We start from the raw sequence: 461373 nt of genomic DNA on the forward strand, positions 1-461373 counted from the left end.
CGGGTTGATCAGCGCCGCCATTGCCGTACTGATCCTGCCGTGGAACCTCTACAACAGCCCGCTGGTGATCGTGTATTTCCTGTCCGGCCTCGGCGCCCTGCTCGGGCCGCTGTACGGGGTGATCATGGTCGACTACTGGCTGCTGCGAAAAGGCCGCATCAACGTGCCGCAACTGTACAGCGAGGACCCAAACGGTGCGTATTTCTACAGCAATGGGGTCAACCTGCGCGCGGTGGCGGCGTTCATTCCGGCGGCGCTGATCGCGATTATCCTGGCGCTGGTGCCTGGTTTTGACAGCGTTTCACCATTCTCCTGGCTGATTGGCGCTTCGATTGCAGGGCTGCTGTACCTGATCATCGCCAAGCGCCAGCCGTATTACGAGGACGTCAGCGGCGAATCCATCGCTGTGGATAACGTCAATCATTGATCGCTCGAACGGCCCGCCAGGTTCGGGCCGCTTACTTTTATGTGTTAAGGAGGACAGCTCATGCGAATTCTAGTGGTCAACGTCAACACCACCGAATCCATCACCCAGGCCATCGCCCGACAGGCCCAGGCCGTCGCCGCGCCGGGCACCGAGATCGTCGGCCTCACGCCGCATTTCGGTGCCGACTCCATCGAGGGCAATTTTGAAAGCTACCTGGCGGCCATCGCGGTGATGGACCGGGTGATGTCCTACGACCAGCCGTTCGACGCGGTGATCCAGGCCGGCTATGGCGAACACGGTCGTGAAGGCTTGCAGGAACTGCTCAACGTGCCGGTGGTGGACATCACCGATGCCGGCGCCAGCACCGCCATGTTCCTCGGTCACGCTTATTCGGTGGTCACCACCCTGGACCGCACCGTGCCGCTGATCGAAGACCGGCTCAAGCTGTCCGGCCTGTTCGACCGCTGCGCCTCGGTACGGGCCAGCGGCCTGGCGGTGCTGGAACTGGAGCAGGATCCGCAACGGGCGGTTGAAGCCATCGTGCAGCAGGCCGAACTGGCAGTGAGCCAGGACAAGGCCGAAGTGATCTGCCTGGGCTGCGGCGGCATGGCCGGGCTCGACGAGCAGATCCGCCAGCGCACCGGCGTGCCGGTGGTCGATGGCGTGACGGCGGCGGTGACCATTGCCGAAGCGCTGGTGCGGCTGGGGTTGTCGACGTCGAAAGTACGCACCTACGCGACGCCTCGGCCCAAGACCATCACTGGCTGGCCGGGGCGGTTTGGGCGGTGAGTCCACGGCTTTAGACTGAGGTGCCCCCGAATCGCGAGCAAGCTCGCTCCCACAGGTTTTTGTGTCGTGTGCACATGTTGTGAACACCCGTAAACCCATGTGGGAGCGAGCTTGCTCGCGATTCGGGCCAACTCGGTCTGGAGCCCAGCTCAAACCGCACTGAACCGCCGCGCCAACCCCTGCTCGGCAAACTGCTCGATGATGAAATCCACGAACGCCCGGGTCTTGCCCGGCAACAGCTTGTGTTCGGCGTAATAGATGGAGATGTTGCCATCATCGACATACCAGTCCGGCAGCACCCGCTGCAGCGCCCCGGATTCCAGGAAGGGAACGGCGATCGGCATGCTCACCAGACCGATGCCCAGGCCTTGGGTGGCGGCCGCGCAGTCGGCTTCAGAATCGCTCATGGTCATGCGCGTCTTGAGCGTCAGCGGGCTGTGTTCCCGATTACGGCTGGTCAGTTGCCAGGAACGCACGCGCCCGGTTTGTGGTGACCGAATCAGGATGCCTTGATGCCCTGACAGATCTTCCGGCTCTGTCACCGCGGCATGGGTTTGCAGGTACTCGGTTGAGGCAACCAGCACCCGATGAGCCACCGTCAATTTGCGCGCCACCACTCCCTGGGGCAACTCGAAACCGCCGCCGATGGCGGCATCGAAGCCCTGGCCGATCAGGTCAACCTGGCGATTATCGAAATGCCAGTCCGGGTTGATCGCCGGGTAACGTCGCAGAAACTCCCCCAGCAACGGCACGACATACAATCGACCGAACGCCGTACCCATGCTCACCTTCAGCGTCCCCGCCGGTTGCCCGCCGGCGCTGGCCAGATTGGCGACGGCGTTCTGGATGGTGTTGAAGCTGCTGCCGACTTCCCCCAAGAACAACTGGCCGGCTTCGGTCAGCCTCAGGCTTCGGGTGCTACGCTGGAACAGGCGTACGCCCATTCGCGCCTCCAGCTTGGCGACGCTTTTACCCACCGCGGCCGGGGTCACGCTCAGACGTCGCGCCGCCTCGGCAAAGCTGCCGACTTCGGCACTGCGCACGAAGCATTCGATACTGTTGAAGGTCTCCATGAGCCTCACTCTAAACTTTTGGTTTAGACAGACTATAGCAATGACGGTCTACACAGCCCACCGCACCTTCTTGATACTCGCTCCATCACCGCGGCATCTCGCCCCGGCACTTTTTGGAGAACATCATGAGTAACCCAGCACTGAGCGGTAAAGTCGCCTTGATCCAGGGCGGTTCTCGCGGCATCGGCGCCGCCATCGTCAAACGCCTGGCAGCAGAAGGCGCCGCCGTGGCCTTCACCTACGTCAGCTCTGGCGCAAAATCTGAAGAACTGCAGAACAGCATCACCGCGGCAGGCGGCAAAGCCCTGGCGATCAAGGCCGACAGCGCCGACGCCGAGGCCATCCGTAACGCCGTCGCGGCCACCGTCGAGGCTTTTGGCCGGTTGGACATCCTGGTCAACAATGCTGGCGTGCTGGCGATGGGGCCGCTGGATGAATTCAAACTCGAAGATTTCGACCAGACCCTGGCCATCAACGTGCGCAGCGTGTTCATCGCCACCCAGGCGGCAGCACGGCACATGGGTGAAGGGGGTCGGGTCATCAACATCGGCAGCACCAACGCCGACCGCATGCCCTTCGCTGGCGGCGCCACGTACGCCATGAGCAAATCCGCGCTGGTGGGCCTGACCAAAGGCCTGGCCCGTGACCTCGGCCCACGCGGCATCACCGTCAACAACGTGCAGCCCGGCCCGGTGGACACCGACATGAACCCGGCCGATAGCGACTTCGCCTCCAGCCTGTTGTCACTGATGGCCATCGGGCGCTACGGCAACGTCGATGAAATCGCCAGTTTCGTCGCTTATCTGGCAGGGCCGGAAGCCGGTTACATCACCGGTGCCAGCCTCACCATCGACGGTGGTTTTGGCGCCTGATCCAGGCATGAAAAAACGCCGGTCATGGCTTCAACCATGACCGGCGCTTTGTTGTGTAGCGCGATGGGGTCAGGCCCACTCCAACTCCGGCAGACCGCAAAGGCTCGGCTGGAACATTTTCAAGGAGCGGATGATTCCGTCGGCGTGGGCGTACTTTTCATCCGCCATGGCCGAATCCGGAATGGCAATGGCGGTCATGCCGGCGGCTTTCGCGGCGGTCACGCCGAACGGCGAATCCTCGAACACCAGGCAGTCGCGCGGATCGACACCCAGGCGCCGGGCGGCGGTGAGGAAGATATCCGGCGCTGGTTTCGCCGCGCCGACCTCAGGGTCGTCCGCCGTCACGATGAAGTCGAACAGCGCGAACCAGTCCCGGTGCAAGGTGGTTTTCAGTGCGAACGTGGGGCTCGACGAACTGGTGCCCACCGCAATCGGAACGTTGTGGGCCTTCAAATGCCGCACCAACTCCTCGGCACCGGGCATCCCCAGGGCGTGAGGAAAACGCTCGCGCATCAAGGGCTCGCGGATGACCAGGAACTCTTCGGGGGTGATCGGCAATTCCAGCGCCTGGACGACGTAATTGGCCAGGTCCGTGGCCCCGCGCCCGATGATGTTCTGCTTGACGCTCCAATCGAACGTGCGCCCGTAGCGCTCGGCGATGATGGACGTGACCTCGGTGTAGATCCCCTCGGTGTCCAGCAACAGCCCATCCATGTCGAAAATCACAGCCTTGATCGGGCCAAACTCTTTCAGGGGTGCATTCATCGCATCTGATCCGTTATCAACACAACATTCCAGGGATGGCTCAGGTGCGGCCAGGGCAGCGTGTTCGCCTTAAAGGATTCAGCAGGATAACGAAGGGGGCTTGGAGCCGGCAATGGGAAATCTATGGACGGGGTCCGTGGCGAGGGAGCTTGTTCCCGCTCGGGTGCGCAGCAACCGTAGGATCGTGGGGGCTGCTTCGCAACCCAGCGGGAGCAAGCGCCCTCGCCACAGAAAGCGGATGGGTGTGAAGGGACGGTTATTGACCTGAGCTGCCGGAGCCGCCCGACCCCGAGCCGCTGCCGCCCGAGCTGCCACCGCTGTCGCGGGTACCGGTTCCTCCGTTGGTCCCACCGCCGGCATCGGCACCGCCCATCGTGCTCCCGCCACTCATCGAACCGCTGCCCGTACCGGGGCTGGTGCTGCTGCCGCTGGCATCGCCGCCATTGCCGCCGCTCACGGAGCCCGGGGGCAAAGCGTTACCACTGGTGCCGGATTTGGAACCGGCTTCCATTTCCGAAGAAGGTGGCATCCCGCCCTTGTCCACGGGGGGTGTGCCGCTCGAAGATTGTGCGAAAGCGGCCAGTGAACTGAGCGAAAGAATCCCGGCGAGTGTCAGCGCTGTCATGTTGGTCTTCATCATGGTGAGTCTCCTTTTCAAGATACTTACCTGATGTGTGGCACGCGTGGCGGGCCGATGGTGCCGCTGAATCGACAGGCGGGCCTGCGATCAGCTCGGCTTGCCGGAGGCATCCTCACCGGCGATGTCCGGGTCATCGGGGGTTGCCTCGACATCCTCATCGTCGTTGGGGGGACGCTGGTCGCGGCTCAGGGAGTTGGTGGGCGAAGGCAGCGGGTATTCCGGGGTTTCATCCTCCTCGATCAAGGGGACCTGGGCGTCATCCATCAGGGAACCGGGGTCTTCATTGCCCGGGTCATTGACGACAGGGGTGCCCGAGGAGTCGTTCTCGTCCTTGTCTTGCGTTTGCGACGTCATGGTACACCTCGCAATTGTTGATGGATGTATGAGTTCGAAGCGGGGGGGTGGCAATCGTTCCGGGGATTTTGATTTGCCGTTTTTTTGGGGGGGTCAGGTTGGAGTGTATATCCGTTTTTGTGGTAACGGCGGCTTAGGGTTCCGCCCTTACGGCGGCTCACTTTTGAGAAGCCCGGAAGCCGGCCCAGTCAAAAGTAAGCAAAACGCTTTTATGCCCCACCACTCGGCATCTCGCTTAGGCTCGGTGTGCCGAGATCAACGTCCGCCCCGAGGCGGCCTAACAGCCGATCTGGTTCTTGGTGGAGACCGCGTTTCTCCTGTGGGAGCGAGCTTGCTCGCGATAGCGGTATTTCAGTTACATAGATGTTGGATGTGCCGATGTCATCGCGAGCAAGCTCGCTCCCACAGGTTTTGTGGTGTAAGTGGATTTTGTGTCCACTGAAGATCCAATGTGGGAGCGAGCTTGCTCGCGATAGCGGTGGTGCAGTTGCATAGCGGCTGGACCTGCCTGCTGCTCTTGCCTTGGATACTTAACCTTTCAAGCAAAAGAAGCCCCAAAAAAACGGCGCTTCCCATTTCTGAAAGAAGCGCCGTTTTTACCAAGTGAACAGCATCACGGCACAAGGCCAGGTCTATTCATCCAAGCATGGGCTTAGCGATGCTTTTTCTTGTGCTTGTGCTTCTTGCCACCGGAGTGGCCGTCGTTGTCATTGGACAGGTTGCTGCCCAACGCGCCGCCCGCCGCGCCGCCGATGCCTGCGCCGATGGTGGAACCGGTGGAGCCGCCCAGGCGGTTACCGACAATCGAACCACCGGCCGAACCCAAGCCACCGCCAATGGCCGCTTCGGTGCGGCTGCCCTTGCGAGCGCCCACCGCACTGCCGGCTGCGCCGCCGACGCCCGCGCCAATCGCGGCGCCGGTGCTGCCGCCCATCTGCTGGCCGACCACGTTGCCCAACACACCGCCCAGACCACCGCCGACCGCGGCGGTACCGTCGCCGGCAGCCATCGCGCCCTGGGCAACCACCAACCCCAGTACCAAGGTGGACAAAGTCAAACGCATGATAGAAACCTCAAAAATGCCGCATCGGGGAGAAATGGCCGGTGCGCGCGGGCGCGAGTTTACGCCAGACAGCGTCAGCCATAACGGTTGGACAACGAAACGGCGGATTATTTTATGACAGGCAAAAAAAAGCCCGCTGGGGAAACGGGCAGGTACTGCTTTCTAACGGATGAGCTGAGAGTACGTACCTGCTTGTGAAAGAAACGTGAAAGAAAACGCCAGTTGAGAAAAGATGAAAAATATTTATGTAGAGGCCCCAGAAGCGGAACGCGAAGCGTCCCTGGCAACGATCAAAAAAAAAGGGCTGCTATGCAGCCCGGCGGGAGCAAGCTCCCCTACCACGATCCACGTCACTTTCTGACCGGGACCCTGGGCAAGAACTTGGCCTTCTCCCCTCGCTGCACTTTGGCCACCTTCGTCCTGATGGACTTGATCGGCTCGTCACCGAAGTCCGCATGATAGGCCGACTGGCCACACTGCAACCCTTCATTGATCGGATACGCGGCAGTGTTCTCCTCGCTGTACGGTGCTCCCATTGCCTTTCCCCTTTCATCGAGGCCCATACCGGCAACAACCGGTTGCCTGACAATATTGACCTTCACGGCAATGAGACTAGTCGGTCATCAACAGACTGTTGATTCAACAACGCCCTTGGCCGACGAATGGAACTCACTGTTTCAAAAAGGAAACACTCATTCAGTCCCCAGTATCGTCCGGTTTAGAACCCGGGAAACCTGATCCGCGGAATAGGGTTTGGACAGGAATTCAAAGCCCTCATGGCCGCTGTGGGCCAATTCTTCGCTGTAACCAGAGGTCAGCACCACCGGCAAATCCGGGCGCCGCTGGCGCAGTTCCCTGGCCAGGGCAATGCCGCTGATGCCGGGCATCACCACGTCAGAAAATATCGCATCGAATGCCATCGCATCCGGACCAACCATTTCCAGCGCTTCTTCGGCGTTGGTCGCCCAGGCGGTTTCGTAGCCCAGGTCCTGAAGGATCTGGTTGGCAAAACGCCCCACCTCCAGGTTGTCTTCCACGATCAACACCCGACACTTGCCCTTTTCCGGAAGCAGGTGCGTGAGTTCTTCCTTGACCGGCTCGTGTGTTTTCTCGGCCGCCACTTCTGGAAGGTACAAGGTGAACACCGTGCCCTCGCCCACCACGGTCGAAACATCGACGTTGCCACCGGACTGCTTGGCAAAGCCAAACACCTGGGACAAGCCCAGCCCCGTGCCCTTGCCCACTTCCTTGGTGGTGAAGAAGGGTTCGAAGATGTGCTCGAGCACTGGCGAGTCAATACCGGTACCGGTGTCCGCCAAGGCAATGGCAGCAAAGGATTGCCCGGCCCCGGCATGACCACGGATCGGCGGCATGCCACCGCCGCAGCTGAGCCGAAGCCACAACGTGCCCTGGCCATTCATGGCATCCCGGGCATTGAGGGCCATGTTGATCAGCGCGGTCTCGAACTGGCTCAGATCCGCCCGGATGTAACAGGGCCGATCGCACAACTCGACGTGGACCTGGATCCGTGCCCCGGTGACGGTTTGCAGCATGTCCCCCAGGCTCTGCACTTGCTTGCCCACATCGATGACTTGCGGCTTCAACGGCTGGCGCCGGGCAAACGCGAGCAACTGGCTGGTCAACTTGGAGGCGCGCTCAACGGTTTCGGACACCGCCGTCATGTAGCGTTGCCGACGCTCCTCGGACAGGCTGGGCATGCGCAGGAAGTCGACCGAAGAACGAATGATCGTCAGCAGGTTGTTGAAGTCATGGGCCACGCCGCCGGTAAGCTGGCCGATGGCTTCGAGCTTTTGCGATTGGCGCAGCGCCGCTTCGGTCTGTTTCAAGCGCGTGGTGCGCTCCTCGACCCGTTCTTCCAGCGTCGCGTTCAATTCGGCCAGGGCCGCCAGGCCTTCGCGCACGGCAGCGTCGGCACGGGCGCGCTCGATGTGGGCCCAGGATCGCTCGGTGACCTCCATCAGCAGCGCCAGGTCGTAGGATGACCAGACCCGCGGCGTTTTATCGTGGATCGCCATCAGCGCGGTCAATCGCCCGCCCTTGATCAACGGCACGCAAATGGTGGCCGCGATGCCAAGGGCTTGGAATGCCGCCGCTTCCTCCGGCGCCAGTTCCTTGAGGTTATCGTTGATCACCAGCGGCTTGCCGGCCCGCAGGTTAGTGACGGCCAGCCGACCGAAATCAGCCAGTCGATAATGCCCAAGGATATGCGGCGACCCCATCCTGGCCCAATCACCACGAATGGTGAAGCCGTCCTCGTCCTCATCCATGTCCGCGTAGGCACAGTTGGACAGGTTCAGGTGCGCCGCCAGGATCCGTGTGGTGGCTGCCATGATGCTCTGCGGGTCGGTGGCGTTCGCCACGGCATTGCCGATGGCATCCAGCACGGCCAGGCGCTGGGTCATGAACACCGTGGACGTGGTCTCGGTGACCGTATCCAGCATGCCCACGACCTTGCCGAACTGGTCACGGATGGGGCTGTAGCAGAAGGTGAAATAAGCCTGCTCAGGACCGCCGCCGCGCTCGATGACCAGGGGGAAGTTCTCTATAAAGGTCGCTTGCCCATCGAAGGCGCCCTGCACGATCGGCCCGATATCGCTCCAGACCTCCTGCCAAACCTCATTGAACGGCCGCCCCAGCGCCTCGGGCTTGCTGCCGAGGATCGGCAGGAACGCATCGTTGTACAACGTAATCAGGTCCGGCCCCCATACGATGGCCTGGGGAAAATGCGAGGCGAGGCTCAGCGCCACGGTGGTCTTCAATACATCAGGCCACTGCGCAGGCGGCCCGAGCGGCGTGTCCTCCCAAGGATGGCGGCGAACCCGCTCAGCCATTTCTCCATAGCTCTGGAGCCAATCTGTCATTGCGTTCGATCCTTCTGAGCCGCCAATACCAACGAGGGGGAAAAGCTTGTGACCCCAAGCAGGACCGTATTATCCCGCGCTGGATGGGAATGCGCGATTGGATTGTGGGAGGCGTCGGGGGGCAAATGGGGGGTAACGGGCAGATAAGGGCGATGAGGCTACAGAAATATCCTACATATCGCTGGGATTTGGCCTGATGTCAGTGAGGGGTTTGCTGAGGTGTAAGACATAAAGCTCGAATGCTTACGACTATGGCAATGTCCTACATATGATTGGGAATCCCCTTCCCTATCAATCCCTTGCGTATTTTTTGCGGTGGCGACTATAGTCTTGGCGTCGCCCAGATGGCGACCGGGTTTGGCGACTCGATTGACACAAGTGCAACGGTGCTTTCTGCTGTGGCAGAAGCACCCTTGTGCTCACAGAAACTGCTTTATGGCAGCTGTGCGCGGGAGACCTTCGGGTCTGCCGGCTCCTTGTGTCTCCGGTTCGCCAACCTGCGTACAGCTGTCACCCTTTGTTTGGCGACAAAGCGTGACAGTTCATTCATGACACAAGGAATAGATATGAACCGATATATGGGCCTTACCAGCAACGCCGACGACCAACCCCTCTACGTCGATACCACCGCGCCGCTACACATCCTGCTCGACTCAGCCGCCTACCGAATCCGTGCCGCTACCCAGTTCCTGGAGAATTTGGCGATGCGCGATGAACAGACCATCGACCCCGCGACCTTGCAAGATCTGGCGCAGCTTTGCTGCATCCCACTGCGTGATGGGTGTGATGTGATGGATGTGATTGCGCGACGATTGGATGCGGCACCGGCAGGCTCCACTCTATAAGCCTGCCAGCCGACAACCTGTGGCGAGGGAGCTTGCTCCCGCTTGAACTGCGTTGTAGGAGCTGTCGAGTGCAACGAGGCTGCGATCTTTTCACTGCCAATTGAGTTCGGAGCGAAAGATCAAAGGATCGCAGCCTCGTTGCACTCGACAGCTCCTACACAGCTCCTACAGAGCCCCTGACTCATCAAGGGCTGGTGGTCCCACTTTGGTTTGCATACTAGCCTTCCAAATGCTCGCACAAGGACGTCGAAAAACCATGCCTGACCGCAAACAACTCCACCAAGACGGCTACGCCCTGCTCCGTCAAGCAATCCCAACCGAGTGGCTGACCGACCTTCGTGCCGTGTTCGATGCGGGCGTGAAACCGTCGGACCAATGGCCAGTGCCCCGTGGCATGGACTGGCGCTATTCGATGCTGGATGACGATTCAACAATTCAGGCCGCGTGTCGTCTACCCCAGCTACTGTCGGTGGCAGGTGAGTTGATCGGCGAGCAATTCTTCCTCTCCCAAGTGGAAGGACGCGAGCCCCTTGCCGGTAACGGCCACCAACAACTGCACCGCGACTTGTCAGCCCAACGGCCAGGCGACATCGCCATCGCCCTGGCGTTTTTCGACGACTACGGCCCCGAGAACGGCGCGACACGGATCGTCCCCGGCAGCCATCGACCTGAGCCGGGCGCCCCACCCTTCGACTTCAATGACGAGTCACGCGCCGTACAGCTTTCAGGCTCTGCCGGTGACATCCTGGTGTTCGATGTCGACCTGGTACACGCGGGCAGCCTGAACGTGATCGGCGCACGCCGTCGTTCCATTCTGATCAGCTATTTCTCTGAGTCGCTCTACGCGTCACACCTGGAAACCGTGGCGCTGCGCAATATTCGTATGGACACCAGCGACCGATTCGCCCCCTCGGAGTTTGCTTTCGGGGGCTAGGTTTTTAGTCGATAAAAGTTATGCGCAGCGGTTCGAATTTGAGCTTTAATTCCCGAGCTTGTCGACAACCCCATTCGTCTAATCAAGGAAGAAACGACATTGAAAACAGCTTTCGGCGCCCTGTTATTGGCTTGCCTGACGACCACTGCATTTGCTGACGAAAACCCCGTCGGTTTCCAATCCTCCACCCTGCCGGATCCGCACAATGGCCGCGCACTGGAGATGGTCGTTTGGTACCCCAGCGCAACGACCGAAACCCCGCAACTGATCGCCGATAACGCGGTGTTTGTCAGCGCTGCTGCCGTGCGTAACGCACCGCCCACTGCCGGTGAACATCCATTGGTGGTGCTCTCCCACGGCTACAGGGGCAACTGGAGCAACCAGATCTGGCTGGCCAGTTCCTTGGCCCAGAAGGGTTACATCGTCGCCGCCATCAACCACCCCGGCAGCACCACCCATGACCGCAGCCCGCAAGCAGCGGCGCAGTTATGGCAGCGGCCCGTTGACCTGCGTCGAGCCATCGATGCGGTCACGACCCAACCTGAAAAATTTGGCCGGGTCGCCAATGGCCGAATTGCAGCCGTGGGCCATTCACTCGGCGGCTGGACCGCCCTGGAAATCGCCGGCGCTCGCTTCGACCCAGAGCGCTTCGCCCAAGACTGCAAAGCCCATTCGCAGTTAGCCAGCTGCACCGTTTACGAACTGATGAACCCTGCCAGCACCACTGAATCAAAGGCCGAACTGGCCGCCGATTGGCGCGATAAACGCGTCACTGCGGTGGTGACATTGGACCTGGGCCTTTCACGGGGCATGACCGATAAAAGCTTGGCCGCGCTGCCTGTCCCCGCCCTGGTGATCTCGGCTGGCGTACCGTCGCGAGAGCTTCCCGCCGAGTTGGAATCTGCCAACCTGGCCAAGCGCCTGCCCTCGGCGACAAGCCGCTATGTCGAGATCAAAGACGCAAGCCATTTCAGCTTCATGTCGATGTGCAAACCTGGTGCGGAGGGGATGCTCGAAGAGGATGTACCGGGGGATGGGATCATTTGTCGGGATGGTGATGGCGGTCGTGCTCGTGGAGTGATTCAGCAGCAGGTTGCATCGCTGATCGCGGAGTTTCTGGCGCAATTACCTGCAGACCAAAAGACAATTTGTAACGGGTGGCACTGACTTGCTGCGGCTCAACGAACGGACACAGCGGATGACTGATGAGCGTAAGTTGAGCGTGCGGTATGGCGACCTCTCGATAGGGCAGCGACCGAATGGAATGAATGCGGCTGCGGCTACAGCAACTGCCCGCCCGAGATGTCAAAAGTCGTCCCGTTAGCCCAGGCCATATCATCGGACAGGATGGCGGCAACCGCACCGCCGATGTCGTCCGGCAGACCGACCCTGCCCAGCGCGATACCCTGTGCTACATAGGCGTTCACATCTTTGTTATCGCGCACTGCACCACCGCCGAAATCCGTTGCAATGGCGCCAGGGGCAATCGCATTCACCCGAATTTGGCGCGAACCAAGCTCTACGGCCATGTAACGGGTCAGCACTTCGACTGCGGCCTTCACCGCCGCGTAAACGCTGTACCCCGGCAGAGTAAAGCGCACGAAGCCTGAGGAGACGTTCAGGATACGACCGCCGTCTTCCACGAGCGGCAACAGCTTTTGAGTCAGGAAAATCGGACCGCGAAGGTGCGTCGCGACCAGTGAGGCAAACTGGTCTTCGGTCGCGTCAATAAAGTTCGCAAAGAGGCCATTGCCAGCATTGTTGACGAGGAAGTCGAAACGCTTGCGGCCGAAGTCAGTCTTCAGCGTATCAGTCAGTGCGTTTGAAAAAGCCTGGTAGCTGGCGGTATCGGTGATGTCGAGCGGCAGCATCGCGGCCTTGCCGCCCTGCGCCTCGATCTCCTGTTTCAGCGCCTCAGCTTCTGCCGCGCCGCTGCGATAGGTGCCGATGATGGCGACGCCGCGCTTGGCAAGGTGAAGGGCCATGTTGTGGCCAAGGCCACGGCTGGCGCCAGTGATGAGTGCGATCTGATTGGTCATGGGCTGTCTCTGCTAGGTTAGGCGCGCTTTTTGGCGCTTTCTTGACCCGCTCAAGATAGGCAATGACCGATTCGTAACCCACGCCCAATAAGCTCAATTTATTGCCTAATTGTATCAATCAGCTGGTGCGGCGGCGGGGTGCAGGCATAATCAGCTCATGAACAATGATCTTGCACCGCATCTTGATATCGCCCTGCGCCATGCGCCACCGGGTTTGACTACCACACGGATCCCGCGTGTGGACCTCTGTGTCGGACAAGGCTCTACAGACAAGGCGCCATGCCTGTATCGCTCGATGATCTGCTTTATCCTACAAGGCTCGAAGCGCGTTGCGATTAACGACAATCTTCTGAGCTACGACAGTGAACAGTATCTTATCAGCGCCCTGGATCTGCCTCTGATCGGACAGATTCTTGATGCTGAAGGGGGGCAGCCCTACGTTGCGGTTTCGCTCGTGTTGGATCCCGCCATACTGGCGGAATTGGCAGCGACCATGCCGCCGGTTCGCGAGAGCGGACAAAAAGGGATTGGCATCATGATAAACCCGATGACCGCTTCGCTTCGCGACACATTGTTCCGCTTATTGTCATTGCTAGACACACCTGCCGATATCCCGGTTCTAGGCCCCATGGTCGAACGAGAATTGCTCTATCGTCTTCTACAGGGCCCCCAAGGGAGGCTGCTGCGTCAGATTGCCCAACCCGATGGCCCGCTGGGTCGCATCCGGCGAGCGGTTGCCTGGATCAGGGACAACTACAACACTAGACTTCGCATCGAAGCATTGTGCGATGCAAGCGGGATGAGCCGGGCAAGCCTGCATCGCCATTTTCTGTCGATGACAGGCCTCAGTCCCATCCAGTATCAGAAGCAGCTTAGGTTGCAGGAAGCTCGCCAGCTTTTGCTTGCTGGCGAGCATCGCGCGTCTGACGTGGCGTTCGCTGTCGGCTATGAAAGCGCATCACAGTTTAGCCGCGAGTACCTACGGCAATTTGGCGCCTCGCCTGCCCGCGACGTGCGCGAAATACGGCAGGCAATCAATGGGTGACAACGGATGCTTCAGCGAGCCCAACAACGCTCGCAGCATGACCCAGTAGAACAACGGGAGCTCGGTTTGCAGATGCCGATTACCCAGCAACCGATCCACTCGCTTGATGGTGTGTTTGGGATAGGCTTGCTCGGCAAAAAATCGACCAAGCCCCGTCAGAGTGAGCCGACGTCCGCAGAGTAATGTGCTGACACAACATATCAACGTTTTCAGACGACGAGAATGAACACCGGGAAGTGCTTGGGCGAGCGCCCTGTGTAAGAATCGGATGGCCTGCATGGGTAGGGATCTTGTTTTGTGTGGTGCAACACAAGCTGCCGACTCATGCAGGTCTCTTCAATATTCCAACATCTTGATTTTGCGTAAGAAAATTCGGGGATTCCTCAGGCTCTGAGGGATGCAGCCCATCCCAACCAGCTAGTGACTCAACAATAACCTCCAAAAAATGATTTCATCGCACCGCTCCAACCCAAGAATGATAAGACACTTGAACCCCAATTCACTGACCATTAATAGAAAGCACGTTCACTGTTTTCTTAAAAATCTTAAGGAGGAGGAAAACCCAGAGCTTTGTAAAACCCACCATCACAGAACTCATCGTTTTTTGCCAGCCCGACAAAAAGAGCGCCCCGCCAATCATTAATACCAAGTGACTTTACGTTAGCTGCAGCACTACGCATCAAAAATGCCTTAACCCCTTCAGCCCCCCCAGCCCTAAAGTTATCGTCCAGTGCAACCTGCTGTGAAGCAAGGAATATATTTACTTGACTAGGGTAACGTTCGTACAGCTTGAAATCCTTCAGATGCTGTTTTAGTCGTTGCAAAGTCTCATCGCTCATCCCCTTCTGCTTTTCTATTTTGAAAGTCGCCAAAACCGCACCACCTGAAATATCGATATCTGCGACGAAAAACTCACAAAAACTAAGATCCTCCAAGTACGCGTTAATATGCTGGTGTGTAGATTTTTTCCTGGGCTTTCTTGGTTTATGCCCGTTGCATTTAGAGCATGACGGCACAAGATTAAGTGGAAAAATACTAAAACACTTATAAATTTTTTTCTGCAAATGATGATCTAGATCTCGAACCTCACCAAAACCACAATAGGGACATACTTTGGCGAGATTTTTTAACGACGCACGTAAAACCGCTAATCTCCCGGTTTCGGAGACTTCACCATACGCCTTTAAAATGGCCTCTTGTGCATCCTCACTAAGCCCTTCAGCAATCCACTCAGGATTTGGTTTTCCCAAGCCCTGCTGATACAAAACGTACAACTCCATGAGCTTATCTTTATCTGCCGGCTTAAGAGGTGAAAGAAGATCCTCATCCGGAAAAATCAAATCCAAGTGAGCACGAAGATGCGAAAGATCGGGCATACTCAAATTCCACATACCCTACTTACCTTTCTTTAGCAGCAGACGACGACTCATAGTATATCCTCGTGCTTGGTGACTCATTTGACCATTTAAAAAAAGCGCCTCCAACTCTTCTTGCTTAGAGTATTTAGAAACAAGCTTATCAAGAACCCTATGGTAGTCAGTTGTTTCAGCATTGAGCCCAAAAACCTCAGCAGTTATTAAACCTATACTTTCTCCAAATGTTTCACTATTTAAACCTGATACAGAGGTAATTGAACCTTCACGCTTAATAACTTTAACATCCTCAGCCATCGACTCTTGAACTACAACCGGAGAGTGAGTTGCTATCACACAGAAGGATTCATCATTGTGCAAAATAGCACGAATGGCATTCATTAGTGCGGCCAAAAGCGGAGGATGCAGATGGGTTTCAGGCTCATCAAAAAGAACTAGCGAGGAAGGCACTAACTTAGCAATCAATCCCGCCACTACTAAAGCCGCAATTTTGTGACCCGTGCTACAAAGAAGAAATGCAGGCTTAATATCAAAATCCTCACAATCAGTGAGGCTCTTTTTTAGTAGCGGACCAAATGCAGAATCCGCGAGAAGGCTTGAAAAAATACTATTCAATTGACTGACCTTAGCAGGTTCCTTAATAGATCTTAAGTACCCCATGAATTCGTCAGTTAATTTTTCTACCGTTTTTAGCTTTGTTTGACCATGTCTATCTGGATCTTTAAAAAGATCCAACACCACCCCCTCTCCTTTTGCACTATATCTTGCTTCACCTCTGACATCCCTCAACCCAATAAAAGCATACCGACCAACTCCATGCTCCATCTCATCAATTATTTTTTTTCGATTCTTAGTATCAACCCCTGGCAATTTGAAACTATCAAAAGGACTAAATGAGATGGTAATGACCCTAGGAAAACCTATACCCCTTGGAGTGATGCTCCCTAAAGATGATATAGTGGTTTTTTCGCGCTCATCGATTGTTGCAAACGCTAATCTAGCAAGCCTTGCAAGTACAGTGCTTTTCCCCGCACCATTGCCACCAATCAGCACGCTTATTCGTTCTGGCAGCCTTGACTTTCTGCCCCCTTCTTTCTGTGTAAATGAAAAAGAGAGTTCACTTAGCCAATTAGCAAATGAAAGAGAGAACTCCAACTCATCACTTGGGAGCTTTGTAAAATCACCCACAAGTATGCCTTTAGCCAAGTTTAGATAATCTTCACTTTTCCCATCTCGAAACAGGGACACCGACCATCCAGCCTCAGACCTAAACGCTTTCGCGACACTAGGATACCTTACAACATCCCGTAGACCTACGAGGAGCGACTTATACTCTTCAGAGTAAACATGTCTCAAACGCTCATAATAATCTAAAGAACTACCAACAGAGCAAAAATCGTCACCAAGCTTTGTAAAATCCTCTCTTACCTGTAATGGATCAGAGTCAGACTGACCTATTCGCAAAATTCTAACTGGACCAATCAAGTCCGAAACAATCTTACCCTTCTTATCAACACTTACATAATAAAGCTGGTAAAGAGTTTTATAGCCATAATCATTCCAGTTATCTTGCTGCAATACAAATGATGGCAAGTTTTCTACTGGCCAAGGACTTCTTAACTTTCTCACTAAAATCAATGGTTTCATTTGCCATCCTACGCAATTGTCAAACCAAGTGAATTACACTAAAGACAAAATGATAGCAGTCTGCAGCGATGAAAATATAATCACTTGCAGTAAACCGTTCAAAGCTGGTCGAGGCGCATGGTGAAGCAGCCTGAGAGAGGTCATTTCCATCGAGCTCTATCCTCGCAAAAACCTTGAGCTAGAGATGATGGCGAGGTCAAACATGGCAAGCAAGCCAAATGCCACCATTCGCCTCTTAGACCTTAGTCGCACATCCAACGCCGGCGAATAGCTCCTTCAAACTTCCACCGGGCTGACTTAGCAGGAACAAGCAGCTTTGCACGAATCAGCCACACACCGATGGCATTTCGCAGCCCCTCAACCCCGATGCCCGTTTCAGAATCGTGATCTGAAACGGGCACATGCCATAGAGAGTTCGATCTCACCAAAGCAGGATGAGATGAACCGCCTGCAGAAGCATCACCCCTACCTTAAGGACGCCTTGGAAGACTTTAACTTGCGCTCCCAATTTCTCGACCCTGGTCGGTTCAGGGGCCTTTCGGAGGCGATGATAAACGCGTCGGCGAGATACGGATAAATGTACGGGGCAGCGCTTATAGCGCGCACCGCAGGTGCAGAACTTCTTGATGGGCATGGCGCCCCCTTTTCGAAATGGTTTCGACGAATTTTTTGTTCGCAAATATTCGAAAGGGCTCAGCGGAGACGATGCTTGAAACCACTCATCTCTGGCCCGTCAAGGAACAGAGGAATAGTGAGCACAGCCCGAAGAGAACGGGCCAGGAGTTTGATTATGTGAGCAAGGATGATTCGGAAAAACGCCAGAATGCGTTTCCTAAAGCTGTGCAGCGGTGAATCAGGGTCAGGCTGACCTGCCTCACTAAGAACTGTGTCCAAAGCGCGCAGCCGCTCCCTCTCCATCCAAGAAAAGCCGATGATCCCACAGAGGACAGTAACGCCATCCGGCATATCATAATGCCCCGAGCTAGCCTCGGCACGCCGTGACTTATCAATGTCAGATGCAGTAACACGAGGCATGTAAGCCAGTAAACGTTCACGAGCAAGCCTGGCAAACTCAGCCTTCAGCTGCGCGGTGACAGCGTCCAGTCTGCGTTGGCCATGTCGCCTTGGGCGTACAAATTGCGCTGATGATGAGTGATCGTCCATAAGGACTCCCGCATGATGTTACATGCCAAACCTTACTCACTAGTCCTCTATTTCACAAATCATTTTCGCCTGACTCAAACAGCCACAGCCTAACCATGGAAAAGAGCATACAGGGCACGGCTCATCGATGAGCCAAGCCGAGCAGAGAACGTCGGCCATGAATACCCGCATGCAACAGTTTTAACGAATATTGATCACAACGGCGGCTCGTAATCAGGATCCAGCAGGTAAAGGATCTCTGGCACGTGGGGCGACAATATCTTGATCAAGCTTGCCCGCAGACGGGTATCGACGTCCTTGTGCAGGCGAATCTTCCCGATCGCCAACGCCATCACGAACTCCATGGCGGATTCCCCGCGCTCTTGCCCATACCCTGCGGCGACACGCTGAATGATGTCCGCCATCGACAGGCTGTGGGTTTCCTGAGCCCGGTAGTCGAGTTCCGTCGGCAGCGCGGCGCGCAAGAATGCGGCTTGGATGACGCCATCGTCGAAGCGCGAGAACACGTCTGGCGAGAGGAGCACCTGCTGAAGCTCCCCGGACTCCAGCCGCTTGGCGTTCTGCACCTTATCGCTGTACCGGGCGTTCTGCAGAATCCACAGGATGGTGAGGTAGATGTCCGTCGACGTCGCCCCTCTCACATCTTTCTTACCGTCGACAAATGCAAAGCCTCGGCTCAGGGTCATCGGCTCACTGGTGTGGCTGCTCGGCCAGAATGGGTGCAAGCCAAGCCCACCCGTGGCAGCGTTATCAAACACCTCCATGCGCTGAATGATCGCCGGTGAGAAGGTATCTGCAAACGAGTACAAGGAGCCGAGCACTCGTTGCTCTTCGGCCCAGTGATTCGTGCAGGCAAGCTCGGCTGCTGGGATCTCCATGAACGTCTTGAAGACATAACGGCTGTGATCCTTGGCGGGTTGCGTCAGGTTGCTCTGCAAATCCTTCATCAGCACATAGCTGCGCCCGAACAGTGCCCCTGTGATGTAAAGCCGGGTACCCGCTTGCTGAGCGGTGCGCAGGCGGCGGCTTACGCTCTGCAGACGCGATCCACGCTCGGCAGCGGCAACAATGACGATGACAGACCCGTCAAAATTCACATTGGCATCGAAGTCATCGAAGGACACCTTGTTTTCGACCGTGACGCCACACGTAGCCAAGTAAGCAATAGCGCGGTCGGCCAGAGCAGAACTGGCATCATCGTCATCGTGGATGATCCAGCGAGTCGATGCTACGGCCTCTTCAAGCAACACCCTATCGAACCACTCACCGAAGTCATTTGTAGCCACCAACTTAGATTTATCGACATGCACCGTCCGAGGCCTCAGCCCTGACCGGTCATGGGTGTAGCAGCTGAACAGGTTGGCCCCCATGAAGGAGTAGAACTTGGATTGCAGCAGGGCTGGCGCATGATCAGTGCCGATGTTCAGTGCCTTGGTTTCACTGTGCTCGGCGATGAACCGTTCACCATGAATTCGAATCAGACGAATCCCGCCCGCCTCGCCCTCCCCTAGCATCTCAAAGTCCTCGGGCTGCTTCAGCGTATGCAAGACCGAGCAGGAGTCCGATGAGCGCTCAAAGGAGAGAATGGTCGCCACGCGCGTCGGCGGAGCGCTATTCACTTTGACCCATTGCTGCGCGAGGCCACACTGGGTCGACGCAGAGATCAGACACAGGGCGGAAACTGCTTTGGGCAGAGGCCCGTCCTTGATGAGACCTTCGTGCGAGTGGAACGACCGAATGTTCGCAAAGCCCGGCAGCCTGAATCGCATGAGATACATCTGCATGGACATCGCCAGGGGCAGCAAGGCAATAGTGTCCAAGTACAGGGTATCGGGCGCTGCCATGCCATCGTCCGTGGCCTTCTTGATGAAGGGCAGGCATGCAAACGCCAGGTAATACGCGTGCAAGGTCTCGGACAGCAGGTCTTCAGCTCGGATGAAATAGTTCGAGGCCCGAGAGGATGGTTTTGAGTAGAAGAAGCCTGCAGGCGCCTTCTTCAGCACGTTGGAGCGTTCGACAAGGTTTGTCAGGCCGGACTTAACGATGACATTGGAGTTGTCCTTGATGAGAGCTTCCAAACTCTCTTCAGGCCCAGAGATGTGGACATACTCGGTGATGGCGCCATTCACATCGTAGAACGCACAGGCGTAGGTGCGAGGCGAGCCTGGGCCTTTCCGGCTCAGCTCCGCCATCAGCGGTGATGTAGCGTCTGACTGCTGGGTGCGAAATTCGTCCAGAGTGTAACCCGGCATCAGAAACACAACGAGGTCAGGCATGACGTAGCCAGAAAGCTGATGCTGGAGGGCATGCGCTGCTTGCGTATCGGTGAGCAGATCCGGGCCGGTGAAGAAAACCACCGCATGAACCGGCTTGCCGGCCTGACTCAGCTCGACTTCAAAATCCATGAGATCGAACATGTCAGTTCACCGGAATGCAGATCGTAAAGACAGTGCCTTCCACGGCAGCCAGCACCCGGCCACCGTATCGAATCGACGGTTCGAACTCCATAATCTCATCACTTCCATGAAAAGCCTGATGCAGCGAAAGCCGCCCAGTCCGAACACGTACGAACGCCTTGAGCTTATTGAGTGCCTGAACGGCGTTATGCAGCCCCATACCCGAGTTCGGAGACTGCACCTTGGATGTAACGTGCTTTTTGAAGCAATCGAGCGTGGCCTCAAGCTCAGCCTCCAAGCTCAGTTCCTCCAAGGTTTCGACTGGCCGCTCCTCCTTAGCCGTCAGCCATCGCCGGGCCAGTCCAGGGCCGCTGTCGATGACTGAGATTTCCAGAAATTCCAGTACCTCAGCTTTCAGGAAACGCTTCAAAATGAATCGAGCGAGTTCAGGCTCAACGTCTGAGTACTCCAGCGCATCCTGACGACTCATCTTGTTGAGCTTGATCGAGGTACCCCGCAGTGCCTTCTTGTACTTGTTCCCGTCAACATCGGTGACAGCATGCTGGTCAGCATTAGAGATCAGTTCCCAGAGTACGCTGCCCAAAGATGGGAGACCCGACCTGAGCAACGCCCCTTGGTCACTGCGAGCATTCATCAGCTTCGACGACGTCTCCACGAGCGTCGAGAACCACGATCTCGGCTGGACTTTCGGCACGGCATGATCGAAGTAGAACGGCTTGATGAACTCACGCTTTGCGTTGTTCACACAGAACAGGTTGATGGCAGTGGGGCGGGCGCCTCGGAGGTTGGACGTGTTACGCAGATCACCTGCAAACATCGCATCGACGAGGGGCCTGATCGCCATGAGCGCTTCTCGCCGATCGATTAGTTGATGATCCTGGGCGTGCACTTCACTGCACATGATCAAGGCGAAGAACCCGGCAGCGCTCTGAGCCAACTGCGTGATTTGGGCGATTGCGTCATCACCAGCAGGTGAGTACAGGTGAAGGACTGTTTTTTCGTAAGCACGTGCCCAAGTCACGATGAACTGCGCCAAAGCTGCATCAACGCCCAATCCACCGCCGTGGCTCATGCTGATGGGAAGCCGGAGGTTGGGATCCGAACCAAGCGACTGATAAAGATCCTCGATCTCGTAAAGGTTGAGCTTTCGGCTGATTTGCATTCACGCCCCTCACATTCCATCGTTGACTTGGCGATGCTCGGAATTCCGAGCCGCCACTGTCGTGACCGACCTTAGCCACCCCAAGCGCTGTACCAAAACGGTCGGCGCAGGCGGAGCACGCGGCAGACTCTACGCGATGCAACAAATTTAGGCGATGATCTGATAGCTTGCGCGCTCAGCAGCGCGTCAACCCTCACAGCTCCTCAAGTCTGGGCCCGCACCTATCAAGGAAAAGACGAATGACCAGTATCGAGAAGGATTTGGCGGATATCAGAAAGTTGACCAGGATCTCCCTACCGGAAAGTGACCGCTACGTGTATCGCCTGGGGGTGGTGGTATATGCATTCGCGTCCGTTAGCAGCTTCATGGCTGAAGTGATCTGCTACATGAATCCTCAGCAGCCTCGTAGCGACCTGGAAGCGAAAATGGGTGGCCTACTCGCAGATGCCTTCAAGCAAGCGGTGGCGAAGATCGAACACTCGACACCAGAAGCTTTTGCCGCTGGACAGGTTGCCGGTGAGCTGTTCACAACGCTGAACGATGAGCGATCGGACATCATCCATTCCTACCCGATCACCAGCCCGACTGGTATCCAAATCCTGCACCGACGCCAGAACCCAGTTCAGCCCAAAAACAAGGGCAAAAGCAAAGGCGAAGCGATGACTACCGACAAACCACCGAAGTACTTCGAAGTTACCGATGAGTTCCTGGATAACTTCATCACCCGGTTGCACCAAGTGAACGACTGTCTGTACCGCATACGCTCGATCCTGAGACCCGACATCTGAGCCCCTGCCCTATCACATGCTGCACCAGGTGATCAGCGTTGACGCATCAGCTCTCGTACCAATCGCTCGAACTCCTCCACGGTGGAGGCGTTAGCGTACAGAGGCCGGATGCGTATCAGCTTGGTGTTGGCTGCCCGGAAGATGGCGTCCTTCAATTGATCATTGGCTTGCGCTTGGGGATCATCATGGAAGCTGCTATCCAGCTCGATGAAGTACTTCGGCACGTAACCACTGCCCACATCGAATACGACGCTGTCGATGATGCCCCGAAAAAAGTACGACCTGGCTTTTTCCGATAACTGACCCTTGATGGCCTGATAATCCAATACGCAGCTCAAGGCAACATTGGGGTATGGGTGGTAGGTTGGGAAGACTCGCCGCACCGCCTCGTAGAAACTTTCTTCCTGCTTGGATTTAAACAGGCGGATGGTCTTGGGGTTTCCGAGCGTCACTTCCGTTGCGCGGACTGTCATGTTCTCCCGCAGACTTGAAGCAACCGCTTCTGGCTTAGCTTGCATGAAGGACTGAATGATTTCTTTGGCCAACGGACGATGCTGATGCATCTGGGCATAGTTGAGCAGTGCTGAGTGCTTGGTCTCTTGCATCAGCTTCAGCCGCTCATCAACGAAACGATCGACAAATCCTTGGCTGAAACCATGCTGGTTCAGCTCAATGATCAAGTTCGTGGACTCGAACTGCCTTGAGCGCTCGGCAGGTGGAAGTGGTTCGGCGAAGGAGAAGAACTCAGTCTCAAAAAAGCCGGTCATTTGTGTCAGATAGGGATCCTGCACCTTGGCCTTCTTCTTCTGGTAGATGATTTTACCAATCGCCTCCCAGTCCTTCTGCGCCAACAAAGTAAACCAATGCTCTCTGTCATCCATGGCCGCACTCCACGCTTAATGCCGAACGTTGGGCTAGGATAAGGCTGAGGCTGAAGCCGTTGCAACGTCAGGTCAGGTAGAGCACGACTCAGTCAGCCTTTATCAGCGCTCTGACATACTGGGAGGTGTTGCCTTCAAACCAAAGCCAGCATCCACCCTATTCCCGTTCGGGTGCTTTGACGGTCGAGGACTCAAGCTCCATGGCACGACTGCAAAAGTCCATTTCAGCACGCGCCCCTCCATGCTGGAAACTTGCATACAGGATATGAATCAAGCCGGCGCTGCCGACGCATGGCGCCTAGGCAGCATGGTAGCCGCTGCTCAAGATACCGCCGTGCTGTTTGCAAGTACGGCTTTCGTGATCGTTCCAGGTCTGGTCTTCGTGATTTTCATCGAGCGCATGGGCGTCAACCTGGCGCTTAGCCAATGGGTGCAGTCACTGGGGCTTGGACGCGGCGATCAAGTCGTGTTTATCGTTCTTGGACTGGCACCGTTGCTCGAAGCGATGACCGGCTTCGGCGTGTCGTTGATCGCCACGGTGCCCCTGCTGCTCAGTCTCTTCGAACGTCGGATCGCGCTACGAATAGCACTGACCGGCATGGCAATCATGCCCTGGGGAACGCTGGGCCTGGCATCGGTCATTGGTGCTTCGTTGGTTCACCTGGACGCACCCGCGCTGGCATCGACCTCGGCACTGACAAGCGCACCGGTTTTTTTGGCCCTCAGTGCAATCGCGTTATCTCTTGCTAGCGTTCGTGACTCGCGGGAATGGAGGGCGTTGGGCGCTTTCTGGCTGCTGTTTGTGGGCGTGCTTTACGGTGCCAGTCGGTGGCTGGGGCCGGAAGTGGCTGGCGTGGCCGCGGGCCTGGTGACGGCCGCAGCGGTACTCTCTGCGGGGCTGTGGCGCTTGCGCCGCAACGATAGCGAGCGCGGTGCGGTGCAATGGCCGCGGCAGGCATGGCCGTATCTGGTACTGATTGTCTGCATTGTCGCGTTGAAGATGGTGTGGGCGATCACCTCCTGGCAGGATCACTGGGTTGTACAGGGTGCCCAGGTCACCTGGAAGCCACTCGCCTCACCTGGCCTGGCACTGGTTCTGGTGCTGATCGGGCTAGGGTTTCACGCGCGCCACACACAACGCCAGACAGCACTCGACGTCAGCATGCCTGCTGCGCTGGTGGCGCGGGCGAAGCGACCACTGTTGACCATTTTCTTCTTCCTCGCGATGTCGCAAATGATGGTGAAGGCCGGCTTCCTCGCGGGTTTGATGCAAATGCTGGCGGGCCTGTCGCCCGCCGCCGCGACGTCGCTGGTGGCCCTGTTTGGCGCGCTGTCAGGCTACATGACCGGATCGAATGTTGGCGGCAACGCGATCTTCATGCCGGCCATCGCCATGTTGCCCGAATCCTCTCGCCTGTTGCTGGCTGCCGTTCAGAACAGCTCGGCTGGGCATGCAGCGCTGGGCTCGCTGTCGGTTGTCATGCTGATCCTGGGACTTGCCAAGACCCAGGCGAAAGAAGAAGGCGAACTGGTAAGGTTTGGCTTCACGCTGGTCTGTCTCAATACCGCGTTAGTCGCGTTGGGCGCGGCGTTGCTGAGTGGATGGTTTGAATAGCAGGGTATTGGCAGATGGGCGCCCCAATGAGCAACGTGCGACTTAGCGACTGTAATAACCACCATAAATCGGGTTGCGGCCCTTCTTCACTTTTTCATTTTTGAAGCGCAGGAGAAACGATGACAGGTTCGCCAGAAGAGAGTGGTCTATTCCCGGCCAGCCCACAGGGCGATCTAGACGTGGCTGATGGCACGGGTTTCGCCGCCTGGGCTCGCGTCTGGGCGGAGCTTGGCGTCGGATGCGCGTCACGAGAGACGTACGAAGAACTCATTCGACACTACTGCGAGCCGCACCGCGCCTACCACAACCTCCAGCACCTGAAGGAATGCCTTCAAGTGCGCCGATTCGTCAACGCGGCCTGCCAGGTCCCCGCCGAAATCGACCTCGCGCTGTGGTTCCATGACGCGATCTACGACCCCCTTCGCAGCGACAACGAGCTACGCAGTGCGCAATGGTTGGACGACGTGGCACGTGATAACGGCCTGGGCGATGAAACGCGACGCAGGCTTTACGATCTGGTGATGGTGACCCGACACGACGGCGCCCCGGCGTCGGCAGACGAAGCGGTGTTGGTGGACACGGATCTGGTGATCCTTGGAGCGTCGTTCGAACGGTTCGAGGAATACGACCAACAAATTCGAAGCGAGTATCAGTTTGTGCCTCTGCCTGTGTACCGCCAAAAGCGGCGCCAGGTCCTTGAAGGCTTCCTGGCGCGCGGGCGGATCTATACAACCGCAGCGTACTTCGACGCATTCGAGCAGCAGGCACGCGCAAATCTTGCACGCGCCATCGACCGTCTCGACTGAGGACTGGATTCAAGCGGCGAAGGGATAACTTACTCCCCTGACTGTACTCGCTTCATAGCTTCGAGAAGCTGGCCCTCAAAGTACTCGCTCCCATCTCGTTCCTGCTCTTTTATGCGGCGCTTTGCTTCGATAAGCATCTGCATGACAGCGATGTCCTGATTCAAAAAAGTGGCAACCATCAGGTCGTTCAAATTTGCTAAAGGGGTGTCCCAGACCTCCCTGCAACGCTGCATCAGACCTGCAGGTGAATCCCCGCACCACGGACCTAAAAGACTTGAGACTGTAAGATTTGAACTCATGAACCGACCTCTGAAAGAAATCGAAGGGTTGGTCATTTCGCATGATCAGGAGATAGCTAAAAAACGAGATCGGATGACTACTTTTGGCCGATTAGTGCCGATGGATACGGGCAGCAATCGACCCGTTGCGGACAACTCGGGCCTGAGCCCGAATACGTCCGCGCACAGCTTGGCTTCCGCCATTCAGGTCAACCGGTGTTGCGTTTCAGAAAATCCTCGATAAGGGTTGCGAAATAAGGCGGGCACTCCTGCATCGGGTAATGACCGCAGTTGGGGATGACGTGCAGCTCTGCGTTCGGATGCCACGCCAGAAAGGTGCGCGTCATAGCCGCGGAATCAAGTCCGGGATCCTTGTCGCCGACAATAATCAAATACGGTGTTTCGAGGCCTCGAACGTCATCAACGAAATTTGCTGTGACCAGCATGTCGAGGTACTTCGCCCGGCAGTCTGGTGAGACTGTGTCGCGGCTTTGTTGGACCTTGAGATCAACCCACTCATCGGAGAGACCTCCGGTCACGAATTTGAACAGGCGCCGAAGGGCCTCGTCGTCTTCTATCGTGCTGGCAAAGAACGCCAGAGCCTCTGGACTCAACCGATTGCCAGCGGCAGAAACGGGACACACCGCTATCGCGCTCGCGATGCGAGACGGGGCGTCCGCCGCGATACGTTGCGTGATCATCCCGGTCATCGAGTGGCCGACCACGTGAAAGCGCGTCCAACCGAGCTGGTCGACGAGCATGAGGCAATCGGAGGAAATCTCCTCTACTGTAAATTCGCCAGCCAATTCAATGGATTGCCCGTAGCCACGCACGTCAACGAAAACATAGGTAAACGCGTGACCGTCAAGACAGGGCATGACGGCGTCGTAGCTGGAGTGGTCGCCCAGCCAGTCATGCATGACCAGCACGTGAGTGGGGCCATTGCCGTACCGCACATACCCTAAGGTGGTGTCAGATCCGAAGCTGATTTCAACGGGGGCTTTCATTTCATGGTTCCTTTGTGGCTGGGGGAACCAAAACGAAAACGCCCTCCCGGCGAACCGGGAGGGCGTTTTGAAAGAGAGGCAACCCTATCAATCTCTTGAATCAGGGTCAACAGGCGAGGGCGCCGACGGGCGTATGGCCGAAAGCGGTCAGTCATGACCAGCTTAAAAGCGGAATTCATCCACCCAATCAGTCTTCAAATCAACCGATCCACAACCCTCGCATTCCACAATTCCCGATACCGCTCCCGCCACCCCGGACTGCCCTTATCCAACCACTCCAACGTCGCCTCAATACTCTCAGGGCTAATGATGAAGTGATTGATATGCTCCTCGATCCGCTCTTGCGATAAATGCAGCGAATCCAGATAGCCATTGAAAGAATCCGCCAGCACCACGTACTCATCGCCCTGCTGACGGCGACCGGTCCAGGCAGGCAAGCCCGCCACCATCGCCGCCACATCCTGGCGCCCTTCCCGCAAATCCAGCAGCAAGATACTCGCGCCGCCGTCGCGACCGATCGGCAGCAATCCCGTTGCGGGGAAGCCGGGCTGGGCCCGCAGTTGCTCCAGTTCAAAGGGGTTGGATTCATACTCTTTGTCCGGGTCCAGCCCGTACAGCGAAAAACTAAGCAGTTCCTCATCGCCATTGGCGAGCGTTGCAAGCACATCGTATTCCACGTAGGCGCCGTTGCAGGTTTTGAGGAACTGGCGATAGTCGCCCGGCAAGCGAGCCCCCAGGCTGGCTTCCAGTTGCGCGATGGCACCGTCGGTGGCGCCTTCACGGGTGTCTTCGAGGATGAGTCCGCGGTAGTCAGTCATTGATATCTCGAAAAGGTATTGGGTCCTGAAGGTCTTGAAACACGCCGCGCCGCACAATCAGTCCGACACGTTGATAACAAGTGCTCCGCTCACTCGTTGGCCAGATGTCTCTCGATCAGCCTCGCCGCCTCATGTGCGTGAGTAAAGCCCAGGCTATGATCGGCGCCAGGGAAAACGTGCAGTTCAGCGCGGGGCAACAGTTGGGCAAGGTACTGGCCGACGCGAACGGGGCTGATCGGATCAGCGTCGCCCCAGAGCAGCAGGACCGGCATGCGCAGCTCGACCAAGCGGGACGTGAGGTCGGTGCGGTCGTCGAGAAACCAACTCGGCAGTGTCGAGTTGGCCGCCGCAAAATCCGGGCGCCAGTCCTGTGCGCCCAGCGCCGACATGTCCACCCCGCCCGAGGTGACAGTCAGCACCAGGTGGGTGATCAGTTCAGGGCGTTCAAGTGCTGCGAGCACAGCGACGATACCGCCCATGGATTGCGCCACCAGCGCTGTGGGTCGGTCGATCTCGGCCAGCACACGCGCCACCAAGTCACTCATGCCGGCCACGCCTGGGACAGGCGGTGTGTCTCCAAAGCCGGGCCAGCCGATGTGTACTTGCTGCGCCGGGTGGGCCAAGCGTTCAGCGACCGGATGCCAGAACTGGGTGTTGCCCGAGGCGCCGGGCAGGAAGATGAGTTTGGCGGGGGATGCGGTCACGGGTTCGTCCTTGAGGGTGGATTTGAAAGGGTCAGCAGGAGGCCGCCAGGTTCGATGACCGGCTCCAGCATCACACCACACTCGCCCGATGCAGGCTGCTCATATGCCCAACGCCCGCCGCCTGCAAACGGCTCACCAGATCCTCCCGCGCCGCTCGCCCTCCCGAACGCACGTACTCCAGCTCCGCCGCCGTAATCAATACCACCGGTACCAATCTGACCGGGGACAAAGGCATGTCATCCAGTTGGGTCGGAAAATCCGGTTCCGGCGCGCCGAGCAGAACGCCAGTGGAGTCGTCATCGGTCACGAAGAGTTTGGGCAGTTGATCGCTCATGTGGTGCGATTGGCTGAGCCCGGGCAGTTCAAGGGATAGCGCCCCGTGCTGGTCAAGTTGGTGAGTGATACCGCCAGCGTCGGCCACGGTTTTGGCGACGTGCTCCAGCAGCTCGAAGGCCCAGCTGCCTTTGAAAGGATCGACCTCCCCCATGGGGCCATAGGCGTGCTCGGGGATATCCGCGGTTTCGACGAACAATTCCATCTCGAAGCCGTTGCCCATGCCTTCCGTATCATCGAATGGGTCGGACAGGCCTTCAGTGGCGAGAATGATCGTGTTGCCACGGCGAACCACACGGTAGGCCTGGCGGGTCGAAGGCCAGTACGGGCCGCCGGAAAAGGTCGGGCTGATCAGGTAGGCAAGGACATCCCGCTCGACCGTGCCGACAGCGCTCCAATGACGATCCAGGCACGCAGCGCCAGCTTCCCGGACGGCCAGATTGGCGGTTTCAGCCTCGGTCAGGTCGCCAAGCTCGTGGGGTTGCGGCGCAGGCTGGTCGTCTTGGGTTTCAGGGGCTTTCGATGAACCGAAGAGCTTCTTGAAGAAATTCATGGGCGTTCCTTGCTGGTTTTTTGCTGAGCCTCGCCCGTGTCAGCACTCGCTGATCCGATGGCCGGCGTTGGGCGCATTGTGGCGTGTTGGCGTTGATATGAAAACGCGGGCAGGCACTTGCGAGCAGTTTCGACGAAAGGCGTGACAATCAGGCTATACACCGTCAGGTAACGCTGGTGGTCCTGTTCTCCGGTGCCGAAACGCAAGTGCTCAGGCTGCGTGCTGGTGACATAGAGCGTGCCGAACATCCAGTCCCACAGCGACAGGTTGACGCCGAAATTGCGGTTGAAATGACGCGGTGCATCGCTGTGGTGGATCTGGTGCTGGGCCGGACTGTTCAGCACATGTTCCAGCAGCGGGCCAAAGGACAGCCAGACATGGGTGTGACGCAAGTTGGCCGCCAGGCTATTGAAGATGAACACCAGGTACGTCACGCCGAACAACGTGTAGCGGCTGATCTCACCACCACAGGCGTACCAGAAGCCACCCGCGAAGAGGCCCAGGCAGGCAGTAACGCCGAGCTTCTCGACGATCTTCTCCACAAAATGCACCCGACTGGCCGTAGCCGGCACCAGCACGGGCGCCGAGTGATGCACCTTGTGAAACGCCCAGAGCCAGCGCGAATGAAACGCCCGGTGCGCCCAGTAGTGGACGAAATCCTTCACCAGGAACACCCCTAGCCCGTAGAGCAAGGCGAGCGAAAGACTCTCCCCCAGACGCGGACGCGCGCCCCAGAGGTTGCTGAAAAAAGCCAGGTAATCCCCGGAGCGCAGGATGTACGGATCGACCAGATGAACAATGGGCAACACCAAGGCAATCTTGAGAATGGCCCGGACGAAGTAGTAGCGATAGTCCAGCAGTGCCGAGCGATGCAGGTACACCCCACGACCACCGATGAATTGCCAGAACGAACGAGCGTCAGTCAGGCCGCGGTGTTTTCTGAAACGGAACAGGCCATAGGCGACACCGTAGGAGGCGCAGAGAAACAGGATGCCGAGGCGGCCGTTCAGGTTGAAAATGCCGAGGAACTGCTGGGTGACGGGTGCGATTACCCATGCGCTCAGGTGTTGATAGACAAGGGAAAACGCATCCACGAAAGGCCGGTCTCTGTTGAAGGAACGGCATTGTAAATCAGTCGCGTTGGGCTGGGCTTGGGTTTCTGCTTGGTTTCAGGGATCAGGTTCGGATGCGGCTGAGTGAGGCCTCACTGCGTCAACCCCTTGCTTTAATGCCCGCAGAAAATAATGAGGCAAGCGACCAACCCATAAAAGCTCGACTATACCTTTGATTTGGGATCAGCCACGCACAACCAACAAAGGACTGAGCAATGTTTAGACATACCTACACGTGTAAAATTTGTCACACCAACGTCATCATTGACCATACAAGTGCAATGAACCCTTTGACAGGAAGGTTGGTCACCCATAGAGATATTAAACTCGGTGAACCCGAGCCGGGTATGGCTAAGATATCGGCTATTCGGCAAGGGAAGAACGAACATTGTTACGGCAGCCTGATCCATAAAAATATGGAGCCCTTGAGTCCTGCTGCCCCCGCCCAGCATCGCGTACCTACGCCTCAATCAATATGCTTGGAATTTTGCGGTGGGGAACAGTATCCTGCGACAAACACCATTAGTGCAGCTGTGGATATTACTGCTCCGGGAGTGAGAAAGAAAAAAGGGATAAACGCTCATGGCAAAACCTTAGACAGGCTTCATGACACTTTACAGAGGCTTCTTGGAAACAGTGATCGACTTGAAGGCTGGAGCATAACCAACTGCGCCGAAGTAGATGCCGTTGACAAATTATTAAGAGACGGGGTTCTACCTATAAACATCAGAGTATCTACTTGTGATAAGGGAGGAAACATAAAACCTCCCTGTGAGAATTGCCAAAGCTGGCTAACAATGGAAAACCCAGGCGTTTATAAGATTCGATAACGATAGAAAGCAGCCGTCTGTTTATCATGATGTGGCCGCAGACACCCCATCCGAGATTGTCCCCAAAAATGTCGTCTCCACCGGCCCGATAAGAAAGACCGAACCTACACCATCCCATTGCACCGTCACGCTTCCGCCATCACATTCAACCTCAACGCGCGGGTCCAACAAACCACGACGAATCCCATTAACAACCGCACCACACGAACAAGATCCCGAACCCAGCGCAATCCCTGCACCGCGCTCCCAGATGCGCAACCGAATATGCGTGCGATCAATGATCTGGACAAAATGAACGTTGGTCTTGAGCGGAAATAGCGCGCTGGTTTCGATGGCCGGCCCTATCGTCGCGATATTAACGCTAGCCAGATCATCGACAAAATAGGTGCAGTGCGGATTTCCCATGCTGCAGGCGGCTGGACTGCCGGCCAGTGGCAAGATAGCGGTGTCCAGTTCTTGCGCCAGGGGAACATCTGACCAGCCAAAAAGCGGCACACCCATATCGACGGAAATGTCGCCGGTCGGAGTACGTTCGCACGTGAGCAGACCTCGGTTAGTGCGCAGCACTACCGAAGTCACATTTGCTTCGCGCATCAGCATATCCGCCGCCCCCCGCGTCGCACTGCCACAAACGTCCAGCGCGGAGCCATCCGCGTTCCAGAACATCACGCGCGCATCGGCATCGTCGCAATCGAGCAACACCGCGAGTTGGTTGAAGCCCACGCCCAAGTTCCGATCCCCCATTCGCTGGGCCATGGCACTCGTCACCGGGTTGGCCGAATTTCGCGAATCGACAATAACGAAGTCATCGCCATTGGCATGCATCTTTTGAAAGTTCAGCGGCATGCAAACGCCCTGCTGGAGATGGAAATGGAATTACCGTCAGGGTCTTTGGCGTTGGAAAAAGAATAACCGTCCGCCCTGTGCGTAGCGCCAAACCTCAGACCTTGGGCCAGGCACTTGGCCTTGAAACCCTCGACATCCTGGAGATCAAAGACAAGCTTCACGGTGACTTGCCCTGTCTTAACGGCCTTCCCTGCCGGGTGAACCATCAGGATCGCGCCACCGTTTGCCGGGCTCAATTCGGTGACGCGGTCATCGACTTTTCTTTCACTGGTAAAACTGAAATGACGCTCATAAAAATCGCAGGTCGCTTGAACGTCCCGGACATACAGCATGATTCGATTGAGTGACGGTTGCATGTGTTCTTCCTTGATCATTATTGGCGATGAAATTCATGATGGCCAAGCTTGATTCCGTTCAATGTGCTCCGAATTTGGCCTTCCTCTCAAACCACGCCTCGCGCGTCATCTCCCAAACCTCCTTGAGCAAAACCCCACAGACAAAATCCCCTTCCTGCGTCCCGATCAGACGCATGCCTTCGCGCTCCGAAATCCTGCGCGAAGCCTGGTTGCCCACCGCCTTGGGCACTTGCATGACAGGGCGCCCCAGCGCTTCAAACCAATAGGCATTGATCACTTCACAAGCCTCGCGCATGTAGCCCTTTCCCTGCCATTGCGGCGCCAGCCAGAAACCTCGGTGGTTGCCAGGCTGATCGTAGAGGCTGATGCTGCCGATGCCCTGTGTCGGTTCTTCAGCAATGCGGATCATCCAGTGCCACTCGCGTCCGGCTGCAATAGCCGGGAGTGCATGGTCACGCACGTACGTCAGCGCGCCGTCATCCGGGTAAGGCCAGGGCACGCGGCTGTCCAGGTAACGGACCACTTCCCAATGGGGAAATAGCTGTTGAATCGCCGGTGCATCCGTCAGCTCAAGGGGTGTGAGGATGAGGCGGCGGGTTTGGAACGTGGGGCTGGGGCTCATGATGAAACTCCTTTTTCAACGTTATGGCGTCCTTGGAAAATCCTCCACGCTAGAAGTTATCCGTCACCCTGCACAGTTTGCTGTCCTTCAAGAATGAACGGGGAAGTTGCGTCGTTGCCGCGGGCAGTTGCTTGAGCCTCACCCCACACTCATAACGCCCCGCAGCGTCCAGTTGGTAATCCTCCCCTGCCTTAGGGACAAAACTGAACATGTTGTAGCATTGAGCACCGATGTAATGAAACGCGATGGGCTGCCCGGCAGGCACCAGCAACTCAGTCATCACCGTGGAGGATGAGTGTTTGTCGTCATCTGGCATGCCCAGGCTTTCGCCGTTGCGATTGGCGTAGCCATCGCGGAACGCCACCATGACGCCGGCACCCGGCAGGCGGAAGTCCACGCAATCGGACTTGGGTACAGCCCTGACCATGCCATCGCTGATCACCCGCAAGCGCGCGGTCTCGCCACCGTCAGGCGTTGAGTAAGGGGTGGAGAAAGAGCGGACATCCGACAGCGCTCCGCAGCCGGTGAGCAGGGTCAGTAAAGTGAAGTTCCAGGCATGTCGCAGGACGCGGGACGTCGTGCGCGGGTTAATGTCAGTTTGGGCGTTGAGGGGGCGTGGCGATTGGCTCACGATGATGCTCCATGCGGGTCAGATATCCAGGGCCAACGACGGTCGAGAGGAACGCGATGCCAGCGCGAGATTTTATAGAGGGTTCGGGGATTGACTGCAATGGCCGATGTATCGGGGCGCGTGTCATCCTGAACTTCCGTGAATCGACAACCAACCCTGCCCCTTGATCAGCAGATGATTGCCCTACCCCTTATCCGGTTCTTTGGCTGTTTTTCTGCGGCCGTTCGAAGTTACTACTTTGTATTCATTCGATATGAGCCGTCACCTTTGCTGAGGCCGCGGTCAAGAAAGCACTCGGCTCCATCGCAAACCGCTCCGCCAGCGCATACGCCATCTTGTGGCTGATAGGCCTATCGCCGTTGAGCACTTTGGACACCGCCGTTTTATCACCGATTTCAGGGAGGTCTGAACCGATGAGCCCGAGCGTCTCCATCAGATCCTTGATCAATTGCACAGGCGTGCAGGTCGCCTCAAAAGCGGCATGGGACTCGCGAAACTGTTCGCAGTTGCGCTGGTAGGCCAGGATTTCGTCCTCGAGCTCAACGAGAATTTCCTCCTCGGTCTTGCTCAGTTCGCGCCCGTCGGTGAGCGCATCGAGCTGGTCGGTCGCACGCTCATATGTCGGCAGGGGTCTTGATGCCATGCACAAACTCACGGCGCAGGCGATCCAGTAACGCATGTAGCTCGCCAAGCGTTGCGATCCCGGTTTGAAAGTCGTTCCGGGCTGCGCTCATCGTCTTACCCCTTTGTGTCTTGCATACTAGCCCGGTGCTTGGCCGAATCGTAAACGTTGCCACGCTCCCGTTTGCCAATCGCTACCACCAGGATGACAATCCGCTCATCCTCAACGCGGTACACCAGTCGATACCCAGCCCCGCGCAATTTGATCTTGTAGCAATCCTTCATTCCATGAAGCGCGTCGCCGGGCACTCGAGGGTTGCCCTACCGGGTCTGGAGTTTCTTCAGAAGCTGCAGACGGATAGCACCATCAACTTTTCTAAGCTCCTTGAGTGCCTTCGGATCCCATTCGACATCGTAATCAACGCCCATTGACGATATCAGCCTCAGCCTCGCCAATAAGCTCGTCAAAAGACACCCGGACAGGTGTTTCGTTGGCCTCGATGCGTGCCTTGACCACTTGCGCCAATTCCAGTTCTTCCAAGCGATCAACCATCGCCTCGTAGACACTAGCCGGGACCATGTAGCCCATGACCCGGTTATGGTTCAACACCGCCACCGGCGCGCCGTTGGCGCCGTTAAGGACGGATGATGGGTTTTTTTTGAGTTCGGATACGCTGACGGCCACATCAGCCAAAACGATTTGCATGGAGGCGGCTCCCGCTTAAATAGGTCGTTATTTTGGTCTTTATTGACTGATCGAGCAAACACAGCCATCGCACACCTGAGACCTACCTGCCGCCCCCTAGCTCAACAAAGCACATCCATCAATTTGACCGCAACGCCTCAACTCTTGCGCCTCACCCCGTCACACCACCCTGCGGCACCTTCCCAGCAAAACTATCCACCAGACTCGCCACCACCATCTCCCCCATCCGCGTGCGGGTCTGCAACGTCGCGCTCGCGCGGTGCGGTTGCAGCACCACCTGCTCATTGCCAAACAATGCCTCAGGCACATGCGGCTCATCGACAAACACATCCAGCGCCGCACCGGCGATTTCACCAGCAGTCAGCGCCGCCACCAGGTCGGCCTCGTTGACCAGTTTGCCCCGCGCCACATTGATCAGATACCCGCCCTGGCCCAATGCACGCAGCACCTCGGCGTCGATGATGGCTTCAGCCTTGTCGGCGGCGGCCGCGAGGATCAGGGCGTCGCTGTCGCGGGCCAGTTGCTTGAGGTCGGCGATGAAGGTGTGGTTCACGTCGCTCATGGGTTGCAGGTCGGTGTAGCTGATCGGGCACCCGAACGCGGCGGCGCGGGTTGCCACGGCGCGACCGACCCGGCCCATGCCGACGATGCCGATGCGCATGCCGGACACCTGACGGGCCAATGGCAGCGGGGACAATGGCGTCGGGCTGTGGGGCCATTGGCCTGAGCGCACATAGCAATCACCGATGCACAGGCCACGGCACACCGCAATCAATAAGCCGATCGCCAGGTCGGCGACATCTTCGGTCAGCGCGCCGACGGTGGCCGTGACGCGGATTCCGCGATCCCTGGCGTAGGCCAGGTCCACGGCATCGGTGCCCACGCCGTTGACCGCCACCACTTCCAGTTTGGGCAGATCTGCCATGAGCGCCTGGCTGATGCCGGTATGCCCGCCAGTGATCACGCCGCGAATATTGGCACCGTGTTCTTGCAGATAGGCTTGTTTGTCGGCCTGTTCGAAATAGCGTCGCACCGTGAACAGCTCGTTGAGCCGGGCGTTGATTTCAGGGATCAGGATCGGGCTGAGTTGCAAGACTTCTGGCTTCATGTAGACCTCGTAACAGAATAAATAAGACTGGCTCAACCACGACCGGCAAACGGCATGGCCGTGGCCATGACGGTCATGTTCAGGACGTTGGCCGACAACGGCAGGCCGGCGATGTAGCGCACCGCGTCGGCCACGTGCTTGACGTCCACCATCGGCTCCACCGCGATGCTGCCGTTGGCCTGGCGTACGCCCTTGGTCATGCGCACGGACATTTCAGTGAGGGCGTTGCCGATGTCGATCTGGCTGCAGGCGATGTTGTATTCGCGTCCGTCCAGGGCCAGGGATTTGGTCAGTCCCAGCACCGCGTGTTTGCTGGCGGTGTAGGCGCTGCTGAACGGTCGTGGGGTGTGGGCCGAGATCGATCCGTTGTTGATGATCCGTCCGCCCTGGGGCTGCTGCCGGCGCATCAGGCCGAAGGCACCGCGGGCACAAAGAAAAACGCCGTTGAGGTTGGTGTCGATCACGTTTCGCCACTGCTCGAACGTCAGCTCATCCAGTGGCACGGCGGGCGCGTTGACCCCGGCGTTGTTGAACACGACGTCCAGGCGTCCGTAGACCTCGGCGATGGTTGCAAACAGCGCATCGACACTGGCTGGGTCGCGTACATCGGTGGACACCGCCAAGGCTTCGCGGCCCTGGCTGGCCGCCAACTCGGCCAATGCCTGCAAGGGCTCTGGCCGGCGACCGGCCAACACCAGTGTGTAGCCGTCTTCCATCAGGCCCAGGGCCACCGCACGGCCAATCCCGCTGCCGGCGCCGGTCACCAAAGCCACTTTCAATGTGTTGGACATGTGGGTTCTCCTTTCTCGAACTCAGTAAGACAAACGCGGACCGACGCGCATTTCCAATTCGCCAATGCCATCGATGCCTGCCGTGATCACATCACCCGGCTGCAGCACATCGACGCCTGCCGGGCTGCCGGTCATGATCAAGTCGCCAGCCCGCAGCGCCACCGATTGGGAGATGCGGGTGATCACTTCACTGACCGACCAGATCTGGCTGTCGAGGCTGTCGCGCTGGCGCTCCTGGCCGTTCACGTTCAGCCACAACTCGCCATCGGGGTGCCCCGCCCGGGAGACCGGCACGATGGCGGTCATTGGCGCAGCGCCATCGAACACCTTGGCGCCCTCCCACGGCAAACCGTTGCGCTTGGCCATACGCTGGGTATCACGCCGGGTCAGATCCAGACCCGCCGCGTAGCCCCACACATAAGCCAACGCCTGGCTCTCAGGGATGTTGGCGCCGCCCTCACCGATGGCCACGACCAATTCGATTTCGTGGGCAAACTCCTCGGTCACCGATGGAAACGTCACCTCACCCGCCGCTTCCACCACGCAGCAGGCTGGCTTCATGAAGAAAACCGGTGGCACTCGAGATTCACCCTGGGTATCAGGCCAGGGGTAGTTGCGACCCACGCAAAAGACCCGGCCGACGGGAAAACGCTGCGGGGTGCCGACAACCGGCAAGGTCACTGGCAGGTCCGGGGTAAAGACATACTCGGGCATGTTCATCCTGATAAAAGTCCTGTTGGAAGGGTCAGCGTACGGCGGCAATCCCGGGCGAAGTTGGAGGAATGCCGCCTCGTGTTGGAGAAAAACGGTTTTTTCCGGGCTCAGCGCGCCTTCAGTTCAATGCGATACAAGCGACCGAGCAGCAACGAATACGACAAGGTGCCGATCAGCGCCACGCCACCGATGAACCAGAAGGCCAAGGCGAATGAGCCGGTCTTGTGGACGATTGCGCCAATCACGATGGGGGTGACGATGCCGCCGATGTTGGCCGCCAGGCTGGTGATCCCACCGGTCAGCCCGATCAGTTCCTTGGGCGCCACTTCCGAAACCGCCGCCCACGAGGACGAAGCAATGCCTTGGGCAAAGAAGGCAATCGTCAGCACGGCGATGCAGATCACATTCGAGTCGGTGAAATTCACCAGGACGATAGACATGCCCAGCATCGACCCGACCACCAACGGCAACTTGCGAGCAAAGGACAGCGAGTAGCCGCGACGGATCAGCAGGTCGGACACGATCCCGGCGAGCAGGATGCCCACCGTCGCGCCCACGAACGGCAGCACGGCGAAGATCCCGGCCTTGATCATGGTCAGCTGACGCTCTTCGATCAGGTACGTGGGGAACCAGGTGAGAAAGAAGTACAGCGCCGATGTGCTGGCGAATTTACCGATGCAAATCGCCCAGACCTGCCGATAGCTGAACAGCTCGGCGATCTGCCGCCAGTTGAAGCGGGTACGCTCCTGACTGCTTTTGACCAGCCCTCCCCCGGCTTCGATGTACTTGAGTTCTTCCTGGCTGACTTTCTTGCAGTTCATCGGGTCGCGATACAGGAACAGCCAGGCCACACCGAAGACGATGCCAAGTGCGCCGGTGCTGTAGAACACATGTCGCCAGTCATAGGTGGTCGCCAGCCAAAGCAGCGCACCGGTAAACAGCGCCGTGCCCAAGTACTGGCCGCACACGTAAATGCTGCTGGCCAAGCCCCGTTCACGCGCTGGAAACCACACCGTGACCGCCCGGCTGTTGGCCGGAAACGCCGGCGCCTCCATCGCGCCGACGGCCAGGCGCAGGCCGAACAGCGAAGCGAAACCCGTGGCAAAGCCCTGGCACACGGTGACGGTCGACCAACTGATCAGCGACACCCCGTAGGTGAACCGGGAACCGAAGCGATCGGCGATGAAGCCGGCGGGCACCAGCGCAATCGCGTAGGTCCAGGCAAACGCGGAAAAAATCAGGCCCATCTCGATCTTGTCCAGGCCCAGGTCCTTGGCGAGGAACGGCGCGGCAATCGATATATTCACCCGGTCGATGTAGTTGATGATCGTCGCGATCAGCAGCAACGACAGCATGAACCAACGCCGCCGTGACGGCAGACGCTCTGGCACTGCGGCGTCCCGGACGCCGGTAACCACCGGCGCTGTGGCGGTCTGGGAGGTGTGGGAATTCGACATGAGTGGACCTCGTTATTGTTAGAAGCGTCGAAATGTTTACGAGCAGCCGAAATCAATGCCCTCGATGCCGGGGCAGAACAATCGCTACTGGAATGAGGGGTGCGAACAGCCGGAGTCAGGTGTCCGAAGAGGACTTGCAACAGGATCTGTCGGGGGAGCAGATAGACGGGTCAGGGAGAACCAGGAAAAGCTTCATGATGTGCGCACCTTTTGATTGTTTTTGGATGGAGGGTCGGGTTGCGTGGCCCAACAGTGGTCGTACAACCACTCAAAATCAACTGAGCTGTTAGATCATTTTTCCGGGTTAAAACCGCGTAAAAGGAACCTGTCCAAAAAAATCAGATCGGTTAATTTTTTTAGATCCCTTTCAAAATAAACTTAACTATTTGTTTATAAGACATAAATTAACAAACTCGAACTCATCGTTTTTGGACAAGCGCCCTCCATTTTCGAGAGACAGAAAATTCAAGCCAACAGCCATGTCATCGTATGACTTCTTGAAAATCATCCAGATGCACCGTCACAATCGTCATCACCACCATGCACCGCAAAGGATTCCCTGGAGATGTCATCACCGAGCCGAGTCCCCACCTATGTCATGCAGCAACGCAGCGAATTGACGGATTTCTACATCCGCGACAAAAAGGGCCGGCGCGCCGAAACCAGCCCGCATCGCCACGAGTATTTCCAGATCCAGATCAACCTCGGCGGCGACACCGTGCAACACATTGGCAACGTCGAACGTCCGTTTCCACGCAACACCCTGGCCTTCATCCTGCCCCACCGCGTGCACGTGATTCCGCACCCGGCCGAGAGCAACTTCATGGTGATCAATTTTTCCCAGACGTTCCTGCTGCCGCATTTGCAGTGCGACCCGATGGACCTGGAAGAGGTCTCGATTCTGCTGGCGCCGGAACTGTCACCGTTCCGTTTCCAGGAACACTTGGACTTCATTCTGGGAGATGAGGATTTCGCCAAAATCTGCGCGTTGATCGAGCAGATGCGTGGCCTGGACCAGAACCGTCAGTTCGGCACCCGCGAGATGCTCAAGGGCTTGTTGCTGCAACTGATCGGCAGCGTCTGCGCCTTGTACGCCGAGCCGCTCAAGCGCCTGGCCGAAGAGAACGCCGCCGAAGTCAGCCGACGCGATGCGCTGGGCCGGATGTCCGAGTACCTGCGCAAGAACATCGCCGACCCCGACCTCAACCTGATCAAAGTGGCCGCGGCGACTTACCTGTCGCCGACGTACCTGACCCACTGGCTGCGCAAGGAAATCGGCAAGACCTTCACCGAACTGGTGCTCGAACGCCGGATGCATGCGGCGCGCAATTACTTGCTCAATGGAACACGGCCAGTGGGCGAAGTGGCGAGGTTGTGCGGTTTTGCCGACGAGGCATATTTTTCCAGGCGTTTTCGCCAGATACATGGACAGCCGCCGGGGCAGTTCAGGCGACAGCAGTTGAATCCGGACAGTCCGCAGTTGCCGTTGAATACATAAGCCGACAATCGCGGATACGGGTCACCGCAAGATCAACACCGCCGCCACCGCAATCACGGCCACCACGCCAAAGACCATCCGCGCGATCCACGGCGCGGTGAGCCAGACGCCGGTCACCCCGGCAATCTGCCCCACGTTCTTTTCGGTCAGGCGGAAACTCGGCTCCCGGAAAGGATTGCCGCAATGTGGGCAGGCGTAGGCCTTGTCGGAAATTCGGGAAGCGCATTCAGGGCAATCGATCAGACTCATTGTGCGACCTCAGGGAGAGACGAACTTGGGGTACTGACAAAGACCACGCATTTCCGGTTTTTGTTCTGAATCGAGTAAACCTTTTGAAGAGTGCGCTACGCAAAAGCGAACTGCTTCACAGCCAACAAGATAGTCCAGCCACTACTGTGGGGGTTTTACGCGCCGGATAAGATCGTTCAGCACGTAGGTGTCCAGGAAGGCTGTGACTTCAATGATCTGACCATTCTTGAAGGTCATGTGCCACAGGTAGGTGTTGTTGTAGGGTTTGTGATCAAGCGCCGTGGCTGTTCCGTTCCACAGAACAACCACGACATCATTCTGGGCAACGATGCTCTGCACCGTGGGGACAATCGGTGTTGCCAGTCGCGCAGTAATCGGCCGCACGACTTGGGCCAGCTCAGCCTTGCTGTTATAGACACCGGAAACAGGACTCGTCCCGGCCACGGTCCATTTCGCATTGGGCGCCAGCAGATCGAACACCGTGCCTTTGCCCTGCTGCCAGTGAGTGAACGCCTGGCGGACCAGAGTCGCATTCGCGTGCTGGGTGTTTTCCGAAGCCCAGACGCTGTTCGAAAAAAATACTAAAGACAGTGCAAGCGCCTGGACGCGCAAAGCCAAATTCATCCATCGGGTCATGATGTTCTCCCACAGCAATGCAGTTGATAAGACGCTCTTCCAGGAGAACCTTAACGGCATGTGCCCAGAAACCTTTGCCCGATACTGCTGTGAGGTTGCCTGATGCTATTCAGTGACGAGGCTCCACGAGCAGCCGTTCATCAAGCAATTTGCCGTGCCTTTCTGCCTTCAGTCTTAGCGACCTTCTTGCCCCAGTGCTCAATCTCCCACCCTCACCGGGAAGCTATCGCACGCCGGGGGAGAATTTTTCATTCCGAGAGAGAGGCTGGTTTCCAGAATCGCCCGGCCAGCCAGCGACTGACACTCAAGACCCAGGCAAACAGAGCGATCAATCCGACACTAAGCAGCATCCCATTCACGCCCGTGCTGCTGATGAGCTTGCCGGCGATAAAGGGAAACCCGAATACGCCAATGAAGTAGGACAGGCTGAAAAGCAGCAGTGCTTGTGCGGTCAGTCCAGGTGGCGCCTCGTTGGCAGCCAAGCCGTTAATGACCGAATAGTTGAGACCATAACCGACCCCAAGCAAGGCGGCGGTCAACCCATAACTCAGACTGTCATGGACCCACACACCGAACCCCGTCACGGCGACCAACATCAGCGTGGTCAACAGGCAAGAGGTCGCGAAAGGGTCACGGCTGACCACCCACCCGGCAATCAACAACCGACAAGCGATAGCCGCCCCCATGAAACCGACGAAAAACAGGGAGTAGTCAAGCCCCTGACTGGCTGCATAACTGGTCTGGAAACTGCCCAGGCCACCGAAGATCGCGCCCCCCAGCCCCACCATCAAAATGGACAACGCTGAACGTGAGCGCAGTACATCCGTCGCCGATCTCAGCCCCATCCGAGCCTTATCGCCAGACCGGCGCTCCACTTCAGCAAAGCCCGTTCTCAGCCACCAGAAATACAGCCCACCCAGCAATGCCGCGGCGGCGGCAAAGAAGAAAGCCGTCTGGATGGGTAACCCAACGGAGCTGGCCAACTTGCCTGAAAGAGGGCCACTACCGATCCCCGTCAACATGCTGCCCGATAAAAGCGCGAAGCAATGAGTCCGCCTGGCTGGCTCGACCATCGCTGCGACCATGATGGGCCCAACCGTGTAAAACAGTCCCCAGCCGATCCCCAGCATCAAACCGCAGGCCAACAAACCGATGCCTAGGCCCGATAGCAGCGCAAACCCCATGGACGCAATGACCAGAAATACAGCGCCAAGGGCCATGCACAGTGCAGCGCCTACGCGCTGCATCAAATGCCCCGAGGCGACCACCGCGACCAGGGTACTCGTCATGGCAACGGCAAAGACTTGCCCTGCGTCGCGCTCAGTTCCCCCCCGGGAGGACACCAGCAGCGAGACCAGGAAAGTGGCGCCATAAGAAATGGACAGAAGGAAACTGGCTACGCAAAACAGGCCGAATCGATTGGAGGGCCTGCCGTTGGAGAGCGATGACATCGGTGTTTTTCCACGCGTAGAACAAGCCTTTTTGTAGCACGGCTACATGCGGGGATAGTCATTTGGGTGGCGGAGTCAAGGTTAGGAAATTCGCACCTTTTGCGCTGACGGCGTATCACCTGGGTGCCATTGCCCCTATCGTCATTTTTTTAAGACGGCAGAAACCACAAAACCCCTGGTTTTCTTGGAAAACCAGGGGTTTTGTGTATATCGAATTTGGCGGTGAAGGAGAGATTCGAACTCTCGATACAGTTTCCTGTATACACACTTTCCAGGCGTGCTCCTTAAGCCACTCGGACACTTCACCGTATCTCGGCAAACTGTTCAGTCTGTCGAGGCGCGCTAATGTAGTCGAAAGCTTTTCCGATGGCAAAGGTTTTTTTCAGAATTTTCATGCGGTTAAGCTTGGTCGGGCATTTCAAACGCGCCTGGGCATGGCAAACCGGCCAATCTTCGGGGCTATGCAGGCGCTGCTCTATAGATGAAGGCGAAGCGGGATGGGCGGGCCAGGCTGTTTGCGGGGCTTGGAGCTGACCGGTGAGTCAGTCACGGCGCTTTACCTGGCCTGCGGCGGTGGGTAACGTCTGCGTCACTTCTCTTACAAGGAATAGCGTCATGAGCGACTTGATTGCCTACCACCTCGAAGACGGTATCGCGACCCTGACCTTGAACAACGGCAAGGTCAATGCCATCTCGCCGGATGTGATTGCCGCGTTCAACGCTGCGCTGGACCAGGCGACGGCGGATCGGGCGGTGGTGATCATTACCGGGCAACCGGGGATTTTGTCGGGTGGTTACGATCTGAAGGTGATGACCGCCGGTCCCAAGGAAGCGGTGAGCCTGGTCACAGCCGGCTCGACCCTGGCGCGTCGCTTGTTGTCGCACCCCTTCCCTGTCGTTGTCGCTTGCCCGGGGCATGCGGTGGCCAAGGGTGCGTTCCTGCTGCTCTCGGCGGACTATCGCATTGGTGTGGAAGGGCCTTTCAGCATCGGCCTGAACGAGGTGCAGATCGGCATGACCATGCACCACGCCGGTATCGAGCTGGCCCGTGATCGCCTGCGCAAGTCGGCGTTTCATCGCTCGGTAATCAATGCCGAGATGTTCAATCCGCAGGGCGCTGTGGATGCGGGCTTCCTCGACAAGGTGGTGTCGGCCGAAGAACTGCAGGGCGCGGCCCTGGAAGCGGCGCGTCAGTTGAAGAAGATCAACATGACAGCCCACAAGAACACCAAACTGAAAGTACGCAAGGCTCTGCTGGAAACGCTGGACAGTGCGATTCTGCTGGATCAGGAGCACTTGGGCTGACGCTTGTAGGAGCTGTCGAGCGGAGCGAGGCTGCGATCTTTTGATCCTTCGCTCCGGACTCAATTGGCAATGGAAAGATCGCAGCCTCGCTCCGCTCGTCAGCGCCTATGGGCCCAGAGAGAGCTAGCCCTCACCTGGAGTCGGGCTTTTTCCTACGCGCGTCGCTTAAAAGTCCTCAACCGCTCTAGGCCGCTTCTGTCACACCATGTGGAAACATGCGCTTAAACATCGTCCATTTCCTACCTCTATAGGGGCAATTGCCGAAAACAGTGCACATCCGTACACTGCGCCACCTTTTGTCCCGATGGGGCCTGTAGATGCTGTTTGTACTGCGTATGTTGTTGATGGGCCTGAATTTTGTATTGGCTGGCGTGCTCGGGGTGATTCTGGGCCTGTGCCGGCCGTTCAACCCGGACAACAGCCGTTTATGCGCACGGTTTTACGCATTGCCGGCGATGTGCATTTTGCGCCTGCGGGTCCGGACACAAGTCGACACGCTGGTGAATAAGCCTAACGGCTGCGTCATCATCGCCAACCACCAATCCAACTATGACCTGTTCATGTTCGGCAATGTGGTGCCGCGCCGTACCGTGTGCATCGGTAAGAAGAGCCTGAAATGGGTGCCGCTGTTCGGGCAATTGTTCTGGCTGGCGGGCAACGTGTTGATCGACCGCGGCAACGCGATCAAGGCACGACAGTCGATGCTGACCACCACCCATACCTTGCAGCACGAGGACACCTCGATCTGGGTTTTCCCGGAGGGCACGCGCAACCTGGGTGAAGACCTGCTGCCGTTCAAGAAAGGCGCCTTCCAGATGGCAATAGCCGCCGGGGTGCCGATTGTTCCGGTGTGCGTCAGCAGCTACATCAAGCATATGCGCCTCAATCGCTGGCGCAGCGGTGACATCCTCATACGCTCATTGCCGGCGATTCCTACAGCCGGGTTGAGCATGGATGACATGCCCCGGCTCATCGCCCAATGCCGTGAGCAGATGCGCGAGTGCATCGCGACAATGGACCGGCAGTTGCAAGCCGCCTGAATGGAAAACCCGCCCCCTCGGCGGGTTTTCTTTTACCGCCGAACTCCGCAGATTTTGCTGACTCTCAAGCTACAGGGCGCGCTAAGCTGAACGCTGCCTGCCACTGCCATTTTCCAATAAGAAGTGAACCACCATTATGGGTAGAGTCGTTGCTGCTGCGGTCTACAGCGCTGGTAAAAAAGTCACCAATATCACCCTCGACGAAGGCAGTGCCTGGGCTGCCAAACCTGGTCATTTTGTGTGGATCGGTCTCGAAGAGCCCAGCGCCCTGGAGCTGACCAACCTGCAGCGTCAATTCAACCTGCACGAATTGGCGATCGAAGACGCCATGGAGAAACACAGCCGGCCCAAGCTGGAGACCTTTGGCGATGCGCTGTTTATCGTCACGTATTCGCCGATACGCAAGGACGGCAAGTTGCTGTTCATCGAAACCCATATCTTTGCCGGCAAGGGCTACATCATCACGGCTCGCAACGGCCACTCCGCGTCCTACGCCCATGTCCGGCAGCGCTGTGAGGCACGTCCGCTTTTACTGAAACACGGGGAAGATTTCGTCCTCTACGCCATCCTTGATTTCGTGATTGAAAACTACCAGCCCATGGGTGAAGCCATTCACGCCGAAATTGATGAGCTGGAACACAATGTCATGTGCAGCTCCCTGAACGAACGGGACATCCAGAACCTGCACAGCTTGCGCCGCGACGTATTGCGCCTACGCCGTTACGCGGCACCAATGGTGGAGATCAGTGAAGAGTTGCAGAAACTCGACTTCCCCTTTATCGACAAGAACATGAGCCCGTATTTCCGCGACGTGCAGATTCATGTCACGCGGCAAATGGAAGACCTGGCCACCCTGGCCGACATCGCCAGCCAGACCATCGAAGTCGGCGTGCTGCTCGAAGCTTCGCGCCAGAGCGTGGTGCAGCGCAAGTTCGCGGCTTGGGCGGCGATCCTGGCGTTTCCCACGGCCGTGGCCGGGATCTATGGGATGAACTTCCAGGACATGCCGGAGTTGAGTTGGCAATACGGCTATTTCGCGGTGCTGGGGGTTATTGCGGTGGGCTGCTCATCGCTGTGGTTGAGCTTCAAGCGATCGGGGTGGTTGTAGGCGAGCGTTCTTCGCTGGGACTTGTGTGGGACTTATCGTCGGAACGCCGCCCGGAGCAAGCTCGCTCCCACAGGGGATTTGCGTCGTACACAGATCCAGTGTGGGAGCGAGCTTGCTCGCGATGACGGAGGCACATTCAATATCACTGCAAGCTGATCCACCGCGATCGCGAGCAAGCTCGCTCCCACATTAGAGAGTGGTGATCTTTAGCCTTGGGTGGCTTCAGCCTGCGGCTTGTGAGCGACGAAACGCATCATCCACTCCGCCACCGTGGTGCCGTGGTGCTCGTGGGCCAGGCTCGCCACGCCCTGGCTGTAGATCTGCTCACCAAGATGTTGCTGGCGAATCTCCAGCAAGGCCCGGGAATAATCATGGATGAATTCCGGATGGCCCTGGAAGCACAGCACTTGGTCGTTGATGTGGTAGGCGGCGAATGGGCAGAAATCGCTAGAGGCGATGACGGTCGCGCTTTCGGGCAGTTCGGTCACCTGGTCCTGATGGCTGATCAGCAAGGTCAGTTCTTCCATCACCGGGCTCATCCAAGGCGCCTTGGCGGCGAGTTTGTAGCGATGGGTGCCGACGCCCCAGCCTTGGGTGGCGCGTTCGGTCTTGCCGCCCAGCAACAACGCCAACAGCTGGTGACCAAAGCACACACCGAGCAATTTATCGCCGCGCTGATAGCGCTCCAGCAGGTAAGTCTTGAGGGTTTGAATCCAAGGGTCGGTGCCGAAGGAATCAGCCTTGCTGCCGGTCACCAGATAAGCGTCGAACTGCTCGTCATCGCTGGGGTAATGCCCCTCCATCACGTTGTATACGATGAATTCGGCCGCGATGGGCTGCTGCGAAAACAGGCGCTGGAACATCTGCCCGTAACCCTGATATTGGTCGACCAGTTCCGGACGCAGGATATCGGTTTCCAGAATGCAGATGCGTAGCGACATAAAAAATACCTGACACGATGATGGGAATATTGCACACCCCAGAGCCTGCCCTGAAACACCGTCCCAAGGCAAGCCCCTTCCCGGGTCTGTCAGAACAGTTCGTGGCGGGCGGCTTTCTCCAACAACAAGGCCGGCGGTGAGAAGCGCTCGCCATATTGCTCGGCCAGATACTGGGCGCGACCGACAAAGTCCTGCAGGCCGTATTGATTGATGAACTGCAGCGCACCACCGGTCCAGGCGGCGAAGCCAATACCGAAGATCGAGCCGACGTTGGCGTCAGCCGTCGAAGTCAGCACCCCCTCCTCCATGCAGCGTACGGTTTCCAGGGCTTGGATGAACAGCAGGCGATCACGGATATCCTGCGGGGAAATCTGCCCGTCGGCTTTCTCGAAGCGGCTTTTGAGCGACGGCCACAGGTACTTTTGCCCATTGGCGGGGTATTCATAGAAACCGGCACCAGCGGCCTTGCCCGGTCGCCTGTATTCGTTGAGCAGCAAGTCAATCACGGCGAACGCCGGGTGCTCAATCGGCGCTTTCCCTTCTGCGCGCAGGTCCTTGGCGGTTTGCGCACGGATATGGCTCATCAGGCTGAGGGAAACTTCGTCAGAGATCGCCAGAGGCCCGACCGGCATGCCGGCCTTGCGCGCTTCGGTCTCGATCATCGGCGCACTCACGCCCTCGCCGAGCATGGCAATGCCCTCATTGGTAAAGGTGCCGAACACCCGCGACGTAAAGAAGCCGCGACTGTCGTTGACCACAATCGGCGTCTTGTTGATCTGCAGGACAAAATCGAACCCCCGGGCCAGGGTCGCGTCACTGGTGCGCGCGCCCTTGATGATCTCCACCAGAGGCATTTTTTCCACCGGGCTGAAGAAGTGCAGGCCGATGAACTTCGTCGGGTCCGGCACAGCCATGGCCAGGCCGGTGATGGGCAAGGTCGAGGTGTTGGAAGCGATCACCGCATCATCGCCCACCACCGCCTGGGCGGCGGCCGACACACTGGCTTTCAGGGCGCGATCTTCAAACACCGCTTCGATGATCAGGTCGCAGCCGGCCAGGTCTGCGTTGCTGTCGGTGGGGTGAATCCGCGCCAGCGTGGCTTCGCGCTGCTCGGCGGTGAGTTGGCCGCGGGCGACCTTTTTATCCAGCAACGCCGCCGAACGGGCCTTGCCCTTCTCGGCCGCCGCCACATCGACATCCTTGAGTACCACGGCGATGCCGGCCACGGCGCTGACATAGGCGATACCCGCTCCCATCATGCCCGCGCCGAGCACACCGACTTTTTTCGTCAGATAAGGCGCAAAACCCTGTGGGCGAGAACCACCGGCCTTGATCTCGTTGAGCTGGAACCAGAAGGTGCCAATCAGGTTCTTCGCCACCTGGCCGGTGGTCAGTTCGGTGAAGTAGCGGGTTTCGATCAGGTGCGCGGTGTCGAAATCTACCTGGGCGCCCTCCACCGCTGAGCAGAGGATTTTCTCCGGCGCAGGCAGGCAACCCTGGGTCTTGTTGCGCAGGATCGAAGGGGCGATTGCCAGCATTTGCGCAACTTTCGGGTCAGACGGCGTGCCGCCCGGCAGTCGATAGCCCTTTGCATCCCAGGGTTGGATGACGCTGGGGTTGGCAAGAATCCAGGCCCGGGATTTAGCCAGCAGTTCGTCACGATCCTTCGCCAGCTCATCGATCAAACCGGCCTGCAGCGCTTGTTGCGCATTGACCTTCTTGCCCTCGAGCAGATACGGCAAGGCCTTTTCCAAACCGAGCAGGCGCACCATCCGCACCACCCCGCCGCCTCCTGGCAACAGGCCAAGCGTGACCTCCGGCAAGCCGAGCTGCACCGACGGCAGGTCCAGGGCCACGCGATGATGGCAGGCCAGGCAGACTTCCCAACCACCGCCGAGGGCCGCGCCATTGATGGCCGCCACCACGGGCTTGCCCAAGGTTTCCAAGGCACGCAGTTGGGCCTTGAGCAGCAGGACCATGTCGTAGAAAGCCTTGGCCTCGGGCTTGCCGACCTTGATCAATTCATTGAGGTCACCGCCTGCGAAGAAGGTGTGCTTGGCCGAGGTGATGATCACACCGGCAATCGAGTCCTTTTCAGCCTGCAAACGGGCGACGCAGGCAGCCATGGCCTCACGGTACACCGCGTTCATGGTGTTGGCGCTCTGGCCCGGCATGTCCAGGGTCAGGATGACGATCCGGTCCTGGCCGGTTTCGTAACGGATGGCATCGGTCATGAAAAAGTGTTCCTTGAAGTCGAGGCTCAGAGGCGTTCAATGACGGTGGCAATGCCCATGCCGCCGCCGACACAGAGGGTCGCCAAGCCATAACGCAGGCGACGCACCTCCAATTCGTCGAGCAACGTGCCAAGGATTGCGCACCCCGTAGCGCCCAAGGGGTGCCCCATGGCGATGGAGCCGCCGTTGACGTTGACCTTGGCCGGGTCGATGGCCATGTCCTTGATGAACTTGAGCACCACCGAGGCGAAGGCTTCGTTGACTTCGAACAGGTCGATGTCCTCCACCCGCAACCCGGCCTTGGCCAGGGCCTTGCGGGTAGCCGGCGCCGGGCCGGTGAGCATGATGGTCGGGTCGGTGCTGGTGACGGCGGTGGCGACAATGCGCGCCCGGGGTTGCAGGCCCATGGCGCGCCCCTTGGCTTCGGAACCGATCAACATCAGTGCAGCACCGTCGACGATGCCGGAACTGTTACCCGGCGTGTGCACGTGATGGATTCGTTCGACATGGCTGTAGACGCGCAACGCCGTGCCATCGAAGCCCATCTGGCCCATGGCCTCGAAGCTTGGCTTGAGCTTGCCCAGGCCTTCGAGCGTGGAGTCGGCGCGGATGAATTGGTCGTGGTCCAGCAGCACGATGCCATTCTGGTCCCACACGGCGACCAGGGATTTATTGAACGAACCGTCAGCCCGGGCACGCGCCGCTTTCTGCTGGGAATGCAGCGCATAACTGTCGACATCCTCACGGCTAAAGCCTTCCAGCGTGGCGATCAGGTCGGCGCCGATGCCCTGGGGAACGAAGTGGCCGTGCAGGTTGGATTGCGGGTCCAGCGCCCACGCGCCGCCATCGCTGCCCATGGGCACCCGGGACATGGATTCGACGCCGCCGGCCACCACCAGGTCTTCGAAGCCGGAACGCACTTTCATGGCCGCCAGATTCACCGCCTCCAGGCCCGAGGCGCAAAACCGATTGAGTTGCACGCCTGCCACGCTGACATCCCAGTTGGCCACCAGCGCAGCGGTCTTGGCGATATCGGCCCCCTGTTCACCCACCGGGGTCACGCAACCGAGCACGATGTCATCGACCTGGCTGGTGTCCAGATCCATGCGCTGCTGCAAGGCGCTGAGCAGACCACCCAGCAGGTTCACCGGCTTGACGCTGTGCAAGGCACCATCGGCCTTGCCCTTGCCACGGGGCGTGCGTAATGCGTCGAAAATCAAAGCTTGGGTCATGACGTCCTCGAAACCACGGGGTAATGCGATGCCTTCAACCATAAGCCCAGCGGCGCCGGATTCAATGACCACAGCGCTCAATGGCGTTGACGGCCACGCTCAGACGAACGGTAGCGAGCTATCGGGTTAACCGATTCAGGAGGACAAGCTGTCTAGCAAAAGGGCCGGCAGGAAGGTGGCAATAGGCCTCATACCTTTTTTAGAGCAGCCTGTACCAAGCTGATATGAATTGGATCTAAGCCAAGGCCGCCGCGGCCCCTAATGTAATCCTTGTACAAGAAAGTCGTCGGGTTTTGCCGAGGCGCTTGTCGGACAGGAAGTGCAACGCCAGCCGCCATGGATATGCAGGCTGGCTTTTAGGAAATAACAATAAAGGCGGGTCAGCCATGTTCAAACATTCGAAAGTTCGCCAAGCCGGACTCATTCTCTTTGCCACGACGCTGCTGTTGATTTTGCCGAATATCACCAAGGTGATTGGCTGAATCCTGCGCGAGGGCATCTGCATCATTCATTAGTTGTGTCGCCAAAAAATGTGACGGGTTCTCTGTTCGAGCCGCGATGGCTGTGCCAACCTTTGCGGCACCCCTCGACATGGAAGGCGATCGACTTGAAAGCTCTTATTGTGTTCGGGGCGTTGCTGCTCAGCACGCCCCTTTATGCCGCGCAACTGGTGCTGGAGTTGGGCGCGGGCACGCGCACCTGGCAAACCGAAGAACTGCTCAAGCACCCGGACGCTCAAACGGTCCAGATCGCTGATGACGTTTCCTACAAGAAACCCATGAGCTATCGAGCCGTGCCGCTGACGGCACTATTGACGGGCGTCCAAGCGGACGACCATCTGCAAGCCGTTGCCCTGGACGGCTTCGCTGCCGAAATGCCTGCGGCGCCGTTACTCAACAAAAGTGGGGCCCGAGCGTGGCTGGCGATTGAGGACCCGGCCAGGCCCTGGCCGCCGCTGGGGGAAGGCAAGCACAGTGCCGGGCCTTTCTACCTGGTCTGGACCGATCCGCAGGCTGGCCACATCAGCCCGGAGCAATGGCCCTACGCGGTGGCGACCATCAAGCGCCTGTCGGCCGTGGCCGAACGCTTCCCGGCCCTGCTGCCGGCGCCCAACCTGGCCAAGGACGACCCGATCAATATAGGTTTCGAACTGTTCCAGAAAAATTGCCTGGCGTGCCATCGGCTCAATGGCGCAGGCGATGCACAGTTCGGCCCTGACCTGAACATCCCTTTCAACCCGACCGAATACTTCTCCGGGGACTTCCTCAAGCGCTACATTCGCGACCCGCAAGCGCTGCGTCGCTGGCCCCAGGGCAAGATGCCCGGATTCTCGGCTGCGGTGCTGCCGGATTCGGAGCTGGATTTGCTGGTGGGTTATTTGAAGCATATGGCGGGACGCAAGCAGCCATTGGCCCCGTGAGATTGGTTTTTTTGTGGCAAGGGAGCTTGCTGCGCAGCAGCCCCTTAAAAAGCTTGCGAACGCTTCGCACTCGAGCGGGAGCAAGCGCCCTCGCCACAAAAGCTCCCTCGTTGGAGAGCTATTGTTGTTGCACCGTGATCACCGGCGCCGGTGGCACGACCAGCTTGGCATGCATCTGCTCACAACCGCCGCCACGCCGCATGCCACGCACCGGGCAGGCGTCCAGGTAATCCAGGCCTACGGCCAGCTTCAGGTGGCGCTCCGGACGGGCCAATTGGTTGGTCACGTCGAAACTGTACCAGGCGTCGTCAAGCCAGGCTTCTGCCCAGGCATGGCTTGCCAGGTGTTCGCTCTCTTCGCTGAACAGATACCCCGACACATACCGCGCCGGCACCCCCAGGCTACGGGCGCAGGCCAGGAAGGCGTGGGTGTGATCCTGGCACACCCCGCTACGACCGGCAAAAGCCTGGGCCGCACTGGTCTCCACTTCAGTGGTGCCAGGGGTGTAGATCATGTGCTGGTTCAGCCCATGCATCAGGTCGATCAGCGCCGTGCGATCGCGACGCTGCTGGCACTGCTGCGCAGCGAAGGCTCGAAGGGCCTCGTCCGCCTCGGTCAGCCGGGTGAAGCGCAGGAACGGCAGCGCTGACTGACTCTCGTGCTCGGCTTCACGCGACGGATCGATGTCCACCTGTCCGCGGGCGCCGATGATGACCGTTTCGTGGGGTTCGTCCAGGGTCAGTACGTGAAGGATGTTGCCGAACGGGTCCAACTGCGCCCGCACCGGCCGGGGCAGATCCAGTTGCCAGCTCAGCACATGCTGACGTTCGCTGTCGTGGGGCGTCAGGCGCAGGTACTGGATGCTGGCGCGCACCTGATCTTCATAGTGGTAGGCCGTTTCGTGGCTGATCGAGAGTCTCATATGACCTCCAGGTAGGAACTGTGAATGGCATTGCCCAGTTCACGGACCAGTGGGATGAATTCGGTGAGCCAGGCATGCAGGCCCCCGTCGAGGATTTCGTTGATGCCGGTGTAGCGCAGGCGTGCGTCCATTTCCGCCGCCAGCCGTTGTGCCTGCCGGCCGTTGGTGCCTGGCAGGCTCGCGAGGATCTGGTTGATTTCTTCGGTACAGGCGCGCAGCGAACGCGGTACGTCGGCGCGCAACAGCAGCAACTCAGCCACATGGCGAGCGCCCGGGGCGTCACGGTAGATCTCGGTATAGGCTTCGAAGGACGACAAGGCCCGCAACAAGGCGCTCCATTGGTAATACGCGTGGGCCGTGCCATCGCTGACCGTTTCGGCCTGGTCGCCGGCCATTTCGTAGCGGGCGTCGAGCAAGCGCAGGGTGTTGTCGGCCCTTTCGATGAAGGTCCCCAGGCGAATGAAGCGGAACGCATCGTTGCGCATGATGGTGCCGTAGGTTGCACCACGAAACAGGTGGGATCGCTCCTTGATCCACTCGCAGAAACGGCTCATGCCGTAGCGATTCAAGCCTTGCTCGGCGATCCCACGAATTTCCAGCCAGGTGGCGTTGATGTTTTCCCACATGTCGGCGGTGATACGCCCACGTACCGCATGGGCACTGGCTCGCGCGGCGCCGAGACAACTGTAGATGCTGGCCGGGTTGGCCGCTTCCAGGGCAAAGAAATGCAGCAGGCGCTCGGCGTGCAGCTCGCCGTGTCGCTCCCGGTAATCATCCAGCGTGCCGGTGATCAGCAATGGCATGGCCAACTCGTGCAGGCCATCGCCACGCCCGTCCTGGGGCATCAGCGACAGCGAATAGCTGACATCGAGCATCCGTGCGAGGTTTTCCGCACGCTCCAGGTAGCGCGACATCCAGTACAGGTCCGAGGCGGTTCTACTCAGCATGGCAGCTCCTCAATCCTCGACCACCCAAGTGTCCTTGGTCCCACCGCCCTGGGATGAATTCACCACCAGGGAGCCTTCGCGCAGCGCCACCCGTGTCAGCCCGCCAGGCACCACGCGGGTCTCGCGCCCCGACAGCACAAACGGCCGCAAATCGATGTGGCGCGGGGCGATGCCGTTTTCGACAAAGGTCGGGCAGGTCGAGAGCGACAGCGTCGGCTGGGCGATGTAGGCGTGCGGCTTGGCCTTGATCCGCTCGCGAAAGGCATCGATCTGCGCTGTCGTCGCGGCCGGCCCCACCAGCATTCCATAACCGCCGGAGCCCTGGGTTTCCTTGACCACCAGATCGGGAAGATTCGCCAGCACGTGGGAAAGCTCAGCGGGATTACGGCATTGCCATGTAGGAACGTTCTTCAGGATCGGCTCTTCGTCCAGGTAAAAACGGATCATGTCGGTGACGAACGGGTACACCGATTTGTCGTCCGCCACGCCCGTGCCGATGGCATTGGCCAGCACCACGTTGCCGGACCGGTAGGACGACAACAGGCCTGGTACGCCGAGCATCGAATCCGGGTTGAAGGCCAGTGGATCGAGGAACGCGTCGTCGAGGCGACGGTAGATCACATCCACCGATTTCGGGCCGTCGGTGGTGCGCATGAACACTTTGTCATCGCGTACGAACAGGTCGGCGCCTTCCACCAACTCCACACCCATCTCCCGGGCCAGGAACGCGTGCTCGAAGAACGCGCTGTTGAAACGCCCCGGCGTGAGCACCACGACACTGGGATCGTCCAGCGGGCTGGAGCTTTTCAGGGTGTCGAGCAGCAGGTTCGGATAATGGTCGATGGGGGCGATGCGCTGGGCGGCGAACAGTTCAGGGAACAGGCGCATCATCATCTTGCGGTCTTCGAGCATGTAGCTGACGCCGCTGGGCGTACGAAGATTGTCTTCGAGCACGTAGTACGTGCCGTCACCGTCGCGCACCAGATCGACACCACAAATGTGCGCGTAAATGTCACGGTGCAGGTCCAGCCCCTGCATCGCTAGTTGGTATTGCTCGTTGGCCAGCACCTGCTCGGCGGGAATGATGCCGGCGCGGATGATCCGTTGCTCGTGGTAGAGGTCGGCCAGGAACATGTTCAGCGCCTTGACCCGCTGGATGCAGCCACGTTCGACCACCCGCCATTCACTGGCCGGGATGCTGCGCGGGATCGTGTCGAAAGGGATCAGGCGCTCGGTCCCCTGCTCGTCGCCGTAGAGCGTGAACGTAATGCCAGCACGATGAAACAACAGGTCGGCTTCGCGCCTGCGTTGCGCCAGCAGCTCGTCAGGCGTTTCAGCCAGCCAGCGGGCAAACGCCTGGTAATGCGGACGGACCTGGCCGTTGGCATCGTACATTTCATCAAAACCGCTGCGGATCATGCCGTACTCCTTGTCACCCTGGCAGCAAGGCTTCGCAAGCCCCGTGCCATCGGCATAAACGCTTTATGATCAACGGGTTGGATTCTCCTCTGACAGGCCGTGCACTTTTCTAGTGCAGCAAATACCCCCACCCCGCTGCCCCCCGCTCCATTGCGACGCAGGGGCGTCGCTCTCCTGAGCATAGCCATGGAAAAACGACGCGGCTTGATCTGGATACAGTTAGGTACAAAACCTGGCGGTTGTGGTGTTGGCGGGGGACATGCTCACCTATTCGGCGTCCGCCACAAATCCCACAGTAATGTTCAATGCTCGGGTAGTTCACAGACATGAAAACGGCCGACACAAAGGTCAGCCGTTGCTGTGGTTGCGGTGAGTAACTGTCAGGCCTGCAGGCGCCGGATCTCTTGCTTGACGCCCCAGCCCTCGATCACACCACCCAAGGGTTCGACGACTGCCTCAAAGTCTTGCTCGAAGTCTCCTATGTCATCGTAAGTGGCGTACATCACCCGGCTCAGTTCCAATGACCAAGCCCCGTCGTCCCGTGCACTGATCTGCGCGTTCAGCGACTCTCCCCGAAAATGACCTGCCGCCCTGCGCGCCCGCTCCTCGTCCGGGAAAATGGCGTAGAACTCAATGGGATGGAATCGGGAAAAATCGAAACCGCCTTCTTTCATGCGGCGCAATACGCTGGTGCTGATGTCTTCTTGATAGGCTGTGCTCATGAAACGTCCTCCTGAAACCAATGGATAGACTTTCCGTCTTCCCGTGCGTGAAGCCCTCAGGCTGCAAGCGGTACGGCATCAAATGGCCGTCGGGACACAAGCATGTAGCTGACAAGACCGGACCTTGGCGATCCTTTCGCTGATCTCAATTGCAGAGTAGCCGTAAGTGGTGGCCACTGCCAAGCGAGACCAGGCACCGTTTCATGAAATCGGTGTAATGCTGAGAATTTCGATGCTGTTTTGCGACTTGAGATTCTTGACTGTCGGGTCTTCGGTGCGGTTTTCCAAGTCGTTGAGGTCCAGTCGCTTGAGCACTGGAAGCAATCTTTCGCGAATCAATTGGGCGGCCTGCTCCATGGTGGGCTTCTGGTCATGGTCGAACTGCTCGACGGTGGTTTCACCGTGATCGTCAATGAAAGTGATTTCCCACTTTTGCATCGGTGTCTCCTTGATCAATTCAGGGCCTGGCTTACCTTTATCTCGACATTGGGGGCCGGACAATCGTTCCACTGGGCGGCCTGGACGGCACACATGAAAAGACCGCCTCTGGGGCGGTCTCCTGGTGTACAGCCGTGGCCGATCAGTTTTCGGCGCGTTCCTTCAGGGCTTTCAAGGTGTTGAACGGCGCATCCACCACAAACTTGTTCGCCAGCCAGGACGGTACGTCACCCCCTGGCTCGGTGTGGACCTGGTAGGTCACTTCGATCTGGTCAGCGCCCTTTGGCGTGAACGTCCAGAAGCCTTCAACCTGGGTCACTCGCACGAAACCTTGCTCTTCAGGCAGGTATTTCGGCACGCCCTTGAGCTTGCGGGTCAGGCTGCCATCGGCGCCCTCCTCGGTGGTGACTTGCAGCACCGAGTCTCGGGCCGTCACCGGCCATGGCGTGTTGAACTGGGTGTAGGTCCAACTTTGATTGCCTTCGTGCTTGAGCAGTTTCTGGCTCTTGCATTCATGAATCCAGGCGCAAGCGCCGGGAACGTCTTCCTGCAGGGCCCGCAGCTTGGCCATGGTGGTTTTCATCACCGTCACGCCGCGATAGGCCTTGTACTTGGAGCCCGCCACTTCACTGAGGGAAACCTTGATACCGTCCTTCTCCTTGGCAACCTGCCAATCCTCTGCCTGAGCGGTGGCCGTTGCCAGCAATACAGTCAACCCACACAACACAGCCATACGATGCAGCGAACCCATAGTTCTTTTCCTTATTGTCCAAGTTCGTTCAGTTAGGATCCGTTCATTGACTCATTACGCTGCCGTGACTTGCTCCCACCAACCGATCAGTCGGATGGCCTCTTCACTGCTGCTGCCGCACACCTCGATGTCGGCGTCGAACGCCGAGCACACTGCCGGACGTTCCGGCTGGCCGAAGATCCGGCACAGGTTATCGACTGACAATTGCGCGCAACGTTCTCCCGCCGGTTTGCCTTGGGGCATGCCAGGGATCGATGAGCTGATGGAAGGGGCGATGCAACAGGCGCCACAGCCTTCACGGCATTTCATGACGGCGACATCCTCACGACAGTAATGGTTAGTAACAGAACACAGAGTACCGGCTAAAACACTCGTTTTAAATTACCGTCTGCGTGTTTTTTTGCCCATGGCGGGATGACCGAATGGTCAGCGACGAACTGCAGGCCTGTCGAAGGCTCATTGCTTGAATTCGAAGTCCAGCGCCGCACCTTCCACCTCATTGCGCTCCTGGTTGCGCAGTGGCAGCTGCATTTCATTGCTCAACAAACGGCCATTGAGCTGAAACGGCCCGGGTTTCTCGCCGAACATCGACGGCAAGAGCTGCTCACGCTTGGACTGCACCACCTTACCCGGTGGTTGCAGTTCCTCGACCATGTCACGAGGCAGGCTCAGATCGAGCTTGGCCGGCGGCAATGGGGTCTTGGCGACCTCGCGGGCGGATTTGCTCTTGGAAGCGATGGGCGCGCGCTTTTTCTTCGCGGGAGCTGCCTTTTTAGTGGAAGGCTTCTTGGTCACTGCCGTTTTTTTCGGCGTATCTTTCGTGGCACTGGCGGCCGGTTTTTCCTGCGCTGGAGTTGCCGCGACGACGCCTCCCATGTGGAAGGCGCTCAACAGGCCGATCAAAACCCAGGCAGCAGGAAAAATGGCTTTCATAGACACAACGGTACTGACGACAGGGACCCCCATGCTCGCCTGATAATGAGGCGCTGACAAGCACATCGAGCTAAGCCACTGACGCCTAAAGAAATCCGTTGGCCGTCTCTTGGCACAATTGAGTGGCCAGCATCCCCAGTGTCATCAAGGCCCGTTCTGCCTCACGGTTCCAGGGAGTGCCACAGTTCAAGCGAATGCAGTGGTTGAACTGCTCGGTGTTACTGAAAATCAGCCCTGGCGCGATGCTGATGCCTTGTTGCAACGCCCGCACATGCAACTCCTGGGTATTGACCCGCCCCGGCAGGCTGACCCACAGGATGAAGCCTCCAGTGGGACGGCTCATCTGCGTGCCTTCGGGGAAGTACTGCTGCACCGCCAGTTGAAAGGCGCTGAGGTTCTTGCGGTACTCCTGGCGGATATAGCGCAAGTGCCGGTCATAGCCGCCGTTTTCCAGGTACGCGGCGATGCCCATCTGCGTGACACTGCACGCGGAGTGAGTGCTGAAGGTCTGGAGCCGCTGGATTTCCTGCTGGAATTTACCCGCGATCATCCAGCCGATGCGCACGCCCGGCGACAACGTCTTGGAAAAACTCGAACAGTAGATGACCCGGTCCAGCCGGTCGTAGGCCTTGAGGGCCTTGGTGCGCCCCTGTTCGAACATCAACTCGCCATAGATATCGTCCTCGACGATCTGGATGTCGAAGTCCGACGCCAAGCGCAGCAGTTGCTTTTGCCGCTCTTCAGGCATGGTGCCGCCCAAAGGATTGCTCAGGCGCGTGGTCAGCACCAACGCCTTGATCGACCATTGGTTGGCCGCCAACTGCAAGGCCTCCAGGCTCATGCCGGTGACCGGGTCGCTGGGGATTTCGATGACCTTGAGGCCCAACAGATCCGCCAGTTGCAGCAAGCCGTAATAGGTCGGCGACTCGGCGGCGATCAAGTCCCCCGGCCGCGTCAGCACCCGCAAGGACATCTGCAGCGCATCGACGCAGCCGTGGGTGATCACCACCTCGGAAGGGTCCACCACGACGCCGGCATCGCGCATGCGAATCGCCACCTGGCGACGCAACGGCTCGAAGCCTGGGCTGAACATGTAACTGAACGCCCGCGGGCTGTGGAAACGCGTGACCTTGGCCAATTGCTGATGCAAGGCCCGAACCGGCAGATAGTCGACGCTCGGCACCGCCGCGCCCAGGGGAAATACCCCTTCGCGGCGCGACTCGACCAATACTTGCTGGATGATGCTGCTGCGCGTCACCAGCCCCGGACGCTCTACCCGGGCAATGTCCGGCGTCGGCGCCGTCAGGGCGGGCGTCTGGTGCACGTAGTAGCCAGACTGCGGCCGCGCGCGAATCAGCCCCTGGTCTTCAAGGTTGGCGTAGGCCTGCAGTACCGTGGCATGGCTCACGTTGAGCTGCGAGCTCATCTTGCGCACCGACGGCACGCGTTCACCAGGCTGATACACACCGCGCCGGATGTCTTCAGCCAGCTGTTGAGCAATACGTTGATAGAGCAGAAGGTTGGTCATGACGCAGCACTCGATTTCACGGGCATTTTATTCTTGTCGGAAACGATACCGGAACAGTTTAGAAGTGTACTGGGACAGTTGCCAGATTACTCGACAGTACAGTGGAGTGACAGCTCTAACTGTACTCATCATGCATCGATTGCAGGGCCAAAAAAAACCCGGCGCCTTTACAGGGGCCGGGTTTTCCAGTGACGCAGCCCTCAGCGGGCGGCGCCGAGCTGGCCTTTTTCGTCGGAGAACACAATTTCAACGCGACGGTTCTGTGCCCGGCCACGCTCGGAAGCGTTGACGTCCACCGGGTATCCATCACCGTAGCCTTCGACCTGGATACGCTTTTCGTCGATCCCCAGGTCCACCAGCACATCCGCTACCGCTTGCGCGCGGTCACGAGACAGCTTGAGGTTTTCCTGCTTGCCGCCGGTGCTGTCGGTGTATCCCTCGATACGCACCACGCGCTTGGGGTTGAGCTGCAGGAACTGCACGATCTTGAGCACGACCCGGTTGGCCGAGTTCTTCAGTTCCGCTTCGCCGGTGTCGAACAGCACGTCACCGAGAGTCATCACCAAGCCGCGATCGGTTTGTGTGGTCGCCATGGCCATGATCTGTTCTTCGAGCCATTTGCCCTGCTGCTGCACACTCAACAACTTGGATTCACGCAGGGCCAATTGCAGGCGCTGGCGCTCCAGTTCGAGCTTCGTCGCGCGCTCTTCGTTGAGCACCTGGTTGCTGTGCTCCCGGGCGATGGCACTGTAGCGCTGGCTCAGGTAGGCGTAATGCTGCACATCTTCGCCGCTGCCCCAGTAGCTGGATAACCGATCGGCACGGGCCAGGGACTCACCCGCGCGGATCACGTCCCGGGGTGCGGCACGCAGGACGTTGGCGTCCTCCTTGACCTTCTGAAAATCGGTGCTGGCCTGCTCGAGCGCCGCTTCGCTGCGCTGGCCGGCGCAGCCATACAAGCTGGCCAGGCCAGCGAGGACCAGACCGCCCAATACGTGGGAGTGCTTCATTGGGCATCCTCCCGCAACTGTTTGCGCAAGCGCTTGATGCGGGTGTCGAGCACGTTCAGTTGCTCCTGGCTCTTGAGGGTCAGCACCTTCGCTTCGGCCAGGCGGGCGTCGAGTTCGGCCTGTTCGGCCCGCATGCGCGCCTTCTTGTAGGATTCGTCGGCCATGTTGGATTTGGCGCGGGCAAACTTTTCTTCAGCCAGTTTCAATTCGGGCACTTCGTCGGCAGTGGCGCCAACGGCCCGGGCTTGCTTCAGTGCCTGTTCGGTCAGGCGGATCTGTTCATTCGGCGCCGGATCGGCTGCGCAGCCCGCCAGAGCCAGAACGGCCAGGGCAGCGAAAAGAGGTCGAATAGTCACTAATGTTCCCTACTGTTTTGGGGCACTGACAGGTGGCTGCAACTGTGTTCTCCAGCGCTCGAGATTGCGCTGCAACACAGCCTCCGTCAGACCGGACGCGGCCAATTCTGTCATCTTTTGCGCCAGCTGTCCGCGTAACCATGGGTCATTGCAGGCGGAGTTATGGGAGATCGCGAGAAACAACCCCGGTTTGTCCACCGGTTGCGGTGCGGCTTGCAGGTCGTTGGCCATTCCCAGTGTCTGCGCCATTGCCAGGCCCGAGTAGCGCCCCGCCAGGACATATTCCACCTCGCCCAGCAGCAATTTCTGAAAGGCCTGGGTCAGGTTGGGCGTGCGCACCAGGGACAATTGCTGCTCGGCAAAGACGCCGAATCCCTGGGTCATTGAGGCCTTTTCCGACAAGGCCCCGGGATGACCGTGAAGGTCCCCGGGCTGATTGATGACAAGCGTCGAGTCGTTGCGGGTCCAGACCAGGTAATCGTTTTCGAGCAAGGGCGGATGAACGTAGTCCAGCACTTCCAGCCCGGTGACGGTCAGCGGAGCGTCGGTGAGCAAGTCCATGCGGCCACTGCGCACTTCGTCCAACGCCTGGGCGCGCTTACCGGCATACAGCAGTTCGATCTTGATTCCCAATTCTTGCGCGACCTGCGCCAGCAGGTCGGCACCGGCGCCAATCAAGTGCTTGGGGTCCTGAGGGTCTTGCCAGAGATAGGGCGGCGCATCCGGGCTGCCGGTGGCGATCAGTCGTTCACATTTGCCGGCGGCGACAGACAGGCCTGGCACAAGCGCCAACGTCCACAGCAACGACCAGCCAGCCAAACGGCGCAGATCCATGGCAATACGCTCCTCTGATGCGGAAATAAAAAGCCCGGCCAAAGGGCCGGGCTCTTTATAAGTGAAGACGCCGGATTAGACCAGCTTCTCCAGCTCAGGGATGGCTTCGAACAAGTCCGCAACCAGGCCATAGTCGGCCACCTGGAAGATCGGCGCTTCTTCGTCCTTGTTGATCGCAACGATCACCTTGGAGTCTTTCATGCCGGCCAAGTGCTGGATCGCGCCGGAGATACCGACGGCGATGTACAGCTGTGGCGCAACGATCTTGCCGGTCTGGCCGACCTGCATGTCGTTGGGCACGAAACCGGCGTCGACCGCGGCGCGGGAAGCACCGACGGCAGCGCCGAGCTTGTCGGCCAGGGCGTACAGGTGCTTGAAGTTGTCGCCGTTCTGCATGCCACGCCCGCCGGAAACGACGATCTTGGCAGCGGTCAGTTCCGGACGATCGGACTTGGCCAGTTCTTCGCCGACGAAGCTGGAAATGCCGGCGTCGTGGGCAGCGCCTACCGCTTCAACGGCAGCCGAGCCACCTTCGGCGGCAACCGGGTCGAAACCGGTGGCGCGAACGGTGATGACCTTGACCGCAGCGTTCGATTGCACGGTGGCAATGGCGTTGCCGGCGTAGATCGGACGCTTGAAGGTGTCGGCGCTTTCTACCGAGATGATTTCGGAGATCTGGTCGACGTCCAGTGCAGCGGCCACGCGCGGCAGGATGTTTTTGCCGTTGGAAGTGGCGGCAGCCAGGATGTGGCTGTAGCCCTTGCCCAGCTCGGCGACGAGCGGAGCAACGTTTTCCGGCAACTGATGCGCGTAGGCGGCGTTGTCGGCCGACAGTACTTTTGCCACGCCAGCGATTTTCGCAGCGGCTTCGGCCACGGCGCCAGCGCCCTGCCCGGCCACCAGGACGTGGACATCGCCACCGATTTTGGCAGCGGCAGCAACGGTGTTCAGCGTGGCCGGAGCCAGCGCCTTGTTATCGTGTTCGGCGATTACGAGGATAGTCATGATCAGATCACCTTCGCTTCGTTTTTCAGTTTCTCGACCAGTTCAGCCACCGACTTGACCTTGATGCCCGCGCTGCGTGCAGCCGGCGCTTCGACCTTGAGGGTCTTGTTGGTGGAGGCGGTGGAAACGCCCAAAGCGTCAGGCGTCAGCACTTCAAGCGGCTTCTTCTTGGCTTTCATGATGTTTGGCAGCGACGCATAGCGCGGCTCGTTCAAACGCAGGTCGGTGGTGACGATGGCCGGCAGTTTCAGGGAAACCGTCTGCGCGCCGCCGTCGATCTCGCGGGTCACGGCAACGCTGTCACCGGACACTTCGACTTTGGACGCGAAGGTGCCCTGACCGTAGCCGCTCAAAGCAGCGAGCATCTGGCCGGTCTGGTTGTTGTCGCTGTCGATGGCTTGTTTGCCGAGGATCACCAGCGATGGCTGTTCCTTGTCGACAACGGCCTTGAGCAGCTTGGCCACGGCCAGCGAGGTCAGGTCTTCGGCGGATTCGACGAGGATGGCGCGATCGGCACCCAGTGCCAGCGCGGTGCGCAGTTGTTCCTGGGCGGTGGTCGGGCCGATGGAGACGACGACGATCTCAGTCGCCACGCCCTTTTCTTTCAGGCGTACGGCTTCTTCTACGGCGATTTCGCAGAAAGGGTTCATCGACATCTTGACGTTGGCGAGGTCGACGCCGGAGTTGTCCGCCTTGACGCGAACCTTGACGTTATAGTCGACCACTCGTTTGACAGCTACAAGAACCTTCATGGATTCCTCGTTACTCTCCGGTGAAAAAAAGTCGCCTAGGCGAACCTGGCGGTTGATGCTCATGGGCGCAAGGGCACCTCTAAAAACGCCGGCATGAACCACACATGACCCTGCTCACGGGAGTGAAGACCATTCGTCAGTGATGACCGATGAGTCATTCATTATCGCGGCGTGTAAACTGCGCGTCGCAACCACGCAATACGTCACTTTGTGCTGCCTTCGCCCTGTCTTTAGAGGTGCTCTTGAAACCAACAGTCAGCCTACGGCGAGCGCAAAACCGCCCGTATCTTGACCGGAACGCCTATTCCGGTCAATACGGCAAAATGGTCAGTCATAAGCCGTACGTCAGTGATTTATCTGGGCTGCGGCAATTTCAAACAAACGTTTGTATTGGACCCTGAGAGTGGTGTAGATATAATGCGCCGCTTATAGAGAGACACGCGTTTCATCCATTGTCGCTTTCGTCGCTTTTCGCGAAGGAAACAACGGATGCAACGCCAAACCTCCAATTAGAAAAAACTGTGAGCCTTGAGTAGGAGATAGCCCTGTGGAACGCGAATACATGGAATTCGACGTGGTCATCGTCGGTGCCGGCCCCGCTGGCCTGTCTGCCGCTTGCCGACTGAAACAGAAGGCCGCCGAAGCCGGTAAGGAAATCAGCGTCTGCGTGGTCGAAAAAGGCTCCGAGGTCGGTGCGCACATCCTCTCCGGTGCGGTGTTCGAACCCCGCGCCCTGAACGAATTGTTCCCGGACTGGAAAGAACTCGGCGCCCCGTTGAACACGCCCGTCGTGCGCGATGACATTTATGTCCTGAGAAGCGCCGAGGCCGCGAGCAAAATCCCTGACTTCTTTGTGCCCAAGACCATGCACAACGAAGGCAACTATATTATTTCCCTGGGCAACCTGTGCCGCTGGCTGGCCCAGCAGGCCGAGAACCTGGGCGTGGAAATCTACCCGGGTTTCGCCGCCCAGGAAGCGCTGTTCGACGAGAACGGCGTGGTGCGCGGGATCATCACCGGCGACCTGGGTGTCGACCGCGAAGGCAATCCGAAGGAAGGCCTCTACACCCCTGGCATGGAACTGCGTGGCAAATACACGCTGTTCGCCGAAGGCTGCCGTGGCCACATCGGCAAGCAACTGATCAAGCGCTTTAACCTGGACAGCGAGGCCGACGCCCAGCACTACGGCATCGGCCTGAAGGAAATCTGGGAAATCGACCCGGCCAAGCATCAACCTGGCCTGGTGGTGCACACCGCTGGCTGGCCGCTGGACATCATGGGCACCGAGAACACCGGGGGCTCCTTCCTCTATCACCTGGAAAACAACCAGGTGGTAGTCGGCCTGATCGTCGACCTGTCCTACAGCAACACTTTCCTGTCGCCGTTCGACGAGTTCCAGCGCCTCAAGCATCACCCGGTGCTCAAGCAGTACCTGGAAGGCGGCAAGCGTGTCAGCTATGGCGCCCGAGCATTGGCCAAGGGTGGTATCAATTCGCTGCCGAAAATGGTCTTCAAGGGTGGCGCATTGATCGGCTGCGATTTGGGCACCATGAACGTGGCCAAGATCAAGGGCAGCCACACCGCGATGAAATCCGGCATGCTCGCCGCCGAATCGGTGGCTGAAGCGTTGCTGTCCGGCGGCGAAGGCGGTGATGAACTGACCAGCTACGTCGACCGCTTCAAAGCCAGCTGGCTCTATGAAGAACTGTTCGCCAGCCGCAACTTCGGCCCGGCGATCCACAAATACGGCGCCATCATCGGCGGCGGCTTCAACTGGATCGACCAGAACATCTTCGGCGGCAAAATACCGCTCACCCTACACGACACCAAGCCCGACTACGCCTGCCTCAAGCTGGCGGCCGATTGCAAGAAAATCGACTACCCGAAACCGGACGGCAAAATCAGCTTCGACAAACTCAGCTCGGTGTTCATCTCCGGTACCAACCACGAAGAAGAACAGCCCTGCCACCTGAAGCTGACCGACCCGAGTATTCCGATCAGCAAGAACCTGCCGTTGTACGACGAACCGGCACAGCGCTACTGCCCAGCCGGCGTGTACGAAGTGGTGACCAAGGAAGACGGTGAGAAGCGCTTCCAGATCAACGCCCAGAACTGCGTGCACTGCAAGACCTGTGACATCAAGGACCCTGCGCAGAACATCACCTGGGTATCGCCGGAAGGCGCTGGCGGACCGACTTACCCGAACATGTAAGCCGTTGCGCTGAACATCAAGGCTCCCGTAATGGGGGCCTTTTTGTTGCCTCCGATTCAAGCAACACAACAGTCCACATGTGGGAGCGAGCTTGCTCGCGATAGCGATTTACCCTTCAACACAGATGTCGACCGACACACCGCTAACGCGAGCAAGCTCGCTCCCACAGGGCGACATCAGTGGATCAGGCGGCGCGCTCTTCCCCGGGGTTGCGTTCGAAGTAGCGCTTGTACTCCCGACTGAACTGCGACGAGCTCTGATACCCCACCTGGTGCGCGACCTGGGCCACGCCCATGCCCTCGGTGAGCAGCAGTCGCTGGGCCTTGAGCAGGCGCAAACGCTTGAGGTACTGCACTGGCGACAGCAACGTGCTGCGCTTGAAATGCTCATGGAAGGTCGAGGCGCTCATGTTCGCGCAACTGGCCAAGGTCTCGACGTTCAGCGGCTCAGTGAAGTGCGCATGCAAATGGCTCAGGGCCACGGCAATCCGGGCGAATTGGCCTTGCTGCTCCACCAGAGCCCGCAGCACATCGGCCTGGGGCCCGCGCAACGCAACGAACAGCAACTCCCGCAGCCGCGCCTGGCCCATGACCTGGCATTCCAGTGGGTCGTGCAAGCAACGCAACAAGCGTTCGACGCACCCACGCATGGCGTCATCGAGCACGGCGCAGGTCATCGATTCCGGCGTCTGCGGCGCCAGGCTCCGCCCCGGCACCAACCCCATGGCCAGCACCAGTTCCCCCAACATCGCCCGATCGATCGCAACGGAAACCCCAAGCAGCGGAGCATTGGGCATGGCGTAGGTTTCGCATTCGAACGGCACCGGCAAGGCCTGGATCAGATAATGCCCAGCGCCATATTCCAATGTCCGCGGCCCCAGGTACGCCAGTTTGCTGCCTTGGGCGATGATCACCAGGCTCGGCTCGTAAAGCTGCGGACCACGGGCGACGTCCTGGCTGGCGCGCAGCGCTTGCACGCCGGGCAGTCGCGTAGGGACGAATCCGTCGCGGGTCGCCAGGGGTTCTATCAATGAAACCAGCGTGGCGTTGGCATCGAGATGGCGGGTCAACAACATGGGCGAAAACTTCACGAAAAAAGGGATGAAACCATCATCGCAGGTCTAACGCCACAGAGGATCAAATCCTGGCCAAGACCGGAGGATTAGGCATGACAGGCGGAGGAATCGCCATCGCCGACTTTCGCCAGGACTCCCAAAATGGAACCCTCACCGTTCATAGCTTAGCGAGGTTCATCATGTACACAGCCATCGGATATGCCGCCCAATCGGCCACCACTCCCCTCGCCCCCATGACGTTCGAGCGTCGCAGCCCGCGAGCCGACGATGTGGCGATCGATATTCTCTACTGCGGCGTCTGCCATTCCGACATCCACCAGGCCCGCAATGAATGGGGCATCGCCGTTTACCCGCTGATGCCCGGCCATGAAATCATCGGCAAAGTCACCGCCGTCGGTGCGAATGTCACCCGCTATAAAGCAGGCGATTTGGTCGGTGTGGGCTGCATGGTCGACTCTTGCCGCGAGTGCGAAGCGTGCCGCGCTGACCTGGAGCAATACTGTTTCGAAGGCATGACCCAGACCTACGCCAGCCCGGACCGCGTGAGTGGCGGCCACACCATGGGCGGTTACTCCAACAGCATCGTGGTCAGCGAGCACTTTGTGCTGCGCATTCCGGCAGCACTCGACCCGGCCAGCGCCGCACCACTTCTCTGCGCAGGCATCACCACCTACTCGCCCCTCAAGCACTATGGCGTGAAGGCTGGCGACAAGGTTGGCGTGCTGGGCATGGGCGGCCTGGGTCACATGGGCATCAAGTTCGCCAAGGCCATGGGCGCAGAAGTCACGTTGTTCACCCGCTCGGCGAGCAAGGCCGAAGAAGCCCGTCGCCAGGGTGCGGACCATGTGATCGTGTCCACCGACGCCGAACAGATGGCCGCCGCAGCCGGACGATTCCACTTCCTGCTGGACACCATTCCGGTGCAGCACGACCTCAATCCCTACCTCGACACGCTGCGTTTCGACGGCGTGCACATCATCGTGGGTCTGGTCGAGCCGATCGATCCGCCGGTACACGCGGCAAAACTGATCATGGGTCGCCGCGTCCTGGCCGGCTCGCTGATCGGCGGTATCGCCGAAACCCAGGAAGTGCTGGATTTCTGCGCCGAACACCACATCAGCTGCGACATTGAAATGCTCGACATCCGTCAGATCAACGAGGCCTACAGCCGCATGATCGCCGGGGATGTGAAGTACCGCTTCGTCATCGACATGGCCACGCTCAAGGCCTGACGTTCGTCAAACCTTGGCGCCCAACTCCGCCGACAGCCGGGCTGTGACCCCTTTGACCAGGGGAATCAGCTCGGCCATTTTTTCCAGCGGCATGTACGGCACGGTGCTGGCGATGCTGATACCGGCAACAATGCGCTTGCCGGCGTCACGGATCGGCGCCGCCACACAGCGAATCGACGGTTCGTTGTCTTCCAGGTCGAAGGCATAGCCCCCTGCCACATACTCCACCATCCGTTGCTGGAACTGTTCCCAGGATTGTTCCTGATGCTGGGGCCAGAACTGATTCTTCCCGCCGGCTGGCAGGCTGATTTCATACAGCCGCTTCCATTGTTCCTGCGAATCATCGAGCATCAGCGCCTTGCCGATCCCAGTGCGCGCCAACGGCATGCGATGGCCTACGCGCGAGCGCATTTCCGGGCCGTTGCGCCCCGGGTTCTTCAGCAGGTACAAGACTTCGTCACCTTCACGAATCGCCAAGTGCACGGTGTCCCCGGTGAGCGCCGACAGCTCGTCCAGGTACGGCCCCGCCAGGCTCACCAGTGGCAACTCTTCCCGGGCCTGAAAGCCCAGCTCGATCAATTTCGGCCCCAGCAGGTAGCCCACTTGCGGCACCACGCGCAGGTAACGTTCGTCCACCAGGCAACTGGCCAGGCGATGGGTGGTGCTGCGGGTGGTGCCGATCAGCCGGGCGATTTCCTTCAAGTCACGGGCGCCGCTGGCGACCGCCTGGACCACCCCCAGGCCACGCAACAATGTCTGCGTGCCCGTAGGTGCGGCGTCCTTGGTGATTTTTGGATCGTCTTGCTGCATAGCCGGCCTTCAACAGTGAGCGGGGAACGGGCGGCATTATGGTCGCCCGCCCCGTCGGACTACAACTCGATGCGCTCGACCTTCCCGACCAGCAGGATGTAGGACAGCGCGCCAGCCAGTGCCAGGACAGAGATATAGGTGATGGCCGGGGCAAACGAATCGCCGCTGGCGAGAAAGCCAATGACGATCGGCGTGGCGATGGCCGCCAGGTTGCCGATGAAGTTGAACACCCCACCGGTCAACCCGAGCAGTCGCGCCGGCGCCAGTGTGGAGACCAGCGACCAGGTGATCGACGCCAGGCCATTGCCGAAGAACGCCAAGGCCAGGAAGGCAATCACCAGCGGCGTCGACTCGACGAAGTTGGCGCCGATGATCGAGGTCGAGATCAGCAACCCACCGATGATCGGCAGCTTGCGTGCAAACCCCACGGTGGCGCCGCGGCGAATCAGCCAGTCGGAGAAGAACCCGGAGCACAGCACGCCGACAAACGCCGCGAGAAATGGCAGGGACGCCAACAGGCCGGACTTGATGAAGTCCATGCCACGATATTTCACCAGGTAGGTCGGGAACCACGTCAGGAAAAACCACAGCGTGGAGTTGAGGCAGAACTGCCCCAGGTAAATACCCCACAACTTGCGTTGGGTCAGGACAATCCCCAGGTCGGTCCAGCTGAATTTGGCCTTGACCTTGGCGGTATCGGCCTGGATATCCACCAGCCCGCCACCTTCGCGGATCAGTTCGATTTCGGCGGCGTTGGCGCCTTTGAAATCCCGTGGTTCGCGATACACCGCGTACCAGATCGCCGCCCAGAGAATGCCCACCGCACCCGTGGCGACAAACACCATGTGCCAACCGAAAGCGTGTTGCAGCCAGGCTAATACCGGAGTCAGGAAGGCCAGCCCGACAAATTGCCCGGAGGTGTAGAAACCGATGGCCGTGGCCCGCTCGCGCTCAGGAAACCAGGTGGTGACCACGCGGCTGTTGATCGGATAAGCCGGCGCTTCCAGGGCGCCGACCGCCATGCGCAGCACGAACAGCGCGATGAAACTGGCGGCAAAACCCAGCATTACCGTGGCCACCGACCACAACAGCAACGCCACGCTATACAGAATGCGCGGCGGCACCCGGTCCACCAGCCAGCCACCGGGGATCTGCATGGCGGCATAGGTCCAGCCGAACGCCGAGAAAATCAGCCCGACGTGGATCGGATCGATGCCCAGGTCACTGGTCAATGCGGGGGCGGCGATCGAGAGGTTGCTGCGGTCCAGGTAATTGATCACCACGGTGATGAACAGCAGGACCATGATGAAAAAACGCTTGCGGCTGGGCGTCACCAACGACGCCTGCGCGCTCAGGGTGTGCGCTTGCATGTGAGGTGCCTCTTTTTATATTTGTCGAATACGGCAAGGATTGAGCAAGACCCTGTGGGAGCAAGCCTTGCTCCCACAGAACCCTTGCTCCACAGGAGTCTTTTGCTCCTGAAAGGATTCCTATCAGAGTGATCAGGCGTGACTCACCACTCGGCAAAACTGCCATCGGCATGACGCCAGATCGGGTTGCGCCAGCGGTGGCCGATGGCCGCGCGTTCGATGACGTATTCCTCGTTGATCTCAATGCCCAGGCCCGGGCCATTGGGGATTTTCACGAAGCCCTTGTCGTAGTCGAACACCTGCGGATCCTTGATGTAATCCAGCAGGTCGTTGCTCTCGTTGTAGTGGATACCCAGGCTCTGTTCCTGAATGAACGCGTTGTAGCAGACCGCGTCCAGTTGCAGGCACGCCGCCAGGGCGATGGGTCCCAGTGGGCAATGCAATGCCAGCGCCACGTCATAGGCCTCGGCCATGTTGGCGATCTTGCGGGTTTCGGTGATGCCGCCGGCGTGGGACGCATCCGGCTGGATGATGTCCACGTAGCCTTCGCTGAGTACACGCTTGAAGTCCCAGCGCGAGAACAAGCGCTCGCCCAGGGCAATCGGGGTGCTGGTCAGCGGCGCCAATTCCTTGAGGGCTTCGTAGTTTTCGCTGAGCACCGGCTCTTCGATGAACATCAGCTTGTAGGGGTCGAGTTCCTTCATCAGTACCTTGGCCATCGGCTTGTGCACCCGGCCGTGGAAGTCCACGCCAATGCCGACGTTCGGCCCCACCGCGTCCCGCACCGCCGCGACGTTGGCCAGGGCCAGGTCGACTTTTTCAAAGGTGTCGAGAAACTGCAGCTCTTCGGTGCCGTTCATCTTCACAGCGGTAAAGCCCCGCGCCACGGCTTCTTTCGCCGCGCGAGCGGTGTCCGCCGGCCGGTCGCCGCCGATCCACGAATACACACGGATCTTGTCGCGCACTTGGCCGCCCAGCAGGTCGCTGACCGACACGCCCAGGGCCTTGCCCTTGATGTCCCACAACGCTTGGTCGATGCCGGCCAGGGCGCTCATGTGAATGGCCCCGCCGCGGTAGAAGCCGCCACGATAGAGCACGGTCCAGATGTCTTCGATATTGCGTGGGTCTTTGCCGATCAGGTAGTCGGACAATTCCTCGACAGCCGCCGCCACCGTGTGGGCACGGCCTTCGACCACGGGCTCGCCCCAACCGGTCACGCCCTCGTCGGTCTCGACCTTGAGGAAGCACCAGCGTGGCGGAACGATAAACGTGGTCAGCTTGGTGATTTTCATCTTGTTGTCTCTCTTGTCAGATGCAGCGCACGGGCGCTGGAAAAGTCTTCAGTTCAAGGCGTTCCATGCGGCCACGTAGGCCTTGGCGCGCACCGCCACTTCATCCGCTGTCAGGCCCGGCTTGAACAGCCCGGAACCGAGGCCGAAACCCTTGACGCCGGCTTCGAGGAACACCGCCATGTTGTCCGGCGTAATCCCGCCCACCGGCACCAGCACGGTCCCGGCCGGCAGTACCGCAAGCCAGGCCTTGACCACCGCCGGGCCCATTTGCTCGGCGGGGAACATCTTCAGTACATGGGCGCCTTCGGCCAGTGCGGCAAAGGCTTCGGTAGGCGTGGCGACGCCTGGCGACAGGTACAAGCCCGCCGCTTTCGCCGCACGCAGCACCTTCGGATCGCTGTGGGGCATGACGATCACTTGGCCGCCAGCGGCTTTCACCTGCTCGACCTGTTCCGGCGTGAGCACGGTACCAGCACCGATCAGGCAATCGGCGGGCAAGGTACTGCGCAGGATGCGGATGCTTTCGTACGGCTCGGGGGAATTGAGCGGCACTTCGATGACGCGAAATCCGGCGCCGTACAGGACTTCGCCGATGGCTGCCGCCTCTTCGGGACGCAGACCACGCAGGATCGCGATCAACCCGTTGTGCGCCAGTGCTTGTGTGAGCATGTCAGACCTCCAGTCAGGTTCAGGGGGCGGTGGGATCGAGCAACCCGGCCGCTACGGCCAGTTGCCACAAACCGCGTTCGGTGGCCTGTTCGGCCAGGACCACCCGGGCGAAGCCGCAGGCGTCGAGGGCCCGTTGATAACGGACACAGAGTTGGGAGTTGCCGATCAGCACCACCGTCGGCAGATGCAGGCTGTCGCGTCGCCGACGCTGCACCTCGGCCAACGCTGTCAGCTCATGACCGATCAGCAGGCCCGAGAGGTAATCGGCCTGGGCGCTGGCCTCCAGTTCGCCGGTCAAGCCCAGGCTGCGGGCGCTGAACACCGTGGACAAGGGCCCGATCTGGCCGTCCACCGACAACGCCACCTGCACGCCACGATCAAAGGCCACGCCATCGAAGGTCGTACTCCGTTGCTGGGTGCGACCGAGAATGCTGTGGTCACTGAGCACGGCGAAGATCTCGCCGGTCATGAAGGTGTCGAAATGCACGATGCAGCCATCGGCCACTTCCACCCATTTCGAATGACTGCCAGGCAAGCCGATCAGCACCGCTTCGTCCGGCAGGCTGTGCAAGGCGCCAAGCACCTGGGTTTCTTCACCGCGCATGACATTGGGCAAGCGTGAACGCTGAATCACGCCGGGCACGATGTGCACATCGACACCGCGAAGGCTGCGAACGGTTTGTAGGGAATGTCCGAGATTGGCGACGTTGGCGGGTGTGTCGCAGTAAGGCGCTTCGCGCCAGCCCTGGGCACTGCCGACCATGCCGCAGGCAATCACAGGCAAGCCAGGCTGTGCATCGAGCCAGTCACCGCAGGTCTCGTCGAAAGCCAGTTCGAAACCGTCGATGCACACCTGGCCGGCCACGGTTCGCGGCCCGGAAGGCAACTGCATGATCCCCGATGACAGCGAGCGCTGCTCGAGCACCTCGCCACCGGCTGCGAGTTTGTAAGCCCGTAAGGAGGTGGTCCCCCAATCGAGCGCGATCAATTGCGCCTGCATCCGCTTCACCTGTTCTGTTTTTTGGCAGTGAGTGGAACGGACTATAAACCTGGGCGCGACAGAATCTCAATATATAAATATCACTCCCATATATTGGGATCACACATATCCAACACAAAGCCAATCGCCAACCGCCCAAGACCCTGCTACGTTTCTGAGCGGACGCTAAACAACTCAGGGAAAAAGTGATGGGACAACAGTTGAAAATCCTCGGCCGCACTTCCTCGATCAATGTCAGGAAAGTGCTGTGGACCTGCCAGGAATTGGAAATCGCCTACGAGCGCGAAGACTGGGGCATTGGCTTTTCTTCGACCCAAGATCCGGATTTCCTGGCCCTGAATCCCAATGCCCAGGTGCCGGTGATCATTGACGAGAACGGTGTGCTCTGGGAGTCCAATACCATTTGCCGTTACCTGGTGGGCAAGCATGGGCGCAGCGACCTGCTGCCTGTCGAGCCTGCCGCCCGGGCGCGCATTGAACAGTGGATGGATTGGCAAGCCACAGAGCTCAACCCGTCATGGGGCTACGCATTCCACGCCCTGGTGCGCAAGAATCCGGACTTCCAGGACCCGCAGCGCATCGCCGCCGGCATCAAAGGCTGGAACGAGAAGATGGGTTTGCTGGAACAGCAATTGAACCGCACCGGCGCCTACGTGGCCGGTACGGCGTTTTCCCTTGCGGATGTGCTCATCGGCTTGTCGGTGCACCGCTGGCGCCAGGCGCCCATGGAGCGTCCCGACTATCCGGCCGTGGCCGCCTACTGCAAACGCCTCGAACAGCGACCTGGGTTTGCCGAGTACGCGTCCACCGCGCACTCATGAAAGGCTCAGTTGCCGTTAGCGAAATCCCGTAGCACCTTGCCGTCCATTCGGTAGCGCACCCACTCTTCCTGTGGTTGCGCGCCGAGGGATTTGTAGAACTCGATGGCCGGCGTGTTCCAGTCCAGCACGCTCCATTCGAAGCGACCGCAATCGTTGTCACAGGCGACTTTCGCCAGATGGCGCAGCAAGGTTTTGCCCGCCCCGCCGCCGCGCTGTTCGGGCGTGATGTACAGGTCTTCGAGGTACAGGCAATTGCTGCCCAGCCAGGTGGAGTAACTGAAGAAAAACACCGCGAAGCCAATCGGCACGCCATCACGCAGGCAGATCAACCCATGGGCGGTTGCGCCTTCGCTGAACAGGCTGCGCTCGATGTCCGCCACACTGGCGATGACTTCGTGGCGGGCTTTTTCGTAATCGGCCAACTCGGTGATGAAGGCAAGGATTTGAGGCGCATCGCTGGGTTGCGCAGGACGGATCTCGATGGACATGAACAGGCCTTGTAGCCAATTGAAAGCGCCATACTAAGCCGCCACGGGGCGCTCGTCACATATCGATCCAACTATTTGATCGCGACGCACGCCTCCTTCAGAAGCGCCATTCGTCGCGCCCGAGGCACCAACCCGAATTCAGCGAGGCCCAAGATCAGGTAAGCATTCTGAAAAATGGAGGCGACACCCATGATCACTTCAAGGCTGACCGCATTCACCTTCGCCGCGCTGCTGTCCTCGGTGGCCTTCGCGGCTTCGACCTCCGGCACCGGGCCGACCGACCCGGTGCAGGCGCCCAACTCTCCCGCAACCGAAGGCCTGCCCAAGCTGAACACCGACGGCACCGGCGGCGGTAGCCTGAACAATGGCCAGCCACCCGCCACCGGCACCGATCCGCGTGTGCAGGGTAATGACACGGGTCGTCAGGGCGGCATGAATACACCGGACTCGACAGCACCTGATAACGCCGAGACCGGGGTGGGCTCGAAAACCACGACCGGTGGTTCGGGCTCCGAAGGTGGCGCCGTCGGCCAGTAGCCTCTGCTCAGACATTTGAGGAGGAACATTCCATGCCTCGTGGAAGCAAAGAAAAATATACCGCCGAACAAAAGCGCAAGGCCGCACACATTGAAAAAAGCTACGAGAAAAAAGGTGTGTCCGAGAACGAAGCCGAGGCACGCGCCTGGGCGACCGTGAACAAGCAGTCCGGTGGTGGCGAACGCTCCGGTGGTTCGGGCAAGGAAAAACCGGCAACGGCCAAGAAAACCGACCGCAAGGAATCGGCCCGCCGCGCTGCCAAGACCCGCGAAGGTCACCCGCGCACCAGCAAAGCCTCCCATGGAACCCAGACAGTGGACAGCTTGATGAAGGAGGCCCGGGCGAAAAACATTCCCGGGCGCTCGAAGATGCGTAAGCAGGAGTTGGTGGAGGCGTTGCGCAAGGCAGGGTGATTGTCGGCGTCTGGAAGGACGCCTTCGCGAGCAAGCTCGCTCCCACAGTGGGGTCTGCGCTGTGCCGAAGCTCTGACGCCTGGCACAAAAACCTGTGGGAGCGAGCTTGCTCGCGAAAGCGGTCGGCCCGGTTGCCGCAGGGTTCAGCGCTGTTTCAAGCGGTCGATCACCACCGCCAGCAGCAGGATCGAGCCGCGGATGACGTATTGGTAGAAGGTGTCGATATTCTTCAGGTTCATCGCGTTTTCGATGATCGCCAAAATCAGCACGCCTGCAATGACGTGGCGAATCATGCCGATACCACCGCTCAACGACACCCCACCCAGCACGCAAGCCGAGATCACGGTCAGCTCGAAGCCCTGGCCGATCATCGGTTGGCCCGAGGTCATGCGCGATGCCAGGATCACCCCGGCCAGGGCACCGATCACGCCATGCACGGCGAAGATGATGATCTTGGTGCGATCAACGTTCACCCCCGCCAACAACGCCGCTTCCTGGTTGCCACCGATGGCCATGGTGTTGCGCCCGTAGGTGGTGTAATTCAGCAGCCAGCCGAAAAACAGGAAGCAGGCGATGGTGATCAGGATCGGCACCGGCACGCCGAACAATTGGCCGTTGCCGAACACGAAGAACGATTCCTGGGACACACCCACCGCCTTGCCGTTGGCAAAGATGTAGGCCAGGCCACGGACGATCTGCATCGTCGCCAGTGTGGTGATCAACGCGTTGACCCGCAGCTTGGCGATGACGATGCCGTTGATCAGGCCGACGATCAGCCCCATCACCAGCGCCGCGCTGACGCCGAGGAACACGCTGTTGGTGTCGCGCATCACCACCGCCGCGACCACGCCGGCACAGGCGATCACCGAACCGACCGATAAGTCGAAGTGCCCGGACGCCAGGCAATACAACATGGTGCAGGCCGCGATGCCGGTGGTGGAAATCGCCAGGCCCAGGCCGCGCATGTTCAGCGGCGACAGGAAGTTGTCGATCATCAGGGTGCAGAGCACAAAGATGCCGATGGCCGCCAGCAGCATGACCCAGTCATCCAGGAAACGGCGCAGGTCCAGGGGTTTGCGTGCCGTTGGCAGTGCATTGTTTTGAATGGTCATGATTTACCTCTCAGTTCGCCGCGTCGGCAACGCGTTGGCGCGGCAGCGCCAGTTGCAGCAGGTTGGATTCGTTGGCCTGGTCACGCGGCAGCTCGCCGCGCATGGCCCCTTCGCAGAGCACCAGGATTCGGTCGGAAATGCCCATCACTTCCATCAGGTCGCTGGACACCACAATCACCGCGATACCGTCGGCCGCCAGGTTGTGGATAATCTGGTAGATCTCCGCCTTGGCGCCGATGTCGATGCCGCGAGTGGGCTCGTCCAGCAGCAGGACTTTCATCGGCATCGACAGCCAGCGACCGAGAATCGCCTTCTGCTGGTTGCCGCCGGACAGGTACATGATTTTCTGGCTGGCCGCCGGGGTCTTCACTTTCAGCGACTTGATCTGCTTGTCGGCATTGCCCCGCTCCCAGTCGCCACGCAACAGGCAGCCCAGCGCGGAATGAGCCGGGCGCGCGCTGATGTTGATGTTCTCGCCCACGCTGCCCAACGGGATGATGCCTTCCTTCTTGCGATCCTCGGGGCAGAGCAGCACGCCCGCGGCGATGGCATCCCTTGGTGAACGCAGTTTCAGTTCCTTGCCGTGCAGGACGAGACTGCCCTCGCGCTGGCGCTCCAGGCCACTGAGCAAGCGAAAAAGCTCGGTACGACCGGCGCCGACCAGCCCGAACAAGCCGAGGATCTCGCCCTTGTGCACCTGGAAACTCACCGGTTCGCGCAAGCCCGGCCCCAGCAGGCCCTTCACTTGCAGCGCCACATCGCCGCGCTCCCGAGGACGGTAATCATAGATGTCCTGGATATCACGACCGACCATGCACGTGACGAGTTGATCATGGGTCAGCTCGCTCATGTTTTCGAAGGTCCGCACATAACGACCGTCCTTGAACACCGTCACCGCGTTACAGATGCGGAACACTTCTTCCATGCGGTGACTGACGTACAGCACCACTTTGCCCTCGTCTCGCAAGCGGGTGATGATCGCCATCAAACGGTCGATTTCACGGGCCGACAGGCTACTGGTGGGTTCGTCGAAAGCAATGACGTGGGCGCCACGGGACAAGGCCTTGGCGATTTCCACCAATTGGCGCTGGCCGAGGGACAGGCGACCGACCTTTTCCTGCGGGTCGATTTCGTCGGCCAGGCCCTTGAGCAGCGTCAGCGCCTGCTGGCGCAGCACGCCACGATTGACCAGGCCGAAACGCGCCGGCAAGTGGCCAAGAAACAGGTTTTCAGCGACGGTCATTTCCGGCACCAGGTGCAGCTCCTGGTGAATCACCGCCACACCGCTGGCGATGCTGTCGGCAGTGCCCTTGAACGCCATCGTCTGCTCGCCGATCTGCAAGTCGCCGCTGCTCGGGATGTAGGCACCACCCAGGATCTTGAGCAGCGTGGACTTGCCGGCGCCGTTTTCACCCATCAAGGCATGGACCTGCCCCGGATGGGCAACGAAACTGATATTGGCCAGCGCCTGCACGCCAGGAAAGGACTTGCCGATCCCGTTGAATCGCAAGCTGCCGCCGATGTTGTGTTGCCGTGTCGCTGTTTGCGCTTGCATAACCACCTCGAACTTACAGAGATCAAGCGACCCCGCCACTCAAGTGACCAGGGCCGCTTTTGAATCAACCGGCCGTCAGTTCCACAGGCCGATCTTTTCCAGCTCTTGCTTGAAGTTCTCCCGGGTGATCAGCGTCACCTCGTCCATGGCGGTGTACTTCGGCGGCTCCTTGCCGGTGGTGATCCACTCGTACATCATTTCGGCGGTCTTGTAGCCTTCGATGTGCGGGCTTGGCAGCATCGAACCGAAGAAGCCGCTGTTGGGTTTTTTCAGCTCACCGATGGCGTCGGTGCCGTTGATGCCGATGCCGATCACATTGGCCGCCTTGAACCCGGCGGCTTCGGTGGCGCGCACGCCGCCCAGCACGGTGTTGTCATTCATGCCGCCGATGATCAGGTTCTTCGCAGCGCTTGGCAGCTTCACCAACGCCGAGTTGGTGGAATCCATGCTGCCGGGTACGTCGAGGGTCTTGAGCGCCGAATAAAGGATGTGGTCTTCCGGCATCCCGGCCTTCTTCAGGGCATCGACCGAACCGTCGGTGCGCTTCTTGCCGGTGTCCAGTTCGTTGAAGGTGTTGATCACCGCGTAGGTGTCTTTCCACTCCCAGTTGCGCTTTTTCGCTTCAGCGGCCATGGCGGCGCCCTGCTTCTGGCCCACCTCGAACGCGGCCATGCCCAGGTACGGCACGTCTTCCATGAACTTGCCGCTGGCGTCGACGAAACGGTCGTCCACGGCAATCACCTTGAGATCGTTGAGCTTGGCCTTGGCCATGATGGCCGGGCCGAGGGACACATCCGGCGGGCAGATCACGAAGCCCTTGGCCCCGTTGGCGGCCAGGCTGTCGATGGCCGAGAGGGTTTTCTCGCCGTCGGGCACGGCGATCTTGATCAATTCGAAGCCTTTGTCCTTGGCCGCCTTCTCGGCAAACGCCCATTCGGTCTGGAACCAAGGCTCCTCGGCCTGCTTGACCAGGAAACCAATTTTTACCGCATCGGCCGCCAGCAAGTGGCTGCTGAGGCTGACCGCGGTAACCGCCAGGGCGGCGCGACACAGGGAACGGATCCCACGACGATGTTTCATAGTTGACTCCTTGTTTTTTTTATTGAAAGCCAAACGTCCAGGTTTCTGCTCCACCGTCGGTGGAAATGCGCAGGCTGGGCGGTTACATCAAGTTGCTACACAGCATAGGCCTGAATAGTCATATCGTATGATGATTGGATTACAGGCGAAGTTTCCCACTGCAATCCAGGAATATTCAGTCGTGGTACATGACCGAACGTCCCCCATCGATGGTGATGCATGAGGCATTGATAAACGGTGCTTCGTCACTGGCCAGGAACACGGCCGTCATTGCCACTTCGATCGGTTGCCCGACGCGCCGTGGCGGGTGCAGATCCAGCGCACGCTGGCGTTCGACATGGGGATCGGCAAAGCCGTTCCAGTAGTCGACGTTCAGTTGGGTTTCGATGTAACCCGGGGCGATGGCGTTGACGCGTACCCCTTTGGGCGCGTATTCGATGCCCAGGGCGCGAGTCAGGCCGAGCAGGCCATGCTTGGCCACCGGGTAAGGGAAACAGCCGGGAATGATGTGGGACGAATGAACGGAGGCAATGTTGATGATGCTGCCCACGCCCTGCTCGATCATCTGTGGCAACACTGCCTTGCACCCGTACCAAGCGCCGTCCAGGTCGATGGCGAAGCAGCGACGCCAGTCCTCTTCGGTCATTTCCAGCGGGTCACGGAAGACATTGACGCCAGCGCAGTTGACCAACACATCGATGCGACCGTGCAGCTCGACGGCGCGCCGGGCCATGGCCTGCAAGTCCTGCTGCTTCGACACATCGACCTGCAGCGCTTGCACGTCGGCCCCGCGCTCACGCCAGTGGGCGGCCACCGCCTCGACCTTCTGCGCCTGGATATCACTGATCACCAACCGGGCCTGTTGCGACGCGAACGCCGCGACAATGGCCTCGCCAATGCCTTGGGCGGCACCGGTCAACAGCACGACCTTGTCTTTCAGGCGCTCGCCCTTCGGTGGCTCCGGCACGGGGGGCAAGACCAAGGGCTCAGCCATGGTTCAAGACTCCTGTGCGCGGGCACGACAAAAACCGGGCATCCACGGATGACCGGCGCAAAGGCGCTTGAAAGAACAGTGGCCGGCGCACGCCGCCGGGGCGTACGGGGAAAGATCGTTGCATCACTTCACCTGTTTTGTTTTTTTAGTGTGAGTGCGTATTGCCGATGGAGCCGACTATAAACCCGGCCGCCAAATAATCTCAATATATATATTTACATCCCATATTTTGGGATTAAGCCTGCAAACCTTGTACACGCCACGCCCGGCACGTCGACACGCATCGACAGCACGGCACCGTCAAGCGGATGACCCAATGGGCTTGCCGCGCTGGTGATGTACAGCGTCTTGAGGTCTTCACCGCCGAACACGCAACTGGTCGGGCGGCTGACGGGCAGTTCGATCACCCGATCGACCTGGCCGTCGGGGTTCAGCCGCAACAGGCAACTGCCGTCCCAACGGGCGTTCCAGATATAGCCCCGGGCATCCATCGCCGAACCATCCGGGCCGCCACGGGGATGGGGGCCGAACCAGACTTCGGCAGGCGCCAGGTTGCCCTCAGGGTAGATAAAGTGCCGATACAACGTGCCATCCAGGCTCTCGCCGAAGTACACCGTGGTGCCATCGGGGCTCCAGAGCAACGTATTCGGAATGCCCAGCCCGCGCAACAAGGGCATGACCCGGCCATCACCACCGACACGAAACAGCCCGCCGGAACGCCGCTCGATCGGTAAATCCTCGCCTTCGTCACCGATATTGTTCTGCATGGTGCCGAGCCAGAGTTGACCCAGGCCGTCGCAACGGGCCTCATTGGGACGATTGCCTGGCTGGGGATCGGCCATGCACAGCAGTGTCAGGCGCGGTTCCAGGCCCGGAGAATCGAGATCGAGGCGGTAGACCCCACTGCTCAGGGTCACCAAGGCGTCGCCACTCTGGGTCGGAATGAAAGCGGACACATGCTCGGGCATCTGCCAGATCTGTACGTTGGCGCCGATCAGCCGCAGTGCCTGCTTGCCGGCGATATCGACCCAATACAACGCCTGGGTCGGCTCGTCCCAGAAGGGCCCCTCGCCCAACTTCGCCCGGTGTTCCGTCACAGCCGTCCACTTCATTGAAACCTCCCGTTCCCGGCTTGCCCGGCAGCGTCTGTTCGACCGGCCATGACATTGGGGTAAAAGCGTTTGATGGCCAGATCAGCGTTATCGATCAGGGTCATGCAGGCCCAGACGCCACGGGCCGCGTCACGGGCGGCGATGGCGTCGGCGATGTCCTTGTGGATGGGCAAGGTGCGGCGCAGTTCATCCGGGTCGGCCGCCGATACTTCGAACGACACCGCCAGCAGCGCACCGAGGGCCGGGACCATTTGCTCGATGAACTGATTATGGCTGGCAGCGAGGATGCACTCATGGAAAAACTGGTCGGCACGGTTGTAATCGGCGCCGCTGTCCACGGCGCGCTCCAGCGCATGGTAGGCCAGGCGGATCGCCTGCACCTGATCGGCCGTGGCCCGCTCGCAGGCCCAGCGAACCGCCATCGGCTCGATGGTGCGACGCAGGTCCAGCAAGTCATCGACAAAGTTTTCCGGCAGGCCGCTGCGTGACAGCCAGCCAACCACTTGGGGGTCGAACAGGTTCCAGCGCCGCACCGGCAACACCCGCGTGCCGACTTTCGGCCCGACTTCCAGCATGCCTTTGGCCACCAGGGTCTTGATCGCCTCGCGAATCACCGTGCGACTGACGCCCAGTTGCTCGCCCAAGTCCGCTTCGACCTTGATGGTTTGCCCAGGCTTGACCTGGCCGGCGGCGATCCAGCCCCCCAGCCAATCGACGGTCGATGCATGAAAACTGCTGGACATGAAAACCCCGCGGGCCACTCTTATTGGAGGTCCACGCTAATCATCATATGATTGGGTGTCAATTTGAATTTTGCATACCCCTGTGGGAGCGGGCTCGCTCGCGAAAGCGGTGGGTCAGTTGAGGAGATGTTGGATGGGCCGGCGCCTTCGCGAGCAAGCTCGCTCCCACAGGGTTTACGGTTCCAGGCCGATGGGGAAAAACTCGCCGCCGCTCCACACGCCCAACCAGCGCTGCCCGTCGATCTCGCGGCTGACCGCCAGCTCCACCAGTTGGTAGAACACATTGCGATGGATCAGCGCTTCGAGGTTGCTGCGCACGTGCACGTAGGGCGCGGGTTCCTGGGTCTGGGGATCGATCACCACCCGCAGCGGATGCTCGGCACCGGCCTCAGTGGTTTCCTCGACATTGGTGGTGAAGCGCAACAACTGCCCTTCCCCCTGCCCTTCGACTTCGAGGGTCACGGCCACGAACGGCGCGTCATCGACCTTGATGCCGACTTTTTCCACAGGGGTAATCAGGAAGTAATCATCGCCGTCGCGGCGGATGATGGTGGAGAACAGCTTGACCATCGGCTTTCGCCCGATGGGCGTGCCCAGGTAATACCAGGTGCCGTCCCGGGCGATGCGCATGTCGATGTCGCCGCAGAAGTCGGGGTTCCACAAGTGGACCGGCGGCAGGCCTTTGGTCTTGGGGATCTGCCCCAGCAAGTCATTGGCTTTTTGCGGTCCGCTCATGGTGACTCCTTATATTTATTCGTCGCTCATCCCCAGCAGGCTGCGGGCATATTCACGCAAAGGCGTGGCGATGAGGTCTTGTGGCTGCTTGTCGTGCAACGTCAGTAAACCGCCACGACTCTTGATGCGTGCAGTATCAATCAAATACTGGGTGCTGGTCTCGATCAACATGATTTGAATCACGCTGGTATCGACGCCCAGACGATCCACGGCTTCTTCATCCTGCCATTCGTCAGTGTTGCCAATGCGGTTGTCGGCCTTGGCGAAGCGGGTGTACAGCAAATAATGGGCGCCGGCGGAACGGGCTTCGCCCATGGCCTGGTCAAGGCCTTCGGGAACACGGGCGCGACGGACCATGGGGAAATATTCAATGAAGCCATTGAAGGCTTCCTCGGCCACGACGTTGGGACGCGGATAGGCACTGCCTGGCGGAGCGAAGGCGCCCTGGGCAATGTAGATGAACGAGTCAGGCTGAATACGCAGATTGTTCACACGACGGCTGTCGCTATGGTCCAGCAGGCCAGCGTCGCTCATGTGGTAACGAACACCCTCTCCCATGTCGCTGACATTCATGCAGCCACCAAGCGCCAAAACGGCCAGCAGCAAAACCAGGCTACGCATCCTACCCTCCAAAAACCGGTGTCGGAAAACCGGCGAATGGTCGTGGGATGCAGCTTTTGCGCCAGCTTGCAGGATGGTTGGGTCTCAGCCTTGGAATACCCTGTGGCGAGGGAGCTTGCTCCCTCGCCACAAAAGCCTTATTCAGCCGCCGATGATTTTCATGATGGTCGCGCCGCCGGAGAATGCCACTTCCTGCTTGTCCCCCAACGCCTTGACCAACAAGCGCTGAAGCGCCGGCAAGGCCTGGTGACGAGGCTTGTCCAGCAGGTCACCGACGAAGTGACGGTTACTCGACGACAGGCAGCCGTGCAGCCAGCCCGTGGAAGACAACCGCAGGCGCGAACAGGTACGGCAAAAAGGCACGCTTTCGTTGGCGATCACGCCAAAGTGACCCAGCCCCGGTATCTCATAGCGCACCGCCGTGGCATCCACCGGCGCGTCGGCTTGCAGGTATTCGTACTGATCGCCGATCAGGCTGAGCAGTTGCTGGAGGCTGACGAACTGCTGCAGGAAGGCGTTGGAGTCGCTAGCCAGATGGCCCATGCGCATCAACTCGATGAAACGCAACTCATAGCCACGTTCCAGGCAGTATTCGAGCAAAGGCATTACCTGGTCCAGGTTCTGCCCGCGCAACGGCACCATGTTCACCTTGATCTTCATCCCGGTGGCCCGGGCCTGCTCCATACCATCAAGCACGGTCGCCAGGTCGCCGCCACGGGCGATACTGCGAAACGCGGCAGGGTCCAGGGTGTCGAGGGAAACATTGATACGACGGATACCGGCGTCTACCAGCAACGGCAGTTTTTTCGCCAGCAACTGGCCATTGGTGGTCAGGCTGATGTCCTCCAGGCCCATCTGTCCCACCGCCGTCATGAAACGCTCGAGCTTGGGGCTGACCAACGGTTCGCCGCCCGTGATGCGCAGCCGCTCGATGCCGGCGGCCTCGATCAAATAGGCTACGCCACGCGCCATGGCCTCGGCCGACAGTTCATCCTGCGCAGCCACCAACCGCTTGCCGTCAGGCACGCAGTAGGTACAGGCGTAATTGCAGGCGGAGGTCAGGCTTATCCGCAGATTACGGAAACGCCTGCCTTGACGGTCAACGATCATGGATCACTCCGGCACGAGAAAAATCGGACTCGCGAAAATTGACCTAGAAATCAAGATTTCGCAAGACCCAAGCCTGAGTATATTACTGGGACACTGCGCCATGTAAGCGGACATGGCGCAATAAGACAGCTGAATGTCTTGGCCTGTGCGGCCTTAGCTGCTCGGGACGTCGGTATCGCGCTTGCGCTTGTTGCCCATGCGCACGCCGATGTCCATCAGGAACTGGAAGAAACCTTCCTGGTCTTCCAGCACGTTGCTCCAGAACGGCGAGTGATACAGCGCCACCGCGCCGTGCACCAGCGCCCAAGCGGCGCAGTAATGGAAATAAGGCGGCACGTCTTCAAGCTTGCCTTCGCTGATCCGGCCCTTGATCAGCAGGGTCAGGCGTTCGAAGTTCGAGGCGCGGATCTTGTGCAGCTCCTCGACCATTTCCGGCACCTGGTTGCCCTTGACCACCTTCTCTTCCAGGCGATCGAACAAGCGGTAGCGCTGCGGGTCGCGCATGCGGAACTCGAAGTAGGCCCGGGACAGGGCCTCCTTGTCCTTGTCCACATCGGCCGAGTGCAGCAGCTCGTTCAAATCGCGCTCGTAGTCGAGCATCAGACGCAGGTAGATCTCCGCCTTGGATTTGAAATGTTTATAAATCGTGCCTTTGCCGATACCCACGGCATCCGCAATCATCTCGACGGTGACACTGTCTTCACCCTGGTCGAGGAACAACTTGAGCGCGGTGTCGAGAATTTCCTGCTCGCGGCGGCGAAACTCACGGACCTTACGGGGTTCTTTGTGCATAAGAAAAAGGTCTGAAGGGTCAAAATTCGAAGCCGGGTATTATGCCTAACTTACGCAAAAATGCACGGATCATCCGTTCTCGGCCACTGTTCTTCACAAAACCGTGCGCACCCGGCTCGCCGTTCCTCACGCCAATGCGCCGCGCCTGCGAGCTTTGGCGACGGTGAGAACTTATCCGAAGCGAGCGTATTCCAAATTTGTTTAAAAACCGCCCCGGCCAGACTGGACGGGTTGGCATACTGATCAATACTTGAACTGTCGGCGCGACATCTCCCCCAAGTGACGCGCTGATGAAGGTACCAACGGACCGCGTACCTTTGTTTTACTCCTAATGGTCTTAACCCGGATTCACCCCCCAGAACCCGGGTTTTTTTTGCATGGAATTCAGGCTTGCGCCGGACGCACATGAGCCAGCGGAAACAATTGCTTAAAATTTTCCGTCGTCTGCTCGGCAAACCGCTCGTAGGACTCACCGCGCAGCATCGCCAGAAACTCTGCCACTTCCCGTACGTATTGCGGTAGGTTCGGCTTGCCACGATAGGGAATGGGCGCCAGGTAAGGCGAGTCGGTCTCCACCAACAACCGATCAGCCGGCACTTTGCTGGCAACGTCGCGCAATGCATCGGCATTGCGGAACGTGACAATCCCGGACAAGGAAATGTAATAGCCCATGTCCAGGGCGGCCTTGGCCATGTCCCAGTCTTCGGTGAAGCAATGCAGCACCCCGGCCTGGGGCAGCGCGGCGTCACGCAGCAAGGCGAGGGTGTCGGCCCGGGCGCCACGGGTGTGGATGATCACCGGCTTGCCGGTCTGCCGGGCGGCCTCCAGGTGCAGCCGGAACGACGCCTGCTGCACGTCGGCGGCTTCCGGTTCGTAGTGATAGTCCAAGCCGGTTTCGCCGATGGCGACTACCCGTGGATGGTCCAGCTCACGCAACAGCCAATCGAGCGCCGGCGCGGCGTCGGGCTGGACATCCAGTGGGTGGACACCGACCGAGCAATCGACATCGGCATAACGTTCGGCCAGGGCCTTGACGTCGGCGGCGTTGTCGACGCTGACGCCGATGCACAGAAAATGACCGACACCCCGTTCACGGGCCGCGTCCAGCGCAGCATCCAGGGAACCGCCATGTGCAGCGAGGTCGAGACGGTCAAGGTGACAATGGGAATCTACAAGCATAAAAGGCCAGGCTACATCGTATGGGTGGGACGGTCGGACTTCAGGGAGCCGGCCAAGTGGGTTTCGATCTGATTGCGGGCGGAATTGTCGCCGTCACTGAATTGCACACCGACGCCAGCGGCCCGGTTGCCCTGGGCCCCTTTGGGCGTCATCCAGATCACCTTGCCGGCAACCGGAATCTTTTCCGATTCATCCATCAGGCTCAAGAGCATGAACACTTCATCGCCCAAGCGATAATTCTTGTTGGTCGGAATGAACAGGCCACCGTTCTTGATGAAGGGCATGTAGGCGGCGTAAAGCACCGACTTGTCCTTGATAGTCAGGGACAGGATGCCATTGCGTGGCCCGGGACTGACAGGTTCGTTCATGCTGATCTCCGCTGCGATTGAGCTGAGTTTAGGCGGTACCTGTCAACTTCGACCAGGCAAACTCGCCCACTGCACCAACAGCGCCTCGAGCAACAGCACCCGATTGAGGTTCGCCTTGCCCAGCACCTTCTGACGTTGGGCTAGAATCCAGTCCTGAATGTTCAAGATTTTATCCTGGCTGCTTTTTTGCGCCAGGTACTGGATCACCTTGCGCATGTCTGCCAACCCCAGGCCAGCCTCGTCCTCGGTCAATTGGTAACGCAGGATCAGGCTCGACCAGTCGCAGAACCAGTCAAACAGCAAGAGCAACGGGATCGTGTTCCAACCCTCGGCCAGTTGCGTGGGGGATTGCTGCTGCTTGAGCAGTTTCTTGACCCCGTCCACCACCAGGGCCCGCTGCTCCCGCACGCCCTGGGCCTGAAGGCTGACAGCCGCCAGGGGCGAGCCGGCCGCCAGGGTCAGCAGCTCGACACGCTCTTCGTCGCTGCTGTCAGGCAAGGCCTGGGCCAGCCACTGCAAGCTCATCGCCTCGCTCGGCAGCGGGCAGGCCTGTTGCACGCAGCGACTCTTGATGGTCGGCAGCAAGCGACTCGGCTGGTGGCTGACCAGCAACAGCACGGTGTCGCCAGAAGGTTCTTCGAGACTTTTAAGCAAGGCGTTGGCAGCGTTGATGTTCATCGACTCGACGGGCTCGATCAGCACCACCTTGCGCCCGCCCATTTGTGAGGTCTGGACCACGAAGCTGACCAGGTCCCGAACCTGGTCGACCTTGATCGCCTTGTCCGCCTCTTCCGGCTCCAGCACATAATTGTCGGGATGGCTGCCGGCCCTGAGTAGCAGACAGGACTTGCACTCGCCACAGGCGTTCGAGACACCCGGACGCTGGCACAGCAGGCTGGCCATCAGGCGTTCGGCCAGTGCCCGCTTGCCGATGCCGGCCGGGCCATGCAACAGATAGGCATGGGCATGCTGGGCACGACCGGCCAGTTGCTGCCAGAGGCCGTCTTGCCAGGGATAGGCTTCAGCCACGGACACGCTCCAGCAAACGCGGCAGCAAGCCGTCCAGGGACTGTTGGACCTGGGCCAGCGGTTGCGCCGCATCGATCAGCAAGTAACGCGCCGGATCGGCCTTGGCGCGACTCAGGAAGGCACTGCGCACGGCATTGAAGAAAGCCTGGCCCTCAAGCTCGAAACGATCCAGCCGACCACGGGCACTGGCGCGGGCCAGGCCGATTTCCACCGGCAGGTCGAACACCAGGGTCAGGTCTGGCCGCAGGTCACCCTGGACGAAGGCTTCCAACGCGGCGATACGCTCCACGGACAAGCCCCGGCCGCCGCCCTGGTAGGCATAGGTCGAATCGGTAAAACGATCGCAGAGCACCACCGCGCCACGGGCCAGCGCCGGGCGGATCACCTCGGCCAGATGCTGTGCCCTGGCCGCGAACACCAGCAACAGCTCGGTGTCGGGGTTCATGACCTCTTCAATGGGCGCCAGCAGCACCTCGCGAATTCGCTCGGCCAGCGGCGTACCGCCCGGCTCGCGGGTCAACACCACCTCGATGCCGGCAGCCCGCAGGCGTTCGGCCAGGTATTCGCGGTTAGTGCTCTTGCCGGCGCCTTCCGGGCCTTCCAGCGTTATAAACAAGCCAGTCACAGGCGATCCTTAATCAAAGTCATTGCGGGCTCGGCGGCTCGCTGGCATCCGGTTCGGGAGCAGGCACTTGGGGCGGCACCTGGGGTACAGCGTCGGGCGCAGTGTCGGGTGATGCCGCGGGAATGGGTGCCTGTTCGTCCGATGTTGCCGGGGCCGGGCTGGAGCGGTAATCGGCACGGCGCTTGAGTTGGAATTCACGCACCGCGTTGTTGTGCGACTCCAGGTCATCGGAAAACACGTGGCTGCCGTCACCGCGCGCGACGAAGTAAAGGCTGTTGCCCGACACCGGGTTCAATGCCGCATGAATCGCTTCGCGCCCCACCATCGCAATCGGCGTCGGCGGCAAGCCCGGGATCAGGTAGGTGTTATAGGGGTTTTCTTCTTTCAGATGGGCGCGGGTGAGCTTGCCGGTGTAGCGCTCGCCCAGACCATAGATCACCGTGGGATCGGTCTGCAGCAGCATGCCCAGGCGCATACGCCGCACAAAGACGCCGGCAATCTGCCCACGTTCCTGGGGCACGCCGGTTTCCTTCTCCACCAACGACGCCATGATCAGCGCCTGATACGGCTGGGTGTAAGGCACATCGGCGGCACGTTGCGCCCACTCCTTGGCGAGCACGTCTTCCAGGCGGTCGTAGGCTTTTTGCAGCAGGTCGACATCCGAGGTGCCGCGCACGAAGCGATAGGTGTCCGGGAAGAACCGGCCTTCGGGAAATATCCCGGAGTGACCAAGACGGTCCATGACCTGGCTGTCGCTCAGGCCGGTGAGGGTCTGCTGGAGCTTTTCATCCTTGGCCAGTGCGGCGCGCACCTGGCGGAAGTTCCAGCCCTCCACCAGCGTTACGCTGTACTGCACCACTTCGCCGCGCTTCCAGACACCGATCAGGCCTTCCATGGTCATGCCCGGCACCATCCGATATTCACCGGAGTGCAACGGCTGGCCAGCGAGATTGAAGCGCCAATAGATCCGCAGCCAGAAGGCGTCCTTGATCAGGCCATCGGCTTCGAGGCGCTTGAGGGTTCCGGTCGGGGTGGTCCCGTTGGGCACGTCCAGCAATTCTTCCTGGGTGATATTCAGCGGCTGTTGCAGCGCCGAATGAATCTTCCAGGCCGAAGCGCCCAACAACAGCCCTGCCAGAACCAGTCCGGTCTCCAGCAGCAGCAAGAATTTACGTCTCACGAATCAAACATCCAATAGCGCACGGGCAAGGGTTTGCAGTTTACGGGTGAGCGGGCCAACCGACCAGCGTGCCGAACCGCATCCGCGTACCGGCCACACGCCATAAACGCTGTTGCAGACGAAGACTTCATCAGCCTGGTGCAGCTGTTCGAGACTGATATCCGTGATTTGCGTGGCGATGCCTTGGGACTTGGCTTGAAACAATAATTCTGCGCGCATCACGCCGGCCACGCCGCAACGGCTCAGGTCCGCCGTGAACAACACGCCATCGCGCACCAGGAACAGGTTGCTGAACACACCTTCGATCACCCGCCCGGACGTATCCAGCATCAGGCCTTCGGCGTACTGCCCGTCACTCCATTCGGCACGAGCCAGCACTTGTTCCAGGCGATTGAGGTGCTTGAGGCCGGCGAGCAAGGGCTGTTCGGATAACCGCACGCTGCAGGGAAACAGCAGAACGCCTTGTTCGGCATGGGCGACGAGATAAGCGGCAGGTGGGTTCCCTTGCAGGATGCGCCGGGCCGAGGTCGAGGGATCTGCGGCATAACCGCGCAGACTGTCGCCACGGGTGACGATCAGCTTCAGCACGCCGGCGCCCAGGCACCGGGCATAGGCATTCAGCTCGGTGCTCAACGCGCTCATGTCGACATTGAGAGCCAACCGCCGGCAACCGGCTTCCAGGCGTTGCAGGTGACGCTCCAGCAACACTGGTTTGCCGCCGATCACGGCGAGGGTCTCGAACAACCCATCGCCGTAAGCCAGGCCGCGATCTTTCAGCGACAGGACGTCGGCCGGCTGACCGTCGACCCAGCTTTCCATCAACCGGCGAACCGGCGGAACACCAGCGAACCGTTGGTCCCGCCAAAGCCGAAGGAGTTGGACAGCACCACATCGATGTCCATGCTGCGGGCAGTGTGCGGCACGAAGTCCAGGTCGCAGCCTTCGTCCGGCTCATCGAGGTTGATGGTCGGCGGCGCTGTCTGGCTGTTGATCGCCAGGACACTGAAGATCGCTTCCACCGCCCCTGCCGCACCCAGCAGGTGACCGGTCATGGACTTGGTCGAGCTGACCGCCAGCTTGTACGCGTGCTCGCCGAACACGGTCTTGATCGCCTGGGCTTCGGCCAGGTCGCCGGCCGGGGTCGAAGTGCCGTGGGCGTTGATGTACTGCACCTGCTCGCCGTTGAGTTTCGCATCACGCAAGGCGTTGGCGATGCAACGGGCAGCACCGGCGCCATCGGCCGGTGGCGACGTCATGTGGTACGCATCACCACTGGTGCCAAAGCCGATCAGCTCGGCATAGATGGTCGCGCCGCGCGCCTTGGCGTGCTCCAGCTCCTCGAGCACCAGCGCACCGGCACCGTCGGACAACACGAAGCCATCGCGGCCCTTGTCCCACGGCCGGCTCGCGCGGGCGGGCTCGTCGTTGCGGGTCGACAGCGCGCGGGAAGCGCCAAAGCCACCCATGCCCAGGCCGCAAGCCGCCATCTCGGCGCCACCGGCAATCATCACGTCGGCTTCGTCGTACATGATGTTGCGCGCGGCCATGCCGATGCAGTGGGTACCGGTGGTGCACGCCGTGGCAATGGCGTAGTTGGGTCCCTGGGCACCCAAGTGGATGGACAGGAAACCGGAAATCATGTTGATGATCGAGCCCGGCACGAAGAACGGAGAAATCCGTCGCGGCCCCGATTCGTGCAGCGTGCGGCTGGTTTCTTCGATATTGGTCAAGCCGCCAATACCCGAACCCATGGCCACGCCGATGCGTTCACGGTTGGCGTCGGTGACTTCCAGCCCGGCGTTGCGCACTGCCTGGAAACCGGCTGCCAGGCCGTATTGAATGAACAGGTCAAGCTTGCGAGCTTCCTTGACCGACAGGTATTCCTCGACATTGAAGCCCTTTACCGAGCCGCCAAAACGGGTGGAATAGGCAGAAAGGTCGGTGTGTTCGATCAGACCAATGCCACTGCGGCCAGCCAGAATGCCCTGCCAACTGCTCGGCACATCCGTGCCCAGTGGCGACAACATACCCATACCGGTGACTACGACGCGTCTACGCGACACAGCACTCTCCTTTTTCTAATGACGACTTTGCATCAGGCCTAAAGAAAAAACCGCACGCCGTGATGGCAGTGCGGTTTTTCCATGACAGCTAGCGACGACTAAAAACGATTACGCCTGGTGGCTGGTAACGTAGTCGATAGCAGCTTGTACAGTAGTGATCTTCTCAGCTTCTTCGTCAGGAATCTCGGTCTCGAATTCCTCTTCCAGAGCCATCACCAGCTCAACAGTGTCAAGGGAGTCGGCACCCAGGTCTTCAACGAAGGAAGCGGTGTTCACAACTTCTTCTTCTTTAACGCCCAGTTGCTCGGCAACGATTTTCTTGACGCGCTCTTCGATGGTGCTCATACCTTGTTTTCACTCCTAATGGACAAATTCAGGCAGCTGGCCGGTGGGTAAGTGTATAGAAGAACTTTTCGGTTTTTCAACCGAAAGCTTCACTCCTCAAACCCTGCGGCCCGCCGTCTATAAATTGATTGCAGCTTTATAACGGATTTTAGACAGCTCGTATGACATTTTTTTGAAGCAATCCGTCACATTTAACTCATGTACATCCCGCCGTTTACCGGGATTGTAGCCCCGGTCACGTATGCCGCACCGTCCGACGCAAGAAAAGCGACCACGGACGCGATTTCTTGAGCTTGCCCCAGACGACCCAGCGGAATCTGCGTCAACAAGGCTTCACGCTGTGCTTCTGGCAGTTCACGGGTCATGTCGGTGTCGATGAAACCCGGTGCAACCGAGTTTACCGTAATCGAGCGCGAACCCACTTCACGCGCCAGCGCACGGCTGAAACCTTCCAGACCGGCCTTCGCCGCAGCATAGTTTACTTGGCCTGCGTTGCCCATGGCACCCACAACCGAACCGATACTGATAATTCGACCCCAGCGAGCCTTGGTCATGCCACGCAAAACGCCCTTGGACAGCCGGTACAGACTGTTCAGGTTGGTGTCGATCACGTCGAACCATTCGTCATCTTTCATGCGCATCATCAGGTTATCGCGGGTGATACCGGCATTATTGACCAGGATCGCCGGCGCACCGAACTGCTCCTGAATGCTTGCCAGCACCGCCGCAACGGATTCGTCGCTGGTGACGTTCAGCTCAAGGCCGGTGCCTTGGATGCCGTTTTCCTTCAGGGTCGCGGCGATACGCTCGGCGCCCGAAGCGGAAGTCGCGGTGCCGATAACGATGGCGCCATTACGACCCAGTTCCAGGGCGATGGCCTGGCCGATGCCACGGCTTGCACCGGTCACCAGTGCAACTTTACCTTGCAGACTCATGCAAGCTTCTCCTGTTCAGGCCTGCGCTGCACGGGCGGCAGCGAAAGCGTCTGGGGTGTTGAGGTTGGAAGTCGACACGCCTTCGGCGCAGCGTTTGTTCAGGCCTGCCAGCACTTTGCCAGGGCCGCATTCGACCAGCTCGGTCGCGCCCTTGGCCGCCAGGGTCTGCACCGATTCGACCCAGCGAACCGGCTTGTAGAGTTGTTCCAGCAAATCCCGCTTGAGGGTCTCGAGATCCGGCGCCACGTTGGCGCTGACGTTCTGCACCACGGGAATCTGCGGGGCCTGCCAGTCGATGGCGGCGATGGATTCGGCAAAGCGCTCGGCAGCCGGACGCATCAGCTCACAGTGCGACGGCACGCTGACCGGCAGCGGCATGGCGCGCTTGGCGCCACGGGCCTTGCAGCCCTCGATGGCGCGCTCGACAGCGGCCTTGGCACCGGCGATGACCACTTGGCCCGGGGAGTTGAAGTTCACCGCACTGACCACATCGCCTTGCGCCGCTTCGGCACAGGCGGCCAGCACATCGGCGTCTTCCAGCCCGAGGATCGCGGCCATGCCGCCCTGCCCGGCCGGAACCGCTTCCTGCATCAACTGGCCACGACGCTCCACCAGTTTCACCGCGTCGCCCAGGCTCAGGCTGCCAGCGGCTACGAGGGCGCTGTATTCGCCCAGGCTGTGACCGGCGACGAATGCCGGGCGCGCGCCGCCTTCAGCCAGCCACAGGCGCCACAATGCGATCGAGGCGGTCAGAATGGCTGGTTGGGTTTTATCGGTTTGATTGAGGCGCTCTTCCGGCCCTTGCTGGGTCAGTGCCCAGAGGTCATAGCCGAGCGCATCGGAAGCTTCTTTGAATGTTTCGAGGATCAGCGGGTATTGCGCGCCCAGCTCGGCCAGCATGCCGAGGGACTGCGAGCCCTGTCCTGGAAAGACGAATGCGAGGGAAGCAGACATGAAAACAAAGCCCCTAATGATCTTGTCGTCAAAAATTGACGCCCCTGGGGGCGTTAGCAAACTGAAAGTTGGATGGCGGCTTGAACCGACCGGTCACATTTAAGCATTGTCGGACGAAAACGCCTAAGTTAACAAATCCTCGAGGCGACCGCGCAAGCGCTCCGGCAGGTTTTCCTGGATCTCGATCACTGCCCGGTTGATCGCGCTCTGGAAACCCTGCACGCCCGCCGAACCGTGGCTCTTGATCACGATGCCCTGCAACCCGAGGAAACTCGCACCGTTGTGCCGCGCCGGCGCCAGGTCGGCCTGCAACCGACGCATCAACGGCAGTGCCAGGGCGCCCACTACCCGCGAGGCGAAGCTCTGCTTGAACAAGGCCTCGATGCGCTGGCCGATCATGGTCGCCAGCCCCTCGCTGGACTTGAGCAGGATGTTGCCGACGAAGCCATCGCACACCACCACATCGGCCTCGCCACGGTACAAGCCATCGCCTTCGACGAAGCCGATGTAGTTGATGCCGCGCGCGCCCTGCAGCAGCGTGGCCGCCAGCTTGACCTGCTGGTTGCCCTTGATGTCTTCGGTGCCGATGTTCAGCAACGCCACACGAGGACGCACGACACCCAGGGTTTCAGCCGCAACCGAGCCCATCACCGCAAATTGCAGCAAATGTTCGGCACTGCAATCGACGTTGGCCCCCAGGTCGAGCAATTGGCAAAACCCACGCTGGGTCGGAATCGCCGCCACCATCGCAGGCCGGTCGATACCCGGCAAGGTCTTGAGTACATAGCGCGACAGCGCCATCAGCGCACCGGTATTGCCGGCACTGACACATGCCTGGACCTTGCCATCGCGCAGCAGCTCAAGGGCTACCCGCATCGAGGCGTCAGGCTTGCCACGCAGGGCCTGGGCCGGTTTTTCGTCCATGGTGATGATTTCGGACGCCGGGGCAATTGTCAGGCGCGCGCGATCGACAGCCGATTGGCCGCTGAGCATTTCTTCCAGGAGGGAGGGTTGACCGACGAGGGTCAGGTGCAGCGAGGGTGTAGCATTCAGACAAGCAAGGCTGGCCTGAACAATGCTGCGGGGACCGAAGTCCCCGCCCATTGCGTCAATCGCGATGACTTGAGCGGACAAGTGATTACTCGTCAGCGCCCTTGTCGATCACTTTACGGCCACGGTATACGCCTTCTGGCGATACGTGGTGACGCAGGTGAACTTCACCAGTGGTTTTTTCTACGGACAGGGTGCTAGCCTCGAGAGCGTCGTGCGAACGGCGCATGTCACGGGCAGAGCGGGATTTTTTGTTCTGCTGAACAGCCATAATTGATTAACTCCTAAACGTTTGGGTCACGCTTTAACTGCGCCAATACACTGAACGGGTTGGACCGCGTTACCTCGTCCTCGCTCGGTTCGGGCTCATCTGCTCCCGCCGGCTGCTGGCATTCTTCCGGATGATGAGCAGGCACAATGGGCAAGGCGAGCAGAAGCTCCTCCTCGATCAGTGACTGCAGATCCAATGGATCTTCGCCCAGTTCCAGCACGTCATAACCTTTCGGCAACGACTGGGTATTCGCACCCTCCTTCACCACGGCGTAACTGCATTCGCTGTGGATCGGCAGGGTGACCAGCTCAAGACAACGCTGGCAAACCATTTTGACTTCAGTGTCGATAAAGCTGTGGATAACCACAGATTTACGTTCATCTCGTTCAAAAACGAATTTGGCCTGGACCGTACCGACATTGTCGGAAAGCGGGTCGCAGAGTCTCTTCAAATCGGCCAGCAGCAGTTCACCTTGAAGGGTGGTGCCACGGTCAGCCAATTTGCGCGGGTCAACGTGAGGTGGAATCGGGTCATTCAACATAGGCGCAGCATTATAGGGATGCCCCCGGCCATGTCAAAGGAAATTCAGCCCTGTCCGTCACTTGCGCGCCTCGCTAGAATTCAGCCCTGCCTTTTGGAGCCGCCCATGCTGCCTTTATTACTTGCCTCAAGCTCGGTCTATCGCCGGGAATTGCTTGCCCGCCTGGGACTGCCGTTCGTCTGCAGCTCACCCGACATCGACGAAAGCCATCGCCCCGGCGAGCCCGCCCTTGAACTGGTCAAGCGCCTGGCCCGGGAAAAAGCCCTGGCACTGGCCGACAGCCACCCGGCGCACCTGATCATCGGTTCAGACCAGGTCGCCGTGCTCGGCGAACGCATCCTGGGCAAGCCTCATACCTTCGAGAAGGCTCGCGAACAACTGCTGACCGCCAGCGGCGCCAAGGTCACGTTCCTGACCGGCCTGGCACTGCTCAACAGCCAGACCGGCGCCTGCCAGGTCGATTGCGTTGCGTTTACCGTCACCATGCGAACCCTGGACCCAGAACGCGTCGAGCGCTACCTGCGGGCCGAGCAACCTTACGACTGCGCCGGCAGTTTCAAGGCCGAAGGACTTGGCGTAAGCCTGTTCCAGAGCACCGAGGGGCCGGACGCCACCAGCCTGATCGGCCTGCCGCTGATTCGTCTTGTGGATATGTTGCTGGCTGAAGGCGTGCAGGCTCCCTGACCAACATGTGGCGAAGGGATTCATTTGTGGGAGCAAGGCTTGCCCGCGATACAGGCGCCGCGGTGATGCAGGCTAGCCGGGTTATCGCTCATCGCGAGCAAGCTTTGCTCCCACAGCAATCCCCTCGCCACAGAAGATCGCGCGAAGCGAGGAGCTAGCGCAGTGCAGGCCCCTGGAAGCCCATCCACATCGCCAGATGCTCGGCAATGCTTGCCCCCAGCTTTTTCGAGAAGCGATCGAACGGTGACTCTTCGATCGTGAAGTCCACCAGATCCTTCTGACCGATCACATCCCGCGCCACCGAACTGGCACTGCCCAAGCCGTCGATCAGGCCCAGCGGCAATGCCTGCTCCCCCGACCAGACCAGCCCGGAGAACAGCTCCGGATGCTCTTTGTCCTTCAGGCGCTCGCCCCGCCCCTTCTTGACACTGGCAATGAACTGCTTGTGGGTCGTGTCGAGCACGCCCTGCCAAAAAGCAGCCTCTTCAGGCTTTTGCGGCTGGAACGGATCAAGGAAGGATTTATGCTCGCCGGAGGTATACACCCGACGCTCCACACCCAACTTCTCCATGGTCCCGACAAAGCCATAGCCGGCCGCCGTCACACCGATGGAGCCCACAAGGCTGGCCTTGTCGGCATAGATCTGGTCCGCCGCACTGGCAATGTAATAGGCACCGGAAGCACCGAGGTCGGAAATGACCGCATACACCTTGGTATTGGGGTGCAATGCGCGCAAGCGAACGATCTCGTCGTAAACGTACCCCGACTGCACCGGGCTACCGCCTGGACTGTTGATGCGCAGCACCACGCCCTTGACCTTCGAGTCCTCGAAGGCAGCCCGCAGGCTACCGACAATATTGTCGGCGCTGGCAGGCTCTTTGTCGGCAATCATGCCCTCGACATTGATCAAGGCGGTGTACGCCGAGCCGGCGACAGCGCTTTTCTCCATGTCCATCAGCGGCGTGAACAGCGCCAACGCACCAAAGAGATAAATAAAGGTCAGCAACTTGAAGAAGATACCCCAGCGACGGGAGCGGCGCTGTTCCTGCACGCTGGCGAGCAAGGTTTTTTCCAACAGCTTCCAGCTTTTGTCATCCTCGCTCTCGGCGCTCGCCTTGACGGGTGCTTTCCATTCATCGGTCATGCGTGAATCCCCAGCGAAACTTAAAGGGCCCGCCGGCTCAGCCAGGCGTGCAACTCAGGAAAATGATCAATGGCCAGTCGCGGCTCGAATGCCCGTAGCGCCTCGATCGTTTGCGCCCCGTAGCTGACCGCCACCGAACCCATGCCGGCATTGCGCGCCATCTGCAGGTCGAATGACGAATCCCCCACCATCAGCGCCTGCTCCGGCCGCACGTTGCAGTGCGCCAGTATCTGCTCGAGCATCAACGGATGCGGCTTGCTGGCGGTTTCGTCCGCTGCACGGGTGATATCGAAATAATCCTCCCAACCATAGGACTTGAGCACTCGATCCAACCCACGACGAGCCTTGCCGGTCGCGACAGCCAGGTGATAGCCCTCGGCCCGCAGAGCCTCCAGCGTACCCGCCACGCCATCGAACAATGGTGAAGGCTCGGCGTCCAGCGCGATGTAGTGATCGGCGTAATGCTGGCGAAAAACCACCAGCTCGTTGTCGTCAATTTCTGGATACAGGCTGCGAATGGCTTCCGGCAATCCGAGACCGATGATGCCTTTCACCGCTAAGTCGTCGCATCGGGCAAACGCCATGCGGTCCGAGGCGACATGCATCGCCTCCACGATCCGACCAATGGAGTTCGCCAGAGTGCCGTCCCAATCGAAGATCAGCAACTTGTAGTCAGGATGCACTCAACCGCTCCACGGTCTTGGCCCACATGTCATCCACCGGAGCCTGCAATTTCAGTTCGCCACCATCGGGCAGTGGCACGGTGAGCATATAGGCATGGAGGAACAGGCGCTTGCCGCCCAGGTCGCGGATTTCCTTGGTGAAATCGTCATCGCCGTATTTGCTGTCACCGGCGATGCAATGCCCGGCGTGCAAGGTATGGACACGAATCTGGTGGGTACGCCCGGTCACGGGCTTGGCCTCGATCAGGGTGGCGAAGTCGTCGAAGCGACGCAGCACCTTGAACACCGTCAGCGCTTCCTTGCCCTCCTCGTTGACTTCAACCATGCGCTCGCCGGAACGCAGGTTGCTCTTGAGCAACGGCGCCCGGACTTGCTTGATGGACGTTTCCCAGCGGCCACGCACCAGCGCCATGTAGCGCTTGTCGACGCCGTCGCCACGCAATTGCTCGTGCAGGTGACGCAACATGCTGCGCTTCTTGGCGATCATCAGCAGGCCGGAGGTGTCGCGGTCGAGGCGATGGACCAGTTCCAGCTCCTTGGCGTCCGGACGCAACTGACGAAAGGCTTCGATCACACCGAAATTCAGGCCGCTGCCGCCGTGAACCGCAATACCCGCAGGCTTGTTGATCACGATCAGGGCTTTGTCTTCATAGACAATCGATGCTTCAAGGCGCTGCAGAAGCCCCTGGGCCAGGGGCACCGGCTCATCGCGCTCGGGCACGCGAACCGGCGGCACGCGCACGATATCACCGGCCTGGAGCTTGTATTCGGGCTTGATCCGACCTTTGTTCACCCGCACTTCGCCTTTGCGCAAAATGCGGTAGATCAAGGTCTTGGGCACGCCTTTTAGCCGGGCCAGCAGGAAATTATCGATTCGTTGGCCGGCATATTCCGGCGAGACCTCGAGCAGTTGAACGGCTGGGGTCGAAGGGGCAGTAGTTGTCATGGCGGCGATCATAACAATTTTTTATGGAATTGAAGCACTTAATCATTGCTGCTATAGTCGCGAACGCCGCCAAAAGTGGCTGGACAGTGGACTAACGGTCAAAAACCGGCCCTGACCAACGCAATTCACGAGGACGAGAGGCCGTCCTACGGGGCTTTCGCTACGTAACGGTAGAGTTTTCAGGTGTAACGAGCGCAGGTGACATGAGGCCTGAAATACGCCGCAAAGCAGAGTTTTGACTCGCCTTGCGCGCCACATTCACGGCCAGTTCACAAAGTGCAGTCAGCTGCGAACGACCCCGAGCGAATGCTTCGGAAACAACGCCTAAATTAGCCATGATGCGTGACCTCCCCTTCCGGAGCTCACGGTAAATGCCAACCCGCTGCGGATTCTGCGCGCGGCAGCACCCGAATTATCAGGGATACGTGTAGGGTGGAGATGTACAACCGTCGGACTGTGTAGCACTAGGCTTATATTTAGACGCTTCATCTCGTCCACAGGCGCCGGTTGATTCCTCCTCCTGACTGAGTGCTTGAGTACCAGCAAGCAGGACGCGTCCGTCGCGACTTCGCCATCATTGGGTCGAACTCGCTGGACACTGGAGTGGCCTTGCCATCTCCAGGACGCACCTGACACCGACCGTGAGAAGTCGTGTGTGCCGAACGCCGTTTCCGGCAGCCCGGAAACCGACGGTACTACATGAAAAGAATGCTGATTAACGCAACTCAACCCGAAGAGTTGCGTGTTGCACTGGTAGATGGCCAGCGCCTCTACGACCTGGATATCGAATCCGGTGCACGCGAGCAGAAGAAGGCCAACATCTATAAAGGCCGGATTACTCGCATCGAACCAAGCCTTGAGGCTGCCTTTGTCGATTTCGGCTCCGAGCGCCACGGCTTCCTGCCCCTCAAAGAAATCTCCCGCGAATACTTCAAGAAGGCCCCTGAAGGCCGCGTCAACATCAAGGACGTCCTGAGCGAAGGCCAGGAAGTCATCGTTCAGGTCGAAAAAGAAGAACGTGGCAACAAGGGCGCAGCCCTGACCACCTTCATCAGCCTGGCTGGCCGCTACCTGGTCCTGATGCCGAACAACCCGCGTGCCGGCGGCATCTCCCGCCGCATCGAAGGCGAAGAGCGCAACGAACTGCGTGAAGCCCTCAATGGCCTGGTCGCACCTGCCGACATGGGCCTGATCGTGCGTACTGCCGGCCTTGGCCGCAGCAGCGAAGAAATGCAGTGGGACCTCGATTACCTGCTGCAACTGTGGACCGCCATCAAAGAAGCCTCGCTGGATCGCTCCGCGCCGTTCCTGATCTACCAGGAAAGCAACGTGATCATCCGCGCCATCCGCGATTACCTGCGCCAGGACATCGGCGAAGTGCTGATCGACAGCGTCGAAGCCCAGGACGAAGCCCTGACCTTCATTCGCCAGGTGATGCCGCAGTACGCCAGCAAGATCAAGCTCTACGAAGACAGCGTTCCGCTGTTCAACCGTTTCCAGATCGAAAGCCAGATCGAGACCGCCTTCCAGCGCGTCGTCGAACTGCCGTCCGGCGGCTCCATCGTCATCGACCCGACCGAAGCCCTGGTGTCCATCGACATCAACTCGGCGCGCGCCACCAAAGGCAGCGACATCGAAGAAACCGCCCTGCAGACCAACCTTGAAGCGGCCGAGGAAATCGCCCGTCAGTTGCGCCTGCGCGACATCGGCGGCCTGATCGTCATCGACTTCATCGACATGACCCCGGCCAAGAACCAACGCGCCGTGGAAGAAAAGGTCCGTGAATGCCTGGAAGCCGACCGCGCCCGCGTACAGGTCGGTCGTATCTCGCGCTTCGGCCTGCTGGAGATGTCCCGTCAGCGCCTGCGTCCGTCCCTGGGCGAAAGCAGCGGTATCGTGTGCCCACGTTGCAACGGCACCGGCATCATCCGTGACGTCGAGTCGCTGTCCCTGGCGATCCTGCGCCTGATCGAAGAAGAAGCCCTGAAAGACCGCACCGCAGAAGTTCGCGCCCAGGTGCCGATCCCGGTGGCCGCGTTCCTGCTCAACGAAAAACGCAACTCGATCACCAAGATCGAACTGCGCACCCGTGCCCGTATCGTCATCCTGCCGAACGATCACCTCGAGACGCCGCACTTCGAAGTGCAGCGCCTGCGCGATGACAGCCCGGAAGCCCACACCAACCAGTCCAGCTACGAAATCGCTGCTGCCGCTGCCGAAGTGGAAGAAGTCCAGCCGGCCGCCGCCGCCACTCGCACCCTGGTTCGCCAGGAAGCAGCGGTCAAGACCGCACCGGCCCGCGCCAATGCTCCGGTTCCGACCGAAGTGGCCGCTCCGGTTGCCGCCCCGGCCGCTGCACCAGAGCCAAGCCTGTTCAAAGGCCTGGTGAAGTCGCTGGTCAGCCTGTTCGCCACCAAGGAAGAACCTGCTGCCCCGGCCGTCGTCACCAAACCTGCCACGACCGAGCGTCCTGCCCGCAACGAAGAACGCCGCAACGGTCGCCAACAGACCCGCAACCGCAACGGTCGTCGTGACGAAGAACGCAAACCTCGCGAAGAACGTGCTCCGCGTGAAGAGCGTGCGCCACGTGAGCCGCGTGAAGAGCGTCAGCCGCGCGAAGCCCGTGAGGAAGCGCCAGCCGTAGCCCGCGAAGAACGCGCACCGCGCCCGCCGCGTGAAGAGCGCCAGCCGCGCGCACCGCGTGAAGATCGCAAGCCACGTGGCGAGCGTGAAGAGCGTGTTCGCGAACTGCGCGAGCCACTGGATGCCGCCCCGGCTGCCGCCGCCACCGCTGAAGAGCGTCCGGCCCGCCAGCCTCGTGAAGAACGTGCACCGCGTCCTCCACGTGAAGAGCGCCAGCCACGCGCCGAGCAGGCAGCCGCCGCTGCCAGCGAAGAAGAAGTACTGAACGCCGAAGAGCAGTTGCAGGAAGACGGCCAGGACACCGCCGAAGGCGATCGTCCACGCCGCCGCTCCCGTGGCCAGCGTCGTCGCAGCAACCGTCGTGAGCGTCAGCGCGACGCCAACGGCAACGTGATCGAAGGTTCGGAAGAGTCCGAGTCCTCCGAGAACGCCGAAGCGCCAAGCGCTGCGGACTTGGCCGCCGGCCTGGCCGTGACTGCGGCCGTAGCCAGCAGCGCGATCAGCGCCCCAGCCGAAGCCGAGGCTCACGAACAAGCCGAACGCGCTACCGCTGCCGTGGAAAGCGCGCCGGTTGAAGCGCCTGTGGTCGAAGCCACTACTCCGGTGGAAGCCACTGCTTCGCCAGAAGTGGAAGTCGCCCCGGTCCGTGAAGCCCAGGTTGCTGAAGCTGAAGTGGTCGCCGAGCCTGCACCGGTCGTCGAGCAGCCAGTGGTAGCCGCTGAGCCAGCCTTCGAAGCACCGGTCGAGGAAAAGGCACCAGAGCCTGCCCGCGAGGAGCAGACTGCGTTCAACTGGACCGCCGAGCCAGCCGCGCCAGCACCTGTTGTCGAGCCTGAGCCGACACCAGAGCCCGTGAAAGCGGTCGAGCCAGAAGTGGTCGAGCCTGCTCCAGTGGTCGAAGCGCCCGTGGTTGCCGAAGCACCTGCCCCGGTTGAAGAGCCAGCACCTGCCAGCGCCCTGACCGCCAATGGCCGCGCGCCGAACGATCCGCGTGAAGTGCGCCGTCGCAAGCGTGAAGCCGAGCGTCTGCAGAAGGAAGCCGAACAAGCCGCCGCTCAAGCGCCTGCTGCCGAGCCAGCTCCAGTCGTGGAAGAAATCGCCGAGGCAGCCCCTGCCCCGGTCGCCGAGACCCCGACTGAATCGGCTCCGGCATTCGACGAACCTCAGCAAACTGCTGAAGAAGTCGCGCCGCGTCACACTGAAGCCCTGGAAAAAGAGCACGAGCCTAAACCTCACGCCTGATCCACCGCCCAGTAAAAAGCCCCGCCTGGTCATGCCAGGCGGGGCTTTTTTATGCCTTCATACTTATCCACAAGGGCTGACACCTGGCACAAGACTCATACCAACTGAAGATCCAATGTGGGAGCGAGCCTGCTCGCGATGGCGTCGGGTCAGCTTGCATCAATGCTGAATGCCAGCTCGCTCCCACAGGGGTCTGCGTCGTCTGTTATTTGAAGGCCAGTGCCTCTGGCACATCGACATCCCACGTCACGCCTGGGTCATCCACCGGCACTTCGACCACTTGCGCCCCGGCAAACAATACCTTGGCCCCCCGATCACCGGTCAATGCCATCAGTTTCGGCCCAAACCCACGACCGAACCCCACCGGATGCCCGTACTCACCTGCAAGGACCGGCACACTGATGCCGTCCGCACGGATCCCTGCCACCACCTGTTCGATGCTCGACGGCAGGATAAAGGGCATGTCGCCCAGCACTATCAGCCAGCCATCAAGGTCCGGGCAGGCCTGGACGCCTGCGGCAATGCTGTCGCCCAGACCGGGCGAGTCCAGCCCCACGAAATCGCAGCCATAGGCTTGGGCCATGCGAATGGCTTGCGGCCGGTCCTTGCTCGTCACCAGCAGGCGTTTTTCCAGGGCGGCTGGCAGATTCACCAGCACCTGCTCGATCACCGACCGCACGGCACCGTCACGCCCGGTGCAATCAGCCAGCAATTTATCCTTGTCCGGGCCGGCAATGCGGCGGAAACGGCTGCCCGATCCGGCCGCCAGAATGATCACGCCAATCGACTCGCTCATACGCCCTCCTTGCCCACGGCTTACAGCGACTTTTTCTGCCGCAGTTCAACGCCATTCTTGATGGCCACGATTTCGGCCAGCAGCGACAAGGCGATTTCCGCCGGGGTGTGGCTGCCGATGTGCAAGCCGATGGGTCCATGCAAGCGTTCAATGGCCTCTGCTGACAAGCCTAGCTGAGCCAGGTTATCCCGGCGCTTCTGGCTGTTGACTCGCGAGCCCAGCGCACCGACATAAAAAGCCTTGGAATCCAGGGCCGTGAGCAGCGCCATGTCGTCCAGGCGTGGGTCATGGGTCAAGGCCACAATGGCCGTGCGCTCGTCGGTCTGGATGCTCAACACCGCTTCGTCGGGCATCCCCGGGACGAAGCGGCCATGCTGCTCTTCCCAACCGTAGACAAACTCCTTGCGCGGATCGCAGATCAGCACTTCGAAATCCAGCAACCGGGCCATTTCCGCCACGTAGCGTGACAGTTGCCCCGCGCCGATCAGCAGCAGCCGCCAACGTGGACCGTATATGGCCCGCAGGACCTGCCCATCGAACACCAGGACGTCGGTCTTGCTGGCCGGGGTCAGGACCACGTTGCCGCTGGCGACTGTCAGCTCACGGGCGACGATTTCATGGGCCTCGCAGCGTTCCAGCAATTGCGCGACCCAGTGTGGGTCGCCCACCCGCTCTTCGGTCAGGCGCAGGGTACCGCCGCACGGCAGGCCGAAGCGCGCCGCCTCTTCGCGGGTGACGCCATAGGTGATCAGTTGCACCGGCGGACCGTCCGCCGGAATGCGACCGTCGTGCAGCCGGGCGATCAGGTCATCCTCGACACAACCTCCCGACACCGAACCAATTACCACGCCATCTTCGCGCAGGGCCAGCATCGCACCCGGCGGCCTTGGCGCGGTGCCCCAGGTCTGGACCACTGTGAACAACACCACCCGCTGCCCGGCGCGGCGCCACTCAAGCACGCTGCGCAGGACATTCAGATCAACGCTGTCCATCAGGCCTTCGCCTGCTGCCAGCCTTGCAGCTGATAGCGCACAGGCAGGCTACGAATCCGCTTACCGGTGGCGGCAAAAATCGCGTTGCACAGCGCAGGCGCAATCGGCGGCACGCCCGGCTCGCCAACACCGCCCAACGGCACCTCACCTGGAGGTGTGACCAGATGCACAGCCACTTCCTTGGGCGCCAGGGACATGCGCGCCACTTCGTACATATGGAAATTGTCCTGTTGCACCTTGCCGTCCTTGAAGCTGATCTCACCTACCATGGCATTGCCCAGGCCCATGACGCAGGCGCCTTCGAACTGGGAGCGGATACGTTCGGGGTTGATCTGCGGACCGCAATCCACGGCGATGTCCGCCTTGTGCACGATCACCGTGCCGTCGTCCTTGACCTCCACTTCGATCACCGCCGCCACGTAAGTGACGAAGCTGTAGTGCACCGCCAACCCCAGGCCACGGCCCTTGGGCAGCTCCCGGCCCCAACCGGCGGCCTTCGCAGCGGTTTCCAGCACCGTGCGGATCCGCGCCGTATCAATCGGATAACGCTCGGGGGATTCGCCATAGTTCCATTCTTCGCTCAAGGTACGCGGATCGATCTTACGGTCCGGCCCGAGCAATTTGACCTGGTACTTCAGCGGATCCTGGCCGGCCTTGTGGGCCAATTCATCGATGAAACTCTGGATCGCGAAACCGTGGGGGATGTTCGACACCGAGCGATACCAACCCACTCGGGCATGGGCCACCGCTTCTGGGTTCTCCAGGCGCAGATTGGGGATGGCGTAGGCCATGTTGGTCACGCCCATGCCTATTTCGAACGGCGCCTCGTGGGTCATGCCCGGCGCAAACAGTGCGGTGATGCTTGGGGCTACGGTGCGGTGCAACCAGCCGGACGGCATGCCGTCCTGGTTCAGGCCGGCCTTGAGGTATTCGGCCGACACGGTGTGGAAATACGAATGATGGATGTCGTCCTCGCGGGTCCATTGCACCCGTATCGGCTGGCCTGGAAACTCCTTGGCGAGCACGGCCGCTTCGACGACAAAGTCGGGTTTTGACTTGCGTCCGAAACCGCCGCCCAGCAACGTGATGTTCACCGTGACCTTCTCGAAAGGGATGCCCAGGCGCTCAGCGACACGTTCACGGGTCACCTGCGGGGCCTGGCTCGGTGCCCAGGCCTCGCATTGGCCGTCCTTGAACCGGGCAACGGCAACCATCGGTTCCATCGGTGATTGGGACAGGTGCGGCAAGTAATACGATGCTTCCAACGTCGAATCAGCCTTGGCCAGCGCATCGTCGAGATCGCCGCTGCTGCGCACGACTTTTCCGGGCTTGAGGGCCGCCGCTTCCAGCTCCTTGCGATAGGCAATGGAGTCATAACCGGCATTCGGGCCGTCGTCCCACTGGATTTTCAACGCTTCGCGGCCCTTGATCGCCGCCCAGGTGTTCTTCGCCACCACCGCCACGCCGCCCAACGGCTGGAATTCCGAGGGCAGCGGGCGCCCTTCGATCTGCACCACCTTGACCACGCCCGGTACTTTCAGCGCCGCACTGCTGTCCACGCTCTTGACCTTGCCACCATAAACCGGCGGACGCGCGATGACGGCATAGAGCATGCCGTCGAAATGCACATCGGCACCAAACACGGCACGACCGTTGACGATGTCTGCGCCATCGATGGCCCGGCTCGCCTCCTTGCCGATGTAGCGGAACTCCGAAGGCGACTTGAGGCGCAAGCTGTCACGCCCCGGTACCGGCAAGGCACTGGCGGCAGCGGCCAATTCGCCATAGCCCAGTTCACGCCCTGAAGGCTGGTGCAGCACTTTGTGCAATTGGGCATGGCATTCACTCACTGGCACCTTCCACTGCGCAGCGGCGGCCAGTTCCAGCATGGTCCGGGCGGCAGCCCCGCAACGGCGCATCGGCTCGTACCAATGACGCATGCTGCGCGAGCCGTCGGTGTCCTGGTTGCCGAAGCGCGCCTCATCGGCCGGCGCCTGTTGCACCTTCACACGCGCCCAGTCGGCCTCCAGCTCATCGGCCACGACCATGCTCAGGCTGGTGCGCACACCCTGGCCCATTTCCGAACGGTTGCAGATCACGGTCACGCTGCCATCGGCGGCAATGCTGACGTACACCTTCGGGTCGTCGACCGCGCCATGGGGCATGCCCTCGGCGCCGAATTTCTTTTCCTCGGCAAAGGCCTCCGGCAGGCCCCAAGTGGCCGCCAGCACCAGCACACCGGTGGCACTCGCGCCCTTGAGGAAGCCACGGCGGCTGAGGTTGCTCAGCACGAAATCATCGGGCAAGCGGCTCATGCCTTGGCCTCCTTCAGGTGGGTGGAGGCCTGGCGGATCGCGGTCTTGATCCGGTTGTAGGTGCCGCAGCGGCAGAGGTTGCCGACCATGGCTTCTTCGATCTGCTCATCGCTCGGGTTGGGGTTGGTCTTGAGCAAAGCGGTGGCGGACATGATCTGCCCGCCCTGGCAGTAACCGCACTGGGCCACGGCGGTCTCGAGCCAGGCCTTCTGGACGACCTGCCCGACCGGGTCAGTGTGCAGCCCGTCGATGGTGCTGATGTTCTGCCCCTTCACCGAGCCGATGGGCGTGATGCAACTGCGCGCCGGGGCGCCGTCGATGTGGATGGTGCAGGCGCCGCACAGGCCCATGCCGCAGCCGAATTTGGTGCCGTTGTAACCGGCCACATCCCGGATAGCCCACAGCAGCGGCATGTCCTCTGTCACATCCAGTTGATGGTCTTTTCCATTGAGTTTCAGGGTAATCATGGGCACGCCCGCATAGTTATCGAGTTATGGGGTCGAGCAATCTGCCGCCGGGTTGACGGTTCGGTTGTCGCAGACTGGCTCAGGCTGATCGGGCTCTCTTATGCCGGCGCACGCAGGCGTCTGCATCGGGCCTTTAGGATGCGATGGTCGCATCGTTAGGAAGCTAAATTAACCCAGGATCACGCAAAACGCCCTGCACAATCCTGCACAAATGCTTGTGTGCAGGGTGTGCAGGGCGTTTTTCAGGCGCTTGCGTGAAAGCGGCTCAGTACCGATTGGGTTCCATTTCCAGCTCGACCTGGAAACGTTCGGCAATGTCTTTCTGGATGCGCAGGGCCAGGTCCAGAAGTTGCGGGCCCGTGGCGTTGCCGTAGTTGACCAGCACCAACGCCTGCAACTTGTGCACCCCGGCATCGCCCTCGCGAAAGCCCTTCCAGCCGGCCCGTTCGATCAGCCAGCCGGCAGCGATTTTCATCTGCCCTTCAGGCTGTGGATAAGCCACCAGGTCAGGGTATTGCAGCTTTAAGTGCGCCACATGCGTGGCCGGCACCAGCGGGTTCTTGAAGAAGCTGCCGGCATTGCCCAGCACCGCCGGATCCGGAAGTTTTTCGCTGCGGATGCTGCAAATGGCCCGGCTCACATCGGTAGGTGTTGCCTGCTCGATGCCCTGCTCAGTCAATCGCTGACGCACTGGGCCGTATTCCAGATGCAAGTGCGCGGCGCGGCTGAGGGTAAAACGCACCCGCAGGATCAACCAGCGCCCCACCTGCTGCTTGAACACGCTGTCGCGGTAGGCGAAGCGGCACTCCTCCAGGGTGAACTCGCGCAGTTCACCGGTCTGGCGATCCAGCGCGGTGAGCCCGGCGAAGACATCCTTGATCTCCACACCGTAGGCGCCGATGTTTTGCATCGGTGCCGCGCCCACGGTGCCGGGGATCAGGCTGAGGTTCTCCAATCCAGACCAGCCTTGTGCCAGCGTGTGCAGAACGAAGGGGTGCCAGGGTTCCCCGGCTTCGGCCTCGATCACCACCCGCTCGCCGTCATCGCTGAGCAAACGAATTCCCCGGCTGGCCATGCGCACCACCAAGGCGTCGATGTCGCCGGTCAGCAGCAGGTTGCTGCCGCCGCCGATCACCAGCAGCGGCACGGCATGCTCGGTGGCATAGGCCAGTGCCTGGCGAACATCGTCATCGCTGTGGGCTTCGGCGAACAACCGGGCAGTGACGTCCACACCGAAGCTGTTGAAGGGCTTGAGGCTGACGCCCGCCCGAACCTGCAAGGTCATAACCGCCCCTTCAATTCGATCACCAGGCGATCCGTGGCGCGCTCGATCAAGTCCAGCACCTGCTCGAAGCCTTGTTCGCCGTCGTAGTACGGGTCCGGCACATCGTCGAGTTCAGCTTCGTAGCGCCGCAGGAACAGGTCCAGCTCGGCCCTGCCATTGGCCGGTTGCAGGGCCTTGAGGTTGCGCAGGTTGCTGCTGTCCATCGCCAGGATCAGGTCATAGGCGGCGAAATCAGCGCGGGTCACCTGTTGCGCGCGCTGGGCCGACAGATCGTAGCCACGCTTCAAGGCCGCCGCCTGGCTGCGCTTGTCCGGCGCTTTGCCGACGTGCCAGTAACCGGTGCCGGCGGAAGCGACTTCCACCTGCCCGGCCAGCCCGACCTCACGCAACTTGTGGCGCAGGATGCCTTCGGCGGTGGGCGAGCGGCAGATATTGCCGAGGCAGACGAACAGGACCCGCATCAAGCCTCCAGCAGGCGACGAACGCGCTCGAGGTCTTCGGCGGTGTCGACACCGGTCGGCGGGGCGATCAGCGCATCGGCGACGTGGATCCGCACGCCGTGCCACAGGGCACGCAGCTGTTCCAGGGCTTCAGTGTTTTCCAGCCAGCACGGGCCCCAGGCGACGAAGTCCTGGAGGAAGCCGGCGCGGTAGGCATAGATACCGATGTGACGGCGGTATGGCACGCCTTCCGGCATCACGTCACGGCTTTGGGCAAATGCGTCCCGCGCCCAGGGCAACGTCGCGCGGCTGAAGGTCAACGCCAGGCCATTGAGGTCGCTGACCACCTTGACCACGTTGGGGTTGAACAGCGTCTGCACATCCTCGATCGGCTCGGCCAGGGTGGCCATGCGTGCCTCGGTGTGGGCCGCGAGGTTGGCGGCGACCTGATCGATCACGCTCGGCGGGATCAACGGCTCGTCACCTTGCACATTGACGACGATCGCGTCGGCAGCAAGACCGAGTTTCGCCGCGACCTCCGCCAGGCGGTCAGTGCCGGAATTATGGTCTTCACGCGTCAGGACGACTTCGGCACCAAAGCCTTTGCAGACCTCGACGATGCGCGCATCGTCGGTCGCCACCACCACACGCTGGGCGCTGCTTTTGCAAGCCTGCTCCCAGACGTGCTGGATCATCGGCTTGCCGGCAATCAACAGCAACGGCTTGCCGGGCAGACGCGTCGAAGCGAAACGCGACGGAATGACAACGGTAAAGGTTGCGGTCATTTATCCAGGCGCTCGTCGGTGGTCAGGGTGCGGGCTTCGCTTTCGAGCATCACCGGGATGCCGTCGCGAATCGGGTAAGCCAGGCCGGCACCCTTGCTGATCAGTTCGGTCTTGTCGGCGCTGAGCTTGAGCGGGCCTTTGCAGACCGGGCAGGCCAGAATGTCGAGCAGTTTGGTGTCCATGGAATTCCCCTGGATAAAAGGTTTTAAGGCAAAAGCCGATCCGGCAACAGGCGCATCAACTGCGTATCGAACCAGGCCGCGAAGGCCGGTGACGGCGCGGCGTCTACCGCCAGGTACCACCAGTCGGAGGCGGCGAAGGCACGGCATTTGACCGCGTCTTTTTCCGTCATGACCACCGGCAGCGATGGCTTGAAATTCAAGGCCTGGGCGCTGTATTCGGCGTGGTCGGCAAACCCGTGCGGTATTGGCCGCCAGTGTAGCGTTTCGAGGGTCTTGAAGAAACGCTGGGGATTGCCGATGCCGGCCACGGCATGCAGGGCCTGGCCGGGAGAAAAATGGTCGAGGGGGCGCCGTTCGCCGCTGGCCAGGTTCACCAGCTCGGTGGGGCGCAGTTGGAAGGCAAAGCCGTCTTCGCGGTCGGCACTGGCGCCGTTGTATAGCACCGCGTCGACCGATTGCAGGCGCTCGACCGGCTCGCGCAACGGCCCGGCGGGTAGGCAACGGCGGTTGCCCAGGCCGCGGGCGTTGTCGATCAGCACCAGTTCAAGGTCCCGGGCCATTCGATAATGCTGCATGCCGTCGTCGGACAGGATCAGATCCAGCGGTTCGGCCTCCAGCAGCGCCTGGACCGCGCGACTGCGATCGGGGTCGATCATCAACGGCACACCGGTGCGCTGGACGATCAACAGCGGTTCATCACCCGCGACGTCGGCGCCCTGCTCGGCCGTTACCCGCCAAGGCAGTTGCGGCGGCTTGGCGCCGTAACCCCGGCTGACCACCCCGACCCGCAGGCCACTGCGCTGGCAGTGCTGGATCATCCACAGGATCAACGGCGTCTTGCCGGTGCCGCCAACCGTAATATTGCCGACCACCAGCAACGGCACGGGGGGCTGGTAGATCTGGCCCTCACCCGCCAGGAAACGCTCGCGCTTGCCCACCACCACCCGTCGGTACAACCACTCCAGCGGCCGTAGCAGGGTCAGGGCCGGGTGGCCTTGGTACCACGCGGCAAGCAATCGATCGGACATGGCCATCAGGGTGCGGGGGCCGCCTCGACCGTGGTCATGCGCAGATGGCTGAAACCGAGCTTGCCGGCCGCGTCCATGGCGGTGATCACCGATTGATGAGGGGTCTTGCCGTCGGCGCTGATGGACAGCGGCAGGTTGGTGTCGCCGCCAGATTCTTTCTGCAGGGCCTCGATCAGGCTCGCCAGGTCGCTTTTGGGCAGCAACTGGTTGTTCACCGAGAACGCCCCTTCGGCGCTGATGGTGATTTCCAGATTCTTCAGTTGCTGGTCTTCGGCCGGCGAGCCGCTGACGGCCTGCGGCAATTCAACCTTGAGCTGGGTTTCCCGGGTGAAGGTGGTGGTCACGACGAAAAACAGCAGCAGGATGAACACCACGTCGATCAGCGACGCGAGGTTGATCTCGATGTTTTCCCGTGGCTTGCGGCGGAATTTCACTTCTTGCCCCCAGCCAGGTCCACTTCACGGTCCCCCTGCACCACCTCGACCAGCTTGATCGCTTCCTGCTCCATGCCGACCACCAATTCGTCGACGCGGCGTTGCAGGAACCGATGGAAGAACACGGCCGGAATACCCACCATCAGGCCGGCGGCGGTGGTGATCAAGGCTTTGGAAATGCCCCCCGCCAGTACCGCGGCGTTGGTGGTCATGCCGGAGCCGGTAAACGCGCTGAAGATGTCGATCATGCCCAGCACCGTACCCAGCAGGCCCAACAGTGGGGACATGGCGGCGATGGTCCCGAGGGTGCTGATATAGCGTTCCAGTTCATGGATGACCCGGGCGGCGGCTTCCTCGATGCACTCCTTCATGATCTCGCGACCATGCTTGGAGTTCGCCAGGCCGGCGGCGAGGACTTCCCCCAGCGGTGAACTGGCACGCAGCTCCTTGAGCTTGTCCTTGTTCAGCTGTTTGTCCTTGATCCAGACCCAGACCTGTCCGAGCAGATGCTCCGGGGTCACGCGGCTGGCCCGCAGGGTCCACAGGCGTTCGGCAACGATACCCAGTGCCGCGATGGAACTCAGAATGATCGGCAACATCATCCAGCCGCCGGATTTGACCAATTCCCACACAGTGACTGCCCCCTCGAAAAAGTGCGCCACTTTATCACACAGACTCGCCTTGCAGACCCGCCCCACCGATAAGCGCATCACCCGGTTGCGCGGGATCAATATTGCCCCGGTGGCCCGACGGCTGGCGGATCGCGCCAGTAGCGGCGGCGCCCGGCCTCGGTGCGCGGCCCCTCGAAAGCACCCAGTTGCAGACGAATGGCGCCCTGCTCGGCACTGTCGTAGACCGCCAGGCCCGAGCGTCGATACCGGGCCATCACCTGGGGATGAGGGTGGCCGAACGCGTTGCCCTGCCCTCGGGAGATCAATACCGAATGCGGCTGGAGACGTGACAGCAACGCCATCGACGACGAACTGCGGCTACCGTGATGCGGCGCGGCCAGCCACTGGATCGGCGCCGCCAGGGACTCGTCGAGCAAGGCCCGTTCGGCAGGGGTGTCGATATCGCCAGTCAGCAGCAGGCGTTCGCCGCCGGCCTCCACCAGCAGGACGCAGGACTTCTGGTTGCTTTCAACGGCAGAGGCCCACCGCCAAAGCTCGAACCTGACCCCGTCCCACTCCCAACGCCTACCGCTTTCACAAGGCCCGGCCAGCAGCTCGGCGGGCAGCGCGTCAGGATCGCCGCTGATGACTTCCATCGTCGGCAGCCCATTGCGTACGGCGCGGGCACCGCCAGCGTGATCGGCGTCGGCATGGCTGAGCAGCATCAGGTCCAAACCGCGCACACCCAGTTTGCGCAAGGTCGGCAATACGACCCGCTCGCCCACATCAGCTTCGCCAAAGCGCGGCCCGGCGTCGTATAGCAGGCTGTGATGCCGGGTCCGTACCAGCACCGCCAGCCCTTGTCCCACGTCCAGTTGCCAGATCTCGGCGTGCCGTTGGGGCAGGTGCTCTCGCGGTGGAAACACCATCAGCAACACCATTGGCCACCCCAGTACACGTAGCGGCACACCTTTGGGTAGCAGCAGCAAAAAAGCACCGAAGGCCGCGATAGCCAAGACCCAGGGCGGGACCGCAACAGGGACCCAGGCCGGCATTCGTCCGGCAACCAGCGTCAGCCCCTTGAACAGCAGATCAAGCAGCCCGCCAGCGATCCACAACAGGCCTTCGCCCAAGAGCGGCACCGGCAACAACGCCGTGCCGAGCAACGCTGGCGGCAACACCAACAGGCTGATCCAGGGCACCGCGAGCAGGTTCACCAGCGGTCCGCTGAGGCTGACCGGCAAGCCCACGATCAACAGCAACGGACACAGGCCGACCGCGACCAGCCACTGGGCACGGGTCCAGGTTTGCCACCAGCGCCACGGCCCCAGGCGACCGCCAAAGGTGAACATCAAGATGGCGACGGCCGCAAACGACAACCAGAACCCCGGCCGCAGGCTGGCAAGCGGGTCGAACACCAGCACCCCGACGAAGGCCAGCAACCAGGCCCACCACGGATCTGGCTGTTTGAAACGCAAGCGCCACAACAGCACCAGGCCGATCATCGCGCAGGCCCGCCGCACCGGCACCTCGAAGCCGGCGAGCAAGCCGTAGCCCAGGGCGGCGCAGAAGGCCAGTGCACAGGCCCAAGGCAACCAGGCCAGACCGACCGGCCACAGGCCATAACGCGCCGCGCCGGCCACCAACAGGTACACCAGGCCGGCGAGCAGGCCGATGTGTTGCCCGGAGATCACCAGCAAGTGGACGGTGCCGGTGTCTTGCAGCACCTGCCAATCCTCGCGACTCAGGCCGCCGCCGTCGCCCAGGACCAGCGCCGCCAGCGCACCGGAGCGGCCGTGGGCATCGACTTGTGCCAGCGCCTGGCGCACCTCGTCGCGCCAGGCGCCCCGGGCCGCTTGCAGGAGACGACCGTCCTTGATCGTACCGGTCGCGCCGATACCTCGGCTCAACAACCAGGCGGCATAGTCGAAGCCGTGTGGGTTCAGCAGCCCGGCGGGCCGCTTGAGCTTCACCGCCAATCGCCAGCGTTCGCCGCTGTTGATGGGTGGGCCACCGAACCAGGCGAGGCGCAGCGTTGTCGGTAATCGGGTACGACGTGAATGGGCATCGGCCAGTTCGAAGCGCACCACGCCATCGCCCTGTTGCGGCAAACCGACGACGCGCCCCTCGACCCAGCGGGTTTCGCCGTCGAGCGCGACGGGCAACCGCTCGTCCAGCGCAAACTGCGCCGACAGGCAGGCCCACGCCAGCCCGAACAGGAAAAAACCCAGCGGGTAGCTTCGAAACGGCAACGCCATCAGCGCCAGCACCGGCATGGCTGCAATCAGCCACAGCGGCGGCAGTGCCGGCAAAAAAATCGGTGCCAACAGCCCCAGTGCAAGCGCGACTAATCCTGTGCGCATAACCCGTCCTTGAGAGTACCCTCTTGAGGCATAGACGGTCCGCGGCACCGCTGGCGTTATCAATTGTCACAAAGTCTGAATCTGTCAGCCGTAGAATCCAGACATACTTGCGGCCTTACTGCGTTGAACCGACCGAGAAGCCTTATGCCCCGGCGCCTATTCAAACGTTACATGCCAGACCCAGAGAGCATTCGGGAACATAAATCCTTACGTTTTCTCGGCACCCTGCTGCACGACCCCAACCTTTGGCACCTCAATCGACACTCTGTGGCCCGGGCAATGGCCGTCGGTCTGTTTGCCGCGTTCTTGCCGATCCCGTTGCAGATGTTGCTGGCCGCCGCCTTGGCCGTCACGGTGCGCGGCAACATGCCGATCGCGGTGAGCCTGGTGTGGCTGACCAATCCGATCACCATGCCGGCGGTGTTCTTCTGCACTTACCAGACCGGCGCCTGGCTGATGGACGTGCCCGCCCGGACACTGCCCGAAGAACTGACCTGGGAATGGATCAGCGGCCAATTGTCCACCTTGTGGCAGCCGTTCCTGCTCGGTTCGGTTGTAACCGGCCTGGTACTCGGCGCCCTCGCCTACTTCGTCACCATGAGTTACTGGCGCTGGTGGGTGGCCCGACAGTGGAAGCGGCGCAAGAAAAGCCGGATGTGAAATGCAAAAAGGCCTCCTGGGATGGAGGCCTTTTTTGTGGCCACAAATCTGCGGCGCGAAGGAGATCAATGTGGGAGCGAGCTTGCTCGCGATAGCAGTGTGTCAGCCAGCACATTACTGGATGACCTGACGCCATCGCGAGCAAGCTCGCTCCCACAAGGGATATTTAGGTACGCATCCCGCGCCCGCTGACCAGCAACCGCGCGCAACCGAGGTAAAGCACCACGGTCGCCACCAGCATGAAGGTAATCGCGATGCTGATCTTGATGTCCGATACCCCGAGGATGCCGTAGCGAAAGGCGTTGACCATGTGCAGCACCGGGTTGGCCAGGGACACGGTCTGCCAGAACGGCGGCAGCAACGAGATTGAGTAGAACACCCCGCCCAGGTAGGTCAGCGGCGTGAGCACGAATGTCGGGATGATGGAGATGTCATCGAAGTTGCGCGCAAACACAGCATTGATGAAACCCAGCAGCGAAAAGATCGTGGCCGTGAGCACCACCACCAATACCGTCACCCCGAGGTGATGCACCTGCAAATCGGTAAAGAACAACGACAGCAGGGTCACGATCAGGCCCACCGCCAGGCCGCGCAGCACACCGCCCAGGGTGTAACCGATGAGGATCGTATGGGGCGACACCGGCGAGACCATCAGCTCTTCGATCGAGCGCTGGAATTTGCTGCCGAAGAAGCTCGACACCACATTGCCGTAGGAGTTGGTGATCACCGACATCATGATCAGCCCCGGTACGATGTAGTCCATGTACGTGAAGCCGCCCATGTCGCCGATTTGTCGGCCGATCAGGTTACCGAAGATCACGAAGTACAAGACCATGGTGATGGCCGGTGGCAGCAGCGTCTGCGGCCATATCCGCATGAAGCGCCGGACTTCACGGTAAACGATGGTATTGAGGGCGATGAGGTTGGGGCGCAGTTCGGAACTCATGCTCATACCGCCACCTTCGCCAGATTTTTCTCCACCAGGGACACAAACAACTCCTCGAGGCGATTGGTTTTGTTGCGCAGGCTCTGCACTTCAATGTTTTGCAGGGCCAGTTGGGCGAACAGCCCGGTGATACCCACGGCTTTGTCCACCTGGACTTCCAGGGTGTGGCTGTCCACCAGGCGGGCCGGATAGCCGATGAGCTGCGGGACCACTTGCAGATCATTTTTCAGATCCAGCAGGAAGGTTTCCACATGCAGTTGGCTGAGCAACTGGCGCATGCTGGTGTTCTCGACGATGGTGCCGTGGTCGATGATGCCGATGTTGCGGCACAACTGCTCAGCCTCTTCCAGGTAATGGGTGGTGAGGATGATGGTGATGCCTTTCTGGTTCAGCTCGGTCAGGAAACTCCACATCGAACGACGCAGTTCGATGTCCACGCCGGCAGTCGGCTCGTCGAGGATCAGCAGGCGCGGCTCATGCACCAGCGCGCGAGCAATCATCAGGCGCCGCTTCATGCCGCCGGACAATGAACGGGACGGCACGTCGCGCTTGTCCCACAGGCCCAGTTGGGTCAGGTACTGCTCGGCGCGTTCATTGGCGATCTTCGGCGGGATGCCGTAGTAACCGGCCTGGGTCACGACGATGTCGAAGGTCTTTTCGAACTGGTTGAAGTTGAATTCCTGGGGCACCACACCGATGCAACGCTTGAGAGCGGCGGGCTCGCGGTCCAGGTCATGACCGAAGATGTTCACCGTGCCGCTGGTCTTGTTCACCAGCGTGGAAAGAATACCAATGGTGGTGGATTTGCCGGCACCGTTAGGGCCGAGCAAGGCGAAGAAATCACCTTCGGCGACGTCCAGATCGATACCACTCAAGGCCTGGAAACCGTTGCCGTAGGTTTTGGTTAGCTGCCGGATGGACAGAGCGGAACTCATATCGGATTACGCACCAAGAAGGGAGGGAGGAAAAGAATAGATAAGGGCGGGCGGCGAGCAATACAACCACAGCGCACGAAGGCAATGGTGCTTGGCGTCGCCGCACAAGTACAGTCAAGTGTGTCGATAGTAAGTATTAAGTCAACGCGGTCATGACGGCCTTGCGGTAGGCCGCACGCTGCTGCAACCGCGCGTACCAGGCCTGCACAGCGGGCAGCTCGGCGCGCTGGATGGGCATCTCGAACCAGGCATAAATGAAACTGCCCAAGGGAATGTCGCCCATGCCGATTTCATCACCCGACAGGTAGGGCTGTTCACTCAAGGTCTGCTCGACCATCGCCAGCAAGTCGTCGCACTCCTTGATCGCTGCGTTGATGGCCGCCCAGTCCTGTTGCTCGGCCGGGGTGCGCAAGACGCCCCAGAACACCGTGCGAAACGGTGCGGCAAAACTGGACGTGGTCCAGTCCATCCACTTTTCAGCCTGGGCCCGTGCCTGTACGTCAGCGGGATACCAGGCCGAACCCGACGCATGACGAGCAGCCAGGTAACGCACGATGGCGTTGGACTCCCAGAGCACGAAGCCGTCGTCCTCGATCATCGGGACTCGGCCATTGGGGTTTTTCGCACGGTACTCGGGCGTGTCCACCACACCGAACGCCCCGCCCGCATCGATGGCCTCGTAGGCCAGCCCCAACTCTTCTGCGCACCACAACGCCTTGCGCACATTCGATGAATTTTTCCGGCCCCATATCTTCAGCATCACGGCGTCCTCGATGGATAAATGCCGCAGCAGCATACGCCGGATCAGGCACGACTCAAATCGCCCTGCATGTCGCCGAGCAAGAGTGGCACCTGCTCGCCGAACAGGTGCGGGTAGCATTTCTCCAGGTGTTCGAAGAAGAACGCCTCGGGTACATCGGCGAACGGGCCATGGTCGGTGACGTACTCCATCAGCTTCGCCCCTTGCCGATTGAACGGGTGGAAAACGCTGTCGTGGCGACCGTCGAATTCCAGCGGGGCCACGTCGAACAACTCACACAACCCCTGGTTGAATGCCGGCGTGGCCTTGACCCAGCGGTCGTTCAGGTACAGCTCGGTATAACCGTGCATGGCGAACACGTCGCTCTTGAGCAATTCCAGCAGGCGCGGCGTAGACAGGTGATTGCGCACATCCGCCAGGCCGATGCGCGCCGGGATGCCGCAATGCCGAGCGCAGCCGGCCAGCAAGGTAGCCTTGGGCACGCAGTAACTTTCGCCTGCGGCCAGCGCGTAGCTACCGCGCAGGGTCGCCGGGTCGCGACTGAAGGTATAGGGGTTGTAGCGCACCGCCTCGCGCACGGCGTAATACAGGCTGATCGCTTGCACCAGGGGGTCGCGGTCGGCACCGCGGTGGCTTTCGGTGAAGTCGATGACCGCGGGGTGATCGCTGTCGATGAACGGGCCGGGGTTCAGGTATTGCTGCATAAAAGGAAGACCTCTCGGGAAACATCACCGCTTGCCTCGAGTTTATCCACAGCCCCCGGCCAGCGATAACGGCATTCCGGCCAAACAATGGCGTTTTCTCACCTTGTTAACGAACGATTTCCCACGGCTGTTGCCAACCAGACTGGCGCAATGCACCCAGGGTTTCCCACGAAATCAATCACATCGCGCTGACTGCCGGTTTTGCAGATGCCGTCTAAGCTCTGAAGGTCGGTTTTGCCTTGGTTCACGGAGGATTACATATGCTGTTGTTGTGGATACTGGTTCTGGTCGTCGGTAAAGCCTGGCTGGCGCATCGGCGCACCGCTCCGTTGCCCGCGCTGGGCATCATCGCGGCCTACCTGCTAGCCATGAACCTGTTCAGCCCCGCTCCCGGGTGGCTGATGTTGATCTTCTGGGTAGCACTCGCCGCCGTCGCGGCCCCGCTGCTGCTACCGGACCTGCGCCGCAAATATTTCAGCGCGCCGATGTTCGACTGGTTCCAGAAAACCCTGCCGCCCATGTCCGAGACCGAGCGCGACGCCATCGACGCCGGCACGGTGTGGTGGGACGGCGAACTGTTCAGCGGTCGCCCGGATTGGGACTTGCTGCTGGCCTACCCCAAGGTGCAACTGACCGAGGAAGAGCAGGCGTTCCTCGACGGCCCCACCGAAGCCCTCTGCGCAATGGTCAGCGACTGGCAGATCGGCCAGGCCATGGACCTGCCGCCTGAAGCCTGGGCCCATATCAAGGAGCACGGGTTCTTCGCGCTGATCATTCCCAAGGAATACGGCGGCAAGGGGTTCTCCGCCTATGCCCACTCCCAGGTGGCGATGAAACTGGCCACGCGCAGCGGCGACCTGGCCTCCACCGTGATGGTCCCCAACTCCCTAGGCCCGGCGGAACTGTTGCTGCACTATGGCACCGACGAACAACGCGACCATTACCTGCCGCGACTGGCCCGTGGTGACGACATTCCCTGCTTCGCCCTGACCGGGCCGCTGGCCGGCTCCGACGCCGGGGCGATGCCCGACACCGGCATCATCTGCAAGGGTGAATGGGAAGGCCAGGAAACATTGGGCCTGCGCCTGAACTGGGAAAAACGCTACATCACCCTTGGCCCGGTGGCCACCCTCCTCGGCCTGGCCTTCAAGGCGTATGACCCCGACCACTTGCTGGGTGACGAAGAAGACCTGGGCATCAGCCTCGCCTTGATTCCCACCGACACCCCGGGCGTGCAGATCGGCCGCCGTCACCTGCCCCTCGGCGCCGCGTTCATGAACGGGCCGAACTGGGGCAAGGACGTGTTCATTCCACTGGAGTTCCTCATCGGCGGCCAGGACATGCTCGGCAAGGGCTGGATGATGCTGATGAACTGCCTGTCGGTCGGGCGCTCGATTTCCCTGCCGGCAGTGGGCACCGGTGCCGCGAAGTTCACCAGCCTGGTAACGGGCCAATACGCCCAGGTGCGCGAGCAATTCAATGTACCGTTATCGGCGTTCGAAGGTATCCAGGAAGCCATGGCGCGCATCGGTGGCAACGCCTGGATGATGGATGCTGCACGCATGCTGACCGCCAACGCGGTGGATCTGGGGGAAAAGCCTTCGGTGCTGTCGGCCATTCTCAAGTACCACCTGACCGAACGCGGCCGCGAGTGCATCAGCCACGCCATGGACGTGCATGGCGGCAAGGGCATCATCATGGGGCCGAACAATTACCTGGGGCGCAGCTGGCAAGGTGCGCCGATCTTCATCACAGTCGAAGGCGCGAACATCCTGTCGCGCAACCTGATGATCTTTGGCCAGGGCGCCATTCGCTGCCATCCGTTCGTGCTCAAGGAAATGGCCCTGGCAAGCCGTGAAGACAAGGACCAGGCGCTGGTCGAGTTCGACGCCTTGTTGCTCAAGCACATTGGTTTTGCCGTGAGTAACGCCGCCAGCACCCTGGTGCTAAACCTGGGCCTGGGGCATTTCGAGAAAGCCTCCGGCAATGCCTTGAGCCAGGGATATTTCCGCGCTCTCAACCGGCAGGCAGCAGCATTCGCCCTGCTGGCGGACCTGAGCATGATGCTGCTGGGGGGTGAACTCAAACGCCGGGAACGCTTGTCGGCCCGCCTGGGCGACGTCTTGAGCAACCTGTATCTGGCGTCTGCCGCGCTCAAGCGCTATCACGACCTGGACTCGCCGGACCACATGAAGCCCCTGTTCACCTGGGCCATGGAGGAAAGCCTGGGCCAGTCGGAGCGTGCGCTGGATGAACTACTGAGCAATTTCCCGAACCGGGTACTGGGTTGCCTGTTGCGCCTGGTGGTGTTCCCCTTCGGTCGTCGTCACAAGGGCCCGAGCGACAAACTCGACGCCGAGGTCGCTGCGGTCATTGGCCGCCCCAAGGGTGACCCGACCCTCGAAGAGCTGCTGCAGGGCTGCTATCGCCCGCAATCGACCGACGATCCGGTGGGCGCCCTGCAACACGCCGCCGACCTGCTGGCCGCCGCCCATCCGCTGCACAAGAAACTGCACGGGGCGCTCAAGCAGGGTCAGCTCAACCCGGCGCCTGGTGAGCCCCTCATCGACGCGGCCCTGGAAGCGGGTGTGCTGCAAGCCGGTGAAGCGCAGACCTTGCGCGCGGCCGAGGCGGCGCGGCGCAAGGTCATCGATGTGGATGATTTCGATAAGGACGAGCTGACGCTGGCGCAGGACAAGGTCCGTTGATCGTGACGGCCAGGTACGCTCGTCACCTATAGCTCTTCACCTATAAAAGCGGACGCAAGGGCTTTATACTCCTGCGCCCGTTTTGCTCTTGAGGACTTATCTCGTGTCCAACATCGTTGCCGATCACCTTGTCTTGCTTGACCACTTGCGCAGCATCCTGGTCGCCGTGGGTGAGGCCGAACAGGTGCCCGAAGAAAGCCACGCCTTGTTCCTGGAGCGCTTCGACGAGTTGCGCGCACAACTGCCCGTCGACCCGATTGAAAGCCAGTACCTGGGCCAGGACCTCCTCTGCCAGGTGATCGTCCGTTATCCACAGATCGCCCACCTGGTGCCTCGCGACCTGCTCTGGTACTTCGCCGGCGACTGCCTGCACTACATGCCCGACGAAGAAATCGCCCTGTACCAGGCCCTGGAGGAGCGTCGTTTCGAAGCCGAGCAAAACGACGAGCCTTTCGACTGGAACCAGGAAAAGCAATTGCTGGCGATGTCGGACCAGGACAGCAAGCACTGATTGCGATCCATCATGCAAAAGGCCCGCACGGTTAAACCGGCGGGCTTTTTTTTGCCTAGCCAAAGCGTGTTGCCTGGACGGGCCTCATCGCGAGCAAGCTCGCTCCCACAGAAGCCGCTGCTCACCATCGCCTCCCTGTGGGAGCGAGCCTGCTCGCGATGGGGCCGGTCAAAACAACCCATCACTCTCCGGCAACTCATAACCCGTCGCGACCTTGCTGGGGCCACTCCCGCCGGCCACCGTGCCCAAGGTCGGCTCCTTCTCCAGGCACGCCACCAGATAATCAATGAACACCCGCAGCTTGGGCGGCAGGTAGCGGGTTGGCGAATGCAGCAACCACAAGCCACCGTGATAGGAAGCCAGGAACGTCCAGTCGGCCAATACCTGCACGATCAAGCCTTGCTCCAAGGCATGGCGGGCGGTGAAGTACGGCAGGCTGCCAATGCCAATGTGCTGCAAGACGGCTCCCAACCGCACCCCCGTGTGATTGGCCGCGTAGCGCCCGTGCACGCCGACGGTGACGGACTTGCTGCCTTTCTTGAATTTCCAGCGCGCATCGTTCGGGGTTGCTCCCAGGTAAATGCAGCTGTGTTCCAGCAAGTCATGAGGATGCGTGGGCGTACCGTGTTCAGCCAGGTACTGCGGCGTGGCGCAGAGCAGGTGATCAATGGTCAACAGCTGACGCCCCACCAGCCCGACCGGAGGTTGATCGGTAATCCGGATGGCCAGGTCGACATGATCGTCGATCAGGTCAACCTGCCGATCCTCCAGAAACAATTCCACATCGACCTTCGGATAACGACGCAAGAATTCGGGCATGTGCGGATGAATCACGAAACGCCCCACCGCCTTGGGCACGCTGACGCGGATGCGGCCTTCAGCCTCCTGAGTGAACTGCCCACTGATTTCCATCACCGACCGAGCGGCGGCGACCATTTCCTGACAGCGTTTGAACACCTCCTCCCCACCATCGCTCAAACGCAACTTGCGGGTGGTGCGTTGCAGCAAGCGGGTCGCCAGGGCTTTCTCCAGGCGAGAAATACTGCGGCTGATGGCCGACGGGGATGAGCCTGACTGGCGGGCCGCCTCGGAGAAGCTGCCGGTCTCCACGACCTTGACGAAGATGGCCATTTCGGCCAGCAACGGCAACGGTAGATTTGTGCTCATGGCGCAACAGTCCTTTGAAATTTGAACGGATTATCACCCTTTTACGCCCTCCCTATAATCCCGTCACAATTTCTGATGTGGATATGGCACATGACGCTTCGCCTCTTTTTCCATAGCGATGACCTCAAGGCCAACGTGGAAGTCCTGGATTGCAGCCCCCGGGAACATGAATTTGCCGTGGTGCTGCACGCCACCCTGTTCCACCCCCAGGGTGGCGGGCAGCCCTGCGACACCGGATGGATCGGTGAAAGCCAAGTGCTGCGCGTGGTCCAGGATGGGCCACAAATCGTTCATTACGTCGACTGCCCGGTGGCCTTGGGCATGGCTGAGATCAGCGTGGAGGCGCAGCGCCGACAGTTGAATGCGCGCCTGCACTCGGCTGGGCACCTGATCGGCCATTTCGCCGAGACCCGTGGCTGGACGCCGATCAAGGCCCATCATTGGCCCGGCGAAAGCCGCGTGCAGTTCCAGCCAGGGGAAAATCCCCAGGAGCTGGACATCTCGATGATTCAGCAAGGCATCGACGAATGGATTGCCGATGACCTGCCGCGCCTGATCACGTTGCGCGAAGGCCTGCGCGAAGTCGGTTTCGGTGAACTGACCGCCTATGGCTGTGGCGGCACCCACGTGCAGCGCCTGCAGGAACTGGGAACAGTCACCATCGCCTCGCTTTCGCAAAAGAAAGGAACACTGTCAGTGCACTACCACGTGGCCTGATATCCGCCAGCCCCTGCGACCAGCAATGGCTCGCAGGCCCCGCCTCCCCCCAGACAAAGCTGATCCTGCGGATCCCCCTTCACAACACAAAAAGTCATATTATTGACGGCGTCTTGCGCGATTTTTCCCTTCCGTCACTTTTTAGTCATTTTTTTGATTCCGGGCGTGGCGCTTTGCCATGCTTGAACTACCGTCAAACAGAAGCAAGGACGGGGTCGGTAAAACGCTCCTGAAGCGACCTGATCGACACCGTCACTGCCTTCGAAAATCCCGGAGATCCCGGGTACCGAAACGTTGTTTGCGAGCAGCCTGTCGTTCAGTCAGGCCGGTGAAATGCGCCCGTTTGCTTATAGCGACGAGGCCTGAAACCGGCATCAATGAACGGTCAGGCGAGATGGAAAGGGGCAGCCCGGGCCTCTTAAGTGATCCGAGGCAAATAGTTAAGCCTAGGGATGGTCTCTTCATCGAGGATCACTTCATGACCCAGCGCACTGCACCCGTTTTAAAACATTTCATTCATGGCCTGTTCTGGATGGGTCTTGGCTTGGAGGCGGCCCAGGCCGCAGCGGCAAATTGTTCGCAACTGGACAATTTGCCAGCGACCTTTGAGGTCGGCCAAGGGCACCAGAGCGAACTGCGCATCCTCGCCCCCGTGACGAAGTTGGCGGTCGGCGATCCGAAAATTGCCGATGTGCAGCCCAGTGGCAGCGATGCCTTCATCCTCACAGGCCTGGCGCCCGGCGCCACCAGCCTGATGGTCTGGACCGACTGTTCGAAGATACCGCGCCAGAGCATGGTCTTTGTCAAAGGCCGGGCCACCGAGGCGCTGACCAGCGCTGCGAGCATCCCTTCCGAAGACCCGATGCTGCTCGCCCAGGTGCAGACCGACATTCGTTTCGTTGAGGTCAGCCGGACCAAACTCAAGGAAGCCTCGACGTCGATTTTCGGCAGCCGTGGCAACTTCCTGTTCGGTTCGCCGAGGACCTTGCCCACCATCGGCGGAGTTGTCCGGCCTTCGTTGCCGGCCAACAACGACATGTTCAACCTGTCTTTCGCCACCGGCCAAACCCTGTTGATGATCAACGCGTTGGAAGGCAGTGGTTTCGCCTATACCCTGGCGCGGCCAAGCCTGGTGGCCCTCAGCGGGCAGAGCGCAAGCTTCCTGGCCGGCGGCGAAGTACCGATCCCGGTGCCCAGTGCCGGCAGCGACAACGTGTCCATCGAGTACAAGGAATTCGGTATTCGCCTGACCCTGACCCCCACCGTCATCGGCAAAAACCGCATCGTGCTGAAGGTGGCACCGGAAGTCAGTGAGCTGGATTTCACCAACGCGGTGAACATCGCCGGGACACTGGTGCCAGCACTCACAGTGCGCCGTACCGATACCAGCATCGCCCTGGCCGATGGCGAAAGCTTTGTCATCAGTGGCCTGATCAGCACCCGCAACAGCTCACAGGTGAACAAGTTTCCGGGGCTGGGCGATGTGCCGATCCTTGGCGCGTTCTTTCGCGACAACGCCATCAACCGCGAAGAGCGCGAGCTGCTGATGATCGTCACCCCGCACCTGGTCCAACCGTTGGCTGCCGACGCGCAACTGCCAACATTGCCGGGTGAGCAACTGCGCAATTACGACCCGAATTTCTACCGCATGTACTTCCTCGAAAGTGGCGAGTTCGACAACCGCAGCGGGCTTTCCAAATGAGCCGGCGACTGATGTGCAAGGCATCCACTCTCCAACGGGTTGCCAAGGGGCATTCAATGAAAACAGTGATCGCATTAGCGGCAACCTTGATGCTCGCCGGTTGTGCCAGCAATGGCGTGGTGGCTTCACGCTCGGCCGATTGCGCCAAGCCAGGATCCGACCAGGAGTTGGCCCTGAACATGGCTGAAGACATGGCCAACGAGGGCCGTTTGTACGCCAGCCTGGCAAACCTCGAACGCTTGCCCGAGGACTTGGTCCAGGTCCGCCTGCGCAAGGCCCGGGTGCTGCGCCTGATGGGGCGCAACGAGGCTGCACCGTTGTACCAAAGCCTGCTCGGGACATGCCTGGCCGCTGATGGCGAACATGGCCTTGGCCAGTTGGCGGTCGCCAAAAATGACAATGCGACCGCTACGCAATACCTCGAACGCGCAGCAAAAATGGCTCCGACCGACGGCAAGATCCGCAATGACCTGGGGGTTGTCTACCTCAATCAACGACGCATTTCAGAAGCCCGCTTCGAGTTCATGACCGCCATGGAGCTCCAGCAGTCCGACACGCTGGCCGCGCTCAACATGGTGACCCTGCTGATCTACCAGGACAACTGGAAGCAGGCCGCCGAGCTCGCCAACATGGCCAAGCTGAGCCCCCAGCAAGTGGCAGATGCCCAGGCCCGTGCGGAAAAGATCAGGGGCTCGGCCCCTCAGGCAGTGACGTCACCCCCCAACCGCCTGACCGAAGTTGTCGATGCTTCAATCGGCGCGGTCAAGTAGAGCGTTACGAGGAGTCCAGAAAATGATGACCAAACAATTGATGATCGTGTGCATGGTGGGCCTGTCCAGCAGCGCCTGGGCCATTGAGCCTGGCCCCTCTTCGCCAGCACAGCAAGGCACCGAGAGCTGGATGCAACTGCAGATTCGCGGCGTGGTGGCCTCCACCAACCTGCAAACCGCCTCGTCCGCCGAACGCGAGATGGCCATGCAGCGTTGGCTCAACAGCTTCAACTACCCGATCCCGGAATTCTTTGACCAGGACTCGGCAGGAGAAATCACCAGCAGCAAATGAAGCATGCTGGAAACGAAAAGACCGCAGCCCTCGACAGCGCCTACATTTGATCCGATGTAGGAACTGCCGGGGGCTGCGGTCTTTTGGCTGACCGCCGGAAAAACCTGGGGGAGCAAGCTTGCTCGCGATGTCGGTCGCACACTCAGCACCTTCATTGACTGTCACACCGCTATCGCGAGCAGGCTCGCTCCCACAATGGTGCAGAGCAGCCGCAAAAAGCCGGGGCCGCTGCGCAGCCCAGCGGGAGCAAGCTCCCTCGTCACAGGTGCGGTGTGTTGGCTGGAGTGATCAGTCGGTGGGCGCCGGAAAAACCTGTGGGAGCGAGCCTGCTCGCGATAGTGGTCTGACAGTCCACACCTTCATTGACTGTCGAACCGCTATCGCGAGCAAGCTTTGCTCCCACAGATCTGATGGGGTGTACGACCGGAAGAGCCAGGTCGGCTACTAGGCCGCCTCGCGGTGGACGTTGATCTCGGCGCCCCGTTAACCACGATGGCCGAACGCAGGCATTGCGCAGTGGGCAACCCGGCATGGATGCCGGGTTAGCCGCGCTGGGCCATGGATGGCCCTTCGCGGCGGCCCACGGAGCAATGCCGGAGTGAGGGCATGCCGAGCCTAGGCGAGGCACCGAGTGGTGGGGCAGAAGCGTTTTGCTTACTTTTGCGCTTCTCAAAAGTGAGTCGCCGTAAGGGCGAAACCATAAGTGGCCGTTACCGCAGCAACGGATATGTACTCGATCAACAAAACCCTGGCCGGCTGTCAGGCCGCCTTCGCGAGCAAGCCCGCTCCCACAATGGGACTGTGGTGAACATAAGACCACCGATCTACATATTCCCGAAAGCCCTGAACACACCAATCATGGCCGGACCAATGGCAACCAGGAAGAAGCTCGGCCACAGGCAGAAAATCAGCGGAAAGATCAGCTTGGTGCCAATCTTGGCCCCCATTTCTTCCGCAGCCTGGGTACGCCGGTCGCGGAACTCATCGGCGTAGATCCGCAGGGTATCGGCCACGCTGGTGCCGAATCGGATACTTTGCGCCAGCAGGCTGACCAGGCCCTGGATATCCTCCAGGCCAGTACGCACGGCCAGTTGCTTGAGGGCCTCGGTGCTGGTGATGCCCGCCCGGATCTGCGCATTGACCAGCGCTAGCTCCTCGGCCAGTTCGACCTGGCTGACCGACATCTCTTCAGCCACCCGTTCAATCGTCGTAGGCAGGGCCAGGCCCGACTCGACGCAAACCACCATCAGGTCCAGCGCATCCGGGAACGCGGCGCGCAGCCGGCCTTGGCGTGCCTGCTTGCGCTTGCCGACGTAGATCGCCGGCAGCAACCAACCGATGCCCGCCACGAGGGTCACCCCCAGCAAGCCGATGGCCACGGAAACCTTGACCATCGGCAACAGCAACAACGCAACACCGACCAGCAACAGCGGCAGCATCAGGCGCACGGCCCAATACATCTGCACCGCCGAAGCAGAGCGGTAACCGGCGTGGGTGAGCAAGGTCTGGGTGGCCGACGCATGGGCCTGGTCGGTCGAGGCAAAGCGCTGGCCGACCCGCTCCAGCAAGAGCTGCAGGTTACCGGGTGCCTCCTGCCCCGCGGTGTTGCCAGCGTAACCGCGCTTGATCAGCGCCAGGCGCCGCTGCACCGGATCCTGCAGGCCCAACATCAACAGCAGGAGCGCGACGGCCGCCAACACTGCACTGAGGCCAATCGCGGCGATGAACAACACGCGTGCCAGTTCTTCGTTGCCGGTAAACCGACTCAACAATCCGAGCAAAAAGTCCATGACTGATACCTCTCGGCGCGACAGCGCTTAAACCTGGATCCGGATGATCTTTCTTATCCAGAAAATCCCGATCAACATGGCGCAGAACGCGCCGATGATCAGCTTGTGCCCTATGGGGTCATTGATCAGCACCGGCATGTAGCTGGGGCTGGTGAGCACGATGGCGATCGCCAGCACGAACGGGATCGCCACCAGCACCCAGGCCGACATGCGCCCTTCGGCCGACAGCGTCCGAATCTTGCGCTGGAAACGAAAACGCCCACGAATCAAGCGGCTCAGGCGCTCCAGCACTTCGGTCAGGTTGCCGCCAGTCTCGCGGTGGATGAGGATCGAGGTCACCAGCATCATCACCGTCATGCTCGGCATGCGCTCCAGCAGGCCGAGCATCGCCCGGCGCACATCGTTGCCATAGTTGATGTCGGAAAACGTCATGCCGAATTCCTGGGCGACCGGCCCCTTGTGCTCTTCGGCGACCAGACGCAGGGTTTCGTTGAACGGATGGCCGGCGCGCAGGGCCCGGCACATGGCGTCCAGCGCATCCGGCAAACCCTCCTCGAACGCAGCGAAACGCTTGTTGCGGTCACGCAGGATTTTCAACACCGGCACCCAGGTCACCGCGAATGCCGCCAGCAGCGCCATCCACCAGACGGGCGAGACCATCAGCACCAAGGCACCCGCCGCCACCCCCAGGGCCAGACCGAGCAGCATGACCCGATAAGCCCGGTATTCATGCCCGGCCTGCTCGATCAGTTGGGTCAGGTTGGCCATGAATGGCAGCTGTTCCAGGCGCGCTTCCAGGGGGGACAGACGCGTCAGGTATTTCTGCCGCAACACGGTCTGCATGTTGGGCAAGTGGTTGGCTTTCTCCAGTACATGCAGGCGCCCGCGAATGCGCTTGCGCATCCTGCCGGCCTCGCCGAACACCGGCACCACCACGCCCTGGGACAGCAGGAATACGGCGATGAACACCATGCCAAGGAACATCAGGATGAATTCACTGGGGATATTGCTCATGACGTCCGGCCCTCCATCCACTCAGGGCGAAACAGGGTCAGCGGCAATTCGATGCCACGCTTGGCCAGCACATCGCGGAAGGCCGGGATCATCCCGCTGGGCCGATAATCCCCAAGCACCTCGCCATGCTCGCCGATGCCCTGGCGCACGAAGGAGAAAATCTCGGTCATGGTGATGATGTCCCCTTCCATCCCGTTGATCTCTTGCATGCTCACCACGCGTCGCTTGCCGTCTTCTTGACGCTCCAGTTGGATCACCACATCGATGGCCGAGGCAATTTGTTGACGCATGGCCTTGATCGGAAAAGTCGCCCCGGTCATCGACACCATGTTCTCGACTCGCCCCAACGCATCCCGTGCGGTGTTGGCGTGAATGGTGGTCAGCGAACCGTCGTGGCCGGTGTTCATCGCCGTGAGCATGTCCATCGCCTCGGCGCCGCGCACCTCGCCAATGACAATGCGGTCCGGGCGCATCCGCAGGCTGTTGCGCACCAGTTCCCGCTGGCCCACCTCGCCGCGCCCCTCGATGTTCGAAGGCCGGGTTTCCAGGCGCACTACGTGGGGCTGTTGCAGTTGCAGCTCGGCAGAATCCTCGATGGTGACGATGCGTTCGTTGTGGGGAATGAAACTGGACAGCACATTGAGCATGGTGGTCTTGCCGCTGCCGGTGCCGCCGGAGATCAGCACGTTCAGGCGCCCGCGAACAATGGCCTTGAGCAGCAAGGCAATGGCCGGGGTCATGGTGCCGACCTGGATCAGGCTGTCGGTGTTGAGCAGGTCCACGGCGAAGCGCCGGATCGACATGCTCGGACCGTCGATGGCCAGCGGTGGAATGATCGCGTTGACCCGCGAACCGTCCTTGAGCCGGGCGTCCACCAAGGGCGAGGACTCGTCGATACGCCGCCCCAGGCTGGACACGATGCGGTCGATGATGTTCAGCAAATGCTGGTCATCGCGAAAACGCACGTCGGTGCGTTGCAACTTGCCGAAGCGTTCGACGTAGACCGAGGCAAAGCCGTTGACCAGGATGTCGGACACGCTATGGTCGGCCAACAACGGTTCCAGCGGCCCGAGGCCGAGCACTTCATCGGTGATCTGCTTGATGATCAATTGCCGGCTGGCCGTACTCACCGGTGCCGAATGTTCCTCGAGCAGGCGCTGGCAGATATCGCGTATCTGCCGAGTGGCCTCGACGTGTTCGAGGGCATCGAGCAACGACAGGTCCATGACCTTGAGCAGTTGCTGGTAGATCTTCTCCCGCCATTCGGCCTCCACCGGCGTGACCTGGCTGCGGGTTTCGTAAAGCACGTCCGGGATGGCCTGCTCCCAGGCCATCAACGCGTCTGTCGGGTCCGGCAGGCCGTCCTCGGGCTGGGTGCCCGCTGAGGCGGCGGATTTGGCGGGCTGTTTGCGCAAGCGGTTACGAAAGTCGCTGATCATGGGTCATCCCCCGAAAAAACGGTTGAAGGCACGTTTAAGCAGGCCCTTGTCTGTGGCCATCTGGTGACCGACCAGGTCTTCGGTCAAATCGCGCAGGGCGGCGGTGATTGCCGCTTTCGGCGCATGCAGCCCCAACGGCACGCCAGTGTTCTGACTCTGGCTGACCAGGTTGAAGTCATTGGGCAATTTCGACAGGTTCGGGCAACGCAGGGCCTCGCCGATGTCCTTGAGGCTGACGGCGGCGTTTTTGTCATAGCGGTTGATCACGATCTGCAACTGATCCCCGCGCACGCCCAGGTCTTCGCGAAGGATGCGCACCAGGGCGCTGGCATCGCGCAGGTGGCTGACGCTCTGTTGCACCACCACGTACACCCGGTCCACCTGTTCCAGCACAGAACCGGTGAGGTGATCGATCTGCCGCGGCAGGTCCACCACCACCCAGTCATAACTGGCGCGGGCCAGTTGCAACAGGGCGTCGAGCTGTTCGGGTTGGGCGTCCTGGGGCAGGCACAATTCGCCAGCCCGGCCTCCGAGTACATGCAGGGTCGGGCTGAAGTGGCTGCAAAAGCCCCGCAGCGCGACGCTGTCCATGTCGTCGACCTGTTGCAGTACTTCCAGATGACTGTGGGACTGCGCGACGTCCAGGTAATGGGTCACGCTGCCAAATTGCAGGTCCATGTCCAGCAGCAAGGTATTGCCTGCCCGGGCGCTGAGCTGCTGGGCCAGGTTGCACGCCACCAGGGTTCCGCCGGAGCCGCCCTTGGCGCTGATCACGGCGACCAGCTTGCCCTCGTTGCCACTGCCAAGACGCACATCCGCAACCAGGCGATTCAGGGCCGCCACCAATTCGGTATCGGCAATGGGTTCGGGCAGCACGTCCCGGGCGCCGGCCTGCATCGCCAGGCGCATGCCCTCCTGCTCACCCAAGGGACCACACACCAGCATCGGCGGACGTTCATGGGCCGGACGCTGCAGCAAGGCTGACAATTCTTCGCGCCACAGGTGGCTGACGCGTAGCAGCAACAGGTCGGGCATGCGGTCCAGGCCGTAGAGCGGGTCGACATGCCCGTTGCTGACCAGGCGCGTGCTGACCTCGAGGCCAGGCATGCGCTGGCAGACGCATTGCAGGTCGCGCAGGGACGTGGCATCGCGGCTGCTGATCAGTATCCGCAGCCCGGCTCTGCCAGTCGCGGTCGAAAGCGGAGTTTCCTTAGTGTTCAGCATGGTGTGATCTCCCCGGAATCGGAATGACGCCCAAGGCTTTCGCGTGGCAAGGTTGCCCTGAACGTGGGCAAGGTAATGGGCACGCCTAAGCCGGGAATGAACAGGTTGAAAACGAAGTTCTGCACGCTCAGCTGGACATAGCGGATGGCTCGAAAGCCGGTGGCGCCGGACGTGTCGGCGGGGTTCGCTACCACGGCACCATTGACGTCCAGGTAGGTCAGCACCAGGTTAGACGTCGCCAGGTTGCTGATCAGTTGACTGGTGCCGGCGTCCGTCGCGGCGTTGAAGATGGCCCGACGCAACACCACCGGGTCGCTGACATTGCACACCGCTGCCAGGCGCGCACCGCGCCGCGCGGCTTCATCCAGCGCATTGACCGTGAAGTACAGCCGGCCCATTTCCACCACGCCGAACAGCAGGATGAACACCAGCAAGCCCACGAACGAGAACTCCACGATGTAGGTGCCGCGCATGTGTTTGTTATTCATCACAGCGCCCTCATGACGGTGGTTGCGACCAACTGGATGCCCAGTGGAATGGCATTGCCGAAAAATCCTGGAATCGACCCCGTGCAGCTACCCGCACCAATCACCGGGCAGAAGGTGTAGGTGATGGTGACGCGCACATGATCGATGCCCTCGGCGGCGACCTGCACGTTAGCCGTGGTCAACCCTGACACCACGGCCGTGCCCGCGGTGCTGGGCACGCCATACACCGCAACGTTTTTCGTCTGGGTCAGCAGTGTGTTGTTCAACGTAATGCCACCCAGGGTGGTGTTCCACGCCTGGCTGGCGACGAAGCGCCCAGCATCGCGACTGGCCTGCAACAGCACGTTGTACTGGTAAAGCATGCGACCGAACTCGCCGAAGGCCAGCAGCAACAACAGCAGCAATGGCAGCACCAGGGTGAATTCCACCAGCGCCACGCCTTGCTGGGCTTGCGCTGGCTTGAAATGAGAAAGTCCCATGACGCCTCCTACGAGTCAGTGCTCGGAGTGCCGCTGCCGTTGAGATAGGTTTTGTAGAGCTGGATGATCTGTGGGCCGGAATCGGTGGACGGCGTCGGGCCAGGTACGTTGTCGCCCTCGCACTCCTGGACGAACTGGCCAAAGATGATCGACTCCGAACCACCGCCGTTCACCGGCTGCAGCACGAAATAGCAGCCGAACCCCAAGACCGGGATCGACGTCGAGCCGCTCAGTTTCCCGGCGCAATCGCCAATCACGATCTTCAGCATCCGGCGCTCGAAAACCCCGTTGCTTTCACAACCGCTGGCGCCCCCCGCCACACAGGCGGCGACTTGGGCCCGCCAGTCGTTGTAGTCCTGTATCGCCTCGCCGCCTGCCGAGAGATCGCCGTTGCTCGAGGTGATGAGCTGGCCTTTGTATTGCGACTGGGAGAGCGAATCGTTGTAGGTGATCGCTGGGGTGCCTGAGGACGTGACCAGGTCCGGTGGATAGTCCGAAGAACTGACTGGGCCGTTATAGATACCGAAGCGCGTGTTCAAACCTTGAGAGGTTGGGCCAGCTTTATTACCTGGCGCAGTCTGGACGTTGTCGCCGACACTGCGGCAGACCGAGCCACCGCCGGCCAGATCCTCGCGGACTGCACTGCCACCTGAGCCGAAATCGAGCAATTGGAAGTTGCCCGGACCGATGGGCGAGGTGTTCCCCGCCGCCGTCTTCAAGACTTCCAGGTCACCAAATTGATACCCCCAGAAATTGCCGGCGGCCGGGTTGTATTGAGTGGGATCGCCACAGACCATCAACGGCGCCAGGTCACAAGGAGAGGTGGGGCTGGGACCGGCAGTGGCAATCGCGGCCACGCGCTTGTTGCCCAAGCCGGCGCTGCCCATCGTTTGCACGAAGCTCCAGAAAAAACCGTTAAGTTGATAACTGGCCACCGACACCCGTACGTATTTGGCATCGGCAGGCCCGGGGTAGGAGAACGGACCGTAGACGCTGCTGGACAGCTCCACCACGGCCAACGCACCCGGGTTGCCGGCGACCGCAGTGGCCAGCTCGGTGTTGCCCAAGGCATTGGCATTTCTGTTGAGCGTGTCCAGGGCCGCCGCACGGGTGGTGCTGGCCATGTTGATGCCGCCACTCACCTGGCTCAGGGTCTTGGCACCGCCCAAGGCGGCGGCATCCACCGCATTTTGCAGGCGCGTCTTGTTCAGCAGCATGTGCCCGCCGTCGAGGGCCAACGCCGCCATCATGGAGATCGCCACCAGGGCAATCACCATCAGTACACTCACCGCCCCTCCCTGGCGCCGGATATTGGCATTCATCATCGAGCCCTCATTTACAACGTTGAGGATCGGTATCGCCGCGGCCCGCAAGGGCCTGGCATGGAAGGTGTTACTCAGCGGACATTGATCACACTGCTTTCAACTCCGCGGATCAGCGTGATCGCCCCGCCTTGCGGCTTGGCACTGCGCTGCACCACAGGTTTTGGCACCGGGGCGGCAGCCATGGCGATGACTGGCGCCGGGGCCGGCGGTGCAACGGCCACGGCCTTTTTCTCCAGGTTCAACGGGTTGCGCAAGGCCAACTGCAGTTTGCCCTCGGTCTGTGCAGTGACCAGCGCTTCCGCTTCGGTGGCCGACATTTCCAGCGTCACGGCCCGCACCACCACCGGCTGGGTCTTGTCGGTGCCCGCCGTCTGGTCCACCGCCAGCACCCGCAGGTTTTCCAGGATGGTCCGGGACGTCGCGCTGTTGCTGCCGGCGCTGGTGGTCTTGGTCGCCAGCACATCGACCCGGTTGCCCGGCAAGAGGAAGCCACCCACGCCGACCACATCATCCACGCGTACCGATATGGCGCGTTTGTCCGGTGCAATCAGCGAAGCCAGGGTGCTGCCACCCAAGTGCTCGCTCAGCCGCGCGCCCCGCACGATGTCACCACGCAAGATGTCGAAGGTGGCGATCTTGCCCACGGCCTGTTCGCTGGCATCGAAGGCATCGTCGGGGATCGTGTCCATGGGCATGCGCACGGTGGTGACCTGCTGGGCCTCGACCATTTGCCCGAAGGGGATTTCCACCGTGGCGACCACCACGCTTCGCAAGTGGTCATCGGGGGTCGCGTTGAGTCGCGCGCTCAACCAGGAGTCGGCCATCCATGCGGCACCAAGGCCCATTACCAGGGAAACGCCTATCAGCGGAAGCGTACGAGAGCTCATGTCGGTATCTCCAGATCAAAGGAAGTCGAGCTGAACGAAGTAGTTGTGCCAGGCCCATTCCAGCTCTTGCGGCAACAGGGGCCCGGAACCGCCCAGGTAACGCTGGCGGTCGAGCGCCATGTTCAACAGGTCACGGGGATGGCAAGGCACCAGCGGCATGCCTTCGCCTGCATACAGCCGCTGCAGGACATAGCGCACCAGCAGCGGGTCATACGGGATGCCCAGGCGTTCGCACTCCTGGCGCCAGATTTGTTCGTATTCCTCAGGCTTGAGGTAGCCGAACTGCACTTTGTAGCCAATGCGCCGCAGGAAGGCCTCGTCGGCCAATTCGAGGGGATTGAGGTTGGTGGAAAACACCAGCACCAGGTCGAACGGCAGCTCGCAATGCCGGCCGCCGCCCAGGTTGATGAAGTCGCGCTTCTCTTCCATGGGCACGATCCAACGATTGAGCAACTCGGCCGGGGCCATGCGCTGGCGTCCCATGTCATCAATGATGAACAGGCCGTTGCTGGCCTTGAGCTGCAACGCCGCCTGGTATTGTCGGGTGAAGGGGTCGTAGCGCACGTCCAGCTGTTCCATGTTCAGCTCGCCGCCGGTGATGACGATCGGGCGTTTGCAGCACAGCAGCCGGCGGTCGATGCCTTCGTTGAGCATGAGGTTATTCGATTGGCCGCTGTCATCCAGGCGCTGGTGCACCTGCGGGTCGTAGATCTCGATCACCGACTCGTTGATGACGATGGCATGGGGCACCCAGATCGCCTCGGCGAACAGCCGGATCAATCGGCTGCTGACATAGGTTTTGCCCGTGCCCGCCGGGCCGTAGATCATGATTGCCCGCCCGGAATTCAGGGCGACGCCCAACTGGTCGAGCATGCCTTGGCTCAGTACCAGGCCGGCCAGGGCCTGGTGCATGTCCTTGGCGGTGATGCGACCATGGTGAATGGTCTGGATCTTGATCAGCGAGCGATAGGTGCTCACCGGGAATGGCGCTGCGCCGATGTAGCCACTGCGGGCCAGGGCGTCACGCGCCGAACTGCGGCCGCGCTCGGTCAGGCCATAACGCAGCGTCTGTCCGCCCGTTTGCCCCAACTGGCCCAGCACTTCGACGCGACCGTCCTTGCGCAGGAACGCCAGGACTTCTTCCAGCACCGCGCCGGTCAGGGCCAGGCGCTCTACCAGCCGCGTCATGTCCAGCACACCGGCGTCGTGCAGATGCTTGCACACCAGCTCACCGAGGAAACTGTCGCTCAGGCCGGTGTCGCGAATGGTGCAGGGCTGTGGCGCCAGGCGTTGTACCGCTTCCCGTTCGCTGGGGTAGGCATCGCTATCGTTGATGACGTGCATGACTAGACTCCCCAGCCGCCGGCAACAAGTTGCCAGTAGACGCTGTTCAAAGTGCCGATCAGGATCGCAATCGAATAAGGAAAGGGTTTGCCGGCCACTTCATCGGAAGTCGGCGCCAGATAGGACTGGGCTCGTACAATCAGCCAGTAGCGCCCCAGGGTCTGGAGCAGTTGGCCACGGGCCAGGACAATCAGGAAACCGCACACACCGCCGGCGATCAGGCTGAACAGCGCCGCCCACAGTGCGTAATGAAAAGGCAGGAAGCTGCCGACCATGGTCATCAGCTTGACGTCACCGGCGGCCATGCCACCGACCGCATACATGGGCAGGAACAACCCGAAACAGATCAGCATGCCCAACAGGCTGTCGCCCAGGCCGCCGAGCCCACCGGTATAAACCTGGCCGGCCAACCCCAGGGCAAGGCCCAACAGGACCAGCGTGTTGGGGATGCGGTGGCGACGCAGATCGCTCACCACCGCCACACCCAGCAGTCCTACCAGCAGTACCGTCGACACCAGCAATTCCATGGACATGACGCGTCTCCCTAGTGTGGTTATTGTTAGCAGGCGACGTCGCCATTGGCGGCTCGGCACAACGCCCGGATCTTGGTATCCACCACACCGCCCAGAAGGACGAATGCCGCCGCCACCAACACCGTGATCAAGCCACCCGCCACCGCGTATTCAACAATGGTCAGGCCGTCTTCATCTTTGGCGAACTTGCTGATCGAAGTTCTTATTGTCTGGAAAGTCATTTCATGAACCTCACGCTGATAAGAAGTACTGCTAAAAACCTGATGGGAGGGGACAGCGCAAAGTCCATTTGATTGATTCGTTGTACTCACTGCAAAAGAGTCGCAAGCGTTATTCCTTGAAAGTCACCGTGTCCCCACGCAAGTCATCGCTTATGTGCAGACTGCGCCGCCGTTGACCGCCTGGCACAGTGCACGGATCTTGGTATTCACGGCACCGCCCAGAAGAACGAAGGCTGCCGCCACCAATACGGTGATCAATCCACCGGCCACGGCGTATTCCACAATGGTCAGGCCGTCTTCATCTTTGGCGAACTTCAGTACCGAAGCCTTGATTGTTTGAAGAGTCATTTCGCACACCTCATCGGGATTGTTTTCTCAAGGGGCAGTGCATTGCGAACTGCCTGATGCAACCCTAGTCAGCAGGTGGTCATAGCCGTTAGGAGGATTTTGCACATCGCTAGGATTTTTTTGCGGGGATGGAAAAGGCGCCAGGGGGCGGGAAATCCATCCGTGCCCCAGCGTAAACGGGCGCTCGCCAGCATCCCGTGACGGGGGTGGCGCTAAAAGATCGAATTTTTATAAAAATTATTCGGCGAAGTGATGGCACAGTGACAATACTGCTAGCTAAAGGGCAGTAAGCACCTGTGAGTAGTCGTCCTATGACGTTCAATCCGACTGGAAAGCCAAAGCTGTTATGGTTCGATCTGAGCCATGATCGGTCCACCAAGGAACTCGCCTCCCAGTTTCAGGACACGTGCGACTGCACGCTGGCAAAAAACGCCATGCTGCCCAGCGGGGAACAGGTCGACATGATCTGCATCCACTTCGATCGCCCGGACACACCAGGCTTGCGGCGCCTGCTGGAGATCAAGCGAACCGTTCCGACCATCCCCATCACCATGTTCACCGTGCAGCACTCCGAAGAACTGGCGGTGTGGGCCATGCGCTCCAGCGTCTGGGAATACATGGTGCTGCCCCTGACTGCCGCCGAGAGAAAGCGCTACCTGACAGCGGTGGTGCAACTGTGCGAGCTGCGCCGCAATACCCATGGCCGGGGAAAGACCTCGCAGATCGACCACTCCCCGACCCTGCCGGACAGCATTCGCCTGACCTCCGGGCACCAGAAGCACCAGGCCCTCAGCCATATCATGCTGTACATCGACCAGCATTTTCGCGAAAGCATCGATCAACGCGATCTGGCCAAGCGTTGCGGCATGACGACATTTCGCTTCAGCCGGGTGTTCAAGGAAGCCAATGGGCTCGGCTTCACCGACTACGTGCTGAACAAACGCATGAGCTTTGCCAAGGAACTGCTCGACAACAGCCAGATGCCCATCACCAGCATCGGTTATGAGGCTGGCTTCAAGGACCCGTCCTACTTCGCCCGCGCCTTCAAGCAATACGCCAGTTGCACCCCCAGTGAATACCGTCTCGCGTACCAGATGCGCAGCGCAAGTCCTGCACCGGCGCCTGCGGATGAGGCAGCTCTGGAAGCGATTGAAAACCTGGTGCACAGCCTTGAGGGGTGAGCCATGTTTGTTCAGCAGAGCACGTAGTCAGTGCGCAGCACCCAGGCTCATGGGGCGAGCTTTCTTCTCTCGATAGGAATGGACAGGACAATGCTGGTGCGCGTCTCTCCGTAGGCGTTGATTTTCGCAATGATGTCCTCGATCTCAGCCATGGATCTGGCGTAGATCCGGATCAGATAGGAGTCGTTTCCGGTGATGTGCAGGCACTCGACGACTTCGGGTATGTCGGTGAGCGTTGCTATTAATTTGGACTTCGCCGGCTTGAGAGTGGTGATGCCGACGACAGCTGATATGCCGTACCCCAGTTTGGTTGGATCTAACTGAGCGTAATAGCCCTTGATCACCCCTGAGTCTTCAAGTTTACGCAACCTGTCATTGGTGGCAGGAATAGAAAGACCTGCGTGCTTGGAAAGCTCTGTGATGGAAATGCGACCACAGTCCTGTACCTTACCCAGGATTTTGACGTCTATACGATCCATGTGCGTTTTCCCCGGTTAAAAGTATAAATTTTAATGAAATGCCCGCGTTTTTCATTAAAAAAAGCATGCACCAAAATAAAGCAGAGCGCTAGTCTATTTCCAGCCTGAAAGCCTGAGGGCAATCAATAGCCCTGCTCTTTAGCGTGACGCACTCATAATAAAATATTCTCTCCAGGGATGGTGTTCGCATGGAAGATGAAAAGATAAAGTGTGGAAAAAAGTCATACTCTTTCACCCAGCACATTGGCACGCAAGTGCTAAATCTGCGGCGTTTCAAGAAGGACCAGATCCTGATGTACTTGACGGGTGTCGGTCTCTTTTCGCTGGGCGCCAAGTGCTTCATCATCAGTCAACTGGGTACCGACCCACTAGACGTCTTGATCATCTCGATCGATAAAATACTTATGCTGGGCATGGGCATTTGTTCGGCTATCGTGTCCCTCTTCTTCCTGACATGGTGGATGCTCTGGAACAAAAAACACCCGCCGATAAGTCCCTTTATTACAACAACACTGACCGGCCTGCTGATTGATCTCTGGTCATGGCTGGGGCTCGGAGAGTATTTGATCGCGAGAATGAATGAGTACACGTTATTGGCGACGGGGCTGATGTTATGTGCCTACTCCTCCGCATTGATCATCATGAGCGGTATTGGAATCAGAATCATGGACCTTGTGGTACTGACCATGGTCTCCAAGTGGGGCTGGTCATTCACCAAAGCCAAAATGATCATTGAAATCGGCATCTTTTCGAGCGGATGGCTTTTAGGCGGCCCGTTCGGCGTGGGAACGATTGCATTCCTGTTAGTGATCGGCCCGCTTATTCAACCCTTCATGAACATGAATGCCAAGCGCTTTTCCCTCAAGAACCATGGATTGATTCGCGCTTCATCCGCTTACTAATACCTATAAAGATGGCTGCCATTCATGGCGGCGGGATTGTTTCGCCTAGATTTTTTTAACCGATGATATTAATAGCAACTTCCGTGATGAGGAGTGAGAGATGGACACTACAAAAAATAAGAACTGGACCTTGGAAAGCAGCCCGGCAAAACTGGAAGAAATACTCCCCGGGGGCGCCGTCAAGTGTCATCTTTCCCCACGAAACTGTGTCATACAGGAAGGCAAGGTAGGTTTTTGCAAAGTGCGCGGAAACCGAGGCGGCAGACTCGTTACATTGAACTATGGCAAAGGCGTTCACAGCACAGAAGAAACGATAGAAACCGAAGCCGTTTTCCACTTTGCCCCTGGAGAGCGGATCCTGTCCCTGGGCAATATCGGCTGCATGCTCAACTGCGGTTATTGTCACAACTGGAAAACCTCGCAAGCCAAGTACGTCACCGACAAAGACGTTTACTACTACACCCCTGAGCAGGTTGTGGAGACCGCACTCAAGCACGGAATACGCGTCATTTCCTGGACGTATAACGATCCGGTTGTCTGGCATGAATTCATTCTCGACACGGCAAAGTTGGCCAAGGAAGCGGGCCTGATCAACCTGTATAAATCGGCGTTCTTCATCAGTGAAGAAGCCATTGATGAATTATTGCCAGTCATCGATATTTTCTCGATTTCGCTGAAATCCATTTCCCCGGAATACTACCGCAAGGTCACGACAGGCTGGGTAGAGCCAGTCCTCGCCGGCATCAAGAAAGTCTATGACGCTGGCAAATATGTTGAGGTCAGCACCTTGATGGTGACCGACATCAGCGACGACGAGGAAACCGCCAGGAAGATCAGCCAATGGGTCCTGGATGAACTGGGCCCGAATGTACCGCTGCACTTCGTCAGGTTCCACCCCGATTACAAAATGAGCAACAGCATCCGCACCCCTGTGGACCGTCTGCTGAAGGCTCGGGACGTTGCTCGGAGCATGGGCGTTGAGCATGTCTACCTGGGCAACGTGAATGACATCGAGGGAACCAATACCAGCTGCAACAACTGTAACGCCCTGCTCGTCACCCGCTATGGTTTGAACGCTGAAATCATCGGGCTGGACAGCAAAGGGTGCTGCTCTCAATGCGGGCACGACGCGCATTTCAAATTACTCGGCGAGCATCAGGCGAACGCCCCTGTCGAGCTGCGAGAGGACGCGCTGAGCGCTTACGAGAAACGCAAGTTCGAGTGGCATGGGGATATCGTATCGCTGCATGCCCAAGTGCTGAATACCGAAGATTTCGAACAGACCGTCTACCTGCGGCGCAATTATACGGACGGGCACAACAGCGATTGGAAATCACTGACGCTGCGGCCGCATGAAAGCTATCGATTCATTATTGCCAAGGCCCGCATTGATGAAACCGGTCCTGAGGTCTGGCTTCCCAACGGCGTGAACTCGAACCTTCATGAAGTATTCGACAGGGCTCACTTCCCGACGGAGTCGATTGAAGAGATTGGTATTTCGCAAAATGACATCACCCCGACCATTGGTTATGAGGGCAAGCAGAACATGTATGAACAGGTCATCAAACTGGTCAGCCAAGCATGAAAGTGTCTACTGAAATACTTCATATCAAGGTCGATGACCGAGACGCTCGCCCTTCGGTAACGCCCATTTATCAGTGCAGTGCTTTCAGCGCTGACTCAGCCTTCTTCTACTCAAGGAAGGCCAATCCCAATGTGACTGAATTGGAGCAGGTCGTCGCCTCCCTGGAGGGCAGCGAATATGCCCTGGCCTACAGCACCGGGATGAGCGCCATCTACATGGTGTTGGAACTGTTGAAACCGGGTGCTTCGCTGGTCATCAACAAATACATCTATGGCTGCTCTTATAAACTGTTCCAGCGGTATGCGGCACGCATTGGCGCAGACCTGACGATTCTGGATCTGACCACGGCAGAGGGGTTGAAGGCCTTGCCGGCGAACGTCGACATGGTCGTTTTCGAAACACCGACCAATCCGTTCCTCAAAGACATTGATATTCATGCGGTCAGCAGGGCCGTCAAACAAATCAACCCGCAGGCGCTGGTGGTCGTTGACAATACCTGGGCCACGCCGATATTCCAGAAGCCGTTGAATTTTGGCGCCGACATTTCCCTATACAGCGCAACCAAATACTTCTCTGGGCATAGCGATGTCATGGGCGGCCTGGTTCTGGTCAACAACGAGAAGATTTATAACCGTCTCCTTGAGGGCCGCTTTTATTCGGGCACGATATTAACCCCCAATAGCGCATGGCTGCTTCGCAGAAGCATGCAGACATTCAACCTGCGCATGGAGAAACACAGCCAGACGACATCCAGCATGCTCAACTATCTGCGCGAGCTGCCGTTTATTGAGCATGTCTATTACCCACGCGTGGATGGCAAACAGCTGACCGGTTATGGCGGCATTGTGTTTGTTGATATTCGGCCGGATCTGGTGCCCTTTTACAAAACGTTCACCAGCGCGCTCAAGTGGTTTGGCACAGGTACCGGAATGGCCTGCGTGACGTCAATGGTTGCCCAACCCTTCAGTGGCAGCCATGCCTCGATGACAGATCAGGAAAAAGCGGACATGGGCATCGAGAAAGGCTTGGTTCGATTGTGCTTTGGCCTGGAGGATCAGCAAGACCTCAAGGAAGACCTGCTGCAGGCATTCGAAGCCATGGAGAGCAAGGTCGATCAAGAAAGCTCACTCGATCCTGCGTAGCGGGCGTTGATCAGAGCAACGGGCCTTCAATGGCTCGTTGCTTTTTTATGGAGAAGCGAAAGTGTCCAGCGCATTCGAAAACACGATATTCGACGACCCCATCCTGAACGTCATCCACCTACTGAACTCGATTGCCCAAGAAAACCCGGAGGCCATTTCACTGGCCTCCGGTCGCCCCGATGATAAACAGTGCGACCCTTCGCTCATCGACAGGGGCCTGGCCCACTACAAAAATCACGTTGCCGGCACCGACCAGTCACTTGCAACGCTGCTTTGCCAATATGGAAAAACCTCTGGAATCATCAATGAAATAATCGCCATCTATTTGCAGGTGGATGAAGCAATCAACGTTTCCAACCCTGAAAGCATTGTGGTGTGCATGGGTTTTCAAGAAGCCTGCACCTTGACGCTCCTGTCGATTTTTGAAGGCGGTGGGGTTTTATTGGTACCTGACCCAGTGTTTTCCGGGATCACGGGGATCGCAAAACTGCTGGGTATAAAAATAGTCCCTGTGCCCATGACGGTCTTTCTTGATCCGATCGCCCTGCGCAGGCTCATTGAAGCGCTGGAATCCAGAGGTGAAAGAATCAAGGCACTCTATGCGATTCCAGATTTCAGCAATCCTACCGCCGACAGCCTTTCCCATGACGACAGGAGAGCCATGCTCTCCTTGGCCAATGAAAAGAACTTTTTCATCCTCGAAGACACGGCCTACCGTTACTTCAGGTACGAAGGCGCTGCCATTGCGTCCATGAAGTCCGTCGACAGCCGTCGGGTGTTCTTGCTGGGCTCCTTTGCCAAATCGATTTTCCCGGGCTTGCGCATGGGCTATGTGGTCGCCCCTGAGGGCACTGGGGTCATGTCCTTCAGCGGCCGATTGTGCAAGGCCAAAAGCCTGATCACGGTGAATACCCCGGCGGTGTGCCAAGCGGTTGTCGCAGGCTTGCTAATCGAGCACAACTACTCGTTGAAAGGGCTGAACCAACCCAGGGTGTTGTCTTATACAAAGAAAAGAAATCACATGCTTGAATGCCTTGAGCGCGAATTTCCACTCAAGGTCGGCGCTCAAAGAGCGGTCAGCTGGAATCATCCGGCAGGCGGCTTCTTCATCAATATGCAGCTGCCTTTCGTCTTTGGATATTCTGAGATGCGCGAATGCGCCAGGCTGTTCAAGGTGATTGTATTTCCCACCAGCATGTTTTCGCTGATGAATGAGGCGGCCACCCAGGTCAGGCTGTCGTTCAGCAATGCAACCACCTCGCAAATCACCCAAGCGATAGGCCGTTTCAGGGCATACGTCGAGTTCAGGCTGCAATAAACGTCCTGCGTGCATCGCAGGGAGACACCAAGGCTTATGCCTCGCTCAGCGAGGCGTAAGCTCCGGGTCAGGTAGCCGTGGCCAGCATGACGCCAGTGGCGACCTGGTAGGCCCCCAGGATGGTGATGGTTGCCCCTGAAAAGTAGTTGATCAGCCTTAGCTTTGATTCGGCAATCCGCGCCTTGAAAATGGAGGAGAACCCACTCAACCCCAGCCACCAGGCAGCCGAGCCCAGGAAGATACCGGTCACCATCGGCAGCAAGGCGTGCTGGCCGCCTTGGTCACCGGCCATGCCATCACTCAACGCAGCAAATATCGCGATAAACGACAAGATGGTCATGGGGTTCGACAGGGTCAGGAACAGCGTCGTGGAGTAGGCTTTGAACATATTGGCCCGCTCACCCGCCATGGCCGTCGCGCCACCCTTCGATCGTATTGTCTGATAACCAATGTAGGCGAGGAACAACCCACCAAAAATACACAACCAGGGTTTAAAGCTGATGAGCGTCGCAATGATGGCCGTGACACCCAGGGCACCGATGAATCCATAAATCGAATCGGCTGTGGCCGCGCCCAATCCCGTCGCGAAACCGGCTCTCCACCCAAGCATCAGACTTCGCTGTATGCACAGCAACCCAATGGGTCCTACAGGGGCTGCAATGCACAGCCCAATGACCATCGATTTAACGAAAATCAGCATAAATGCATCTCCAGAAGGGGTACTGGAAGGTTAGGAGAAGTGCATTTCTTTAGGAATGAACTATTAATCTTCCTAAGCGTTTTTCCTTAAGTTTTGCAGGAAGTAGCCTCACTCCCCCTTCAATATTAAGGAAAATCGCCGCCATTCCCCTCAGACAATGCAAATCGCTGGTTAAAGCCCCCTAAGCGCCGGATACATAACCTTGAGCGTTGAAATGGTTTTTTTACGCGCATAAAAAAACGCCGCTCGAATGAGCGGCGTTTTTTGAATTTGGAGCGGGAAACGAGACTCGAACTCGCGACCCCGACCTTGGCAAGGTCGTGCTCTACCAACTGAGCTATTCCCGCAAATGGCGTCCCCTAGGGGACTCGAACCCCTGTTACCGCCGTGAAAGGGCGGTGTCCTAGGCCACTAGACGAAGGGGACACGCTGCCCGGAACACATGGTGTGTGTTCCAGTGCCCAGATCCGCCTCCGAAGAGTTGGTTCTGGTTTCACTCAGCCCTGCCCGAAAGCAACGCTGTTTAAAATTGGAGCGGGAAACGAGACTCGAACTCGCGACCCCGACCTTGGCAAGGTCGTGCTCTACCAACTGAGCTATTCCCGCATTGGCGTCCCCTAGGGGACTCGAACCCCTGTTACCGCCGTGAAAGGGCGGTGTCCTAGGCCACTAGACGAAGGGGACACACGTACAACATTCACTGCTTATAGCGTTTGGCTGAGTGCTTTACGCTGTAAGTGGCGCGCATTCTATGGATGGATTGAAGGGTCGTCAACCCCCAGATATAAATTTATTTAAATCAATGACTTCGCCCGGTTTGGGGGCGATCCTGACATTTTGCCCGCCCGGTCTCTGACGCCTATATTCTGTCACCCGCCGAGACGCTATAGTCGCGCCCGGCAAATGATGGCAATGTGCACCCACCCAGTTATGCTTCCTATAAACAGCACGACGCCCGTCTAATCGCGTCGCTCGGGCCTATGCGCTTAAAAGCCAAGCCACTACACTCATGACATGCGTACCACAATAAAGAGGTCTTACCGGTGACACCACTCATGATCACCCTGCTCGTCGTAGCCGGGATCGCCCTGTTGATCGCCATTGGCTACATGAACCACGTGGTGGAAAACAACAAGCTGGAAAAGGCCCGCACCAAGGTAGAACTCAACGACCGCATGCGTCGCTGTGGCGAGCTCACCGAAACCTTCCCCGGGCAGTTGATGACCCCTGCCCTGAAGTTGTTGATGACGCGCCTAGAGATGAACGTCTGCCAGCGCTTGCTGAACCTGGATAAAACCAATTCCGCGGTCAAGGCACGCCTGGACGAGTTGAGCGCACTGGCCGCCCAGGGTGAATCGATCCCGGTGAACAATCCACCGGCACCGATCCAGACCGAAGCCAAGGCCAAGGACGTACGGTTTCTGCTCGAGGCCTTGCACGGCCAGATCACCCGCGCCGCCCAGGACGGTTTCCTGCCGCCTAACGAAGCCAAGCGCTGGATTCGCGAAGTGCGACACATCCTGGTGCTGCTGCACATCGAGTTCTTCAACAACCTCGGCCAGCATGCGCTGCAGCAAGAACAACCCGGGCAAGCCCGCCTGGCCTTCGAGCGCGGCGTGCAGTACCTGCGCAAGCAACAGGAACCCCAGGTCTACGCCGAACAACTGGCCTACCTGGAAAAACTCCTGGCCCGTGCCAATGCCCAGGTCCTGGCCAGCACCCAGCCGGTCGAAGGCGAGGTCAACCAGTTGACCGAAGGGCTGAAGGACGCGGAAGTAAACGACGAGTGGAAGAAGAAGAAGGTTTACGACTGAGATTACAGGGCCGGATCGAGTTCCCTTGTGGCGAGGGAGCTTGCTCCCGCTGGGCCGGCCGGTCGGACGTTTCGGCCGCGGCAACCCTTTAACGATGGGTGCTTCGCCCCCAAACGGGAGCAAGCTCCCTCGCCACAGGTGTCAGGTGTCGAGCCATCGCCGGCTCACAACTTGAAATGCCCCACCATCCCTTTCAGCTCAACCCCCAACTGCGCCAGCTCAATGCTGGAAGCGGCATTGCCGCGCATCGCCAGGGACGATTGATCGGCGCTGGCGCGAATGCTGGTAACACTGCGATTGATCTCCTCGGCCACCGAACTCTGCTGCTCGGCCGCCGCCGCGATCTGTTGGTTCATCTGCTGGATCAGCGATACCGCCGCCGCAATACTGCCCAAGGCGCTTTCGGTCTGCAGTGCATCGCTGACCGCCATCTTCACCAACTCGCCGCTGCTCTGGATCTGCTGCACGGAAGCCTGGGCCGCTGAACGCAAGGCGCTCACCAGTCGCTCGATTTCCTCGGTGGACTGTTGCGTACGCTTGGCCAGGGCCCGCACCTCGTCGGCCACAACCGCAAAGCCCCTGCCCTGCTCACCGGCCCGGGCTGCCTCGATAGCGGCATTGAGCGCCAACAGGTTGGTTTGCTCAGCCACGCTCTTGATCACACTCAGCACCGTGCCGATGTTCTGGATCTCGGCGCTGAGGCTTTCGATGCTGGAACTGGCCGACGTGGCCGAATCGGCCAGTTGTTCGATGCGCACCATGCTCTGACGCACCACCTGCTGGCCACTTTCGACCTTGTCGTCGGCAGTCTGGGCCGCTTGTGCGGCTTCTTCGGCGTTGCGTGCCACATCATGCACGGTGGCCGTCATCTGGTTCATCGCCGTGGCGACTTGCTCGGTTTCTTCTTTCTGGCTGCTGACTTCCAGGTTGGTCTGTTCAGTCACGGCCGACAGCGATTGGGCCGAATTGGCCAATTGCTCGATACCGGCCTGTAGGCCGCTGACGATACTGCTCAGCCCCGCGCCCATCTGTTGCATCGCCTGCATCAACTGACCAATTTCGTCCCGGCGCGTCACTTCGACCGTGGCGCTCAAGTCACCCGACGCAATCTGCTGGGCCACGCGAATGACACTGCGCAGCGGCGTCACGATCAACCGGGTTATGACCCATGCCGCGATCAATCCCACCAACAACGCCAAGGCCGACGACCCAATGATCAGCAGCGAATTCTTCTTCAGTTCGGTCTGCATGGCATGGTCTTCGGCACTGAAGGCCTGGTCAACCCGCGCCACCACTTGATCGGCCCGCTCGTGCAGTTGCTGGTAGACGACTTTTTCCTTCGCCAACAGGCCGGTGTATTCGGCCAGTTGTTCATTGAACCCGGCAATATGCCCGGCCACCTCATTCAGCACGGTCTGGTAACCCGGGTCCTTGACGGTGGTCTTGAGCACGTCGGCCTGTTTCATCGCCTGCTCGGCCTGTTCGATGTTGCCTTCTCCGGCACCTTCAACATTGCCTTTGCGGCTCTGGTCCAAGCGGACCCGGGCTTCGTTCATCGCCTGCAACATCAACCGCGATACTTCGCTGACCTGGTTGGCCTGCTCGATGAACTCGGCCCCCTCCTTGCCTTCGGTGTCTTTCAAGGTATAGGCGCCGTCATCCGCCAGCCCGGCCTGCAACACGTCCAGGTTATTGGCAACGCTGGAAACCGACCAACTGGCCATTTCCAGCGCCAGGTCCTTGCTCTGGCTCAACCCGACAAATTCGTCGAACGCCTTGCGGTACGCGGCCAGCGCCTGCTCCACATCGTTCATCACCGGCACGTTGGCAGCCGACTGCACCTTGAGTTCGTTCGCCTGGGCCACCAGAGCGTCGACACCCTGGCGCAGGGCATCGGCCGTCTTGGGATCGGAGCGCGAGGCGTACTCCTGCTCCAGCAGCCGGACCTTGAGCAACCCGCTGTTGAGGGCCGACATCTGTTTCAGGCCATCGAAGCGATAGCTGATGGTCTGCAGGGACCAGACACCGATGGCAGCGACCACGGCGGTCAGCAGCAGCACCAGGACAAATCCGATACCCAGTTTCTTTGCCATACCCAGGTTGGCAAAACGTCCTTGCACGGCCGAAATCATTGCGCTCAGTCCTCTGCCAGTGTGTGTTGATTGCAGATTCGCAACGAGACGCCCTGCAACACAAGATGCTGGCGTCGGAATAATGGCAAAAAGCTACAGCCGCGTCGTTTTCAGGACACTCGAGGTCGATCCAGAGCCGCGGCCCGGAAGAACGCCAGCGCCCTGGGGTCACGGGCATAGGCCACATTGATCCGTAGCCAGTCGCTGTCGGCGCCCGAAGGGCTGAACGCGGTACGCGAAGACAACAGCACGCCGAACCGCCTGGCCAGACGCTGCACTCCAGCGTAGTCACACAATGGCGGTCTTGCCCAGATGAAAAGCCCCCCGGCCGGTTTGCCAAAGACCTCCCAGTCGGCGTCCTCCAGTACCTGCAACAGCGCCGCCATATCGGCGCCCAGACGCTGCCGTTGGCGCTGTACCAGCTTGCGATAGGCGCCATTGGCCAGGAGGCAGGCAAGGACCGACTCACAGAACCGCGAGCCACCCATGCTGGTAATACCCTTGACCTCACTCAGGCGCGCAATGATGGACGGCCCGGCCACCACGAAACCGACGCGCAACGAACTGCTCAGGGTTTTCGAGAAACTGCCCACGTAGACCACGTCGGCATCCAGCGCCGCCAGCCGGGTCCGTGCCGAGCTCTGGAAATCGCCATAGGCATCGTCTTCGATCACCAGCACGGCATGTTCCTTCGTCAATTGCAGCAGCCGTTGAGCGACGGCCGGAGCCAGGCTGCTGCCGGTCGGGTTATGGCAGGCGCTGTTGACGAACAGCGCAGTGGGCCGGTGCCTCGCCAGCAGGTCTTGCAGCGCGTCGACGTCCGGACCGCGCGGGGTCCTGGGCAGTTCGATCATGTCGATGTTGTGCAACCTGAGCAGGTCGAACAGGCTTGAATAACCGGGACTCTCCACCACCACGCAGGAACCCGGCGGCAACAGGGTCCGTACGATCAGGTCCAGCCCATGGGTCGCCCCGGTGGTGGTCAGGATCAGGTCTTTACCGGCCTCGATATTGAATTGCTTCAGGCGCCTGGACAGTTGCTCACGCAGGGCGGGCAGCCCCAACGGCGTGCTGTAGTTGAACAATCCCGCCATGTCGGTGCGGGTGACCTGACGGATCGCATAGCCCAGGTCATCGCTTTCACGCCAGCTCTCGGGCAGCCCGCCACACCCCAGCTTCAGTTCCCATTGCGGGCTGTCGCCCCCTTCAGCGAGCGCGTCCTGCTGTCGATTCTGATCGGTGGGCTCGGGCTCGGGTGGAGGGGGTGGTGCGACAAAAAAGCTGGAACCATGGCGGGACGCCAACAGGCCTTGAGCGACCAGGCGTTCACACGCTTCATTGACGCTGGATTGGCTGAGCAGGTTCTCCCGCGCCAGTTGGCGGACGGACGGCAGCCGAGTCCCCGGTTGCACCGCATCCTGTCGGATCCAGCCGGTCAGCGCGTCGACGATTTGCTGCACGACAGGCACCAGGGCCTGTCGGTCGATTCTCAACTCCATGAGTAACCAAACTCCTAAGCGTTTGTTTTATTTCCGGAAACAGTTAAGCACAGGCCGCTAGGAGACGATGTACGCCAACGCCGCCAAAACCGCCGATTCTCACCCTTTGAAACACAATGAGGGGCCGTTCCGAGGCTTTTTCGGCCCCACACGAAAAAGCCCGCAACCAGTGCGGGCTTCGTCCTACAAGCTGAGGGGCGTGTCCTCAGAACGCTGTGACGCCGCCGTCCACCGCCAGGGAATGGCCCGTGGTGAAGGCCGCGCCATCGCTGCACAAATACAGCACAGCGCTGGCGATTTCCTCGACTTTGCCGATACGCCCCACCGGGTGCATGGCATTGGCGAACTCGCCTTTTTTCGGGTCCGCCTCATAGGCACGACGGAACATGTCAGTGTCGATCACCGCTGGACAGACCGCGTTCACGCGGATTTTCTTCTTGGCGTATTCGATGGCGGCCGATTTGGTCAGGCCGATCACAGCATGCTTGGACGCCGCATAGATGCTCATCTTCGGCGCGGCGCCCAGGCCAGCCACCGAGGCCGTGTTGACGATCGCGCCGCCGCCCTGGGCCAGTAGCAATGGCAACTGGTACTTCATGCACAACCAGACGCCCTTCACATTGACCCCCATGATCGCGTCGAACTCATCGAGGGTACCGTCGGCCAACTTGCCCTTCTCGATCTCGATCCCGGCGTTGTTGAAGGCGTAGTCAAGACGTCCGTAGGTCTTGATCACTTCGTCCATCAGGTGCTGCACATCGCTTTCCAACGTCACGTTGCAGCGCACGAACACCGCTTCGCCGCCCGAATCACGAATCGACTGCACCGTGCCCTCGCCGCCCGCCACGTCCAGGTCGGCCACCACCACTTTCAGGCCCTCTGCCGCGAACGCCTGGGCAGTGGCCCGGCCGATGCCTGCGGCGGCACCGGTTACCACGGCGACCTGTCCGGAAAACGTCATGCTCATTGTCAGTTCCTCGAAGAATGCGGGAGATGCCGCCAGTCTAGTCACAGGTTCCGAGGACGCGGCAGCACTATCCAATTGCCGTTTGTGCATTCATGGGCGCCAGTGATAAAGCCACTGGGCGAACTATCACTGTGTTGGATCGAACTGCATTCGCTATGTCAGCAAACCTTGCGGCAAGCGCTTCGAAGGTCTATCAACAAGACTTCATTCATCTTGAGTGCCCGTCATGACTGCCCAGACCAATCGCCAGTTCCTGCTCGCCAAACGCCCGGTAGGCGCGGCGACCCGCGAGACTTTCACCTATCAGCAAGTACCGGTGGGCGAGCCAGCAGCCGGCCAGATCCTGGTGAAGAACGAATACCTGTCCCTGGACCCGGCCATGCGCGGCTGGATGAACGAGGGCAAGTCCTATATCCCACCCGTCGGCATCGGCGAAGTGATGCGGGCATTGGGTGTCGGCCAAGTGATTGCCTCGAACAACCCGGGGTTCGCGGTCGGGGACTACGTCAACGGTGCATTGGGCGTGCAGGATTATTTCCTCGGCGAGCCAAGAGGTTTCTACAAGGTCGACCCGAAACTGGCGCCGTTGCCCCGTTACTTGTCCGCACTGGGCATGACGGGCATGACGGCCTATTTCGCCCTGCTGGACGTCGGCGCACCCAAGGCTGGCGAGACGGTGGTGCTCTCAGGTGCCGCCGGTGCAGTGGGCAGCATCGCCGGGCAGATCGCCAAGATCAAAGGCTGTCGCGTGGTGGGCATTGCCGGCGGGGCCGACAAATGCAAGTTCCTGATCGATGAACTGGGCTTCGACGGCGCCATCGACTACAAGAACGAAGACGTCCACGCCGGCCTCAAGCGCGAATGCCCCAAGGGCGTCGATGTGTATTTCGACAACGTCGGGGGCGACATCCTCGATGCCGTGCTCAGCCGCTTGAACCTCAAGGCCCGCGTGGTGATTTGCGGCGCCATCAGCCAGTACAACAATAAAGAAGCGGTAAAGGGTCCCGCCAACTACCTATCGCTGCTGGTCAATCGGGCGCGCATGGAAGGCTTCGTGGTCATGGACTACGCCGCGCAGTTCGCCGCCGCTGGGCAGGAAATGGCCGGCTGGATGGCCAAGGGGCAGCTCAAGAGCAAGGAAGACATTGTCGAAGGGCTGGAGACATTCCCCGAGACGCTGACCAAATTGTTCAGTGGGGAGAACTTCGGGAAACTCGTACTCAAGGTCTGATACAAAACAACTGTGGGAGCAAGCTTGCTCGCGATGGGGCCGTGTCAGTCAACATTGATATTGACTGACACACCGCTATCGCGAGCAAGCTCGCTCCCACATTAGGGATCTTCGGTGTCAGGTCAGGCCAGTTCGGCCACGACCGCCGCCAGCGCCTTGGCCGGATCGGCCGCCTGGCTGATCGGGCGACCGATCACCAGGTAATCGGAACCGGCGTCCAGCGCCTGGCGCGGGGTCAGGATGCGACGCTGGTCGTCCTGGGCGCTGCCCGCCGGACGAATCCCCGGGGTCACCAATTGCAGCGACGGGTGAGCCGCCTTCAGGGCGCTGGCCTCTAGGGCCGAACAGACCAGACCGTCCAGGCCGGCCTTCTGCGCCAGCGCCGCCAACCGCAGCACCTGCTCCTGGGGCTCGACGTCCAGGCCGATCCCGGCCAGGTCCTCGCGTTCCATGCTGGTCAGCACGGTCACGCCGATCAGCAACGGTTTCGGGCCGCTGCGCTGATCCAGCACTTCACGGCAGGCCGCCATCATGCGCAGGCCACCGGAGCAATGCACGTTGACCATCCACACGCCCATCTCCGCGGCAGCCTTGACGGCCATGGCGGTGGTGTTGGGGATATCGTGGAACTTCAGGTCCAGGAACACTTCGAAACCCTTGTCACGCAGGGTCCCGACAATTTCCGAAGCGCAACTGGTGAACAGTTCCTTGCCGACTTTGACCCGGCAAAGCTTGGGGTCCAACTGGTCGGCCAGCTTCAGGGCGGCGTCACGGGTGGGGAAATCCAGGGCGACGATAATGGGCGTCTGGCAGGCGGACATGAGCGGGCTCTCAGGCAAGTCGAAATCGGCGCGCATTGTAGCGGAACGAGCGCCCGTGCGGGACCCGATGATCGGTAAATCTCATCGTCCCCCTGCAGCATGGACGATACCGGACTTTGTGTCGAAGCGGATACACTCATGACATGCGTACAACACGTCGACACGCTACCGTCCGCCGCCGCAACCCGTCCTTTCAGCGCTTCACGCTTCGCGGCACGAAGCCTATGCTGAGGGCTCAACCTCGCCGCCTTCTTTGCGGTTGGCAGCCTACCTGGCAGATGATGCATCCATGCAGAACACCCCTGTTGCAAATTCTGACGATCAAAAAGTGCCCGACGATGACAAGCGCTGGAGCACCCGCGCGCTGATCGTCGATGACGACGTGCCGATCCGCGAGCTGCTGATCGATTACCTGGCCCGCTTCAGCATACGCGCCAGCGGCGTGACCGACGGCGCTGCCATGCGCCTGGCGATGCAGGCCGAGCACTTCGACGTGGTCGTGCTCGACCTGATGCTGCCGGGTGAAGATGGCTTGCAACTGTGCCGCTGGCTGCGCGCCGAATCGGACATCCCGATCCTGATGCTCACCGCCCGCTGCGAACCCACCGACCGCATCATCGGCCTGGAGCTGGGCGCCGATGACTACATGGCCAAGCCGTTCGAACCCAGGGAATTGGTGGCGCGCATCCAGACCATCCTGCGCAGGGTGCGCGACGACCGCACCGAGCATCGGGCCAATATCCGTTTCGACAACTGGCGGCTCAACAGCGTGCTGCGCCAACTGATCTCGGCCGACGGGCTGGTGGTGCCGCTGTCCAATGCCGAGTTCCGCCTGCTGTGGGTCTTCATCGAACGGCCGCGCCGGGTGCTCAGCCGTGAACAACTGCTGGACGCGGCTCGCGGGCGCTCCATCGAGGCGTTCGACCGCAGCATCGATCTGCTTGTATCGCGCCTGCGCCAGAAGCTGGGCGACGACCCCAAGGCCCCGCAACTGATCAAGACCGTGCGCGGTGAGGGCTACTTGTTCGACGCGCGGGACATCGGTTGATGCAACTGCGCCTCGACTCCCTGTTCGGCCGCCTGTTCGGTGTGCTGCTGCTGGCGATTGTCCTGGCGCATCTGTTGGCGTTTGCCTGGTTTTCTCAATACGACAGACCACCTTCCGGGCCTCCGCCGGAATTTTCCCGGCAAGCCGAAGGCCCCCCGCGCTTCGGCCCGCCCCCTAACCGCCCTCCACGGCCCTGGTTCGGTGGCCCAGTGGTGCCACTGACCTTTCAGTTCGTGTTCCTGATTATTGCAGCCTGGTACGGCGCCAAGCTCCTGACCCGACCCATCCAGCGCTTGAGCGATGCGGCCGAGCGCCTGAGCGAAAACCTCGACAGCCCGCCGCTGGATGAAAACGGCCCCCGTGAAGCGCGGCAGGCGGCCCATACGTTCAACCTGATGCAGAAGCGGATCCGCGAGCAGGTACAGCAGCGTTCGCGCATGCTCGGCGCGGTGTCCCATGACCTGCGCACGCCGCTTTCGCGGCTCAAGTTGCGCCTGGAGCAGATTGATGACATCAAGCTGCAAGGCCAGATGCGCCAGGACCTGGACGACATGATCGACATGCTCGATGCCACCCTCACCTACTTGCACGAACAGCGCACCAGTGAAGCGCTGCAATGGATGGACGTGCAGGCCTTGGTGGAATCGTTGAGCGAAAACGCCCAGGACCAGGGCGCCGATGTGCAGGTCAGCGGTACCTGCGCGCCGCTGCAGGTGCAACCGATGGCGCTGCGTTCGTGCCTCAACAACCTCATCGACAATGCCCTGCGCTACGCCGGCCATGCCTTGATTAGCCTGGAGGACCAACATAAGCAGGTGCTGATTCGAGTCATCGACCACGGTCCCGGTATTGCAGCGGACAAACGCGAGGCGGTGTTCGAGCCGTTCTTTCGCCTTGAAGGCTCGCGCAACCGCAACTCCGGCGGCGTCGGCCTGGGCATGACCATCGCCCGGGAAGCCAGCGAACGCCTGGGCGGGCAATTAACCCTGGAAGAGACACCGGGGGGTGGGTTGACGGCGGTGATCAGCCTGCCTCGTCTCTAAGCCCTCTTATCTCCCCTGTGGGAGCGAACGCTGTGTATTTCTCTCGGTACAAACTCCACACACCCACGACAACTGCCCCGCCGAGGCTGCATAAGCCGGTGCACCCACCGGCTATCCCAGCCCAAGGAGAGCGCCCATGATTGGTAGCGTCAGCAGTTACTCGACCTATACCAGCACCAGCAGTACCGCAACCAGCAGCGCCCGCAGCCAGCAGTTTCAAAAGGACCTGCTGAGCAAGCTCGACAGCGACGGCGACGGTTCGGTCAATCAGGAAGAGTTGAGCAGCGCCCTGTCGCAAAAAAGCGACGATGGCATCCTGGTCAGCCTGAGCGACAACTTTAGCGACCTGGACAGTGACGACAGTGGTGACCTGAGCAGCGAGGAAATGGCCGCGATGGCACCGCCGCCCCCGCCGCCACAGGACCAGGCGCCGAATACCGAACTGGCCGATGCGCTGCTCAGCGCCCTGGACGCCGACGGTGACGGCGTGGTCAGCAGCGATGAGTTGAGCAACGGCCTGGCCAGCACCGGCAGCGATGCCGACAGCCAGCAAGTGTTCTCGGCGCTGGACAAGAATGAAGACGGCACCGTCAGCCTTGACGAACTCGCCGCCAGCCTCGCACCACCGCCACCGCCGCAACAGGCCTCCAGTGAAGAGCTGTTCAGCCAGCTCGATGCCGATGGCGACGCCACCGTCACCGCCAGCGAACTGAGCAGCGCCTTGCAGGCCAGCAACGGTACGTCCACGAGCACCGACACCAGCGCGATGCTGATGGAAGCACTCGACAGCGACAGCAGTGGCGGGGTCGACAGCGACGAGTTCAACAGCGCCTTGCAGGCCGGTCGCCGCAGCGACAGCTCCACCGAGCAGGCCAATGTCAGCGAGGCGTTGAACAGAATGATCGCCAACCTCAGCCGACAATACTCGCTGGATAACGTCGCCACCGTGGGGAAACACCTGAACGTGGCGACCTGATTCATCCGTACACCTGGCCCTTCGGGAGCCAGGTTCGCGGTTGATTGATCGACGATAACCCTGTGGCGAGGGAGCTTGCTCCCGCTGGGCTGCGCAGCAGCCCTTAAAGCCAGACAACGCGGTGTGTCAGGTAGATCGAAGTGATTGGTTTGGGGTCGCTGCGCAACCCAGCGGGAGCAAGCTCCCTCGCCACAAGGCCTTGGGCTTGCCGGGGTTACCGCGCCTGGCTTTTGCTCCAGTCCGTCAACAGGCTGTACGCCACCGCCAGCAAGGTCGGGCCGATGAACAGGCCGATGAAACCGAAGGCGATCAACCCGCCGAACACCCCCAGCAGCACGATGACCAAGGGTAGGTTTCCGCCACGGCTGATCAGGTAGGGCTTGAGCACGTTGTCCACGCCGCTGATGATGAACGTGCCCCAGATGCCAAGAAACACCGCCATCCCGTACTCACCCTTCCACACCAGCCACGCCGTGGCGGGGATCCACACCAACGGTGGCCCCATGGGAATCAGGCTGAGCAGGAATGTGACGATGCCCAGCACCAGCGCTCCCGGCACCCCGGCGATCAGGAAACCGATCAGCGCCAGCACGGCCTGGGCCGCCGCGGTGCCAATCACGCCGTTGACCACTCGTTGCACGGTACCGGCCACCAGTTCGATGTAGTAACCGGCACGGTCGCCGATCAGACGCTCCAGCAACCCGTGGACGAACACCGCCAGGCGCGGGCCGTCGCGATAGAAAAAGAACACGAACACGATGCTCAGGGTCAGCTCGAGTATGCCACCACCAATCTGCGCACTGCGCGCCAACAGCCAGTTGCCGACTTGCCCCAGGTACGGCCTGATGGACACCATCATTGCCGCACCCTGCTGGTCGATGCTGTTCCAGATGCCGACCAGCCGTCCGCCCACCAGCGGCACGCCGGCCAGCCAGTCGGGGGCTTGCGGCAAGCCGTCGACCTGCACATCCTTGATGAACGCCGTGGCATCGCGTACATGGTCGGCCAGGTTGAACCCCAGCCACACCAGCGGCACCGCCACCAGCAGCATCCAGCCCATCGTCAGCAATGCCGCCGCCAGGGATTCGCGGCCATTGACCCAGCGGGTCAGCAGGCGCATCAGCGGCCAACTGGCGAAAGCCAGCACTGCCCCCCAGAACAGCGCCGACCAGAACGGCGCCATGACCCAGAGGCTTGCGCCGAACAACACCAGGAGCAGGATCTGCACCAACAGCCGATCGTTATTGAGCATGTAGGGTCTCGAAAAAATGAACAGTACCGGGGCAACGGTGTGAACCCGCTGCCCCGAGACAGCTTAGCGCAGCAGCTCCAGGTGCAATCCCGGCGCCTCGCCGCTGGCGGCCTCCATGCGCGCCGCCCGGACGCCCTGGCCCGCCAGCGCCTCAAGCCAGTCCTCGGCCCGGGGCCCGGCGATACTGACCCGCAGGCCCGTGTCCAGGTTCAGCGCCCGGGACAATAGACGCAACCAGCTGTCGTCTGGCTCGCCGGCAAGACGCGGAAAATCCAGGACCCCGGTGTCCTTGAGCTGGCGCAACAGCGTGGCCGATGTCGGCAGCAAGTCCCCCAGCGGTGCGTTCGCCTCGAACTGCTCGACATGCAGGTAGGCCTTGCGATTGCCGCGGGTGATGGCATACAGCGCAATCAGTGTGTTGTCCGCCGGTGGCGCCAGGCGCAGCAACAGGAAGGCCTGGCCGTTGTCGGCGCCATAGAGCTTGGCATTGCCGAAGACCTCGTTGGCCCACAGGCTGCTTTCGCCGCAATCGCGGGCCTGGCACCAGAACAACAGCTCGGCACCTTGTTTCTGCAGCGCTTCGCGCGCCGCGGTGAAGGCCTGGGTGGCGGAATGTTCCGGCGGCAGTTCGTAGGTGACCGACGTGACATTCCCACGGGCATCGACCTGGCCGTCGAAGCGCAGTTGGCCGCTGATCTTGCGGATCGAGCCCATGGGGTAGACGCGTTCCAGGTCGCTGGTTTGCCGGTAATCGACAATCTGCGCGTCGGGCATGCGCGGCACACGCTCCAGATCGCGACTGCCCGGTACATCGACGGCGAACGACACCGGGCTGAAGCAGGCCAGCACCAGCAGGACGAGTGAGTGAACGGATAATTTCATCGGATCGGCTTGGCCTTGGAGGCTTGGACGCAACGGGCACCGTCGATGCACCGCGAGGCTGGCAAACGGAGGTCTGTCATGGTTGTCTCCCTTTCAACCCGCCCAGCCTCGACAGTTGCCCGACACAAGTCAAGGAGCGGTGAAGAACCGATTGAAACAGTCTGCTACAAGCGCGGCGCCGACCTCGTCGTTCAGGTGTAGATGATGACCGCCGGGCAACTGCTCATGACTGAAGGGTAGACGCTCCAGCAATTCCGGGTGCTGGGCCAGCATGCCGTCGGCTGCCACCACCAGATGCGTCGGACAAGCGACCCGCGCCACGAACGCCATGGCCTGTTCATCGGTCAGGCGCAAAGGCGATGGCAGGGTCAGGCGGTTGTCGGTGCGCCAGGTATAGCCCCCGGGCACCGGCATCAGGCCGCGCTGGGCCAGCAATTCGGCGGCCTCGCGGCTGACCGCCACCAGCCCTTTCATCCGCGCTTCGATGGCCCGCTCGAGGGTTTTGTAGACCGGCTTGCGTTTTTGCTGCAGATCCAACTGGGCTTGCAGGGCCATGCCCATGCGTTCGGCCGCGTTATCGCCTTTGGCTGTAGGAGGAATCACCCCGTCGATCAAACCCAGGTGCGTCACCCGCTCCGGCAGAGAGCCGGCCAGCACCAGCGACACAATGGCGCCCATGGAATGCCCCAACAGGGCGAAACGCTTCAAGCCCAGTTGTTCGGCGACTTGCAGCACATCGTGGGCGTAGTCCCAGAGGGCATACCCGGCACCGGGCGGCCGATGCCCGGAGTGACCGTGGCCGGCCATGTCCAGGGCAATCACCCGCAGGCCCTCGAGCCTGGGCGCCAGGCGGGCGAAGCTGTTGGCGTTGTCCAGCCAACCGTGCAGGGCAATCACCGGCCGTCCGTCTTCCGGGCCGAACAGGTGGGCCGCCAGTTCGATGTGAGGCAGGCTCAGGCGGACCTCCTCGACCACACTCATGCGCTGCGCCCTTCCCAACGCTGGAACAGGTTCTTGAGCAGATTGGCGGTGTCTTGTGGACGTTCGAGGGGGAACATGTGGCCGCCGGGCATGCTCAGGGATTCGCCATGGAGCATGCGCCCCACCGAACGGGTGTGATGCCGCATCACCACGCGACTCTGCCGGCCGCGCACCACGGCCAGCGGCACCTTGAGCTTACGGGGCCGCCCTGGGCTGGTGTGCGGCACGCCACGGTAGATGCTGATTTCAGTGGCCGGATCGAAGCGCAGCCGCAGTCGGTCGCCGACTTGTTGCAGGCCATGTTGCAGGTAGGCGTCGAAGCATTCCGGGTCAAAACCGCGGAACAGGGTCTTGCCAGCAAAATACTGCCGGGCCGATTCCAGGTCAGCGAACTCTTCACGCCGCCCCAGGGTCCGGCCCGCCGGCGTCAGGCGGTCGATGAAGCCCAGGCGTTTGGCGGCCAGGATCACCCACTGGTCGGTACGGGTCAGCACCGGCGAATCGAGCATGACCACGCCACGATACAGCTCGGGGCAGCGCAACGCCGCGTGCAGGTGCAACACGCCGCCCAGGGAGTGACCGACGCCCCACACTGGCGCCGGTTGCTGTTCCAGGTGATGGATCAGTTCGTCCACCAGGTTGTGCCAGTTATCGTCCACCGGGAAACGTGGGTCATGGCCGTGCAACTCCAGGTGCGCGACCTGGTACTGCGGCGCCAGCGCGGCGAACAACTTGCCGTAGGTGGCCGAGGGAAAACCGTTGGCGTGGGCGAAGAAAATCTGTTGCGACATGACAGCCGATCCATTGGGGGAACTGGGGCAGATTGTCCGCAGAACCCGACGGCACGGCAATGACCGTAACTGACAGGAATGATGACAGTCGGGCTTGGGCTATGGGGTTGTATGAGCGATGAAAACCTGTGGCGAGGGAGCTTGCTCCCGCTGGGCTGCGAAGCGGCCCCCTAAACCCATCGACGCGGTTAGCCTGGCACACCGCGTCGCCTGGTTTTGGGCCTGCTTCGCAGGCCAGCGGGAGCAAGCTCCCTCGCCACAAGAGCTGTCCATCAGTCACAAACATGTATTCATGTCTCAACGCGCCGGCGGTTGCTCGCCCAGCGGCACCACGGCCATGGTCAGGCGCGACACGCAGTTGACCTTGCCCTCATCATTGACCAGGCGGATGTCCCAGACCTGGGTGGTACGGCCCAGGTGAACCATCCGCGCGGTGGCGGTTACCCGTCCGCTGCGCACGCCGCGCAGGTGGTTGGCGTTGATCTCCAGACCCACGCAATAGAACTTGCTGGCATCGACACAGAGATAGGCGGCCATGGACCCGACCGTTTCGGCCAGCACCACCGAAGCACCGCCATGCAGCAGGCCGAACGGCTGGTGGGTGCGATGATCGACCACCATGCTGGCGGTCAGGGATTCGTCGTCGAAAGACTCGAAACGAATGTCCAGCACTTCGCTGATGGTGTTTCTACCGGCGGCGTTCAGTTGCTCGATGTTGGGGGTGGTGCGCCACAGACTCATCGTTGCCCTTCCTGTGTGATTATTGTTTTGTCCAGTCCTGCAACCGACCGGTTCAGGGATGCCTGATCCCTTTGAGCTTCAGCGCCCCGGCCAGCGGCATGTCGCCTTCCAGCTCAGCCAGGCCGGCGGTTTGCACTTGCTCGGGGTGTTGCAGATGACCGTGCTGCAGAAAGCCCAGCAGGCTGCCCACCAACGGGTTATGGCTGACCAGCAGCACGTTGTCCTGATCCTCGAGGCGTTCCAGGACTTTTTGCGGCCGGGTTTCTGGCGTGAGCCAGTCGACCGTTCTCAACTCCGGCTCGAAACCCAGTGCTTCGCGCACCAGTTGCGCGGTCTGCTGGGCCCGCAGGTAGGGGCTGACGTAAATGGCGGTCAGGGGCTGGCCGATCAATTGCGCGGCACTGCGCAACACTTCCTCGCGACCGTGTGCCGTCAGGGCCCGCTCCGGATCGGGACGGGCACCGTACGGCTCGGCCTCACCATGACGCAACACCCACAATTTCATAGCTTCGGCTCCTCGTCCCGGACAGGATGCGCGGCCGGCGCCACGGCGTGAGGCGCTTCACCTTCCGGCGTGCGCGGGGTCGGCCAATCGGCGAACGGCCAGGGTTTCTGGTCGCTGTGGAAGGTGCCGAAACGGCCGATCTGGGCCAGGAACTGGCTCAGGCTGTCGCCGAAATTCATCAGGCTGGCACTGGGTGCGCCGTAGATCAGCCGATAGATCAATTGCACCAGCACCACGGCGCCGAGGATGAATTGCGCCACCTGCCAGACCAGCAGATAAATCACCATCCACAGCACACGCAGCAGGATGGATTCGTATTGGGGTTGCCCTTGCGGATCGTTCATGGCTCGCTCCTGCTTGCGGTCAATAGCGGTTCAGTTGAAACCGCTGGTGGAAATGAAATCGACGTCGGTCTTCGGTTCGCCACGCATCAACAACTCGATCACCTGCTCAAGCGTGCGCCCTTCGAACAGGATCGCATGCAGCCCGGCGACCAGCGGCATGTACACCCCGGCCTCCTGGGACTTGGCCTTGAGCACCTTGAGGGTATTGACCCCTTCGGCCACTTCACCCAGGCGCGACACGGCCTCGTCAAGGCTCAAGCCTTGGCCGAGGGAAAAACCGACCTGATAGTTGCGGCTCTTGGGCGAGGAACAGGTGACGATCAGGTCGCCCACACCCGCCAACCCCAGGAAGGTCATCGGATTGGCGCCCTGGCTGACGGCAAAGCGGGTCATTTCCGCCAGTGCGCGAGTGATCAACATACTCTTGGTGTTCTCGCCCATGCCCAGCGCCACCGCCATGCCGGCGATGATGGCATAGACGTTCTTCAGCGCCCCGCCCAGCTCCACACCGAAGCGGTCGGCACTGGCGTAGACCCGAAAGGTGCGGCCATGCAGCGCCGCCTGGACCCGTTGGCACAGTTCCTCATCTTCACTGGCGACCACGGTGGCGGTCAGCGCGTGCTCGGCGATTTCCCGCGCCAGGTTCGGCCCCGAAATCACCCCGATCCGAGCCTTGGGCGCGATTTCTTCGAGAATCTCGCTCATCAGCTTGAAGGTCTGGGCTTCGATGCCCTTGGTCAGGCTCACCAACAGCTTGCCGCTCAAGCGCTCGGCGTAGGGTGCCAGCACCGAACGCAAGGCGCTGGACGGCAAGGCGACGAAGAACAGGTCGCTGCCCTCCAGGGTTGCCTGCAAGTCAGTCACCGGTTCCACTTCCGGGCGGATCTTGATGCCCTTGAGGTAACGCGGGTTCTCGCGGTTGACCCGGATGGCCTCGGCCTGCTCCGGGTCACGCATCCACTGGCGCACCGGGTGACCATTCTCAGCCAGCAGGTTAGCCACGGCGGTACCGAAACTCCCGCCCCCCAGGACCGCAATCGGGCGCTGTTCAGTCATATGCAATCCGTTCTTCCATACCAAGTGGCAATGCGGGGCATTATACGGAGCGGCCAGAGCGCGACCAGCCCCGGCAACAATTACCACCAGTTGTAGGAAGCTGACCATCAATTCCTAGGAAAATGCTGTCAACGCAAATGGAAAAGTCGTTCAGCTCGGTTAACATGCCCGCCATCCACCCCTTCTCAAAGGCTGTGCCGTGTCCATTGGCCCTTCCCGTCCAGGCTCGTCCCTGCTATTGGCACTGATCATCAGTCCGCCATTGCTGGGCGACGATCTGTTCGTGGACAGCCAGTCCATGCCCCAGGTGCTGACGGCCACGCGCCTCAAGCAATCGCCAGCGGCAGTGCCAGGCAGCATGACCGTGCTCGACAGCGAGTTGATCAAGGCCAGCGGCGCCCGCGATATCAGCGAACTGCTGCGCCTGGTGCCGGGCATGATGGTCGGCAACATCAGCGGCAACCAGGCCGCTGTGAACTACCACGGCACCAACGCCAGCGAAGCCCGCCGCATGCAAGTGCTGATCGACGGCCGCTCGGTGTACCGCGCCGGCCTGGCCACGGTGGACTGGAGCGATATTCCGGTGGCCATGGAAGACATCGAGCGGATCGAAGTCTTTCGCGGCCCCAACACCGTCAGCTACGGCGCCAATGCGCTGATGGCGGTGGTCAACATCATCACCCGTGCCCCGGCCGACAGTCACGGCACCCGGCTGAAAATCACCCGTGGCCAGCGCGGCATCAGCGACTGGTACGCCAGCCAGGGCAGCGGCTGGGAAGGCGGCGACCTGCGGTTGTCGTTGTCCGGCCAGGAAGACGATGGCTTTGACGGCGACCGCAACGGCGCCGATTACCGCGACAGCCGCCGCCTGAACCGCTTCAACCTGTCCGTCAGCCAGACGTTGAACGAGCAGCAGAGCATCGACTGGCAATTGAATGCCAAGGACGGGACCAATCAGCGGCCCTACACCTACCACCCGGTGTTCGCCGGGATTACCGCCGCCGGCGACAACTCTGACGTCATCGCCAAGGACTACGCCGGTTCGCTGCGCTGGAACCTGGACCTGGACCCCAACCACAGTCTTTATGTACAGGGCTCGATCCAGCACTGGGATCGCCAGCAGACCTGGCGCGCCTGCGACGCCGAAGTGTCCTTCAGCCCGCAATTGACCGACCTGTGGCAGCTCAACCCCTACTATGCCGAGAAGCTGGCGCGCAATATCCCCAGCTACCTCAGCAGCGGCGCGCCAGCCGGCACGCCACAGGAACAGGCGCTGGCCAATCAGGTGCTCGACCAGTGGCGCAACGGCGCCTCACAAACCCTGTGCGGCGACATCGACCAGAGCGCCCGGGAATCGCGCTACGACCTGGAGATCCAGGACACCCTGAGCCTGTCCGACAGCCTGCGACTGGTCACCGGCGCCAACTATCGTTATGACCGGGCTGACTCGCAGACATACTTCAACGGCACCCTGGACGACACCACCTGGCGCCTGTTCGGCCAGCTCGAATGGCGGGCCACCGAACATTGGTTGTTGCAGGGCGGCGCGATGTTCGAAGACACCCGCCTGACCGGCAGTTCGCTCACCCCGCGGGTCGCAGTCAACTACCTGATCACCCCGCGCCACGGCCTGCGGGCGGTGTACTCCGAAGCCGTGCGTTCCCCGGACATGTTCGAGAACAACGTCAACTGGAGCTATCAGGTCACCAACCTGCAACCCGCCGCCTTCGGCCAGAGCAGTGCCCGTTACTTCGTCCGGACACGCGGCCCGGGCAATCTGGAACAAGAGCACATGCGCTCCCGGGAACTGGGCTACAACGGTTATTTCGTGGACCTGGGGCTGGCGGTCGACGTGAAACTGTTCCATGACGAAATCACCGGCATGATCAGCGAACCGTTGCGCAACAATCAGTACATCGCCAGCAACAGCAACGAATCGCAATTCTCCGGGGCCGAAACCCAGTTCGACTGGCGTGTGACCAGCGCCGACCGCCTGCGCCTGACCTATGCCTATGTCGACGCCCAGGCCAGCAACCCCCTCGACGAACAACTGACCGCGCGCAACAGCGGTTCGGCCGGCTGGCTAAGGGACTGGGGCCAAGGCTGGAACAGTGCGTTGTTCTATTACGCCGCCGACGCCCTCAATGGCTATCGCTACGAACGGGTCGACACCCGTCTCGCCCGGCGCATTCCCCTGGGCAAGGCCAGCCTGGAACTGGCGGGGGTCCTGCAACAGCGCCTGGACAACCAGCCCACCACCTTTATCGACAACCGCTACGACTCCCGCCATGTTGTGTACTTCAGCGCGGAGTTGTCTTTCTAGATGTCCCGACGCCCACCCCGCAAGACGCCATTTCATGGCCGCCTGACGCTAGCCTTATGCCTGATGTTTGCCGGTTGGCTGGCGACCATCGAGGCTCGGGCCGCCGAGGTCCTTTTGACCGGTGCCGAGGACAGCCCCGGCGTGCAATCTTTCACCCAGGCCCTGAAAACCCTGCGCCCCGAAGACAGCGTGCGGTTTACCCCGCTGGCCAACCTGCCGGCGCCGGACAAGTTGCCAGGCAATGTCCGCCTGGTCCTGCTTGACCTGCCCAGCCTCGACTGGCGCCTGCAAGACGCCCGGGGGCCGGCCACCCTGGTGCTGCGCATCAGCCGCCAGCAAGCCCACGATCGCCTGGGCGAAGCAACGCCTGCGCACCTGAGCCTGCTATGGAGCGATCCGCCGATGGCGCGACAATTGCGGCTGATCCGCACCATCCTGCCGCAAGTGCGACGGGTCGGCGTGCTTTACGACACCCACAGTGAATTCCTGCTCAAGGACATTCAACAGGCCGCGGCACCGCTGGGCCTGGCCATCGTCAGCGAACGCTGGGACGACACCAACGACAGCCGTCCCCTGCAAAACCTGCTGGGCCAGAGCGATGTGCTGCTGGGTCTCGATGACCCCGACTTGTACAACCCCAAGACCGTGAAGAACCTGTTGCTCAGCAGCTACGCCCGGCAACGCGCCCTGATCGGGCCCAGCGCCGCATTCGTCAAGGCCGGCAGCCTGGCCAGCACCTATAGCGACCAACAAGACTGGCTGGCGATTCTTGACGAGCTGCTGGACCGCCCCGCCACGACCTGGCCGCGCACGCTGTATCCGGACCGTTTCAAGGTCCTAGGCAACCGGCAGGTCTCCCGCTCACTGGGGATCGAACCGATTGACGCCGAATCCGTCGCGGCAACGCTGGCCGAAGGAGAACACCGCCCATGACCTTGCGTCGCCGTTGGGACATCAACACCCGTACCCAGCTCATCGCCCTCGGCCCGGCGTTGCTGCTGACCGTGCTGCTGATCAGCTTCTTTACCTTCGTACGGATCCAGGACCTGCGCCAGGAACTCAATCACACCGGGCAACTGATCGCCAACCAACTGGCGCCTGCCACGGAGTACGGGGTGATTTCCGGCAACAACGAAGTGCTGGAAAGCCTGCTCACCGCCACCCTGGCCACCCCGCACGTGCGCTTCCTGGAGGTCCAGGACAGCACCGACAAGGTCCTGGTGTACGTCGAACAACCCGAGCAAACCCGCAGCCGTGCCCAGCAGATCGAAGTCTTCCAGGCCCCGGTGCGCCTGCAGCGCATTGCCCTGAACAATGACTTCCTGCAAGGCAACACCACCTCCGTCGAAGCGGCCGGCGAAGATTACCTGGGCCGCGTGATCGTCGGCATGTCCAGCGATGCCTTCAGTCAGCGGCAGCAGGAAATCCTGTTCAAGGCCGCGATCCTGGCGCTGTTCGCCCTGCTGTTCACCTTCCTGGTGGCGCGCCGGCTGGCGACCAACCTGTCCCGGCCGATCCGCGACATCGGCAACGCGGTCAAGGCCATCCAGCAAGGCGACTACAGCACCCCGCTGCCCATCGTCGATGATGCCGAACTGGGGGCCTTGTCGCGGCATATCAACAACCTGGCCGGCGGCTTGGAACAAGCCAGCCGCGAACAGCACCAGGCCATGGCGCAGTTGATCAAGACCCGCGAAGAAGCGGAAAAAGCCAACAGCGCCAAGTCCGAGTTCCTGGCGATGATGAGCCATGAACTGCGCACGCCCATGAACGGCGTGCTGGGCATGCTGCAGTTGCTGGAAACCACCCGCATGACCGACGAACAGCACGAATACACGGCGCTGGCGTCGGAATCCACCGAACACCTGCTGAAGGTAATCAACGACATCCTCGACTTCTCGCGCATCGAACGTTCGGCCCTGGAACTGGAGCACATCCCGTTCAACCTGGCCGAGCTGGTGGCCAGTTGCGCGCAGTCCTTCCAGCACAGCGCCGCGCAGCGCAAGCTGGGCCTGGACCTGCTGGTCCCGGACGACATGCAGGCCTTGCAGGTCCAGGGCGATCCGACGCGGATACGGCAAATCCTGGTGAACCTGATCGGCAACGCACTGAAGTTCACCGAGCAAGGCCGTGTCACCGTGCAATGCCAATGGCAAGCCCTGGACCACGAACTGCTGTGGTTCACCTGCACGGTGCGCGACAGTGGCATCGGAATCCCGGCCGAGAGCCTGGAGCGCATGTTCGACGCCTTCCAGCAAGCCGACAATTCGATCTCCCGGCGCTACGGCGGCACCGGCCTGGGCCTGCCGATCGCCCGTACCCTGGCCGAGCGCATGGGCGGAACACTGCGGGCCCAGAGCGAAGAAGGCCAGGGTTCTGTGTTCACCCTTGAGATCCCGCTGGCCCTGTCGCGCCAGACGCCAGCGACCCTGGCGCCGCGCCTGTCTATCGGCAGCGGCAGCGGCGATGGCGGAGGCCGCAACGTATTGCTGGTGGAAGACAATCCGGTCAACCAGACGGTGGTCGAAGCCATGCTGCGCAGCCTGGGCTTCACCGTCAGCGTCGCCACCGATGGCGCCCAGGCCGTACGCAGCGCCGAAAGCCTGATTTTCGAGGCGATCCTCATGGATTGCCGTTTGCCCATTATCGATGGCTACGAAGCCACCCGGCAGATTCGCCAGTTGCCCGGCTGCGGCGAGGTGCCGATCATCGCCCTGACGGCCAACGCGTTGCAGGGCGACCGCGAAGCCTGCCTCGCGGCGGGCATGAACGATTACCTGGCCAAGCCGTTCAAAAGGGTCGATCTGCAGCAGATTCTGCAGCGCTGGGTGAACTAGAACAGGTCACTGGACCATCTGTGACTGGCGTGAAAGGCGAAAGTGCGGCAGTCTTAGGCACCCGAACAAGCCTCGATTGGGGCTTGAATAAAAATTTCAGTGCACAGGTGTACATTCATTTCCCGTGTGCTGTGACTTTCACTACAACGCAATAGTCTATGAGTAGGCTGTCGATTCGAGGCATGAACGCTTCGGTCGGCCGGGAAGATTTGCCCCACCCTGCCGCATGGGACTATTGAGGAGCTCGCATGACCAAACAAAACGCCTTTACCCGGGAAGATCTGCTGCGCTGCAGTCGCGGTGAGCTGTTCGGCCCAGGTAACGCGCAACTGCCCGCCCCGAACATGCTGATGGTGGATCGCATCACCCATATCAGCGAAGAGGGTGGCAAGTACGGCAAAGGTGAATTGGTCGCCGAGCTGGATATCACTCCGGACCTGTGGTTCTTCGCCTGCCACTTCGAAGGTGATCCGGTCATGCCGGGCTGCCTGGGCCTGGACGCCATGTGGCAACTGGTCGGTTTCTTCCTCGGCTGGCAAGGCCTGCCGGGTCGCGGTCGCGCCCTGGGCTCGGGCGAAGTGAAGTTCTTTGGTCAGGTCCTGCCGACCGCCAAGAAAATCACCTATAACATTCATATCAAGCGTGTCCTCAAGGGCAAGCTGAACATGGCCATTGCCGATGGTTCGGTCGCCGTGGATGGTCGCGAGATCTACACCGCCGAAGGCCTCCGGGTTGGCGTTTTCACCTCCACTGACAACTTCTAAGGGTTATCCGCATGCGCCGCGTCGTTATCACTGGTCTGGGCATCGTTTCGTGCCTGGGCAATGACAAAGAGACCGTCTCCGCTAACCTGCGTGCAAGTCGCCCTGGCATCCGGTTCAATCCGGAATATGCCGAAATGGGTCTGCGTAGCCAGGTTTCCGGCTCCATTGACCTTCCCCTCGAAGAGCTGATCGATCGCAAGATCTACCGTTTCGTCGGCCACGCGGCGGCTTACGCCTACCTGGCCATGAAGGACGCCATCGCTGACTCCGGCCTGACCGAAGAGCAGGTTTCCAACCCGCGCACCGGCCTGATCGCCGGCTCCGGTGGCGCCTCCACCTTGAACCAGATGGAAGCGCTGGACATCCTGCGCGAAAAAGGCGTCAAGCGCGTTGGCCCGTACCGCGTCACGCGGACCATGGGCAGCACCGTTTCCGCCTGCCTGGCCACGCCGTTCAAGATCAAGGGTTTGAACTACTCGATCTCCTCCGCTTGCGCCACCAGTGCCCACTGCATTGGTAATGCGGTCGAGCAGATCCAGATGGGCAAACAAGACATCGTGTTCGCCGGTGGCGGCGAAGAAGAACATTGGAGCCAGTCGTTCCTGTTCGACGCGATGGGCGCCCTGTCCAGCAAGCGCAACGACACCCCGGACAAGGCTTCCCGCGCCTACGATGCAGACCGTGACGGCTTCGTCATCGCTGGCGGCGGCGGCATGGTGGTGGTCGAGGAGCTGGAACACGCCCTGGCCCGTGGCGCCAAGATCTACGCGGAAATCGTCGGCTACGGCGCCACTTCCGACGGCTACGACATGGTCGCACCAAGCGGTGAAGGCGCCGTGCGTTGCATGCAGATGGCCATGTCCACCGTTGATGCACCGATCGACTACCTGAACACCCACGGCACCTCGACTCCGGTCGGCGACGTCGCGGAAATGAAAGGTGTGCGCGAAGTGTTCGGCGACAAGGCCCCGGCCATCAGCTCCACCAAGAGCCTGTCGGGTCACTCCCTGGGCGCTGCCGGCGTTCACGAAGCGATCTACTGCATGCTGATGATGGAAGGCAATTTCATGGCCGGTTCCGCCAACATCGACGAACTGGATCCGGAAGTGGCCGACCTGCCAATCCTGACCAAGACTCGCGAAAACGCCACCATCAATACCGTGATGAGCAACAGCTTCGGCTTCGGCGGCACCAACGCCACCCTGGTCATGCAGCGCTGGCAGGGCAAGTAAGCCCCGCCGCTACGCCACACACAAAAACGCCCCGACTGGTTCGGGGCGTTTTTTTTGCCTGGCAAATATGCCCAAGTTCATTGTGGGAGCGAGCTTGCTCCCACAGTGCTCCCTCAATCAACGCACGACAAACCGCTGCTGCGTCAGCAGCCGATCGCCTTGGAACACCATGAACCGCCACTCCCCCGGCACCACTTCGTGGCTTTCGGTGAATTCGTAGGCCATGACATCCTGAGGCGCGCCGGGCACCAGCTTCTGGATGACCTCGAACTTATCGTGGCGCACGCCATCGGGGGTGCGGATGCCGGGGGTGAAGTACAACAGGGTCAACGGCTGGTCGTCCGCGACCTTGCCAGCCAACTGATAGCGCATGCCGAACTTGGTGCCCAGCTTCGCCGGCACGCTCTCGGTCTGGCGGATCTGCTCGTTGCTGCGCCGCAGGACCCGCTCTCCCGATTGCAGCTCGGCTTGCGGCCCTTCGAAGACGCCGTATTCCACCGGGCCTTCGACACGGACTTCGGCCTGTGCCAGGCCGCAGGTCAACAACAGCGCGATCAGTGCGCTTGAACGGGTGAGGTGCATAGTGCGCTCCTTGATTGAGATGAGCGCGAGGGTATGACGCGGGAGTGACAGGCTGATGACAAAGCAATGTTGGTCTGTGGGAGCAAAGCTTGCTCGCGATGCAGGCACCTCGTTTCCCCGGAAACCGGCGTTGTCTTCATCGCGGGCAAGCCTTGCTTCCACACAACACCGCCAAAAAGTTATCCCGCGCCACCTTCCGCGCCACGTCTTGCGGCAAGGCATCGAGAAACGGATCGAAACTGCGCAGCTCCTGGCCCAACTTGTCGAACCGCCCGACGACATCCGACCCCACCATGAAGCGCTCAGGAAAGCGCTCCACCAGCTTTACCCACTCATCCCGGGGCTTGCCCGCCTCGTCCAGAAAGTACGGCGTGAGCACGCTCCAGGACAGGTCTATGTACAGATTGGGGTAAGCCTCGAGCATGCGGGTCAGAGTCGGCAACAGAAAATCCAAGTGGGTCTGGTGGCGATGGATTTCCATGCTGGTACCGGCGTGGGCCCAGATGAAGCGCGTGTGCGGGTGATTGCGCAACGGCTCCTCGATTTCTGCCAGGTACAGCGGATTTTTCTCACGCTTGGAAGTGATGTTGGAATGCAGCATCACCGGCAGATCGTTCTCGGCCGCCAGGTGATAGATCCGCGTCATGGCTTCGTTGTTGGCCCGAGGGGTGTCGCCCGCGGTCAGCGCCGTCAGGTCGTCATGGCGGGTGAAGACCTCGCCGATGCCTTGCCACAACCCCGGGTAGAGATCGAGCATGCGCTGGATATGGGCGGCGGAGTTCTTGTCGTTGGGGTTGAAGCCCGACAGGAATGGATGGAAGTGCCGACGTTGTTCGTCGGTCAGCTTGCTCACCGCTGCCGCGACAATCACGTCGGTGGCGCTGTACCAATAGGCATCCGCGTCGTCACCGGCGTAATAGCGCGGACGCTTGGGCTCGTCCTCATGCCATTTCTTGGCCACCGGCACACCGGAAATCATCACATGTTCAATGCGATTGTCCGCCATTGCCTGGAGCAGCTTGGGCATGCCGGCGGTTTCCTGAAAGAAATCGACGTAATGCAGGTGCGCATCGCTGTAGGCATATTCGCGGGCCATGGCGCCGCTACTCGAAACGACCAGCAGCCAGGCGAAGATCAAACGGGTCAAGGGCACGGGCAGTCTCCAAAAGCCATGAACACCGTAGACCCCAACCGTCCCGCCTGGGTTCAAGGCGCATCTGCCGCGTCTGCCGGCGGCGGGTTATGCTTCGTGCAACCGTTGTTCAACCTGGAAGACAACATGACCACTCCCCTGACCGTTCGCCCCCGCACCGAAGATGTCGAAGGCCAGCCGATTCTTCGCCCGCTGCCGTCCGCCAAATGCCGCAGCGTCGGGCCTTTCGTGTTTTTCGATCACATGCTGCAAACCACCTACCCGGCCGGCAAAGGCATGAACATCCGCCAGCATCCGCACATCGGCCTGTCCACACTCACCTACCTGTTCGAAGGCAAACTCCAACACAAGGACAGCCTGGGTTCCGACCAGGTGGTGGACGCCGGGGATGTCAGTTGGATGACCGCTGGCAGCGCCATTGCCCACGTCGAACGCACCCCTGAGTCATTGCTGGGCAGCGCTTTTGTCATGCACGGGTTGCAAGTCTGGCTGGCCTCACCCCAGTCCCACGAACAGGGTCCCGGCCACTACAGTCATCACCCGGCACATAGCCTGCCGGTCAGCGAGAACCTGGGGGTCAGCATCCGCATGATCGCCGGGTCAGGCTTTTGCCTGGAATCGCCGGTGCCGGTACTGTCGCCGACGCTGTATGCCGAATTGAACCTGCAAACTGCAACGACCTTGCTGATTCCCACCGAGCATGCGGAGCGGGCCCTGTACGTATTGAGCGGTGAGGCGTTGCTGGACGGCGAGCCGGTGCAGGCTCACTCCTTGGTGATATTGCCGACAGGGGAAGAAATGACGCTGTTTGCCGACAGTGACTGCCATGCCGTGCTGTTCGGCGGTGCGCCCCTGGACGGGCCGCGACGGATCAACTGGAACTTCGTTTCCAGCGATCCGGCCCGGATCGATGAAGCCCGCCGGCGCTGGGCGGCTGGGGATTGGCCGACGGTGCCGGGGGAAAGCGAGCGGATCGAGTTGCCCTAGATTCAAGGTTGCCTGTCAGGCAGTCATCGCGAGCAAGCTCGCTCCCACACTGGATCGGTGTCGTTCGCAAGTGCTGCGAACCCCCCGGTCAAATGTGGGAGCGAGCTTGCTCGCGATGGCTTTGTATCAAACGCCCCAATCTCAGCCCCTGAACACTTCATCCAACAAGTTATGCATCGACCGGAACGCCCGCCCGGCAACCTTGGCGTCGTACATCATCTTGCCCGGCACATTGGCCTGCGGGTCGGTGAACGAATGCACCGCACCGCCGTAGCTCAGCAATTGCCAATCCACCCCGGCGGCGTTCATTTCAGCTTCGAAGGCCGGTAGCTGCTCTTTCGGCACCAGCGGGTCGGAGGCGCCATGCATGACCAACACCGCGCCCTTGATGTTCTGCGCATCGGCCGGGTTCGGCGTATCCAGGGTACCGTGAAAGGAAATCGCCGCCTTCAGCGGTGCACCGCTACGGGCCAGTTCCAGGGCGCAGCAGCCCCCAAAGCAAAAGCCGAACGTGGCCAGCCTGGAAGCGTCGACCTGCGCTTCGCCCTGGCTCTGCAGTTGCTCGAACGCCGCCTGCATGCGCTTGCGCAACAAGGCCCGGTCGTTCTTGAGGGGCATCATCGCCGCCCCCGCCTCATCGGCATTGCTCGGGCGGACCGTCTGCCCGTACAGGTCGGCGATCAACACCACATAACCGTTGGCCGCCACCGACTTGGCGATCTCCTCGGCCCCCGCCCCTACGCCCATCCAGTTCGGTGCCATCAGCAAGCCCGGGCGCGGGCCCTGCTGATTGACGTCGAAGGCCAGGCGGCCTTCATAACTTTGCCCTTCGATCTGATAGACCAGCGAACGAACCGTAACCTGACTCATGACTGACTCCTCTTGAACGGAACACCAGAATCGAGTAGGAGGCGGATTTACATCCGCCGTCCTCTCACACCACCGTACGTACGGTTCCGTATACGGCGGTTCAGGTTACACGGCTAAGCCGGTTTATCGTATCCAGTATCGAGACCAGCCCGAGTTGATCCCAGAGTTTCTTCGGTAACGCCTGATTCATATGTGACGCTCCCGAGCTCCACCATGGGCCACGGCCATTGGACGCTGACTTGCAGGCGCGCCCTTCGTCGAGCCCCAGACGCATCAGGTTACGCGCCCTCGTTGAAGGCTGCTTCCATTGACGCCAGACGATACAGCGCAGCTTGTGACGTATCCAGCCATCAAGCTGCTCCATTGCGCGCTTGCCCTGAGTTAACTTGAAATAACCCGCCCAACCACGCAACACGGGGTTTATCCGTTCGATGACGTTCGCCATCTTGCGACCCCGTGCACCACGCAGCAGCTCCCTGAGTCGGTCACGCAAGCGACGCAGGCTCATGGTTGCCACTCTCAGCTTCGGCTGTTGATGCCAGCTCATCCCATAACCCAGGTAATCACACATCCAAGACCCCGCTACTCGGCTCTTTTCCCGATTCAGCGTCAGTTTCAGACGCTGATTCAGGAAGCGCTCGACACCGGCCATCACTCGTGCACCAGCACGAGGAGTGCGCACATAGATGTTTGCATCGTCGGCGTAGCGCACGAAGCGATGACCTCGCCGTTCCAGTTCGCTGTCGAGTTCGTTGAGCAGGATGTTCGACAGCAACGGCGAAAGCGGGCCGCCTTGCGGCGCCCCTTCCTGCCGTCGGCTGACGAGTCCACCTGACATCGTTCCCGCTTCGAGGTAACGACGGATCAACGTGAGCACACGCTTGTCTTCGATTTGACGCGCCACGTAAGCCATCAGGACATCGTGGTTGACCCGATCAAAGAACTTCTCCAGATCGAGTTCCACGCACCAGCGGTGACCCGCTGCCACATGGCCGCGAGCGGTTTCGATGGCTTGGTGAGCGCTTCTGCCCGGACGAAAGCCGTAGCTGTAGTCCGAGAACAGAGGGTCGAAGATTGGCGTCAGCTGTTGCAGCAGGGCTTGTTGGATCAGGCGATCCACGACGCTGGGGATACCCAGTTGTCTTGTCCCGCCTTTGGGTTTGGGGATGTCGACGGCGCGTACACCTTGCGGGTGGTACTCACCGGCCAGCAACCGAACCTTGAGGATCGGCCAATACTGTTTCACGTAGCCCGCCAAGTCGTCGACCGTCATGCCATCGGCACCCGGTGCGCCCTTGTTGCTGACTACGCGTTGATACGCACGCCTGAGATTGGCCGGTGCAAGCACCCGCGCCATCAGCGTGTCCGGCTCCGCGTTCGTCCACGTCACAGACGCCGCCAATACCTGTGCGCTGTCAGCCGTCATCCTCGGATACTGTCCGGGACTCGGAGTAACAGTCTTCTCTGGGAGAAATTTCTGCATTTCGGTATTCAACGAGACTCTGACGCCTACTGGCGGCATAACCTGTTCGGCCCTTGGTGACGAGGTTAACCGCCACTTACTATGGCTTCGGCTGACTTCTGCACGCTCATCCCGTCGCCTCTCGACGCCCGGTAGCACAATGGCAAACGTACAGATCTCCCAGGGTAATTCGCGTGACCTTCCTGCTTATGCCTGTCGGATCTACGTCGCAGCGTTCCGTGCAAGTATTGGGCTTTGGTAGTCATTGCCACCTTACCCCGCTACGCCGCCTGATCCGCTTCCTATTCGTCAGGCCAGCATTTTGCCTCGGGCTTCCTTCAGATTCGCAGTCGCCCGCGACACCCTTGCCTCTGGCTAACACTTCCCCTTGCCGGGTGTGTAGAGGACTTTCACCTCCAAGTCACCAGCGAGGCCACCACAGCCAAGCTGGTTGCGCTTGCGCGCAACGCGCCATGCCTGGCGCACAATGAAAAAACCCGCCGAAGCGGGTTTTTCCTGCACTTGCTTAAGCTGACAGTTCAACCAGCAGCTTGTTCAGGCGACGCACATACGCCGCCGGGTCCTTCAGGCTGTCGCCAGCCGCCAGGGCCGCTTGGTCGAACAGGATGTGCGACAGATCGCCGAAACGCTCTTCGCTCTGCTCGTTGTCGAGCTTTTCCACCAACGGGTGGGCCGGGTTGAATTCGAAGATCGGCTTGGAGTCCGGGACTTTCTGGCCGCTGGCTTCGAGGATCTGGCGCATTTGCAGGCCCAGGTCCTGCTCACCGATGGCCAGGATCGCCGGGGAATCGGTCAGGCGGTGCGAGACACGCACTTCGCTGACTGCGTCGCCCAGGGCGGTCTTGATCCGCTCGACCAAGCCTTCCTTGCTCTTGGCGACTTCTTCGGCGGCCTTCTTGTCTTCTTCCGAATCCAGGTTGCCGAGGTCCAGGTCACCACGCGCCACGTCGACAAAGCTCTTGCCGTCGAATTCGCTGAGGTAGCTCATCAGCCACTCGTCGATGCGGTCGGTCAGCAGCAGCACTTCGATGCCTTTCTTGCGGAAGACTTCCAGGTGCGGGCTGTTCTTGACCTGTGCATAAGTTTCACCGGTCAGGTAGTAGATCTTGTCCTGGCCTTCCTTGGCGCGGGCCAGGTAATCGGCCAGGCCAACGATCTGCTCGCCATCGTCACCCTGGGTCGACGCAAAGCGCAGCAGGCCGGCGATTTTCTCTTTGTTGGCGAAGTCCTCGGCCGGGCCCTCTTTCATGACCTGGCCGAAGTTTTTCCAGAAGCCCTTGTACTGCTCGGGCTCGTTCTTCGCCAGTTTTTCCAGCATGTCCAGCACGCGCTTGGTCAGTGCAGACTTCATGGAATCGATGATCGGGTCTTTCTGCAGGATTTCCCGCGAAACGTTCAACGACAAATCGTTGGAATCCACCACACCCTTGATGAAGCGCAGGTACAACGGCAGGAACGATTCGGCCTGGTCCATCACGAACACGCGCTGCACGTACAGTTTAAGGCCGCGTGGCGCTTCGCGCTGGTACAAATCGAACGGTGCACGGGCCGGCACGTACAGCAGCGAGCTGTATTCCAGCTTGCCTTCGACCTTGTTATGGCTCCAGCTCAGTGGGTTCTCGTAGTCGTGGGCGATGTGCTTGTAGAACTCCTGGTATTCCTCGTCTTTCACCTCGGTGCGCGGACGGGTCCACAAGGCACTGGCGCGGTTGACGGTTTCCCATTCCACTTCAGGCTTTTCTTCGCCTTCGGCAGCGGTGACTTCCTTCGGCAACTCGATCGGCAGCGCGATATGGTCGGAGTACTTCTTGATGATGTTGCGCAGGCGCCAGCCATCGGCGAACTCGTCTTCGCCGGACTTGAGGTGCAGCACAATGCGGGTGCCGCGATCAGCCTTGTCGAGGGTGGCGACCTCAAACTCGCCCTCGCCCTTGGACGACCAGTGCACGCCTTCGCTCGCAGCGACGCCGGCACGGCGGCTGAACACTTCGACCTGGTCGGCAACGATGAACGCGGAATAGAAACCGACGCCGAACTGACCGATCAGGTGGGAATCTTTCTTCTGATCGCCCGACAGGTTCTTCATGAAGTCGGCGGTGCCGGACTTGGCGATGGTGCCCAGGTGCGTGATCACCTCTTCGCGGCTCATGCCGATGCCGTTGTCTTCGAGGGTGACGGTTCTGGCGTCCTTGTCGAAGCTCACACGGATTTTCAGCTCAGCGCCGCCTTCCAGCAATTCAGGCTTGGAAAGGGCTTCGAAACGTAATTTGTCGACAGCGTCAGAGGCGTTCGAAATCAACTCGCGAAGGAAAATTTCCTTATTGGAATACAGCGAGTGAATCATCAGGTGCAGCAGTTGCTTCACCTCGGTCTGGAAGCCCAGGGTTTCCTTTTGAGTTTCCACGCTCATGGTCATCAAACTCCAAGTGGATGGTGGTGTCCGCCTCGCTGAGATTGGCGGCGGGATGTCCTCAAGGTGGGGGCAACGCTGATGATTTCAAGGGCGATCCGGTTTTGAGGGCGCCTGGATCTTGAAATGCGCCCGGGCGGTGGCGATGGGTTGGGCTTCGGCGTCCTGCAAAGAAATTGTCCGAGCCGAGGGTAATCGCTGCTTTAATGCCCGACGGCGGTTTGCGAAGGAAAAAAACACCGTCCAGAAAAGAGCAGTGACAGAGTAAACAAGGAGCGTACATGCATCAGGTAAAGCTGCCAGTAGGTGGAGCGTTATGGATGGCAGCAAGCCTGCTCTCATTCATTGGCATGGCCGTCGCGGCCCGAGAGCTTTCCAAGTTCATGTCGATCTTCGAGATCCTGTTTTTCAGATCGCTTGTCGGGTTGATCATTCTTTCTCCAATTATTTACCGACAGCGCGCAAAACTCAGACGAGCACACGATCTGGGCCTGCAGGTTGCCCGGAATGTGGTGCATTTCGCCGGACAATATGCCTGGACCGTTGGCGTGGCGGCACTTCCGCTGGTCAAGGTGTTTGCCCTGGAGTTCACCACGCCGATATGGGTTTCCCTGCTAGCGTTTTTATTTCTGAAAGAAAAACTCTCCACGGCCAGGGTGCTTGCCGCCATCGGTGGTTTCATTGGCGTTTTGGTGGTGCTGAGGCCCGGCCTCGACAGTATTGAACCCGCCGCACTTATCGTGCTTCTGGCCGCCATGGGTTATGCAACATCCATTATCATGGTGAAAAAACTGACGTTGACCAGCAGCCCCGCCATCATCGTGATCTGGATGGTGCTTCTACAACTGCCCCTGGGTCTTGGCCTGTCCCTGGCACAATGGCGTACACCCACGCTCGAATGCGTCCCATGGATCCTGATGTTAGGGATAACAGGTTTAAGCGCGCACTTCGCCATGGCCAAGGCCCTGAGCGTCATGGAGGCATCCATTGCCATCCCGATTGATTTTTTCAGGGTACCGCTCATTGCCGTGGTTGGATTTTTTCTCTACAGCGAACCTCTTGAAATCTGGGTATTGGTCGGCGCGTTGATTATTTTCGCTTCAAACTATCTGAGCTTGCGGATGGAACAAAAGACCCCGCCAGCGTCAGTTCCGTCGAGCACCGGGTGATCATTTCAACGGCAGTTCGGTTTTTGCGGGCTCCTGAATTTTGAAGTGTGCCCGGGCGGTGGCAATGGGTTCGGCCTCGACGTCTTGCCAGGCGGTGATCGCGACGTTGGCCACCCGCCGGCCCTGGCGCCAGACCTGGCATTTGGCATAAGTGTCGCGAAACTGCCCGGTGCGCAGGTAATCCAGGGAAAAGTCGATGATTTTCGGTATGCCTGGCGTGCCGGTGGCGATCAACAAATGCACGGCAGCGGCCAGTTCCATGAACCCGGCGATGACGCCGCCATGGATGGCCGGCAGTAAAGGGTTACCAATGTTGTCTTTGTTGGCCGGCAGGCAAAACAACAAGTCGTCGCCCTGGCGCGTGCATTCGACACCGATGAGTTGCGCATAGGGAATCGAGGCGAGCAGCAGCGCGTAGTCGCCCTGCTCGCAGGCGCGGCGCAGATGTTCCTGAGTGATATCGGTCATGGCTGGCCCACGGCGGTCATTGGGCCGCCCTTCCCTATTCCCCGGGCATGCTGGCCCAGGCGCATGAAGGTGCCCACCACATGGGCGATGGGTTGCTCGGGATCGTCCTGATAGGCGAAACCCCGGCTGAAGATCACGTCCGGGGTCACCCGATAGCATTGCGCGAAGCCGTAGACATCTTTGTGGGGCTCGGCGGCGTGCATGTAGTCGATGCGCAGGTCGAGGGTCGGACAGACTTCGAATTGCGGCAGCACACATAGGGTCGACATGCCGCACGCAGTGTCCATCAATGAGGTCAATGCCCCGCCGTGGATGATGCCCGTCAGGGGATTGCCGACGATTTGCGGGCTGAACGGCAGGATGACCGTCAGCCCGTCACGACTGGCGCTGTGCAGCTTCAAGCCCAGCACCTGGCAATGCCTGAGTGCGGATAAAAAGCGTGTCGCACGCTCAAAAACGGGGTCTTCGGCCATTTGATTAACGCTCCAGTGAGTGACGAGACCTGGCGACAGGCGCGATCCACAAAGTTCCGTTGCAGTGCAAAGTTATATATCTGTTATGCAACAGGAACTTAATCCGAGGGGTGGCGTTCAAAAGGCCAGTAGTTATTTCCATAAGGAGAAACACCCCATGCGTAAGACTTTTGCTATTGCCTTGATGTTGGCCGCTTCCCTCGGCCTCGCTGCCTGCGATAAAAAATCCGAGGACAAAGCTCAAGATGCCCAACAACACGCTGAGCAAGCTCAGCAAGACATGAACAAAGCACAGGATAAAGTGAACGACGCGGCGAAAGAAAACGCCGAAGCCGCCAAAGCTCAGTCTGAATCGAACAGCGCCGCTCAGCAGGAAAATGCCCCTGCTCCCGAAGCGCCTAAAACCAACTGATACGGTTTTAGCGGCAAAAGAAAACCCGCCTGGTGCGGGTTTTCTTTTGCCTGCGATTTGGCGGCGTCGGCTGTCAGGCCGCTTCCTTGCCCACCTCGGGCACTGGCGCTTCCGTGGGGGTATAGACCATCACGTCCAGCACATCGGAGTGAAACTCGCGCTGGTACAACACAAACACCACGCCAGCACTCATCAACATGAATAACCAGGGGCTGACGAACCACGCCAACATGGTCATGCCGAAGTAATAGGCACGCAGGCCGAAGTTGAACTGGTTGGCGGCCATGGAGATCACTCGCGCCGCCCTTAATGCAAAGGCCTTGCGCTCTTGCTCCGACACATGGCGCTCGCCGATCATCGGTGCCGAGCCAATCAGGACTGCCGCGAAGTTGTACTGGCGCATGCACCAACTGAACGTGAAGAACGCATACACGAACACCAGTGCCAGGCACAGCAACTTGACCTCCGCCATGCCCTGGGAAGCCTGCTGCACCATGGGGATGTCCGCCAGCAACGACACCGCCCGATCGGACGCCCCGAGTACTGTCAGGATACCGGCCAGGATGATCAGTGTGCTGGAGGCGAAAAATGATGCGTTGCGCTCCAGGTTGCCGATCACGCTGGCATCGGCGATACGATTCTCACGCAGCAGCATGCGGCGCATCCAGTCTTCGCGGTACAGGTGCATCACACTGGCCAGGCAGGCCGTGTCGCGCGCCTTCCAGGTGGCATAACGGGTGTAGCCCGCCCAGCAGATGATGAACCAGGCGGCGGCAAGCAGGTGGATCAGGTTGGCTTGGATGAATGACATTCGATTTCCTGTGTGTCTAAAAACATGACGTCTAAAGCCAGACTTGCCTTGAAATGCCGACCTGTGGGAGCGAGCTTGCTCGCGATGGCGTCGGATCAGTCAGCGATGAGGTGGCTGATAGACCGCTATCGCGAGCAAGCTCGCTCCCACAGGGTTCTGTGCAGGTTTTTCAAGACACTGCTTCGACGTTAGTCCATGGAAAAAGACACTGCACTCAAAAAAAATGCCCCGTATCGATTGATACGGGGCATTTCAGTTCTTGCCGATGGATCTGCCTGTAGGCCGCTTAAGCCAACGCTTCGCTGCGTTTGCCCAGCAGGCGATCGCACACCACCGCGACCGCCAGGGTCATCACCGAAGGCACCAGCCAGGCCAGGCCTTGCTCGCTCAGCGGCAGATGGGCCAGTTGCGTCGGCATCCAGTCCGCCAGGCCGGCGCCCTTGAGCGCATCGATCAGGCCAAACAGGAATGACACCAGCATCACCGGGCCAACGATGCGCCCCTGCTCGTGCCAGAAGTCCTTGCAGAAGCTCAGGGCCACCAGGGCGATGCACGGTGGGTAGATCGCGGTGAGGACCGGAATCGAAAAGGCGATCAGCTTGGTCAGGCCCAGGTTGGACACCAGCAGCGAAAAGGCCGCCAGGATCACGACCAGGGTCTTGTAGGACAGCGGCAGGACGCGGCTGAAGTACTCGGCGCAGGCGCAGGTCAGGCCGACAGCAGTCACCAGGCACGCCAGGGAGATCAGCACCGCCAGGAAACCGCTGCCCAGGCTGCCGAAGGTATGTTGCACGTAGGCATGCAGCACAGCCGCGCCGTTGGTCGCGCCCATGGCCACTTCATGGCTGCCCGAACCCAGGCGGAACAGGCTGACGTAGACCAGCGCCAGGCCCACCCCGGCAATCAGCCCGGCGATGATCGCATAGCGGGTGATCAAGGCCGGCGACTCGACGCCCCGGGAACGGATCGCGTTGACGATGACAATGCCGAACACCAAGGCGCCCAGGGTATCCATGGTCAGGTAGCCATTGATGAACCCTTGGGAGAACGGTGCCGCGATGTACTCGGGAGTGGCCACGCCGATATCACCCGCGGGCAAGGCAAACGCCGCGATGCCGAGCACGGCCAGGGCGATGATCTTCAGTGGCGCGAGGAAGCGTCCGACGGTGTCCAGCAGGCGGCCCGGGTAGAGCGAGATGAAAAACACCAGCAGGAAATACGCTGCACTGTAGAGGAACAGCGCCAGCGGGCTTTCACCGGTCAACGGCGCCAAGCCGACTTCGAACGAAACGGTGGCGGTACGCGGCGTGGCGAACAACGGGCCGACGGCCAGGTAGCACACCGCCGCCAGCAAGCCGCCGGCGACCTTGCCGATGGGGCTGCTCAAGGCGTCCATCGCACCGCCCACCTTGGCCAGTGCAACGACCGTGATGACCGGCAGCCCGACCGCCGTGATCAAAAAGCCCAGCGCCGCCATCCAGACATGAGGTCCGGACTGCAAACCGACGATAGGCGGGAAGATGATGTTGCCGGCCCCGACGAACAGGGCAAATGTCATGAAACCAAGCGCCAGGACATCCTGGCCTTTCAACACTTTCATTAAGGAAACCACACTACTGAATCGGAATTTAGAGAGGGATTTCCCTTATGGGTGAGGGAAATGCTGCCGATCCGTATGGGACCGACCCGTTTAGCGCGGCGCTTCCTTGTGGGCAGCGGTCGCAAAAATGGCTGCTAGCCTAACGAATTCAGCGAGAAAACGCACTGTTAAGGGGCAAACTATCCGATGCGCGACGTTCGCGTGTCGCGTTTACGTATCTATTTTTCCTGCGCAGCCCCCTGTGGCAAGAGCCTTTATCTGTGGAGCAAGGCTTTGTGGGAGCAAGGCTTGCCCGCGATACAGGCGACTCAGTTCTATCAGTCAGATCAAGCTGATGCCATCGCGGGCAAGCCTTGCTCCCACAGAGTGGACTGCCCCCCAAAAACCTTGCTCCTACGGCCCCAGAATCGAGTAGGAGGCGGATTTACATCCGCCGTCCTCTCACACCACCGTACGTACGGTTCCGTATACGGCGGTTCAGGTTACACGGCTAAGCCGGTTTATCGTATCCAGTATCGAGACCAGCCCGAGTTGATCCCAGAGTTTCTTCGGTAACGCCTGATTCATATGTGACGCTCCCGAGCTCCACCATGGGCCACGGCCATTGGACGCTGACTTGCAGGCGCGCCCTTCGTCGAGCCCCAGACGCATCAGGTTACGCGCCCTCGTTGAAGGCTGCTTCCATTGACGCCAGACGATACAGCGCAGCTTGTGACGTATCCAGCCATCAAGCTGCTCCATTGCGCGCTTGCCCTGAGTTAACTTGAAATAACCCGCCCAACCACGCAACACGGGGTTTATCCGTTCGATGACGTTCGCCATCTTGCGACCCCGTGCACCACGCAGCAGCTCCCTGAGTCGGTCACGCAAGCGACGCAGGCTCATGGTTGCCACTCTCAGCTTCGGCTGTTGATGCCAGCTCATCCCATAACCCAGGTAATCACACATCCAAGACCCCGCTACTCGGCTCTTTTCCCGATTCAGCGTCAGTTTCAGACGCTGATTCAGGAAGCGCTCGACACCGGCCATCACTCGTGCACCAGCACGAGGAGTGCGCACATAGATGTTTGCATCGTCGGCGTAGCGCACGAAGCGATGACCTCGCCGTTCCAGTTCGCTGTCGAGTTCGTTGAGCAGGATGTTCGACAGCAACGGCGAAAGCGGGCCGCCTTGCGGCGCCCCTTCCTGCCGTCGGCTGACGAGTCCACCTGACATCGTTCCCGCTTCGAGGTAACGACGGATCAACGTGAGCACACGCTTGTCTTCGATTTGACGCGCCACGTAAGCCATCAGGACATCGTGGTTGACCCGATCAAAGAACTTCTCCAGATCGAGTTCCACGCACCAGCGGTGACCCGCTGCCACATGGCCGCGAGCGGTTTCGATGGCTTGGTGAGCGCTTCTGCCCGGACGAAAGCCGTAGCTGTAGTCCGAGAACAGAGGGTCGAAGATTGGCGTCAGCTGTTGCAGCAGGGCTTGTTGGATCAGGCGATCCACGACGCTGGGGATACCCAGTTGTCTTGTCCCGCCTTTGGGTTTGGGGATGTCGACGGCGCGTACACCTTGCGGGTGGTACTCACCGGCCAGCAACCGAACCTTGAGGATCGGCCAATACTGTTTCACGTAGCCCGCCAAGTCGTCGACCGTCATGCCATCGGCACCCGGTGCGCCCTTGTTGCTGACTACGCGTTGATACGCACGCCTGAGATTGGCCGGTGCAAGCACCCGCGCCATCAGCGTGTCCGGCTCCGCGTTCGTCCACGTCACAGACGCCGCCAATACCTGTGCGCTGTCAGCCGTCATCCTCGGATACTGTCCGGGACTCGGAGTAACAGTCTTCTCTGGGAGAAATTTCTGCATTTCGGTATTCAACGAGACTCTGACGCCTACTGGCGGCATAACCTGTTCGGCCCTTGGTGACGAGGTTAACCGCCACTTACTATGGCTTCGGCTGACTTCTGCACGCTCATCCCGTCGCCTCTCGACGCCCGGTAGCACAATGGCAAACGTACAGATCTCCCAGGGTAATTCGCGTGACCTTCCTGCTTATGCCTGTCGGATCTACGTCGCAGCGTTCCGTGCAAGTATTGGGCTTTGGTAGTCATTGCCACCTTACCCCGCTACGCCGCCTGATCCGCTTCCTATTCGTCAGGCCAGCATTTTGCCTCGGGCTTCCTTCAGATTCGCAGTCGCCCGCGACACCCTTGCCTCTGGCTAACACTTCCCCTTGCCGGGTGTGTAGAGGACTTTCACCTCCAAGTCACCAGCGAGGCCACCACAGCCAAGCTGGTTGCGCTTGCGCGCAACGCGCCATGCCTGGCGCACAACGACAAAGGCCACCCGAAGGTGGCCTTTGTTGCTGGAGCGAAAAGGTCAGCCGAAGCTTACTTCTTCATTTCCCAGCCAGTCAGCTCGGCCAGGGCCTTGCCGATGTCTGCCAGCGAACGCACGGTTTTCACGCCTGCGTCTTGCAGAGCAGCGAATTTCTCGTCTGCAGTGCCTTTGCCGCCAGAGATGATTGCGCCAGCATGGCCCATGCGCTTGCCCGGAGGAGCAGTCACACCAGCGATGTAGGAAACAACCGGCTTGGTCACGTTGGCCTTGATGTAGGCAGCCGCTTCTTCTTCAGCCGAACCGCCGATCTCACCGATCATGACGATCGCTTCGGTCTTCGGGTCTTCCTGGAACAGCTTCAGGATGTCGATGAAGTTCGAGCCTGGGATCGGGTCACCGCCGATGCCGACGCAAGTCGACTGACCGAAACCGGCGTCAGTGGTCTGCTTCACAGCTTCGTAGGTCAGGGTGCCGGAACGGGAAACGATACCGACCTTGCCTGGCAAGTGAATGTGACCTGGCATGATGCCGATCTTGCATTCGCCTGGGGTGATCACGCCTGGGCAGTTAGGGCCGATCAGGGTGATACCCAGCTCGTCGCACTTGACCTTGGCTTCCAGCATGTCGATGGTCGGGATGCCTTCGGTGATGCAGACGATCAGCTTGATGCCGCCGAACGCTGCTTCAAGGATGGAGTCCTTGCAGAAAGGAGCTGGAACGTAGATCACGCTGGCGGTGGCGCCAGTGGCGGCTACAGCGTCTTTCACGGTGTTGAACACTGGCAGGCCCAGGTGCTCGGTGCCGCCTTTGCCTGGCGTTACGCCGCCAACCATCTTGGTGCCGTATTCCAGGGCTTGCTGGGTGTGGAAACTACCTTGCGAACCGGTAATACCCTGGCAGATAACCTTGGTGTCTTTATTGATCAGGACGCTCATTATTTGCCCTCCGCAGCTTTGACAACTTGTTGAGCAGCGTCGGTCAGGCTGGTAGCAGCGATGATGTTCAAACCGCTTTCTGCCAGTACTTTAGCGCCCAGCTCAGCGTTGTTGCCTTCAAGGCGAACAACAACCGGGATTTTCACGCCAACTTCTTTCACGGCGCCGATGATGCCTTCGGCAATCATGTCGCAGCGAACGATGCCGCCGAAGATGTTGACCAGTACTGCAGCGACGTTGGTGTCGGACAGGATGATCTTGAACGCTTCGGTTACGCGTTCCTTGGTAGCACCACCGCCCACGTCGAGGAAGTTGGCTGGCTTGCCGCCATGCAGGTTGACGATGTCCATGGTACCCATGGCCAGGCCAGCACCGTTGACCATGCAGCCGATGTTACCTTCCAGGGCTACGTAGTTCAGTTCGAACTTGGCAGCGTGCGCTTCGCGCGGATCGTCTTGCGACGGATCGTGGAAAGTCTTCAGCTTAGGCTGACGGTACATGGCGTTGGCGTCGATGTTGATCTTGGCATCGAGGCAGTGCAGGTCGCCGTCGGCCTTGATCACCAGCGGGTTCACTTCCAGCAGTGCCAGGTCGTGGTCCTGGAACAGCTTGGCCAGACCTACGAAGATCTTGGCGAATTGAGTGACCTGCTTGCCTTCCAGGCCCAGCTGGAATGCCAGCTCGCGACCCTGGAATGGCTGTGCGCCAACCAGTGGATCGATGGTGGCCTTGAGGATTTTCTCAGGGGTATCGTGAGCGATTTTCTCGATGTCCACGCCACCTTCGGTGGAAGCCATGAACACGATGCGGCGGCTCGAACGGTCAACGACAGCGCCCAGGTACAGCTCTTTAGCGATATCAGTGCACGATTCAACCAGGATCTTGGTGACTGGCTGACCGTTGGCGTCAGTCTGGTAAGTCACCAGACGCTTGCCCAGCCACTGCTGTGCGAAGGCTTTGGCGTCTTCTTTGCTGCGAACCAGCTTGACGCCGCCCGCTTTACCGCGACCACCGGCGTGAACCTGGGCTTTGACAACCCATTCGCTGCCGCCGATTTTGTCGCAAGCTTCTGCTGCCGCTTCCGGGGTGTCTACCGCGTAACCGGTGGATACTGGCAGGCCGTACTCAGCGAACAGCTGCTTACCCTGATACTCGTGAAGATTCATGCTTATTACCGTCTTCGTTAGGTACTGCGCATTCGGTGCTGCACCGTTCTGGTGCCGCACCACCTGTGACTGCTGCTTGCGTAGCGTTCCAGTTAACCGGTTCGGCTACGCAAGGCTGCGTCCAGCGGATATTCCGCGGTGAGTCTTGCTCGCAAGGCTCACGACGGGCCATACCGCCGTGGTTTCTTATTGTCTATTAACGCTTCTTGCGGTTGGCCACGTGGATGGCGCCGCCATTTACGGCCAGGGCCGCTTCGTGCAAGGCTTCGGACAGGGTCGGATGGGAGAAGACCATCATGCCCAGATCTTCAGCGCTGGTGCCGAATTCCATGCCGATCGCGCCTTGCTGTACCAGCTCGGCAGCGCTTGGGCCAATGACGTGAACGCCCAATACGCGATCCGTCTTGGCATCGGCGATGACTTTCACGAAACCACCGGTATCGTTGGCTGCCATGGCACGGCCACTGGCTGCAAACGGGAAGGTGCCGACGTTAACTTCAACGCCTTCGGCTTTCAAGGCCTGCTCGGTCTTGCCAACCCATGCGATTTCCGGGTGGGTGTAGATAACCGATGGGATCAGGTCATAGTTCATCTGGGCTTTGTGGCCCTTGATGCGCTCGACGACCATGATGCCTTCTTCGGATGCCTTGTGTGCCAGCATCATGCCGCGAACCACGTCACCGATGGCGAAGACGCCCGGTACGGTGGTAGCGCATTGATCATCGACCTGGATGAAGCCGCGCTCATCGATTTCCACGCCGCTGTCGGCAGCCAACAGGTCGGTGGTCACCGGACGACGACCGACCGCAACGATCAGCTTGTCGAAGGTGATGGTCTGTTCGCCGTTGGTGTCGGTGTAGGTGACCACGACTTCTTCGCCGTTGACCTTCGAACCGGTGACGCGAGCGCCCAGCTTGATGTCCAGGCCCTGTTTGGTCAGGGTTTTCAGCGCTTCCTTGGAAACCGCAGTGTCAGCGGCCATCAGGAAGGTGTCGAGGGCTTCCAGTACGGTCACTTGCGCGCCCAGGCGCGACCATACCGAACCCAGCTCGAGGCCGATCACGCCGGCGCCGATCACGCCCAGTCGTTTTGGTACGCTCTGGAATTCCAGGGCGCCGGTGGAATCGACGATCACGTTCTGGTCGACCGGAGCCGGTGGAATGTCGATCGGACGCGAGCCTGGTGCCAGGATGACGTTTTCGGCTTCGATCACTTCAATCGAACCGTCTGGCTTGGTCACTTCGACTTTCTTGCCCATCAGCAGCTTGCCGTGACCCTGGATCGAGGTCACGCCGTTGGCCTTGAACAGGGTAGCAACACCGGAGGTCAGGCCTTTGACGATGTTGGCCTTGCGACCGACCATCGCCGGCACGTCCATGGTCACGCCAGCGTGGTTGATACCATGGATCTTGAAGCCATCCTGCGCTTCGTGGAACTTCCAGGAGCTGTCCAGCAGCGCCTTGGAAGGAATGCAACCGACGTTCAGGCAAGTACCGCCGAGGGCCAGCTTGCCCTCCTTGTCGGTGTATTTCTCGATGCAGGCAGTGGTAAGGCCCAGTTGCGCAGCCTTGATGGCCGCTACGTAGCCGCCAGGGCCCGCACCAATCACTACCACGTCGAATTTCTGAGTCATGAGTCATTCCTTTTCGAATCAAACCGGACGATCACTTGTGATGACCGTCGAGGGACGAAACCGGTTGTTTCAGCAAGAGGCCGGTCACAACAGACCGGCCCTCGCGGCGAAAATCAGATATCCAGCAGCAGACGAGCCGGATCTTCAAGCAGGTTCTTGATGGTGACCAGGAACGTCACGGCTTCTTTGCCGTCGATCAGGCGGTGATCGTAGGACAGTGCCAGGTACATCATCGGACGAATCACGACCTGACCATTGATCGCCATAGGACGCTGCAGAATGTTGTGCATGCCCAGGATAGCCGCTTGTGGCGGGTTGACGATCGGGGTCGACATCATCGAGCCGAATGTACCACCGTTGGTGATGGTGAACGTACCGCCGGTCATCTCTTCGATGGACAGCTTGCCGTCACGGGCTTTCTTGCCGAAGGTGGCGATGCCGCCTTCGATTTCGGCCAGGCTCATCAGTTCGGCGTTACGCAGTACCGGAACCACCAGGCCACGGTCGCTGGAAACAGCAACACCGATATCGGCATAGCCGTGGTAGACGATGTCGGAACCGTCGATCGACGCGTTGACGGCCGGGAAGCGTTTCAGCGCTTCGGTGGCAGCCTTGACGAAGAACGACATGAAGCCCAGGCGTACGCCGTTGTGGGACTTCTCGAACAGATCCTTGTACTTCGAACGCAGGGCCATGACTTCGGTCATGTCGACTTCGTTGAAAGTGGTCAGCATCGCCATGTTCGACTGGGCTTCTACCAGACGCTTGGCCACGGTAGCGCGAACGCGGGTCATCGGAACGCGTTTTTCAACGCGGTCACCGGCAGCGAACACCGGAGCGGCAGCGGCAGGTGCGGCAGGCTTGGCTGGCGCGGCGGCTGGCGCAGCTTTCTTGGCGGCAACAGCGGCAACCACGTCTTCCTTGGTCACACGACCACCCTTGCCGGTGCCGGCAACGGAAGCGATGTTGATGCCATTCTCTTCAGCCAGCTTGCGAGCAGCAGGGGCAGCGACAGGATCGTCTTCGCCACCAGCGGCTGGAGCAGCAGCCTGAGCGGCAGCCGGTGCAGCAGCGGCCGGAGCAGCGGCAGCAGCACCGCCCTCTTCGATCGAGCCCAGGACCTGGTTCGACAGAACGGTAGCGCCCTCCTCGGCAACGATTGCGCCCAGCACGCCGTCAGCTTCGGCCAATACTTCCAGCACGACCTTGTCGGTCTCGATGTCGACGATCAGGTCGTCACGCTTGACGGCCTCGCCTGGTTTCTTGTGCCAGGTGGCAACGGTGCCATCGGCAACCGATTCCGGGAATGACGGGGCTTTGATTTCGATAGCCATTATCTGTGGGTCCTTAAAATTCGGTTTCAGTCAGCGCGAAGGCGTTAAACAGTGAAGGCATCTTGCAGCAGTTTTTCCTGCTGCTCGGCGTGCATCGACGCATAACCACACGCAGGTGCAGCAGAAGCATCACGGCCGGCATATTCCAGGCCCAGGGCCTTGTTATGGTTGCCGATGCTGCGACGCAGGTGATGCTGGCTGCTGTACCACGCGCCTTGGTTCATCGGTTCTTCCTGACACCACACCACATGGGTGAGGTTGGTGTAAGGCGCGATGGCCTCCATCAGGTCTTCTTCCGGGAACGGGTAAAGCTGCTCGATACGCACGATGGCGATGTCTTCGCGGCCTTCGGCACGACGCTTTTCCAGCAGGTCGTAGTAGACCTTGCCGCTGCACAGGACCAGGCGAGTGACCTTCGCCGCATCCAGGGTGTCGATTTCCGAAATAACGGTCTGGAACGAGCCTTCGGCCAGATCCTCGAGCGTGGAGATCGCCAGTTTGTGACGCAGCAGCGACTTCGGTGTCAGCACGATCAGCGGCTTGCGCAGCGGACGGATGACTTGACGACGCAGCAGGTGGTAGATCTGCGCCGGAGTCGTCGGTACGCAGACCTGGACGTTGTGCTCGGCGCACAGCTGCAGGTAACGCTCCAGACGTGCCGAAGAGTGCTCCGGCCCCTGCCCTTCATAACCGTGTGGCAACAGCATGGTCAGACCGCAGAGACGGCCCCACTTGTGCTCGCCGCTGGTGATGAACTGGTCGACAACCACCTGGGCACCGTTGGCGAAGTCGCCGAACTGGGCTTCCCAGATCACCAGCGCATTTGGCTCGGTGGTGGAGTAGCCATATTCGAACGCCAGGACGGCTTCTTCGGACAGCAGCGAATCGTACAGGTCGAAACGTGGCTGGCCTTTGTACAGGTGCTGCAGCGGGATGTGGGTGCTGGCGTCTTTCTGGTTGTGCAGCGCCGCGTGGCGGTGCGAGAAAGTGCCGCGGCCTACGTCCTGGCCGGTGATGCGAATCGGGTGACCTTCGAACGCCAGGGTCGCGTACGCCATGGTTTCGGCGTAACCCCAGTTGATCGGCAGGCCGCCGGCTTGCATCTTCTGCCGGTCTTCGTAGATTTTCGCGACCTGGCGCTGAACCACGAAGCCTTCCGGGATTTCCAGCAGCTTGGCGGACAGTTCCTGCAGGGTCTTGAGGTCGAAACGGGTGTCGTGACGCGCGGTCCAGGCGTGGCCCAGGTATGGACGCCAGTCCACGAACAGCTCTTTGTTCGGCTCTTTGACCAGGCTTTTTACAACGTGCAGGCCGTTATCCAGGGCATTGCGATATTCATCGACTTTTTCCTGGACGCGCGCTGCATCCAGCACACCGCCCTGGGTCAGGCGCTCGGCATACAGCTCACGAGTAGTGCGCTGCTTGGCGATCTGCTGATACATCAAAGGCTGGGTGCCGCTTGGCTCGTCGGCCTCGTTGTGGCCGCGACGACGGTAGCAGACCAGATCGATCACCACGTCGCGCTTGTACTGCATGCGGTAGTCGATGGCCAACTGGGTCACGAACAGCACGGCTTCCGGGTCATCGCCATTCACATGGAGAATCGGCGCCTGGATCATCTTCGCGACGTCGGTTGCGTACTCGGTGGAGCGCGAGTCTTCCGGGTTGCTGATGGTGAAACCGACCTGGTTGTTGATCACGATGTGCACGGTACCGCCGGTCTTGAAACCGCGGGTCTGCGACATCTGGAAGGTTTCCATGACCACGCCTTGACCGGCGAATGCCGCGTCACCGTGGATGGAAATTGGCAGGACCTTTTCACCGGTCGGGTCGTTGCGGCGATCCTGGCGGGCACGGACCGAACCCTCAACCACCGGGGAAACGATTTCCAGGTGGGACGGGTTGAAGGCCATGGCCAGGTGCACTTCGCCACCTGTGGTCATCACGTTGGACGAGAAGCCCTGGTGGTATTTCACGTCACCGGAACCGAGCTCGACCTTCTTCTTGCCTTCGAACTCGTCGAACAATTCGCGCGGGTTCTTGCCGAAGGTGTTGACCAGTACGTTCAGACGACCACGGTGGGCCATGCCGATGACGATTTCCTTGGTGCCGTAGGAACCCGAACGCTGGATCAGTTCGTCCAGCATCGGAATCAGGCTTTCACCACCTTCCAGGCCAAAACGCTTGGTGCCCGGGTATTTGGTACCCAGGTACTTCTCCAGGCCTTCACCGGCGGTAACGCGCTCGAGCAAGTGGCTCTTGATATCGGCGGAGTACGTCGGACGGCCACGAACGCTTTCCAGACGCTGCTGGAACCACTGGCGCTGCTCGGAATCGGTGATGTGCGTGAATTCAGCGCCGATGGTGCGGCAATATGTCTGCTGCAACGCTTCGTGAATTTCGCGTAGGCTCGCTTCCTCTTTGCCGATGAACAGGTCGCCGGCACGGAAGGTCGTATCAAGATCGGCATTGGTCAAGCCGTAATGAGTGATCGACAGGTCTGCAGGTGCAGGACGCTGCCACAGCCCCAGCGGGTCGAGCTGGGCTGCTTGGTGGCCTCGCATCCGGTAGGCCTGGATCAGTCGCAGCACTTCAACTTGCTTCTTCTCGTGTTCACTGCTCACGCTGCCGGCAGATACCGGTTGAGCGCGGCGCTGGTTCTTTGCCAGCAACACGAAATGATCGCGAATCGTCGAGTGCGAAACATCAGTGGCAGAGTTACCGTCAGCCGGCAACTTCTGAAAGTAGGTGCGCCATTCTTCTGGCACAGCGTTAGGGTCGTGCAGGTAGAGCTCGTAGAGCTCTTCCACATAGGCAGCGTTACCACCGGAGAGGTGGGCACTGTTCCACATGCGCTGCATCACGCTTTCTTGCATGCTTGGTCACCCTCGATTAGGGGAACACCACCGGCGAAAACACCGAGCAAACTTGCAGAAGTCCGAGTGCAGCGACTAAAACAAGCCACTTAGGATCACGCTGATAGTCCGGGTACCAGCCCGGATGCCCCTGCTTGTCTCATTTCTTCAAAATAAGAACCGCCGCTTTGTAAGCGGCTGTTCTGGTTATAGCCTGAGCGCGGGTTGAAGCCCGCGCCTGGCCTTCTACGGGTAAAGCGGTCCTACGGGTACAGCAGCTGAATCACACGCCGCTCTGCAGCAGCATGTTACGTACGTGACCGATGGCCTTAGTCGGGTTCAGGCCTTTCGGGCAGACGTTGACGCAGTTCATGATTCCGCGGCAGCGGAATACGCTGAACGGGTCATCCAGTGCAGCCAGACGCTCGGACGTCTTGGTGTCACGGCTGTCTGCCAGGAAGCGGTACGCTTGCAGCAGGGCGGCCGGGCCCAGGAACTTGTCCGGGTTCCACCAGAACGATGGGCACGAGGTCGAGCAGCAAGCGCACAGGATGCACTCGTACAGACCGTCGAGCTTTTCACGCTCTTCTGGAGACTGCAGACGCTCGATGGCCGGAGCCGGCGTGTCGTTCTGCAGGTATGGCTTCACCTTCTCGTATTGCTTGTAGAAGATGCTCATATCGACGACCAGGTCACGGATAACCGGCAAACCTGGCAACGGACGAACGATCAGCTTGTTGCCCTTGACCACCGCAGACAGCGGCGTGATGCAGGCCAGGCCGTTCTTGCCGTTGATGTTCATGCCGTCGGAGCCGCAAACGCCCTCGCGGCAAGAGCGACGATAGGAGAAACCCTCGTCCTGCTCTTTGATCAGGGCCAGCACGTCCAGCACCATCAGGTCTTTACCACCGGTATCGACCTGGAATTCCTGCATGAACGGCGCAGCGTCCTGATCAGGGTTGTAGCGATAAACACTGACTTGCAACATGGCGGCCACCCTTAATAAGTCCGAATCTTAGGTTCAAAAGTCGGAACAGTCTTCGGCGAGAAGTTCACAGCACGCTTGGTCACGCGCTTGTCACCCGGGAAGTAAAGGGTGTGGCACAGCCAGTTTTCGTCGTCACGATCTTCGAAGTCTTCACGGGCGTGAGCGCCGCGGGACTCTTTACGTACTTCGGCAGCAATGGCGGTAGCTTCAGCCACTTCCAGCAGGTTCTGCAATTCCAGCGCTTCGATACGGGCAGTGTTGAACGCCTGCGACTTATCGTTGATCTTCACGTTGGCGATTCGTTCACGCAATTGCGCCAGCTGGGCAATACCCTTCTGCATGTATTCGCCGGTACGGAATACACCGAAGTAGTTCTGCATGCAGTTTTGCAATTCGCGACGCAGGGTCGCCACGTCTTCGCCTTCGGTACGCTCGTTCAGAGCGGACAGACGCGCCAGGGCGGCTTCGATGTTGGCGTCGGTGGCATCGTCGTATTCGATACCGTCGGACAGGGCTTTTTCCAGGTGCAGGCCAGCAGCGCGACCGAAGACCACCAGGTCGAGCAACGAGTTGCCGCCCAGGCGGTTTGCACCGTGGACCGATACGCACGCCACTTCACCCACTGCGAACAGGCCAGGGATGATTTCGTCCACGCCTTCGGCGTTCTGGGTGATTGCCTGGCCATGAATGTTGGTGGCAACGCCGCCCATCATATAGTGGCAGGTTGGAACCACTGGAACCGGCGCAACGACCGGGTCGACGTGAGCGAAGGTCTTGGACAGTTCGCAGATACCTGGCAGGCGGCTGTGCAGCACTTCCTCGCCCAAGTGGTCGAGCTTGAGCATCACGTGGTCGCCATTCGGGCCACAGCCGTTGCCGGCGATGATCTCTTTAACCATCGAACGGGCAACCACGTCACGACCGGCAAGGTCCTTGGCGTTCGGAGCATAACGCTCCATGAAACGCTCGCCGTGCTTGTTGATCAGGTAACCGCCTTCACCGCGGCAACCTTCGGTGACCAGTACACCGGCGCCGGCGATGCCGGTTGGGTGGAACTGCCACATTTCGATGTCTTGCACCGGTACGCCTGCACGCAGGGCCATGCCGACGCCGTCACCGGTGTTGATCAGGGCATTGGTGGTGGAGGCATAGATACGACCTGCACCGCCGGTCGCCAGTACGGTGGCCTTGGCACGGATGTAGGTGGTTTCGCCGGTTTCGATGCAGATCGCGATCACGCCGACAAAAGCGCCATCCTGGTTCTTCACCAGATCGACAGCGTAGTACTCGTTCAGGAACACGGTACCGGCTTTCAGGTTGCCCTGGTAAAGGGTGTGCAGCAGTGCGTGACCGGTACGGTCGGACGCTGCGCAAGTACGTGCAGCCTGACCGCCCTTGCCGTAGTCCTTGGACTGGCCACCGAACGGACGCTGGTAGATACGACCTTGCTCGGTACGCGAGAAAGGCATGCCCATGTGGTCCAGTTCGTAAACGGCAGCCGGGCCTTCCTGACACATGTATTCGATAGCATCCTGGTCACCGATATAGTCGGAACCCTTGACGGTATCGTACATGTGCCAGCGCCAGTCATCGTTCGGGTCGGCCGAAGCGATGGCACAGGTGATGCCGCCCTGGGCGGAAACAGTGTGCGAACGGGTCGGGAAGACCTTGGTGATCACGGCAGTCTTGTGACCGCCCTGTGCCAGTTGCAGCGCCGCGCGCATGCCGGCACCGCCACCACCAATGATGATGGCGTCGAAAGAAATCGTTGGAATGTTAGCCATGGATCAGATACCCCAGAGAATCTGCACACCCCAGACGAAGTAAGCGAACATCGCAACGCCGCATACTGCCTGGAAGAGGAAACGTACGGCAGTCGCCGACTTGCCGAACGCCATTGGCGTCAGGTAGTCGGTCGCGATGGTCCACATACCGACCCAGGCGTGAGCGCCCAGTGCGACAAGGGCCAGCAGACTGAAGATGCGCATCCAGTTGTTTGCGAACAGTTCATGCCATTGGGCGTAGCCAATGCCAGGGTTTGCCACGACATATCCGATCAGGAAAATGAAGTAAGCCGCGAGAACGACCGCAGACACACGCTGGGCCATCCAGTCGTAGAGGCCCGAACGCGAAAGGTTCGTGACGTTGGTTACCATATCCAGACTCCTGCCAGAACGATCAGCACCGCAGACACGGCGATAATGATTTTCGAGCCCAGCTTGCCGCCTTCCAGCGTCTCACCGATGCCCATGTCCATGATCAAATGGCGCACACCGGCAACCAAGTGATACAGCAAGGCGGACAGGATGCCCCAAATCACTAGCTTGGCTAGCGGACTGGTCAGACACGCTTTCACCTGACCGAAGCCTTCTTCCGAATCGAGCGACTTGTCCAATGCATAAAGCATGATGGCCAGGCTGACGAAGAGGATGACACCGGAAATACGGTGAAGAATGGACGTGTAAGCAGTGACTGGGAGTTTGATGGTCCTTAGGTCTAGGTTTACAGGTCGTTGGCTTTTCACGGCTTTTTTTTCACACTGAAGAGCCCCTAACAATCAGGGCAAAGTTGTTGGGGCGCGCACTGGTCAGGTACTCACCACCCAGGGAGTGACGACCCCCAAGAAAGCAGGCCCAAAAGCCCCTGGCGGTCGGTGGCCGAGTATAGACAGTTAGGCTACTAATGACAACGCGTTCACCTTCCCCTAATAGCGCATTGCACATACGGCGCAAAAGGCGTAAACGGCAGGTAATTTCGCGGAAAAAGTCCGGTTAAAGCCTTCTGGAGCAAGACTTTAGGCAAATTGACATTCGGATTTATCTCACTATAGTGGTGCGGGCCCTGCGTGGGGGGTCTGTCTGATGATTCCAAGCATTAATAGGAGGCCACATGGCTGACAAAAAAGCGCAGTTGATCATCGAGGGCGCAGCCCCCGTCGAGCTGCCCATTTTAACCGGCACCGTTGGTCCCGATGTAATCGACGTACGGGGCCTGACGGCCACGGGCCGTTTCACCTTTGACCCAGGTTTCATGTCGACCGCCTCGTGTGAGTCGAAGATCACCTACATCGACGGCGACAACGGCATCCTGCTGCACCGCGGCTACCCGATCGAGCAACTGGCTGAAAAATCGGACTACCTGGAAACCTGCTACCTGCTGCTCAATGGCGAGCTGCCAACCGCAGAGCAAAAGGCCCAGTTCGTCAGCACCGTGAAGAACCACACCATGGTTCACGAGCAGTTGAAGACCTTCTTCAACGGCTTCCGTCGCGATGCCCACCCGATGGCCGTCATGTGCGGCGTTGTCGGCGCCCTCTCGGCCTTCTACCACGACTCCCTGGACATCAATAACCCCCAGCATCGCGAAATCTCCGCGATTCGCCTGGTGGCGAAGATGCCGACCCTGGCAGCCATGGTCTACAAGTACTCCATGGGCCAGCCCATGATGTACCCGCGCAACGACCTGACCTATGCAGAGAACTTCCTGCATATGATGTTCAACACCCCGTGCGAGATCAAACCGATCAGCCCGGTGCTCGCCAAGGCCATGGACCGGATCTTCATCCTCCACGCCGACCACGAGCAGAACGCCTCCACGTCCACCGTGCGCCTGGCCGGCTCGTCGGGTGCCAACCCGTTCGCCTGTATCGCCGCCGGTATCGCCGCGCTCTGGGGCCCTGCCCACGGCGGCGCCAACGAAGCGGTACTGACCATGCTCGATGAAATCGGCGATGTCTCCAACATCGACAAGTTCATCGCCAAGGCCAAGGACAAGAACGATCCGTTCAAGCTGATGGGCTTCGGTCACCGGGTCTACAAGAACCGCGACCCGCGCGCCACCGTCATGAAGCAGACCTGCGACGAAGTGCTCAAGGAACTGGGGATCACGAACGATCCGCAACTCGAACTGGCCATGCGCCTGGAAGAGATCGCCCTGACCGACCCATACTTCATCGAGCGCTCGCTGTACCCGAACGTCGACTTCTACTCGGGGATCATCCTCAAGGCGATCGGCATTCCAACCAGCATGTTCACCGTGATCTTCGCCCTGGCGCGGACCGTGGGCTGGATCTCCCACTGGAAGGAAATGCTCTCCAGCCCGTACAAGATCGGCCGCCCGCGCCAGCTGTACACCGGCTACGAGTCGCGTGACATCACCCAGCTGGAAGATCGCAAGTAAGGCCTGCCTTGCCATAGGTTCCACGCTGCACTGAAACAGCCCCTGCTTCTTATATATAAGAGCAGGGGCTGTTTTGTTTATGCCCTCTTTGATATCGACGGGTCCGAAGTCTTCGCGAGCAGGCTCGCTCCCACATTGGACCCTGTGTATGACGCAAATCCCCTGGGTACATATCCGTTGCTGCGGTAACGGCGGCTTAGGGTTCCGCCCTGACGGCGGGTCACTTTCGAAAAGCGCGAAAGTAACCAAAGCGCTCATGCCCCACCACTTGGTGCCTCGCTTAGGCTCGGCATGCCCTCTCTCCGGCATTGCTCCGTGGGCCCGCCGCGAAGGGCCATCCATGGCCCAGCGCGGCTATCCCGGCATCCATGCCGGGATACCCACTCCACAATGCCTGCGTTCGGCCATCGTGGTTAACGGGGCGCCCCAGATCAAAATCAGAAGCGAGGCGGCCTGGCAGCCGACCTGTCTCTGGCGGCAGTACTTCAATCCAACTGTGGGAGCGAGCCTGCTCGCGATAGCGGTTTCATAGTCGATGGAGATGTTGGATGGGCCGGCGTTATCGCGAGCAAGCTCACTCCCACAGGAGAAACGCGATCACTCAGAACCAGGTCGGCTATCAGGCCGCCTCGCGGTGGACGTTGATCTCGGCGCCCCGTTAACCACGCTGGCCGAACGCAGGCATTGCGCAGTGGGCACCTCGGCATGGATGCCGAGGTAGCCGCGCTGGGCCATGGATGGCCCTTCGCGGCGGCCCACGGAGCAATGCCGGAGTGAGGGCACACCGAGCCTAAGCGAGGTGCCAAGTGGTGGGGCACAAGCGCTTTGGTTACTTTCGCGCTTTTCGAAAGTGACCCGCCGTCAGGGCGGAACCCTAAGCCGCCGTTACCGCAGCAACGGATATACACCCCTACCCCAACCGGTCGAAACTGAAGATCCACAGCCTTGAGTGAACAGCATTACCTGTGGGAGCGAGCTTGCTCACGAAGACGTCATCACTCAAACCACAGCTATCACACACAAAAAAAATACCCCAGCCTCTCGACCGGGGTATTTCTTCAAGCACTTATCTCTACATCAATGGCTAACCGCCCCACTCGCCCCCAGGCCAGTCTGCGAACGCACGAACTGCGGGAAGAACAGCGCCCGCTCGTTGGCACCTTCAACCGACTTGTCGGTGACGGAGAAGAACCAGATGCCGACGAAGGCAATGGCCATCGAGAACAGCGCAGGGTATTCATACGGGAAGATCGCCTTCTCATGACCCATGATCTGCACCCAGATGGTAGGACCGAGCACCATCAGGCCCACGGCACTGACCAGGCCCAGCCAGCCGCCAATCATGGCGCCACGGGTGGTCAGCTTCTTCCAGTACATCGAAAGCAGCAGTACCGGGAAGTTGCAGCTCGCCGCGATGGAGAACGCCAGGCCCACCATGAACGCGATGTTCTGCTTCTCGAACAGGATGCCCAGGCCGATCGCCAGCACCGCCAGGGCGATGGTGGTGATTTTCGAGACGCGAATCTCGTCCTTCTCGTTGGCCTTGCCTTTCTTGATCACACTGGCATACAGGTCATGGGACACCGCCGAAGCACCGGCCAGGGTCAGGCCCGCGACGACCGCCAGAATGGTGGCAAAAGCTACGGCCGAGATGAAGCCCAGGAAGATACTGCCGCCCACAGCGTTGGCCAGGTGTACCGCCGCCATGTTGTTGCCGCCGAGCAAGGCACCTGCCGCGTCCTTGAAGGCCGGGTTGGTGCTGACCAGCAGGATCGCGCCGAAGCCGATGATGAAGGTCAGGATGTAGAAGTAACCGATGAAGCCAGTGGCATACAGCACGCTCTTGCGCGCTTCCTTGGCGTCGCTCACGGTGAAGAAGCGCATCAGGATATGCGGCAGGCCTGCGGTACCGAACATCAGTGCCAGCCCCAGGGAGAAGGCCGAGATCGGATCCTTCACCAGGCCGCCAGGGCTCATGATCGCCTCACCTTTAGGGTGAACCTTGACCGCCTCGGCAAACAGCATGTTGAAGTCGAAGTTGACGTGCTTCATGACCATCAGGGCCATGAACGAAGCACCCGAGAGCAACAGCACCGCCTTGATGATCTGTACCCAGGTGGTGGCCAGCATGCCGCCGAACAACACGTAGAGGCACATCAGGATACCGACCAGGATCACCGCAACATGGTAGTCCAGGCCGAACAGCAGCTGGATCAGCTTGCCGGCACCGACCATTTGCGCGATCAGGTAGAACGCCACCACCACCAACGAGCCGCAGGCGGACAGACTGCGGATCTGGGTTTGCCCCAGGCGATAGGACGCCACGTCGGCAAAGGTATATTTACCCAGGTTACGCAGGCGCTCGGCGATCAGGAACAGGATGATCGGCCAGCCCACCAGGAAGCCGATGGAGTAGATCAAGCCATCGTAGCCCGAGGTGAACACCAGCGCGGAGATCCCCAGGAAGGACGCCGCCGACATGTAGTCGCCCGCGATTGCCAGGCCGTTCTGGAAGCCGGTGATCTTGCCGCCGGCCGCATAGTAGTCGGCCGCCGAGTTGTTTTTCTTGGACGCCCAGTAGGTGATATACAAAGTCGCGCCGACGAAGGCCACGAACATCAGGATAGCCGCGACGTTGAGGGGTTGTTTCTGCACGGCACCGGTCAGGGCTTCAGCCGCCCAGGCGCCCGGGGCGAACGCTGCGATGCTCAATAGAGCCAGTAGACGCCGGATCATTGCTGAGCCTCCTTGAGAATCGCATTGTTCAGGTCGTCGAACTCGCCGTTGGCGCGCTGTACGTAGATACCGGTCAGGATGAAGGCCGAGAGAATCAGGCCGACACCGATGGGAATGCCCCAGGTGATAGTGGACTCAGGCGAGATCTTGGCCCCGAGAATGTGTGGCCCGTAGGCGATCAGAAGAATGAAGCCGGAATACAGCCCAAGCATGATCGCCGAGAGAATCCAGGCGAACTTTTCCCTTTTTCTCACCAGCTCCTTGAAGCGGGGGCTGTTTTGAATAGAGAGGTAAATGCTGTCGTTCATTGTTTTTATCCTCGCAGCACAGATTTAATTGGAACAACCCTACTCTATGCGGCTCAAGGCCAGGTTCCAGACGACCTTAGTATTAGAACGACATGACGGTGCTGCCCGTTTCCTTCACATTTTCCGCAGTTCCCTTTGTGGGAGCGGGCTTGCTCGCCAATGCAGTGTGTCAGTCAACACATGGTTAACTGAAAAATCGCATTCGCGAGCAAGCCCGCTCCCACAGGGATTTGTGCAGGACCAAGGATCTGCGGGCACAAAAAAAAGCCGCATGACACAAGTCATGCGGCTTTTCGGAGCAGCTAAACCAGGCCGATTACTTGCCGGTCCACTCCTTCACGCGATCCGGGTGCTTGGCGACCCAGTCCTTGGCTGCGGCGTCAGGCTTGGCACCTTCCTGAATCGCCAGCATGACTTCGCCGATCTCGTCTTTCGAAGCCCACTGGAACTTCTTCAGGAACTCGACCACTTCCGGCGCCTTGGCCTCCAGGCCCTTGCTACCGATGCTATTTACGGTCTCAGCCGCGCCGTAGACGCCTTTCGGGTCTTCCAGGAAGCGCAGTTTCCACTTGGCGAACATCCAGTGCGGCACCCAACCGGTAACGGCGATGGATTCGTTTTTCTTCTCGGCACGGGTCAGCTCGGCAATCATGCCGGCGCCGGAACTGGCCTTGAGTTGATAACCGGTCAGGTCGTAATCCTTGATGGCCTGTTCGGTCTTGAGCATCACGCCTGAACCGGCGTCGATGCCAACGATACGCTTCTTGAAAGAGTCGTCGGTCTTGAGATCTTCGAGCGACTTGGCCTTGACGTACTCCGGCACGATCAGGCCGATTTTCGCGTCCTTGAAGTTGGGGCCGTAATCGACCACCTGATCCTTGTTCTTGGTCCAATAGTCGCCGTGAGTCACGGGCAGCCAGGCCGAGAGCATCGCATCGAGTTTACCGGTGGCCACGCCTTGCCACATGATCCCGGTCGCGACCGCTTGCAGCTTCACGTCATAACCGAGTTTCTGCTTGATCACTTCGGCGGCCACGTGGGTGGTCGCGACGCTGTCGGACCAGCCGTCAACGTAACCGATGCTCAGGGTTTTGGTTTCGGCGCTGGCCAAGGTGGAACTGATGGCCAGTACCAGTGCGGCACCTGCGCCCAAGAGTCGTCGCATCTTCATCGTTACTTCCCCGAAAGTGCTGCGCCCGACGGATGCCGGGCGGCGTCAACGTATAGTTATGATGCTCAGCGCCCCCATCACGCTCGCCCTCAAACCGGTCTGAACGCCAGTGGAGTACTGACTCGTTGATCATCAACCTGCGCCGATCCGGAACCTGCTCTGTCTGCGACGTCGAGGCAACGAGAAACGACATCAGAACGCCAGCTCTCAGTTCCGGGCATTTGTAGCACCGCCACACGTGAGATTTAGCCGTCAAATCCGGCAAACGCCAGATAACTAGCCGCCGCCGCGCACGACCGTGTATCGTCCCGCTACTATCGCACCCCGTCCGCGCCTGTTTTGTGCCCGTCATGGCACTTGGCTCTGCTTCGGTGGTCATAGCCTGCGAACCTCATTCGGCACCTTCCTCTAAGGGATCCAGTCATGCTCCGTTCCTTGCGCTTCGCTGCCCTTCTCGGCGGCCTTATCCTGAGTGCGTCCGCGCTGGCGGCAGATATTGACGCCGCCAGCTATGGCTACCCGTTGACCAACCCGTTCGAGGCGACCATCGCCACCACGCCGCCGGACCTGCGTCCAGAGTTGCCGCTGATCGAAGACATCAACCAGGCGGACCACAGCCTGACCCTGCGCCCGGAACGCGAGTTCATCCTGCCGGACAACTTCTGGCCGGTGAAAAGCCTCACCTACCGCATGGCCACCCAGGACAAACCCGCGCCGCTGATCTTCCTCATCGCCGGCACCGGTGCGCGCTTTGACAGTAGCATTAATGAATACCTCAAGCGCCTCTACTACAAGGCCGGTTACCACGTGGTGCAGCTGTCATCGCCCACCAGCTTCGACTTCATGAGCGCCGCTTCACGCTTCGCCACGCCAGGCATTTCCAAGGAAGACGCCGAAGACATGTACCGGGTGATGCAGGCCGTGCGCGCGCAGAACCCCAAGCTGCCGGTGACCGAGTATTACCTGACCGGTTATAGCCTAGGTGCCCTGGACGCGGCCTTCGTCGCACACCTGGACGAAACCCGGCGCAGCTTCAATTTCAAGAAGGTGCTGCTGCTGAACCCGCCGGTGAACCTCTACACCTCGATCACCAACCTGGACAAACTGGTCCAGACCGAGGTCAAGGGCATCAACAACACCACGACCTTCTATGAGCTTGTGCTGAACAAGCTGACCCGCTACTTCCAGCAAAAAGGCTACATCGACCTCAACGATGCGCTGCTCTATGACTTCCAGCAGTCCAAGCAACACCTGAGCAATGAGCAGATGGCCATGTTGATCGGCACCTCGTTCCGTTTCTCGGCGGCCGACATCGCGTTCACCTCGGACCTGATCAACCGGCGCGGCCTGATCATCCCGCCCAAGTTCCCGATTACCGAAAGCACCAGCCTGACGCCATTTCTCAAGCGTGCATTGCAATGCGATTTCGACTGTTACCTCACCGAGCAGGTGATCCCGATGTGGCGCGCGCGCACCGACGGCGGCAGCCTGCTGCAACTGGTCGACCAGGTCAGCCTGTACGCGTTGAAGGATTACCTGCACGACAGCCCGAAGATTGCCGTCATGCACAACGCCGACGACGTCATTCTCGGCCCGGGCGACCTGGGTTTCCTGCGCAAGACCTTTGGCGATCGCCTGACGGTTTATCCACTGGGCGGCCACTGCGGCAACCTTAACTACCGCGTCAACAGCGACGCCATGCTGGAGTTCTTCCGTGGCTAAATATCTGCTGCTTATCGCCGCGTTAATGAGCGCGGGCATGGTCCACGCCGACAACAGCAAGGCCAATGCGCCAGTGGTGGTGGATTCGGACGGTTTCAAGGAACCGTTGACCAAGCTCAAGTTCAACCCGGGACTGGACCAGCGCGAGTTCGAGCGCTCGACCCTCAACGCCCTCAACGTCTATGACCCGCTGGAGTCGTGGAACCGCCGGGTCTATCACTTCAACTACCGCTTCGACCAGTGGGTGTTCCTGCCCGTCGTCGATGGCTACCGCTACATCACCCCCGGCTTCCTGCGCACCGGGGTCAGCAACTTCTTCAACAACCTGGGGGACGTGCCGAACCTGATGAACAGCCTGCTGCAATTCAAGGGCAAGCGTTCGATGGAAACCACGGCGCGACTGCTGCTCAACACCACCGTCGGCATCGCCGGCCTGTGGGACCCAGCCACCGCCATGGGCCTGCCGCGCCAGAGCGAAGATTTCGGCCAGACCCTGGGCTTCTACGGCGTGCCTGGCGGTGCGTATTTCGTGCTGCCGATCTTCGGCCCTTCGAACCTGCGCGATACTTCCGGCTTGCTGGTGGACTACACAGCCGAATCGGCGATCAACTTCCTGAACGTCTCCGAAGTCAGCTCCAACCACCCGGAGTTGCTGCTCCTGCGCGGTGTGGACAAGCGCTACCAGACCAGCTTCCGCTATGGGCAACTGAACACGCCGTTCGAGTATGAGAAGGTGCGCTACGTGTACACCGAGTCGCGCAAGTTGCAGATTGCCGAATAGGCCAACATAGAACCAATGTGGGAGCGGGCTTGCTCGCGATAGCAGTCTGTCAGGCAACATTAATGTTGGATGACAGGTCCTCATCGCGAGCAAGCTCGCTCCCACAGGGGTTATGTGTTGCCAGATTCAGCCTTTGAGCGTCTTCCAGACCTTACCAACAGCCATCACCCCGACCAACACCACCGCCCCCGCGACAATCCCCGCCACCGCATTGAGCAACATCGGCACGATAAACCCGGCGCCGCCAGCACTGGCCGTCACGCTTTCGATCCAGTGATGCACCACCGGCACGCCGTGGGTGAGGATGCCACCGCCCACCAGGAACATCGCCGCGGTGCCGATCACCGACAGGCTTTTCATCATGTAGGGTGCCGCGCGCAGGATGGCGCCGCCGATGCTTTTGGCGGCTTGCCCTGGCTTCTGTGTCAACCAGAGTCCCAGGTCATCGAGCTTGACGATGCCGGCCACCAGGCCATAGACGCCAATGGTCATGACGATGGCGATGCCCGACAGGACGATCACTTGCTGGGTGAGTGGTGCGTCGGCAACGGTGCCGAGGGTGATGGCGATGATTTCCGCCGACAGAATGAAATCGGTGCGTATCGCACCCTTGATCTTGTCCTTTTCAAAGGCCACCAGATCGACCGCCGGATCGGCCACTGCCTCGACCAGTTGCGCATGTTCGGCCTGATCTTCGGCCTTGCTGTGAAGGAACTTGTGGGCCAGTTTTTCGAACCCTTCGAAACACAAGTAGGCGCCGCCCACCATCAACAACGGCGTCACCAGCCAAGGGACGAAGGCGCTGATCGCCAGCGCCGACGGCACCAGGATCAACTTGTTGATGAACGAGCCCTTGGCCACCGCCCACACCACCGGCAGTTCCCGCTCGGCCCGCACACCTGACACCTGCTGGGCATTGAGCGCCAAGTCATCGCCGAGCACACCGGCGGTTTTCTTGGCGGCCATTTTGGTCATCAGCGCAACATCGTCGAGCACGGTGGCGATATCGTCGATCAGTACCAGCAAACTGCTTCCGGCCATGGAGGGGCTCCTTGAATAATAATGCCGCGAAGCATACCGCGAGCCGTGGTGCCTTGGGGCATTCTTGAGCGCCGCGCGAGGCCGGTGCTACCATGCGCCACCGCCAGAACAGGCAAGGAACCCCTGGGTTTATGAGCACTATCCGCGAGCGCAACAAAGAATTGATCCTGCGTGCCGCCAGCGAAGAATTTGCCGACAAGGGCTTCGCCGCGACCAAGACCAGCGACATCGCGGCCAAGGCAGGCCTGCCAAAACCCAACGTCTACTACTACTTCAAATCCAAGGAAAACCTCTACCGCGAGGTCCTGGAAAGCATCATCGAGCCGATTCTCCAGGCTTCGACACCGTTCAATGCCGACGGCGTGCCCGGTGAGGTGCTAAGCCACTACATCCGCTCCAAGATCCGCATCTCCCGCGACCTGCCCTTCGCCTCGAAAGTCTTCGCCAGCGAAATCATGCACGGCGCCCCCCACCTGAGCCCCGACCTGGTGGAACAACTCAACGCCCAGGCCCGGCACAACATCGACTGCATCCAGACCTGGATCGACCGCGGCCAGATCGCCCCCATCGACCCCAACCACCTGATGTTCAGCATCTGGGCCGCCACCCAGACCTACGCCGACTTCGACTGGCAGATCAGCGCCGTGACCGGCAAGGCCAATCTTGATGAGGCGGATTACGAAGCGGCGGCGCAGACGATTATTCGGTTGGTGTTGAAGGGGTGTGAGCCCGACTGAAGACTGAGTAGCCTTCATCGCGAGCAAGCTCGCTCCCACAGGGTTTTGCGGTGAATACAGATTCTGCGAGCAACCTGAATCCCTTGTGGGAGCGAGCCTGCTCGCGAAAGCGGCAACTGGATTTCAAGTCAAACCCAAATGGCATCCCACAACGGATAGTCGCCAAGTTGCGTCACCAGACCTGCCCGCAGAGGGTTAGCGACAACATAGCGCGCCATTACTTTCAAATCTTCTTCTCGCCGCAGTGCTCGGTCATGAAATCCTTGCTGCCAAAGGCTAACTTTATTGTCCAGGCGCAGATTTACAGCCTTGGTACTCAATGATTTGGTCCTTTGCATCAACTCACTCAGAGATCCCCTGCGCAACTCGATCAACCAATGGAAATGATCCGGCATAACAACCCAGGCCAATGAGGCGGCCCGGCCTTGTTCCTGAGCTTTTCGAAATTGCTCAACGACCAGTCTACCCAGGACAACGTCCTTAAAAACTGGTGCGCGGCCAAACGTGTTGGTGGACAGTAAATAGATCCGGCTGGATTCGGCATGGCGGCCGAGGCGCAGTCTATGTGAAGCAGGTGAACCAGGCATTCCTTGCCCCTTTGATGATTGAGTCATAAAGAAGGCTAGACCCGTGAATGCCTGGATGGGAGGCAGACTTTTAGCTGGATGTGTCTGCTAGATTGCTATCGCGAGCAGGCTCGCTCCCACAGTGTGGATTTGCAGTGTTTGCAGAATGTACGCCCATCGCCGCCCTCTTGTGGGAGCGAGCCTGCTCGCGATAGCAAAGGTTCAGTCAGTACAAATCAAGCCCCTACATCCGCCCGCAACTGCACCGCCTCCACCGCCCTGACCGCCACCTGTTCATCCACATCCGAAACGTCACCACTGACACCAATCGCCCCCAGCACCTTCCCGTCCTGATCCCTGATCAATACCCCTCCCGGTGCCGGTACGACGTTGCCCTGCCCCAGCCCGTTCAATGCCGCGAAAAACGCCGGGCGTTGCTGGGCGTCCTGGGCCAGCAGGCGTGAGCCTTTGCCCAGGGCGATGGCGCCCCAGGCCTTGCCGATGGCGATCTGCGGGCGAAGCAGGCTGGCGCCGTCTTCGCGCTGCAAGGCAACCAGGTGCCCGCCGCTGTCCAGGACCGCGACGGTCAGGGGCGCAGCGCTGATTTCACGACCGGCGGCAAGGGCTTGCCCGGCCAGGTTGACGGCGATTTTCAAGGTTAGAACGCTCATGGGTGCTGTCCTTCTTTTGTTATGGGAGAGCCTTGCAGCTTCACTTTCAGCAAAACCGAACACAACAAATAGAACACAACAATTCATATTTTTGTATACAATAATTTTTCACAAAGCACCTTAATCGATGAAAGGCCGCAGCAAAACTGGCCTTCCGACGAATGAAACAGATGCTTGAGGAAATGGATTGACCTGCGCGGTTTGCCGTGAATACACTCTACGCAAAGCCACTTGTATACAATTACAAAACGTAAGAGGCACAAAATAATGAGCAAAATGAGAGCAATCGAAGCCGCCGTCCTGGTTATGCGCCGTGAGGGCGTGGACACCGCCTTCGGTATTCCGGGTGCCGCGATCAACCCGCTGTACTCCGCCCTGCAGAAGGTGGGTGGCATCGATCACGTCCTTGCTCGCCACGTTGAAGGCGCCTCGCACATGGCCGAGGGCTACACCCGGACCAAGGCCGGCAATATCGGCGTGTGCATCGGCACCTCGGGGCCGGCCGGCACCGACATGGTGACCGGGCTCTACAGCGCCTCGGCCGATTCGATCCCGATCCTGTGCATCACCGGGCAAGCCCCCCGCGCCCGTCTGCACAAGGAAGACTTCCAGGCTGTGGATATCACCAGCATCGTCAAACCGGTGACCAAGTGGGCAACCACCGTGCTGGAGCCGGGCCAGGTGCCGTATGCCTTCCAAAAGGCGTTCTTTGAGATGCGCTCCGGTCGTCCGGGCCCGGTGCTGATCGACCTGCCGTTCGACGTGCAGATGGCCGAGATCGAATTCGACATCGACGCCTACCAGCCATTGCCATTAGCCAAACCCGCGGCCAACCGCGTGCAGATCGAGAAAGCCCTGGCGATGCTCAATCAGGCTGAGCGTCCATTGCTGGTGGCCGGTGGCGGCATCATCAACGCCGATGCCAGCGAACTGCTGGTGGAGTTCGCCGAGCTGACCGGCATTCCCGTTATCCCTACCTTGATGGGCTGGGGCACCATCCCCGACGATCACCCACTGATGGTCGGCATGGTCGGCCTGCAAACCTCCCATCGCTACGGCAACGCCACCTTGCTCAAGTCGGACGTGGTGCTGGGCGTCGGCAACCGCTGGGCCAACCGTCATACCGGTTCGGTGGACGTCTACACCGAAGGCCGCACGTTCATTCACGTGGACATCGAGCCGACCCAGATCGGCCGCGTCTTCACCCCCGACCTGGGTATCGTTTCCGACGCTGGCTCGGCCCTGGCGGTGTTCATCGAAGTGGCCCGTGAATGGCAAGCCGCCGGCAAGCTGAAAAACCGCGACGCCTGGTTGCAAGACTGCCAGCAGCGCAAGGCCAGCCTGCAACGCAAGACGCACTTCGACAATGTGCCGGTCAAGCCACAGCGGGTGTACGAAGAAATGAACCAGGTGTTCGGCAAGGACACCTGCTACGTCAGCACCATTGGCCTGTCACAGATCGCCGGGGCGCAGTTCCTCCATGTCTACAAGCCGCGCCACTGGATCAACTGCGGCCAGGCCGGCCCCTTGGGCTGGACCATTCCGGCCGCGCTGGGGGTGGTCAAGGCCGATCCGAGCCGCAAGGTCGTGGCACTGTCGGGCGACTATGACTTCCAGTTCATGATCGAAGAGCTGGCGGTAGGTGCGCAGTTCAAACTGCCCTACATCCATGTCGTGGTGAACAACTCCTACCTGGGCTTGATTCGCCAGGCCCAGCGCGGGTTCGACATGGACTATTGCGTGCAGCTGTCCTTCGACAACCTCAACGCCCCGGAACTCAACGGTTATGGCGTGGATCACGTTGCCGTGGCCGAAGGCCTGGGATGCAAGGCCCTGCGGGTGTTCGAACCGAACGGCATCCAGCCGGCCCTGCGCCAGGCCCAGGCGATGATCGAGGAATTCAAGGTGCCAGTGATCGTCGAGATCATCCTGGAACGGGTGACCAACATTTCCATGGGCACTGAAATCAACGCCGTCAATGAGTTTGAAGATCTGGCGCTTGTGGGCAACGATGCACCGACTGCCATTTCGCTACTCGACTGACTGCTGACGCCCTCCTGTGGGAGCGAGCTTGCTCGCGATAGCGGTGGGTCAGTGCTGGTGATGTTGGCTGTACTGCCTTCATCGCGAGCAAGCTCGCTCCCACAGGGGTGCGTTTACATTATTTAAGGAGACCACCATGCCGCGTTTCGCCGCCAACCTGTCCATGCTGTTCACCGAGCAGGATTTTCTCGCCCGTTTCGAAGCCGCCGCCAAGGCCGGTTTCAGTGGTGTCGAATACCTGTTTCCTTATGACTACAGCTCCGCCGAACTCAAGGCTCTACTCGACGCCAACGGCCTGACCCAGGTGCTGTTCAACCTGCCGGCCGGTGACTGGGCCAAGGGCGAGCGCGGCATTGCCTGCCTGCCGGACCGGGTCGAGGAATTCCGCGCCGGTGTCGACCTGGCAATCGCCTACGCCCAAGTACTGGGCAACACCCAGGTCAACTGCCTGGCCGGGATTCGCCCGCAGAACTGCAGTGAAACCCTGGTGGAGAAAACCTTCGTCGCCAACCTGAAATACGCCGCCGAGAAGCTGCAAGCCAACGGCATCAAGCTGGTGATGGAAGCCATCAACACCCGCGACATTCCCGGCTTCTACCTGAACAACACCGCCCAGGCCCTGTCGATCCGCGAGCAGGTGGGCAGCGCCAACCTGTTCCTGCAGTACGACATCTACCACATGCAGATCATGGAAGGTGACCTGGCCCGGACCCTGTCGGCGCACCTGGGCGAGATCAACCACGTGCAACTGGCGGACAACCCGGGCCGCAATGAGCCGGGCACGGGCGAGATCAACTATCGCTTCCTGTTCGAACACCTGGACCGCATTGGCTACACGGGTTGGATCGGCTGCGAATACAAGCCGCTGACCACCACCGAAGCGGGATTGGGCTGGTTGAAAACCCATAACGCGATCTGACCCAACTCTTCCCTAATGTGGGAGCGGGCTTGCTCGCGAAGGCGGCGTGTCAGCTCACGAAGATGCGGTCTGATACACCGCCTTCGCGAGCAAGCCCGCTCCCACAGGAAAGCAATCTCTCATTTGCCTGAAGCAACGATAAAAACAAGAGGATTTCCCCATGGCTAAAATCGGATTCATCGGCACCGGCATCATGGGCCACCCCATGGCACTGAACCTGCAAAAGGCCGGTCACAACCTGCTCCTGTCCCAGCACCACGACCCGGCCCCGGCCGATCTGCTGGCTGGTGGCGCGGTGGCGTTGGCCAACCCGAAGGAAGTGGCCCAGGAAGCCGAGTTCATCATCGTCATGGTCCCGGACACCCCGCAGGTCGACGACGTGCTGTTCCGCGCCGACGGCGTGGCGGCGGGCGTGGGCGCGGGCAAGGTGGTGATCGACATGAGTTCGATCTCCCCCACCGCCACCAAGGCCTTCGCGGCGAAGATCAATGAAAGAGCTGCGCAGTACCTCGATGCACCGGTGTCCGGCGGAGAAGTCGGCGCCAAGGCCGCGACGCTGAGCATCATGGTCGGTGGCGACAGCGCCGCCTTCGAGCGGGCCCTGCCGCTGTTCCAGGCGATGGGCAAGAACATCACCCTGGTGGGCGGCAACGGCGACGGCCAGACCGCCAAAGTGGCGAACCAGATCATCGTCGCCCTGAACATCCAGGCGGTGGCCGAAGCTTTGTTGTTCGCCTCGAAAAACGGTGCCGACCCGGCCAAGGTCCGGGAAGCGCTGATGGGCGGTTTCGCTTCGTCGAAGATCCTCGAAGTGCACGGCGAACGCATGATCAAGGGCACCTTTGACCCGGGCTTCCGCATCAGCCTGCACCAGAAGGACCTGAACCTGGCCCTGCAAGGCGCCAGGGAACTGAACATCAACCTGCCCAACACCGCCAACGCCCAACAAGTGTTCAGCACCTGCGCGGCCATTGGTGGCAGCAACTGGGATCACTCGGCGTTGATCAAGGGGTTGGAGCACATGGCCAATTTCTCCATCCGCGATAACTGACACCCCCTGTGGGAGCGGGCTTGCTCGCGAAGGCGGTGTGTCAGTCAACACTTCATTGACAGGAAGATCGCCTTCGCGAGCAAGCCCGCTCCCACCAGGGTCTGCGTAGCCCTCAAATAACAAGAATCCCGGGAGCCCGCCATGTCGGTCGATCCGCAACAACTGCTGCGCGAGCTGTTTGCCACAGCCATCGACGCGGCCCATCCGCAACACGTCCTTGAACGCTACCTGCCCAGCGATCGCAGCGGCCGAGTGATCGTCATCGGTGCCGGCAAGGCCGCGGCGGCCATGGCGCAAGTGGTCGAGCGCTGCTGGCAGGGCGAAGTGTCTGGCCTGGTGGTGACCCGCTACGGCCATGGCGCGCCCTGCCAGAAAATCGAAGTAGTGGAAGCCGCCCACCCGGTGCCTGACGCCGCCGGCCTGGCCGTGGCCCAGCGGGTACTGGGCATGGTCAGCAACCTCAGCGAAAACGACCGGGTGATCTTCCTGCTGTCCGGCGGCGGTTCTGCCCTGCTGGCCTTGCCCGCCGAAGGCATCACCCTGGCCGACAAGCAATCGATCAACAAAGCCCTGCTCAAATCCGGCGCGACCATCGGCGAGATGAATTGCGTGCGCAAGCACCTCTCGGCGATCAAGGGCGGGCGCCTGGGCAAGGCTTGCTGGCCGGCGACGGTGTACACCTACGCGATTTCCGATGTGCCCGGCGATCTTGCCACCGTCATTGCCTCCGGCCCTACCGTGGCCGACCCCAGCACGTCGGCCGAAGCCCTGGCGATTCTCCAGCGCTACCAGATCGAGGTGCCGGCCTCGGTGCGCAACTGGTTGCAAAGTCCAGCATCGGAAACCGTCAAGCCCGGCGACCCGAGCCTGGCCCGCAACCACTTCCAATTGATCGCCCGCCCCCAGCAGTCATTGGAGGCCGCGGCAGTGAAGGCGCGCCAGGCCGGTTTCAGCCCGTTGATCCTCGGTGACCTGGAAGGCGAATCCCGGGAGGTGGCGAAAGTCCACGCCGGCATCGCCCGGCAAATCGCCCTGCACGGCCAGCCATTGGCGGCGCCGTGCGTGATCCTCTCCGGCGGCGAAACCACTGTCACCGTGCGCGGCGATGGCCGTGGCGGGCGCAATGCAGAATTCCTGCTGAGCCTGACTGACAGCCTCAAGGGTCATCCCGGCATCTACGCGCTGGCCGGCGACACCGACGGCATCGACGGTTCCGAAGACAACGCCGGTGCCCTCATGACCCCGGACAGTTATCGCCGCGCCGCCGAGCTGGGCCTGTGCGCCAGCGACGAGTTGGACAACAACAATGGCTACAGCTATTTCGCCGCCCTGGATGCGCTGATCGTCACCGAACCGACCCGCACCAACGTCAACGACTTTCGCGCCATCCTGATCCTCGAGAACCCCAAACATGACGCCTGATAAAAAGGTCAAGATCCTCGCGACCCTCGGCCCCGCCACCCGCGGCATCGATGATATCCGTGAACTGGTACAGGCCGGCGTGAACATCTTCCGCCTGAACTTCAGCCACGGCGAGCATGCCGACCACGCCCAGCGCTACCAATGGATTCGCGAGGTCGAGCAGCAGCTCAATTACCCGCTGGGCATCCTGATGGACCTGCAAGGCCCAAAGCTGCGGGTCGGCCGATTCGCCGACGGCAAGGTCTTGCTGCAACGAGGCCAGGCCCTGCGTCTGGACCTGGACCCGACGCCCGGCGATCAACGCCGGGTCAACCTGCCCCATCCGGAGATCATCGCGGCCCTGGAGCCCGGCATGGACCTGCTGCTGGACGACGGCAAGTTGCGCCTGCGCGTGACCGCCAGGCACAGCGACGCCATCGACACCGAGGTGCTCAACGGCGGTGAGCTGTCGGACCGCAAAGGCGTGAACGTCCCCCAGGCCGTGCTCGACTTGAGCCCGTTGACCACCAAGGACCGGCGCGACTTGAGTTTCGGCCTGGAGCTGGGCGTGGACTGGGTGGCGTTGTCGTTTGTGCAGCGGCCCGAAGACATCCGCGAGGCCCGGGCGCTGATCGGCGACAAGGCGTTCCTGATGGCGAAAATCGAGAAACCATCGGCGGTGGCCCAACTACGGGAAATCGCCGAATTGAGTGACGCGATCATGGTTGCTCGCGGTGACCTGGGTGTCGAAGTCCCGGCCGAGAGCGTGCCGCAGATTCAGAAGAACATCATCGGTACCTGCCGCGCCCTCGGCAAACCGGTGGTGGTGGCGACCCAGATGCTCGAGTCGATGCGCTTCTCCCCGGCGCCCACCCGCGCCGAAGTCACCGACGTGGCCAACGCCGTGGCCGAGGGGGCCGACGCGGTGATGCTGTCGGCGGAAACCGCTTCAGGCGACTACCCCCTCGAAGCCGTGCAGATGATGAGCAAGATCATCCGCCAGGTGGAAAACGGCCCCGACTACCAGGCGCAACTAGATGTCAGCCGGCCAAAAGCCGAGGCCACGGTGTCGGATGCGATCAGTTGCGCGATCCGTCGCATCAGCAACGTGCTGCCAGTGGCGGTGCTGGTGAACTACAGCGAATCGGGCAGTTCCAGCCTGCGGGCGGCGCGGGAACGGCCGACGGTGCCGATCCTCAACCTCACACCGAACCTGCAGGCCGCTCGCCGCCTGACGGTGGCCTGGGGCGTGCATTCGGTGGTCAACGATCGGTTGAAGCAAGTGGATGAAGTCTGTTCCACCGCCCTGGAAATCGCCCAGGCCCAAGGCATGGCCCAGCGCGGCGATACCTTGCTGATCACGGCGGGCGTGCCGTTCGGGCAACCGGGGTCGACCAATTCGCTGCGCATTGAGACGCTGATTTAGCGCCTGTACTGGCCTTATCGTCGGATCGCCGCCCGGAGCAAGCTCGCTCCCACAGGGTTTTGTGAATGCCGCAAGTCCAGTGTGGGAGCGAGCTTGCTCGCGATGAAGTCGACTCGGTCCATCAGATATATCAACCATGCCCAACACCCACTGCCCCGACTGGGCCACCGCCCTGCTCAACGGCTTCAGCCAAGTCTTTCTCCAGCGCCATCCGCTGTGCGGCCTGCTGTGCCTGCTGGCGATTCTGCTCACTGCGCCCGCCCTGTTTGGCGGCGCGTTGCTCGGTGGGGTGGCCGGGTTGCTCACGGCCCAGCGACGCGGTTACGCCAAGGCCGACCGGCAAGCCGGGCTGTTCAGCTACAACGGCATCCTGCTGGGCTTGTTGCTGAGCCTTGCGTTGCCCTGGTCCGTCCTGTTGCCACCGTTGATCATCGCCGCAGGCGGTCTCAGCGCGATGCTGACCCAGCAATGGCTCAAGCGCACCCGTGGCCCTCGGTGCCTGCCCGCCTACACCGCACCTTTTGTCGGGTTGGCTTGGCTGCTGATGAGTTTCACCCTGCCGCCGCCCCCAACCAACTCGATTGAAATGACGATACCCAACCTGCTGGCCGCGCATTTGAGCGGGCTGGGCCAGGTCATGTTTCTCGGCCACCCGGCGGCCGGCGCGCTGATCGCGGTGGGCCTGCTGCTGGCCAACCGTCGTGCCGCCGGTTGGGCATTGTTCAGTTCCGCCGCCGGCCTGGCCTTCGCCTTGTCGCAACATGAAAACGCAACCGCCCTTAGCGGCCTTGGCGGTTACAACCCGGTGTTGGTGGCCCTGGCCCTCAGCCAGCAGCGCCGCCAACCCTGGCTGCCACTGGCGGGCATTCTCCTGGCGGTCATGCTCACCCCAGGTTTTATCGCCCTCGGCCTGCCTCCCCTGACGGCACCGTTCATCCTCGCGTGCTGGCTGATCCAGGCCAGCGGCCGGGTGTGGCGCCAGGCCAGCCTCGACAGCGCGCCTTGCGCTCTGCAGGACAATCGCCCTAGGCTTCGCTGATTCCGGTTCAGGCGAAGATTATGCAAAGCAGCAACAATTGGCGTGAACGCCTCTACGTGATCATTTTCCAGACCGACACCGTCGCCGGCCGGCGCTTCGACAGCACCTTGCTGTTGATCATCCTCGCCAGCCTGGTGATCGTGATGCTCGACAGCATCGACAGCGTGCACAAGAACTACGCGGCCCTGCTGGCCGCTATCGAGTGGGGCTTCACCTTCATCTTCATCGTCGAGTACGGCCTGCGCCTGTACTGCTCGCCCAAGCCGCTGCGCTATGCCTTCAGTTTCTACGGATTGGTGGACCTGCTGGCGATCGTGCCGGGGATCCTGGCGCTGTACTACAGCGATGCCCAATACCTGTTGATCATTCGGATCATCCGCATGCTGCGGATTTTCCGTGTGCTCAAGCTCAGCCCTTACCTCAAGCAGGCCAATTACCTGATGGCGGCGCTGCGGGGAAGCAAGCAGAAAATCATTGTGTTCCTGGTCAGCGTCTCGACCCTGGTGACCGTCTTCGGCACGCTGATGTACGTCATCGAAGGCCCTGGGAATGGCTTCACCAGCATCCCCAAAGGCATCTATTGGGCTATCGTGACACTGACCACGGTGGGCTTCGGCGACATCGTGCCCAAGACGCCACTGGGCCAGGTGGTGTCATCTTTGGTGATGATCACCGGTTACTCGATCATCGCCGTGCCAACGGGTATTTTCACGGCTGAACTGGCCACGGCCATGCGCGGCGACCAGCTCCAGCACGATTGCCCGGTGTGCAGCAAAAACAACCACGAACACGGTGCCGCTTTCTGCTCCCGTTGTGGCAATGCGCTGTTTAAGAAACTGGAATAAGCACAGCACTTTTTGATGCTTGAAGGTCTATAGGCTTGCAGCTAGTGTGATGGCTAATTGCCCGGAACCCCCGTTGATAAAAAGGAATTCGCAGTGAAGAACTTCTTTGGCGCCTCTCTTCTCGCCGTCGGCCTGACCTTTGGCAGCCTGGCCCACGCCGCCCCGACCCTGCTCAACGTTTCCTACGACGTGATGCGCGATTTCTACAAGGACTACAACACCGCCTTCCAGAAACACTGGCAAGCCGAGCACAACGAAAACATCACCGTGCAGATGTCGTTCGGCGGCTCCAGCAAGCAGGCGCGTTCGGTGATCGACGGGCTGCCGGCGGATGTCATCACCATGAACATGGCCACCGACATCAACGCCCTGGCGGACAACGGCAAACTGGTGCCCGAGAACTGGGTCAGCCGCCTGCCGAACAACAGCGCGCCGTTCACCTCGGCCACGGTGTTCATCGTGCGCAAAGGCAACCCGAAAGCCTTGAAAGACTGGCCCGACCTGCTCAAGGACGGTGTGCAGGTGATCGTGCCCAACCCGAAAACCTCCGGCAACGGTCGCTACACCTACCTCTCGGCTTGGGGTTACGTGCTGAAAAATGGCGGTGACGAGAACAAGGCCAAGGCCTTCGTCGGCAAACTGTTCAAGCAGGCACCGGTACTGGACACCGGCGGTCGCGCCGCGACAACCACCTTCATGACCAACCAGATCGGCGACGTGCTGGTGACCTTTGAAAACGAAGCGGAGATGATCGCCCGCGAGTTCGGCCGCGACCAGTTCGAGGTGATCTACCCGAGCGTTTCCGCCGAAGCCGAGCCACCGGTCAGCGTGGTCGACAAGGTTGTCGAGAAAAAAGGCTCCCGCGAAGCCGCCGAGGCCTACCTCAAGTACCTGTGGTCGCCCGAAGGCCAGGAAATCGCCGCCGCCAACTACCTGCGCCCACGGGACCCGGCGGTACTGGCCAAATACACCGACCGCTTCCCGAAAGTCGACTTCCTGTCCGTGGAAAAAACCTTCGGCGACTGGCGCACGGTGCAGAAGACCCACTTCAATGACGGTGGGGTTTTCGACCAGATCTACAGCGGGCAATAACGATCAAGTGTGCCGAGCAACCTTGTGGGAGCGAGCTTGCTCGCGATAACGGTCTGTCTGCATCAACGATGTTGGAAATACAGCCGCTATCGCGAGCAAGCTCGCTCCCACAGGAATCTGATTGTCACCATCAATTGCGGGCATGACTGATATCAGCCACAAGCCCTGTTCCAGAACCCTGCAAGTCTTTAGCCTCACGCCATCCTTTCAATTGATCGACGAGATTGCCATGAGTGCTCATTCCCCCACGCCCGGCAGCACCTTGACCCGCGGCATGGTCCTGCTCTTCGCCTTCTGCTGCGGCGCCATCGTCGCCAACATCTACTACGCCCAACCCATCATCGAACTGATCGCACCCGACGTCGGCCTGAGCAGCACCATGGCCAGCCTGATCGTCTCGCTGACCCAGATCGGTTATGCCTTGGGCCTGTTTTTCCTGGTGCCACTGGGGGACTTGCTGGAAAACCGTCGGCTGATGATCATCACCACCGTGGTGGCAATCGCCAGTTTGCTAGGCGCTGCGTTCACCGATCAACCGAACGTATTCCTGCTGGTTTCGCTGTTGGTGGGGTTCAGCTCGGTGTCGGTGCAAGTGCTGATTCCACTGGCCGCACACCTGGCGCCGGAGGAAACCCGGGGTCGGGTCGTGGGTGGGATCATGGGCGGCCTGCTGCTGGGAATCCTGCTGGCGCGGCCGGTTTCGAGCCTGGTGGCTGACCACTTCGGCTGGCGGGCGATGTTCATGATCGCCGCCGCATTGATGGCCGCCATCAGCATCGTCCTGGCGCTGACCGTGCCCAAGCGCCAGCCCGATCATAGTGCCTCTTATGGCCAACTGCTGGGCTCGCTCGGCACCCTGCTGCGCCAACAACCGCTGCTGCGGCAACGGGCGTTCTACCAGGCTTGCATGTTCGCCACGTTCAGCCTGTTCTGGACCGCCGTGCCACTGGAACTGTCACGCAACCATGGCCTGTCCCAGACTGAAATCGCCTTGTTCGCCCTGGTCGGTGCCATTGGCGCCATCGCTGCGCCCATCGCCGGTCGCCTGGCGGATGCCGGCCATACCCGCAACGCCTCGCTGCTGGCGATGTTGTTCGCCAGCCTGAGTTTCCTGCCGGCGTTCATCCATCCGCTGTACAGCGTGATCGGCCTGGCAGTGACCGGCGTGGTCCTGGATTTCTGTGTGCAGATGAACATGGTCCTGGGCCAGCGCACCATCTATGCCCTCGATGCCAAGAGTCGCAGCCGGCTGAATGCGCTGTACATGACCAGCATCTTCGTCGGCGGCGCCTTCGGCTCATCGATTGCCAGTGCGGTGTACGAACACGGCGGCTGGTTGTGGGTGGTGATCGTCGGCAGCGCCTTCCCGCTGTTGGCCTTGCTGCGCTTCTTGAGCACCTCGCGCAAGCCGTCCCTGGCCACGGCCTGAACACCCCACGCATAAAAAAGCCCGGTCGCCTTCAGCGACCGGGCTTTTTGGTGGAGCGTGTCAAATCCGCACGTTGCCACGCGGCCCGGCAATCGCCCAGATGATCAGGCCCAGTACCGGCAACAGCAGGATCAGCAGCACCCAGAGGATTTTCATCCCGATTTGCGCGCCACTCTTGAGTACATTGATGATCGCCCAGATATCGAGCGCCAGGATGATCAGGCCGACCAGGCCGTTGAAAGTGGAACCCATGGTGTCGCTCCCAAATGGTGATGTGCACCCTTAGGATAGCGGGCGCCAGGCAAGGGTTCCGTTTTATTGCTTCAGACGTGGACCGCGACCTTGAGAGCTTCCAGGGAGGGCGCGGCGGCGATGCCGACTTCGGCACACAGTTCCAGCACCCGCGGCACGTCGTTGCCGTACACCAGCACCATTTGCAATTCATCGTCGAGCAATTGGCTGAAGTTCATCAGCACGTAGCCGCCGTTTTCCTTGTTCAGGCTGCTCATCTGGATCTGGATGCGGTTGAGCGCGGTCAGGGCTTCGGTTTTCGCCAGTTGCTTGGGCTTGAGGTTGAACGCCACGCCGGGGCCGAACGAGGCGACGATCTGCTCGAACAGGTCCACGTAGGTGTCGGCCTGGAACAGCACGGTGTCCGGCAGGCTGCCCACCACTACCCACTCACCCAACGGGATCGGGAAGGTGTCGTCGTAGTTGATATCGGGGTTGGCCGCCAGGAAAACCGTCGGATCGACGTAAGCCTGGGCCGCTTCGTCAGCGATTTTCGCGATGTCCGCCTCGCCGAGGCAGCCGGAGCTGATTTTACCGATGAGTTCGATGAGGGCGGCTTTCATGGGGTGAATCCTGTGGCGAAGGGTGTTTTGAGGGCGGGCAGGATAGCGCATTCGCATGCAGATTAGGATTGGAGAAGGACCTGTGGTGAACGAGCATTTTGTGGGAGCAAGGCTTGCCCGCGATGAAAACAACGCGGTCTCTCTGGAACCGAGGTGCCTGTATCGCGAGCAAGCTTTGCTCCCACAGCCTTTCAGCCCAACAACTTTTCCAACTGCGCCGTGGTGTCCACCGCGCCCATGGTCTTGGCGGCATCGAGAGCCGAGACGCCGTTGGCATCCTTGGCTTTCGGGTCGGCGCCTTTGCCGATCAGGTAGTCGACGATTTCCACACGGTTGAACATCGCTGCCATCATCAGCGCGGTACGGCCATCGAAGGAGGCGCCTTCCACTTGCGCGCCGCCATCCACCAACGCCGAAACCACTGCCAGGTCGCCCTTGAACGCCGCACCAGCAATCGGGCTCTGGCCGTTGTCATTACGGATTTCCGGATCGGCCTTGTGCTCCAGCAGCACTTTCACCGTTTCCACATGCCCGTGGTAAGCGGCCAGCATCAACAAGGTGTCGCCCTTGTGGTTACGCAGGTTGGGCGGCAGGCCCTTGCTCAGCAACGCGGCCATCATGGCCGCATCGCCCTGGCGTGCGACGTTGAACACCTGCTCGGCAAACTCCGCAGCCTCTTCCGGGGTCATCTGGCGGCTTGTATCGGACATGGGAAACTCCACTCGGGTCTTCGCAAAGCGGCTAGTTTCCCGAGGGACCCGGGCGCTGTCATCCCTTTTTTCACTGTGCCCGTCATAGCCAGAATCAATAACGCAATTGTCCGCCCTGAATCCGAACTGCCAGCTGCCGATCCACCCGCACGTAAGTATCGGTGCCCGGCAGCCAGGCGAAGATCGGCTCATCCCCGGTAACGCATGGGTCGAACGCTTCGGCCTTGAGGCGGGTCTTCTGGTACTTGAAGGTGCCGGTGGTGTCCATCTTCACCTTGATGCGCAGGAACAGCGGCACGGCATAGGCGGGCAACTTGCACTGCAAGAATTGCAGCAACTCGCTGAAATCCAGGGTCGCCAGGGATTCGGACGGGGTGATTGCCGCCATGCCGGCACGGCCATTGGTGCCATTGATCTCCACGCCATAAGCCACTGCCTCGGCCACCTGCGGATGTTGCAGCAGCACATTTTCGACTTCCGTGGTGGAGACGTTTTCGCCTTTCCAGCGATAGGTATCGCCGAGTCGATCAACGAACTGCCCATGCCCGAAGCCAATGTTGCGCAACAGGTCTCCGGTATTGAAGTAACGATCGCCCGGCGCAAAGACATCCCGGCAGATGGTTTTTTCGGTCAAGGCCTGATCGGTGTAGCCATCCAGTGGCGCCTTCTCGTCGATCCGCGCCAGCAACAGGCCCGGTTGGCCCCTGGGCACTTTTTGCATGCGACCTTGCAGGTTGCGCAACGGCAGGCCGCTGGCATGGTCGTATTGCACCAATTCCCAGCCCATCAGGGAAAACCCGACGGTGTTGTCGAAATTCAGGATGTTGGTGAAACCGATATTGCCGTCGCTGGCCGCATACAGCTCACAGATGTGGTCGATGCCAAACCGGGTCTTGAAGGTCGACCATGCCCCGGGCCGCAGACCGTTGCCGATCATTTTCTTCACACCGTGGTGGCGGTCATCGGCAGCGACAGGTTGGTCGATCAGGTAGCGGCACAACTCACCGACATACCCCAGCGTGGTCGCCCGGTAGCGGCGTACGTCGCTCCAGAACTGGCTGGCGCTGAACTTGCGCCGAATCGCGAAGCCCGATGCACCACAGATCGCCGCGCCCCAGCACACGCACAAGCCCGTGGCGTGGTACAGCGGCAACGTGCAATACACGACATCGTCGGACTGCATGTCCAAGGCGATCAGGCCGAAGCTGGTGGACGTGCGCATCCAGCGACCATGGCGAAACACCCCGGCCTTGGGCAGCCCGGTGGTGCCCGAGGTGTAGAGATAAAAACACGGGTCGTTGCAGAAAACCTGCCGACTGCTCGCCGGGTTATCGCTTGGGTAATCCTCGCTGCCAGCCATCAGGTCGATGAAACCGGACGGGGCATCGGACGGGATATCGGCCCTGTCCTGATCCGCCAGCCACCAGGTCCTGCTGCTCGATAGAGTGGTTCGCTCTCGTATGTCGTTGAAGGCCGCAACCCGTTCATCCCCGACCACCACCGCGACCGGGTTGACCAGGGCCAGGCTGTGCACCAGCGCATCGCCGGTCTGCGAGGTGTTGAGCATGGCACTGACGGCGCCAACCTTGGCCATCGCCAGCACGCTGATCAACAGCTGTGGCCGGTTCTCGATGAATATCGCTACGCAATCGCCCTTGCCGATGCCTTGGGCCAGCAGGTAATGGACGATGCGATTGGCCTGCGCGTTGACCTGTGCATAACTCAACACCGTATCGCCGCACAGCAGTGCCGGGCCCTGGGGATTGCGTTGCGTAGCCTGCTCGAAACACCAGCCCAGGCCGCAAGGCTGGGTCGGGTCCTGGACGTTGGCCAGCTTCATGCCTTTGACGATTCGGGGGACGGCTTTGGCAATGGCTGGCAGCTTGCGCAGCATCATGGCCCAGGTAATCGCGTCGCTGGGTGTACGACTCATGGTGATCTTCCCCGTTCGACCTCGTGGGTCTCGGTTCTTGTTATCAGGCAGCAGGTGATTTGGCTCGAAAGTACGCTGGCAATTGCGGCGCTGTACACGCGGTTTTTGCAATGTTTTGTATCCGCTGCCCGAGGCAGGCGAAGCGTGAGCGCCGGGAAACGATTTGGTTCCAAAAATCATTGCCCGACCACGCAAAATGCAGGATGCACGATGGCTATTCATGCAAGATGCACGAAAGCGAAAATACAACAAAAATATAACCAATTGTTTTTAAAGGATTTTATAGAAAGCCAAATGCTGGCACAGACAGTGCAACCACCTTTCCACGGTTTGCCACACCATGGAGCAGTCAACTATGAACATGATTCAAGAAAAGTTTGCGTCCCTGTTTTCCAACTACGAAGTGACCACCCAGCCCCGCCCGGATGGCGGCATTCTGCTGACCTTGCGTAATAGTGACGGCAAGCTGTTCAAACGCACGATTTCCTATGCTCAATTGCATGCGGGGGATCAGTTGTCCTGGGCGATCAGTGCGATCCGTCGTGACCTGGCTGAACAGGCTAGCGAGTTGCCACAGATCACCTTGTTGCAGAGCCAGCATCGGTTTGCGCTGCCGACTTACCATAGCGCTTGAGCCTGCTGGAAAAACGCGGTGCTGCTTGCTCTTGCTTGAAAAAACGGCGCTTCTTTCAGAAATGGGAAGCGCCGTTTTTTTTTGCGCCTTGGGAAAGCCCGCTTTGGTGTGTATATCCGTTGCTGCGGTAACGGCTACTGACGGTTCCGCTCTTACAGCGGGTCACTTTCGAAAAGCGCGAAAGTAACCAAAGCGCTTGTGCCCCACCACTTGGCACCTCGCCTAGGCTCGGTGTGCCCTCACTCCGGCATTGCTCCGTGGGCCCGCCGCGAAGGGCCATCCATGGCCCAGCGCGGCTATCCCGGCATCCATGCCGGGATGCCCACTCCACAATGCCTGCGTTCGGCCATCGTGGTTAACGGGGCGCCGAGATCAACGTCCACCGCGAGGCGGCCTAGTAGCCGACCTGGTTCTTGGTGGGACCGTGTTTCTCCTGTGGGAGCGGGCTTGCTCGCGAAGACGGTGGGCCAGTTTGCAGTGATGTTGGATGTGCCGGCCTCATCGCGAGCAAGCTCGCTCCCACAGGTGATCTTGGGTGTTCAGGAATTTTGTGTTCATCACAGCCCATTGTGGGAGCGAGCCTGCTCGCGATAGCAGTAGCTCAGCCACATAATAAATGCCGGACATGCCCGCCCCGCTCTTGCTTTGCTTTGGATCTTGATCTTGATCTGGGAGCCCCGTTAAACCACGCTGGCCGAACGCAGGCATTGCGCAGTGGGCATCCCGGCATGGATGCCGGGTTAGCCGCGCTGGGCCATGGATGGCCCTTCGCGGCGGCCCACGGAGCAATGCCGGAGCGAGGGCACACCGAGCCTAGGCGAGGTGCCAAGTGGTGGGGCAGAGCGTTTTTGGTTACTTTTGGCGCTCTTTCCAAAAGTGACCCGCCGTAAGGGCGGAACCCTAAGTAGCCGTTACCGCAGCAACGGATATACACACAAAAAAACCTCATGGCACCACCAACGCAGGTCAATCCTCCAAACGAGGAAACCGCCGAGCAATATCATCCCCCGTAACCTCAGCAACCAACCCCTGCAAATCACCAGACAAACGAATCGTAACGAAATGCGGCCGCTCCCCCCTGTCAAACCAATGCGGCGTACCGGCAGGCACCGTTATCAAGTCATTCCTTTCACACAGCACCGCATAGACATAATCGCCAAGGTGCAGGTTAAACAAGCCACGACCGGTAACGAAAAATCGCACTTCATCCTGGCTATGGCGATACTCATCGAGCTCCCCAGCCTGCTCCGGCTGATCACTGCTGACACTGACAACATCGACCCCAACATAGCCTCGCTCAGTCATCAACCCATCGATCTGAGCCTGGTAAGCCGCAATGATGTCCTCCTCACTGGCCCCCGGCTGGATTTTCACCGCCGCTTCCCAACGGGCAAAGTGAATACCTTGCTCAGCCAACGTCGCGGCAATGTCCTCAAAGTGGGTCAACACCTTGTTCGGAACATCAGGGCTCGAAACGTGATAGACGGACAGGCTGCTCATGACAATGGCTCCAGAAAATTAACGGTTCGAAGGCTCATGGCCGGTTTTCGTGCATACGTGTGGCAATGATAACGGCTGCCGCGAAAGCCGCGAGGCTGGCGAGACTGAACGTCCAACTGGCACCCAAGGCGTTCCAGCTATAGCCGGAATACAACGCGCCCAAGGCCCCGCCCGTGCCGGCCAGCGCCGCATACAGCGCCTGCCCCTGGCCCTGCTGGCGAGGCCCGAAGCTGCGTTGCACGAAATGGATGGCGGCGGCGTGAAAGCTGCCGAAGGTCGCCGCGTGCAGCACCTGGGCGAACAACAATACCCAGAGAAACTCGGCCAGCGAGCCCAACAACAACCAGCGCAACGCCGCCAGCAGGAAACTCGCCAGCAACACCCGGCGCACGGAAAACCGCGTCAGGATCCGGCTCATCAGCAGGAAGACCAAAACTTCCGCCACCACGCCAAGGGCCCAGAGCAGACCGATCAGCCCGCGGCTGTAGCCCAGGTGTTCGAGGTGCAAGGTCAGGAAGGTGTAATACGGCCCGTGGCTCACCTGCATCAGGCCCACACACGTGTAGAACGCCAGCACGCCAGGGTTGCGCAGTTGCCGCACAAACCCGTCCCCCGCCACTCGCGGCCCCTGCAATGGCTGGGCGTTGGGTACCCAGAAGCTGGCGAGGACGATGCCGGCCATGATCAGCACCAGCGCCACCGGGTAGATGTCCAGGCTCAGCCATTCGAACAAGCGGCCGAGCATCACCACGGTGATGATGAAACCGATGGAACCCCATAGACGGATCTGGCTGTAGCGCGAGGCCTGCCCACCCAGATGGGCCAGGGTAATGACTTCGAACTGCGGCAACACCGCGTGCCAGAAGAACGCATGCAGCGCCATGACCATCGCCAGCCAGGCGTAGCTTTTATCGATGAAGATCAGCGAGAAGGCCAGCAGCGTGCAGATCGCGCCAAACCGTACGATCGCGAGGCGCCGGCCGGTGTAATCCCCCAGCCAGCCCCAGATGTTCGGCGCCACGCAGCGCATCAGCATGGGAATCGCCACCAGCTCGCCGATGCGCGCCGCGTTGAATCCCAGGTGATCGAAATACAGCGCCAGGAACGGCGCCGTCGAACCGAGCAGCGCGAAATAGAACAGATAGAAACTGGAGAGCCGCCAGTACGGCAGTGCCGCCACGGCCGTCAGGCCACGGCGGTCGGCAGGCCAACCATCAAAGCTGTCCCAGCACCGGGGTGCTGACGCGAACGTCGGCGTTCTGGCCGCGATGACGCAGCAGGTGATCCATCAGCACGATCGCCATCATCGCCTCGGCGATGGGCGTGGCACGGATGCCGACGCACGGGTCATGACGGCCTTTGGTGATGACGTCCACCGGGTTGCCATGGATGTCGATGGAGCGGCCCGGCGTGGTGATGCTGGACGTCGGCTTCAAGGCCAGGTGCGCCACGATCGGCTGGCCCGAGGAAATGCCGCCGAGGATGCCACCGGCGTTGTTGCTCAGGAAACCTTGCGGGGTCAGTTCGTCACGGTGCTCGGTGCCGCGCTGGGCGACACAGGCGAAACCGGCGCCGATCTCCACGCCTTTCACCGCGTTGATGCTCATCAGCGCGTGGGCCAGCTCGGCGTCGAGGCGGTCGAAGATCGGCTCGCCAAGGCCCGGCATCACCCCTTCGGCGACCACGGTGATCTTCGCGCCGACCGAATCCTGGTCCCGACGCAATTGGTCCATGTAAGCCTCGAGTTCCAGCACCTTGTCCGGGTCGGGGCAGAAGAAGGCGTTCTGCTCCACCGACTCCCAGGTCTTGAACGGGATTTCGATGGGGCCCAACTGGCTCATGTAGCCACGAATGACGATGCCCTGGCTGGCCAGGTACTTCTTGGCAATCGCCCCGGCCGCCACGCGCATGGCGGTTTCCCGCGCCGAGCTGCGACCGCCGCCACGGTAGTCGCGCTCACCGTACTTGTGGTGGTAGGTGTAGTCGGCGTGGGCCGGGCGGAACAGGTCCTTGATGGCCGAGTAGTCCTTGGACTTCTGGTCGGTGTTGCGGATCAACAGGCCGATGGCGCAGCCGGTGGTGCGCCCTTCGAACACGCCGGACAGGATTTCGACTTCATCGGCTTCCTGGCGCTGGGTGGTGTGGCGGCTGGTGCCGGGCTTGCGCCGGTCCAGGTCACGTTGCAGGTCCTCCAGGGAAATCTCCAGGCCCGGCGGGCAGCCGTCGACAATGGCGACCAACGCCGGGCCATGGCTTTCGCCCGCGGTGGTGACAGTGAACAGCTTGCCGTAGGTATTGCCGGACATGCAGGGTGCTCCGTGAAATCGCTGAGAGACTCAACCTTGGATTCGTAATGCGCGCCAGTATACGCAGGCTCCCCGCGTAGTTCATCCTCGAACCTTATCGGCGACCACCAGTCCAACCGGCACCTTCGCAACTAATGGCGTGATGATGTTAAAGCTGCTTGCCTTAAGCCTTACCTTGTTCACCGGCCTGTTTTGCAGCCTGGCCCAGGCCACGGTGCTGCAACGCCCGATCAGCCTCGACACCGGCAGTGGTGAGCTTTTCGGCTCGTTGCTACTGCCCAAGTCCGACACACCGGTGCCGGTTGTCCTGATCATTTCCGGGTCAGGCCCCACGGATCGCGACGGCAACAACCCCGAGGGCGGGCGCAACGACAGCCTCAAGCGCCTGGCCTGGGTCCTGGCCAAACACAACATCGCCAGCGTGCGCTATGACAAACGCGGCGTGGCCGCCAGCCTCGCGGCGACACCGGACGAGCGCAACCTGAGCGTCGAGGCCTATGTGGCCGATGCCGTGGCCTGGAGCCGCAAGCTCGCCGCCGATCCGCGACTGGGCCCGTTGATCCTGCTGGGCCACAGTGAAGGCGCGTTGATCGCCAGCCTCGCCGCGCCCCAGGCCAATGCAGCGGCGGTGATTTCGCTGTCTGGCAGCGCCCGGCCGATCGACCAGGTGCTGCGCCAGCAACTGAGCAACCGCCTGCCACCGCCGCTGATGTTGCGCAGCAACGAGCTGCTCGACAGCCTCAAGGCCGGTCGACTCGACGACAACGTGCCGGCGCAACTGCAGGTCATTTTCCGCCCCAGCGTACAGCCCTACCTGATCTCGTTGTTCCGCCAGGACCCGGCCCGGGTCTTCGCGGCGTTGAAGATGCCGGCCTTGATTATCCAGGGCAGCAACGATATCCAGGTCAGCGTCGATGACGCCAGGCAGTTGAAAGCCGCCAAGCCCGACGCCGAACTGGCGCTGATCGAGGGCATGAACCACGTGATGCGCATCGTGCCCAACGACGTGAAACGGCAACTGGCCTCCTACAAGGATCCCAACCTGCCCCTGGCGGCCGAGCTCGGTGCGCGAATTCTGCGTTTTATAGGCTCGTTAGCCGCCCGTTGAGCGGTTTTAGTGGCAAGTGGCCCTCCAGTCCTGGCAAAAACGGCCGATAGCCCAGTGTCGGGCAGCGCTATGGCTGCCGACCCGCCGGCCTGGACAGGATTTTTGCCGTTATGACTGAAACTGATACTTCCCCCAACACAGCTGCCGAAGCCCCCGCCTCGCCTGCGGTGGAGCTGCCGTGGGCCGACGTGCATACCGAGCATCACAAAATGCTCCGGCTGGCGCCGCTCAAGACCGACCGCGCCACCGGTGTGCGGCCGCTGCGGTTTGTCGAGTTCAGCTATGTCGAGCGCCACAGCAAGGAACGCAGCCTGCTGCGCATGAGCATCCAGTTGCCGAACCAGCGCGTGCGCAAGGAACAGAATCACCTGGACGTCTGGGCCGACCACGTCGAGAAACGCCTGTTTTTTTCCCCGGACAACCTGCAAGTCGAGCCGTTCAACCGTGGCATCGGCCGTTTCCTCGCGGCCCAGGGCATTACCTGGGCCAAGAAACGCTGGTCGGCCTACCGGGTAGACGGCACCGACCTGGATAACAAGGACGCCCTGAACGAAGACACTCGCCTGCGCCGCGACCGTTTTCTCAAGGCTCAAGGCTTCGAGGTGGTCTACGCCGACGCCCAACACCTCAAGGGCAGCGTCAAGCCAACCCACGTTGGCGATCTGCTGGGGGACTGGAACACCGAGAAGCTGCAGTTCGTGGAAATCCTTGAAGCGGCGCAGATGCTGCAACAAGCCGAGCAGAACCTGGCGGAACAGGAAGTCAAACTCAAGCAGCAGGAAGAGAAGGTCAATAAGTTCAAGCGCGAAGACACTGGCTTGCGCTTCACCATCACCTGCCTGGTGGCCTTCGCCATGTTCCAGGCGGGGTTGCTGATCTGGATTGCGACGCGGCATTAAGCCCGACAGCGCCTGAATAACCCTGTGGGAGCGAGCTTGCTCGCGATGGCGGTGTGTCAGCCACCATTGATGCAACTGACCTGACGCCATCGCGAGCAAGCTCGCTCCCACAGTGGGTGTATCAAACCCGCGAAGCAAACAACCCCTGGTGCTGGCGGCACTGTTCGGCGCTGAGCATGAACACGCCATGGCCGCCGCGTTCGAAGTCGAGCCAGGCGAAATCGACTTCCGGGTACAGCGCCTCGACGTGCACCTGGCTGTTGCCCACCTCGACAATCAACAATCCCTTCTCGGTCAGATGATCGGCCGCCTCGGCCAGCATCCGGCGCACCAGGTTCAAGCCGTCATCGCCACAGGCCAGGCCCAGTTCCGGCTCGTGCTGGTATTCCTGTGGCATGTCGGCGAAATCTTCCGCATCAACGTAGGGCGGGTTCGACACGATCAAGTCGAAACGTTGCCCCGGCAGACCTTCGAAGCCATCGCCCTGGACAGTGAACACGCGCTCATCGACGCCGTGGCGCTCGATGTTCTGGTTGGCCACTTCCAGTGCTTCGAACGACAGGTCGGCCAGCACTACTTCGGCTTCCGGGAATTCATAGGCACAGGCAATGCCGATGCAGCCGGAACCGGTGCACAGATCGAGAATCCGTGCCGGCTCCTGGCCCAACCAAGGCTCGAAACGCTTTTCGATCAACTCGCCGATGGGCGAGCGCGGAATGAGCACGCGTTCGTCGACGATGAACGACATCCCACAGAACCAGGCCTCACCCAACAAATAGGCGGTTGGCACCCGCTCGGTGATGCGCCGACGCAGCAGACGCTGCACATGGACCAGCTCTTCGTCTTCAAGGCGGCAGTCCAGGTAGCTGTCGGCAATTTCCCATGGCAGGTGCAATGCGCCCAGCACCAGTTGCCGGGCTTCATCCCACGCATTGTCGGTGCCATGGCCGAAAAACAGATCCTCCCCATGGAAACGGCTGACGGCCCAACGGATATGGTCGCGCAGGGTACGGAGACGGGAAGTGATCACGGCGGCAAACTCCAGAAAAATCGACGGGCGAGTCTACCAGCCAAACGCGGCCCCACCCAAACACGCCCCGATGACGAACGAAAAACCCCGGACCAATCGTAGGAATTATCCGTTTTTTGATCCGCCTATTGAACAAGATGAGCATCTTGACAAGGCTGTAGGCCAGCAACGGCGGCCCTTGCGATGGAAGCGATTCACAGAACCGCTCAGCCAGAGGACAATGTCGCAAAAGCCCCACTCGAAGGAGCCCCAGAATGTCCGTTCCAAAAACGATGTTTCAACTCAGCGGCCGTGGTTATGCAGCGGCCAATCTGAGTCAAGCGACCTTGATCATCATCGATGCCCAGAAAGAATACCTCGCAGGCCCCCTGGCCCTGAGCGGCATGGATGCAGCCGTCGCGAACATCAATCAATTGCTCGGTGCGGCCCGTGCAGCCGGTCGGCCGATCGTGCATGTGCGCCACCTGGGCACCCACGGCGGGCTGTTCGATCCACAAGGCGAGCGCGGGGAATTCATTCCCGGCCTCGAACCCCAGGGCGACGAAACCGTGGTCGAAAAGCTGCTGCCCAGCGCGTTCCACGGCACCGAACTGAAAAAGCGCCTGGAAGACTTCGGCCCCCTGGACCTGATCGTGTGCGGGTTCATGAGCCACTCCAGCGTCAGCACCACCGTGCGCGCCGCCAAGAACCTGGGCTTTCGCTGTACCCTGGTGGAAGACGCCTGCGCCACGCGCGACCTGCCGTACAAGGGCGGCGTCCTCAGCGCCGAACACGTTCAGCAGACCGAAATGGCGATCATGGCGGACAACTTCGCCACCCTGGCGTTGACCCGTGACTTCATCTGATTCGCCTTGATGAGCGGCCACTTTCGCCGCTCATCCGCAAAAGCCTCTCATTTGCCGCAATTGCCATACTGTCAGGAACAACCCGAACATCTTCCGGTCGAAGGGCCGATACCCATTGAGGAAGGTCGGAATGAAGTTATCCGATGGTTTTGACGCACGTCGCTTGCGGCCTAAAGGCCCAAGCAACTGGCGGTTTCGTTTTGGCGCGGCGATCGCTGCGCTATTGGCAACACTCGGTGTACTGCTGGCCATGGCCGGTGCCGCCAGCCTGCTGGGCCGCCCACCCGCACTGGGCGAGTTGAATGCCACACCAATGGGTTCGGCAATCATCCTGGCGGTCGGGCTTTTCGTGCTGTTGCTGGGCGTCTGGCTCTGGCGCCGCTGCCGCCGCCGTGCCCGCCAATCCCTGGAGCTGGCCATGGCTCCGCACCTGATGAAAAAGCACGACTGACCCGCCATCCGACGTTTTGTCGCGCCTGATCCCGCCAGAGTTGGGTAAACTGGCCGGCTTCGCGGAGGCTGACATGCAAGACGACGACTTTTCCCTGTTCAAAAGTGCGATCCAGGGCGTAAAACCGATCAAGCACGACCGTGCCGAAACCGGCAAGCCCAAGGCCGATCGCGCGCAAATCGCCAAGCTGCGCCAGGCCGCCACCGTGCGTACCGACGCCACGACCGTGGACGGCTTGTCCGATCAGTTCGTGATCGACGTCGGGCCGGAAGACGAGTTGATGTGGGCCCGCGACGGTGTCCAGGAAAGCCAGATGCGCAAGCTGAAGGTCGGCCAGATCCCCTTCGAAGGCAGCCTCGACCTGCACGGCATGAGCGTCGAAAAGGCCCGGGAAACCCTGTGGGCATTCCTGGCCGAAGCCACCAAGTTCGAAATCCGCTGCGTGCGCGTCACCCATGGCAAAGCCGTGCGCCTGGACGGCAAGCGGCCGATGATCAAGAGCCACGTCAACACCTGGCTGCGCCAGCACCCGCAAGTGCTGGGCTTCACCTCCTGCCAGGCAAAACACGGCGGCGCCGGGGCGGTCTACGTGATGCTCAAGCGCACCATGATGGAAGGTCGCGACGAATAGCCCTCGCTTGCCGAGCTTGCAGCGCCGTGTCCGCCACCGTACCCTTGCCCTTTGCGTAAAATCCCACAGGTAGTTTCATGTCTCTGGAACAGAATTACACCGCGATTCTCGGCCAACTGGGCGAGGACGTTTCCCGCGAGGGCCTGCTCGACACGCCCAAGCGTGCTGCCAAGGCCATGCAGTACCTCTGCCGCGGTTATGAACAGACCCTGGAAGAAGTCACCAACGGTGCCTTGTTCAGCTCCGACAACAGCGAAATGGTGCTGGTCAAGGACATCGAGTTGTACTCGCTGTGCGAACATCACCTGCTGCCTTTCATCGGCAAGGCACACGTGGCCTACATCCCGAGCGGCAAGGTGTTGGGGTTGTCGAAAGTCGCGCGCATCGTCGACATGTATGCACGGCGCCTGCAGATCCAGGAAAACCTCAGCCGCCAGATCGCCGATGCGGTCCAGCAAGTGACTGGCGCCCTGGGCGTGGCGGTGGTGATCGAGGCCAAGCACATGTGCATGATGATGCGCGGCGTGGAAAAGCAGAATTCCTCGATGATCACCTCGGTGATGCTCGGCGAGTTCCGGGAAAACGCCGCCACTCGCAGCGAGTTCCTCAGCCTCATCAAGTAATCCGTCGCATGAAGAAAACCGGCATTGATCGCCGGTTTTTTTTCGCCCGTGAAAAATCAGGTAAGCTGCGCGCCCTCTTCTTCCCTGCCGCGAGGCTTAATACCGTGATCGTCAAAGCGCTTCGAGTTGGCTTGGGCCAGCTCATCATCTTCATCGACTTCATCACCCGCCCGGGCAAGAAACAGCGCCCGGCCGAGGCCCAGGCGCAGGTTGAGCAAGCCGCTCGCAGCCTGACGCTGTATCAATTCCATGCCTGCCCGTTCTGTGTGAAGACCCGCCGCACCCTGCGCCGCCTCAATGTGCCGGTGGCCCTGCGCGATGCGAAAAACAATGAGCAGGATCGCCAGACGCTGCTGGAGCAAGGCGGCCGGATCAAAGTGCCGTGCCTGCGGATTGAAGAGAATGGCGAGACCACCTGGATGTATGAGTCCAAGGTGATCATTGATTATCTGGATAAGCGGTTCTCGGCAGCCTGATAGTTTTCTGGTGTGACGACTGGCCTCATCGCGAGCAAGCTTTGCTCCCACAGGGGGCCTTGGTGAACACTGGATTTGTATTCACCACTGTCCCTGTGGGAGCAAAGCTTGCTCGCGATGGGGCCCGGACAGCCACCACAAAGCCCCCTGATATCAAGCTGCTTTTGCAGCCAACGCCTCCCGCACCACCCCCGCCAACCGCTTGAGCCCTTCATCCAACCGCGCCGGGTCGATGTGGCTGAAGTTCAAGCGCAAGTGCCCCGGATGCTGGTCCGGCTCCGGAAAGAACGGCTCCCCCGGCATGAACGCAACGTCGGCCGTCAGCGCGGCGGGGAGCAAGGTGCGGGTGTCCAGCGGCTGCCTGAGGGTCAGCCAGAAAAACAACCCGCCCTGGGGCACGTTCCAGTCCGCGATATCAGAGAAATGCTTTTGCAACGCCGCCTGGAACCGATCGCGACGGTCCCGATAGAAATCCCTCAACTCACTCAAATGGCTGCGGTATTGCTCGGTGCCGATCCATTGCAGCGCCTGCCACTGACCGATGCGATTGGTGTGCAAATCCGCCGACTGCTTGAGTCGCAGCAGGTGCGGGAACAAATCCGGGCTGGCGATCAGGTAGCCCACCCGTAGCCCCGGCAACAGGGTTTTCGACACGGTGCCGGTGTAGATCCAGCTGGCCTTCTTCAAGCGACTGACAATCGGCGTGGCACTGCCGCCATCGAACGTCAGCTCGCGGTAGGGTTCGTCCTCGATCAGGGTCACGCCAAACTCGTCCAACAGCGCCGCCACCGCATCGCGCTTGGCCTCGCTGTAGCGCACCGCCGAGGGGTTCTGGAACGTCGGAATCAGGTAGATGAACGCAGGCCGATGCCGCTCCAGCCGGGCCCGCAACTGTTTCAGGTCCGGGCCGTCGGCCTCCAGGGGCACGGTGATGCAGTCGGCGCCGAACAACTGGAAAATCTGCAACGCCGCCAGATACGTCGGCGCTTCGAGCATCACTTGTGTGCCGACGTCGATGTGCAGCTTGGCCGCCAAGTCAAGGGTTTGCTGGGAGCCGCTGACTACCAGCACCTGACTCGCCTCACAGGCCACACCCAGCGCCCGCGCCTGGGCCGCCAGGGCTTCACGCAGGGCGGGTTCGCCTTCGCTCATGCCGTACTGGCCCATGGACAACGGCATGGCCGCCCATTCCACTTTCGGCAGCATGGCTTCGGCCGGCAGGCCGCCGGCGAACGACATCACTTCAGGGCGCTGCGCCGCCGCGAGGATTTCTCGAATCAAAGAACTTTTGAGGCGCGAGACACGTTCGGAAAAAGCCATGGAGGTCACCTGTAGCGGGGCACGGGAGGAATGAGTCAAACTGGTTGACCGAAATTACGCCGACCTCTGTGGATACGTCAATATGCTTGACCTTAAAAACCCGACTTCCCAACAGATGGCCATGGAAGCGTTTTTCTTCGGTTACCAGGCGTTCACCGCCAAGGCCGATGAAATGCTCGAGCGCCGCGGGTTGAGCCGGGTGCACCAGCGCATCGTTTTTTTCATCGCCCGCTACCCGTCATTGAGCGTGAAGGAATTGCTGGCATTGCTCGGGGTGAGCAAGCAGGCGCTGAACATGCCGTTGCGGCAGCTGATGGAAATGCACCTGGTGAACAGCGTCGCGTCCGAGACCGACAAGCGCAAGCGGCTGCTGGAACTGACGGCCGAGGGCGAGCGGTTCGAACAGGCGTTGCGGCGTGAGCAGGTGAAACTGCTGGAGCGGGTGTTTGCCGAGGCCGGGGAAGCGGCGGTGGATGGGTGGTTGGCGGTGAATCTGGGGCTGGGAAAAGGTCAGGTGGCTGTCGACTGAGTTTTCTCTGCAAGCTGTGTATTGCCCGGTCTATCGCCATCGCGGGCAAGCCTTGCTCCCACAGAGGGTCTCAGCGGACACCTGCTGGAAGCAAAGCTGTTCCCACGGAGGGTCAGTGGACACCCGCTGTGGGAGCAAAGCTTGCTCGCGATAGCGCCCTCAAGGGCGATATACCCCTATCGCCAGACATTTCGTCGACAACACAGAAAACATTATTTGCTTTATTTGTATACAAAAGCATAATTCGCTTCGTGCGAGTTCCTGACCAACAGGTCAACATACTTCGCCAGCCTTACCTGCCTCAGCGCATCGCAGCCACCCCCAGGGCGTGTGCGGTGCTGGAAATAACAATAAGACTCTTGAGGAGTACTCGCTGTGGAAAGCCGCAAACCCGAAGCCCAGACGCTGGACCTCTCGCCGCCACTACGCAGTGGCTGGCTGGAACGCCTCTTCAAACTCAGCTTGCACGGCACCACGGTGAAGACCGAGCTGATTGCCGGCCTGACGACCTTCATCACCATGGCCTACATCATCTTCGTCAACCCCAACATCATGGCCGACGCCGGCATCGATCACGGTGCCGCGTTCGTCGCCACCTGCATCGCCGCCGCCCTGGGCTGCCTGTTGATGGGCCTGTACGCCAACTGGCCGGTGGGCCTGGCGCCAGGCATGGGCTTGAACGCCTTCTTCACCTACACCGTGGTCGGCACCATGGGCTACAACTGGGAAACCGCATTGGGCGCGGTGTTTATCTCCGGTGTGCTGTTCATGGTCCTGACCCTGTCACGAGTCCGTGAGTGGCTGCTCAACAGCATTCCGGTGAGCCTGCGGTTCGCCATGGGCGCGGGGGTCGGGTTGTTCCTCGGACTGATCGGCCTGAAAACCGCCGGAATCATCGTCGACAGCCCCGCCACCCTGATCAAGCTCGGCTCGTTGCGTGAGCCCGGTCCATTGCTGGCCGCGGTATGCTTCCTGATGATCGCCGTGCTCAGTTATCACCGCGTGTTCGGCGCGATCCTGATCAGTATCATCGCCGTGACCCTGGCCGGTTGGGGCCTGGGGTTGGTGCAGTACAACGGCATCCTGTCGACACCACCGAGCCTGGCCCCCACCTGGATGGCGATGGACGTAGCCGGTGTGTTCAACGTCAGCATGATCAGCGTGGTGCTGGCCTTCCTGTTCGTGCACATGTTCGACACCGCCGGCACCCTGATGGGCGTTGCCCAGCGCGCCGGCCTGGTAAAAGCCGATGGCAAGATCGAGAACCTGTCCCGCGCCTTGAAAGCCGACAGTGCCTCCAGCGTATTTGGCGCCATGGTCGGCGTGCCGCCGGTGACCAGCTACGTGGAAAGTGCCGCTGGTGTGGCGGCAGGTGGCCGGACGGGGCTTACCGCCGTGACCGTCGGTGTGCTATTTATTGCCGCCATGTTCTTCGCACCGCTGGCCGGGATGATCCCGGCCTACGCCACGGCCGGGGCCTTGATCTACGTTGCCATGCTGATGATGGGCGGCATGGCCCACATCGAATGGGACGAGGCGACCGACAGCATCCCGGCCATTGTCACGGCCATCATGATGCCCCTGACGTTCTCGGTCGCCGACGGTATCGCCCTGGGCTTCATCACCTATGTGGTGCTCAAGGCCGGCACCGGTAAACACAAGGAAATCTCCGTCAGCCTGTGGGTGCTCTGCGCGATCTTCATCGCCAAGTTCATCTTCTTGTAAGCGACAACATATCCACCCGCCTCACCCCTTGGGTGAGGCTTTTGTACATCAGGAGCAAAGCAATGAATCTGGAAACCTGGCTGTTGTTCAGTGGCGCCGCCTTGGTGGTGATCCTCATCCCCGGCCCGTTGTCGTTGTTGATGATCGGCAACAGCCTGAACTACGGCCTGCGCCGCTCGTATCCGGCGTTCCTGGGTGGGGTCATCGCGTCGATCTGCCTGCTGAGCGCCTCGGCGCTGGGGCTCGGTGCGTTGTTGATGGCGTCGGAGCAGTTGTTCAGTGCCCTGAAGATTGTCGGTGCCCTGTACCTGTTTTACCTGGCCTGGCAGAGCTGGCAGCAATCGCGCCAACCGTCCCAAGGCGCCGACGTGCCCCAGGCCGCCGCCGTCCCGCGCTTTCGCGCCCTCTTTGGCCGGGCGTTCGTGTTGGGCGCCAGCAACCCGAAAGACATCCTGTTCTTCGCCGCTTTCCTGCCGCAATTCTTGAGCGCCGAACAAGCGTTCCTGCCACAACTGCTGATCATGATCGCCACCTGGACCGTACTCGACCTGCTGTGCAAGCTGGCCTACGGCTTCGGCGCCCACGGTGCGGCGCGGTATCTGCGTACGGGTAAGGGCCAGGGCTGGTTCAACCGGGTCAGTGCCGGGTTGTTTGGCGGTGCGGGGGCGGCGTCCTTGTTGAGCCGCTAAGCGCCAAAAGCATCGCGAGCAGGCTCGCTCCCACAAAATCCAGTGTGGGAGCAACTGTCTTGGATGATTTATTTAGCCATCTTTTCCAGGGGCAGCGAGGCTCCCACAGCTCTGGGCTATGCAAGTCTGAAGGGGATTCCCATAATCACAATTCAGGCGATGCGGCCCTTCCACTCAGAACCATCCCGGATCATTGCGTTTAGACGTACCAACAAGACTCGCATACATGCGATGAGCGCAACCTTGGCGCATTTACCTTTCTCGCGCAGCGCCTTGTACCGCGCATTGAAGTCAGGCTGAAACCTGATTACAGACCAGCAGGCCATATACAGAGCGCGCCTGGCGGCGAACCTACCGCCACTGATGTAGCGTTTGCCTTTGTGCGTACCGCTGTCGTCGTTGTAGGGGGCGATACCTGCTAATGCAGCGATCTGATGCCGGCCAACCTCGCCGAGCTCTGGAAGATAGGCCATTACACTAGCCGCCGTAACGAGACCGATCCCCTTGACCGAGCGCAGACGAGTAACTTTTTCACGGTCCAGGCTTTCAGCGCTTTGATGGATCAATTTTTCTATCAGCTTAACGGCTTCACATAGATAGTCGATATGACTCTGCAACGCGGGCTTGACTGCCTCAGACGAGGCCGTTTTAAGTCTGCGCTTGTCGTCATCTCTCTGCTGAACAAAGTTTTCCCGTTGCTGGACCAGTGCGCGTAAGTCGTCCTGTTCGGCACTTGTGACCCGGCTGTTAGCAGATTTAATAACCGCTGCAAATTGTGCCAGGAGGCGCGCATCTATCGGGTCGGTTTTAGCTTGTTGTCCCATTGCTTTGGCAAAGTTCTTGGCACGGCAAGGGTTGATCCGAATGACCTCAAAGCCTGCAGCCTGAAGCGCTTTCATGACGTTTCGTTCGTAACCGCCTGTGGCTTCAAGCAACACGCGACCGACCTGATGGAGCAGTAGCCAACCAATTAATCCAGGAAAATCACCCTCGGCGTTAGGGCAACTCACCCCGACATCTAACAGATCAACCTGAACCTGAAGACTGTCTTTGGAAACATCAATACCTGCTGGATAGGAAAACATAGCCAAACCCTCTTACACTCAAGGTGAGAGCGCTCTGGCTTGGCCCACGCTTGTAACTGTTCGAGGTGGGCTCGTTCAACTGTTCGGGCTCAATGACCAGAGCGGAGAGGTGAGTGGCAGCATGGGCTCCCACACGTGCTTTAAGCACTTCGGGCGTTCAGCTTGCCGCCCACCGCTCTCACCTTCAGTCTAATCGCAGCGCAAGACACAAGCGGGCTTGCTCGCGAAGGCGCCCTCCCAGACACCCTATTTTCATGGACGAAAAAAAGCCCGCAGTGTGAGCGGGCGAAAAACCAAAGAAGCGCCATGCGCAGTCGCTTCCAAGACAAGGCAGCCGCTTGGGGTCAGCTGCCTCGATAGGTGGAATAGGCGTAAGGTGAAATCAGCAGCGGCACGTGGTAATGATCCTGCTCGGCCGAAATGCCGAAGCGCAGCACCACCACATCCAGGAACGCCGGCTCGGACAACTGGACACCACGGGCGCGGTAGTAGTCACCGGCATGGAATTGAATCTGATAGACGCCCGAACGGTAGTCATCCCCTTGCAGCAGCGGTGCGTCGCAGCGACCGTCGCTGTTGGTCAGCGCGCTGGCGAGCAGCTGCAGTTGCGAACCTTCCACACGGTACAACTCGACCTTGATCGAGCTGCCCGGGCAGCCGTGTGCAGCATCCAAAACGTGAGTAGTCAAACGTCCCATTGATTGTGCGCGCCTCGCTGCTGTGCAGTCCGGCCCGACGCCTCCTGAATCAGTTGAAAGACAGGCCGCACCATTTCGGAGCACGAAACGCCACGGCGATGAGCGAATTAAGACACTTTAAAAGAAAATTGTACACAATAAAAAACAGATATTTAGTCCGCATGCGTTCCGACAAAGGCTCCTGCCCAATCTTAAGCCACACCAACGGATGCGCCACTCTTCCAGCCATTAATTGACCAGATGGGCAGGTTTCTTGCAGTGTAGACAAACCGGGGACAGCGGTGAAAAATGCAAAAAATCAGGCTTACAAATCGCACATAAAGTTGTATACAATCACTCCATCGTCGTGACGCCAGCCTATGATCCATCGCCAGGGCGCCACCCACATGGTTCGAACAAGAAGGAAAACTGCAGTGAGCGCTGACTACCCACGCGACCTGATCGGTTACGGCAGTAACCCTCCCCATCCCCAGTGGCCGGGCAATGCCCGCATCGCCCTGTCCTTCGTGCTCAATTACGAAGAAGGCGGCGAGCGCAACATCCTGCATGGCGACAAGGAATCCGAGGCGTTCCTCTCGGAGATGGTCGCGGCGCAACCGCTGCAGGGCGAGCGCAACATGAGCATGGAATCGCTGTACGAGTATGGCAGCCGTGCCGGGGTCTGGCGGGTCCTCAAGCTGTTCAAGGAATTCGATATCCCGCTGACCATTTTCGCCGTGGCCATGGCCGCCCAGCGCCATCCGGACGTGATCCGCGCCATGGTCGCCGCCGGTCACGAAATCTGCAGCCACGGCTATCGCTGGATCGACTACCAATACATGGACGAGGCCCAGGAGCGCGAGCACATGCTTGAAGCGATCCGCATCCTCACCGAAATCACTGGCGAGCGTCCGCTGGGTTGGTACACCGGTCGCACCGGCCCCAATACCCGCCGACTGGTCATGGAGGAAGGCGGTTTTCTCTATGACAGCGACACCTACGACGACGACCTGCCCTACTGGGAACCGAACACGCCCAACGGCAAGCCGCACCTGGTGATCCCCTACACCCTCGACACCAACGACATGCGCTTCACCCAGGTGCAGGGTTTCAACAAGGGCGACGATTTCTTCCAATACCTCAAGGACGCCTTCGACGTGCTGTATGCCGAAGGCGCCGAAGCCCCCAAGATGCTCTCCATCGGCCTGCACTGCCGCCTGATCGGCCGCCCTGCCCGCCTCGCGTCCCTCAAGCGCTTCCTTGAATATGCCAAGGGTCATGAACAGGTCTGGTTCAGCCGCCGCGTCGACATCGCCCGCCACTGGCAACAGACGCACCCGTATCCGGAGGCTTCGAAATGACTGCCTTCCAGACCCTCAGACCTTCTACCTTGAACCGCGAAGCGTTCGTCAAAGCCTTCGCTGACATTTACGAACATTCGCCATGGGTCGCCGAAAAGGCTTTCGACCTGGGCCAGGACCCGTCGATCGACCAGATCGAAACCCTGCACCAGCGCATGAGCGACATCCTGTTGAGCGCCGATCACGCCAGCCAACTGGCCCTGATCAACGCTCACCCGGACCTGGCCGGCAAAGCCGCCGTCCAGGGCCAACTGACCGAAGCCAGCACGAACGAACAGGCCGGCGCCGGTATTCACCAATGCACGGCCGAAGAGTTTCAGCGCTTCACCGAGCTGAACGACGCCTACAAGGCCAAGTTCAAGTTTCCCTTCATCATGGCGGTAAAAGGCAGCAACCGGCATCAGATCCTCGCGGCGTTCGAAACGCGCATCCATCACTCGGTAGACACCGAATTCAAATGCGCGCTGGCAGAGATCAACAAGATCGCGTTGTTCCGATTACTGACCCTTTAGCGAGCAGCTTGGCCTTCGGGCTCCTGCAAGCATTCCCAGCCAACTTATTTAAAGGCAGACAAGAAGAATGAAAGCTTACGCCGTACCTTTCGAGAAGTTCGTCAACCTGGCCGATGCCCGCCTCGGCACCAAGATCATCTCGGTCACCGATGACTGGTTCGCCGACGCCAACCGTTTGTTCCAACCGACCCCGGCCGTATGGAAGGAGGGCGTGTTCGATGACAACGGCAAGTGGATGGACGGCTGGGAATCGCGGCGCAAGCGCTTCGAAGGCTACGACAGCGCGGTGATCCGCCTGGGTGTGGCCGGCTCGATCAAAGGCGTGGACATCGACACCTCATTCTTCACCGGTAACTACCCACCGTCGGCCTCCCTGGAAGCCTGCTTCCTGACCGAAGGCGAGCCAGACGAAAACACCCAATGGACTGAAGTGCTGTCGGCCGTCGAGCTGCAAGGCAACAGCCACCACTACCACGAAATCAGCAACGACCAGGCCTTCAGCCACCTGCGCTTCAATATCTACCCCGATGGCGGCGTGGCTCGGTTGCGGGTCTACGGCATTCCGTTCCGCGACTGGTCGGCCGTGGGCGACAATGAACAGATCGACCTGGCTGCCGCCCTCAATGGTGGCCGTGCCCTGGCCTGCTCCGACGAACACTTCGGCCGCATGAGCAACATCCTCAACCCGGGTCGTGGCGTCAACATGGGCGACGGCTGGGAAACTGCCCGTCGTCGTACCCCGGGCAATGACTGGGTGATCGTCGCCCTGGGCCATGCCGGCGAAGTCGAGAAAGTCATCGTCGACACCCTGCACTTCAAGGGCAACTACCCCGACAGCTGCTCGATCCAGGGCGCGTTCGTCAAGGGCGGCACCGACAGCCAGATCGAAACCCAATCGCTGTTCTGGCGCGAGCTGCTGCCGAGCCAGAAACTGGAAATGCATGCCGAACACACCTTCGCCGAGCAGATCAAAGCCCTGGGACCGATCACCCATATCCGCCTGAACGTGTTTCCGGATGGCGGCGTGAGTCGCCTGCGGGTGCTCGGTAAGGTGTCGAAATAAGGGTGAACCCGAATCGCGAGCAAGCTCGCTCCCACATTTGAAATGCATTCCCCTGTGGGAGCGAGCTTGCTCGCGATGGCAGCACAACAAACAACACAAAATTCAAGGTAAGAAAACCAGCATGCGCACACTCAAGATCGAACCGTTGACCAAAGAAGCCTTCGCCCCGTTCGGTGACGTGATCGAAACCGACGGCAGCGATCACTTCATGATCAACAACGGTTCGACCATGCGCTTCCATCGCCTGGCGACAGTGGAAACCGCCACGCCGGACGACAAGGCGATCATCAGCATTTTCCGCGCCGACGCGCTGGACATGCCGCTGACCGTACGCATGCTGGAGCGCCATCCGCTGGGCAGCCAAGCCTTCATTCCGCTGCTCGGCAACCCCTTTCTGATCGTGGTCGCGCCACTTGGCGATGCACCTGTATCAGGCTTGGTCCGCGCCTTCGTCACCAACGGCAGGCAGGGCATTAATTACCATCGCGGCGTCTGGCACCACCCGGTGCTGACGATCGAAAAGCGGGATGACTTCCTGGTGGTTGATCGCAGTGGCACAGGCAATAACTGCGATGAGCATTTTTTCAAAGAGGATGAGTGTTTGATCCTCGCCCCCCACCAATAAGAGAAGGTCCGATCACGCGAAAACAAGCGTGACGGGCGAGAGGTAAAGACTGTGGAAGCACATATGCTGGAATGGCTGAACCTGAGCGTACGCTGGGTTCACATGATCACTGGCGTGGCCTGGATCGGCGCGTCGTTCTACTTCGTCTGGCTGGAAAACAACCTCAATCGCGTCAACCCCAGGAGCGGCCTGGCTGGCGACCTGTGGGCCATCCACGGCGGCGGCATCTACCACCTGGAAAAATACAAACTCGCGCCACCCTCCATGCCGGACAACCTGCACTGGTTCAAGTGGGAAGCCTACTTCACCTGGATGTCGGGCATCGCGCTGTTGTGCGTGGTGTTCTATTGGAACCCGACCGTCTACCTGCTGGCTCCCGGCAGCAGCCTGAGTGGTCCCGAAGGCGTCGCCCTGGGCCTCGGTTCGTTGCTCGTCGGCTGGTTCGTCTATTCCTTTCTTTGCGACTCAGCCCTGGGCAAGCGCCCTGCCCTGCTCGGCGTGATCCTGTTCGTACTGTTGATCGCTGCGGCCTACGGGTTCAGCAAGGTGTTCAGCGGTCGCGGCGCCTACCTGCACGTCGGGGCGGTCATCGGGACGATCATGGTTGGCAACGTGTTCCGCATCATCATGCCGGCCCAGCGTGCACTGGTGGCGGCCATCACCGAGAACCGCACGCCCGATCCTGCACTGCCGGCCAAGGGTTTGTTGCGTTCGCGCCACAACAACTACTTCACCCTACCGGTGCTGTTCATCATGATCAGCAACCATTTCCCGAGCACCTACGGCAGCCAGTACAACTGGCTGATCCTGGCCGGGATCGCCGTGGCGGCGGTGCTGGTGCGCCACTACTTCAACACGCGCCATGACAGCAACCGGTTTGCCTGGACGCTGCCGGTCGGTGCCCTGGCGATGATCTGCCTGGCGTATGTCACAGGTCCCAAGCCCATGCCCACCGCACCGGAGGTGGCCAAGGCGCCCGGCGTGATCGAGTACCAACCGTTGCCGGAAACGGCAGTGGGGGGTGGCGCAAAACCGGCGACGGCCCCCGCCGCACCGACAGCGGCGCCCACTCAGGCCGCCAACGCCCAGGGCCCTTCGTTCGAGAAGGTCCACAGCGTGATCCAGGAACGCTGCTCGGTCTGCCACTCGGCCAAGCCCACCAGCCCGTTGTTCAGCGCCGCGCCGGGCGGGGTGATGTTCGACACCCCGCAGCAGATCCAGCAACAGGCCGCGCGCATCCAGGCCCAGGCCGTCACCAGCCAGATCATGCCATTGGGCAACATCACCCAGATGACCCAGCAGGAACGCGATCTGATCGGCGCGTGGATCAACCAGGGCGCGCGGACCAACTGAACCTCGCGCGCCAATAGCGTCACATGTCATACCGCTGACAGGCCGACCGGCTCACCACCGGCCGCCCGTCAGCGACTGCCTGCGCCTCAACAATAAAAACAAGAGGAAAGCACCCGATGACCCAGCCCCTCCATCACGCCCCAAATTCGCCGCGCATGCGCCGTTGCAGGGCACTTGAGCCCTGCGGTGCAAGCCCGTACCCTGCGCGGCCGTTCGAAACCGGCCGACACAAAACCCCTCTCCGATCCTGACCGGCCCGCCAACTTATCCCGGCACCGGCGGATAGAATAAGCGCCCTTCTGAACACACCTTTTTCGACTGTTCCAAACAGCTGGATGAGCCTTTTCCCGGGTTTCCCCCGGCCTTGGCTCAGCTCTTGCTATCAGCATTCGCCACGCTCAAAAAGCTGACCGAACGGATGTTTTTTAGTCCATGGAAAAAGGCGCCACACCAGAGCGCTGACCTGAAAAAAAGCGGTACCACTTACCTTTGGGAGCAAACCGAATGAAACGTACGTGCACCAGCCTGATACTCGCAGGATCCTTGTTGGCCGGGGGCCAAGCGATGGCCGACGACCTGTTCCAGTGGCAGAACAACAGCCTGACCTACCTGTATGGCAAGGATTTCCAGGTCAACCCGCGCATCCAGCAGACCGTGACCTTCGAACACGCCGACGCCTGGAAATACGGGGACAACTTCTTCTTTCTCGATCGGATCTTCTATAACGGCCAGGACGACAGCCAGTCCGGCCCGAACACCTACTACGGCGAGTTCAGCCCACGCCTGTCGTTCGGCAAGATCTTCGACCAGAAGCTGGAACTTGGCCCGATCAAGGATGTGCTGCTGGCCATGACGTATGAGTTCGGCGAAGGCGACAACGAGTCCTACCTGATCGGCCCGGGCTTCGACCTGGCGATCCCCGGCTTCGACTACTTCCAGCTGAACTTCTACAACCGCCAGACCGAAGGCCCGCGCGCCGGCGACAACGTCTGGCAGATCACCCCGACCTGGGCCTACACCCTCCCGGTGGGCTCATCCGACATCCTGATCGACGGTTTCATCGACTGGGTGGTGGACAACGACACCAACTCCAAGGGCACCTACCACGCCAACCTGCACATCAACCCGCAGATCAAATATGACCTGGGCAAGGCGTTGAAGCTCGGCGCCAAGCAGTTGTATGTGGGTGTGGAGTATGACTACTGGAAAAACAAGTACGGGATCGAAGACAGCGACGGGTTCAAGACCAACCAGAGCAATACCAGCTTCTTGCTGAAGTACCATTTCTGACCTGACTGAGCCTCAGGTTTAGAGCTCACCGCAAATCCCTTGTGGGAGCGGGCTTGCTCGCGAAAGCGGACCATCAGCCAACATCAATGTTGAATGTTCAGTCTCCTTCGCGAGCAAGCCCGCTCCCACATTGGTTGTGTGCCAACCACAAGTTCAGCGCCCACCACAAATCCCCTTGTGGGAGCGAGCCCGCTCGCGATTGCGGTGGATCAGTTACCCCTGCGCCAACCCCAAAAACCGACTCAACGCCTCACGCTGCGCCAACGCATCCTGGCGTCCCAGCTCGATCAGTTCGCTGCAATACCCCGCCTCGAACAACAGATAACTCAGCACCCCCGCACCGCTGGTCTTGGTCGCGCCCGGCCCGCGCAAGAATAACCGCAACGCACGGGGCAGCTCCTGGCGATGACGGGCGGCGATTTCGTCGATCGGCTGGCTGGGTGAGATCACCAGCACATCTACTGGCGCCGCGCCGAGGGCATGGGCCGGTACGTCATCAGGCAGCAGGTGACTGAACCCGTTCAGGCGCTCAAGCAACTCGATGTCGCTTTCCAGGCTGTCAATGAACGTGCTGTTGAGCATATGTCCGCCGATCTGCGCCAGGGTCGGTTGCAGGCCGGTGTAGCTGCGCTCGGAGGGATCCTGCCCGCCTGCGCCACGGGGGTTGCCGCTGACGCCGATCACCAGCACACGATTGGCTCCCAGGTGCAATGCCGGGCTGATGGGCGCCGATTGCCGCACCGCGCCGTCACCGAAATATTGCGGGCCGATCCTGACCGGCGCGAACAATAACGGAATCGCCGAGCTGGCCAACAGATGCTCCACCGACAACTGCGTCGGCACACCAATACGCCGGTGGCGCAGCCAGGCATCAATGGTCCCGCGCCCCTGGTAGAAGGTGACGGCCTGGCCGGACTCATAACCGAACGCCGTCACCGCCACCGCTCGCAATTGCTGCTCGGCGATGGCCTGCTCGATGCCCGAGGCATGGAATTGGGCCTGGAGCAGTTCGCGCAACGGCGAACTGTCGATCAGCGCCACCGGCAGCTTGGCCCCCAGGCCTAGTAGGCTATGAATGATGAAACGCCTGGCCTGGGCAATAACGCCCCGCCAGTCGCTGCGCATGACCTGATGGCTGCGCACCGTTTGCCAGAACGCCGTCAGCCGTTCGATGGCGGTCTTGAAGTCCATCGCCCCGCTCGCCAGGCTGACCGCGTTGATCGCCCCCGCCGACGTGCCGACGATCACCGGAAACGGATTTCGTGCCCCGTCCGGCAACAATTCGGCGATGGCCGCCAGTACGCCTACCTGATACGCCGCTCGAGCCCCGCCGCCGGAAAGAATCAATCCTGTAACCGGTTCAGCTGGGGTCATCGCAATGCTCCGTGCTCAAGGTGCTGCTGAAAAATGGCGGACTGCTGGCTCAACCGCGCTTGTCGTACAGCTTGGGCTCGCCCGGCGGACGGCTCTTGAAGCGCCGATGCGCCCAAAGGTATTGCTCGGGGCAAGCGCTCACCGACTGCTCGACCCACTGGTTGATGCGGATGCAATCGGCTTCCTCGGTCTCGCCTGGGAAATCCGTCAGCGGGGCCTGGATCACCAGGCGATAACCCCTACCGTCGGCCAGGCGTTCCTGAATGAAAGGCACCACCAGCGCCTTGCCCAGGCGGGCGAACTTGCTGGTAGCGGTGACCGTCGCGGCCTGGACGCCGAACAGCGGTACAAACACGCTTTGCTTGGCGCCGTAATCCTGGTCCGGCGCATACCAGATCGCCCGCCCGGCCCGCAGCAGCTTGAGCATGCCGCGCACGTCGTCACGCTCCACCGCCAGGGAGTCGAGGTTATGCCGCTCGCGGCCCCGGCGCTGGATGTAGTCAAACAGCGGGTTCTTGTGCTCGCGGTACATCCCGTCGATGGTGTGCTGCTGGCCGAGCAAGGCCGCGCCGATTTCCAGCGTGGTGAAATGCAGCGCCATCAGGATCACGCCCCTGCCCTCGCGCTGGGCCTGCTTGAGGTGCTCCAGCCCTTCGACATGGGCCAGTTTCGCCAGCCGCGAACGCGACCACCACCAACTCATCGCCATTTCGAAAAAGGCGATGCCGGTGGAGGCAAAGTTATCCTTGAGCAGCCGCTTGCGCTCGGCAGCGGACTTTTGCGGGAAACACAGTTCCAGGTTGCGACGGGCGATGCGCCGTCGGTCGCCGGCCACCCGGTACATCAGCGCACCCAATGCACGACCGACCCGCAGCAGTAACGGATAAGGCAACTGGACGATCAGCCACAACAGCCCCAGGCCGCACCACAGCAGCCAGAAACGCGGATGAAAAAATGCAGTTCGAAAACGCGGGCGATCCATTACAGCTTCCATTAAGACATGGGCCGCGCATTCTACATTGTTCGACCCGGGTTGCGGCTGGCGGACGATCTCGTTATAAGTCTCGGCACTTTTAGTGACAAGCCGTTGTACGCCGACCATGAGCCAAACCGAACCGCTAGACCAAGATCCCGTGTTCCAGCTGAAGGGCAGCATGCTCGCCATTACGGTGCTGGAGCTGGCCCGCAACGACCTGGAAAGCCTTGACCGGCAACTGGCGGCGAAAGTCGCCCAGGCGCCGAACTTCTTCAGCAACGCCCCGCTGGTGCTGGCCTTGGACAAGCTGCCGGCCGGCGAAGGCGCGGTGGATCTGCCCGGCCTGATGCGCGTTTGCCGCCAGCACGGCTTGCGTACCCTGGCGATCCGCGCCAGCCGCATCGAAGACATCGCCGCCGCCATCGCCGTGGACATTCCCGTGCTGCCGCCGTCCGGCGCCCGGGAGCGCGTGCTTGAGCTGAGCCCGGTCGAAGCAAAGAAAGCCCCGGAAAAACCACCGGAGCCCACCATCAAGCCGACGCGCGTCATCACTTCGCCAGTGCGCGGCGGGCAGCAGATCTATGCCCAGGGTGGCGATCTGGTCATCGTGTCCTCGGTCAGTCCGGGGGCGGAACTTCTGGCCGATGGCAACATCCATGTATACGGCCCGATGCGCGGTCGCGCGCTGGCCGGCGTCAAGGGGGATACGAAAGCCAGGATCTTCTGTCAGCAATTGAGCGCTGAACTGGTCTCCATCGCCGGGCAGTACAAGGTCTCCGAGGATTTGCGCCGCGATCCGCTGTGGGGGGCCGGCGTTCAGATCAGCCTGTCGGGCGACGTGTTGAACATCATTCGGCTTTAACGGATACTGCCGCATTTTCCAAGCATCTCTAAAACGAGCGAAAACGGCTTAAACGACGTAGGAAAAAGGATCAGGCAGTGTTTACCGGAGGTAGACCCCGCCCGACATCCGATTCCAGCCAAGCCTGTCCAATTGCAGCAGTTTTCCAGAGATGTTTTTCAGGGACTGACAAAGTCCTTTTTCCTTAGGGGTGAAACACCTTGGCCAAGATTCTCGTGGTTACATCCGGCAAGGGTGGTGTGGGTAAGACCACCACCAGCGCCGCTATCGGTACCGGCCTCGCTCTGCGCGGCCACAAGACAGTCATCGTCGACTTCGACGTCGGCCTGCGTAACCTGGACCTGATCATGGGGTGCGAGCGTCGCGTGGTCTACGACTTCGTCAACGTAGTCAATGGCGAAGCGAACCTGCAACAAGCCCTGATCAAGGACAAGCGCCTTGAGAACCTCTACGTGCTGGCCGCCAGTCAGACCCGCGACAAAGACGCGCTGACCCAGGAAGGCGTGGAAAAAGTGCTGATGCAACTCAAGGAAGACTTCGAGTTCGTGGTGTGCGACTCCCCGGCCGGTATCGAGAAAGGTGCCCACCTGGCCATGTACTTCGCTGACGAAGCGATTGTCGTGACCAACCCGGAAGTGTCGTCGGTCCGTGACTCCGACCGCATGCTGGGCCTGCTGGCGAGCAAATCCCGTCGTGCAGAGAAGGGCGAAGAGCCGATCAAGGAACACCTGCTGCTGACCCGCTACAACCCGCAACGGGTCAGCGATGGCGAAATGCTCGGCGTCGAAGACGTCAAGGAAATCCTCGCCGTCACCCTGCTGGGTGTCATTCCGGAATCCCAAGCGGTACTCAAGGCTTCCAACTCCGGCGTGCCGGTGATTCTCGACGACCAGAGCGATGCCGGCCAGGCATACAGCGATGCCGTTGATCGCCTGCTGGGCAAAACCGTGGAACATCGTTTCCTCGATGTAACGAAGAAGGGTTTCTTCGAGCGCCTGTTTGGAGGTAGGTAATGAACCTTTTTGACTTCTTTCGTGCCAACAAAAAGCCCAGTACCGCCTCGGTCGCGAAAGAGCGTCTACAGATCATCGTGGCGCACGAACGCGGCCAACGCAGCACCCCTGACTACCTGCCGGCCTTGCAGAAGGAACTGGTGGAAGTGATCCGCAAGTACGTCAACATCGGTAGCGATGACGTGCATGTGGCACTGGAAAGCCAGGGCAGTTGCTCGATCCTGGAACTCAACATCACCCTGCCGGATCGCTGATAGCTCCGGCTGGAGCCACGGCGGCTCGGGCCCCAAAGTTCTTCACCCTGTGCTCCCACAGGGTTAGGAAAAAAGGGCCCGAGCCGCCGTTGGCGTTTGTAACGAGACTGTTTTCAATGCCCCTGTCCAACATCCGCATCATTCATCAGGACGCCGCTGTCCTGGTGGTCGACAAGCCGACCCTGTTGCTCTCCGTGCCCGGCCGGGCCGACGACAACAAGGACTGCCTGATCACCCGCCTGCAGGAAAACGGCTATCCGGAAGCGCGAATCGTGCACCGACTGGACTGGGAAACCTCCGGCATCATCCTGTTGGCCCGCGACCCGGACACTCATCGCGAACTGTCCCGGCAATTTCATGATCGCGAAACCGAAAAGGCCTACACGGCTCTGTGCTGGGGCCAACCGGAACTGGACAGCGGCAGCATCGACCTGCCCTTGCGCTATGACCCGCCGACCAAACCTCGGCATGTGGTGGACCATGAGCACGGCAAACACGCCCTGACCTTCTGGCGCGTGCTGGAACGTTGCGGCGATTGGTGCCGGGTCGAACTCACACCGATTACCGGGCGCTCGCATCAATTGCGCGTGCACATGCTGTCCATCGGTCATCCATTGCTGGGCGACGGGCTCTACGCCCACCCGCAGGCCCTTGCTGCCTGGCCGCGCCTGTGCCTGCACGCCAGCATGCTGAGCTTCACCCATCCGCAAAGCGGCGAGCGCCTGCGCTTCGAGTGCCCGGCGCCGTTCTGAAGATTCGCATGACCGCCTGTGGGAGCGAGCTTGCTCGCGATGCGGTGTGTCAGTCGATCACCCTGCTGGCTGATCTGACGCTATCGCGAGCAAGCTCGCTCCCACAGGTTGAACAACCAACAGGATGCCTCCCCATCCATCAGCAATACGGTAAACTCCCGCCCATTGCTGTCTGGAGTTTCTTATGCGCGCAGAGTTGAACCAGGGCCTGATCGACTTTCTCAAGGCCTCCCCTACCCCGTTCCACGCCACCGCCAGCCTTGCCAAGCGCCTGGAGGCGGCAGGCTATCAGCGTCTTGACGAACGCGAGACCTGGGCCACCGAGGCCAACGGTCGCTATTACGTCACGCGCAACGACTCCTCGATCATCGCCTTCAAGCTCGGCCGCAACTCCCCGTTGCACGACGGCATCCGCCTGGTCGGCGCCCACACCGACAGCCCCTGCCTGCGGGTCAAGCCGCAGCCGGAACTGCAACGCCACGGGTTCTGGCAACTGGGCGTGGAAGTCTACGGCGGCGCGTTGCTGGCGCCGTGGTTCGACCGCGACCTGTCCCTGGCCGGGCGCGTGACTTTCCGCCGCGACGGCAAGGTCGAAAGCCAGTTGATCGATTTCAAGGCGCCGATCGCCACGATCCCGAACCTGGCCATCCACCTCAATCGCGAAGCCAACCAGGGCTGGGCCATCAACCCGCAGAATGAACTGCCGCCGATCCTTGCCCAGTTCGCCGGTGACGAGCGCGTCGATTTCCGTGCCGTGCTCACCGATCAACTGGCCCGCGAACACGGCCTGAATGCCGACGTGGTGCTCGATTACGAGTTGAGCTTCTATGACACGCAAAGCGCTGCGGTCATTGGCCTGCACGGCGATTTCATTGCCGGCGCGCGCCTGGACAACCTGCTGTCGTGCTACGCCGGCCTGCAAGCCTTGCTGAACGCCGACACCGAAGAAACCTGCGTGCTGGTGTGCAACGATCACGAAGAGGTCGGCTCATGCTCGGCCTGTGGCGCCGACGGTCCGATGCTGGAACAGACCCTGCGTCGCCTGCTGCCTGAAGGTGAAGAGTTCGTCCGCACCATTCAGAAGTCCCTGCTGGTTTCGGCGGACAACGCCCACGGCGTGCATCCCAACTATGCCGACAAGCACGACGCCAACCACGGCCCCAAGCTCAACGCCGGCCCGGTGATCAAGGTCAACAGCAACCAGCGCTACGCCACCAACAGCGAAACCGCCGGGTTCTTCCGCCACCTGTGCATGGCTGAAGAAGTGCCGGTGCAGAGCTTCGTGGTGCGCAGTGACATGGGCTGCGGTTCGACCATCGGCCCGATCACCGCCAGCCAACTGGGCGTGCGTACCGTGGACATCGGCCTGCCGACCTTCGCCATGCATTCGATCCGCGAACTGTGCGGCAGCCATGACCTGGCGCATCTGGTGAAGGTGCTGAGCGCGTTCTACGCCTCTCGCGAATTGCCATAGCCGCCCCGAAGGCATGATGAACCCTGTGGGAGCAAGGCTTGCCCGCGATGAAGGCGACTCGATTTCTGGAAAGACCGAGTCGCCTTCATCGCGAGCAAGCTTTGCTCCCACACAGCTTTGCTCCCATACAGTTTTCTTCCCACACAGTGTTTGCCTCGGGAATGAGGGCGATGTGACATACATCAGCACACCCCGACAAAACCCCAACTAGACTGACCTTATCCCTCCCGACAAGGCTGTCGCCATGATCTCGATGTCTTCGTTCAACGCCATGCTGGTGCCCATCATTGCCGGCATGATCCTGCTGGCCATCGGCTTCAACTTCCGTGACAAGAACGTCGGGGTCTTTGCCATGTGGATCGGCATGTTGTTGATTCTCGCCACAGTGGTGATCAAGATCCTGAGCAAGCTCAACGAGTCGCTCTGACCCTGTCTCAGGCTGTCGGCGATTGTTCCGGCTCAGGTTGCTCCGGCACATCCACGCCGACATGGATCGCATCGTGTCGCCAGAACTCCAGGTCGCAATCGATCAGCCGCTGATGCTGGTCATAGTTGACCCGTGCAATTCGAAGCCCGGGGCTGCCCACCGAAACCTTCAACGCCGCTGCCGCTTCCGGCTGTAGAGAGGTGGGCACAATTTCAAACTTCACCCGGCCGTAGTGCAGGTCGTAATGGCGGGCGTACAGCTCGGTGATGGACTGGTTGAGGTCGAACCCCAAGATGTCCGGAAAATACTGCGGGTTCAGGTAGTGCTCGACGTACAGCACCAGCCGCTCGTCGATACGCCGCACCCGGCAGATCTGGATCACGCTGGACAACGCCGGCAACTGCAACCAGGCGCACACCGCCGCCGAAGCGGGTTGCAGGCGCGCCGAGATCACTTGGGTAGAAGGCACACGCCCCTGGGCTGCGACCATGGCGTGGAAATGGCTGCGCTGCATCAGGTTGTAGGCCAGACGCGGCGGCGAGACGAACCAACCCCGGCGCTCCTCCCGATAAATCTGCCCCTGGGCTTCGAGCTGCAACAACGCCTCACGCACGGTAATGCGCGTGGTCCCGAACAATTCACTGAGCTTGCGCTCGGCCGGCAATTTGCTGCCGGGCGCCAGCAACCCGTGGTCGAGCTGCTCTTGCAGGACCTGTCCGATGGCTGTCACCGCTTTGGTTGCATCGATGCGCATCAACGTTACCTATCTGGACTAGACCAGCACTGTTTCGGGGCAGGATCGACGGTGCATCGATCCGCTTCTGGGTCCAGCAAGCCTAGGCACTGCACATGACTGGCAGATGACAGAGCCGCCGAACGGTCGTTTTGCAAGCGTGCAAATTAACGGCCAAGTCCTTGCAGATCAGCTGTTTAACCATGGTCTACGCTTAATTCGCAGCCAACCCCCACGAGCCTGGCATTTCCCGGGAGATCCGGCACCGACATCAAAATGTCACAGGGCTCGCCTACATTGGCTCAGGTATTGCTGACCTAGACCAACACAACCGCAATCGCAGCGTTGAAAACGCCCATAGGAGCTTCGGATGAAACAGCTTTTCCTGGCATCACTGTTAGGCTCGACCATTGCCATGTGCACCGCCGCCATGGCCGCTGACACCGATCTGAAAACGTTGGAAGCCGCTGCGAAAGCGGAAGGCGCCGTGAACAGCGTCGGCATGCCCGATGACTGGGCAAACTGGAAAGGCACCTGGGACGACCTGGCCAAGCTCTACGGCCTGAAACACATCGACACCGACATGAGCTCGGCCCAGGAAATCGCCAAGTTCGCCGCCGAGAAAGACAACGCCAGCGCCGACATCGGCGACGTTGGTGCGGCGTTCGGCCCGATCGCGGTCAAGCAGGGCGTGGTCCAACCCTACAAGCCAAGTACCTGGGAACAAGTCCCTGCCTGGGCCAAGGACAAGGACGGCAACTGGGCATTGGCCTACACCGGCACCATCGCGTTCATCGTCAACAAGAAGCTGCTGCACGGCTCCGAAGTACCGACCAAGTGGGCGGACCTGAAGACCGGCAAATACAAAGTTTCCATCGGTGACGTGAGCACCGCTGCCCAAGCCGCCAACGGCGTGCTGGCCGCCGCCCTGGCCAACGGCGGCGACGAGAAGAACGTCCAGCCGGCATTGTTGATGTTCGCCGAGATCGCCAAGCAAGGGCGCCTGTCCATGGCCAACCCGACCATCGCCACGATGGAAAAAGGTGAAGTCGAAGTCGGCGTGGTCTGGGATTTCAACGGCCTGAGCTACAAGGCCAAGATGGCTAACCCGGATGACTATGTCGTGCTGATTCCGTCCGACGGCTCGGTCATCTCCGGCTACACCACCATCATCAACAAATACGCCAAGCACCCGAACGCCGCCAAGCTGGCCCGCGAGTACATCTTCAGCGACGCCGGCCAGATCAACCTGGCCAAGGGCAACGCCCGTCCGATCCGCGCCGAGCACCTGACCCTGCCGGCAGAGGTCAAGGCCAAGCTGCTGCCGAACGAGCAGTACAAAGGCGTGACCCCGATCAAGGATGCGGACGCGTGGGAGAAGACTTCCAAGGCACTGCCGCAGAAGTGGCAGGAAGAAGTGATCATCAACATGCAATAAAGGGGTAATCCCCCATTCGGATATCTGGAGAAGATTCAACTGTGGGAGCGAGCCTGCTCGCGATAGCGGCATGTCAGTCAACATCATTGTTGAAGGTCAGCCGCCATCGCGAGCAGGCTCGCTCCCACAGTGAAACCAGGTGAATCCGAGACCTCATTGACCCCTGCCCGGAGTCCCGGTACCCATGAAGCACAACGTCATCCTGGTGGTGCTCGACGGTCTCAACCATGAGGTCGCCCGGCATGCCATGGGGCATTTGCAGGCTTACGTCAGCGCAGGACGCGCGGCCCTCTACAAACTGGAATGTGAGTTGCCCGCCCTGTCCCGTCCGCTCTATGAATGCATCCTCACCGGCGTCGTGCCCATCGACAGCGGGATCGTGCACAACAGCGTCTCGCGCCTGTCGCACCAGCGCAGCATTTTCCACTACGCCACCCAGGCCGGCTTGAGTACGGCGGCCGCGGCGTATCACTGGGTCAGCGAGCTCTACAACGTTTCGCCCTTCGTGGCCGGTCGTGATCGTCACACCGACAACCCCGATTTGCCAATCCAGTACGGGCATTTCTATTGGAATGACCACTACCCCGATTCCCATCTGTTCGCCGACGCCGAACACCTGCGCTTGCGCTACCTGCCGAACTTTTTGCTGGTGCACCCGATGAATATCGACGACGCCGGCCACAAGCACGGCCTCGACACCCCGCAATACCGCAACAGCGCCCGCTCGGCCGACATCAACCTGGCGGTCTACCTGCAAGCCTGGCTCGACGCCGGTTACCAGGTACTGGTGACGTCCGACCACGGCATGAACAACGACCGCTCCCATAACGGTCTGCTGGCCGAAGAACGGGAAGTGCCGCTGTTTGTCCTGGGCAGCGGCTTCAGTTTCGATCCCGCCGCCACGCCCCGGCAGACCGAACTGTGCGGCACCATTTGCCAATTGCTCGGCGTCGACCACGACAAACCCTACTGCCAGGAGTTACTCAAGTGAACGCCATGACGCGCGGCAAATGGCTGGCAGCGTTGTGCCTGGTGCCCTTCGCGATTTTCTTCATCGTGTTCCAGATCGCCCCGCTGCTCTGGGTGCTGGTCAACAGCCTGGAATCGGAAGAGTTCGGCTGGGGCCTGGCCAACTTCAGCAAGATCTTCAGTTCCAAGTTCTACCTGCAAGCGATCCAGCACAGCCTGGAGATCAGCTTCTGGTCCAGTGTGTTCGGCATCGTCATCGCCGTGCTGGGCAGCTATTCCCTGCGCCGCGTGGATTCGCGGTTGCGCAACTTCGTCAACGCCTTTGCCAACATGACCAGCAACTTTGCCGGCGTGCCCCTGGCCTTCGCCTTCATCATTTTGCTCGGGTTCAACGGCAGCATCACGATCATGCTCAAACAGGCGGGGATCATCGAGGATTTCAACCTGTACTCGAAAACCGGCCTGATCATCCTCTACACCTACTTCCAGATCCCCCTGGGCGTGCTGCTGCTCTATCCGGCCTTCGACGCCCTGCGCGAAGACTGGCGCGAGTCCGCCGAGCTGCTGGGCGCCAACGGCTGGCAGTTCTGGCGACACATTGGTTTGCCGGTGCTGACCCCGGCGCTGCTGGGCACCTTCGTGATCCTGCTGGCCAACGCCCTCGGTGCCTACGCCACGGTCTATGCGCTGACCACCGGCAACTTCAACGTGCTGCCGATTCGCATCGCCGCCATGGTCTCTGGCGACATTTCCCTCGACCCGAACATGGCCAGTGCCCTGGCCGTGATACTGGTGGCGTTGATGACCGTGGTCACCATCGTCCATCAGTTGCTGCTCAAGAGGAGCTACCATGTCTCGCGCTGAACCGGGCTCCGTCGGGCTCTACCATCGGGTGGTGGTGTACCTGCTGTTCGCCATCCTGCTGCTGCCCCTGGCCGGCACGCTCGTCTACTCCATCGCCAGCAGTTGGTCGGCCACCGTGCTGCCCAGCGGCTTCACGTTCAAATGGTATGTGCAGTTGTGGAGCGACCCGCGTTTCCTCCACGCCTTCGGTCAATCGCTGCTGGTCTGCGTCGGTGCGCTGGTGCTCTCGGTGGTGTTGATCCTGCCGTTGCTGTTCGTGGTGCATTACCACTTCCCCAAACTCGACGCACTGATGAACATCCTCATCCTGCTGCCCTTCGCGGTGCCGCCGGTGGTGTCATCGGTGGGGCTGTTGCAACTCTACGGCTCCGGGCCGCTGGCGATGGTCGGTACGCCTTGGATCCTGATCGGCTGCTACTTCACCGTCGCCCTGCCGTTCATGTACCGGGCGATCACCAACAACCTGCAAGCCATCAACCTGCGCGACCTGATGGACGCCGCCCAACTGCTCGGCGCCAGCACCTTCCAGGCCGCGTTCCTGGTGGTGCTGCCGAACCTGCGCAAGGGCCTGATGGTGGCGCTGCTGCTGTCCTTCTCGTTCCTGTTCGGCGAATTCGTGTTTGCCAACATCCTCGTTGGCACCCGCTATGAAACCCTGCAGGTGTACCTGAACAACATGCGCAACAGCAGCGGTCACTTCACCAGTGCGCTGGTGATTTCCTACTTCCTCTTCGTACTGGTCCTGACCTGGGCGGCCAACATCTTGAGCAAGGACAAAAGCCAATGAGCTACGTCAGCGTCCAACACCTGCAAAAAAGCTACGCCGGCACGCCGGTGTTCAGCGACATCAATTGCGAGATCCGCAAGGGCGAATTCGTCACCCTCCTCGGCCCTTCCGGTTGTGGCAAGTCCACGCTGTTGCGTTGCATTGCCGGCCTGACCGCAGTGGATGCCGGCCAGATCATCCTCGACGGGCAAGACATCGTCCCGTTGAGCCCGCAGAAACGCGGCATCGGCATGGTCTTCCAGAGCTACGCCTTGTTCCCCAACATGACCGTGGAGCAGAACGTCGCCTTCGGCCTGCGCATGCAAAAAGTCGACGCCTCGGACAGCCGCCAGCGTGTGCTGGAGATTCTGCGCCTGGTGGAGCTGTATGATTTTGCCGCTCGCTACCCCCATCAACTGTCCGGCGGCCAATGCCAGCGCGTCGCCCTGGCACGCTCCCTGGTGACCCGGCCGCGCCTGTTGCTGCTGGACGAGCCGCTGTCGGCCCTGGATGCACGGATTCGCAAGCACTTGCGCGAACAGATCCGACAGATCCAGCGTGAGTTGGGCCTGACCACGATCTTCGTCACACACGACCAGGAAGAAGCCCTGACCATGTCTGACCGGATTTTCCTGATGAACCAGGGAAAGATCGTACAAAGCGGCGATGCCGAAACCCTTTACACAGCCCCCGTCGACGTCTTTGCCGCCGGTTTCATCGGCAACTACAACCTGCTGGACGCCGACAGCGCGAGCAAACTGCTGCAACGGCCGGTGAGCGGCCGTATCGCCATCCGTCCGGAAGCCATCGAGCTGAGCCGCAACGGCGAAGCCGATGCGCTGATCCGCAGCCACAGCTTGCTCGGCAACGTGATTCGCTATCGGGTCGAGGCCCGTGGCGTGGAATTGGTGGTGGATGTGCTCAATCGTTCCGCCGCCGACCTGCACCCCGATGGCGCACGGTTGTCACTTTCCATCGATCCGTCGGCGCTGTGTGAGGTAGCCTGACGGCTTTGTTGATTTTGAAACTGATTTTGAAAAGGAAAACGCGCTGATGGCCCTGGCAATTTTTGATCTGGACGAAACCCTGATCCACGGCGACTGCGCCACCCTCTGGAGCGAACAGATGGGACGCCTGGGCTGGGTTGATCCCGAGTCCTTCATGCGGCGCAACAACGAGCTGATGGACGCCTACAGCCACGGCAAGCTGCGCATGGAAGCGTACATGGACTTCAGCCTGGAGCCGATGATCGGTCGCACCCCCGAGGAGATCGAGCACCTGGTGGCGCCGTGGGTGGAAGACTTCATCGAACCGATCATCTTCAGCGACGCCACCAGGACCATCGCCGAACACCGCAAGGCCGGTGACCGGATCCTGGTGATCTCGGCCTCGGGCACGCACCTGGTCAAGCCGATTGCCGAACGCCTGGGCATCGACGAGATCCTGGCCATCGAACTTGAAGTGACCCATGGGGTATACAGCGGCCAGACCGTGGGCACCCTGACCTACCGCGAAGGCAAGATCACCCGCCTGCTGGACTGGCTGGATGCCGAGGAAGAGAACCTGGAAGGTGCAAGTTTCTATTCCGACTCGCGCAATGACCTGCCGCTGCTGCTCAAGGTCGATTACCCGCATGTGGTGAACCCGGACCCGGTATTGAAGGCCCATGCCGAATCGGCCGGGTGGCCAATCCACACCTGGAAATAAACCCCCACAGGTTTTGCCCTAGCCCAGCAGCAGCCACAGGCTCCAGCCGAGCAACAACCCACCGCAGAGACGACTGAGCCAGAGTCCCTGCGGCAGGTTTTTCTCCAGCAGGATGAAGGCACCGATCACGGCCACCCAGAGCAGGTTCATCACACCGACCACGAACAGCAGGCCCATCAGGGCCCAACAGCAGCCCACGCAGTAAGCGCCATGGGCCAGCCCCATGCGCCAGCCACCGAGCACGTCGGGGCGCCAATAGCTGAGCAGAAAATGCAGCGGCCCGCGACAATGCTCAAGGCAGACCGCCTTGCTTGGCAGCCACTGATAAACACCTGCGACCAGCAGCAGGCCGGCGCCCAGGGCGGTGCTGGTACTGCGCATCCCCGGACTGAGCAGGGCGAGCTGCTCGAGCGCCCATTGCAACGCCGTGGCGCCCAGGGCGAAACCGGCCCAGACCAGAACATAGGCGCTGCAGAACAGCAGCAGGGCCAGGTGTCGCTGTGGCGCCGGCATGCGCTTGCGCAGCATCTGCTGGTAGATCAGCAGCATGGGCAGGGCGCTGGGCAGCATCATGCCGACCATCATCACCACCCACATGGCGAACATCAGCAGCGCATCGGCCAGGCTCCAGGGCATGAGCATGCCACCCATTGCCGCATCAGCCATGCCGCCCGGCGCACTCATGTCGCTGGCCATGCGCAACAGCAGCAGCCAGGCCAGAGCGGTCAGCGCGAGCAGGCAGAGCAGGAGCAGCCACTGCTCGCCTGTCAGTCGCTTGCTCGGCGTCACCGCCTGAGGTTCTGCCATTACGGCTCTATGCCATGGCCGGTGAAGTGCACGTGGGCGAGGTGGCTATGACTGCCCTGGGATTGTAGTTTGAGGGCTGAATGCGTCTGGTAGCTGCCGCTGGCCACTTCGGCCTCAAGGAACTCGAAGCCGTTGGGCAGGGACAGCCGGACTCGATGAGGTGAGCCGTCGATCGGGCTGCGGATCGGCTCGCCACTGGCCTGCAACACGCCTGGAATGTCCAGGTGCGCCAAGCGCTGGTCGACATCGATGGAGAGGGTGATGGGCACGAACAGCGGTTCGAACGCTTCACTCATGGTGCTGCTGAACACTTGAAACACATTGGCCCCGGGGTCGCTCTCCAGTCCAGAGAGGATGGTCAGCAAGGACTGGCGTTGCGCCTCGTCGGCGCGCTCGTCGATGAACACCTGACAACTGCCGTTGCCCTCATGGATGGCGCCCGGCCAAGCGAAGGTGGCGGCCCAGCACAAACCGTCCAGCGCTACCTGATTGAAATACCCGTGTTCCACTCGCATCGACGCCACCGCCTGGCAGTGACCATGGGTCGGTGGCGCATTGAATTGACAGGGGCAGCCCCAATTGCAGTTGCAGGCAATGAATTCGACGCCCTGCATGCGCCATTCGGCGATGGCCATGATCAACCTCTTCACCTGGCGGGTGAAATGAAAGTTGCGGTTGCCCCATCCCCCATTAGTTAACGCTAGCAGGGCGCGCGCATCGGATACGGGCTGCCGACCGAAGGTCAGCTTGCCCGTGGTCGCTGGTGAGAGTTGCAAGCCACCGTCGATAGGAGGCCTTGGCTCAGCTCCCACAAGGAGTTTGGGGTGAACACCGGCTCTATGAGCCCCCGAAGTCTCATGTGGGAGCAAGGCTTGCCCGCGATGGCGGCCGTACATTCAGCATCAATGCAAACTGATCCATCGCTTTCGCGAGCAAGCTTTGCTCCCACAAGTCCGCACCCTGCTCCGGGAATCAGCTCAGGCTCTCATCGATCACCAACACCAGCTTCCCGGACACCTGGTTGGTCGCCAGCTCCGCGAACGCTGCTTCGGCGTCCTTGATGGCGAAGGTCCGGGCCAGTTGCGGGCTCAGGCGTTTGTCAGCAAACAGCGGCCACACCTGTTGGCCCAGCTCGCTGATCAGGTCGGCCTTGAATTGCTCGTCACGGCTGCGCAAGGTCGAGCCGAGCAATTGGATGCGTTTGCCCAGCACCTGGGCCAGATCGAGTTCGGTCGAGCGCCCGCCCATCAGACCGATCAACACCCAGCGGCCGTCAACTGACAAAAGTTTCACGTTGAGTTTGGCGTAGTTGCCGCCCACCGGATCGAGGATCACATCGAAGGGACCGAGGTCGTTCAGACTCTCCAGGCCGTCGGTGCGCACCACGCCGCCCTGGGCGCCCAGGGCCTCGCAATAGGCCAGCCGCTCGGTCGAACCGACACTGACCCAGCACGGGTTGCCGAAGGCCTTGCACAGCTGGATCGCGGCCGAACCGACGCCACTGGCCCCGGCGTGCAGCAGCACTTTTTCACCCGGCTTGAGCGCAGCCAGTTGGAACAGGTTCAGCCACGCCGTGCTGTAGACCTCCGGCAGCGCGGCCGCTTCGGCCAATGACAAGCCCTCCGGGACCGGCAGCACATGCCGCCCATCGACCACCGCCTCCTCAGCCATCCCACCGCCGGCCAGCAAGGCGCAAACGCGGTCGCCGACCTGCCAGGACGAGCCTGGCCCGACCTCGCTGATCACCCCGGAACACTCCAGCCCCAACACCTGGCTGGCACCGGGTGGCGGCGGGTAAAGCCCGGCTTTTTGCAGCAAATCGGCCCGATTCAGGCCGGCGGCTGCCACACGAATACGAACTTGCCCCACATCACATGCCGGGCTCGGCTCATCTGCCCATACCACTTGGCCTTCAACGCCTTGCAATGCTTTCACGGTGCCTCCATAGTGAGTCTCGACTGGGCCCGCAGCTTCAACGCCGGGCTTTCTTGCATTATGCGCCCGGGCCACATGGAACCGGCGACTTCAAAGACGGCCTAATATGCGTTATCAATTGTCCCTGCGTCGAATCAGCATGAAGCACCTGTTCCCCAGCACCGCCCTCGCGCTAGTCATTGGCCTCGGCCTGTTACCGCTGTCGAACGATACGTTCGCAGCCAACAGCTGGGACAAGCTTCAGCCCGATCGTGACGAGGTGATTGCCAGCCTTAACGTCGTCGAGTTGCTCAAGCGCCATCACTACAGCAAGCCGCCGCTCGATGATGCGCGCTCGGTCATCATCTACGACAGCTACCTGAAGCTGCTTGATCCGTCGCGCAGCTATTTCCTGGCCAGCGACATCGCTGAATTCGACAAGTGGAAAACCCAGTTCGACGACTTCCTCAAGAGCGGCGACCTCAACGCCGGGTTCACCATCTACAAGCGCTACCTGGACCGCGTGAAGGCGCGCCTGGACTACGCCCTTGCCGAGCTGAACAAAGGCGTCGACAAAATCGACTTCAACGCCAAGGAAACCTTGCTGGTCGACCGCAAGGACGCCCCTTGGCTCAAAAGCACAGCCGAACTCGATGACCTGTGGCGCAAGCGCGTCAAGGACGAAGTGCTGCGCATGAAGATCGCCGGCAAGGATCCCAAGCAGATCCAGGAAACCCTGACCAAGCGCTACAAGAACCAATTGGCTCGCCTGGACCAGACCCGTGCCGAAGACATTTTCCAGGCGTACATCAACACCTTCGCCATGTCCTACGACCCGCACACCAATTATCTGTCGCCGGATAACGCGGAAAACTTCGACATCAACATGAGCCTGTCCCTGGAAGGCATCGGTGCGGTACTGCAGAGCGACAACGACCAGGTGAAAATCGTGCGCCTGGTCCCGGCGGGCCCGGCGGACAAGACCAAACAGGTCAGCCCGGCGGACAAGATCATCGGCGTCGCCCAAGGCAACAAGGAAATGGTCGACGTGGTCGGCTGGCGCCTGGACGAAGTGGTCAAGCTGATCCGTGGTCCGAAAGGCTCGGTCGTGCGCCTGGAAGTCATCCCGGCCAGCAATGCGCCGAACGACCAGACCAGCAAGGTCGTGTCCATCACCCGTGAAGCGGTGAAGCTGGAAGAACAGGCGGCGAAGAAATCGGTCCTCAACCTCAAGCAGGATGGCAAGGACTACAAGCTCGGCATCATTGAGATCCCGGCCTTCTACCTGGATTTCAAGGCCTTCCGTGCCGGGGATCCGAACTACAAGAGCACTACCCGCGACGTCAAGAAGCTGCTGACCGAACTGCAGAAGGAAAAGGTCGACGGCGTTGTCATCGACTTGCGCAACAACGGCGGCGGCTCCCTGCAGGAGGCCACCGAGCTGACCAGCCTGTTCATCGACAAGGGCCCGACCGTGCTCGTGCGTAACGCCGATGGCCGTGTGGATGTGCTGGAAGACGAAAACCCGGGCGCGTTCTACAAGGGACCGATGGCCTTGCTGGTCAATCGCCTGTCCGCGTCGGCCTCGGAGATTTTCGCCGGTGCCATGCAGGACTACCACCGTGCGCTGATCATCGGCGGCCAGACCTTCGGCAAAGGCACCGTGCAGACCATCCAGCCGCTCAACCACGGCGAGCTGAAGCTGACCCTGGCGAAGTTCTACCGGGTTTCCGGCCAGAGCACCCAGCACCAGGGCGTGCTGCCTGACATCGATTACCCGTCGATCATCGACACCAAGGAAATCGGTGAAAGCGCCCTGCCCGAAGCCATGCCATGGGACACCATCCGGCCTGCGATCAAACCGGCCGTGGACCCGTTCAAACCGTTCCTGGCCCAACTCAAGTCCGACCACGATGCGCGCTCGTCCCAGGACGCGGAATTCGTGTTCATCCGCGACAAGCTGGCCCTGGCGCAGAAGTTGATGATGGAGAAAACCGTCACCCTCAACGAAGCCGAGCGTCGTGCGCAGCATGCCGACATCGAGACCAAGCAACTGGTCATGGAAAACCTGCGTCGCAAGGCCAAGGGCGAAGAACCGCTCAAAGAGCTGAAGAAAGAGGACGAAGACCTGATCACCGAGCCGGAGAAAACCAAGCCGGAAGACGATGCCTACCTGAGCGAGACCGGGCGGATCCTGCTGGATTACCTGAAACTCAACACGGCGATCGCCAAGCACTAAAATGATGGCCATTTAATGGTGATGCTCGTCGGAGCGTCATCAAACTGACATCAGTCTGTCGTGAAATACAGGACTGGGTGCCGCGCACCCGGTCCTTTTTTTATCGCCAGAGATTGCCATGACCACGACAGAGCAGCTGAGTGCCTTGAGTTCGATCCTGGCTCAAAGCGGTTTGCACAGCCTGTTCCAACCGATCATCTGCCTTTCCGAACGGCGCATCGTGGGTTATGAAGCCTTGACCCGCGGCCCCTCCAACAGCCCGTTGCACTCCCCCATTGCGCTGCTTTCCGTGGCCCGTCAGGCCGGCCGCCTCAGCGAATTGGAACTGGCCTGCCGCCGCAGCGCCTGCCAACGCTTCAATGAGCAAAAGTTACCGGGCAAGCTGTTTCTCAACGTCTCACCCGAATCCCTGCTCGAATCCGCGCACCAGACGGGGCGCACGCTGCAACTGCTGCAGGACCTGGGCATCGCGCCCAGCCAGGTCGTGATCGAACTGACCGAACAAACCCCCATCGATGACTTCCAGCTCCTGCAAACCGCCCTGCATCACTACCGGGCCATGGGTTTCTCGATTGCCCTGGACGACTTGGGCGCCGGTTATTCGAGCCTGCGTCTGTGGTCTGAATTGCGGCCCGATTACGTGAAGATCGACCGGCATTTCATCGACGGCATCCATCAGGACGCCCTCAAGCGCGAGTTCGTCGGCTCGATCCTGAAAATCGCCCGGGCCTCCCGCGCCCAGGTGATTGCCGAGGGAATCGAACTGCCGGAAGAACTGGCGGTGCTGATCGAAATGGGCGTCGACTTGGTCCAGGGCTATCTACTGGCCCGACCTCAAGAACAACCGTCGCGCGATGCCAAGGCGCTGATGCCCAAGCAGGACAGCGGCGTGGCGTCGCTGAACGATGAGATCAACGACCTCAGTGCGCTGCTCAACGAACAGCCGGCAGTGGCCCACAACACACCGACAGCCACCGTGCTGGAAGCGTTTCGTCGCCAGGCCAACCTCAACTCCCTGGCGGTGCTGGACAATCAGAACCAGCCTTGTGGCATCGTCCACCGCCATTCGCTCTCGGACGCCTTGCTCAAGCCCTTCGCCACCGACCTGTTCGCCCGCAAACCCATCAGCCGCTTGATGAGCGATGACTTTCTCGCGGTGGAGTTGAACCAGTCGCTGCAACAAGTCAGCCGCCTGATCACCAGCCGCGCCCGACAACGCATCGAAGAAGACTTCATCATCACCCTCAACGGCGGCTACCTGGGCCTGGGCCGGGTAATCGACGTGCTCAAGCTCATCACCGAACTGAAAATCCAGCAGGCCCGCTACGCCAACCCCCTGACTCTGCTGCCGGGCAACGTCCCGATCCAGCAATGCCTCACGCGCCTGCTGCAACAACGGCAGGAATCGGTGATCTGCTACGTGGACATCGACAGTTTCAAACCCTTCAACGACATCTACGGCTACGGCCGCGGCGACGAGGTCCTGCTGTGCCTGGCCCAATGCCTGAACGAACGCATCGACCCCAGCCGCGACTTCGTCGGCCACATCGGCGGTGACGACTTCCTGCTGGTCCTCGGCCCGGAAGACTGGCGCAGACGCCTGGACCAGCTACTCAGCGACTTCCAGACCCACTGCCGCCGCTTCTACCGCCCCGAACACCTGGAGGCGGGATGCTTTACAGCGTTGAACCGACAGGGCGTTCGGCAAGAGTTCGCGTTGTTGTCATTGTCGATTGGCGTGGTGCATCTGCGCGCCGAGGCCTGTGAGGAATTGGATGCCAGCCAGTTGGCTGAGCTGGCTTCGCAGGCCAAGCACCATGCCAAGGACATTCTGGGGGGGAGTGTGTATTTGGTGGATGGTTTGGCGGAGCGGGCGCCTGTGGTGGGGTTGGGTTTGACGGTGTAAGCGGATTCTCCATTCACCACAGCCCGAACGCCTGGCGCAAACCCTGTGGCGAGGGAGCTTGCTCCCGCTGAGCTGCGTGTTGATAGTTCCCACGCTCCTGCGTGGGAACGCCGCCAGGGACGCTCCGCGTTCTGCTTCTGAATGTGACGGATAGCGTTACGGGATGCATTCCCACGCAGAGCGTGATCAAATCCTCTAACTAGCATGTGAGGCAACAGCGCCTTAAAAATTACCAGCTGGATGGATCTTCAAGAGCAGCTTTTTGGAGATCCTCCTTCCATTTTTCTTTTGCTAACACGTAAATATCTCTAAAAAAATCTTTTGGATTTTTCAAGTTGTACCACTCTCCACGAGGCCAGCTACCAGCGCAGTCTTCTTCTATATCAAACAAGCTTTGAAAATCAAAAGCCGGATCATTGAGTTTTTCCTTAAGAAATGACAGCAGCACATATCTATGCCTATAAGACAAGCACTCCAGATCCAGCCCATACTTACGAATAAGTTCTAGCCTATCGTGCTCATCATCAGGATTGTAAACTCCCAGAATCGCACCACGAGTCTCTTCGCGATCATATACATCAAACTGCCCAACAAACCACATAAGATCAGGAACAAACTCTTTATTCACAAAAGGGTGTTTCAGCATTACTTTCTCTCCGACGGAAATCCGGTGTACGGCACGCCATCTGAATTAAATTTAACTTCAAACCAGTTTAAATTTTCGTTGAGCGTTGGATTCTGCCTATCTCTTCTATTTGGTTTATAGCCACGCCCCGCATCCGGCAACTCCTGCCTAACAACTCTATCGTTTCTGTGGTCCACACCCGTAAATTGATCCAGACCAAGCCTGTCTCTTGTCATAGTTTTATTTAGCGCGCTTAAATGAATTCGCCAATTGCTGAACTGAGAACTTAAGCTTCCATTAGCTCCTCTGGGAATTTCACCGGTATGCGGATTCGCCCCGTTAATGGCCCGCTGTTTGAGCGCAACGTCTGATATTTCTGAACTGTGCTTCTCAACGGTGTGCATACCGTATCTTTCTTCCATAGCAACAACCCGTCTCTTAGCATTTGCTTCCGCCAACACATCAATCCGCGCCCGCCGCTGCTCCGCCGTCATCGGCAGCCGCGGCTCCCCCTCATCCACCCCAACCTTCGCCGCCGGATCCTGCTCCCCAACCGCCGGCCTACACCCACCCTTCCCCGGACAATCCACCAACCCCAACGGATCCACCCACCCCGTCGGGTTCAGGGTGTACCGATACCCATTGAGCCCCCCCGCCAGCTTGCTCGGGTCAGGCGTCAAATAGCGGCCGGTCTCGGGATTGTAGTAGCGGTGCCGGTTGTAGTGCAGGCCGCTTTCCGGGTCGAAGTATTGGCCCTGGAAGCGCAGCGGTTGTTCCAGCTGTTCGCCGCCGCCGTGCTGCAGTTCAGTGAGTTGGCCGTAACCGTTGTAGCGAGCCGACCAGACGACCTGGCCGCTGTGGCTGGTCAGTTCCTGGGGCGTGCCCAGGTGGTCGAGGTGGTAGTAGAACGGGCAGGCCTTGAGGCCTTCGCCGTCGAGCATCGCCAGCGGGCGGAAGGTGCCGGGTTCGCAGACGTAGCTGCGGTGGTGGCGCGGGCTGTTTTCGGCGACGACCTGGTCGCCCTGCCAGAAAAACTCCGTGGTCAGGCCATCCACGGTCTTGCTGATGCGTCGGCCGAAGGCGTCGTAGCGGTAGGACGTTTCGCGCCCGTCAGCCGTGGTGATGCCGATCAGGCGGTGCTGGCTGTCGTAGCGGTAGGCGCTGACCAGGGCCTGGCCGCGGCGTTCGCGGATCAGGTTGCCGAAGGCGTCGTAGTCGTAGTGGCGGTCGCCCTCCTTCAGCAGGCGGTTGCCCTTGAGGGTGGTCGGGCCGGGGCGGTCCTGCATCAGCAGGTTGCCGGCCGGGTCGTGGCAGAAGTGCTCCGGCGGTTCGCTGTGGGAAAAATCGATGCGGGTCAGGCGATCCAGCGGGTCGTACTGGTAGCTGCGGCGGCTTCGGTTGTCGGAAAGGGTCTGCAGGTTGCCCTTGGCGCTGTAGGCATAATCGCGCCAGAACAGTTGCTGCTGTTGGCTCTGCCACACGGTCTGGGCCTTGAGGCGGCCCTGTTCGTCGTACGTGTAGTCACTGAGCAGCCGGCCTTGCTGGCGTTGCCGTTCGCGTCCGCCGACAAAGCGGTGTTCGGTCAGGCGCGAGCCGTTGAGGTCGATGGCGGTCAGTGCGCCACCCGGGGCATGGTGGTAGTCGAGTTGGCTGTCGTCCGGCAGGCGCAGGTGATTGAGGCGTCCGCAAGCGTCGTAGCGATAACGCAGGGTGCCCCAGCCCTGGTGCTCGCAGACCAGCCGATCCTGGGCGTCGTATTCGAAGGCCAGCGGATGATTGCTGCCGTCGTTGACGTGGACCAGCCGGCCCAGTTCGTCGTAGCGGTACTCGACGGCCTGGCCGTCGGGCAAGGTCTTGACCCGCAGCCGCCCAGCCGCGTCGCGCTGGTACTGGGTGAGCCGTTGCGAACCGTCCTCGCCGTGCTCGGTTTTTTCCAGCAGGTGGCCATTGAGATCATAGGCGTAGGCGGTGCGTTGGCCGTCGAAGCCGACTTGCTGTCGGATCAAGCCGTTGGGCGTGTAGTCCAGCTGATACTTTTCGCCGGATTCGTTTTCGATTTCGGTCAGCAACAGCCGCGCCGAGTCGTAGCGGTATTTCAGCTCGCTGCCGTCGGGGTTCAGGCGGCGGCTGACCAGGTGCAGGTCGTCGGCGTATTCGTAGCGGGTCAGACGGCCCTGTTCATCGCGCTCGGCGGTGACCTTGCCGTAGGCGTTGTAGCGCCAGGTTCGGCTGGCACCGTTGGGCAAGGTCACCTGCAGCAGGCGGCCGACGGCGTCCCATTGGTAGTGCGTGAGCGCGCCGTGTTCGTCCTGGCGGCTGAGTAAACGCCCCAGGGCGTCGTAGGAAAAACACCGGCGACTGCCGTCGGGCAGGATCTCTTCGGTCAGTTGGCCCAGGCGACTCCAGGTGAAGCGATGTTCGCCGCCGTCCGGGTCATACGTCGCCAGCAGTTGCCCGTGGGCGTCGTAGGCATACTCCGTACGCTGGCCGTCCGGGTCGATGAGGACGATCACGTCCCCCCGGGCATTGCGCCGGTAGCTCCACACGGCCTTGCCGCGCGCACGGGTGTGCAGGAAACCGTTGCGGTATTCGTAGGACGTCGGCGTCTCGTCCGAGGGAAGCAGCGCCACCAGCCGTCCGACGTCGTCGTAGCGGTATTCGGTCAGAGCGCCCAGCGGGTCCTGCTCGGCGATCAAGCGACCTTGTTCGTCGTAAGCCTTGAGGTGCTCACCGCCGTCGGGCTCGACCTTGCGCACCAGCCGCGCCCGGTCGTCGTGGACATACACCTCCTGGCTGCCATCCAGGTGCCGGACCGTGACGCTGCCGTCTTCGCCCCAGGTGTAGCGGGTGTCCATCTGCGCAAACGAGGCCCAGTGCCGTACGCAGCGGGACGCCGGTCCGCCCCCTTGCCATTCCCAATAAAAACTCGCCCCACCGGCCAGTTGTCGCTGGAGGATGACGTGTTGGTCGTCGTAGTCGTAGCGTTCGCTTTCACCGGCGGCATTGGTCGCTTCGATCAGTCGGAAACGTCCGTCGTAGCGGTAGGACACCAGCGTCTGTTCGGTCCGCCAGGCTTCGTCGAGGGTGATAGCGGGATGGAAGCTCTGGTAATCGACGGCGATCAGGTGCCGCTGCTCGTAACGCAGGCGCAGGGCGCGCCCGGCGCCGTTGTCCAGGCGGCAGATGTCGCCATGGATGTTGCGCTGGAGGGTCAGGCGATTGTCGTAGCGGTCGCTGAGGGCGCTCAGGTGGCCGTCGCGAAAGTGCAGGAACGCTGCGTTTTCGCCGGGTTGGGCGACGATCAGTTCGTCCGGCTCAGTGCCCAGGTAGATCGCGGCGCGGGCCAGGCTGTTGTGGATCGCCGGACGCTGGGCGCTGGGCAACGGAAAGGTCGTGCGGCGGTTTTCCTGGTCGACCCAGCTGACCTGCTCGCCGTCGAGCTCCAAGCGATGGGCCAGGGCATGGCTCCAACCGCGCCCGAGGCCGACGTCCAGGTCGGCGGCGCTGGTGCGGTACAAACGGGTGAAGACGAACGGCAAGCGGCCATCGAGGGTGCCATCGTCGAGGGTCAGCAGTTCTTCGCCGGTGACCATCGACACCGGGCAGCCGCTGGTCTGGGTCTGGGACGCGGTGTCGGCGGGGTCGCCGTTGGGGTTTTTCGACTGGGCGGGGGCGTCGTCGGGGGGTTCGTGCCTTTTCAGCGTGGTGTTGCGCTGCGCATCCCAGCGCAGTTGCATCCGACCTTTCTTTATCCCCGCCGCGATGCCGCGTGCCGCCACGGTTTTGTAGCGGTCCACGTAGGTCATGAAGCCGTTGACCACCGCGAAGATCGCACGGATGAAACGCTGCATGGCGTTCAGCAGGGTTGCGCTGTGCCTGGCCAACCGCATCGACAGGTAGGCAATCCCGGCCCCTGCCCCGGCAAAGGTCAAGACCACGCCGATCAGCAAGTCGATCACCAGTTGCACCGCCACGGTCGAGAGCCCTCTGGCCGTTTCGCCAGCAACTTCACTGGGCGGCAACATCTCCAGCCAGAGGCTGGCGGTACGCACAAGCATGCACAGTGCCGCTTCGTCGCTGGCCAGCAGTTGCAGCTTCGCCATCACCAGCGGTGCGTCTCGCGCCAGTGTTTTCAACTGATCAGCGCTGTCACCCAACCGCTCAACAAACTGACCGGGGTCCTTGAGGATGTCCGAGAGCAAGCTGATGCTGTCCCAGACACTTTCAATCGCCGCCCAACTACCGGCGAGCAACCCGTTCCCCACTGCTGCTGCCGAAGTCGACAGCGATTGTTGTGCCCATCGAGGCTTGAAACCCTACCACTCACCGCGCAACCAGTCCGTCAGATCGGTGGTCAGGCCATCGTAGGAGGAAAACAGACTGGCGATTTGCTTGGCGGACACCCCGCCCTGAACGTGAACCCGATAGGACTTGCCCGCCTCCCCCGTGAAGGTCCCCAGGCCTTGGGCATCCAGGGTGACTGGCGTGACCTCGCCGCTGGCCACATCCACCACATCCACCACGATGTCGCCCAGCGGGATGTCGTACACCGACTCGAACTTGCTTTCGATCGTCATCGGCCCGCCCTTGGGGCACTGGACAACCGTGGAGAGGAAGTCATCGTCACCGGTGCTGACAGCGGTGGTGCTGTCGCCAAAGCGGATCAGCCGCTCCATGCCCATCAGTGACGGCAGGTCAGCGGCATGGCTGGCACGGTCCGCCGCTCGGCTGTACCAGCGCTCGAGCTGCTCGCGGTAGAGCGACAAGGTGCCTTTGAAGCTGTCGAGTTCCTGCTCGATTCGGCTCACCTGATCCATCAGGACAGGGCTCGCTCAAGGGCCGGCAGGAAAAAACGGTCGAACATGGGCAGACGTCTCGCAGCACTCAGGGAGCGCGAGACTTTGCCGGGGATGACAGGGGAATTAAGTCAGGGGAAGGAGACAGAGCGCGTAGGGCGATTCGCTAAATTCGTCTGACCTGCATAACGAATCGCCTGTGGATAACCCTAGATATCGCGAGTTTCAAGTGATTTGAGCTTGATTTCGGCCAGCGGGTGCCCGGCTTTCGCCGCCAAGGTCCACCAACGTGCCGCTTCCACCGGGTCCGGCGCCTTGCTGGTTGTACCGGCCAGGCTGATCACGCCGACTTGGTAGGCGGCCTTGCCATCACCGGCCAGTGCCGCCAACCGCAACAGGCGAACCCCTTCTTCACGGGCGCCCAGCCCTTGACCTCGGAAGGTGAGGATGTGCCCGTAGAAACTCTGCGCACCGACATCGCCCAGGTTCGCCATGCGCGAGAACTGCCCCTCGAGCCAGGTCCAGCCACGCGGCTGGCGGACGAACCAGGACCAATGAAACAACCGACGCGCCAGCCAGTAACCGGCGCGCGCCTTGAGTCGCCAGAGCACTCAGGCCTCCGCCGATTCGGGGTACTCGTATTCAAATACCCGAACCACTTCCGAAGCGTGCCAGGAGGCGGCGGCCACGCCATCGGAAGGCCCGGAAAAGCGGCCCAGGCGTTCAACGCACTCGAAGAACCCCGTGCGCGGTAACCGACTGGCGCCCTGACTGATCACCAATGAACTGCGTAGCGGCTGTTCCGCCCGGGCGTCCAGCGCCGCCAGGTGTTCAAGGGCCGCGGTCAAGGTTTGCATGGCCGGGGTGGGCAGTTGCAAACGCTCGAGCAAGGCGCGGTAGGTCAATAAATGGCGCTGGCGACGCGCCTGGTCCAACTCACCCAACAACCCATCCCAATGCTGCCGACTGATGCGTACGCTCACGATTCTTCCCTCCAACCCGGCACCGTCAACTCCCAGGCCAGACTGCGCCGAATCGCGGCATCGGGCTGACGCTCGCCGCTCTCGATCAAAGCCAGATAAGACGGGCTGATACCTACCGTGCGGGCCAGCGCCTCGATGGCGATGCCCTTCCCTTCGCGTAAACTGCGTAACTGATCCAGGCCAGGGAGAACCTGGCCCGGTGCCGCCGCGTGACGGACTGTCGCTTCGCGCGGCGGAGCTTGATCGATGCCTGCTGCCTTCAACAACGACTGGTACTGATCCCACGGCAAAACCGCGTACTCGGGCTCTCCGTCACGTGTGATTATTTGAATATCCATGTCTACCCCGTAGGACAACAACACTTAGCGAGTCAGCCTTTTTTCTTGGAAGTGTAATCCTAATACCGGCTAAGGTCGCGGGGCGATGAATTCTCTGGGGTAAGTGCTACCGAATCAGGTTTTTTTCTGACCTTGGAGTTGGAGTTGTTCCGGGGTATCGGGAAGCCTTTCGACCTGGGCGAGCTTCTCGGGCGATTGCCGATAACGCCAGGCGCGGAATGCCTCGAGTTCAACGTCGAGGGTTTTCATGATCCATGCCAGCACCGCAATGTCGTCGAACATGCCAAACATCGGCAAGATGTCTGGAATCGCATCCAGGGGACTGAGGAAATACATCAGCCCTGCCACCACCGACAGCATCGACTTGGCGCTGACAGCACGGTATTCGCCTCGCCAGTAGGCCAGGCACAAGGCCTGCAACAGACGCAGGTCCTCCTTGAGCTTGCCCAGCCGTCCACCCTCCCGGGCACCTTTGCTGGCGACGGCGAACAGCAACGTCGGCAATCGACCGCGGGCCAGCAAGCGGCCTGCCAAGGGCAGAAATCGCGCAAAATTCCACGGGGCCTTCATTTTTTCTCCCACTGAAATGTTATCCACACAAATTGTGGATAACCTTGTGAACAGAGCTGCATTTCACCGCTGAAGCCCCCGTTTCATAAGGGCCCGGCTTAGATCGGGCGTTTTTTACTCACATAAAAAAACCCAATATTTCATTGACTTGACCGGCTGACTGCGTCTAGCACAGCGCCTGTATTGCCTATGACTATACCCTGCATCGTGCGTTCGGTTTTTTTGCCATTTTGCCGAAGTCCAGATGCGACAACGCCCCGCATAAGCGAGGCGTTGTCGTTATAGCAGACGCGATTACTTGGCTGCGTCGTCTTTTGCCGGATCCTTGATCGCCAGCAGTTCCAGGTCGAACACCAGGACCGAGTTGGCCGGGATGGCCGGGCTTGGACTCTGGGCGCCGTAGGCCAGGTCGCTCGGGATGTACAGCTTGTACTTCTCGCCGACGTGCATCAGTTGCAGGCCTTCTACCCAACCCGGAATCACACCGCTGACCGGCAGGTCGATCGGGCTGCCACGCTCAACGGAGCTGTCGAACACGGTGCCGTTGGTCAGCTTGCCGGTGTAGTGAACAGTCACTACGTCGGTCGGCTTAGGCTGTGGACCGTCGGCTTTCTTGACCACTTCGTACTGCAGGCCGGAAGCGGTGGTGGTGACACCAGCTTTCTTGCCGTTTTCTTCGAGGAATTTCTTGCCGGCGGCTGCCGACTCTTCGCTCATCTTGGCCATGCGCTCTTCGGCACGCTTTTGCAGCGCGGCGAAGGCTTCGACCAGTTCTTCGTCTTTCAGCTTCTGTTCTTTCTTGCCGACGGCATCTTCGATGCCCTGGGCGACCGCTTTGGAGTCCAGATCATCCATGCCTTCCTGAGCCAGGCTCTTGCCCATGTTCAGGCCAATACCGTAGGAAGCTTTCTGCGCCGGGGTCTTCAGCTCTACGCTGGTCTGCGAGTCGCAACCCGCGAGTACCAGGCCAACCAGGGCCACCGCCGCCGCCAACCGATGCTGTTTCATGCTATTTCCTTGTTCATGCGCCTAAAGGGCAATCGAATAAAGCCGCGAGCTTATCAGGCGGCCACGACCAATGGCTACCGGCATGTGAGCCACAAAGTAATGATAAGTTCAGGTCCGCAAACGCTTTTTAAGCCTGGACGAATGAAGCATCTGTCATCTGTTACGTACAGGGACAAATTGCCGCTCCTCCACAGGCCAGGGTAATGGCCACTTGCCGGCCGCGCAGCACTGAGGCATAAGGACATATCAAAAAAAACAAGGACGTTACCGTGCGCCTTCTCTCCCGCATTCTCTTGCTGCTCCTCGCGCTGCTGATCGTTGTCGTGGCCGTGGTGCTTTATTACGTCGCCAATCCTCGCTTGCCGTTCTATACGCCCGTCGAACAGGTGCACTACCTGGATCAATGGAGCGCCGCCGAGCGCCAGACGTATTACTTCACCCCCCAGGGCACCCAGGTCAAAGGCCTGCGCTACGACTGGTTCACCGCCCTCGAACTGCCATTTTCGCAACAACGTTTCGCATCGCCCGATTACCTGGCCCGCTTTGGCTTCCTGGTCGATCCGGCGCAGAAAGCCTCGCCGGACAATCCCGGCAACTTGCCGGTAGGGTTTGCGCGGCACCAGAACCCGGGCAGCACCGACCAGTTCCTGGATATCACCTGCGCGGCGTGTCATACCGGCGAATTGCGCTTCAAGGGCCAGGCGATACGAATCGATGGTGGCTCGGCTCAACACGTGCTGCCTTCCAGTGTTCCTACATTACGCGGTGGCAGTTTCGGGCAGGCATTGGTCGCCAGTCTGGCGTCCACCTACTACAACCCTTGGAAATTCGAGCGCTTTGCCCGCCAAGTACTGGGCAAGGACTACGACGCTCGCCACGAGGAATTGCGCAAGGCGTTCAAGGTTTCCCTGGACACGTTCCTGCGGGTGGCCTGGAACGACACCCATCGCGGCCTCTACCCCACCGAAGAAGGCCCTGGCCGCACCGACGCCTTCGGTCGCATCGCCAATGCCAGCTTCGGCGACGCCATTTCGCCGCAAAACTACCGGGTGGCCAACGCACCGGTGGATTACCCGCAGTTGTGGGAAATGTGGACATTCGACTGGGTGCAATGGAACGGATCGGCCCAGCAACCGATGGCCCGCAACGTCGGTGAGGCACTGGGGGTCGGGGCCACGCTGAATTTCTTCGACGCCCAAGGCAAACCGCTGCAAGGCGATGCGCGCTACCCCTCCAGCGTGCGTGTGCGCGACTTGAACAAGATCGAAGAGACCCTGCAACTGCTCAAGCCGCCCGTGTGGCCGGAGGCACTGCTGGGCTCGATCGATAAACCACTGGCGGCCAAGGGCCGTGCCCTGTTCACCGAAAACTGCGCCGGCTGCCATGTGCCCAAAGTGGTTCAGGGGCCTGACAGGCCGGTCCAGCAATTGCACATGCTGCCCGTGCAGGTGATCGGCACCGACCCGGGCACCGCCAATAACATCGCCGACCACCGCTACGACCTGACCAGCCTGCAATGGGATCCGGCCGAGCTGGCGAAGCTGGAAGTGCAACTGCACCCGACCCCGACGGAGCCGCTGGACTTGAGCCAGCTCTCGGTCGCCAAAGGCCTGGCCTATGTCACGGCATTCGTCGAGAACCGCGCTTACCGCGACGCCGGTGTCACCCCCGCCGAACGCCCGGCCCTGGACGGTTTTGGCCTGCCCATTGGCGTGCGCGAATTGCGCGCCTACAAGGCCCGGCCGCTGGCGGGCGTCTGGGCCACGCCACCGTTCCTGCACAACGGCTCGGTGCCGACAATCTATCAACTGCTGTCCCCCCAGGACGAGCGCGCGACCACGTTCTATAAAGGCAATTTCGAATACGACCCGCGTCACCTGGGCTATCGCACCGAAGCCTTCACCAACGCATTTCTCTTCGATACCCGGATCACTGGCAACCACAACAGCGGCCATGAATTCCGCGCCGGCGAGCGCGGCAACGGCGTCATTGGGCGTCTGCTGCAACCGCAGGAACGCTGGGCGTTGCTCGAGTATTTAAAAGTGCTGGGCGGGCCACTGGAGTCGCAACTGTAATGATGAACCTCACCGGTAAAAGGAAGTTTCAATGTTGATCACGCTCTGGCTGCGCCTCGGTGCCTTTTTGGGCAAGACGCTCCTGTGGCTACTGGGCATCGGGCTGCTCGGCTGGGCACTGTCCACGGCCTGGTTTGCCTGGCAACACAACGGACCGGTCCCGGACAAGGAACAGGTTGCGCCCGGCGAAGCGGCCATGACTCAGGACATCATCCAGACCGCTATTCGCATCGTCGACCAGCACCGCGAAAGCACGCGCTACCTGCGCGATGCCCATGCCAAGGCGCACGGGTGCGTCATGGCCGAAGTCCAGGTGCCGAGCGACCTGCCGGCAGCGTTGCGCCAAGGCGTATTTGCCGAACCGGGCAAGACTTGGGAGGCAACGATCCGCCTGTCCAACGGCAACGCTTATCCGCAATTCGATAGCCTGCGCGATGCACGAGGGATGGCGATCAAGCTGATGAACGTACCGGGCAAGCAACTGCTCGCTGACCGGCAATCACAGGGTGAGCAGGATTTCGTGATGTTCAATCATCCGAACTTCTTCGTCAGTGATGTCGCCGAGTACCGTCAGAATGTGGCCGCTCAGGCTGACGGGAAGAAGGCCATGGCTTTCTTTCCAAGCCTGGACCCGCGCAGTTGGCAGATTCGGCATTTATTCATCGCCCTGGCGACCCTCTCGCCGGCTCCGGCCAGCCCGACCCAGACCACTTATTTTTCGGTATCGCCTTACAAATTCGGCGAAGCCAATGCCAAGTTTCGCGTCGCACCGGACCCGGACAGTTGCCCAAGCTACACCTTGCCTCCGCAGAACCAGGACCTGCCGAATTTCTTGCGTAGCGCATTGAATCAGCAGTTATCCACAGACCGGGTGCCGGCGTGTTTTGTCTTGCAGATCCAGCGTCAGGATCCGAGCAAGTACATGCCGATCGAAGACACCAGTATTGAATGGCAGGAAAGTGATGCGCCGTTCGAGACCGTGGCACGGATCAAGGTTCCGGCTCAGGATTTTGATACGCCCAAGCTGAATCTGGCTTGTGATAATCAGTCGTTCAATCCTTGGTTCGGCATTGAGGCGCATCGGCCTATTGGTGGGATCAATCGCTTGCGTAAGGCGGTGTATGAGGCGGTCAGCGATTATCGTCATCGGCGGAATGCTGAGCTGTAGAGGTTGGATTGGGGTGTATATCCGTTTTTTTGGTAACGGCTGCTGACGGTTCCGCTCTTACAGCGGCTCACTTTTGAAAAGCCCGGAAGCCGGCCCAGTCAAAAGTAAGCAAAACGCTCTTGCCCCACCACTCGGTGCCTCGCCTAGGCTCGGCATGCCCTCACTCCGGCATTGCTCCGTGGGCCGCCGCGAAGGGCCATCCATGGCCCAGCGCGGCTAACCCGGCATCCATGCCGGGTTGCCCACTGCGCAATGCCTGCGTTCGGCCAGCGTGGTTTAACGGGGCGTCCAGATCAAGATCAAGATCCAAAGCAAGAGCAAGAGCAAGAGCAAGAGCAAGAGCGGGCAAATGCCGGCATCTATGTGGCTGAGCCACTGCTATCGCGAGCAAGCTCGCTCCCACAGGTTTTGCGGTGCACATGGATTTTGTGCCCGCCAAAGATCCAATGTGGGAGATTCTATGGTGCAGGGCTACCCCTTAAATGCCCTTCGGTAAGTATTCGCTCTGGTTCTTCAGCAGGGCGAATACTACTCGGGCAAGCTTGCGGGCCAGTGCCACTAATGCTTCGGTTGTGCTGAGTCCCCGGGCCCTCAATGCCTCATAAAAACCCTTCCATGCCGCTGTGCGCCTCGCCGACATCGCGGCGTTATGCATCAATCGACGGGCCTCTGGGTCACCTCGCTTAGACAGGCAGCGGCGTCCCTTCTTTTTCCCTGAGTCCGATATACGCAGGTCTAGGCCCAGAAAAGCGATGAAGGCATCGGCATTTCTGAAATCCCCACGCTGAAACGACGTGAGCAAACGGGCACCGTTCAACAGGCCAATGCCTTCGACTTTCATACAACGCTTGAGCTGAGCGCCCAAGCCAGCGGCTTCCAACTGCGTCTGGATTGTTTTCTCGAGCAAGATCTCCAGTCGTTGCATGGCCTTTATCTGGTTCTCAAAGGCCTTTTTGAGCAACGGTTCGTTTGACCAGCTTTGCTTGAGGCTGACGCGCGCCTGAACCAAAGCTGCCCGGCGCCGGAAAAGGCTTATAAGCCGGCAATACAGTGGCGATGGCGGGGTCCACGGGTGCAACTGGTGGCCTTCGTTGTTCAAGTAGCGAGCCAACAACCGAGCATCCAGCGCATCGGTTTTAGCGCGAACTTTCACACCTTTGCGGTAATGACTGAGCTCGTAGCCGCCGATCATGTAGATCACACAGCCTTGCGCATAAGCCAGGTCGGCGAATTCCTGATGATAGATATTGGTGGCTTCGATGGCGACATCCACTGGCGCGGGCAATTCCTTGAGCCACTTCTTGATCGCTGCTTTGGTGTTGGGGATCGCTTCCAGTCGATCTGTTTCTGCGTGATAAATCACCAACTCATCTTTGGCGACATCAACACCCACGATCGGCTTTGCGACAGAAACCGGCATTGCCATTGAAAATCCTCCGGGCTAAGGTTTGAACACTTGAAGGGTTCACCCAGAGGCGCAGGCTTGTTCCTATCGTCGGTCTAGGCCAGATGCATTCTTTATCGGCGCTTGGGTGAAAGGAGGAGGGGTGAAATCTCCCACGGTCTGTACTGCGGCTAACAGTCAGAATCGAGCTTTGTCCCTCCTCCTCCCTTCAAGTCCTACCATACAAGCGAGCTTGCTCGCGATGAGGCCCGCACATCCAACATCACCGCAAACTGACCCACCGCCTTCGCGAGCAGGCTCGCTCCCACAGGAGAAACGCGATCACCCAGAACCAGGTCGGCTATCAGGCCGCCTCGCGGTGGACGTTGATCTCGGCGCCCCGTTAACCACGATGGCTGAACGCAGGCATTGTGGAGTGGGCATCCCGGCATGGATGCCGGGATAGCCGCGCTGGGCCATGGATGGCCCTTCGCGGCGGCCCACGGAGCAATGCCGGAGTGAGGGCACACCGAGCCTAAGCGAGGTGCCAAGTGGTGGGGCAAGAGCGTTTTGCTTACTTTTGCGCTCTTCAAAAGTGAGCCGCTGTAAGAGCGGAACCATAAGCCGCCGTTACCAAAGAAACGGATATACACCCAAAACCCAAGCAAAAAAAAACGGCGCCTCTCCTCTCTCAAGGAAAAGCACCGCTTCTTAGTAGCCACCTGGCGTTCAGCATTCCAGATAACCGAATATGGCGCAGCGGACGGGACTCGAACCCGCGACCCCCGGCGTGACAGGCCGGTATTCTAACCGACTGAACTACCGCTGCGCGTAACACTGAAAGTTTGGTGGGTGATGACGGGATCGAACCGCCGACATTCTGCTTGTAAGGCAGACGCTCTCCCAGCTGAGCTAATCACCCTTCACTTTCGATGCGGGGCGCATTCTCTCACAGTTTTTTGTAACGTGCTGATTTAATTAGCAAATTCAGCAAAAAAACATGAGCAACGCACACCACAGGAACTGCAAACAGCAAAAAGCCCGCGTTAGCGGGCTTTCCGTGGTGACCTGGCGTTCAGTGTTCCAGGTTACCGAATATGGCGCAGCGGACGGGACTCGAACCCGCGACCCCCGGCGTGACAGGCCGGTATTCTAACCGACTGAACTACCGCTGCGCGTAACACGTTGAACGAATGGTGGGTGATGACGGGATCGAACCGCCGACATTCTGCTTGTAAGGCAGACGCTCTCCCAGCTGAGCTAATCACCCTTCGCTTTCGGTGTGGCGCGCATTCTACGGAGCACTCTTTAAGCTGGCAAGCACTTTTTAAATTAATTTTTTCAGGCCTTCCAAAGGCTTAGCGAAGGGTTGGCCTATGGCGCCGCGAAGAGAATAATGCCCCCCTTTGTATAAAGGAGAGACTCACCCCATGTGGTTCAAAAACCTGCTTATCTATCGCCTGACCCAAGATCTGCCTTTTGATGCCGAGGCGTTGGAAACTGCACTGGCCAGCAAACTGGCGCGTCCATGTGCAAGCCAGGAGTTGACCACTTACGGTTTCGTCGCGCCGTTTGGCAAAGGCGAAGACGCACCGCTGGTGCACGTCAGCCAGGACTTCCTGCTGATCGCCGCGCGCAAGGAAGAACGCATCTTGCCGGGCAGCGTCGTGCGCGATGCCCTGAAGGAAAAGGTCGAAGAGATCGAAGCCGAGCAAATGCGCAAGGTCTATAAAAAGGAACGGGACCAGCTCAAGGATGAAATCATCCAGGCGTTCCTGCCACGTGCGTTCATCCGTCGTTCGTCCACCTTCGCCGCCATTGCACCGAAACAGGGCCTGATCCTGGTGAACTCGGCCAGCCCGAAACGCGCCGAAGACCTGCTGTCCACCCTGCGCGAAGTCATCGGCTCGCTGCCGGTACGCCCGCTGACGGTCAAGATGGCCCCGACCGCCACCATGACCGACTGGGTCAAGACCCAGAAAGCCGCGGACGATTTCTTCGTGCTGGATGAATGCGAACTGCGCGACACCCACGAAGACGGCGGTATCGTGCGCTGCAAGCGCCAGGACCTGACCAGCGACGAAATCCAGCTGCACCTGAACACCGGCAAGGTGGTGACGCAACTGTCCCTGGCCTGGCAGGACAAGCTGTCCTTCGTGCTCGATGACAAGATGGTGGTCAAGCGCCTGAAGTTCGAAGACTTGCTGCAAGACCAGGCTGAACAGGACGGTGGCGACGAAGCCCTCGGCCAACTGGACGCCAGCTTCACGCTGATGATGTTGACGTTCGGCGAGTTCCTGCCGGCGCTGGTTGAAGCGTTGGGCGGGGAAGAGATTCCGCAGGGGATCTAAACCCCGCCTCCCCTGTGGGAGCGAGCTTGCTCGCTCCCACATTAGTATTCGGTGTTCTTAATAATAAGGATCAGGTCATGCGCGCATTGGCTGCATTGAGCCGCTTTGTCGGCAACACCTTCGCTTACTGGGTACTGTTTTTCGCGGTACTGGCATTCCTGCAACCGCAGTGGTTCGTCGGCCTGAAAATCGCCATCGTGCCGCTGCTGGGCCTGGTGATGTTCGGCATGGGCCTGGCACTCAAGCTGGAAGACTTCGCCGAAGTGGCCCGTCATCCGGGACGCGTAGCCTTGGGAGTGGTTGCCCAATTCGTGATCATGCCCGGTACGGCGTGGCTGCTTTGCCAAGTGTTCAGCCTGCCGCCGGAGATCGCCGTCGGCGTGATCCTGGTGGGTTGCTGCCCGAGCGGCACATCGTCCAATGTCATGACCTGGCTGGCTCGCGGTGACCTGGCCCTGGCCGTGGCGATTTCCGCCATCACGACCCTGCTTGCCCCTCTGCTGACCCCGGCACTGATCTGGCTGTTGGCCTCGGCCTGGTTGCCGGTGTCGTTCTCGGCGCTGTTCTGGTCGATCCTGCAGATCGTACTGGTGCCGATTGCATTGGGCATCGTTGCCCAACGCCTGTTGGGCCCCAGGGTTCGCCATGCCATAGACGTGCTGCCGCTGATATCGGTGGTGAGCATCGTGATCATTGTGGCGGCGGTGGTCGCGGCCAGTCAGGCGAAAATCGCCGAATCCGGCCTGCTGATCATGGCCATTGTGATGCTGCACAACAGCTTCGGTTATCTGCTGGGGTACTTCACCGGACGCTTGTTCGGCTTGCCGCTGGCCCAGCGCAAAACCCTGTCATTGGAAGTGGGCATGCAGAACTCCGGCCTGGGCGCGGCATTGGCGAGCGCGCACTTTTCGCCACTGGCGGCGGTGCCCAGCGCGCTGTTCAGCGTCTGGCACAACATTTCCGGGGCCCTGCTCTCGACGTACTTCCGGCGCATGAGCGAAAAACAGGACCGTGAGCTACTGGCCCGTCAAGCGGCAGATTGAAGGACAATCTTGACCGAATCGTCAGCATTGGGCACTCTTGCGCCCAATGCGGGGACGACCTCGCAACGCCATAGCGTTCATTATCCGGGGACGACCCCACCCATCGATGAGGTGCGTGATGTCCTGGATCATTCTGTTTTTTGCCGGCCTGTTCGAAGTCGGCTGGGCTGTCGGCCTGAAATACACCGACGGCTTCAGCCGCCCCCTCCCCACCACGCTGACCATCGCCGCCATGGCGATCAGCCTCGGCCTGCTCGGCCTTGCAATGAAAGAATTGCCGCTGGGTACGGCCTATGCCATCTGGACCGGGGTCGGTGCAGTGGGCACGGTGATCGCCGGGATCATTTTGTTTGGTGAGTCGATGGCGCTGGTTCGCCTGGCCAGCGTGGCGTTGATCGTTGCGGGGTTGATCGGGCTCAAGGTCAGCACCTGAGCCCTCCTGCAAGAGCCAAACCTATGGGAGCAAGGTCTGTGGGAGCAAGGCTTGCCCGCGATAGCGATCGCAAGGACGCCATCGCGAGCAAGCTTTGCTCCCACAAGTTTAATCCCACAGAACTTGCTCCCCACAGGTTTTAATCCCACAGGGCTTGCTCCCACAAGCTTTTTGCTCCCACAGTTTTTCGTTCTAGCGGACAGTCCCACGCAATTCTCCCACCAACGCCTGCAACTTCGCCGGCTCAGCCACTTCCACTGCGACCGCCGAACCCGCCACCAGCGTCACCCGCGACCAGAACCGGCGAAACAGCCCTTTGGCCGGATCGCGACTGAAAAAACTGCCCCACAAGCCCTGCAGCGCCAGGGGAATCACCGGCACCGGGGTTTCCTGGAGGATGCGGGTCAGTCCGCTCTTGAACTCATTGATCTCACCGTCACCGGTCAATTTTCCTTCAGGGAAGATGCACACCAACTCACCGTCCTTCAGGTATTGGGCGATTCGCTTGAAGGCTTTTTCGTAGATGTGAATGTCTTCCTGGCGCCCGGCAATCGGGATCGTCCCGGCGGTGCGGAAGATGAAATTCAGCACCGGCAAGTTGTAGATCTTGTAGTACATCACGAAGCGAATCGGACGACGCACCGCACCGCCAATCAGCAAGGCATCGACGAAAGAGACGTGGTTGCAGACCAACAGCGCAGCGCCTTCATCCGGAATAGCCTCCAGGTTGCGGTGCTCCACGCGGTACATGGAATGGCTCAGCAGCCAGATCATGAAACGCATGCTGAACTCAGGGACGATCTTGAAGATGTAGGCATTGACACCGATGTTGAGCAACGACACCACCAGGAACAGTTGTGGAATCGACAGTTTTGCCAGGCTCAGCAACACGATGGAGACGATGGCCGAGACCACCATGAACAACGCGTTGAGAATGTTGTTGGCGGCAATCACCCTCGCCCGCTCGTTCTCCACCGTGCGCGACTGGATCAACGCGTACAGTGGCACGATGTAGAAACCACCAAAGATGCCCAGCCCAAGGATGTCGATCAACACCAGCCAGGCGTGACCGAAACCGAGCACTTCAAGCCAACCGTGGCCTTCGACGCTGTCGGGGATTCCACCGGAATGCCACCACAACAGTAGGCCGAACACCGTCAGCCCGAACGAGCCGAACGGCACCAGGCCGATCTCGACTTTGCGTCCGGAAAGCTTTTCGCAGAGCATCGAACCCAGGGCGATCCCCACCGAGAACACCGTCAGGATCAAGGTCACCACGGTTTCGTCACCGTGCATCCACTCCTTGGCATAGGCCGGGATCTGCGTCAGGTAGATCGCACCGACGAACCAGAACCAGGAGTTGCCGACAATCGACCGGGACACTGCCGGCGTTTGCCCCAACCCCAGTTTCAGGGTGACCCAGGATTGGCTGAAGATGTTCCAGTTCAAACGCATTTGCGGCGAGGCCGCCGCCGCGCGTGGAATGCTGCGGCTGGCCAGGTAACCGAGCACGGCAACGCCGATGATCGCGGTGGACACCACGGGTGCGTATTGCGCCGAGGACATCATGATCCCGGCGCCGATGGTGCCGGCCAGGATCGCCAGGAAGGTGCCCATCTCCACCAGGCCGTTGCCGCCGACCAACTCTTCCTCACGCAAGGCCTGGGGCAGGATCGAATACTTCACCGGACCGAACAGTGCCGAATGCGTGCCCATGGCGAACAGCGCCACCAGCATCAGCGATAAATGATCGAATAGAAATCCTACTGCGCCGACTGCCATGATGGCGATTTCACCGAGCTTGATCAGACGAATCAACGCGTCCTTGGCGAATTTTTCCCCGAACTGCCCAGCCAACGCCGAGAACAGAAAGAACGGCAGGATAAACAGCAGCGCGCAGAGGTTGACCCAGATCGAACGATCGCCCTCGATGGTCAATTTGTAGAGTATGGCGAGGATCAGCGACTGCTTGAAAATGTTGTCGTTGAACGCGCCCAAGGACTGCGTGATGAAGAACGGCAGGAAACGCCGCGTGCGAAGCAAGGTGAACTGCGAAGGGTGACTCATCTTCCATGTTCCTGAGTGGCGTGGACGCTTATTGGAATGAACGTTTTTCGATCCAGGCCACACATTACCTGTCTTTAGCGATTATTTCGCCAGCCCTGCAATACAGGGCGACACAAACAACTCACCGTGCCAGGCGCCCTGCACCGTACGCCGCCCGACGATCAGCCACATCACCACCAGCATCGCCACCAGCACAGCCCCGAACACGCTGAAAAAACCCAGGCCCAGCAGGTCCGCAAGCTTCAGCGTGGTCAGCGCGTACACGCCCAGGGGAAAGGTAAAGCCCCACCAACCGAGGTTGAAGGGAATGCCTGCACGCAGGTAGCGCGCGGTAATCAACAGCGCCATCAACATCCACCACAAACCCAACCCCCACAGCGTGATTCCGGCCACCAGGCCCAACCCGGCGGCGATTTCGCCCACGCCGGGCAGGCCATTGGCGGCAAAAATCAGCGGGGCATCGTTGCCCAGCAGCAACATGCCCAGGGCGCCGGTGCCGATAGGGCCGAGGGCCAGCCAGCTCGAGGCGGCCATGTTTTCGTGAGGCAGTTTGTGCAGGGCCATGCGCAACAGCAAAATCGTCAGGATGCTGAACGCCACCGGCAGGGAAAAGGCCCAGAGTACGTAGCTGGTCACCAGCATGACCCATTGCCCATGAGCGTCGGCCAGATGCGGCGCCAACAGCCCGCCACTGGCCGCCGCGACTTCGGCGGCCACCACCGGCAAGAGCCAAACGGCGGTCATCTGGTCGATGCGGTGTTCCTGGCGGGTGAACATCAAGAATGGGATCAGCACACCACAGGCCAACGACATGGCCACGTCGATCCACCATAACGCCTCAGCCACCGCCACCACACCGTTCCCCCAGCGCGGCAGCCCAAACAGCAAAAAGCCGTTGATGATGGTCGCCAGCCCCATGGGAATGGTGCCAAAGAACATCGAGACCGTTGAATGACCGAAAATCCGTCGCGCCTCATCGAAGAACAGCACCCAACGGGCCGTGTACATGAGGGCGAACACCCCGAACAACAGCGTGCTGAACAACCACAATCCTTCGCCCAGGGCGCGCAGGCCGGGCATAGTCGCCGGCCACTGCGCCAAGGCCAGCGCCAGCACACCGGTGCCCATGACGATGGCAAACCAGTTAGGCGTGAATTGGCGAATGGCCTCCAGCGGCCTGGGCAAATGGCTTAAGGGACGCAAGCGGTTTTTTGCAGCGCAGCATGTCATGGCGAACTCCTGTCCTCGGATGAGGTGGAGCCATGCTAGAGCCGGATCGAATATCTATATAACGGGTAATTTCTCTATATGTTATCGGTTTTTCAGATAACCATCAGACGCTGCCTTCGGTCTCGATCACCAGGATTCTCGCTTCGCCCAAGGGCTTGGCCACATGCTCGGTGCCCACCGATGCGTAGAAAATGTCCCCGGCCTCCAGCAAGGTCTCCTTTTCGACACCCTCTTCCCGATAGCACATCCGCACTTGCCCATCGAGCACCACGAAGACCTCCTCACCATCATTGATGTGCCATTTGTACGGCTGATCGGTCCAGTGCAGGCGCGTGGTGATGCCGTTCATATTGGCGATATCCAGCGCCGCCCAGGCGCGGTCCCCGGTGAAGGATTTGCTGCGAATGATTTTCAAGGGATCGTCCGGAAAAAGGCTGAGTCGCCAAGACTAACCCACTGCCAGCAGCGCCTGCATGCTTGGTTTCAAGACCGCGCGCCATCGCTGACCGGTCTCATGGATTGACGTAACCCCAACAACGCGACGACACACAGCACAATCAACACCGCGCCATAGCCATCGGTGGTCGGGATCAGTCCGAACACCCGTGTCAGGTTCCCGGCCAGCAGCGACGGCAGGCTGAAGGCTAGGTAACTGAGGACATAGAACGCCGACATCAGGCCGGCTCGTTCGTGGGGCAAGGCCAGCGGCATGATGCTGCGCAGCGCGCCCAGGAACCCGGCGCCAAAGCCGCCGCCGGTGACCAGCGTGCCGACGAAGAACAACGGCAAGCTGGCGCCATGCACCGCCGCCAGCACCAGCGCCAGGCCAATCACCAGCAAACTCGCGGACAGGCGCAACATCGTGTCTGCACCTTGGTTGCGCAACAGGTAGATGGACGACGCTCCGCTGAGGGTCAGTACCGCCACCAGCGCGCCGCCGATAAGATTGGAAGTCGATCCGGTTGCCGCCCGCACCAGGGACGGTGCCAGTGACAGGTAGAAACCGCCCACCGCCCAGGCCGCCAGGTCCAGTGGCAGGACCCGCCACAAGGCTTGCCGCGCCTGGGGCGGCACATGCAGGGTTGGCCGCAGGGACCGCCAGGCACCGGGTTGCGGGCTGACGCTTTCCGCCAGGCGCCAGAGGTAAACGGCCTGAGCCAGGAACAAGCCCAACAGCAGCCAGTACGTCAGTTGCAAGGGCAACGGCGCGAACTCAGCCAGCAGGCCACAGCCCAGCGCCCCGCATGCCATGCCCAACAGCGGCGCGACACTGGTAATCAGCGGGCCTTGGCGACGGTCGAAATCCAGCAAGGCCGCCCCCAGCACGCTGGTGGCCATGCCAGTGGCAAATCCCTGGATCAACCGGGCACTGATCAACCAGGCAATGCTGTCGGCACTGATAAACAGCAGCATCGCCAGCATATTAAGCAACAATGCCGCGAAGATCACCGGTTTGCGGCCCAGGTAATCCGACAGCGATCCCACGCTCAGCAAGGCCGCCAACAGACTGAACGCGTACACACCGAAAATCAGCGTCAGGACGGCCGGGGAAAATTGCAATTGTTCCTGGTAGAGGTGATACAACGGCGTCGGCGCGCTGGACGCGGCGAGAAAGCCGAGCAAGGTGAGCGCCAGGAATATCAGGCTGGCGCGGGTCGAAGCTGGACGGGACATGGGCACGCTCCACAGGAATATTCGCAAAAGCTAATTTTTTGCTTTTGCGAAGTGTGCTACCGGTGTGCGCTTAAAGCAAATTCTTTGTGTTAAGGTCTGACGCATGGCAATTAAAGAAGGTTTACGCCCCGGCGGTCGAAGCGCCCGGGTCCAAGAGTCGATTCATTCGGCGGTCCGCGACCTGCTGCAAGAGCAGGACCGCGCGACCCTGACCGTGCCGCAAATCGCTGCGCGCGCCGGAGTGACGCCGTCCACCATCTACCGGCGCTGGGGCGATCTGCCCGCGCTACTGGCCGACGTCGCCATCGCGCGCATGCGCCCTGACGGCGAACCAGCCGACACCGGCAGTTTGCGCGGCGACCTGCGCGCCTGGGCTGAGCAATACCTGGACGAAATGAGCTCCGAGCCCGGTCGCAACATGATGCGCGACATCCAGGCCTGCGCCACGCCGGGGTATTGCGTGGGGATCCTCAGTCGTCAGTTGCAGATCATCCTGGATCGCTACCCCGATGAACCCAATCCTGGCGTCGAGCGGCTGATCAATGTGGTGGTGGCGCCGACGGTGTTTCGCATCCTCTTTGCCACCGCGCCACTTGAGGTTGGGGAGTTGTATCAGTTGGTGGATATTGCGTTGCTTCAGTAAGGCCTCCATCGCGAGCAAGCTCGCTCCCACATTGGGTCCTGGGCGAACATAGATTTTGCGTTCGCAGCAGATCAAATGTGGGAGCGAGCTTGCTCGCGATGAGGCCAGCAACCCCCCTGCATAACCCAAGAATCCCCCCACCTGCGACACCCCACCACGCCTCGACCTTGGTCGACACTGACGAACCCGTGCGGGCATGCGAGACTGTCCTGCCGGGCTCAAGTCCCGGTGTCTTCGTCCGGGAGTTTCCATGTCGTTGTCCAGCGGGCTGATCGCCGTTGTCGCCCTGGCCTATATGGCCATCATGTTCGCCATCGCCTTCTACGGCGACCGGCGCAGCACACCGCTGCCGCCGCGGGTGCGGGCCTGGGTCTACAGCCTGTCGCTGGCGGTGTATTGCACCAGTTGGACGTTCTTTGGTGCCGTCGGCCAGGCGGCCGAACAGCTCTGGTCATTCCTGCCGATCTACCTCGGGCCAATCCTGCTGCTGGTGCTGGCGCCGTGGGTCCTGCAGAAAATGGTGATGATCAGCAAACAGGAGAACATCACCTCCATCGCCGACTTCATCGCCGCCCGCTATGGCAAGTCCCAATCCCTGGCGGTGGTGGTCGCGCTGATCTGCCTGGTCGGCGTGTTGCCGTATATCGCCTTGCAACTCAAGGGCATCGTGCTCGGGGTGAACCTGTTGATCGGTGCTGGCGCCGATGCCATGGGCACCCGCGCCCAAGACACCGCGCTGATCGTCTCGCTGATCCTAGCGCTGTTCACCATCGTATTCGGTACCCGCAACCTGGACGCCACCGAACACCACCGTGGCATGGTGCTGGCAATTGCCTTTGAATCCCTGGTCAAGCTGTTCGCCTTCCTGGCGGTCGGTGCGTTCGTGACGTACGGCCTGTACGACGGCTTCGACGACCTGTTCAACCAGGCCATGCTCGCCCCACGCCTGGAGCAGTACTGGAAAGAAACCATCAACTGGCCGTCCATGGTGGTGCAGACCGGGGTGGCGATGATGGCGATCATCTGCTTGCCGCGGCAGTTCCATGTGACCGTGGTGGAAAACATCGATCCCCAGGACCTGCGCCTGGCCAAGTGGGTATTCCCCGCCTACCTGGCCCTGGCCGCGCTGTTCGTGGTGCCCATCGCCCTCGCCGGGCAAATGATGCTGCCCAGCTCGGTACTGCCGGACTCGTTCGTTATCAGCCTGCCGCTAGCCCAGGCCCATCCGGCCCTGGCCGTGCTGGCGTTCATTGGCGGCGCCTCGGCGGCCACCGGCATGGTGATCGTCGCAAGTGTCGCGCTGTCCACCATGGTTTCCAACGACATGCTGTTGCCGTGGCTGTTGCGCCGCAATAACGCCGAACGGCCCTTCGAAGTGTTCCGCCAGTGGATGCTCTCGGTGCGACGGGTGAGCATCGTCGTGATCCTGTTGCTGGCCTACGTCAGCTACCGCCTGCTGGGTTCGACGGCGAGCCTGGCGACCATCGGCCAGATCGCCTTCGCCGCGGTGACACAACTGGCCCCGGCCATGCTCGGCGCGCTGTACTGGAAACAGGCCAACCGTCGCGGTGTGTTCGCCGGCCTCGCCATGGGCATCTTCCTGTGGTTCTACACCCTGGTGTTGCCGATCGCCGCCCACAGCCTGGGCTGGTCGCTCAGTAGTTTCCCGGGCCTGGCCTGGTTGCATGGCAATCCCTTGAACCTGCCGATTACCCCGCTGACCCAGGGGGTGGTGCTGTCCCTGGCCGGCAACTTCACGCTGTTTGCCTGGATCTCCGTGCTGTCGCGCACACGCGTTTCGGAACACTGGCAGGCCGGACGCTTCATCGGCCAGGAAATCAGCGCCCGCCCCAACCCGCGCTCAATGCTGGCGGTGCACATCGAAGACCTGCTGCAACTGGCCGCCCGCTTCGTCGGCGAGGAGCGGGCGCGGCAGAGCTTCATCCGTTTTGCCTACCGCCAGGGCAAAGGCTTCAACCCGACCCAGAACGCCGACAGCGAATGGATCGCCCACACCGAGCGCCTGCTGGCCGGTGTACTCGGGGCGTCTTCGACAAGGGCTGTGGTAAAAGCCGCCATTGAAGGTCGGGAGATGCAGCTCGAAGACGTCGTCCGGATCGCAGACGAAGCGTCGGAAGTGCTGCAGTTCAACCGCGCGCTGCTGCAAGGCGCCATCGAGAACATCAGCCAGGGCATCAGCGTGGTCGACCAGTCCCTCAGGCTGGTGGCCTGGAACCGTCGCTACCTGGAGCTGTTCAAGTATCCGGACGGCTTGATCAGTGTCGGCCGGCCCATTGCCGATATCATTCGCTACAACGCCGAACGTGGCCTCTGCGGGCCGGGCGAAGCGGAAGTCCACGTCGCCCGACGCCTGCACTGGATGCGCCAGGGCCGCGCCCATACCTCTGAACGACTGTTCCCCAACGGCCGGGTGATCGAGCTGATCGGCAACCCGATGCCCGGTGGCGGTTTCGTCATGAGTTTCACCGACATCACCGCGTTCCGCGAGGCCGCACAAGCGCTGACCGAAGCCAACGAGGGGCTGGAGCAACGGGTGGCCGAACGCACTCGGGAATTGTCACAGCTGAACCTGGCCTTGACCGAAGCCAAGAGCACCGCCGAAGCGGCCTATCAATCCAAGACCCGGTTCCTGGCGGCAGTCAGCCACGACCTGATGCAACCGCTCAACGCCGCGCGGCTGTTCTCCGCCGCACTGTCCCACCAGCACGAGGGTTTGCCGAGCGAGGCCCGGCAACTGGTGCAGCATCTGGACAGTTCGCTGCGTTCCGCTGAAGACCTGATCACCGACCTGCTGGACATCTCCCGCCTGGAAAACGGCAAGATCAACCCCGACCGCAAGCCGTTCGTCCTCAACGAGTTGTTCGACACCTTGGGCGCCGAGTTCACGGCGCTGGCCCAGGAACAAGGCCTGAAATTCCGAATGCGGGGCTCACGGCTGCGGGTGGACAGCGACATCAAGTTGTTGCGGCGGGTTTTGCAGAACTTCCTGACCAACGCTTTCCGCTACGCCAAGGGCCCGGTGCTGTTGGGGGTACGTCGGCGCAACGGCGAGTTGTGCCTGGAAGTATGGGATCGTGGGCCGGGCATCGCCGAGGATAAGCTGCAGGTCATCTTCGAAGAGTTCAAGCGTCTGGACAGCCACCAGACCCGCGCCGAAAAAGGCCTGGGCCTGGGCCTGGCCATCGCCGACGGGCTGTGCCGTGTGCTGGGCCATACCTTGCGCGTGCGTTCCTGGCCGGGGCGCGGCAGCGTATTCAGCGTCAGCGTTCCCTTGGCCCATACACAAGCCGTCGTACCGAGCCCCGTGGTCGAACCCAACGGTCATTTGCCAAGCGGCGCGCTGGTGCTGTGCGTCGATAACGAAGACAGCATCCTGATCGGCATGAACAGCCTGCTGACACGCTGGGGTTGCCAGGTGTGGACAGCACGCAACCGGGAAGAATGCGAGCGCTGGCTGGCCCAGGGCGGTCGACCGCAACTGGCCCTGGTGGATTTTCATCTGGACGACGGCGAGACCGGCACCGAGCTGATGGCCTGGTTGCGCAAGCGCATGGGGGAACCGGTGCCGGGGGTGGTGATCAGCGCCGACGGCCGACCTGAGATGATAGCCCAGGTGCATGCCGCAGGCCTGGATTACCTGGCCAAGCCGGTGAAGCCGGCGGCGTTGCGGGCGTTGTTGAGTCGGCATTTGCCGTTGTAGGAAAATCGAGTTCCGACTGCCAGCATCAAACTTGTGGCGAGGGGATTTATCCCCGCTGGGTTGCGCAGCAACCCCAAGATCAGACACTTCGGTTCAGCAGATGAACCGTGCTAGCCGATTTGCGACTGCTGCGCAGCCGAGCGGGGATAAATCCCCTCGCCACAGTTTTTTTGTTTCAACTTAGGGTTTGTATCAACCTTCAAGAGGATCCGGCTTCTTCCGGCAACTCAGGCAGCCCATCCGCATCGGTCATCGCCCGTTCGAGCAATTCGCTGGGCAGGCTCTTGCTGGCCCGGGCGCCGAGCAGTTTGAGTTGTTCGCTGCGGCTGATCAGGTTGCCGCGCCCTTCCGTCAGCTTGTTGCGCGCCGCGCTGTAGGCTTTGTCCAACTGCTGCAAGCGACTGCCAATCTCGTCCAGGTCCTGGATGAACAAGACGAATTTGTCATACAACCACCCGGCCCGCTCGGCGATTTCCCGGGCGTTCTGGCTCTGGCGTTCCTGTTTCCACAAGCTGTCGATCACCCGTAGCGTCGCCAGCAATGTGGTCGGGCTGACGATCACGATGTTGCGGTCGAAGGCTTCCTGGAACAGGTTCGGCTCGGCTTGCAGGGCTGCGGAAAACGCCGCTTCGATAGGCACGAACAACAGCACGAAATCCAGGCTGTGCAGGCCATCCAGGCGTTTGTAATCCTTGCCGGCCAGGCCTTTGACATGAGCGCGCAACGACGCCACATGTTGCTTGAGGGCGTGTTGACCTATGGCGTCGTCTTCGGCGGCCACGTACTGCTGATAAGCCGTGAGGCTGACCTTGGAGTCGACCACCACTTGTTTGTCGCCAGGCAGATAAATCAGCACGTCCGGCTGGAAACGCTCGCCGTCCGGGCCCTTGAGGCTGACCTGGGTCTGATACTCGCGGCCTTTCTCCAGGCCGGCATGTTCGAGCACCCGCTCCAGAATCAACTCACCCCAGTTGCCCTGGGTCTTCTGCCCCTTGAGCGCGCGGGTGAGGTTGGTCGCCTCGTCGCTCAGACGCAGGTTCAATTGCTGCAAGCGCTCCAGCTCCTTGCCCAGGGAGAAACGTTCCCGGGCCTCAGCCTGATAACTTTCTTCAACGCGCTTTTCGAAGGACTGGATGCGCTCCTTCAGCGGATCGAGCAACTGGCCCAGGCGTTGCTGACTGGTTTCGGCGAAGCGCTGCTCACGTTCGTCGAAGATCTTCCCGGCAAGTTCGGCGAACTGTGCCCGCAGCTCGTCTCGCGAACCTTGCAGGTCATCCAGGCGTTGCTGATGGCTTTCCTGCTGTTCGCGCAGTTCGGCATGCAGCGACGCCGCCTGGGCGTCGAGCCGCCGCAGTTCCGCTTCCTTGTTGGCGCGCTCCAGGTTCCAGGCGTGGGCCGCATCCCGGGCATTGTCGCGCTCGATCTGCAACAACTCGACTTCACGACAGGCTGCGGCGAGCTCGGCTTGCTTGGCGGCGTTAGCCTGGCTCAGGTCGCTGATCTCGTCGCGGCAGGCATCGAGCTGGGCGTTGAGGCCATCGTGGGCCATGTGGGCTGTGGCCAGGCGCTCTTCCAGCAGGGCCTGCTCGTTCTGCGCGGCACCGGCCTGGCGTTGCAGGTGCCAGGCCAGTGCCAGCAACGGCACCGCAGCGCCTGCCAGGCCAAGCAACAGGCTGGTCAAATCCATAGCCATGACAATTCCTGCCGATCAAATAAAGCCCGAAGGTTAACCAAGCGGCTGGGGGTTGCCCAGCGCGGTCTTCGTTTTCAGCCTTCGATTTCACCCAGGGCCCGGCGGGCTCGATCATCGCCGGCCCGCGCGGCTTGGCGCAGCAGGTCATGGCCGATGCGTCGATCCCGGGCGTTGCCGCATTCACGGCACATCAACTGCCCGAGGCGACTTTGCGCGGCCACCACACCTTCACGGGCCGGTTGCTTGAGTAAACGGCCGGCCAAGTGCTTGACGCTGGGGCTGTCCCCCAGTCGCGGGCTGTCGAGCAACCACTCAGCCACCCGCATCGAAATACGCTTGGGTGGGGTAACACCAGGGGGTGTGGAGGTAACAGGATTTGATACTGAGCGAAACTTCATAAAACACTGTGGGACAGATCGGAAGGCGCGCCACTCTACTCCTTTTTTCGCACGGGTAAAGCCGAAAAAAACCAGCACGCCCGTGCTAGAGCAAGCGCTTGGGACAATCCACAGAAGCTGTGGATAACTCAGTGGACAACCCACCCTGAACTCGCGCAAAGCCCTGTGGAACGGGGCCTGCGCTTAAACTGACGATTTTTTCACCAGTAAAAAAAAGCGATGTTTTTCATTGACTTAAATTTTGGATACAGGCACCCACCCCGGATTGTTTCGACATGACAGTACGGTGACAAGTGGTGTAGCGAGTGTGCACAAGTAACAGCCGAACTGGTTATAACGCTGCATTTTTTTGGCGCATCTGGCGGTAAACCTGGGGATAAACCTCAGGCCTTGCGGGCGACGTCGGTGGCAAGGGCGTACCTGCATGCGCTTGAATCCTGTGCTATGCACCCGCTCCCCCACAGCGGCTTATCAGTCTTCTGAATATTTTTTAACCAACGCCCTTCCTTTCATGGGTTCGATCCGTTACTATCCGCGGCGTTAGTACCAAGCTGAAAGTCAATTCCGGGTCGAACACATCTCCACGGTCAGCCATCCTTCAAAGGACGCCTCACCGAAAAAAGGAGACCGGCCCCCTCGATGGTTTCCAGGTAAACCTTGCGCCAACACAGCCTTTGATCGAATGCAAAGGGTGTTGCCAGGCTCATTACTCTGACCGAACCAACCTGCAAATTGATCAGGATCTTCACCCCGGGCCCAGAACCTTTGCCCTTGATGTGTTGCCTGCCCTCCTAAGTACCTACCTGCCAGCCCAAGCGCGCACTTCATATAGCGCTCAAACTGGCTGCTTTGTTCCAGTCGGGTTCTTCGTTCGACCAATGGTGGTCGACGTTACTGGAACGTTTTAACGTTGCACGGTTCTTATCCGTGTCATTTGTAGGAACACCCATAACATGTCTACTCAAATCCACGCACAGGATGCTATCCGCACCCTCACCAACGCTTTTGCCCCGATGAACTGCCTGATCATGGCCGCTCGCAAAGGCTGCTTCAGCTTCACCCTGGTCAACGAACACGGCATCGCCCGCCACAGCGAACGCCTGTACCCCGATCAGTACTCCAGCGCCGAACCGCTGCAGGCCGTGATCGAGCGTACCCGCCAGGCACTGGTTGCCTGAGACGCCAGAAAGGCTGAAAACCCAAAAGCCCCGCCCAGAAAGCGGGGTTTTTTATTGCCTGGAATTTCTCGATCAAGCGAAACGGCGTAAGCACCAAGGGATATAACAGTTATAACCGTTCGTTGAAGATGTTTTAAAAACAGTCCTTTACAGCGCAAATATGACACTACACTTCAAGTCAAGCGGCATGATCCGCTTCCGGCGGGGCCTGGACCGATCCACCGCTGCCAAGCCCACACTCTTCAGGCCCCGCCCATTCACACTTCGAGGGTTTTATGGGTATCGCTGCCAGCGAACTGTGTCGATATGTGATCCGCCCGACGCTGCTCTACCTTGAGCGTCATAGCGCAACCGCGGAATCGTTGTTGCTGGGCATCGCCGCCAGCCAGTCCGCCCTCGGTTCAGCCCTGCATGATCGCCGCGGGCACGGCCTGTATCGCATTACCGAACCCCGACACCAGGCACTCTGGGATCATTACCTGGCGCTGGACCCGGAGCGTGCCAGCCTGGTACGCGGCCTGGCCAGCCAGCACGCCTTTCTCAGCGGCCCGCACCTGGAGTTGACCGTCAACCTGCGCTACGCCACCGCCATTGCCTGGCTGCTGGTGGAGGAACAGAACACCCCGCTTCCCGAAGCCGATGACCTGCTAGGCATGGCCCGCATCTGGCGACAGACCTTTCACCCTCAAGGACGCCTGCGAGATTTCACCTGTGCCTGGCGAAGCTACGTCTCGCCACTGAACCAAGTCGCTTGCTGACGGGAAATTTGGAAACTTCCTACAACGGTCGCGAATTTGGTCTGATTGTCCTACAAAATCACTCTAAATCAAGCGATACAGGCTATAGCGCTTGACCGAAAATGTTGGTAATTTTCGCCCCGGTGATCACCAGGAGTTCTAACAATGAAAAAAATGATGCTCAAAACCACCCTTGGCCTTGCCGTTACCTTGGCATCCACTCAACTTTTCGCCAGTGGCTTTGCCTTGAACGAACAAAGCATCAGTGGCATGGGCACTGGTTTCGCAGGTCGTTCTTCCGCTGCCGATGACGCCAGCACCGTGTTTGGCAACCCTGCCGGCATGTCGCGCCTCAAGCGCCAGCAAGTCACCGGGGGCTTCGCCGCCATTGATGCCTCCACCGATATCGACGATGCCAGCGGCACCCAGTCCGGCACCAACAAGGGCGACATGGTCCCGCTTACCGGCGTTCCGATGGGTTATTACGTCAAGCCTATCGATGATCAATGGGCCTTCGGCCTGGGTGTCTACGCACCGTTCGGCTTGATCACCGATTACGAAAACGGCTTCCAGGGCCGGAGTTTCGGCAGCAAGAGCGAAGTGAAAGTCGTCACGTTCCAGCCAACCGTCAGCTATGCCTTCAACGACAAGGTATCGATCGGTTTCGGCCCAACCATCAACCGTATTTCCGGCTCCCTGGAATCGAAACTGGGCGTACCAGGCCTGCCCGAGGCGGGCGTGGAGATCAAGGGTGACGACATTGGCTACGGCTACAACATTGGCGTGCTGGTCCAGGCAACCGACACCACTCGTGTCGGCCTGACCTACCACTCCAAGGTCAAGTACAAGCTTGAAGGCCACACTGAAGTAAGCCCGGGCGCCGGTACCCCTGCCTTCCTGCTCACCGACGGTCGCTACGACGCTTCGCTGGACATCACCACGCCTGAGTCGGTGGACTTTTCGGTCACCCAACAAATCAATGATGCCTGGACCGTCTACGCCGGCAGCACCTGGACGCGTTGGAGCCGCCTGAAAGAAATCACCGTAAACAACGACGTAACGAGTGGTGGTGCCCTGAACCCGCCCCTCTTCGGCACCATCACCGAAGAGCAAAACTGGCACGACACCTGGGCTTACGCCATCGGCACCTCCTACCAGTTGAACAAGCAGTGGGTACTGCGTACCGGCCTGACCTTCGACCAGTCGCCGACCAACAACCAGGACCGCTCGCCACGCATTCCGACCGGTGACCGGACCATCTTCAGCCTCGGTGCCGGCTGGAGCCCGACAGAAGACCTGACCATCGACGTGGCTTATTCCTACCTCAAGGAAGAAAAAGTCAAAGTCGGCGGCAGCAATGCGCTCGGCCAATCCTACAACGCTGAATACGAAAACAGCGCCAACGGTTTCGGCGTCGGTGCAACCTACCGCTTCTGATGTTTCACGGCGAACCTGAACCACTCGCCACCTGAAGCGAAAAAAGCCCCGCACTCTGCAAAGAGGCGGGGCTTTTTCGTGGCCTGCGATCAGGGCTTGGAAGCAATGGCCGCTTCGACGGCCTTGATGAAATCGGGATCATCAGGCTTGATCCGGCTGGAAAAGCTACCAACGACCTTGCCCTGGCGGTCCACCACGTACTTGTAGAAATTCCATTTCGGCGCGCCGGATTGTTCAGCCAGGTGCTTGAACAACGGTATCGCATCCGCGCCGCGCACCGGTTGTGGTTCGGTCATGGTGAAGGTCACACCGTAATTGACGTAGCAGACCTTGGCGGTTTCAGCACCGTCCTTGGACTCCTGCTTGAAGTCATTGGACGGCACACCCAGCACTTGCAGCCCTTGGTCCTTGTAGTGCTGGTTGAGCGCCTCGAGGCCTTTGAATTGCGGGGCGAACCCACAGAAGCTGGCAGTGTTGACCACCACCAGCGGCTTGCCGGCGAAGCGCTGGCACAGATCAATGGTTTCCTTGGCCCGCAGCTTGGGCAAAGAACCCTCCAGCAACGGTGGGCAACCGGCGGCCCAGACTTGCCCGGTCACAGCCAGCAACAGGGCGGGAACAGCAAACCAGCGCATCAACATGTCGATTTTCCTTAAAAGCACGTCAGACCACGACGTTACTCGCAGCGTCCGATGCCGTCCATTATTCAGCAGTTGCCCATGCCCAGCTGCATCAAGGCCAGTCCGCCCTGATGCCAGCCCCACCAGGCGAACGCCAGCAGCAGGCCGGCGCCGGCAGCGATCAACCACGGGCCGATGCGGCTCATGCTGCACTGGCCTGGACTTGCAGGCGCGCCACCGGACGCTCACGTACGGGCCAGTTCAACGCCGCCGCCAACAGGCTGAGCAGGATCGACACCTGCCAGATCAAGTCGTAGCTGCCGGTGCGGTCGTACACCACTCCGCCCAACCAACCACCGAGGAAAGAGCCCAACTGGTGGAACAGGAACACGATCCCACCCAACATCGAGAGATTTCGTACACCAAACAGGGTCGCCACCGTGCCGTTGGTCAACGGCACGGTCGACAGCCACAGCAAGCCCATCGCCATGCCGAACAAGTACGCCGTCGCGGTCGTCACCGGTAGCCACAGGAACAAACCGATCACCACTGCCCGCAACAGGTACAACCCGGTCAACAGGCGTGGCTTGGACATGCGCCCACCCAGCCAACCGGCGGTATAGGTGCCGAAGATATTGAACAATCCGACCAGGGCCAGCACGGTGGTGCCGACGCTGGCGGGCAGGTGCTGGTCCACTAGGTACGCCGGCAAATGCACGCCAATGAACACCACCTGGAATCCGCAAACGAAAAAGCCCACCGCCAGCAGCCAGAACCCGGAATGACTGCACGCCTCACGCAAGGCTTCGCCCAGGGTTTGCTCATGGCCGGCAACCGGCAACGGCGCGTCCTTGAGCATGCTCACCAGCGGCACGATCAACGCCACCAGCAGCCCCAGCGCCAACAACGCCGCCGACCAACCGAGCCAGCCGATCAGCCCCAGCGTACCGGGCAGCATGGCGAACTGGCCGAAGGAACCGGCGGCACTGGCGATACCCATGCCCATGCTGCGTTTTTCCGGCGGCACGGCACGTCCGACCACACCCAGAATCACCGAGAACGAAGTGCCCGACAGGCCGATGCCAATCAAAAGTCCCGCGCTCAACGACAAGGACCATGGCGAGTCGGCCATGCCCATAAACACCAGGCCCAGTGCGTACAGCACACCGCCGATCAGCACCACTTTCGCCGCACCGAAGCGGTCGGCCAGCGCGCCGGTGAAAGGCTGCGCCAGGCCCCAGATCAGGTTCTGCAAGGCAATGGCAAAGGCGAACACCTCACGGCCCCAGCCGAACTCGCTACTCATGGGCGCCAGGAACAGGCCGAAGCCATGCCGCACGCCCAGGGACAACGCCAGGATCAGCGCGCTGCCCACCAGGACCCAACCACAGGTACGCCACATCGATGTCATTCTTGTTCTCCGCTCGCGGGTATATACCCACTTATCATCGAACGAACCGGCTTCACGCCAGTTCATCCAGCAAGGCCAGCAAGGTCGCACGCTTTTCGGCGCCCAGCTTATCGATCAGTTTCTGCTGCGCCGCTTCCCACGCCGGCAACGCCGCCGCCAGCCGGGCCTGCCCCGTTTCAGTGAGCACGACAATGCGGTTACGCAGGTCGTCACCCTCGGCCAGCGCCACCAGCCCCTCGCCTTCCAGCACCCGCAGGTTACGTCCCAGGGTACTGCGGTCCAGGCCCATGGCCTCGGCCAGGGAAGAAATGCTCGGCTGGTCCAGGCGCGCCAGGTTGCTCAGCAAAGAATACTGGGCAACGTTGATCCCGAAGCCGTCGAGGGCGCCGTCGTAATACCTGCTGATGCCACGTGCGGCACGACGCAGGTTGATGCACAAACATTGGGAAGGAAGCATGGTGCGTGTATATACCCGTGATTGCCTGAATGCAAATTTAAATGGAGAAACACAAAATCCTGGGGCGAGGGGATTTAGCGAAACGTCGCCCCGCTGGGCTGCGCAGCAGCCCCAAATGGGCTGGACGCAGTCGACCTGATACACCTAGGTGACTGGTTTGAGGGCTGCTGCGCATCCCGCGGCGATAAATTCCCTCGCCACGACGAATCAAAAAAAACATTAAAATTCAATAAATATCAATTAGTTAGACAGAAAATCCTTTGCACCATTCGTCATCCCGCATCCACCACCTGTAATGTCTGACAGGTTTCAGGTGGCTTGAATCGGGATATAACAACCCCGTGCCTCCAGACCTTGCTCAGGGCCTGAAGAAGGGCCATGCGAACCACGCCATCAAGCCGTAGGAAGATTTCGCCGCGCCCACGCCATCTTTGATCGCTAAATGGGAGTGTTTGTCATGTATCGCACCTACCCCATCATCAACCGTTCCTCATCCGCCCGAAGCAATTTCCAGTCAGAAAATTCGCAACCACCGGAAGTGGTAAAACTCACGCGCAAGGAAACAGAAGTCCTACAGTGGAGCGCCGCTGGCAAGTCCTCCTGGGAGATCAGCCAAATCATCAATTGCAGCGAAGCCGGGGTGAATTATCACTTTTGCAATATTCGACGAAAATTCGGAGTGAACTCTCGCTGGACGGCAGTGTTCAAGGCGCTGGAACTGGGTTTGATTAATAAACCGTACATCAAGTAGTCCTCCCTTCGCCCCCTCAAGCTTGAAGGTTCTTGAGACCACCATCATCGACGACCATGGCGGTCATACCAAGCTCTTCAGCGCTCTATGCCACAGACTGTTGTAAAGCAACGCCCCTAGTCACCGCCCCGCGTACCAGGGGCATCGCTGACTGTAATCACTCTTCCCAAGGCGTCATAATCCAGCATGCGCCCCCATTCATCGTGCGTCATGTTGCCATCGGCGTCGTATTGAAGTGAAATCTCCTCGGGATAATCAGCATGCGTGTTGGTCACCTTGCTCAACTGCACCGGATCTTTGTTCTCGAAAAAATAATAGGCGTCGTTGCGATCATAGGTGTCACTGCCCTCATTCGGGAAGTCAGTAAGAACACGGGTCAGGTTATCCAATTTATCGAACCTGAACGTCTGCTGCTCGATCGTCTTGCCGTAGGGATCAACGGGTGGCTGGGTGCCTGTGCAACGATACTTCGTTAATCGGCCCCGCAGATCGTATTCATAATTTTCATCCCGTAGGATCTCACTGCCTTCGCTCAAACACCGATGCTCCAGGGCATCCACCGCGTTGTATTCCTGCTGCAATTCCTGGTGCCAGCCTGCACCATCAAACTTGCGCAGGATCTCGCGTCCGAACACGTCATACGTCAAGCTAACGCGCAACCACAACCTCTGTGCTTTGTCCCGTGTTTCAATAATCTCGGTCTGCCCAAGATCATCGTAAGTAAATTGCGATAGGGTCGTGCCGAGCCAGGTCGACGTCAGGCGGCCCGCACTGTCATAGTCATAACTCTGGGTTTGACCTAGCACGTCGGTATAACGCAACAGCCGCCCCCGAAAACTGTAGACATAACCCATCTCATATTGCTGGTCGCTTTCGCGGCGTGTTTCGCTCCTCAATTCCCCGTTGCTGAAGTACTCCCTTATCAGCTGCTGCTCCCCTTCCTGGCAACTGAGCAGACGAGCGTTATGCCGATCATAGGTATAACTGGAATCGCTGCCCGGCAAACGCCGCCGCTTGGGCTCCAAGCCCAATTGCAACACATACTCATAGAGAATTTCCTGGCCCGACGCGGTGGTTACCGAAGCAGGTCTGGTCTGGCCTGGCTCGTACATCGAGTGACGAGTACGACCACCCGTATCGGACAGGATCATGCGGTCGAGCCCATCAAAATGTTGCTCACCCAATACCACACCATCGACACTGATCTTCGTTGGCAGATCCGCGCTGCTGTGTTCAGCATAGGCGCGTACAATTTGCGCGTTATCGGGGAGAACAGTCACGGTCATCCGATCATAGGCATCGTAGCAGTACTCGGTGACGGCATTGCGCGCATCAGTCTCTCGTACCGTACGACCCAGCCCGTCATAGTCGTAGCGGTGCACACTGATCACTTGCTCTGACAGATCGAGATGCTCGATGCGTTCAGGTTTTTCGAACTTACCCAGCCAAGTCTTCTCCACCCCGGTACGCAAGGGGTCATTACCGGAGCCTTGACGCCAGGCACGCATAATCGGGACCACTTTGTCACCAATCGGATCGATTACCTCGAACATTTTGACCCCGTCCGGGCCTGTCACACAGACCTGCTCCCCCCAGTCATCAAATTCGTAGGAGCTGGTCAGCGGTAGCGATTGTGCTTCCAGCCAGTCAAATTCGGTTTCTTCGACCAGGTTCTCAAGTGCATCATGCAGGGCCGAATAAATGGGTCGCCATACCTTACCCACTGGGTCGCTATCAACATCTTGGCGATCCTCCAGAATCACTCGGTTAAGCCCGTCAAAGAAGCTTCGGGTCTGCACACCTTTGACGTCGATGACCTGTTGCATGGCTTGCTGGCCGTCCAATGAGGTCAGGGCATAGGTGTAGTGACGTGTGGCTTCAAACTCTGTTTTCGGCGCCACGGTTTCACTGGTCACTCGCTGGAGCGCATCGTAAGTGGCGCGAATCACGACATCGTTGTCGTCCCGGCTGAGCAACACCTGACCATGAAGCAAGGAATGTTGCATGGTGACGATTTTTTGTACATGCCGGGCTTTACCATTTCGATCCTGCTCACCGTGATCGAAGCCTGTCAGGGTTTCCAGCGTCTGCAACACGGTCTCGGCCCCTTCGGCCCCGTCGACCTTATCGTAAGAAAAATCCGTGGTCGTAGTGTTGCCATTCTTCAGCTCAGACTGTTGCAGCGTTCGACCGTGGAAAAAAGCACTGCTGGGGTTGTCGATGTAATCGAAGAGCGTCTTATGCTGCTCTGTCTCCACATTACCCTGAACGTCCAATAGCGCTTCACTGGCCATGAGCAGACAGCCCTCATCCAGGCTTTTCTCCAGCGGCGGCAGTTCTACATAGCGATATCGGGTACGATGGATCGGCGCCTGGCCTTCATGGCCCTCGGCCGGGTACACCGTTTGGCTGCGCAGGTTGCGTACAAAGTCCTGCGGATCGGCGGGGCAATGAACGTCACCCTCATCGTCCACGTAACCGCCGACCGGATAGTATTCATACGCAGTGCGGATGCCATTGTGCTGCCGCTCCTCCAGCAGGTTACCGAAGTTGTCGTAAGTGGTGGCCAACGTTTCGCTGCGAGCCTGAGTGACGTCACTGAGGAGTTCCCAGCGCTTCTCCACGGTCTTGGGCAACTGGAAATACGCCGGCTGCTGTTCGAAGTCCCCCTCGATGGTGTGGTAAGTGGTGAGCACCCGCTGCACGCAATCGCCCTGGGTAGTGGTTTCTTCGGTGAGCAGGTGAAAACTGTTGAAGGTACGCTGCACCGTGCGCACCACTGCCCCAGCCACTTTATGCTTGGCGGTGGAGCCGTAGGTGTAGGTGCGGGCGACCTTGTACAGTTGGTCCAGGCCGTTGCTCTCCCAATTGATGTTGGTGCCGTTACCGATGAAGTTTTCCAGGGTGTACTCGTAGCACACTTCCATCGGTGGTTGCTCGAAGCCGGGAAAGAGCTGATGACGGGTGACCCTTGGCAGGTTCCCCCGCCCACTGTTGCCCGGGTAGGGATGACCCGAGTCGAGGTACTCGATGGCTTCACGCCCGCCGACCGGTGTCTTGACCTCCTTGATGCAGTTCAGGCCGCGCACCTCCTGGTAATCGAAGCGCCAACTGGCACGCTCCTCGGTGGGCAGGATAATCTCGGCCACTTGACGCTTGGGATTGAGCCTGAGCTCGAAGCGCGCCAGCGGCGTGCCACTTGGGCCAGCCTCGGGGTGCAGGAGAACCTCGACCTGTGTGTGGTCGTCGGAGCGGTTGATCTGCAGCAGTTTGCCCAAATCATCGCTGATCGATGCCAGGCGTTGGCCGCCGTTGAAGCCAACGTAAGCCAGATCGACCTTGTGCCCGGAGGGGGCATGGATCTGCACGGGCAAGGCCACCTCCTTATCGCCGCTGCCGCCGACCCTCAGGGTTTCGATCAAACCGGCTTTGTGCACGACCCGATAGACATCGTTGCCATCGTTGAAGAAGTGGAAGCTGTCGAGTTTCTTTTCCTGGATCCTGGGCGTGGTGCCGCTGCCGGTGACCTTGAAGGTTTCGCCGGTGGACAGGGCAAGGATGCTGTCGTGGGGCGTGAACTGGGACAGGTTGAAATTCCAACCGACGCCGAATCCTGAATCCAGGGTGTTGAGTGGGTTGAACACCAGCTTCAGCGGTACAGCGGGGCCGCAGAGGGCGTTGGACTTGAGTTCCGGCAAGTCGATGGCAATGGTGTACTGACCGGTGCGCGGGTCGACACTGGCGGAGAGGAAACTCATGAAGTTGAAAGCGTTGGAATGAACAACTGTCGAAGAGGTCATGTTTTCACTTCCTGAACAGAATGCAGAAACAAGCAAGCGAATACTCCGAGTCGCTTTTGTCCTTATTGAAAGTTGAGCAGCAGCCTATTGCGGCTATCTTCGCGACTTGGAATATCAAAACTCACATCAAACCGGTGACGATTACCCTCTTCGTCCCTCAGTAAAAACCGTACTGGCGAATTCAGCCGCTCGCGATAACGCATGAGCGGATCCGTTGCCATGCTGTCATGCCAATAGGGCATATCCGCGACCCGATGCAGGCTGACAATAAGCTGGCCCGGCGAGGGACGATGCTGCTCTACAAAAGCAGACGAGGGCCCTTCATAGTTCAGGGTGTTGCATAGGGCTCTGAAATAAGCATCGAACACCAACCCGGTAGGTGGGCTGTCTTCTCGGCCGAAGGGTTGAGGATAAAAACCATAGCCGGTATAACTGGCGAATGTTTCATCCAGCTGTTCCGATTCGTATTGCAAGGTCGAAGCATTACCCAAGACCTTAAGCGTTGCCATGCCAACGGGGTATATGCCCTGCCGTCGATAATCAAACTTCCAATAATCGATCGAATCCAACAAATAAGAGAATGGGTCATCAGGTGTTTCATGGCCCTGCCCCGTGTGAGCTCGCACCCGGGTGAAATCATAGTGACTATTGGGCCCTTCATCCGTTACCGGCCTTGGGAGTGGGGCTCCTCGCAATTGAATAGTATTGTTAACCCACTCTTGCTTGGTGGAACGCCACACTTGATTATCATCCGCTTGGAAAGCGGCATAAAACTCAAGTGTCCCTTCGAAGGTCGACTGGACATACAGGTACCGATAGCGTGTCCGGCCATTACGTGATTCCAAGGGGCGAGCAGGATCGGTTTCCTTGACAGCGCCCGGGGAATGGAGTCTGAAGCGATTGCGCTGGACGTTCACCGCCCAATCCCTCTCGTTTTCCTCAATACCCTCTCGATGCGCCTCAATGAAAGGTACTTCCGCATGAGAGTCCAGAACCACAAGCTTCAAGGTCGACAGCTCGACATCATTCAAGGGAATATCAATCGAAACCCCATCAAAAGTCACCGACTCGGTTTCGATTTTGATCCTTAGCGGAATTTGCTGTAAGCCGTTGATGTAGCACTGCGTAGTGTCCAGGGCTTCGATTGCGAACCCCGTCAAATTTTTCCATCGCGGCGCTTCCCGCTGGCGCTCGACCAACTGCACGATGGCGTAACCCCAGGCATCATCACTGGTTTCACCGAGCACGACACTCACCGGCGTCTCGCTCGAGGAAGGCGGCGTAAATACCCCACTAGGGGAAATAGTGCCTTCGCCATAAACCTCCCAACCCGCACGACTTGGGTCAGCCAGATTCGCCACATTGAGCTGGATCAAACTTGATGCCGTAACGGCGGGCACATGATAGGGCAGGATCCTGAGACTCTGCGGCGCCACAATGATGATGACTGCTGCTCGAGTAAACTCTCCCGTCCTGGTGTCTTTCACTTCGATGGTTTGAATCCATACCGGTTGGCCTAATTCAGCTCGAGGGGTAAAAACCGCGTTATAACTGTCGAGGACCGTCAACTCCCCCTTCTCATCGCCTACCAGTATCCATGCCAATGGATTGTTTCCCAGACTTGAAGCCTTCAGGTGGACAGGCCCCATCCCCTCACCCCAGGTGCAAATACGTGGAGAAACCACAATACTCTGGTAGGACTCCACCACCAGCCCCGAATAGCTTCGCTCCCCCTGACTATCGGAATAATGGGCCGTTACCACCGATACTTGCTGGTTGAACCCCATCGATATCGGGGCCAGCGGTGTATAGGTATTCCCCACCATGTCACCGACCGCCAATGGGCTATCAAGGCTACTGACACTCCAACGGGCCGGCGTGGGCGCGCCACCGGTACCGCTGAAAACGTTGAAACGAGTCGGCACACCACCTTTCACTGCGACCCGTGCAGGCTCGACAACCCTTGCATCCGCCGTCATCGAAATATTACCGAACACCACCAGGTCATGGGGTGTATAGGGAGGTTCGCTGTCAGTAAAGACATAGCTGTTGGGAAACAGCAGATGCTTGAGCAAATCCAGTTCCCCCTCACCGACAAACGGGATGAGCCGCTTCTCCACCACCACGGAGCCCGAATACTTGGGTTGCCCATTCTCCAGGTCATTGGGGATCAAATAAGGAAAGCCACGATCATTGAGAGGCAGATCTCCTTCCTCGGGATTGGAGGTGAGTTGTATGAACATCACCAAGGCGCCTTCCCCATAGTTCACAGAGCGGATATCCGCCCCGCCCGGAGCCGCCTGTGTACGCAAGTAGAATGCACGTGGGGCCAATGGGCTGTAATCGTTGTAATCGACGATGCCCAGCACGAAAATCTTGCGATAGGTAGGATGCTCCTCTAGGTAAACCTTGACGGCATCACCGATACGACGCTGGGAATATTCACTGGACCCCAGGTTACACATGACGTCGAGTCCCCTGGACAAGTCGAGTAGGACCCGGCCTCGCTCATCCACCGTCCCATGCACCACGGCCAGATCGACGGTCATTCGCACCTGATAGCCCATGTCTTCGAGGAAGTTGAAACTCTCTCGGACCAAGGGTGGTCGCGCCGGCACATGGCTGGTCGAGGTATAACTACCACTGATGATGTTCATCGTCAGGGTAACCTGGGAGTCTCCCAAGGTCGCAGACTCGAAAGACAGGCGGGGCTCACCCAGTACCAGGCGCTCCAGCTGAATTTCCTCGATTTCATCCGCATCAGTAAAGAAACGACGGTTGAAAGGCACCAGAAAACTTAAATCATTCATGTGGGCCAGGTACTGCTTTTGCAGTATCTGATTGATATGGGCACGGTCAAAGGCCACGATTGCTCCCCAACCCAAAGTAATGTTGCCTTGCTCAAGTCGCTCAAGCAGTTCGGCTTTGGAATGTCCGCCCATTGGCGTATCTGCGGAACTATTCAAAGGCATGATGATTCTCCTCACAGTTCAGCTGGTTCGATGAATGACTGCACATCCACAATGGGATTGGGCACGATCAGAAAATCATACTTCCATGATTCGTCGTCCTCTCTTACGGCCATAAGCACGGCGAACTTACTGCTTGGGACGGCCGGCAACTCATACTCACCAGTGTCTGAAAACGTGCCATCGCCGTAGAGTTTCGTGAACTCGACTTCGTCGATCGGGGCCTCTTTTTCAACCCCGTTCTTGTCCGTGTAGCACAACGTTACCGTCAACCTTCGCTTATCAGCACTGGCTGCGGTTCTGATGTAATAAGTGGAGGCGTGATGTACCACGACCGCGATCGCCTTTTGTACCGGCCCACCAGATTCACGAGTCACCATGATTTCTTCGATGGTAATGGGTGTGCCTGCGGTACCTTGGAAAAGAGGCGGTATGAAGCGTTTTTGATTTTCAAGCCCCGGTGTTGGCTCAGGCTCTTCCTGGATATCGGCGGTCGATCCGCTAGCCAGCGACCAGACAAGTTTCGCGCCATCCAACGCCGCAGCAGACATTTTGTGGCCCGATACCTGCTCGCCCTCGGACCTTGCCGTCGCCACGAACACCAGCGGATCGACGCCAATGTCTCGCTTGACAATGCTCACCAACGCCCTGCTGCTATTACCATTGCCTGCCCGCGCCGTAACCAGCACACGCTTCTGATAACCGGTGATGTTGGTGTCGTTGGGGGCATCGTAAGCGCCGGTACTGCCATTGATCGTGCCTGGGTCGCCGGTTTCGCCAGGTAAATTCGTGACACTCCAGACCAACCCGATCGCCGCGGGCTGGGTACCAAACAAAATACTCCCTCCAGGCCCGATGACCGGTTCAAGCGGATCAATGACAAAATTGGTCAGACTCGGTGCAACCTTGCCAAGCAACGCCAGATCACCCGTAAAGTACCCGGAAGTTGGCAGCACCGCGTTCTGCGTACGGAATAGCAGGCCATTGAGCCGAAAGGCATCGATTTCGGGAACCGTAGAGGTGAAAAGGCTGTAGCTATTGTCCAACTGCTCCCTGAGTACCGACTCGAGGCGGTCAAGAATCGGCCCCAAGTGCGGTTCGACCTGCGGCTTACCGATGAAGTCATCGGGCGATACTTTGCAAATTTTCAGATTCTCCGCCGCCGTCTCCGGCTTCAACGACAATTGGCCATCCGCCGCTGTGGAGAACTTGAAGCTTTGCTGCCAACGCCACTTTACCGTGACGGTCCCAGGAATCGTTTGATTAGCCACGGTCACTACGTTAACTGGGGTCGGTTGTTTCCCTTCCCAACGTAATACCAGGATGTCCCTGTTTATTCTTGCGAAGAACTCACAGACCACCTCAGCCCCGTCTTTTTGAGAAAACGGCAACGTGAGCCCGGATGGCAAAGCAAAGTTCTTGATATCAGGAATGCCGGCCTGGTCAGCCACGGTCGCCCTGCGGGCCCCTCCCGCGGGGGTCAATGACTGGATATGTTCTCCTTCCACACCATCTGAAACCACCTCGACAGGTGCCTCACTAATGCGTTTGAACCCATCGGCAACGATGTTCTTGAGCAAGAAATGGTTGCCCAACAGGATCGTCGCCGACAGTGGCTCGCTCCCCTCACCCTCGGGAATCAAATAGTGCATCCCGGCATTCGAGGGCGGAATGGCGACGGCGTCATCAGGCGCTCCCCCCTTCATCTGGATAAAGACCAACACCTCGCCCTCGCCAAAATTGGGCGCATTAAGAACATCGCCGCCTGGCGCCGGATGGGTTCGAATGTAAAATTTTTCGGGCTGGAGCAGATCGGAGGGATCACGCGTCAAAGTATTCAATTCGAATACTTTCTGATCATCCTCCCAGGCGTCGAATTTCTTCTGGAATTTTTCACCTGCGATCTGATCCTGCTCCATGCTGTCGCCGACAGTGACATACAATTTCGTCCCTTTTGATAGGTCCAACGTTACACGACCGAGGGTATCAACCGTGCCCGGTTTGTCTCGCAATTGAATGGTCATGCGCAGCAAAGGACCATTCACCGCATCCGCTAATCGCACCCGTGAAACCCACCTGACCTTTTCCCCCACTCCCTTATTCACGGAAAGTTGCGTCCCCCCGACAATACGCATGGTCAGGGTTGCGTCAGAAGCCGTTATATCCGATGTTTCAAACGACAGTCGCGGCGCATCGAGAATGTAGTCATAGATATATTCCCAGTTGGTACCTGAGCTAAACTCGGCATCGAAACTAATAGGATCAAAGTAGTGATCACTGCTAAATTTCTGGATATATTCCTGCATCAACAGCAAATTGGTCTTATTTTGATCATAGGCCAGAATCGCATCAAAACCGTGCGTCTGCGGTTTCCGCTCCAGCCAAGCGACAAATTCCTCTACCGTTTCTCGTGCCATGATTGTTGCCTCATAACTAATGAGTTCATGAATATTATTCATACGATCCGGCCACCTGGCCCGACAACTCTTTTGAAGTCCAGATTTACCCTTTCACTCGACCAACTCGATATTATCCAGCGTAGGGAAGCCGAAGGTGGTTTTCCCTCCATCAAAACTAACTGTTGCCGTCAGACTTAAATTTGACCTCATCTTCAACTGGCGCAAAAAAGCCTTCGACAATTTTTGATTATTTATTCCGTTGATGGCCTCTTGAGCTGTGACCGGCACGGCAGGAGTACGCACATCAGAAAAGATCAAGCTGCTTGAAGCGTTGAGACCATGGGCACGGATAGTTAACAATTGTCCCTGTGCAATAAAAATCCACTTCGCCAGCGTAAGATTCGCCCCCTCTTCAGGTACAAGTCTCAACGAAAGGCTATTGCCCACCAAGTCGGTGCATTGAACATTTGGGTAGTCATCCCTCGCTAAAGGCAAAATACGCAGCTGTAACCAATCGGAATCCTGATAGTCCTCGCCGGAAGGGGTAAACCGGTAAAACACTGGAAAACGCTTGGTGTCATCGTCACTACTCTGTTCCATATTCGCGGCGATAGCACTGACCGGCACCTGGAAGCGCCGAGGATTTTCATGATCGTAGGGTAAGGTAGCGATATGCTCCCCCCTCACTGGATCGCCCTGCCAATGCACCTCGACCCGATCACCCACACCAATCACAAGCGACGTCGGCAGGGTGACGAACGCACCGCTCTGCGTTGTGGAGGCCGCGGTTAAATAGGCTTGATTGTCGCCGGGCATTCCTTCAGAAGTGGCGCCTTCAACGGATGGCGCCCTCAAGTCCAGCTGTGCACGCACCTTCAGATTCAGCACTTGCGAAGTCTGGGCCGCCCCTGCCCGGGCGTACTGATAGAACACCTGAACCGCCTCCCCGACACTTGCTTGCAAGACCTGCGCAGGTAGTCGAAACAGCAGGGCATCGCTCTGAATATTGGACTGATCTAGCAATAACGCCTGGAAAACACGTTTTTCAAGGTTGGAGGTCCACCAATACAGCAATACATAATCACCGATACTGGCATCTACATAAGGAGTTACTCGCAGCGTGACACCATCAGAAAACTGTGTAGGATCAAGAGTGTCGCCATGCAGGTTTTCTATATGAATGAGCGGTGCCAGCGATGTGGACGGTGCAATAATTCGCATCGACTGCACCGCAGAGGGCCCTGGGAGATCAGTATCGGCATACGTCACGGTATAGCTGATTAATGAATGGCCGCCGCCGATAAAATCAATTTGACTGCGGGGAATATTAATGACCAACGGGTATTCAATATCATTGACACCCAAGGTTTTCCTTTCTTCCCAAACCTCGTCTAAACCGCCCCTGTCATCGTACCCTTCAAACCTGAATGTGATTACATCGCCTTCATGCATGGCCTGATACGGTGCAATCACTGCTGTCATGGTTGATCCACCCATGCGCGGGTCCAAGTGTAGATCATGGGACTCCTTGATCTGCACAACAGGTAACAGCGTTTCCAAGGACTCCATTTTTATTGACTCCCTTAAACCGTAGCTATTTTTTACTCCTTATCCGAAACACTGCCTACTAGCAGAACTGATAGGATTTCCAGGTGACGCGCTCATCAAGACGCGCTACCAATACCTATCACTTTGCTATGGTCTGATATCCTGTACATTGACAAGCGGTAACGGCACAATCAAGTAGGCAAACTTCCACTCTTCGTCATCCTCTCTTTCCGCCATCAAGACCGCAAATTTAGTGGTTGGGCTGGTAGGTGGGTCATAACGACCATCATGTGAAAGCAAACCTTCGCCATACAGTTTCGTGAAGGTAGTTTCATGAAGTGGCACCCGAACTTCGTCTCCCTCCTTGTTCAGGTAAAAAAACTTCAACAACAAAGAATTAGTGACTTTTTCTGTTCTAAAAAAATAAGTAGAGGGTTGATGTATTACCACGGCGATAGTCTTTTGTACCGGACCGCCAGACAGGCAGGATACCTCAATACTTTCAAGCGTAACGGCGACATTCCCCTGACGAACAGGCGGAATGAAGCGCTTCTGATTGACAAGCCCTGGTGTCGGCTCAGGCTCTTCCTGGATATCGGCAGTCGACCCGCTAGCCAGCCTCCAGCCCAGTTCGGCGCTATCCAACGCAGCAGCAGACATTTTGTGGCCCGATACCTCCTCGCCCTCGGACCTTGCCGTCGCCACGAACACCAGCGGATCGATGCTTATGTCTCGTTTGACAATACTCACCAACGCCCTGCTGCTATTGCCATTGCCTGCCCGGGCCATAACAAGTACGCGTTTCTGGTAACCGGTGATGTTGGTGTCACGAGGGGCGACGTAAACGCCAGTACTGCTATCGATCGTGCCGGGGTCACCCGTTTCATCTGGCAAATTCATGACATTCCAGACCAATCCAGTCGCCGCAGGCTTGGCGCTAAATGAAACAGTCCCTTGAGGCCCGATGACCGGTTCGGGCGGATCAATGACAAAATTGGTCAGACTCGGTGCAACCTTGCCAAGCAACGCCAGATCACCCGTAAAGTACCCGGAAGTCGGCAGCACCGCGTTCTGCGTACGGAATAGCAGGCCATTGAGCCGAAAGGCATTGATCTCGAGGACCGTAGAGGTGAAAAGCCTGTAGCTATTGTCCAACTGCTCCCTGAGTAACGACTCGATACGGTCAAGAATCGGCCCCAAGTGCGGTTCGACCTGCGGCTTACCGATGAAGTCATCGGGCGATACTTTGCAAATTTTCAGATTCTGCGCCGCCGTCTCCGGCTTCAACGACAATTGGCCATCCGCCGCCGTGGAGAACTTGAAGCTTTGCTGCCAGCGCCACTTTACCGTGACGGTCCCAGGAATCGTTTGATTAGCCACGGTCACTACGTTAACTGGGGTCGGTTGTTTTCCTTCCCAACGTAATACCAGGATGTCCCTGTTTATTCTTGCGAAGAACTCACAGACCACCTCAGCCCCGTCTTTTTGAGAAAACGGCAACGTGAGCCCGGATGGCAAAGCAAAGTTCTTGATATCAGGAATGCCGGCCTGGTCAGCCACGGTCGCCCTGCGGGCCCCTCCCGCGGGGGTCAATGACTGGATATGTTCTCCTTCCACACCATCTGAAACCACCTCGACAGGTGCCTCACTAATGCGTTTGAACCCATCGGCAACGATGTTCTTGAGCAAGAAATGGTTGCCCAACAGGATCGTCGCCGACAGTGGCTCGCTCCCCTCACCCTCGGGAATCAAATAGTGCATCCCGGCATTCGAGGGCGGAATGGCGACGTCGTCATCAGGCGCTCCCCCCTTCATCTGGATAAAGACCAACACCTCGCCCTCGCCAAAATTGGGCGCATTAAGAACATCGCCGCCTGGCGCCGGATGGGTTCGAATGTAAAATTTTTCGGGCTGGAGCAGATCGGAGGGATCACGCGTCAAAGTATTCAATTCGAATACTTTCTGATCATCCTCCCAGGCGTCGAATTTCTTCTGGAATTTTTCACCTGCGATCTGATCCTGCTCCATGCTGTCGCCGACAGTGACATACAATTTCGTCCCTTTTGAAAGGTCCAATGTTACGCGACCGAGGGTATCAATCGTGCCTGGTTTATCTCGCAATTGAATGGTCATACGCAGCAAAGGACCATTCAGCGCGTCCGCCAAACTTATCAGGGAGACCGCTTTGACTCGCTCGCCTACCCCTTGATTGAGGGTCAGTTGCGTCCCCCCGACAATACGCATGGTCAGGGTCGCTTCAGAAGCCGTTATGTCCGATGTTTCGAACGACAACCGGGGCGCATCGAGAATATAGTCGTATAAATAGTCCCAATGGGCCGATGAATACTCTACAAGAAACGTGAGTGGTTCAAAGTAATGACCACTGTCAAATCGTTGAAAGTACTCCTGAAGTAACAGTGTATTGGTTTTACTTTGGTCGTACGCCAGAATGGCATCCCACCCCATGGTTCGAGGCTTCTTTTCCAGCCAGGCAACGAATGCGGCAACTGATTCTCCAGACATGACGCCCCCTCACAAGACATTGATAATATCGAAGCGACCGTAAGCCACCGAAACAATTTGCCCCAAAAACCAGATAAGCCTGTTATAGCCCTCATCGCACAACAATGCCCACTAACAGAACTGCTAGGTTTCGATAACTTGGCAAGTCGGCTAGGCTAGAAGGATTTGTCTTTCCTGCATGCGTCTACCTAGCAGTTCTGCTAGGTAGGCAACATGAGTATTTATGTTTACCGTTGGCTTTACTGCGATATTCACTTGAGGGTAAACATCATGAGCCGTTTATCAGCACGGATAAAATCAACAGTCGACGACCATCATTTTTTCATGGTGGCATTGGTTATGATGCTCTTGTTCAGCCGCGCACATGCGAGCGCTGCTGAAACTAAAGCATCGACCATCGTAACACCCGACAGCAGTTGGTCATCGTCAATATCGGAGAGCAAGACATACGAAGGCGGAGATGGGCTAGGGTACATCAAGTGTGCCCCAAACAAAGTCATGGTGGGACGTGAACACGACGAGGATGAAAACGGCAATACCCGACATAAGTGCGCCAGCCTTAATCAAAATGATACACCGCTGAGCGTCAATACAAAACCCGAACACACAGCAAAATATGATGATGAATTCGTAGAATATAAGTTTGCCTGCCCTACTAATGAGGTTATGACCGGTCGTGGCCACTATTATGATGAACATGGACCGACGTGGTATTTCTGCGGGACCGTCACTGATGCCTGGGGCGACCCAATGCAAGTTGGCAACCGCTCTTGGACAGACGATATAAAAGAATCGGACAGTAGTTATACCTGCCCCTCGGGTACTGTCATGACCGGTCGTGGCCACAGGGACGATGAAAACGGATGGACCCAATACCAATGTGCGACACTCTATTAGGCAAGCGTGCAGAACTCGACAGCCTACCGCTGCGTCTTTCCATCTGACCTCGAGCATATAAAATGATGCACACTCATTTCTCCGCTTACGCCCTCACTTTATTTTTTAGTCTAATTTCAACCCATGCAGTGATGGCCGGTTCACCACCTCCTAACGACGGCGCCCAGATCATTCTTCGCGATAAGGAGCAAGACACTTGCACGTTGGATGTGCCTGCAGCGGGCAGCGGTTTAACTTATCGGTACGAACTAATGGTGCCCGGCACAAAATGTAGAAGCTTCTTGACACGTTCCATTGAGTTCATTCAACTCCCTTCTGCACTTAGAATTTTCATGAGTGATGATGGCTGGTGCTCCGAAAACACCACCGAGTTAGACCAGAGATTTTGGATAAAACTCAAAACCACCAAGAAAGCAACGACTGTCGGTATTAATGAGATCACTTATTTACTGACGTACAAGCCAAATACCATTATTGGTCCCGGCCTTATGATGGAGGACAGCTACGAAAAAGTGGGGGGTGAGGTTCGCGACAATCTGTCCTGTATCAAACTGGTGGCCTCAAGAGCATTCGATACTCCCTGGCCACCGGCAGCGACTGACCGTGATCGTTCATGGTCCCCTTTCGCTTCAGAAGACCTCCATGCGTTCAGTTGCCCTACCGACACCATCATGACCGGACGCCAACACAATCGGGATGAAAGTGGCAACACGCGTTATGAATGTGCCACGGCCGTTCAGTCCGGGGCGAGTGTTGCTGTACAGGACAAAGTGTGGGCTGCTCCCTTGACAGAATCCGACGGAATTTATTTCGTCTGTCCAAATAACAGAATCATGACCGGTCGCGGGCATTACAAGGACGAAAACGGCAACACCCGTTATGAATGCGCAACGGCCTCCCATGCCGGCAGAAACCTGACGGTCACGCCCCACGAGTGGGGCGGTTCGATGAGTGAAAGCAATTCCGAGTTCCACTGCCCTGCAGACCAGTTTCTCATCGGCAGGAGGCACACTGGCGACGAAAACGGTTATACCCGCTATCGCTGCGCCACCTTGCAATGAGCATTCGACGGCCGACTGTGTGGCAGACGGCCTTTTTTGACTCGACCTGGGTAAGCCGCCATGACAACGTCTTATGTGGTCCAATCCAACGCTTTCAACTTCATGAGTTTCCTCTCCGCCAGTGTCGACCCGCGCACCGGTCAGTACACCATTGCCATCGACTTGCCGGAACTCAAGTCCAACGCCCTCTGCGGCCCCGCTGTACCGCTGAAGCTGGTGTTCAACCCACTCAACACCCTGGATTCAGGATTCGGCGTCGGTTGGAATTTCAACCTGTCCCAGTTCACGCCCCACGACAGCATCCTTGCCCTGTCCACCGGCGAAACCTTCAAGGTCACCGGCAGCGGCACCACGCCCAGGATCCAGGAAAAGAAACTCGACAGCTTCCACTTCTTCAACGATGGCAACGATGTCTATCGGGTCGTGCACAAAGCCGGTTTGATCGAAACCCTGAGGGTCGGCGGCAGCGGCGATAAGGAGGTGGCCTTGCCCGTGCAGATCCATGCCCCCTCCGGGCACAAGGTCGATCTGGCTTACGTTGGCTTCAACGGCGGCCAACGCCTGGCATCGATCAGCGATGATTTGGGCAAACTGCTGCAGATCAACCGCTCCGACGACCACACACAGGTCGAGGTTCTCCTGCACCCCGAGGCTGGCCCAAGTGGCACGCCGCTGGCGCGCTTCGAGCTCAGGCTCAATCCCAAGCGTCAAGTGGCCGAGATTATCCTGCCCACCGAGGAGCGTGCCAGTTGGCGCTTCGATTACCAGGAGGTGCGCGGCCTGAACTGCATCAAGGAGGTCAAGACACCGGTCGGCGGGCGTGAAGCCATCGAGTACCTCGACTCGGGTCATCCCTACCCGGGCAACAGTGGGCGGGGGAACCTGCCAAGGGTCACCCGTCATCAGCTCTTTCCCGGCTTCGAGCAACCACCGATGGAAGTGTGCTACGAGTACACCCTGGAAAACTTCATCGGTAACGGCACCAACATCAATTGGGAGAGCAACGGCCTGGACCAACTGTACAAGGTCGCCCGCACCTACACCTACGGCTCCACCGCCAAGCATAAAGTGGCTGGGGCAGTGGTGCGCACGGTGCAGCGTACCTTCAACAGTTTTCACCTGCTCACCGAAGAAACCACCACCCAGGGCGATTGCGTGCAGCGGGTGCTCACCACTTACCACACCATCGAGGGGGACTTCGAACAGCAGCCGGCGTATTTCCAGTTGCCCAAGACCGTGGAGAAGCGCTGGGAACTCCTCAGTGACGTCACTCAGGCTCGCAGCGAAACGTTGGCCACCACTTACGACAACTTCGGTAACCTGCTGGAGGAGCGGCAGCACAATGGCATCCGCACTGCGTATGAATACTATCCGGTCGGCGGTTACGTGGACGATGAGGGTGACGTTCATTGTCCCGCCGATCCGCAGGACTTTGTACGCAACCTGCGCAGCCAAACGGTGTACCCGGCCGAGGGCCATGAAGGCCAGGCGCCGATCCATCGTACCCGATATCGCTATGTAGAACTGCCGCCGCTGGAGAAAAGCCTGGATGAGGGCTTCCTGGCAGTGGGCAACGAAGATCTGACGCAAATTGTAAACTCCACCGAAATAACATTGCAGAGCACTAGCCGCCAATATCTCGAGATGCCCGGCAAACCTTTCCTGCATGGTCGCCCGGATCGCCAGGAAGAGACCCTCTATGACAAGGATGGCAAGGGGAAAACCTCCGCCGTCAGTTGGTGCTATAGCCTGGTCGATGGGGAGCTGGGGGCCAGAACATTGCACCAGACCGTACAGACTCTGACCGGGTACAACGGCAGCCAACAGATCACCACATCACAGGTCTCCCGCTTCAACGGCGAAACCGTGCTGCAAGAGGATATCGATGGCGTCAAAACCACCTACCGGTATGACGCCTTGGGCCGGTTGCTGGAAGAGCGCGTGGCGGTGGGCACACCGGTCGAGGCCTCTCAGCATTTCAGCTACAGCCTGACGTCAGCGGACGGTCAGCAAGCCGAGCAAGTGCTAACCGACATCAAAGGTGTCAAGACCCGAACGTTGTTCGATGGTGCCAACCGGATCATCGAAGAACAACGCCAACGGTTGGACAGAAACGGCAACCCTGTCTGGCGCCAGACCTACACCGCCCTGCACGACGCCTTGGGGCGCCAGGTCAGTGAAACGACCTGCGACTGGCTTGACGACACACCCTTGCCCTTGACCAGCCAATTGGCCTATGACGATTGGGGCGAGGTCTGCCGAGCCACCGATCCCGACGGCGTAGCCCAGGTCAGCGAGCGCCGGTTCGACAACAACCGACAGGTCATTTGCACCTGGCAAGCGCACACCGAACGGCCCGATGTTCGTACCCAAAGAAGCGAAACCCATTACAACCTGTTTGATAAACCCGATACGGTCCGACGTCTGGATGCCCTGGACGATACGGCAGGCAGCTTGGGATACGTCTACGACGGCTATGGGAATTGCATTCAAGAGATCGAAACACTGAGGGATCCGCAAAGCGAAGAGTTGGAATATCTGCAGCGAACCACCAAATACGTGTACGACGTCTGGGGCCGCATATTGCGTACCGTGTTACCGAACGGCGACAGTATCGAGCGCGCCTTTGCCGACTACAGCATCAGCGAATTACCCACGCTCTTGCAGGTCACTCCCGGTAACGCTGCGCAACCTGTTGTCGTGTCCGGCACACAGCAGTTTGATGATCTTGAACGCCTGACCGAACGCAAGGTGGGTCAACGTAGCGAGCGCTATCGCTACCAGGATGGGCATGTACAGATTCACCAACGAATCACGCCCGCAAACCAGACACTGACCTACAGCTACAATCTGCCGCTGACCCAGCAACCCTCGGCCATCAAGGTGGCCGAAGGCCCCGAGTCCACCTATGAATATGACCCGTTGAGCGCCGCCATCACCCAGGCCATCAACGATCAGGGTCGATGCGACTACGAGTACACGCTGGAAGGTTATCTGGCCTCGGAGCGGTGGCGAGACAGCAACAGCGTCGATCAAACGACGCGTCACTACACCTCATTGCAAGGCAGACAACTGCGTCGCGAAGACGATGGCGCCGTGCCGACGCAGTACCAGTACGATGCTGCGGGCAGACTGGAGCATATCATCCAGGGTAACCCTGACGACCCGCATGGCCTCAAAGCAGACTTCGTCTACAACCACGACGGCCTTCTCGAACGCAGCACCAGCACGGACCTGGCCAGCGGTCAGCGCCTGGTCACCGAACTGGAATACGACGAACATGGTCGCGAAATCAAGCGCACCCTGAAGGTTGACGGTGAAGCCGACAGGGTATTGTCCCTGGTCTGGCAGGACGACGATCAATTGCGCAGCCGTTGCCTGGAAAAAGCCGGCCAGACGCTGCTGGAGGAACACTTCAAATACGATGCACGTAACCGCCTGACCCAACACAGCTGTTTCGGCGAAGCATTACCGACCGACCAGTACGGCAATGCCATTACCAAGCAGGTGTTTCGCTTTGACGCCCTAGACAACATTGAACGTTGCACCAGCTTTTTTGCCGATACAGATAACAGCAGCAACGATGCTCGCTTCACCTATGACGAAGATGACAAATGCCAGTTGAGAGAAGTCAGCCATAGTCACGATACGTACCCCAGGCTGCAAACTTTTGACTATGACGCCGATGGCCATCAGCTCAACGACGGACAAGGCCGGCGGCTGCGCTATGACAATCTGGGGCGTCTGGTGGAAGTGCGCAGTGCTGACAATGCAACATCGCTGATCAACTACCGCTATGACGGCCATGACCAGTTGGTTGGGGTGCGTCACGGCAGCGAACCGGAGGCCCTGCGCTTCTATCAGGGTTACCAACTCTGCTACACCCTGCAAAACGACGTGCTGACCCAGTTTTTGTACGACGGTGATCGCGCATTGGGCCAGCAAATACCAGGAGCCACCGATCAAGCGATGCTGTTGCTGACCGATGCAGCCAACAGCGTCATAGGTGAAAACCGCGTCGACGGGCTGTACGACACCGCATACAGCGCCTATGGCGAGCGCCGTGAGGACAATGGCCTGAAGGGGTTGCTGGCATTTGCCGGGGAGGTGCGCGAGGCCGTCATCGGCTGGTATTTACTGGGACGCGGCTACCGCGCCTATGACCCGGGGCTGATGCGTTTCCATAGCCCCGACTCCCTCAGTCCTTTCGGGGTCGGGGGTCTGAACCCCTACGGTTATTGCCAGGGTAACCCGATCGCCTGGCGCGACCCCAGCGGCCATCGGGCCCAGGGTGTTACGCCGTATCGAGACCCAGACCCAGGTTACAACGATCCGGTCGAACAACCCAAGGCCCCCGGCATAGGCATCGCTCAATGGATTGGTTTGGGCCTGGCAGCATTGTTCCTGGTTGTCTCGGTAGTGGCGATGCCTTGGAGCGCCCCGGCTACCATTGGTGTGACCGCCAGCTATGTAGTCGGTATTGTCGGGATAGGTGTGCAGTTTGCAGGGGTGGGGTTACAGGCTTATGGCACGATCAAGCAGGACGAAACCTGGTCTGCCATTGGTGGTGGAGTGGGCGTAGTCGGCGGACTGCTTGCAGGGACTGGGATATATGCGACAACTGCCGCTGTGAATGCAGCCAAAGCAGCCAAAGCAGCCGCCGAATTATCTAAGGCCACCGCTTTAGGTACGTCGAAGATAGCATCGGGAGTGTTACAAGTGGCTACTGGAGCTACTGGAACCACCGTAGCCATCGGAGCTACTGGACGTCGTGGACCTTCTGGAGCTACTGGACGTCGTGGACCTTCTGGACCTCGTGGACGTCCTGGACGTCCTGGAAGGGTAACCATTATCCATCACTTCGCTCCAAGCGCTCAAAACACCTCATCGCTCGGAACATCTACCAAGTCGGCTGCACCTGGAAGTGTAGGGACCGCCCCTGACCCTACATTGCTGGGGGGAAACAACGTCCCAGCACCTCCTTCGTCGCCGCAGACTACAACGAACGTTAAGGGTGGTTGGAGCACAACGCCTGCCGGCGGAATAGTACCAAACGCTGACTACAACAAGCAGGCAGAGCTAGCCACGCAATCCAGAATACGGCGATAGCTCTTGCTCCCTGACTCCCACAGCTCACGCTGTGGGAGTTTTTTCATCCGCGATTTCCTCGCCCCAAATCGCCCCCCACGATGAATCTCCCGGGAAAAAGCCAAAGGGGGCTGAACTTCACCGTCATCTATCAATGGGATTTTTACACGACCTAGCCAGGGATTGATGCCAACAAGGGATCGACCCTGATGCGCAAACAGCCTCGGTTCTTGCAACGAAAAGATGGCGTTTTTCCATGCCGCTTTTCAGTCAACCAGTCTCAGATTCAGTGACGGAAAATTGGGGGAAACCAGCGGTGGCCATGTTAGGCCGCCGTCGAAACTGACGTAGACTTTTCCCGTCAAAGACCCGGGGCGTCGTAGCGAACTCAGAAACGTTTTCGATACCGTCACATCTCTCCTTTGACCAACCCCAAAACTGACTTCCTGCTGGGTCACCGGGCGCTTGCGGATCGCGGTAAATTCAACCTCCCCCGACGCACCGACTCCCGTCATATTGACCATGATCCACTGGTCCGTCGTCATCATTACCCATCGAGCCAGGGTCAATTCCGCGCCTGTTTCCGGAACACTGCGCAGACTCAGATCCCCACCGGAGAGTCCTTGGCATTGAACCGTAGGGAAGTCGGAGCTGGCGATCGTTTGTATATTCAGTCTTCGCGGTACTGAAGGTAATTCATTTTCCTTATTGTCAATGACGCTATAAGACAGCGGTAGGGTCTTACCGATATACGCGGCAATCGAACTCATGGGAATCTCATAACGACGCGAACCTGCGGATATTTCCCGATCTGTTCGGTATTGCCCCACGCTGTCAGGTTCACTCCACTGTACCCAGACTTTTTCTTGAGGATAAATGACGGCTGTATCGGGTATGACCACCACCGCTCCGGACAAAAAGTTCAATGGCGCCAATGTCTGCTGCTCCCCGGTTCCCGAAGCGTTCTCGACGCGGGGCCACGGCAAATCACGCGGAATAGGCGTGGCATCCACCCTCAGAGGATAAGCGGTGGAATAAGGGCTGAAGTTGCCTGCACGATCCTGCAGACGGTAAAACGCATAAAAATCCCCGTCCCCCCTGACCAGGATCATATCGCCGGGAAAATCCAAGGGCAGCGGTTGACCGCTATCACTGCGATAAAGCGTCCTCGAGGCGACTTCATCGGCCGCCACCACGTTGAATGGATCCTTGCTCCAGTACCAGGTGATGATATCGCCAGGCGCATTGCGGGTATAAGCAGGGACCCCGGCCTGTACCTTATCGCCGTTGTCGATCAGGTATTGTTCGGTTATATGATCGGTGTCGATAAGCAGTTGGGAATCGCTGTCTAACGATGGCGGTACTTCGTCGATGGTGATCGTCAGTATCTGAGAAGGATCACTATTACCATTGAATAGCGTCACCTCATATTTCAATTCATGTACGCCATGTGTGACATGCTGCGCCTCGATATCGAAAAACAAATCGGCGGGAGGCGGACTGTTGCCACTGCCCCATTCGCTCGCGGTCCAGTCCTTTTCATAAACCAGAATGCTGTTATCCCAATAGACGCGCAAATAGGAACTTCGCCCGGGAAACGCAGTATCGACCCAGGCCAGAATTTCAACGCTCAGAGGTTTATTCGCCAAATCCGCCGGCAACAAACCGCTTTCATCCCAATCGGGGCTATCAGACAGCAGTACTGATACGATCGGCTTGTCTGGGAGCCGACGGGAAGCATTGTTATCAGGCATTTGCTGTTCTCCTTCAAGCAGGAAAGATCATGCCGATGGAGGGGCAACTTGCTCCATGAGCCATGGCACAATAAAGAACATTTAACACCGCCCTCTGTAACTTGAGTACTAACAGAACTACTAGGTTGACAAAGAAAATCAACCAGAAAAAAACAACAAAGGGCTGGAAAAGTCCAACCCTTTGTTATTAGCAACCTATATTACCAAGCGTAAGTCGCGCCAATGTTGACGCCCCAAGGCTGCTTGATCTTGTCGCCGTGGCTATAGTCGAGATCGGCATGCAATTGCACCTTGTCCGAAACCTTCATCGCCACCCCGCCGCCCAGGGCCAGGCGCGAGCCCGACAGGTCGTTGTCAAAGGTGGTGGTGTTGACCTTGACCTCATTGCTCTTGGCAAATTCATGCACCAGCGCCGCCTTCAGGTACGGCTGTAGAATCTGCCCGCCCCCCAGGTTGATATCCCGGCCCACCGTAGCGCCTGCCGTACCCAGCAGCGAGTGGCTACGACTGCCATCGGCACTCATGCCGTTGTCCAGTGAATAGTCCTTGCCCTGCACCACCAGCGCGGCGGCCTGGACGAAGGGTTCGACAAAGTAGCCGTCGTCGAGCTTGATGTGCCGGCCAAACTCCAGGGTAGTGCCCAGGCCATGGGTGTCGTAGCGACCCTTGGCCTTGGCGCCATCGCTGAGGGCGACATCGGATTTGTTCTGGAAGCGGTTGAGCTTGAGCACGCCGTCGAAGTAGTAACCCGTGTCGGCGTCCAGCCAGGTGGCGTAGGAGCCAACATAGTAGCTATCGACCTCACCCGAGGTGCCGTGCTTCATTTGCAGGTCGGAGCGGCTATAACCAGCCAACAGGCCGATCACCCACTGGCCATCACCCAACGCCGGCACCGGGGTATCGACCCCCAGGGACAGGCCTTGCTGGGTCTGCTTGTAAGCCATGCCGGAATCGGCGGAAACATCGAAGCGGTTGCCATAGGCGCGCATCCAGCCACCGGTCTGGCGGCCATTGTTCATGCGCACTTCACCCATGCGGCTGCGCAGCGTAGTCAGCTCACCGTACCAAGCCGAGCGCGAGGCATCGAACAGCGCCAATACCGAGGCAGTACCCGGGCTGATCACCTTGCTGGCGGCGTCCAGGTACCAGTCATTGGCGCCGACCTGAAGCAAGTCGTAGGAATAGGTGCCGAGGTCGACCCGGCCATTGAGCAGCGAAAACGAGGCGTCGCCGCTGGCGGCATGCACCACATGGATCTGCTTGTCGGACAGCGGGTCGGCGCCGCTGCTGGTTACATCCAGGGTATGGCTGCCGGTGGCCGTGCCGGTCACGTCAAGAAAGTCGGTCTGACCGGTGGCAAAGTTGGTGTGCATGATGAAATTGCCATTGCCGCTGAGGTTTTCCACCGATAGACGGTAATGCTCCCCGGGTTGGCCGAACTGCACCGAGCCGCCGGCCATGCTCAGGTTTTGCAACTGGCCGTCCTCGACCATGATCCACTTGCCCTGGCTGTTAAGGGCCAGGGTCTCGACATTCTGCAAACGCCCGGTCAGGGTGGCGAAATTCTGCAGCGTGATATTGCCGGTGCTACCGGCTTCGACAATCACATCGCCAACCAGGTCGCTGTTATCTACGGTTGCATTGGCCGTAGCACCGCCCGCTACATTGAGCAATACGCCATTGCCGCCGACCAGGGTCGAGCCATTCCCGATCAGGATATTCGCCGCTTCCGCAGTCTGGCCAAAGTCATTGATATCGATCGCCGCGCCGCTCAAACCTTCGACGCGGGTGCCATCCAGCTCCAGGGTACGTGGCGCGACTTCGGCGCCGCTGGCAATGATCCGGACACCGTTAATGCCGCCACTGATATTGCTGTCTCGTGCTACGACGGAGGCTTCGCTCATCTGCAAGCCGACGCCGCTGGCATTGGCGGCGGTGACAGCGGTTCGCGACAACTCGAGCACGCCCAGGCTGCTGACGCTGACGCCCATGTTGCCACCGGTGATTGCACTGTCGGCAACCACGGCCCGGGAGCCCACGCCTGAGCCCGCGGTGTAACCCACAGACAGACCGGTATTTCCACTGGTGATGCTGCTGCCGTTGATGGTCGCGCTGCTCGCCATCAGTTGCACACCATCATTGAGACCTGTGGCGGTGACCGCCGAGCCATTGAGTACAAGCTGGGAACCGCTCTGAACCAGGATCTGATTGGTCGTGGCCCCATTGGCCGTGAGCTGGGCATTATTGCGCAAGGTGTAGCTGTCCGGTGCATAGGTGCCGTCGATCACCACCGGGCTGCCGCCATCGATAATCAATGCAAAAGTGTGTTGGCTGAACACCAGGAAGGGCGTGATGGAGAGAAGCTTCAAGGCCTGTGACAGCGGTCGCAACGCAAAGGGTTTTACACAAGTCATGGCAAGCACCGTTGAGAAATTCCGGTTTAACACCAGCGTCGTAGGCAACTTCCAATAACTACGTACGACACAAATGAACAGGTGCCGCAGACTACAGATTGAATCTGACGATCTATGTAGGAATAATCCTATTGTCATTTGGGATTATTCCTTAAACCTACTTTCATTCACCTGCCCACTGCCCGTCCATTGCCCCGGGGACTATTTTTTGTCTCGGAGCAATGGCTCTCTCAAGGTGTTGGGATATTCGTCAGATCGCATGTGGCCCCGGGTGACCCCAAGGCAATGGACATGATTTGTTTAGTAATTCCCGAGTCCTTCGGCGCTCCATTGACCGGTGTGGTGTAGTCGATTTGCGCATAGGTAATCGGGTCCGACGATACTGCATCGCTGGGCAGGACATATCGGTCATATTCAATGAACCACTGGATGCCCGCTGTTTGCGCATCAATCGGAATAGTTGGGTCGTCGTCCTTGCTCACAGAAGGAATAAGGGTCGTACCGTCCGATTGATAAACCCGCCAGCGCAAATGGATCGTTTCACCCGGCTCAAGATAGGTTGACGGCGGAATAGTCACGCGATAACCGATCACCCCATTGACGGTGCGCAACTTCCCGCAATTGAGAAAGTCGTCCCCACCCAAGTCGGTGAAGAGCGGTGCATTGGGAATCACCCGAATAGCGTCGACCCTGACGTGGGTAATCTCGGACTCCCAATCATTGTTCGGAAAGTTGGCATGGCTCATCACATAGTAAACCGGCAACTGCGGATCGGCGCCTCCGGCAAGAATTTCGTCCCAGGTGATATTGATGCTGATTTCATCGCCAGGTGTGTCCGAGCCATCGGACACATACGTATCAGCCACTGCGATCCCCTTCCAGTACAAGGTAAAGGTATCGCCATCGACAATCGGATCCGGTGCCTCGAACTTGGCCGTTGCTGGCCTATTGAACTCCGACTCGGGCAATTCATTTTCGTCGTCTGAGGCGCTGTAGACGGTCACCAGATCCAGCAGAGGATTGACCGGACTGGGATCAGGATCGGTAGGATCGATCGGGCCGGTCGTGGAAAAATCGACATTGATATCGATCGTCCGAGGATTCGGCCTGAAGTCTACCTGCGGCGCACGCTCGACCCGGTACCCGACCGGGACGACTTGCACGCCTCCGGCGGCAGAATTGTACTCGGCCTTTAAACGGGCCCAGATCACTGGAATAGAAATGACCGGCGGCGGCTGCTCCCCCACTGTACGAGGCAGTAACAGCGAATTGCCCCACTCGACAAAGATCTGGTCCCCGGGCTCGGGATTGTCATAGATGGGAATATCCACCGTGACACCGGCATTGGCATCGGCGCGATTGATGAGTGAATCAGCGTGCAAAGGCACCGTAGGCGGCTTCAGATTGACTGGCAGCCTACCCAAGGCCACCGGCACATTCTGTACCCGCGATAACTTGCTTACATTACCTGCAGGGTCCACCAGGACGTAGGTCACATAATGGGTACCCGACCCGAAACGCTCAACTTTGTCCCGGGTAACGGTTATTTTTCGAGAGCCTGGCAACTGTCCAGAGTAGGCGGGGAGAATAGTTTCACCAGGGTCTGGAGGCGCGTTGCCCCAACCTATCGCAACGATGATACGGGATTTATCAGGATCACTGAAATCCGGAATTTCGCATTCAACTCCGTTTTCAGCCGTCAGGGTAGCATCTGTAATGGGGTTCGAAGTGAGCCTTATAAACGGCGGGGTATCATACGGATCGACAAACTCACCGTAAGGTCGAGTTCTATCCAAGCGAATGGGTACTTCTTCTGAATAGTCGTTGTTGCCGTAATACAACCTGACGTAATAACGAAAAAAGAACTTTCCTTCTTGCCCCTCAAATCTTTCCAAGGCAATTTCACGCCGTAGAGGAAAAGTGACACCCGTCATGTTCGAGATCACTTCCATGTCGCTGACGTTCTGAAACTCCACCTCATTTTCACGTCGCCACTGCAACGTCAGCTCAGTGAAATACTCCCTGTCTGGAATTGCGGGCTCCAATGGAAACGCTGGAATTTCCACGCGTATCGGGGCATCGAGCTTGATTCTCGGAAGCAGCCCATCTGGATCGCGGGGGATCGCATCGGTAATGGTGGGCTCGGTCATGTTCCCGGCACGTTGCCGCTCTGCCAATACCCGGCCATAAGCGTGCCTAGCCTCTGCACCTTGACGTGTTCTGTATACCTGGGTCATCGCCTGTTCTCACTCTTGACTCGAATCAGGTTCAGCCATGGGCAGGCCACGGCCGGGAATAGATTCAGCCACATGATCGAGACAACAATCTGCAGACACTTCGATAGCTGAGGCCTTGAGCGAATTAAGCACGCGTTTTCAATGACGCGATACTGTCAGAGTTGACAGGTCGCCGGGACAAGATCAGGGCAAAATCAGCGCAACACCACCCCCACCAACACCGCCATCTCAAGCAATTCCAGCAACGCCCCGGCGGTATCCCCGGTGCAGCCCCTAAGCCTGCGCAGCATCATCTGGCGCAAGCCGATAAAGACCGCCGAGGCGACCAGCAGGGCAACGACGCCCACCCAACCCGTCACCAGCACGGCCCCCAGCGCACACACCCACAACACCTGCCAACCGGCACGGCGGGGCAGATGATCGGCGAGGGCCTGGCCCAAGCCGCCGGCCCGCACGTACGGCGTGGTCAGGAACAGGCCGAGCAACGCGGCACGCCCCAGCACCGGCACGACGATCAAGGCCAACGTTTGTCCCTGCTCGATCAACGCCAGCAGCGCGGTGAATTTGAGCAGCAGCACCAATACCAGGGTGATCACTGCGATCGGCCCACTGCGCGGGTCTTTCATGATCAGCAGCGTGCGCTCGCGATCGCCAAAACCGCCCAGCCAGGCATCGGCGCTGTCGGCCAGGCCATCGAGGTGCAGGCCACCGCTGAGCAACACCCACGCGCTCAGCAACAGCGCGGCGTGCAGTAGCAATGGCGTGCCCAGCAGCAGTGCATTGAGCAGCCACAGCAAAACACCGAACAACAGCCCCACCACCGGATAGAACAACAGCGAACGCCCCAGCTGTTCAGGCTCGGGCATGCCGGGCAGGCGCACCGGCAGGCTGCTGAGAAATTGCAAGGCGATCCAGAAGGGCAGCATCGTCAATCCGCCTCTTTGAGCACAAGCCCTGCCGACACCGTCAGGGAAAACAGCGCGCCATGGCCGACTTCGACATTGAGCAATTGCTCCCGAGGCAAGCCTCGGGCCTGGGCCAGAAGCAGGCGCATCACGCCGCCATGGCTGACCAGCAAGACCCGCTGTCCGGCATAGGCCGCGTGCAAGCGTTCAACCGCTGCCAGCACACGACTGGAAAACGCCAGTACCGGTTCGCCTTCGGGGGGCGTGAAGGCATAGGGATCGGCCCAGAACTGGCCCAGTGCCTCGGCGTCGGTGTCCATCAGCGCTGCTGCGCTACGGCCTTCCCAGGCGCCGAAATGCAGCTCTTGCAGGTCTTTGTCCAGCTGCACCGGCACGCCGAGTCGGGCACCCAGTTGCTCGGCAAAGCGGGCGCAACGCTGCAACGGCGAACTCACCAGGCGATCCCAGGGCCCGCCTTGCTCGACAGCCGTGTGCATCTGCTCCCAGCCCCTGGCGGTCAAGGCATCGTCGAGGCTGCCGCGCAAGCCGCCGCCCAGCTCGGTTTCACCGTGACGCAGCAGGTCCAGGCGCAAAGTCATGCCGGGCGATCCGCCACGGCCGCTTCGGCAAACGTCGCCATTTGCCCATGAAGGTCACAAGCCAGGCGCAACAGCGGCACCGCCAACGCCGCACCACTGCCCTCGCCCAGGCGCAGGCCGAGGTCCAGCAGCGGTTCGGCGCCGAGGCTTTCCAGTACGTGGCGATGGCCCGGCTCGGCGCCGCGATGGCCGAACAGCAACCACGGCCGGCACGCGGGATTGAGCCGCACCGCCACCAGGGCCGCGACGCTGCAGATAAAGCCATCCACCAACACCGCGACACCCTGCTGGGCACAGGCCAGGTACGCACCGACCAACGCGGCGATTTCAAAACCGCCGAGGTTGAACAGGGTCTGCAACGGGTCGTTGCCTTGGGCGCTGTGCAGCGCCAGGGCACGTTCGATCACCTGGGCCTTGCGGCCGACACCCGCCGCGTCCAACCCGGTACCCGGCCCGACCAGATGCGCCACCGGGCATTCGAGCAAGGCGCAGGCCAGGGCGCTGGCGGCCGTGGTGTTGCCGATGCCCATCTCGCCGCCGATGAACAAGTGCGTCCCGGCCGCAACCGCACGCGCCACACTGTCGCGGCCGGCGTGCAAAGCCTGCTCGCCCTGGCTAACGGTCATCGCCGGGCCCTGGGCGAAATTCGCCGTGCCCGGCCCGACATTCAGGTGCCGTACGCCGGGCAGGTCCAGCGCAGGCGTGACGGTGCCCAGGTCCACCACTTCCAGGGACGCGCCCAGTTGCCGCGCCAGGACGCTGATGGCCGCGCCGCCGCTGACGAAGTTGAGCAGCATCTGCCCGGTGACTTCCTGGGGATAGGCCGATACGCCTTCGGCGACCACACCATGGTCACCGGCAAAAATCGCGATCCATAGCCGGTCGAGGCTCGGTTTGACCTGCCCTTGCAGGCCCGCCAGTTGCACCGCCACCGACTCCAACCGGCCCAGGGAACCCGCCGGTTTGGTCAGTTGTTGCTGACGGGCCGTGGCCTGCTCCAGGGCCTGGCTATCGACGGGCTTGCACGGGTCCAGCCACCAGCAGTGATTCATAACGCAGTACCTTTGAGAGTCAGGGGCAGGCCGGCGACGGTCAGCACGACGCGCTGACAACGTTCGGCCAAGGCTTGATGCAGCCAACCGGCTTCATCGACGTAACGGCGAGTCAGCTCGCCCAGCGGCACGACACCCATGCCGGTCTCGTTGCTGACAAAAATGATCTCCCCGGGCAACGCGGCCAGGCATTCCAGCAGTGCTTCGCGTTCGGCGTTCAGTGGCTCGGGGTCGTCGAGCATCAGCAGGTTGGTCAGCCAGAGGGTCAGGCAATCCACCAGCAGGCATTGCCCGGGGGCGGCGTTTTCCCGCAGCACCCGCGCCAGGGCCAGGGGTTCTTCCAACAGCGCCCATTCGGTCGGGCGCCGCGCGCGGTGTTGCGCGACTCGCGCGTTCATCTCGCCATCCAGGGGTTGGCTGGTGGCGATGTAGGTCACTGGCAATCGGGTGTCTGTGGCGAGTTTTTCCGCCAGGCGACTCTTGCCGGAGCGGGCGCCGCCGAGGATCAGTTGCAGCATGGGTCATTACCTTTTATTTGGCGGTGTGGCGACTGGCCTCTTCGCGAGCAAGCCCGCTCCCACAGTTGATCCGGGGTGTACATGAATTCGGTGATCATCAGAGATCCAATGTGGGAGCGAGCTTGCTCGCGAAAGGGTCGGTACAGCCACCTCAAATCCCACAGAGTTCACGCAACAACCGAGTATCCAAATGCTGTTCCACCAGATCCGCCAGCCGCTCGATGTCCCGCTCGCGCAACCCGTGGTAATCCACCGCCTGCACATCCTGCAACCCGGCCCAGCGCAACAACGCGCTACTGGCCGCCGGTGATTCGAAGAGCCCATGCAGGTAGGTGCCGAACACCTGCCCGTCGAGACTCCTGGCACCGTCGCAACGGCCGTCCTCCAGATGCACCGCCGCGTTTTCCAGGGCTGGGCCGGTGGTCACGCCCGCGTGGATCTCATAGCCGCTGACCTCAGCCTCTTCCAAGGCCAATCGCCCGCGCACATTGCGCAATTGCTTCTCGTGCTCCAGGGTCGTTTCAAAATCCAACAAGCCCAGCCCGGCACTGGAACCGGCCGCGCCTTCGAGCCCCAACGGATCGTGGACCTGCTGGCCGAGCATCTGCAAACCGCCGCAGATGCCCAGCAACTTGCCGCCGTAGCGCAGGTGGCGATTGATCGCCGTTGCCCAACCGTTGGTGCGCAGGTAGGCCAGGTCGCTGCGCACGCTTTTCGATCCGGGCAGGATGATCAGGTCGGCCGGCGGGATGGGCTGGCCGGGGCCGATGAATTGCAAGTCGACCTGCGGGTGTAGGCGCAGTGGATCGAAATCGGTGTGATTGCTGATGCGCGGCAACACCGGCACCACCACCTTCAGCACTTGCTCGGCTTTTTCGGCCTGGCGCTGGTCGAGGCCGTCCTCGGCTTCCAGGTGCAGGTCCATCACGTATGGCAACACGCCGATCACCGGTTTGCCGGTGCGCGCTTCCAGCCAGTCCAGGCCCGGTTGCAGCAAGGCGATGTCGCCGCGAAAACGGTTGATGATGAAGCCCTTGACCCGCGCCTGTTCGCTGGGCGACAGCAGCTCCAGAGTACCGACCAGATGAGCGAACACCCCGCCACGATTGATATCGGCGATCAGCAGCACCGGGCAATCCACCGCCTCGGCAAAACCCATGTTGGCAATGTCGCCGGCACGCAGGTTGATCTCGGCCGGCGAGCCGGCGCCCTCCACCATCACCATCGGATAGGCCGCGCTCAAGCGCGCGTGGGAGGCCAGCACGGCTTGCATCGCGATGGCTTTGTAATCGTGATAGGCCACGGCATTCATGGTGGTCACGGCTCGGCCATGGATAATCACCTGGGCGCCAGTGTCGCTGTTGGGCTTGAGCAGCACCGGGTTCATGTCGGTGTGCGGTTCCAGTCCCGCCGCCTGGGCCTGCACCGCCTGGGCGCGGCCGATTTCGCCGCCGTCGGCCGTCACGGCGCTGTTGAGGGCCATGTTCTGCGGCTTGAACGGCACCACGCTTACACCCTGGCGTCGGACCCAGCGGCATAAAGCCGTGACCAAGGTACTTTTACCGGCATCGGACGTGGTGCCCTGCACCATCACTGTGGTCATCGGGTGTCCTTGGCGTAGGCCTCTAAGGCCTGTTCGAGGCACAGGAATTCGCTGTCATCGGCCGGCAGTCCGAAGCGCAGGCTGCTGGTGCTGGTAAACAAGCGCAGGAGAATGCCGCGATGGGCCATGAAATCATGAAGCCCCAGGGCGTGTTCGGTGACCAGCCATTGGAACAACCCGCAGCCGCCCTGCGGCTTGAAGCCGTGGCGTTCGAGCATCAGCGCCAGGCGTTGGCTGGTGGCTTCGCAGCGTTGGCGCTGGTATGCGTGGGCATCAGTGTCCAGCAGGCACGCCTGGCCCAGTACCCGGGTCGGCCCGCTGACGACCCACGGCCCGACCTGTTCGGCGAGCAACTTGAGCAAGCGGCGCTCGGCCAATACAAACCCCAGGCGAACCCCGGCCAGGCCAAAGAATTTGCCGAACGAGCGCAGCACGATCAACCCGACCAGATGGGTGTGCGCCGCCAGGCTCAGCGCCGGCGTGACGTCCATGAAGGCTTCATCCACCACCAGCCAGCCACCGCGCTGGGCCAGGCGCGCATGCCAGTCCAGCAAGCGCTCGGGCGTCAGGCTCAGGCCCGTGGGATTGTTCGGATTGACCACCACCAGCACGTCGAGGCTGTCGAGAAAGAAATCCACCTCCGACTCCAGCACTTCGCGCACGATGTAGCCGCTGCGGCGCCAGGCTTCGGCGTGCTCGGCATAACACGGCGACAAGACGCCGACCTTGCCGGCCCGACGCAGGCGCGGCAACAGCTGGATAGCCATCTGCGAACCGGCCACCGGTAGCACATTCAGCGCGCCGTAATAATCGCAGGCGGCCTGTTCCAAGCCGTCATCGGTTTCCGGCAGGCGCGCCCAGGCCCGCAGGGGAATCGCCGGGACCTCGAACGGCCAAGGCGCGAGGCCGCTGGACAAGTCGAGCCAATCCGCTTCGGCAATGCCGTATTGCCGGGCTGCGTTGCGCAAGCGACCACCGTGCTCAAGCATAAAACTCAGCTCCCAGGCAGAGAATCAGCAGCCATAACCATACGCCGCGCTGGACCAATTGCCAGCCGCGATCAATGGCGTCGGCACTCGCCGGCACGCCTTCGCCCAACACTGGACGTTGATGCAGTTCGCCGTGATAAACCGCCGCCCCGCCCAGCTCGACACCCAGCGCTCCGGCACCGGCGGCCATCACTGGTCCGGCGTTGGGGCTGTCCCAGGTCGGACCCTGGGTGCGCCAGCACTTGAGCGCCAGGCGGGTTTTACCGAGCAGCGCGTAGGTCAATGCCACCAGGCGCGCCGGAATGTAGTTGAGCACATCGTCGATTTTTGCCGCCGCCCAACCGAAGCGCTCGAAACGTTCGTTGCGATAGCCCCACATGGCGTCGAGGGTATTGCTCAGGCGGTACAACACCACCCCGGGCGCACCGGCCACGGCGAACCAGAACAACGCGGCGAACACCGCGTCGCTGCCATTTTCCAACACCGATTCGGTGGCGGCGCGGGCCACGGCGGTTTCATCCAGTTCAGCCGTTTCGCGGCTGACCAGATAGCCGACACGCTTGCGCGCCTCGTCCAGATCACCACTGCGCAACGCCCGCGCCACCGGCTCGACATGTTCACCGAGGCTGCGCAGGCCGAGGGCACAGTACAGAGCCAGGATCTCCACCAACCAGCCCACCATCGGCGCCCACGAAAGGGCCGTGGCGAGCAAGGTCAACGGCACCACGGCGATGATCCATGCCGTCACCCCATGGCTGCGCCAACCGCGTCCGCCGGAATTGAAGCGTTGTTCGATGCGATCGGCAAAATCGCCGAACGCCACCAGCGGATGCCAGCGCCGGGGCTCGCCCAGCAGCGCATCCAGCGCCACTGCGGCAGCACTGAGCAAGGCCACACTCATGGGCTCACTCCCCAATGGTTTTCATACAGCAGTTCATTGAGCGGACGCGGTTGCGCCCACCCTTCCAGGGCGAGCATCGGCGCCGGGTAAAAACCCTCGACCGGGCCCAGGCAGAGGATCGCCAGCGGCTTGGCCCCCGCGGGCAGGCCCAGCAGGTCGGCCAGGGCCAGGGGCTCGAACAACGACACCCAGCCCATCCCCAACCCTTCGGCACGGGAGGCCAGCCACAGGTTCTGGATTGCGCAGGACAGCGAGGCCAGGTCCATTTCCGGCAAGGTCCGCCGACCGAAGATGTGCCGCTCGCGATCCTCCATCAACGCCGCCACCAGCACTTCGGCGCAGTCGTCTATGCCTTCAACCTTGAGCTTCATGAATTCATCGCTGCGCTCGCCCAGGGCCTCGGCGGTGCGAATGCGCTCTTGCTCCACCAATTCGCGGATCTGCCCACGCAAAGCGCGGTCACTGATGCGGATGAATCGCCACGGTTGCATCAGGCCGACGCTGGGGGCCTGGTGCGCGGCTTCCAGCAGGCGGCGCAGCAAGGCCGGCTCGACCGTGCCATCGGTGAAGTGACGCATGTCGCGGCGCTCGGCGATGGCGCGGTAGATGGCGTCGCGTTCGGCCTGGGAGAAAGCGGTGTCGGTCATGGCCTCTTCGCGAGCAAGCTCGCTCCCACATTGGCTAGCGTTGCACTTGAGATCACCGGGTCCCCTGTGGGAGCGAGCGTGCTCGCGATAGCGGCCTCAAGGTCAGGCGCAAACAACGCGGCAATTGCTCCGGGATTGGACGGAAAATAGAAGTGCACATAGGACGCCGTCATCCGCCCCTGCCGGAACACCGCTTCCGCCCCACGCCCGCCGTTGGGGCTATGGCCACGGGCAATCGGTTCAAGTTCGGTGCTGGTCAGCGAATGATGATAGGTATGCCCACGCAAGGTGCCTTCCGGCAAGTCCACCGATTGCAGCGCCAGGGCCGCCAGGCGCTTTTGCATCTGCGCATCGCCGGCCAGCAAACCCAGCAGTTCGGCGCGCACGCCTTCGACATCGGTCAATGAGTCCAGCAGATACAACATGCCGCCGCATTCGGCGAGCAACGGTTTGTCGGCGGCCTGGTGAGCACGGATCGCGGCGAGCATCGGCGCGTTCCGAGCCAGTGCAACGTGGTGCAGCTCCGGATAACCGCCAGGCAAATAAAGGCTGTCCGCCTCGGGCAGTTCGCTGTCATGAATCGGCGAAAAGAAACACAACTGCGCGCCCATGGCCCGCAGCAGATCAAGGCTGGCGCCATAGGTGAAGGCAAACGCTTCGTCACGGGCCACAGCGATGCGCACCCCGGCGAGCCACGGCTCAACAGCGATCACCTCAGGCGCGGCGAATGCCACCGCTGGCGGCAACGCCACTTCGCAACTGCCGGCCAGGGCCTCGGCGGCAGCGTCGAGGCGCGCGTCCAAGTCGTTCAACTCGCTGGCCTGGACCAACCCGAGATGACGGCTGGGCAATTCGATGCCGGTTTCCCGGGACAGCGCGCCGTACCAGCGCAGGCCTTCGGTCAGGCTGCCTTCGAGCAATTGCGCGTGGCGCAAGGTGCCGACCCGGTTGGCCAAGACCCCGGCGAACGGCAGGTCGGGTTGATAACGGGCCAGGCCCAGGGCCAGGGCGCCGAAAGTCTGGGCCATGGCCGTGCCGTCGATCACCGCCAGCACCGGCACGCCAAAATGCCGTGCCAGGTCGGCGCTCGACGGGGTGCCGTCGAACAGCCCCATCACCCCTTCGATCAGGATCAGGTCCGCTTCAGCGGCGGCTTCCCACAACAGCCGGCGACTTTCCTGCTCACCGACCATCCACATGTCCAATTGATAGACCGGCGCGCCGCTGGCCCGCTCGAGGATCATCGGATCGAGAAAGTCCGGGCCGCATTTGAATACGCGCACCTTGCGTCCCTGGTTGCGATGCAACCGGGCCAGCGCCGCAGTGACGGTGGTCTTGCCCTGGCCCGAGGCCGGCGCGGCGATCAGCACCGCCGGACAATGGCGGCTGGTCATGGCGGGATCGCTCACAGTTCGACGCCTTTCTGCGCCTTGATACCCGCCTGGAACGCATGCTTGATCATGCCCATTTCAGTCACGGTGTCGGCCAGTTCGATCATCTCGGGCTTGGCACCGCGACCAGTCACGACCACGTGCTGCATCGGTGGACGTGCCTGCAGATCGCTCAGCACCTGATCGAGGTCGAGGTAACCGTGCTTGAGGGCAATGTTCAACTCGTCGAGCACCACCAGGCCGATGGACGGATCGCTGAGCAACTGGCGCGAGACCGCCCAGGCGGCTTCGGCGGCGGCGATGTCACGCTGGCGATCCTGGGTTTCCCAGGTGAAGCCTTCGCCCATGACGTGAAAGCGCACCTGCTCCGGGAAGCGGCGGAAGAACAGTTCTTCACCGGTGCTGTTACGCCCCTTGATGAACTGCACCACGCCGCATTGCATGCCGTGGCCCATGGACCGCGCAAGCATGCCGAACGCCGAGCTGCTCTTGCCCTTGCCGTTGCCCGTCAGCACCAGCAGCAAGCCGCATTCATTCGGCGAGTTGGCGATGCGCTCGTCGATCACGGCTTTCTTGCGCAGCATGCGCGCCAGGTGGCGTTCGTCGCGATCAGACGTGTCGGTGATGAGGGAGTCGGTCATGGGAAGCCTCCGTTTGGGATTGGATAACGGCGGGCGGGCACAAAAAAAGACGGCAACAAGCCTGGCATCGCCCACCGTGATGCCGTTGGATGAATCAGGCCGGTCTCCGGGCTCATGAGCGGCGTGGTGCCTGGCTGCGCGCCTTCCCATGTCATGCGACACAGTGGTGAGTGGCCTGTGTGGCCACAAAGCGCAGCGTTGACTCATTTACCGTTGCGGGGGCAGCGCCGGGTTCGTATGCACTCACCGGCTTCCCTGTTTCACTCTGTCGACCGCAGCCACAGAGCACCTGAAACAAGCGGCGAAGGTTAGAGGGTTGGGGGTGGAGCGTCAATTAAAGCCGCCTGTCGGGGCAATCATTGGCGCCGATCAATAAAATGACGCCAATCTTGTGTGATTCTGCGGCAAGTGATATCAAAGCGACATTACGACCCGATATCACAAGAACAAGAGGGCAAAGCATGCAAGGCATGATCATCAGCAATCCAAAATTGGAATTCCTGCGCCCGATGCTGGAACGCTGGTTTGACTGTATCGACCGCTACAATGCGGTGCGTGGCGATAACGACACGCCTTATTGGTTCGACGAAAAAGCCAACCTCGGCTTGCTGTCGGCTGCCGCCTGGATGGCCGAGATGGTCACGCTGCAGAACGCGCCGACCCGCAAGCAGAATGAAGAAGGCGAACGCAACGTCAGCGCCGACCTGTTGATCGCCAGCACCGAGGAGCGCGCCTTCATCCAGGCCACCCAGCGCTGGCCCAAGGTCAACAATCTGAATCTGACCCAGCCGCTACTGGAAGCCACCAGCGATGCCAAGCGCATCAGCTATGCCAGCGACCTGAAGCTGGGCTGCCTGTTCGTCTCGCCGCAAAAAGCCCAGCAAAGCGCCACGCCCGAAGAATTGCAGGACATGATCGACGACCTGCAGAAGGAAAACACCTGCGCCGTGGCCTGGTACTTCCCTTACGCCTACCGCAAGTTGCGCAACGAAGCCGGTCACTACCACCCGGGCATCGCCGTGCTGTTCAAACAGGCCCATGGTTGATTCTGCGCAAGGAACTGTGAGAGCCAAGCTTGGCTCTCACAGGAAGTTTGTTTGGCTAGCTGACAGGCCTACCCGCGGTTGAACCATCGCGCGTCTACGCTCCTCTATGAATAACTACATGCATTCATAGGGAAGCCAGCATGCTCAAGCCCGCCCATCTTTTGATCGTCACCCTTGCCGCAGGACTTGTCGCTTGTGGCGAGTCTTCCACCTTGCAAGTGTCCGACGGCACCGGCCCAGCGCCGAAACTGCCTGAACCGAACAAGACCCTGATCCCTACCGTCAACATCGCCGAGGCCATCGGCTGGCCGCAAGGCGCCAAGCCAACCCCGGCCCCGGGCCTGCAAGTGGGCGCGTTCGCTGAAGGACTGGACCATCCACGCTGGCTCTATGTGCTGCCCAATGGCGATGTGCTGGTGGCCGAAACCAACGCCCCGCCCAAGCCGGACGACGCCAAGGGCATCCGTGGCTGGGTGATGAAAAAAGTCATGGGCCGCGCCGGTGCCGGTGTGCCCAGCCCGAATCGCATCACCCTGTTGCGCGACGCCAATCACGACGGCATCGCCGAAACCCGTACGGTGTTCCTGGAAAACCTCAACTCGCCATTCGGCATGACCCTGGTCGGCAATGACCTGTACGTGGCCGATACCGATCGACTGATCCGCTTCCCCTACCAGGAGGGTGATACGCAAATCCAGGCGCAGCCGACCAAGGTCGTTGATCTGCCCGGGGGCACACTCAACCACCACTGGACCAAAAACGTGATTGCCAGCCGCGACGGCAGCAAGCTGTACGTCACCACCGGTTCGAACAGCAACGTCGCGGAAAACGGCATGGAGGCCGAAGAAGGTCGCGCCGCCATCTGGGAAGTGGACCGTGCCAGCGGCAATCACCGCATTTTCGCCTCAGGCCTGCGCAACCCCAACGGCTTGGCCTGGGAACCCCGCAGCGGCGCGCTCTGGACAGCGGTGAACGAGCGGGATGAGATCGGCAGCGACCTGGTGCCGGACTACATCACCTCGGTCAAGGACGGTGCCTTTTATGGCTGGCCCTACAGCTACTATGGGCAGAACGTCGATGTCCGGGTCGAACCACAAAACCCGGCCCTGGTGGCCAAGGCCATCGCCCCGGACTACGCCGTCGGCCCCCACACCGCCTCATTGGGCCTGACCTTCGCCGAGGGCAGCAGCTTGCCCGCACCGTTTACCGAAGGGGCTTTCATCGGCCAGCACGGCTCCTGGAACCGCAAGCCCCACAGTGGTTATAAAGTAATTTTCGTACCGTTCAACGGCGGCAAGCCGGTGGGGCAACCCGTGGATGTGCTGACCGGCTTCCTCAACGCCGACGAAAAAGCCCAGGGGCGGCCAGTGGGCGTAGTGATCGACAAGCAGGGTGGGTTGTTGGTGGCCGATGATGTGGGGAACAAGATCTGGCGTGTGTCAGGTAAATAAGGCCGACACACCTTTGTGGCGAGGGGATTTACTTCTGACCTGTGGGAGCAAGACTTGCCCGCGATGAAGGCGATGCGGTCTCTCAGAGATCGAGGCGCCTGTTTCGCGAGCAAGCTTTGCTCCCACAGATCAGGAAAACAACAACTCAGGGGTTACGCGCCAGATGCTCCGGCTGCAGCACACGCTTGGCGCCCAGGTAAGCCCTCTGCCAATAGGCCTTGGACAGGCTATCGAGCTTGACCGTGCCACCCGTGGCCGGCGCGTGGACGAAACGGCCCTCACCGACATAGATCCCGGCATGGCTGACCTGGGAGCCACCGTTGGTGGCGAAGAAAACCAGGTCACCGGTCTGCAACGCGTCCTTACCCACTTCTGGCGCCCGCATGCTGATCATTTCACGCGTGGAACGTGGCAGGGCAATACCGGCGGCGTCTCGGTACACATAACCAATCAAGCCACTGCAATCGAAGCCTGAATCCGGCGTGTTGCCGCCCCAACGATAAGGCGTACCCACCAAACCCAGCGCCCGGAAGAGCACATCTTCGGCGACCGGGGAAAAGGGTTGCGAGGGGGCAAAGACCACCGGAGCCCGCACTGGAACAGGTGGCGGAGTGCGGCTGGCGCACGCACTGAGCAGCGCGGCGAGGAACATGAGTGCGAGGCGGGCCGACGTCGACATATGCAGAACAATCCTGATCTGGATGCGGCTTTTCTGCCGTGGGCATGAAAACAAATCCGCCTGCGGAGTACGCAGGCGGATTGCCATCAAACAATGATCAGGATTCTAGCGGCTATACGGCAAACTTCAAGTAAGACTTTAAGTTTGCCTTACAAACTGTGTGCTTACTTGCGAGCGGTGACCACAGTCGGTGCCATGGCGAGGGCGCGCTTGGCTTCGATGAAGGTCTTGCTCCAGTAGCTGTCGCCCAGGCTGTCGATCCGCACGCCACCGCTGCGGCGGCTGCTGGAATGGATGAACTGGTTGTCGCCCAGGTAGATACCGGCGTGGCTGACGCGACCGCGACGACCGTTGGTGCTGAAGAACAGCAGGTCACCGGGCTCCAACTGGTTACGTGCGACCAGAGGGGCGTTCACGTTGATCATTTCGCGAGTGGAGCGCGGCAGGTTCATGCCGGCCTCTTCGCGGAACAGATAACCAATGAAACCGCTGCAATCGAAGCCGGCCTCAGAGGTACCGCCAAAACGGTAGCGGGTACCGATCAACGACATGCCGCGTTCCAGGATGCTGTCAGCCAGCACTGGAAGCTGGTAAGGCTTGCTGCCGGCGAAGGCAGCGAGTTCTTTGTCGGAGGCCATTTCTTCCTGGAACGCAACGGAGGAAGACTGGGCGGTAACGGTATTCTTGACCTGAGGCTGTTGCTCTTGCTGGGTCACTGGAGAGTGGGCAGCGCAACCAAACAACAGGGTAACGAGTGCGAGAGGCACGAGGGGTGCGAAGCGATTTAGCATGGGCACGACCGTGGCTGAAGTAGTAAAGATGGCGAGACTATGCCTTCTATCAACCTCATTTGCAAATTCAATCGATGCAAATGTGACTTCTCGGTTTTACGTTTACATCTAAGCGCTTAAGCCCATTTTGAACGTCACGTGGCCTGCCGCCCAGCAGGACCGCGGGTTTCGCCGCGCCCAGAGCAGGCCAAGAGCCACTACCCGCAACGGTTCTACCAACCCAAAGTTTCTTTCAAAAAAGGAATAGTCAGCTTGCGCTGGGCCTGGAGTGAGGCCTGGTCAAGGCGTTCGAGCAGTTCAAACAACGCGCTCATGCTGCGGGTACCACGGGTGAGGATGAAATGCCCGACTTCGTCGGTCAGGTGCAGGCCACGCCGAGAAGCGCGCAACTGCAAGGCACGGAGTTTGTCTTCGTCGGACAGCGGGCGCATCTGAAAAATCAGCGCCAGGGTGAGACGGGACTTGAGGTCCGCCAGCTTCACCGGCAACTCCCGTGGCGACGTCGAGGCGGCGATCAGCAAGCGCCGACCACTGTCGCGCAACCGATTGAACAGGTGAAACAGCGCTTCTTCCCAGTCAGCCTTGCCGGCCACGGCCTGGAGATCGTCCAGGCAGACCAGTTCGTACTGTTCGAGGTTATCGAGGATTTCAACACCACGATCGAGCAACTCGGCCAACGGCAGGTACACCGCCGGTTCGCCCAATTGCTCGAACCGCAGGCATGCGGCCTGCAACAGATGCGTGCGCCCTACCCCGTCCTTGCCCCACAGATAGATCAGGCTTTCGGTCCAGCCGGCGTCGGCTTCGCAAAGCCGCTCGACATAGCCGAGTGCAGCGGCATTGGCGCCTGGGTAGTAGTTGATAAAGGTGGCGTCATCACGCAGACGCACACCTAGGGGCAGCTGAATCGGTTTCATGCGGACTGAACAGTTCCCAAGGAACCGTTAGTGGCCTCTGTGTGAAGTGCGCAAAGTTTATACCCGTGGCGCGGACCGCACAATGCGCCGGACCACGAGCAAAATCAAAGGTTTGCAGCGGCAAGGGCACGGAGCGTCAGTTTCCCTGACACCCCGCCTGTTATTTGCCCTATAGGTCGGGGTCTTCGACGCCGCTGTAGATGTCCGAATCCTTGTACAGATCGTGCATATGCCGCACCAGCACCATGATCACCGCCGCCACCGGCAGCGCCAGCAGGATCCCGGTGAAGCCGAACAATTCGCCCCCTGCCAGGATCGCAAAGATCACCGCCACCGGATGCAGGCCAATGCGGTCGCCCACCAGCAGCGGCGTCAGCACCATGCCTTCCAGGGCCTGGCCGACCATGAACACCGCGACGATGCCCACCATCGGATACAGGTCGCCGCCGAACTGGAACAACCCGGCGACCAATGCCGCGCCAATCCCAATCACAAAGCCCATGTATGGCACGATGGCCGCCAGCCCGGCGATCAAGCCGATCAACAGCCCCAGCTCCAGCCCGACCAACATCAGCCCTGCCGCATAGATGAAACCCAGGGCCACCATCACCAGCAGTTGCCCGCGCACGAACGCCCCCAGCACTTCATGGCATTCGCCGGTCAGGGTCATGATGCGTTCTTCGCGATGACGCGGCAGCAGGCTGCGGATCTTGGCCATCATCAGGTCCCAGTCCCGCAGCAGATAGAAGGCCACCACCGGAATCAGCACCAGGTTTGCCAACCAACCGATCAACGCCAGGCCCGAGGCCGTGGCCTGGCTCAACACCACGCCAACGATGTCAGTGGTCTGGCCCATGTGCTCGCTGATGGCCGCCTTGACCTTGTCGAACTTCCAGAAACCGTCCGCCAACCCCAGCTTCGACTGCACCCACGGCACCGCGCTGTGCTGCAACCAATCGAGCATCTGCGGCGCCAATTCGTACAGGCGCACCAGTTGCTTGGCGAGCATCGGGATCAGCACCAACAGCAGCGCGCTCACAATCAGCGTGACCAGCGCAAACACCGCCACCACGCCCCAGGTTCGCGACAGGCCGAGTTTTTCCAGGCGATCCACCACCGGATCGAACAGGTAGGCCAGCAGCAAGGCAACCAGGAACGGCGTAAGGATCGGATGCAGCAAATAGATAAGCGCAATCAGCAGGGCAACCCCGCCCAACCAGAACCAACGCCGCGTATCGCCCATGAACCACTCCTAGCTATATAAAGAAAGAAAACCTACCAACGGAACCGCAGATTGGCTGCCGGCGCCGGCACAGGTGCTGCAACCGGGGCCGAACCATCGGCGGCGGGCGGCGCCACAGGCTCCGGCGCGACGGCCTCACCGGGCGGAATTTCCTGCAGTTTCGCCAGGGCCAGTTGCGCCTTCAACTGCTCGGCGCTGCCGTTGACTCGATAGACGATCCGATCACCCTCAACCCGCTGCAACTGCCCACCAAACGGTTCGAGCAGACGCCCAAGCGCCGCATACCGCTCCAGGTTCATGCCCTGCACCTCCAGCAACTGTTCAGTGGCCACGCCCGGCTTGGCGACGAAGCGCGGCGCCAGGCGCTGGTTCACCGCCAACATCACCGCGTCAGCCAGTGCGGCCGGATCGGCACCCTGGGCAGTGCCCTGCTCGCGTTGATCGCCCAGCCACAGGCGCCAGGTGCCGTGCCACTGCCCGCCCTCTTCCTTGGCGTGGACTGCCAGCAAGGCGTCTGTCGCGTAGCGCTCCGAGGCATCGCGCAAAGGCGCCGGGTCGCTGCCTTCCAGGTTCGGTGCGGTGGCAACGATCTGCTCGCTCAAGTCCGCCAGCGGCAGGTGCAGGGCCAGGCCCCGATGCTGCGCGGCACGCCGCAGTGGCGTGGCGCTGGCCTGGCCATCGCCCACCAGGCTGGAGCCTTCGGCCGAGTCGTTCAGCCACCAGCCGAGGATCGATGGCCGGTTCGCGCTCCACAGCGACAAGCCTGCCGAACGCAATGCCCGGTCGGTGCTCGCCGGGTCGAAGTCCACCTTGAGGCTTTCCGGTGGACCGGCGTCGTAGCCATATTGAAGAATGATCTGTTGCGGGTCCTGGCGGATCGCTGCCAGACCAGGATTCTGGGCCGCCTTGGCGTCGCCGGTCAGGCGCAGCACCAGCGTATCCAGGGCACGCAGCGTCGCCTGGTTGCGCTCCTCCGGGGTCTGGCTGGCGACCGGTTCGAGCACTTGGTAGAGGCCATTGACGGTTTCGGCATGACTCGCCAGGCTGATCAGCGAAAAGCAGCCCACAGACAAGAATTTGAACAAACGCATGGAAGATTCCCGGACATAACGGCTGGAACAGGCCGTGTGAAGAAGATTGAGCATGGCTGTGACCACAGCACCCGGCAAAACATTCACACGCCCGGTGGAAGTTTCGCACTGTCATCACCATAACCGGTTACCGCTACACCTTATACAGACGCGCTACGCAGTACCAATATAAGAAATATCGGTTTTTTTCCGTGGATATGTCCCTGCCCGTCGGCGCGAGGATGGCCGCTGCCCCTCAAGCCTGATAAAATCGCGCGCCTTCGCAGACCGGCAATGGCTGGGCTCCCGGAATAATTCGTACAACGGTTATTCAATGGCCCCAGCGTCGGTCGTTACCCAGAAATCCCCCCTAAAGGCCTGGATCATGAGCAAGCAACCCTCCCTGAGCTACAAGGACGCCGGTGTAGACATCGACGCCGGTGAAGCATTGGTCGAACGCATCAAGAGCGTCGCCAAGCGCACTGCGCGTCCGGAAGTCATGGGCGGCCTGGGCGGTTTCGGCGCCCTCTGCGAGATCCCGGCCGGCTACAAGCAACCGGTCCTGGTCTCGGGCACCGACGGCGTCGGCACCAAGCTGCGCCTGGCCCTGAACCTGAACAAGCACGACAGCATCGGCATCGACCTGGTAGCCATGTGCGTGAACGACCTGGTGGTCTGCGGCGCCGAGCCACTGTTCTTCCTCGACTACTACGCCACCGGCAAGCTCAACGTCGACACCGCCGCCCAGGTCGTGACCGGCATCGGCGCCGGCTGTGAGCTGTCCGGCTGCTCCCTGGTCGGCGGCGAAACCGCTGAAATGCCTGGCATGTACGAAGGCGAAGACTACGACCTGGCCGGCTTCTGCGTCGGCGTCGTGGAAAAGGCCGAGATCATCGACGGCTCGAAAGTCGCCGCTGGTGATGCCCTGCTCGCCCTGCCGTCCTCCGGCCCGCACTCCAATGGCTACTCGCTGATCCGCAAGATCATCGAAGTCTCGGGTGCCGACATCGAAAACACCCAGCTCGACGGCAAGCCACTGGCCGACCTGCTGATGGCCCCGACCCGCATCTACGTCAAGCCGCTGCTCAAGCTGATCAAGGACACCGGTGCCGTCAAGGCCATGGCCCACATCACCGGTGGTGGCCTGCTGGACAACATTCCGCGCGTACTGCCAAAAGGCGCCCAGGCCGTGGTCGACGTGGCGAGCTGGACCCGCCCGGCGGTGTTCGACTGGCTGCAAGAGAAAGGCAACGTCGATGAAACCGAAATGCACCGCGTGCTGAACTGCGGCGTGGGCATGGTCATCTGCGTGGCCCAGGAGCACGTCGAGACGGCCCTGAACGTACTGCGTGAAGCCGGCGAGCAGCCTTGGGTCATCGGTCAGATCGCCACCGCGGCCGAAGGCGCTGCACAGGTCGAGCTGAAAAACCTTAAGGCGCACTGATGTCCGCAACCTGTGACGTGGTGGTGCTGCTGTCCGGCACCGGCAGTAACTTGCAGGCCTTGATCGACAGCACGCGGACCGGCGACAGCCCGGTCCGTATCCGCGCGGTGATTTCCAACCGCGCCGATGCCTACGGCCTGCAACGCGCCAAGGAGGCGGGTATCGACACCCGCGTCCTGGATCACAAGGCGTTCGAGGGCCGCGAAGCCTTCGACGCCGCGCTGATCGAACAGATCGACACCTTCAATCCGCAACTGGTGGTACTCGCTGGCTTCATGCGCATCCTCAGCGCTGGCTTCGTGCGTCACTACCAGGGCCGCCTGTTCAATATCCATCCCTCGCTGCTGCCCAAATACAAAGGGTTACACACTCACCAGCGCGCGCTGGAGGCCGGAGACACGGAGCACGGCTGCTCTGTGCACTTTGTCACCGAGGAACTCGATGGCGGACCACTGGTCGTACAGGCAGTAATACCGGTAGAGTTGCACGACACGCCGCAAAGCCTGGCGCAACGGGTTCACGCCCGCGAGCACCAGATCTACCCGATGGCCGTGCGTTGGTTTGCCGAAGGAAGGCTGACCCTCGACGATCGCGGTGCCTCACTGGACGGCCAGTTGCTCGCCGCCAGCGGCCATTTGATTCGATACTAGGAGATTTTATGCGTCGCGCCCTGCTCTTCGCTTGCGCTCTGCTCGCCTTGTCCCTGGCACAGGCCGCAGAACTACAACCGTTCTCCGCCAGCTACACCGCCGACTGGAAACAGTTGCCCATGAGCGGCACTGCCGAGCGCAGCCTGACCAAGGAAGCCAACGGCACCTGGAAGCTGAGCTTCAAGGCTTCGATGATGATCGCCAGCCTGACCGAAGAAAGCACCCTGACCCTGGACAAGGACACGCTGCTGCCACAGTCCTACCACTTCGAACGCGGTGGCCTGGGCAAAGCCAAGAAGGCCGACCTGGACTTCGACTGGAACACCAAGATGGTCACCGGCACCGATCGCGGTGACGCGGTCAAGCTGCCGCTCAACCGTGGCATGGTCGATAAATCCACCTACCAGTTGGCCCTGCAGCACGACGTGGCGGCCGGCAAGAAAAGCATGAGCTATCAGGTCGTCGATGATGGCGAAATCGATACCTATGACTTCCGCGTCCTGGGCTCGGAAAAGGTCGACACCAAGGCCGGCCAGATCGACGCGATCAAGGTCGAGCGCGTGCGCGATCCGACACAAAGCAAGCGCATCACCGTGCTCTGGTTCGCCAAGGACTGGGACTACCTGCTGGTGCGCCTGCAACAGGTCGAGACCGACGGCAAGGAGTACAACATCATGCTCCTGGACGGTACGGTCAATGGCAAGGCTGTGAAAGGCAGCTGATCGACGCCGATAACAAGAAGCCCCGCACATGCGGGGCTTTTTATTGCCCGAGCTTCAAGCCCACAGGGGTTTTGCTTTCGCTCAAGGCTTGCCGCTGCAACATGAAACCTTTTTCACAAACAACACCTGCGACCGAATGCCGCGCACCGCCTGGCCTGCAGGACTGCTGCGATTTTCATGAAAACTTCTTAACGCGCCGAAGCATTTACTTAGCACGCTACCAAAATCTATAACAAAGCCCTGCACACGCCTTGCTGCAGATAACAGAGATTGGAGCTTGCAAGATGACTGTGAAAGTAACTGAACGCGACGACGCCCACATGTCCCACGAAGGCATTGCCGCCGGTATCCGGATCTGGGATGTGCATCAACAAGATCTGCTGGTGGGGATGTTCCACTCCGAAACGGACGCCCACAGCTACAAGGCTGAGCTGGAGCGTGAGGAACGGCAGCGCTCGCGTGAGACCGCAGAGTCCTGAACAACACAAACCCCTATGGGACTTGTGCCTGTGGGAGCAAAGCTTGCTCCCACAGATCTCATAGATCCCTACAGATATTCCCTCAGGCCTTCCACAGGCTTTGTGTTCAGCTCAAAGGCTGCGCCCCGCTTACCACATCAAATCATCAGGAATCTGATACGCCGCATACGGATCATCAGCATCCACTTCTTCGGTCTGAGTGTTGAGCTGAACGATGCGCTGGGGGTCGCGTTCCTGGATCTTCAGGGCCGCCTCGCGCGGGATCACTTCGTAGCCGCCAGCATGGTGGACAATCGCCAGCGAGCCACTGCTCAGCTTGTTGCGCATCAGAGTGTTGACCGAGATGCGCTTGACCTTCTTGTCGTCGACGAAGTTGTAATAGTCCTCAGTGGTCAGCTTCGGCAGGCGCGAGACTTCGATCAATTGCTTGATCTGCGCGGCCCGAGCCTTCTGCTCGACCTTTTCCTGCTGCTGACGGTTGAGTTCCTGGTCGCGCTTGACCTTCTCGGCCATGGCCTCCTGGGCGGCACGCTGCTGGGAGTCATCCAGTTCGATCTGGCCTTTATGGGCCAGGCGTTGCTGCTTCTGTTTCTCTTTGCCGACCTGCTTGGCCTGCTTTTGGTTGACCAGCCCTGCTTTGAGCAACTGGTCGCGAAGGGAAAGGCTCATGGTGCTTACTCACTTAGGCAACGGCCTCAGCCACAGCTGGGCAAATTCTTTTCCTGACGTTTGGCTTCGCCCCACAAGGCGTCCAACTCTTCGAGGGTGCAATCTTCCATGGGACGGTGGGTGTCGCGCAATGCCTGTTCGATAAATCGGAACCGTCGCTCGAATTTTCCGTTGGCGTCGCGCAGGGAGGTTTCCGGGTCGACCTTGAGGTGGCGAGCCAGGTTCACCACGCTGAACAGCAGGTCGCCGATCTCGTCGCTGATGGCCACCGGATCGTTGTCGGCCATGGCTTCGAGCACTTCGTCCAATTCCTCCCGGACTTTGTCGAGCACCGGCAACGGGCCTGGCCAGTCGAAACCAACCTGAGCCGCACGCTTTTGCAGCTTCGCCGAACGGGACAACGCCGGCAGCGCCCCCGGCACATCGTCGAGCAACGATAATTGCTCGGGCACCGCGGCTTTCTCGGCCCGTTCCTCTGCCTTGATTTCCTCCCAGCGCTGCTTGACCTGTTCTTCGCTCAGGCGCGGGATATCCACGGGCGCATACAGGTCACCGGTAGGAAACACATGGGGATGTCGGCGGATCAACTTGCGGGTGATGCTGTCGACCACGCCAGCGAATTCAAAGCGGTTTTCTTCCCGGGCCAACTGGCTGTAATACACCACTTGAAACAACAGGTCGCCCAACTCGCCCTGCAAGTGATCGAAATCGCCGCGCTCGATGGCATCGGCCACTTCGTAGGCTTCTTCCAGGGTATGGGGGACGATGGTCGCGTAGGTTTGCTGGATGTCCCACGGGCAGCCGTACTGCGGGTCCCGCAGGCGGTTCATCAGGTGGAGCAGGTCTTCGAGGCTGTACATTAAATTCGTCTCATCACACAAAGCCCAGCGGGAAATAATCCATAGGAACAGCCTGTGGTGAGAGCGCCTGTGGGAGCAAAGCTTGCTCGCGATAACGGTGGGTCAGTCCCCATATAGGTTGGGTCCACCACCGCAATCGCGAGCAAGCTTTGCTCCCACAGACACCCACATTTTCGGACTGCGCTTAACCCGGCGTCCGGTTACGCCGGGTCTCGATGATGTTTGGCAACTGGGAAATCCGCCCCAGCAACCGCCCCAGCGCATCCAGCCCCGGAATCTCGATGGTCAGGGACATCAGCGCGGTGTTGTCTTCCTTGTTCGAACGGGTGTTGACCGCCAGCACGTTGATCCGCTCGTTCAGCAACACCTGGGAAACGTCACGCAGCAGACCGGATCTATCGTAGGCGCGGATGACGATGTCCACCGGGTAGGTGAGCACCGGCACCGGCCCCCAACTGACCTGGATGATCCGCTCCGGCTCGCGACCGGCCAGTTGCAGCACCGAGGCACAGTCCTGGCGGTGAATGCTCACACCACGACCCTGGGTGATGTAGCCGACGATCGCATCCCCCGGCAATGGCTGGCAGCAGCCGGCCATCTGGGTCATCAGGTTGCCCACGCCCTGGATCTGGATATCGCCGCGCTTGCCTGGCTTGTAGCCGGTGGCCTTGCGCGGGATCAGCTCCAGTTGCTCGTTGCCCCGCTCCGGCTCCACCAGTTGCTGGGCCAGGTTGACCAACTGCGCCAGGCGCAGATCGCCGGCCCCGAGGGCGGCGAACATGTCCTCGGCGGTTTTCATGTTGGCTTTTTCGGCCAGCTTGTCGAAATCCACCTGCGGCAGGCCCAGGCGCCCGAGTTCACGCTCGAGCAAGGTCTTGCCGGCGGCGACGTTCTGGTCGCGAGCCTGCAACTTGAACCAGTGGACGATTTTCGCCCGCGCCCGCGAGGTGGTGATGTAGCCCAGGTTCGGGTTCAGCCAGTCACGGCTCGGCGTACCGTGCTTGCTGGTGATGATCTCGACCTGTTCACCGGTCTGCAGGCTGTAGTTGAGCGGCACGATCCGCCCATTGATCTTGGCGCCACGGCAGTTGTGGCCGATCTCGGTGTGGACCCGGTAGGCGAAATCCAGCGGCGTCGCGCCCTTGGGCAGGTCGATGGCGTGGCCGTCGGGGGTGAAGATATAGACCCGGTCCGGTTCGATGTCGACGCGTAGCTGTTCGGCCAGGCCGCCGATGTCACCCAGTTCCTCATGCCACTCGAGCACCTGGCGCAGCCAGGAGATTTTCTCTTCGTAATGGTTGGACCCGGACTTGACGTCGGTGCCCTTGTACTTCCAGTGGGCGCAGACGCCCAGCTCGGCCTCCTCGTGCATGGCATGGGTGCGGATCTGCACTTCCAGTACCTTGCCCTCGGGGCCGATCACGGCGGTGTGCAACGAGCGATAGCCGTTTTCCTTGGGGTTGGCGATGTAGTCGTCGAACTCCTTCGGAATGTGCCGCCACAAGGTATGGACGATCCCCAGCGCGGTGTAGCAGTCGCGCATTTCCGGGACCAGTACACGAACGGCGCGAACGTCGTAGATCTGGCTGAATTCCAGGCCCTTGCGCTGCATTTTTCGCCAGATCGAGTAGATGTGCTTGGCCCGGCCACTGATGTCGGCTACCACGCCGGTGGCCTGCAACTCTTCGCGCAACTGGGTCATCACGTCGGTGATGAAGCGCTCGCGATCCAGCCGCCGCTCATGCAACAGCTTGGCGATCTGCTTGTATTGGTCGGGCTCCAGGTAGCGGAAGGACAAGTCCTCCAGCTCCCACTTGATATGACCGATGCCGAGACGGTGGGCCAGGGGTGCATAAATGTCGAACACCTCCCGGGCGACGCGATTGCGTTTTTCGTCATCGGCAGACTTCACGGCGCGGATGGCGCAGGTGCGTTCGGCCAGCTTGATCAGCGCGACACGCACGTCGTCGACCATCGCCACCAGCATCTTGCGCAGGTTTTCCACCTGGCCCTGAGTACCCAGCACCATGGACTGGCGCGGGCTGAGGCTCGCGCTGATGGCGGCCATGCGCAGCACGCCGTCGATCAGCTTGGCCACCACCGTGCCAAAGCGCTGGCTGACCACCGGTAGCTGGATCTGCCCTTCGCGCACGCCGCGGTACAGCACCGCCGCCACCAGGGAGTCCTGGTCGAGCTTGAGGTCAGCGAGAATTTCAGCGATCTCCAGGCCCGTCTGGAAACTCGAGGTGCCTTCGGACCACAGGTTCTTCGCCGCATTGTGCTGCTGCTCCGCCTCGCGAGCGAACTCGCAGGCGGCTTTCAAGGCTTCGCGATCCAGTGCCATGTCGACGCTGACCGCATGATCGAGCCAAGCCTCGAGATTGATACTGCCGTCGGTGTTGATCGGCTGGTGTGCTCTCACCTGTACCATCTTTACTTACCTTCCCTACGACGCAGATTCAATGCGTCAACTTCGCTGACCTTCATGCCCGTGTTTGCGCCCAGGACTGTGGCGGGTTGGCACGAACGGGTCAGTCGGACAAGCCATCCTGGCTCGCTTCAAATAACGCCATGGCCTCGACATGCGCCGTTTGAGGAAACATATCGAGAATCCCGGCACGTTTTAACCGGTAGCCCTGCTTGATCAGTTCGACCGCATCCCTGGCCAAAGTTGCCGGGTTGCACGATACATAGACCAACCGCTTGGCACCCAGGGACGACAGCTTGCGCACCACCTCGAAAGCACCGTCACGGGGTGGGTCCAAGAGTACCGCAGAAAAGCCTTCGCCGATCCATTCGGCATCGGCCAGAGGCTGGGATAAATCAGCCTGAAAAAAGGCAGTGTTATTCAAATTGTTGCTGACGGCATTGACCGCCGCACGATCCACCATGGTTTGCACGCCTTCGACGGCCACTACCTGGCGCACGCTTTGGGCCAGCGGCAAGGCAAAATTGCCCAGGCCGCAGAACAGATCCAGCACCCGTTCCTCGGGTCGCGGCGCCAGCCATTGCAAGGCTTGGGCGATCATCGCTTCATTGACCCCGGCGTTCACCTGGATGAAATCCCCGGGCCGGTACGCCAGCTCAAGGTCCCAGGCGTCCAGGCGAAACCCCAGGGCCTGCCCAGGCTCGACCGGTTGCGGCTCACCTTCACCGTGCAACCACAACTGGGCTTCATGGAACGCGCAGAAGTCCTTGAGGATCGTCAGGTCGGCCTCCGACAGCGGCGCCATGTGACGCAGCAATACCGCGAGGGACGAACCGGCGAACAATTCCACATGCCCCAGCGCCTGGGGTTTGCTCAAGCGACGCAGCATCTCCGGCAGGCGGCTCATGATCGGCTGCAAGGGCTGTACCAGCACCGGGCAATCACCGATGGCAACGATGTCCTGGCTGCCGACGGCACGGAAACCGACTTCGAGTTTTTTCGCCTTCTGGTCCCAGCGCACCGCCACCCGGGCGCGACGCCGATAACCGAACTCCGGCCCGCTCAGGGGAGCGGCCCATTCCTCTGGCACCACCCCGGCCACCCGCGACAACTGCTCGGCGAGCATGCGCTGTTTCAGGGCGAGTTGTTCGTCATGGGGCAAATGTTGGACGCTGCAACCGCCGCAACGACCGGCATGGATGCACGGCGCCGCGCGACGCAGTTCACTGGGCAGGAACACCCGCTCGGTGCGCGCCTCGACCACTTTGCCATGGGCACCGAGCACCCGCGCCTCGACTTCTTCGCCGGCCAGGGCGCCGATTACAAACCAGGTGCGCCCGTCAACAAAGGCAATGCCCCGGCCATCGTTGGCCAGGCGCTCAATGGTCAAGCGCTGCTTTTTACCGGTGGGCACTTGCGGGGCCCGGCTTCCGCCGCTGGGCTGGAAGCGCAAGCCTCTTTCTTGCTTGGCCATCAGTTGGGCGCGTCGAAAATGCCGGTCGACAGGTAACGGTCGCCACGGTCGCAGATGATCGCGACGATCACCGCATTCTCAACTTCCTTGGACAGGCGCAGCATCCCCGCCACGGCACCGCCCGAAGACACGCCGCAGAAGATGCCTTCTTCGCGAGCCAGGCGACGGGTCACGTCCTCGGCTTCGCTCTGGGCCATGTCGATGATGCGATCCACGCGCTCGGCCTGGTAGATCTTCGGCAGATACTCCTCGGGCCAGCGACGAATGCCGGGGATGGCCGAGCCTTCCATCGGTTGCAGGCCGATGATCTGCACGTTCGGGTTCTGTTCTTTCAGGTAGCGCGAGGTGCCCATGATGGTACCGGTGGTGCCCATCGAGCTGACGAAATGGGTGATGGTGCCGTCGGTCTGGCGCCAGATCTCAGGGCCGGTGGTGGTGTAGTGAGCTTCTGGATTGTCGCCGTTGGCGAACTGATCCAGCACCTTGCCACGCCCTTCGGCCTGCATGCGCTCGGCCAGGTCCCGGGCGCCCTCCATGCCCTCCTCCTGAGTCACCAGGATCAACTCGGCACCGTAGGCCGTCATCGCCGCCTTGCGCTCGGCGCTGGAGTTGTCGGGCATGATCAGGATCATCTTGTAGCCCTTGATCGCCGCCGCCATCGCCAAGGCTATACCGGTGTTGCCGGAAGTTGCCTCAATCAACGTATCGCCGGGCTGGATCTGCCCGCGCAGTTCGCCACGGGTGATCATCGACAGCGCCGGCCGGTCCTTGACCGAACCCGCCGGGTTATTCCCTTCGAGCTTGAGCAAAAGCGTATTGGTGGTCACGCCGGGCAAGCGTTGCAAACGGACCAGCGGAGTGTTGCCGACGCAATCGGCGATGGTTGGGTACTGCAGAGTCATGGCGTATTCGCAATCCGGACTGCGGGGGCACCTATCATACCGGCAAACCCGGCGAGGCCATATCACGCAAAGTAAGGGGTTTATGGCTTATGGGAATAAGCGAGGCGAAAGCCGAGCGCGCGCCTGTGGCGAGGGAGTGAATTTTACAAAGATCACCCGCCCGCAAATCGCTACACTGCGCAGGTAATGCGTGCCGGATGCGCGCACCGCTCAATCAGACGCTGGATGCAGGAGACAAGTGTGCTCAAGAAACTGGGAATCAAAGGCCGCGTGCTGTTGCTGACCCTGTTGCCAACCAGCCTGATGGCGCTGGTCCTGGGCGGCTATTTCACCTGGATGCAGCAATCGGACCTGCACGCCCAGTTGTTGCAACGTGGCGAGATGATCGCCGAACAACTTGCGCCGCTGGTCGCCCCGGCCATGAGCCGCCAGGACACCGATCTGCTGGAGCGCATCGCCACCCAGTCCCTGGAGCAGACGGACGTACGCGCCGTGACCTTCCTTGCTCCCGACCGCGCGCCGCTGGCCCACGCCGGCCCGACCATGCTCAACCGGGCGCCGGAGGGCAACAGCACGCAGCTACTGCAACGCACCGGCAACGACGCCACGCGCTACCTGCTGCCGGTATTCGGCAAGCACCGCAACCTGGCGGGCGAACTGATTCCCGAAGAAGCCGACCGCCTGTTGGGCTGGGTCGAACTGGAGTTGTCCCACAGCGGCATGTTGCTGCGCGGCTATCGCAGCCTGTTCGCCAGCCTGCTGCTGATCGCCGCCGGCCTGGGCCTGACCGCGTTGCTGGCCCTGCGCATGGGCCGCACGATCAACCGTCCACTGAGCCAGATCAAGCAGGCCGTGGCGCAACTCAAGGACGGCCATCTGGAAACCCGCCTGCCGCCGCTGGGTAGCCAGGAGCTGGATGAACTGGCCTCGGGCATCAACCGCATGGCCAGTACCTTGCAGAACGCCCAGGAAGAATTGCAGCACAGCATCGACCAGGCCACCGAAGACGTGCGCCAGAATCTGGAAACCATCGAGATCCAGAACATCGAGCTGGACCTGGCCCGCAAGGAAGCCCTGGAAGCGAGCCGGATCAAATCCGAATTCCTGGCGAACATGAGCCATGAAATCCGCACGCCGCTCAACGGTATCCTCGGTTTTACCCACCTGTTGCAGAAAAGCGAACTGACCCCGCGCCAGCTCGACTACCTGGGCACCATCGAAAAATCCGCCGACAGTCTGCTGGGGATCATCAACGAGATCCTCGACTTTTCGAAGATCGAGGCCGGCAAGCTGGTGCTCGACAGCATTCCGTTCAACCTGCGCGACCTGCTGCAGGACACCCTGACCATCCTCGCCCCCGCCGCCCACGCCAAGCAGCTGGAACTGGTGAGCCTGGTCTACCGTGACACGCCGTTGTCGCTGGTGGGCGATCCGCTGCGCCTCAAGCAGATCCTCACCAACCTGGTGAGCAACGCCATCAAGTTCACCCGCGAGGGCACCATCGTCGCCCGGGCCATGCTCGAAGACGAGCACGAAGACAGCGTGCAGTTGCGCATCAGCATCCAGGACACGGGTATCGGCCTGTCCAACCAGGATGTGCGAGCGCTGTTCCAGGCGTTCAGCCAGGCTGACAACTCGCTGTCGCGGCAACCGGGTGGCACCGGACTGGGACTGGTGATATCCAAGCGCCTGGTGGAACAGATGGGCGGTGAGATCGGCGTCGACAGCACACCGGGCGAGGGTTCGGAGTTCTGGATCAGCCTGCGCCTGCCCAAGACCCGTGACGATGCCGAGGACCTGCCTGGCCCGCCTTTGCTGGGCCGGCGCGTGGCGGTGCTGGAGAATCACGAACTGGCCCGCCAGGCCTTGCAGCACCAGCTCGAGGACTGCGGCCTGCAAGTGACGCCGTTCAACACCCTGGAGAGCCTGACCAACGGCATCACGGTAGCTCATCAGACTGATAAGGCCATCGATCTGGCCGTACTGGGCATCACCAGCAACGACATGCCGCCGGAGCGCCTCAACCAGCACATCTGGGACCTTGAGCACCTGGGCTGCAAAGTACTCGTGCTGTGCCCCACCACCGAACAGACCCTGTACCACCTCTCGGTGCCCAACCCTCACAGCCAGCTCCAGGCCAAGCCGGCCTGCACCCGCAAGTTGCGCCGCTCGCTGTCCGACCTGGTCAACCCACGCCCGACCCGCAGCGAACCCCACGAGCCGGTTTCCAGCCGCGCCCCGAAAGTGCTGTGCGTGGACGACAACCCGGCCAACCTGTTGCTGGTGCAGACCCTGCTCGAAGACATGGGCGCCAAGGTGCTGGCGGTGGAAAGCGGCTACGCGGCGGTGAAGGCCGTGCAGAAGGAAACCTTCGACCTGGTCTTGATGGACGTGCAGATGCCCGGCATGGACGGTCGCCAGAGCACCGAGGCGATCCGCCAGTGGGAAAGCGAGCGGCACTGCACGCCGCTGCCGATCGTCGCCCTCACCGCCCACGCCATGGCCAACGAAAAGCGCGCCCTGCTGCAAAGCGGCATGGACGACTACCTGACCAAACCCATCAGTGAACGGCAACTGGCCCAGGTGGTGCTCAAATGGACCGGCCTGGCCCTGCGCAACCAATCGCCGGAGCGCAGCGGCGACGCTCAGGGCGGCAGCGAACTGCTGGTGCTCGATCACGAAGAAGGCCTGCGCCTGGCCGCCGGCAAGGCCGATCTGGCGGCGGACATGCTGGCGATGCTGCTGGCCTCCCTGGAAGCCGACCGCGAAGCGATCCGCCAGGCCAGCGAGGCCAACGATCACAACGCGCTGATTGAACGGGTCCATCGCCTGCACGGCGCCACCCGTTACTGCGGCGTACCGCAATTGCGGGCGGCCTGTCAGCGCAGCGAAACCCTGCTCAAGCAACAGGATCCCAAGGCCGCCGCCGCCCTGGAAGAATTGGAGCGGGCCATCAACCGCCTGGCGAGCGAGGCGCGTATCAGCGCCTGATCCAGGGCAATGGCGACCGGAGCGATGGCGGTTAAGCTGGATCTATACCAATGCCAGGAGGCCGCCATGCGCGTGATTTTTTTCAGCAGCCAGACCTACGACCGCGACAGCTTCACCCAGGCCCCGACGCCCGCGGGCCTTCAATTGCAATTCCAGCCCGCCCGCCTGAACCTCGACACCGTGGCCCTGGCCGAACGGCATGAAGTGGTGTGCGCCTTCATCAATGATGACCTCAGCGCCCCGGTGCTGGAGCGGCTGGCCGAAGGCGGCACACGGCTGATCGCCCTGCGCTCGGCCGGCTACAACCATGTCGATCTGCTCGCCGCCAAGCGCCTGGGCTTGAGTATCGTCCGGGTTCCGGCCTACTCGCCCCATGCCGTGGCCGAACATGCCGTGGCATTGATCATGGCCCTCAATCGCTGCCTGCACCGCGCCTACAACCGCACCCGGGACGGCAATTTCAGCCTCCATGGGCTAACCGGGTTCGACCTGGTGGGCAAGACCGTCGGAGTGATCGGCACCGGGCAGATTGGCGCTACGTTCGCGCGGATCATGGCCGGCTTCGGTTGCCAACTGCTGGCCTACGACCCCTACCCCAACCCGCAGGTCGAAGCCTTGGGCGCCCGCTACCTGCCCTTGGCCGATCTGCTCGCGCAAGCGCAGATCATCAGCCTGCATTGCCCGCTGAACGAACAGAGCCGGCATCTGATCAACGCTCAATCGCTTGCCGCGATGCAACGCGGCGCCATGCTGATCAACACCGGACGCGGCGGCCTGGTGGACACACCGGCCTTGATCGAGGCCTTGAAAAGCGGCCAGTTGGGCTACCTGGGCCTGGATGTGTACGAGGAAGAGGCCCAGTTGTTTTTCAAGGACCGCTCCGACCTGCCCTTGCAGGATGACGTGCTGGCCCGGCTATTGACCTTTCCCAACGTGATCGTTACCGCCCACCAGGCGTTCCTGACCCATGAAGCGTTGGCAGCGATTGCCATGACCACCCTGGACAACATCGCGGCCTGGGCGGCCGGCACGCCGCAGAACCTGGTAGACAGCTAACCCTTGAGCCGGCACAAACCCTGTGGGAGCGAGCTTGCTCGCGATGGCGGTGCATCAGCCGGCCTCGATGTTGACTGACACACTGCCATCGCGAGCAAGCTCGCTCCCACAGGGGATGGAGTTTCGTCGGCCTGATCTCCAGATGCCCGCCATCGAGACCATCCAAAGCCATGCCCCGTGCTAGCATGTCGCGCCTATTTGGAGGACCCATGGCCGAACATGATTTCCGCTACACCCTGATGAACCCCCAGCACACCTTGACCGAAGTCCGCGCGCTGGCGCCGGGCCGCTACCAAGTCACCGGCAATGGCGGTTCGATCCAGGCCAATGATGTGTTGCTCGTCACGCTCAAGGGCAGCAAGGACTTGTCCATGCGCCTGACCGTGGACACCGTGCGGCACCTGCTCAAGCCCATGGGCCAATGGACCGCCATGACCACCGGCCCGGTGTTCGGCGAACTGGCGATCCACACTTGGCAGGTCAACTGCGACAGCTGCGCCAAAGAACTGAGCTTCGAATTCGCCGTCGATGCCAAGCTCGGCGTCAAGGCCCAGAAACCGGCCGCCACCGCACGGATCGCCGAACTGGGCTGGACCACCGTGGGTGAAAAACACCTATGCCCGAAATGCCAGGAAGCCGCCTGATGAAACGTTTGGCCCTGTCCGCGTCGATCGGCATGAGCCTGATGGGGTGTGCCGCTGAACCTGTGCAGTTGCAACATAACCGCAGCTACATCCTGGAGTGGATCGGTGAACGGCCATTGATGGACTACAGCCACCTGACCATCACCCTTGGGGATGACGGTCGCGCCTATGGCAATGGCGGCTGCAACCACTGGTTCGCGCCCTATACCCTGGAAGGCCACCGCTTGAGCTTCGGCAAGATCGGCAGCACGCGCAAACTCTGCGCCCCGGCGGTGATGGAGCAAGAAACGCGCTTCTTGCAGGCCCTGGAAAAGGTCGAGCGCTGGGATATCTCGCCCATCGAGCAAATGCGCTTCTGGCCGGCCCAGGGCAAGCCACTGCGTTGGTGGCTGGAAGAGGGCTGAGGCCTGAGCGTCCAGGCACACCTGCTTGGACCAGGAACATGTTAATCCTGTGGCGAGGGAGCTTGCTCCCGCTGGGCTGCGAAGCGGCCCCTGGATGCATCAGTCACTTTGATGCATCAGGCAGAATGCAGGGGCCTGCTGCGCAGTCCAGCGGGAGCAAGCTCCCTCGCCACAAAAGCTCCCATGTCCACATAGGGATCACTTGAGCGCCTGCAACGCCTCAAGCCTGGCCATCACCCCCGCCGCCGTCTGCTCTCCCAGCAACTGCTCGCGCACCTTGCCCTGGTTATCGATGATGTACGTCACTGGTAGCCCTTCGCTGCGAGGCAGGTCGAAGATCTCGGCCGGATCCCGGGCCAGCACCGTGAAGCGAATCCCCAGCTTGTCGCTGGCACTCTTGAGTTCTTCGCCCTGCACCTGGTCGAAGTTGACCCCGAACACACCGACGTTGCGGCCCTTGAGCTGTTCGGCCAAGGCATTGAACTCCGGGATTTCGGTACGGCACGGCGCACACCATTCGGCCCAGTAGTTGAGCACCACCCATTGTTTGTCCAGCCGCTGCGAGGCAATGGCCTGGCCGTTCTGGTCCACGCCGTAGTCGTTCCCGCAACCGGCGAGCAACAAAATGCCGATGAATGTCAGTGCTGCCGTCAATCGCCTTGCCATGTACCAATCCTTGTCTGAATGTGAACGCTGCTGCGACCCGCCGCCTCTCTAAGGTGCTAGGGGCTTCGCGGCACAGTAGAATAGCCGCCACCTTACGCAAGATGCGACCCGCTCATGACCGATCTGACGCTTTATCACAACCCGCGCTGCTCGAAATCCCGCGGTGCGCTGGAACTGTTGGAGGCCCGTGGCCTGACGCCCACCGTGGTCCGCTACCTGGAAACCCCGCTCGACGCCGCGCACCTGGAACGCCTGCTGGCCAAGCTCGGCATCACCGCCCGGCAACTGCTGCGCACCGGCGAGGACGAATACAAAGACTTGAACCTGGCCGACGAAAGCCTGAGCCAGGCCCAGTTGATCGCGGCCATCGCCGCCCACCCGAAGCTCATGGAACGGCCGATTCTGGAAGCCGGGGAAAAGGCTATGATCGGCCGTCCGCCGGAGAAAATCCTGGAGATCCTGCCGTGACCACGCCGTACATCCTGGTGCTGTATTACAGCCGCAGCGGCTCCACCAACGAAATGGCCCGGCAGATCGCCCGTGGTGTCGAGCAGGCCGGGCTGGAAGCCAGGTTGCGTACGGTCCCGGCGATTTCTGCCGAGTGCGAAGTGGTTTCCCCGGACATCCCGGAACAAGGCCCGCTCTACGCCAGCCTCGATGACCTGAAAAACTGTGCCGGCCTGGCCTTGGGCAGCCCGACCCGGTTCGGCAACATGGCCGCGCCGCTCAAGTACTTTCTCGACGGCACCAGCAACCTGTGGCTGACCGGCGCCCTGGTGGGCAAACCGGCCGGGGTATTCACCTCCACCGCGAGCCTGCACGGCGGCCAGGAAACCACCCTGCTGTCGATGATGCTGCCGCTGTTGCATCACGGCATGCTGATCACCGGCCTGCCCTACAGCGAATCAGCCCTGATCGACACCCAGGGCGGCGGTACGCCCTATGGCCCGAGCCATCACGCCGGGGCCGACGGCAAAAGCGGCTTGAACGAACATGAGGTCGCCCTGTGCCGCGCCTTGGGTTTGCGCCTGGCGAAAACCGCCCTGTTGCTGGAGAACGGCCGTGGCTAAGAAGCCGAAGATACTGCCTTCGATCCAATGGCTGGAACCGCGCGTACGCCTCGCCCGCGTCATCAGCCTGCTGTGCTTTTTCGGCCTGGTGGGGTTGCTCTGCGCGTACTACCTGCTGATCGCCGACCTGCACGGCGCGCGCCCCTGGGTCATTCTGCTGATCGAACTGGTGCCGCTGCTGATACTCGCCCCCGGCATGCTCACCGGCAGCGCCCGCGGACACTCGTGGATGTGCTTCGTGGTGAATTTGTATTTCATCAAGGGTGCGCTGGCGGCCTATGACCCGAACCGGCAACTGTTCGGCGTGCTGGAAATGGCGGCGAGCGTGGCGGTGTTCTGCTCGGCGTTGTTGTATGTGCGTTGGCGGTTTCAGTTGAATCGGCGGTTGGCTGGCGAAGGTGAACCCTCCGTTGCCTGATAGGCCGCCATCGCGAGCAAGCTCGCTCCCGCACTGGGTCTTTGGCGTTCACAAAACCCTGTGGGAGCGAGCTTGCTCGCGATGGGTGCAACTCGGTCTCAATGATTGACGGTGTAAGCCAGCATCATCGAAATCTGCGACATCGGCCGTCCCCCACTCTCTTCATGCCACTGGTTGAAGGCATTTTGCACCGTCGCCAGGTCCCGCAGGCTGGTGGGGACCTTGTCGATGATCTCCTGGGCATTGAGCGCGGCCACGACGTCATAGCTGGGCACAAACGTATCCTTGCCCATCATCCGCAAGAAGCGCGGCGCCGACAGGCCGCCCAGTTGATGGCCGTGCTTTTTCAGGTAGGTCCACAGGCCGACGATGTCGGTCACCGGCCAGTCGGCGACCAGCGCGCCGAAGCTGCCCTTTTCATGGGCCACGTCCAATATCAGTTGCGCGTTGCGCGGCACGCTCTTGAGCTTGCCTAGATGGCGGATGATCCGCGCGTCCTGCATCAACCGCTCCAGGTGCTCGGCGCTCATCAGCACGACTTTTTCCGGGTCGAACTTGAAGAACACCTCTTCAAAGGCCGGCCACTTGGCGTCCACCAGGCTGTGCTTGAGCCCGGCGCGAAATACCCGCAGCGCCATGGTCGAAAGGTAGCGGTCGTCGCTGATCTTGCGCAATTGCGCCGGGGTCTTGGGAACCGGCAGGTGGGCTTCCAGTTCAGCCGCCGAACCGAAGCGGTTCAGACAGTACTCGTGCAGCCACTTGTAATCGCGCATGCCCTCTCCTGGGGGTTAAAATCGAGTAGGAGGCGGATTTACATCCGCCGTCCTCTCACACCACCGTACGTACGGTTCCGTATACGGCGGTTCAGGTTACACGGCTAAGCCGGTTTATCGTATCCAGTATCGAGACCAGCCCGAGTTGATCCCAGAGTTTCTTCGGTAACGCCTGATTCATATGTGACGCTCCCGAGCTCCACCATGGGCCACGGCCATTGGACGCTGACTTGCAGGCGCGCCCTTCGTCGAGCCCCAGACGCATCAGGTTACGCGCCCTCGTTGAAGGCTGCTTCCATTGACGCCAGACGATACAGCGCAGCTTGTGACGTATCCAGCCATCAAGCTGCTCCATTGCGCGCTTGCCCTGAGTTAACTTGAAATAACCCGCCCAACCACGCAACACGGGGTTTATCCGTTCGATGACGTTCGCCATCTTGCGACCCCGTGCACCACGCAGCAGCTCCCTGAGTCGGTCACGCAAGCGACGCAGGCTCATGGTTGCCACTCTCAGCTTCGGCTGTTGATGCCAGCTCATCCCATAACCCAGGTAATCACACATCCAAGACCCCGCTACTCGGCTCTTTTCCCGATTCAGCGTCAGTTTCAGACGCTGATTCAGGAAGCGCTCGACACCGGCCATCACTCGTGCACCAGCACGAGGAGTGCGCACATAGATGTTTGCATCGTCGGCGTAGCGCACGAAGCGATGACCTCGCCGTTCCAGTTCGCTGTCGAGTTCGTTGAGCAGGATGTTCGACAGCAACGGCGAAAGCGGGCCGCCTTGCGGCGCCCCTTCCTGCCGTCGGCTGACGAGTCCACCTGACATCGTTCCCGCTTCGAGGTAACGACGGATCAACGTGAGCACACGCTTGTCTTCGATTTGACGCGCCACGTAAGCCATCAGGACATCGTGGTTGACCCGATCAAAGAACTTCTCCAGATCGAGTTCCACGCACCAGCGGTGACCCGCTGCCACATGGCCGCGAGCGGTTTCGATGGCTTGGTGAGCGCTTCTGCCCGGACGAAAGCCGTAGCTGTAGTCCGAGAACAGAGGGTCGAAGATTGGCGTCAGCTGTTGCAGCAGGGCTTGTTGGATCAGGCGATCCACGACGCTGGGGATACCCAGTTGTCTTGTCCCGCCTTTGGGTTTGGGGATGTCGACGGCGCGTACACCTTGCGGGTGGTACTCACCGGCCAGCAACCGAACCTTGAGGATCGGCCAATACTGTTTCACGTAGCCCGCCAAGTCGTCGACCGTCATGCCATCGGCACCCGGTGCGCCCTTGTTGCTGACTACGCGTTGATACGCACGCCTGAGATTGGCCGGTGCAAGCACCCGCGCCATCAGCGTGTCCGGCTCCGCGTTCGTCCACGTCACAGACGCCGCCAATACCTGTGCGCTGTCAGCCGTCATCCTCGGATACTGTCCGGGACTCGGAGTAACAGTCTTCTCTGGGAGAAATTTCTGCATTTCGGTATTCAACGAGACTCTGACGCCTACTGGCGGCATAACCTGTTCGGCCCTTGGTGACGAGGTTAACCGCCACTTACTATGGCTTCGGCTGACTTCTGCACGCTCATCCCGTCGCCTCTCGACGCCCGGTAGCACAATGGCAAACGTACAGATCTCCCAGGGTAATTCGCGTGACCTTCCTGCTTATGCCTGTCGGATCTACGTCGCAGCGTTCCGTGCAAGTATTGGGCTTTGGTAGTCATTGCCACCTTACCCCGCTACGCCGCCTGATCCGCTTCCTATTCGTCAGGCCAGCATTTTGCCTCGGGCTTCCTTCAGATTCGCAGTCGCCCGCGACACCCTTGCCTCTGGCTAACACTTCCCCTTGCCGGGTGTGTAGAGGACTTTCACCTCCAAGTCACCAGCGAGGCCACCACAGCCAAGCTGGTTGCGCTTGCGCGCAACGCGCCATGCCTGGCGCACAATGAAAACGGCGCTTGAAAGCGCCGTAATAACTATCGGTAAAGTCAGAGGTTCACCACATTGACGAACCGCGGCGTGGCGTTTTCGTCGATGCGCAGGTTGGTGAAGTCGAACAGGTTGCGGTCCGCCAGTTGCGACGGAATGACATTCTGCAAGCCGCGGAAAATGCTCTCGGTACGGCCCGGGGTCTTGCGCTCCCATTCCTGGAGCATTTCCTTGACCACCTGGCGTTGCAGGTTTTCCTGGGAGCCGCACAGGTTGCAGGGGATGATCGGGAACTGCTTGAAATCCGAATAGGCCTGGATGTCTTTCTCGTTGCAATAGGCCAGCGGGCGGATCACCACATTGCGCCCGTCATCGGCGCGCAGCTTGGGCGGCATGGCCTTGAGCGAGCCGTTGTAGAACATGTTAAGGAAGAAGGTCTCGACGATGTCGTCGCGGTGGTGCCCCAGGGCCATCTTGGTTGCGCCGATCTCGTCGGCGAAGGTGTAGAGCGTTCCGCGCCGCAGGCGTGAGCACAGCGAACAGGTGGTCTTGCCTTCGGGAATCAGTTCCTTGACCACCGAATAGGTGTCTTTCTCGACGATGTGATATTCCACGCCCAGCGACTCGAGGTAGGCCGGCAGCACATGCTCGGGGAACCCGGGCTGCTTCTGGTCCATGTTCACCGCGACGATGTCGAACTTGATCGGCGCAACCTTCTGCAGATGCATCAGCACATCGAGCAAGGTGTAGCTGTCCTTGCCGCCGGACAGGCAGACCATGACCTTGTCGCCGTCCTCGATCATGTTGAAATCGGCGACCGCCTCACCGGCCTGGCGGCGCAGGCGCTTTTGCAGTTTGTTCTGGTTGACCGTAAGAGTGCCCATGACGCGAAATCCGTGAGGTGTGACGAAAGGCCGGCATTTTACGCAAAAAATCCCGGATGTGGCACCGCCCCTGCCAGCAAGGTGGCGCCCACAGATCAAGCCGCGATTAGCCTTTTCCTTTACAGCGCGATTTGCTCTAAGCCCCCCATCCCCCTCGGAGTGACTCCTTTCTATACTGCGACATAAGGTCGCACACACTTACAGACCTTTACTTACCCGGCCATTTGGCCCGTAGGCGCTCCGTTGGGGGGCGATGGCAATAACAAAGGAGTGACTGACTATGATCCATCATGTCGTGGGGCTCTTTACCCACCCTGATCAAGAATGGAAAGAAATCCGTGGCGATCAGGAGGAAAGCATCAGCCACATGTACCTCACCCACACGCTGATCCTGGCGGCCATTCCCGCGGTATCGGCATTCATCGGCACCACGCAGGTGGGATGGGTCATCGGCAATCGTCCACCGGTCATGCTCACCCAGGAAAGTGCGCTGTGGATGACCGTCATGTCGTACCTGGCCATGTTGGGCGGTGTGGCAGTGATGGGCGCCTTCATCCACTGGATGGCCCGTACCTACGATGCCAATCCGAGCCTGGCCCGTTGCGTTGCGTTCGCCACCTACACCGCGACACCTTTGTTCATCGGCGGCCTGGCGGCGCTCTACCCGCACATGTGGCTGGGGATGATCGTCGGCACGGCGGCGATCTGCTACACGGTCTACCTGCTGTATGTGGGCTTGCCGACGTTCATGAACATTCCCCAGGACGAAGGTTTTCTGTTTTCCAGTTCGGTACTCGCCGTCGGCCTGGTGGTGCTGGTGGCCATCATGGCGTTCACGGTCATCGTCTGGGGGCTGGGCGTCGGCCCGGTCTATACCAATTGAAGGATTGAAACGGTCCCGATAGTACCCTCCAATAAAAAAGCAGGATCTGCCGACACAGGCCGCCGCAAGGCGGCCTTCCTGTGTTTGGAGCTGTCGAAACGACCACTGGGCACCTGAGCGATTCGCAACGGCCGACGCTTGCGGCATACTCGGGCTTCTGGAGACCCGTAAAGCATGCTCGAGCAACTCAATACCCGCGTCGAAGAGTGTTACCAACAAGCCGAATCCTTTTTCAAACGTCCTTTCAAACGCCCGGTGGTCAGCTTCAAATTGCGTGGCCAGAAGGCTGGTGTCGCGCACCTGCATGAAAATCTGCTGCGCTTCAATCCACAGTTGTACCGGGAAAACGCCGAAGACTTCCTCAAGCAGACCGTCGCCCATGAAGTCGCGCACCTGATCGCCCACCAACTGTTTGGCGAACGCATCCAGCCCCATGGCGAGGAATGGCAACTGATCATGCGCGGGGTCTACGAACTGCCGCCCAACCGCTGTCACACCTACGCAATCAAACGCCGCAGCGTGACCCGCTACATCTACAAATGCCCCTGCGACGGCAGCGACTTCCCGTTCTCGGCCCAGCGCCACAGCCTGGTGCGCCAGGGGCGGCGGTATTTGTGCCGTAGCTGCCGCAATACCTTGGTGTTCAGTGGGGAGACGCGGGTCGAATAATCAGGCTTTGTGGTGTCTGGGCGGGCCATTTCGCGAGCAGGCTCGCTCCCACACTGGATCCATGTACAACGCAAATCCCCTGTGGGAGCGAGCTTGCTCGCGAAATGGCCCCAAAGGGCACTACAAAATCACCTTGGCATCCCGCAATTGAGCAATTCGCTGCGCACTAAACCCCAACTCCCCCAACACCTGATCCGTATGCGCCCCCACCCCCGCGCCAATATGCCGAGGCTCGGGCAACCCTTCGGAAAATCTCAACGGGCAAGCCATCTGCGCCTGGCTCGAACCATCGCCCCGGGGCACCTGAGTCACCAGCTCCCGAGCCTGTAACTGCGGATGCCGGACAGCTTCCTCCAGGCTCAGTACCGGCTCGACGCAGGCATCGATTTCTGCAAACAGGCTGCACAGCTCGGCAAAGTCATGCTTCTCGAACTCGGCCTGCAGTGCCTGCTTGAGCGCGTATTGTTGTTCAGGCTTGGGCGACAACCCCTGGGCCGCGAGCTCCGGCCGCCCCAAGGCCTCGCACAGCGCCTGCATGAAGGCCGGTTCCAGGCTGCCCACCGACATCCAGCGACCATCGCGGGTGCGGTAATAGTCATAGAAGCTGCCGCCGTTGAGCATCTGCTTTTCCCAACCCGGCTCGACACCGCAGGCCAGGTAACCGGCACCGGCCATGGCGTTGAGGCTGAACACACAGTCAGTCATGCTCACGTCCAGGTGCTGACCCTGCCCGGTTTGCTGACGGGCGATGACCGCCGCCAACAGCCCGATCACCCCGTGCAACGAACCACCGGCGATGTCTGCCGCCTGGATCCCCAGCGGCAACGGACCGCAGTCGGCACGACCGGTGTGGCTGGCCAGTCCCGCCAGGGCCAGGTAATTGATGTCGTGACCGGCGCGGTCTTTGTAGGGCCCGGTCTGGCCGTAGCCGGTGATCGACACATAGATCAGCCGCGGATTGATCGCCTTCAAGGCCTCGTACCCCAGGCCCAGTCGCTCCATCACGCCGGGGCGGAACTGTTCCAGCAGGATGTCGTAGTCCGCCAACAACTGCGTGACCACCGCCAACGCTTCCGGTTGCTTGAGGTCCAGGGCCAGGCTGCGCTTGTTGCGGTTGAGGTAGGCGTGGCTGGCCGATACCCCCTGGTCATGGGGCGGCAGTACCCGCAGCAGGTCCTGGCGGGTCGGCGACTCGATGCGCAACACCTCGGCCCCCATGTCCGCCAGCAACAGCGAGGCGAACGGGCCGGGCAGCAGGGTCGAGAAGTCCAGAACCTTGAGCGATGCCAGTGGGCCTTGCATGGGCGATCTCCGAGAGGGTGATGGTGAAAGACTAGGCAGGGGTTGAGTGCGGGGCAATTACCACAGGTGTCACTTCGAATGACGATTGCGCTCATGGCTGGCACGGAATCTTTGTGGCGACGCTGGGCTGTGGGAGCAAAGCTTGCTCGCGAAACAGGCGCCTCGACTCCTGAAAGACCGCATCGCCTGCATCGCGGGCAAGCCTTGCTCCCACAGAATGCGGGATAAATCCCTCGCCACAAAAAGCATGTCCGTCTTGAAATTGAGTGCAAAAAAAACCCGCCGAAGCGGGTTTTTCATTACAGCCTGAAGATTACTTCGCTGGCGAGGTTTCAGCCGTTGCCACCAGATCGTCTTCTTCACGGACGTCGGAGATACCACGACCACCGGAAGCCAGCTCGGTCTGCAACTGGTCTTCGTCCAGCTCCTTGACCCACTTGGCAACCACGATCGTGGCGACGGCGTTGCCCACCAGGTTGGTCAGGGCGCGGGCTTCGGACATGAAGCGGTCGATACCCAGGATCAGCGCCAGGCCGGCCACCGGCAAGGTGCCCACGGCCGACAGGGTGGCCGCCAGTACGATGAAGCCGCTACCGGTCACGCCTGCAGCACCTTTGGACGACAACAGCAGCACCAGCAACAGGGTGATCTGGTGAGTCAGGTCCATTGGAGTGTCGGTGGCCTGGGCGATGAACACCGCAGCCATGGTCAGGTAGATCGAAGTACCGTCGAGGTTGAACGAGTAGCCAGTCGGGATGACCAGGCCTACGACCGACTTCTTGGCACCCAGGCGTTCCATCTTGATCAGCATGCGAGGCAGGGCCGATTCCGACGAGGAAGTGCCCAGCACGATCAGCAGTTCTTCACGGATGTAGCGGATCAGCTTGACGACGCTGAAGCCGTGGGCGCGGCAGATGGCGCCCAGCACCACCAGGACGAACACCACGCAGGTGATGTAGAAGCAGATCATCAGCTGGCCCAGTTGCACCAGCGAACCGACACCGTAGGCGCCGATGGTGAACGCCATGGCACCGAACGCACCGATTGGCGCCAGCTTCATGATCATGTTGATGATGATGAACATCACGTGGGCGAAGCGATCGATGAAGTCCAGCACCGGCTTGCCGTAGGCGCCCAGGCGATGCAAGGCGAAACCGAAGAGCACCGAGAACATCAGCACCTGCAGGATGTCGCCGTTGGCGAACGCACCGACGATGGTGTTCGGGATCACGTTGAGGATGAAGGCGATGATGCTCTGGTCTTTACTGGCATTGATGAAACCGGCGATCTTGCTGGTGTCCAGGGTCGTCACGTCGATGTGCATGCCGGCGCCCGGTTGCACGACGTTGACCACGACCAGGCCGATCAGCAGGGCGATGGTGGAAACGATTTCAAAGTACAGCAGCGCATAGCCGCCAGTCTTGCCGACCGACTTCATGTTCTGCATGCCGCCGATGCCGCTGACGACGGTACAGAAGATGATGGGGGCGATGACCATTTTGATCAGTTTGATGAACCCGTCGCCGAATGGCTTGAGGGCAACACCGGTCTGCGGGTAGAAGTGGCCGAGCAAAATACCGATGGCAATGGCTACGATCACCTGGAAATACAGGGATTTGTACAGTGGCTGACGAGTCGTCATGGCAAACCTTCCTCAAGAGTCCCGTTTGACGACTTCCACCTGTCGTCCACGGCACCTCAATTGCGAACCCTCCTGCACTGGAGGGATTTGTTTTTTGTCGGCTGCACGCGGCAGACCTGTGTGCTCTATCGCAAGGCTCGTGCCATTTTTTGGAAAAACCCTACAACCCTTATTGCACAAGGGCTTATGGATTCCTCAAGGGCTAAACACGACTGAGGAAGGTGGCGGATTTCCGCCCACGCAGAGTTTCTCACTCCGGGATTTGGCGGATATCCGCCTTGTCGGGTCCCAGTGCCCTGCTACCATCGCCCGCTTAACGAACGGACTTCTGCCATGCGCCAACGCACGATCGCCAGCCACTTCGCTCGCGCAGCCCTGGGCGGCGCACGTCGGCAAGGCTTCGACTATTTTCCTGTGCTGCAACAACTGGGCATCAGCCCAGAGCTGTTGGATGAGCCGCGCGCGCGGATTGCGCCAGAGCAGTTCGCACGCCTGTTGCAGGCGCTGTGGCTGGCATTGGGGGACGAATACCTGGGGTTCGGCAGGGCTGCGAGCAAACCCGGGACGTTTGCCATGATGTGTCACGCGTTGATCCACTGTCGGACCCTGGGCAAGGCCCTTCAGCGCGGCTTGCTGTTCTACAGTTTGCTCCCCGACGCCCCGCGCCTGACGCTGGAAGCCGAAGGCGAGCGAGTGCGGCTGGTGCTGGACGATTCGACGCTGTGGGACCCGGATCACTTCCTGACTGAAAGCCTGCTGGTGGTCTGGCATCGCCTCGCCAGTTGGCTGATCGGCCAGCGGATCGGTCTGGAACAGGCGACCTTCGGCTACGCCAAACCTGCCCACGGTGCCGAATACGACCTACTTTTTCCCTGTCCGCTGATGTTCGAAGCGCGCAGCAGCAGCCTGCTGTTCCACAGCCGCTACCTGGACATGCCGCTGCTGCAGGACGAACGCACCCTCAAGCATTTCCTCGAACGCTCCCCCGCCGACCTGCTGTCGCGCCCGGACGATGGCCACAGCCTGAGCAGCCAGCTACGCCGCTTGCTCAGCCGCGACACCGCGCGCTGGCCCGACCTGGACACCGTCGCTGCCCATTTGCACATCAGCCCGCAGACCTTGCGCCGGCATTTGCGGGAGGAAGGCACCAGCTTCCAGGAACTCAAGGATCAGCTGCGGCGGGATATCGCCATCTACCACTTGGGGCGTGCGGACTTGTCGTTGCAGCAGATTGCCGAGCAGTTGGGGTTCTCAGAGCCGTCGGCGTTTCACCGGGCGTTCAAGAAGTGGACGGGGCTGACGCCGGGGGCTTATCGGGCGTTGGAAAACTGAGTGGTGGCATCCACTTTCTGTGGTGTATCTACCGTCTCCTGTGGCGAGGGAGCTTGCTCCCGCTGGGCTGCGAAGCGGCCCCAAAAATTTGCGAGCGCTGCGCACTCGAGCGGGAGCAAGCTCCCTCGCCACAAAGGCCGGCAACCCCGCCGAAAATATTCCAGTCAGACCACCGGAAAATGAATCCGGAACGCCGCCCCGCCCAGCTCTGAATCCCCCAGGGTCAGCTTGGCGCCGTAGCTCTCGATGATGTCCTTGACCACCGCCAGGCCGATACCCTGCCCCGGGTGCTGGCGATCCAGCCGCTCACCCCGCTGGAGAATCCGCGCACGTTGATCCGGTGGCACGCCCGGCCCGTCGTCCTCGACACTCAACTCCGTGCCGCCGAGGGTCTGGTGCATGCTGATGCGCACCTCGCCCAGGCACAGCCGATAGGCGTTCTCCAGCAGATTGCCGAGCATCTCCAGCAAGGCACCCTGTTCGATCGGCACCTGGCAGTGCTCCGGCAAATCGAAACTGACATTGACCCGTTTGTCGCGATAGACCTTGTCCAAGGTGTCGCACAGGCTTTGCAGCACCGGGCGCAAGGGCACCTGATGGCGTACCAGCCCGCTTTTGCGCAGGCTGGCGCGCTGCAACTGGTAACCGATCTGCTGGCTCATGCGCTCGATCTGGGATTGCAGCACCCAGGCCTGGCCACGATCCTCGGGGCGCCGGGCCATGTCCTCGCTGACGCCCTGCAACACCGCCAGCGGGGTCTTCAAGCTGTGGGCCAGGTCATCGAGGGAGTCGCGATAACGGCTGCGCTGCTCCCGCTCGCTGTACAGCAAGCGGTTGAGGGAACCGGTCAGGCGCAGCAGTTCCCGGGGATGTTCGGTACTGAGACTTTCCCGGGCTCCGCTTTCGATTTCGTCGAGCTCCTGGCTCAGGCGCCGCAGCGCCCGAAGCCCCCAGGTCAGGCCGATCCACAACAGCGCCAGCAACACCAAAAGGGCTGCGCCAAAGCCCAGGTAGAGATTGTCCCGCAGCCCTTGCAGGGTCACTTCGTAGTCGCGCACCGGTTGCAGGGTGACGATGCTGAACGCCGCACTCTGGCCGCCGAGCAACTTGATTTCGACGTCATAGACAAAAAACTCCTGGCCGTCGTTCTCGCGAATGCGCGCGAACTGATTGCCCTGGCCGTCATAGCGCGGCGTGTAGTTGATGTTTTCTTCCTGGGTGGCCTTCGACCGCCAGACCAACCGCCCCTCGCGATCATAGATGTAGCCCAGCAAGCGGGCATCGGCGAGGTTGAAACGCTCATCGGGCAACTGCGCCGGCATCTTCAAGCGGTTGTTCTCCACCCGGGCGGCGGAAATCAGCGTGGTCACGTCCGAGGCCAGGCGTTGCTCGATGGATTCCTGCAACGCCAGGCTGAACGCGCCTTGCATGGCCGGCAACAAGGCCAGCATGAACAGCACCGCCAGGGTCATGGCGGCCAGCATCAGCCGCAGGCGAAGCGAACGAATCACTGGCAGCGCTCGTTGAACAGGTAGCCCAAGCCACGCACGGTGTCGATGGGCTTGAAGCCGGCGGGGGCTTCCAGCTTACGGCGCAGGCGTCCGACCAGCACCTCGATGACATTGGGATCACGCTCGTCGTCATCGGGATAAAGCTGCTCCATCAAGCGGTCCTTGGCCACCACTTGCTGGTGATGGCGCATGAGGTATTCGAGGATGCGGTATTCGTAGGCCGTCAACGCCAACGGCTCCTCACCGAGGGACGCCTGCTTGCGGTTGAGGTCGAGCAGCAACGGGCCGGCCACGATGGTCGATTGGGTAAAACCACTGGAGCGGCGCAACAGGGCGTTCAACCGGGCCTCCAGCTCTTCGAACTGGAACGGCTTGACCACGTAGTCATCGGCACCGGCGGCCAAGCCTTCGACCTTGTCCTGCCAGTTGCCGCGGGCAGTCAGGATCAGGATCGGAAACGTCTTGTCCTGTGAGCGCAGCCGGCGGATCAGCTCCAGCCCGCTGATCCCCGGCAGGCCCAGGTCGATCACCGCCAGGTCATGATTGAATTCCCGGACCTGGTACAAGGCCTCTTCGGCATTGGCCACGGCCTGCACCACATGGCCGCTGTCGGTGAGACGGGTTTGCAGGTGGTGACGCAACAGCGCTTCGTCTTCGACGACCAGTAATTTCATGGAGCCTCTCCCCAGGCAAATCAAACAATCCAGTGCGGCGCACCTCAACGAAAGGCGCCGGATCGTCTTCGACCGATCCGGCTGGATACGCTCACCATCGACCGCTTAGAACGTGTAGTTGGCGGACAGGTACGTCTGGGCGCTGCTGGTCAGGTCCAGCGAGCCGACCTTGTCGCCACCGTGCGGGCTCATCTCGGTGCTGGCGTTGCTGCGCAGGTAACGGTAACCCAGTTCAACCGAGGTGTTTTGCGAAATTTGTTGCAGCACGCCCCCTTGCAAGCCCACGGCGTAGCCGATGTCGCTGTCGCGGCTGAAGCCAGGAGAATCCTGGGTCAGCTTGGTCAGGCCCGCCGTACCGCCACCGAACAGTTTGGTGCTGCTGGTGACCGGATAGAACACATCGTAGCTGCCCAGCAGGTTCTCCTGGCGCAGCTTGATGCCGTTATGGGTGCCCGAAACATTGTCGTAGGTGGCGTAGTAGCGGCCCTGGTCGTTTTGCTTGCCCAGTCGCAGGCCATACGTGGTGTCCTTGCCGATGACGCCGTCGGCGTTCGGGTTGTTCAGGGCGCTGTCCAAGGCGTCGGACTTCTTCACCTTGTCGCTGGTCTGGCCAAGGGTCAGGCTGGCGAAATTGTCATCGGCGTGGGCCATGGCAGTGGCGCCCAGCACGGTGAAAGCCAACAGCAGTTTTTTCATAGCAGTCATGGTCAAGTTCCTTTGCAGCGTGGATGTTTTGTGAAGTCGTGGTCACCTTAACCAGCGGTTCCTGAACACCCCTTGAACGTTCTCTGAACCTGCGCTGAATGAATCGGCTAATCTGTGCGGACCACTTTTATAAGGAGATCCGTCATGCGCAGGCTGCTTGCTGTTGTACTTCTGGCCATGAGCGGCGTGAGCCACGCCGCCATCCAGACCCAGGAACTCCCCTACACCAGTGCCGACGGCACCAAGCTGATCGGCTATTACGCGTATGACGACGCCGTCAAAGGCCCGCGCCCGGGCGTGGTGGTGGTGCATGAATGGTGGGGGCTGAACGACTACGCCAAGCGCCGTGCCCGTGACCTCGCCGGCCTGGGCTATAGCGCCCTGGCCATCGACATGTACGGCGACGGCAAGAACACCGAGCACCCCAAGGACGCCATGGCCTTCATGCAGGCGGCGCTCAAGGACGGCAAGGCGGCCAGTGCCCGCTTCCAGGCCGGTCTCGACCTGCTGAAGAAACAGCCTCAGACCGATCCGGACAAACTCGCTGCCATCGGCTATTGCTTCGGCGGCAAGGTGGTGCTCGATGCGGCGCGCCAGGGTGTGCCGCTGGCCGGCGTGGTGAGTTTCCACGGTGCATTGGTGACCAACACCCCGGCAACGCCGGGCAGCGTCAAGGCCAAGGTGCTGGTCGAGCATGGCGCCCTGGACAGCATGGTCACCCAGGACAACGTCACCGCGTTCAAGAGTGAGATGGACAAGGCCGGCGCCGACTACAAATTCGTCAGCCTCGAAGGTGCCAAGCATGGCTTCAGCAACCCCGACGCCGACCGTTTGAGCCACGGCGAACATGGCGGCCCGGACATTGGCTACAACAAGGAAGCCGATGAGAAGTCGTGGGCGGATATGCAGAAGTTCTTCAAGAAAATCTTTGGCTGAGAGCAGTTCTTTCAGCTGGAAAAATGATGTTTTTGTGGCGAGGGAGCTTGCTCCCTCGCCACAAAAGCGTGTCCCTGCGCCATACGCACGCCCCACTACCCAGCCTCCCGCCAACCCGGCAAAATGCCTGGCATGAATACACTCCCCACCCTGCCCGCCTGCTGCTCGCCTTTGGATGAACATTGGCTCTTGCCCGATGCCCTGCCCGATACGGTGCTGCTGAGCACCCGCTTCGACCCGTTGCTGCTGGTGAGCACCGACTTCCCCAACAGCGCCATCGAACCACCGGCGAGCATCCAGCGCTCGGTCGCCAAGCGCCAGGCAGAATTCCTGGCCGGTCGGATCTGCGCCCGGGCGGCGTTGCAGCGGCTCGACGGCCTGGCCTGCGTGCCGGCCATCGGCGAAGACCGCGCCCCGGTGTGGCCGGCCCATGTCAGCGGTTCGATCACCCACAGCACGGGCCGTGCAGCGGCCATCGTCGCGAAAAAAGATCACTGGCAAGGGCTGGGCATGGACGTGGAAAACCTGCTCGACCCCGAGCGCGCCGAACGCCTGGCCGGCGAAATCCTCACCTCGCCAGAGTTGCAGCGCATGACCAGTCTCGCCAGCGATGACCGGGCCTTGCTGGTGACCCTGACCTTTTCAGTGAAGGAAAGCCTGTTCAAGGCGCTGTATCCGATCGTCAGGCAACGCTTTTATTTCGAGCATGCCGAGGTGCTGGACTGGACACCCGAAGGGCAGGTGCGCCTGCGTTTGCTGACGGACCTGTCTGCCGAGTGGTGCCATGGCAGTGAACTGCAGGCGCAGTTTGGGGTGAAGGATGGGCAGCTATTGAGCCTGGTAGGGATCAAGGCCTGAGAGCTGTGCTGCTTTTCAGGGCCTCATCGCGGGCAAGCCTTGCTCCCACAGCAAACCACACTTAAATCAGGGAGCACTGATCTGTGGGAGCAAGGCTTGCCCGCGATGGCGGTCGATCAGGCACCCCACCTATCAAGACCTGTCCTGATGCCTCGGCCAACTCAAGCTGAAACAAGCCCCACCCAGGCTCTTGCTCTTGCCGATCAGCGCCCGGCCGTCGTGCCAGTGGATGATCCGTCGCACGATCGACAGCCCCAGCCCATGGCCGCCCGAAGCCCGGGCACGGCTGTCGTCCAGGCGCAGGAAGGGCTTGAAAATCCGCTCCCACGCCGCTTCCGGGACGCCGGGCCCGTCGTCTTCCACATCCACCCGGCAGCGCAACTGGCCTACCTGGTAGCTGACGGTGACCCGGGAACTGGCGTGGCGCATGGCGTTACCCACCAGGTTCTGCAGGGCGCGATGCAGAAAGCGTGGCTCGGCCTCGACCCAGGCGCCGTCGCAATCGGCGGCCGACAGGCATAGACCGCGCTCGACCGTGATCCCGGCCCGCAACGGCCCCAGCTCATCGATCACTTGATTGACCAGCGCATCCAGGTCCACCCGCTGGAAATTCAGGGCCGGTGAACCCTGTTCCAGCCGCGCGTAGGTGAGCATTTCGTCCACCAGCCGATCCAGGTCTTCGATGTCGTGGTCCATGCCCGCCAGGTATTTGTCCCGGGCCTGGGGCGTGGTGGCGCTGCCGAGCATTTCCAGGCCGAAGCGCAGGCGCGCCACCGGGGTGCGCAATTCGTGGGACACCGCTCGCACCAGCTCGCGCTGGATCGCCAACAGCTGCTGCAGGTGTTCGGCCATGCCGTTGAACGCCGCAGCCAGTCGCCCGACCGAGTCGGCGCCTCGGGCCGGCACCCGGGTTTCCAGGCTGCCCTGGGCGATCTGGGTGGCGGCCGACTCCAGGCCACGCAAGCGCCGCTCCAATTGGCGTACCAACAGGTAGACGATCAAGCCGATCAGGCTCAACCCCAGCGCCGCGATCAGCACCAGCCATTGCGGCGGATAAGGGTTCATCTGGTACAGCGGGCCGATCTCCAGCACCCATGGCGTGCCAACCATCCCGGCGAAGACCCGGATGGAGTCGCCGCCCTTGCCCAGCGCCATCACCGTATCGCCCTCGGACACACGACGGCGCTGGTCTTCGTCCATGTCGGCCTCCTCGGCGGTCATGAGTCGCAGATCGAAACCAAAACCCTTTTCCTGCGCCAGTTGCGCCAGCCGTTTGGGTTGTTCGGCCACCGGATAACGCACCAGCTCGTCGGCCAACAGGTAGATGGTCGCGCGGGCCAGTTGTTCGCTGATCTGCTGGACTTCCCCCACCAACATCAATTGCTCGGCATCATTGATCAGCCGATAGACTTTTGCCGCGTGCGGCCCGGTCTGCTCCACCAATGCCTGGCCGCGCATTACCCGGGTGCGCTGGCCGAGGTCGAGGTCGGTCTGGGGAAAAGTCTGCAACGCCAGGGGAATGCCCAGCAGGCGCTCCCACACCAGCAACGCCCGCCGCCGTTCGGTGTCGTTCATCGGCCGCAGGTTGTCGGCCATCAGCGAAAACGTGCCGTGGGCCAGGCGCTCGCGGTATTGCTCACTGCGGGTCTGGTTGAGCAGGTGCAAGGCCAGCACACCGAGGACCGCCACCAGCACCAGCGCCGCACACATGCCGCCATAAATGCGCAGGAAGATCGAATTCACGGCGCCAGGTCTACGCAAGCTTCAGGAACGAACAGGTAGCCTTTGCTGCGGATGGTCTTGATCAGCCGTGGATGGTCCGGGTCGTCGCCGATCTTGGGGCGGATGCGCGAAATACGCACGTCGATGGAGCGGTCCTGGCCGTCATAACCAATACCGCGCAGGGCGGTGAAGATTTCTTCCCGGGACAGGATGCGCCCGGCATTGGACACCAGCAGCCACAGCAGGTCGAATTCGGCGCTGGTCAGCTCGATACCGTTGCCCTGCAACCAGGCTTCACGCAGGGCGTCGTCGACCACCAGCGGGCCGAACTGCAGGCGTCGCGGTTTCTGCGCGACGTTCGGCTCCGGTTCGCTGCGCCGCAGCAGGGCCTGGATGCGCGCCAACAGCAAACGCGGGCGAACCGGCTTGCAGACGTAATCATCGGCGCCCAGGTCCAGGCCCTGGATCTGATCGGTGTCGTCGGTGCGGGCGGTGAGCATCAGGATCGGCCCGTCATAGTGCTCGCGCACCTTGCGACAGATGCTCAGGCCGTCTTCGCCGGGCAGCATCAGGTCGAGAACCACCAGATCCGGCTGCTCGGCAATGATCCGCGCCGCCGCCACCGCGCCGTCACCTTCGATGGCGACACGCAATCCGTTGCTTTCGAGGTATTCCCGGGTCAGCTCGGCCAGACGCTGGTCATCCTCGACGATCAATACCTGCCAGGCTTCTTGTTCCACTAGGGCCTCGTCTTGCTGCGAATATAAAAGGAAGGATCAGCACTCACCTGTGGCGAGGGAGCTTGCTCCCGCTGGGGTGCGAAGCGGCCCTAGGATTTTTGCGGTCGCTGCGCAACCGAGCGGGAGCAAGCTCCCTCGCCACAAAAGGTGCCCACTTCAGGTATTCGAAAACAGCTCCCCCCATCTTTTTGTCATGTTAAAGGAGGATAAACACACCCACGCATGGGCCGATTGTATAAACGTCGCCTGCGCAGAAAACAAGCGGACAAATGCGTTTCGATCGAGTGGGTTTTATGTGGTAATGTCCGCGCCCGCAAAAACCACCAGGCTGTTTTCGGATCGTCGAAACCGATGAAAAAAGGTCCACTCCAGCTAGGTCGCGGCCTACAGAGCAGTTCCACGTTTCGCACACAAATTACGCACAGGCTTATCCACAGGTAGTACGTTGCATACCCCCCAAAAACGCATTATCTTGTAGCCCGCCGCGCAAAAAACCCTACATGTAGGGTTTCAGGCCAAAAACCAAACACAAGTCGGGCAGAGAATTCAAGCGCTTTTCTTGCTTCTGTCCAGCTGAAACACCGCATTTCCCCAAGCCCAGACCGCCCCTGCGGATGGCAACTGTTTCCAGGTCGAAAACGACCGAAACGGTACGGGTGTTGCAGTCAATTGCTGCCACCCCGACAACCCGGTTTCGAGCCTCGCTCGCAACCTGAGAACTTCGGATGGAAGCGGCATTAAACGCCTGCTTCCTACTGTCCCGAAGTTGTTATGCCCGGCGCCAGTCGGTTGTAGTGCTTCAGGACGGAACGGTGGGCACCGTGATGGTGCCCAAACAAACATAGAGAACGTGGAGACACCCATGCACACCGACACAACTCGCGAGAACCCGCAGGGCACCGCGCCGCTGGCCGCCGATTCGAACCCGGATCTGTCCGCCACCGCGCCGGGCCAACTGCGTGTGATCAAGCGTAACGGCACTGTCGTTCCTTACACCGATGACAAGATTACCGTCGCCATCACCAAAGCGTTTCTCGCAGTTGAAGGTGGCACCGCTGCCGCTTCGTCGCGAATCCACGACACCGTGGCCCGCCTGACCGAACAGGTCACCGCGACCTTCAAGCGTCGCATGCCCTCGGGCGGCACCATCCATATCGAAGAAATCCAGGACCAGGTCGAACTGGCCCTGATGCGTGCCGGCGAGCAGAAAGTGGCCCGCGACTACGTGATCTACCGTGACTCCCGCGCCAAGGAACGTGCTATCCGCACCCCGGCCGACGCACCGGTCCAAGCCCACCCATCGATCCGCATCGCCCGCGCCGACGGCAGCCTGGCGCCGCTGGACATGGGCCGCCTGAACACCATCGTCACCGAGGCCTGCGAAGGCCTGGAAGAAGTCGATGGCGACCTGATCCAGCGCGAAACCCTGAAGAACCTCTATGACGGCGTCGCCCTCAAGGACGTCAACACCGCGCTGGTGATGACCGCGCGGACCCTGGTGGAACGCGAGCCGAACTACTCCTTCGTGACCGCCCGCCTGCTGATGGACACCCTGCGTGCCGAAGGCCTGAGCTTCCTGGAAGTCGCCGAGAGCGCGACCCACCACGAAATGGTCGACCTGTACGCCAAGGCGTTGCCGGCCTACGTTGCCAAGGGTATCGAGTTCGAATTGCTGAACCCGGTCCTGGCCGAATTCGACCTGGAAAAACTCGGCAAGGCGATCAACCACGAGCGTGACCAGCAGTTCACCTACCTGGGCCTGCAAACCCTGTACGACCGTTACTTCATCCACAAGGATGGCGTGCGTTTCGAACTGCCGCAGATCTTCTTCATGCGCGTGGCCATGGGCCTGGCGATCGAAGAGAAGCAGCGCGAAGACCGTGCGATCGAGTTCTACAACCTGTTGTCGTCCTTCGACTACATGGCCTCGACCCCGACCCTGTTCAACGCCGGTACCCTGCGTCCACAGCTGTCGAGCTGCTACCTGACCACCGTTCCGGATGACCTGTCGGGCATCTACGGCGCGATCCACGACAACGCCATGCTGTCGAAATTCGCCGGTGGCCTGGGCAACGACTGGACCCCGGTTCGCGCATTGGGCTCGTACATCAAGGGCACCAACGGCAAATCCCAGGGCGTCGTGCCGTTCCTCAAAGTGGTCAACGACACCGCAGTCGCGGTCAACCAGGGCGGCAAGCGCAAGGGCGCGGTCTGTGCCTACCTGGAAACCTGGCACATGGACATCGAAGAGTTCATCGAGCTGCGCAAGAACACCGGTGATGACCGTCGTCGTACCCACGACATGAACACCGCCAACTGGATCCCCGACCTGTTCATGAAGCGCGTCTTCGATGACGGCAAGTGGACCCTGTTCTCGCCATCCGAAGTGCCGGACCTGCACGACCTGACCGGCAAGGCTTTCGAAGAGCGCTACGAGTACTACGAAGCCCTGACCGAGTACAACAAGATCAAGCTGTTCAAAGTCGTCCAGGCCAAAGACCTGTGGCGCAAGATGCTGTCGATGCTGTTCGAAACCGGCCACCCATGGCTGACCTTCAAGGACCCGTGCAACCTGCGCAGCCCGCAGCAGCACGTCGGCGTGGTCCACAGCTCGAACCTGTGCACCGAGATCACCCTGAACACCAACAAGGATGAGATCGCGGTCTGCAACCTGGGCTCGATCAACCTGCCGAACCACATCGTCGACGGCAAGCTGGACACCGCCAAGCTGCAACGCACCGTGAACACCGCTGTGCGCATGCTCGACAACGTGATCGACATCAACTACTACTCGGTGCCACAGGCGAAGAACTCCAACTTCAAGCACCGTCCGGTCGGCCTGGGCATCATGGGCTTCCAGGACGCCTTGTACCTGCAGCACATTCCGTACGGTTCCGATGCCGCGGTCGAGTTCGCCGACAAGTCCATGGAAGCGGTCAGCTACTACGCGATCCAGGCTTCCTGCGACCTGGCCGACGAGCGTGGCGCCTACGAGACGTTCCAGGGCTCGCTGTGGTCCCAGGGCATCCTGCCGCTGGACTCGCAACAGATCCTGATCGCCCAGCGCGGCCAGAAGTACATCGACGTTGACCTGAACGAATCCCTGGACTGGGCACCGGTTCGCGCCCGTGTGCAGAAAGGCATCCGTAACTCCAACATCATGGCCATCGCACCGACCGCCACCATCGCCAACATCACTGGCGTGTCGCAGTCGATCGAACCGACCTACCAGAACCTGTATGTGAAATCGAACCTGTCGGGCGAATTCACCGTGATCAACCCGTACCTGGTTCGCGACCTCAAGGCCCGCGGCCTGTGGGACTCGGTCATGATCAACGACCTGAAGTACTACGACGGCTCGGTGCAGCAGATCGAACGCATCCCGCAAGAGCTCAAAGAGCTCTACGCAACGGCCTTCGAAGTGGACACCAAATGGATCGTCGACGCCGCCAGCCGTCGCCAGAAGTGGATCGACCAGGCTCAGTCGCTGAACCTGTACATCGCCGGCGCTTCGGGCAAGAAGCTGGACGTGACCTACCGCATGGCCTGGTACCGTGGCCTGAAAACCACCTACTACCTCCGTGCCCTGGCCGCGACCAGCACCGAGAAATCGACCATCAACACCGGCAAGCTGAACGCTGTTTCCAGCGGCGGCAACCACGGTGACGATTCGGTCCTGGCTGCTCCAGCCGGCCCTGCGCCAGTGCCAAAGGCCTGCGCGATCGACGAGCCGGATTGCGAAGCTTGCCAATAAGCTGAGCGGGTGGGCGCGTAAAGGCGCCTGCTGAAAGAAGCCCCCGATAGACCGCTGGTTTATCGGGGGTTTTCTTTTGCCTGGAGAAAAGTCGGTGCCTGGACTGGCCCCATCGCGAGCAAGCTCGCTCCCACAGGGGTAAGCATTCCAATGTGGGAGCGAGCTTGCTCGCGATGGGGTCAGGCCAGGCACCACAAAAATCACCGCCCATGAAAAAGCCCCTCTTGCGAGGGGCTCCTTGTGCAGCCTTCAAACAACCATCGACATCAAGCCATCTGAATGATGGTCTGCATGATGGTGCTTTGGGTGGAGATGGTCTTGGCGTTCGCCTGGTAGTTGCTTTGCGCCTTGATCAGCTCGACCAGTTCGTTGGTCAGGTTGACGTTGGACTCTTCCAGGGAGTTGGAGACGATCGAACCCAGGGTCCCGGTTTCCGGGGCATCGTAGCCCGGGATGCCCGAGGCGAAGGTTTCTTTCCAGCTGGTGCCGCCTACCGGCTGCAAACCTTGCTCGTTGGTGAAACTGGCGAGGGCGAGCTGGCCGATCGGCTTGGTCTGGTTGTTGCTGAAGTTGGCCAGCAATACACCGCTGCCGTCGATGGTCAGGTTGGTGATCTGGCCGGTGGCGTAACCGTTCTGGGCCGGGATCGACCGGGCGGTGTCGGCGTTGAATTGGGTGGTGTTGGCCATGGAGATGGTAATTGTATCGGCGCCGTCGGCGCCATTGGCAGTCCACACACCGTTGGTCACGGTGCCAGGGATCCAATCATCCAGTTCCAAGTCGCTACTGGTGGTCGCGGGTGGAGTGGTGACCGTGGTCAACCTGCCGTTCGCGTCAAAGTTCATGGTCGAAGGCACCGCCAGGGTAGCGGCAGCGGTCGGCGAGCTACCGTCCAGGTTACGACCGTCGATCAGCGTGTAGACATCCCATTCATTCTCGCCAGTCTTGACCATGTATTGGTCCATGGAATGCTGGTTACCCTGGGTATCGTAGACCGGCGTGGTGAATTGCTTGGTGAAGGTGGATGTATCGGCCGGGTTGAACTGGTAAGGGGCCACTTGGCTGATCGCCGTCGCCGTCGAATTCAGGTTAATCGTCGACGAAACCAGGCTGGTCGCTTGAGGCGGCAGGTTCGAGGTGTCGATGCGCAGGTCGGTCAGGATGCCGTTGAGGATGTTGCCATTGGCATCCACGCCATAGCCCTGCAAACGCGCAGTGCCGTCGCTGTTGGTGATGAAGCCTTCCTTGTCGGTCTTGAAGGTACCGGCACGGGTGTAGCTCAGGGAACCGTCGTTGCTCAGGACAAAGAAGCCCGAACCCTGGATACCCATGTCCAGCACGTTGCCGGTGTTGTTGACGTCACCCTGGCTGAACTGCTGGGAGACGTTGGCCAGGCGCACGCCGTTGCCGACGGTCTTGGTGCCGGAACCCAGCTTGGTGGCCGAGTAGACGTCTTCGAATTCCGCACGGGACGATTTGAAACCGGTGGTCGCCACGTTGGCGATGTTGTTGCCGGTCACATCCAGATGCTTGTTGGCTGCATAGAGACCGCTAAGGCCGATGTTGAAAGACATGTTGACTCCTTTTGCCGGTTAGTCGGCTCTACATACCAATAGTTTGTACTTTGGACAGGGCAATGCTGCCCAGCCCGGCCAAGTTGAGCATCAGCTCACCACCCGTCTGGCTGATCGTCACGCTGCTGACAGTCGCCGGCAGGTTGGTAATCAGCGACACGGCCTTGCTGTCGATAGTGGTCGAAGCGGTGAAGGAGTAGGTGCCCGACTCGACCGTCGTGCCCGCGTCGTTCTTGCCATCCCAGATGAAGGCGGAGTTGCCGGCGTTCTGGCTGCCCAGGTCAATGGTGCGAACGGTCTTGCCGTCCTTGTCCACGATCTTGACGGCGACGGAAGACACCGATGTCGGTACCACCACGGTCCCGTTGAGGCTCTTGGAGGTATCGACCACCGCCTTGTCGCCCGGGGCGATGACCGAGCGGCCCACCAGTGACGAGGCTTGCAGGGCCTGGGACGAGTTGTAGTTGCTGGCGAGACCGCTCACGGTGTCGTTAAGAGTGGTGATGCCTTCCAGGCTGCTGAACTGCGCCAGCTGGGCAACGAACTCGCCGTTATCCTGCGGCTCCAGCGGGTTCTGGTTTTTCAGCTGGGTGACCAGCAATTGCAGGAACGCATCCTTGCCCAGCGACTGCGACCCAGTGGCCGAGCTCGTCGCCGAGGACAGGCCATCGGTGGTGGTGTTGGTCTTGACCGAGGAGTTGGCCAGAATCTCGTTGAGGCTCAAACCACTGGTTGTACTGGTAACGCTCATGTGACTCGCCCCTTATCACTGACCGAGGGTCAGGACCTTCTGCATCATGGTTTTGGCGGTGTTCATCATTTCGACGTTGGTCTGGAACGAACGGCTGGCGGAAATCATGTCGGCCATTTCTTCGACGACGTTGACGTTCGGGTAGTAGACATAACCCTTGGCGTCGGCAGCCGGATGGTTTGGCTCATAACGGGCATCGAGGTTGCTCTGGTCTTCGACCACGCCAAGCACCTGTACACCCTGCCCGGCCGCGTCCTGCTCCTGGAACAGCGAGTCGCTGCCGCCGGACTGGCCGCCCTGGAACATGGTGGCGAATACCGGGTGGCGAGCGCGGTAGGTCTGGTCGATGCTTGAGGAAACGGTCTCGGCGTTGGCGATGTTACTGGCGACGGTGTTCAGGCGAGTGGTCTGGGCACTCATGGCACTGCCGGCAATGTTGAATACGCTAGCAATCGACATGGCTTACTCTCCGCGCAGGGCCGATACCAGCCCTTTGAACTTGCTGTTGAGCAGGGTGAAGCTGGCCTGGAAGTTCACGGAGTTTTCCGTGTAGTTGGACTGTTCCAGTTGAGCGTCCACGGTGTTCTGATCGATCGAAGGTTGCATCGGCGTGCGATACATCAGCGATTCATCGCCATTGCCCAAGCCTTCGGCTTCGATATGACGGCTGTTGGTCATGTTCAAGGCGAAGTGGCCGTTCTTGGCCTTCTCGTTCTGCTCGGCGAGCACTTTGGAGAAGTCCAGGTCCCGAGCCTTGAAGTTCGGGGTGTCGGCGTTGGCGATGTTGTTGGCCAGGACTTCGGCGCGCTGGGCGCGGAAGCTCAGGGCCTGTTCGTGGATACCGAGCGCTTTATCGAAGCTGATGCTCATGTCGGAAACCTTTGGGTGACCAGAATGTACGTACGACGGCTAAAGCAAGCGCCGTGCCATTTTAAGAACCCCCATAAACCGGGGCTTTGCGGGCACCGGCAAAGCGGCAATGCCAGAAAAGCGGCAACGGGTTTCCGCAGGCTGCCGCTTTTCTGCCGCTTCTGCAGGACAAATGCGTTTCATTGTGGGAGCGAGCCTGCTCGCGATAGCGGTGTGTCAGTCCACATTGATGTCGCCAGGAGTACCGCATCGCGAGCAGGCTCGCTCCCACAGGAAGCAGTGGTGGACTGGAAGAAACCGGCAGGCAAAAAAAACGGGAGCCCCGTGAGGACTCCCGTTTTTTGACAGCTCAAGCCAATCACTTCGCCTGGTAGATGATCCCCGGGCTGCATTGGACCATCTGGTAATGATCCGGCAAACCGTTCAACGCCTCGGAAGCGCCGAGGAACAGGTAACCGCCCGGCTTGAGCGTGCTGTGGATGCGCAGCAGAATGTCTTTCTTCACTTCGGCAGAGAAGTAGATCAGCACGTTGCGGCAGAACACGATGTCGAACTTGCCCAGGCTGGCATAGCTGTCCAGCAAGTTGAACGAACGGAACTCCACGCGGCTCTTGATCGGCGCCTTGACCACCCATTTACCCGGCCCCTTGGGGTCGAAGTAACGTTGCAGGCGATCCGGCGACAGGCCCCGGCCGATGGCCAGGCTGTCGTACTCGCCGGTCTTGCAATTATTGAGCATGGTCCCGGACAGGTCGGTGGCGACAATCTGCACGCCGCCTTTCAACTGGCCGAGGTTGGACCGCTCGAACTCATCGATGGACATCGACAGCGAATAGGGTTCCTGCCCCGACGAGCAGGCCGCCGACCAGATCCGCAGGCGTTGGCCCGGGCTGGCCTTGATGGCCGCCGGCAGCACTTTGTTCTTCAACACCTCGAACGGATAGGTGTCACGAAACCACAGGGTTTCGTTGGTGGTCATCGCATCCACCACCATCTCGCGCAAACCACTGCGCGGCTGGGTCTGGATACGCTGCACCAGTTCGCCCAATGACTTGAGGCCCTGTTGCTCCATCAATTTATTGAGACGGCTCGACACCAGGTATTGCTTGTTTTCACCAAGCAAGATGCCACAGGCTTTTTCCAGGAAGACCCGGAACTGTTCGAAATCCAAATTACCCGTAGACAAGATACCGCCTCTTTCATCGTGTTGACTTGCCGGGCGCACAACGCGCCCGACCTTTGCTTTATTCTGCTGCCTTGATCCTATCGACGACCCTGGAAGCCAGGTCGTCAGGGCGGAATTTCGCCAGGAAATCGTCGGCACCGACCTTCTTGACCATCGCCTGGTTGAAAACCCCGGACAGCGAAGTATGCAAGATGATGTGCAGCTTTTGCATGCGCGGGTCGCTGCGGATTTCCGACGTCAGGGTGTACCCGTCCATCTCCGGCATTTCAATGTCGGAGATCATCATCAGGAATTCTTCCTCGGGCTTCTTGCCCTCGTCGACCAACTTGCGCAGGTAATCCAGCGCCTGCCGCCCGTCGTTCAACGCCACCACCTCGACACCGACCGTTTGCAGGCAACGGGTCACCTGCTTGCGGGCCACAGAAGAGTCATCGACGGTCAACACCCGCAACGAAATCGCCTTGTGCTGGGTTTCGGCATCCACCACCCCCGCGGAGATCGCTTCCGGCGTGGGCGCTACTTCGGCGAGGATTTTCTCCACGTCGATGATTTCCACCAACTGGTTATCGACCCGGGTCACTGCCGTGAGGTAGTGATCGCGGCCGGTGCCCTTGGGCGGTGGATGGATCTCTTCCCAGTTCATGTTGACGATGCGCTCCACCGAGCGCACCAGGAACCCCTGGGTCTTGGTGTTGTACTCGGTGATGATCACAAACGGATTGCTCTGGTCCAGCAACCGACCGGAACCGGTCGCCATCGCCAGATCGAGAATCGGGATGGTCGCTCCCCGGATATTGGCCACACCGCACACAACGGGGCTGGACTTGGGCATCAGGGTCAGCTTGGGGCATTGCAGCACCTCGCGGACCTTGAATACGTTGATCCCATACATCTGTTGGCCGTCGAGACGGAACAACAACAGCTCCAGGCGATTCTGACCGACCAGCTGAGTGCGCTGGTTTACCGAATCCATTACTCCCGCCATGCCCTGACTCCTACGTAACGCTAATGTGTCCGACGCGCATTCATCACTAAACGGCACGGGGCTTGCTATTGAACCGGCATGAACGCACAAACGACATTTTCTCGACGCCTGACCACTCACTGCCGCCACTGGCTCGGTGCACTGTTGGCTGTCTGCCTGTTCACTTCGGGCGGTCCTGCCCTTGCTGCTGTTCCGGTTACCTTGCCTGATCTCCTTATCGGCGTCACTCAGGGCTTTCTTGAATTCACCGTAGAAGACTATCTGGCTACCAGTCAAACCGAAGGTCGCTACGAAATCGAAGTCAACCAGCTCGACCCGCGCCTGCGCATGCCGATGTGCGACAAGGAATTGACTGCCTCGCTGGAGAGCCCGGCCAGGCCCCTGGGCCGCGTCACGGTGAAGGTTCGTTGCGACAGCGCCACGCCCTGGACGGTGTTCGTGCCCGCTCAAGTGCGCCTGTTCCGGGACATTGTCACCACCACGCGTCCGCTCAAGCGGGCCGGGATCGTCGAGCCCCAGGACGTGATGTTGCGCGAACGGGACATCAGCCAGATCAACCAGGGCTTCCTGACCTCCGTCGACCAGGCCATCGGGCAGAAACTTGTCCGACCAATGGTCGCCGATCAGATCGTGACGCTGGTGCACTTGGAGCAGGCCGAGGTGGTCCGCAAGGGCGACCAGGTGGTCATCACCGCCCGCAGCGGCTCCATGGCCGTGCGGATGCCCGGCGAAGCCCTGTCCAATGGCGGCATGCGCGAACAGATACGGGTTAAAAACCTTAATTCCCAGCGCGTCATCAAGGCACAAGTGGTGGCCCCAGGCCAAGTGGAAGTGGCGATGTAATGACCTGGTAGAGGAGGTAGAAAGCTGGCGCTTGATCCCGGTGTTCCCTAGACTGTGCCTTACGCAAAGGCAAGCGCAGACGTGCGCACGTTCATTGAATAAATGAGCCTAAAGTTTTTTTGGGGATGGCCGAAAACATGGCAAGCGTCCAAATACCCAGAGGTTTTTTACCATGGTCATCGATTTCAATCGTTTAAACAGCTCTTCACCGCTGACAGGCACTACGCGTACCAGCGCCACCAAGGAAACCGTCGAAGCCGACAAATCCGCGCCGCTGCCTACACCCGCCGAACAAGTCAGCAACGGGGAGTCGGTACACCTCAGCAATGAGGCTCAGCAGTTGCAGAAGGTCACTGACAAGCTGCGCGATCAACCTGTCGTCGACAACGCCCGCGTGGCCGAGTTGAAAGCAGCAATCGCCGATGGCAGCTACAAAGTCGACAGCAACCGCGTAGCCAGCAAACTGCTCAACTTCGAAGCCCAGCGCTAGGCCACCGCCTGCGCCAGGCTTTTGGACGCTTAAGACCCAAGGCCAGCCATGCACGACACTAATTTATTGCAACTGATCATCGACGACTTTGCTCCAGCGCAACAATTGCTGGAATTGTTGCAGGCCGAATCCGTGGCACTGCACGGTCGCGACATGCCTCTGCTGGAGAATATCCTGGCGCAGAAACAGGCATTGATCATCTTGCTTGACCAGCATGGCCGCAAACGCAGCGAGATCCTCGCCAGCCTCAACCTGCCCGCCAGCCATGACGGCCTTGAGCAACTGGCCAGCCAGTCGACGATTGGTGATCAACTGCTGTCCCAGAGCAAAGCCCTCAACGACCTGCTCGCCCAGTGCCAGACAACCAACGCTCGCAACGGCCAGTCGATCCTGATGCAGCAGGCCGCCACCGCCAACCAGTTGCGCATTCTCAACGGTGGCGAGATCCCGACGCTGTATGACGCTCGCGGCTCGACCGCCAAGATGGTCAAGCACCGCCCGCTCAGCCAGGCATGAAACGAACAATGCCTTCGCTCTATCAACGCGCGATACATGCTGGCAAAATGCCGGCCATTCGTAGTCGTATTTTGCCTGGAGACTGACTCACCGTGTTCAATGCCTCAAACGCGGATGATGCTCCGCAGCCGCCCAAGGTCCTCACCACGCCCCTGGAAATCTCCGGCAACCTGCGGATGCTGCAAGAGAGCCACGACCCGCTGATCATTACCTTCCATGAACGTAGCCAGCGCTTCCAGAGCTATCTGGTCAACGTCGACCGCGAGACCAACTCCATTGCCCTGGATGAAATGATCCCCCGGGACGGCGAGCGTTTCCTGCTGGCCGGCGAGCCGTTTCGTGTCGAGGGTTTCCATGACGGCGTGCGCATCGCATGGGATGGCAAGGGTCCACTGACCATTGATGAATCCAGCGACGGTCGCTGTTATCGCGGCGCCCTGCCCGACGAAGTGGTCTACCACCAACGTCGCAACGCCTTCCGCGCCGCCCTGAAACTGGCACAACTGGTGAGCGTTGAACTGGGCGGCGACAAGCTCAAGTCACCGGTGGATGGCAAGCTGCTGGACATCTCCGCCACCGGTTGCAAGTTGCGTTTCGACGGCGACATCACGCAGCGACTGCAATTGGGCCAGGTGTATGAGCGCTTCATCGCAGCCCTGCCGTTTGGCAACATGACCGCGCCAGTCGAGCTGCGCTACCTGCATTTCGAAGAAAGGATCAACACCACGTTCGCCGGTGTACGCTTTCACAACATCAGCGGCCTGGTGCAACGGCAGGTCGAGCGGTTCGTCTACCAGCTCCAGCGAGAAGCCCGGCGCTTCGATAAAGACGACCTCTGATCGTCGAACCATAAAAAACGGGCAGTCCCTTGCGGTGACCGCCCGTTTTTTTATGTCTGCTTCAAGGCCTGGCCTGGGTAAAACTCGGTGTCTCAGGCGCCTCGGTTTCAGTTTCAGCCTCGGCCGCAGTCTCAGTTGCCGGCTCAGGCTCCACGTCCGGATTGGCTGGCGACTGCATCTGCTCCTGCACCACCTGCTCATCCACCCGTGGATCAAGGCACGCCACCAAAGGCGAACTCGACATGCTGTCCGGCATCGCCACGTGATGCAGCGGTGCATCATCGACCTGATGCAGGTTGGTCACCGCTTTCGGCCGGATCCGCCACACCAGCACCAAAGCGAAGAAGGCGAAAAAGCCGTAGAGCATCTGGCTGCCGAACATCTTCATCAGCACACCGGCCACCAGCGGCCCGATACTGGCGCCAACGCCATAGGTCACCAGCAGCATTGCGGTCAGGGACACCCTTCGATCAGCTTCGACGTGGTCATTGGAAAATGCCACCGCCAGCGGATACAGGCAGAACTGCACCAGCGAACAGAAGAATCCCGCGACGAACAGCACCTCCAGCGGCACCGTCGGAAGAATCGCCAACGGCAGCGCACAGATCGTCAGGACCAGCGCAAAGCAGCGGATCAGCAGCGCCCGGTCATAACGGTCGGACAGCCACCCCAGCGGCCACTGCACCAGCAATCCGGCGAAGATGCAGCTACCCATGAACAGACCGACCTGCTCGGTCGACAGGCCCTGCTGAGAGGCATACAGGGGCGCCAGGCCATAGAACGAGCCGACGATCAACCCGGAACCCAGCACCGTACTCAATGACTGCGGCACACGCTTGATGAAGAAGCGCGGCTCCATGGGTGCCGGATGCAGCGCCGCCGGGTGAATTCGCCGGGTCAGTGTCACCGGCACCAGGCACAAGGCGAAGCACAGCGCCACCAGCATCAACAGCTCAGGCCCCAGGGCCGGGTGCATGACCAGGATCAACTGGCCCAGCACCAGCCCCAGATAGGAGGCAATCATGTAGCCGCTGAACACCACGCCACGCTGCTTGGCGTCGGCTTGCTCGTTGAGCCAGCTCTCGATGACCATGTACTGGCACATCATCCCGAGGCCGACAATCATCCGCAGCACGATCCAGGCCGGCAGCCAGTCCACCAGGCCATGGCCCAGTACTGCCGCCCCGACAATCCCGGCGCAGGCCGAATAGGCGCGGATGTGCCCGACGCGGGCGATCAGCCGGTGGCCGATCTTGCCACCCAGCACCAGGCCGAAATAGTTGGCGGCCATCAGCGCACCAACCCAGAGGCTGTCCACGTGGTCGGCGGCCAGGCGCAAGGCCAGGTAAGTACTCAAGAGGCCCGAGCCGATCAACATCATCAGCGAGGCGAAATAAAGCGCTCGAAAAGGTTTCCAGATTTGGCGCATCGGCGTTCCGAGCGGCTCCTTGAGGTGAGTAAGGGCTACCTGTTGAAGATAGCCCGAATGCGACGGTTCGTTATGCCTGGGCCGCGAGGACACGCCTTTCCCAGGGCGTGATTTCATCGAAGAAGCTGGTCAGTTCCAGGGTCTTGGAGGCGATGTAGCCTTCGATGAACTCCGTACCGAACAGTTCCTTCGCCAGATGACTACGCTTCAGACGCTCCAGGGCAGCATGCAAGGTACATGGCAGCGACAGATTATCCGGCACTTCGAATTCGCCCTGGATCGCCGCGCTCGGCTCCAGGCGATGTTCGATCCCATACAGCCCGGCGGCCAGGCTGGCGGCAATCGCCAGGTAGGGGTTGGCATCGGCCCCCGGCAAGCGGTTCTCGACCCGCCGGGCCACCGGCGAACTGGCGGGAATCCGCAACCCGGCCGAACGGTTGTCATGGGACCAACAGGCATTGTTCGGTGAGGCGAACGGGTGGCACAGGCGCTGGTAGGAATTCACGTTCGGTGCGAACAAGGCGGTGAAATCCGCCAGGCATGCCTGTTGCCCGCCGATGAAGTGCCGGAAAGTGGCCGTCGGTTCGCCTGCCTCGTCGCTGAAGACGTTGCGACCGCTGTCCGCCTCGACGACGCTCTGATGGATGTGCATCGAACTGCCCGGCGTGTGGGCCAGGGGCTTGGCCATGCAGACCACGGTCAGGCCGTGCTTGAGCGCCACTTCCTTGAGCAGGTGCTTGAACAGGAAGGTCTGGTCGGCCAACAACAAAGGGTCGCCGTGCAGCAGATTGATCTCGAACTGGCTCACACCCATTTCATGCATGAAGGTGTCACGAGGCAGGCCCAGCGCCGCCATGCATGCATAGACTTCACTGAAGAACGGGCGCAGGCCGTTGTTGGAGCTGACGCTGAACGCCGAATGGCCATCTTCGCGACGCCCGTCCAGGCCCATCGGCGGCTGGAACGGCTGGGTCGGGTCCGGGTTGGGGGCGAACACGAAGAATTCCAGTTCGGTCGCCACTACCGGCGCCAGGCCAAGGGCTGCATAGCGAGCGACAACGGCCTTGAGCTGGCCGCGCGTCGAGAGCCGGGAGCTTTCACCGGTCAACTCGTCGGCATCGCAGATCGCCAGGGCACGGGGCTGCTGGCTCCAAGGCAGGCGATGAATCTGTTTCGGATCGGCCACCAGCGCCAGGTCGCCGTCATCGCTGCCGTAGAAACGCGACGGCGGATAACCGCCCATGATGCATTGCAGCAGCACGCCCCGCGCCAACTGCAACCGCCGGCCTTCGAGGAAACCCTCAGCGGTCATTACCTTGCCCCGCGGCACACCATTCAAATCCGGCGTGACACATTCAATCTCATCAATGCCCGTCAGTCGCTGCGCGAGTGAACGCTGGCCATCGGTCGTCATGACGCAATCCTTGTTATGTGCGAGCCGCGAACGGCAACCCGTACAAAATAGGCTTCGGCTGTTCGGAATATCAAGCACCCACAAAAATAAACTACAAGCCTTGGAATACATTGTGGGAGCGAGCCTGCTCGCGATGGCGATGTATCAGTCAACTCAATATTGGCTGAGCCGACGCCATCGCGAGCAGGCTCGCTCCCACAAGGAATTTGTGGTGCCAGGGATCTTTATGAAGGGCACGCTCAGGGCAGATAAAGCCGGAACACTCCGCCACCCAACACACCGCCATTGGCAATCTCGGTACGCCCGCTCACGCCGCCGCGCTGGTGCAGCCCGGCGATCCGCGCGGCGAAGTACAGGCCCAGCCCGGTGCTGCCAGTGCTGTGGTTGATGCCCTGCACATACTCGGCCTGACGCTCGATCATCTCTTGCGGGTAACCTTCGCCGTCGTCGTTGATGGTCAGCACCAGTTGCCCGGCTTCATCGCTGACACTGATCAACAGCGCCTGGCGCGCATGGCGAATGGCGTTGTTGATGCAATTGTCGAGCACCGACGCCACCAGCTCACGGTCGAAAAAGCCCAAGGGGCTGAGCGGATCGACGTCATAGGTGACCATGATCCCGCGACTGCGGAACACGTCCTGATGGCCGGCCAGTTGCGCCTCGATGAAGTCATCCAGCTCATGGTAGGCCGGGTGCAGCGGCAACTGGTTGACGCCGAGCTTGTACAGCCCCAGCAATTGCACCATGAGACCATTGAGATGGGCGAACTCGAACTCGATGACGCCCTGCTCCGAGGTTTGCCGCTCGGATTCGGGCAAGCGTTCGAGCCATTGCCCATGCGCCTGCATGAGCAAGGTCAGGGAGTTTTTCATGTCGTGCACGGTCGACGCGATCACCGTAGAAAAATCGAGGGCCTGTTCACTGTCATTCATCGCCAAATGCCTTGCTTCGCAGTTTTTGATAACGCGCAAAACGCGCATCGGTGTCGGGCATCATGCCCACCAGTTTCAGGCAGGCGCGGCACTCCTGCAGCAGTTCCGACTCCACGCTGGTGTCGGTGCCATGCAGCAGCGATTGCGCCATGTTCAGGGCAATACTGATGTTCTTCGGTTGCATCTTCAGGGCTCGGCGGAACAGCTCCCGCGCCTGCGGCAACGCGCCGGTCTTGTAGACCCGCACGCCTTCGCGGTTCAACTCGGCGGCGGCATTACCTTGATTGAGGATGTTCGGGTCGTCGGTCAGCTTGGCGATGCCTTGCATCACCGTCGGGTCATCACCGTAGATTTCCGCGCAGTTCTTGAGCATCGACTCGCCGGCGCTGGTCTGGCCAAGCATTTGCAACTGCTTGGCCACCAGCAACGCGGCCTCGGCGCTCATGAATTGCTCCATGCCATCGAGGCGCTGCAAGGCCTGTTCGGTGAGCTTCTCGGCGGTTTCGGCATCGTTGAGCAACAGGCTGGTGGCCTTCATCAGCCGCGCCCGAACCTGCAACCCCGGGTCGTTGAGGTTCTCCTTCGCCACGGCGCTGAGCGTGGTGTTGATCTCCAGCCGGGTGCGGGTGTCGAGGCCTTTTTCGCTGCCCTTGCTGATCAACGCATGGGCCAGGCCGAGGTTGCTTTCCGGGTCCTTGAAGCGCGACTGCGCGCCCTGCCCGACCGCCTGGCGATAGGCCCGGGAAGCCGTGTCATAGTCTTCGTTGGTCATCGCCAGCTTGCCCAACAACGATTGGCGGCGCACCGCCAGCGGCGACAGGCGCACCGCCTCTTCCAGCACGTGCTGCGCCTGTTTGGTGTCACCTTCGGCCACCAGCACGTCGGCCATGCCGTCGTACAACGCCGGCATCATTGGAAAGACTTTCAGGGCCTTTTCATAAACGGCCTTGGCCTGCCCCACCTGGCCGCGCTTGAACATCAACTTGCCCAGCCCCGCGTAAGCCCACGGTAACGGGCGATCCGCGATGATGGAGTTATACAGTCGTTCAAGGGCCTCGTTCTGATTCAAGTCGCGCAACGCATCGGCCCGATAACGCAGGCACAACGGCCCGTAGCGCGGGTCCTGCTTGCACAGGGCGATGCAGGCATTGAGCACTTCCATCGGCTTGCCACGATCGAGGGCCTGCAGGATCGGCTTGAGCAGGGTCTTGCGCTGCTCGAGCCGCTCCAGCCGCTGGGCCAGGCCGGAGCGGTTGAACGGTTTGGTCAGGTACGCATCAGGCTCATGCTCCAGGGCACTGAGCACCATCGCCTGGCTGGTCTCGGCGGTCACCATGAGGAAAACACTTTCATGGCTGATCAACTTTTCGACCATCAGGTCTTCAAGCACCTGCTGGCCATTCTTGCGCCCATCGCCCAGGTGATAATCCTGCAGGATGAAGTCATAGCGTTTCTGCGAACACATGCGCAGCGCCACTTCACCGGTGTCAGCGGTGTCCACGTCCTTGACGCCCAGCTCACGCAGCATGGAGCGGATCGAACTGCGGAAATCCGAGAAATCATCGACGATCAGAAAACTTTTTTGGTGGTACGCCAGCATCGAGGATGTCCAGGCAAGTAAGAAAATAACCCAATGGCATAACAACGAAACGCCCTGTCACAGCCCCGAGGCGCGCAGATGATAGCCACCAGCCAGCAACGTTCAAGGGATTTCAGCAACCACCTGGCCTGGCTGTGTCGTGACGCACATTGCGAGCCGAAACGCTGGAGACAACCGGGCTCATCGGGTTATCGGCAGGAGATGGCGTTCCGTTAAGGGGAAACGCGTGGGAGAAACCGAGTGCGAGGGATCAGCTAAACACAGAACCCGTGGCGAGGCTGTTGATCGCTCGGGAAATGGGGATGCGAGAAGAAAAAGTCAGCGGCAATTTCGCTAACCCATTGTTTATAATGGTGTCCCAGGGCAGGTTCGAACTGCCAACCTTCCCCTTAGGAGGGGGATGCTCTATCCAATTGAGCTACTGAGACACGAGTCGACCACGAGAGACGCGGTGCGCAGGACGGCGTGCATGTTAACGACCCGCCCTGCGTTTGTCATGTCGCCCATGGCTTTTTAAGTGTAGGCAAATAGTACTCCCTGTAAGGCTGACAGATCCTGGACGCCGAGCTTGGGCCGCCATTCATCTGTCCTGGCTCGCTTATCCTAGTAAATCGGCCATTTGCCACTATCCTGTACAAGACAGGGACGGCACAGGTTTTTGTCCATTTCCGTTATCCGCCAGACGGTATGGCACATAGACACAATCCGACGGTCACAGATGCGAACCTGTTGTTTTTTTACCAACCAGTCCGCATTTTTTGATGAAGGGTACTGGCATAACGCCTTTACCCGGATCAGAATTTGTCACAGAATTGGCGCCAATGATCTGGCAATTTTGAGGCATGATGCGGGCCTCTTAACAATTCAGGTTGAACATTTGGCAATGGAGCTTGTCCTATCGACATCCTGCGGCCAATCCCGAGAACCGCTTCCCTGAACTAACCGGTTAAATATATGCGCCCATTGAAACAGGCAATTTATTCCAGCCGTACGGCTGACAAGTTCGTCGTGCGTCTGCCAGACGGAATGCGGGAACGCATTGCCGAAGTGGCTCGCAATCATCACCGCAGCATGAACTCTGAAATCATCGCGCGCCTTGAGCAAAGCCTTATTCAGGAAGGCGCGTTGGGTGAAGAGTTGAGCATGCGCCTGGACAGCCCGGAGCTGTCATTGCATGAGCGCGAACTGCTTCAACGCTTCCGACAACTCTCCCATCGCCAGCAGAACGCCCTCGTTTCGCTGATTGCCCATGACGCAGAAATGGCCGCAGACGCGACCTGATAGCCCCCAAATACTCAAGCCAGCCTCGTGCTGGCTTTTTTTTGCCTGGCGTTTGGCCCAAGCCTGCATTTCAAGCGTTCATCAGAGCCATCGAATCAGCACCACTACTGATCCATGGCAGTGATGCTAAATTGATCCGCTAAAAGCATGGACCCGGAGTCCTGCATGAAAGGTCACGCATTCAAGATCCAAAGAATCCCAGGGCTGGGCGTGGAAATCGTCGAGGCCGATTCAGATCGAACGTTTGCCCGGCATATGCACGAACATTTTGGTATTGGCTTGCTTGTGCGTGGGGCGCAACGTTCAGCCAGTGGCCGAGGCCAGGTAGAAGCGACGGCTGGCGACCTTATATCGGTCAATCCGGCCGAAGTGCATGACGGCGCGCCCATCGGAGACGGAACGCGTCGTTGGCAGATGCTGTATTTCGACCCGCCACTGATTGCACAGGTATTAAAGGATATGGCGAACGATGGGGGCGTCTGCGCCCAGGAATTTGCTTATCCGGTGCTGCAAAGCCCGCGCGCGGCCGAATTGTTCCGCACTTTGTACCAAGCCGTCGCTGAAGCCGAGGAGTTTGGCGATCACCTGAAGATCGAAGAAACGCTCGTGCTTTTGCTCGGACATTTGCTGGATCGCTCCATACCGGTATCGTCTTTGCCGGAGGTCGCGGCAAACCGTGCAAAAGCCTTGATCGACGACGATCCACAGTCGTCCATGTCGCTTGCCCAGCTCGCCAGGGAGGCCGATTTAAGCCGCTTTCAACTGGTGCGCGCCTTCACCCGCCTGACTGGTTTGACACCCCACGCCTATCTGCTGCAACGACGTATCCACCGAACACGACAACTGATCGCTGCTGGCATGCCGCTGGCCGATGCGTCCCTGGCCAGCGGTTTCGCCGATCAGAGCCATATGACCCGATGCTTCGTGCGCAGCTTTGGATTCTCACCCGGCATGTACGCCCGGAAAGGACACCCGTAGCGACCTGCAATTTCGTTCAAGACGCCCCTCCTCACCGCAGGCAGGCTGGAGACTTCATAACTGCCAAGGTCGGCGTCGCATGAACCTCGAATTTTTTGTCACTTCCCTGATCGTCGCAGCTTCGCCGGGCACTGGCGTGGTCTATACGGTTGCAGCTGGCCTGGCCCGGGGCTGGCGCGCGAGTGTGGTAGCCGCATTGAGTTGCACCCTGGGGGTCGTGCCACACATGCTGGCAGCCATCACGGGCCTCGCTGCACTGCTGCACACCAGCCCACTGGCCTTTGAGATCATCAAGTACCTTGGCGTCGCTTACCTGCTGTGGATGGCATGGAGCACGCTCCAGAGCCATGGGGCATTGCATATTGATCCGCACAAGACTCCGCGTTCGAATGGCGCGGTGATTTTTTCGGGCATCTTGCTCAACCTGCTGAATCCAAAGCTGTCGATTTTCTTCCTGGCCTTTCTACCGCAATTTCTCACGCCAGAAGAAACGGATGCCATGTGGCGCATGCTGCAACTGAGCTTCATTTTCATGGCGATCACCTTTGCCATCTTCGTCATCTATGGCGTGTTCTGCGCATCGATGCGTCGCCATGTTCTGGAGCGTCCATCCGTGTTGCAGTGGTTGCGCCGGCTATTCTCGGCAGCTTTTGTGTTACTGGCGGCACGATTGGCGTTGATGCAGTGATGCGCGGGGGATTTTGCGGGGGGCAGGGTTGGTGTGTATATCCATTGCTGCGGTAACGGCGGCTTAGGGTTCCGCCCTGACGGCGGGTCACTTTCGAAAAGCGCGAAAGTAACCAAAGCGCTCATGCCCCACCACTCGGCACCTCGCCTAGGCTCGGTGTGCCCTCACTCCGGCATTGCTCCGTGGGCCCGCCGCGAAGGGCCATCCATGGCCCAGCGCGGCTACCTCGGCATCCATGCCGAGGTGCCCACTGCGCAATGCCTGCGTTCGGCCATCGTGGTTAACGGGGCGCCGAGATCAACGTCCACCACGAGGCGGCCTTATAGCCGACCTGGTTCTTCCGGTCGTACTCCGATCCAATTGTGGGAGCGAGCTTGCTCGCGATAGCGGTGGTGCAGTTGCATAGAGGCTGGACCTGCCAGCTGCTCTTGTCTTTAGTCTTGACGCCCCGCAATCCAAAAGAAGCGCAAAAAAAAACGGCGCTTCCCATTTCTGGAAGCGCCGTTTTTTCTAAGTGGACAGTATTACGCCAAACAGACGGGTTTCTTGATGAGTGACTCAGAGCAGGAAAATCGTCGCCAATCCCAGGAAGATGAAGAACCCGCCACTGTCAGTCACTGCGGTAATCATGACACTGGCGCCCATGGCAGGGTCACGGCCCATGCGGGCCAGGGTCATGGGGATCAAGACCCCCATCAATGCCGCCAACAACAGATTGAGCGTCATCGCGGCCGTCATGACCACCCCCAACGACCAACTGCCATAGAGCAGATAAGCCACCACGCCAATCACACCACCCCAAATCACGCCGTTGATCAGGGACACAGCCAGCTCCTTGCGCATCAATCGCGATGTGTTGCCAGTGCTGACCTGGTCCAGCGCCATGGCACGGACGATCATGGTGATGGTCTGGTTGCCAGAGTTGCCACCGATGCCGGCGACGATGGGCATCAGCGCCGCAAGCGCCACCAGTTTTTCGATGGAGCCTTCGAACAGACCGATGACCCGGGAGGCAACAAACGCTGTGATCAGATTGATCGCCAACCAGGCCCAGCGGTTACGCAGGGACTTCCAGACCGAGGCGAAGATGTCTTCTTCTTCGCGCAGACCGGCCATGTTGAGGACTTCGCTTTCGCTTTCCTCACGAATCAAGTCGACCATTTCATCGATGGTCAGACGGCCGATCAGTTTGCCGTTCTTGTCGACCACCGGCGCCGAAATCAAGTCATAACGTTCGAACGCCTGGGCCGCATCATAGGCATCTTCGTCCGGGTGAAAGCTCACCGGATCGCTGGCCATCACCTCGGCCACCTGTTTTTCCGGGTCGTTGACGAGCAGGCGCTTGATGGGCAGCACGCCCTTGAGCACGCCGTCGTAGTCGACCACAAACAGTTTGTCAGTATGCCCCGGCAGCTCCTTGAGGCGACGCAGGTAGCGCAAGACCACTTCAAGGCTGACGTCCTCGCGGATCGTCACCATCTCGAAGTCCATCAGCGCACCGACCTGCTCCTCGTCGTAGGACAACGCCGAACGCACACGCTCACGCTGCTGGCCGTCGAGGGCTTCCATCAGTTCATGGACAACGTCCCGCGGCAGTTCGGGCGCAAGGTCGGCGAGTTCGTCGGCGTCCATTTCCTTGGCCGCCGCCAGCAACTCGTGATCATCCATGTCGGCGATCAGGGTTTCGCGAACCGAGTCCGACACTTCGAGCAGGATGTCACCGTCGCGATCAGCCTTGACCAACTGCCAGACCGTCAGACGCTCTTCCAGTGGCAGGGCTTCAAGAATGTAGGCAACGTCGGCGGAGTGCAGATCATCGAGCTTGCGTTGCAGCTCGACGAGATTCTGCCGGTGGACCAGGTTCTCGACCCGGTCATGATGCGGACCTTCCTGGCGATGCGTCAGGTCTTCGACGACCCGCTGGCGATGCAGCAGCTCAATAACTTGAGCGAGGCGATCCTGAAGGCTTTCCTGCGTTTTTTTTACTTCTACTTGGGTCATAGGCGAACTCCACTCCCAGCAGTGGAGCACGCCGGAAGGATCAATCAGTCAATTCATGATTGGCAAAACTAAATATTGAGTAACTACTGGGTAAGTCCATGGAGATATTCCAAAGCCCCGGCGGGGCTGACGGGCGCAATCATACACCGCTTGACGCTTTAAAACGCTAAAAAATCATGGCAAGAACAAGCGCTTGCGAGACAAACCTGAACACAGGCTGAACCTGTTCCTTTACGACGACTTATCCAGAAAAGAAAACACACGCCGCGGCAGAAATGCGGCGACTACCCTTCTCTTCTGCACCGTCAAGGAGGACGACCGGATGCACCTCAACCACTGCCTGTTCCTGCTCGCCTGCTTGCCCTGCCTGCCTTTATCGGCTGCCGGGCAGACCGTGCATCGCTGCGAAAACATCACAGGGCACGTGACATTCACGACCCTGAGCTGCGGCCCGGGAGAAGCCCTGTCGCTACAACAGATCCACCCCTACCGCCCAGGTTCGACCGAACCGACGAGCGAGGCGATGCTGCCCGAAGCGGAGCGCCGGCAAACATCCAGCAACAAAACCACACGCAAGGAACCGACCGTGGTTGGTCAGTTCCAGGACCGTTGCGGGAACCTCATCGATGCCAGGCAACGTCGCGACGCCATCCTGGACCGACGCATCATCGCGGGCATGAGCCAACAGGACGTAGAGAGCGCCCTGGGCAAGCCAGACTCGATCAAAGTTCGGAATTCGAGCACACGGTATAGCTACAAGGCGAAGAAAGGTCGCAGTGCAGAGGTCGTATTCGATGAGAGAGGATGCGTGAAAGGCAAATCGTAGACAGCAAAAAGCCCGCGTAAACGCGGGCTTTTTGGTGTTTGGTGCACTCGACAGGATTCGAACCTGTGACCGCTCGGTTCGTAGCCGAGTACTCTATCCAGCTGAGCTACGAGTGCAAGTTGTGGTTTTATACCAGATCACAACTGGTTGAAGCCAAGTTATTTGCATTGCTGCAAACAACTCTTAAATGGTGCACTCGACAGGATTCGAACCTGTGACCGCTCGGTTCGTAGCCGAGTACTCTATCCAGCTGAGCTACGAGTGCATTTGTTGCCGCGCATTATAGGTCGTCAATTCCTTTTGTAAAGCGCTTTTTTCAGTAACTTCAAGCACTTACTGATCAAGCCAGGTTTTGACGCACTAAAAAATAATGGCGGAGAACGGGGGATTCGAACCCCCGACACCCTTTTGAGGTGTACTCCCTTAGCAGGGGAGCGCCTTCGGCCACTCGGCCAGCTCTCCGCAACACGGGGCGTATATTAACCACCTTCATCCCCGTTTGCAAACATAAAAATCGATAAAAATTAATGGCTTGGTTCGTCGTCCTTCTCTTTCTTGATACGCAGGTAAATTTCCTCGCGGTGTACAGCAACCTCTTTCGGGGCGTTGACGCCGATACGCACTTGGTTTCCTTTGACGCCGAGCACGGTCACGGTGATTTCGCCATCGCCAATAATCAGGCTTTCTGCACACCGACGGGTCAGAATCAGCATACCTTTCTCCTCACGCAATTCACTTAAGGGACAACAGTCTGCAAAAAAAAGGCATTGGACCTACAACCGAAACGGTCGAAGCCTACAGGCCTAGTATTGACCAGCGCGGGCAAAAGAACAGTTTTGGGACGCGCCATTCAGAAAAACAAAGGGCGCGGTCCAGCCGCGCCCTCCAGACAACGCTTTACTCGCCCGGTTGGGCAGCAGCGTCGAGTTCGAAAGCCGTGTGCAGGGCGCGCACGGCCAGTTCCAGGTATTTCTCTTCGATCACCACGGAAACCTTGATTTCCGAGGTAGAGATCATCTGGATATTGATGCTTTCCTTGGCCAGGGATTCGAACATGCGGCTGGCCACGCCTGCGTGGGAGCGCATGCCGACACCGACGATCGAGACCTTGGCAATCTTGGTATCGCCCACCACTTCCCGAGCACCGATCTCGCTAGCGGTTTTTTTCAGTATCGCTTCAGCAGACTGGTAGTCGTTACGGTGCACGGTGAAGGTGAAGTCAGTGGTGTTATCGTGCGAGACGTTCTGCACGATCATGTCGACTTCGATGTTCGCGGCACTGATCGGGCCGAGAATCTTGAACGCCACGCCGGGGGTGTCTGGCACGCCACGGATGGTCAGCTTGGCTTCATCGCGGTTGAAAGCGATGCCGGAAATGATCGGCTGTTCCATGGATTCCTCTTCATCAATAGTAATGAGGGTGCCCGGACCCTCTTTGAAGCTGTGCAGAACGCGCAGCGGAACGTTGTACTTGCCGGCGAATTCGACCGCCCGGATCTGCAACACCTTCGAACCGAGGCTGGCCATTTCCAGCATCTCTTCGAACGTGATCTTGTCCAGGCGCTGGGCTACAGGCACGACCCGTGGGTCAGTGGTGTAGACACCGTCCACATCGGTGTAGATCTGGCATTCGTCAGCCTTGAGGGCCGCTGCCAGCGCTACGCCCGTGGTGTCGGAACCGCCACGACCGAGGGTGGTGATGTTGCCCTGCTCGTCCACGCCCTGGAAACCGGCGACGACCACGACACGGCCAGCCTTCAGGTCGCCGCGAATCTTCTGGTCGTCGATCTGCAGAATACGCGCTTTATTGTGCGCGCTGTCCGTCAGGATACGCACCTGGTTGCCGGTGTAGGACACCGCCGGCACACCACGCTTGATCAGCGCCATTGCCAGCAAGGCGATGGTCACCTGCTCGCCGGTGGAAACGATCACGTCCAGCTCACGGGGAACCGGTTGCTGGTCGCCGCTGATTTGCTTGGCCAGATCGATCAGACGGTTGGTCTCGCCGCTCATTGCCGACAGCACAACCACCAGGTCATCGCCCGCCTCGCGGAATTTCTTAACCTTGTCGGCGACTTGTTCGATTCTCTCGACAGTGCCGACCGAGGTGCCTCCAAATTTCTGTACGATCAAAGCCATTTCAAAGCCGCCTCTGCCCATGAAGGGCGCCCAATAAATCACTCAAACAGCGGCTGGGCTCGTCACTAGACCACGAGCCCAGCGGCGCTGCCTTAAATACCCTGCTCTACAAATGCAACGGTCTGGGCCAGTGCCGCGTCCAGTGCGCCGACGTCGGTACCACCGCCTTGCGCCATGTCCGGACGACCACCGCCCTTGCCGCCCACTGCCGCAGCGGCTTGCTTCATCAAATCACCGGCTTTGAGTTGGCCAGTCAGGTCTTTGGTCACGCCTGCGACGAGAACGACCTTTTCCTCATGGACACTGCCGAGCAGGATCACTGCGCGGCCGAGTTTGTTTTTCAGTTGATCGACCAGCGCCAGCAGCGCCTTGCCATCCTGGCCATCCAGACGCACAGCCAGCACGTTCACGCCCTTGACGTCCACGGCCTGGGCCGACAGATCGTCGCCCGCGGCGCTGGCGGCCTTGGCCTGCAACTGCTCGAGTTGCTTTTCCAGCAGGCGGTTGCGCTCCAGCACAGCCGACAGCTTGTCGATCAGGTTGTCACGGCTGCCCTTGATCAGGGTTGCCGCTTCCTTGAGTTGTTCTTCGGCCGCGTTGAGGTACGCCAGGGCCGCCGCGCCGGTGACCGCTTCGATCCGGCGCACGCCGGATGCCACGCCACCTTCGCTGATGATTTTCATCAGGCCGATGTCACCGGTGCGGTTGGCGTGGATGCCACCGCACAGCTCAACGGAGAAGTCGCCCATGCTCAGCACGCGCACGCTGTCGCCGTACTTCTCGCCGAACAACGCCATCGCGCCCTTGCGCTTGGCGGTCTCGATGTCGGTTTCTTCGGTTTCCACCGGGGAGTTCTTGCGAATCTCGGCGTTGACGATTTCTTCCAACGCCTTGAGCTGCTCAGGCTTGATGGCTTCGAAATGACTGAAGTCGAAGCGCAGGCGCTGACTGTCCACCAACGAACCCTTCTGCTGGACATGCTCGCCCAGCACCTGGCGCAACGCAGCGTGCAGCAAGTGCGTGGCGGAGTGGTTCAGCGACGTGGCATGTCGAACGTCGGCGTCGACATGGGCGGCCACCGGGGCTGCGATCATCAGGCTGCCCGAAGCCAGCACGCCATGGTGCAGGAAGGCGCCGCCGGTCTTGGTGGTGTCACGTACGTCGAAACGCGAGCTGCCCGCCTGCAGGTAACCGCTGTCGCCGATCTGGCCGCCGGATTCGGCGTAGAACGGGGTCTTGTCCAGCACGATCACGCCTTCCTGGCCTTCGCTCAGGATGTCGACCGACTGCCCATCCTTATAGATGGCAACGATCTTGGCCGAGCCGGTGGTGCCCGCATAACCGGTGAACTCGGTGGCCACATCAACCTTGACCAGGCTGTTGTAGTCCATGCCAAAGGAGCTGGCGGAACGCGCACGCACCCGCTGGGCGTCCATCTCGCGCTCGAAACCTTCCTCGTCGAGGGTCAGATTGCGTTCGCGGGCGATGTCGCCGGTCAGGTCCATCGGGAAACCGTAGGTGTCGTACAGCTTGAACACCACATCGCCCGGAACCACGTTGCCCTTGAGCTCGGCCAGGTCCTGCTCGAGGATCTTCAGGCCTTGCTCCAGGGTCTTGGCGAATTGTTCTTCTTCAGCCTTGAGCACGCGCTCGATGTGCGCCTGCTGGGACTTGAGCTCCGGGAAGGCTTCGCCCATCTCGGCCGCCAATGCCGCGACGATCTGATAGAAGAAGCTGCCCTTGGCGCCCAGCTTGTTGCCGTGACGGCAGGCGCGGCGGATGATCCGGCGCAGCACATAACCGCGGCCTTCGTTGGAAGGCAGAACACCGTCGGCAATCAGGAAACCGCAGGAACGGATGTGGTCGGCCACCACTTTGAGCGACGCCTGGTTGTCGTTGGTGCAACCGATGGCCTGGGCCGACGCGCTCAGCAGGCTCTGGAACAGGTCGATTTCGTAGTTGGAGTGAACGTGCTGCAGCACCGCACTGATCCGCTCCAGGCCCATGCCGGTGTCGACCGACGGCGCTGGCAGCGGATGCAACACGCCATCGGCGGTGCGGTTGAACTGCATGAACACGTTGTTCCAGATCTCGATGTAGCGGTCGCCGTCCTCTTCCGGCGAGCCGGGTGGGCCGCCCCAGATGTCGGCGCCGTGATCGTAGAAAATCTCGGTGCACGGGCCGCACGGGCCGGTGTCGCCCATGGTCCAGAAGTTATCGGAGGCGTAAGGCGCGCCCTTGTTGTCGCCAATGCGCACCATGCGCTCAGCCGGGACACCGACCTCTTTGGTCCAGATGTCATAGGCTTCGTCGTCGGTAGCGTAGACCGTTACCCAGAGCTTCTCCTTGGGCAGGTTCAGCCACTTGTCGGAGGTCAGGAAGGTCCAGGCGAAGGTGATGGCGTCGCGCTTGAAATAGTCACCGAAGCTGAAGTTACCCAGCATTTCGAAGAAGGTGTGGTGACGTGCGGTATAGCCGACGTTTTCCAGGTCGTTGTGCTTACCGCCGGCACGCACGCACTTCTGGCTGCTCACCGCACGGGTGTAGGCACGTTTTTCCTGGCCCAGGAAGCAGTCCTTGAACTGGTTCATCCCCGCGTTGGTGAACAGCAGGGTCGGGTCGTTGCCCGGAATCAAAGAGCTGGAGGCTACTCGGGTGTGGCCTTGCTCTTCGAAGAAGCGAAGGAAGGCTTCACGGATTTCTGCGCTTTTCATTAGGTTCTTCCACGGAGGCTGCGGCCAAAGGCCTGTGCAAAACGTCAACAGACGAAGCAACGGCAAAGGGCCGCATTATATCGGCCCTGCGCGTGGGGTACAGCGTGTTTATGCGATAGAAACTGTCAATTGGCCCGGTTGACGGGTCAGTGGCGGGAAAATTCGACGAAAGCGCTGATCACCTGGTCGATTTGCGCCGCGCTCACGTCCATGTGCGTCACCATTCGCAGGCGTGGAGCAGCGCTGAGCTTGACGCCCCGCTCATCGGCAAATGCCTTGATCGCCTCGGCCCGCTCGCCCATTTGCACGTAGACCATGTTGGTCTGCACCGGCTCGACCTCGTAACCCGCCGCACGCAAGCCCTCGGCGAGCCGCTGGGCATTGGCGTGGTCATCGGCCAGGCGCTGGACCTGATGTTCCAGGGCATACAGCCCAGCTGCCGCGAGAATCCCCGCCTGGCGCATGCCGCCGCCGACCATCTTGCGCAGCCGGCGGGCCTTGCCGATCAGCTCGACGCTGCCGCACAGGACCGAGCCCACCGGCGCGCCGAGCCCCTTGGACAGGCACACCGACACCGAATCGAAATATTGCGTGATCTGTCGGGCATCGACATTCAGCTTGACCGCCGCGTTGTACAACCGCGCCCCGTCCAAATGCAGAGCCAGGCCATGTTCCTGGGTGAAACGCCGGGCCCGGGCCAGGTATTCCAGTGGCAGCACCTTGCCCTGCATGGTGTTTTCCAGGGCCAGCAGGCGGGTGCGGGCAAAGTGGAAATCATCGGGCTTGATCGCCGCAGCGACGTGCGCCAGGTCCAGGGAACCGTCCGCCTGCACCTCAAGGGGCTGGGGCTGGATCGAACCGAGCACGGCCGCACCGCCGCCTTCGTATTTGTAGGTGTGAGCTTGCTGGCCGACGATGTATTCGTCGCCGCGCTCGCAGTGGGCCATCAACCCCAACAGGTTGCTCATGGTCCCCGTGGGCACGAATAGCGCTGCGGCAAAGCCCAGGCGAGCGGCCAGTTCAGCCTCGAGGCGATTGACGGTCGGGTCTTCCCCATACACGTCATCGCCGGTAGGCGCGCTGGCCATGGCATCGAGCATGCCGGCGGTAGGTTGGGTGACCGTGTCGCTGCGAAGATCGATAACGCTCATGAATCTGGCCTCGGGTGCTGGAGGGGGAATTCCCTTTCGAAGGGCAATTACTGCGGGCATGGCGGGAAATAATCAAGGCTGGTCGACGGAAAGGGCAACAAACCCCTTGCTCCCACGGCTCGCTCCCACAAGGGGTTATGTGTTAAAAAACCTCCGCGGCCACAAACCATGGCGGCAAAAACGTTCTCAGGGCGGGGTGTAATTCCCCACCGGCGGTAATTGCACGCAACGTGCATAGCCCGCGAGCGCTTGGTGGTACACCACTTTTTGGGGTGTAGCGACAAGGTCAGCAGACCCGGTGTGATTCCGGGGCCGACGGTCATAGTCCGGATGAAGAGAGAACGGGATTGGCACCCAAGGGCCGACTGCGACTGTCCGTGCGCGGCGTACCCTCGAATCCCCTTCGATTCATGACGCCCTGTTTTTCACACAAACAGGAACCAGAACATGCAACCCACTGCAATCGACAGCAAAAGCAAAAGTCATCCGGGCGAGCGCGTCGCGTTCATCCAGGCCTGCTGGCACAAGGAAATCGTCGACCAGAGCCGTAAAGGCTTCGTCGCCGAAATGATCACCCAGGGTTATCAGGAAAGTGATATCGACTTCTTCGAAGTCGGTGGCGCCTTCGAGATTCCGCTGCACGCCAAGCTGCTGGCCAAATCAGGCCGCTACGCCGGCATCGTCGCCGCCGGCCTGGTGGTGGACGGTGGCATCTACCGTCACGAGTTCGTCGCCCAATCGGTCATCAGCGGCCTGATGCAGGTCCAGCTGGAAACCGAAGTGCCGGTATTCTCGGTCGTGCTCACGCCGCATCACTTCCATGCTGGGGAGGAACATCAGAAATTCTTCTTCGAACATTTCGTGCACAAGGGCCAGGAAGCAGCGAAAACCTGTGCCGATACATTGCACAAGACCCGGGCGTTGCGTCGTAGTGAGCAGCGGGCGGTGGCGGTCTAAGCCTGGACACAGTTTCCCCTGTGGGAGCGAGCCTGCTCGCGATGACGGAGTATCAGTCGCCATCAATGTCGACCGATAGACCGCTATCGCGAGCAGGCTCGCTCCCACAGGGGGGCATGTATTGAGTCCAAGATTCGGTTTAGATCAGGTTTTCGTCGGTCGCCGGCACGATCAGGATGCCGGCCCGCAAGCCATTCTTGACCTTGGGGTTCGGAAAGATGATTCGGGCCCCCTCCTCTTCGATCACCCAGCGGGTCTGGGCGATGTCTTCGGCCAGCACGTAGCCTTTGCCCAATTCCGAGAAGTTCTCGATGTCCGCCGGCAGGTTCAGGCGGAAGCTGTCGCTGTGCTTGATGATTTCCCGGGCGACGCTGAACAGTTGCAGGCCATCGAGCCCTTCATCCAGCTCCGGCTCGTTGCCTTCGATGATCTGTTGCAGGCGGGTTTCCAGCAGGCTGACGTTGACGCCGTCGTTCTGCCCGAATGGCCGGGCCTTGCCCAGTTCCAGGGTAAAGGACTCGGCACCCAGTTGGTCGTAGGTGTAGGCGCTGAACACAATGGACGGCTTGTTCTGCAGCAACACCGCCTCCATGCCCCCGGCACGCAGGCGTGCCAGTTCACGGCGTGAATGCTGGCGACCTTCTTTCCACGGGTAGAGGGCGAACTGCTCGATCTTCGAGCCGCGGATGGCGGTGTGCAGGTCGTAATGCAAGCGACTGCGTTCTGGCCGGCTGAAAAAACTGGCGGCCAAGCGCTCCAGCTCGCAGGCCCGTAGCGCCTCAGGACCGCCGCTCAGCTCATGGCGGCCATTGAACAGGCGGTTGACGTCCTGTTCGACGAAACGCTCACCGCGCCGGATGGCCTCGGGATTGCCGAACAGGAACAGAATGCGTGCCCGCGGCTTCAAATGGCCACGGGCGATGTCATGCAGCAGGCGGTCGAGCAACTCGATCGGCGCGGTTTCATTGCCGTGGATACCGGCCGACAGCAACAGGTCCAGGCCATTATCCCGGGCTTCGGGCGGCTTGACCTCCAGCGCGCCCTCGCTCAACCAGCGCATCCGTACGCCTTCGACAGTCAGTTGAGTCTTCTCCGCCGGTTCACGGCCGGCGAGGGTCAGTTCAAGCAGTTTGCCGAGGGCGAGCATAGCGCGGTTTCCTTAATGGTCGTGGCCGCAATCCGGGCCATGGACATGGTCATCGTCGCCGACGTCCGCCGGTTCCATTTCCAGTTGCAGGCTGACCAGGTTGGTCGCCAATGGACGCAACAACAGGTTGGCGTATTCCTCGTCCCCTTCCTCGACATCGACGCCGATCAGCAACTGACCGCGGCCATCCTGCTGGATCCACAACTCCTTGCCTTGCCACATCACCGCGACGCGGGTGCAGGAAGTTTCCAGTTGGGTGCCGTCGGTGTCTTCAAGGATCAGCTGCAGGGTATCGCTCATGTCTTTACATTCTCGTCTGGGGATAAGGCAACGCGCCCTGCTTTGACTGTAGTCAGGTCGCGCGCGCTTTCAATTGATCTGGAAAGGATAAACCGCGCCAAGTTTAAGGATTTGTGTCAGTTCATCCAGTGCCGCACGGCATTCGAGCAGCAACTGCGGGTCTGCCAGATCGTTTTCGGTCATGCGGTCGCGGTAGTGCCGCTCGACCCATTGGGTCAGCGAATCGTACAGCGGCGCGGTCATGATAACCCCTGGGTTGACGGCCGCCAGCTCGGTTTCATTGAGGGCCACGCGCAACCTCAGGCAAGCCGGGCCGCCACCGTTCTGCATGCTTTGCTTGAGGTCGAAGACCTTCACTTCGCGAATCACCCCGCCAGCGCCCGTCAGGCCCTGCAGGTATTGCCAGACACGTTCGTTGCTACGGCATTCTTCCGGCACGATCAAGAGCATTGAACCGTCGGGACGCGACAGCAACTGGCTATTGAACAGGTAGGAACGTACCGCGTCATCGACGGTGACCGCCGAACGCGGTACGCACACCGATTGAAATTTCCCACCGACCTTGGCGAGTTTGCTGCTCAATTCGGCCAGCATCTTGTCGGTCTCGAGAAACGCGTCCTCGTGATAGAACAGCACTTCGCCATTGCCCACCGCGATCACGTCGTTGTGGAACACACCCTGGTCGATCACCGATGGGTTCTGTTGGGCGTACACCACGCCCTCCTCCCTCAGCCCGTGCAGGCGGGCAACGGCCTGGGAAGCTTCCAAGGTCTGGCGCGCCGGGTATTTCTGCGGCGCGGGATAGCGGGTATCAAAGGCACTGCGACCGAACACGAAGAACTCGACACCAGCCTCGCCGTAGGCGCGGCAAAAACGGGTGTGGTTGGCCGCGCCTTCGTCGCCGAACTGCGCCACCGCCGGCAAGGCGGCGTGGTGGGCGAAGTGGTGCTGGTTGGCGAACATCGCCCCCAGCACACGACTGGTGGTCGGATGCTCGATGCTGCGGTGATATTTGCAGTTCAGGTTGGCGGCGGTGAAATGCACACGACCATCGGCCGTGTCGGCGCTCGGGCTGACCGTGGCGGCGTTGGCCACCCACATGCTGGAGGCCGAGCAACTGGCAACCAGCAGCGGCATCGCTTCTTTCGCGGCCTGCTGGATGACTTGGGCATCGCTGCCGGCAAAACCCAACCGGCGCAGGGCCGCCACGTCCGGGCGCTCCTGCGGCGCCAGCACACCTTGCTGGAACCCCATGTCCATCAGCGCTTTCATTTTCGCAAGGCCCTGCAACGCCGCTTCCTTGGGGTTGGAGGACTGCTGGCTGTTGCTCTGGGACGCGACGTTGCCGTACGAGAGCCCGCCGTAGTTATGGGTCGGCCCCACTAGACCGTCAAAATTGACTTCATAGGATTTCATCAGCGAGGCTCCACGAGAATCTGTTTTTTTATAGGCATCAATAACAACCGAGTCGCGGCTATCGCGGGCAAGCCTTGCCCGCGATAGCGGTCTCAAGACATGCGCACGCCGGGGGTCATGGCAGCCGGCATCACAAGGCTTGGTGTCTCCAGGGAAGCCACCGGATACGCGCAATAATCGGCCGCGTAATAAGCGCTGGCGCGATGGTTGCCCGAGGCGCCGACACCGCCGAACGGCGCGCTGCTGGCGGCACCGGTCAGCTGTTTGTTCCAGTTGACGATACCGGCGCGGCTTTGCAACCAGAACTGCTGGTAACGCGCCTGGGAATCGGACAGCAACCCGGCGGCCAGGCCATATTGCGTATTGTTGGCCTCGGTGATTGCCGCTGCGAAATCTTTGTAGCGGATCACTTGCAGCAACGGCCCGAACAGCTCTTCATCAGGACGCTCGGCCACTGCCGTCACGTCCAGGATACCCGGCGTCAGCAATGCGGCCTGGGCCTGCGGTTGGGTCATGCTCAACAGCGGCACGGCGCCTTTGCCCAGCAAATGGTTTTGCGCATCCATCAGCGCCTTCGCCGCGGCCAGGGAAATCACCGAACCCATGAACGGTGCCGGTTGCTGGTCGAAGGCACCGACTTCAATGGTCGAGCTGACCGCCACCAGGCGCGCCAGCAAGGCATCGCCCCAGGCGCCTTCCGGCACCAGCAGGCGGCGCGCACAGGTGCAGCGCTGCCCGGCGGAAATGAAAGCGGACTGAATAATGGTGTAGACCGCCGCATCGACGTCCGCCACCTCATCCACCACCAGCGGGTTGTTACCGCCCATTTCCAGCGCGAGGATCTTGTCCGGACGCCCGGAAAATTGTTGGTGCAGCAGATTGCCGGTGCGGCTGGAGCCGGTGAAAAACAGCCCATCGATGCCTGGGTTCGCCGCCAGGGCGATGCCGGTTTCCCGCGCGCCTTGCAGCAGGTTCAGTACGCCCGCCGGCAGACCGGCCTCGACCCAGCACTTGACCGTCAGTTCGGCAACTTTCGGCGTCAGCTCGCTCGGCTTGAACAACACGCTGTTTCCGGCCAGCAGCGCCGGCACGATGTGGCCGTTGGGCAAATGACCAGGGAAGTTGTAGGGACCGAACACCGCCACCACACCGTGGGGCTTGTGGCGCAATACAGCGGTGGCGTCGCCCAGGGGGCCGCTCTTCTCGCCGGTCCGCTCGCGGTAACTCTGCACCGAAATGGCGACTTTGTTGACCATGCTGGTCACTTCGGTCGCTGCTTCCCACAACGGCTTGCCGGTTTCTTCACCGATGCAATGGGCCAGTTCGTCCGCGTGATTTTTCAGGGCAGCGGCAAAGGCTTCCAGCACCTGGATGCGTTCATCCAGCGAGCGCCGAGCCCAGTCCGGGAAAGCCTGGCGCGCGGCCTGCACCGCCGACTCCACTTGCGCCGCCGTGGCACCGTTACCCGACCACACCACCTCTTGGCTCACTGGGTTCAACGACTCAAAGAGGTCACCCTGGCCTTCCAGCCAGCTTCCTGCGATGTACAGCGAGTTCATTATTTCGACTCCCGGGCAGCAGACAACGCGACGGCACGTACCTGATCGCCGGCGTTAAGTTGAAGACGCTTGGCGGTCAGCGGATCGACCACCAGCGTGCCGGCGGCAAAGCGCGCCGGTGCAGCGGTGATGCGGCAGTCTTCGCGCTTGCGGTTATGGATGAGGAACGGCGTGGCATCATCGCCCGGCGTACCGATGGCCAGCACCAGCGCCTGACTGTCGCGAATCGCACGGATCTTGCCGGTTTCGCATTCCACCGCCGGGCCGGCGTCGAAGATGTCGACGTAACCCTGGTAGCTGAAGCCTTCGCTCTTGAGCATCGACAGCGCCGGCTCGGTGTCGGGATGAACCTGGCCGATCACGGCCCGGGCATCTTCGGACAAGAAACAGGTGTACAGCGGGAACTTGGGCATCAGCTCGGCGATGAACGCCTTGTTGCCCACCCCGGTGAGGTAATCGGCCTGGCTGAATTCCATCTTGAAGAAGTGCCGGCCCAGGCTTTCCCAGAACGGCGAACGCCCATTGTCGTCGGACATGCCGCGCATCTCGGCGATGATCTTGTTACCGAACAACTGTGGGAATTCGGCAATGAACAACAGCCGCGCCTTGGCCAGCATCCGGCCGTTGAGACCACTGCGGAAATCGGCATGCAGAAACAGCGAGCACAGCTCGGAATTGCCGGTCAGGTCGTTGGCCAGGAACAAGGTCGGGATTTCCCGATAGATGTTCAATTCCTGGGAAGCGCTGACCGTCAGGCCGACCCGGAAGTTGTACCAAGGCTCACGCAATCCCACGGCGCCGGCGATGGCGGAAATGCCCACCACGCGACCGTCATCGTCTTCGAGCACGAACAGGTAGTCCGCGTCACCGCGCCCGGCTTCGCCGCGAAAGGTCTTCTCGGCCCAGCCGACCCGATGGGCCAGGCGCTCTTCGTTGGCCGGCAGGGTGGTCAGGCCGGTGCCCGTGCTGCGGGCCAGGGCGATCAGAGCGGGTAAATCGCTGCTGCGTACGGGACGAACGATCATGCTATCTCCTCAAACGGGTCGCTCACGCCACCCGCGAAACTCAGCGGTAAAGCGTTAAACGGCTACCAGACGCACGCTGGCGCCTTCGCCGACGCCCAAGGCTTCGGCCGCTTCCATGTCCAGCGTCACAGGTTTGCCCGGCGCGTAATCGAGATCGAGCAGCACGGCGCGGTAATCCTGCAATTGGGCATTGGCCACCAGGTATTGGCGGCCGGCACCCTTGACCGGTTCGCCGATCTTGACCGGCACCACGCGGCTCTGGGCAATCGAGCGGATACCCGAGACACGAGCATGCAGGGTCGGGCCACCGTCGAAGATGTCGATGTAGTGATCGGTCTCGAAACCCTCGCGCATCAGGATGTCGAAGGTGATCTGCGCCCGCGGATGGACCTGGCCCATGGCTTCCTGGGCGGCGTCCGGCAACAGCGGCACGTAGATCGGGTAATGGGGCATCAGCTCGGCGAGGAAAGTACGGCTTTTCAGCCCGCACAGGCGCTCGGCAGCGGCGTAGTTGAGGTCGAAGAAGTTGCGACCGATGGCGTCCCAGAACGGCGAGTCACCATTCTCATCGCTGTAGCCGACGATCTCGGTCACCACCGAATCGGCAAACCGTTCCGGGTGGCTGGCGACGAACAGCAGACGCCCGCGGGAATTGAGTTCCGACCATGGCGAACCCACCAGCTCCGGCACCACGTAGAAACTGGTCAGCAGGCTGTTGCCAGTCAGGTCGTGGCACTGGGAGAGCACGTGGATCTTGTTGTGGATCTTCAGCTCACGGGAGGCGTGAACGAAGGTCTCGTTGCGAAAGCTGTAGAACGGTTCGGAATAACCGGCCGAAGCGACGATGGCCGAACAACCCGCCAACTTGCCGGTCGCGGTGTCTTCGAGGACGAAGAAATAGCTCTCTTCACCGTTGAAACTGACTTCGGCGGCGAACGAGGCTTCGCTTGCGGCGATCTTGTCGCTCAGGCGTTCCACGTCATCCGGCAAGGAAGTGACACCGATCGGACTGTCCGCAGCCAGACGCTGTACCTCGCCCAGATCAGCCATTTGCGCGGGGCGCATCACCAGCATGGTGTCACTCCTTAACTTGAAATAAAGGTTCGACCGTCAGGTCGATACACAGAGAATAAAAACCGGACCTGCTCCCCACTGACTCAATATGGGACCAGGTTTGTAGGAGCAAAGCTTGTGGGAGCAAGGCTTGCCCGCGATGCAGGCGACGCGGTCCTTGGCGAACTGAGGCACCCGCATCGCGAGCAAGCTTTGCTCCCACAAACCTGCACCCACATAAGTCCGGCTCCCACAATGGAGCCGGTCAAGTCTGAAATCAGGCTTGGCTCAACTTCGCCGCAGCCCGCTCGAAGCGGTCCAGGCCTTCGTCGATATCGGCGTCTTCCACCACCAGGCTCGGAGCGAAGCGAATCACGTCCGGGCCGGCTTGCAGGATCATCAGGCCTTCCTGTTCGGCGGCGTTGAAGATGTCCTTGGCCTTGCCTTTCCAGGCGTCGTTCAGCACGCAACCGATCAGCAAGCCCAGGCCGCGCACTTGGGTGAACAGGCCGTACTTCTCGCCGATCTGCTCCAGGCGTGCCTTGAACTTGGCGTGCTTGGCTTTGACACCCGCCAGCACCTCAGGGGTATTGACCACGTCGATCACCGCTTCGGCCACCGCGCAGGCCAGCGGGTTACCGCCATAGGTGGTGCCGTGGGTGCCGACGACCAGGTGCTTGGCCAGCGCTTCGGTGGTGAGCATCGCCGCGATCGGGAAACCACCGCCCAGGCTCTTGGCGCTGGTGAGGATGTCCGGGACCACGCCGTAATGCATGTAGGCGAACAGGTGGCCGCTGCGGCCCATGCCGGTCTGCACTTCGTCGAACACCAGCAATGCGTCGTGGGCATCGCACAGGTCGCGGGCGCCTTGCAGGTAGGCCTGCTCGGCTGGCAGCACACCGCCCTCGCCCTGGATCGGTTCCAGCACCACGGCGCAGGTCTTGTCCGAAATGGCGGCTTTCAAAGCGGCCAGGTCGTTGTAAGGAACGTGGGTGATGCCAGTAATTTTAGGCCCGAAACCGTCGGAGTACTTCGACTGCCCGCCGACGTTGACGGTGAACAGGGTACGACCGTGGAAGCTATTGAGCGCGGCGATGATTTCGTACTTCTCACTGCCGAAACGATCGAACGCGACGCGACGGGCCAGCTTGAAGGCGGCCTCGTTGGCTTCGGCGCCGGAGTTGCAGAAGAAAGCGCGCTCGGCAAAAGTCGCGTTGACCAACTTATGGGCCAGGCGCAGGGCCGGCTCGTTGGTGAATACGTTGGACACGTGCCACAGCTTGTTGGCCTGTTCGGTCAGTGCGCCGACCAGTGCCGGGTGGGCATGGCCCAGTACGTTGACTGCAATACCGCCAGCAAAGTCGATCAACTCGCGACCGGATTGGTCCCATACGCGGGAACCGGCGCCACGCACAGGTATGAAGGCAGCAGGTGCATAGTTGGGAACCATAACCTGGTCGAAATCGGCGCGTTGTACCGCGGCTTGCTCAACGGACATCGGAGTCTCCTGATGAGGAACACCCGCCTGGAACTGGCGGGCTTGGTAAGGATTGTAAGGACAGTTTTCAGCCCGGCCTTGCCGCCAAGCGACAACTTCTTATAGCGCCAACCCACGTTTTTCGCGGGTTTACGGCAATGCGACAAATAGCGTCGCAAAGGCGCAGTTTAAACGTTGCCGGTGTATTTGAGGGGCTGGCTTCCACATTTCCCTCGGCCATGCAAAACACTTGTGGCGAGGGGACTTATCTGTGGGAGCAAAGCTTGCTCGCGATACAGGCGCCTCGGTTCACCAAGGACCGCATCGCCTGCATCGCGGGCAAGCCTTGCTCCCACAGAAGTGTGTTTTGCCACTTAGCCCCGTTCGGACGGCACCGAGGACAATTCGAACGGGCTGCTGCTGCGTCGCTGGTTGCGGTCTTCCCGCGGTGTGGCGCCGAAGAAGTTGCGGTAGGCGCTGGAGAAGTGTGGCCCTGAGGAGAAGCCGCAGGACAGGCCGATCTGGATGATGGATTTGCTGGTCTGCATCAACATCTGCCGGGCCTTGTTCAGACGCAGCTCCAGGTAATACTGGCTGGGCACGCGATTGAGGTATTGCTTGAAGATCCGCTCCAGTTGTCGACGGGATACACAGACATGCTGGGCGATCTCGTCGGTGGTCAGCGGTTCTTCGATGTTGGCCTCCATCAGCAGCACCGCCTGGGTGAGCTTTGGATGGCTGGAGCCAAGGCGGTTCTGCAACGGGATGCGCTGACGCTCGCCGCCCTCACGAATGCGCTCTACCACCAATTCTTCCGACACCGCGCCGGCCAGTTCCGCGCCGTGATCGCGAGCCAGCACCGCCAGCAACAGGTCGAGTACCGACATGCCGCCGCAAGCGCTCAGGCGATCGCGGTCCCAGTCAAATAGATGGCTGGTGGCGATGACCTTGGGGAAGCGCTCGGAGAAATCGTCCTGCCAGCGCCAATGCACGGCGGCCCGGTAACCGTCGAGCAAACCCAATTGGGCCAGGGGATAGACACCGGCAGACAAACCGCCAATCACACAACCGGCCCGCACCAGTTGCTTGAGGGCGCTGCTCAGGGGTGAGGCCAGCGCGGCCGGCGGCTCATCGGCCAGCAGGAACAGCTTCTGGAAACCTTCGAGCTTGCCGGCCCAAGGCTCGCCCGGCAGTTGCCAGGCGCCGTCGGCCGACGGTTCGGCCTGCAAGAACGACAGTTCGTAGACCACATCCGGATGCACCCGCTGAGCAACACGCAAGGCCTCCTCGGCCAGCGCCAGCGTCAAGGCTTTAGTGCTGGGCCAAATCAGGAAACCTATTCGATGGGCAGTCATGGCGGGCAATCCGAAGCGAAAACAGTGTTAAAGCCAAAAGCGGCTGCAACCAAATTAGACCATCTGGCGCGCGGTGCGCAGCATGACCCAAATCAGGTGCGTAACGGGAGCGATTACTTGAGGCTGCCCGAAAGAAATTGTTGCAGGCGCTCGGATTGCGGATTGACCAGCACTTCGCGCGGGTTGCCGCTTTCTTCGACGATGCCTTTGTGCAAGAACACCAGTTGGTTCGACACTTCACGGGCAAAGCCCATTTCGTGGGTCACCACCACCATGGTCCGGCCTTCCAGGGCCAGGGCCTGCATCACCTTGAGCACGTCGCCTACCAGTTCCGGATCAAGGGCCGAGGTCGGCTCGTCGAACAGCATCACCTCCGGCTCCATCGCCAGCGCACGGGCAATCGCCACACGCTGCTGCTCGCCGCCGGACATATGGCCCGGGTAGGCATCCTTGCGATGGGCCACGCCGACCTTGTTCAGGTAGTGCTCGGCCTTCTCTCGCGCTTCAGCCTTGGACACACCCAGTACATGCACCGGTGCTTCCATGATGTTTTCCAGCGCAGTCATGTGGGACCACAGGTTGAAATGCTGGAACACCATCGACAGCCGCGAACGCATGCGCTGCAGTTGCTTGGGGTCTGCGGCCTTCAACGCGCCGTCCTTGCCGGCCACCAGCTTCAACTCTTCGTTGTTGAGCAGGATCTTGCCGGCGTGGGGTTGCTCAAGCAGGTTGATGCAACGCAGGAAAGTACTCTTGCCGGAGCCACTGGAGCCGATGATGCTGATCACATCGCCAGCGGCGGCTTTCAGGGACACGCCCTTGAGCACTTCGTGACTGCCATAGCGTTTATGCAGGTCTTGGACTTCAAGCTTGTACATGCGGTCGGTTCTCACAAAACGTCAGTCGTTGAGCAGTCGATCGGATCGATGCGTTATCAGTGCTTGCGCGGGGCCAGGTAACCCAGCCAGCGGCGCTCGGCCAGTTTGAACAGGCGCACCAGGATGAAGGTCAGGCACAGGTAGAAAACGCCGGCCGTGATGTAGGCCTCGAACGGCAAGTAGTACTGCGCGTTCACCGTGCGCGCGGCACCGGTGATGTCGATCAGGGTCACGATGGATGCCAGGCTGGTGGTCTGCAACATCATGATCACTTCGTTGCTGTATTGCGGCAGCGCCCGACGCAAGGCCGATGGCAACAGGATCCGGCGATACAGCTTGTAGCGCGACATGCCCATGGCCTTGGCCGCTTCGATCTCACCGTTGGGCGTGGCCCGCAGGCTGCCGGCGATGATTTCGGCGGTGTAGGCGCTGGTGTTGATAGCGAACGCCAGGCAGGCGCAGAAGGTCGCACTGGACAGCCACGGCCAGAGAAAGCTTTCACGCACGATCGCGAATTGCGCCAACCCGTAGTAGATCAGGAACAGCTGGACCAGCATCGGCGTGCCGCGGATCACGTAGGTGTAGAGCCAGGCCGTCATGTTGACGACCGGCTGCTTGGACACCCGCATCAGCCCCAGGGGCAACGCCGCCAACAGACCGAAGAACAGCGACAGGGCCAACAGCTTCAGGGTGGTCAACAAGCCACTGAAATACAGCGGCAAGGCTTCATAGATGACGTTGTAGTCGAAGATCATAGATCAGCCGCCCTTACGCCTACCGAGTAGCGCTTCTCAAGGTGACGCAATGCCAGCAACGAGACGCTGGTGATCACCAGGTACATCGCCGCCACTGCGAGGAAGAAGGTGAAAGGCTCGCGCGTGGCATCTGCCGCCTGCTTGGCCTTGAACATCATGTCTTGCAGGCCCACCACCGAAATCAGCGCGGTCGCCTTGGTCAGCACCAGCCAGTTGTTGGTGAAGCCCGGGATCGCCAGGCGAATCATCTGCGGCACCAGCACTCGGAAAAACACCTGGAAGCCGTTCATGCCGTACGCCATGCCCGCCTCGGCCTGCCCCTTGGGGATCGCCATGAAGGCACCGCGGAAGGTTTCCGACAGGTAGGCACCGAAGATGAAGCCCAGGGTACCGATACCGGCCGCCAGCGGGTTCAGGTCGATGTAGTCGTCGTAACCGAGCATCGGCGCCACGCGGTTGAGCAGGTCCTGGCCGCCGTAGAAAATCAGCAGGATCAGCACCAGGTCGGGAATGCCGCGAATGACCGTGGAATACAGGTCGCCCAGCCACGCCAACCAGCGCACCGGAGAGAGGCGCAACGCAACGCCGATCAACCCCAGGACGATGGCCAGGGCCATGGACGACAAGGCGAGCTCAAGCGTCAACCATGCGCCATCGAGGATGACAGCCCCGTAGCCTTTCAACATGATTCAGGTCCTCGAAAGTGGGATGAAAAAATGGCGCAAACCGCAGAGATCCTGGTGCTTGCGCCATTTCGCACGAGTGGCGGGACGTCGTTACTTGCCGTAGATGTCGAAAGCGAAGTATTTGTCCTGGATTTGCTTGTACTTGCCGTTCTCGCGAATGGCGGTGATCGCGCCATTGATCTTGTCTTTCAGGGCATCGCCCTTGCGAACCGCGATACCGATACCGTCGCCGAAGTATTTCTCGTCGGTAAAGGCCGGGCCGACGAACGCGAAGCCCTTGCCGGCATCGGTCTTGAGGAAGCCGTCATCCAACAGCGTAGCGTCTGCCACGGTGCCGTCGAGACGACCAGCGGACACGTCCAGGTAGATCTCGTTCTGCGAACCGTACGGCTTGATCTCGGCACCCAGCGGAGCCAGCACTTCACGGGCGAAACGCTCGTGGATCGAACCACGCTGCACGCCGATGTTCTTGCCCTTGAGCTCAGCCAGGCCGTCGCTGACCTGGGTACCGGCCTTCATCACCAGACGGGCCGGGGTGTTGTAGTACTTGTTGGTGAAATCAACCGATTTCTTGCGATCTTCGGTGATCGACATGGACGACAGGATCGCGTCGATCTTGCGGACCTTGAGCGCCGGGATCAGGCCGTCGAACTCTTGCTCGACCCACACGCACTTGACCTTCATCTCTTCGCACAGCGCATTGCCGATGTCGTAGTCGAAACCGACGATGCTGCCATCCGGGGCTTTCGAGGCGAACGGAGGGTAAGCCGCCTCGATACCAATCTTCAGGGGCTTCTCATCAGCGAAGGTCGGCAGGGACAGCACAGACAGTGCCAGGGCGCCAAGCAGCACAAGTTTCTTCATCTTGGGACTCCATCGGTAAAGGGCAAAAACGGCAGAGTGAGCAACAGCCCAATATGCGAATGGGTGAAACGAACTTTGGTGCTGCGTCCTAGGAAGCTCACGTTTTATTCAACACGAGCCACGACGAGCGAGTGATCGGCATTCTAACGACAGGCCCGAAGCCGATATTTCTTCAATGCGACAACAAATTACAGAAGCACCGAGAAAGCTGTTCGAGCGCATTGACAGCCCCGCAAATTCATGCAAGAGCAAAAGAAGGGAAACCGATCTATGCTGCAAATAGCGGGCCCATTATTCGCAAACCCTTCTAATCCGGCAAGCACAGCGTGTCGGCTTATTTGGGCAGACGCCTGGAAGCGCCCTGTAATGAGGCTTGGCGTTTCACATCGCCCCGCTGTGGCGCCTTTGGTTACACATTTCGAAACACCGGTAACGTTCAGACACCTCCTACTTTGAACGCCGATATTTATTCGAACACCAAGCCAGCTACACACAAACCCGTGGCGAGGTGCATGCCACTCAGCATGAAAAAAAGCCCCGCTCGGCACTGCCGGGCGGGGCTTTTTGGTGTTACACGCTACCGTCAGGCAACGTTCATGGTCTTGTGCGTCTCGATCAGATGCGCCACCACACTCGGATCAGCCAGGGTGGAGATATCACCCAACCCGTCGTACTCCGCCGTGGCGATCTTGCGCAGGATGCGGCGCATGATCTTGCCGGAGCGGGTTTTCGGCAGCCCCGGCGCCCACTGGATCACATCCGGCGAAGCAATCGGACCGATCTCCTTGCGCACCCAGTTCTTCAGTTCCAGGCGCAGGGCCTCGCTGGTTTCTTCGCCGGCATTGAGGGTGACATAGACATAGATGCCCTGCCCCTTGATGTCGTGCGGCACACCGACCACCGCCGCTTCGGCGACTTTCGGGTGGGCGACCATGGCGCTCTCGATCTCGGCCGTGCCCATGCGGTGACCGGACACGTTGAGCACGTCATCCACCCGACCGGTGATCCAGTAGTAGCCATCCTCGTCACGACGCGCGCCGTCACCGGTGAAGTACATGCCACTGAAAGTCTTGAAGTAGGTGTCGACAAAACGGTCATGGTCGCCGTACAGCGTACGCGCCTGGCCTGGCCACGAATCGAGGATCACCAGGTTGCCTTCGGCGGCACCTTCGATCAGGTTGCCGAGGTTGTCCACCAATGCCGGCACCACACCGAAGAACGGACGCGTGGCCGAACCTGGCTTCAATGCCGTGGCGCCTGGCAGTGGGCTGATCAGCACACCACCGGTTTCGGTCTGCCACCAGGTGTCGACGATCGGGCAACGTTCCTTGCCGACATTCTTGTAGTACCAGTCCCAGGCTTCCGGGTTGATCGGCTCGCCCACCGAACCCAACAGGCGCAGGCTGCTGCCGTCAGCACCTTCGACGGCGGCGGTGCCCGAGGCCATCATCGCGCGGATAGCGGTTGGCGCGGTGTAGAGGATGCTGACCTTATGCTTGTCGACAACCTTGGCCACCCGGGTGATGTCCGGGTAGTTCGGCACGCCTTCGAACAGCAACGTGGTCGCGCCATTGGCCAGCGGGCCGTAGACGATATAGCTGTGGCCGGTGACCCAACCCACGTCGGCGGTGCACCAGTACACCTCGCCTGGCTTGTAGTCGAACACCCGCTCATGGGTCAGCGCCGCGTACAGCAAGTAGCCGGCCGTGGTGTGCTGCACACCCTTGGGCTTGCCGGTGGAGCCGGAGGTGTAGAGGATGAACAGCGCTTCCTCGGCACCCATTTCCTTCGGCGCGCAAACGGTGCCGGCCACTTTCATCAGGTCTTCGTACCAGATGTCGCGGTGCTGGTTCCACTTGATGCCGCCACCGGTGCGTTTGCAGACGATGACCTTCTGGATGCTGCTGGTTTCCGGGTTGGTCAACGCGTCATCGACGTTGGCCTTGAGCGGGATCTTCTTGCCAGCGCGAACGCCTTCGTCGGCGGTGATCACCACTTTGGATTTGCAATCGATGATCCGACCGGCCAGTGCTTCCGGCGAGAAACCGCCGAACACCACCGAGTGAATCGCACCGATCCGGGCACAGGCCAGCATCGCGACCACGGCTTCAGGGATCATCGGCATGTAGATGGTCACCACGTCGCCGCGATGCACGTCCTGGCCGCGCAGGGCGTTGGCGAACTTGCAGACTTCTTCATGCAGCTCGCGATAGGTGATGTTACGGCTCTCGGCAGGGTCATCGCCCTCCCAGATAATCGCAATTTGATCGCCGCGCTCGGCCAAGTGACGGTCGAGGCAGTTGTAGGAAACGTTCAGGGTGCCGTCGGCGAACCACTTGATGTCGACATGGTGATCGTCGAAGGACGTCTGCTTCACCGTGGTGAAAGGCTTGATCCAATCGAGGCGCTTGGCCTGCTCGCGCCAGAAGCCGTCCGGGTTGACGACCGACTGCTGGTACATGGCCTTGTAGGTCGCCTCGTCAGTCAGCGTATTGGCCGCAACCTCGGGACGAACGGGATACACAGAAGCCGCACTCATCTTTCTTACCTCGGTGAATAGTTGTTTTTGTATGATCCCGTTGTAGCCCGGGGCGGGCCTATAGAACCATTCGACGATGGTAGTAACAAGTCCCTACAAAATGTCGGTACTAACCTGCGCACCCAGCAAATCCCCTGTGGGAGCGGGCTTGCTCGCGAAGGCGGCGGTAGATCCAATACAGATGTAACAGACAGCCACCGCTTCCTACGACGATTATTACCAGATCAACCAACAGTGTTTATCAAAACCGAGTCTGTTTACCCCCACCCTCACCTTCTAAAATCCACCTCGCCAACCGGCAAACACGATTAGCGCAACACAGCCCCCACGAAGGCCGTTAATCAAACTTCCAATATCAGCTCCACACGCAACCCTAAAAAGGTTGCGTGACCCCACTCGACCTCAAGAAAGGTGAATTAGATGAAAGCTTTATGGGTTCTGGTCCTCGGCAGCCTTTGCGCCACCGCGATGGCAGACGAGGTCCCGACCGATGTTGCACAGCAAAAACCGGCCATTGAGGAGTACACCTACTCCACCCACCTGGACATCGCCAAAGTCATCTCCATGAGCGAGATCCCGAACGTCTGCGAAGTGGTCCCGGCGAAGATGGAATACGACGATTCCAAGGGCCAACGCCACATCCTGCGCTACAGCGTCATGGGCAACGGCTGCTCCAACGGCTGACTGACTTGATAAAGGAATTTGGAGCAACCACCATGAAAACCAAACTGATCCTGGCCCTGACCCTGTCCGTACTGGCCGCCAATACCTTCGCCGCCGACGGGTTTGATCGCACCGGTAGCGCAGTCGCAGAAGACGGCTACGACCACACCGGCTCCGCCACCGTCGCGCAAGACGGCTACGACCGCACCGGCTCTGCTACCGTTGCCGCCGATGGCTATGATCGCACCCGTTCAGCCCGCATCGGTTGATCATTACTGACATTTTCCACGGCCCGGTTTCGACCGGGCCTGGTTGTGTCTAGAACCGCCGAAAACCCTCCGCAAACACAACATGTAGTGCAAACCCGCAAAAAACGCTCGTTTTTTGATCAAAAAAAACCGCGATACGATCCATGCAAAAAAAATCTTCAGCGGCCAAAGCCTTGTAAACCCTCGCTCCCACGCGGATATGCCACCCGCTACCCCTTCTGTGAGCCATTTCGCCGCAGCACGTAGGCAAAAAAGTCCTTATAATGCCGCCTTAAACGGGCCTGCAATATTCCCTTACAGGGGATCACGCCAGCCTGGAGCCCACGCAGAGGCCAATCGCCTCCTCGCGTTCACAGCCGCTCCGGAATGACCCGTACATTTTTCTGTTTATTGCCTGCGTCAGCTGCTGCAACAAACGATTTTTCCAAGATCCACCGCGGCCAGTAGGCCTTCATCGGGCATCTGGCCCTCACGCAGGAGACGACACGTCATGCTGAGCTGGGACGAATTCGACAAAGAAGACGGCGAAGTTGCTGTAAAAGGCGCAAACGCCGGCCACGCTTCTGAAGCCAACATGGACCGCCTCGACAGCGCCGGCGGTGCCGCCGCCCTGGAAGCGCGGGCCGTGACAGCCAGCGACTCGGCCGCGATCATTCGCGCCAAGGCTGCCCTCGACAAACTCGACGTCGCCGAAGGCCTCGCCGAACTCGAAGGCGCCTCTGCCCGTGTCGCCGTCGATGAAAAGCGCATGATCAACTGCCGCGCCGACCTCAACCAGCTCGTGCCGTTCAAATACGATTGGGCCTGGCAGAAGTACCTGGACGGCTGCGCAAACCACTGGATGCCGCAAGAAGTCAACATGACCGCCGACATCGCCCTCTGGAAAACCCCGGAAGGCCTGACCGACGACGAGCGCCGCATCGTGATGCGCAACCTGGGTTTCTTCTCCACCGCCGACTCCCTGGTTGCCAACAACCTGGTCCTGGCCGTGTACCGCCTGATCACCAACCCGGAATGCCGCCAGTACATCCTGCGCCAGGCGTTCGAAGAGGCGATCCACACCCACGCCTACCAGTACTGCATCGAATCGCTGGCCATGGATGAAGGCGAGATCTTCAACATGTACCACGAGATCCCATCGGTCGCAAAAAAAGCCGCCTGGGGCCTGAAATACACCCGTTCGATCTCCGATCCGAAGTTCGAAACCGGCACCCCGGACACCGACAAAGAGCTGCTGCGCAACCTGATCGCTTACTACTGCGTCCTGGAAGGCATCTTCTTCTACTGCGGCTTCACCCAGATCCTCTCCATGGGCCGCCGCAACAAAATGACCGGCGTCGCCGAGCAGTTCCAGTACATCCTGCGCGACGAATCCATGCACCTGAACTTCGGCATCGACGTGATCAACCAGATCAAAATCGAAAACCCACACCTGTGGGATGCCGAGATGAAGGAAGAAGCGACCCAGATGATCCTGCAAGGGACCCAGCTGGAGATCGAATACGCCCGCGACACCATGCCTCGCGGCGTGCTGGGCATGAACGCGGCAATGATGGAGGATTACCTCAAGTTCATCGCTAACCGTCGTTTGTCGCAGATTGGTCTTAAAGAAGAGTACCCAGGGACGACTAACCCGTTCCCTTGGATGAGCGAGATCATGGACTTGAAGAAAGAGAAGAACTTCTTTGAGACTCGGGTGATTGAGTATCAGACGGGTGGGGCTTTGAGCTGGGATTGATTTGAAAGAAAAATCCTAGGCTCCACGCGTAACTAAAAACCCCGTGAAAACGGGGTTTTTGTATTTCTACAGGACCAAAACTGCGTTTAACTCTGGGACCTGCACGCTACCTTTACCCTACGAAAAACTCAGAACCTTTCCGCATTGACGCCGTATCGTCTCGCTACCCATCTTAGTCGCAGGTACCTAAGAAACGCCCAACGTAGTAGCTAATCGCCGAACATAGAACCGCGTACTGTCTAAGAACATTTGCAACTCTGTGTGGAGAGAATAGCTAGTTGGGATTTTTCTTACATCCTCTACGTCGGGCTCGCGCCGGTGACAGAGAGGCCTTCACTTTGTCGCTGTATCAGAAGGTTGGTCGGCTGGTCATTGAGTGACAAACACTCCGTTGGGGTGGGGCTGCTTCGAAGCCCAGCGGATAAACCCCCTCGCCACGGGTTGGTGTCAGGGCACAAGTAGAGGGCAGGTTTGATGGTCGGGTTGGTTTTGGAAATCGCGAGCAAGCTTGCTCCCACAGGGGGTTTGTGGTGTGTTGAAACTTTGGGTGCAGCCCGCCGCGTCCTTCGGTATTAATACACTTCCTCTCATGGACCCGAGCCCCGATGAAATTCGATACCGCCTACTGCCTCAGCCTCGATGCCAAGCTTTCGATCTATGACGTTCGGGATCTGAATTTCGACGAGACCATGGCCTTCGATTCGGCCAAGGAGCGCTTTCAGTGCCCCAACGATGCCTGTCGGGTGGCGTTTGATGAGGACAATCGGCTGACGACGTTCAACGCCAAGAACGTCAATTACATCCGCACGCCACATTTCAAGAACCAGCCAACGACCCAGCATATCGAGGGCTGCCCTTACGTCAGTCCGAAAACGCCGGGGTTGGGTGTAGAGAGTGGCGAGGCGGAAACGGATGACGACCGCGAGGAGCATTTTCCGTCGGAGTTGTTGCTGACTCGGCGTCAGTACGTGCGCAAGCCGTCCGATCCGTCGAAGGACGTTGAAGCAGCGACTCGGCCTACGTCGCCCACCCTATCGTCCCACGGTGATGACGTTCATTGCGCCCATGATTCGACACCCGACAAGACCAGCGTCTTCGCCCACCCGGTGGAGTGTTTTGTGTCGAACTTCGCGGACAAGGACCTGCTCAAGCGCAAGCTGTTGAAGGTTGGCGAGCACACGGCGCCCTATGGATCGTTCTTCAAGAAGATCGAATACTTGCAGGACAATAAGGGCTTGATTTACTGGGGCAAGATCAAGGAAATAAAGGATTACACGCAAAGCTTTCGCATCGATTTCGAACCCAAGGTCTGGTTCAAGCAACCGGACGAGGCGAAGAAGAAGCCTTACTCAGTCAACGTTTACCTGAGCAAGAAGCTGATCGATAACTACCGCAAGCGCAGAGCGTTCCTGGAAGAGATCAAGCATGCCGTCGACAGTGACGCGCCGTTGTATTGCTTCTTTTATGGCGTGACGCCGGAGTTGAAACAGGTGCCGAGCAAGAAGAACCCCGAAGAAACGTTCGGGGTGTTCAGTGCCAATATCGAGAACCTGGATCACTTCATTATTCGGGAAGCACCGGGGTTGGCTGGCGAGTGAACTGGCTCGATGCCCGCACAAAACCTGCGGGTCAGCTTGTATGACTCTCTCTTTTCGCATACGGGTCCCGTGGACCTATCTCTTCGCCCCACTTCAGTTCATAAGGCTGACGAACCACGTAGCTAATTCCGTTCAGCGTTTCTTCGCTCAACGCGGACAACTCAGCCTCGGTCAACAAGTCGTGCATGACCATAAGCGCCAGGCACATTCGCGCACTTGACCGACTGAAACGGTTAAACGCGTCGGCAAGATCATTGTCGCGGTCTTGTATCAACCCATAAAGCTTTAGGTATCGGGCGTGTGCCGATAGAGCACCGCGTTCGCTTATCGTCGTTGCGTCGGTCAGTACGCCTTGGCAAAAACGCTCCAGCGCCAACTCACGCAGTCCTTTGAATACTTTCCAGTCCTTCTCTGGGATAGGCATATGCATATGCGACTCCTCTCGATCATGTGGAGTGAACCTCCACCCAGCTGCTTGTTTATCAATACTAACCGCTGAACATCCCGATCATCACCAACATCAACAACCCCACATACACCCGCGCATGCAGTCGATCCGGTATCCGCCCGATCCATGGCGTTGCCAAGCGAATGCCCAGTAACGCGCCGAGTGTGAGCACAACAAAGGCCAGTAGGTCGACATAACCGATAAACCATGTGCCGAAGTCTGTGCCGGTGAAGTTGGACATGACCATGTAGGTAACGGTGCCGGCCAGGGCGACGGGCAAGCTTAGCGGATTTGCCATCGACGTAGCCTGGGACATGCTCAGGCCACAGCGACGCAGCAGCGGCACGGTCATGACGCTGCCGCCCACCCCTAGGAACGTGGCGATGATTCCGATGGTTGCCCCGCCCAATACAGTCTCCGTTTTTGCCAACCGTCGTGGGACGGAATCGCTGCCGCGTGTCAGAAAACCTCGCCGGAGCAGGCAATCCAGGATAGTCAGGCCCAGATAGGAGATAAAGGCGTAACGGATTATCTCGCCATTCATTGCGGTGGCAGCCGCCGCACCGAGGATCGCGCCCAAGCCGATGAAACCACCGAACGGCCACAGATAATGGCGAATCATCTGACCGGCGCGGTGATGTTTTCGGGTGGCGACCAGGGCGTTGACGATCATGACGCAGGTGGAGGTGGCGACGGCGATGTGCATGGCCGATTCACCCATGGCGTCCCCCGAGTGACGAGCCATCAGCAGGCGGTACATCAGTGGCACGACGACAAAACCGCCACCAAACCCGAACAGCACCGCCGTCACGCCACTCAGGCAGCCGAAGCACGCGAGCAATACATAGAACATCAAGGCGAATCCGTGGAATGAGGAGGCATCCACGATAGATACACCAAGCTTGGCCTGCTGTAGCAAACAGGCCAATAATGTTCGCGTTTACGCCAATCACGAGTGGCCCAGGGATGCGCAACATTTCGATCGATTTATTGGATTCGACGCCCAGGGACGTCGTCGCCATTGGCACCGATTACCCCCACGGACATTTACTGCCGTTGCACCACCATCGCCGGGCGCAGTTACTGTATGGCGCCACTGGCGTGATGCAGGTCAGCACCGCGGATGGCAATTGGGTGGTGCCGCCGCAACGGGCAGTGTGGATCCCGCCCGGGGTTGCCCATGAGGTGCTGATGCTGGGCGTCAGCACTCGAAGTTTGTATATCGAACCGGCCACCGTAACGGCCATGGACGCCCGCTGCCAGGTCATCAATGTGTCGCCCCTGATGCGCCAGCTGCTGTTGGAAGCAGTGGAGCTTGCGCCTGATTACGACGAGGCTGGACGGGACGGTGCGCTGATCAGTCTGTTGCTGCACGAACTGTTGCGCAGCGCCCATCTGCCACTGCACCTTCCACTGCCCCAAGACCCGCGCCTGCTGGGCTTGTGCCAGGCGTTCCTGAAATACCCGCACGCCCACGCCTCGCCCGTACAGTGGGCGGCGCAGTTACCTGTCAGCTTGCGCTCATTCAATCGCCTGTTCAGTCGGCAAACCGGGTTGAGTTTCAGCCAATGGCGGCAACAGGCGTGTGTGATGTCGGCATTGTCCCGGTTGGTCGTAGGAGATTCGGTAACCCGTATCGCCCTGGACCTGGGCTACGACAGCCCTGCGGCATTCTCCACGATGTTTCGTCGCGTACTGGGTCACGCCCCGAGCGCGTGGTTGGAGAAGACCGCCGGTCATTGATCAAAAAAATGAGATTGATCGGGATTCAAAACAACTGTACAAAAACACAGTATTTTTTAATCCCACAGCTTTGGAGCCCCCCATGGCCTCTCTCGCAATCAAAACCACCCTGGAACGCATCGCTGTCTATCAATTCACCCCTGCCCACAGTGCACAGGCGCGAGCCATGCTGGGTTGGAGTGTCGAGGAGCTGTCCCGCCAATCCGGCGTCTCGGTCCAGGCCATCCGCCGCTTCGAGGCTGGCGGCGAGTTGCTCGATGTCACTCGCCTGGCCCTGGCCTTTCGCCTGGAGGCCGAGGGCCTGGTGTTCTTCCCCGGCTTCGCACCGGGGCGCGGCATGAACATCAAGGGTGCGACGCCGGACCCGATGGGGCGCTCCGATTACGCCATGATTGAATAACGCCAAGCCTGTGAGTGCTATGCGATACCGGCCTGGTCCTGGTACGCCGAGGGCTCCACGTCCAGCCACCAGGCGCGGCCACGTTGCGGCTGCGTCAGGGTGAATGCTTCGCCCATTTGCGGCGTGGCGATGTAAACATTGCGCTCCCAGGCCAGGGCCAGGATGCGATCGAAGGGTTCATACCAGGCATGCATCGCCAGGTCGAACGTGCCGTTGTGGATCGGCAGCAGCCAACGGCCCTTGAGATCGATATGAGCCTGCAGGGTCTGCTCCGGCTGCATGTGGACGTGAGGCCAATCGACGTTATAGGCACCGGTTTCCATCAGCGTCAGGTCAAAGGGACCATATCGCTCGCCGATGCGTTTGAAACCCTCGAAGTAGCCGGTGTCGCCGCTGAAGAAAATTCGCGTGGCGCCGTCGATCATCACCCACGAGGCCCACAAAGTGCTGTTGCTGTCGAACAGGCCGCGCCCGGAAAAGTGCTGGGAGGGCGTGGCAACGAACTCGATACCGTCCACCTCGGTACTTTGCCACCAATCCAGTTGACGCACCTTGCTGGCGTCGACGCCCCATTTGATCAGGGTGTCGCCCACGCCAAGGGGCGCCAGGAAGTGGCGAGTCTTGGCCGCCAGCTTGAGGATGGCCTGATGATCGAGGTGGTCGTAATGATCGTGGGAAAGGATCACCGCTTCGATCGGCGGCAATTCTTCCAGGCTGATGGGCGGCTGATGAAAACGCTTCGGGCCGGCCCATTGCACGGGTGAGGCGCGCTCGGCGAACACCGGGTCCGTCAGCCAGAATTTATCCCGCAGCTTGAGCAATACGGTGGAATGGCCGAGGCGGAATACACTGTTGTTCGGCGCCGCCAGCAGCGCGGCGCGCGTCAGCGCCTGAACCTCGATGGCGCCCGCAGGCCGGGTGGTGCGCGGCTTGTGGAAGATCATGTTCCAGATGATGCGCAGGGTGGTGCCAAAGCCTTCCCGAGGGGTGAAGGCATGATTGCGAAACTTGCCCTGTTCATGCCGAGATGCGTCATGGCTGGACGGATTGTCGCTCGAAAGAGAGGGAATGGTCATGGTGCGATAACTCCAAGGACGTCGTCGCCATTGCGCTTCGTCGTTGTGGGACGCTGGATGGCCGTTGCATGCACGTTCAGCCGCTCGACTCAAAAACTACACCACTCGGTGTAGTTTCTAGATTGCATGAATCCCCGGAGCAAGTAAACTGCTTAGTGTAAGTTCTCTCACTTCAACCGACGAATTGCCCATGACCGTACCGCAGCGCCTTACCGAACGAAAACGCGAAGCCATCCTCCAGGCCGCGATTGCTGAATTCCGTAGCAGCGGTTTCGAGATCACCAGCATGGACAAGATCGCGGCGACCGCCGGCGTATCGAAACGCACGGTGTATAACCATTTCCCGAGCAAGGAAGCGTTGTTTGCCGAAATTCTGAATCGGTTATGGAACAGCATTACCGCAGAACAGGACATGCCCTACAGCCCGCAAAAGCCGCTACGGGAGCAGCTTCAAACATTGCTGCAAGCCAAACTGCAGCTGCTGGCGGATGAGAATTTCCTCGACCTGGCGCGCATCGCCATCGCCGCCACCATTCATTCCCCCGAGCGGGCCCAGGACATGGTGTCGCGCATGGGCCAGCGTGAGGAAGGCCTGACGGCCTGGATTCGCCAAGCCCAGGCCGATGGCCGGTTGAAACCCGTGGAGCCGGCACTTGCCGCCCAGCAAATGCATGGGCTGCTCAAGACGTTTGCCTTCTGGCCGCAGATTTCGATGGGGCAACCCAGCCTGACCCAGGATGAGCAGACCCGGGTGATCGAGTCGGCCCTCGACATGTTCCTGAGCCGTTACCAGGCCTGATCAAGAAGTCCTGTAATGAAGGGTTATTGCATCGATGGGTTGTGCACGACCTTCTGGTGCATTTCAGTGGTCAAGTTGTCGATACGCTCGGTCAATGCCTTGGTCATTTCCGTCAGGCGGGTGTTCTGCTCCAACAATTCGAGCAACTGCGCCGTATTCTGCGCGGCCTGGGCCTGGCGCTCGCTGTTGGCGACGGCCAAGGCTTCGCGATGCTGGGCGTCGGCTTCCGCCTGGGCTTTGTCCCGAGCGGCCTGGCGGGTTTGCGCCAGCAAAATCAGCGGCGCGGCATAGGCCGACTGCAGGCTGAACGCCAGATTCAGCAAAATGAACGGGTAGGCATCGAAATGAAAGACCCCCACCAGGTTCAGACTAATCCATAGCAGCACGATCAGGGTTTGCGCACCGAGGAACATCGGCGTCCCGAAAAAACGCGCGAACGCCTCCGCTCTCAGCGCAAAGCGGTCATTGCCAAAGGTCGGCGCCAGATGCGCGTGAGGGCGATGAAAGCGCAAGTGGTCAACGGGTGCGGCGGGAGTGGGTTGGGAAGACTTCGTCATCGTGATGTTCTCTGCCAAGGGCTGGTGCTCAAGGCACTATAACCGTTGGGGGAACGTCATCCATTGAGCCATGCACACCTTGCCCGTTAAAAGTCAGCGCCAGCGCAGATTGCGTCCCAGCTCATCGAACAAGCTCACCACCGAGCGCAAGGCCCGGCAGTCGGGGCGGGTCAGGAGCCACAGGGCTGTGTCATACCCCTCCAGCGGTTTGCCAAGGGGCATCAGGCCTTGGTGTTCATCGATCAGAAAGTCCGGCAGCGCCGCCACACCCAAGCCGGCTCGCACCAGTTCGGTGACCGAGAGCATGCTGTTGCAGCGATAGGCGGGCACCACGCCGGGGAGATGCTGGCGGCGCCAGGCTACGGTGGGGTGATCCGGGAGGAAATCGTCCGGCGCGATCCAGATCATGGAAGCCAGGTCATCCGTATTCGCCGAGCGCAGGTAGGTGGCGCTGGCACATACCCGGTAAGCCACGTTGCCCAGCTTTCGACCGACCAGGTGTTCCGGCGGCGTACGGGTCAGGCGCAACGCAATGTCGGCATCGCGGCGGCTCAGGTTGGCGAAGTCGTTCGAGGTGCTCAGCTCAAGGGTCAACGCCGGATAAGCGGGCATGAAGCGCGCCAGCGCAGGCAGCAGCAACGCTTGCAGGACCGAGTCGCTGCACGTCAGGCGTACCGTCCCGCTGATGACCTCGCCGCCCTGCTCCACCCCCACCCGCGCCGCCTCCAAGGCCTGTTCGGCGCGCTCGGCTTGTTCGGCCAGCGCCTGGGCCAGGCTCGTGGGCAAGTACCCGGAACGGCTTTTTTCGAACAAGGGTAGGCCCAGGGCCGCCTCCAGCCGACGTACCGAACGAAACACCGTGGACACGTCCACCTGCAGCAGCCGTGCGGCCCGGGCCAGTGTGCCGCCACGGACCAGTGCGAGGATCAGGGACAGGTCGGGATAGTCCAGACGATAGTGCGCTGTTGCATTGATCACTTGGATAAACGCCAATATTGATTGCGTGAGCGCCAATCTATAGTGGCGACCAGGAATCAACAAGCGGCGAGTCTCTCATGGAAAAACAGCGTCCTTTACACATCGCCCTGGTCGGCGACCACGACCCACACATCACCGCTCACCGCGCGATCCCCATCGCACTGGAGCTGGCCGGCGGGCAAACCGGCCATGACATTCGCGTCCAATGGCTGGCAACGCCGCTCATCGCCGACAACGCAGTGCTGGAGGATTTCGACGGTATCTGGTGCGTGCCGGGCAGCCCCTACCGAAACGAAAACGGCGCCCTGCAGGCGATTCGGTTTGCCCGCGAACAGCGTCGCCCTTTCCTGGGCACCTGCGGTGGTTTTCAACATGCCGTGCTGGAATACGCCCGCAACGTGATGGGTTGGGCCGACGCCGCCCATGGCGAAACCGATCCCGAGGCTGAACGGGCGCTGCTGACGCCGCTGAGCTGTGCATTGATCGAAACCATCGACAGCCTGCAGCTCGATGCGGACTCGTTGATTGCCAAGTCTTATGGTCGCCAGAGGGTATTCGAGGGCTACCATTGCCGCTTCGGGGTCAACCCGGATTTTGAAAAGGACTTGCTCAATCAGCGCCTGCACGCCGTGGCCCGGGACTCGGCCGGCGGCCTGCGCGCAGTGGAGCTGCAGGACCATCCGTTCTTTGTCGCCACGCTGTTCCAGCCTGAACGTGCCGCATTGGAAGGGCGCGTGCCGCCGCTGGTCAGTGCGTTTGTCGAAGCCTGCGCCAGGACAACGCCATGAGTGCCCATTACTACGCCGTGATTTTCACCTCCCTGCGTACCGAGGGGGACCAAGGCTACGCCGAAGCCGCCGAGCGGATGCTGGCCTTGGTTCAAGAGCAGCCGGGGTTTCTCGGTGTCGAATCGGCGCGTGGCGACGATGGCCTGGGGATTACCGTGTCCTATTGGAGCGATGAAGCTGCGATCCTGGCCTGGAAGCAGCATCCCGAACACAGCGCGATCCGTGAACGCGGCCGCTCCACCTGGTATACCCATTGCCATACGAGGGTGTGCAAGGTCGAACGCGACTATGCCTTCCAACGCCCAATCTGATGCCAGGAAAAAATCCCTGTGGGAGCGAGCTTGCTCGCGATGGCGGTATGTCAGTCACGATAATGTTGGCTGAGCCACCGCTATCGCGAGCAAGCTCGCTCCCACATTTTGTCCAGGTGTCACCGATTCATTGTTCAGCTCGCTCCCACAGGATATCTATTCAATTCAAGATTGCGGCTCAGCCTTCCACCAACTGCCGCACCGCGACGATTTCCGGCAGGTCGCTGCGGGCCATGTACACCCGCAAAGGTTCGGACAGGTTGATCCGATCGTCGATGTTCTGGTCCAGCAGCAACTGGATGCGCTCGCGACTCAAGGCCATGGTGCCGTCTGCCACAGGGGCCCAGACAAATTCGCAGGTGGGGATGATGCCGTCGTCGGCCACGTCCATGCCGAAAGCGTCTTCGCTGAACCGTACGATGTATTGGCCAGTCTTGCGGTTCAGGCCGACAAAACCTTTGAGCTGGTCGGCGGCCTGGCAGATGAATGTCGAAGTGGTGCGCATGGTAAACCTCATGGATACGTCCCTCGGGACGTCTGATCGATGGTTTACACACAAGGCAAGTGAACGATGGTTTCAGGTTTCCCTCTGCCGGGGAAACTGGTGCGGCCAAGGGTACTGCAAAGCGGCCTGGAAATGCGTGGGAAAAATCTGCTTTGCACAAGTTTATGTCGGTATGGCGATAGCGCCGACAGCGTTCAATTGTTAAAAGATAGGTTTTTGCACACACCTACGAAAGGATTTCGAGCATGCCTGTCACCTTCACCCGCAGCGCATTGGTGCTGAGCCTGTTGCTCGGCTTCGGCCAGGCCCAAGCCTCCGAGGCCCCGAGCCCCAAGGCCCTGGCAGCCCTCCAGGGCATTCCGCACCCAGCGGTCATCGCCCATCGAGGCGCCTCGTTCGACGCGCCGGAATCCACCGCTGCCGCCTACAAGCTGGCCCGCGACCTGGGCGCCGACTACCTGGAACTGGACCTGCAACGCAGCAAGGACGGCGTGTTGTTCATCCTGCATGATGACAGCCTGCTGCGCACCACGGATGTCGCGGTCAAATTCCCCGAGCGCAAGGACAGCACCGCCAACGAATTCACCATGGCGGAACTCAAAACCCTCGATGCCGGCAGTTGGTTCAACACCGCCTACCCGGACCGCGCGCGCCCTTCGTTCGTGGGCCTGAAAATCCTGACCCTCGATGAAGTGATCAATATTGCCGAGGCCAACCCGCAGCAAAAACCCGGGCTGTACATCGAAACCAAGGAGCCGAAGCTGTTCCCCGGTATCGAACGCGACCTGAAGGACAAACTGCAGGACCGCGGTTGGCTGAGCCCCGCCGGGTCGAAACTGGCCAAGCGTGCCACCGGTGTCGGCCAGGGCAAGGGCAAAGTGGTCTTGCAGACCTTTGAAAAGAGCAGCCTCGAACTGCTGCACAAAGAGATGCCGAAGGTGCCAAAGATCCTGCTGTTGTGGGTGGGCGAAGGCAACATCGAGCCCAAGTCCAAGGTGACGTTTGCCGAGTCCGGCGAAACGGACAAGGCCGCCTATTACGCCAAGCAGGAACCCAAGGACAAGGCCGAATTCGAGCAGTGGGTCCAGTATGCCAAGGCCCACGGCGCCATCGGCACCGGTCCTTCGGCGGCGTTGACCCGTGGCGGCAGCCAGAGTTATTCGGACCTGGTGCAGCCATGGATGAACCAGTACACCCATGACCAGGGTCTGCTGGTGCATGTCTACACCGTGGATGAAGCGGTGGACTTCAAGAAAGTGATGGAGGCCGGCGTCGATGGCATCTTCACCAACCGTGCCAGTGAGTTGCTCAAGTACTTCCAGCGTTCCGAGACAGGCAGCGTGGTGCAACTATTGGAAAAGAACGGCTACTGAGTCGCAGACGGTTGCCAGGCAACTTGCTTCAGGTTTTTTCGAATTAAGGGTGAATTAAGTTGCCACAGTTAATCTGAGCCCACTTAAACGACTCACCCTTAACAACACCAAGGAAAGAACTCATGAAAACGTTGACTGCCCTGTTTACCGCTACTGCCCTGACCCTGACTGCTGGCCTGGCCCAGGCGGATGTTCGCGTCGATCAGATTCCTCAGCTGGTCAAGGAAGGCAAGATCAAGTCCCTTGAATCGATGAACGAAGAAGCCCTGAAGTTGCACCCGGGCGCCACCATCACCGACACCGACCTGGATAACCACTTCAACGGTTATGAATATGAAGTCGAATTGAAAACCGCCGACGGCAAAGAGTTTGATGTTGATTTCGATGCCACGACCGGCAAAGTCTTGAGCAACAAGCAAGACACTTGATCCATCAGCAAAAAAAGAGCCGCGCAACCTTAGGGTTGCGCGGCTCTTTTGCGTTTATCAATACCTGTCGCGAACGACCGTCAGGCACTCAACCGCGCCGTCACTTCATTCAACTGTCCCGACAAGCCGTGCAAATCCCGACTGGCCGCTTCGGTGCGCTGCACATTGTCCAGGTTAGTGCTGGCAATGCAGGTGATTTCCGTCAGGTTGCGGGAAATGTCTTCGGCCACGGAAGTCTGCTCTTCGGCTGCAGTGGCGATCTGGCGGTTCATGTCGCGAATCGCTTCGACAGCCTGGGTGATGCGTTCGAGCATCACACCGGCCTGGGTCACTTGCTCCACACTCTCTTCACTGCGCGACTGCCCGCTCTCAATGGCGTGCGCCGCGTCCACCGCACCCGTTTGTACAGTCTGGATAATCTGGTTGATCTCGATGATCGACGAAGCCGTGCGTTGGGCCAGGCTGCGGACCTCATCGGCGACCACCGCGAAACCGCGCCCCGCCTCACCAGCCCGCGCGGCTTCGATGGCAGCATTGAGGGCCAGCAGGTTGGTCTGTTCGGCGATCCCGCGAATCACCTCCAACACCTTGCCGATACGCCCGCTGTCGGTTTCCAACTGACGGATGACCGTGGCCGTGTTGGCGATCTCGCCGCGCATCCGGGTGATGGTGTGGATGGTCCCCTGCATGACCTTCCCGCCCTGTTGCGCCGATTGATCGGCGTCATCGGCCGCCTGCGCCGCGTCGGCGGCATGACGGGCCACTTCCTGGGCCGTGGCGGACATTTCGTTCATCGCCGTCGCCACCTGATCGGTGCGTTCGAATTGCTCGCTGGTGCCCTGGCTCATCAGGCTGGCGATGGCGTTGAGTTCACCGCTGGCACTGTCCAGTTCCGTGGCACTGCGTTGCAGGCGAGTAAAGGTTTCGGCAAGGAAATCACGTAATGTGTTGGCCGCGACTGCCAGATTGCCCAGCTCGTCCTGACGGCTGCTCGTCACACGCTCGGCGAAACGCCCCTGACTGAGTCGGGTCACGTAGTCGATCAGGTTACGGATCGGCTGAACCAGGTTGCGATTGACCAGCCACAGGCTGAACAACCCGATCAGCACGCCCGACACCAGCATGATCACGGTGCCCAGCATAATCGTGCGATCGGCACCGGCACTGATCAGCGTCGATTGCTCGGTGCCCAGCTTGCGCAGCTCCACCACCAGCGCGCTCATTTGCTCACTGGCCGCACGGTCCACGCCCTTGACCGCCGCATCGCCCGCCGCCGCATCGCCACCGGAGGCGACAAATGCGTCACGGCCCTTTTGGTAGGCGACGCCCAACTGACGATGTTCATCGCGCAGGGCCTCGATACGCGTCTTGATCGGCGCCGGCACACCTTCACGCCCGCTCAATTGGCCAAGGATGCCTTGGACATCACGCTGACGTTCCTCGAACTGTTTCCAGTATTTCTCCAGGTCCGCCGGCTGCTTGCCGCGCAGCAGGACGTTTTTCCATTCCTGCACCTGCACCTTGAACTGCAGGTTGGCCTCGTCGATCAATTGCGAGGCACGCAACGGTCCATCGATCAGGTTGCGATAGTTCTGGACACCATTGGAAAGGAAATGAAAGGACGCCAGGGCGATCAGCAACATCGCCAGCAGGCTGCCGCTCAACAGGGCGAGAATCTGGGCTCGAAGGGATTTTTGTAGAATCATGGGGAGCAATCTCTAAGCAAGGAGAACAGGAACGACGTCCCGACCTCCATGTCCGCAACACACCGCGTCGCAACCCCAATACGGGGGGGATATGCACATACCATCGGCCTGCCAGGGGCATTCTTGAACCTTGGCGACTGCCGGTAGCGCCCGGATTGACGGCGCGAATAGAGCGGTCACAAAACCATCAAGAAAGCTTGCGAAGATGGCGTTCAAGTGAACCTGTAGCCGCCACAGGCACTTCCCGCCAGCGAGACTTCATGAACCACAGCATCGATCAAAGCCACCGCGATCCGGACCTGTTCGGCCTGCTTTACGGGTTTCGTTTCCGCCCCGGCGAACGCGGGCAGGAGATCGATTCGGCCCAGGCCTTACGGAGCCTGCAACACCCGCAAGACTCGGATGAATTCCTCTGGCTGCACTTGAACCTGGCCCACGCTGCGTGCGAGCGCTGGATGAAAGGTCACCTGGCCCTGCCCCAGGAGTTTTTCGAAGCCTTGCACGAAGGCTCGCGCTCGACCCGCATCGAGCATGTCGACTCGGCGTTACTGGCCGTGGTGAACGATGTCGTGTTCAACCTCAGCAACATGGTGTCCTCGGATGTCTCCACACTGTGGGTTTGCGTTCACAGTCGATTGATCGTCAGCGCGCGGCTGCAACCCCTGCACTCGGTCGACAAGCTGCGCTCGTCGGTGAAGGCCGGCGAGTGCTTTCGCTCGCCAGTGGAACTACTCGTGCACTTGCTGCGCGACCAGGGCGAAGTGCTGACCCAGATCGTGCGCAAGACCAGCCTGAGCGTCGACCAGGTCGAAGATCAGTTGCTGTCCTCGCGCCTGTCCACCAACCGCGCCGAGCTGGGCAGCAACCGCCGGGTGCTGGTGCGCTTGCAGCGCTTGCTGGCCCTGGAGCCGGGCTCATTGCTACGTCTGCTCAACCGCCCGCCGCAATGGTTGCAGAAAGAAGACGTCAAGGAGCTGCGCAAATCCACCGAGGAATTCGCCCTGATCATCAACGACCTCACCGCGTTGAGTGAACGGATCAAGCTGCTCCAGGAAGAAATCGCCGCCAACCTCAACGAACAAAGCAACCGCACCCTGTTCACCCTGACGGTGGTCACGGTATTGGCGTTGCCCATCAACATCATTGCCGGTTTCTTTGGCATGAACGTCGGTGGCGTGCCGCTTGCCAGCGATCCCGAAGGCTTCTGGATCCTGGTGGCGCTGGTCGCAACCTTCACGCTGATTGCCGGCCGCTGGGCATTTCGCAAGCGAGGTGACTATTGAACATGACGTGTCTAGACAATCCCTTTTGTCGGCCCGACGGGATTTAAAAGTCTTTTTGTCATTTCTCCTGCTGTATCCTGCCCAGGCTTTGTAAAAGCGCGGATCTACCAGATCTATCCACAGACTTTGCGAGGAGCGCGATATGCACGAGATCCCTAATCTCCCCTTCCCAAGCCTGCACGACACTGAGCAGACGACCACGCTACAAGCCGGGGGGCAAGCAGACGCCCAGCAACCCGAGCCCAAAGAAGCCACTGAACGCCGCCAGGCCGACAGCGAAGACTGATTGACCCGCACCACCAGACCGTGTGGAAAGCGCTAAGATGCGCTTTCCACACTGCCTGAATCCCGAGCCCTCCATGACCGATGACACCCCTCCATTCAGCGAAGCCCAAGCCAGCGTGCTGATCGGCACTGCCGAAAAAATGGTCGATATCTGGACCCGTCTTCCTGCCGAGAAACAAGCGGCCCTGCTGGCGCGCTTTGGCAGCGAAGAAAACGCCATCGCCGCACTGGTCACCACACGCCTGGTCAGTGGTGAAAGCAACAGCTGAGCCACCACTCGGCAAATAGTTTTACTTTTCCCCGCCCTGAGCCCACGGTCGCCGTTATCATAAGCAGCCTATCTATCCAGCTGCTCCGTGGACCTCTTCCCCATGTCAGATTCCCAGCGCCCCCTGGCGGTCACGCTGCAAGTCGTTTCCATCGTCCTGTTCACATTCATCGGCTACCTGAATATCGGCATTCCGCTTGCCGTGCTGCCCGGGTTCGTCCACGGCGAACTGGGCTTCGGCGCGGTAATCGCCGGGTTGGTGATCAGCGTGCAATACCTGGCCACCCTGCTCAGTCGTCCTTACGCCGGGCGAATCATCGATAACCTGGGGAGCAAGCGCGCGGTGACGTTCGGCCTCGCCGGCTGCGGGCTGAGCGGTGTGTTCATGCTGGTGTCTGCCTGGACGCCCCACCTGCCCACGTTCAGCCTGATCAGCCTGCTGATCGGTCGCCTGGTGCTCGGCAGCGCGGAAAGCCTGGTGGGCTCCGGTTCGATTGGCTGGGGCATCGGCCGGGTCGGTGCGGCGAATACCGCCAAGGTGATCTCCTGGAACGGTATCGCCAGTTACGGCGCGCTGGCGATCGGTGCACCGCTGGGGGTGTGGCTGGTCAATGCGCTGGGACTGTGGAGCATGGGCGTGAGCATTATCTTGCTCGGTTTGCTGGGATTGGCATTGGCCTGGCGCAAAACCGCCGCGCCCATCGTCACTGGCGAACGCCTGCCGTTCATGCACGTGCTGGGACGTGTGCTGCCACACGGCTGCGGCCTGGCCCTGGGTTCCATCGGGTTTGGCACCATCGCGACCTTCATCACCCTGTACTACGCCACCCAGCACTGGGACAACGCCGTGCTGTGCCTGAGCCTGTTCGGCGCCAGCTTCATCGGCGCGCGCCTGCTGTTCGGCAACCTGATCAACCGTCTGGGCGGCTTTCGCGTGGCGATTGCCTGCCTGTCGGTGGAAACCCTCGGCCTGTTGCTGTTGTGGCTCGCACCGGATGCCCACTGGGCCCTGGCGGGCGCGGCGTTGAGCGGTTTCGGCTTTTCCCTGGTGTTTCCGGCGCTGGGCGTGGAAGCGGTCAACCTGGTGCCGGCCTCCAGCCGCGGGGCGGCGGTGGGCGCTTATTCACTGTTCATTGATTTGTCGCTGGGGATCACCGGACCGCTGGCCGGTGCAATTGCCGCCGGCTTCGGCTTTGCCTCGATCTTTCTGTTCGCCGCACTGGCGGCCCTGGGCGGCTTGGCATTGAGCGTCTACCTGTACCGACAGGCGCCAAGGCATCGCCAGGAACGGGAGAAAAGCTAGAAGTCCACCTTGCCGCGCCCGGCCTTGATCGAGCCGCGCTTGGTCTTGGATTCCAGGCGACGCTTTTTCGAACCCAGGGTCGGCTTGGTCGGACGGCGCTTCTTTTCGACCTTGGTGGCGCTGAGGATCAGTTCGGTCAGGCGCTCCAGGGCATCGGCGCGGTTCTGTTCCTGCGTGCGGTATTGCTGGGCCTTGATGATCAATACACCGTCGCTGGTAATGCGACTGTCGCGCAGGGCCAGCAGCCGCTCCTTGTAGAACTCGGGCAGCGACGAGGCCGGAATGTCGAAGCGCAAATGCACGGCGCTGGAGACCTTGTTGACGTTCTGCCCCCCTGCCCCCTGGGCGCGGATGGCCGTCAGCTCGATCTCGGCGTCCGGGATGTGCACGGTGTTGGAAATGACCAGCATGGAAAGTGTCCGGTATCAGGACCCACAGGATACCCGAAACAGCCGGAATGAAGATTGCGAGAGCCTGACCTGTGGAATTGGTCTGTGGAGCAAGGCTTGCCCGCGATGGCATCGCCTCGGTCCATCAGCTGCACCGAGGTGACTGCATCGCGGGCAAGCCTTGCTCCCACAGACCTTGTTCCCAGAGTTCTTGCTTCCACAGGATTTGTGTCTTGCCTGAAACGACAAACCCGGCACTTGGCCGGGTTTGTCATATCTCAGGATTACCTACTTGGCAGCAGCCGCCACAGCCACTTCATGCCGGGCACTACGCTTGTTCTTGATCACGTAGCACACCCACATGAACACCACCCATACCGGAATCGCATAGACCGATACCTGGATGCCGGGGATCAGCAGCATCACGCCCAGGATGAACACCACGAACGCCAGGCAGATGTAGTTGCCGTACGGGTACCACAGCGCCTTGAACAGCGGCGTCTGGCGGGTCTGGTTCATGTGCTGGCGGAACTTGAAGTGCGAGTAGCTGATCATCGCCCAGTTGATCACCAGGGTCGCGACCACCAGCGACATCAGCAACTCCAACGCATGCTGCGGGACCAGGTAGTTCAACAGCACCGCCACCAGCGTGACCGCCGCCGACGCGAGGATCGAACGCACCGGCACGCCGCGCTTGTCGATCTTGGACAAGGCCTTGGGCGCATCGCCCTGCTCGGCCATGCCCAGCAACATGCGGCTGTTGCAATAGGTGCCGCTGTTGTACACCGACAGCGCGGCGGTCAGCACCACGAAGTTGAGGATATGCGCTGCGGTGTTGCTACCCAGCATCGAGAACACCTGCACGAACGGGCTGCCGCTGTAGGCGTCGCCGGAAGCGTTGAGTGTGGTCAGCAGACTGTCCCAAGGGGTCAGGGACAACAGCACCACGAGCGCACCGATGTAGAAAATCAGGATCCGGTAGATCACCTGGTTGATGGCCTTGGGGATCACGGTTTTCGGTTTGTCGGCCTCGGCTGCGGTGAAACCGAGCATTTCCAGGCCACCGAAGGAGAACATGATGATCGCCATGGCCATCACCAGCCCGCTGACGCCGTTGGGGAAAAAACCGCCGTGGGACCACAGGTTGGTCACCGAGGCCTGCGGCCCGCCATGGCCGCTGACCAGCAAATAGCTACCCAGGGCAATCATGCCGACAATCGCCACGACCTTGATGATCGCGAACCAGAACTCGGCCTCGCCGAAGACTTTGACGTTGGCCAGGTTGATGACGTTGATCAGGATGAAAAACGCTGCCGCCGACACCCAGGTCGGAATGTCCGGGGCCCAGTAATGGATGTACTTGCCGACTGCAGTCAGCTCGGACATGCCCACCAGGATGTAGAGAATCCAGCAGTTCCAACCCGACAGGAAGCCGGCGAAACCGCCCCAGTACTTATGGGCAAAGTGGCTGAAGGAACCGGCCACCGGCTCTTCGACGATCATTTCGCCCAACTGGCGCATGATCATGAAGGCGATGAAGCCGCAGATGGCGTAGCCCAGGATCATCGACGGGCCGGCTGATTTCAGCACCCCCGCCGAGCCGAGGAACAGGCCGGTGCCGATCGCGCCACCAAGAGCGATCAGTTGAATGTGGCGATTTTTCAGGCCGCGTTTCAGCTCGCCCGAATGCGTATTTTCTACAACGGTCATGCGTCACCTATTTGTTTTTATCTGTGACGAAATCGAACCCGACACGTTTGTGGCGTGGCGGAGTGAACAAGGCGGATAACCTTGAAAATGCGTGGGTACGCGAAGGGTCACAGTAAAACGCCGCGCATTGTACACTGCGGCCCTCCTGCTGCCAGACACCACCGGATCAGCGTCTCACCCCGCACTTCAGGTATGGCGCGCATCTGACCCTTCCCGTTGGCCTGAAACAAGCGCTGCGAAGTATCAGAAAACTCGTCAAACCGGTGCCCTCGGCAGCTTTTTCTTACAGCCCTCCTAAACGCCGACAGAGGCCCGTTCACAAGGCAAAAATCGTCAGCTTTCCTTTACGGTGCGTAACGCAAACTTTCCAGAGAGGAAATTTCCGTAGGCTGACTGCAAATTGACGGTAGGTAGCTACCTATTTAAAAAAGCACCCAGGCGGCTGTTTTTGAATGACTAATGTCGTCGTAAAAAATGGAACAAAAAGTTCAAACAAAAAAAATAAAATTATTTTTTTGCAATCCAAAAATCCCTCGACTAGGTTTTCAGCGACTTGCCAAGGCATCGTGCCGACAAGTTCTGCGGTGCCGTTGCCGGCCTGTTCCATTCGCCGAATCGAGCCGCAAATTTCCGTAAAAGTCATCTAGGAGATTCACTATGCAAGCACTGGACAAAGACTTGGAAACCGAACTGCAACTGGACGAATGGTTTGAAGCCCCAACCCATGAAGCCGCCGTTGAAATGATGCAGGCCGACGCCGTCGTTCCGTTCGGCACGGCGATGTGGCCTCTGTAGGCACCGCCCGGCGGAGGCGATCCGGCCGGTCGACTCCGCCACTAGTTGCCGGCTGTCAGGGACGTTAAATGAACTTGTCAGGGAAGAATAAGCATGGACACACAACGAGCCATCTCACATTTCCTTTACTACCTCGAACACCATCCCGCCCTGGTCGGCATCCAGCCCGCCAAGGTGTTGCTCGGCCATACCGCTGACTACGAAGCGCTGACCGGCGCCATTGCCGAGCAGGCTGGCAGCGGCTCGCCCTTCCGGTTCAGTGCCATGCGCCTGGACCTTGAACCCACGGAACGCCTGTCCAAGGCCATTGCCGACAGTGATCTGTATATTTTCTTCTACGACTCTTCCACCCTGCCCAACCCTCGCCCCGACGGCCCGGACTTTGTCCGCGCGCTGCAAGGCGTGATGGCCGACAACTGGAAGAAATCACTGCTGTTCAAGGACTACGGCGACTACTTCTACGACACCTTCAGCGTGATTCCCCAGCGTATCGCCGGGCTCAACAGTCATCTGATCCGGCGCATGTCCCAGGCGACGACCTTGAGTTTCCAGGATGACCACGGTTCGTATTTCGACACCGCCCTGGGCAGCGTGAAAAAATGGACCGACATCAACGGCCTCGGCAACTACGACCTGGCCCCCGGCGAAATCGCCACCCACAGCGACACCATCAATGGCCGAGTGAATTTCGTCGGCACCTTCCTGAGCACCATCCCGTTCGCGCGCAAATACGGCGTGCTGCAATCGCCGCTGGAGCTGTGGATCGAAGACTCCACCATCCAGAAAATCGCCACCGACGTACCGGGCCTGGAGCACGACTTCAACAAATACCTGGACGCCAACCCGTCCAACCGTCGCATCGAGGAACTGGGGATCGGCACCAACGAAGGGGTCAAGAACCTGTACGCCCGCAATGCCGGTTTCGAAGAACGGCATTGCGGCCTGCACCTGGGGCTCGGCGGCGGGGCCAAGGGCAGCCATCACCTGGATCTGATTTTCGAGAAGGGGATGTTGGCGCTGGATAACGAGCCGATGTTTGATGGGCGGTTTGTGCTTTAGAGGTGGCTGCGAGGCTACTGGCCTCTTCGCGAGCAGGCTCGCTCCCACACTGGATCGCCGGTGATCACAAATGCTATGTCCACTGAAGATCAAATGTGGGAGCGGGCTTGCTCGCGAAGGCGGACTCACCTGCGCCCCATCACTAAAGCCTGCTCAAAAAAAAAGCCAACTCGAAAGTTGGCTTTTTTTTCATGGACGCTCGCCGATCACTCCGGCTTACGACGCCCAAACCCCGGACGCTGTCCCGAACCTGCCGGTGCACCACGGCGTTTACCCGATGGCGCATCGCGGTCGGCCAGGATGATACCCGGGCGTTTTTTCGGCGCGGGCTTGGCCGGGCGCTTGGTGTCGGCCGGGCGATCGGCGACTGGCGTACCGCGACCAGCCGGAGCACCGCGACCTTCGCCGCGCTCAGTGCGACCATTGGCCGGACGCGGCGTGCGTGGACCACGCTCGCCGTCCTGACGTGGTGCAGGCTTGCGGGCCGGGCGTTCACCTTCGATCTGCGGCTCGCGCGAAGGACGCGGACCGGTCGGCGCGCCTTCGGCAGCCGGACGCAGCGTACGCACACGCTCGGTCTTGCCCATCGGGCGCGAGGATTTACGCTGCATCCGCTCCAGCTTGTCCTTGCTCTTGGCGGTCATCTGCGGCATTGCTACCGGCTTGAGGCCCACTTCGGCGGCCAGGATGTCGACTTCGTACTGGCTCATTTCGCGCCAGCGGCCCATCGGCAGGTCGGAATTGAGGAACACCGGACCGAAACGCACGCGCTTGAGGCGGCTGACCACCAATCCCTGGGATTCCCACAGACGCCGCACTTCACGGTTGCGGCCTTCCATCACCACGCAGTGGTACCAGTGGTTGAAGCCTTCGCCGCCGGGCGCCTGCTTGATATCGGTGAAACGCGCCGGGCCGTCTTCCAGCACAACGCCGGCCTTGAGGCGCTCGATCATCTCGTCGTCGACTTCGCCACGCACACGCACGGCGTATTCGCGGTCCATCTCGTAGGACGGGTGCATCAAACGGTTGGCCAGTTCACCGTCGGTGGTGAACATCAGCAAACCGGTGGTGTTGATGTCCAGGCGACCGATGTTGATCCAGCGGCCTTCTTTCGGACGCGGCATCTTGTCGAACACGGTCGGACGGCCTTCCGGGTCGTCACGGGTGCAGATTTCGCCGTCGGGCTTGTTGTACATGATCACGCGGCGCACCGTTTCGGCGGCCTCTTCGCGCTTGATCACCTTGCCATCGATGGTGATGGCGTCGTGCATGTCGACACGCAGGCCCAAGGTGGCATCTTTGCCGTTGACCTTGATCCGGCCCTGGGTGATCCAGGCTTCCACGTCGCGGCGCGAGCCGACGCCGATACGGGCGAGGACTTTTTGCAGCTTCTCGCCTGCTGGGCCGATTTCCTGGCTGTCGTTCTGGTCTTGGTCTTTCATTCTGGGCACCTCCCGGTGTGGTCGGGTCAGGCTTGGCCTGACGCTTTGAAAACGGGTCTTCGACGAAGGGATCGCCAAAGGGTCGCGAATCATACGCTCGTTGAGGCGATTGCGCATCAGAGACTAGCTGATCGACGAACGCCCGGCGCTTTTTCCGCCGACCGGTGGCTCCCGGTTGGCGCTCATGATACATCGCATCATCCATGTGGGAGCGGGCTTGCTCGCGAAGAGGGCGTGTCAGGTTAATCAATGCTAGCTGACCCACCGCCTTCGCGAGCAAGCCCGCTCCCACACAGGAGTTGTGGTGTGTCAGCAATACCGGCGACACAAGTCGGATCAGTCGTCGAACTGGCGCCGTTCGTTTTCAATCGCTTCAGCCAAGGCCCGGGCTTCGGCTTCTTCGTCGCTCAGTTCCGGCTCGGGTTCGCGTGGTTCAAGGGCGGCGACGGCGGCCAGCAGTTTTTCCCGGGCTTCGGCAACGCCGAGGATGTCTTCTTCCGGCTCGGGCTCTGGCTCGGGCTCTGGCTCTGGCTCTGGCTCTGGTTCCGACTCGCTGTCAGGCTCCGGCAACTCATCCGACTCACCCTCAGGCCCCGGCCCCTCACGCAGCAGGTCATCGAAATCGGTCTTCAAGCCCTCCTCCATGGTGTCCAGCTCCAGCAACAACGAGTGGAAACTGGTCTCTTCCTTCGGTTCCTCTGGCTCGGCACTGGCATCGGCCAATTCCTGCAGGCCCTGGGGCACCGGGGCGTCGTCGAACTCCAGCATCGGTTCGGGTTCCAGCTCCCGAAGCTCGGCCAGCGGCGGCAGGTCATCCAGGTTCTTCAGGTTGAAGTGATCGAGAAAGGCCTTGGTGGTGGCGAACATCGCCGGTTTGCCCGGCACATCGCGATAGCCGACGACGCGGATCCACTCGCGCTCCAGCAGCGTCTTGACGATATGACTGTTGACCGCCACGCCGCGCACATCTTCGATTTCGCCGCGGGTGATCGGTTGGCGGTAGGCAATCAACGCCATGGTTTCGAGCATGGCGCGAGAGTAACGCTGCGGCCGCTCCTCCCACAGGCGCCCGACCCATGGCGCAAACTTCTCGCGGATCTGCAGGCGATAGCCGGACGCCACTTCCTTGAGCTCGAAGGCCCGCCCCTCGCAGGACTTGCCCAACAGCGTCAGGGCTTTCTTGAATACGGCCGGCTCGGGTCGCTCGCCTTCTTCGAAGAGTTCGAACAGGCGCTCCATCGATTGCGGCTTTCCCGAGGCCAACAGGAAAGCTTCAAGCAAGGGGGCCAGCTCGCGGGGTTCAGTCAGATTCATTGATTTGCTCGTTATTCGGCTCGTGCCCGCACGTGGATCGCTGCGAACGGCTCATTCTGCACCAGCTCGACCAAGGATTCCTTGACCAATTCCAGGACCGCCATAAACGTCACCACCACCCCCAGGCGTCCTTCCTCGGCGGTGAACAGCTCGACGAACGGCACGAAACCGCCGCCCTTGAGCCGCTCCAGCACATCGCTCATGCGCTCGCGGGTGGACAGCGCTTCGCGGCTGACCTGGTGACTTTCAAACATATCGCCCCGGCGCAGGACTTCGGCCATGGACATCAGCAACTCTTCCAGGCTTACATCCGGCAGCAACTTGCGCGCCCGCGCTTCGGGTGCGTCAAGCTTGGGCACCACCACATCGCGCCCGACCCGGCTCAAGCCGTCGATGCCTTCGGCCGCGACCTTGAAGCGTTCGTACTCCTGCAAGCGCCGGATCAACTCGGCCCGCGGGTCGTCTTCTTCCTCTTCGATCGCTGCCGAGCGCGGCAGCAGCATCCGCGACTTGATCTCGGCGAGCATGGCCGCCATCACCAGGTACTCGGCCGCCAGTTCCAGGCGCACCGACTGCATCAACTCGACGTAGCCCATGTACTGGCGGGTGATTTCCGCCACGGGGATGTCGAGGATGTTGATGTTCTGTTTGCGGATCAGGTAGAGCAGCAGGTCAAGTGGACCCTCGAAGGCTTCAAGGAACACTTCCAGCGCATCTGGCGGAATGTACAGGTCCAGAGGCATTTCCATGACCGCCTGGCCATAGACCATGGCGAACGGCAACTCCTGCTGCGCACCGGCCTGGCTGTCGGCACTGTCCACGGCGGTTTCCACGGCGGACATTCAGGCCTCGACCATGAACGGCGTCGGATCGCCACAACCGACGCGCACCACCTGGGGCTCGCCGTCGGCCAGGTTGATCACCGTAGACGCCGACATACCGCCGAAACCGCCGTCGATGATCAGGTCCACCTGATGTTCGAGTATCTGGCGCATCTCATAGGGATCGGTCAACGGCTCGGTCTCGCCGGGCATGATCAGCGTCACGCTCATCAGCGGCTCACCCAGTTCCGCCAGCAACGCCAGGGCGATGGGATGGCTCGGCACCCGCAGGCCGATGGTGCGTTTTTTCGGGTGCAGCAACAGCCGCGGGACTTCCCGCGTGGCATTGAGAATAAAGGTGTACGGCCCCGGTAAATGCGCCTTGAGCAGGCGGAAGGTGCCGGTGTCGATCTTGGCGAACAGGCCCAACTGCGACAGGTCGCTGCAGATGAGCGCGAAGTTGTGCTTGTCGTCCAGTTGACGCAGGCGTCTTACCCGCTCCACGGCATTCTTGTCGCCGATCTGGCAACCGATGGCGTAGGAGGAGTCGGTGGGATAGACCACCACGCCACCGCCACGAATGATCTCCACGGCCTGTTTGATCAGGCGCGCTTGCGGGTTTTCCGGATGAATCTGGAAAAATTGACTCACGTGTTCTACCTGTTCAGACGGCGGCGGTAACGGGATCATGTTTGAATCTACACCAGAGTGGTGGCAGATCTTCCGGCAACGGGCGGTATTCGCCGATCTCGGACCAGCCCCCAGGGCCATGGAAATCACTGCCGGCGGTGACCAGCAGGCCGAACTCACGGGCCAGGATCGCCAGGCTGCCAACCTGCTCGGCAGGCTGATGGCCGTTGACCACCTCAATGGCATGGCCCCCCGCTTGAATATAGTCGGCGACCAGACGGCGGCGCTTGCTGCGAGTGAAGTCATAGTGCCATGGATGTGCCAGGCTGACCCAGGCGCCAGCAGCCCGCAGGGTCCCGACGGTTTCTTCCAGCGTCGGCCAGTGCTGCTTGACGTCCCCCAGCTTACCGGCCCCCAACCACTTGCGAAACGCTTCGGCGCGGTCCTTGACGAACCCTTCGCGCACCATCCAGTCGGCAAAGTGTGGCCGGGCCGGTGCGTTGCCACTGTCGCCCAGTTCCTGCTGGATCTGCCTCGCGCCGTCCAGCGCACCGGGCATGCCCTTGAGGGCCAGCTTGCGGCTGATCTCTTCGGAACGCAGCCAGCGCCCGTCGCGCAGTTGTGCAATGGCCTGGACCAACGCCGGCGCATTCACATCAAAGCCGTAGCCCAGCACATGGATGGTCGCCCCGCCCCAGGTACAGGACAGCTCGACCCCATTGACCAGCTGCATGCCCAGCGCCGTGGCGGCGCTGCGGGCCTCGTCGAGGCCTTCGAGGGTGTCGTGATCGGTCAGGGCCAGGACTCGCACGCCGTGCTCGAACGCCCGCGCCACCAGAACCGCAGGCGCCAGGGCGCCATCGGAGGCCGTGCTATGGCAGTGCAAATCAACATTCACGAGAGTTTGTTACCTCAAATCAGCTGGCCCTATCGCGGCCAAGGATGTTTGTTATTATGCCGCCACATCCTGCTTCTGGCTGCCACTGTGAAACAATTCATCGACTTCATCCCGCTCCTGCTGTTTTTCATCGTCTACAAACTTGATCCCCGGGCCGTCGACTTCGCCGGTCATTCCTTGACTGTAGGCGGTATTTACAGCGCCACGGCAGTGCTGATCATCAGCTCCCTGGTGGTCTACGGCGCGCTGTTCGTGTCCCAGCGCAAGCTGGAGAAGAGCCAGTGGCTGACCCTGATCGCCTGCCTTGTGTTCGGCAGCCTGACCCTGGCCTTCCACAGCGAAACCTTCCTCAAATGGAAGGCCCCGGTGGTCAACTGGCTGTTCGCCCTCGCTTTCATCGGCAGCCACTTCATCGGTGACCGCCTGCTGATCAAACGCATCATGGGCCATGCCATCAACCTGCCGGAACTGATCTGGACCCGGTTGAACATCGCCTGGATCGCGTTTTTCCTGTTCTGCGGCGCCGCCAACCTGTTCGTTGCGTTCACGTTCCAGGACTACTGGGTCGACTTCAAGGTCTTCGGCAGCCTGGGCATGACGCTGTTGTTCCTGATTGGCCAGGGTATCTACCTGTCCCGTCATCTGCATGATGCCGACCCCACCACGCCAAAAACCGAGGACTGACATGCTCTACGCAATCATTGCTACCGACGTCGCCGACTCCCTGGAAAAACGCCTGGCCGTACGCCCGGCCCACCTGGAACGCCTGCAACAGCTCAAGGCCGAAGGTCGTGTCGTGCTGGCCGGCCCGCACCCGGCGGTGGACAGCAATGACCCGGGCGCCGCGGGTTTCACCGGCAGCCTGATCGTGGCCGAATTCGATTCCCTGGCCGCCGCGCAGGCCTGGGCCAAGGCCGATCCGTTCGTGGCGGCCGGCGTCTATGCCGATGTCGTGGTCAAGCCGTTCAAGCAAGTCCTGCCGTAAATCCCCCTTGGCGCGATGAGCCTTCGCGGCTCATTGCCCCGTTGCTCATCTTTCTCATTCGCCTGCCGACAACCTGTCTAATCTCGATTGGAATTCAGGAGTTGCAATGCGCAAAGGTCCGTTGTGCCTGTTGTTGGTCTCGTTGGCGATCGGGGCACCCGCCCATGGCGAGGAAAGCACCGAGGGCAGTCATTCGGCGCCCTTGTCCCTGAGCGCCGGCGGCCAGATCGCCGAACTGCAGCAACGCTTGAAAGACAGCGAACGCCAGCGTGAAGAACTGAGCAAGCAATTGCAAAGCGCTGACAGTGCACGCGAGAGCGCACTGCTGGCCAGGCTGCGCCAGGAAAACCAGCGACTGAAGCTGCAACTCAAGGAAGCCCTGGCAAGCCCGCTGCCACGCCTGTTGACCGATCAACAGCAATGGTTTGTCATTGGTGCCGGGGTAGCGCTATTGGCCCTGCTGTGCGGTATCTTTGCCAGCGGTGGACGTAGACAACGTCGGCAATGGCTAAATTGAGTGAGTCATGAGCGAGCTGTTACTGATAGACGATGACCAGGAGCTGTGTGAGCTCCTCGTAAGCTGGTTGAGCCAGGAAGGTTTTCAGGTCCGGGCCTGTCACGATGGCCAAAGTGCCCGCAAGGCCCTGGCCGAAACCTCCCCGGCAGCCGTGGTACTGGACGTGATGCTGCCCGACGGCAGTGGCCTGGAACTGCTCAAGCAATTGCGCACCGATCACCCGGAGCTGCCGGTGCTGATGCTGTCGGCCCGGGGAGAACCGCTGGACCGTATCCTCGGCCTGGAACTGGGCGCCGATGACTACCTGGCCAAGCCCTGCGACCCCCGCGAACTGACCGCCCGCCTGCGCGCCGTGCTACGCCGCAGCCACCCGACGGCGGTGTCCAGCCAGATCGAACTGGGTGACCTGACTTTCAGCCCGGTGCGTGGCGTGGTCAGCATCGATGAGCAGGAACAGGCCCTCACCGTTTCCGAAAGCCGCCTGCTCGAAGCGCTGCTCAAGCAGCCGGGCGAGCCGCTGGACAAGCAGGAACTGGCGCAGATCGCCCTGGGCCGCAAGCTGACCCTGTACGACCGCAGCCTCGATATGCACGTGAGCAACCTGCGCAAGAAAATCGGCCCCCACCCCGACGGCCGTCCGCGCATCGTGGCGCTGCGTAGCCGGGGCTATTACTACAGCCTCTGAACACTGCGCCGCTGGGCTGTGGGAGCAAAGCTTGCTCGCGATGCAGGCACCTCGATTCCTCAGAGACCGCGTTATCTTCATCACGGGCAAGCCTTGCTCCCACAGGGTTTAGTGTCCGGCCCTGCAGATTTGTCAGGTCCGCACCAAACCGTCTTTACCCAAGCTTTACCCACCCCTGACCGCCGCTGACCTTGATCTCCGTAATCTGTACTCATCCGGAACTGACCGGGAATGAGACAAGGAGACACACCATGCGCAAGACCCTTATCGCTCTGATGTTCGCTGCCGCCCTGCCGACCGTCGCCATGGCCATGCCCGAAGGCGCCGGCCCGATGGGCCCCATGGACGGCCCACGCCACGGCGGCCAGATGCACGACAAAGGCCCGTACAGTCAACTGGACCTGAGCCGCGAACAGCGCCAGCAGATTCGCCGGATCATGGGCGAACAGCGCCACGAACAACGCGAGCTGGTAGACAAGTACCTGGCCAAGCTGTCGCCAGCCGACCAGAAAGCCATGCAGGACGAAATGCAAGCCCGGCATCAGAAGATCGATGCCCAGATCCGCGGGCTGTTGAAGCCTGAACAGCAGAAAGAGTTTGACGCGATCCAGAAGAAACAGGCCGAGCGTCGCGCCGAGTGGGCTGAGTTCAAGGCCTGGAAAGCGCAACAGCCGCAAAAAGCGCAATAATGCACTGAAGCCCCCAGCCCAACGGCAAGTCGCCGTTGGGCTTTCTTTGTTTTCGAGGATTTACCGTGCGTTCATTGTTCTGGCGCATCCTGGCCAGTTTCTGGCTGGCCATCGCTCTGGTTGCAGGGCTTTCACTCTTGATGGGCCACATGCTCAACCAGGACGCCTGGATCCTCAGCCGCCACCCGGGCCTCAACACCTTGCCCGAAGAGTGGACGCAAACCTACGAAAGCCAAGGCGAGGACGCCGCCCAGGACATCCTGCAACAGCGCAAGCGTCAGTACCACGTCGACGTCCAGGTGTTCAATGAAAGCGGCGACCCGGTGGTGCGCGGCACCTTTCCCCATCGCGCCGCGGCCTTCGAGGCGCGACAGAACAACAACGATCGACGCCTGCCCTGGCGACGCCTGACCGACGAATTCACTAGCGCCAAAACCGGCGACACCTACCTGTTCATCTATCGCATCCCCCATCCCGAACTGGACGCCTGGCACCGCGACAGCCTGCTCTGGCCCCTCAGTGCGCTGGGGATCGCGCTGGTGGTGCTGACGTTGTTCAGCCTGTTGGTGACGCTGTCCATCACCCGCCCGCTGAGTCGCCTGCGCGGTGCGGTGCATGACCTGGGCCAGGCTGCCTATCAGCAGAACAGCCTCGCCAAGCTGGCCAACCGGCGGGATGAGTTCGGCGTACTGGCCACTGACTTCAACCGCATGGGCGCGCGCCTGCAAAGCTTGATCACCAGCCAGCGACAACTGCTGCGGGACGTGTCCCACGAACTGCGCTCGCCCCTGGCCCGGCTGCGCATTGCCCTGGCATTGGCTGAACGGGCCAGTCCTGAAGAGCGTGAGAAGCTCTGGCCGCGCCTGACCCGCGAATGCGATCGCCTGGAAGCACTGATCAGCGAAATCCTGGTGTTGGCCCGGGTCGATGCCGACAACGCCAGCGCCGAAGAGGTGGAACTCAACGGCTTGCTGGTCACCCTGCAAAAAGATGCGCAACTGGCCTCACCGGAACAAACCGTGCAGCTCGAAACCGAGGCGGACCTGACCCTCAAGGGCTGGCCAACCATGATCGAGCGAGCGGTGGACAACCTGCTGCGCAACGCCCAGCGCTTCAATCCGGCTGGGCAATCGATCGAGATGCGCGCGGCGCGCCAGGGCGAACGGATCCTGATCAGCGTGCGCGACCACGGGCCAGGCGTGGAGGCCGAACACCTGGGGCAATTGGCCGAGCCGTTCTACCGCGCACCCGGCCAGACCGCCGCCGGTCACGGCCTGGGCCTGGCCATCGCACGCCGTGCCGCCGAACGCCATGGCGGCACACTGGTGCTGGGTAATCATCCTGACGGCGGGTTCATCGCGACGCTGGAGTTGCCGTTGGTGCCGGGGGCTGTCGTCCAACCGTAAGCGTTGCAAATACCCCCTGTGGCGAGGGGATTTATCCCCGCTGGGCTGCGCAGCAGCCCCCTGGTTTTATCTGATACACCGCGGTGGCAGACACATTTGGGGGCGCTCCGCACCCCAGCGGGGATAAATCCCCTCGCCACAATGGGTCAGACCACCCTTGAGTGGCCCTCTGATCAAAGCAGCTCTCATCAAACCAAACGATAATTCCTCTTATTCAAACTGCCCCGCCCTGTTAGACTTTGCGCCCTCGTTTTCACTCATCTCCCAGGACGCCCGATGCCGTCGTTGCCTCTTCGTTTATGTGCGCTGTTCATGGCCCTGGGCCTGAGCGCCTGCGATGATGCCCCGCGTTTTACCCAGGCCGAACCCGGTGAAGCCCGTTCCGGTGGCGCTGCGACGGTACGCAAGACGGATCAGAACGCCTTTTCCCTGCCCTCGGCCAACCTGCCGCCCTCGCGGCGCGTGGACTTCAGCGTCGGTAACAGTTTCTTTCGCAGCCCCTGGGTGATCGCTCCCTCGACCACCACCGCCCGCGACGGCCTCGGGCCTTTGTTCAACACCAACGCCTGCCAGAACTGCCACATCAAGGACGGTCGCGGCCACCCGCCCGCGCCGGACGCGATCACCGCGGTATCGATGCTGGTACGCCTGTCGATCCCCGACGCGCCGCCTTACGCCAAGGTCATCGAGCAAATGGGAGTCGTGCCGGAACCGGTTTACGGCGGGCAGTTGCAGGACATGTCCGTGCCCGGCGTCGCCCCCGAAGGCAAGGTGCGGGTTGATTACACATCGGTCCCGGTGCGTTTCAAGGACGGTACTGTCGTGGAACTGCGCAAGCCGAACCTGCAGATCACCCAACTGGCCTATGGGCCGATGAGCCCGGACACGCGCTTTTCCGCCCGTGTCGCCCCGCCGATGATCGGCCTGGGGCTGCTCGAGGCCATCCCCGACGAAGCCATCCTGGCAAACGCCGAGGCCCAGGCCCGGGAGAAAAATGGCATCGCCGGGCGTCCCAACCAGGTCTGGGACGATGCCCAGCAAAAAACCGTCCTGGGACGCTTCGGCTGGAAGGCCGGGCAGCCCAACCTCAACCAACAGAATGTCCACGCGTTCTCCGGTGACATGGGCCTGACAACAAGCCTGCGGCCCTTTGACGACTGCACCCAGACCCAGCTCGATTGCCAGCGCGCGCCCAGCGGTAATGGCCCGGACGGCGAACCGGAAGTCAGCGACAACATCCTGCGACTGGTACTGTTCTATAGCCGCAACCTCGCCGTACCGGCCCGGCGCGAGGTGAATTCGCCCCAAGTGCTGGCCGGCAAGAATCTGTTTTTCCAGGCCGGTTGCCAGTCCTGCCACACACCGAAATACACCACCTCCGCCAACGCCGCCGAACCGGAACTGGCGAACCAGGTCATCCGCCCTTACACCGACCTGCTGTTGCACGACATGGGCGAAGGCCTGGCGGACAACCGCAGCGAATTCAAGGCCAGCGGCCGTGACTGGCGAACCCCGCCGCTGTGGGGCATAGGCCTGACCGAAACCGTCAGCGGCCACACCCAGTTCCTGCATGACGGTCGTGCCCGCAACCTGCTCGAAGCCGTGCTGTGGCATGGCGGCGAAGCACAAGCGGCGCAGCGACAGGTCTTATCGTTCAATGTCGAACAGCGCGCTGCGTTGCTGGCCTTCCTGAATTCCCTTTAAACACCTTTTCCAGAAGTGGGAGCACAACATGTTCCGTCCCAAGCTGTTGTTCACCAGCCTCGCCGCCATCGCCCTTGGCGCCTGTTCGCCCCAGGATCCGCAAGCCGTTACCTCGGCCGCCATCGCCAAGCAAGTGATCCTGCCGACCTACAGCCGCTGGGTTGATGCCGACCGGCAACTGGCGACCAGCGCCCTGGCGTTCTGCCAAGGCAAGGAAAACCTGGAAACCGCCCGCGCCGACTTTCTCAAGGCGCAAAAAGCCTGGGCCGAGCTGCAACCGCTGCTGATCGGCCCACTGGCAGAGGGCAACCGCGCCTGGCAGGTGCAGTTCTGGCCGGACAAGAAAAACCTGGTGGGCCGTCAGGTCGAGCAATTGGTCAATAGCCAGCCACAGATCGACGCCGCCGGCCTGGCCAAGTCCAGCGTCGTGGTCCAGGGCCTCTCGGCCTATGAATACCTGCTGTTCGACGCCAGGATCGACATGGCCGACAGTACGCAAAAAGCCAAGTACTGCCCGCTGCTCACCGCCATCGGCGAACGCCAGAAGCAACTGGCCGAAGAGATCCTGTCGGGCTGGAACACCAACGACGGCATGCTCGCCCAGATGAGCAAATTCCCCAACCAGCGCTACGCCGATTCCCACGAGGCCATCGCTGACCTGCTGCGCGTCCAGGTCACCGCCCTGGACACGCTGAAGAAAAAGCTCGGCACACCGATGGGCCGCCAGAGCAAAGGCGTGCCCCAACCGTTCCAGGCCGATGCCTGGCGCAGCCAGTCGTCGTTGCAAGGCCTGGAGGCCAGCCTGAGCGCGGCCAGGACCGTCTGGGCGGGCGTGGACAACAAGGGCCTGCGCGGCTTGCTGCCTAGCGACCAGAAGCCACTGGCCGACAAGATCGATGCCGCCTACGATGCCTCGTTGAAATTGTTCGCCAGCAGCCAGCGTTCGCTGACCGAAATGCTCAACGACGATGCCGGGCGCCAGCAACTCAACGATTTGTATGACAGCCTCAACGTCGTCCATCGCCTGCACGAAGGCGAACTGGCCAAGGCGCTGGGCATTCAACTGGGCTTCAATGCCAACGACGGTGACTGATCATGTTTCGACGTCAGGTTCTGGCACTGGGCAGCTTGCTGCTCGGCGCCGTCACCCTGGGCGGCTGGACGCTGTTCAAGCAAAAGGACAAGCACCCACTCCTGCTTTCGGCACGGGACGATGGCGACGGCAAGCATTACGCCGTCGGCTATCGACTGGACGGCACCCGGGTGTTCGCCACCCAGGTCGGCCAGCGTTGCCATGACATCGTCAATCATCCGACACAGCCGATTGCGCTGTTCGTCGCCCGTCGTCCAGGGACCGAAAGCTACCTGATCGACCTGCGCGACGGGACGCTGCTGCAAACCATCACTTCGTTGCCGAACCGGCATTTCTACGGCCACGCGGTGATCCACAAAAGCGGCGAATGGCTGTACGCCACCGAGAATGACACCACCGACCCGGGACGCGGCCTGTTGGGCGTGTACCGTTTCGAAGGCGAACGACTGGTGCACAGCGGCGAGATGTCCACCCATGGCATCGGCCCTCACCAGGTGTCATGGATGCCCGATGGCGAAACGCTGGTGGTCGCCAACGGCGGCATTCGCACCGAGGCCGAAAGCCGGGTCGAAATGAACCTCGACGCCATGGAGCCGAGCCTGGTGCTGATGCAACGCGATGGCACCCTGCTGAGCAAGGAAACCCTCGCCCAGTCGATGAACAGCGTGCGCCACCTGGGCATCGCCAGCGACGGCACCATCGTCTCCGGCCAGCAGTTCATGGGCGCTGCCCACGAGTCGTCGCCACTGCTGGCGATCAAGCGGCCGGGCCAGCCGTTCCAGGCGTTCCCAGTGCCTGAAGAGCAACTGCAGGCCATGGGGCACTACACCGCCAGCGTCGCCGTGCACAGCGACCTGCGCCTGGTGGCCCTGACCGCCCCCCGTGGCAACCGCTTCTTCATCTGGGACCTGGACAGTGGCGAAGTACGCCTGGATGCGCCGCTGCCGGACTGTGCCGGCGTGGGCGCGGTGGCCGACGGTTTTGTGGTGACGTCGGGACAAGGGCGTTGCCGCTATTACGATTGCCAGCAGACACAACTGGTTGCAAAGCCTCTGGATCTGCCGGCAGGGCTCTGGGACAACCATTTGCATCTGGCCTGAGCCAGGGAGCGAAGCCCCTCGGGGCCGAGCTCCCTGATTTTTCGGAAAAATCCCACGCACCTCCAGCCCGCCAGCATCTGGAATAGCCCGCACACTCAGGGTAATGTGCCCGCCTATCTGTATTTTCTCTCAGCTCTTTTCCAAGGAAGTGGAACATGCTGCGACGCCGCATGCTGATCATGTTGGGTGTTGTCCTGCTGGTGGTGCTGTTGCTCGCCGGCTACAAGGCCTTCTCTGTCTACCAGCAGATCCAGATGTTTTCTGCCCCCAAACCACCGGTCAACGTCGCCGTGGCCACGGCCGCCCGGCAACCCTGGCAGGCTCGCCTGCCCACCGTTGGCAGCCTCAAGGCGCTGCAAGGCGTGGACCTGAGCCTGGAAATTGCCGGGACCGTGCAGAAGCTGCAGTTCCAGTCCGGACAGAAGGTCAAGGCCGGCCAGCCACTCCTGCAACTGGACAGTGAAGTCGAAAGCGCCCTGCTGGCAACCGCCGAGGCCGACCTTGGGCTGTCGCAACTGGATTTCGGTCGCGGCCGACAACTGGTGGGCAGCCAGGCGATCTCCAAGGGCGAATTCGACCGGCTCTCGGCGCAACTGAAAAAGAACCAGGCCACGGTCAATCAGCTCAAGGCTTCGCTGGCCAAGAAGCACATCCTGGCACCGTTCAGCGGCACCATCGGCATTCGCCAGGTGGACGTCGGCGACTACCTGGCAAGCGGCACGGTGATCGCCACCCTGCAGGACCTCAGCAGCCTTTACGTGGACTTCTACGTCCCTGAACAAACCGTGCCCAGGCTCGCCGTTGCCCAGCCGGTCAACGTCAGCGTCTCGGCCTACCCCGGGCAGAACTTCGTCGCCACCATCAGCGCGATCAACCCCAAGGTCGAAGACAGCACCCGCAACGTATTGGTACGCGCCACCCTGGCCAACCCCGACGGCAAGCTGCTGCCTGGCATGTTCGCCAACCTGGAGGTGATCCTGCCAGATGTGGCCGCCGGAATCGTCGTGCCGGAAAGCGCCGTGACCTACACGCTCTACGGCAACTCCATGTACGTGGTGACCCAAAAGAAAGGCGCCGACGGCAATGTCGAGAAAGACGACAAGGGCCAGCCGGTCCTGATCGCCGAACGGCGTTTCGTAGAAACCGGCGAGCGCCGCGACGGGCAGGTATTGGTTACCAAAGGCGTGCAGAGCGGCGAACAAGTCGTGACCGCCGGCCAGCTCAAGCTCGATAACGGTACGCCGATCGCCATCAGCGACGACAAGACCCTGACCGAACAGAACAGCTCGCCGCGCGCGGACTGATCAAGGAACCCCCATGGCCTTTACCGATCCATTCATCCGCCGTCCGGTGCTCGCCACCGTGGTCAGCCTGTTGATCGTGCTGCTGGGCTTCCAGGCCTGGAGCAAGTTGCCCCTGCGCCAGTATCCGCAAATGGAGAACGCCCTGATCACGGTGACCACCGCCTACCCCGGGGCCAACGCCGAGACCATCCAGGGCTACATCACCCAGCCGATGCAGCAGAGCCTGGCCAGTGCCGAGGGCATCGACTACATGACCTCGGTCAGCCGCCAGAATTTCTCGGTGATTTCGGTCTATGCCCGCATCGGTTCCAACAGCGACCGGCTCTTTACCGAACTGCTGGCCAAGGCCAACGAGGTCAAGAACCAACTGCCCCAGGACGCCGAGGACCCGGTACTCAGCCGCGAAGCCGCCGATGCCTCGGCACTGATGTACATCAGCTTCTTCAGCAAGGAACTGAACAACCCGCAGATAACCGACTACCTGTCACGGGTGATCCAGCCCAAACTGGCGACCCTGCCAGGCATGGCCGAGGCGGAGATCCTCGGCAACCAGGTCTTCGCCATGCGCCTGTGGCTGGACCCGGTCAAGCTCGCCGGCTTCGGCCTGACTGCCGCCGACGTGACCAATGCCGTGCGCCAGCACAACTTCCTCTCCGCTGCCGGTGAAGTGAAAGGCGAATACGTCGTCACCAGCATCAACGCCAATACCGAACTCAAGTCCGCCGAGGCCTTCGGCGCGATCCCGCTCAAGACCGACGGCGACAGCCGCGTGTTGCTGCGGGACGTGGCTCGCGTGGAAATGGGCGCCGAGAACTACGACACCATCAGCTCCTTTGGTGGCACGCCCTCGGTGTACATCGGGATCAAGGCCACGCCCGGTGCGAACCCGCTGGATGTGATCAAGGAAGTGCGCAAGATCATGCCGGACATGGAGGCCCAGCTCCCGACCAACCTCAAGGCCGAGATCGCCTACGACGCCACCCTGTTCATCCAGGCCTCCATCGACGAAGTGGTGAAAACCCTGTTCGAGGCGGTGCTGATCGTCATCGTCGTGGTGTTCCTGTTCCTCGGTGCCCTGCGTTCGGTGGTCATCCCGGTGGTGACCATCCCGCTGTCGATGATCGGCGTGATGTTCTTCATGCAGTTGATGGGCTACTCGATGAACCTCCTGACCCTGCTGGCCATGGTGCTCGCCATCGGTCTGGTGGTGGACGACGCCATTGTGGTGGTGGAGAACATTCACCGGCACATCGAGGAAGGCAAGACCCCGTTCGATGCCGCAATAGAAGGGGCCCGGGAAATCGCCATGCCGGTGGTCTCGATGACCATCACCCTGGCGGCGGTGTACGCGCCGATCGGCCTGCTCGAGGGCCTGACGGGCGCTTTGTTCAAGGAGTTCGCATTGACCCTGGCCGGGGCGGTGGTGATCTCCGGGATCGTCGCCCTGACCTTGTCACCGATGATGTGCGCCATGCTCCTGCGTCACGACGAGAACCCCTCGGGGCTGGCCCACCGACTGGACGTGATATTCGAACGCTTGAAGAGCCGTTACCAGCGCATGCTTCACGGCACGCTCAACACCCGGCCGGTGGTCCTGGTGTTCGCCGTGATCGTCCTGCTGCTGATCCCGGTGCTGATCATGTTCACCAAGTCCGAACTGGCTCCCGACGAAGACCAGGGCATCATCTTCATGATGGCCACCGCTCCGCAACCCACCAACCTCGACTACCTGAACACGTACACCGATCACTTCATTACCATCTTCAAGGAGTTCCCGGAGTACTACTCCTCGTTCCAGA

Annotated in this window: 427 protein-coding genes, 13 tRNA genes, 5 pseudogenes and 2 riboswitches (2 of these 447 running past the window's edge); of the genes and pseudogenes, 162 read left to right on the top strand and 283 right to left on the bottom strand. The window is 60.2% G+C overall.

Annotated features, from left to right (window positions below; all coding sequences use genetic code 11):
* Nucleotides 1–427, top strand: partial view of an NCS1 family nucleobase:cation symporter-1 gene (locus HU749_RS20855; RefSeq protein ID WP_186651346.1) — the final stretch only. 1103 nt of this gene lie to the left of the window's left edge; 427 of the gene's 1530 nt are visible here — the last part of the coding sequence; its start codon lies beyond the left edge, outside the window; its stop codon occupies nt 425–427.
* A gap of 60 nt (nt 428–487) precedes the next feature.
* The gene (locus HU749_RS20860) at nt 488–1216 is read left to right on the top strand and encodes an aspartate/glutamate racemase family protein (RefSeq protein ID WP_186651344.1); all 729 of its coding nucleotides are present in this window, start codon (nt 488–490) and stop codon (nt 1214–1216) included.
* A gap of 149 nt (nt 1217–1365) precedes the next feature.
* Here HU749_RS20860 and HU749_RS20865 read toward each other — a convergent pair whose 3' ends face one another.
* Nucleotides 1366–2289 (bottom strand): LysR family transcriptional regulator, encoded by a 924-nt coding sequence (locus HU749_RS20865; protein ID WP_046065795.1) that lies wholly within the window; start codon nt 2287–2289, stop codon nt 1366–1368.
* Nucleotides 2290–2414: 125 nt separating this feature from the next.
* Between HU749_RS20865 and HU749_RS20870 the strand changes: the two genes are divergently transcribed.
* Entirely contained in the window at nt 2415–3161 is a 747-nt protein-coding gene (locus HU749_RS20870) for a 3-oxoacyl-ACP reductase family protein (protein ID WP_186651342.1), read from the top strand.
* Nucleotides 3162–3230: 69 nt separating this feature from the next.
* Here HU749_RS20870 and HU749_RS20875 read toward each other — a convergent pair whose 3' ends face one another.
* The 6 genes from HU749_RS20875 to HU749_RS20900 form a co-directional block, all read right to left on the bottom strand.
* The gene (locus HU749_RS20875) at nt 3231–3926 is read right to left on the bottom strand and encodes an HAD-IA family hydrolase (protein ID WP_046065793.1); all 696 of its coding nucleotides are present in this window, start codon (nt 3924–3926) and stop codon (nt 3231–3233) included.
* Between the two features lie 256 nt (nt 3927–4182).
* A complete protein-coding gene (locus HU749_RS20880; RefSeq protein ID WP_186651340.1) occupies nt 4183–4566 on the bottom strand; it encodes a hypothetical protein in 384 nt (127 codons plus the stop codon).
* An 87-nt stretch (nt 4567–4653) separates the two neighbouring features.
* Nucleotides 4654–4920 (bottom strand): hypothetical protein, encoded by a 267-nt coding sequence (locus HU749_RS20885; RefSeq protein WP_186651380.1) that lies wholly within the window; start codon nt 4918–4920, stop codon nt 4654–4656.
* A gap of 652 nt (nt 4921–5572) precedes the next feature.
* Nucleotides 5573–5983, bottom strand: coding sequence for a glycine zipper domain-containing protein (locus HU749_RS20890; RefSeq protein WP_014339430.1), 411 nt, complete (start codon nt 5981–5983; stop codon nt 5573–5575).
* A gap of 350 nt (nt 5984–6333) precedes the next feature.
* Nucleotides 6334–6585, bottom strand: a complete 252-nt coding sequence (locus HU749_RS20895) for a hypothetical protein (RefSeq protein WP_225919106.1) — start codon at nt 6583–6585, stop codon at nt 6334–6336.
* Between the two features lie 90 nt (nt 6586–6675).
* Nucleotides 6676–8865: a GAF domain-containing hybrid sensor histidine kinase/response regulator gene (locus HU749_RS20900; protein WP_186651338.1), complete on the bottom strand. Its 2190-nt coding sequence runs from the start codon at nt 8863–8865 to the stop codon at nt 6676–6678.
* Between the two features lie 566 nt (nt 8866–9431).
* On the opposite strand from HU749_RS20900, the gene HU749_RS20905 reads away from it, so the two are divergent.
* From HU749_RS20905 to HU749_RS20915, 3 genes are all read left to right on the top strand, one after another.
* Nucleotides 9432–9710 (top strand): hypothetical protein, encoded by a 279-nt coding sequence (locus HU749_RS20905; protein ID WP_053180799.1) that lies wholly within the window; start codon nt 9432–9434, stop codon nt 9708–9710.
* A gap of 256 nt (nt 9711–9966) precedes the next feature.
* Nucleotides 9967–10644 carry a phytanoyl-CoA dioxygenase family protein gene (locus HU749_RS20910; RefSeq protein ID WP_186651336.1) on the top strand — a complete coding sequence of 226 codons (678 nt, stop codon included), beginning with the start codon at nt 9967–9969 and terminating at the stop codon, nt 10642–10644.
* Between the two features lie 99 nt (nt 10645–10743).
* Nucleotides 10744–11811, top strand: a complete 1068-nt coding sequence (locus tag HU749_RS20915; RefSeq protein ID WP_186651334.1) for an alpha/beta hydrolase family protein — start codon at nt 10744–10746, stop codon at nt 11809–11811.
* Nucleotides 11812–11924: 113 nt separating this feature from the next.
* On the opposite strand, the gene HU749_RS20920 is transcribed toward HU749_RS20915, so the two are convergent.
* On the bottom strand, nt 11925–12683 hold the full coding sequence (locus HU749_RS20920) for an SDR family NAD(P)-dependent oxidoreductase (RefSeq protein ID WP_186651332.1): 759 nt from the start codon (nt 12681–12683) through the stop codon (nt 11925–11927).
* Between the two features lie 157 nt (nt 12684–12840).
* Here HU749_RS20920 and HU749_RS20925 point away from each other — a divergent pair, with 157 nt between their 5' ends.
* Nucleotides 12841–13728, top strand: coding sequence for an AraC family transcriptional regulator (locus tag HU749_RS20925; protein ID WP_186651330.1), 888 nt, complete (start codon nt 12841–12843; stop codon nt 13726–13728).
* On the opposite strand, the pseudogene HU749_RS29290 reads toward HU749_RS20925, so the two are convergent.
* The 6 genes and pseudogenes from HU749_RS29290 to HU749_RS20950 all read right to left on the bottom strand — a co-directional run.
* Nucleotides 13708–14007 (bottom strand): annotated as a pseudogene (locus HU749_RS29290) (IS4 family transposase); the annotation flags it as partial. The gene HU749_RS20925 and the pseudogene HU749_RS29290 sit on opposite strands and share 21 nt — an antisense overlap.
* Nucleotides 14008–14273: 266 nt before the next feature.
* Complete coding sequence (locus HU749_RS20930) at nt 14274–15104, bottom strand: HNH endonuclease signature motif containing protein (protein WP_225919107.1); 831 nt, start codon at nt 15102–15104, stop codon at nt 14274–14276.
* A gap of 18 nt (nt 15105–15122) precedes the next feature.
* Nucleotides 15123–16748: an AAA family ATPase gene (locus HU749_RS29295; protein WP_225919108.1), complete on the bottom strand. Its 1626-nt coding sequence runs from the start codon at nt 16746–16748 to the stop codon at nt 15123–15125.
* A 693-nt stretch (nt 16749–17441) separates the two neighbouring features.
* The gene (locus tag HU749_RS20940; RefSeq protein WP_186651328.1) at nt 17442–17912 is read right to left on the bottom strand and encodes a hypothetical protein; all 471 of its coding nucleotides are present in this window, start codon (nt 17910–17912) and stop codon (nt 17442–17444) included.
* A gap of 194 nt (nt 17913–18106) precedes the next feature.
* Entirely contained in the window at nt 18107–20329 is a 2223-nt protein-coding gene (locus HU749_RS20945) for a hypothetical protein (RefSeq protein ID WP_186651326.1), read from the bottom strand.
* A 1-nt stretch (nt 20330) separates the two neighbouring features.
* Nucleotides 20331–21491, bottom strand: a complete 1161-nt coding sequence (locus tag HU749_RS20950; protein WP_186651324.1) for an ATP-binding protein — start codon at nt 21489–21491, stop codon at nt 20331–20333.
* A gap of 239 nt (nt 21492–21730) precedes the next feature.
* Between HU749_RS20950 and HU749_RS20955 the strand changes: the two genes are divergently transcribed.
* A complete protein-coding gene (locus tag HU749_RS20955) occupies nt 21731–22279 on the top strand; it encodes a hypothetical protein (protein WP_186651322.1) in 549 nt (182 codons plus the stop codon).
* Nucleotides 22280–22311: 32 nt separating this feature from the next.
* On the opposite strand, the gene HU749_RS20960 is transcribed toward HU749_RS20955, so the two are convergent.
* Complete coding sequence (locus tag HU749_RS20960; RefSeq protein ID WP_186651320.1) at nt 22312–23160, bottom strand: DUF2726 domain-containing protein; 849 nt, start codon at nt 23158–23160, stop codon at nt 22312–22314.
* 241 nt (nt 23161–23401) lie between these two features.
* On the opposite strand from HU749_RS20960, the gene HU749_RS20965 reads away from it, so the two are divergent.
* Together HU749_RS20965 and HU749_RS20970 are read left to right on the top strand one after the other, a co-directional pair.
* Nucleotides 23402–24775, top strand: a complete 1374-nt coding sequence (locus tag HU749_RS20965; protein ID WP_225919109.1) for an L-lactate permease — start codon at nt 23402–23404, stop codon at nt 24773–24775.
* A gap of 119 nt (nt 24776–24894) precedes the next feature.
* Complete coding sequence (locus tag HU749_RS20970; protein WP_186651318.1) at nt 24895–25581, top strand: HD domain-containing protein; 687 nt, start codon at nt 24895–24897, stop codon at nt 25579–25581.
* 29 nt (nt 25582–25610) lie between these two features.
* Here HU749_RS20970 and HU749_RS20975 read toward each other — a convergent pair whose 3' ends face one another.
* The 6 genes from HU749_RS20975 to HU749_RS21000 all read right to left on the bottom strand — a co-directional run bounded on the left by HU749_RS20975 (nt 25611) and on the right by HU749_RS21000 (nt 30368).
* Nucleotides 25611–25880, bottom strand: a complete 270-nt coding sequence (locus HU749_RS20975) for a hypothetical protein (protein ID WP_186651316.1) — start codon at nt 25878–25880, stop codon at nt 25611–25613.
* 188 nt (nt 25881–26068) lie between these two features.
* Nucleotides 26069–26866 carry an alpha/beta fold hydrolase gene (locus HU749_RS20980; RefSeq protein WP_079304971.1) on the bottom strand — a complete coding sequence of 266 codons (798 nt, stop codon included), beginning with the start codon at nt 26864–26866 and terminating at the stop codon, nt 26069–26071.
* Nucleotides 26867–27060: 194 nt separating this feature from the next.
* Nucleotides 27061–27684, bottom strand: a complete 624-nt coding sequence (locus tag HU749_RS20985; RefSeq protein ID WP_079304969.1) for an SMI1/KNR4 family protein — start codon at nt 27682–27684, stop codon at nt 27061–27063.
* An 89-nt stretch (nt 27685–27773) separates the two neighbouring features.
* The gene (locus HU749_RS20990) at nt 27774–28388 is read right to left on the bottom strand and encodes an alpha/beta fold hydrolase (RefSeq protein ID WP_186651314.1); all 615 of its coding nucleotides are present in this window, start codon (nt 28386–28388) and stop codon (nt 27774–27776) included.
* A gap of 70 nt (nt 28389–28458) precedes the next feature.
* A complete protein-coding gene (locus HU749_RS20995) occupies nt 28459–29274 on the bottom strand; it encodes a suppressor of fused domain protein (RefSeq protein ID WP_186651312.1) in 816 nt (271 codons plus the stop codon).
* Nucleotides 29271–30368, bottom strand: coding sequence for a sterol desaturase family protein (locus HU749_RS21000; RefSeq protein WP_186651310.1), 1098 nt, complete (start codon nt 30366–30368; stop codon nt 29271–29273). The genes HU749_RS20995 and HU749_RS21000 overlap by 4 nt, the downstream gene beginning before the upstream one ends.
* A gap of 233 nt (nt 30369–30601) precedes the next feature.
* Here HU749_RS21000 and HU749_RS21005 point away from each other — a divergent pair, with 233 nt between their 5' ends.
* Nucleotides 30602–31216 (top strand): hypothetical protein, encoded by a 615-nt coding sequence (locus HU749_RS21005; RefSeq protein ID WP_139381151.1) that lies wholly within the window; start codon nt 30602–30604, stop codon nt 31214–31216.
* A gap of 24 nt (nt 31217–31240) precedes the next feature.
* Here the strand turns inward: HU749_RS21005 and dapF are convergent, their stop codons facing one another.
* From dapF to HU749_RS21060, 11 genes and pseudogenes are all read right to left on the bottom strand, one after another.
* Complete coding sequence (dapF, locus tag HU749_RS21010; RefSeq protein WP_186651308.1) at nt 31241–32062, bottom strand: diaminopimelate epimerase; 822 nt, start codon at nt 32060–32062, stop codon at nt 31241–31243.
* Nucleotides 32053–32418, bottom strand: coding sequence for a VOC family protein (locus HU749_RS21015; protein WP_186651306.1), 366 nt, complete (start codon nt 32416–32418; stop codon nt 32053–32055). Before HU749_RS21015 ends, dapF begins: the two co-directional genes overlap by 10 nt.
* A gap of 58 nt (nt 32419–32476) precedes the next feature.
* The gene (locus HU749_RS21020; protein WP_186651304.1) at nt 32477–33040 is read right to left on the bottom strand and encodes a GNAT family N-acetyltransferase; all 564 of its coding nucleotides are present in this window, start codon (nt 33038–33040) and stop codon (nt 32477–32479) included.
* Nucleotides 33041–33089: 49 nt separating this feature from the next.
* The gene (locus HU749_RS21025; protein WP_186651302.1) at nt 33090–33671 is read right to left on the bottom strand and encodes a hypothetical protein; all 582 of its coding nucleotides are present in this window, start codon (nt 33669–33671) and stop codon (nt 33090–33092) included.
* 183 nt (nt 33672–33854) lie between these two features.
* Nucleotides 33855–34405 (bottom strand): annotated as a pseudogene (locus HU749_RS21030) (helix-turn-helix domain-containing protein).
* A gap of 4 nt (nt 34406–34409) precedes the next feature.
* Nucleotides 34410–34721, bottom strand: a pseudogene (locus HU749_RS21035) (type II toxin-antitoxin system RelE family toxin).
* Entirely contained in the window at nt 34711–34998 is a 288-nt protein-coding gene (locus HU749_RS21040) for a type II toxin-antitoxin system Phd/YefM family antitoxin (protein WP_053189602.1), read from the bottom strand. Before HU749_RS21040 ends, HU749_RS21035 begins: the two are co-directional and overlap by 11 nt.
* A gap of 151 nt (nt 34999–35149) precedes the next feature.
* Nucleotides 35150–36106, bottom strand: coding sequence for a 2-hydroxyacid dehydrogenase (locus HU749_RS21045; protein ID WP_079304953.1), 957 nt, complete (start codon nt 36104–36106; stop codon nt 35150–35152).
* Between the two features lie 32 nt (nt 36107–36138).
* Complete coding sequence (locus HU749_RS21050; protein ID WP_079304951.1) at nt 36139–36897, bottom strand: SDR family oxidoreductase; 759 nt, start codon at nt 36895–36897, stop codon at nt 36139–36141.
* A 21-nt stretch (nt 36898–36918) separates the two neighbouring features.
* Nucleotides 36919–37617, bottom strand: a complete 699-nt coding sequence (locus HU749_RS21055) for a fumarylacetoacetate hydrolase family protein (RefSeq protein WP_186651299.1) — start codon at nt 37615–37617, stop codon at nt 36919–36921.
* Between the two features lie 101 nt (nt 37618–37718).
* Nucleotides 37719–39068 (bottom strand): MFS transporter, encoded by a 1350-nt coding sequence (locus HU749_RS21060; protein ID WP_095963064.1) that lies wholly within the window; start codon nt 39066–39068, stop codon nt 37719–37721.
* Nucleotides 39069–39633: 565 nt separating this feature from the next.
* Between HU749_RS21060 and HU749_RS21065 the strand changes: the two genes are divergently transcribed.
* Entirely contained in the window at nt 39634–40566 is a 933-nt protein-coding gene (locus HU749_RS21065; protein WP_079304946.1) for a helix-turn-helix transcriptional regulator, read from the top strand.
* Between the two features lie 21 nt (nt 40567–40587).
* Here the strand turns inward: HU749_RS21065 and HU749_RS21070 are convergent, their stop codons facing one another.
* The 4 genes from HU749_RS21070 to HU749_RS21085 all read right to left on the bottom strand — a co-directional run bounded on the left by HU749_RS21070 (nt 40588) and on the right by HU749_RS21085 (nt 43209).
* Complete coding sequence (locus HU749_RS21070; RefSeq protein ID WP_003204158.1) at nt 40588–40815, bottom strand: integrase; 228 nt, start codon at nt 40813–40815, stop codon at nt 40588–40590.
* A 141-nt stretch (nt 40816–40956) separates the two neighbouring features.
* On the bottom strand, nt 40957–41439 hold the full coding sequence (locus tag HU749_RS21075; protein WP_079305366.1) for a nuclear transport factor 2 family protein: 483 nt from the start codon (nt 41437–41439) through the stop codon (nt 40957–40959).
* A gap of 260 nt (nt 41440–41699) precedes the next feature.
* A complete protein-coding gene (locus HU749_RS21080; protein ID WP_186651297.1) occupies nt 41700–42902 on the bottom strand; it encodes an MFS transporter in 1203 nt (400 codons plus the stop codon).
* A gap of 217 nt (nt 42903–43119) precedes the next feature.
* A tRNA-Ser gene (locus HU749_RS21085) sits at nt 43120–43209 on the bottom strand.
* A 308-nt stretch (nt 43210–43517) separates the two neighbouring features.
* Between HU749_RS21085 and HU749_RS21090 the strand changes: the two genes are divergently transcribed.
* The 3 genes from HU749_RS21090 to HU749_RS21100 all read left to right on the top strand — a co-directional run bounded on the left by HU749_RS21090 (nt 43518) and on the right by HU749_RS21100 (nt 46355).
* Nucleotides 43518–44207 (top strand): crotonase/enoyl-CoA hydratase family protein, encoded by a 690-nt coding sequence (locus tag HU749_RS21090; protein ID WP_058544274.1) that lies wholly within the window; start codon nt 43518–43520, stop codon nt 44205–44207.
* 317 nt (nt 44208–44524) lie between these two features.
* Nucleotides 44525–45247, top strand: a complete 723-nt coding sequence (locus tag HU749_RS21095) for a 1-acylglycerol-3-phosphate O-acyltransferase (protein ID WP_079304943.1) — start codon at nt 44525–44527, stop codon at nt 45245–45247.
* A gap of 136 nt (nt 45248–45383) precedes the next feature.
* Nucleotides 45384–46355 carry a magnesium and cobalt transport protein CorA gene (locus HU749_RS21100; protein ID WP_014339460.1) on the top strand — a complete coding sequence of 324 codons (972 nt, stop codon included), beginning with the start codon at nt 45384–45386 and terminating at the stop codon, nt 46353–46355.
* 206 nt (nt 46356–46561) lie between these two features.
* Here HU749_RS21100 and HU749_RS21105 read toward each other — a convergent pair whose 3' ends face one another.
* The 3 genes from HU749_RS21105 to HU749_RS21115 form a co-directional block, all read right to left on the bottom strand.
* A complete protein-coding gene (locus HU749_RS21105; protein WP_046063714.1) occupies nt 46562–47296 on the bottom strand; it encodes an amidotransferase in 735 nt (244 codons plus the stop codon).
* 89 nt (nt 47297–47385) lie between these two features.
* Complete coding sequence (locus HU749_RS21110; protein WP_186651295.1) at nt 47386–49530, bottom strand: 3-hydroxyacyl-CoA dehydrogenase NAD-binding domain-containing protein; 2145 nt, start codon at nt 49528–49530, stop codon at nt 47386–47388.
* A gap of 26 nt (nt 49531–49556) precedes the next feature.
* Nucleotides 49557–50762 carry an acetyl-CoA C-acetyltransferase gene (locus tag HU749_RS21115; RefSeq protein WP_186651294.1) on the bottom strand — a complete coding sequence of 402 codons (1206 nt, stop codon included), beginning with the start codon at nt 50760–50762 and terminating at the stop codon, nt 49557–49559.
* Between the two features lie 607 nt (nt 50763–51369).
* On the opposite strand from HU749_RS21115, the gene HU749_RS21120 reads away from it, so the two are divergent.
* Nucleotides 51370–52182 carry a c-type cytochrome gene (locus tag HU749_RS21120; protein ID WP_186651292.1) on the top strand — a complete coding sequence of 271 codons (813 nt, stop codon included), beginning with the start codon at nt 51370–51372 and terminating at the stop codon, nt 52180–52182.
* Nucleotides 52183–52300: 118 nt separating this feature from the next.
* Here the strand turns inward: HU749_RS21120 and HU749_RS21125 are convergent, their stop codons facing one another.
* The 14 genes from HU749_RS21125 to HU749_RS21190 form a co-directional block, all read right to left on the bottom strand.
* Nucleotides 52301–53104: a transglutaminase family protein gene (locus HU749_RS21125; RefSeq protein WP_046063711.1), complete on the bottom strand. Its 804-nt coding sequence runs from the start codon at nt 53102–53104 to the stop codon at nt 52301–52303.
* Nucleotides 53101–54051, bottom strand: a complete 951-nt coding sequence (locus HU749_RS21130) for an alpha-E domain-containing protein (protein WP_046063710.1) — start codon at nt 54049–54051, stop codon at nt 53101–53103. Before HU749_RS21130 ends, HU749_RS21125 begins: the two co-directional genes overlap by 4 nt.
* A 9-nt stretch (nt 54052–54060) precedes the next feature.
* The gene (locus HU749_RS21135) at nt 54061–55470 is read right to left on the bottom strand and encodes a circularly permuted type 2 ATP-grasp protein (RefSeq protein WP_186651290.1); all 1410 of its coding nucleotides are present in this window, start codon (nt 55468–55470) and stop codon (nt 54061–54063) included.
* A 380-nt stretch (nt 55471–55850) separates the two neighbouring features.
* Nucleotides 55851–56192, bottom strand: a complete 342-nt coding sequence (locus HU749_RS21140; protein ID WP_003179463.1) for a ribonuclease E inhibitor RraB — start codon at nt 56190–56192, stop codon at nt 55851–55853.
* 201 nt (nt 56193–56393) lie between these two features.
* Nucleotides 56394–56630 (bottom strand): hypothetical protein, encoded by a 237-nt coding sequence (locus tag HU749_RS21145; RefSeq protein ID WP_186651288.1) that lies wholly within the window; start codon nt 56628–56630, stop codon nt 56394–56396.
* A gap of 142 nt (nt 56631–56772) precedes the next feature.
* Entirely contained in the window at nt 56773–57381 is a 609-nt protein-coding gene (locus HU749_RS21150; protein ID WP_014339469.1) for an START domain-containing protein, read from the bottom strand.
* A gap of 54 nt (nt 57382–57435) precedes the next feature.
* Nucleotides 57436–57690 carry a YkgJ family cysteine cluster protein gene (locus tag HU749_RS21155; protein ID WP_014339470.1) on the bottom strand — a complete coding sequence of 85 codons (255 nt, stop codon included), beginning with the start codon at nt 57688–57690 and terminating at the stop codon, nt 57436–57438.
* Between the two features lie 147 nt (nt 57691–57837).
* Entirely contained in the window at nt 57838–58314 is a 477-nt protein-coding gene (locus HU749_RS21160; protein ID WP_079304931.1) for a translation initiation factor 2, read from the bottom strand.
* Nucleotides 58315–58399: 85 nt separating this feature from the next.
* Entirely contained in the window at nt 58400–59842 is a 1443-nt protein-coding gene (locus tag HU749_RS21165; RefSeq protein WP_018613628.1) for an aminotransferase-like domain-containing protein, read from the bottom strand.
* A gap of 200 nt (nt 59843–60042) precedes the next feature.
* The gene (locus tag HU749_RS21170) at nt 60043–60852 is read right to left on the bottom strand and encodes an OmpA family protein (protein WP_186651286.1); all 810 of its coding nucleotides are present in this window, start codon (nt 60850–60852) and stop codon (nt 60043–60045) included.
* A complete protein-coding gene (locus HU749_RS21175) occupies nt 60849–61208 on the bottom strand; it encodes a DUF4398 domain-containing protein (protein WP_079304929.1) in 360 nt (119 codons plus the stop codon). Before HU749_RS21175 ends, HU749_RS21170 begins: the two co-directional genes overlap by 4 nt.
* 9 nt (nt 61209–61217) lie before the next feature.
* Complete coding sequence (locus HU749_RS21180) at nt 61218–62042, bottom strand: substrate-binding periplasmic protein (RefSeq protein ID WP_079304927.1); 825 nt, start codon at nt 62040–62042, stop codon at nt 61218–61220.
* Between the two features lie 75 nt (nt 62043–62117).
* Nucleotides 62118–63047 (bottom strand): electron transfer flavoprotein subunit alpha/FixB family protein, encoded by a 930-nt coding sequence (locus tag HU749_RS21185; RefSeq protein WP_014339476.1) that lies wholly within the window; start codon nt 63045–63047, stop codon nt 62118–62120.
* Between the two features lie 2 nt (nt 63048–63049).
* Nucleotides 63050–63799, bottom strand: a complete 750-nt coding sequence (locus HU749_RS21190; RefSeq protein ID WP_014339477.1) for an electron transfer flavoprotein subunit beta/FixA family protein — start codon at nt 63797–63799, stop codon at nt 63050–63052.
* A gap of 547 nt (nt 63800–64346) precedes the next feature.
* Here HU749_RS21190 and HU749_RS21195 point away from each other — a divergent pair.
* Nucleotides 64347–66011 (top strand): electron transfer flavoprotein-ubiquinone oxidoreductase, encoded by a 1665-nt coding sequence (locus HU749_RS21195; RefSeq protein WP_186651284.1) that lies wholly within the window; start codon nt 64347–64349, stop codon nt 66009–66011.
* A gap of 184 nt (nt 66012–66195) precedes the next feature.
* Here HU749_RS21195 and HU749_RS21200 read toward each other — a convergent pair whose 3' ends face one another.
* Entirely contained in the window at nt 66196–67086 is an 891-nt protein-coding gene (locus HU749_RS21200) for an AraC family transcriptional regulator (protein WP_186651281.1), read from the bottom strand.
* A gap of 179 nt (nt 67087–67265) precedes the next feature.
* On the opposite strand from HU749_RS21200, the gene HU749_RS21205 reads away from it, so the two are divergent.
* Nucleotides 67266–68318 carry an NAD(P)-dependent alcohol dehydrogenase gene (locus tag HU749_RS21205; protein ID WP_186651279.1) on the top strand — a complete coding sequence of 351 codons (1053 nt, stop codon included), beginning with the start codon at nt 67266–67268 and terminating at the stop codon, nt 68316–68318.
* A gap of 6 nt (nt 68319–68324) precedes the next feature.
* On the opposite strand, the gene HU749_RS21210 is transcribed toward HU749_RS21205, so the two are convergent.
* The 5 genes from HU749_RS21210 to HU749_RS21230 form a co-directional block, all read right to left on the bottom strand.
* On the bottom strand, nt 68325–69128 hold the full coding sequence (locus HU749_RS21210; RefSeq protein ID WP_013693986.1) for an IclR family transcriptional regulator: 804 nt from the start codon (nt 69126–69128) through the stop codon (nt 68325–68327).
* Between the two features lie 59 nt (nt 69129–69187).
* Nucleotides 69188–70498, bottom strand: coding sequence for an MFS transporter (locus HU749_RS21215; protein ID WP_024616933.1), 1311 nt, complete (start codon nt 70496–70498; stop codon nt 69188–69190).
* Between the two features lie 143 nt (nt 70499–70641).
* Entirely contained in the window at nt 70642–71790 is a 1149-nt protein-coding gene (gene dgoD / locus HU749_RS21220) for a galactonate dehydratase (protein WP_003179439.1), read from the bottom strand.
* Between the two features lie 48 nt (nt 71791–71838).
* Nucleotides 71839–72459 carry a 2-dehydro-3-deoxy-6-phosphogalactonate aldolase gene (locus HU749_RS21225; RefSeq protein WP_079304920.1) on the bottom strand — a complete coding sequence of 207 codons (621 nt, stop codon included), beginning with the start codon at nt 72457–72459 and terminating at the stop codon, nt 71839–71841.
* A gap of 19 nt (nt 72460–72478) precedes the next feature.
* Nucleotides 72479–73459: a 2-dehydro-3-deoxygalactonokinase gene (locus HU749_RS21230; protein ID WP_186651277.1), complete on the bottom strand. Its 981-nt coding sequence runs from the start codon at nt 73457–73459 to the stop codon at nt 72479–72481.
* Between the two features lie 188 nt (nt 73460–73647).
* Between HU749_RS21230 and HU749_RS21235 the strand changes: the two genes are divergently transcribed.
* Entirely contained in the window at nt 73648–74280 is a 633-nt protein-coding gene (locus HU749_RS21235) for a glutathione S-transferase family protein (protein ID WP_079304917.1), read from the top strand.
* Between the two features lie 5 nt (nt 74281–74285).
* Here the strand turns inward: HU749_RS21235 and HU749_RS21240 are convergent, their stop codons facing one another.
* A complete protein-coding gene (locus HU749_RS21240; RefSeq protein ID WP_079304915.1) occupies nt 74286–74768 on the bottom strand; it encodes a GNAT family N-acetyltransferase in 483 nt (160 codons plus the stop codon).
* A 189-nt stretch (nt 74769–74957) separates the two neighbouring features.
* Between HU749_RS21240 and HU749_RS21245 the strand changes: the two genes are divergently transcribed.
* Both HU749_RS21245 and HU749_RS21250 read left to right on the top strand, forming a co-directional pair.
* Nucleotides 74958–75305: a hypothetical protein gene (locus HU749_RS21245; RefSeq protein WP_186651275.1), complete on the top strand. Its 348-nt coding sequence runs from the start codon at nt 74958–74960 to the stop codon at nt 75303–75305.
* Between the two features lie 32 nt (nt 75306–75337).
* On the top strand, nt 75338–75718 hold the full coding sequence (locus HU749_RS21250; protein ID WP_186651273.1) for a Rho termination factor N-terminal domain-containing protein: 381 nt from the start codon (nt 75338–75340) through the stop codon (nt 75716–75718).
* 143 nt (nt 75719–75861) lie between these two features.
* Here HU749_RS21250 and araH read toward each other — a convergent pair whose 3' ends face one another.
* The 23 genes from araH to HU749_RS21365 all read right to left on the bottom strand — a co-directional run bounded on the left by araH (nt 75862) and on the right by HU749_RS21365 (nt 96112).
* Entirely contained in the window at nt 75862–76830 is a 969-nt protein-coding gene (araH, locus tag HU749_RS21255) for an L-arabinose ABC transporter permease AraH (protein WP_003204223.1), read from the bottom strand.
* Nucleotides 76831–76840: 10 nt separating this feature from the next.
* Entirely contained in the window at nt 76841–78385 is a 1545-nt protein-coding gene (gene araG / locus HU749_RS21260) for an L-arabinose ABC transporter ATP-binding protein AraG (protein WP_014339488.1), read from the bottom strand.
* Nucleotides 78386–78460: 75 nt separating this feature from the next.
* A complete protein-coding gene (locus HU749_RS21265) occupies nt 78461–79465 on the bottom strand; it encodes a substrate-binding domain-containing protein (RefSeq protein ID WP_014339489.1) in 1005 nt (334 codons plus the stop codon).
* Between the two features lie 175 nt (nt 79466–79640).
* Nucleotides 79641–80459, bottom strand: a complete 819-nt coding sequence (locus tag HU749_RS21270) for an SDR family oxidoreductase (RefSeq protein ID WP_186651272.1) — start codon at nt 80457–80459, stop codon at nt 79641–79643.
* A 215-nt stretch (nt 80460–80674) separates the two neighbouring features.
* On the bottom strand, nt 80675–81571 hold the full coding sequence (locus HU749_RS21275; protein ID WP_186651270.1) for an SMP-30/gluconolactonase/LRE family protein: 897 nt from the start codon (nt 81569–81571) through the stop codon (nt 80675–80677).
* Nucleotides 81568–82314: a FadR/GntR family transcriptional regulator gene (locus HU749_RS21280; protein ID WP_003204233.1), complete on the bottom strand. Its 747-nt coding sequence runs from the start codon at nt 82312–82314 to the stop codon at nt 81568–81570. The genes HU749_RS21275 and HU749_RS21280 overlap by 4 nt, the downstream gene beginning before the upstream one ends.
* 174 nt (nt 82315–82488) lie before the next feature.
* The gene (locus HU749_RS21285; RefSeq protein WP_013693990.1) at nt 82489–83049 is read right to left on the bottom strand and encodes a DUF1285 domain-containing protein; all 561 of its coding nucleotides are present in this window, start codon (nt 83047–83049) and stop codon (nt 82489–82491) included.
* Nucleotides 83050–83064: 15 nt separating this feature from the next.
* Entirely contained in the window at nt 83065–83670 is a 606-nt protein-coding gene (locus HU749_RS21290) for a DUF4823 domain-containing protein (RefSeq protein WP_046063692.1), read from the bottom strand.
* Nucleotides 83671–83811: 141 nt separating this feature from the next.
* The gene (locus HU749_RS21295; RefSeq protein WP_014339493.1) at nt 83812–84780 is read right to left on the bottom strand and encodes a GTP 3',8-cyclase MoaA; all 969 of its coding nucleotides are present in this window, start codon (nt 84778–84780) and stop codon (nt 83812–83814) included.
* 153 nt (nt 84781–84933) lie between these two features.
* Nucleotides 84934–85572, bottom strand: a complete 639-nt coding sequence (locus HU749_RS21300; protein ID WP_003204240.1) for a TetR/AcrR family transcriptional regulator — start codon at nt 85570–85572, stop codon at nt 84934–84936.
* A gap of 384 nt (nt 85573–85956) precedes the next feature.
* A complete protein-coding gene (locus HU749_RS21305) occupies nt 85957–86751 on the bottom strand; it encodes a TatD family hydrolase (protein WP_018613583.1) in 795 nt (264 codons plus the stop codon).
* An 11-nt stretch (nt 86752–86762) separates the two neighbouring features.
* A complete protein-coding gene (locus tag HU749_RS21310; protein ID WP_046063690.1) occupies nt 86763–87119 on the bottom strand; it encodes a PilZ domain-containing protein in 357 nt (118 codons plus the stop codon).
* Between the two features lie 42 nt (nt 87120–87161).
* On the bottom strand, nt 87162–88148 hold the full coding sequence (locus HU749_RS21315) for a DNA polymerase III subunit delta' (RefSeq protein WP_079304911.1): 987 nt from the start codon (nt 88146–88148) through the stop codon (nt 87162–87164).
* Nucleotides 88141–88773 carry a dTMP kinase gene (gene tmk / locus HU749_RS21320; protein WP_095963207.1) on the bottom strand — a complete coding sequence of 211 codons (633 nt, stop codon included), beginning with the start codon at nt 88771–88773 and terminating at the stop codon, nt 88141–88143. Before tmk ends, HU749_RS21315 begins: the two co-directional genes overlap by 8 nt.
* 19 nt (nt 88774–88792) lie before the next feature.
* Entirely contained in the window at nt 88793–89953 is a 1161-nt protein-coding gene (gene mltG, locus HU749_RS21325) for an endolytic transglycosylase MltG (RefSeq protein WP_079304909.1), read from the bottom strand.
* Between the two features lie 3 nt (nt 89954–89956).
* Nucleotides 89957–90772, bottom strand: a complete 816-nt coding sequence (gene pabC / locus HU749_RS21330; protein WP_186651268.1) for an aminodeoxychorismate lyase — start codon at nt 90770–90772, stop codon at nt 89957–89959.
* On the bottom strand, nt 90772–92016 hold the full coding sequence (gene fabF, locus HU749_RS21335) for a beta-ketoacyl-ACP synthase II (RefSeq protein ID WP_018613569.1): 1245 nt from the start codon (nt 92014–92016) through the stop codon (nt 90772–90774). Before fabF ends, pabC begins: the two co-directional genes overlap by 1 nt.
* A gap of 108 nt (nt 92017–92124) precedes the next feature.
* A complete protein-coding gene (acpP, locus tag HU749_RS21340; RefSeq protein WP_003175607.1) occupies nt 92125–92361 on the bottom strand; it encodes an acyl carrier protein in 237 nt (78 codons plus the stop codon).
* Between the two features lie 191 nt (nt 92362–92552).
* Nucleotides 92553–93296, bottom strand: coding sequence for a 3-oxoacyl-ACP reductase FabG (gene fabG / locus HU749_RS21345; protein ID WP_014339502.1), 744 nt, complete (start codon nt 93294–93296; stop codon nt 92553–92555).
* Between the two features lie 15 nt (nt 93297–93311).
* A complete protein-coding gene (gene fabD, locus HU749_RS21350) occupies nt 93312–94250 on the bottom strand; it encodes an ACP S-malonyltransferase (RefSeq protein ID WP_003204258.1) in 939 nt (312 codons plus the stop codon).
* 123 nt (nt 94251–94373) lie between these two features.
* Nucleotides 94374–95384, bottom strand: a complete 1011-nt coding sequence (gene plsX / locus HU749_RS21355) for a phosphate acyltransferase PlsX (RefSeq protein WP_186651266.1) — start codon at nt 95382–95384, stop codon at nt 94374–94376.
* 4 nt (nt 95385–95388) lie between these two features.
* Entirely contained in the window at nt 95389–95571 is a 183-nt protein-coding gene (gene rpmF / locus HU749_RS21360) for a 50S ribosomal protein L32 (protein WP_003179396.1), read from the bottom strand.
* Between the two features lie 13 nt (nt 95572–95584).
* Nucleotides 95585–96112, bottom strand: coding sequence for a YceD family protein (locus tag HU749_RS21365; protein WP_014339505.1), 528 nt, complete (start codon nt 96110–96112; stop codon nt 95585–95587).
* Nucleotides 96113–96217: 105 nt separating this feature from the next.
* Between HU749_RS21365 and HU749_RS21370 the strand changes: the two genes are divergently transcribed.
* Nucleotides 96218–96796, top strand: coding sequence for a Maf family protein (locus tag HU749_RS21370; protein ID WP_186651264.1), 579 nt, complete (start codon nt 96218–96220; stop codon nt 96794–96796).
* A gap of 154 nt (nt 96797–96950) precedes the next feature.
* Here HU749_RS21370 and HU749_RS21375 read toward each other — a convergent pair whose 3' ends face one another.
* Genes HU749_RS21375 through rluC form a run of 3 tightly spaced genes read right to left on the bottom strand, consistent with a single transcriptional unit; the run spans nt 96951 to nt 99569 of the window.
* Nucleotides 96951–97940: a S49 family peptidase gene (locus tag HU749_RS21375; RefSeq protein ID WP_079304893.1), complete on the bottom strand. Its 990-nt coding sequence runs from the start codon at nt 97938–97940 to the stop codon at nt 96951–96953.
* 20 nt (nt 97941–97960) lie between these two features.
* Nucleotides 97961–98623, bottom strand: a complete 663-nt coding sequence (locus HU749_RS21380) for an HAD-IA family hydrolase (RefSeq protein WP_079304891.1) — start codon at nt 98621–98623, stop codon at nt 97961–97963.
* Nucleotides 98613–99569, bottom strand: a complete 957-nt coding sequence (gene rluC / locus HU749_RS21385) for a 23S rRNA pseudouridine(955/2504/2580) synthase RluC (protein ID WP_033062944.1) — start codon at nt 99567–99569, stop codon at nt 98613–98615. The genes HU749_RS21380 and rluC overlap by 11 nt, the downstream gene beginning before the upstream one ends.
* Nucleotides 99570–100277: 708 nt before the next feature.
* On the opposite strand from rluC, the gene rne reads away from it, so the two are divergent.
* Nucleotides 100278–103454 carry a ribonuclease E gene (gene rne, locus HU749_RS21390; protein ID WP_095974286.1) on the top strand — a complete coding sequence of 1059 codons (3177 nt, stop codon included), beginning with the start codon at nt 100278–100280 and terminating at the stop codon, nt 103452–103454.
* A gap of 205 nt (nt 103455–103659) precedes the next feature.
* Here rne and HU749_RS21395 read toward each other — a convergent pair whose 3' ends face one another.
* From HU749_RS21395 to HU749_RS21450, 12 genes are all read right to left on the bottom strand, one after another.
* Nucleotides 103660–104250 carry a nucleotidyltransferase family protein gene (locus HU749_RS21395; protein WP_079304887.1) on the bottom strand — a complete coding sequence of 197 codons (591 nt, stop codon included), beginning with the start codon at nt 104248–104250 and terminating at the stop codon, nt 103660–103662.
* A gap of 20 nt (nt 104251–104270) precedes the next feature.
* On the bottom strand, nt 104271–105242 hold the full coding sequence (locus HU749_RS21400) for an XdhC family protein (protein ID WP_095974287.1): 972 nt from the start codon (nt 105240–105242) through the stop codon (nt 104271–104273).
* Complete coding sequence (locus HU749_RS21405) at nt 105242–107557, bottom strand: xanthine dehydrogenase family protein molybdopterin-binding subunit (RefSeq protein ID WP_046063677.1); 2316 nt, start codon at nt 107555–107557, stop codon at nt 105242–105244. Before HU749_RS21405 ends, HU749_RS21400 begins: the two co-directional genes overlap by 1 nt.
* Nucleotides 107554–108024 carry a (2Fe-2S)-binding protein gene (locus HU749_RS21410; protein WP_079304881.1) on the bottom strand — a complete coding sequence of 157 codons (471 nt, stop codon included), beginning with the start codon at nt 108022–108024 and terminating at the stop codon, nt 107554–107556. Before HU749_RS21410 ends, HU749_RS21405 begins: the two co-directional genes overlap by 4 nt.
* A 265-nt stretch (nt 108025–108289) precedes the next feature.
* Nucleotides 108290–109309 carry a UDP-N-acetylmuramate dehydrogenase gene (murB, locus tag HU749_RS21415; protein ID WP_079304879.1) on the bottom strand — a complete coding sequence of 340 codons (1020 nt, stop codon included), beginning with the start codon at nt 109307–109309 and terminating at the stop codon, nt 108290–108292.
* Nucleotides 109306–109770 carry a low molecular weight protein-tyrosine-phosphatase gene (locus HU749_RS21420; protein WP_186651262.1) on the bottom strand — a complete coding sequence of 155 codons (465 nt, stop codon included), beginning with the start codon at nt 109768–109770 and terminating at the stop codon, nt 109306–109308. Before HU749_RS21420 ends, murB begins: the two co-directional genes overlap by 4 nt.
* On the bottom strand, nt 109770–110534 hold the full coding sequence (gene kdsB / locus HU749_RS21425) for a 3-deoxy-manno-octulosonate cytidylyltransferase (RefSeq protein WP_186651260.1): 765 nt from the start codon (nt 110532–110534) through the stop codon (nt 109770–109772). Before kdsB ends, HU749_RS21420 begins: the two co-directional genes overlap by 1 nt.
* The gene (locus HU749_RS21430; RefSeq protein WP_003179363.1) at nt 110531–110716 is read right to left on the bottom strand and encodes a Trm112 family protein; all 186 of its coding nucleotides are present in this window, start codon (nt 110714–110716) and stop codon (nt 110531–110533) included. The genes kdsB and HU749_RS21430 overlap by 4 nt, the downstream gene beginning before the upstream one ends.
* 23 nt (nt 110717–110739) lie before the next feature.
* Entirely contained in the window at nt 110740–111750 is a 1011-nt protein-coding gene (gene lpxK / locus HU749_RS21435; protein ID WP_186651258.1) for a tetraacyldisaccharide 4'-kinase, read from the bottom strand.
* Nucleotides 111750–112178 carry an ExbD/TolR family protein gene (locus HU749_RS21440; protein ID WP_013694002.1) on the bottom strand — a complete coding sequence of 143 codons (429 nt, stop codon included), beginning with the start codon at nt 112176–112178 and terminating at the stop codon, nt 111750–111752. Before HU749_RS21440 ends, lpxK begins: the two co-directional genes overlap by 1 nt.
* Nucleotides 112175–112810 carry a MotA/TolQ/ExbB proton channel family protein gene (locus tag HU749_RS21445; RefSeq protein WP_014339519.1) on the bottom strand — a complete coding sequence of 212 codons (636 nt, stop codon included), beginning with the start codon at nt 112808–112810 and terminating at the stop codon, nt 112175–112177. Before HU749_RS21445 ends, HU749_RS21440 begins: the two co-directional genes overlap by 4 nt.
* Nucleotides 112811–112905: 95 nt before the next feature.
* Entirely contained in the window at nt 112906–115152 is a 2247-nt protein-coding gene (locus HU749_RS21450) for a DNA internalization-related competence protein ComEC/Rec2 (RefSeq protein ID WP_095963198.1), read from the bottom strand.
* Nucleotides 115153–115296: 144 nt separating this feature from the next.
* Between HU749_RS21450 and HU749_RS21455 the strand changes: the two genes are divergently transcribed.
* Complete coding sequence (locus HU749_RS21455) at nt 115297–115812, top strand: DUF2062 domain-containing protein (RefSeq protein WP_041476071.1); 516 nt, start codon at nt 115297–115299, stop codon at nt 115810–115812.
* 166 nt (nt 115813–115978) lie between these two features.
* Here the strand turns inward: HU749_RS21455 and HU749_RS21460 are convergent, their stop codons facing one another.
* The 4 genes from HU749_RS21460 to HU749_RS21475 form a co-directional block, all read right to left on the bottom strand.
* Nucleotides 115979–116758: an ABC transporter permease gene (locus HU749_RS21460; protein ID WP_041476072.1), complete on the bottom strand. Its 780-nt coding sequence runs from the start codon at nt 116756–116758 to the stop codon at nt 115979–115981.
* A 2-nt stretch (nt 116759–116760) separates the two neighbouring features.
* Nucleotides 116761–117693: an ABC transporter ATP-binding protein gene (locus HU749_RS21465; RefSeq protein ID WP_024616890.1), complete on the bottom strand. Its 933-nt coding sequence runs from the start codon at nt 117691–117693 to the stop codon at nt 116761–116763.
* 136 nt (nt 117694–117829) lie between these two features.
* A complete protein-coding gene (locus HU749_RS21470) occupies nt 117830–118453 on the bottom strand; it encodes a glutathione S-transferase family protein (protein ID WP_079305362.1) in 624 nt (207 codons plus the stop codon).
* A 44-nt stretch (nt 118454–118497) separates the two neighbouring features.
* Nucleotides 118498–119157: a transglutaminase-like domain-containing protein gene (locus HU749_RS21475; protein WP_079304871.1), complete on the bottom strand. Its 660-nt coding sequence runs from the start codon at nt 119155–119157 to the stop codon at nt 118498–118500.
* A 260-nt stretch (nt 119158–119417) separates the two neighbouring features.
* On the opposite strand from HU749_RS21475, the gene HU749_RS21480 reads away from it, so the two are divergent.
* Both HU749_RS21480 and HU749_RS21485 read left to right on the top strand, forming a co-directional pair.
* Nucleotides 119418–121865, top strand: a complete 2448-nt coding sequence (locus tag HU749_RS21480) for an acyl-CoA dehydrogenase (RefSeq protein WP_186651256.1) — start codon at nt 119418–119420, stop codon at nt 121863–121865.
* Nucleotides 121866–121968: 103 nt separating this feature from the next.
* Nucleotides 121969–122376, top strand: a complete 408-nt coding sequence (locus HU749_RS21485; RefSeq protein ID WP_003179340.1) for a PA2817 family protein — start codon at nt 121969–121971, stop codon at nt 122374–122376.
* A 168-nt stretch (nt 122377–122544) separates the two neighbouring features.
* Here HU749_RS21485 and HU749_RS21490 read toward each other — a convergent pair whose 3' ends face one another.
* The gene (locus tag HU749_RS21490) at nt 122545–123543 is read right to left on the bottom strand and encodes a LysR family transcriptional regulator (protein WP_079304867.1); all 999 of its coding nucleotides are present in this window, start codon (nt 123541–123543) and stop codon (nt 122545–122547) included.
* Between the two features lie 90 nt (nt 123544–123633).
* On the opposite strand from HU749_RS21490, the gene HU749_RS21495 reads away from it, so the two are divergent.
* The 4 genes from HU749_RS21495 (at nt 123634) to HU749_RS21510 (ending at nt 127024) form a co-directional block, all read left to right on the top strand.
* Entirely contained in the window at nt 123634–124260 is a 627-nt protein-coding gene (locus HU749_RS21495) for an alanyl-tRNA editing protein (RefSeq protein ID WP_079304865.1), read from the top strand.
* A gap of 478 nt (nt 124261–124738) precedes the next feature.
* On the top strand, nt 124739–125962 hold the full coding sequence (locus tag HU749_RS21500) for a type II and III secretion system protein family protein (protein ID WP_079304863.1): 1224 nt from the start codon (nt 124739–124741) through the stop codon (nt 125960–125962).
* A 56-nt stretch (nt 125963–126018) separates the two neighbouring features.
* Complete coding sequence (locus HU749_RS21505) at nt 126019–126732, top strand: tetratricopeptide repeat protein (protein ID WP_186651254.1); 714 nt, start codon at nt 126019–126021, stop codon at nt 126730–126732.
* A gap of 22 nt (nt 126733–126754) precedes the next feature.
* Entirely contained in the window at nt 126755–127024 is a 270-nt protein-coding gene (locus HU749_RS21510) for a DUF3613 domain-containing protein (protein ID WP_014339532.1), read from the top strand.
* 824 nt (nt 127025–127848) lie between these two features.
* On the opposite strand, the gene HU749_RS21515 is transcribed toward HU749_RS21510, so the two are convergent.
* The 12 genes from HU749_RS21515 to HU749_RS21570 all read right to left on the bottom strand — a co-directional run bounded on the left by HU749_RS21515 (nt 127849) and on the right by HU749_RS21570 (nt 138116).
* The gene (locus HU749_RS21515) at nt 127849–128814 is read right to left on the bottom strand and encodes a type II secretion system F family protein (RefSeq protein WP_018610192.1); all 966 of its coding nucleotides are present in this window, start codon (nt 128812–128814) and stop codon (nt 127849–127851) included.
* Nucleotides 128815–128841: 27 nt separating this feature from the next.
* Nucleotides 128842–129828 carry a type II secretion system F family protein gene (locus tag HU749_RS21520; RefSeq protein WP_018610190.1) on the bottom strand — a complete coding sequence of 329 codons (987 nt, stop codon included), beginning with the start codon at nt 129826–129828 and terminating at the stop codon, nt 128842–128844.
* Nucleotides 129825–131267, bottom strand: a complete 1443-nt coding sequence (locus tag HU749_RS21525; RefSeq protein WP_018610188.1) for a TadA family conjugal transfer-associated ATPase — start codon at nt 131265–131267, stop codon at nt 129825–129827. The genes HU749_RS21520 and HU749_RS21525 overlap by 4 nt, the downstream gene beginning before the upstream one ends.
* 3 nt (nt 131268–131270) lie before the next feature.
* Entirely contained in the window at nt 131271–132491 is a 1221-nt protein-coding gene (locus tag HU749_RS21530) for an AAA family ATPase (RefSeq protein ID WP_024616556.1), read from the bottom strand.
* A complete protein-coding gene (locus HU749_RS21535; protein WP_186652421.1) occupies nt 132485–132979 on the bottom strand; it encodes a TadE family protein in 495 nt (164 codons plus the stop codon). The genes HU749_RS21530 and HU749_RS21535 overlap by 7 nt, the downstream gene beginning before the upstream one ends.
* The gene (locus tag HU749_RS21540; protein ID WP_186652420.1) at nt 132979–133458 is read right to left on the bottom strand and encodes a TadE/TadG family type IV pilus assembly protein; all 480 of its coding nucleotides are present in this window, start codon (nt 133456–133458) and stop codon (nt 132979–132981) included. Before HU749_RS21540 ends, HU749_RS21535 begins: the two co-directional genes overlap by 1 nt.
* An 8-nt stretch (nt 133459–133466) precedes the next feature.
* Nucleotides 133467–134783 (bottom strand): TadE/TadG family type IV pilus assembly protein, encoded by a 1317-nt coding sequence (locus HU749_RS21545; protein ID WP_186652419.1) that lies wholly within the window; start codon nt 134781–134783, stop codon nt 133467–133469.
* A 71-nt stretch (nt 134784–134854) separates the two neighbouring features.
* Entirely contained in the window at nt 134855–135670 is an 816-nt protein-coding gene (cpaB, locus tag HU749_RS21550; RefSeq protein WP_033062751.1) for a Flp pilus assembly protein CpaB, read from the bottom strand.
* A 15-nt stretch (nt 135671–135685) separates the two neighbouring features.
* Nucleotides 135686–137014, bottom strand: a complete 1329-nt coding sequence (locus HU749_RS21555) for a DUF8689 domain-containing protein (protein WP_079304851.1) — start codon at nt 137012–137014, stop codon at nt 135686–135688.
* Nucleotides 137015–137016: 2 nt separating this feature from the next.
* Complete coding sequence (locus tag HU749_RS21560; RefSeq protein ID WP_014339542.1) at nt 137017–137547, bottom strand: A24 family peptidase; 531 nt, start codon at nt 137545–137547, stop codon at nt 137017–137019.
* Nucleotides 137548–137573: 26 nt separating this feature from the next.
* Nucleotides 137574–137768, bottom strand: coding sequence for a Flp family type IVb pilin (locus tag HU749_RS21565; RefSeq protein ID WP_027911504.1), 195 nt, complete (start codon nt 137766–137768; stop codon nt 137574–137576).
* Nucleotides 137769–137918: 150 nt separating this feature from the next.
* The gene (locus tag HU749_RS21570) at nt 137919–138116 is read right to left on the bottom strand and encodes a Flp family type IVb pilin (RefSeq protein WP_027911505.1); all 198 of its coding nucleotides are present in this window, start codon (nt 138114–138116) and stop codon (nt 137919–137921) included.
* A 311-nt stretch (nt 138117–138427) separates the two neighbouring features.
* Here HU749_RS21570 and HU749_RS21575 point away from each other — a divergent pair, with 311 nt between their 5' ends.
* Nucleotides 138428–139297, top strand: a complete 870-nt coding sequence (locus HU749_RS21575) for a response regulator transcription factor (protein WP_079304849.1) — start codon at nt 138428–138430, stop codon at nt 139295–139297.
* A 47-nt stretch (nt 139298–139344) separates the two neighbouring features.
* Here HU749_RS21575 and HU749_RS21580 read toward each other — a convergent pair whose 3' ends face one another.
* On the bottom strand, nt 139345–139776 hold the full coding sequence (locus HU749_RS21580; protein ID WP_057451998.1) for an Lrp/AsnC family transcriptional regulator: 432 nt from the start codon (nt 139774–139776) through the stop codon (nt 139345–139347).
* A 188-nt stretch (nt 139777–139964) separates the two neighbouring features.
* On the opposite strand from HU749_RS21580, the gene HU749_RS21585 reads away from it, so the two are divergent.
* From HU749_RS21585 to HU749_RS21600, 4 genes are all read left to right on the top strand, one after another.
* Entirely contained in the window at nt 139965–140678 is a 714-nt protein-coding gene (locus tag HU749_RS21585) for a YczE/YyaS/YitT family protein (protein ID WP_079304847.1), read from the top strand.
* A gap of 100 nt (nt 140679–140778) precedes the next feature.
* Nucleotides 140779–142263, top strand: a complete 1485-nt coding sequence (gene amrS / locus HU749_RS21590) for an AmmeMemoRadiSam system radical SAM enzyme (RefSeq protein WP_079304845.1) — start codon at nt 140779–140781, stop codon at nt 142261–142263.
* The gene (locus HU749_RS21595; protein WP_079304843.1) at nt 142260–143405 is read left to right on the top strand and encodes a trans-sulfuration enzyme family protein; all 1146 of its coding nucleotides are present in this window, start codon (nt 142260–142262) and stop codon (nt 143403–143405) included. The genes amrS and HU749_RS21595 overlap by 4 nt, the downstream gene beginning before the upstream one ends.
* Before the next feature lie 61 nt (nt 143406–143466).
* Complete coding sequence (locus tag HU749_RS21600; RefSeq protein ID WP_079304841.1) at nt 143467–144723, top strand: aminotransferase-like domain-containing protein; 1257 nt, start codon at nt 143467–143469, stop codon at nt 144721–144723.
* Between the two features lie 67 nt (nt 144724–144790).
* On the opposite strand, the gene HU749_RS21605 is transcribed toward HU749_RS21600, so the two are convergent.
* The 5 genes from HU749_RS21605 to HU749_RS21625 all read right to left on the bottom strand — a co-directional run bounded on the left by HU749_RS21605 (nt 144791) and on the right by HU749_RS21625 (nt 146107).
* Nucleotides 144791–145423 carry a LysE family translocator gene (locus tag HU749_RS21605; RefSeq protein WP_046063645.1) on the bottom strand — a complete coding sequence of 211 codons (633 nt, stop codon included), beginning with the start codon at nt 145421–145423 and terminating at the stop codon, nt 144791–144793.
* A gap of 271 nt (nt 145424–145694) precedes the next feature.
* Nucleotides 145695–145770: transfer RNA gene (locus tag HU749_RS21610), tRNA-Gly, on the bottom strand.
* 3 nt (nt 145771–145773) lie between these two features.
* Nucleotides 145774–145849, bottom strand: a tRNA-Glu gene (locus HU749_RS21615).
* 104 nt (nt 145850–145953) lie between these two features.
* A tRNA-Gly gene (locus HU749_RS21620) sits at nt 145954–146029 on the bottom strand.
* A 2-nt stretch (nt 146030–146031) separates the two neighbouring features.
* Nucleotides 146032–146107: transfer RNA gene (locus HU749_RS21625), tRNA-Glu, on the bottom strand.
* 371 nt (nt 146108–146478) lie between these two features.
* On the opposite strand from HU749_RS21625, the gene HU749_RS21630 reads away from it, so the two are divergent.
* Nucleotides 146479–147237: a hypothetical protein gene (locus HU749_RS21630; protein WP_046063644.1), complete on the top strand. Its 759-nt coding sequence runs from the start codon at nt 146479–146481 to the stop codon at nt 147235–147237.
* Nucleotides 147238–147401: 164 nt separating this feature from the next.
* Here HU749_RS21630 and HU749_RS29700 read toward each other — a convergent pair whose 3' ends face one another.
* The 4 genes and pseudogenes from HU749_RS29700 to HU749_RS21645 form a co-directional block, all read right to left on the bottom strand.
* A complete protein-coding gene (locus tag HU749_RS29700) occupies nt 147402–148283 on the bottom strand; it encodes a methyl-accepting chemotaxis protein (protein ID WP_409557459.1) in 882 nt (293 codons plus the stop codon).
* Nucleotides 148263–149369, bottom strand: a pseudogene (locus HU749_RS29705) (HAMP domain-containing protein); the annotation flags it as partial. The gene HU749_RS29700 and the pseudogene HU749_RS29705, both read right to left, overlap by 21 nt.
* A 110-nt stretch (nt 149370–149479) precedes the next feature.
* Nucleotides 149480–150868 carry an aminotransferase-like domain-containing protein gene (locus HU749_RS21640; protein WP_079302237.1) on the bottom strand — a complete coding sequence of 463 codons (1389 nt, stop codon included), beginning with the start codon at nt 150866–150868 and terminating at the stop codon, nt 149480–149482.
* Nucleotides 150869–151073: 205 nt separating this feature from the next.
* Complete coding sequence (locus HU749_RS21645) at nt 151074–151835, bottom strand: SDR family oxidoreductase (protein WP_046063641.1); 762 nt, start codon at nt 151833–151835, stop codon at nt 151074–151076.
* A gap of 226 nt (nt 151836–152061) precedes the next feature.
* On the opposite strand from HU749_RS21645, the gene HU749_RS21650 reads away from it, so the two are divergent.
* Complete coding sequence (locus HU749_RS21650) at nt 152062–153066, top strand: NADP-dependent oxidoreductase (protein ID WP_053189650.1); 1005 nt, start codon at nt 152062–152064, stop codon at nt 153064–153066.
* 122 nt (nt 153067–153188) lie between these two features.
* Here HU749_RS21650 and pyrF read toward each other — a convergent pair whose 3' ends face one another.
* Nucleotides 153189–153887 carry an orotidine-5'-phosphate decarboxylase gene (gene pyrF, locus HU749_RS21655; protein WP_161798359.1) on the bottom strand — a complete coding sequence of 233 codons (699 nt, stop codon included), beginning with the start codon at nt 153885–153887 and terminating at the stop codon, nt 153189–153191.
* Nucleotides 153888–154176: 289 nt separating this feature from the next.
* Between pyrF and HU749_RS21660 the strand changes: the two genes are divergently transcribed.
* The 3 genes from HU749_RS21660 (at nt 154177) to xopAW (ending at nt 156954) form a co-directional block, all read left to right on the top strand.
* Nucleotides 154177–154935, top strand: coding sequence for a response regulator (locus HU749_RS21660; protein WP_014339556.1), 759 nt, complete (start codon nt 154177–154179; stop codon nt 154933–154935).
* A complete protein-coding gene (locus tag HU749_RS21665; protein ID WP_046063638.1) occupies nt 154935–155978 on the top strand; it encodes a HAMP domain-containing sensor histidine kinase in 1044 nt (347 codons plus the stop codon). Before HU749_RS21660 ends, HU749_RS21665 begins: the two co-directional genes overlap by 1 nt.
* Nucleotides 155979–156114: 136 nt before the next feature.
* Entirely contained in the window at nt 156115–156954 is an 840-nt protein-coding gene (gene xopAW, locus HU749_RS21670) for an EF-hand domain-containing protein (protein ID WP_046063637.1), read from the top strand.
* Between the two features lie 214 nt (nt 156955–157168).
* On the opposite strand, the gene HU749_RS21675 is transcribed toward xopAW, so the two are convergent.
* The 8 genes from HU749_RS21675 to HU749_RS21710 all read right to left on the bottom strand — a co-directional run bounded on the left by HU749_RS21675 (nt 157169) and on the right by HU749_RS21710 (nt 163506).
* Nucleotides 157169–158206 carry an AI-2E family transporter gene (locus tag HU749_RS21675; RefSeq protein ID WP_014339559.1) on the bottom strand — a complete coding sequence of 346 codons (1038 nt, stop codon included), beginning with the start codon at nt 158204–158206 and terminating at the stop codon, nt 157169–157171.
* A 63-nt stretch (nt 158207–158269) separates the two neighbouring features.
* Nucleotides 158270–159088, bottom strand: a complete 819-nt coding sequence (locus HU749_RS21680; protein ID WP_046063635.1) for a DUF4892 domain-containing protein — start codon at nt 159086–159088, stop codon at nt 158270–158272.
* Nucleotides 159089–159217: 129 nt separating this feature from the next.
* The gene (locus HU749_RS21685) at nt 159218–160069 is read right to left on the bottom strand and encodes an alpha/beta hydrolase (RefSeq protein WP_095963524.1); all 852 of its coding nucleotides are present in this window, start codon (nt 160067–160069) and stop codon (nt 159218–159220) included.
* Nucleotides 160066–160860, bottom strand: a complete 795-nt coding sequence (locus HU749_RS21690; protein WP_079304269.1) for an alpha/beta fold hydrolase — start codon at nt 160858–160860, stop codon at nt 160066–160068. The genes HU749_RS21685 and HU749_RS21690 overlap by 4 nt, the downstream gene beginning before the upstream one ends.
* A 297-nt stretch (nt 160861–161157) precedes the next feature.
* The gene (locus HU749_RS21695) at nt 161158–161601 is read right to left on the bottom strand and encodes a hotdog fold thioesterase (protein WP_014339563.1); all 444 of its coding nucleotides are present in this window, start codon (nt 161599–161601) and stop codon (nt 161158–161160) included.
* Nucleotides 161602–161653: 52 nt separating this feature from the next.
* Nucleotides 161654–162106: a phosphohistidine phosphatase SixA gene (gene sixA / locus HU749_RS21700; RefSeq protein WP_018610129.1), complete on the bottom strand. Its 453-nt coding sequence runs from the start codon at nt 162104–162106 to the stop codon at nt 161654–161656.
* Nucleotides 162103–162450 carry a DUF4389 domain-containing protein gene (locus HU749_RS21705; protein WP_018610128.1) on the bottom strand — a complete coding sequence of 116 codons (348 nt, stop codon included), beginning with the start codon at nt 162448–162450 and terminating at the stop codon, nt 162103–162105. The genes sixA and HU749_RS21705 overlap by 4 nt, the downstream gene beginning before the upstream one ends.
* Before the next feature lie 30 nt (nt 162451–162480).
* On the bottom strand, nt 162481–163506 hold the full coding sequence (locus HU749_RS21710) for an NAD(P)H-dependent glycerol-3-phosphate dehydrogenase (protein ID WP_041476079.1): 1026 nt from the start codon (nt 163504–163506) through the stop codon (nt 162481–162483).
* A 199-nt stretch (nt 163507–163705) separates the two neighbouring features.
* Between HU749_RS21710 and HU749_RS21715 the strand changes: the two genes are divergently transcribed.
* The 5 genes from HU749_RS21715 to fabB all read left to right on the top strand — a co-directional run bounded on the left by HU749_RS21715 (nt 163706) and on the right by fabB (nt 170662).
* The gene (locus HU749_RS21715) at nt 163706–165829 is read left to right on the top strand and encodes a TonB-dependent receptor plug domain-containing protein (RefSeq protein ID WP_095963525.1); all 2124 of its coding nucleotides are present in this window, start codon (nt 163706–163708) and stop codon (nt 165827–165829) included.
* Nucleotides 165830–166762, top strand: coding sequence for an ABC transporter substrate-binding protein (locus HU749_RS21720; protein WP_186652418.1), 933 nt, complete (start codon nt 165830–165832; stop codon nt 166760–166762).
* Nucleotides 166759–168666, top strand: coding sequence for an ATP-binding protein (locus tag HU749_RS21725; RefSeq protein ID WP_186652416.1), 1908 nt, complete (start codon nt 166759–166761; stop codon nt 168664–168666). The genes HU749_RS21720 and HU749_RS21725 overlap by 4 nt, the downstream gene beginning before the upstream one ends.
* Before the next feature lie 248 nt (nt 168667–168914).
* On the top strand, nt 168915–169430 hold the full coding sequence (fabA, locus tag HU749_RS21730; protein WP_003204400.1) for a 3-hydroxyacyl-[acyl-carrier-protein] dehydratase FabA: 516 nt from the start codon (nt 168915–168917) through the stop codon (nt 169428–169430).
* 11 nt (nt 169431–169441) lie between these two features.
* Nucleotides 169442–170662 carry a beta-ketoacyl-ACP synthase I gene (gene fabB, locus HU749_RS21735; protein ID WP_014339570.1) on the top strand — a complete coding sequence of 407 codons (1221 nt, stop codon included), beginning with the start codon at nt 169442–169444 and terminating at the stop codon, nt 170660–170662.
* Nucleotides 170663–170779: 117 nt separating this feature from the next.
* Here the strand turns inward: fabB and HU749_RS21740 are convergent, their stop codons facing one another.
* Together HU749_RS21740 and HU749_RS21745 are read right to left on the bottom strand one after the other, a co-directional pair.
* The gene (locus HU749_RS21740) at nt 170780–171244 is read right to left on the bottom strand and encodes a DUF3859 domain-containing protein (protein ID WP_014339571.1); all 465 of its coding nucleotides are present in this window, start codon (nt 171242–171244) and stop codon (nt 170780–170782) included.
* A 136-nt stretch (nt 171245–171380) separates the two neighbouring features.
* A complete protein-coding gene (locus HU749_RS21745; protein ID WP_437127823.1) occupies nt 171381–172397 on the bottom strand; it encodes an amidohydrolase family protein in 1017 nt (338 codons plus the stop codon).
* Nucleotides 172398–172523: 126 nt separating this feature from the next.
* Here HU749_RS21745 and HU749_RS21750 point away from each other — a divergent pair, with 126 nt between their 5' ends.
* Nucleotides 172524–173384, top strand: a complete 861-nt coding sequence (locus HU749_RS21750; RefSeq protein ID WP_079304417.1) for a pirin family protein — start codon at nt 172524–172526, stop codon at nt 173382–173384.
* 141 nt (nt 173385–173525) lie between these two features.
* On the opposite strand, the gene HU749_RS21755 is transcribed toward HU749_RS21750, so the two are convergent.
* The 3 genes from HU749_RS21755 to htpG form a co-directional block, all read right to left on the bottom strand.
* Complete coding sequence (locus tag HU749_RS21755; protein ID WP_186652412.1) at nt 173526–174254, bottom strand: dienelactone hydrolase family protein; 729 nt, start codon at nt 174252–174254, stop codon at nt 173526–173528.
* A gap of 100 nt (nt 174255–174354) precedes the next feature.
* Nucleotides 174355–175776, bottom strand: coding sequence for a group II intron reverse transcriptase/maturase (ltrA, locus tag HU749_RS21760; protein WP_052967978.1), 1422 nt, complete (start codon nt 175774–175776; stop codon nt 174355–174357).
* Nucleotides 175777–176242: 466 nt separating this feature from the next.
* Complete coding sequence (gene htpG, locus HU749_RS21765) at nt 176243–178147, bottom strand: molecular chaperone HtpG (RefSeq protein WP_186652563.1); 1905 nt, start codon at nt 178145–178147, stop codon at nt 176243–176245.
* Between the two features lie 281 nt (nt 178148–178428).
* Between htpG and HU749_RS21770 the strand changes: the two genes are divergently transcribed.
* Nucleotides 178429–179316, top strand: a complete 888-nt coding sequence (locus HU749_RS21770; RefSeq protein WP_095963619.1) for a DMT family transporter — start codon at nt 178429–178431, stop codon at nt 179314–179316.
* Here the strand turns inward: HU749_RS21770 and HU749_RS21775 are convergent, their stop codons facing one another.
* Together HU749_RS21775 and HU749_RS21780 are read right to left on the bottom strand one after the other, a co-directional pair.
* A complete protein-coding gene (locus HU749_RS21775; RefSeq protein WP_079304253.1) occupies nt 179317–179784 on the bottom strand; it encodes a PaaI family thioesterase in 468 nt (155 codons plus the stop codon).
* The gene (locus HU749_RS21780) at nt 179781–180257 is read right to left on the bottom strand and encodes a PaaI family thioesterase (RefSeq protein WP_046063625.1); all 477 of its coding nucleotides are present in this window, start codon (nt 180255–180257) and stop codon (nt 179781–179783) included. The genes HU749_RS21775 and HU749_RS21780 overlap by 4 nt, the downstream gene beginning before the upstream one ends.
* Nucleotides 180258–180414: 157 nt before the next feature.
* Between HU749_RS21780 and HU749_RS21785 the strand changes: the two genes are divergently transcribed.
* Nucleotides 180415–180669, top strand: coding sequence for a hypothetical protein (locus tag HU749_RS21785; protein WP_014339578.1), 255 nt, complete (start codon nt 180415–180417; stop codon nt 180667–180669).
* A 73-nt stretch (nt 180670–180742) separates the two neighbouring features.
* Here the strand turns inward: HU749_RS21785 and HU749_RS21790 are convergent, their stop codons facing one another.
* From HU749_RS21790 to sdhC, 12 genes are all read right to left on the bottom strand, one after another.
* Nucleotides 180743–181480: a DUF599 domain-containing protein gene (locus HU749_RS21790; protein WP_014339579.1), complete on the bottom strand. Its 738-nt coding sequence runs from the start codon at nt 181478–181480 to the stop codon at nt 180743–180745.
* Between the two features lie 286 nt (nt 181481–181766).
* A complete protein-coding gene (gene brnQ, locus HU749_RS21795) occupies nt 181767–183080 on the bottom strand; it encodes a branched-chain amino acid transport system II carrier protein (protein WP_046063624.1) in 1314 nt (437 codons plus the stop codon).
* A gap of 477 nt (nt 183081–183557) precedes the next feature.
* Nucleotides 183558–184979 carry a group II intron reverse transcriptase/maturase gene (gene ltrA / locus HU749_RS21800; RefSeq protein WP_052967978.1) on the bottom strand — a complete coding sequence of 474 codons (1422 nt, stop codon included), beginning with the start codon at nt 184977–184979 and terminating at the stop codon, nt 183558–183560.
* Nucleotides 184980–185464: 485 nt separating this feature from the next.
* Complete coding sequence (gene sucD, locus HU749_RS21805; protein ID WP_014339581.1) at nt 185465–186349, bottom strand: succinate--CoA ligase subunit alpha; 885 nt, start codon at nt 186347–186349, stop codon at nt 185465–185467.
* Nucleotides 186349–187515, bottom strand: a complete 1167-nt coding sequence (sucC, locus tag HU749_RS21810; protein ID WP_003179235.1) for an ADP-forming succinate--CoA ligase subunit beta — start codon at nt 187513–187515, stop codon at nt 186349–186351. The genes sucD and sucC overlap by 1 nt, the downstream gene beginning before the upstream one ends.
* Nucleotides 187516–187711: 196 nt before the next feature.
* Nucleotides 187712–189148 carry a dihydrolipoyl dehydrogenase gene (lpdA, locus tag HU749_RS21815; protein ID WP_186652452.1) on the bottom strand — a complete coding sequence of 479 codons (1437 nt, stop codon included), beginning with the start codon at nt 189146–189148 and terminating at the stop codon, nt 187712–187714.
* Between the two features lie 113 nt (nt 189149–189261).
* A complete protein-coding gene (odhB, locus tag HU749_RS21820) occupies nt 189262–190482 on the bottom strand; it encodes a 2-oxoglutarate dehydrogenase complex dihydrolipoyllysine-residue succinyltransferase (protein ID WP_046063623.1) in 1221 nt (406 codons plus the stop codon).
* A 44-nt stretch (nt 190483–190526) separates the two neighbouring features.
* Nucleotides 190527–193358 carry a 2-oxoglutarate dehydrogenase E1 component gene (locus tag HU749_RS21825; protein WP_014339584.1) on the bottom strand — a complete coding sequence of 944 codons (2832 nt, stop codon included), beginning with the start codon at nt 193356–193358 and terminating at the stop codon, nt 190527–190529.
* A 262-nt stretch (nt 193359–193620) separates the two neighbouring features.
* Nucleotides 193621–194325, bottom strand: a complete 705-nt coding sequence (locus tag HU749_RS21830; RefSeq protein WP_014339585.1) for a succinate dehydrogenase iron-sulfur subunit — start codon at nt 194323–194325, stop codon at nt 193621–193623.
* An 11-nt stretch (nt 194326–194336) separates the two neighbouring features.
* A complete protein-coding gene (gene sdhA / locus HU749_RS21835; RefSeq protein ID WP_014339586.1) occupies nt 194337–196109 on the bottom strand; it encodes a succinate dehydrogenase flavoprotein subunit in 1773 nt (590 codons plus the stop codon).
* A gap of 3 nt (nt 196110–196112) precedes the next feature.
* On the bottom strand, nt 196113–196481 hold the full coding sequence (gene sdhD, locus HU749_RS21840; protein ID WP_014339587.1) for a succinate dehydrogenase, hydrophobic membrane anchor protein: 369 nt from the start codon (nt 196479–196481) through the stop codon (nt 196113–196115).
* Entirely contained in the window at nt 196475–196849 is a 375-nt protein-coding gene (sdhC, locus tag HU749_RS21845; protein WP_003179220.1) for a succinate dehydrogenase, cytochrome b556 subunit, read from the bottom strand. Before sdhC ends, sdhD begins: the two co-directional genes overlap by 7 nt.
* Nucleotides 196850–197214: 365 nt before the next feature.
* Here sdhC and gltA point away from each other — a divergent pair, with 365 nt between their 5' ends.
* Entirely contained in the window at nt 197215–198504 is a 1290-nt protein-coding gene (gltA, locus tag HU749_RS21850) for a citrate synthase (protein WP_014339589.1), read from the top strand.
* A gap of 1077 nt (nt 198505–199581) precedes the next feature.
* Here gltA and HU749_RS21855 read toward each other — a convergent pair.
* The 3 genes from HU749_RS21855 to HU749_RS21865 all read right to left on the bottom strand — a co-directional run bounded on the left by HU749_RS21855 (nt 199582) and on the right by HU749_RS21865 (nt 202719).
* Nucleotides 199582–201240 carry a cation acetate symporter gene (locus HU749_RS21855; RefSeq protein WP_079305154.1) on the bottom strand — a complete coding sequence of 553 codons (1659 nt, stop codon included), beginning with the start codon at nt 201238–201240 and terminating at the stop codon, nt 199582–199584.
* The gene (locus HU749_RS21860) at nt 201237–201548 is read right to left on the bottom strand and encodes a DUF485 domain-containing protein (protein ID WP_079305152.1); all 312 of its coding nucleotides are present in this window, start codon (nt 201546–201548) and stop codon (nt 201237–201239) included. Before HU749_RS21860 ends, HU749_RS21855 begins: the two co-directional genes overlap by 4 nt.
* Nucleotides 201549–201864: 316 nt before the next feature.
* On the bottom strand, nt 201865–202719 hold the full coding sequence (locus HU749_RS21865; RefSeq protein ID WP_014339592.1) for a glycine betaine ABC transporter substrate-binding protein: 855 nt from the start codon (nt 202717–202719) through the stop codon (nt 201865–201867).
* Between the two features lie 423 nt (nt 202720–203142).
* Between HU749_RS21865 and HU749_RS21870 the strand changes: the two genes are divergently transcribed.
* On the top strand, nt 203143–204441 hold the full coding sequence (locus tag HU749_RS21870) for an alpha/beta fold hydrolase (RefSeq protein WP_003204449.1): 1299 nt from the start codon (nt 203143–203145) through the stop codon (nt 204439–204441).
* Nucleotides 204434–205222, top strand: a complete 789-nt coding sequence (locus HU749_RS21875) for an MlaA family lipoprotein (RefSeq protein WP_079305150.1) — start codon at nt 204434–204436, stop codon at nt 205220–205222. The genes HU749_RS21870 and HU749_RS21875 overlap by 8 nt, the downstream gene beginning before the upstream one ends.
* 126 nt (nt 205223–205348) lie before the next feature.
* Here the strand turns inward: HU749_RS21875 and HU749_RS21880 are convergent, their stop codons facing one another.
* Nucleotides 205349–206263 (bottom strand): DUF808 domain-containing protein, encoded by a 915-nt coding sequence (locus HU749_RS21880; RefSeq protein ID WP_186652450.1) that lies wholly within the window; start codon nt 206261–206263, stop codon nt 205349–205351.
* 131 nt (nt 206264–206394) lie between these two features.
* On the opposite strand from HU749_RS21880, the gene HU749_RS21885 reads away from it, so the two are divergent.
* A complete protein-coding gene (locus HU749_RS21885) occupies nt 206395–207000 on the top strand; it encodes a TetR/AcrR family transcriptional regulator (RefSeq protein WP_079302185.1) in 606 nt (201 codons plus the stop codon).
* Nucleotides 207001–207128: 128 nt separating this feature from the next.
* On the opposite strand, the gene HU749_RS21890 is transcribed toward HU749_RS21885, so the two are convergent.
* Nucleotides 207129–207587, bottom strand: coding sequence for an REP-associated tyrosine transposase (locus HU749_RS21890; RefSeq protein WP_079302186.1), 459 nt, complete (start codon nt 207585–207587; stop codon nt 207129–207131).
* A gap of 215 nt (nt 207588–207802) precedes the next feature.
* Complete coding sequence (locus HU749_RS21895; protein ID WP_079302187.1) at nt 207803–208237, bottom strand: GlcG/HbpS family heme-binding protein; 435 nt, start codon at nt 208235–208237, stop codon at nt 207803–207805.
* A gap of 267 nt (nt 208238–208504) precedes the next feature.
* Between HU749_RS21895 and gcl the strand changes: the two genes are divergently transcribed.
* The 9 genes from gcl to HU749_RS21940 all read left to right on the top strand — a co-directional run bounded on the left by gcl (nt 208505) and on the right by HU749_RS21940 (nt 219482).
* The gene (gene gcl / locus HU749_RS21900; RefSeq protein ID WP_186652449.1) at nt 208505–210280 is read left to right on the top strand and encodes a glyoxylate carboligase; all 1776 of its coding nucleotides are present in this window, start codon (nt 208505–208507) and stop codon (nt 210278–210280) included.
* Nucleotides 210281–210416: 136 nt separating this feature from the next.
* Complete coding sequence (gene hyi, locus HU749_RS21905; RefSeq protein WP_186652447.1) at nt 210417–211199, top strand: hydroxypyruvate isomerase; 783 nt, start codon at nt 210417–210419, stop codon at nt 211197–211199.
* A gap of 160 nt (nt 211200–211359) precedes the next feature.
* Nucleotides 211360–212250, top strand: coding sequence for a 2-hydroxy-3-oxopropionate reductase (locus HU749_RS21910; RefSeq protein ID WP_186652446.1), 891 nt, complete (start codon nt 211360–211362; stop codon nt 212248–212250).
* Between the two features lie 141 nt (nt 212251–212391).
* Nucleotides 212392–213672, top strand: coding sequence for a glycerate kinase type-2 family protein (locus tag HU749_RS21915; protein ID WP_186652444.1), 1281 nt, complete (start codon nt 212392–212394; stop codon nt 213670–213672).
* A complete protein-coding gene (gene pyk, locus HU749_RS21920) occupies nt 213662–215077 on the top strand; it encodes a pyruvate kinase (protein WP_186652443.1) in 1416 nt (471 codons plus the stop codon). Before HU749_RS21915 ends, pyk begins: the two co-directional genes overlap by 11 nt.
* A gap of 136 nt (nt 215078–215213) precedes the next feature.
* A complete protein-coding gene (locus tag HU749_RS21925; protein ID WP_186652442.1) occupies nt 215214–216116 on the top strand; it encodes an urea transporter in 903 nt (300 codons plus the stop codon).
* Nucleotides 216117–216136: 20 nt separating this feature from the next.
* Complete coding sequence (locus tag HU749_RS21930; RefSeq protein ID WP_077506914.1) at nt 216137–216961, top strand: ion transporter; 825 nt, start codon at nt 216137–216139, stop codon at nt 216959–216961.
* Nucleotides 216962–217054: 93 nt separating this feature from the next.
* The gene (locus HU749_RS21935; protein WP_079302194.1) at nt 217055–218053 is read left to right on the top strand and encodes a sulfate ABC transporter substrate-binding protein; all 999 of its coding nucleotides are present in this window, start codon (nt 217055–217057) and stop codon (nt 218051–218053) included.
* 229 nt (nt 218054–218282) lie between these two features.
* Nucleotides 218283–219482 (top strand): MFS transporter, encoded by a 1200-nt coding sequence (locus HU749_RS21940; RefSeq protein ID WP_079302240.1) that lies wholly within the window; start codon nt 218283–218285, stop codon nt 219480–219482.
* 60 nt (nt 219483–219542) lie between these two features.
* Here the strand turns inward: HU749_RS21940 and HU749_RS21945 are convergent, their stop codons facing one another.
* The 4 genes from HU749_RS21945 to HU749_RS21960 all read right to left on the bottom strand — a co-directional run bounded on the left by HU749_RS21945 (nt 219543) and on the right by HU749_RS21960 (nt 222979).
* Nucleotides 219543–219734 (bottom strand): PLDc N-terminal domain-containing protein, encoded by a 192-nt coding sequence (locus HU749_RS21945; protein ID WP_014339608.1) that lies wholly within the window; start codon nt 219732–219734, stop codon nt 219543–219545.
* A gap of 71 nt (nt 219735–219805) precedes the next feature.
* A complete protein-coding gene (locus HU749_RS21950; RefSeq protein WP_186652440.1) occupies nt 219806–220336 on the bottom strand; it encodes a hypothetical protein in 531 nt (176 codons plus the stop codon).
* Between the two features lie 191 nt (nt 220337–220527).
* The gene (locus HU749_RS21955) at nt 220528–221046 is read right to left on the bottom strand and encodes an ankyrin repeat domain-containing protein (protein ID WP_018604674.1); all 519 of its coding nucleotides are present in this window, start codon (nt 221044–221046) and stop codon (nt 220528–220530) included.
* 94 nt (nt 221047–221140) lie between these two features.
* Nucleotides 221141–222979 carry a long-chain-acyl-CoA synthetase gene (locus HU749_RS21960; RefSeq protein WP_095963473.1) on the bottom strand — a complete coding sequence of 613 codons (1839 nt, stop codon included), beginning with the start codon at nt 222977–222979 and terminating at the stop codon, nt 221141–221143.
* A 355-nt stretch (nt 222980–223334) separates the two neighbouring features.
* Between HU749_RS21960 and HU749_RS21965 the strand changes: the two genes are divergently transcribed.
* Nucleotides 223335–223613 carry a DUF3509 domain-containing protein gene (locus HU749_RS21965; RefSeq protein WP_003204481.1) on the top strand — a complete coding sequence of 93 codons (279 nt, stop codon included), beginning with the start codon at nt 223335–223337 and terminating at the stop codon, nt 223611–223613.
* Between the two features lie 966 nt (nt 223614–224579).
* On the opposite strand, the gene HU749_RS21970 is transcribed toward HU749_RS21965, so the two are convergent.
* Genes HU749_RS21970 through aroC form a run of 3 tightly spaced genes read right to left on the bottom strand, consistent with a single transcriptional unit; the run spans nt 224580 to nt 227419 of the window.
* A complete protein-coding gene (locus HU749_RS21970; protein ID WP_079302197.1) occupies nt 224580–225113 on the bottom strand; it encodes an acireductone dioxygenase in 534 nt (177 codons plus the stop codon).
* A 34-nt stretch (nt 225114–225147) separates the two neighbouring features.
* On the bottom strand, nt 225148–226293 hold the full coding sequence (locus HU749_RS21975; protein ID WP_095963598.1) for an MFS transporter: 1146 nt from the start codon (nt 226291–226293) through the stop codon (nt 225148–225150).
* Between the two features lie 34 nt (nt 226294–226327).
* Nucleotides 226328–227419 carry a chorismate synthase gene (gene aroC, locus HU749_RS21980; RefSeq protein ID WP_095963599.1) on the bottom strand — a complete coding sequence of 364 codons (1092 nt, stop codon included), beginning with the start codon at nt 227417–227419 and terminating at the stop codon, nt 226328–226330.
* Between the two features lie 142 nt (nt 227420–227561).
* Here aroC and HU749_RS21985 point away from each other — a divergent pair, with 142 nt between their 5' ends.
* Nucleotides 227562–228527, top strand: coding sequence for an alpha/beta hydrolase (locus HU749_RS21985; protein WP_079302200.1), 966 nt, complete (start codon nt 227562–227564; stop codon nt 228525–228527).
* A 110-nt stretch (nt 228528–228637) separates the two neighbouring features.
* Complete coding sequence (locus HU749_RS21990; RefSeq protein ID WP_046065634.1) at nt 228638–229426, top strand: N-acetyltransferase; 789 nt, start codon at nt 228638–228640, stop codon at nt 229424–229426.
* Between the two features lie 121 nt (nt 229427–229547).
* Here HU749_RS21990 and prmB read toward each other — a convergent pair whose 3' ends face one another.
* Nucleotides 229548–230456 carry a 50S ribosomal protein L3 N(5)-glutamine methyltransferase gene (gene prmB / locus HU749_RS21995; RefSeq protein ID WP_018612518.1) on the bottom strand — a complete coding sequence of 303 codons (909 nt, stop codon included), beginning with the start codon at nt 230454–230456 and terminating at the stop codon, nt 229548–229550.
* Between the two features lie 254 nt (nt 230457–230710).
* Here prmB and HU749_RS22000 point away from each other — a divergent pair, with 254 nt between their 5' ends.
* From HU749_RS22000 to HU749_RS22020, 5 genes are all read left to right on the top strand, one after another.
* Nucleotides 230711–231301 carry a cysteine hydrolase family protein gene (locus tag HU749_RS22000; RefSeq protein ID WP_079302201.1) on the top strand — a complete coding sequence of 197 codons (591 nt, stop codon included), beginning with the start codon at nt 230711–230713 and terminating at the stop codon, nt 231299–231301.
* A 130-nt stretch (nt 231302–231431) separates the two neighbouring features.
* Nucleotides 231432–231752 (top strand): hypothetical protein, encoded by a 321-nt coding sequence (locus HU749_RS22005; RefSeq protein ID WP_014339620.1) that lies wholly within the window; start codon nt 231432–231434, stop codon nt 231750–231752.
* A 73-nt stretch (nt 231753–231825) separates the two neighbouring features.
* Nucleotides 231826–232383: a Smr/MutS family protein gene (locus HU749_RS22010; RefSeq protein ID WP_003204497.1), complete on the top strand. Its 558-nt coding sequence runs from the start codon at nt 231826–231828 to the stop codon at nt 232381–232383.
* Between the two features lie 77 nt (nt 232384–232460).
* Nucleotides 232461–233006 (top strand): GTP cyclohydrolase I FolE, encoded by a 546-nt coding sequence (gene folE, locus HU749_RS22015; protein ID WP_003204506.1) that lies wholly within the window; start codon nt 232461–232463, stop codon nt 233004–233006.
* A gap of 104 nt (nt 233007–233110) precedes the next feature.
* The gene (locus HU749_RS22020; protein WP_046065646.1) at nt 233111–233482 is read left to right on the top strand and encodes a glutathione S-transferase N-terminal domain-containing protein; all 372 of its coding nucleotides are present in this window, start codon (nt 233111–233113) and stop codon (nt 233480–233482) included.
* A gap of 153 nt (nt 233483–233635) precedes the next feature.
* On the opposite strand, the gene HU749_RS22025 is transcribed toward HU749_RS22020, so the two are convergent.
* A complete protein-coding gene (locus HU749_RS22025) occupies nt 233636–234802 on the bottom strand; it encodes an aminotransferase-like domain-containing protein (RefSeq protein ID WP_079305120.1) in 1167 nt (388 codons plus the stop codon).
* A gap of 82 nt (nt 234803–234884) precedes the next feature.
* On the opposite strand from HU749_RS22025, the gene HU749_RS22030 reads away from it, so the two are divergent.
* From HU749_RS22030 to HU749_RS22040, 3 genes are all read left to right on the top strand, one after another.
* A complete protein-coding gene (locus tag HU749_RS22030; protein ID WP_014339671.1) occupies nt 234885–235331 on the top strand; it encodes a MarR family winged helix-turn-helix transcriptional regulator in 447 nt (148 codons plus the stop codon).
* A 375-nt stretch (nt 235332–235706) separates the two neighbouring features.
* Complete coding sequence (locus HU749_RS22035) at nt 235707–237056, top strand: NCS2 family permease (RefSeq protein ID WP_046065632.1); 1350 nt, start codon at nt 235707–235709, stop codon at nt 237054–237056.
* A gap of 62 nt (nt 237057–237118) precedes the next feature.
* Complete coding sequence (locus tag HU749_RS22040; RefSeq protein ID WP_079305116.1) at nt 237119–237745, top strand: LysE family translocator; 627 nt, start codon at nt 237119–237121, stop codon at nt 237743–237745.
* A 152-nt stretch (nt 237746–237897) separates the two neighbouring features.
* Here the strand turns inward: HU749_RS22040 and HU749_RS22045 are convergent, their stop codons facing one another.
* Together HU749_RS22045 and uraH are read right to left on the bottom strand one after the other, a co-directional pair.
* Nucleotides 237898–238830: an IS110 family transposase gene (locus tag HU749_RS22045; protein WP_186652569.1), complete on the bottom strand. Its 933-nt coding sequence runs from the start codon at nt 238828–238830 to the stop codon at nt 237898–237900.
* A 344-nt stretch (nt 238831–239174) separates the two neighbouring features.
* Nucleotides 239175–239528 carry a hydroxyisourate hydrolase gene (gene uraH / locus HU749_RS22050; protein WP_186652467.1) on the bottom strand — a complete coding sequence of 118 codons (354 nt, stop codon included), beginning with the start codon at nt 239526–239528 and terminating at the stop codon, nt 239175–239177.
* 413 nt (nt 239529–239941) lie between these two features.
* Here uraH and puuE point away from each other — a divergent pair, with 413 nt between their 5' ends.
* The 6 genes from puuE to HU749_RS22080 all read left to right on the top strand — a co-directional run bounded on the left by puuE (nt 239942) and on the right by HU749_RS22080 (nt 245711).
* A complete protein-coding gene (puuE, locus tag HU749_RS22055) occupies nt 239942–240868 on the top strand; it encodes an allantoinase PuuE (RefSeq protein ID WP_014339675.1) in 927 nt (308 codons plus the stop codon).
* Nucleotides 240865–241380 carry a 2-oxo-4-hydroxy-4-carboxy-5-ureidoimidazoline decarboxylase gene (gene uraD, locus HU749_RS22060; RefSeq protein ID WP_095963170.1) on the top strand — a complete coding sequence of 172 codons (516 nt, stop codon included), beginning with the start codon at nt 240865–240867 and terminating at the stop codon, nt 241378–241380. The genes puuE and uraD overlap by 4 nt, the downstream gene beginning before the upstream one ends.
* Nucleotides 241381–241447: 67 nt before the next feature.
* Nucleotides 241448–242443 (top strand): allantoicase, encoded by a 996-nt coding sequence (gene alc, locus HU749_RS22065; protein WP_095963169.1) that lies wholly within the window; start codon nt 241448–241450, stop codon nt 242441–242443.
* 121 nt (nt 242444–242564) lie between these two features.
* A complete protein-coding gene (locus HU749_RS22070; RefSeq protein ID WP_039594514.1) occupies nt 242565–243068 on the top strand; it encodes an ureidoglycolate lyase in 504 nt (167 codons plus the stop codon).
* A gap of 51 nt (nt 243069–243119) precedes the next feature.
* Nucleotides 243120–244421 (top strand): urate hydroxylase PuuD, encoded by a 1302-nt coding sequence (locus tag HU749_RS22075; protein ID WP_079305110.1) that lies wholly within the window; start codon nt 243120–243122, stop codon nt 244419–244421.
* Between the two features lie 504 nt (nt 244422–244925).
* Nucleotides 244926–245711 carry an outer membrane protein OmpK gene (locus HU749_RS22080; RefSeq protein ID WP_018612491.1) on the top strand — a complete coding sequence of 262 codons (786 nt, stop codon included), beginning with the start codon at nt 244926–244928 and terminating at the stop codon, nt 245709–245711.
* 213 nt (nt 245712–245924) lie between these two features.
* On the opposite strand, the gene HU749_RS22085 is transcribed toward HU749_RS22080, so the two are convergent.
* Both HU749_RS22085 and HU749_RS22090 read right to left on the bottom strand, forming a co-directional pair.
* The gene (locus HU749_RS22085) at nt 245925–247085 is read right to left on the bottom strand and encodes a patatin-like phospholipase family protein (RefSeq protein ID WP_079305108.1); all 1161 of its coding nucleotides are present in this window, start codon (nt 247083–247085) and stop codon (nt 245925–245927) included.
* Nucleotides 247086–247134: 49 nt separating this feature from the next.
* Nucleotides 247135–248067 carry a lipid A biosynthesis lauroyl acyltransferase gene (locus tag HU749_RS22090; RefSeq protein ID WP_079305106.1) on the bottom strand — a complete coding sequence of 311 codons (933 nt, stop codon included), beginning with the start codon at nt 248065–248067 and terminating at the stop codon, nt 247135–247137.
* 118 nt (nt 248068–248185) lie between these two features.
* Between HU749_RS22090 and minC the strand changes: the two genes are divergently transcribed.
* The 6 genes from minC (at nt 248186) to HU749_RS22120 (ending at nt 252843) form a co-directional block, all read left to right on the top strand.
* On the top strand, nt 248186–248923 hold the full coding sequence (minC, locus tag HU749_RS22095) for a septum site-determining protein MinC (RefSeq protein ID WP_186652466.1): 738 nt from the start codon (nt 248186–248188) through the stop codon (nt 248921–248923).
* Nucleotides 248924–249123: 200 nt separating this feature from the next.
* Nucleotides 249124–249936 carry a septum site-determining protein MinD gene (minD, locus tag HU749_RS22100; protein WP_003179114.1) on the top strand — a complete coding sequence of 271 codons (813 nt, stop codon included), beginning with the start codon at nt 249124–249126 and terminating at the stop codon, nt 249934–249936.
* Nucleotides 249936–250190: a cell division topological specificity factor MinE gene (gene minE, locus HU749_RS22105; protein WP_003179111.1), complete on the top strand. Its 255-nt coding sequence runs from the start codon at nt 249936–249938 to the stop codon at nt 250188–250190. The genes minD and minE overlap by 1 nt, the downstream gene beginning before the upstream one ends.
* A 116-nt stretch (nt 250191–250306) precedes the next feature.
* Nucleotides 250307–250942: an RluA family pseudouridine synthase gene (locus HU749_RS22110; protein ID WP_003204542.1), complete on the top strand. Its 636-nt coding sequence runs from the start codon at nt 250307–250309 to the stop codon at nt 250940–250942.
* Nucleotides 250943–251126: 184 nt separating this feature from the next.
* Complete coding sequence (locus HU749_RS22115; protein WP_014339686.1) at nt 251127–252416, top strand: M18 family aminopeptidase; 1290 nt, start codon at nt 251127–251129, stop codon at nt 252414–252416.
* A gap of 244 nt (nt 252417–252660) precedes the next feature.
* Nucleotides 252661–252843: a hypothetical protein gene (locus tag HU749_RS22120; RefSeq protein WP_014339687.1), complete on the top strand. Its 183-nt coding sequence runs from the start codon at nt 252661–252663 to the stop codon at nt 252841–252843.
* 7 nt (nt 252844–252850) lie between these two features.
* Here the strand turns inward: HU749_RS22120 and HU749_RS22125 are convergent, their stop codons facing one another.
* Nucleotides 252851–253597: a UTRA domain-containing protein gene (locus tag HU749_RS22125; RefSeq protein ID WP_018612469.1), complete on the bottom strand. Its 747-nt coding sequence runs from the start codon at nt 253595–253597 to the stop codon at nt 252851–252853.
* A gap of 349 nt (nt 253598–253946) precedes the next feature.
* Between HU749_RS22125 and HU749_RS22130 the strand changes: the two genes are divergently transcribed.
* From HU749_RS22130 to HU749_RS22155, 6 genes are all read left to right on the top strand, one after another.
* Entirely contained in the window at nt 253947–255014 is a 1068-nt protein-coding gene (locus HU749_RS22130; RefSeq protein ID WP_018612467.1) for an ABC transporter substrate-binding protein, read from the top strand.
* A 184-nt stretch (nt 255015–255198) separates the two neighbouring features.
* Complete coding sequence (locus HU749_RS22135; protein WP_186652465.1) at nt 255199–256005, top strand: alkaline phosphatase family protein; 807 nt, start codon at nt 255199–255201, stop codon at nt 256003–256005.
* Between the two features lie 5 nt (nt 256006–256010).
* Complete coding sequence (locus HU749_RS22140) at nt 256011–256847, top strand: ABC transporter permease (protein ID WP_161798371.1); 837 nt, start codon at nt 256011–256013, stop codon at nt 256845–256847.
* Entirely contained in the window at nt 256834–257634 is an 801-nt protein-coding gene (locus HU749_RS22145; RefSeq protein WP_018612464.1) for an ABC transporter permease, read from the top strand. The genes HU749_RS22140 and HU749_RS22145 overlap by 14 nt, the downstream gene beginning before the upstream one ends.
* Nucleotides 257631–258620, top strand: a complete 990-nt coding sequence (locus tag HU749_RS22150) for an ABC transporter ATP-binding protein (RefSeq protein WP_079305098.1) — start codon at nt 257631–257633, stop codon at nt 258618–258620. Before HU749_RS22145 ends, HU749_RS22150 begins: the two co-directional genes overlap by 4 nt.
* 46 nt (nt 258621–258666) lie before the next feature.
* Nucleotides 258667–259320, top strand: coding sequence for an HAD family hydrolase (locus HU749_RS22155; RefSeq protein WP_079305096.1), 654 nt, complete (start codon nt 258667–258669; stop codon nt 259318–259320).
* 18 nt (nt 259321–259338) lie between these two features.
* Here HU749_RS22155 and HU749_RS22160 read toward each other — a convergent pair whose 3' ends face one another.
* From HU749_RS22160 to HU749_RS22170, 3 genes are all read right to left on the bottom strand, one after another.
* The gene (locus HU749_RS22160; protein WP_186652464.1) at nt 259339–260127 is read right to left on the bottom strand and encodes a DUF2182 domain-containing protein; all 789 of its coding nucleotides are present in this window, start codon (nt 260125–260127) and stop codon (nt 259339–259341) included.
* On the bottom strand, nt 260127–260762 hold the full coding sequence (locus tag HU749_RS22165) for a DUF1326 domain-containing protein (RefSeq protein WP_053189678.1): 636 nt from the start codon (nt 260760–260762) through the stop codon (nt 260127–260129). Before HU749_RS22165 ends, HU749_RS22160 begins: the two co-directional genes overlap by 1 nt.
* A gap of 337 nt (nt 260763–261099) precedes the next feature.
* Nucleotides 261100–262062 (bottom strand): zinc-binding dehydrogenase, encoded by a 963-nt coding sequence (locus HU749_RS22170; RefSeq protein ID WP_079305090.1) that lies wholly within the window; start codon nt 262060–262062, stop codon nt 261100–261102.
* Between the two features lie 139 nt (nt 262063–262201).
* Between HU749_RS22170 and HU749_RS22175 the strand changes: the two genes are divergently transcribed.
* Together HU749_RS22175 and HU749_RS22180 are read left to right on the top strand one after the other, a co-directional pair.
* Entirely contained in the window at nt 262202–264280 is a 2079-nt protein-coding gene (locus HU749_RS22175) for a carboxy terminal-processing peptidase (protein ID WP_167310222.1), read from the top strand.
* 118 nt (nt 264281–264398) lie between these two features.
* Complete coding sequence (locus tag HU749_RS22180) at nt 264399–266186, top strand: bifunctional diguanylate cyclase/phosphodiesterase (protein ID WP_186652463.1); 1788 nt, start codon at nt 264399–264401, stop codon at nt 266184–266186.
* Between the two features lie 229 nt (nt 266187–266415).
* Here HU749_RS22180 and HU749_RS22185 read toward each other — a convergent pair whose 3' ends face one another.
* From HU749_RS22185 to bamJ, 7 genes and pseudogenes are all read right to left on the bottom strand, one after another.
* Nucleotides 266416–266832 (bottom strand): hypothetical protein, encoded by a 417-nt coding sequence (locus tag HU749_RS22185; protein ID WP_186652462.1) that lies wholly within the window; start codon nt 266830–266832, stop codon nt 266416–266418.
* Nucleotides 266832–271628, bottom strand: a pseudogene (locus HU749_RS22190) (RHS repeat-associated core domain-containing protein). Before HU749_RS22190 ends, HU749_RS22185 begins: the two are co-directional and overlap by 1 nt.
* Before the next feature lie 188 nt (nt 271629–271816).
* Entirely contained in the window at nt 271817–272218 is a 402-nt protein-coding gene (locus HU749_RS22195) for an SEL1-like repeat protein (protein ID WP_046062489.1), read from the bottom strand.
* Entirely contained in the window at nt 272219–272590 is a 372-nt protein-coding gene (locus HU749_RS22200; RefSeq protein ID WP_007898892.1) for a hypothetical protein, read from the bottom strand.
* Nucleotides 272587–272928 carry a helix-turn-helix domain-containing protein gene (locus HU749_RS22205; RefSeq protein WP_003204574.1) on the bottom strand — a complete coding sequence of 114 codons (342 nt, stop codon included), beginning with the start codon at nt 272926–272928 and terminating at the stop codon, nt 272587–272589. The genes HU749_RS22200 and HU749_RS22205 overlap by 4 nt, the downstream gene beginning before the upstream one ends.
* Before the next feature lie 114 nt (nt 272929–273042).
* Nucleotides 273043–273498, bottom strand: a complete 456-nt coding sequence (locus HU749_RS22210) for a YkvA family protein (protein WP_018605394.1) — start codon at nt 273496–273498, stop codon at nt 273043–273045.
* 294 nt (nt 273499–273792) lie between these two features.
* Nucleotides 273793–274506: a BamJ family beta-barrel-assembly machinery protein gene (bamJ, locus tag HU749_RS22215; RefSeq protein WP_095974889.1), complete on the bottom strand. Its 714-nt coding sequence runs from the start codon at nt 274504–274506 to the stop codon at nt 273793–273795.
* Between the two features lie 269 nt (nt 274507–274775).
* On the opposite strand from bamJ, the gene HU749_RS22220 reads away from it, so the two are divergent.
* Both HU749_RS22220 and HU749_RS22225 read left to right on the top strand, forming a co-directional pair.
* Nucleotides 274776–276581, top strand: a complete 1806-nt coding sequence (locus tag HU749_RS22220; RefSeq protein ID WP_095974890.1) for a di-heme-cytochrome C peroxidase — start codon at nt 274776–274778, stop codon at nt 276579–276581.
* Nucleotides 276582–276612: 31 nt separating this feature from the next.
* Nucleotides 276613–277749 carry a catalase family protein gene (locus HU749_RS22225; protein WP_079302757.1) on the top strand — a complete coding sequence of 379 codons (1137 nt, stop codon included), beginning with the start codon at nt 276613–276615 and terminating at the stop codon, nt 277747–277749.
* 478 nt (nt 277750–278227) lie between these two features.
* Here HU749_RS22225 and HU749_RS22230 read toward each other — a convergent pair whose 3' ends face one another.
* The 5 genes from HU749_RS22230 to HU749_RS22250 form a co-directional block, all read right to left on the bottom strand.
* Nucleotides 278228–279175, bottom strand: coding sequence for an IS110 family RNA-guided transposase (locus HU749_RS22230; protein ID WP_186652570.1), 948 nt, complete (start codon nt 279173–279175; stop codon nt 278228–278230).
* Nucleotides 279176–279885: 710 nt separating this feature from the next.
* Nucleotides 279886–279962 (bottom strand) — tRNA-Asp (locus tag HU749_RS22235).
* 17 nt (nt 279963–279979) lie between these two features.
* Nucleotides 279980–280055 (bottom strand) — tRNA-Val (locus tag HU749_RS22240).
* Between the two features lie 176 nt (nt 280056–280231).
* A tRNA-Asp gene (locus tag HU749_RS22245) sits at nt 280232–280308 on the bottom strand.
* A gap of 19 nt (nt 280309–280327) precedes the next feature.
* A tRNA-Val gene (locus HU749_RS22250) sits at nt 280328–280403 on the bottom strand.
* A 160-nt stretch (nt 280404–280563) separates the two neighbouring features.
* Here HU749_RS22250 and rdgC point away from each other — a divergent pair.
* The 3 genes from rdgC to sugE all read left to right on the top strand — a co-directional run bounded on the left by rdgC (nt 280564) and on the right by sugE (nt 282960).
* On the top strand, nt 280564–281484 hold the full coding sequence (gene rdgC / locus HU749_RS22255) for a recombination-associated protein RdgC (RefSeq protein ID WP_014339706.1): 921 nt from the start codon (nt 280564–280566) through the stop codon (nt 281482–281484).
* 77 nt (nt 281485–281561) lie between these two features.
* Nucleotides 281562–282527: a bile acid:sodium symporter family protein gene (locus HU749_RS22260; RefSeq protein WP_079305522.1), complete on the top strand. Its 966-nt coding sequence runs from the start codon at nt 281562–281564 to the stop codon at nt 282525–282527.
* A gap of 118 nt (nt 282528–282645) precedes the next feature.
* Entirely contained in the window at nt 282646–282960 is a 315-nt protein-coding gene (sugE, locus tag HU749_RS22265) for a quaternary ammonium compound efflux SMR transporter SugE (RefSeq protein ID WP_095974893.1), read from the top strand.
* Between the two features lie 192 nt (nt 282961–283152).
* On the opposite strand, the gene HU749_RS22270 is transcribed toward sugE, so the two are convergent.
* From HU749_RS22270 to HU749_RS22285, 4 genes are all read right to left on the bottom strand, one after another.
* Complete coding sequence (locus HU749_RS22270; RefSeq protein ID WP_186652530.1) at nt 283153–285027, bottom strand: MFS transporter; 1875 nt, start codon at nt 285025–285027, stop codon at nt 283153–283155.
* A gap of 81 nt (nt 285028–285108) precedes the next feature.
* Nucleotides 285109–286257, bottom strand: a complete 1149-nt coding sequence (locus HU749_RS22275) for a TDT family transporter (protein ID WP_186652529.1) — start codon at nt 286255–286257, stop codon at nt 285109–285111.
* Between the two features lie 103 nt (nt 286258–286360).
* A complete protein-coding gene (locus HU749_RS22280) occupies nt 286361–286672 on the bottom strand; it encodes a cupin domain-containing protein (protein WP_186652528.1) in 312 nt (103 codons plus the stop codon).
* A gap of 68 nt (nt 286673–286740) precedes the next feature.
* Entirely contained in the window at nt 286741–287931 is a 1191-nt protein-coding gene (locus HU749_RS22285) for an MFS transporter (RefSeq protein ID WP_079305516.1), read from the bottom strand.
* Between the two features lie 103 nt (nt 287932–288034).
* On the opposite strand from HU749_RS22285, the gene HU749_RS22290 reads away from it, so the two are divergent.
* Both HU749_RS22290 and HU749_RS22295 read left to right on the top strand, forming a co-directional pair.
* Nucleotides 288035–288574, top strand: coding sequence for a TetR/AcrR family transcriptional regulator (locus HU749_RS22290; RefSeq protein WP_186652527.1), 540 nt, complete (start codon nt 288035–288037; stop codon nt 288572–288574).
* Nucleotides 288575–288824: 250 nt separating this feature from the next.
* A complete protein-coding gene (locus HU749_RS22295) occupies nt 288825–292295 on the top strand; it encodes a hybrid sensor histidine kinase/response regulator (RefSeq protein WP_186652526.1) in 3471 nt (1156 codons plus the stop codon).
* Between the two features lie 199 nt (nt 292296–292494).
* Here the strand turns inward: HU749_RS22295 and HU749_RS22300 are convergent, their stop codons facing one another.
* On the bottom strand, nt 292495–293874 hold the full coding sequence (locus HU749_RS22300; protein ID WP_172436126.1) for a DNA recombination protein RmuC: 1380 nt from the start codon (nt 293872–293874) through the stop codon (nt 292495–292497).
* Between the two features lie 188 nt (nt 293875–294062).
* A complete protein-coding gene (locus HU749_RS22305; RefSeq protein ID WP_024616481.1) occupies nt 294063–294386 on the bottom strand; it encodes an SEL1-like repeat protein in 324 nt (107 codons plus the stop codon).
* Nucleotides 294387–295339: 953 nt separating this feature from the next.
* Between HU749_RS22305 and HU749_RS22310 the strand changes: the two genes are divergently transcribed.
* The 3 genes from HU749_RS22310 to HU749_RS22320 all read left to right on the top strand — a co-directional run bounded on the left by HU749_RS22310 (nt 295340) and on the right by HU749_RS22320 (nt 297738).
* Nucleotides 295340–295564: a hypothetical protein gene (locus HU749_RS22310; RefSeq protein ID WP_003204606.1), complete on the top strand. Its 225-nt coding sequence runs from the start codon at nt 295340–295342 to the stop codon at nt 295562–295564.
* A 275-nt stretch (nt 295565–295839) separates the two neighbouring features.
* Nucleotides 295840–296322: a hypothetical protein gene (locus HU749_RS22315; protein ID WP_018604307.1), complete on the top strand. Its 483-nt coding sequence runs from the start codon at nt 295840–295842 to the stop codon at nt 296320–296322.
* A 144-nt stretch (nt 296323–296466) separates the two neighbouring features.
* Entirely contained in the window at nt 296467–297738 is a 1272-nt protein-coding gene (locus HU749_RS22320; protein WP_079305508.1) for an OmpP1/FadL family transporter, read from the top strand.
* Nucleotides 297739–297827: 89 nt separating this feature from the next.
* Here the strand turns inward: HU749_RS22320 and HU749_RS22325 are convergent, their stop codons facing one another.
* The 3 genes from HU749_RS22325 to HU749_RS22335 all read right to left on the bottom strand — a co-directional run bounded on the left by HU749_RS22325 (nt 297828) and on the right by HU749_RS22335 (nt 300226).
* Nucleotides 297828–298379 carry a glutathione peroxidase gene (locus tag HU749_RS22325; protein WP_095963593.1) on the bottom strand — a complete coding sequence of 184 codons (552 nt, stop codon included), beginning with the start codon at nt 298377–298379 and terminating at the stop codon, nt 297828–297830.
* Between the two features lie 181 nt (nt 298380–298560).
* A complete protein-coding gene (locus HU749_RS22330) occupies nt 298561–299769 on the bottom strand; it encodes an MFS transporter (RefSeq protein WP_095963592.1) in 1209 nt (402 codons plus the stop codon).
* A gap of 52 nt (nt 299770–299821) precedes the next feature.
* Nucleotides 299822–300226 (bottom strand): MarR family winged helix-turn-helix transcriptional regulator, encoded by a 405-nt coding sequence (locus HU749_RS22335; RefSeq protein WP_079305504.1) that lies wholly within the window; start codon nt 300224–300226, stop codon nt 299822–299824.
* Between the two features lie 457 nt (nt 300227–300683).
* On the opposite strand from HU749_RS22335, the gene HU749_RS22340 reads away from it, so the two are divergent.
* Nucleotides 300684–300977, top strand: a complete 294-nt coding sequence (locus HU749_RS22340) for a helix-turn-helix transcriptional regulator (RefSeq protein WP_079305502.1) — start codon at nt 300684–300686, stop codon at nt 300975–300977.
* A gap of 116 nt (nt 300978–301093) precedes the next feature.
* Here the strand turns inward: HU749_RS22340 and HU749_RS22345 are convergent, their stop codons facing one another.
* From HU749_RS22345 to HU749_RS22365, 5 genes are all read right to left on the bottom strand, one after another.
* On the bottom strand, nt 301094–304777 hold the full coding sequence (locus HU749_RS22345) for an RHS repeat domain-containing protein (protein WP_217870555.1): 3684 nt from the start codon (nt 304775–304777) through the stop codon (nt 301094–301096).
* Between the two features lie 62 nt (nt 304778–304839).
* Entirely contained in the window at nt 304840–307749 is a 2910-nt protein-coding gene (locus HU749_RS22350) for a hypothetical protein (protein WP_186652554.1), read from the bottom strand.
* An 11-nt stretch (nt 307750–307760) separates the two neighbouring features.
* On the bottom strand, nt 307761–310205 hold the full coding sequence (locus HU749_RS22355) for a hypothetical protein (protein ID WP_095963590.1): 2445 nt from the start codon (nt 310203–310205) through the stop codon (nt 307761–307763).
* Nucleotides 310206–310256: 51 nt separating this feature from the next.
* Nucleotides 310257–311714, bottom strand: coding sequence for a hypothetical protein (locus tag HU749_RS22360; RefSeq protein WP_079305668.1), 1458 nt, complete (start codon nt 311712–311714; stop codon nt 310257–310259).
* 126 nt (nt 311715–311840) lie between these two features.
* On the bottom strand, nt 311841–314216 hold the full coding sequence (locus HU749_RS22365) for a hypothetical protein (RefSeq protein ID WP_141248820.1): 2376 nt from the start codon (nt 314214–314216) through the stop codon (nt 311841–311843).
* A 213-nt stretch (nt 314217–314429) separates the two neighbouring features.
* Between HU749_RS22365 and HU749_RS22370 the strand changes: the two genes are divergently transcribed.
* The 3 genes from HU749_RS22370 (at nt 314430) to HU749_RS22380 (ending at nt 321283) form a co-directional block, all read left to right on the top strand.
* A complete protein-coding gene (locus HU749_RS22370; RefSeq protein ID WP_139381200.1) occupies nt 314430–315113 on the top strand; it encodes a hypothetical protein in 684 nt (227 codons plus the stop codon).
* A 62-nt stretch (nt 315114–315175) separates the two neighbouring features.
* Nucleotides 315176–316174 carry a hypothetical protein gene (locus HU749_RS22375; RefSeq protein WP_186652556.1) on the top strand — a complete coding sequence of 333 codons (999 nt, stop codon included), beginning with the start codon at nt 315176–315178 and terminating at the stop codon, nt 316172–316174.
* A 60-nt stretch (nt 316175–316234) separates the two neighbouring features.
* Nucleotides 316235–321283, top strand: a complete 5049-nt coding sequence (locus HU749_RS22380; protein WP_217870556.1) for an RHS repeat domain-containing protein — start codon at nt 316235–316237, stop codon at nt 321281–321283.
* 245 nt (nt 321284–321528) lie between these two features.
* On the opposite strand, the gene HU749_RS22385 is transcribed toward HU749_RS22380, so the two are convergent.
* The 13 genes from HU749_RS22385 to cobO form a co-directional block, all read right to left on the bottom strand.
* Entirely contained in the window at nt 321529–323016 is a 1488-nt protein-coding gene (locus tag HU749_RS22385) for a hypothetical protein (RefSeq protein ID WP_079305500.1), read from the bottom strand.
* 200 nt (nt 323017–323216) lie between these two features.
* Nucleotides 323217–325430: an autotransporter outer membrane beta-barrel domain-containing protein gene (locus HU749_RS22390; RefSeq protein WP_079305498.1), complete on the bottom strand. Its 2214-nt coding sequence runs from the start codon at nt 325428–325430 to the stop codon at nt 323217–323219.
* Between the two features lie 230 nt (nt 325431–325660).
* Nucleotides 325661–327580, bottom strand: coding sequence for a hypothetical protein (locus HU749_RS22395; protein WP_139381162.1), 1920 nt, complete (start codon nt 327578–327580; stop codon nt 325661–325663).
* A gap of 281 nt (nt 327581–327861) precedes the next feature.
* Nucleotides 327862–328593 carry an adenosylcobinamide-GDP ribazoletransferase gene (locus HU749_RS22400; RefSeq protein WP_079305494.1) on the bottom strand — a complete coding sequence of 244 codons (732 nt, stop codon included), beginning with the start codon at nt 328591–328593 and terminating at the stop codon, nt 327862–327864.
* A 2-nt stretch (nt 328594–328595) separates the two neighbouring features.
* The gene (cobC, locus tag HU749_RS22405; RefSeq protein ID WP_079305492.1) at nt 328596–329171 is read right to left on the bottom strand and encodes an alpha-ribazole phosphatase family protein; all 576 of its coding nucleotides are present in this window, start codon (nt 329169–329171) and stop codon (nt 328596–328598) included.
* Nucleotides 329168–330223 (bottom strand): nicotinate-nucleotide--dimethylbenzimidazole phosphoribosyltransferase, encoded by a 1056-nt coding sequence (gene cobT / locus HU749_RS22410; RefSeq protein WP_079305490.1) that lies wholly within the window; start codon nt 330221–330223, stop codon nt 329168–329170. Before cobT ends, cobC begins: the two co-directional genes overlap by 4 nt.
* Nucleotides 330220–330741, bottom strand: coding sequence for a bifunctional adenosylcobinamide kinase/adenosylcobinamide-phosphate guanylyltransferase (gene cobU / locus HU749_RS22415; RefSeq protein ID WP_079305488.1), 522 nt, complete (start codon nt 330739–330741; stop codon nt 330220–330222). Before cobU ends, cobT begins: the two co-directional genes overlap by 4 nt.
* Before the next feature lie 151 nt (nt 330742–330892).
* Nucleotides 330893–332344 (bottom strand): cobyric acid synthase, encoded by a 1452-nt coding sequence (locus HU749_RS22420; RefSeq protein WP_079305486.1) that lies wholly within the window; start codon nt 332342–332344, stop codon nt 330893–330895.
* Entirely contained in the window at nt 332341–333333 is a 993-nt protein-coding gene (gene cobD / locus HU749_RS22425) for a threonine-phosphate decarboxylase CobD (protein WP_079305484.1), read from the bottom strand. Before cobD ends, HU749_RS22420 begins: the two co-directional genes overlap by 4 nt.
* Nucleotides 333326–334234, bottom strand: coding sequence for an adenosylcobinamide-phosphate synthase CbiB (gene cbiB / locus HU749_RS22430; RefSeq protein ID WP_079305482.1), 909 nt, complete (start codon nt 334232–334234; stop codon nt 333326–333328). Before cbiB ends, cobD begins: the two co-directional genes overlap by 8 nt.
* Nucleotides 334231–334881: a 5,6-dimethylbenzimidazole synthase gene (gene bluB / locus HU749_RS22435; RefSeq protein WP_079305480.1), complete on the bottom strand. Its 651-nt coding sequence runs from the start codon at nt 334879–334881 to the stop codon at nt 334231–334233. The genes cbiB and bluB overlap by 4 nt, the downstream gene beginning before the upstream one ends.
* Complete coding sequence (locus HU749_RS22440; RefSeq protein WP_079305524.1) at nt 334878–336275, bottom strand: cobyrinic acid a,c-diamide synthase CobB; 1398 nt, start codon at nt 336273–336275, stop codon at nt 334878–334880. The genes bluB and HU749_RS22440 overlap by 4 nt, the downstream gene beginning before the upstream one ends.
* A gap of 11 nt (nt 336276–336286) precedes the next feature.
* Complete coding sequence (cobO, locus tag HU749_RS22445; protein ID WP_189664816.1) at nt 336287–336913, bottom strand: cob(I)yrinic acid a,c-diamide adenosyltransferase; 627 nt, start codon at nt 336911–336913, stop codon at nt 336287–336289.
* 80 nt (nt 336914–336993) lie between these two features.
* Nucleotides 336994–337221, bottom strand: a riboswitch (cobalamin riboswitch).
* A gap of 153 nt (nt 337222–337374) precedes the next feature.
* Between cobO and HU749_RS22450 the strand changes: the two genes are divergently transcribed.
* Nucleotides 337375–337959, top strand: coding sequence for a hypothetical protein (locus HU749_RS22450; protein ID WP_014339742.1), 585 nt, complete (start codon nt 337375–337377; stop codon nt 337957–337959).
* A 140-nt stretch (nt 337960–338099) separates the two neighbouring features.
* Nucleotides 338100–339410: a PQQ-dependent sugar dehydrogenase gene (locus HU749_RS22455; RefSeq protein ID WP_079305478.1), complete on the top strand. Its 1311-nt coding sequence runs from the start codon at nt 338100–338102 to the stop codon at nt 339408–339410.
* Between the two features lie 145 nt (nt 339411–339555).
* Here HU749_RS22455 and HU749_RS22460 read toward each other — a convergent pair whose 3' ends face one another.
* The 5 genes from HU749_RS22460 to HU749_RS22480 all read right to left on the bottom strand — a co-directional run bounded on the left by HU749_RS22460 (nt 339556) and on the right by HU749_RS22480 (nt 344131).
* Nucleotides 339556–340089 carry a C40 family peptidase gene (locus HU749_RS22460; protein ID WP_014339744.1) on the bottom strand — a complete coding sequence of 178 codons (534 nt, stop codon included), beginning with the start codon at nt 340087–340089 and terminating at the stop codon, nt 339556–339558.
* A 164-nt stretch (nt 340090–340253) separates the two neighbouring features.
* Entirely contained in the window at nt 340254–340880 is a 627-nt protein-coding gene (locus HU749_RS22465; protein ID WP_046062515.1) for a C40 family peptidase, read from the bottom strand.
* A gap of 212 nt (nt 340881–341092) precedes the next feature.
* Entirely contained in the window at nt 341093–341797 is a 705-nt protein-coding gene (gene hda, locus HU749_RS22470; RefSeq protein ID WP_003178999.1) for a DnaA regulatory inactivator Hda, read from the bottom strand.
* Between the two features lie 169 nt (nt 341798–341966).
* Nucleotides 341967–343040: an AI-2E family transporter gene (locus HU749_RS22475; protein ID WP_079305476.1), complete on the bottom strand. Its 1074-nt coding sequence runs from the start codon at nt 343038–343040 to the stop codon at nt 341967–341969.
* 32 nt (nt 343041–343072) lie between these two features.
* Complete coding sequence (locus HU749_RS22480) at nt 343073–344131, bottom strand: DUF2066 domain-containing protein (protein ID WP_079305474.1); 1059 nt, start codon at nt 344129–344131, stop codon at nt 343073–343075.
* Nucleotides 344132–344495: 364 nt separating this feature from the next.
* Between HU749_RS22480 and purM the strand changes: the two genes are divergently transcribed.
* From purM to HU749_RS22500, 4 genes are all read left to right on the top strand, one after another.
* On the top strand, nt 344496–345554 hold the full coding sequence (gene purM, locus HU749_RS22485) for a phosphoribosylformylglycinamidine cyclo-ligase (RefSeq protein WP_003204658.1): 1059 nt from the start codon (nt 344496–344498) through the stop codon (nt 345552–345554).
* Nucleotides 345554–346204 carry a phosphoribosylglycinamide formyltransferase gene (gene purN / locus HU749_RS22490; RefSeq protein ID WP_014339750.1) on the top strand — a complete coding sequence of 217 codons (651 nt, stop codon included), beginning with the start codon at nt 345554–345556 and terminating at the stop codon, nt 346202–346204. The genes purM and purN overlap by 1 nt, the downstream gene beginning before the upstream one ends.
* A gap of 8 nt (nt 346205–346212) precedes the next feature.
* Nucleotides 346213–346926 (top strand): DUF3108 domain-containing protein, encoded by a 714-nt coding sequence (locus tag HU749_RS22495; RefSeq protein WP_186652423.1) that lies wholly within the window; start codon nt 346213–346215, stop codon nt 346924–346926.
* A 284-nt stretch (nt 346927–347210) separates the two neighbouring features.
* The gene (locus HU749_RS22500; RefSeq protein ID WP_058542578.1) at nt 347211–347405 is read left to right on the top strand and encodes a hypothetical protein; all 195 of its coding nucleotides are present in this window, start codon (nt 347211–347213) and stop codon (nt 347403–347405) included.
* A 129-nt stretch (nt 347406–347534) separates the two neighbouring features.
* Here the strand turns inward: HU749_RS22500 and HU749_RS22505 are convergent, their stop codons facing one another.
* The 5 genes from HU749_RS22505 to cysM all read right to left on the bottom strand — a co-directional run bounded on the left by HU749_RS22505 (nt 347535) and on the right by cysM (nt 353738).
* Nucleotides 347535–348074: a DUF2058 domain-containing protein gene (locus HU749_RS22505; protein WP_003204668.1), complete on the bottom strand. Its 540-nt coding sequence runs from the start codon at nt 348072–348074 to the stop codon at nt 347535–347537.
* 26 nt (nt 348075–348100) lie between these two features.
* The gene (mazG, locus tag HU749_RS22510) at nt 348101–348934 is read right to left on the bottom strand and encodes a nucleoside triphosphate pyrophosphohydrolase (protein WP_079305472.1); all 834 of its coding nucleotides are present in this window, start codon (nt 348932–348934) and stop codon (nt 348101–348103) included.
* Nucleotides 348935–349118: 184 nt separating this feature from the next.
* On the bottom strand, nt 349119–351365 hold the full coding sequence (gene relA / locus HU749_RS22515) for a GTP diphosphokinase (protein ID WP_003204671.1): 2247 nt from the start codon (nt 351363–351365) through the stop codon (nt 349119–349121).
* Nucleotides 351366–351465: 100 nt separating this feature from the next.
* A complete protein-coding gene (gene rlmD, locus HU749_RS22520) occupies nt 351466–352836 on the bottom strand; it encodes a 23S rRNA (uracil(1939)-C(5))-methyltransferase RlmD (protein ID WP_079305470.1) in 1371 nt (456 codons plus the stop codon).
* Nucleotides 352836–353738 carry a cysteine synthase CysM gene (cysM, locus tag HU749_RS22525; protein ID WP_003204682.1) on the bottom strand — a complete coding sequence of 301 codons (903 nt, stop codon included), beginning with the start codon at nt 353736–353738 and terminating at the stop codon, nt 352836–352838. The genes rlmD and cysM overlap by 1 nt, the downstream gene beginning before the upstream one ends.
* 240 nt (nt 353739–353978) lie before the next feature.
* Between cysM and HU749_RS22530 the strand changes: the two genes are divergently transcribed.
* From HU749_RS22530 to HU749_RS22545, 4 genes are all read left to right on the top strand, one after another.
* Entirely contained in the window at nt 353979–356729 is a 2751-nt protein-coding gene (locus tag HU749_RS22530) for a response regulator (protein ID WP_079305468.1), read from the top strand.
* A 66-nt stretch (nt 356730–356795) separates the two neighbouring features.
* On the top strand, nt 356796–357785 hold the full coding sequence (locus HU749_RS22535; RefSeq protein WP_046062522.1) for a 2-hydroxyacid dehydrogenase: 990 nt from the start codon (nt 356796–356798) through the stop codon (nt 357783–357785).
* Nucleotides 357786–357994: 209 nt separating this feature from the next.
* A complete protein-coding gene (locus tag HU749_RS22540) occupies nt 357995–358429 on the top strand; it encodes a hypothetical protein (protein ID WP_024619740.1) in 435 nt (144 codons plus the stop codon).
* Nucleotides 358429–358833, top strand: a complete 405-nt coding sequence (locus HU749_RS22545) for an META domain-containing protein (RefSeq protein ID WP_014339759.1) — start codon at nt 358429–358431, stop codon at nt 358831–358833. Before HU749_RS22540 ends, HU749_RS22545 begins: the two co-directional genes overlap by 1 nt.
* A 198-nt stretch (nt 358834–359031) precedes the next feature.
* On the opposite strand, the gene HU749_RS22550 is transcribed toward HU749_RS22545, so the two are convergent.
* Entirely contained in the window at nt 359032–359499 is a 468-nt protein-coding gene (locus HU749_RS22550; RefSeq protein WP_046062523.1) for a TlpA family protein disulfide reductase, read from the bottom strand.
* A gap of 114 nt (nt 359500–359613) precedes the next feature.
* Between HU749_RS22550 and arsC the strand changes: the two genes are divergently transcribed.
* The 3 genes from arsC to HU749_RS22565 are packed head-to-tail and all read left to right on the top strand — an operon-like array spanning nt 359614 to nt 360987.
* Entirely contained in the window at nt 359614–359967 is a 354-nt protein-coding gene (gene arsC / locus HU749_RS22555; protein ID WP_079305466.1) for an arsenate reductase (glutaredoxin), read from the top strand.
* Nucleotides 359964–360569, top strand: coding sequence for an NAD(P)H:quinone oxidoreductase (gene wrbA / locus HU749_RS22560; RefSeq protein WP_079305464.1), 606 nt, complete (start codon nt 359964–359966; stop codon nt 360567–360569). The genes arsC and wrbA overlap by 4 nt, the downstream gene beginning before the upstream one ends.
* Nucleotides 360562–360987 (top strand): DUF2069 domain-containing protein, encoded by a 426-nt coding sequence (locus tag HU749_RS22565; protein ID WP_046062525.1) that lies wholly within the window; start codon nt 360562–360564, stop codon nt 360985–360987. Before wrbA ends, HU749_RS22565 begins: the two co-directional genes overlap by 8 nt.
* 98 nt (nt 360988–361085) lie before the next feature.
* Here HU749_RS22565 and HU749_RS22570 read toward each other — a convergent pair whose 3' ends face one another.
* The 3 genes from HU749_RS22570 to ttcA form a co-directional block, all read right to left on the bottom strand.
* Nucleotides 361086–361760 carry a DNA-3-methyladenine glycosylase I gene (locus tag HU749_RS22570; RefSeq protein WP_014339764.1) on the bottom strand — a complete coding sequence of 225 codons (675 nt, stop codon included), beginning with the start codon at nt 361758–361760 and terminating at the stop codon, nt 361086–361088.
* Between the two features lie 91 nt (nt 361761–361851).
* Nucleotides 361852–363273: a group II intron reverse transcriptase/maturase gene (ltrA, locus tag HU749_RS22575; protein ID WP_052967978.1), complete on the bottom strand. Its 1422-nt coding sequence runs from the start codon at nt 363271–363273 to the stop codon at nt 361852–361854.
* Nucleotides 363274–363743: 470 nt separating this feature from the next.
* Nucleotides 363744–364568, bottom strand: coding sequence for a tRNA 2-thiocytidine(32) synthetase TtcA (gene ttcA / locus HU749_RS22580; protein WP_014339765.1), 825 nt, complete (start codon nt 364566–364568; stop codon nt 363744–363746).
* Between the two features lie 280 nt (nt 364569–364848).
* Here ttcA and HU749_RS22585 point away from each other — a divergent pair, with 280 nt between their 5' ends.
* Together HU749_RS22585 and HU749_RS22590 are read left to right on the top strand one after the other, a co-directional pair.
* Nucleotides 364849–365451: a Yip1 family protein gene (locus tag HU749_RS22585; protein ID WP_014339766.1), complete on the top strand. Its 603-nt coding sequence runs from the start codon at nt 364849–364851 to the stop codon at nt 365449–365451.
* A 174-nt stretch (nt 365452–365625) separates the two neighbouring features.
* Nucleotides 365626–366120, top strand: coding sequence for a SprT family zinc-dependent metalloprotease (locus HU749_RS22590; protein ID WP_014339767.1), 495 nt, complete (start codon nt 365626–365628; stop codon nt 366118–366120).
* Between the two features lie 120 nt (nt 366121–366240).
* Here the strand turns inward: HU749_RS22590 and HU749_RS22595 are convergent, their stop codons facing one another.
* Both HU749_RS22595 and HU749_RS22600 read right to left on the bottom strand, forming a co-directional pair.
* Nucleotides 366241–367422: a CaiB/BaiF CoA transferase family protein gene (locus tag HU749_RS22595; RefSeq protein ID WP_095961823.1), complete on the bottom strand. Its 1182-nt coding sequence runs from the start codon at nt 367420–367422 to the stop codon at nt 366241–366243.
* A gap of 313 nt (nt 367423–367735) precedes the next feature.
* Entirely contained in the window at nt 367736–369064 is a 1329-nt protein-coding gene (locus tag HU749_RS22600; RefSeq protein ID WP_079305458.1) for a dicarboxylate/amino acid:cation symporter, read from the bottom strand.
* Between the two features lie 333 nt (nt 369065–369397).
* Here HU749_RS22600 and HU749_RS22605 point away from each other — a divergent pair, with 333 nt between their 5' ends.
* Entirely contained in the window at nt 369398–370396 is a 999-nt protein-coding gene (locus tag HU749_RS22605; protein ID WP_046062529.1) for an AraC family transcriptional regulator, read from the top strand.
* 164 nt (nt 370397–370560) lie between these two features.
* Here HU749_RS22605 and HU749_RS22610 read toward each other — a convergent pair whose 3' ends face one another.
* From HU749_RS22610 to HU749_RS22620, 3 genes are all read right to left on the bottom strand, one after another.
* Entirely contained in the window at nt 370561–371907 is a 1347-nt protein-coding gene (locus HU749_RS22610; protein WP_079305456.1) for an ATP-binding protein, read from the bottom strand.
* Nucleotides 371904–372581, bottom strand: a complete 678-nt coding sequence (locus HU749_RS22615) for a response regulator (RefSeq protein ID WP_013694070.1) — start codon at nt 372579–372581, stop codon at nt 371904–371906. Before HU749_RS22615 ends, HU749_RS22610 begins: the two co-directional genes overlap by 4 nt.
* Before the next feature lie 105 nt (nt 372582–372686).
* Nucleotides 372687–373286 (bottom strand): membrane protein, encoded by a 600-nt coding sequence (locus tag HU749_RS22620; protein ID WP_014339773.1) that lies wholly within the window; start codon nt 373284–373286, stop codon nt 372687–372689.
* 144 nt (nt 373287–373430) lie between these two features.
* On the opposite strand from HU749_RS22620, the gene HU749_RS22625 reads away from it, so the two are divergent.
* Together HU749_RS22625 and HU749_RS22630 are read left to right on the top strand one after the other, a co-directional pair.
* Entirely contained in the window at nt 373431–374222 is a 792-nt protein-coding gene (locus HU749_RS22625; protein WP_046062532.1) for a dienelactone hydrolase family protein, read from the top strand.
* Between the two features lie 132 nt (nt 374223–374354).
* Nucleotides 374355–375080: a 4'-phosphopantetheinyl transferase family protein gene (locus HU749_RS22630; protein WP_202888910.1), complete on the top strand. Its 726-nt coding sequence runs from the start codon at nt 374355–374357 to the stop codon at nt 375078–375080.
* Nucleotides 375081–375212: 132 nt separating this feature from the next.
* On the opposite strand, the gene HU749_RS22635 is transcribed toward HU749_RS22630, so the two are convergent.
* Nucleotides 375213–376823 (bottom strand): ATP-binding protein, encoded by a 1611-nt coding sequence (locus tag HU749_RS22635; protein WP_079305452.1) that lies wholly within the window; start codon nt 376821–376823, stop codon nt 375213–375215.
* Nucleotides 376820–377542 (bottom strand): response regulator, encoded by a 723-nt coding sequence (locus HU749_RS22640; protein ID WP_018610287.1) that lies wholly within the window; start codon nt 377540–377542, stop codon nt 376820–376822. The genes HU749_RS22635 and HU749_RS22640 overlap by 4 nt, the downstream gene beginning before the upstream one ends.
* A gap of 862 nt (nt 377543–378404) precedes the next feature.
* Between HU749_RS22640 and HU749_RS22645 the strand changes: the two genes are divergently transcribed.
* Entirely contained in the window at nt 378405–381296 is a 2892-nt protein-coding gene (locus tag HU749_RS22645; RefSeq protein WP_018610285.1) for a ribonucleoside-diphosphate reductase subunit alpha, read from the top strand.
* Between the two features lie 266 nt (nt 381297–381562).
* On the opposite strand, the gene flgE is transcribed toward HU749_RS22645, so the two are convergent.
* The 6 genes from flgE to HU749_RS22675 all read right to left on the bottom strand — a co-directional run bounded on the left by flgE (nt 381563) and on the right by HU749_RS22675 (nt 386662).
* Nucleotides 381563–382870, bottom strand: coding sequence for a flagellar hook protein FlgE (flgE, locus tag HU749_RS22650; RefSeq protein WP_079305448.1), 1308 nt, complete (start codon nt 382868–382870; stop codon nt 381563–381565).
* Nucleotides 382871–382898: 28 nt separating this feature from the next.
* A complete protein-coding gene (gene flgD / locus HU749_RS22655) occupies nt 382899–383621 on the bottom strand; it encodes a flagellar hook assembly protein FlgD (RefSeq protein WP_046062535.1) in 723 nt (240 codons plus the stop codon).
* Nucleotides 383622–383636: 15 nt separating this feature from the next.
* Complete coding sequence (gene flgC / locus HU749_RS22660; RefSeq protein WP_014339780.1) at nt 383637–384080, bottom strand: flagellar basal body rod protein FlgC; 444 nt, start codon at nt 384078–384080, stop codon at nt 383637–383639.
* A 3-nt stretch (nt 384081–384083) separates the two neighbouring features.
* On the bottom strand, nt 384084–384491 hold the full coding sequence (flgB, locus tag HU749_RS22665; RefSeq protein WP_014339781.1) for a flagellar basal body rod protein FlgB: 408 nt from the start codon (nt 384489–384491) through the stop codon (nt 384084–384086).
* 358 nt (nt 384492–384849) lie between these two features.
* The gene (gene cheR, locus HU749_RS22670) at nt 384850–385677 is read right to left on the bottom strand and encodes a protein-glutamate O-methyltransferase CheR (protein WP_003204735.1); all 828 of its coding nucleotides are present in this window, start codon (nt 385675–385677) and stop codon (nt 384850–384852) included.
* A gap of 58 nt (nt 385678–385735) precedes the next feature.
* Nucleotides 385736–386662 (bottom strand): chemotaxis protein CheV, encoded by a 927-nt coding sequence (locus HU749_RS22675; protein WP_046062536.1) that lies wholly within the window; start codon nt 386660–386662, stop codon nt 385736–385738.
* Between the two features lie 78 nt (nt 386663–386740).
* Here HU749_RS22675 and flgA point away from each other — a divergent pair, with 78 nt between their 5' ends.
* The 4 genes from flgA (at nt 386741) to HU749_RS22695 (ending at nt 389350) form a co-directional block, all read left to right on the top strand.
* Nucleotides 386741–387505, top strand: coding sequence for a flagellar basal body P-ring formation chaperone FlgA (gene flgA / locus HU749_RS22680; protein ID WP_079305446.1), 765 nt, complete (start codon nt 386741–386743; stop codon nt 387503–387505).
* Nucleotides 387506–387677: 172 nt separating this feature from the next.
* On the top strand, nt 387678–387995 hold the full coding sequence (flgM, locus tag HU749_RS22685) for a flagellar biosynthesis anti-sigma factor FlgM (RefSeq protein WP_014339785.1): 318 nt from the start codon (nt 387678–387680) through the stop codon (nt 387993–387995).
* A 48-nt stretch (nt 387996–388043) separates the two neighbouring features.
* The gene (locus HU749_RS22690) at nt 388044–388511 is read left to right on the top strand and encodes a flagella synthesis protein FlgN (protein ID WP_079305444.1); all 468 of its coding nucleotides are present in this window, start codon (nt 388044–388046) and stop codon (nt 388509–388511) included.
* Between the two features lie 92 nt (nt 388512–388603).
* Complete coding sequence (locus HU749_RS22695) at nt 388604–389350, top strand: flagellar brake protein (RefSeq protein ID WP_186650455.1); 747 nt, start codon at nt 388604–388606, stop codon at nt 389348–389350.
* A gap of 61 nt (nt 389351–389411) precedes the next feature.
* Here the strand turns inward: HU749_RS22695 and HU749_RS22700 are convergent, their stop codons facing one another.
* The 5 genes from HU749_RS22700 to HU749_RS22720 form a co-directional block, all read right to left on the bottom strand.
* Nucleotides 389412–390779 (bottom strand): MFS transporter, encoded by a 1368-nt coding sequence (locus HU749_RS22700; RefSeq protein WP_186650453.1) that lies wholly within the window; start codon nt 390777–390779, stop codon nt 389412–389414.
* A gap of 70 nt (nt 390780–390849) precedes the next feature.
* The gene (locus HU749_RS22705; RefSeq protein ID WP_162471107.1) at nt 390850–392091 is read right to left on the bottom strand and encodes a glutamine synthetase family protein; all 1242 of its coding nucleotides are present in this window, start codon (nt 392089–392091) and stop codon (nt 390850–390852) included.
* Between the two features lie 341 nt (nt 392092–392432).
* Entirely contained in the window at nt 392433–393125 is a 693-nt protein-coding gene (locus HU749_RS22710; RefSeq protein ID WP_079305440.1) for a sensor histidine kinase, read from the bottom strand.
* Complete coding sequence (locus HU749_RS22715) at nt 393118–394725, bottom strand: tetratricopeptide repeat-containing response regulator (protein ID WP_003204752.1); 1608 nt, start codon at nt 394723–394725, stop codon at nt 393118–393120. Before HU749_RS22715 ends, HU749_RS22710 begins: the two co-directional genes overlap by 8 nt.
* Nucleotides 394726–395076: 351 nt before the next feature.
* Nucleotides 395077–395153, bottom strand: a tRNA-Arg gene (locus tag HU749_RS22720).
* A 526-nt stretch (nt 395154–395679) separates the two neighbouring features.
* Here HU749_RS22720 and HU749_RS22725 point away from each other — a divergent pair.
* The 3 genes from HU749_RS22725 to HU749_RS22735 all read left to right on the top strand — a co-directional run bounded on the left by HU749_RS22725 (nt 395680) and on the right by HU749_RS22735 (nt 397672).
* Nucleotides 395680–396006 carry an Arc family DNA-binding protein gene (locus HU749_RS22725; RefSeq protein ID WP_003204761.1) on the top strand — a complete coding sequence of 109 codons (327 nt, stop codon included), beginning with the start codon at nt 395680–395682 and terminating at the stop codon, nt 396004–396006.
* Between the two features lie 165 nt (nt 396007–396171).
* Entirely contained in the window at nt 396172–396984 is an 813-nt protein-coding gene (locus tag HU749_RS22730; protein ID WP_079305438.1) for an AraC family transcriptional regulator, read from the top strand.
* Nucleotides 396985–397063: 79 nt separating this feature from the next.
* Nucleotides 397064–397672 (top strand): LysE family translocator, encoded by a 609-nt coding sequence (locus HU749_RS22735; protein WP_079305436.1) that lies wholly within the window; start codon nt 397064–397066, stop codon nt 397670–397672.
* A 558-nt stretch (nt 397673–398230) separates the two neighbouring features.
* On the opposite strand, the gene mgtE is transcribed toward HU749_RS22735, so the two are convergent.
* The gene (gene mgtE / locus HU749_RS22740; protein ID WP_018612646.1) at nt 398231–399673 is read right to left on the bottom strand and encodes a magnesium transporter; all 1443 of its coding nucleotides are present in this window, start codon (nt 399671–399673) and stop codon (nt 398231–398233) included.
* A gap of 322 nt (nt 399674–399995) precedes the next feature.
* On the opposite strand from mgtE, the gene HU749_RS22745 reads away from it, so the two are divergent.
* The gene (locus tag HU749_RS22745) at nt 399996–400499 is read left to right on the top strand and encodes a hypothetical protein (protein ID WP_046062551.1); all 504 of its coding nucleotides are present in this window, start codon (nt 399996–399998) and stop codon (nt 400497–400499) included.
* A 39-nt stretch (nt 400500–400538) separates the two neighbouring features.
* Here HU749_RS22745 and HU749_RS22750 read toward each other — a convergent pair.
* The 7 genes from HU749_RS22750 to ltaE all read right to left on the bottom strand — a co-directional run bounded on the left by HU749_RS22750 (nt 400539) and on the right by ltaE (nt 406503).
* A tRNA-Arg gene (locus tag HU749_RS22750) sits at nt 400539–400615 on the bottom strand.
* A 72-nt stretch (nt 400616–400687) separates the two neighbouring features.
* A tRNA-Arg gene (locus tag HU749_RS22755) sits at nt 400688–400764 on the bottom strand.
* 106 nt (nt 400765–400870) lie between these two features.
* Nucleotides 400871–400961: transfer RNA gene (locus tag HU749_RS22760), tRNA-Ser, on the bottom strand.
* 62 nt (nt 400962–401023) lie between these two features.
* Nucleotides 401024–401212, bottom strand: coding sequence for a carbon storage regulator CsrA (gene csrA / locus HU749_RS22765; protein WP_003178872.1), 189 nt, complete (start codon nt 401210–401212; stop codon nt 401024–401026).
* Nucleotides 401213–401396: 184 nt separating this feature from the next.
* Nucleotides 401397–402638, bottom strand: a complete 1242-nt coding sequence (locus tag HU749_RS22770; protein WP_046062552.1) for an aspartate kinase — start codon at nt 402636–402638, stop codon at nt 401397–401399.
* A 92-nt stretch (nt 402639–402730) separates the two neighbouring features.
* The gene (alaS, locus tag HU749_RS22775; RefSeq protein ID WP_079305434.1) at nt 402731–405352 is read right to left on the bottom strand and encodes an alanine--tRNA ligase; all 2622 of its coding nucleotides are present in this window, start codon (nt 405350–405352) and stop codon (nt 402731–402733) included.
* A gap of 146 nt (nt 405353–405498) precedes the next feature.
* Nucleotides 405499–406503 (bottom strand): low-specificity L-threonine aldolase, encoded by a 1005-nt coding sequence (gene ltaE, locus HU749_RS22780; protein WP_046062554.1) that lies wholly within the window; start codon nt 406501–406503, stop codon nt 405499–405501.
* 178 nt (nt 406504–406681) lie between these two features.
* Nucleotides 406682–406850: riboswitch (FMN riboswitch) on the top strand.
* 100 nt (nt 406851–406950) lie between these two features.
* On the opposite strand from ltaE, the gene HU749_RS22785 reads away from it, so the two are divergent.
* Nucleotides 406951–407460: a 6,7-dimethyl-8-ribityllumazine synthase gene (locus tag HU749_RS22785; RefSeq protein ID WP_003204780.1), complete on the top strand. Its 510-nt coding sequence runs from the start codon at nt 406951–406953 to the stop codon at nt 407458–407460.
* 139 nt (nt 407461–407599) lie between these two features.
* Here HU749_RS22785 and astE read toward each other — a convergent pair whose 3' ends face one another.
* The 13 genes from astE to acs form a co-directional block, all read right to left on the bottom strand.
* On the bottom strand, nt 407600–408607 hold the full coding sequence (gene astE / locus HU749_RS22790) for a succinylglutamate desuccinylase (protein ID WP_003204782.1): 1008 nt from the start codon (nt 408605–408607) through the stop codon (nt 407600–407602).
* Between the two features lie 12 nt (nt 408608–408619).
* Entirely contained in the window at nt 408620–408907 is a 288-nt protein-coding gene (locus tag HU749_RS22795) for a hypothetical protein (RefSeq protein WP_003178862.1), read from the bottom strand.
* 69 nt (nt 408908–408976) lie between these two features.
* Nucleotides 408977–410323, bottom strand: a complete 1347-nt coding sequence (astB, locus tag HU749_RS22800) for an N-succinylarginine dihydrolase (RefSeq protein ID WP_079305432.1) — start codon at nt 410321–410323, stop codon at nt 408977–408979.
* 92 nt (nt 410324–410415) lie between these two features.
* A complete protein-coding gene (astD, locus tag HU749_RS22805) occupies nt 410416–411885 on the bottom strand; it encodes a succinylglutamate-semialdehyde dehydrogenase (protein WP_186650463.1) in 1470 nt (489 codons plus the stop codon).
* Nucleotides 411882–412907, bottom strand: coding sequence for an arginine N-succinyltransferase (astA, locus tag HU749_RS22810; RefSeq protein ID WP_018612658.1), 1026 nt, complete (start codon nt 412905–412907; stop codon nt 411882–411884). The genes astD and astA overlap by 4 nt, the downstream gene beginning before the upstream one ends.
* A gap of 54 nt (nt 412908–412961) precedes the next feature.
* Complete coding sequence (gene aruF / locus HU749_RS22815) at nt 412962–413981, bottom strand: arginine/ornithine succinyltransferase subunit alpha (protein ID WP_018612659.1); 1020 nt, start codon at nt 413979–413981, stop codon at nt 412962–412964.
* Nucleotides 413982–414237: 256 nt separating this feature from the next.
* Nucleotides 414238–415458 carry an aspartate aminotransferase family protein gene (locus tag HU749_RS22820; protein ID WP_046062556.1) on the bottom strand — a complete coding sequence of 407 codons (1221 nt, stop codon included), beginning with the start codon at nt 415456–415458 and terminating at the stop codon, nt 414238–414240.
* Between the two features lie 353 nt (nt 415459–415811).
* On the bottom strand, nt 415812–416792 hold the full coding sequence (locus HU749_RS22825; protein WP_014339809.1) for a GlxA family transcriptional regulator: 981 nt from the start codon (nt 416790–416792) through the stop codon (nt 415812–415814).
* Nucleotides 416793–416905: 113 nt separating this feature from the next.
* A complete protein-coding gene (locus tag HU749_RS22830) occupies nt 416906–417670 on the bottom strand; it encodes an ABC transporter ATP-binding protein (protein WP_003204797.1) in 765 nt (254 codons plus the stop codon).
* Between the two features lie 56 nt (nt 417671–417726).
* Entirely contained in the window at nt 417727–418425 is a 699-nt protein-coding gene (locus tag HU749_RS22835) for an ABC transporter permease (RefSeq protein ID WP_003204798.1), read from the bottom strand.
* On the bottom strand, nt 418422–419111 hold the full coding sequence (locus HU749_RS22840) for an ABC transporter permease (protein WP_014339811.1): 690 nt from the start codon (nt 419109–419111) through the stop codon (nt 418422–418424). The genes HU749_RS22835 and HU749_RS22840 overlap by 4 nt, the downstream gene beginning before the upstream one ends.
* A gap of 90 nt (nt 419112–419201) precedes the next feature.
* Nucleotides 419202–419975, bottom strand: a complete 774-nt coding sequence (locus tag HU749_RS22845; RefSeq protein ID WP_014339812.1) for an ABC transporter substrate-binding protein — start codon at nt 419973–419975, stop codon at nt 419202–419204.
* A 583-nt stretch (nt 419976–420558) separates the two neighbouring features.
* Nucleotides 420559–422514: an acetate--CoA ligase gene (gene acs / locus HU749_RS22850; RefSeq protein WP_041476105.1), complete on the bottom strand. Its 1956-nt coding sequence runs from the start codon at nt 422512–422514 to the stop codon at nt 420559–420561.
* 420 nt (nt 422515–422934) lie between these two features.
* Here acs and HU749_RS22855 point away from each other — a divergent pair, with 420 nt between their 5' ends.
* From HU749_RS22855 to HU749_RS22870, 4 genes are all read left to right on the top strand, one after another.
* On the top strand, nt 422935–423198 hold the full coding sequence (locus HU749_RS22855) for a DUF2790 domain-containing protein (RefSeq protein WP_024617097.1): 264 nt from the start codon (nt 422935–422937) through the stop codon (nt 423196–423198).
* Nucleotides 423199–423230: 32 nt separating this feature from the next.
* Entirely contained in the window at nt 423231–423446 is a 216-nt protein-coding gene (locus tag HU749_RS22860) for a hypothetical protein (RefSeq protein WP_014339815.1), read from the top strand.
* Nucleotides 423447–423936: 490 nt separating this feature from the next.
* Entirely contained in the window at nt 423937–425184 is a 1248-nt protein-coding gene (locus HU749_RS22865) for a ribonucleotide-diphosphate reductase subunit beta (RefSeq protein WP_025215114.1), read from the top strand.
* Nucleotides 425185–425789: 605 nt separating this feature from the next.
* A complete protein-coding gene (locus HU749_RS22870) occupies nt 425790–426782 on the top strand; it encodes a hypothetical protein (protein ID WP_186650451.1) in 993 nt (330 codons plus the stop codon).
* 31 nt (nt 426783–426813) lie between these two features.
* Here the strand turns inward: HU749_RS22870 and HU749_RS22875 are convergent, their stop codons facing one another.
* Both HU749_RS22875 and HU749_RS22880 read right to left on the bottom strand, forming a co-directional pair.
* Nucleotides 426814–427212 (bottom strand): hypothetical protein, encoded by a 399-nt coding sequence (locus tag HU749_RS22875; protein ID WP_437127824.1) that lies wholly within the window; start codon nt 427210–427212, stop codon nt 426814–426816.
* Nucleotides 427213–427270: 58 nt separating this feature from the next.
* Entirely contained in the window at nt 427271–428083 is an 813-nt protein-coding gene (locus HU749_RS22880) for a sulfite exporter TauE/SafE family protein (protein WP_186650459.1), read from the bottom strand.
* Nucleotides 428084–428196: 113 nt separating this feature from the next.
* Here HU749_RS22880 and HU749_RS22885 point away from each other — a divergent pair, with 113 nt between their 5' ends.
* Together HU749_RS22885 and HU749_RS22890 are read left to right on the top strand one after the other, a co-directional pair.
* Nucleotides 428197–428973, top strand: coding sequence for an AraC family transcriptional regulator (locus HU749_RS22885; RefSeq protein WP_186650448.1), 777 nt, complete (start codon nt 428197–428199; stop codon nt 428971–428973).
* 82 nt (nt 428974–429055) lie between these two features.
* The gene (locus tag HU749_RS22890; protein ID WP_003204826.1) at nt 429056–429373 is read left to right on the top strand and encodes a helix-turn-helix domain-containing protein; all 318 of its coding nucleotides are present in this window, start codon (nt 429056–429058) and stop codon (nt 429371–429373) included.
* Between the two features lie 17 nt (nt 429374–429390).
* Here the strand turns inward: HU749_RS22890 and HU749_RS22895 are convergent, their stop codons facing one another.
* On the bottom strand, nt 429391–430449 hold the full coding sequence (locus HU749_RS22895; protein WP_186650445.1) for an MBL fold metallo-hydrolase: 1059 nt from the start codon (nt 430447–430449) through the stop codon (nt 429391–429393).
* A 190-nt stretch (nt 430450–430639) separates the two neighbouring features.
* On the opposite strand from HU749_RS22895, the gene HU749_RS22900 reads away from it, so the two are divergent.
* Complete coding sequence (locus HU749_RS22900) at nt 430640–431248, top strand: TetR/AcrR family transcriptional regulator (RefSeq protein WP_046062565.1); 609 nt, start codon at nt 430640–430642, stop codon at nt 431246–431248.
* Nucleotides 431249–431271: 23 nt separating this feature from the next.
* Here HU749_RS22900 and HU749_RS22905 read toward each other — a convergent pair whose 3' ends face one another.
* The gene (locus HU749_RS22905) at nt 431272–431805 is read right to left on the bottom strand and encodes a DUF1003 domain-containing protein (RefSeq protein ID WP_186650443.1); all 534 of its coding nucleotides are present in this window, start codon (nt 431803–431805) and stop codon (nt 431272–431274) included.
* 93 nt (nt 431806–431898) lie between these two features.
* Complete coding sequence (locus HU749_RS22910) at nt 431899–432846, bottom strand: LysR family transcriptional regulator (protein ID WP_186650441.1); 948 nt, start codon at nt 432844–432846, stop codon at nt 431899–431901.
* Nucleotides 432847–432860: 14 nt separating this feature from the next.
* Here HU749_RS22910 and HU749_RS22915 point away from each other — a divergent pair, with 14 nt between their 5' ends.
* On the top strand, nt 432861–433571 hold the full coding sequence (locus tag HU749_RS22915; RefSeq protein WP_186650440.1) for a CTP synthase C-terminal region-related (seleno)protein: 711 nt from the start codon (nt 432861–432863) through the stop codon (nt 433569–433571).
* Nucleotides 433568–433882 carry an antibiotic biosynthesis monooxygenase family protein gene (locus HU749_RS22920; protein WP_186650438.1) on the top strand — a complete coding sequence of 105 codons (315 nt, stop codon included), beginning with the start codon at nt 433568–433570 and terminating at the stop codon, nt 433880–433882. The genes HU749_RS22915 and HU749_RS22920 overlap by 4 nt, the downstream gene beginning before the upstream one ends.
* 178 nt (nt 433883–434060) lie before the next feature.
* Here HU749_RS22920 and HU749_RS22925 read toward each other — a convergent pair whose 3' ends face one another.
* Nucleotides 434061–434387, bottom strand: a complete 327-nt coding sequence (locus HU749_RS22925) for a DUF2025 family protein (protein ID WP_079305406.1) — start codon at nt 434385–434387, stop codon at nt 434061–434063.
* Nucleotides 434388–434632: 245 nt separating this feature from the next.
* Here HU749_RS22925 and HU749_RS22930 point away from each other — a divergent pair, with 245 nt between their 5' ends.
* Together HU749_RS22930 and HU749_RS22935 are read left to right on the top strand one after the other, a co-directional pair.
* Nucleotides 434633–435760, top strand: coding sequence for a glycerophosphodiester phosphodiesterase (locus tag HU749_RS22930; protein ID WP_079305404.1), 1128 nt, complete (start codon nt 434633–434635; stop codon nt 435758–435760).
* A gap of 122 nt (nt 435761–435882) precedes the next feature.
* Nucleotides 435883–436188, top strand: a complete 306-nt coding sequence (locus tag HU749_RS22935; protein ID WP_079305402.1) for a PepSY domain-containing protein — start codon at nt 435883–435885, stop codon at nt 436186–436188.
* Nucleotides 436189–436268: 80 nt separating this feature from the next.
* Here HU749_RS22935 and HU749_RS22940 read toward each other — a convergent pair whose 3' ends face one another.
* The gene (locus HU749_RS22940) at nt 436269–437894 is read right to left on the bottom strand and encodes a methyl-accepting chemotaxis protein (RefSeq protein WP_186650437.1); all 1626 of its coding nucleotides are present in this window, start codon (nt 437892–437894) and stop codon (nt 436269–436271) included.
* Nucleotides 437895–438154: 260 nt separating this feature from the next.
* Between HU749_RS22940 and HU749_RS22945 the strand changes: the two genes are divergently transcribed.
* The 4 genes from HU749_RS22945 to HU749_RS22960 all read left to right on the top strand — a co-directional run bounded on the left by HU749_RS22945 (nt 438155) and on the right by HU749_RS22960 (nt 441033).
* Nucleotides 438155–439177, top strand: coding sequence for a transporter (locus HU749_RS22945; protein WP_014339833.1), 1023 nt, complete (start codon nt 438155–438157; stop codon nt 439175–439177).
* A 142-nt stretch (nt 439178–439319) separates the two neighbouring features.
* Entirely contained in the window at nt 439320–439463 is a 144-nt protein-coding gene (locus HU749_RS22950) for a hypothetical protein (protein ID WP_003204853.1), read from the top strand.
* Nucleotides 439464–439500: 37 nt separating this feature from the next.
* Complete coding sequence (locus tag HU749_RS22955; protein ID WP_079305398.1) at nt 439501–439731, top strand: hypothetical protein; 231 nt, start codon at nt 439501–439503, stop codon at nt 439729–439731.
* 102 nt (nt 439732–439833) lie between these two features.
* The gene (locus HU749_RS22960; RefSeq protein WP_186650436.1) at nt 439834–441033 is read left to right on the top strand and encodes an MFS transporter; all 1200 of its coding nucleotides are present in this window, start codon (nt 439834–439836) and stop codon (nt 441031–441033) included.
* Here HU749_RS22960 and arfB read toward each other — a convergent pair.
* The 3 genes from arfB to HU749_RS22975 all read right to left on the bottom strand — a co-directional run bounded on the left by arfB (nt 441030) and on the right by HU749_RS22975 (nt 443775).
* Complete coding sequence (arfB, locus tag HU749_RS22965) at nt 441030–441443, bottom strand: alternative ribosome rescue aminoacyl-tRNA hydrolase ArfB (RefSeq protein WP_018604539.1); 414 nt, start codon at nt 441441–441443, stop codon at nt 441030–441032. The genes HU749_RS22960 and arfB overlap by 4 nt on opposite strands.
* Before the next feature lie 267 nt (nt 441444–441710).
* Nucleotides 441711–443132 (bottom strand): amino acid permease, encoded by a 1422-nt coding sequence (locus tag HU749_RS22970; protein WP_046062573.1) that lies wholly within the window; start codon nt 443130–443132, stop codon nt 441711–441713.
* A gap of 418 nt (nt 443133–443550) precedes the next feature.
* A complete protein-coding gene (locus HU749_RS22975; RefSeq protein ID WP_141248746.1) occupies nt 443551–443775 on the bottom strand; it encodes a hypothetical protein in 225 nt (74 codons plus the stop codon).
* 14 nt (nt 443776–443789) lie between these two features.
* On the opposite strand from HU749_RS22975, the gene HU749_RS22980 reads away from it, so the two are divergent.
* Together HU749_RS22980 and HU749_RS22985 are read left to right on the top strand one after the other, a co-directional pair.
* Nucleotides 443790–443927: a hypothetical protein gene (locus tag HU749_RS22980; protein ID WP_003178782.1), complete on the top strand. Its 138-nt coding sequence runs from the start codon at nt 443790–443792 to the stop codon at nt 443925–443927.
* A 93-nt stretch (nt 443928–444020) separates the two neighbouring features.
* Nucleotides 444021–444986, top strand: a complete 966-nt coding sequence (locus tag HU749_RS22985) for a M29 family metallopeptidase (protein ID WP_046062575.1) — start codon at nt 444021–444023, stop codon at nt 444984–444986.
* A gap of 206 nt (nt 444987–445192) precedes the next feature.
* Here the strand turns inward: HU749_RS22985 and rluB are convergent, their stop codons facing one another.
* The 5 genes from rluB to HU749_RS23010 form a co-directional block, all read right to left on the bottom strand.
* Complete coding sequence (gene rluB, locus HU749_RS22990) at nt 445193–446428, bottom strand: 23S rRNA pseudouridine(2605) synthase RluB (RefSeq protein WP_046062576.1); 1236 nt, start codon at nt 446426–446428, stop codon at nt 445193–445195.
* 336 nt (nt 446429–446764) lie between these two features.
* The gene (scpB, locus tag HU749_RS22995; protein ID WP_186650435.1) at nt 446765–447742 is read right to left on the bottom strand and encodes an SMC-Scp complex subunit ScpB; all 978 of its coding nucleotides are present in this window, start codon (nt 447740–447742) and stop codon (nt 446765–446767) included.
* Nucleotides 447743–447753: 11 nt separating this feature from the next.
* Complete coding sequence (locus tag HU749_RS23000; RefSeq protein WP_046062578.1) at nt 447754–448584, bottom strand: segregation and condensation protein A; 831 nt, start codon at nt 448582–448584, stop codon at nt 447754–447756.
* Complete coding sequence (locus HU749_RS23005) at nt 448585–449214, bottom strand: L-threonylcarbamoyladenylate synthase (protein ID WP_053124883.1); 630 nt, start codon at nt 449212–449214, stop codon at nt 448585–448587. It lies immediately after the preceding gene.
* A 13-nt stretch (nt 449215–449227) separates the two neighbouring features.
* On the bottom strand, nt 449228–450091 hold the full coding sequence (locus tag HU749_RS23010; RefSeq protein WP_046062579.1) for a PHP domain-containing protein: 864 nt from the start codon (nt 450089–450091) through the stop codon (nt 449228–449230).
* A gap of 87 nt (nt 450092–450178) precedes the next feature.
* Here HU749_RS23010 and HU749_RS23015 point away from each other — a divergent pair, with 87 nt between their 5' ends.
* The 11 genes from HU749_RS23015 to HU749_RS23065 all read left to right on the top strand — a co-directional run.
* On the top strand, nt 450179–450775 hold the full coding sequence (locus HU749_RS23015) for a septation protein A (protein WP_079303492.1): 597 nt from the start codon (nt 450179–450181) through the stop codon (nt 450773–450775).
* A 1-nt stretch (nt 450776) separates the two neighbouring features.
* Entirely contained in the window at nt 450777–451076 is a 300-nt protein-coding gene (locus tag HU749_RS23020; RefSeq protein ID WP_079303493.1) for a YciI family protein, read from the top strand.
* Nucleotides 451077–451182: 106 nt separating this feature from the next.
* On the top strand, nt 451183–451593 hold the full coding sequence (locus HU749_RS23025) for an SH3 domain-containing protein (RefSeq protein ID WP_079303494.1): 411 nt from the start codon (nt 451183–451185) through the stop codon (nt 451591–451593).
* A gap of 7 nt (nt 451594–451600) precedes the next feature.
* A complete protein-coding gene (locus HU749_RS23030) occupies nt 451601–452278 on the top strand; it encodes a response regulator transcription factor (protein WP_079303495.1) in 678 nt (225 codons plus the stop codon).
* 251 nt (nt 452279–452529) lie between these two features.
* A complete protein-coding gene (locus HU749_RS23035; RefSeq protein WP_014339849.1) occupies nt 452530–452967 on the top strand; it encodes a Spy/CpxP family protein refolding chaperone in 438 nt (145 codons plus the stop codon).
* A gap of 65 nt (nt 452968–453032) precedes the next feature.
* Nucleotides 453033–454373 carry a sensor histidine kinase gene (locus tag HU749_RS23040; protein WP_079303497.1) on the top strand — a complete coding sequence of 447 codons (1341 nt, stop codon included), beginning with the start codon at nt 453033–453035 and terminating at the stop codon, nt 454371–454373.
* A gap of 276 nt (nt 454374–454649) precedes the next feature.
* Nucleotides 454650–456077: a di-heme oxidoreductase family protein gene (locus HU749_RS23045; RefSeq protein ID WP_186650434.1), complete on the top strand. Its 1428-nt coding sequence runs from the start codon at nt 454650–454652 to the stop codon at nt 456075–456077.
* Nucleotides 456078–456105: 28 nt separating this feature from the next.
* The gene (locus tag HU749_RS23050) at nt 456106–457170 is read left to right on the top strand and encodes an imelysin family protein (protein WP_186650432.1); all 1065 of its coding nucleotides are present in this window, start codon (nt 456106–456108) and stop codon (nt 457168–457170) included.
* Nucleotides 457171–457172: 2 nt separating this feature from the next.
* The gene (locus HU749_RS23055; RefSeq protein WP_186650430.1) at nt 457173–458270 is read left to right on the top strand and encodes a DUF1513 domain-containing protein; all 1098 of its coding nucleotides are present in this window, start codon (nt 457173–457175) and stop codon (nt 458268–458270) included.
* 155 nt (nt 458271–458425) lie between these two features.
* On the top strand, nt 458426–459574 hold the full coding sequence (locus HU749_RS23060; protein ID WP_046062587.1) for an efflux RND transporter periplasmic adaptor subunit: 1149 nt from the start codon (nt 458426–458428) through the stop codon (nt 459572–459574).
* Between the two features lie 13 nt (nt 459575–459587).
* Nucleotides 459588–461373, top strand: partial view of a multidrug efflux RND transporter permease subunit gene (locus HU749_RS23065; RefSeq protein WP_186650427.1) — the 5' portion only. The gene runs 1241 nt beyond the window's last position; 1786 of the gene's 3027 nt are visible here — the first part of the coding sequence; it begins with the start codon at nt 459588–459590; the stop codon falls past the right edge of the window.

Origin of the sequence: Pseudomonas ogarae (assembly GCF_014268695.2) — a bacterium.
Lineage (GTDB): Bacteria > Pseudomonadota > Gammaproteobacteria > Pseudomonadales > Pseudomonadaceae > Aquipseudomonas > Aquipseudomonas kilonensis.

Coding starts and splice junctions, on each gene's coding strand:
- HU749_RS20860 (WP_186651344.1), top strand. CDS start 488: ATGCGAATTCTAGTGGTCAACGTCAACACCACCGAATCCATCACCCAG.
- HU749_RS20865 (WP_046065795.1), bottom strand. CDS start 2,289: ATGGAGACCTTCAACAGTATCGAATGCTTCGTGCGCAGTGCCGAAGTC.
- HU749_RS20870 (WP_186651342.1), top strand. CDS start 2,415: ATGAGTAACCCAGCACTGAGCGGTAAAGTCGCCTTGATCCAGGGCGGT.
- HU749_RS20875 (WP_046065793.1), bottom strand. CDS start 3,926: ATGAATGCACCCCTGAAAGAGTTTGGCCCGATCAAGGCTGTGATTTTC.
- HU749_RS20880 (WP_186651340.1), bottom strand. CDS start 4,566: ATGATGAAGACCAACATGACAGCGCTGACACTCGCCGGGATTCTTTCG.
- HU749_RS20885 (WP_186651380.1), bottom strand. CDS start 4,920: ATGACGTCGCAAACGCAAGACAAGGACGAGAACGACTCCTCGGGCACC.
- HU749_RS20890 (WP_014339430.1), bottom strand. CDS start 5,983: ATGCGTTTGACTTTGTCCACCTTGGTACTGGGGTTGGTGGTTGCCCAG.
- HU749_RS20900 (WP_186651338.1), bottom strand. CDS start 8,865: ATGACAGATTGGCTCCAGAGCTATGGAGAAATGGCTGAGCGGGTTCGC.
- HU749_RS20905 (WP_053180799.1), top strand. CDS start 9,432: ATGAACCGATATATGGGCCTTACCAGCAACGCCGACGACCAACCCCTC.
- HU749_RS20910 (WP_186651336.1), top strand. CDS start 9,967: ATGCCTGACCGCAAACAACTCCACCAAGACGGCTACGCCCTGCTCCGT.
- HU749_RS20920 (WP_186651332.1), bottom strand. CDS start 12,683: ATGACCAATCAGATCGCACTCATCACTGGCGCCAGCCGTGGCCTTGGC.
- HU749_RS20925 (WP_186651330.1), top strand. CDS start 12,841: ATGAACAATGATCTTGCACCGCATCTTGATATCGCCCTGCGCCATGCG.
- HU749_RS20930 (WP_225919107.1), bottom strand. CDS start 15,104: ATGCCCGATCTTTCGCATCTTCGTGCTCACTTGGATTTGATTTTTCCG.
- HU749_RS29295 (WP_225919108.1), bottom strand. CDS start 16,748: ATGAAACCATTGATTTTAGTGAGAAAGTTAAGAAGTCCTTGGCCAGTA.
- HU749_RS20940 (WP_186651328.1), bottom strand. CDS start 17,912: ATGGACGATCACTCATCATCAGCGCAATTTGTACGCCCAAGGCGACAT.
- HU749_RS20945 (WP_186651326.1), bottom strand. CDS start 20,329: ATGTTCGATCTCATGGATTTTGAAGTCGAGCTGAGTCAGGCCGGCAAG.
- HU749_RS20950 (WP_186651324.1), bottom strand. CDS start 21,491: ATGCAAATCAGCCGAAAGCTCAACCTTTACGAGATCGAGGATCTTTAT.
- HU749_RS20955 (WP_186651322.1), top strand. CDS start 21,731: ATGACCAGTATCGAGAAGGATTTGGCGGATATCAGAAAGTTGACCAGG.
- HU749_RS20960 (WP_186651320.1), bottom strand. CDS start 23,160: ATGGATGACAGAGAGCATTGGTTTACTTTGTTGGCGCAGAAGGACTGG.
- HU749_RS20965 (WP_225919109.1), top strand. CDS start 23,402: ATGCTGGAAACTTGCATACAGGATATGAATCAAGCCGGCGCTGCCGAC.
- HU749_RS20970 (WP_186651318.1), top strand. CDS start 24,895: ATGACAGGTTCGCCAGAAGAGAGTGGTCTATTCCCGGCCAGCCCACAG.
- HU749_RS20975 (WP_186651316.1), bottom strand. CDS start 25,880: ATGAGTTCAAATCTTACAGTCTCAAGTCTTTTAGGTCCGTGGTGCGGG.
- HU749_RS20980 (WP_079304971.1), bottom strand. CDS start 26,866: ATGAAAGCCCCCGTTGAAATCAGCTTCGGATCTGACACCACCTTAGGG.
- HU749_RS20985 (WP_079304969.1), bottom strand. CDS start 27,684: ATGACTGACTACCGCGGACTCATCCTCGAAGACACCCGTGAAGGCGCC.
- HU749_RS20995 (WP_186651312.1), bottom strand. CDS start 29,274: ATGAATTTCTTCAAGAAGCTCTTCGGTTCATCGAAAGCCCCTGAAACC.
- HU749_RS21005 (WP_139381151.1), top strand. CDS start 30,602: ATGTTTAGACATACCTACACGTGTAAAATTTGTCACACCAACGTCATC.
- dapF (WP_186651308.1), bottom strand. CDS start 32,062: ATGCCGCTGAACTTTCAAAAGATGCATGCCAATGGCGATGACTTCGTT.
- HU749_RS21015 (WP_186651306.1), bottom strand. CDS start 32,418: ATGCAACCGTCACTCAATCGAATCATGCTGTATGTCCGGGACGTTCAA.
- HU749_RS21020 (WP_186651304.1), bottom strand. CDS start 33,040: ATGAGCCCCAGCCCCACGTTCCAAACCCGCCGCCTCATCCTCACACCC.
- HU749_RS21040 (WP_053189602.1), bottom strand. CDS start 34,998: ATGCAAATCGTTTTGGCTGATGTGGCCGTCAGCGTATCCGAACTCAAA.
- HU749_RS21045 (WP_079304953.1), bottom strand. CDS start 36,106: ATGAAGCCAGAAGTCTTGCAACTCAGCCCGATCCTGATCCCTGAAATC.
- HU749_RS21050 (WP_079304951.1), bottom strand. CDS start 36,897: ATGTCCAACACATTGAAAGTGGCTTTGGTGACCGGCGCCGGCAGCGGG.
- HU749_RS21055 (WP_186651299.1), bottom strand. CDS start 37,617: ATGAACATGCCCGAGTATGTCTTTACCCCGGACCTGCCAGTGACCTTG.
- HU749_RS21060 (WP_095963064.1), bottom strand. CDS start 39,068: ATGTCGAATTCCCACACCTCCCAGACCGCCACAGCGCCGGTGGTTACC.
- HU749_RS21065 (WP_079304946.1), top strand. CDS start 39,634: ATGTCATCACCGAGCCGAGTCCCCACCTATGTCATGCAGCAACGCAGC.
- HU749_RS21070 (WP_003204158.1), bottom strand. CDS start 40,815: ATGAGTCTGATCGATTGCCCTGAATGCGCTTCCCGAATTTCCGACAAG.
- HU749_RS21075 (WP_079305366.1), bottom strand. CDS start 41,439: ATGAATTTGGCTTTGCGCGTCCAGGCGCTTGCACTGTCTTTAGTATTT.
- HU749_RS21080 (WP_186651297.1), bottom strand. CDS start 42,902: ATGTCATCGCTCTCCAACGGCAGGCCCTCCAATCGATTCGGCCTGTTT.
- HU749_RS21090 (WP_058544274.1), top strand. CDS start 43,518: ATGAGCGACTTGATTGCCTACCACCTCGAAGACGGTATCGCGACCCTG.
- HU749_RS21095 (WP_079304943.1), top strand. CDS start 44,525: ATGCTGTTTGTACTGCGTATGTTGTTGATGGGCCTGAATTTTGTATTG.
- HU749_RS21100 (WP_014339460.1), top strand. CDS start 45,384: ATGGGTAGAGTCGTTGCTGCTGCGGTCTACAGCGCTGGTAAAAAAGTC.
- HU749_RS21105 (WP_046063714.1), bottom strand. CDS start 47,296: ATGTCGCTACGCATCTGCATTCTGGAAACCGATATCCTGCGTCCGGAA.
- HU749_RS21110 (WP_186651295.1), bottom strand. CDS start 49,530: ATGACCGATGCCATCCGTTACGAAACCGGCCAGGACCGGATCGTCATC.
- HU749_RS21115 (WP_186651294.1), bottom strand. CDS start 50,762: ATGACCCAAGCTTTGATTTTCGACGCATTACGCACGCCCCGTGGCAAG.
- HU749_RS21125 (WP_046063711.1), bottom strand. CDS start 53,104: ATGAGACTCTCGATCAGCCACGAAACGGCCTACCACTATGAAGATCAG.
- HU749_RS21130 (WP_046063710.1), bottom strand. CDS start 54,051: ATGCTGAGTAGAACCGCCTCGGACCTGTACTGGATGTCGCGCTACCTG.
- HU749_RS21135 (WP_186651290.1), bottom strand. CDS start 55,470: ATGATCCGCAGCGGTTTTGATGAAATGTACGATGCCAACGGCCAGGTC.
- HU749_RS21140 (WP_003179463.1), bottom strand. CDS start 56,192: ATGAGCACAGCCTATCAAGAAGACATCAGCACCAGCGTATTGCGCCGC.
- HU749_RS21145 (WP_186651288.1), bottom strand. CDS start 56,630: ATGCAAAAGTGGGAAATCACTTTCATTGACGATCACGGTGAAACCACC.
- HU749_RS21150 (WP_014339469.1), bottom strand. CDS start 57,381: ATGGGTTCGCTGCATCGTATGGCTGTGTTGTGTGGGTTGACTGTATTG.
- HU749_RS21155 (WP_014339470.1), bottom strand. CDS start 57,690: ATGAAATGCCGTGAAGGCTGTGGCGCCTGTTGCATCGCCCCTTCCATC.
- HU749_RS21160 (WP_079304931.1), bottom strand. CDS start 58,314: ATGAAAGCCATTTTTCCTGCTGCCTGGGTTTTGATCGGCCTGTTGAGC.
- HU749_RS21165 (WP_018613628.1), bottom strand. CDS start 59,842: ATGACCAACCTTCTGCTCTATCAACGTATTGCTCAACAGCTGGCTGAA.
- HU749_RS21170 (WP_186651286.1), bottom strand. CDS start 60,852: ATGAAGCACTCCCACGTATTGGGCGGTCTGGTCCTCGCTGGCCTGGCC.
- HU749_RS21180 (WP_079304927.1), bottom strand. CDS start 62,042: ATGGATCTGCGCCGTTTGGCTGGCTGGTCGTTGCTGTGGACGTTGGCG.
- HU749_RS21185 (WP_014339476.1), bottom strand. CDS start 63,047: ATGACTATCCTCGTAATCGCCGAACACGATAACAAGGCGCTGGCTCCG.
- HU749_RS21190 (WP_014339477.1), bottom strand. CDS start 63,799: ATGAAGGTTCTTGTAGCTGTCAAACGAGTGGTCGACTATAACGTCAAG.
- HU749_RS21200 (WP_186651281.1), bottom strand. CDS start 67,086: ATGTTGTTGACCCGCCATCTCGATGCCAACGCCACGCTGGTTTCATTG.
- HU749_RS21205 (WP_186651279.1), top strand. CDS start 67,266: ATGTACACAGCCATCGGATATGCCGCCCAATCGGCCACCACTCCCCTC.
- HU749_RS21210 (WP_013693986.1), bottom strand. CDS start 69,128: ATGCAGCAAGACGATCCAAAAATCACCAAGGACGCCGCACCTACGGGC.
- HU749_RS21215 (WP_024616933.1), bottom strand. CDS start 70,498: ATGCAAGCGCACACCCTGAGCGCGCAGGCGTCGTTGGTGACGCCCAGC.
- dgoD (WP_003179439.1), bottom strand. CDS start 71,790: ATGAAAATCACCAAGCTGACCACGTTTATCGTTCCGCCACGCTGGTGC.
- HU749_RS21225 (WP_079304920.1), bottom strand. CDS start 72,459: ATGCTCACACAAGCACTGGCGCACAACGGGTTGATCGCGATCCTGCGT.
- HU749_RS21230 (WP_186651277.1), bottom strand. CDS start 73,459: ATGCAGGCGCAATTGATCGCGCTCGATTGGGGGACCACCTCCTTACGG.
- HU749_RS21235 (WP_079304917.1), top strand. CDS start 73,648: ATGGGACAACAGTTGAAAATCCTCGGCCGCACTTCCTCGATCAATGTC.
- HU749_RS21240 (WP_079304915.1), bottom strand. CDS start 74,768: ATGTCCATCGAGATCCGTCCTGCGCAACCCAGCGATGCGCCTCAAATC.
- HU749_RS21245 (WP_186651275.1), top strand. CDS start 74,958: ATGATCACTTCAAGGCTGACCGCATTCACCTTCGCCGCGCTGCTGTCC.
- HU749_RS21250 (WP_186651273.1), top strand. CDS start 75,338: ATGCCTCGTGGAAGCAAAGAAAAATATACCGCCGAACAAAAGCGCAAG.
- araH (WP_003204223.1), bottom strand. CDS start 76,830: ATGACCATTCAAAACAATGCACTGCCAACGGCACGCAAACCCCTGGAC.
- araG (WP_014339488.1), bottom strand. CDS start 78,385: ATGCAAGCGCAAACAGCGACACGGCAACACAACATCGGCGGCAGCTTG.
- HU749_RS21265 (WP_014339489.1), bottom strand. CDS start 79,465: ATGAAACATCGTCGTGGGATCCGTTCCCTGTGTCGCGCCGCCCTGGCG.
- HU749_RS21270 (WP_186651272.1), bottom strand. CDS start 80,459: ATGGCTGAGCCCTTGGTCTTGCCCCCCGTGCCGGAGCCACCGAAGGGC.
- HU749_RS21275 (WP_186651270.1), bottom strand. CDS start 81,571: ATGAAGTGGACGGCTGTGACGGAACACCGGGCGAAGTTGGGCGAGGGG.
- HU749_RS21280 (WP_003204233.1), bottom strand. CDS start 82,314: ATGTCCAGCAGTTTTCATGCATCGACCGTCGATTGGCTGGGGGGCTGG.
- HU749_RS21285 (WP_013693990.1), bottom strand. CDS start 83,049: ATGAGCGGACCGCAAAAAGCCAATGACTTGCTGGGGCAGATCCCCAAG.
- HU749_RS21290 (WP_046063692.1), bottom strand. CDS start 83,670: ATGCGTAGCCTGGTTTTGCTGCTGGCCGTTTTGGCGCTTGGTGGCTGC.
- HU749_RS21295 (WP_014339493.1), bottom strand. CDS start 84,780: ATGATCGTTGACCGTCAAGGCAGGCGTTTCCGTAATCTGCGGATAAGC.
- HU749_RS21300 (WP_003204240.1), bottom strand. CDS start 85,572: ATGCACAAAGAACCCCGTAAGGTCCGTGAGTTTCGCCGCCGCGAGCAG.
- HU749_RS21305 (WP_018613583.1), bottom strand. CDS start 86,751: ATGCTTGTAGATTCCCATTGTCACCTTGACCGTCTCGACCTCGCTGCA.
- HU749_RS21310 (WP_046063690.1), bottom strand. CDS start 87,119: ATGAACGAACCTGTCAGTCCCGGGCCACGCAATGGCATCCTGTCCCTG.
- pabC (WP_186651268.1), bottom strand. CDS start 90,772: ATGGAAAGCTGGGTCGACGGTCAGCCGGCCGACGTCCTGTCGCTGAAA.
- acpP (WP_003175607.1), bottom strand. CDS start 92,361: ATGAGCACCATCGAAGAGCGCGTCAAGAAAATCGTTGCCGAGCAACTG.
- fabG (WP_014339502.1), bottom strand. CDS start 93,296: ATGAGTCTGCAAGGTAAAGTTGCACTGGTGACCGGTGCAAGCCGTGGC.
- fabD (WP_003204258.1), bottom strand. CDS start 94,250: ATGTCTGCTTCCCTCGCATTCGTCTTTCCAGGACAGGGCTCGCAGTCC.
- rpmF (WP_003179396.1), bottom strand. CDS start 95,571: ATGGCTGTTCAGCAGAACAAAAAATCCCGCTCTGCCCGTGACATGCGC.
- HU749_RS21365 (WP_014339505.1), bottom strand. CDS start 96,112: ATGTTGAATGACCCGATTCCACCTCACGTTGACCCGCGCAAATTGGCT.
- HU749_RS21370 (WP_186651264.1), top strand. CDS start 96,218: ATGCTGCCTTTATTACTTGCCTCAAGCTCGGTCTATCGCCGGGAATTG.
- HU749_RS21375 (WP_079304893.1), bottom strand. CDS start 97,940: ATGACCGATGAATGGAAAGCACCCGTCAAGGCGAGCGCCGAGAGCGAG.
- rluC (WP_033062944.1), bottom strand. CDS start 99,569: ATGACAACTACTGCCCCTTCGACCCCAGCCGTTCAACTGCTCGAGGTC.
- rne (WP_095974286.1), top strand. CDS start 100,278: ATGCTGATTAACGCAACTCAACCCGAAGAGTTGCGTGTTGCACTGGTA.
- HU749_RS21395 (WP_079304887.1), bottom strand. CDS start 104,250: ATGAGCGAGTCGATTGGCGTGATCATTCTGGCGGCCGGATCGGGCAGC.
- HU749_RS21400 (WP_095974287.1), bottom strand. CDS start 105,242: ATGGACAGCGTTGATCTGAATGTCCTGCGCAGCGTGCTTGAGTGGCGC.
- HU749_RS21405 (WP_046063677.1), bottom strand. CDS start 107,557: ATGAGCCGCTTGCCCGATGATTTCGTGCTGAGCAACCTCAGCCGCCGT.
- HU749_RS21410 (WP_079304881.1), bottom strand. CDS start 108,024: ATGATTACCCTGAAACTCAATGGAAAAGACCATCAACTGGATGTGACA.
- murB (WP_079304879.1), bottom strand. CDS start 109,309: ATGACCTTGCAGGTTCGGGCGGGCGTCAGCCTCAAGCCCTTCAACAGC.
- HU749_RS21420 (WP_186651262.1), bottom strand. CDS start 109,770: ATGCGGGTCCTGTTCGTCTGCCTCGGCAATATCTGCCGCTCGCCCACC.
- kdsB (WP_186651260.1), bottom strand. CDS start 110,534: ATGACCGCAACCTTTACCGTTGTCATTCCGTCGCGTTTCGCTTCGACG.
- HU749_RS21430 (WP_003179363.1), bottom strand. CDS start 110,716: ATGGACACCAAACTGCTCGACATTCTGGCCTGCCCGGTCTGCAAAGGC.
- lpxK (WP_186651258.1), bottom strand. CDS start 111,750: ATGGCCATGTCCGATCGATTGCTTGCCGCGTGGTACCAAGGCCACCCG.
- HU749_RS21450 (WP_095963198.1), bottom strand. CDS start 115,152: ATGCGCACAGGATTAGTCGCGCTTGCACTGGGGCTGTTGGCACCGATT.
- HU749_RS21455 (WP_041476071.1), top strand. CDS start 115,297: ATGCCCCGGCGCCTATTCAAACGTTACATGCCAGACCCAGAGAGCATT.
- HU749_RS21460 (WP_041476072.1), bottom strand. CDS start 116,758: ATGAGTTCCGAACTGCGCCCCAACCTCATCGCCCTCAATACCATCGTT.
- HU749_RS21465 (WP_024616890.1), bottom strand. CDS start 117,693: ATGAGTTCCGCTCTGTCCATCCGGCAGCTAACCAAAACCTACGGCAAC.
- HU749_RS21470 (WP_079305362.1), bottom strand. CDS start 118,453: ATGCTGAAGATATGGGGCCGGAAAAATTCATCGAATGTGCGCAAGGCG.
- HU749_RS21475 (WP_079304871.1), bottom strand. CDS start 119,157: ATGCAGCAATACCTGAACCCCGGCCCGTTCATCGACAGCGATCACCCC.
- HU749_RS21480 (WP_186651256.1), top strand. CDS start 119,418: ATGCTGTTGTTGTGGATACTGGTTCTGGTCGTCGGTAAAGCCTGGCTG.
- HU749_RS21490 (WP_079304867.1), bottom strand. CDS start 123,543: ATGAGCACAAATCTACCGTTGCCGTTGCTGGCCGAAATGGCCATCTTC.
- HU749_RS21495 (WP_079304865.1), top strand. CDS start 123,634: ATGACGCTTCGCCTCTTTTTCCATAGCGATGACCTCAAGGCCAACGTG.
- HU749_RS21500 (WP_079304863.1), top strand. CDS start 124,739: ATGACCCAGCGCACTGCACCCGTTTTAAAACATTTCATTCATGGCCTG.
- HU749_RS21505 (WP_186651254.1), top strand. CDS start 126,019: ATGAAAACAGTGATCGCATTAGCGGCAACCTTGATGCTCGCCGGTTGT.
- HU749_RS21510 (WP_014339532.1), top strand. CDS start 126,755: ATGATGACCAAACAATTGATGATCGTGTGCATGGTGGGCCTGTCCAGC.
- HU749_RS21515 (WP_018610192.1), bottom strand. CDS start 128,814: ATGGACTTTTTGCTCGGATTGTTGAGTCGGTTTACCGGCAACGAAGAA.
- HU749_RS21520 (WP_018610190.1), bottom strand. CDS start 129,828: ATGAGCAATATCCCCAGTGAATTCATCCTGATGTTCCTTGGCATGGTG.
- HU749_RS21525 (WP_018610188.1), bottom strand. CDS start 131,267: ATGATCAGCGACTTTCGTAACCGCTTGCGCAAACAGCCCGCCAAATCC.
- HU749_RS21530 (WP_024616556.1), bottom strand. CDS start 132,491: ATGCTGAACACTAAGGAAACTCCGCTTTCGACCGCGACTGGCAGAGCC.
- HU749_RS21535 (WP_186652421.1), bottom strand. CDS start 132,979: ATGAATAACAAACACATGCGCGGCACCTACATCGTGGAGTTCTCGTTC.
- HU749_RS21540 (WP_186652420.1), bottom strand. CDS start 133,458: ATGGGACTTTCTCATTTCAAGCCAGCGCAAGCCCAGCAAGGCGTGGCG.
- HU749_RS21545 (WP_186652419.1), bottom strand. CDS start 134,783: ATGATGAATGCCAATATCCGGCGCCAGGGAGGGGCGGTGAGTGTACTG.
- cpaB (WP_033062751.1), bottom strand. CDS start 135,670: ATGAGCTCTCGTACGCTTCCGCTGATAGGCGTTTCCCTGGTAATGGGC.
- HU749_RS21555 (WP_079304851.1), bottom strand. CDS start 137,014: ATGCACGTCATCAACGATAGCGATGCCTACCCCAGCGAACGGGAAGCG.
- HU749_RS21560 (WP_014339542.1), bottom strand. CDS start 137,547: ATGTCCATGGAATTGCTGGTGTCGACGGTACTGCTGGTAGGACTGCTG.
- HU749_RS21565 (WP_027911504.1), bottom strand. CDS start 137,768: ATGACTTTCCAGACAATAAGAACTTCGATCAGCAAGTTCGCCAAAGAT.
- HU749_RS21570 (WP_027911505.1), bottom strand. CDS start 138,116: ATGACTCTTCAAACAATCAAGGCTTCGGTACTGAAGTTCGCCAAAGAT.
- HU749_RS21575 (WP_079304849.1), top strand. CDS start 138,428: ATGACGTTCAATCCGACTGGAAAGCCAAAGCTGTTATGGTTCGATCTG.
- HU749_RS21580 (WP_057451998.1), bottom strand. CDS start 139,776: ATGGATCGTATAGACGTCAAAATCCTGGGTAAGGTACAGGACTGTGGT.
- HU749_RS21585 (WP_079304847.1), top strand. CDS start 139,965: ATGGAAGATGAAAAGATAAAGTGTGGAAAAAAGTCATACTCTTTCACC.
- amrS (WP_079304845.1), top strand. CDS start 140,779: ATGGACACTACAAAAAATAAGAACTGGACCTTGGAAAGCAGCCCGGCA.
- HU749_RS21595 (WP_079304843.1), top strand. CDS start 142,260: ATGAAAGTGTCTACTGAAATACTTCATATCAAGGTCGATGACCGAGAC.
- HU749_RS21605 (WP_046063645.1), bottom strand. CDS start 145,423: ATGCTGATTTTCGTTAAATCGATGGTCATTGGGCTGTGCATTGCAGCC.
- HU749_RS21630 (WP_046063644.1), top strand. CDS start 146,479: ATGATCACCCTGCTCGTCGTAGCCGGGATCGCCCTGTTGATCGCCATT.
- HU749_RS29700 (WP_409557459.1), bottom strand. CDS start 148,283: ATGCAGGCGATGCAACAGATGGGCGCGGGGCTGAGCAGTATCGTCAGC.
- HU749_RS21640 (WP_079302237.1), bottom strand. CDS start 150,868: ATGGAGTTGAGAATCGACCGACAGGCCCTGGTGCCTGTCGTGCAGCAA.
- HU749_RS21645 (WP_046063641.1), bottom strand. CDS start 151,835: ATGAGCATGACGTTTTCCGGACAGGTCGCCGTGGTAACCGGTGCCGCC.
- HU749_RS21650 (WP_053189650.1), top strand. CDS start 152,062: ATGACTGCCCAGACCAATCGCCAGTTCCTGCTCGCCAAACGCCCGGTA.
- pyrF (WP_161798359.1), bottom strand. CDS start 153,887: ATGTCCGCCTGCCAGACGCCCATTATCGTCGCCCTGGATTTCCCCACC.
- HU749_RS21660 (WP_014339556.1), top strand. CDS start 154,177: ATGCAGAACACCCCTGTTGCAAATTCTGACGATCAAAAAGTGCCCGAC.
- HU749_RS21665 (WP_046063638.1), top strand. CDS start 154,935: ATGCAACTGCGCCTCGACTCCCTGTTCGGCCGCCTGTTCGGTGTGCTG.
- xopAW (WP_046063637.1), top strand. CDS start 156,115: ATGATTGGTAGCGTCAGCAGTTACTCGACCTATACCAGCACCAGCAGT.
- HU749_RS21675 (WP_014339559.1), bottom strand. CDS start 158,206: ATGCTCAATAACGATCGGCTGTTGGTGCAGATCCTGCTCCTGGTGTTG.
- HU749_RS21680 (WP_046063635.1), bottom strand. CDS start 159,088: ATGAAATTATCCGTTCACTCACTCGTCCTGCTGGTGCTGGCCTGCTTC.
- HU749_RS21685 (WP_095963524.1), bottom strand. CDS start 160,069: ATGAGTGTGGTCGAGGAGGTCCGCCTGAGCCTGCCTCACATCGAACTG.
- HU749_RS21690 (WP_079304269.1), bottom strand. CDS start 160,860: ATGTCGCAACAGATTTTCTTCGCCCACGCCAACGGTTTTCCCTCGGCC.
- HU749_RS21695 (WP_014339563.1), bottom strand. CDS start 161,601: ATGAGTCTGTGGCGCACCACCCCCAACATCGAGCAACTGAACGCCGCC.
- sixA (WP_018610129.1), bottom strand. CDS start 162,106: ATGAAATTGTGGGTGTTGCGTCATGGTGAGGCCGAGCCGTACGGTGCC.
- HU749_RS21705 (WP_018610128.1), bottom strand. CDS start 162,450: ATGAACGATCCGCAAGGGCAACCCCAATACGAATCCATCCTGCTGCGT.
- HU749_RS21710 (WP_041476079.1), bottom strand. CDS start 163,506: ATGACTGAACAGCGCCCGATTGCGGTCCTGGGGGGCGGGAGTTTCGGT.
- HU749_RS21720 (WP_186652418.1), top strand. CDS start 165,830: ATGTCCCGACGCCCACCCCGCAAGACGCCATTTCATGGCCGCCTGACG.
- HU749_RS21725 (WP_186652416.1), top strand. CDS start 166,759: ATGACCTTGCGTCGCCGTTGGGACATCAACACCCGTACCCAGCTCATC.
- fabA (WP_003204400.1), top strand. CDS start 168,915: ATGACCAAACAAAACGCCTTTACCCGGGAAGATCTGCTGCGCTGCAGT.
- fabB (WP_014339570.1), top strand. CDS start 169,442: ATGCGCCGCGTCGTTATCACTGGTCTGGGCATCGTTTCGTGCCTGGGC.
- HU749_RS21740 (WP_014339571.1), bottom strand. CDS start 171,244: ATGCACCTCACCCGTTCAAGCGCACTGATCGCGCTGTTGTTGACCTGC.
- HU749_RS21750 (WP_079304417.1), top strand. CDS start 172,524: ATGACCACTCCCCTGACCGTTCGCCCCCGCACCGAAGATGTCGAAGGC.
- HU749_RS21755 (WP_186652412.1), bottom strand. CDS start 174,254: ATGAGTCAGGTTACGGTTCGTTCGCTGGTCTATCAGATCGAAGGGCAA.
- ltrA (WP_052967978.1), bottom strand. CDS start 175,776: ATGCCGCCAGTAGGCGTCAGAGTCTCGTTGAATACCGAAATGCAGAAA.
- htpG (WP_186652563.1), bottom strand. CDS start 178,147: ATGAGCGTGGAAACTCAAAAGGAAACCCTGGGCTTCCAGACCGAGGTG.
- HU749_RS21770 (WP_095963619.1), top strand. CDS start 178,429: ATGCATCAGGTAAAGCTGCCAGTAGGTGGAGCGTTATGGATGGCAGCA.
- HU749_RS21775 (WP_079304253.1), bottom strand. CDS start 179,784: ATGACCGATATCACTCAGGAACATCTGCGCCGCGCCTGCGAGCAGGGC.
- HU749_RS21780 (WP_046063625.1), bottom strand. CDS start 180,257: ATGGCCGAAGACCCCGTTTTTGAGCGTGCGACACGCTTTTTATCCGCA.
- HU749_RS21785 (WP_014339578.1), top strand. CDS start 180,415: ATGCGTAAGACTTTTGCTATTGCCTTGATGTTGGCCGCTTCCCTCGGC.
- HU749_RS21790 (WP_014339579.1), bottom strand. CDS start 181,480: ATGTCATTCATCCAAGCCAACCTGATCCACCTGCTTGCCGCCGCCTGG.
- brnQ (WP_046063624.1), bottom strand. CDS start 183,080: ATGAAAGTGTTGAAAGGCCAGGATGTCCTGGCGCTTGGTTTCATGACA.
- ltrA (WP_052967978.1), bottom strand. CDS start 184,979: ATGCCGCCAGTAGGCGTCAGAGTCTCGTTGAATACCGAAATGCAGAAA.
- sucD (WP_014339581.1), bottom strand. CDS start 186,349: ATGAGCGTCCTGATCAATAAAGACACCAAGGTTATCTGCCAGGGTATT.
- sucC (WP_003179235.1), bottom strand. CDS start 187,515: ATGAATCTTCACGAGTATCAGGGTAAGCAGCTGTTCGCTGAGTACGGC.
- lpdA (WP_186652452.1), bottom strand. CDS start 189,148: ATGACTCAGAAATTCGACGTGGTAGTGATTGGTGCGGGCCCTGGCGGC.
- odhB (WP_046063623.1), bottom strand. CDS start 190,482: ATGGCTATCGAAATCAAAGCCCCGTCATTCCCGGAATCGGTTGCCGAT.
- HU749_RS21825 (WP_014339584.1), bottom strand. CDS start 193,358: ATGCAAGAAAGCGTGATGCAGCGCATGTGGAACAGTGCCCACCTCTCC.
- HU749_RS21830 (WP_014339585.1), bottom strand. CDS start 194,325: ATGTTGCAAGTCAGTGTTTATCGCTACAACCCTGATCAGGACGCTGCG.
- sdhA (WP_014339586.1), bottom strand. CDS start 196,109: ATGGCTAACATTCCAACGATTTCTTTCGACGCCATCATCATTGGTGGT.
- sdhD (WP_014339587.1), bottom strand. CDS start 196,481: ATGGTAACCAACGTCACGAACCTTTCGCGTTCGGGCCTCTACGACTGG.
- gltA (WP_014339589.1), top strand. CDS start 197,215: ATGGCTGACAAAAAAGCGCAGTTGATCATCGAGGGCGCAGCCCCCGTC.
- HU749_RS21855 (WP_079305154.1), bottom strand. CDS start 201,240: ATGATCCGGCGTCTACTGGCTCTATTGAGCATCGCAGCGTTCGCCCCG.
- HU749_RS21860 (WP_079305152.1), bottom strand. CDS start 201,548: ATGAACGACAGCATTTACCTCTCTATTCAAAACAGCCCCCGCTTCAAG.
- HU749_RS21865 (WP_014339592.1), bottom strand. CDS start 202,719: ATGAAGATGCGACGACTCTTGGGCGCAGGTGCCGCACTGGTACTGGCC.
- HU749_RS21870 (WP_003204449.1), top strand. CDS start 203,143: ATGCTCCGTTCCTTGCGCTTCGCTGCCCTTCTCGGCGGCCTTATCCTG.
- HU749_RS21880 (WP_186652450.1), bottom strand. CDS start 206,263: ATGGCCGGAAGCAGTTTGCTGGTACTGATCGACGATATCGCCACCGTG.
- HU749_RS21885 (WP_079302185.1), top strand. CDS start 206,395: ATGAGCACTATCCGCGAGCGCAACAAAGAATTGATCCTGCGTGCCGCC.
- HU749_RS21890 (WP_079302186.1), bottom strand. CDS start 207,587: ATGCCTGGTTCACCTGCTTCACATAGACTGCGCCTCGGCCGCCATGCC.
- HU749_RS21895 (WP_079302187.1), bottom strand. CDS start 208,237: ATGAGCGTTCTAACCTTGAAAATCGCCGTCAACCTGGCCGGGCAAGCC.
- gcl (WP_186652449.1), top strand. CDS start 208,505: ATGAGCAAAATGAGAGCAATCGAAGCCGCCGTCCTGGTTATGCGCCGT.
- hyi (WP_186652447.1), top strand. CDS start 210,417: ATGCCGCGTTTCGCCGCCAACCTGTCCATGCTGTTCACCGAGCAGGAT.
- HU749_RS21910 (WP_186652446.1), top strand. CDS start 211,360: ATGGCTAAAATCGGATTCATCGGCACCGGCATCATGGGCCACCCCATG.
- HU749_RS21915 (WP_186652444.1), top strand. CDS start 212,392: ATGTCGGTCGATCCGCAACAACTGCTGCGCGAGCTGTTTGCCACAGCC.
- pyk (WP_186652443.1), top strand. CDS start 213,662: ATGACGCCTGATAAAAAGGTCAAGATCCTCGCGACCCTCGGCCCCGCC.
- HU749_RS21925 (WP_186652442.1), top strand. CDS start 215,214: ATGCCCAACACCCACTGCCCCGACTGGGCCACCGCCCTGCTCAACGGC.
- HU749_RS21930 (WP_077506914.1), top strand. CDS start 216,137: ATGCAAAGCAGCAACAATTGGCGTGAACGCCTCTACGTGATCATTTTC.
- HU749_RS21940 (WP_079302240.1), top strand. CDS start 218,283: ATGAGTGCTCATTCCCCCACGCCCGGCAGCACCTTGACCCGCGGCATG.
- HU749_RS21945 (WP_014339608.1), bottom strand. CDS start 219,734: ATGGGTTCCACTTTCAACGGCCTGGTCGGCCTGATCATCCTGGCGCTC.
- HU749_RS21950 (WP_186652440.1), bottom strand. CDS start 220,336: ATGAAAGCCGCCCTCATCGAACTCATCGGTAAAATCAGCTCCGGCTGC.
- HU749_RS21955 (WP_018604674.1), bottom strand. CDS start 221,046: ATGTCCGATACAAGCCGCCAGATGACCCCGGAAGAGGCTGCGGAGTTT.
- HU749_RS21960 (WP_095963473.1), bottom strand. CDS start 222,979: ATGAGTCGTACACCCAGCGACGCGATTACCTGGGCCATGATGCTGCGC.
- HU749_RS21965 (WP_003204481.1), top strand. CDS start 223,335: ATGAACATGATTCAAGAAAAGTTTGCGTCCCTGTTTTCCAACTACGAA.
- HU749_RS21970 (WP_079302197.1), bottom strand. CDS start 225,113: ATGAGCAGCCTGTCCGTCTATCACGTTTCGAGCCCTGATGTTCCGAAC.
- aroC (WP_095963599.1), bottom strand. CDS start 227,419: ATGTCCGGCAATACCTACGGCAAGCTGTTCACTGTCACCACCGCGGGC.
- HU749_RS21985 (WP_079302200.1), top strand. CDS start 227,562: ATGATGTTAAAGCTGCTTGCCTTAAGCCTTACCTTGTTCACCGGCCTG.
- HU749_RS21990 (WP_046065634.1), top strand. CDS start 228,638: ATGACTGAAACTGATACTTCCCCCAACACAGCTGCCGAAGCCCCCGCC.
- HU749_RS22000 (WP_079302201.1), top strand. CDS start 230,711: ATGTCCGTTCCAAAAACGATGTTTCAACTCAGCGGCCGTGGTTATGCA.
- HU749_RS22005 (WP_014339620.1), top strand. CDS start 231,432: ATGAAGTTATCCGATGGTTTTGACGCACGTCGCTTGCGGCCTAAAGGC.
- HU749_RS22010 (WP_003204497.1), top strand. CDS start 231,826: ATGCAAGACGACGACTTTTCCCTGTTCAAAAGTGCGATCCAGGGCGTA.
- folE (WP_003204506.1), top strand. CDS start 232,461: ATGTCTCTGGAACAGAATTACACCGCGATTCTCGGCCAACTGGGCGAG.
- HU749_RS22025 (WP_079305120.1), bottom strand. CDS start 234,802: ATGGCTTTTTCCGAACGTGTCTCGCGCCTCAAAAGTTCTTTGATTCGA.
- HU749_RS22030 (WP_014339671.1), top strand. CDS start 234,885: ATGCTTGACCTTAAAAACCCGACTTCCCAACAGATGGCCATGGAAGCG.
- HU749_RS22040 (WP_079305116.1), top strand. CDS start 237,119: ATGAATCTGGAAACCTGGCTGTTGTTCAGTGGCGCCGCCTTGGTGGTG.
- HU749_RS22045 (WP_186652569.1), bottom strand. CDS start 238,830: ATGTTTTCCTATCCAGCAGGTATTGATGTTTCCAAAGACAGTCTTCAG.
- uraH (WP_186652467.1), bottom strand. CDS start 239,528: ATGGGACGTTTGACTACTCACGTTTTGGATGCTGCACACGGCTGCCCG.
- uraD (WP_095963170.1), top strand. CDS start 240,865: ATGACTGCCTTCCAGACCCTCAGACCTTCTACCTTGAACCGCGAAGCG.
- alc (WP_095963169.1), top strand. CDS start 241,448: ATGAAAGCTTACGCCGTACCTTTCGAGAAGTTCGTCAACCTGGCCGAT.
- HU749_RS22070 (WP_039594514.1), top strand. CDS start 242,565: ATGCGCACACTCAAGATCGAACCGTTGACCAAAGAAGCCTTCGCCCCG.
- HU749_RS22080 (WP_018612491.1), top strand. CDS start 244,926: ATGAAACGTACGTGCACCAGCCTGATACTCGCAGGATCCTTGTTGGCC.
- HU749_RS22085 (WP_079305108.1), bottom strand. CDS start 247,085: ATGACCCCAGCTGAACCGGTTACAGGATTGATTCTTTCCGGCGGCGGG.
- HU749_RS22090 (WP_079305106.1), bottom strand. CDS start 248,067: ATGGATCGCCCGCGTTTTCGAACTGCATTTTTTCATCCGCGTTTCTGG.
- minC (WP_186652466.1), top strand. CDS start 248,186: ATGAGCCAAACCGAACCGCTAGACCAAGATCCCGTGTTCCAGCTGAAG.
- minE (WP_003179111.1), top strand. CDS start 249,936: ATGAACCTTTTTGACTTCTTTCGTGCCAACAAAAAGCCCAGTACCGCC.
- HU749_RS22110 (WP_003204542.1), top strand. CDS start 250,307: ATGCCCCTGTCCAACATCCGCATCATTCATCAGGACGCCGCTGTCCTG.
- HU749_RS22115 (WP_014339686.1), top strand. CDS start 251,127: ATGCGCGCAGAGTTGAACCAGGGCCTGATCGACTTTCTCAAGGCCTCC.
- HU749_RS22120 (WP_014339687.1), top strand. CDS start 252,661: ATGATCTCGATGTCTTCGTTCAACGCCATGCTGGTGCCCATCATTGCC.
- HU749_RS22125 (WP_018612469.1), bottom strand. CDS start 253,597: ATGCGCATCGATGCAACCAAAGCGGTGACAGCCATCGGACAGGTCCTG.
- HU749_RS22130 (WP_018612467.1), top strand. CDS start 253,947: ATGAAACAGCTTTTCCTGGCATCACTGTTAGGCTCGACCATTGCCATG.
- HU749_RS22135 (WP_186652465.1), top strand. CDS start 255,199: ATGAAGCACAACGTCATCCTGGTGGTGCTCGACGGTCTCAACCATGAG.
- HU749_RS22140 (WP_161798371.1), top strand. CDS start 256,011: ATGACGCGCGGCAAATGGCTGGCAGCGTTGTGCCTGGTGCCCTTCGCG.
- HU749_RS22145 (WP_018612464.1), top strand. CDS start 256,834: ATGTCTCGCGCTGAACCGGGCTCCGTCGGGCTCTACCATCGGGTGGTG.
- HU749_RS22150 (WP_079305098.1), top strand. CDS start 257,631: ATGAGCTACGTCAGCGTCCAACACCTGCAAAAAAGCTACGCCGGCACG.
- HU749_RS22155 (WP_079305096.1), top strand. CDS start 258,667: ATGGCCCTGGCAATTTTTGATCTGGACGAAACCCTGATCCACGGCGAC.
- HU749_RS22160 (WP_186652464.1), bottom strand. CDS start 260,127: ATGGCAGAACCTCAGGCGGTGACGCCGAGCAAGCGACTGACAGGCGAG.
- HU749_RS22165 (WP_053189678.1), bottom strand. CDS start 260,762: ATGGCCATCGCCGAATGGCGCATGCAGGGCGTCGAATTCATTGCCTGC.
- HU749_RS22175 (WP_167310222.1), top strand. CDS start 262,202: ATGAAGCACCTGTTCCCCAGCACCGCCCTCGCGCTAGTCATTGGCCTC.
- HU749_RS22180 (WP_186652463.1), top strand. CDS start 264,399: ATGACCACGACAGAGCAGCTGAGTGCCTTGAGTTCGATCCTGGCTCAA.
- HU749_RS22185 (WP_186652462.1), bottom strand. CDS start 266,832: ATGCTGAAACACCCTTTTGTGAATAAAGAGTTTGTTCCTGATCTTATG.
- HU749_RS22205 (WP_003204574.1), bottom strand. CDS start 272,928: ATGGATATTCAAATAATCACACGTGACGGAGAGCCCGAGTACGCGGTT.
- HU749_RS22210 (WP_018605394.1), bottom strand. CDS start 273,498: ATGAAGGCCCCGTGGAATTTTGCGCGATTTCTGCCCTTGGCAGGCCGC.
- bamJ (WP_095974889.1), bottom strand. CDS start 274,506: ATGAAACAGCATCGGTTGGCGGCGGCGGTGGCCCTGGTTGGCCTGGTA.
- HU749_RS22225 (WP_079302757.1), top strand. CDS start 276,613: ATGTTGATCACGCTCTGGCTGCGCCTCGGTGCCTTTTTGGGCAAGACG.
- HU749_RS22230 (WP_186652570.1), bottom strand. CDS start 279,175: ATGGCAATGCCGGTTTCTGTCGCAAAGCCGATCGTGGGTGTTGATGTC.
- rdgC (WP_014339706.1), top strand. CDS start 280,564: ATGTGGTTCAAAAACCTGCTTATCTATCGCCTGACCCAAGATCTGCCT.
- HU749_RS22260 (WP_079305522.1), top strand. CDS start 281,562: ATGCGCGCATTGGCTGCATTGAGCCGCTTTGTCGGCAACACCTTCGCT.
- sugE (WP_095974893.1), top strand. CDS start 282,646: ATGTCCTGGATCATTCTGTTTTTTGCCGGCCTGTTCGAAGTCGGCTGG.
- HU749_RS22270 (WP_186652530.1), bottom strand. CDS start 285,027: ATGAGTCACCCTTCGCAGTTCACCTTGCTTCGCACGCGGCGTTTCCTG.
- HU749_RS22275 (WP_186652529.1), bottom strand. CDS start 286,257: ATGACATGCTGCGCTGCAAAAAACCGCTTGCGTCCCTTAAGCCATTTG.
- HU749_RS22285 (WP_079305516.1), bottom strand. CDS start 287,931: ATGTCCCGTCCAGCTTCGACCCGCGCCAGCCTGATATTCCTGGCGCTC.
- HU749_RS22290 (WP_186652527.1), top strand. CDS start 288,035: ATGGCAATTAAAGAAGGTTTACGCCCCGGCGGTCGAAGCGCCCGGGTC.
- HU749_RS22295 (WP_186652526.1), top strand. CDS start 288,825: ATGTCGTTGTCCAGCGGGCTGATCGCCGTTGTCGCCCTGGCCTATATG.
- HU749_RS22305 (WP_024616481.1), bottom strand. CDS start 294,386: ATGAAGTTTCGCTCAGTATCAAATCCTGTTACCTCCACACCCCCTGGT.
- HU749_RS22310 (WP_003204606.1), top strand. CDS start 295,340: ATGTCTACTCAAATCCACGCACAGGATGCTATCCGCACCCTCACCAAC.
- HU749_RS22315 (WP_018604307.1), top strand. CDS start 295,840: ATGGGTATCGCTGCCAGCGAACTGTGTCGATATGTGATCCGCCCGACG.
- HU749_RS22320 (WP_079305508.1), top strand. CDS start 296,467: ATGAAAAAAATGATGCTCAAAACCACCCTTGGCCTTGCCGTTACCTTG.
- HU749_RS22325 (WP_095963593.1), bottom strand. CDS start 298,379: ATGTTGATGCGCTGGTTTGCTGTTCCCGCCCTGTTGCTGGCTGTGACC.
- HU749_RS22330 (WP_095963592.1), bottom strand. CDS start 299,769: ATGACATCGATGTGGCGTACCTGTGGTTGGGTCCTGGTGGGCAGCGCG.
- HU749_RS22335 (WP_079305504.1), bottom strand. CDS start 300,226: ATGCTTCCTTCCCAATGTTTGTGCATCAACCTGCGTCGTGCCGCACGT.
- HU749_RS22340 (WP_079305502.1), top strand. CDS start 300,684: ATGTATCGCACCTACCCCATCATCAACCGTTCCTCATCCGCCCGAAGC.
- HU749_RS22345 (WP_217870555.1), bottom strand. CDS start 304,777: ATGACCTCTTCGACAGTTGTTCATTCCAACGCTTTCAACTTCATGAGT.
- HU749_RS22350 (WP_186652554.1), bottom strand. CDS start 307,749: ATGCCTTTGAATAGTTCCGCAGATACGCCAATGGGCGGACATTCCAAA.
- HU749_RS22355 (WP_095963590.1), bottom strand. CDS start 310,205: ATGAATAATATTCATGAACTCATTAGTTATGAGGCAACAATCATGGCA.
- HU749_RS22360 (WP_079305668.1), bottom strand. CDS start 311,714: ATGGAGTCCTTGGAAACGCTGTTACCTGTTGTGCAGATCAAGGAGTCC.
- HU749_RS22365 (WP_141248820.1), bottom strand. CDS start 314,216: ATGTCTGGAGAATCAGTTGCCGCATTCGTTGCCTGGCTGGAAAAGAAG.
- HU749_RS22370 (WP_139381200.1), top strand. CDS start 314,430: ATGAGTATTTATGTTTACCGTTGGCTTTACTGCGATATTCACTTGAGG.
- HU749_RS22375 (WP_186652556.1), top strand. CDS start 315,176: ATGATGCACACTCATTTCTCCGCTTACGCCCTCACTTTATTTTTTAGT.
- HU749_RS22380 (WP_217870556.1), top strand. CDS start 316,235: ATGACAACGTCTTATGTGGTCCAATCCAACGCTTTCAACTTCATGAGT.
- HU749_RS22385 (WP_079305500.1), bottom strand. CDS start 323,016: ATGCCTGATAACAATGCTTCCCGTCGGCTCCCAGACAAGCCGATCGTA.
- HU749_RS22390 (WP_079305498.1), bottom strand. CDS start 325,430: ATGACTTGTGTAAAACCCTTTGCGTTGCGACCGCTGTCACAGGCCTTG.
- HU749_RS22395 (WP_139381162.1), bottom strand. CDS start 327,580: ATGACCGAGCCCACCATTACCGATGCGATCCCCCGCGATCCAGATGGG.
- HU749_RS22400 (WP_079305494.1), bottom strand. CDS start 328,593: ATGCTGCCCTTCTGGATCGCCTTGCAATTTCTCAGCAGCCTGCCGGTG.
- cobC (WP_079305492.1), bottom strand. CDS start 329,171: ATGACTTTGCGCCTGGACCTGCTGCGTCACGGTGAAACCGAGCTGGGC.
- cobT (WP_079305490.1), bottom strand. CDS start 330,223: ATGAATCACTGCTGGTGGCTGGACCCGTGCAAGCCCGTCGATAGCCAG.
- cobU (WP_079305488.1), bottom strand. CDS start 330,741: ATGCTGCAACTGATCCTCGGCGGCGCCCGCTCCGGCAAGAGTCGCCTG.
- HU749_RS22420 (WP_079305486.1), bottom strand. CDS start 332,344: ATGACCACAGTGATGGTGCAGGGCACCACGTCCGATGCCGGTAAAAGT.
- cobD (WP_079305484.1), bottom strand. CDS start 333,333: ATGCTTGAGCACGGTGGTCGCTTGCGCAACGCAGCCCGGCAATACGGC.
- cbiB (WP_079305482.1), bottom strand. CDS start 334,234: ATGAGTGTGGCCTTGCTCAGTGCTGCCGCAGTGGCGCTGGATGCGCTG.
- bluB (WP_079305480.1), bottom strand. CDS start 334,881: ATGACCGACACCGCTTTCTCCCAGGCCGAACGCGACGCCATCTACCGC.
- HU749_RS22440 (WP_079305524.1), bottom strand. CDS start 336,275: ATGACCAGCCGCCATTGTCCGGCGGTGCTGATCGCCGCGCCGGCCTCG.
- cobO (WP_189664816.1), bottom strand. CDS start 336,913: ATGACCGACTCCCTCATCACCGACACGTCTGATCGCGACGAACGCCAC.
- HU749_RS22450 (WP_014339742.1), top strand. CDS start 337,375: ATGCAAGGCATGATCATCAGCAATCCAAAATTGGAATTCCTGCGCCCG.
- HU749_RS22455 (WP_079305478.1), top strand. CDS start 338,100: ATGCTCAAGCCCGCCCATCTTTTGATCGTCACCCTTGCCGCAGGACTT.
- HU749_RS22460 (WP_014339744.1), bottom strand. CDS start 340,089: ATGTCGACGTCGGCCCGCCTCGCACTCATGTTCCTCGCCGCGCTGCTC.
- HU749_RS22465 (WP_046062515.1), bottom strand. CDS start 340,880: ATGCTAAATCGCTTCGCACCCCTCGTGCCTCTCGCACTCGTTACCCTG.
- hda (WP_003178999.1), bottom strand. CDS start 341,797: ATGAAACCGATTCAGCTGCCCCTAGGTGTGCGTCTGCGTGATGACGCC.
- HU749_RS22475 (WP_079305476.1), bottom strand. CDS start 343,040: ATGGGCGATACGCGGCGTTGGTTCTGGTTGGGCGGGGTTGCCCTGCTG.
- HU749_RS22480 (WP_079305474.1), bottom strand. CDS start 344,131: ATGCGTTTGTTCAAATTCTTGTCTGTGGGCTGCTTTTCGCTGATCAGC.
- purM (WP_003204658.1), top strand. CDS start 344,496: ATGAGCAAGCAACCCTCCCTGAGCTACAAGGACGCCGGTGTAGACATC.
- purN (WP_014339750.1), top strand. CDS start 345,554: ATGTCCGCAACCTGTGACGTGGTGGTGCTGCTGTCCGGCACCGGCAGT.
- HU749_RS22495 (WP_186652423.1), top strand. CDS start 346,213: ATGCGTCGCGCCCTGCTCTTCGCTTGCGCTCTGCTCGCCTTGTCCCTG.
- HU749_RS22500 (WP_058542578.1), top strand. CDS start 347,211: ATGACTGTGAAAGTAACTGAACGCGACGACGCCCACATGTCCCACGAA.
- HU749_RS22505 (WP_003204668.1), bottom strand. CDS start 348,074: ATGAGCCTTTCCCTTCGCGACCAGTTGCTCAAAGCAGGGCTGGTCAAC.
- mazG (WP_079305472.1), bottom strand. CDS start 348,934: ATGTACAGCCTCGAAGACCTGCTCCACCTGATGAACCGCCTGCGGGAC.
- relA (WP_003204671.1), bottom strand. CDS start 351,365: ATGGTACAGGTGAGAGCACACCAGCCGATCAACACCGACGGCAGTATC.
- rlmD (WP_079305470.1), bottom strand. CDS start 352,836: ATGGCCAAGCAAGAAAGAGGCTTGCGCTTCCAGCCCAGCGGCGGAAGC.
- cysM (WP_003204682.1), bottom strand. CDS start 353,738: ATGACTCTGCAGTACCCAACCATCGCCGATTGCGTCGGCAACACTCCG.
- HU749_RS22535 (WP_046062522.1), top strand. CDS start 356,796: ATGCGCGTGATTTTTTTCAGCAGCCAGACCTACGACCGCGACAGCTTC.
- HU749_RS22540 (WP_024619740.1), top strand. CDS start 357,995: ATGGCCGAACATGATTTCCGCTACACCCTGATGAACCCCCAGCACACC.
- HU749_RS22545 (WP_014339759.1), top strand. CDS start 358,429: ATGAAACGTTTGGCCCTGTCCGCGTCGATCGGCATGAGCCTGATGGGG.
- HU749_RS22550 (WP_046062523.1), bottom strand. CDS start 359,499: ATGGCAAGGCGATTGACGGCAGCACTGACATTCATCGGCATTTTGTTG.
- arsC (WP_079305466.1), top strand. CDS start 359,614: ATGACCGATCTGACGCTTTATCACAACCCGCGCTGCTCGAAATCCCGC.
- HU749_RS22570 (WP_014339764.1), bottom strand. CDS start 361,760: ATGCGCGATTACAAGTGGCTGCACGAGTACTGTCTGAACCGCTTCGGT.
- ltrA (WP_052967978.1), bottom strand. CDS start 363,273: ATGCCGCCAGTAGGCGTCAGAGTCTCGTTGAATACCGAAATGCAGAAA.
- ttcA (WP_014339765.1), bottom strand. CDS start 364,568: ATGGGCACTCTTACGGTCAACCAGAACAAACTGCAAAAGCGCCTGCGC.
- HU749_RS22585 (WP_014339766.1), top strand. CDS start 364,849: ATGATCCATCATGTCGTGGGGCTCTTTACCCACCCTGATCAAGAATGG.
- HU749_RS22590 (WP_014339767.1), top strand. CDS start 365,626: ATGCTCGAGCAACTCAATACCCGCGTCGAAGAGTGTTACCAACAAGCC.
- HU749_RS22595 (WP_095961823.1), bottom strand. CDS start 367,422: ATGCAAGGCCCACTGGCATCGCTCAAGGTTCTGGACTTCTCGACCCTG.
- HU749_RS22600 (WP_079305458.1), bottom strand. CDS start 369,064: ATGACGACTCGTCAGCCACTGTACAAATCCCTGTATTTCCAGGTGATC.
- HU749_RS22605 (WP_046062529.1), top strand. CDS start 369,398: ATGCGCCAACGCACGATCGCCAGCCACTTCGCTCGCGCAGCCCTGGGC.
- HU749_RS22615 (WP_013694070.1), bottom strand. CDS start 372,581: ATGAAATTACTGGTCGTCGAAGACGAAGCGCTGTTGCGTCACCACCTG.
- HU749_RS22620 (WP_014339773.1), bottom strand. CDS start 373,286: ATGACTGCTATGAAAAAACTGCTGTTGGCTTTCACCGTGCTGGGCGCC.
- HU749_RS22625 (WP_046062532.1), top strand. CDS start 373,431: ATGCGCAGGCTGCTTGCTGTTGTACTTCTGGCCATGAGCGGCGTGAGC.
- HU749_RS22630 (WP_202888910.1), top strand. CDS start 374,355: ATGAATACACTCCCCACCCTGCCCGCCTGCTGCTCGCCTTTGGATGAA.
- HU749_RS22645 (WP_018610285.1), top strand. CDS start 378,405: ATGCACACCGACACAACTCGCGAGAACCCGCAGGGCACCGCGCCGCTG.
- flgE (WP_079305448.1), bottom strand. CDS start 382,870: ATGTCTTTCAACATCGGCCTTAGCGGTCTCTATGCAGCCAACAAGCAT.
- flgD (WP_046062535.1), bottom strand. CDS start 383,621: ATGAGCGTTACCAGTACAACCAGTGGTTTGAGCCTCAACGAGATTCTG.
- flgC (WP_014339780.1), bottom strand. CDS start 384,080: ATGTCGATTGCTAGCGTATTCAACATTGCCGGCAGTGCCATGAGTGCC.
- flgB (WP_014339781.1), bottom strand. CDS start 384,491: ATGAGCATCAGCTTCGATAAAGCGCTCGGTATCCACGAACAGGCCCTG.
- HU749_RS22675 (WP_046062536.1), bottom strand. CDS start 386,662: ATGGCGGGAGTAATGGATTCGGTAAACCAGCGCACTCAGCTGGTCGGT.
- flgA (WP_079305446.1), top strand. CDS start 386,741: ATGAACGCACAAACGACATTTTCTCGACGCCTGACCACTCACTGCCGC.
- flgM (WP_014339785.1), top strand. CDS start 387,678: ATGGTCATCGATTTCAATCGTTTAAACAGCTCTTCACCGCTGACAGGC.
- HU749_RS22690 (WP_079305444.1), top strand. CDS start 388,044: ATGCACGACACTAATTTATTGCAACTGATCATCGACGACTTTGCTCCA.
- HU749_RS22700 (WP_186650453.1), bottom strand. CDS start 390,779: ATGCGCCAAATCTGGAAACCTTTTCGAGCGCTTTATTTCGCCTCGCTG.
- HU749_RS22705 (WP_162471107.1), bottom strand. CDS start 392,091: ATGACCGCTGAGGGTTTCCTCGAAGGCCGGCGGTTGCAGTTGGCGCGG.
- HU749_RS22710 (WP_079305440.1), bottom strand. CDS start 393,125: ATGAATGACAGTGAACAGGCCCTCGATTTTTCTACGGTGATCGCGTCG.
- HU749_RS22715 (WP_003204752.1), bottom strand. CDS start 394,725: ATGCTGGCGTACCACCAAAAAAGTTTTCTGATCGTCGATGATTTCTCG.
- HU749_RS22725 (WP_003204761.1), top strand. CDS start 395,680: ATGCGCCCATTGAAACAGGCAATTTATTCCAGCCGTACGGCTGACAAG.
- HU749_RS22730 (WP_079305438.1), top strand. CDS start 396,172: ATGAAAGGTCACGCATTCAAGATCCAAAGAATCCCAGGGCTGGGCGTG.
- HU749_RS22735 (WP_079305436.1), top strand. CDS start 397,064: ATGAACCTCGAATTTTTTGTCACTTCCCTGATCGTCGCAGCTTCGCCG.
- mgtE (WP_018612646.1), bottom strand. CDS start 399,673: ATGACCCAAGTAGAAGTAAAAAAAACGCAGGAAAGCCTTCAGGATCGC.
- HU749_RS22745 (WP_046062551.1), top strand. CDS start 399,996: ATGCACCTCAACCACTGCCTGTTCCTGCTCGCCTGCTTGCCCTGCCTG.
- csrA (WP_003178872.1), bottom strand. CDS start 401,212: ATGCTGATTCTGACCCGTCGGTGTGCAGAAAGCCTGATTATTGGCGAT.
- HU749_RS22770 (WP_046062552.1), bottom strand. CDS start 402,638: ATGGCTTTGATCGTACAGAAATTTGGAGGCACCTCGGTCGGCACTGTC.
- alaS (WP_079305434.1), bottom strand. CDS start 405,352: ATGAAAAGCGCAGAAATCCGTGAAGCCTTCCTTCGCTTCTTCGAAGAG.
- ltaE (WP_046062554.1), bottom strand. CDS start 406,503: ATGAGCGTTATCGATCTTCGCAGCGACACGGTCACCCAACCTACCGCC.
- HU749_RS22785 (WP_003204780.1), top strand. CDS start 406,951: ATGCAACCCACTGCAATCGACAGCAAAAGCAAAAGTCATCCGGGCGAG.
- astE (WP_003204782.1), bottom strand. CDS start 408,607: ATGCTCGCCCTCGGCAAACTGCTTGAACTGACCCTCGCCGGCCGTGAA.
- HU749_RS22795 (WP_003178862.1), bottom strand. CDS start 408,907: ATGAGCGATACCCTGCAGCTGATCCTTGAAGACACCGACGGCACCCAA.
- astB (WP_079305432.1), bottom strand. CDS start 410,323: ATGAAATCCTATGAAGTCAATTTTGACGGTCTAGTGGGGCCGACCCAT.
- astA (WP_018612658.1), bottom strand. CDS start 412,907: ATGATCGTTCGTCCCGTACGCAGCAGCGATTTACCCGCTCTGATCGCC.
- aruF (WP_018612659.1), bottom strand. CDS start 413,981: ATGCTGGTGATGCGCCCCGCGCAAATGGCTGATCTGGGCGAGGTACAG.
- HU749_RS22820 (WP_046062556.1), bottom strand. CDS start 415,458: ATGTCCGTTGAGCAAGCCGCGGTACAACGCGCCGATTTCGACCAGGTT.
- HU749_RS22825 (WP_014339809.1), bottom strand. CDS start 416,792: ATGACTGCCCATCGAATAGGTTTCCTGATTTGGCCCAGCACTAAAGCC.
- HU749_RS22830 (WP_003204797.1), bottom strand. CDS start 417,670: ATGTACAAGCTTGAAGTCCAAGACCTGCATAAACGCTATGGCAGTCAC.
- HU749_RS22835 (WP_003204798.1), bottom strand. CDS start 418,425: ATGATCTTCGACTACAACGTCATCTATGAAGCCTTGCCGCTGTATTTC.
- HU749_RS22840 (WP_014339811.1), bottom strand. CDS start 419,111: ATGTTGAAAGGCTACGGGGCTGTCATCCTCGATGGCGCATGGTTGACG.
- HU749_RS22845 (WP_014339812.1), bottom strand. CDS start 419,975: ATGAAGAAACTTGTGCTGCTTGGCGCCCTGGCACTGTCTGTGCTGTCC.
- acs (WP_041476105.1), bottom strand. CDS start 422,514: ATGAGTGCGGCTTCTGTGTATCCCGTTCGTCCCGAGGTTGCGGCCAAT.
- HU749_RS22855 (WP_024617097.1), top strand. CDS start 422,935: ATGAAAGCTTTATGGGTTCTGGTCCTCGGCAGCCTTTGCGCCACCGCG.
- HU749_RS22860 (WP_014339815.1), top strand. CDS start 423,231: ATGAAAACCAAACTGATCCTGGCCCTGACCCTGTCCGTACTGGCCGCC.
- HU749_RS22865 (WP_025215114.1), top strand. CDS start 423,937: ATGCTGAGCTGGGACGAATTCGACAAAGAAGACGGCGAAGTTGCTGTA.
- HU749_RS22870 (WP_186650451.1), top strand. CDS start 425,790: ATGAAATTCGATACCGCCTACTGCCTCAGCCTCGATGCCAAGCTTTCG.
- HU749_RS22875 (WP_437127824.1), bottom strand. CDS start 427,212: ATGCATATGCCTATCCCAGAGAAGGACTGGAAAGTATTCAAAGGACTG.
- HU749_RS22880 (WP_186650459.1), bottom strand. CDS start 428,083: ATGTTCTATGTATTGCTCGCGTGCTTCGGCTGCCTGAGTGGCGTGACG.
- HU749_RS22885 (WP_186650448.1), top strand. CDS start 428,197: ATGCGCAACATTTCGATCGATTTATTGGATTCGACGCCCAGGGACGTC.
- HU749_RS22890 (WP_003204826.1), top strand. CDS start 429,056: ATGGCCTCTCTCGCAATCAAAACCACCCTGGAACGCATCGCTGTCTAT.
- HU749_RS22895 (WP_186650445.1), bottom strand. CDS start 430,449: ATGACCATTCCCTCTCTTTCGAGCGACAATCCGTCCAGCCATGACGCA.
- HU749_RS22900 (WP_046062565.1), top strand. CDS start 430,640: ATGACCGTACCGCAGCGCCTTACCGAACGAAAACGCGAAGCCATCCTC.
- HU749_RS22905 (WP_186650443.1), bottom strand. CDS start 431,805: ATGACGAAGTCTTCCCAACCCACTCCCGCCGCACCCGTTGACCACTTG.
- HU749_RS22915 (WP_186650440.1), top strand. CDS start 432,861: ATGGAAAAACAGCGTCCTTTACACATCGCCCTGGTCGGCGACCACGAC.
- HU749_RS22920 (WP_186650438.1), top strand. CDS start 433,568: ATGAGTGCCCATTACTACGCCGTGATTTTCACCTCCCTGCGTACCGAG.
- HU749_RS22925 (WP_079305406.1), bottom strand. CDS start 434,387: ATGCGCACCACTTCGACATTCATCTGCCAGGCCGCCGACCAGCTCAAA.
- HU749_RS22930 (WP_079305404.1), top strand. CDS start 434,633: ATGCCTGTCACCTTCACCCGCAGCGCATTGGTGCTGAGCCTGTTGCTC.
- HU749_RS22935 (WP_079305402.1), top strand. CDS start 435,883: ATGAAAACGTTGACTGCCCTGTTTACCGCTACTGCCCTGACCCTGACT.
- HU749_RS22940 (WP_186650437.1), bottom strand. CDS start 437,894: ATGATTCTACAAAAATCCCTTCGAGCCCAGATTCTCGCCCTGTTGAGC.
- HU749_RS22945 (WP_014339833.1), top strand. CDS start 438,155: ATGAACCACAGCATCGATCAAAGCCACCGCGATCCGGACCTGTTCGGC.
- HU749_RS22950 (WP_003204853.1), top strand. CDS start 439,320: ATGCACGAGATCCCTAATCTCCCCTTCCCAAGCCTGCACGACACTGAG.
- HU749_RS22955 (WP_079305398.1), top strand. CDS start 439,501: ATGCGCTTTCCACACTGCCTGAATCCCGAGCCCTCCATGACCGATGAC.
- HU749_RS22960 (WP_186650436.1), top strand. CDS start 439,834: ATGTCAGATTCCCAGCGCCCCCTGGCGGTCACGCTGCAAGTCGTTTCC.
- arfB (WP_018604539.1), bottom strand. CDS start 441,443: ATGCTGGTCATTTCCAACACCGTGCACATCCCGGACGCCGAGATCGAG.
- HU749_RS22970 (WP_046062573.1), bottom strand. CDS start 443,132: ATGACCGTTGTAGAAAATACGCATTCGGGCGAGCTGAAACGCGGCCTG.
- HU749_RS22975 (WP_141248746.1), bottom strand. CDS start 443,775: ATGACTTTTACGGAAATTTGCGGCTCGATTCGGCGAATGGAACAGGCC.
- HU749_RS22980 (WP_003178782.1), top strand. CDS start 443,790: ATGCAAGCACTGGACAAAGACTTGGAAACCGAACTGCAACTGGACGAA.
- HU749_RS22985 (WP_046062575.1), top strand. CDS start 444,021: ATGGACACACAACGAGCCATCTCACATTTCCTTTACTACCTCGAACAC.
- rluB (WP_046062576.1), bottom strand. CDS start 446,428: ATGAAAGACCAAGACCAGAACGACAGCCAGGAAATCGGCCCAGCAGGC.
- scpB (WP_186650435.1), bottom strand. CDS start 447,742: ATGAATCTGACTGAACCCCGCGAGCTGGCCCCCTTGCTTGAAGCTTTC.
- HU749_RS23000 (WP_046062578.1), bottom strand. CDS start 448,584: ATGTCCGCCGTGGAAACCGCCGTGGACAGTGCCGACAGCCAGGCCGGT.
- HU749_RS23020 (WP_079303493.1), top strand. CDS start 450,777: ATGCTCTACGCAATCATTGCTACCGACGTCGCCGACTCCCTGGAAAAA.
- HU749_RS23025 (WP_079303494.1), top strand. CDS start 451,183: ATGCGCAAAGGTCCGTTGTGCCTGTTGTTGGTCTCGTTGGCGATCGGG.
- HU749_RS23030 (WP_079303495.1), top strand. CDS start 451,601: ATGAGCGAGCTGTTACTGATAGACGATGACCAGGAGCTGTGTGAGCTC.
- HU749_RS23035 (WP_014339849.1), top strand. CDS start 452,530: ATGCGCAAGACCCTTATCGCTCTGATGTTCGCTGCCGCCCTGCCGACC.
- HU749_RS23045 (WP_186650434.1), top strand. CDS start 454,650: ATGCCGTCGTTGCCTCTTCGTTTATGTGCGCTGTTCATGGCCCTGGGC.
- HU749_RS23050 (WP_186650432.1), top strand. CDS start 456,106: ATGTTCCGTCCCAAGCTGTTGTTCACCAGCCTCGCCGCCATCGCCCTT.
- HU749_RS23055 (WP_186650430.1), top strand. CDS start 457,173: ATGTTTCGACGTCAGGTTCTGGCACTGGGCAGCTTGCTGCTCGGCGCC.
- HU749_RS23060 (WP_046062587.1), top strand. CDS start 458,426: ATGCTGCGACGCCGCATGCTGATCATGTTGGGTGTTGTCCTGCTGGTG.